The organism is Thermosipho japonicus (genome assembly GCF_014201655.1).
Taxonomy (GTDB): domain Bacteria; phylum Thermotogota; class Thermotogae; order Thermotogales; family Fervidobacteriaceae; genus Thermosipho; species Thermosipho japonicus.
In genome coordinates this window covers 1-461,373 of sequence record NZ_JACHEX010000001.1, presented here as the reverse complement: position 1 = coordinate 461,373, position 461,373 = coordinate 1, and the positions used below count along the sequence as shown (strand labels likewise).

Genomic DNA, 461,373 nt, shown 5'->3' with positions numbered 1-461,373 from the left:
TCACCAGTATGGTTGTATACTACATCCAAGATCACTTCAAAACCATTTTTGTGAAGTTCTTTTACAAAGTCTTTAAATAAGAACACCTGTTCACCTAATTTAAGACCAACAGAATAGTTTCCAGTAACGGCAAAAAAACCGAGGGGATTATATCCCCATATATCCTTTAGTCTTTCGCCAGTGATTGGATTTATCCTATCTATTGAATTAACGTTAAATTCAAAAATAGGCATTAATTCAATGGTTGTTACCCCCAATTCTTTCAAGTGGTCTAGTTTTTCGATTATTCCCAAAAATGTTCCAGGGAATTTTACCTTTGAAGTGGGACTTATCGTAAAGAGCCTTACGTGCATTTCGTATATTATAGTGTCTTCCCATGGAATATGAAGTTGTTTATCGCCTTTCCAATCATATTTTGAATCATCTATTACAATTGATTTTGTTGGACTAATTGCCGAATCTTCTTTAGAGAAAGAAAGATCTCTTAATGGTGAATTTATATCGTAACCGTATACAGAAGAAGAATCCCAATCAAAGGAACTAGAAATGGCTTTTGCATATGGATCAACCAATAACTTGTGGTGGTTAAATCTTTTTCCATTTTCTGGATCATATGGTCCGTATACTCGCCAACCATAGTATTGGCCATGACCAACTCCATATACATATATATGCCATATATCTCCCGTTTTATTGTAATTAGGATCAAGTTCAAATCTATGTGAAGGTGTTGCATCATAGTAGTTTTGATATAATTCTAGTACTACTTTTTCTGCATGACGTGAAAAAACAGCAAAATTAACCCCGGTGTCGTCCGGGGTTGCACCTAATCTTGGATATCCTCTTTTTGTTTTTAATTTAACACTTGAATCAGGGTTATTATATTGCAAAGGATAGTCTGCCATATTACTCGTAAATTATCTCATGAGAAAATTCTGGTACAACTTGTTTGAGCATTGCTGAAACTGCACAATATCTTTCCTGTGAAAGATTTACAGCTTTTTCAACCTTATCTTTTGGAGGTTCACCATTGAATTTAAATAAGTATTTTAAGTGTATTTTAGTGTATACTTTTGGATGTTCTGTCGCCAATTCATATTCTACTTCCAGTCTAAATGATTCAAGAGAGTCTATAACTCTCATTTTTCTTAGCAAAGATACAACATCCATGCCGGTACAGCCCATAAGAGAGTATAGAATAAGTTCTTTAGGCCTTGCTCCGGCATCTTTACCACCGACAGTATCATTTGCATCGAGAATTAAATCATGCCCTGAAGTAGTTTTGCTGTAGAATAGCATTCCAGAATACCAGTTCATTGATGCGCTTGGCATAGATTTTCACTCCTTTCAAAAATATTATACCACCATTTTTCCTGATATAATCAAAATACCAAGAATTATTAAAAAAACTCCACCAAATATTTTTAAAATCTTTTCCCATTTAGGTGTTCCAAAACCACCTGTAAGTAATTTGGATATTGGTGCGCCAATTGTCAAAAAAGGTAAAGAAATACCCAAAGAGTATACAAATAGAAGAGCCCCACCCTTATACGGGTTGACGGTTGTTGCTATAGTCAAGATTGATCCTAAGATTGGACTGCTACATGGAATCCAAATTAAGCCTATAGCTGCCCCCATAAGTATTCCAGTTAAAAGACTACCACCTTTAAAATTCCAGACATTAATTTTCTTTGGTTTTACTATTTCTTTATTAGACATATATAGTATTCCCATTACAATGATAATTGTACCTAAAATATAATTTATAACTGTTCCGTATTTTGAAAAGAAAATTCCAAATACAGAAGAAAAAATACCAATAATTGAAAAAAATATTGAAAAACCAATGAAAAATCCAAAAAGCTTTAAAAATTTATTTTTTGCGGTAAACAAAACACCTAAAAAGGCAGGTATTAAAGGCAGAACACATGGGCTAAAAAATGATAATATTCCATGCAAAAAAGCGATCCAAATACTTACGTCTTTATAAAACATATATTAACCACCTACTCATTTACAAAAAGAATTCTAAAGGCACCTGATTGTTTTAATTTTTCTAAATCTTCATTAGAATAAACTAGGTAAACAGTACCTTTTTCAATTTTTTGATCGCTTGTATATTTTTTTGCATTTTTGTCGTGTGCTAATACAAAATCAGCATCGTTGTTTGATATGTTTATAACCTTTGTTTTAGGATTGAATGATTCTTTGTTATTAAGAAAGGTTTGAAAATCCTCTCTATAGTCTTCGTATACGTATTTAAGTATGTAATTTAAAGCGTTTAGAAAATCTTCAAGAGGCATAAATCCAGGTACCATTGTTATACCAGCATCTTTATACCAAAAGACAAATGTAGGAGTTCCTCTTACACCGAAAGCTCCAAAAAGTTCATTGTTGGTATATTCATTTTCAAGGAATGTTGTTTTATTGTTGTTCGACTCAACTTTTACAAAGGTGTAGTATAATTTTAAAAGTTCTTGAAATTTTTCATCAGAAAGTACTTCTGATTCAAATTTTTTACAATAAACACAACTTGGTGAAGAAAAGTATATTATTAATGGTTTGTCTTCAATCACTGAAATTTTGTGTGCAATCCCTAAATCATACATGGTATAATCATACGAAAAAGAAATCATAGCAGCTAATACTAAAAAGATAAAGATAAATTTTTTCATATTTTAACCCCTTTTCACTTTTAATTTTTTCATCCCGATTTTTTTGAAAAATTTAATTAAAGGGCAGTTAAACTTAAATTTAAAAGCCATATATATCACCTCTTTAATTTTAAAAAGGCAGGTGTAACACCTGCCTTGATTAATTTATACCTAGTAACCTATCAATTTTAGCTTTGTCAAAACCGACTACTACTTGATTTCCAATCTCAATGACCGGTACGCCCAATTGTCCGCTCTTTTTATACATTCTTTCTGCAGCTTTTTGATCTTTTGATACATCGTATTCTTTGAATTTTAATCCAAGTTGTTTAAAATAATTTTTTGCTTTTCTACAATAAGGACAGGTTGGAGTTGTATAAACAACTATCTTTACGTGTTGCATATCTGCCACCTCCAATTAGAAATATTTTTTAGCGGCATGTTCTACTGCAATTGCGCCATCTGCGGCAGCAGTAACAATTTGTCTAAGATTCTTTTCTCTTACATCACCGACTGCATATATTCCTGGTACATTAGTTTCCATGTTTTCGTCTGTTTTTATGTAACCGTATTCATTTATATCAACAATGCCTTTTAGTAGATCGCTTTTTGGTACAAGACCAACGTATATGAATACACCTTCTGCCTTTATAACTGTTTCTTCGCCAGTTTCATTATTTACTACAACAACCTCTTCTACTTTATCTTTACCTCTAATTTCTTTTACAAGTGAGTTTAAAATAACCTTTACGTTTTTGTTTTCTAACAATCTATCTTGGAGAACTTTTGCAGCAGTAAGGTAAGGAAGATTTTGAACCATTGTTATACTTTTTACCATCTTTGCTAAAAAGTGTGCTTCATCACATGCACTATCTCCACCACCGACAACAACAACATCTTTACCTGAAAAGAGATAGCCATCGCAAGCTGCACAGTATGTAACACCTTTTCCTCTGAATTTTTCTTCACCAGGTACTCCAAGTTTTCTTGGAACAGCTCCAGTTGCGTAAATTAATACCTTACCTTTGACCTTTTTACCATTGTCTAATTCAACATATTTATATTCATTGTCATATGATATTTTTAATACCTCTGCTGTAATTATTTCTGCTCCAAATGTCTTTGCATGTTCTGCAAATTTTTCTCCTAATTCGCCACCTTCGATTCGTATAAAACCTGGCCAATTTTCAACAACATGTGTTTGTGTAACAGCACCGCCTTCAAGTGCCTTTTCAAATACAGCTGCGGAAAGTCCAGCACGTCCTGCATATATAGCGGCTGTTAAACCAGCTGGTCCTCCACCTATTATTAAAATATCGTAATAATCTTTAGGTCCTGTGGATATATTTCCTAGATCAAAGTGAACCATATTAGTTCACCTCCTTATTTAATTGCTTTCAAGACTTCTTCAAGATATTGTGGTTCTGGGTATGCCCCTATGAAGAATGTATTTGGATTTCTATTAATTACAATGTGTGGAACTGAAGAAACTCCAAATTCATTACTTAAGTCAAAGAATTCGTTTGCTTCAATCATTTCTGCTTTGATAAGTGGATTAACAAGTGCAAAGTTATGTGCTGTGAGAACTGCACGTGGACAGTATGGACAAGTTGGAGTTACAAAAACACTGATTTTAACTGGTTTGTCAATTGCTTTTAGTTTTTCAATTGTATCTGGTGAAAGTTCTGGTTTTGCACCTTTTCCAAAAGTAACTATATCCTGTACTAAAGTACCAAATTCGTGACCTGATGGAATTCCATAGAATCTTACACCTTTATCTTCTCCATCTTCTAGTGTAAGAATAAGAGCAGGAGTCATCTCAACTTCATATTTTTCTGCCAAATCTGCGTTTTCTTTAACGTTGTACTTTTCAATGATAATTTTGTCAGAAAGTTCTTTAAGTTCATCTAAGATTTGCTCTTCAAGATCGCAGTACTCACAGTTTTCTTTCGAATCTCCGAAATAAATGAGTTTTACCTTGTTTTCAAGTTCCTTTGAGAATAAGTCTGTTAAATATTCCCTGTCTTTTGCTGATAAAAGTGCCATAAATAAACACCTCCAAAAAATTTTTTATTATTTTCCCATCTTGGGTACAACCTTATTATACACTATATTATTAAAATTAGTCTAAACTTAATGTAACATTTTCAGACAAATTTTGTCGGAATTAAACTACCAAATATATAGACTTGATTTCTGGAAAAAAGTTCTAAGTTAAATTTACAATTTGAGTTCTTTAGAATTGAATTTTTTATATAATTGTGGTAATATAATTGATGCAAGGAGGCGTGCACCGAACTGGCTAAGGGGCCGGTCTCGAAAACCGGTGGGCAGCAATGCCCTTGTGGGTTCGAGTCCCACCGCCTCCGCCAAGTTAGAAGGCAGGTTTTCCTGCCTTTTTGTTTTTGTAGTATAATTGTTTTTGAAGAATAAAAAAATGGAGGAATAAATATGGAAAAGAAGATTAGCAGTAAAGAGATATTTAAAGGTTCGCTATTACATGTAAAAAAGGATGAAGTGATGCTAGAAAATGGCAGAAAAAGTTTTAGAGAATATGTTTTGCATCCAGGTGCAGTTGCAGTTGTTCCAGTTTTGGACGATAATAAAGTTGTGCTTGTAAAACAATTTAGATACCCTATTGGTAAAGAGCTTTTGGAAATTCCGGCAGGAAAATTTGATTTTAAAGATGAAGATCCATTGGAATGTGCCAAAAGAGAATTAAAAGAGGAAACTGGGTTTGTTGCAAAAGCTTATCTTTATTTGGGATATATTCACACAACCCCGGGATTTTCAAACGAAGTTATACATCTTTATCTTGCAAGAGATCTTGAAAGTGGTCAGTCTAGCCCAGATGAGGATGAAATAATTGATGTCCAAATAGAGGATTTTGATACAGTTTTGCAGAAATGTATAAATGGTGAAATAACAGATGCTAAAACTATAGCAGGTATTTTTAAAGCATATTTTATGTTAAGGAGTGAAAATAATGGTTAAACTAAATATTAATGGAAATTTTGAAACATTTGAATCTTCAAAATACAAAAATTTTGGAGAACTTTTAGATGAAATTGTAAAAAAATATAAAGGAATGGTATTAAAAGAAGTAAAGATTAATGATAAAGATGTACCAATAAATAGAATTGATGAGCTTAGAGATGCAATTTTAGATGAAGATTTAGAAATAAGCGTTCAATTTGTTCCATTACAAGAATTTTTTATATCAACATTAACGGATGTGGTAGATTATATTTCTAACATAGAAAAACTTCTTGAGAAAGTTTCTTCTAATGTTCTAGTTGGAGAAAGTGAAGGGTTTAATAATATTAAAGATTTGGCAGAAGGAATCTCAGCTATGGAAAATTTAAGAGTTAATTCTATAAAAATGACGGGATATGCACCTTCAGATTTTGAGAACAATATAGATGAAAAACGGATTACCGAAATACTTACAGACTTTGTTACGGCTTTAGAAACTAGAGATTTGATAGAATTATCCGATCTTCTTGAGGAAAAAATTCCACTTGTATTGGAGTATTATAGAAATTATTTTATGAATGTATTAAATGTATTAAAACAGAATAATTAAAGGAAGGTGAAACAATGGATTATACAGAACAAATGGTAAAAACCGCAAGTCCAGCAAAATTAATAGAGATGTTGTATCAAAGAGCAGTAGAACTTTTGGATATGGCAGAAAGAGATGTTAAAAATAAAGAGTATGTAAAAGCAAATGAAGAAATTCAAAAATGTCAGGATATTATTACTGAATTAAACCTGTCTTTGGATCTTGAAAAAGGTGGAGAAATTGCAAAAAATTTAAGAGCATTGTATACCTATATGTTTAAAACTCTTGTTGAAGCAAATACGAAGAAAGATGTTAAAAAGATTAGAGAGGTAAGAGGTTATTTAAGTGAGCTTCTTGAAACTTGGAGAGAGGCAATGAAAAATGTTGGTAATACTGCAAGTAAAGTTCCTGATCCAAATAGGCCAAGGTTGAATGTGAGTTTGTAAAAAGGAGTGAAGCCATATGAAGTTATTATCCAATTTGTTTTTTGTGGGGGCAACGATAGTTTTCTTGATTTCTATAATATTTTTTGAGATAGGACTTAGGGCGATGAGAAGAGAAAATGAGAAAAAGACAAAAGAAAGTAATAGATTAGGAATAAGGTTTTTGATTTTGAGTGGAATTTTATTTGGACTTTCCGGATTAACAGCATTTTTTGTGTAGAGTAAAAAATGGAGCGCATTTTGCGCTCCATTTTGTTTACATAAGATGAACTATTATACCACTCTTTAGTTTTGGTTCAAACCACGTTGATTTTGGTGGCATTATTTTCCCTTCATCTGCTACTTGAAGCAGTTCTTCTATTGACGTTGGATAGAGAGCAAATGCAACTGTATATTCTCCACTGTCAACTAGTTTTTGGAGCTCTTCAACTCCTTTAATACCTCCAACGAAATTAATCCTTTTATCAGTTCTTGGATTTTCAATACCAAGAATTGGGTTTAAAAGATTATCTTGCAAGATTGCAACATCTAAGGAAGATACTACATCATTTTTATCAAATGTTCCTTCCTTTGCGGTTAGCTTGTACCATTTTCCATCTAGATACATTCCAAATTCATGTTTTTTTTCAGGCTTAAATGGAGAGTTTGGAGCATCTTCGATATCAAATTTTTCTGAAACTTTCTTTAAAAATTCTTCTTTGGAATTTCCGTTTAAATCTTTAACTACTCTGTTATAGTCAAGAATGTGAAGCTGACTGTGTGGAAATAATACTGCTAGGAAGAAATTGTATTCTTCTTCACCGGTGTGATTTGGATTTTCTTTTGCAAGTTCTTCAGCAGCTCTTGCAGCAGCAGCAGCTCTGTGGTGACCATCTGCTATGTAGAAAGCATCTACACTTTTGAATGCATCAACGATTTCTTTTATTTCATTTTCGTCTTTTACTACCCATAAAGTGTGGTGTATGCCACTTTCATCGGTGTAATCATATTCTGGCTCTTTTGTAGTGTGTTTAATGATTAATTGATCTATTTCTGGTCTTGAGCGGTACATTAGAAATACTGGTCCAGTGTGTGCTTGCATTAATTTGACGTGTCTTGCCCTTTCGTCTTCTTTATCTTTTCTAGTAAGTTCATGTTTTTTTATTTTTCCTTCTCTATATTCTTGAGTTGAAAAGGTTGCATATATACCTATCTGTGAATATCCTTTCCATTCTTCTTTATAAACATAGATAGCTGGTTTGTCTTCAAGAATCATAACTCCTTCTTTTTGAAAGTTTTCTAAAACTTCTTTACCTTTTAGTATTACTTCATCTGAGTGCGTGTTGACTTCTCCATCAAAGTTTATTTCTGGTCTTGTAACTTTGTAAAATGTATAAGGGTTTCTTTCAGCTTCTTTTCTTGCCTCTTCAGTTGAAACTACGTCGTATGGTTTTGCAGCAACCTTATCTATCATGTCTTTTCTTGGTCTTAATCCTCTAAATGGCCTTACTACCATTTTTCTACCCCCTTTGTAATTTTTTCAAAATGATTTTAACATATGGGAATATGGCTTTCAATTTTAAAAAAAGCTAAAATAAAATAATGAGTTATTCATATCACTTGAATCCTTTTTTATGCTTTTTTATAATCAAAAAAAGGTCCTAGTTTTTAACTAGGACCATCCAAATTTATATCTTTCCCTCTTGTACCAAATAGCATGCAACATAATGGTTATTTCCTATATCTTTTAGTTGAGGGTGTGGTTCATTTTTACATTTTTCCGTTCTAAATGGACATCTATCATAGAATCTGCAGCGAGGGAGTGGATTTATTGGTTTGCTAACGCTACCAATTATATTTGGTTCATCTTTTTTATGTTCAGGATCAGGTACTGGCACTGCTGTAAGAAGTGCTCTTGTATAAGGATGCATTGGATTAAAAAGTAACTCTTCTGTTTCAGCATATTCTACTATTTTTCCTAGATACATTACTGCAATTTTATCACACATGTATCTTGCCACGGCAAAATCGTGAGTGATATACAAATAGCTCATGTTGTATTTTTCTTGCAAATCCATTAATAGGTTCATAACTCCTGTTCTAACAGATACATCAAGCATTGAAGTTGGTTCGTCTGCCACTATGAATGTTGGGTTTAGTACCAGAGCTCTAGCTATTGCTACTCTTTGTCTTTGACCTCCTGAAAGCTCATGGGGATATCTCCATAGAAAACTTGAAGGTGGTGTAAGTCCAACGTCTTGAAGCAATTTTAAAACTTTCTCTTCTCTTTCTTTTAAATTTCCAATATTGTGGATGTTAAGTGGTTCAGCAATAATATCAAAAATTGTCATTCTTGGATTTAGTGATTCATATGGATCCTGAAAAATCATTTGTACCTTTTTATGATATTCAAGCTTTGATTCATATTCACTAATTTCTTTTCCATCAATATAGACTTTTCCGTCGGTTGGTTTTTCAAGACCTACGATTACTTTTCCAGTTGTAGTTTTTCCACATCCTGATTCACCGACAAGCCCAAGTGATTTTCCTCTTTTTATTTCAAAAGATATATCATCAACAGCGTGCACATAATGTTTTACACGAGAAAAAAGACCTCTATCTGCAGCAAAGTACTTTTTTAGATTTTCAATCTTTAAAATTGTATCAGTTTTATAGATTGTTTTTTGCATTATCTCTCACCTCTTTTGTTAATGGATACCAACATGCAACATAATGACCTTTTTCAATTTCCCTGTATTCAGGTTCTTCTTCTTTGCATTTTTCTGTTGCAAAGGGACACCTTGGAGCAAATCTACATCCTTTTGGAGGATTTAAAAGATTTGGAGGTTCTCCTGGAATAGTTAAAAGTTTTTTCTTTTCTCCAATTGTGCTTGGAAATGCGTTCATCAATAAGAAGGTGTAAGGGTGCATTGGATTTTTAAAGATTGTGATTGAATCTGCAAGTTCTACAAATTTGCCTGCATACATAACAGCTATTTTATCACTAACTTCCGCAATTACGGCTATATCATGAGAAATATAAATCATTGCCATATTAAGTTTTTCTTGAATTTTTTTCATTTCTTTCAATATTTTATCTTGTACGATAACGTCCAATGCAGTTGTTGGTTCATCTGCAATTATTACTTTTGGATCACAAGATAAGGCAAGTGCAATTACTGCTCTTTGCTTCATTCCACCACTGTATTGATGTGGATATTGTTCCATTCTTTTTGGGTCAAGACCTACCAGTTCAAATAATTCTGCGACTTTTTCTTTGGCTTCATCTATTGTTTTTTCGGGATAATGTGTTAGTATAGCCTCGACAATTTGATCACCTACTTTGTATACAGGGTTTAATGAATTCATTGCAGCTTGGAAAACCATCGCAAGACCTTTCCATCTATATTTTCTCATTTCATTTTCTGGTAATGAAACTAGGTCTACCTTTCTTCCATTATCATCTTCAAAGAAGACACTACCGCCTCTGAATTCTCCATTTTCTGGAAGGAGTCTTAACATTGTCATAGAAACGGAAGTTTTTCCACAGCCAGATTCACCGACAATTCCTAAACTTTCTCCTCTATCTAAAGTGAAACTGATTCCATCAACTGCTTTTACATATCCCATTTTTGTTTTATAGTGCATTTTTAAATCTTTAACTTCTAATAATGCCACGTAAATCACCTCTTTCTAAGTCTTGGATTTACAATTTCTTCCAGACCTCTACCCAAGAAATAAAACCCTGAGCAGAATATTGTAATTATTAAACCGGCTGGGACCCATAGCCACCAATATGAACCTATATTGCCTGATGATAGATAACCAGAAGTCCAAGCAGTATTTATCATGATACCCCAACTAATTCTTATTCTTAGAAGGCCAAAGAAACTCAAAGAAGCTTCTGAAAAAACTGCTCCTGTGACATTAAACATCATGTAAAGGAAAGAAAGTGGCATAACATTAGGAATTATATGGTTAAAGATAATATATCTGTTTGAAGCTCCGGCAACTTTTGCAGCTTCTATGTAAGGTTTTACTTTAATTGTAAGTGCCTGAGCTTTTATAACCAATGTAATTCCTCCAAAACCACCTAAAAGTCCAAGAATTAGAGCTAGCCAGAAAAGATTGAGTTTGAAAAATCCAGAAAGTACTATTAAGAATGCAATACCAGGGAATAACAACATTAAATCTGCAAGTCTCATGAAAAAAGTATCAATAAAACCACCATAATAAGCAGCAGTTGTTCCAATAATGGTACCTATAGTTACGGTAATGATTGCTGCCAAGAAGCCGAGCATAAATTCACTTGGGGTACTTCTCCAAAGTTGCATGAATATATCTCTACCACCTGGATCTGTACCAAGTATGTGCCATCTGTTTGGTGGTAAAGGATGTTGTATGCCTAATTTGGATGCAAGAGCAAGATCGTTATAAATGCTTACAACTAGTTCTTTTGCTTCTTTTTCGGATAAATTAAGCGGTTGATTTAGGTAATTTAATGCTTCTTTAAAGTCATTGTTTGAAGTCAAAATATCTGAATATTTTTCTTCCCAGTATTTTCTACTGTTTTCAGATAGATTATTTGTATATTCTTTTATTATTTGTGAGAGGATGGTTTTTGATATTATCTTATCTTCACTATTTGTTAATAACTTTATATGGTTTGTTACAGGTGAATGATTCTTTAATTTTTCAACAATATCTATTCTTCTATAATTAGCATCACCAGCACTTTCTAAATTTTCCACTATAAGATCAAAGTGTTTTGTGTTATATGTTGCAAGTGCTAGAAGGTTTATCATTGGATCATCCAATGCAGGAATAAGTTTTGTAAAGTCTAATGACAAATATATTTTTGGAATATTGATCATGTTTAATGGAATATTGGTTATTTTACTTACAACTGATAACATGTATGTTCTTGAATTTGCAACAATTTTAAATAGATTTTCTTGTTTTTTCCTAAAGCTTTCAAGTATTTGTGGATAATCAGAGAGATTATCTTCTAATTTTGCTTTAATACTTGGAGAAAGATCAAAGGTTATAATTGCAAGGTTTATTCCAGAAATATTGTCAAGGAGTTTTGCTGGTTCTTTTAAATTGAATTCTAATCCTAATTTTGAAAATTCTTTTGAAAGTTCTTCGAAATATTTTGTTATTCTGTTTTTATTTGATTCTTTGTTTTCTGTAACGCTGAGGTCAGGAATTTTAGAAATTGCAAAATCTAATAGATTTTCATACTTGGTATTTTTAAACATTTTAATTGTTTCATCATAATTATTGTTAATTTTTGATAATGTAAGAATATCAACTAAAGTATTGAATACAGTTGACTTAGCAAGATCAACTATAGGTATTTTTTCAAATTCTATTGTTGATTCAAGATCAGATTGATTTGAAACGGATACTTGAACTTCTATTATTTTTTCTCTTGCAAGGTTAGAAATAGCTTTGTAAATTTTATTTTGTGCTTCTTTGATCTCTTCATTGGAATATTCTTTGTAGAGTAATTTTTTAAAGAGTTCTCTTTTATCCTTTCCGGCAGTAATTTTAATCCATAGTGAAATAGTTGAAATTTCTTTTTCGCCTTTGTATGGAGATAATGCACTTGCCAGAGTTTCTATATCTAATTTTTCAAGCAATTTTTTAAATGAAGTTAGTGAGAATTTTTTTCTATCACCTATTTCGATCACTTGTGCAATAGGCTTTATTGTTATTAAATCATGTTCAGCTAATTGATTTACTTGAGTTTGAAATCTTATTCTTTCTTTCATAGGAAAGTAATTATCAACAATTGAATCAAGTACGTGCCTAAAAGCTTGTGCATAATCTAAATTTACGAATTTTCTTTGTGCTTGATCTATTTTTTGTTCTATCTGCTTTTTAAATTCTTCCCCTTGATCTAAGAAAGAATATGTAAATATTATTGACGGAGGAATTTCTATTCCTTTTATAACATTTTGTGGTGACATGTATTTTGAAATGTATGATATATCATGGATTCTAGGATCTGTCCCAGTAACTGGATTGTATATACTGTGGTCAACAAATTGCCATGCAATTGGGTAGGAAATTGCAAAAAGACCAAATATTATAATAATGCTTAAACCAAAAACCCCCATCTTATTTTCTTTAAATAGTTCCCAATTCTTTTTAAAGTTCTTTAAAAATAACTTTATTTTTATTTTGGTGATTGATTCATTTGCCATCTGCTTCACCCCTTCAATATCTGATTCTAGGATCTAGGATTGCGTATAAAATATCGGCTACCAAATGAGCAACTAAAATAAATACACCTGTAAATGTAAGGCACCCCATAGCAAGTGGGGTATCTTGAACAAGTGTAGCATTTAAGAGTGTAAGTCCCATACCTTTCCAAGAAAACATAGTTTCAGTTATAACACCGCCACTTACTGTTGAGGCGAGAGATAATACAAAACTTGTAACGAGCGGTAAAAGTGCAGTTCTTGCAGCATGCTTGTCTCTTACAACTTTGTCTGGAAGACCTTTTGCTTTTGCAGTTGTAATATAATCTTCCTTTATAATTTCAAGCATTGTATCCCTCATGACTAACATGCTTCCTGCAAAGCCAAGGATGGTAAGAGATATAACCGGAAGAACAACATGGTATATAATATCAAGCGCATAATAGCCATATCCATTAAAAAGCCAATATAATACTACTAATATAATTCCCGAAAGCGATATCGAAAGTACTGATATATTTTTAGCTTTTTTCGTTTTCATGAAAGATGCAACAATTATACCAATTACCCAGAATGCGACTAAAACAAAAGCACTTAGCAACAATCGTATAAATACATCTTGGGTTGAGAAGTTAACATTTAGCCATTTTGATGGTTCTATAAAACCGCTTAATGGGAAAATACCTAATACAACACCAAATAACCATATCATAATTAACATAAAGAATGGTGTAAATATTGTCCAAAATACAATTCCAACAAATGTTGCGACTTTATCTGAAATACCTCCTCTTTTCCAAGCTATTCTTTTTCCAAGATTGTATCCCAAAATATATGAAGATAAAGTTGTCATTAAAAATAGAAAAACTGTTCTTGGAAGTCTTTCTGCAATTATATCTTCGACTCTTTTCGGATATTCTGAAAAAGAAATTCCAAGTTCAAGATTAAAGAAATTTCTCATATGTTTTGCATATTTTACATACCACGGGTCATCGACACCAAACAATTTTTTAATTTTTTCCATCATTTCAGGTTGTTTCATTATTTTAGGATCCAAAAATTTTGAAGTGTAATCTCCAGGCATAGCAAGGAATATAAAGAAAACAACTGTAACATATATAATGAGTAATATTAGCATTTGATACAGTCTATTTCTAATAAATTTGAATAATCCTGGCAGTGGTAGTGAAAATAAGTACAATACTATTGAAAGTAAATAATTGAATCTTGGGCTGAAAATGAATAAATACTTAAAATTAAAAAAGGCTGAAAAGTAAAGAATTAATGTAATGATTAAAAATACATAGTGGTGGATCTTTTTTGTGTTTGTTGTAGTGATTATAATTCCTAAAAGTGGGAGAATTAATCCAAAAGCGATTTTAGATGAAAAAAACAACGTAATTATGAACAATATTCCTACTATAAGCTGTATCGAAAGTTTTGTCTTCATTTTCACCTCTCCTTTTTGTTAAAATAGCCCCCCTCAAACGAGGGGGTGAGAAATTATTTTACTTTCATAACATTTTCTGGGAATCCATTGTAATTTTGGATACCATCAAGAATGTCTGTGTATGGGAATGCTATGCTATCTCTGTACGCTTCATATATTGGAGTTGTAAAGAGAATAATGTAAGGGAGATCTTCTGCAAGAAGTTCTTGTGCAGCCTTAATTGCTTCAACCGCTTCATCAAAGTTATCTGCCATTTCAAACTCTTCAACAAGAGCATCAAATTCTGGATTGTTGTATCCTGGTGTATTAAATCCTTCTGGTGCCATTTGATCTGATGCCCAGAAACTCTTGAAATATGTTGGAACTCTTCCTATACCCCAACCCAACATGTACATATCAAAATCAACTTCATCAAATGCTCTAGTAACTATTTCATTAAAGTCTGTAAGTTTTACGTCGATTGGAATTCCTAAATCTTTTGCCCATTGTTCTATGTAAATAGCTGTGGTTGCTCTCATAGGATCGTATTCTCCGGATGGAGAGAGTAGTTCAAGGTCTGGAACATAATTTCCATCTGGTCCCTTTAATCCTTTACCTTTTTTGACTACTGGGTTTGCGGTGTTATTTAAGTCAAGAATTGGTTCTTGATCCCAGCTAAATCCAGCTTTTTTCAAAAGTTCTATTGCAAGTTGGTATCTTTCGCCTCTTGAGAGTCCTTCACCTATTGTTTTAACGTCAGAGTTATACCAGAATGTATTTGCAGGTGGAACAGGAGTTGCAAGAGGAATTGCTTTTCCTTGCAATACCCTATTACAGATATAGTCTCTATCTATCAATGCTGCAATTGCTTGTCTGAATTCTTTAATATTGAATGGGAATTTTCTTAAGTTAAATGCTAAATATCTAAAGCCTAGTGAAGGATTAACTGTAAGTTTTATGCCAGGTACACCTTTTAGTGATTCAAATTCACCTGATGTTAATCCATTTGGATTTAAAACAAAATCAACATCACCTTTTTGGAGTGCCTGAAGTGCTACTGACTTGTTTCCATATATCCTGTAGATTATTTTATCTACGTAAGGTCCATTTTCAACGGTCAGTTTTACATTGCCTTCTGGAGAAGGATTTACACTTGTCCATTTATAACCAGAATTTGGATTTTCAATGACAAATCCTCCATTTTCATAGAAAATGCTTTTTTCACCTTGGGCCCAATAGAAATCTTTATCAACTTCTCTTTTTACTTCAACAAATGCACCTTTTTCGATCTTTCCAAGATTTAATGCAGTGATTCCTGGATCTACTACTTCTTGACTTAATAGCCAATTAACAGGATTTTCTTGTTTTTTTGCTTTTTCTACATATGGTTGCCAGAAGTTTTTAGAGACTATAGCTGTCATGAGTGTGTCGTAGTAAATTGTCATTGTTTTCTTTTCTTCGAAGTAGAATTTTACTGTCCATGGATCTATTTTTTCAACTTTCTTAGGTTCATATGCACCGGTCCAGTTTCCGCCTGGAATTTGCATTTCTTGGATAGTATTATATGTGAAAACAACATCGTCTGCGGTAAATGGTGAGCCGTCACTCCATCTTAAATCTTTTCTTAGTTTTACGGTTACTGTATACATTCCATTTTCTTCGACAATTTCTGGGATTTCAGCTGCTGCGGATGGTATTAACATTCCATCTTTATTCATTCCAAGGAGTGATGGATATTTCCAAAGCTGAATATAAAAATTCCATGCTGATGAACCTGATCCAAGTAAGTTCCAGATATTTGTGGTTGTGATATCTTCTAGTAATGCATAGTTAACTACTGTTTCAGCAAACATAAATAATGATAACAAAATAGTTAAGAATACGAACAAACGTTTCATAAAACGACCCCCTCCTTTATGAAAGTGTAATAAAAAATACCTTTTTGTAACAACGCAACTATTATTATACAAAAAATGAAACAGATAAGTCAAATTAATACAATAATAATTTTGATAAAATATATAAGTGCAAAGGGGTGATTTGCTTGTTATATATTGAATCCGGAGAATTAAAAGGTAGAAAAGTTGAACTGGTTCCAAATGCAAATACAAGATATACGCCAGGGAAAGTAAGGTTGGCACTTGTAAGTATGATTGATTTAAAAGAAAAGACAGTTCTTGAACTTTGTGCAGGTAGTGGAGTGGTGGGGTTTGAATTTTTGAGTAATGGAGCAAGCAATGTATTTTTTGTGGATGTTTCAATAAAATCTACAAAGACAATTGAAAAAAATGCAAGGAACTTAAATGTGAAAGATAAAATAAAAGTAATAAGAAAAGATGTGAGGATATTTTTAAAAAGTGCAAAAGAAAAATTTGATATTGTCTTTATGGATCCGCCTTTTAACCTTGGAATAGTTAATGAATTACTAAACTTTGTTGGTAATGTGCTAAAAGAGGATAGCATTCTTATTGTTGAACATTCTAAAAAGGAAAAATTAACACCTCCTGATTATTTGGAGGTGTTATCTTCAAAAAAATATGGAGATGTATTGATTGATTTATTTAAGTTAAAAGATGTACTTTAAGTATTTCTTCATTGTTAGACTTATTGCAATTGTTCCAACAAGAAGCAATGTAGATATAGCGTTTATTGTCGGTGAAATTCCAAATCTTATCATTGAATATATTTTAAGAGGTAATGTTGTAGAACCTGGGCCTGCAACAAAGAATGTTATAACAAAATCGTCAATTGACAAAGTAAAAGACATGAAAAACGCTGCTAAAATTCCAGGGAATGCCACAGGAATTATTACTTTATACAATGCAACACTTTTTGTTGCTCCCAAGTCGTATGCTGCTTCAACGATACTGTATTCAAAGTCTTGAAGCCTTGAATAAACAATCATCATAGCATATGAAAGAGAAAAAGTAGTGTGTGCAATAAAGATTGTAAGCAAACTTAGACGAATCTTTAACATGACAAAAAATATAAGTAGAGAAACACCTATTATTATATCTGGAATTATTAGAGGAAGATAAGAAATAATCCAAATTGTACTTTTACCTCTAAACTTTTCCCAATAAAGTCCTATAGCGGCTAAAGTTCCAAGTGCAGTTGCTACTAAACTTGAACTAACAGCAACTAATATAGAGTTAAAAAATGCTCTCCATACATCGTATGAATCAAAGAATAGTTCTTTGTACCAGTGCAAACTAAAACCGGTCCATACTGGAGACTTAGAGTTGTTAAAAGAAAATAGAATAACAATAAAGATTGGTACATAGAAAAATACAAAAGTAAAGATTGTAATTGTTTTTGATAGTGCCCCAGGTTTCATGTATGCACTTCCTTTTGAGTAGATTTTACAAATAGTAACACACCAATTAGTGTTGCAAGAGTTAGTATAGAAGAGATTGCAGAAGCTGCAGGCCAATTTTTTGCCACGGTAAGTTGCCTTACAATTTCATTACCTATCATTTTTGAGTTTACTCCTCCAACGAGATCTGGAATGGCATAAGAACCAAGAGCAGGTATGAAAACAAATAAGGTAGCAGTTATAAGTCCGCTCTTAATATTAGGAATTAAAACCTTGAAAAAAGCCTTAGTTTTGTTACATCCTAGATCAAAAGCTGCTTCCAATATTGATTTTTCAAGTCTATCTATAGAAGCAAAAAGTGGAATAATTGCATATGGCAAATAAGTATAGACTATAACTAGAATTACTGCATAAGGATTATAAAGAAACTGTATGTAGTCATTTACTAACCCTATTTTTCTTAAAACTTGATTAATGATCCCGTTATTTCCTAAAACAAATATCCATGCATAGATTCTTATTAGTGAATTTGTCCAGAATGGGATTACAACTAGTAAAAGTAATAAGTCTTTTATTTTACTATTTGCAATGTAGTATGCAACAGGAAGTGCTAATAAAATTGTTAGTAAGGTTGCTACAAATGAGATCCATATGCTTCGCCATAAAATTTTTAAGTATCCTATAGAAAAAAGTGACTTATAACCTTCCAAAGAAAAGGAAAATTCTACTCCACCATATATAGATTTTTCCATAAAACTAAAGCTGAGGACTATTAAAACGGGTACTATGAAAAAAAGAACTAACCATATACTGTATCCAGAAACGTATTTCACAATTAGTTCACCTCAACAATAAAACTGTCATTAGGATCCCAGCTAACAAATACTTCGTCTTTCCAAGTCAAAATAGGTTCATCGAGGAGATAATTTACATGTTGTTTGTATACTCTTAAAATAAAACCATTGTCAAGTTTTACAAAATATCTTGTTTGATATCCCATGTAAATTTCTTCTTCGATAATTCCGTGAAATACATTTTTACCGGTTAAAGGCTTTTTAGAAATTTTAATCTTTTCAGGCCGTAAGGTGAGAAGTATTTGATTTTTTTCCTTTACTTCTTTGTCTTTATAACAATAGAATTCTCCTATACCGGGTGCTTCTATCTTTAGCAATTCTTCATTAATTTCTAAAACAATAGCTTTCATTAAGTTTGTCTCACCAATAAATGTTGCAACAAATTTATCAGCAGGGCTTTCATAAATTTCATATGGTGTACCATATTGCACAATTTTTCCTTCGTTCATTACAGCAACATGGTCAGAAATGCTTATTGCTTCTGCCTGATCGTGAGTTACATATATGAAAGTTATTCCAACTTGATCGTGCAGATTGTCAAGTTCAATTAATAACTCTTGCCTAAGTTTAGCATCAAGGGCACTTACAGGTTCGTCAAGTAAGAGAACTTTGGGTTCATTTGCAAGAGCTCTTGCAATGGCTACTCTTTGTCTTTGACCACCTGAGAGTTGGTTAGGTTTTTTATTAGCATGTTCTTCCAATCTAATTAAATTTAGTAATTTTTCAACTTTTTCTTTAATTTCGTCTTCTGAATATTTTTTTAGCCTTAGTGAAAACGCAATATTTTCAAATACGTTTAAGTGTGGAAAGAGTGCATAGTTTTGGAAAATTGTATTTACTGGTCTTTTATGAGGAGGTATTGAAAGAATAGAAACATTGTCAAATTTTATATCTCCTTCATCAGCATTTTCAAGTCCAGCTATAATTCTCAAAAGAGTTGTTTTACCACAACCAGAAGGACCAAGAAGGGAGAAAAATTCTCCCTTCTTGATTTCAAGGTTAACATTTTTTAATACTTGAAAATCTCCAAACCATTTATTAATAGCTTTAATTGACACATGACTTCCTATCATTCTTTTTCACCTTATTTACATAATTATTTCTTGCCATGCTTTGTTATATAATTCTATTGCATCGCCTAAATCATTTATAAATTCACAGTTTTTGAGATCTTCTAAAGTATAAATAGGTTCACTTGTAATATATTTTCTTGCTTCTGTATTTGGTGAAGGAAGTCCTAAAAATTCGGCAATTATTGCAGCGTTTTTAGGGTCAAGAATGTGATTTATAAATTTGTATGCAAGATCAACATTTTTTGCATCTTTGAGTATAACCATGTTATCGATCCATAAAGTTCCACCTTCTTTTGGAATAAAGAAATCAAAATTGTCTTCTTCACCTTCTGGAACTCTCTGGAATATATCTTCACCGTATCCATGGACTACCCAGTATTCACCGTTTACTATTCCATTTGCATATGAAGATGCATCAAATTTTACAATATTTTTTTTCCATTTAAGAATCAATTGTTTTGCTTCTTCTATTTCTTTAGGATTTGTTGTATTAACAGAATACCCTAGATATTTTAATGCTCCACCAAATACTTCTCTCATATCGTCAAGAAGTGTCATTTTTCCTTTCAATCTTTCATCTTCAAATATAGCCCATGAATGTTCATAATCTTTTACATATTTTTTGTTAACAGCAATTCCTGTAGATCCTAGCATGTATGGTACGCTATATTCGTGATTTGGATCGTAAATTGTTTTTAAAAGGATTTCTTTGTCTAGATATTTAAAATTAGGTATTTTTGAAAGATCTAATTTTAATAACAAACCTTCTTTTTTCATTATTGATACGTGATCTCCCGATGGGAAAACTATATCGTATCCACCACCACCGGCTTTGATTTTTGCATACATTTCTTCGTTTGAAGCAAAAGAATCGTAAACCACTTTACAATTGTATTTTTCTTCAAAAGATTTTATTACCTCTTCTGGGATGTATTCTTCCCAGTTGTATATGTAAAGTACTTTCTTTTTAGGAATTGCAACAAATGTAACAACTACAACAACGGCAATCAATATTAAAGTAATCCAGAATTTTTTCATTTTTGTAACCTCCTTTACGGTATTTTTTTCAATAAAAATGGATGGACGAGTTGTCCATCCAAGAGATTATTAAATTGATTTATACATTATAAATTTTCTAATTCCTTTTTTAAGAAAGTTGGTAAGGCAAATGCAGCTTTGTGAATTTCTTCGTTGTAGTATTTTAATTCTTCACCAAAGTTCTTAACTTTTTCAGGATCAAAGTCTTTAATAGGATCGATTCCTTTTGATGCAAATGTGTAACCCCACATACCACTTGGATAAGTTGGCATAAATCCAAGGTATAGTTTTGTAACAGGGAATACTTTCTTTATTCTAGAATATGCAAGTCTTAACCAGGCACCATCGTACAACCAATCTTCTGATTCGGCAGAAAGTGTACCATTTTCCTTGAGAGCATCAAAACATGCTTTATAGAAATCTTCAGTAAATAAGTGTCCCCCTTCACCTGCTGTAGGATCAGTTGAATCAATTATAATTACATCAAATTCATTTTTAAAATTCCTTACAAATTGAGATCCATCTTCAAAGACAAGTTCTACCCTTGGGTCATCCAATTTTGAAGCTGTGACAGGGAGATATTTTTTTGCTGCTTCGACAACCATTTCGTCAATTTCACACATTATAACTTTTTCTACACTTTTGTGTTTCAATACTTCTCTTACGCTTCCGCCGTCACCACCACCAATTACTAATACCTTTTTTGGATTTGGGTGCATGAACATTGGAACATGAACTAGCATTTCGTGGTAGAAAAAGTCATCCTTTTCTGTAGTCATCGTAATTCCATCTAATGAAAAAACTCTACCAAAGAAATCCGTTTCGAAAATATCTATTCTTTGATATTTACTTTGTGCACTATAAAGATGTTTATTCATTTTCATGAAAATACCACAATTACCTGGAGTGTAATATTCAAAGTACCAGAGATGTCTGTTAGGTACAAAGCCATATTGCATTCCATCGATTATTTTTTCTTCGGACATACTTACACCTCCATTTTATGTGGGGAATTTTCTGGAATTCCAATTTCGTCGTATTTTCCCCTTAAATGTTCTACAACATGTACTCTCTGAGATTTCAAAACTTCTTTTAGATATGTAAAAGCCTTCCATGGATCTACATCGTCTCCACATGTAAACAAATCTACAGCGGCGTAACCGTATTCAGGCCATGTATGAATTGTTAAATGAGATTCTGATATAACTACTACTCCACTTACTCCGTAAGGGAGGAATCTATGGAATGAGGAGTTAACTAGCGTAGCGCCAGTTTCATACGCTGCGTTTTTCATTGATTGCTCAATTTTTTCAACATTGTCAAGAATTTCCTTGTCACAGTCATAAAATTCTGCTATGATATGTCTTCCTAAGCTTTTCATAACAATCCCTCCCCTTTTAAAGATTTTTATTCAATATCTATCCAAAGAAATTTTACACTCTTTTCATATGGGTTTCTTATTTTATGTTTTCTATCTGAACAGTAGTAAAAACAGTCGCCTTGATTTACTTTATACACCTTACCATCTAAAATTAATTCCAACTTCCCACTTATTACGTATCCAAACTCATCACCTTCATGTGGATCTTCTTCTTCTGTCTCAGCACCTGGTGCTAATTCAATAAGTTTCGGGTCAATCGATTTATCTTCGATATTATCCATGAGTATATATCCTTTTATTCCGTATTCATCCAGGTACATTGGAACTCTTTCACTTGCTTTAAATACTATTTTTTCTTGTCTTTTATCTGTAGAAAAGAAAGTTTTTAAATCGCTACCTAAAACTCTTAAAATCCTTTCTAAAGTGTCTATTGAAGGCGATACCTGATCATTTTCAAGTTGAGAAATAAAACTTCTTGAAAGATCACATCTGTCTGCTAGCTCTTCTTGCGTGTACCCCCTTGCAATGCGTAAAGTCTTTATTTTCTTACCTAATTTCAATATCCCACCCCATGTGATGTCTATAATACTGAACAAAAAATGTCTATGATACAGAACATATTATATAACCATTTTGCTATTTTTTGTGTGAAAAAAGGGTAACTTTAATGTAACAAATTTGATGTTGATACCGTACGTATGGAAAGTTGTTATTTGAAAGTAGTCATGTATAATGTATAATAAATAAATAGAATAACGAAAGGAGGAGAAGATGGTGATATTGTTTGGTACTGGTGGAATACGTGGAGTTATGAGAGAGGGAGAATTTGATGAGAAAACTGTTATGGTGGCAAGTAAGGGCGTTTCAAATTACATGAAAGATAATAATCTTAACAAAATTATAATAGCATATGATACGAGAAATAATTCAAGAAAATTTGCAAAATTAGCAGCTCAAGTTTTTTCTGCGGATAATCACGAAGTTAAAATTTTTGATAGACCTGTACCAACACCTGTTTTATCGTTTGCAGTTAGATATCTAAAATATGACATGGGAGTTGTAATTACAGCGAGTCATAATCCACCAGAATATAATGGTTACAAAGTTTATACTTCAAACGGAGTTCAGGCAGTACCAAGTATAACTAATGTATTATCAAGGTATGTAGAAAACGCTTGGAATTTACCAATAAATTTATCAGAAAATTATGAGTTTGTTGGAGATGATATTTTAAATGTTTATATTAATAAAGTAGTAGAATTAATTTCTACAGATTTGAGTGGTCTTAAGGTAGTTTATACTCCTCTTCATGGTACAGGTGCATTCCCTGTAGTTAAAGTTTTAGAAAAGTTAGGAGCAGAAGTCATTAAGGTAGAGGAACAAATGGTTCCAGATGGTAATTTTCCAACGGTTACTACACCAAACCCTGAGGATGATGAAGCGTTGGTGTTGTTATATAAGTATCAAAAACAGTACGGTTCAGATTTAGCAATAGCCACTGATCCTGATTGTGATAGAGTAGGTGTTGTTTGGAAAGGTAAAAGACTTACGGGAAATCAAGTAGGAATTTTAATAGCAGATTACTTATTAAAAGATGCAGATGAATCATCGATGATTGTAAAAACTATTGTTACTACTAATATGGTAAAGCCAATGTGTGATGAAAAAGGAGTGAAGCTATTTGAGACTCCAACAGGGTTTAAATTTATTGGAGATCTTGCAGAAAAAAGTAGTTATAAATTTTTATTTGGTTTTGAGGAAAGTTGTGGTTATCTTACAGGTGATATAGCAAGAGACAAAGATGCAGTAATAGGTTCTGCTTTAATTGCATCTGTTGCAAAACACTATGATTTAATTGAAAGATTGAATCATTTGTATGAAAAATATGGCTATTATTTTGAAAGATTGTTGAATTTTAAATTTAAAGAGCTTTCAATTGCAAAAAAACTTTATGAAAAAATTAAAGCAGGGAATATCCCATTTGATGCTAATATAGTAGATTATTCAAAGGGATACAAAGATATTGAACCTAATGAAACTATAAAGTTAGAATTTGAAGATGCATCTATTTTTGTTAGACCATCTGGAACTGAACCAAAACTAAAAGCTTATGTTATGGTTCACTCAGATAATAGGGAATATGCTGAAAAAAGGCTTCAAGAACTTTCGGTTTCCTTTTCCTCTTTCATTGAGAGTATGATCTGAATAAATCCATCAAAAAGATTGCATAGTTCAGGAAAAGTACTACAAAATATTTCCATTTCAACGTTTACAATATCCACATCTTCTCTGTAAATGGGACCAGTTATAGAGTTTAAGGTCCCATTTTTTTTAACATTTTCAATTGTTGTTTTTAAAAGGCTTTCCATAACTTCAAGGAACATTTTGTTTGATAAATTTGCATTTTTATAAAGTTTTTCGGCAAGGTATACAAGTGCAAGTGGAAAGTTACTCATTAAAACTGCAGAAAGATGATAAAGAACTTTTGATTCGGATGGAATTTCAAAATATTTCCCGCCAAGCAAATTTACTATTTCTTTTGCAATTTTTGTATTTCCTTCAATTCCAAATACCACATCTTTAAAGTTTGTTTCCTTGCCTATCACAGGACAATTAGGATGTATTGATGCAGGATTCCATTCTTTTGGAAATATTGTTGAAGAATGAAACCCGCTAAAGTGAATAACAGTATTTCCTTCGGAAACAAAATTTTTAATTAGGTCTACAGTATCTGGTAAAGCTGAATCATTTATACCAACAAGTACTATATCTTCAAATTTAAAATTGTCATTATATGTTACTGGAATACCTTTTCCAAGTTCATTAGAGAGTTTTTTTGCTTTGTTTAAATCACTTGAAAGTATGTATCCAATATCTACTTTATCTTTTAGATTATAAGAAAGTGCAGTGGTTACTTTTCCAACGCCAACTATATTTATTTTCATATTTTCCCCCCTAGAGTAAGCTAGTTAAAAAACTTAATATTGGTGATATAAAAAGTGCAGGAAGAAAATTCCCAACTTTTGTATCCTTTATATCAAGTATTTTTAATCCTATTCCTATTACCATTACTCCACCTACTGCAACCAAGTCATTTAAATATAAAGGATTTGTTAAAAAAGAAAGTTTTGAGGAAAGAAGAACTAATGAACCTTGAACCAGTAAAACTGAAATAGCAGATAGCATAACTCCAAGACCATATATCGATGAAAGAACTATTGAGGAAATTCCGTCGAGTAGTGATTTCATGTAAATTAATGAACCGTCTTTGGTAAGACCTGCGGTAATAGAACCAATAATTGTCAAGGGTCCTACTAAAAAAAGGATTGAAGATGCAACAAAGCCAGTCGAAAAGTCACCTTCTTTAATACTATCACCGATTTTTTTTAATTTACCTTCTATATTTATTAATTCTCCGATTATTCCACCAATAGCCATAGAGCCTAATACTATTAAAAAGTTGTTGGCTTTTATTATCATATTTATAGCCATACCAATTGTACTTAGTCCGACTGCAAAAAAGAGAATTTTTTTGATGTTTTCCGGGAATCCTTTTTTTAAGATTATTCCAATTAAACTTCCGATAACAATTGCTATTGCATTTACAACAGGTGTAATCATATTCTTACCTCCTAAATGTATATTACAAATGCACCTGAAATTAGTAAAATTGTTCCAAATATTCTTACTTTAATTTTTTCTTTAAATATAATGTATGAGAATAGTACGGAAACCAACGCTGAAATCATAGAGACAGGTTCTGCAATGCTAACATCCATATATTTAAAAGCCATTAGCAGTGCAAAGTATGCATACGCATTACAAAAACCACCTAATATAAGGTATATTATGTTTTTCTTTGTATAGTCTATATGTATCTTCACATTTTTGTGTGATAAAAAACTTATGATAAAAAAGTAAGTTGTAATTATTAAATAAACACCAAAAGAATAACCAAGTTTGTTGAATGATGTAGTAAGAAATCCATCAATGACTCTACCTATTGCCATAAGTAGAGAGGAAATAATCATAGAAAGGGCACCTTTACTTTTTAATATATTTTTATATGAACTTGAGATTGATTTTTCTTTTTTTAGGTACGAAATACCATATATCATTAGAAAGCTACCGGCAATTTTTTGTATGGTAATTTTTTCGCTTAAAAATAAAAAACTTATAAAAATTAAAAATATAGCATTTATATTATAAAGTGGTGCTACAACTGAAACATCTTCGTTTGATAGAGCGTACATATATAAGAAAAAGGAAAAAGAATATATTGTTCCACTTATTAAAGATACTTTTATTATATCAAAATTAAGATAGTTTATAAACGGTAAAAACATTAATGTTGAAAAACCGAAAAAACCCCATGCAGATATGATTGGTGAGGAATTTTCTGTTAGTATTTTTCCAAATATCCTCTCAAAACCGAGTAAAATTATCCTAATTGTTATCCACATCATATTTTTTTAAGTACTCTTCTTGTTTTTGAAACATTTCTTTTGCATTGGTTGTATCATATTCATGGTCATAGCCTGCTACATGCAATGCTGCGTGTATTAAAACTGTAAGTAATTCCTTTTCAAAGGTATTAGAAAATTTCTCGGCATTTTCTTTTATAACATCTTCACATACGAATATTTCTGCATATAAATCGTCGTCACCGTATACAAAGGTTAGTACATCTGTTGGAGTACTTATATTTCTATATTGGTTGTTTAATTTTTCAATTTCATCTTTATCGATAAAGACCAAATTTACATTAACATCTTTACCTATTTCATTTTTTAGAATTTTATCCATATATTTTAAGTATCCTTCTTCAATTTGTTTGTTTGTTGTTATCATTTGCCTGCACCACCTTTTTGATTTCTTCTTTAGGGTACTCTATTCTTGCTTTTGTGATATTTACAATAACTTTTATAAATTCATCTATTATCAATTCCAATTCTTTTAGATTTAACCCAGATTCATCTAATTGCCTTTCATTGTAAATAGAAGAAACAATATTTTCTACCAAGTCTTTTATTCTTTGATAATTTGAAGAATTTAAACTTTTTAATGCGGCCTCTACGCTATCAGCAAGCATTATTATTCCAGCTTCTTTGAATTGTGGTTTTGGACCAGGATATCTAAATGAATCTTCAGATACATTTTCTTCAATTTCTTTTGCTTTATGATAAAAATATTTTTGTACTCTTGTACCGTGGTGTTGCGGTATTATAAATTCTATTGTTAAAGGAAGTCTATATTTTCTTGCTAATTCTATACCTGATTTAACATGGTCTTCTAGAATAAGATGACTTAAGAAAGGACTTATGCTATCATGAGGATTTTCTTGATTGTCTGGAATATTTTCTACAAAGAAATAAGGTCTTATCATTTTACCTATGTCATGAAAATATGAGGCAACACGTGCAAAAGTTGAATTAGCACCAATTCTTTCTGCTGCTGCTTCAGCAAGAGTTGCTACCATAATGCTGTGATAATATGTTCCAGGTGCTTGAAGAGACAGTCTTTTTAAAAGTGGATGATTCATATTTGCAAGTTCTGAAATTCCGATGTTTGAGTATATTCTTGTAAAATATTCTATATATGGTAGTGTACCAAGTATTATTATAGTTGAAATGAAAGGATTTAGAACTCCATAGGAAATGTCGTAGATATTTAAATATAAAGGTTTTAGAGGGATTTGATCAAGAAGTAAAATCAATGATAGAAAAGAGGTGAAAACGGCAGATTTAGCAATCTCTATTCTTCTATTTATATTCCTTATCAAAAAGTTCATTAATAATATTTGAGATATCATGTATATAGCACTATAAAAATCATTTATATGGAAAGCTATTAAAATACTTTGCAGTATTCCTGCAGAAAATCCGGCTATGTACGAAGTTAGTAGCGTTAAAAGTAGTGAAGATATTAGAAAAGGAGAGAGTGTTAAATCAAATCGCTTAATTGAAATGTAAGTTATAAATACTCCAAAAATAAAAAGGAAATAAAAAGTATTTTTATATAATTTATGTAGTCTAAAATAATAAACCTCTTCAAATACTTTTTCTATTACTAGATGCCAGACAATAATTAGAAAAATAAACTCATAAATCGCTTTTATAATATTAAAATCAAAAAAATTTAATAAAGTAACAGTAATGAAAGAAACAATTACACCATCGAAGTTTTTTAATGGTATTTTCTTCACTCTTTTACCCCTTTTTCATAGACTTCGTAAGCTTTTATTATTTTTTTTACAAGAGGATGTCTAACAACGTCTGCTTCACTAAGATAAACAAAGCCAATACCTTCAATTCCTTTAAGAATTTTTTCTGCCATTACGAGCCCTGAATTTTCTCTAATATCAATTTGTGTTATATCTCCAGTTATAATTGCCTTTGAATTAAATCCAATTCTTGTAAGAAACATTTTCATTTGTTCATAAGTTGTATTCTGGGCTTCATCAAGTATTATAAATGCATTATTTAAGGTTCTACCTCTCATGTATGCAAGAGGTGCGATTTCTATTATATTTTTTTCTCTATAGGATATGAATTTTTCGAGAGGTAGCATATCCATTAGTGAATCGAATAATGGTCTTAAATATGGATCTACTTTTTCAGAGAGATCACCTGGTAAAAAACCAAGCTTTTCCCCTGCTTCAACTGCAGGGCGGGTTAATATTATTCTACTTACTTTCCCGCTTCTTAAATAATCTACAGCAAGTGCAGAGGCAAGGTACGTTTTTCCAGTTCCAGCAGGTCCAATTACAAACACTATATCATTTTTTTCTACTGCATCAATATAGGCCTTTTGTCCCTTTGTTTTTGGTTTTACCCTACCTCGAGCAATAGTTTTTGTAACAACGTTGGAAAGAGCTTCTTCTTGAGTTTCCTCTTCTTTTTCAGAAACAAGGTATTCAAATTCATGCTTATCTAACAAATGACCGTCGCGGGTAATATTAATCATTTCTTTTATTATACTTTCTACAATTTCAATTTTCTTTTCATCATCACCTCGAATAAATATATCATTTCCTCTTAAACTAATTTCAAGTCCGAATTTCTTTTTCAAGTACCTCAGTCTATTATCGTATTGTCCAAACACTTCAACGACAAATACGTCTTTTGGTATAGATATCTTTTTTAACACGTAAGCACCTCACTTTAAATTTTGCAAAAGTTGCCTTGCTTCTTCTTTTGCTTCTTCATGTGTAGCATTTAACAGTGGATAAGCATTTGAATTTATAACTATTTCATATTCTTTTTTTGCCTCTTCAACTTTTCCCATTTTTTCATATAACTTTCCAAGTTCCAGATGTATATTTGGATAATTTGGAAGAATTTCTAAGGCATCAAGTAAGTATTTTTCTGCTTTTTTATAGTTTCTCAGAGGCCATGGAACATCTCTATAGCGCATTCCCATTGCAATTAATGCAAGTCCTTTATAAAAGTTATCATCAAGAATTTCAATAGCTTTTTCGATGTAGTTGTCAAAATCATTTAACATAAAAAGACTTTGAATGATTCCTTTATACTGAGCCAACCTTCCAACTATAGCCCCTGCAACATAATATGCTTTACCGTTATTTGGATTTTCTTTAATTTCTTTTTTAATAACTTCAAGAGCTTCAGTATATAATTTTTCTTTGTTTTCAGAATTTCCCCATAGCGCATATTCCATTAAAGCTTCTGCGTAAATGACATTATTTTGTTCTTTTTTTGCATTTGATATAACGTCTTTTATTAGGTTAACATCATGAAAATTCCTTGCTTTTATAAAATTTTCTTCAAGACTATTTGAAAAAAATACGCTAGATAAAAGAATCAAAAAAATAAGAGCAACTTTTTTCATAGAAACTCCCCCTATCCCCCGTTTTTAAGCAATTATACCATATTACACAAACTTTTTATTGTTTCCGTTACTAATGATGATACACTCTTGGTTTCTTTGCTATTGATAATATGTTTGACCTTCTTTAGAACTATTGTTTCAGCATGTTTTTTAATCCTTCTATTTAGGCGTTTTTTTAATTCTCCGTTTTTTGAAAAGTTATAAAAACAATCATTTATACTCTCAACTAATTTGTCCACTCCTACTCCAGAAGTTGCAATAGTTTCTATGATAGGCTTTTTAACATTGGAAAATGATAATGTATATTCCAATTGTACTTTTAGAGAATTTGCACCATCTAAATCTGCTTTATTTATAACATAAATATCACCGATTTCCATTATACCAGCCTTTAATAGTTGAATTTCATCACCATTTCCTGGAGATAAAACCAATATTACCACATCCGATGCAAATACAACGTCAATTTCGCTTTGTCCTGCCCCTACCGTTTCTATAAGTATATAATCAAAACCGAATGTATCCATCAATTTTATTACATCAAATATACTTTCATTAAGCCCGCCAAGACTATTACCACTTCCCATACTTCTTATAAAAACTCCATCATCCAGGAAATGTTTTTTCATCCTTATTCTGTCACCTAAGAAGGCACCACCAGTGAAAGGACTAGATGGATCTATTGCGATAATACCGACAGTTTTCCCCGCTTCTCTTAGTTTTGTAATAATAGCATCAACAAGCGAGCTTTTTCCTGCACCGGGGCTTCCAGTAATTCCGATGATTTTTGAACCCGAAGATGGCAATTCTTCTATGAAAGATGTATCTTCATTGTTTTCAACATACGTTATAAGTTTTGCCAATGCTTTTTGATCTTTTTGTTTTAATTTTTCAATTAATTCTTTCAATTCTATACCTCCGCAAAAAGTCCTTTTATTCTTTCTACAATTTTTGAAAGGGGTGTCCCAGGACCAAAAACTTCTTTTATTCCCATTTTCTTAAGTTCTCTTGCATCATCTTCTGGAATTATTCCACCGACAAATACGGGAATATTTTCTATACCATTTTCTTCCATAAGGTCTAATACTTTTTTGCAAATACTCATATGTGCTCCAGAAAGTATTGAAAGTCCTATAACATCAACATCTTCTTGGATAGCAGCTTTGACTATTTGTTCTGGAGTCTGTCTAAGACCTGTATATATTACTTCCATACCAGCGTCTCTCAATGCTTTTGATACAACTTTAGCTCCTCTATCATGACCATCAAGTCCTGGTTTAGCAATTAGTACTCTTATCTTTTTTTCCATGTTTTCTCCCCCTATTCAAGTTCAATTAATACTTGACCTGTATCTACGTTGTCTCCTTCTTTAACCAATACGTTTTTAACAGTTCCGGAAAATTCAGAGATAATTTCATTTTCCATTTTCATAGCTTCCAAAATAACCACTTTGTCGCCTGAATTAATTTTTTGACCAACTGAAACCAAAACTTTTAATACTATTCCTGACATTGGGGCAACAACTTTTGCTCCAGAAGATGGGGTTGCTACTTCTTGTTTTGGAGCAGGTTTTTCTTCAACAGTTGATTGAGGTTGTATTAGTTTTGTTTCATTTTCGACAACTGGCTCAGGATTTGGAGCGCTCTGAATCGATTGAGAGCCACCTAATTCTTCAACTTCTACTGTGTATTCCTTTCCGTTTACTCTAACCTTGAACTTTCTGACCATCCTTTTACACCTCTCCATCCAGTTTTTTTCCAGAAGGTCCATTCTCTTTTTCTGTTTTTCTTTGATACAGATATTATTCTTATATTACTCCCCATTAACGCGTATATAGCAGCCATGACAGCTGCGATTTCTTCTTCACTTTCTTCACTCTCAAGTAGAATATTTTTTTCGTTTGTTACTTCTTGAGAGTGAATTTTTTTAGGTAATTTCATAGAAGCTTTTTTTGAGAAAAATCCAAAAAGCAAGAAAACAAAATATAGAATGAAAAATATTATAAATACTGTTACAAGACCTATGAAGGTAATTATAAACATTTGCATTTATTTCACCTCATAATGGTATATTTCCATGCTTTTTCTTTGGCCTTGGTTCAACTTTTGTTTTTCCGTATTCTAGAGATTGAGCAATAAATCTTCTAGTTTGTCTTGGATCTATTACTGCGTCAATATAACCTCTTGAAGCAGCTACATATGGGTTTGAAAATGCGTTTTTATATTCTTCAATCTTTTGTTTTCTGGTTTCTTCAGGATTTTCTGAGTTTTCAATGTCGCGTTTAAAAATAATATTTGCAGCACCTTCAGGTCCCATAACTGCAACTTCGGCTGTTGGCCAAGCTGCAACAAAGTCTGCACCAAGGTGTTTACTTCCCATTGCTATATATGCTCCACCAAAGGCCTTCCTTAATATTATTGTTATTTTTGGAACAGTTGCTTCACTATATGCATAAAGTAATTTAGCTCCGTGGCGTATTATTCCACCGTGTTCTTGTTTTGTGCCAGGAAGATATCCTGGAGTGTCTACGAATGTGACAATAGGAATATTAAATGCATCTAAGAATCTAATAAATCTTGCAGCTTTGTCTGAAGAATCAATATCAAGAACACCTGCAAATACATTTGGTTGATTTGCAATTATACCTACTGGATAACCATTTATCCTTGCAAAACCTACTACTATGTTCTTTGCAAAATGTTCGTGAACTTCTAAAAATTCGCCATTATCTACAATTTTCTTAATTACATTTTTAACATCGTATCCTTTTTTGGAATCTGGTGAAACAATATTGAGTATTGAGTCATCAATATCTAAATCTTGTGTAGAAGATGTTACAAAAGGTTCTTCCATATTATTTTGTGGAATATATGAAAGTAATTTTTTTGCAATATTGATTGCATCTTCATCGCTTTGTGCTACAAAGTGTGCATTACCACTTTTTGAATTATGAATGAAAGCTCCTCCAAGATCTTCTTTAGTTATTTCTTCACCTGTAACTGCTTTAATTACATTTGGACCTGTGATAAACATTTGAGCAGTTTTATCAACCATTATTACAAAATCAGTAATTGCTGGTGAATAGACTGCGCCTCCCGCACATGGACCGGCTATAATCGTGATTTGAGGTATTACACCTGAAGCAAGGGTATTTCTAAAGAATATTTCACCATAACCATACAATGCATCAACGCCTTCTTGTATTCTTGCACCACCTGAATCGTTAATTCCTATAATTGGTATGCCTAACTTCATTGCAAGATCCATTATTTTAACGATTTTTTTTGCATGCATTTCTCCTAAAGAGCCGCCCATTACTGTGAAATCCTGCGAAAATGCTGCGACAGGTCTTCCATTAATTTTTCCAATTCCAACAATTACTCCATCTGCGGGTAATTCTTTTTTATCAAGTCCAAAATTAGTGTTCCTATGTTTTACAAATTTATCAATTTCTTCGAAAGTGCCTTCGTCAAATAAAAGAGCAACCCTTTCTCTTGCAGTTAATTTTCCTGCTTTATGTTGCTTTTCAATTTGTTTTTCTCCTCCACCAGATTCAATTTTTTCTTCTAATTCTTTGAGTTTTTTTATTAATTCTTCCATCGTTTTTCCTCCTTTTAGTGATTTCCTTCTACTAATTCTAACAACACGCCGCCAGTTGTTTTTGGATGTAAGAACAGTACCTTAGTTCCTCCAGCACCTTTCTTTGGTTCATCTGAAAGTGGTTTAAAACCAAGATTTTTTGCAAGTTCTACAGCTTCATCAATGCCTGATACATTAATAGCTACATGGTGAATTCCTTCACCTTTTTTCTCTAAAAATGATGAAATTTCAGAATTTTCATTAAGTGGTTCAAGCAATTCGAATCTTGTTTCGCCAATTTTTACAAAGTATACTTTTAATCCTCTTTCTGGTAGTTCTTCTTCCCCACTAACTTCAAGCCCAAGAAAATCTTTGTAAAGTTTCAATCTTTCTTTGGCATCTTTTACTGCTATGCCAATGTGATCTATTTTATTTGACTTCAAAATCATCACCTCCGCTAAAATTTTAACATTGCTAAGGTAGTTAATCAAATTTAGAAAATTACGATTAAAGCCAGCCAAGCAGCTTCATTGTCCTTTTAGTAAATGATTTAATAGCTTTTTTTTCAACATCAGTGCCACTATATAATTCTTTAAACTCTTCGGGTGTTAATTCGGTTAATTTTACATCTGTATGAGCAATTGCGCTTTCTGTATAATTTTCATTAATTAGTGACTCAATTCCAATAACGTCATTTTTTTCCATTTTTTCTTCTAATTGACCAAATTTTATTACTACTTCGCCAGACTTTATTAAATAAACTGATTTTGCTTCTTGACCTTCCTCAAATATTTTTTCTCCTTTTTTTATCTCATTTGTTTTCATTTAGCATCACCTCAACATGCTTGGCAATTTCCGAATAAGTAAGCCACATTACATTTCCTTCTTCTTTGTAAACAAGTGCTAATAAATTTAGTGCATTGTGGCATAATTCTAAATCATCTGAATAATGTAAAATTATTTTCTTACAAAGTAGTTTTGCTATATATCTATCTCCAAGTGTGGAATAAACTTTCTTTGCAGTGTCCAATATGAGATCTCCGCCAAGTTTTGAGTCTGGGAATTTTTTGAAAAAGCTTTTTATATAATTTACTTTTGTGATCATTTTTGAATCATCTATTGATTCAATTAGATTTATAGCTGCTTCTTCATCGTCGGGTAGATTATCTGAAGTAAGCGACAAGAGTGTTTCTACTTCTTCTATTACATTATCAATATTCTCCTCGTCAATTACGAAGTCTTCTAAAGAAAAATTTTCTTCAGCATTTTTGTTTTTTCTTAATTCAATTAATCTTTTTAAAATGTTTTCAAATTCATCTGATAATTCTACCTCTTCAATTTCCGATTCTTCGATAGCAGAGACATCACCAAAAAGAGGGATTTCAAGTAAATATTCAGCAATTGCAATATAATCACCAGGGTTCAATATTACGGGTCCAGATTTTTTTAACTCACGTACTTTTCCACTTTTTAATTTATAAAGTTTTCTAGGTACTTCATTAGTTGTAAAAATAATTCCCTGGATTTTCATTATTTCACCTCTTGACTTTTAATTTCTTTTTTCCTTTCTTTTCTGCAACTCTTCTCTCTTTTCTGTTTACAAGTGTAAATTCATCGTGTTGGGTATTTATTTTTTTCAGCTCGTTTTCTGACTCTTTTTCGGCTTCATCAGTGATTTTTCTTATGTTTAATGTATAGATTATAGTTTGTTCAAATATTTTTGCCATCATCTCATCAAACATTCTAAATGTTTCCTTTTTAAATTCTAAGATTGGATCTTTTTGACCATATGCTCTAAGGCTTACTGCTTCTTTTACATGTTCAACTTCTTCAAGATATTGTCTCCAATTTTCGTCTATTACACGTAATGCTATGAACTTTCCAATTTTTGGGAAATCTTCTCCCAATTCTTCCTTTTTATTTTCAAATTTTTCTATTAAAAGATTTTTTAGATATTCTTTTAGTTCGTTTCTAGTATCAGGTAGTTTATCAAGACTAATATTTAATATTTTTAAAGATTCTTTTATTTCTTCTACATTACAAACGCCTTTTTCACAAAATTCTTCAAGCCTTCTTTCAATAAAGTCATCTATTGCATCGTTAAAGTGTTCATCGATATTTCCTGAAAGTAAATATTCTCTATAACTATATATTGCTCGTCTTTGTGTGTCCAAAACAGTATCCATTTGAAGCAAATTTTTTCTTATTCCAAAATTTATACTTTCAACCTTTTTTTGAACTCTTTCTATTAATTTTGTAAGCATAGGATGGTATATAGGCTCGCCTTTTTCAATTTTTACTAGATTCATTATTTTTTCAAGTTTTTCTCCACCAAATATTCTTATAATATCATCTTCTAAGGACAAGAAGAATATAGATTCACCTGGGTCACCTTGTCTTCCAGCTCTACCTCTAAGTTGGTTATCTATTCTTCTACTTTCATGTCTTTCAGTTCCGATTATAAGTAACCCGCCTAACTCCTTTACACCGGGACCTAATTTAATGTCTGTACCCCTACCGGCCATATTAGTTGCAATTGTAACTGAACCTTTTTGGCCAGCTAATGCAACGATTTGAGCTTCCTTTTCATGATGTTTTGCATTTAAGACGTTGTGAGGTATTTTTTCTTTGCTTAGCATTTTACTCAATCTTTCACTTTTTTCAATGGATGTTGTACCCACTAAAACAGGTTGTCCTTTTTCATAGCGTTTTTTAATTTCTTTTACGACTGCCTCAAATTTTTCGTTTTCTGTTCTGTAAATTAAATCGTCTCTATCTATTCTGATCATTGGTTTGTGAGTTGGAATAACAACTACTTCCATACCGTATATTTGTTTAAATTCTTCTTCCTCTGTTTTAGCAGTTCCTGTCATACCAGAAAGTTTTTCATACATTCTAAAGTAATTCTGGTATGTTATAGTTGCATAAGTAACCGACTCTTCTTTGATTTTAACTCCTTCTTTTGCTTCAATAGCTTGGTGAAGCCCTCCGCTGTATCTTCTTCCTGGAAGAAGTCTACCTGTGAATTCATCTACTATTATAATCTCGCCGTTATGTATAATATAATCTACATCTTTTTTAAACAGGTAATGTGCTTTTAAAGCATTTAGTAAGAAATACATTTTATTAACGTGTTCAGGGTCATAGAGATTTTCTATATTTAAAAGTTTTTCGATATATTCAATACCTTCGTCTGTTAGTATTACAGATTTTTTCTGCTCGTCTATAGTAAAATGCTTGTCTTTTACAAGCTTTTTGGCAATTTGATTGAAGCGAATATAATCTGAAGCTTTTGTTTTTGATGGACCACTTATTATCAAAGGAGTTCTTGCCTCGTCTATAAGGATACTATCTACTTCATCTACTATCGCATAAAAATGTCCTCTTTGAACTCTATCCTCCAGGTCAATTACAAGATTATCTCTTAAGTAATCAAATCCAAACTCTGTATTTGTTCCGTATGTTATATCACACTCATATGCTTCTTTTCTGCTGATTTCCTTCAATTCAACCTGATAAGCTTCTAGCGCTTCTTTATTTTTTACCTCATCTTCAAGAAATTCTCCATTAAAACCTTGAGGCCAAACACTCAAATTTTCATTTAACGCCTTTTTTGCAAGTTCTTTATTTTTCCAAATAACCTCATACGATTTGTTTTGTGTGTTTATAACGCCGACTCTAAGTCCCAAAGCAAGATATATAGGTCCCATCCACATAGCGTCTCTTTTTGCAAGATAATCATTTACAGTTACAAGATGAACACCTTTTCCAAGTAGTGCATTTAATACAACCGGCATAGTTGCAACTAGAGTTTTTCCTTCACCTGTTTTCATTTCTGCAACTTTCCCCTCATGAAGAACCATTGCACCTATAAGTTGTACATCAAATGGTCTTAATCCAATTACTCGTTTGGATACTTCTCTTACTATTGCAAAAACTTCTGGAAGATATTCGTCAATATTTTCAAGTGTAATATTTTCTTTAATTGTTTTCATGGAATTAATTAATTCAGTTAATTTTTTACTTTCAAGGTTTATCTTTTTGATCTTGTTTACTTTTTTCCAATATTTTTTTATAACCCTTTCATTTTTGTCGAATAATTTCACAATTCTTCCTCCTTTTTAAACTCATCAAAAAATAATTTTCCTCCTTTTTCATAAATAAAGACTGGATTTTTATAATTATTGTTTACTTGATGTTTTACTTCTCCAATTTGAACTAGAGGAGTGTTCATTGAAAGCGCAAGAATATATGAAGGCTTAATCTTAATACCTGCACGTACAATTCCACTACATTGGCCAAAAATTACAATAGAACCATTTGCAATTATTTCAGAACCAGAATGTACGTTACCTACAATTATTAAATGGCCTGTGTGATTTAGTTTTTGACCTGATCTTATATTTTTAATTATAATTAGCGTCGTTTCTTTATCTTCTTCTCTTTTTATTGGAGTTTCTTTTTCATCATAATGTTCAGTCAATATTCCTTTAACTTTTAGATTATAACTTTCAAATTTTTCAATTATTTTGGGAATATCATGAATTTTTTCTTTAAAATTTTCAATTTTGATCATTATTTTTTCGCTATCATCAAAAAACTGTCTTATATCGTGCATTTTATTGTCAATCTCTTTGAATAATGTGTCTAATTTTTCATATTTATCAATGTAAAAAACAATTCCAGATTTAAAGATTTTTAAGTTAAACAATAGTGCTCCCCCCTAACTAAAAAACTATTTCTTCGATTTCGTCAATCCATTGACCGAGATCAATTTCTTTAAATTTTTTCAGAGTCTTTTTTAAGTCAAAAAATACACTTTGGAATAACTTTTCCTTATTTCCAGAAAAAATTTCAAGAGCACATTCAAGCAATGCAGCAAAAAGATCGGCTGTCCTTACTATTTTCCCAGTATCCCCTGAAAATGGATCAGCTGCAAAATCTTCATATTTTTCTAAGTGACTAAGTGATTTATTTTCTTTAACCCATTCATTAAACATTTGTTTTTCAACTAATGATACAAGAGAATCAAGTTCTGGGGTTTTCTTTTTTGTAGGAGTTATTACATCTCCTGTAAAAGCTTCAGGAAGGTCATGAAGAAGTGCCTTTTTTATTATCTTTTCTTTTTCATCTTTACTAAGGCCAAGTTGTACAGAGATAATATAAGCAATTGTTGTAACCACAAAAGAATGACCTGCAACTGTAGATTTTATGTTTCTGTACATTCTATTCCATCTTGTCATTGAAATCATGTTTAAAGCTATTGAAAATATTAATTTAGGTATATCGGAAACTTCAGAGAAATCCTTTAAATACGGTTGGAGTTTTTCTTCGAGTTCCTTTATTGGCTTGTTAAAATCGAAAACTTTTCCGTTGACCTTTGCTTCAAAAAGACTTGTTAAGATGTCGGAAAATTTGTCGATTGGATCAAACTTTTCTGAAGTTATATTTGTTATAGAACTTTTGTCAACTATATTATATAGTTCTACGAAAGCTTTTTCTCTTACTTTTTCCCAGACATCCGGTGATAATCTTTCTATTCTTTCTTTTAACTCAAGGGAAACATCTGAGAGTACGAGCTTGGGAAGTATCCTGTTTAATCGCCATTTTAAAGAAGGCTCAATATCTAATTTATAGTAATCTCTTAATGCAAATGATATTAGCAACGTAGTGTAGGCATTATCAGCTTCGGAAAATTTTACAATTGCTGGTTTGTTGTTCCACCTTTGAATTGTAAATAAATTACCAAGCATAAAGATGAGTTTTCCGTATCCCAAAGTTAACAACCTCCTTTATATTATCTATTCTAACACACTTTTAATTTAGTTGTAGAATTTCAAAGTCGTTATATAACAGATTAAAAAAGAGAATTTTATTAACCAATGCATTTTTAAAATCACCTTTAAGAATTTTAATAGCTTCAGAAACTTGAATTGATGCAGTCACAAGAACTGTTGGAGGAAATACCTGTGGAGTTTTTGGAATGTCAAATCCTTCGTATATGTCTAAAAGAGATTTTGTGATTTGAGGTATTATTACCGTAACCTGCCCAGAAAATTCTTGTACAGCTCCGTGTATCATTGGTATTTGTAGCTTTTTGCAGATTTTTTCTAGAACTAATCGCCCCTCAATATTGTCCATACAATCAAAAGCAATATCAACCTTTTCGTTAAAGTAGGTGGGAAGAGCTTTATCTATTGCTTTAATATTGCAATTTTGGTTTATTTTTTTAAGCTTTTTCAATGCTATAAGTGCTTTGTTTTCATATAGATCTTCTTGGTTATAAAGAATTTGTCTGTTTAGATCTGGAGGATCTATTATTTTAGGATCGTAAATAATTATGTTTTCAAAGCCTATTCTTACAAGATTATTAAGGATGGTAGATCCTAAACCACCAGCGCCTGCTACTAATATTTTTATATTTTTAAGATTTAGTCCACTTATTAATTTTTTATGTCTTGAAATATCAAGCATTATCCACCACCTACCGGTAATATAATTGCTAATTCACCATCTTCTATTTTGTTTTTTCTCAATATATTTTCACCATTGTTCAGTATAACAACAGATAGCTTTATCTTTTGTTCGTCGTTTATTATCAAAAAAGTTTTCTTATTTTCCTTGTCTATTTTTATTAGAATTTCTTTATTGAGCTTTTTACTTATTTGCTCTAATAAATCATTTTCGTCTTTAAAGCAAACTTCTATGTTACTTTTACCCAGTAAATATTTTATGCTTCCGACAAATTTTACCAACATCTTTTCACCACCCTTTGATTATTTTATATATCTATTATATAATTTTTTTGGGTGATAAATTATGATAGCAGTTTTTAGTGATATACACGGGTGTTTCTATGAATTTCAGTTGTTATTGGATTATATTAAGAAGAAGTTCGGGAAATTTAATATAAGGTATATATTTTTGGGAGACTATATTGATAGAGGTCCTGGTTCAAAAGAGGTTGTTGATAAAGTTATTGAAATTGAACCTAAAGTTTGTTTGCTGGGAAATCATGAGGATATGATGATTAGATATATAAAGACAGGTAGGTCTAGTTGGTTGTCTGAAAATAATGGGGGACTTTATACTTTAAAATCATTTTCAAGTATAGAAAAGATTAAAGAGTACTTTTTCTTTTTTGAGAGTCTCAAATTTTTACATGTTGAAACTTTATATGGAAAGGTTAGATTCTTATTTTCCCATGCAAATTTGCCTTCAAATTATCCTTTAGATAAGGCAATTAGATGGAAAGGTGACTACAGTTCATTTTTAAAGGAAAATGAAATTACACTTTCTGAAAGCAATATTTGGTATAGAATAGTTGAACCAATTGAAGGTTATGTGCTTGTTCATGGTCATACTCCAACATATGATAACAAAATCTCTTTTTTAAAGATAAATGGTAAAATAGTGGATATAAATATAGATACTGGTTGTGTTTATGGTGGGCATTTAACTACTTTGTTTATTCCTGAAAACGAGCAGGAATTAAAAGAAACAAGTTATAATTTAATTGCCATTAATGAAAAATTTGATAAGGATAAAATATCAATTTTTGAGCTGGGAGGAGATTTATGAAGATAGTTGCTATCGTAAATTTGTTGTTAGTTACATTAATTTGGGGATTAACTTTTCCCATCCAAAAGATGGTTTTAGTCGATATTTCTCCTTTTGCTTACAACGCTATAAGATTTTGGATTGCAACACTCCTTTCATTTTTTGTTTTTGGAAAAGGTAATAAATATGGTTTAATATTAGGTGTAGTACTTGGAGTATCATACGCTGCCCAAACGTGGGGGCTTACACTAACAACATCTTCTAAAAGTGGTTTTATTACTGCTTTTTATATAGTATTAATTCCTATTTTTTCCTATTTTATTGAAAAAGAAAAACCAACTAAGGTACAAATATTTTCATTTTTAATTGCTATGATAGGTGAGTATCTCCTTTCTGGAGGAATCAATAGTATAAATTTTGGTGATGTTTTAACGTTTTTTTGTGCAATTCTTTACGCGTTACATGTTGTTTTGGTTACAGAATTTTCTAAAAAAAGCCCCGAAAAAGATTTACTTACTTCTCAGTTTTTAATGGTTGCGGTGTTAAATTCACTCTTTGGTTTGAATCAATCATGGAAAATAGATGTAAAAATATTTAGTGTAGCTTTATTTACAGCGATTTTTGCTACGATTTATGCGTTAATAGCACAGGCAAAGTACCAAAAAGTGGTTGGAAGTAATACTTCTGCACTTATTTTTGTGGGTGAGCCTGTATTTGCAACAATTTTTTCAATTATTTTGCTTTCTGAAAGGCTTGATATGTTACAGATTTTTGGTGTAGTTTTAACTATGTTTGCTTTGATGTTATCAATAATTCCTGAAAAATATTTTAGGAATTTTTATAGACACGTAGAAAAATAACTATGAAAAGGGGGTAAAGACATGTTCAATTCAAATTTTTCAACTTTGAAAGCGGCAATGGATGTTGCACTTAAAAGGCAGGAAATACATTCACAGAATATCGCTAATGCTGAAACCCCAAATTACAAAAGAAAATATATTGTTTTTGAAGAATTGTTAAATGAATCAAAAATGAAGTTGAGTTTAAAAACAACTTCACGGAAACATATAGAAAAAACTTCAAAAGTTGTGAGCCCTATTATTAAGACTCAAAAAAACACTTCATTAACTAACGATGGTAATAACGTAGATATTGATATTGAAATGGTAGAAATGGTAAAGAATGCGCTTAGATATCAGACTTTGTCCAGGCTTATGAGTGCTAATATTGATAGATACAACACAGTTATAAGGAATATTAGGTAAGGAGGTAAAATATGAATGAATTTAATATAATGACGATTTCTGCGACGGGAATGTCAGCTCAAAGACTCAGAATAGATGTTATTTCAAATAATTTAGCAAATTCAGAAACAACAAGAACTGAAAATGGTGAGCCATATAGGAGAAAGGTACCAGTGTTCCAGGAACTTTTGAGAAATATCAACGGTAGATTGGAAAATGGTGGAGTAGTTGTGAAAAAAATTTACGAGGATAAATCTCCATTTAGGATAGTATATGATCCAACACATCCAGATGCTGATGAAAATGGTTATGTTAAACTTCCAAATGTAAATGTTGTAAGGGAAATGGTGGATATGATTAATGCTCAAAGAGCATATGAGGCAAATGTTACTGCATTTAACACCACAAAAGCTATGATAAATAGTGCTCTCCAAATTGGGAGGTGATTTGTATGATAGATAGAATAAATGGTATAGGAAATTATGGAAATTTAAAACCTTCAAACGTAAAAAAACAAAATACGGATTTTACGAAAATACTTAATGATGCTCTAAAGAGCGTAAATGAACAGCAAAAAAAAGCGGAGCAGATGGCAGATGATTTTGCAACTGGAAAAATTAGCAATATCCACGAAGTTATTGTAGAAGCAGAAAAAGCATCAATTTCATTGAGACTTACAGTCGAGGTTAGAAATAAGATTGTTGATGCGTATAAGGAAATCATGAGGATGCAATTTTAAATAACTATGTGAAAAAATAAGAAGGCTCCGAATTTTCGGAGCCTTCTTTTATTATTCAACATGTATATCAATAACTTTTTTGTCTTTTGTTTCTTTCTTTGGAAGTTCAATTGTCAAAACTCCATCGTTGAATTTTGCTTTGATTTTTTCTACATCAACATATTCTGGAAGTCCAAATGACCTTTCGAAGTATCCTTCTGCCCTTTCGATTATTTTATAGTTCTTTCCTTTGTCTTCGCGATTGAATTTTCTTTCGCCTTTGATTGTAAGAACGTTATCTTCAATTGTTATTTTAACGTCATCTTTTTTTAGGCCTGGAAGTTCAGCTTCAATGACAACTTCTTTATCTGTTTCGTAAACATCTACTTTTGGGAAGTGAGTGGTATCAAATCTTGATGGTCTTACAAAGTCTTCAAATAATCTGTCAATTTCTTTTTGAAGTTCTACAAATGGGTCAAAATAATTTCTTCTTGCTAACATACTCCCACCTCCCTTTATATTTTTTATTATTGATTTTCAGCCTGTTGATTTCCACCTTGTTGATTTTGTTTGTAAATATACTCTCCAATTTTTGTTTTTTCTCTGTCAAGTTCATCAAACAACATCTTTATTCTTGGTATATCGTTTTTATTTATTGCATCCCTTAAGTCTTTAACAAGGTTTTCGAGTTTGTCTTTTTCATCTGCTGGGATTTTGTCACCATATTCTTTTAGTGATTTTTCTATGTAGTATGCAAGGTCATCTGCTTTGTTTTTAAGTTCTACTTCTTCTTTTCTTCTCTTATCTTGTTCTTCAAATTTCTTAGCATCTTCAATGATCTTGTTGATATCATCTTCGCTTAATTGATGTCTACCGGATACAACCATCGATTGCTCTTTTCCTGTGCCAAGGTCTTTTGCCGAGACGTGAACAATTCCATCGCTATCAATATCGAATGTGACTTCGATTTGTGGGACACCCCTTGGTGCAGGTGGAATTCCAACAAGTCTAAAGCTTCCAAGTAAAATGTTATCTGCCGCAATCGGTCTTTCGCCTTGGTATACTCTTACTTCTACTTCTGTTTGACCGTCTTCTGCTGTTGTAAAGACTTTACTCTTTTTAATTGGTATAGTTGAATTTCTTGGGATAATTGGTTCAAACAAACCACCTTTTACTTCTATACCAAGTGTTAATGGTGTGACATCAACTAATACGATATCTTTTCCTTGTGCTCCTTCTTCTCCTGCAAGAATAGCTGCTTGAATTGCTGCACCAACTGCTACTGCTTCGTCTGGATTAACTCCTCTGTTAGGATCTTTACCAAATATTTCTTTGATGAATTTTTGAACCATTGGAACTCTTGTCATACCACCTACAAGGATTATTTCATCGATATCTTCTGGTTTTAATTTAGCATCTGAAAGCGCTTGTTCAACAGGCTTTCTTGTCATTTCAACAAGGTCTCTTGTTAAGGATTCAAACATTGAACGTGTTAGTCTCATTTCAAGATGTAGTGGGCCTTCTGCTGTAGCTGTTATGTATGGCAAACTTATATCAGTTTCAAGTTTGCTTGAAAGTTCAATCTTTGCTTTTTCAGCAGCATCTCTCAATCTTTGAAGAGCTTGCTTGTCCTCTCTTAAATCGACACCGTGTTGTTTTTTAAATTCTTCTGCGAGCCAATCGATTATTCTTTGGTCAAAATCGTCACCACCAAGATGGTTATTACCGGAAGTTGCAACTACTTGAATTACTCCATCGCCAATTTCAAGTATTGAAACGTCAAATGTACCTCCACCTAAGTCGTATACGAGAACCTTTTCTTCTTTTCCTTTTTTATCAAGACCATATGCAAGAGCTGCTGCAGTTGGTTCGTTTATAATTCTTAAGACTTCAAAACCAGCGATTATACCAGCCTCTTTCGTTGCCTGTCTTTGAGCATCATTGAAGTATGCAGGACAGGTGATGACAGCTTTTTTAACTTCTCCGCCCAAGTATTCTTCTGCGTCTCTTTTTAGCTTCTTTAGTATAAATGCACTGATTTCTTGTGGGGTGTAATCTTTGTCATCGATTTTTACTTTATAATCGGTTCCCATTTTTCTTTTTATTGATTTAATAGTTCTTTCAGAATTTAATATAAGCTGCCTTTTTGCGGGTTCACCTACAAGAATTTCACCGGTTTTACTGAATGCAACTATTGACGGAGTTGTTCTTGCACCTTCAGCATTTGGTATAACTTCAACTGAAGAGTCTGGTTTCATCCAAGCAATAACACTATTTGTTGTACCCAGGTCTATACCTACGACATATTCTTTTTTATTTGCCATATCTTTCACCTCCCGATACATATTATATGATATTAGCAGTCTTTTGTCAAGAGTGATAATATAGATAATAAAAATCAAAAATACCTCTGTTTATAGGCATTCTTGGCTGTAATTTAAAATTTACTAAAAATTATAGCAATTGTTACATAAGTTTGTTATTTATTTGACTTTTTAATCTTTACAGCTGTTCCGTAAGCAAGCATTTCTGCGGCACCACTCATTACTGAAGAACTTGAAAATCTTACATTTACTACAGCATCTGCTCCTATTTTTTCTGCTTCGTCTATCATTCTTTCTATTGCTTTGTTTCTTGCTTCTGTCATCATTTCTGTATATGCTTTAATTTCTCCACCGGCAAGGGTTTTAAATGCGGCAGCGATGTCTTTTCCTAAGTGTTTTGATTGAACTATATTTCCCATTACAATTCCTAATATTTCAACAATTTCATAATCTGGAATATTCTCTGTTGTAGTTATTATCATTTTAATTCCTCCCTTCTATAAATGATACGATATCCTTGATTACCTCTCTACTAACGTGGTTTTCAATATAATATGAATAAGGAGATTTTTCACCTGGAGTAAAAATATGTGTCAGATTAGAATACATTTTAATTTTAATATTTTTCTTTTCTGAAAGTTCTTTTTTGAAAATTTCTAATTCTTTTGTAGGAACTTGATAGTCATTTTCTCCAAAAAGCATTAGTACTGGAATTTTTAATTGTTTTATATATTTTAAAGGATTGTAATTTCTAAGATCATACCAATAACTTGCTGGTGCACCAAGGATTATTTCATTTTTGCTTGCTTTGTTGTTTATTATTTTTTTAAGCCCTTCTTTTGCTTTGTTTATTTCTTCTTTATTTTTTCCAGAGTAAAGTTTTTCAAGAAATTCTAATTGATCTAGTGTTATTTCTTCTATATTTCTTGCAGGAGGTGCAAGAAGAATTAACCCATATATATCTTGATTTTTATAGGCTATGTATGGAGCAAGGTATGCTCCAAGGCTGTGACCTAAAAGATATATTTTTTTATATCCTTCTTTTTTTAAAAGTTTAACAGCATTCTCTACATCATCTATTACTTCCTCTCTTACAGTTATATTGTCTGGCTCTTTTAGAAGCTCTGGATGAAAAGTCCTTTTATCGTATCTTAATACAGCTATATTATTGCTTGAAAGTCCATAAGCAATATCTTTAAAAATTTTATTTGGGCCAATTGTTTCATCCATATCATTTGGACCTGATCCATGTATTAAAATTACAGCAACATCAGATGAGTTTTTTGGAATTGTTAGTTTTCCAGGTAGATCTCCTATTTTAATATCTTTTTCAGTAAAGTTATCATTACTTACATAGTCTGGTGCTTTGTATTCAATGCTTTGTGCAAGGTTAAAAAATAAGCCGTCTATTTTTCCTTGGTTATTTACAGTTATTGAGATATTTAGTGATCTTTTTTGAAATTTTGCTGTGTATATATAAATCATATATGGACTTTTTTCAATTGGAGTGATTTTAATAATGTTTGAAAATGGGCCATAGGTTTGTTCAATACCTTCCCATATTTCTTTTAATTTAGCGACTGGAAGATGTTTTTTCAAGATGTCTGAGGAAAGCTCATAGCATTTTTCAAAATTTTTGGAAATTAAACCTTCAAAATATGATTGGGCTACTAATTGGTATTCTATAGGAAAAATAGTTATTGAAACAACAAGTAATACAAAAATAAATTTTTTCATATTTAAACCTCCTTTTCTTTAAAGATTAGATATGAAAAGTAGACAAAGATAAAACTTAGTATAGTAAGTACAATTGTATATGTGAGATCAACTTTTCCTTTTTCAAAAATTGAATATCCAAGAATATATTTATATGTATTAAAAAATTTGAGTGGTTTTAGTAGTCCTAGTGTGGTTGTTAAACCTAAAACTACTGCAGAAGAAAGAATTGGTTTTACTTGGTCATTAAAGTATGTCGTGAATACAATTACAATTGAAAACCAAAAGAATGCTCCTACGAGTGAGTGAATATAAAATTTTGAAACAGTAAGAATTGATAACTCTTTTGAGGTTATCAACGAATATATGGATGGTAAGTAAGAAAAGTAGGTAATTAAAATAAAGAGTACAAAAATACTTAATAAAGTTTTTTGGAGAAAGATAGTTTTTCTATTTTGCCGTGATAATAAAAATGTTATTGTTTCATTTTCATATTCTCTTGAAAAAAGTGGAAACGCTATTATTATAGCTAGTATTGGAATAAATTGGCCAAAGTTTTTTCCAAACCATTGAGAGAGTATATAGTAATCCCAGTTTTTTAATTTTTCAACAAAATTTTCTCCAACGAATTTTTTAATAGCTTCCGAGTTTTCGGTTAATATGTTTATTGTAAAGTTTTGAAATGGTGCAAGTGAAAAGAAAAGAATTGTGAATAAAATAAAAAGGCTAATAGTTCTAACTTTCATTTGTAGCCATTCTCTTTTCATATTTTATCTCCTCCTTTGACAAGAGCTTCAAAGATAGTTTCAAAATTTGCTGGTTGAATATCGCCCTTTGCTTCTTCTTTTTTGCATAGATAAATATTTTCATCATTTGTTTTTTTATACAAATATCCTTGGATGTGTTCTTTTGTTGAACAGAGAACGTATTTTTCTTTTATTTCATCCAAATATCCCATTTCTACTATATGTCCTTTGCTCATAATTGCAACTTTATCGGCAATTTTTTCTACTTCAGAAAGGATATGACTTGTATAAAATACTGTTTTTCCATCAAAAGCTAATCTTCTTATGGATTCAATTACCTTTTTTTGCATTAGAGGGTCAAGACCCCACGTTGGTTCATCTAAAAAGTAGATATCAACATCTTCAGAAAGAACTATTGAAAGATATACCAGTGTTGTCATTCCATGAGAAAGATTTGCTATTTTTTCGTCTTTTTCAATATTAAATTCTTTTAAATAATCAAATGCCTTTTCAATGTTAAAATGTTTTGATAATTCTTGAGTTACTTCAAACATCTTTTTTATTGTTAAAGATTTATACAGTTCTTTTTTTTCAGGAAGATATGTAAAGTTTCCGTTTAGTTCTACTTTGCCATCGTCTTTTTTTCTTAAACCAATTATGCATTTTAGAGTTGTAGTTTTTCCTGCACCATTGGGACCAAGAAGAGCAAAAATTTCTCCCTTGCCCACTTTGAAAGAAATTCCATCTACTGCTTTTTTTGATTTATAATACTTTTTAAGATTTTCTACTTGTAGTATCATTTGTTTTCCCTCCCGCTGATTTTATTATGTTACAAATATCATCAATTTTCATTCCTGCATTAATACACTTTTTTACTATGGTTGTTAATTCATTGATAAGTTCTTCATTAAAATTTTCTAATATGTCTTTTTTTACTACATATCCTTCTCCTCTTATTGGTTCTATTATCCCTTCACTTACAAGTTCTCTGTATGCCCTTGAAACTGTGTTTAAATTTACATCTAACATTTCAGCCATTTTTCTAATAGATGGTAAAAAATCTCCTTTTTTTAATTTTTTATTCATGATTTGTAGTTTTACGTTTTCTATAATCTGCTTATATACAGGTTTGTGTGAAGAAAAGTTTATAGTAAACCACATATTTTACCTCCTTCTACTGTAATATTATAATATTACAGTAGAAATTTGTCAAACAATAAAAAATCCCCAAGCAAATTTTGCTTGGGGATAAAGATTCATGATTAATTTTTATTGAATATTTTCAATAATAACAGCGGTTCCCATACCTCCACCGATGCATAATGTTGCAAGTCCATATTTTAAATTCCTTTTCTTCATCTCATAAAGCAACGTTACTATTATCCTATTCCCACTTGCCCCTATTGGATGTCCTAGTGCTATTGCTCCTCCATTTACATTTGTCCTTTCTTTTATCCATTCCTCGCTTACTCCAAATCTTTTACTCCATTCCTTTATTACTGCCAAACTTTGTGCTGCAAATGCTTCGTTTAGTTCTATCAATTCTATGTCTTCCATTTTCATTCCTGCCTTTTGTAATACCTTCTCTGTTGCTGGTACCGGACCAAGGCCCATTTCCATTGGATCTACTCCTGCTTGTGCCCATGCTACTATCTTTGCCAGAGGTTTTAATCCTTTCTTTTCTATGTATTTTTCGCTTGCAAGCAGTATTGCACTTCCTCCGTCGTTTATTCCACTTGCATTTCCGGCCGTTACTGTTCCGTCTTTTTTGAATGCTGGTTTTAGTTTGGCAAGCTTTTCTAATGTCACATCGAATCTTGGATGCTCATCTGTATCAAATATTATTGTTCCTTTTTTTGTCTCAATTTCTACTTTTTCTATTTCATCTTTAAATCTTCCGCTTTCTAATGCTGCTTTTGCTTTCATTTGACTTTCATATGCGAATTTGTCTTGTTCTTCTCTAGTTATATTGTATTTTTCTGCAAGATTTTCTGCTGTTATTCCCATGTGTACGTTATTAAATACATCTGTTAGACCATCTAATATCATGTGATCAATCATTTCAAAATTTCCAAATTTAAGACCATATCTTGCTCTTGCTGGTAGAAGATAAGGTGATGCTGACATGTTTTCTATACCACCTGTCAAAACTACTTCTGCTTCCTTTTGCATAATGTCAATAGCACCTAGCATTGTTGCTTTCATTCCACTGCCACAAAGCATATTTACAGTAAATCCAGGTTTTTCAACTGGAACCCCTGAATAAATCCCAACTTGTCTTCCAGGTCCCATACCTTGTCCAGCCGTAAGAATGGAGCCAATTATAGTTTCATCAATATCAGATGGCTCAATCCCAGCTTGTTTTATTGCTGCCTTTGCAGCAATTGCACCAAGTTTGGGAGCTGGTATGTCTTTTAAACTCCCCGCAAATGTCCCTATTGCTGTTCTTTTTGCACCTATTATGTATACCATATCACTCCACCCCTTTTTTTTATTTAAAATGTTTTTAAATCATCAGAGATTATTAATTTTGCTTCAGTTAGACTCAAAACTTCGTCTAAGCTTGTTTCTTTTGCTATTTCTTTTAATAATAAACCTTCATCCGTAGGTTTTATAACTGCTAGTTCAGTAACTATTAAATCAACCCTGCGTATTGATGTTAATGGTAAAGAGCATTTTTTAACTATTTTAGGTGTTCCTTTTGCAGTGTGTGTCATGGCAACGATTACTTTTTTTGCTCCAGTTACAAGGTCCATAGCACCACCCATGCCTGGGATCATCTTTCCAGGAATCATCCAATTTGCTAGATGCCCTTCTTCGTCAACTTGTAATCCACCAAGTACAGTTACATCTAGGTGTCCACCTCTAATTAGAGCAAATGAAAATGCACTGTCAAAAGTCATTGCACCCGAGAGAGCAGTAACAAATTGTCCGCCAGCATTTGTAAGATCTTTATTTTCGAAACCTGGTTCAGGTGCTGGTCCCATTCCTACAATACCGTTTTCACTTTGAAAAAATACATGTATATTTTCTGGTATGTAATTTGCAACTAACGTTGGAAGACCTATTCCTAAATTTACAAGCTGTCCTTCTTTTAACTCTTTTGCAACTCTTATTGCAATTTTTTCTTTTGGGTTCATTTTTCCACCCCCACAATATAATCAACTACAACTCCGGGAATTTTGATTTCATTTGGTGAAAGACTTCCTGTTGGTACAATTTCTTCAACTTCTACAATTACTGTGTCAGCTGAAAGTGCCATCAAGGGGTTAAAATTTTCCGCCGTTAAATTGAAAACAAGGTTTCCAAGATAATCAGCTTTTTTGGCCTTTATTAATGCAATGTCAGCCCTAAGTGGTAGTTCTAATAAATACTTTTTTCCTTCAATTTCAATAATTTGTTTTCCCTCTTCAACAATTGTTCCAACTCCTGTTGGTGTTAAAATTCCACCTAAACCAACACCGCCTGCACGAATTCTTTCAGCGAGTGTTCCTTGTGGTACAAGTTCTACTTGTAATGTTCCTTCAATCATTTGTCTTTGGGTTTCTGGGTTTGTTCCTATGTGTGAGACTATTACTTTTTTACAGAGTTTATTTTTTACAAGTTTTCCTATTCCCTTATCTTCAAAAGCCGTATCGTTTGCGATCACCGTTAGATTTTTAATTTTGTTTTTAATGATTTCATCAATTATCTTTTCAGGTGTTCCAACCCCCAAAAATCCACCAATCATTATTGTTGATCCTTCTTTAATCAAATTACTTATTTCTGAAAGATCAATGATTTTCAAAGCTTTTCCCTCCTTTTTTTGTCAATAATATACAAATTTATTAAGTTTATAACTTTAATATAAAAAGATGTGTATAAATTCACAATAATTATTATACCTTTTTGTTACTAAAATGTTAAGCTGAGAAATATTTTGATTCTTACTTATTATTGTTTTAAAAAAAGAAAAAAAGCTTAATATAGACTATTTTAAAGAACTTTGTTTAAATTTTGTTTGAATAAAAGTAAAACCCGTTTCTAGTAATTAGAAACGGGCTTTTATATATTGATTATATTAGAAAAAAACTTTTTAAAGTTTAATATAAAGCTTGTTTTATTACACTTGCAGCTTTTTTTCCAGCACCCATTGCGAGAATTACAGTTGCAGAACCTGTTACTATGTCTCCGCCTGCAAATACTTTTTCAATAGAGGTTCTTCCAAACTCATCTGCTTTAATATATCCCCATTTATTTAACTCAAGTCCATCAAATTGAGATAACAAAAGTTTGTTTGGATTTGTACCAATTGCTTCGATGGCCACAGATGCTTCAATTATAAAATTGCTGTTTGGAATAGGAATAGGTTTTCTTCTACCACTTTCATCAGGCTCACCAAGTTCCATTTTTATACATTCAATACCAATTAAATTTCCATTTTCATCTCCAATGTATCTTACAGGTTGAGTTAGAGTTTGAAATTTTACGCCTTCTTCTTTTGCATGTTTAATTTCTTCTTTTCTTGCGGGCATTTCATTTTCACTTCTTCTATATACTATTGTAACATTTGCTCCCAATCTTAACGCACTTCTTGCTGCATCCATTGCTGTGTTTCCACCGCCAATTACTACTATTTTTTCACCGATCTTTACCGGAGTATCACTTTGTGGGAATTTATAGGCTTTCATTAAATTTATTCTTGTTAGAAATTCGTTTGCTGAATACACTCCATTAAGTTCTGTCCCTTCAATATCCATAAATTTTGGAGTTCCAGCACCTACGCCTATAAATATTGCATCGTATTTTTCTAGCAATTCTTTTGGGTGAATTGCAAGGCCAACAGGAATATTTGTAAATATATTTACCCCTAGTTTTTTCAAGAGTTGAGCTTCTTTTTTTACAATACTTTTTGGAAGTCTAAATTCTGGAATTCCATAAATTAAAACACCACCAACGTCATGAAAAACTTCATACATGTCTACTGAAAAACCAGCTTTTGAAAGTTCTGAGGCTGTTGTTAAACCAGCAGGTCCAGCACCTATTATCGCAATCTTTTTATTAATTCTTTTTTCAGGAATTATATCTTCTTCGATATTGTTATTAATAGCCCAATCGGCAATGAAACGTTCCAATGCGCCTATTGATATTGGTTGACCAACTTTATTTAAAACACAGCTTCCCTCGCATTGAATTTCTTGAGGGCAAACTCTGCCACATATTGCCGGGAGACTATTGTACTTTTTTAGTACTTTGTAGGAACCTTCAAAATCTTTTTCGGCAATTTTTTTGATAAAGCCTGGAATGTCGATTCCTACAGGACAGCCCTGTACACAGGTAGGGTTTGGACATTGGAGGCATCTTTTTGCTTCTTCAATTGCAAGCTCTTGAGTATAGCCAAGATTAACTTCATTAAAATCTTTATTTCTTTCATTTGGGTTCCTTTCAATTGTCTTTAATCTTTGCTTTACAGCCATGTTGGTTCACCAACTTCCTGTAAATATTTTGAAAGTGCTATCTTTTCTTCTTTTCTGTATTGATTTAGTCTTTTTTCAAAACTTTCCCAATCAACTAGTCGCCCGTCAAATTCTGGACCATCAACGCAAGTGTATTTTAATTTGTTTCCAATTCTTACCCTACAACCACCACACATGCCTGTACCATCTACCATTATTGAATTTAAAGAAACCCAAATTTTTATATCATGCTTTTTTGCAACCTCTGAACAAGCTTTCATCATTTTTGAAGGGCCTATAGCCCATATAATATCATAATTTTTTTCTTGTATCATTTTTTCCATGAATTGATGTGGATATGCTTTCTCTCCAAGACTGCCGTCATCTGTTACTATGTATAAATTATTTGCATTCTTAAATTCATTTTCGAGAATAATGTATTCTTTACTACGACCACCAAGAATTACATCGACATTGTTTTTTTCTTTTATAAGTTCTTTGACAATAGGAGTGATTGCTGCAATTCCAACTCCTCCTCCAATTACTAAAGCATTGCCGTAATATTTAACTTCACTTGGCATTCCAAGGGGGCCTACAACATCTAAAATAAAGTCTCCTTTATTTAATCGACAAAGTTCATATGTGCTTTTTCCAATTGCTTTAACTATTACTCTAAATGAGTCTTTATTTACGGCAGAAATTGTTAAAGGGATTCTTTCGCCATTTTCATATAATCTGAATATAACAAATTGCCCAGCTTTTGCATTTTTTGAAACTATAGGATTTTCTATCCAAAATTCATGGACACCATATGCAAGTTTTCTCTTTTCTAAGATCTTGTTTTTCAAGGATACACCCCCTATGTTGAGTAAATACTCTGAATTTTTTCACTTGCAAATTCGATACAAAAATCCAAAGTTTTTTCAATCTCCCAACCGTTTATAGTACCATATATAAATGCTGCCGATACTGCATCGCCAGCACCTGCTGTGTTTATAACTTTCACACTTTTAGCCTTTTTTCTTATTATTGTATCGCCTGCATAAATTATTCCTTCTTTTCCCATTTTTAGTACTATATGCTTTGCAAAGTGTGATAACTTTGCAAGATTTTTTTCAATATTTTCTTCCTTGAATATTTTTATTAGTTCATCTTTGTTCAAAGATACATATTCAGCAGAAAAATTTTTTAATATTTCAAATTGCGAAGTTTCAGAAAGTTCAACAAAAGCAGTTTTTGATGATTGTAAAGATTTAATTAAAGTTTCTTGTGGAATACCAGTTTGTATAAATGCAAAATTCATATTATCAGGTATTGCTTGAGATGATAAGAACTGGTTTGCACCCAGATTGTGAAACATAGTATTTGCTCCAGAATCTTCTACAACGATACTGGTTAAAGCGGTATTTTCATTTTTGACTATTTGTGGTTTGAACATTAAAATATTTTCTAACTTTTCTTTTATATATCTTCCGAAAATATCATCAGCAATTGTAGAGATTAAAGTAACTTTGAGACCTAAATTTGCAAGATTAATTGCAACATTCGTGGCTTTTCCACCAGGAAAATATGCAAAATTATTTGCCACATGATTTTCTTCAATTTGAATTTTGTCAATGTAATAAAAGATATCGAGATTAGTTTTTCCAATACAAAAAACGTCAGTTTTCTCTTTGGAGAACAATAGAAGCAGCCCCCAATATGCCCGCGTTTTCAACCAATGGGCTTTGAATTATTTCAAATGTATCTTTAAAGGTTGGCATTACAAGTTCATTAACTCTTTTTCTAAGCGGTTCAAACAAGATATCTCCAGCCCTTGAAACACCACCGCCAATAATAACTACTTCAGGGTTAAAGATATGAACAAATCCTGTTATACCAATAGCAAGTGCTTCAACAACTTCATCTCTTAACATTAAAGCAAGTCTATCACCGTCTCGTGCTGCGTCAAATACAGCTTTAGCTGTAACTTTTTCATTTTTAAATATTATTGAATTTGGAAATTTTTTCTTCCTTTCTGTTGCCATCCTTACAATTGCAGTTGCAGAAGCGTATGCCTCAAGACATCCATAGTTTCCACAACCACAAAGTGGTCCATTTGGATTTATAATAACGTGGCCTAATTCTGCACCTATTCCGGTAGAACCTGTAATTAAAGTTCCATGTGAAATTACTCCGCCACCAACACCGGTTCCAAGTGTTAATGCAACAATATGATCTTTTCCTATTCCTGCACCGAACCATTTTTCCCCTAACGCAAATGAATTTGCATCGTTTTCAACGTATACGTTTTTACCCAAAAGTTCTGATAGAAGTGAACCTAAAGGAAAATTATGCCAATCTGGAAAATTAGGAGAGAATCTAACAACTCCGTTTTCTTTGTCTATTGAACCTGGAGAGCCGATACCTACTGCGTGATAATCAGTCTCTTCAGTAAGTTTTAATATTGCATTTGCAATCCTTTTAACAACTTCTTGCCCACCAAGTTCAACTTTCGTTTCAATAGAAGATTTTTTTAATATTTTTCCATTTTTGGAATCAACCAACCCAATTTTTACGTATGTTCCTCCGAGGTCTACTCCTACTATATTCATTTTTATCCTCCTTTGTTTATTTTTACAAAAACGAGCAACAGCCTTTAAAATCGTAATTCTTACTTGCAGAATTTACAAATACATCTGGGCTAATTTTTTCTAAAAGTTCTTTTCTATACTTTCCATGAGGATGCATACAACCAAGTATTACACTTTTAAAATGTTTTTTTGCAAGATTAAAAACCTTAGCAACTTCATCAACAGTTGGTGGGTTACAATCTTTGTATGCCGTGTTTTTTGTTGGAATAAGAATATTTAGAACGATTGTATCGAAGTAATCTTTTAATATTTCTATGCTTTTTTCCTCATGTGTAATTTTACCACACAAAATACCAATAGTTATGTGCGGTACTTTCTTTATAGGAAGTGGTAAAACTGCAGAAAGTATTTCATCTTTTGTTCTTTTAATTGTATAAACTTCTTGCATTACATTTTCATCTGAGAAAAAATCAAAACTTACTACATCAGCAACATCGATTATTTCAAATGGGGGTTCTTTTGGAAATCCTATATGAAAATTGTATTGTAAATTGTAAGTTCTTTTTAATTCTTTTAATTTGTTTAGATATGGCGAGAAAGGTATAATACCATCATTAGACATTCCACCGCTTATCAAAAAAGACTTATATTTATTTACATATCTTTCAATATTGTCGATATGTGTCATGCTTTTTACGTAAACACCACCACAATGCTTACAGTTCATTGGGCAACCTTTTGTAACAGAAATTGGTAGAGTTCCTGAAGGGTTAACAATTACCATTTAAAATTCACCGCCTTAGTGGTTAGTCTATCTTTTTCATCAAGTTGGATCCATCCATTTAAACCAAGAAATTCCATATATTCAACTGCTTCCATATATTCAGCTTTTGTAATTTTTCTACCTATCAACGGATCATTCTTTGCCCCAAAATGGGGTAGGTATTGTGACATTAACGATACAGGAATTTTTGGATCGAGTTCTGCTATGAATCTTAAAGCTTTAAAATGTCCTGACACATTATTTGGAAGGACAAGTATTCTAATTATTATACCTCTTTTGCTTTCTTCACTAAATGCACCGACTTGTCTATACATCTCTTTTATAGCTTCTTGAGCAATTTCCCAATAGTTTTTAACTTTGGAATATTTTTCACCATACATAGAATTGGTATACCTTATATCGGCAAGGTAAATATCTATATAACCTTCAAGCATATTTAAAGTTTCAACATTTTCATAGCTGGAGGTATTATATACGACAGGTAAATTAAATCCTTTATTTTTCGCAATTTTTAGTGCCTCAATTACTTGGGGAACGTATTGTGTTGCTGTTACAAGATCTAGAGTTTCTGCACCATTTTCTTGTAATGTTAAAAATGCCTCAGCAAGCTTTTCAATGGAAATTTCTTTTCCAACCCCTTTTTGAGAAAATCCCATATTTTGACAATAAATACATTTCATAGGGCAGCCTGAAAAAAATATAATTCCTGCTCCATTTTTTCCAGATATGGGAGGTTCCTCTCCTTTGTGGAGTAAAATATTTGAAACTCTAACTTTATAATCAGCACCACATATTCCCTTCTGTTTATACCTGTTGACTCTGCATTTTCTTGGACAAAGAGTGCAAAAGTTTAACATATTTTCCTCCTCATTAGATGATTTTCGAATTTTTCATTGCATTTTCGAATTCGTTTACTTGTTCTTTTATGTTATTAATGGCCATTTCAACTTGTTCAAGACCTTCGTATAACTCTTCAACTGCATCATGAGTACTCTTTGAAATTTTTATTAATTTATCTATGTTTTGAACGTTTTCTCTATTGGCAGAATCAATTGATTTTAAAGATTCGTTTACTGTAATAGTTTCTTTTGATGCTTTTTCAGACAATAATATGTTAGAAGTGATTATGTTTTCAATATCAAGTAAGGAGGCCTTTGAATCTTTTACAAGTTTTCGAGTATTATTTGAAAGTTCCATTATCATTTCAGCTATTCTTGAAAGTCCTTCTCTATCCATAGTTTCTTTACTAGTTTCAATTGAAGCATTTATTGCAAGAACTGTTATCGTATCTGAAACATCTGCAATTTGTTCTGTTAAATCTGTTAAAATATCCGTTAATTCATTTAACTTTGAACTTGAGTTTATTATTTCTTGAATAGTAATCGTAAAATCTTTTACTTTTTTTATTGCAGTTTCTATTTCTGCAGAGCTTTCTTGAATATATGCTGCAAATTCTTCAACTGATCTATCTAATTCATTAATAGCATTTTCTGTATTCTCAGCCATTGATTTTATTTCGGAAGTAGAAGATGAGGTTGAAAGAACATTCTCTGATATATTTTGAAATAGAGATTTTATATAGTTGAATTGTTTTAGAGTATCCTTTGAGAGGATTTTTGACATAAAGTATCCTAATGCAATTGTTGCAATGATTATGATTGGAAATCCAATAAAAATAATATTTTTTGCTAAAGTATTATAATTTTCAAATAATTCACTTTCTGTTACAGAATGAGCTACAAATACATTGCCATCGAATGCAAAGGCAGCATATCTCTTTTCATTTTCAAAATTATATTCAACTATCCCTTCTTTTTTTTCTTTCATGGCTTTAAACAATTCTGGTACATAATCTGCAATATTTTTACCAATTTTTGATGTATCAGAGTGATTCAATGTCGTCCCATTTTTTGAGATTATAAAATAATATCCTTTGTGTTGATAATTGTTAAATAATTTATCATAAGCTTTTGTTTCTACAACAAGCTTAATTTCTGAAAGGAAAGATTCTAAAATTTCATTTTTAAAAGTTTTTTTTACTTGAGGGAGAACAAAAGTAATTGCAAGTAAAAAAACAAATACTAAAAAAATTCCAGAAATAAGAAATCCATATTTAATATCTTTTTTCATTTAAATCCCTCCCTGATAGATTAAATTTAAAAGTTTTGAATTCTTTTTGTTAACCAAGTAAACCTAGTAAAGTTTGTTAATCAAAAATATTTTGCGTAGTTTTTATATTTTCCAATGAGATACATGTAAATTTCATTTGAGCAATTTTTTTGAAAATTTTTAAGATATTTTGATATAAAATTGCATCAAGCATCGAAGTTAAAAACTATTGGATTTTATTTGACAAGTTCTCTTCTTCTTTTTTCATTGATTTGTATGATTATATTTTTCATCTCATTTATTGTAAGGTGTAGGTAATTTTTTAAATTATTTAAAAAACTTCTTGGTAGATAATCAAACAAGGGTTTTTTTTCGATGTAAAATTTTACTCCCTTTTGTTCTAAAGATTGTGCAATGTTAGCACCATCGTTTCCAAGACCACTTAACACGAAAATATGAAAATTTTTATCATTAAGTTTTTCAATTGAGTTGAGTAATATTTCGATCGAAGGATGAGTTTTTGTTTTTTTGTATACTCCAGACATTAAAACTCTATTGGTTTTAAATACTAGATCTTTACCACCTTCAGCTATATATAATCCAGATTTTAAGGTTTTTGGTCCACTAACTATAAAAATTTCATGCCCTGTTTCTTTTTTTATGCTATTTGCAAAATTTTCTATAGCACTTTTTTCAAAATGAATGCAAAGTAATATTGGAATATTTAATTTTTGATTGATTTTGAGTAATTTGATAACATTATTTGGGCTTCCTGCAGAGCCTATAATAACAATCTTTTCCATGTTTTTTCCTCACTTTGAAAATTTTTCGATTAATCTTAATAAGTTTTCTGGTGGTTCATCTTTTGATATAAATGAGTCAGCTCCAGACTCAATAGCTTTATCAAAATTTTTTTGTGAAAGTGTGCTAAAAATTATAACAGGAACGTTATGATTAATTTCTTTTATCTTCCTTGTGATTTCAAACCCATTAATTCTTGGTATTTCAACATCTGAAATTACTATATCAAATTCTTGGTTTTTGAATTTTTCTATACCATCATACCCGTTCTTTGCCGTTACAACATTATATCCCCGGTTTTCTAAAAATTTTGAGACAACATTTCTTGTAACTATGGAGTCATCTATAAGTAGTATTTTCTTTTTTTCCTCATTTTTAGATGTTACGTTCTTTTTTAGAGTATTAGTATCTAGAAGTGGGATAGGACTTGAAAAAATATTTTTAATAAAGCCTTTTATTTCTCTTATTTCTTGAACTATTAATTGACCGTCAAAGGTTCCTATGATATTATTTACAACTATTGCCTTTTCATTTTTGGTGATTATAACAAACTTTGGTTTTTTTGACTTATAATATATCTCATATAACTTTCCTTCAGAAGCAATTTTATTTTCTATTTGCATTTCTTTTTCGTTGTAGTTTTCAATTTTTAATATATGAGAAGTTTCTATTGCAAAAATTCTTTCGCTGTCTTCAACTACTAGAACTTTTGTGATAAAGCTTTTAGTTTTGAAAAACACGGTAAACTTTGTTCCTTTTCCTTTTTGAGTTTCTACTTTTACATCCCCACCACGCAAATTTGCAAAGTTTTTAACCATGTCAAGGCCAATACCTCTTCCAGAGAGTTCATCAGCTTTGTCCTTGGAACTAAATCCAGGAAGAAAAATTGCTTCAAGTGGGGTTACATTCAAGTTTTTTTCTTTTACCTTGTTTTCTATCTTTTCAATATCTAGACCTTTTCCATCATCTTCTACCTCTATAAATATATTTCCTTGGTCTACGTATGATCTTATCCATATTTTTCCAACTTCATTTTTTCCTAATTTTTTTCTTTCGTCGGGATTTTCTATTCCATGAGCTATTGAGTTTCTTACAAGGTGAACAAGAATATCAATAATATCTTTTGAGTCTTCTTTTTCGATTTTTACATTTTCTATTTCTAGTAAAAGTTCAACTTTTTTTCCGTATCTATTTGCTTCTCTTGATACTAATTTTTTTAGGTCTTTTAATATATTCTCTAGCTTTACAAAAACTATTTCATCCAAAGTATTTAAAAGATATTTTTTCAGATTTCTGATTTCACTCAAAGCACTTTTTAAATCATTTCTCAAGATACTGTTTTCAATTTCTAGTACTTTAGAAATGTATTCGCTAATTTCAGAAATTTTAAAAATTTCTTTTTCAGATATTACTATATTTTCACTTGCATCCTTTTTACCTTCAAGTATTTCAAGAAAATCTTTGACTTCAGTTTCTGTTAGGTCTGTATTTTTATTAGAAAAATTACTTATTATCGCAATTAAGTTATCTAAAAAAGATTCATCAGGAAGTTTTTCTGATTCAAGGCTTTCCTTAAAATATTGCTCTACTTTGTGCGAAAAATCTCTAAAATTTTCAAGGTTTACAAGACTTGCAGATCCTTTAAGCGTGTGAAATATCCTATAGAGATCTTTTATGTATTTTTTATCTTTTGATTTTTTTAGCTCTTCAATAATATTTATTGATTCAGAAACTTTATCTTTTAATTCGGAGAAAAAAATTTCAGAAAAATCCATACACATCACTCCAAAATTGGGAATTTACCAATATTACTTTCTAATACCTTTTCATCTTCCCCTTCTAATACTTTTCCGTTTGCAGTTTGTATATCGCTACATTGATAGGCTATATTATTTGTAATTATAACGTATTTTCCTTCTTTTATTTGTTTAACTGGAATTATCTTTTTATAGTCTACAAATCCAATAAATTTTTCTGTTGGGTATTTAACTATTTCTTTACTTGATAATATAGTGGAGATATTATTTATTGCAATTGCATATTTTCTATCAACAACTACATAATTAAATTTTTCCTCATCAAATTCATTATTATCATTTCTATCCAAATATCTTACTTTTTGAGTTGGTTTTAATTTTTCAATGTTGTATATAAAGTACTCTTCTTTTTCTTTTATCAAACCTGTGTATAGTTCATTTTTAATTATTTCAATTGGAGTGCTTTTTGTTTCTTTGATTAATCTTGTTATTCCAAAAGCAAAATCTTTGAATATAAGAAAGAATTTAAATTTTGGATTTTTAAGATCTGCGTGGGTTAAAATTGGATATAACTTATTTTTGTGGAGTGCAAAATCGCAAGTTTTAGTAGATTTTACTACTTTATCACTTATACCTATTATTTTTTCTTTTGGAAGAGCTATCTTGATTATATCATTGTCATCTTCAATTTCACAAAGATAATACATATTATCACTCCCTATTACTCTTCAATGGCATATTTTAACTGCCAAATTTCCTCGTCTTTATTGTTTAAAATTAAAGCTCTTTTTAACGATTCTTTTGCGTCATTTTTAAGATTGAGTTCTAATTCTATATATGCTTTATACTTCCAGACTATGAATGAGAGAGGGAATTTCTTTGAAAGCTGTTTAACTATTTTGTAGGCTGAGTCAAATTCTTTTTTTTCTATATATTTTTCCAAAATTACTATATTTTCTTCGAGATTTAGTTCTATTTTTTGTTTTTTTATTTCAGACAAAACTTTTTTGTGAATCTGTTTGCTTTCAACCTTTTTAGGATTTTTAACTAGTATAGAACTTGATATTGGAAGAAGCGGAGAAAAATACTTAAACAAGTCTGGAAAATATTCACCAAGTCCTATTACTAAATATCCATCATTTTTTAATAATGAGTATATTTTTTCTATAATTTTTTCTGGGTTTGAAATGTAAATCAAGACTCTTCTTAAAAATATTATATCAAATTTTTTGTCTGTATTATTTAAATCTAGTATATTTAGATTTTCGAAATTCACATTTTTTCTATATTGTTCTTTTACGTAAAAATATCCATCTTTTATTTCAAAATATTTTTCAATTTGGTCCTTATTTAAAAATCTTACACTCCAATTTTTGTATTTTCCTTCCCTTGCTTGCTTAATTCTTTCTTTATTTACATCAATTCCTGTAATTTCCATATTTATTTTTAATTCTTGTGCGATAAACGAAAGGGTATAAACTTCTTCTCCGCGAGAACAGCCGACACTAAGTATTTTCCAAAATTTTTTTGTTTTTAAAATATTTTTGAGTTTTTTTAGTATTTCTTTATCTCTAAAAAAGTAAGATTCGCCAATAGTTAAATTCATTAGAACAAGATTTTCTAATGTTTTATCATCTATTTCTTCTTTATTAAGTATATTGTAGAAATTTTCAATTTGTTTTGGATTTGCCTTTAAGTTATGCTTATTTAAAATTTGAATAATTTTATCTTTCATATTTTTCCTCCTCTTGGTTAATATTATAATATAAAATTGATGTTATAATACACTTTGAGGTGATTAAAATGCCAATTATCAATTTATCGGGGAATTCCGAGTTAAAAAAAGAAGAATATGTAAAGGAGCTGGTAAGTAAGTTTAATGCAGAATATGTGAGAGTATATTCAGATTATACAGATAGACTAGAGATTATAAAAGAAAAAGTATCAAATATAGGTTTATTTTCCAAAAAGGCGGTAATTGATGTAGTTGATTTTGAAAAATTCAAGACATCAGAAAGAAAAGAAATTTTAGCATTACTTGTTTCAGATGATGTTTATCTTGTTCTAAGGACACAGAAAAAAATAAAAGGTATTTCAGGAGAAGAATTTAAGCTTCCCAATGTTTGGGAAGAAGAGAAATGGAAAAGTTTAATTTCTGAAATGTTAAAAGAGCATGGTCTTGAGGTAAAAGGAGAAATAATTGACTTTTTATTTGAAAATGTTGGGCCTGATGAATTTGCACTTTACAATGAAATAAAAAAATTAAAAGTTTTTGGAAAAGATTTAAATTTTGATATTTTAAAAGATGTGATTCATAAATATACACTTTCAAAGTTGGATGATTTTTGCTTTGCAATTTCTGAGATGAAAGAAGAATCATTTAGATTGTTAAAAGACATAATAAAGGACTATGAACCAATCATAATTGTATACACACTTTCATCTCATTTTATTTCTTTATTCAAAATTTTTGTTAATGTAGAAAAGAAAACCTCATTTTTTTGGCCAGAAATTTCAAGACTGTCAAAAGAATTAAAAATTCCTTCTCCGAAAGTTGCAAGATTTTTGGGATTTAAATTTAAAGGTCAAAAAATTGAACCAATAAATCACCTTTTGATTTATTCAGAAGAGAAATTAAAAGATATAATTAAAAGATTATACTTTATTGATAGAAGTATAAAATCGGGAGGAGCTGCTGAAGTTGAAATTTTAAATTTAATAAAATTTATCAAGGAGGGTTAATAAATGGATAAGATAGTAAACTTTTATGAAAAAAATAGAAAAAAGCTACTAGTTCTTTTGATTTTAATTAACATTATTTCACTTATTGGTGTATTTAGAATTCGTTTTAATACTGATTTTACATTATTCATGCCTAAAAATTCAAAGTATGAAGATATATTGAACGAAATTGAAAAGGATTTTTTATCAAAAGATCAGCTTAATTTACTGATTGAATTTAATGTTAGTCCATATTCTTTAGAAAGAATTAAAAAGATAAGAGAATATGAAAATAAATTAAAGAAAATTGATGGAGTTGTAGAGATTGTATCTCCATTACCAACTCAGATCCCTGTTGGCTTTAGAAAAGTTGATGTAAGTCAGATAAATGAAAGTAATATAGACTATGTGCTAAACTTCTTAAAAAAGATTTCATCAGAAAATATAATAGAAAAAGATGGTAAATATTATTTAATGTTTTATATTTTCTCCAATAAAAGAGTTGTTTCTAAAATCAATAAAATAATTGATGCCCCACACTATTTTGCAGGGACTTCATATTTGCAGGAAAAAATATTTGATTACTTGCTTTTTATAGTTTTGACGATACCACCACTTGCAATATTGACAATCTTTTTTGTTTTTAAATGGAGACTTGGTAGTAGAAAAGCTACATTTTTTTCTGTCTTTCCAGCTGGTATGGGGGCTTTATGGACAATGGGATTTATAGGGTGGTACAAAGGTGAAATATCTATACTAAGCATACTAGCACCTATTTTTACAATTGTTATGGGAAGTGCAGATGGACTCCATTTTGTTTCTCATTTTATGGACATAAAAAAAGTTGAAAGTGATAATAAAAAAGCACTTTCAAAAGCCTTGGAAAGCACTGGTATAGCAATGATTTTGACAACAATAACTACTGTAGTAGGATTTTTATCGTTGATATATGTAAATTCAGATTCTCTTGCGGAGGTTGCCTTTTTTAGTTCACTTGGTATTTCCTTTGCAGCAGTTGCAACATGGTTATTTTTACCAATTATTTTATTAAATGCAAAATTAAAGACAAAAGAGGATAAAAACAAAATAGGTATGTTCCTTGAAAATTTAATTGGAAAAAAATCAATTTTAATTTCAATTTTGCTGGCATTAATTTTTGTTCCGGGGTCATTTTTGTTAAATTCGGAATTTTATATGATAGATATGTATAAGAATACGACTCAGGTAAAGAAAAATATTGATAAAGTAAGTGAAATTGCAGGAATTTCGGTACCTGTTTTTGGGTATTTTAAAGCAGAAAAAATAGTATCTCCAGAAATTGCAAATCAAGTTTTGCAATTTGAAGAAAAAATAAAAGAAAAAGATATAAAAGCAGTTTCGGTTTATGATCTAATGAAAAATATCAACGAAAAAATTCTTGGAAGAGAAGGCTATCCACCAAATATTGTCCAGGCTGGTCTTTTATTGAATTTAATGCCAGATGTTTATTCTAATTTTTTAAATGTAAAAACATCTTCTGGAAGAATTTTGATATTCCCCAAGGAAATTTCAAAGCGAACGTTAAACTACATAGAAAAAAGTGCACCTAGCTTTGTAAAAATTACCGGGATACCATATATAATGAAGGAAATGAACGAAATAATAGTTCCTCAGCAGATAGTTTCATTAATTTTGGCAGTAATATTTGTCTTAATAATTGTTTTGATAAGGATAAAAAATCTTAAAGAGGCACTTATTTCAATATTGCCAATATCTTTAACGTTAATAGTATTATTTGGCTTTATGGGATATTTCAATATCAAGTTGAGTATAATTACCGCAACTATGGGAAGCATTGTTGTTGGAGTCGGGATCGATTATGCAATCCATTTTATAGAAAGTTATAACTATAACTTTAAGAAATTCAAGAATAAAAGACAAGCTCTAGATGAAGCATTTAGAGTAACTTCAAAGCCTATTCTTGCTAATGCATTGGGACTTGCAATAGGATTGAGTGTTTTATTGGTGTCACCATTTAAAATTCATGAATATTTAGTTGGAATTATGTGGGTTTCAATGATTTCAAGTTCTATATTTAGTTTGACTCTTTTACCAAGTTTATTATTTCTTGCAAAAGTAGAAAAAAATAGAGTATAATATAAAAAGGTATGGATGGATGGAAAGAAATATCAGAGATTTTAAAAAAAGAGGTAATATCCTCTAATCTTTCGCTATTGGAGTTTTCTAAAAGGGTTGGAATAGATATAAATACCTTCAGGAAATATTATGAAGGAAACTTTTCTGGAGATCCTTCTATTGTAGAAAAGCATCTTAGAAAGATTAAAGAAGTATTTAACATAAGAGAAGATTTGGTAATGTTATATGAGCTGGGAAGTAGTAAAAGAATAAAAGATTCCAAAATTTCGAAGTCTAATTTGTATATATTTCTAATCTTTACTGTTTTTTTATTTATAGGTTCGGTTATTTTATTTTTAAATGTATATGAAACTCCATTAGTAAGATTAGATTCGATAGGAGATGTGGTAAAAATAAATGGCAAAGTGACAAAAACTTTTTTTATGGATGAAGGGGAATATATAGTTGAAGGCCCTTCGCTTTTGAAAAAGATTAACAAAGAGGCGAAAAAGGTGGTTATGGAAAAATACAAGGTGGTGGTTGGATGGGAAAAGTAAGACGAGTAGATTTAGTAAATTTGGTAATGTTTTTTTTCTCTTCGCAAGTTGAATATTGGTTATCTGAGGTAGAGGATGAGTTAATAGAAAAATTTGGGCCAATAGATTACAAATCTGATATATTAGATTTTGAAAAATACACTTTATATTACAACAAAGAGATGGGTGAGGGAGTAAAAGGAATATTATTGAGTTTTGAAAGACTTATACACCCTTATCAGCTTGCAGATATTAAAAATATGACAAACGAAATTGAACAGCGATATGCAGTAAAAGGCAATAGAAGATTTAATATTGACCCAGGATATATTCATCATATGCAATTTGTTCTTGCAACTACAAAAATGTGGCCTCATAGAATATATATAGGAAAAGGAATTTATGCCGAAACCACGTTAATGTATATTAATGGAAGATGGAAGGATTATGATTTTACTTATCCAAATTATAAAGAAGAAGAATATAAAAGAGAATTGGAAAAAATTAGACTGAAATATTTGGAAAAAAGAAAAAAATTTTTGAGGTGAAAATTATATGAATTTTTATGTTGATGTTTTAGGATGTCCAAAAAATGAAGCAGATTGTGCACTTTTAAAGGCTTATTTAAAAAAGAAAGGAAATAACATTGTAAATACTATTGAAGATGCAGATGCAGTGGTTATTGATACCTGTGGGTTTATTTTAGAAGCAAAAAAAGAATCTATTGAAGAAATACTTACGTATCTAGAATTAAAAAAAGAAAGAGATCTAAGGGTATACGTTACAGGATGTTTAGTTCAACGATATGGTGAGGAATTAAAAAAGGAGATACCTGAGGTTGATGGATGGTTTGGAGTATTGTCCCCCGAAAAGGTTGCTGAAAATATTGGTAAAGGAAGTATAATACCTAAAAGCCCGGAACCTGTGTATGAATTTGGTGGTAGGATTGATGAAAAGCAGTATGCATATGTTAAAATTTCCGATGGATGTGATAGAGCTTGTAGCTTTTGTACAATTCCACTTTTTAAAGGAAGCTTTAAGAGCAGAGAGATAGATGATATTGTAAACGAAGTGGAATATCTTATTTTATCCGGTAAGAAGGAAATTATTCTTGTTGCTCAGGATACAACAGGATATGGGATCGATTTGTATGGAAAGCAAATGCTTCCTGAACTTTTGAAGAGAATCAATGAAATACCTGGAGATTTTTGGATAAGAGTAATGTACATGCACCCTGATCATATAACAGATGAGATTATTGAAGCCTTTTCATACGACAAGGTTTTAAAATATTTTGATATACCTGTTCAACATGGAAGTGATAAGGTACTAAAACTTATGAACAGAACAAAAAAGTCTGAGCAAATATTAAAGTTGGTTGAAAAAATAAGGAAAAGATATGAAGATGCAGTTTTAAGGACTAGTATTATTGTTGGCTTTCCTGGAGAAACAGATGAAGATTTTGAAGAGTTATTAGATTTTATAAAAATGGCTAGATTTGAGAGGCTAGGAGCATTTATTTATTCAGATGAAGAAGAAGCACCATCTTATCATTTTGAAGGAAAAGTCCCAGAGATAGTAGCTCAAGAAAGGCTTGATATTTTAATGGAAGAACAGTCTAAGATTTCTTTCGAAATAAATGAAAAGATGGTTGGAAAAACTTTAAAGGTACTTTTTGATGAGGAAGAAGAAGGAGTTTTAATTGCAAGAAGCTATATGGATGCCCCAGAAATTGACGGTAATATTTTTGTTCCAGGAAAGTTTGAAGAAGGATTTTTCAAGGTAAAAGTAACCTCTGCTGATGTATATGATTTAGAAGGTAAAATTGTTGAGGAGTGAGTTTATGAATGTACCAAATTTTATAACCTGGGCGAGAGTAGTTTTAACGGCTATTATTGTTTTTCTTTTATTAAATGGTTTTTATTTAAGTGCTTTTATTTTATTTTTAATAGCTTCTATTAGTGATTACTTTGATGGTTATTTTGCAAGAAAACTAAATCAGGTTACTAACTTTGGAAAGATATTTGACCAAATGAGTGACAAAATTCTTATTACCAGCATTTTAATTGTCTTTGTTCAGCTTGGATTAGTCCCAGCATGGATTTTAGTTGTTATAGTTTTTAGAGATACCCTTGTAAGTACAGTTAGAATGGCAGCTGCATATGGAAACAAGGTTATTGCAGCAAATTATTTTGGAAAGCTAAAGACAGTTTCGCAGATGGTTTGGACTATTGGTATTTTTTTGCAACTTGTAGGTTTTGAAAGTTTGGAAATTTTTAATGTATTACTTTCCTATTTAGTTGTATTTTTAACCGTGGTATCGGGATTGGTTTATATGATACAAAATAAAGAGATATTAAAGGGGTGATTTTAATTTGCGTACCTTTATAGCTATCGATATAAATTCAGAGGTAAGGAGCATAGCAGAGGAAGTTATTGAAAAACTTAAAAAAATGGGATTTAAAGCTTCATGGACAAGTCCTGAAAATTTGCATCTGACATTATTTTTTATGGGGGATTTGAGCGAAGAAAAGGTTGATTTACTTGCCCAACGTTTGCACAAAAGGTTGGCAGGTTTTCCTAGTTTTTCGTATGAAGTTTCTGATTTTGGATTTTTTAGATTTAAACATTTACCGCGTGTATTCTTTTTGAAGGTTACCCAAGATAAAATTTTACAAACACTTTATCTTGAAATGAGGTCGGAGCTGAAAAAGCTCAGGTTATCTTTTGATGATAAGGGAAATTTTGTTCCACATATTACTTTAGGCAGATTAAAGTTTAGCCCAGAAAATTGGGAAGAGTTAATTAAAGGTATTACTGTTCCTAAAACAATAGTTTCAGTTGACAAGGTGACGATATATTCGTCAACTTTAACTCCATCTGGTCCTATTTATAAGTGGCTTTACAAGGTAAAATTTGAAGGAGGTTTGGAAAAGAATGAGCAATGATAATGCAAAAAAAAGAGAAGTTTTGAAAAAAGCTATAGGAAAGATTGAAAAAACTTACGGTAAGGGTTCAATAATGTTTTTGGGTGAAGAATCAAGTATACAGAATATTGAAACTATTCCAAGTGGTTCTGTTGCAATTGATATAGCATCTGGTGTTGGTGGATATCCACGTGGGAGGATAATTGAAATATATGGTCCAGAGTCAAGTGGAAAAACTACGATTGCTTTGCATGCTATAGCTTCGGCTCAAAAAAATGGCGGAGTTGCAGCATTTATTGATGCAGAACATGCACTTGATCCAGTATATGCTCAAAATCTTGGGGTTGATGTAAATGATCTATTGATAGCTCAACCTGATTATGGTGAACAGGCACTTGAAATTGTTGATGAACTTGTGAGAAGTAATGCCGTTGATATTGTTGTGGTTGATTCTGTGGCGGCACTCGTCCCACGTGCAGAAATAGAAGGTTCTATGGGGGATGTGCAGGTAGGGCTTCAAGCTAGATTGATGTCTCAAGCTTTGAGAAAACTTGCAGGAAATATAAATAAATCAAAAACAGTTGTGATATTTATAAACCAGACCCGTATGAAAATAGGAGTAATGTATGGAAATCCTGAAACTACAACTGGTGGGGTTGCATTGAAATTTTATGCTACTATGAGGCTTGAAGTTAGAGGAATTGGAAAAATTACCGAGGGAAGCGAAAGTGTTGGAAATCAGGTAAGGGTAAAATTTGTAAAGAATAAAGTTGCTCCACCATTTAAAGAAGCAATTGTTGATATTATTTACGGAAAAGGTATAGTAAGAGAAAATGAATTATTTAATATTGCAGTTGATGAGCATCTTATAACAAGACGCGGTAGTTGGTTCTCGTATGTTGATTTGAAGGGTGTAGAGCATTCTCTTGGACAAGGTAAAAACAATTCAATTGCGTACCTTTTGGAGCATCCAGAGTTGTTGGACGAAATAGAAGGTATAATAAGAGAAAAACATGGTTTAATTAAGAAGGGTGAAGAAAAATCTGATGAGAAAAAAGAATCCGATAAATGATGCATTAAGACTTTTAAAGTTTAGAATACGTTCTGAAAAAGAGATATACTTAAGATTAAAGGATAAGGGATATAATGATGAAGAAATAAAAAAAACAATTGAAGAATTAAAGTCAAAAGGTTTTTTAGATGATGAAAAATTTGCATATCTTTATGCTTATGATTCTTTAACTTTGAAAAAGAAGGGACCATTTTTGATTAAAAGAGAGCTTTTAAACCTTGGAGTTGATGAATACATAATTGATGATGCAATTTCAAAAGTTTTATCTGAAGTTGATATTGAGCAGATAAAAAGAGAATTGGTAAAAGATATGGATGCAAGAAAAGCTAGAGAATACTTATATAGAAGAGGATTTGGAGGTGAATAAAATGTTGATATATATATTAGCATTTGTTGGTGTTTTTGTTGGAGCTTTAGTTGGTTATGTAGTAGCTAAAAGAAAAATTGAAAAAGATTTGTTATTAGCCAAAAAAGACGCAGAACATATTATCAAAGAGGCTGAAAAAGAGGCAAGTGAAATCAAGAAAAAGGCCGTTATTGAATCAAGAGAGGAACTTCACAAGCTTAGAGAAGATTGGGAAAAAGAGAAAAAGGCTCGTGAAGAGGAATTAAAGTATGCTGAAGAAAGACTTATTAAAAGGGAAGAGATGGTTTCAAAGCGTGAAGAACTTTTGGATAAAAAAGAAAATTATATAGAAGAGTTAAGAAAAGAATTGGAAGAAAAACAAAGAGAGTTAATTGAGAAAGAAAAAGAAATAGAAGAAAGTTTTGAAAAACTTGCAGGTATTACTCCAGAGCAGGCAAGAGAAATTGTCTTAAATGAAGCACGTGAAAAGTATGAATATGAAATTGCAAAAGTTTATTCTCAAATTAAGACAAGGTATGAAGAAGATGCTGAAAAATACGCAAAAAAGGTTATAGCAGATGCAATTCAAAGGTATGCACCTGAGTATTCTGGGGAGGTAACAGTAAGTACGGTGATGCTTCCAAATGATGATATGAAAGGAAGACTAATTGGTAGAGAAGGGAGAAATATAAGAGCATTTGAAAAGGTTACAGGTGTAGATTTGATTATAGATGATACACCAGAAATGGTTACAGTAAGTTGTTTTAATCCATTGAGAAGGGAAATTGCAAGAAGGACAATTGAAAAGTTAGTTGCAGATGGAAGAATACATCCTACAAGAATTGAAGAAATGTATGAAAAAGCGAAAGACGAAGTCGAAAGAATAATTAAAGAAGCTGGTCAGGAAGCAACATTTGTTACAGGTGTTGGAGGATTGCATCCAGAAATAGTAAAACTTTTAGGTAGATTGAAATTTAGAACGAGTTACGGTCAAAATGTATTGAATCACTCTATAGAAGTTGCACTTATTGCTGGTTTGTTAGCCTCCGAACTTGGTTTGAATGTAGAAATGGCCAAACGTGGAGGACTATTGCATGACGTAGGTAAAGCACTTGATCATGAAGTTGAAGGCTCTCATACTATTATTGGTGCCGAAATATTAAAGAGATATGGTGAAAAGAAAGAGGTTATTAATATGATAATGGCTCACCATGGAGAAGAAGAACCGATGACCCCAGAAGCAGTCATTGTTGCAGCTGCAGATGCATTATCTGCTGCAAGACCAGGCGCAAGAAGAGAAGATGTTGAAAATTATATTAAAAGGCTTATTAAACTTGAAGAGATTGCAAAAAGCTTTAAATATGTTGAAAATGCATATGCAATTCAAGCTGGTAGAGAAGTAAGGGTTATAGTACAACCAGATAAAGTTGATGATGTTTTGGCTGATAAATTGTCCCACGACATTGCTATGAAAATCGAAGAGGAGCTGCAATATCCAGGAGTTTTAAAAGTTGTGGTAATTAGAGAAAAGCGAAGTGTAGCTTACGCAAAATAATAAAAATATTCCCCCTTCTTTTCTTGAAGGGGGATTTTTTTATTATCTGTTATTATATGCCTCAATTGCCTTTGCCATTATATTAATTGCATCTTTTAGCTTTTCAGATTCAAGTACATATGCGATTCTAATTTCACTCTTTCCAAGTCCATTTGTTGCATAAAATCCAGAAAGAGGTGCCACCATTGTAGTTTTTCCATCCACATTAAATTCAGAGAGCATCCATTTGATAAATTCTTCTGAATCATCTACAGGAAGTTTGGCGGATAGATAAAATGCACCTTGGGGTTTATGAGCAATAATTCCTGGGATTTTGCTAATTTCTTCATATGCCACATCTCTTCTTAATCTGTATTCATTCATGGCATTCTTCATATATTCTTCATCGGTGTTTAATAAACCAATTGCACCATATTGAGTAATTTCAGGTGGACAGAGTCTTGCTTGAGCAAGTTTCAATGCAGCAGCATAAAAATCTTTATTTTTGGTTACAAATGTTCCGATTCTTGCACCACATGCGCTATATCTTTTTGATAAACTATCTACAATTATCAAGTTATTTTCTCTTAGTTCTTCAAATTTAAACATTGAAATCGCTTTTGTGTTATCAAAAGTAAATTCTCTATATACTTCATCGGATATAACTACTAAATTGAATTTTTTTGCAATATTTGCAATTACTTCAAGTTCTTCCTTAGTATAAACAACACCTGTAGGGTTTGATGGGTTGGAGAATAATATTGCTTTAGTCTTAGGTGAAATTACTTTTTCAAAGTCATCCATTGTTGGCATTCTATAGCCGTTTTCTGGTTTTGCAGTTACTGGGACAAGCTTAACATTAAGGTATGCGGCAAAACCAGCATAATTTGCATAGAATGGCTCAATAACAATTACTTCATCACCGGGATCACATACAACACCTAATGCAAATAATATTGCTTCACTTCCTCCGTTTGTAACCATGATCTCGTCAGGCTCAACATTTATATTCCATTTATGATAGTATTCTGCGAATTTTTCTCTAAGTGGTTTTATACCTTGAGAGTGAGTATATGCGACTACCTCTGTTTTGAATTTTTGAATATATTCATGCCACTGTTTTGGAGTTTTAATATCAGGTTGGCCTATATTAAGGTGGTATACATGTATTCCCTTAGCTTTTGCTGCGTCTGCATAAGGGACAAGCCTTCTTATAGGACTTGCTGGGACATTTTGAGCCCTTTTGGATATCATTTTACTCCTCCTCCTTAATGTATGTTATGCTTTCATCTAAAACATTGTATTCTTCAGGTTTTTTATTTCCTCTAATTTTAATATGGGCAAAAGTTTCAAAAAATTCTGTATTTATTATTTCATATCCTTTATAGTGCAAATCTTGCATTGCTTTTCCATACTCGTCGTACCCAATTTTAACCGTGTAAACTGGTATGGGGACAAGTGTTGTTACTTTTAAGTTGGAAATTAATTCATCGACAGTTGATGAATAGGCTTCAATGAGTCCCCTAACACCGAGTTTTACTCCTCCAAAATACCTAGTAACGACAACCACAACATTTAAAAGGTCATATCTTTTTAAAACTCCCAAAATAGGTCGGCCTGCAGTTCCAGAAGGCTCGCCATTATCAGAAGAAAATTCTATTATTTGGTTATTTTCAATTACTCTATATGCAGGGCAATTGTGAGTTGCATCATTATATTTTTTAGAAATCTCTCTTATAAACTCTTTAGCTTCTTCTTGGTTTTTAATGTGCGAAAGAGTGGCAATAAATATAGAGCGTTCTATATTTTTTTTGTGTTCATGTACTCCAAATATTGTTTTATATTTTATATAATTCATATTGTCTTGCTTAACACCTCTTTATTATCCAAATCATATATTGTAATTTTAGGAGTATTTGAAAGATCAATAATCATATATGTTTGAGGGAAACCACCTTTAGGCAAAGAAAGACTACCCGGATTTGCAATTATTATTCCTTCTTTTTCTTCAATTTTAGGAATATGGGTATGTCCATGTAGAATTATTCTAACATTATGATTTTTTGCAAAGCTTGTAACATCAAAATTGTCATTTTCAATACTTTCACCATGAAAAAGATAGATTGGAATATCTTTAAAAAATTCCATAGTTTGCTTTGGCATTTCCTGCAAGCCTAAAACCTTAACATCAACATCTGCATCACAATTACCCCTTATGTAGTTAATATTAAATTTTTTAAGCTCTTCTACAAGTTCTTTTGGATTATAGCCTTCTGGGAGAGGATTTCTTGGACCATGGTATAAAACATCTCCAAGATGGAATATTTCATCAACTTGTTCTGCAATTTTTTTGATTTTATTCCAATAATATACTGACCCATGAGTATCTGAAATAACTAGTACTTTCACTATTTCACCCCTTAATAAGAATATAACAAATATTTTTTAAATAGGCACTTTTGTAAAATTCTTTATTTTAGTAAAAAATAGGACAAAAATATATAAAACTCTATTTTTTTAAGCTTTGTGCAATTTTACATGCTAGTTCGACATTGTTTTTTAAGAGAGCTATATTTGATTCAAGAGTTTTTCCATTTGAAAGTTCTACAAGTCTTTTTAACATATAGGGTGTAACTTCTTTTCCGCGAATGTCTTTTTCTGTTATTTCTTTTTCGACTATTTTTATATAACCTTCTATCTCATTATTATCTAAAACATAATCTTCTGGAATTGGATTTGCAACCAAAATTGCACTTTCTAATTTAAGTTTATTTTTTTCATGAAAAATATTAGCAATTTCATCTGTGCTTTCTACCTTATATATTTTTTCTTTTGAAAGTCCATTGTAAAATATCGGAAAATATTCAGTTTTGTATCCCACAGTTAAGACCTGAAAGGTTTCTAAAAATTCAAGTGTTTTCTTTATATCAAGTATTGATTTACAACCTGCCGAAACGACAATTATATTTGTCTTTGAAAGTTCTATAATATCTTGTGAAACATCCCAGTCCCCTCTATGTACTCCACCGATGCCACCTGTTGCAAATACTTTTATTCCTGAAAGATTGGCAATCCTTGCAGTGGAGCTGACGGTAGTTGCAGCAGATTTTTTCATTGCAATGGCATAGGAAATTTCCCTTGTTCCTACTTTTATTGGATTATCATCTACAAGTTCTATTAGTTGTTCTTTTGAAAGGCCTACAATGACCTTACCTTTTAATATGCCGATTGTCGCAGGAACACAACCATTTTCGTAAACAATCTCCTCAAAATCTTGTGCTACTTTGAGATTTTCTGGATATGGGAGCCCATGAGCTATTACTGTACTTTCTAGTGCAACAATTGGCTTGTTTTCTTCAAGAGCATTTTGGACTTTTTCTGAAATGATCAAAATTACACCTCCGTTATTTTATCTCTATTTCTTTTGAAAACTTTAAAACGTTATTTCCACTCTTTACATTCACCTTTATCACGTAATTTCCTTTTTCAAGTTTTCCAATATTAAGCCTGTATGTCGGGATTGTAAATGCTTGGGTTACCATTTCACTCTTTTTGGGTTCATTAAATACAAGGTTGATTAAGATCTGATTTTCTTTTATTTCATAATTTTCAAGTTCAAGTGAATAGCCACCAGTTTTTCTGAGTCCCATTGATACAGCAATAAAAATATCGTCATTGGTTGAAAATGTGTCTTTTAAGACTATCTTATTTTCTATAGTAAAGACGTAGATCCCCATTTCTCTAAATTGTGGTGTCATAATTTCACCTATTTCTACATTTTTTACTACTTGCTTTTTGTCAATTTCATAATTTCCAATTATAACAGTAGCATTTTTGGGACAAATTATTAAATAAGAAGGAATAATAGAATAGTTTCCTTTTTTTAATGTTTTTATTGTATAGTTATGTTCTTCATTGTTGAATCTAATTAAAATTTTGACAGTTTCAATAGCACTTTTGGGTGTAAAGTACCAACCTTTAATTATATATCCCTTTTCTTGATCATTTTCAAAAAGTTTTAAATAGTAAATCATATTGCTTTTTGTTCCTTCATATCGGAATAGATTATCCGGTAGTTCTTTGTCTACAGGGTAGATAAAAACAGAGTTTGAGAGAATAATTATACTAAAAATAGTTAAAAATAATGAAAGAAGTTTTTTCATATATTTCACCTCCTATGTTGATTATATCATAAAGTAAATTCCCCACAATGCGGGGAATTTACTCTAAATGTTTGATATTGATTTTTCTAATATTTTTAAAACTTCCTCTGGTAATTTATCTTTTCCACAATTTTCTACTTCTTTTGTTTTAACAAATTCTATTCTTTTTTTGAACCCTTCTTTTAATGATTGAATATAATTAATGTCATTCATGTCAGGTTCAAAATCCTCTATACGTGTTATGTAGAAATCTCCAAACCATTTATACCATTTTAAAGAGCCTTCAACTACTTTCTCTACTAGCGATATTGTCAGTTCTTTTGGAATTTTCTTATCTAAAAAGTATCCTGTATTTAAGATGTAGCATTCTACCCCTTTTTCAAAGAGTAATTTGAATTTTTGGTAATCCTCGGAAAGTGGATAAGTTCTAAATGGATTTGCGTATGGCTCAAATACCAATGCATTTGGATCAACACCGTCATCCAATTTTTCAGCAGATGTTCTTTTTGTAGTAAGCAATGCGCCCATGGTTGAAGAGAGTACAGGATTTTCTATTTTAACTATAGGTGGAAGTGTTGGATCTTTCATGAGCCAGAATATAGCATTAATCTTAGAATCTATTTTATTAACCCTATTTGGAGACCAAAGCTTAGATTTTATTGCACGTCCGTTTCCGTTTCTAATATCCTCCATTATAGGTACTATATTACCTTTCTCGTCCATCGTTGCCCCGCAATTTTGAATGGTAAGGAGGTATTTATTATCTTCCTTGGATGTTGGATAATCCGCAGTTTTATCGAAATAAGATGGTTCAAGTGCTATTGAAGATAAATCTTTGGTTGATATAATGAAGGCATCATCGTGTAAAATAGTTACATCATAATTTTTATGTTTTGCGTGTGTAAGTGTGGATTTTCCTGAGCCGGATAATCCAAAAAATGCAGCTACAAAATCTGTTTTTTCATTTTTTAATCTTTTTAATCCACCATGGCAGGAAGCATATCCATTTCTATTTGCAATGCTCCAAGCAAGGGTTAAAGTCCCTTTTTTGAATTCCCCAAAGTACCTCATCCCAAGTATAGCAGCACAGTTATGTTGAGGATCGAAAATAGCAAGTCCTAGAGGATAATCTGGATGTTTCCAATCAGGATCTGCAAAAACGTAGATATCACCTTCATTAAACAAAAAAGATTCATTATACATTTTTTCATATTCCAGGGAAAGGTATTGAAAATTCAGTAACCAGTTATATAACAAATTTTCATGGCCTTCAGGAATTAGTAAGTGGTTTTTTACCATGAAATCTTTTGAAAGTCCTGTAAAGGATATTCCATGATACATTTTTTTTTGTCTAGAGTTATAAACTGCTTCTCTTACTATTTCTTCATATTTTTTATTGTCTATATTTGGATCTCCTATGATCCGCCTACCTGCTGCATACCTTCCAGTGACAGCACCATCATTGAAGAGAAGAACTTTTGTATCTTTGTCAAGCCCTAAAAGTTCTGGTTGATAAACTTTCCAACTTGTAACTATTGTACCAGGAGAATTTTTGGCAAGCTTGTATGCTTCTTTTGGAGTTGTAATGATTTCGACGTTGTTGCCGTAAAATGCCGTTTCAATTGTAATTCTCATTCTAGAAAAGAGTGAATTTTCCTTTGATATTTCATTGATTTTGAAATATTGTTTTGTTGCCAACACCATCCCTCCCCTCTGACAAGGGAAATTATAACAGTAAAGGCGAGAGTATAAAAATACATAATTGAATATTATAACTTAAAAAATGGAAGAATAAAAATTATTTGGAGAAATTTTGTCTGAAAATAAAAGAAGATAACTAATTTTAAAAAACTTCAAATTTTGAAAAAATTAAATCAGGAGGATTAAAGTGGGGAATATTATCTTAGGTGTGAGATAGAAAAGAATATTTGTTAATTAGTATAATTTAATTTTTCAAAATAGAACAATACGTTAATTATTTATGAATATAACAAAAAGGCTCCATCAATTTAAAATGGAGCCTTAAAATTTAAAAAGGATAAAAAGTTAAATTACTAAATCGTGGCTTTACCTATCTTTTTTGTAGGCAAGTCACTTTTTACATCATTTCCTATTACTAAAATTAGCTGGTGAATCGGGGCGTGTTGAATATCGGAAATTTTTAAACCTAAATTTTTTGTGTATGTTGGATTTTCTTTGTAGTTTGATAAAGCGAGTACAAAATTTCCTTTTGATGTTTGTTTTTTAATTTCATTCCAAAGAATTTTTTCTCTTTCTAGATCAAAATCTTTCCAACCAATAAGATATAAATCTCCAGATTTAGGTAATAATGCCTTGGTAGCTTTTCCTACCATGCCAATTACCATTGTTGGTGGAATTGGAATTTTGTTGTTTGTATTGTAAAGTGAAGCATTTCCACTTGCAACTTTTACATTAGAAAATTCACAGGCATCTTTCAATCCTTGCATCATGGCAGCTAGTCCTTTAGGTTCTTCATCAGGATCTCCATAATTAATACAATCGGTTATTGCAAGTGGCTTGGCACCTACAGCTAGTGTTTTTCTAATACTTTCAATAACAGCAATAAAAGAACCCCAATATGGACTAACTTTTCCAATGTCTGCTCTGCTATGGGTAAGAAGAGAATAATATATATCTTCATCTTTTATTCTCATGAGAGCAGCTCCATATCCTGGTTTTATTATAGTATCAGTTCCAACCATATAATCATATTGAGTGTAGACATGGCTTGCATCAACAGGAGAAAATGTAAGATCTATATTTTCTGGAAGTGCATCTTTTTCAAATTCATATATTTCTTCTTCAGGAGCATTTGAAAGTAATTTTGCAGGAACTTTCAAAATGGTCTCACCATTGTACCTTACGTGGTAGATACCATCATCCGTAACTACTCCGACAATTGCTCCGAATAGTAAGTGATCCTTAGCTATTTCTAGTATTTTTTTTGCTTTTTCTTTTGATGTTATTACAGCCATTCTTTCCTGACTTTCACTTATTAATATCTCTATTGGTTTCATGTTAGGTTCTCTAAGTGGAAGATTTTCTAAGTCTATAATTGCTCCAAACCCACCTTTTGCTACAAGCTCTGAAGTAGCAGAAAGAACACCGCCAGCCCCAAGATCTTGTGCACCTTCTACCAGGCCTTCTTCTACCATTTTTAAAAATGCTTCAATGAGTTGTTTTTCTGCAAATGGGTCACCAACTTGAATAGAAAGTTTGTTTGCTTTTTCACCGGTAAGGTCTTCTGAAGCAAATGAAGCTCCGTGAATCCCATCTCTTCCGGTTGCTCCACCAAAAATTACAATTACCTGTCCTTTTCTTGTTGCTTTAGAAGTTATAATATTTTCTTTTTTTACTATACCTGCTGCCATAACGTTTACAAGTGGATTATATTTATAGGCGTCACTGATTCTTAGTTCACCACCTACAGTAGGAACACCTATTGAATTTCCATAATCTGCTATTCCTTCTATTATTCCATCTATTATCTTGTGCATATGTAATGAATCAAGAATAGCAGTAGGCCTTGCTCCCATTGCAAGTATATCTCTTATTATCCCTCCAACACCAGTTGCAGCTCCGTTATAAGGTTCAATTGCACTTGGATGGTTATGGCTTTCAATTTTAAACGATATATAATACTTATCATTTAGAGGTACAAGACCTGCGTTCCCCGATTCCTCACTTACAAGTGGAAGTCTTTTTATATACTTTTTGGTATGAGAGTATCCACAGTGTTCGCTCCACATTACTGTAAAAGCTTCTATTTCGTTTATGGTGGCTTTTCTACCAAGGCTTTTTTCGAGTATGTCTAAGTATTTCATTTTTTACCACCTCTTATGTATTCATAAAGTGATTTAAAAAGCTTTATTCCATCGTCACTTCCCATTATTTTTTCAACGGCTCTTTCTGGATGTGGCATCATTCCTAAAATATTCCCATTTATTATTCCTGCTATGTTTTGATCAGAACCATTTACATCTTCTTTGTATTTGAATACAACATTTGGTTGCTTATCTATAACATATCTTCCAAAGCCATGTGCAATTGGTAATTTTATTACCTCTCCTTTTTTATACATTAATGTAAAAGGTGTTTCGTTATTAACAACTTCAAGTTCAACGGTTTCACAAATAAATTTTCCGTTTTTATTTTGAAGTAATCCGCCTGGAAGGAGTCCCATTTCTACAAGTATTTGAAATCCATTGCAAATTCCAAGTACAAATCCACCATTTTCTGCGAATTTTTTTAAATTAGATGATTCTTTTGCTGATACAGCGCCAGGCCTTAAATAGTCACCGTATGAAAATCCTCCGGGAAGAATTACAAGCTCAAAATCATCTAGATTGTCCTTTGTGGAAACAAAATATGGTTTAAAGCCTGCAAGTTTTAATGCATAAAATGCATCTCGATCGCAATTTGAACCTGGGTATACTATAACTCCAGCTTTCATTTTATCTCCACCTTAAACTCCTCTGTAACAGGGTTAACCAGTAATTCTTCACAAGCTTTTATAACTAATTTTTCTGCTTCTTCTTTGCTTTCGGCTTGAACTTCCCCATGTATGGATTTACCAATTCGTATGCTTTCTATTGGAATGTTACTTTCTTCTCTTAAAACTCTTGCAATAGTTTCTCCTCTTGGATCTCTTACGTTGCTTTTGTATTGAATATCTACAACAAATTTAAATTTCTGCATGCTGAGAGAACCTCCCTATATTTTTCAAGTGGATCTCCTAAATCTTTTCTATATACATCCTTATCAAATATACCATCTTTTTTTCTAAGTCTCAGGGTATCAGGTGAAATTTCATCACCTAAACAGACTTTTCCTTCATTGTCAATTCCATATTCAAACTTCATATCCCAAAGATCAAATCCAAGTTTTTCAAAAAATTTTTTAAGCTCAATTGCGGTTTTTTTAGCACTTTTTTCAATTTCTTCTGCTTGTTTTTCGTTGCATATCCCAAATAATACAAGATGATTTTTACATACCATAGGGTCATGCCTTTCATCATCTTTTATAAAAAATTCAACAAGAGGTTCTTTAAATTCTTCTCCCTCATTACCACCATATCTTCTTATAAAAGATCCCGCTTTTTTTAACCTTACTACAACTTCAAGTGGTAACATTTTTAATGATACTGCTTTTATTTTGTTAGGTGTAATGAAATCTAAAAATTGTGTATATATCCCCCTTGAGTTTAAATATTTCATTGAAATGGCAGTAATTTCTGCACAAATTGCACCTTTTCCTTCTAAAACGTTATGTTTTTCCCCATCCCCAGCAGTAATATCGTCTTTAAAATTTAAAATAACGTAATTTCCAAAATCTTCAACAATCTTTGTTTTTCCTTCCATAAATATCCCCCTTAAAGATACTTCCCCACAAGCTTTGAGCGGTAGTCTTTTAGTTTTTTTGATAAACTTTCATCGCTTAACGCAAGTATTTCAATTGCAAGTAATGCGGCATTTTTCCCCCTATCGATCCCCACGGTAGCAACTGGGATGTCATTTGGCATTTGAACTATAGATAATAAAGAATCTAATCCCCCTAAATCGTTAGATTTTACTGGTACCCCAATGACTGGTTTTAATGTCTTTGAAGCAATTACACCTGGAAGATGGGCTGCTCCACCTGCGATTGCAATAAATACCTTAGTACCTTTTTGTTCACAGTTTTTAATGTATTCATCTAATAAATCTGGAGTTCTGTGCGCTGAAAGATATTTTGTTTCATAAGGTACTGAAAATTCTTCTAGGACTTTTTCTGCTTTTTCTACTATGTTTGAATCACTTTTGCTACCTGCAATAATACTTACCAACTCATCACCCCCTATAAAGCAAAAAATCCCTACCATCATAGATGGCAGGGATTTTTCTAAGATATTTAAATAACAAAAGTATTGAGTCCAATTTGCTCATTTTTTCTCACTCCTTTTTGGCCTCACGGGACCAAATTAAAGGTACAACTTAAGTATAACATGTATTTTATGATTAGGTCAACTCATATATGGTTAAAAGATTGTAAAAAAGTTAAATCGAATCTAAAATTGACATGTATTTGGTAACATCATCGGGAAAAACGGTTAAGACTTTTCCAAAATTTTTGTATTTAGTAGCAACAAGCGCGTTTGCTGCAGCTGAAATTCCAACGTTAAGGCCAAGCTTTTTGTTGAGATATACAAACATATCCAGGACTTCCTCATCTTTAACAGTTTCTATTTCATCGATAACTGTTTTATCCAAAGTTTTTGGAATGAATCCTGCACCAATACCTTGGATTTTATGTTTTCCAGGATTTTTTCCTGATAAAACAGCTGAATTTTCAGGTTCGACAGCTACAATTTTAACTTTTTTGTTAAAGAATTTTTTTAAAACTCTACCAACACCACTAATTGTCCCACCCGTTCCAACTCCTGCAATAAAAACATCTAGTTCAAAATTGGTTTGCCTTAGTATTTCGGGTCCAGTTGTAAGCTCGTGAGCTAAGACATTGAATGGGTTTTCAAATTGATTTGGCATAAAAGCATCTTTTTCGATAACTATTTCTCTTGCTTTTTCAATTGCACCTTTCATTCCCTTATCTGCAGGAGTTAATATCACATCAGCACCAAATGCATTCATAATTTCAATTCTTTCTTTACTCATACTTTCAGGCATTGTTAAGATTGTTTTAAGACCCAATTTTTTACCAATCCATGAAAGTGAGATTCCTGTATTGCCGCTAGTTGGCTCTACAATAATTCCATTTTTAATTGAGTCGTTGTTAATAGCGGCTTTGATCATAAAATAAGCTGCACGATCCTTTACACTGCCTGAAGGATTGTTTCGTTCAAATTTTGCATATATCCCTAATTCTTCAATAAAGTATATTGGAGTATTTCCAATCATATTTATTTGCCTCCCATTTATATTATCCATTCTATTTCTTCTTTTTTTATTTCATTTATATTTTTTGCTGGAATTCCAACAAATACAGAATTTTCTGGGATGTCTTCTAAAACTACTGAGTTTGCACCTATTTTTGCATTATTTCCTATTTTAACTGGTCCTAGAATTTTTGCTCCGGCACCTATTAGTACGTTTTTTTCAATATCTGGATGTCTTTTTCCTTTTTGAATGTTTCTTGCCCCTAAAGTAACTCCGTGATAAATTATTGTACCTTCACCAACTGATGCAGTAGAGCCTATTACAGTTCCTATTCCATGATCAATAACTACCCCTGGTTCAATTTTAGCCGCAGGATGAATATCGATTGAAAATAATATTCTTGATAGAAAGTGAATCAAAAATGATATGAACTTAAGGTTGTTAATGTAAAATAGGTGGGATATTCTATAAAATGTTAAGGAAATAAATCCAACATGGAATAGAACTTGATATGAATTTTCAATGGAAGGATCTTTTTTTAGTAATTCTTCCTTATCTTTTTTGATAGCAATAAAAGTATTTTTTAAGTCTTTAAAAAATTTACGCACCCCATAAAAAATCACCCTCCTGTTTAGTTTGTTGTTTTTATTATAACAGATTCATGTGGAATGTAAATTAATTATTTGTAAAAATTATTTCAAAATAAATTAATTAGCCTCACCTTATAAAAATGTGGTAGAATTTTTTAGAAAGGAGTGATAATATAAAAATTTCAATAATTGGAGCAGGAAGAGTAGGTACAAGCATAGCATATTCTTTACTTCATAGAAAAATAGCCAATGAGATAGTGATTATTGATAAAAATAATGAAAAGGCTTATGGTGAAGCATTAGATCTATATCATGGAACTTCTTTGATCAAGAGGTGTAATATTTATGCTGGAAATTTTCAAGATTTAAAAAACAGTGATATTGTCATTATTACAGCTGGTGCAGCTCAAAAAGTTGGTGAAACAAGATTAGATTTAACAAAGAGAAACTATGAGATAATCAAGGATATATCAAAAGAGATAAAAAAATACTCTAATGAAAGTATTGTAATAAACGTAACTAATCCAGTTGATGTACTTACTTACTTTCTTTGGAAAGAAATAGATTTTCCAAAAAATAGAGTGATTGGTACAGGAACAATACTTGATACAGCAAGATTTAGAGCTTTGGTTTCAAAGCAGTGTGGAGTTTCACCGGCAAGTGTCCATGCATATATTGTAGGTGAACATGGTGATAGTGAACTCATGGTTTGGAGTAGTGCGACTATTGGCGGTGTAAATATAAAAGATTTTTGTAAAGTATGTAATATAAAAAATTGTAAAAATTTGAGGGACATATTTGAAGAAACTAAAAATGCAGCTTACACGATTATTGAAAAAAAGGGAGCTACAAACTTTGCTATAGGAGTAGTTACAGCTTAACTTGTTGAGAGTATTTTTAAAGATGAGAAAAAAGTTTTAACTCCATCAACATATATTGATGGTATTTTTATTGGTTTTCCTGCAATTGTAGGTAAAAATGGAATAGAAAGAATTATTCCAATTGAGATGGATGAATTCGAAATTAGTTTGTTTGAAAATTCAAAAAATGTAATAAGAAGGCAAATAAAAGAAATAGAGCTATAAAAATTTCTTTATTTTGCTCAATTTTTCAATGCTGAATTTGAGCCCACCGGATCTATTTCTGGAAAGCCATATTTTTTTATAATTTTCAATAAGTTTTTCTAATCTAATTGAAAATTCTTCTTTTGTAACACTAGGCAGCTTGGAAATACTGCTAACATTAGCTTTTTTCGTGGAAATAAGAAGTTCAGTTGCTAAAATTGAAACTTCAATATTGTTTTTAATTTCTTCTTTTATTAATGAGTCGTTTATTTTACTTGCCTTTTGCAATTGTTCTTCCAAAAATTGTTTTGTTAATATTAAATTTTCTATGCTTATTTTTTCAAGAAACTCTTTATTTATTTTATCTGGGTATATATATACAAGTGCAAAAAGCGCAGAATTAGGAAAGTCAATACCTGTTAATTTATATGCGTTGCCTATTGCAGTTAAAATATCGGCCACCTCTTTTTCAAAATACAGGCTAATGGCATTTTCTATGTTAACGTCTTTGTTTTCTTCAAATCCCCAAAAAACTCCTGCTGAATAAAATATTGCTGGGAATGATATTGGGAAATGTTGCCAGTGGCCATTGTCTCCCCAATCAGTTAAAAGTAAACCAGAAGCTTTAAATTTTACGGCGTTTTTAGCTGCATTTTTAATGTTTAAAATAGAATTTTCTAATCTACCAACTAATGAATTCCATGATGATGTCCCTGGACATACATAAAATTTTCTATTTTTAAACAATTTGCATTCATCTTCGAATGGATGATTTTTTTCATATCCCCATATTAAAAAAGTGATATCATTTGGAATTTCATTTACAAGCTCTGGATAATTTTTGATTATATCTGCCCACATCATCATTTTTTTGTTATATTTTTTAAGTAAATTATAAATTTTAAGAATGAAGTCAAGATAAACTTTACCTTTTCCAACCTTTTCACACAATTTTTTGGATTTTCCTTGACACAAATCAAATGTTTCATCAGCATTTATATTGAAATATTTACTTGAAAAATGAGGAAGTAGCTCTTTATATAAGTTATCCAGAAATTTTATAGAATCTTCAATAACTGGTGAGAGAGAAAATGGTGTATTGTAGTGTTCTTCCCAAGGTGTATCAAATTCAAAAGTTTCAGCTAGATAACTATATTCATTGTGTATTAGCCATTTTTCCATATGTCCAAAAGAAGCCTGATTTGGTATAAGTTCTATAAATCTTTCTTTGCAGTAATTATCAAGAAGAATAATATCTTCTCCACTTAGTGGAGAATAGTCTTTCCAAACCTTTTCATGGTTTTGGTATGAAAAGGTATGTTCAACATAAAGTTGTAGTTGATTGAATTTAAGTTGAGATAGTAAATCGACAATGTAAAATAGTGTCTCAAGTTTTGGGACTTTGTCTCTACTAATATCTAACAAATATCCTCTATTTTTTATGCTAGGAAAATCGAAAATATCAAGTTGAGGAATTTTTAGACCAAAATTTTTGATAATTTGGATTAACGTCATAAAGGCATAATGGATACCAGCTACATTATTTGCCGTTATTTCTATATTTTTATTTGAAATTGTTAATATATATCCAGAATGTTTTTTTACTTTTGAGCGGTTTATTTTACTTTCAATAACTGTTTTTTCACCATTATGAAGGCTGATGAATGCTTCAATACCAATATTTTCAAGTTCTTTTTTTAGCATTTTTGCACTTGCAAGTAATGACTTTGTAGGAATAGATATGAAAAGTTTATTTGGAAAATTGAATTCTCCTTGGTTTATTTTTAATTTTTTTGGAGCAGGGATAAGAATCATATAGTAATCACCTCATCTAATTTTCTTATTTCTATTATATAACAAAAATGATGTATAATTTAAATAGGTAAGAATTTTACTTTGGGAGGGGATTAAAAATTAAAATTACAGTTTTGTGTAATGATACTTCTAGAGATGGTTTTTTTAAAGAACATGGACTTTCTATTTTGATAAATGATAGAATATTGTTTGATACGGGACAAACAGATGTATTTATAAAAAACGGAGAAAAGCTTGGAATTAATTTTTCTAAGATTGAAAAAGTTATAATTTCACATGGGCATTATGATCATATTGGTGGATTGATTTTTTTACAAAATGTAGCAAATCCTGAGGTGTTTATTCACAAAAAAGCGTTGGTTGAAAGATATAGTGATAGTAAAATTGCAGGAGTATCATATGATTGGAACAAAATTGAACTAAAAGTAAACTTTGTAGATAGTGATATTTCAACTGACGAAGTTAGAATAATAACAAATATTAAAATGAGAGAAGATATTATTGATGAGAAATTTAGGTTATCAGATGGAAGAAAGGATTTTTTTGAAGATGAAATAAACATAGTAATTGAGAATTTTTTGTTTACTGGTTGTGCGCATAGGGGGATTGAAAATATTGTAGAGCAAGTGATAAAAAGGTATAATATAGAATATGTAGTAGGAGGATTCCATTTAGTTAATGCCTCAAGTGAAAGAGTAAGAAAAATTACTGAACTTTTTGAAAAATATGATTTAAAAGTGATACCTCTCCATTGTACTGGTGAAAATGCAATAAAATTTATGAAAGATAGCTTGAAAGATAAGTGTATTATTTTAAATTCTGGTGATGAATGGAGGAGATAAAATTAACGGAAGGCGAAGAAGAGGAATGGGACGTTTCAGGAAAACATTTATTGAACCATTTGTTTTGTTAATAATAGCACAAAGTCCATTGCATGGATATGAAATAGCAAATAAACTTTTAGAATTTGGTATAGAACTTACAGGTCTTGGACAGATGGGAAATCTTTATAGAATCCTTTCAAAGCTTGAAGAAGAAGGTCTTTTGAGATTTGAATGGGATAATACAAATCAGGGACCTTCTAAAAAAGTTTATTATATTACACCAGAAGGACTTGAGTACTTAAAAAGAAGTGTGGAAGAACTTGAAAAAATAAATAATACTATATCCAGATTTATTATTGAAGCTAAGAAGTTAATCTAAATATGTAATTGAACATTAAACTGTCCTTATGCCATTTTGGGGTGTTATGAATGAAAAAGTTGTTTTTATTTGTTCTACTGTTTTTTCAAGTTCTTTCTTTTTCATTTAATATTTTAGATGAAACACGAAAAGACATAAAAGCGATACAGTTTGATATTAACGAACCATTGCTTTTTTCAACTACATTCTTGATTGATGGAAAAGTTAAAGGATTAGAGCTTTCTAAGTTTGATAATTTTTGTTTTGAAACAATTAACAATTTAGGTGAGAAAGATTTTTTAATTTTAACTGCGCTTGTTGCAGGAATTACTTATTTTGATGATCCTGTACTTTCATATACTATACTTGAAAGTACTGTTTTTACTTCGGTGATAACGTATGCTTTGAAAATTTCAATTGGCAGAGGAAGACCTTATGCATATGACAACCCTTTTGTTTTTAAGCCTTTTTCTTTTGAAAATAAAAATTTTTCCTTCCCTTCTGGACATAGTTCATTTGCCTGGGCCCTATTTACTCCACTAGCTGAAAGGTATAACAAAGTACTATATGTTTTTCCCTTTTTATTTTCAATGTCAAGGGTTGTAGGAAATTATCACTGGCTTAGCGATGTCATTTTTGGAGCATTTATTGGTTATACTATTTCAAAATGCTTTTATTATAATTAAAATAAATCGTCCTATAGTGTAGACTTACTCTGTAAATGGTACAAATAAAAAAGTTAATAATTTACTTTTTTAAACAGCATGACTTCGGTACTCCATCGAAGCCATTTTTTATTGTGTTTGTCACTAACTCCATATTGTTACTTTCACTTAGTATATATTCTATTATCTCGCTATTGTAATGCACCACAAAAAATTGGGCAGAAATCAAGAAACTTTTGTGTAGTTTGAGTATTCTTCGTATACCTCCCGCGGACTTCTGTATTTCAATGCACTGTCTGGATATCTACTATTGTAAAATTCCTCGTATCATTCTTACGTTCTTCGTCATTACTTTCGTCATGTCTATTCCCAGTACCTGCCTTGGCCTGGTTGGAACTATCTTTCTTTGAAAACTTCTTTTTGCTTTCTTTATGTGCTTCTTTAGAAGCAATCTATTTTCTTTCATTATTCTGTAGACCCTTTTGTGATTGATTTTCTTTCCCTGTTTTCTAAGCATAGCACAAATACGTCTATATCCCCAATATGGATGTTCCTGCTTTAACTTTTGTATGATCAAACACTTTCATCATTTTTCTTTCTCATGTATTTTTTCGTTTTGTAATAATACGTACTTCTACTTATTTTCAAATACATAATAGCTTCAGATATACTGAATCCTTTTTCAATTAATAAACTTACTGTTTTCCTCCAGGGTGAATGAGTATTTTTTTAGACTGAATAACAATAGCTTGTTTACCAATAATTTGTTCAAGCTCTTGTATCTTTCTTTGATATTGTGCTACTTGAGAAGAATTGGAAGAATTTTCAAGTGCAGACTTTGCACCAATACTTATCTCTCCACTTGTAATACTGCCATTGAGAAATACCATGTTCTCTACAAATTTCAGCTATAGCTTTTTGCCCTCTTAAACCTTCAAGAACATCTACAATTTTCTTCAGCAGAAAACTTTCTCCTCATACCTTTCACTCCCCCTCATGAAAAATTATACTCTCTCTTTTTTCTCTGTCCAATCCTTCAGGGGAGCTGTATATCTCTTTCATTAATCTATATATTTTCTTGTGGTTTATCTTTTCTTTTTAATATCGCTGTTAGTCTCCTGTATCCATATATTTCTTTGTATCTAAAATATAGTTCTCTAATCTCTTTTTTGTAAGTTCAGTGATGCCATATGTTAGTTAATTATTTATCCACAATCGTACTCTATCTACTTTCAGGGCCCCCTAAGAGAGAAGCAATAGTCTTCTTAAGAAGTTTTTCATCTGTGTAAATCTTAATGACTTCTTATTTTATATCCAAAGGATACATTGCTTTTGTAGTTCCTTAACCAAAGAAAACATCCTCATGTTGGTTTTATTGTACCACTTTGGGAGTGTTTTTTTCATTAATTTTTATTGAGTTTCGTTTCTTGAAGTCGACGCAGTAATTTGATTAAGTTTTTATTGGTTAAATTAATAAAAAATTTAACTATAAAATATTTTATTATATTGCTTTAGTAAAACTTGATAGAAAGATTAATAATATTAACAATAAATTAATTAAATATAAAATATTGTTCTTTTGTTTGTTTTTAAAGATAATTATATTGTTTATTTATAATGAATTTTATATATTCAATAATCTATTTAATATGTCGATAAACAACTAAAATTAGTTATTTGTTAATAATATTGAAATATTATGAGCGGTATAGAAAACAGTTGTTATTTTTTTTTTTTTTAAGATAATTGGAAAATATTAGCAAAATCAAAGTTTGGATTTAAGATAAAAATAATATATATTAAACTTGTATTCATTTAATTGAAGGTTGTAAAATTATATGAAAATTTTAAAAGCTATTATTACAAGAGGAGGGTGAGATTATGAAGAAATTTTGGGGAATTTTATTTTTTTTACTGTTATCTATGACAATCTTTTCTCAATATTATGATTTTGAAATGATAGTATCTAAGTCGTTTCCAAAGCTTGATAGAGAATGTGATGAAAGTTTAACTGAACCAGTTACATATGCAATATGTACAAAATGGGAAGAAAAACCAGGATATTTAGATAATACTTGTTTAAATGTTTGTCAAACTGCTTGTCAAGTACTTCCTAATAAAATTGCTGTGCTTGCTTGCTCTGTAGGTTGTTATGGAGCTTGTTGGAAACCTGAAAGCAAGAAATGTCTTGATTGGGACGTAATAAGAGTTTATCCGTGTAATTGGGGATACTAAAAAGGGGGGATCTTTGTGAAAAAAAGTTTAGTTATTATATTCTTACTTGCATTTAGTATTATTCTTATTTCAGAAACTATAATAGTTGAGGAAAATATTCAACAAGCTATTGATAAGGCAAAAGATGGTGATATAATTTATCTGAAAGCTGGTACTTACAAAGAAAATTTGTCGATAGTATCTAAAAAGTTGACTTTATTAGGAGAAGAAGGTGTTTATATAAACTATGTTGGAAAGGATTCGGAAAACGTTTTTGCCTCAAGTCCAACAATTTATATTGAAAATTCAAATGTTGTAATAAAAAATTTGGAAATTGGATCAGTAAACTCAATTGGAATTGGACTTTTAAATTCTAAGATTTCATTGAGCAATGTAAATATGAATCTTGATAATGCGTATGGAGTAGTATGTGTAGCCGATGAAGAAAAAGAATCATTTTTAGAAGTTTCAAATTTGAGTGTTAAAGATGTAAATTATAAAAGTAGTTCAGGTAAGAATGTAAATTTAAGTTTTAACAGTGTTGGAATAATGCTTTCTGGGGATTCAATGTTTGTAGCAAATGATATTGAGATGAAAGGAATGAAAAATGGATTAATTTTGAATAACAGAATGTCATATATATACAATTCAGACTTTTTAGAAAATGAAAACGTAGCAGTTATATTAAGTGGGCAGCAAAAATTAATAAACAACAGATTTGAATTAAATGTTGAGGCATTTAAAGTTGCAAATTCTCCTGAAGTAGAGTTAGTAGGAAATACATTTAAAGATAATTCCTATAATTTTGTAATAAAAAAAGATGATTGTTCTTCTTGCCCAAATTTGAAACGTTTTTCTGGAAAAATTATAGGTTTTTCAAATATTTTACAGTCTCCAGAAATTTTAAATGAAAATTTTGGAAAATATTTTTGGAAATAATAAATTAAATAAGAATTTTTAAAGAGTCGCTATGGATTTTTTCCATGGCGACTTTTTTATTGATAATTTTTATATTTATTGTATAATTAGTTTGTAAGCCGAATTAATTTTTAGGAGTTGATGTTTTTGAGTCCACCAGTAAGGATTGTGTTTTATACGTTTTTGAATGGTATATCAAGAAATGTATATCAAGTGCTATTCAATTTATATTTGAAAAATTTTGGCTATAATAACTCCATTATTGGAAAAATAATGTCTTTTAATCTTTGGGGTTCAGCAATACTTGCAATACTTTTGGGGATTCTTTCAGATAAAATCGGTAGAAAAAAGATGCTTTTACTTGTTCAACCACTTGGAGCATTATTTGCGATAATGAGATTATTTCCATTTAATTTGACTTGGCTTTATATTACTTCTTTTTTATTTGGTGGGTTTAATTCTGCAATAATGATATTGACTGATGTATTTTTGGTTGAAAGTACGCATAACAAAAATAGAGCTAAATTTTTTGGAATGAATTTTGGAGTAAGGATGTTGACAGGGGTTATTGGAAATGCATTGGGAGGATTTTTGGGAGATATTTTTGGATTTAGAAATGTAATGATTTGGTCTATGGTATTGAGAGTTTTTGCGCTTATTCCAATTCTTAAAATAAATGAAGTTGTAATTTTAAAAGAAAAAATAAAGATGAATGAATTTCAAAAGAAGATATTTGCATTTTATATTTTTTCAACTGCTAGTGTAGGTTTTGGTGCAGGTCTATTCATTCACTTTGGAAATGTCATATTCTATGATTTATTTGCTTTAAGTGCAACAGTAATTGGTTTTATCTTGGCGCTTGCACAGTTTGGAACAAGTATTGGCTCAACCTTTTCCCACAAGTTAGGAAAGAAATTTGGAGCAGCTAAAGTATTGATGCTTTCTAATCTTGCTGTTCCAATCTTGATACTAATGCTTTCCTTTGTTAGAGAACCTATAAGTTTTACAACTATATATGTTGCAAGATTTACAATAATGAATATGGTAAATCCTATATTTAATACTCTAGTTTTATCATACTTACCAAAAAGTATACTTGCATCAACTGCTGGAATAAGAAGCTTTGCAAATAACGCAAGTAGAGCTTTTGCTGCAATGTTGTTTTCTGTACTAGCCACTAGCTCAAGTGGATATTCTGTTATATTCTTAATAAGTTCAATATTTTATTTTGTAAATGCATTGGTGATTTATGTTTTCTATAAGATGATGAAGGATAAAGATTCAGAACTTTATGGTTGATCTATATCTTTTATAACTTTGTCTGTTTTAAATTCTATCTTTTTTACTAAATTTGGATTTTTATAAATTATTTGTTTTATACCTTTATCACCTTTAAGATTTAAAATTTCTTGAAATAAACTTTTGTGAACTATTGTTGGGAAGCCTTTAATATTTTTATAGTAAGGGGCAATTATTTTATCTTCTTTTTCAATTTTTTGCAAAATGCTAAATACTATATCAGTACTTATATAAGGCATATCTGCAAGAAAGATAGCAATGTAATCAGGCTCAAAATGGATAATGTTTTTAATTAATAATTTTAAAGAAGTTGAAATGCCCTTTTTGTATTCGTTGTTTATTAAAATTGTAAAATTTTCTGGAATTATAAAGTAAGGATTAATCTTATTCCAAAGTGGATTAACTACTAAAAAGTTCTTTTCAAAGTTTATAGATTTTACAACGTCAATGACGTGTTGAAGCATAGGCTTTCCGTTTATATTATGTAAAATTTTTACGTTGTTTTGGAATCTTTCACCTTGACCAGCTGCTAATATTGCTGAGAAGACTCTAAATTCAAAAGATATTCTTTCCATTTTCTTCCTCCAGTAAAACCATGTATATCGTTTTTCCCAACAACTCTATGGCATGGAATGTAAATAGGTAATGGATTTTTTGACATTGCAAAACCTACAACTCTTGGGTTTACATTTAATATTTTTGCTATTTGGCCATATGTCATAGTTTGACCATATGGAATTTCTCTTACAAAATCCCATATTTTTTTAAATGTTTTTCCTGTGCTAATTTCTACGTCAAACAAAAGTTTTTTTCTTTTACCTTCAAAGTATTCTTTTATTTGACTAGTGAATATACCTAATTCTATTTCTTCTAAAAATTCATTTGTGAATTCTATTTTAATTGCTTTGTTGTCTTTAACATATACAATTATTGAACCAAATTCAGTATTTACAATTCCTTTTTCCATTTTTTCACTCCTTTGGTATAATTATACCAGGTGATAAGATGAATTTTAAAATTTTTATTAAGTATTTTGTTTATATTTTTTTAATGATTTTATCGATTTCGCATTTTACCCTTACATTGTTAATACTTTTTATATTACAAATACCAGTTATTAGAAAATCTCTACTTGGTAAATTACCTTTTAAACTTGATAAGAAACCATGGAGTAGAAAAGAAACTTTTGAATATAAGAAAAATTTGTGGCTTGATGTTTATTTTCCAAAGGAAAAATCTGAACATCTTATTTTGTTTGCACATGGTGGTGGTTGGATTAGTGGATATAGAAGACAACCTAATAACGTATCATGGTATAGATTTCTTGTCTCGAAAGGTTTTATAGTTGCCGCAATAGATTATAGATACGGTTTTCTAAATGAAATTGAGCAACTTGTGGAGGATTTATCAGATGCATATAATTTTGTAAAGAATAATATAAATGTTAAAAAGATAAGCTTAATGGGACTTTCGGCTGGAGGCCATCTTGCTTTATATTTTGGATTGAAACATAAAATAGAACTGGAAAATATAGTTGCGTATTATTCTCCCTGTGATTTACTAGATATATGGAAGAGTGAATCTTTATTTGCAAGATTTGCGGTTTCTACAACTTTAAAAAGATTTCCGTCAAAATCAAAAGATGTTTACAAATATTATTCGCCTATTTCTTATGTGGAAAAAGGTGTTGTGCCAATATTATTAGTCCATGGTATGAAAGATAAGGTTGTACCTTATATTTCATCAGTAAAAATGTATAAAAAGTTGCGAAGTTTTTCAAATAAAGCGAGGTTACTACTTCATCCATTTGGGGATCATGGATTTGAGTTTATTTTGAAAGATGAAAAAACAAAAAGTATTTTACTAAAAACAATTGATTTTTTAAAGGGTGATGGATATGATTAGTTTTGATTTTGATTTTTCAATGCCAGAATATACATCTGGTTATATACTAAAATCAAAGAATTTTCGAGTGTCATTTATTAAATTTCCAACTCAATATAAATTTGCAGAAAAGGGAACAGAGATAGTTGAAACTTACTTGTTTGAACCTAAAAGAGATATTGCTGGAAGTTTAATGATTCTGCATGGACTGGGAACAAGTAATATTCCATTTTTACTTTGGATGGGTACACATCTTGCTAATGCAGGGGTTAGAACAATTGTTCCAATACTTCCAGGTAATTTTACAAGAGTAGCAGATAGATCGGTAAGTGGGAAAGATTATTTTTCAACCGATGTTGAACGTGCTACCAGATTTTGGGAACATGCTGTTGTTGATACATTAAGTGTTTTAAATCTTGCAAAAAATTTAGATTTGTGGCATGAAAATAATTGTTTGCTTGGATTTTGTCTTGGTGGGATGTTAAGTGTAATACTTAATTCATTGACAGATGACTTTAAAAAGACAATTTTGATGACAACCGGTGGTGATGTTGGAACGTTAATTTGGTACTCACCAACGCTTGCTTTTATGAGAAGGGAAATTAAAAAAGGGTTTGGTGGAGATATAATACATAAAGAAGAATTCTTGGAGAGGTTCAAGAATGATATAGAAAAATTGAAAAAATTTGAAAATGTAAAGCAAATGCAGCAAAGTGATATACATCCATTCTTGAAAATAGATCCAATTGCGTACGCAAAATTTGTAAAAACTGAAAGAATAATATTTATTGAGGCCTTGTTTGATAAAGCTTTGCCAAAATCGACTAGAAAAATGTTATGGGAGATGCTTGGAAAACCAAGAAGGCATGTCATATTCTCTGGACATGTTACGTGGTTGCCTTTTCAATATTTTCTTGCAAGATTTATTTTAAAGGAAATGGATGCAAATGAATTTAGAAGACAAGCAAGATTAATGGAGAAGATTAAATTTGAAGAAAAATAATTAATTCCTGTATTTATATTTATTTTTCATTTTATACATAAGTAGATCTCCGGATTCAAGGGTTTTTTCAAGTGAATCCTTGTATCGAATTATACCCCACGAAAAGGTTGGTGAAGTTTCATCACTATTTCTAAATTCATTTAGTATTCTATTAATTGTTATTTTTCCTTTTCTCTTAGAACAGTTTTTAAGCACAATAAGGAATTCATCACCGCCAAGTCTGATTAGTAGATCATCTTTTCTTATGTTATTTTTGACGATTTGCGAGAATTTTTTAAGTACTTTATCACCATATTTATGTCCGAGAGTATCGTTTATTTCCTTTAGTTTATTAATATCGATGTATATAAAAAGATCAGATTCATTGAATTTTTCAAAGTCAAATATATTTCTATTATATGCTTTTGTTAGATTATCAAAAACGCTTTTTTTATAGTATATGTGCTTTTCTTTTACAGTTTCTTTATAGCTTGAGATAATTATATAAGAAAATACAAAAAATAGTATAAGAACGCCTAAGGGGCTCAAAAATTTGGTTTCAATATCAAAGATTAGAACAATTACATCATGTATTGCTGTTAAAATAAATGATGATAAAATAAAGAGTAAAGTAAGTGATTTTTTTGTGTTTGACTTGAAAAAAAGATAAATCAAAAATACTGCATTAAGAACAAAAATTACAGAAAGGTAATTATGGAATATGTGAGTGTGGTAGACTGAAGGTGAAAATATTAAGATAATGCATGAAACATAATAGAGAAAAGTTAAGGTCTTACCAAATAATCCATTGTAGTTAAAGTATATAAAACTACCTTTTGAAAGGAATAAAAAAGATAGATAAAGACTAACTAAAGTAATTTTTTTAAATAAAGAAAAATTTTCTATTGAATCAAAAATTGGAAGCGGTAATGTATCAAAGAGCCATATTATTCCAAGAATAGAAGCTAATGAAAAATGTAAGAATAATTTCTTTTCGTTTCTTTTTGAATTGATGGAAAATAAGAGTAATATAATTGAAAGTGATAACAATGTTCCCATCAAAAATATTACTAGATAAAATGTTAAAATTTTTAATGTCCAATATTTTGGAAGTTGATTTTCTTGAATTATAAATATTGGAAAGTCGATGCCTAGCTCATATGTTCCTGACATTTTTATTTTTAATTCTCTAGATTCATCCGGCAAAGTTATTAAAAATGGTGAATAAAAAAAGTGCCCTATTTTGTTTTTATACCCTATTTTTTTAATTAATATGTCATTAATATATATTTCAATATAGGAAGCATCAACCTGAGGGATATATAGATATGAATTTTTAGGTACATTATCTAATTTTGCCCCCAAAGAAATACTTAAGGGCTTTTTTAGCAAAAAGAAGAAAGGTATTTTCAAATTTTTGCCATATTTATTAGAGTTTTCAACAACTGAAAAACTTTCGATTTTCAGTCCTTCGACTTTTAATGAATAATTGTATAAATTTATTAAAACTAAAACAAAAATAGATGAAAACACTAAAGTTAAAGCAATTTTTATTAAAGTTTTAATTTTTATTACCCCCTTATTACACTTTTATTCTAACAGTATTTTTTTAATTTTTCAACTATTATATGAGAGGTGAGATGCATGAAAATTTTGGGACATAGAGGTTATCCTGAAAAGTATATTGAAAATACTATTGATTCATTTAAAGGTGCAATTGATTATGGAGCAGATGGTGTAGAACTTGATGTTTATATGACGTTAGATGAGAAAATAGTTGTAACGCATGATTCTAATCTAAAAAGGGTATTTAATGTGGATTTAGAGGTAACAAAATCTTTTTTGAAAGATATTAAAAAGGTAGCGCCAGTACCTGAACTTGTTGAAGTATTCAATGTTTTGCCAAAAGAAAAATTAATAAATGTGGAAGTAAAGGATAAAGAAAAGGGAGAAAAAATAGTAGAATACGTTATTGAAAACAAAAAGCATGATATAATCTTTAGCTCATTTGAACATGAAATTATATTAAAATGTGCTGAAAAGTATAAAGATGAAAAATTTGGGCTTTTATTTGATGAAAGACACCAAAATTTGAGTTTTGAAAATATAAGAGAGCTTTTTGAAAATCATAATATATATAGTGCTCATTTGCCAATTGAGCTATTATATATTGATAAGAAGAAATTTTTTATGTTGGTAAAATATCTAAAGGGAATAGGAAAAAAGATTGTCTTTTGGACGGTGAATAAGATAGAAGAGGTAGAAGCAATTAAGGACTTTACGGATATTATAATTACTAATTCAGTTGAAAAAATGGTTGAATACTTAAAAAAATAAACCTCCGAAGTTTCCTTCGGAGGTTTTTTACTTTCATATAACACCTAATTTTTTTCCAACTTTTTCAAATTTTTCAAGGGCAAAGTCAAGATCTTCTTTCGTGTGAACAGCGCTTATCATTACTCTTATTCTTGCTTTTCCTTTTGGAACGGTTGGATATCCTATTGATTGTGCAAAGATTCCTTCTTCGAAAAGTTCTTTACTAAAGTTGGTGGATAATTTTGCATCGTACAGCATAACTGGTGTTATAGGAGTTTCACTTTCCCCTGTGTCAAATCCTAATTTTTTCATTTCTTCTTTGAAATACTTTGCGTTGTCCCAAAGTCTTTTTACCCTATCATCTGATTCTTGAAGTATTTTGGTAGCTTCAAGTGCTGCCGCTGTATCGGCAGGTGATAGTGGACTACTGAACAAGAATGGTCTTGCTTTTTGTTTAAGATAATCAATAAGCTCCTTTTTACCAGCTACATATCCTCCTAGTACACCGAAGGCCTTTGATAATGTTCCGATTTCTATATCAACACGTCCATGAAGTCCAAAGTGATCTACAATTCCTCTTCCGTGGCTTCCAAGCACTCCTTCTCCGTGGGCATCATCTACCATGACCATTGCATTGTACTTTTCAGCAAGTTCAACAATTTCTGGAAGAGGAGCAAGATCCCCATCCATACTAAATACACCGTCGGTGATAATTAGCTTTCTTCTTGCGTCTTTTGCTTCTTTTAATTTTTCTTCAAGGTCTTTAACGTCTCTATGTTTCCATACGTATCTTTTTGCCTTGGAGAGTCTTACCCCATCTATTATACTTGCATGGTTAAGTTCATCCGACAATATTGCATCTTCTTCATTAGTAATTGCAGGAATAACAGCTTGGTTTGCGACAAATCCTGATTGTAAGAATATTGTAGCTTCTACTTTTTTAAACTCGGCAAGAGTTTTCTCAAGTTCGTTGTGCAAGGAGAAAGTACCTGCAATGGTTCTTACTGCACCAGGTCCTACACCCCATTTTTCAATTGCTTCTATTGCTGCTTTTTTAAGACGTTCTTCATTTGCAAATCCTAAATAGTTGTTTGAGCACAAATTTAGTACTTTTTTACCATTAATTGTTAACCATGCACCCTGTGGTGATTCAAGAGTTTTAATGTATGTATAAAGGCCTTGTTCTTTTAAGCTTTCAAGTTCTTTTGAAAAAATAGAGTAATCAAACATACTTACACCCCCTAATCAAGATTTAGAACAACTTTTCCACATTGTTTGTTTAACATTAATTCAAAACCTTTTTCCCAATCTTCAAATGGAAGAACATGAGTAACAACTTTTGAAAGGTCAACCTTTTTACTTTTTAAAAGTTCATCTGCAACCTTCCATGTATCAAACATTTTTCTTCCTGTGATTCCATAAATAGTGATTCCTCTCATTATGACAAGAGAGTCTAGATTGATATCAATACTGCCACCAAAGATTCCAAGTAGTGAAGCTTCTCCTCCCATCGTTACACATTTTAAACCATCTTCTAAAGCCTTTTTATTTCCGCTCATTTCAAGTAATATGTCTACTCCATCATCTGTTATTGTATATATACTTTTTACTAAATCTTGCTCTGCTGGGTTAATTACAATATCTGCACCGTTTTCCTTTGCCATTTGAATTCTATTTGGATCAACTTCACTGGTTATAACAAGACTTGCACCTGATGCCTTTGCTACCTGTATCGCCATTAAACCTATTGGTCCAGCACCGGTAATCAAAACTTTTTTACCTGTAAGATCTGTTACAAGCGCCGTATGGATTGCATTTCCAAATGGTTCCATAACCGATGCATAATCTAATGGAATTTCTTTTGAAAATCTCCATAGAACTGTTTCAGGGATTACTGCGTATTCTGTAAAAACCCCATTTCTATCAACACCTAAAATTTCTAGGTTTTTACATACGTGCATTCTTCCAGTTTTACATTGTACGCAATGCTCACAAGGAATGTGTGTTTCTGCAGATACTAGATCTCCAACCTTTACTTGTGTTACAGCGTCCCCAATTGCAACAACTTCCCCCGCCATTTCGTGACCGACAATTAGAGGTGGATTTATTCTTGATTGAGACCATTCATCCCATTTGTATATATGGACATCAGTTCCACATATAGAAGCACGCCTAATTTTTACTAAAACTTCTCTTGGACCTAATTTTTCTGGCTTTGGAACTTCTTTCATTACAAAACCAGGACCTGCTGTTTCTTTTAATATGGCTTTCATATTTATCCTCCTTTCGATTAACTTCCAGTTAAATTATATAACTTATGTCAAATAAAGTAAATAAACATGGTAGGTTGTTATGTGAAAATATTCTTTTTAAATTAAATATGTCGTTATTTTTACTTAATTTATTTAGTTTTTGGACTTTAAAAATATCTTTTATTGATTTTTCAATGTACCTTGTTGAGTGTGATTTACAATTAATAGAAATGGAGGTTTTGGAAAGCTTCCAGATATTTCAAAATTGTATCGTTTTCTAAGTAAATATCCGAGTGGGTGTCTTAAATACCATATAGGATGCATATTTTTCTTCCTATATATTTTGTTAGCATTTAGAATTATATCATATTAAATGTTATAATCTTTTTTGGGGGTGAAAATATTCCAGCAAAAGACTTAACAAGAGGAAATATATTAAAACAAATTTTGATTATGGGACTTCCTACTGCAATTGGCTTTTCTTTCCAGATGTTTTATGATGTTGTTGATCTTTTTTGGATTGGGAAAATATCATCAAAGGCAATTGCAGGTGTAGGAATTTTCTCTACAGTTTTTTGGGTTGTTGAGGCATTAAATGAAATTATTGGAGTAAGTTCAATTTCTCTAATTTCGCAAAGTTTTGGAAAAAAAGACTACAAGCGAACTAATTTGGCTATAGAACAGACTATAACTTTTAAATTTTTAATAGCATTATTAGGTAGTCTTTTCCTTTTTGTTTTTTTAAAACCAATATTGGGATTATTTTCAGACGATTATGAAGTTATAAGTCTGGGAATTGAATATGGATATGTAAGAATATTTTTCTTGCCAGTTATGTTTTCATCTTATTCGGTAAATACTGCTTTGAGAAGTATTGGTGATTCAAAAACTCCAATGAATTTGATGATTTTGTCGAGTATATTGAATATAATTTTAGATCCAATTTTTATGTTTGAAAAGATTCCTGTTTTGAAATTAAAAGGTTTAAATTTAGGAGTTACCGGTGCTGCGTGGGCAACTATTGTCTCTCAAACAGTTGCATTTTTAATAGGTTTTTACTTTTTGTTTAGTGGCATTGAAAATATTAAACCTTCAATAAAAGGTTTATTCAAACTTAACTTAGAAATTGATAAAAAGCTTATAATTGTAGGTTTGCCAAATGGTTTTGAAGTCTTTATGAGAAACATGTCTGGAACAATAATACTTTATTTTGTTTCTAGGTATGGTACAACAGCAGTTTCAGCATATACCATTGGTGGAAGGATTTTTGGATTTCTATTTATGCCACTTATGGGACTTTTAATGGGGGGCTCTGCAATAATTGGTCAAACACTTGGTGCTGAGAAGATAGAACGTGCAGAAAAAGTTGCTAAAGTATCTGGTTGGCTTACAGCTACTTTAACATTTATTTTTGTAATTCTTATAGTTGTATTTGCTCCAGAAATGATGCAATTGTTTACAAAAGAAAGTGAGATAATAGATATAGGGGTGTTATTTTTAAGATATAGTGTAATTGGATTAGTTTTTCTTGGATATGGTATCGGTATAAGCATTGTATTTACTGGTTCAGGTTATAATATGCCATATTTTTTCATGAGTCTTTTCTCAAGATGGTTTATCCAAATTCCTATCATGTATATTTTTTCTTACATATTAAGATTATCGATTATATGGTTATGGCTATCATTTACATTTGGAGATATTGCAGAATTTTTAATAGCTGTCTATTTCTACAAAAAGGGTGATTGGAAACATAAAAGAGTATAGGGAGGTGAAAAAATGATTACAAATAAAGAAAAGGTAGTAAAGCTTTCAATAATGGTTGAAGTAGCACATCCTGTGGTCAGAACCCCCGTTCTTGATGGAAAAGGAAATGCATTTTACTTTCCTGGTGTTGGTGGAATAACTTATAATTTTGGGTTGGGTGATAATGCTTTTAAAATGCATGGTGATCATATTGAACCGGATGTTTCAACTAAAAATAGTAACGACAAACTTAATTCAACTTGTATGACCTTGGCTTGTATTGGAAATGAAGCGGAGGTTATTTCTGGTGATGCTAAAGGAATGAAAGGGTTTGTGATAGGAAAGCATGGTGGAATTAACCATATTTTAGTGTATTTTCCCGAAAAGGAAAAGTTGAAAGTAGGTGACAAGATTCAAATCAAAGCGTGGGGACAAGGATTAGAACTTTTAGATTATCCTGAGGTAAAAGTCTTTAATATTGATCCAGAGTTATTAGAAAAGCTACCAATCCAGGAAAAAGATGGAAAATTAATAGTTCCTGTTACTGCAGAAATTCCAGCACATCTTACCGGTTCAGGAATAGGCTCTTCAAATCCTGCAGGAACCGACTATGATATTAATACTCATGATATGGAAGAAATAAAAAAATATGGAATTGATAAGATAAAAATTGGAGATATAGTAGCAATCAAAGATCATTATAGCGGTTTTGGGGTTGGAGGTTTTAGAAAAGGAGCAGTGTCTATTGGAGTAGTTGTACATTCAAATTGTGTACAAACAGGCCATGGACCAGGTATTGTCGTAATTATGACTTCTGATAAAGCTATAATCGAACCTAAAAAGGTTTCAAAGATGAATATTAAAGAGCTGTTTTAGAATTTCAAAAAATTATTTAATTAGAACAAGACTTCTAAGACATTTGCCTTAGAAGTCTTGTTTTTAATATTAAAAGAATATTCGTGGAATTTTTGATTATAATTCAAGTTATTTTTTCTTAGTTTTTCCTAAAATTTAACTGAAAGTATTGAACCGAAGATAAAAAATATTAGTCTGAATGAATGCATGTTTTTGGAGTGAAAGTTAATAAGAATAATGCATTTAATATGGGAGTTGTTTGTTTGTCAGTAACCTTCCTGCTTTGAAACTTTCATTGTAACTCTTATCTGGTCATCAAACACTTTGGTTTTTAAGGCCCTAGTCGAGTATATTAACGATTTCCAACTTGATGCGAATAATTTTTCCAAGTTGAAAATGGTAAATAAAGGATTGTTCATAAAAACAGGTTTAATGGCAGGCTAAAGATTTATTCCATTTATATTGCGTTTTTAGATTTTGATAAATTTCATGTTTTTTTTATATTATATAACAATAAAGTAAACATTAACGTAGAAAGTTTTACAATAATAAATATTGAATTTTTATCAATTTTTTGATATAAAGTATTGTTAAGGCATTAGGTTAGGATTAATAAGCATAGTATAGAGGTGTTTGAAATGCCAAACGGTAAAGAATTACTTAAGTATTTTTTGTTAGGGATTACAATCTTTTTTTTATCTTTTATATTCATCCGCATTCATTTTGATTTTGTTAATCTTCTTATTGTAGAACTTATTACAATATTTTCCTACCTACTTATATTTATCTATTTTCTTGTTTTTCCAAAAAATCTTAAATACATTCATTATGTCATATATGGATTTTTTCTTTTTGGAGCAGCATTATTAGAAATTATTCATGTTGTATTTTTTTCGGGTTTTTATACTAACACGATGGAAATATCCTTTGAATTATGGATTTATGCTAGAACTCTCTTTGTTTTTGGGACATTTTCGTATGCAATTTTAGATTACAAATTTCAAAGGTCAAACAAACAAGTTTCAACAAAATTTTTGTGTTTTCCAATATTACTAACGTTTTTATTTATACTTCTTTCAAAGTTTATTCCACAAAAAATGTTTTATACTACAAACACGACAAGATATAAATCAATTTTTGAGGTTGTCTTGACTATAGTATTATTTGTTTCTGCATACATGTTGCGCAAAAGAGCCGGTCTTTTTGTTAGTCTTTTGTTTGCGGCATTGGCTGAAATTAGTTTTATTCTGTATAGAGATAATGCTTTTAACGAACACTTTACTTTTGGATACTCTCTATTGATTTCTCATGCTATCGTTATGCTGGTTAGTGTAACGAATAATGTATTTATAAAGTCATTAAATCAAGTAAGTAAAATTTTAAGTAAATATAATTGGACTCTTGAGGATTTAAGTGATGAAATTTTGTTATGTGAAATGAAGCAAAAGATTTTATTATATCAGCAACAATTATTACTTAATTCTCAAACAAAAGAAGATGTAAAAAAGAACATGAATATATTATTGGATAAATACAGAGAATTTTTTAAAAATCGTCTTGGAATAGGAGAAATAGTTGTACTATATAAGGATAAAATGGTGTATTCAACAATGAAAGATATTCCAAGAGAATTTAAAAATTGGCCAAAGATTCATACAAAAAACATAGCCTTATATCTTAAAACAAATACGTTAAGCAAAAATACAGAAGAAATATTAAAGTCTCAAATATATTTAGTTGAATTAAAATTGAATGAAATAGAGCAAAAGGATGCTTTACAAGAAACTACAGAGGAGTTAAAAAGATTGAGTGAACTTCGTACCTATTTTCTACGTTCAATATCACATGAATTGAAAACTCCAATAACTGTAATAAGTGGAAATGTGCAGTTGATAAAATCAGGGATATATGGGAATATAAGCAACTTAAAAGAACCGCTTGAGAGTATGGAAAAAGCTTTAAAACGTATGGAGGAATTAGTAAATAATCTTTTAGGTCTTTTGCGAATAGAAGCATGGAAACTTGAAGTGAAAATAGAGACACTAAAACAATCATTGTTTGAGCCATTGATTTCAGAATATAGAGACCTTGCAACACAAAAAGGGCTAAATTTTAATTTTGAATTTAGTGGAGAAGAAGTTTTTTCTGGAGACTACAAAGTTGACTCAATGATACTATCAAATTTGTTAAGTAACGCAATTAAATATACGGAAAAGGGAAGTGTAAAAGGTGAGATGAAAGTTGAAAAAGAAAAAATTATAATTGAAGTTGAAGATACGGGAAAAGGGATAAAAGAAGAAAAGCTTCAAAAAATATTTGAACCATTTGTTGGTGAAAAAGATTACGCAAGTACAGGATTAGGGTTATCAATTGTAAAAACATTTGTAGAGCTATTAGATGGGAAAATACGAGTTGATAGTAAAGTCAGTAAAGGAACAAAGTTTCATGTAGAGATACCAAGGTTTGTAACACCAAAGAATGTGAGGGAAAAAGAACACATCAAACTTCTTTTAATAGAACCAGATGAAGAATTAAGGAAGTTAGTAAGGAAATTTTTTAAACCGCAAGAAATAGTAGAAGCAAGTAATGGATATGACGGATATATAAAAGCATTAGAACATACACCTGATGTAATCTTAACGAAAATGAATTTGAGTGATGTTTCTGGAGAAGTTTTAGTAAAGCTTCTTGAGGAGGAGTCGCGGCTTTTACACACAAGATTCATATTTTACACAGAGGAATATTTTGCAAAAGAAAAAAAGCAGATAATAGAGAAAGGTACAAACTTTTTAGAGCAGGTAGAAATGATAAGGGAATTGTTAAATCAAAAAGTTATGGTTATTTATACAAAAAGATCTAAAGAGTATTTAAAACAAATAGAAAGTCTTGGTAAATATACATTCAAAGTTTTGAATGAAATAACAAAAGATGTCATCCGTGAGTATAAGATAATTGTATTATTTGCTACAAAAAAAGAATTAGAATCATCGTCTAGTATTGTAAAAGAGCTAGTTAAAATATTCCCAGAAATCAAGCTATTAGTTATAGCACTGGGAGGTGAAAACTAATGATTAGAATTCTAGTAGTAGAAGATGAAAGAGAAATTAGAAAGATGCTTGAAATGTTTTTAAAGCATAAAGGATTTGATGTTATTACAGTTGAAAATGGAAAGAGAGCGGTTGAGATAATGGAAAAGGAGAAAGATAGTATAAATGTGGTAATAACGGATATATTAATGCCAGAGATGGATGGTATAACAGCAGTAAAAGAGATAAGGAAAAGCCACTTTTTAGGACCAATAATTATGTTAACAGCATATTCGGATAAAGAAATGTTAGATAAAGCAGCAGAAATAGGGGTGGATGATTTTATTTCAAAACCAGTTAATTTTGAATTATTAACTTCACGAATTAATATGTTAATGTCAAAATACGATTTTTACACTACAAAGAATATTATTGCCAAAAAGGTTAAAGAGGAAGCTTGTATAAGTAAAGAAATAATAAAGCAACTTCATGATAAAAACGAACAGTTAGTTATGGAAATGATAAAGATATTAAATGTAGTTTCGGAGTATAGGGATGATGAGACCCATGAGCATACGTTGAGAGTTGGATGGGTAAGTTCAAAGATAGCAGAAGAAATAGGTTTGGAAAAAGCTAAAGTAGCAGATATATATTTTGGAGCACAGCTTCACGATATAGGAAAGATAGGAATACCAGATAGGATACTATTGAAGCCAGGAAAGTTAGACGAAGAAGAATATGAAATAATGAAAGGCCATACAATAATAGGGTATAACATATTGAGAGAATCATCAACTTCATTACTAAAAACAGCAGCAGTAATAGCAAAGTATCATCATGAACGATGGAACGGGAAAGGATATCCAGAAGGTTTAAAAGGCGAAGAAATACCGATAGAAGCGAGAATAGTAGCGATAGCAGATAGTCTTGACGCAATAGTGAGTAAAAGGCCATATAAGAGGGCAAGACCCTTAACTGAAGCATTTGAAGAGATGAAAGAGCTGTCTGGCATATTGTACGATCCAAAACTTGTTAATGCTTTGTTTAAAGTAAAAGATAATATTTGTAAATTTTATCAAAGTAAAATGCAGGAGCTTAAACATGTATATTAAAGAATTAAAAAGTAAAATGATATATGTGGTATAATATTATATACAAAACTAATATATATTGTAAATTTAAATATACTTACAACACTTAGGAATTATTAGTATAGCGGAAAATTAATATAATTTTAAATCAGACATAATTATTAAACAAAAAGTATCTGCTTTTTTGAAAGATCAGATAAGAAAAAATTAAAATTATCTAGTTTTTCATAACGGATAACTTAGAATTTAAAAACTAAAAAAGTTTTTCTTTTTTATACCAATTGCTACCTTTTTAATTAATTTAATGAACCCTTAGATAATATAATACCTTTCTTTTGTTAATAGTTTACGGAGAAAAATGAATCAAACTATAAATTTATTGAATCATGTGTCAGAGTTGTAATAGATGTGATAGAAAACATCTAAGGGGTATGTTAAGTTTTATAATCTATGTGAAACTAGCGAATAATAGACCCTGGTCAAAGCAAAAAATAGGTTAAATTAGAATAAAAAAGAGCTACACCTCCTCGTATAATAAGTTTAGTAAAAAGTATAAATTGGTCATTGAAAAGCAAATAGTGTTGTGTAATTAATATTTATATATTTTGTTTATTATCAAACACCTCTGGTAAAATATTTTTAGTTTTTTCCTCCTTGAGAGTTAGCTCTCTTAAATAAGATTGGCTAGCTTTTCTTTCATTTTTTTCAACAAACTGCCATTGCCAGTACCCTCTATCTGCTAAGAGTATCGAACGTCCTATATCTTTTAGCATAACTTCTGCATGGTCTAGCTCTTTGTTATTTCATTTCTCAAAATTTAATAAAACTTTACACTTTTGTCTTTGCTTCGTATAAAAGGTGAAGCCTCTTTTTTTGCTTCTATTTTCACTGCTATCAATCTTTTAATGTTCCAAAAAGTCTTTTTAGTTTCTTACTTACTTTCCTTTTTTGACAATTTTTCCAATCTATAAGTGTATTAATAGTCTGTTATTTGCCTAGAAGGTAGAATTATTTATTTTTATTCTTGATTGAATATTAGTTAAATACATAAGGGTTAGAATTGTAGCAAAGATATGATCAGGATGCTTTCTTAGATACATTTTTTAAGATTTGTACCAGTATTAGATATTTTATTGAGTAATTTTTGTGGTCAAATAATATTAAAGTGAATATTGTCGGACTACATCTCCTTGAATGTGGTTGTTTTTAGTACAAAGATAACCACATTCAAGGGGGAAATGGAATGGTATATAGAAAGGTTGAAACAGAGGATGAAGATGAGAAGGATGAAAAGACGCTAAAGGCACAGATTACATAGATGACACTATGGCAGCAGCTAACAGTGTTAAGAGTCATACTCTCTGTTTGTCCTAAAATAATTAGGTTAATTAGCAAATAAATTTTATATTAATTGGGGTGTAAAGCTAGTGAATATGAGTAATAGTGATATGTGAATTAGAAAGATATGTTTTCTAAAGCTTAGAAAGCTATTTTAAAATACTTGCTATGATATTTTCTAAAGTTTTATTCGGGGAGGCGAATATATGAAAACCATGCTTGGGAAGATGTTAGTATTTATTTTAACACCAGTAATTGCATTATCGCTGGTTATTACGTTTGTAACTTATTTTCAAATTAGAGCAAATGCTGTAGATTCTGCTACTCAATCAACTAAAAGTTTGATTGAGAGTAAAGCTGCTTTAATTAGTGAAAGAATTGATGCTGTTGTCAAAGAAGTTAGGGCTGTTTCTGATTTAACTTTTGTCATTGATGCATTAAAATCTGGTGATTGGAAAGAACTTGTTGAAAACGAGTTAAAAAGTAAAGTTGCTAAAAACTCGTATTACGAATCTTTATTTATTGCCTATCCTGACGGAAAGGCCATAACAACTTTAGGTATTACTGCAAATATTTCTGATAGAGACTATTTTAAAAAAATTATGAGGCAAGGTGCCGATGTTGTAATTAGTGATGGAATAATATCAAAAGTAACAGGTCAAAATGTATTTGTTATAGCAGTGGCTGTAAAAGGTAAAAATAATAGAACAATTGGTGTATTAGGTGCTAGTGTGAAATCTGATTCATTTGATGATTTACTTGATGATCTTAAGATAACTCAATCAGCTTTTGCCTGGATAACTGATTCATCCGGTTTGATTATTGGTGATACAACAGGAAAATATTTAATGAAATTAAATATAAAAGAGGCATCAAAAGCAGGTATTCCTGACCTTGAACAAGCTTCAGAAAAAATTCTATCTGGAGAAAATGGATATTTTAAATCAAAAGAAGATAATGGTTTAACAAATTATGTATATTATGCACCAATAAAAGCAACAAATGGATGGGCAATGGCAGTAGCAGTTCCTGAAAATGAATTATTAGCAAGCACAAATAAGCTAATAAAAGTAGTAATAATGATGTTTGCAATCTTAGGTGTAATAATATCAATAATAATATCTTTTGTATCATTGAGTTTTTCAAAACCAATAAATAAGTTATCAGAAACAGTAATAAGGTTTGGAAGAGGTGATTTAACTGTTCAATTTGAGGCAAAAGGGAATGATGAAATAGCCAATATATCAAAAGAATTAGATGGTATGGCAAATTTAATTAAAGAGGCAATGACAATAATAAACAAGGCATCAATAGAAGTAAATGAGTCAGCATCAGAGCTTTCGGCAACAGCAGAAGAATTAGGAGCATCGTCAGAAAAAATGTTATCTCAAATGGAAGAGGTAGATAAAGCAGCACAAAGTATGTCAGCGTCAATAGAAGAAGTAACAAGTGGGGTTGAGGAAGTAGCAGCAAGCGCTCAAACAGTGTCAAAGGCAGCTGAACAACTTAGTGAAAGATCAGAACAAGTAGCTGGAGCAGTAAAAGAGGGGGATAAAGCAATAGAGAAGATTGCAGAAATGATAAAAGAGGCGAAAGAAATGGGGGAAGAAACTGTAAGTGTTGTAGATGGCTTAAGCAATCAAGTAAAGAATATAGGAGTAATATTGGAAGCAATAAATTCAATAGCAGAGCAGACAAATCTTCTTGCATTAAACGCAGCAATAGAAGCAGCAAGAGCCGGGGAAGCGGGAAAAGGATTTGCTGTGGTTGCTGATGAAATTAGAAAACTTGCTGAAGAAAGTAAAAATGCAACAAATCAAATAGGTCAAATATTAGAACAAATAAGTCAAGGGGCAATAAAGGCTGATGAGGCGACAAAGAAAGTTGTAGAGTTAGTTGAAAATATTAGTGATCAGTCCGATACAATAGTAAAGCAATTTGAAAAGATAACAGATGAAGTAACGAATATGTCAACAGAGATAGAGAGTTTAGCGGCAAGTGCACAAGAGCAGGGAGCGGCAGCACAGGAAATAAGCAGTGCAATGGATATGTCTTCAAAATCTATGATGGCGTTATCACAGCAAATAGAAGAGATATTAAATGTTGTAAATCAACAGACAAGAGCAACTCAAAATGTAAGTGCTTTAGCTCAGGAGTTAAGTTCAATGTCTTCAGAATTAAATGATTTGATTCAAAAGTTTAAAGTATAATATTTAATTAACGATAACATTAGCCAGCGAATATTTCGCTGGCTTTTGGGCTATACTAAATTTTATTTAAAAATATCCACTTTGTTTTTGCTGTTCAAATATCCTACAACTATTTCATTTAATTTTGGATATCTTCCGATTTCTTCGTCTGTCTTTATAAGGATTTTATCTCCTACAAGTCCTACAACTTCTCCAGAAGTTATTTTTTCTTCTGAGTCAATTATTTTGTGTTGTTCTTTAGCATTATCGATGTAGTCTTTATATATAACTTCTCCAGATTTTATAATTGCAATTTTATCTGCATATTCTTCTATTTCAAAAATTTCATGTGATGAAATAATTACATATTTTCCAAGATCCGCGTAGTTTCGGATTATTTTCATTATTTCAAGCCTTATAGTAGGGTCAAGGTGTTGAGTTGGCTCATCTAAAAGTAATATATTTGCATTAGTTGATACAGAAAGACCAGTAAGAAATAGTGTTTTCATTCCTTGTGAATATTTTTCGACTTTTTGATTTAAATCAAGATTGTACTTTGTAATAAACTTTTGAAATATATTTTCGTTCCATTCTGGGTAAAGTGATGACCAAATTTTTTGATAATCTTTTCCTGTTAAATTTTGAAAGAAGACTCTATCTTCTGGAACATATGATATTTTATATTTTTCTTCTTCAATAAATTCTTGATCATCCAAGATTATTTTCCCACCATCTTTTTTTATGACAAATGAAATGCAATTTAGTGTTGTTGTTTTTCCAACACCATTTGGACCTATTAATGCAAGTATCTCTCCTCTTTCTACTTCTAAAGAAACATTATTTAGAACAAATTTATTTTTGAAAGATTTTTTTAGATTTTCAATTTTTAACATAACTTTCACCACCTACATATAATTTAAATGCAATAAATAACAATGCCAAAGAGAATAACAAAGAGCCTATTAAACTTTCTTGCCTTATTGGACTAATTAAAATGTAAGGGTTGAAATTAATACCTAAATGTGGTGATCCTAGATTGGAAAGTATTGCATCGAAAATAATAAAAAGTATCGTAATTGCAAAATTATCTCCATTTAGGGATGAAGCTATTATACCTATAGAATAAATTGCAGTAGAAAATATTAGTGGCCCTAATATATATTTCAATGAGTATCTGGAAATCAATAGTAAATTAAAAAATGAAGTTGAAGAAATTAAAAGAACTAGGAGAAGGTACAAGATAAAGAAAACGTCTTTTTTTGTAAATGGAAGGTAATAAAAAGATTTATCTTTTTTATTCTTTATTTTTGATGCAAGTAACAAATTGGATATAAAAAATATTGAAAAAAGATTTAAATGTGGTATAAACAGGAGAAAAAACCAGAAAAACCATCCGCCACTTTTTTCTTTTAGAGTAATTTCAAAGAGATTTTCAATCTTTTTCATCTTTCCACACCTCCTCGAGGATTATAAACAAAGTATTAAGGTCTATCTTTGTACTTTTAAGTTTTTTTATGGCTTCTTTTACCTCCACCATTATATTTGGGGCAATTTGAAGCTCTTTACTTACAAAATATCCAATTCCTTGTTCAGAAGTTATGTACCCTTCAAGTTTAAGTTTTTCAAGTGCTTTTAAAACTGTATTTATATTTACCTGAAAAATTTCTTTTAGCTTCCTAACAGGCAATAGTTGCTCTCCAGGATGTATTTTCCCAAGAAGTATTTCCGCTTTAATCATATTAACGATTTGAATGTAAGATGGTATTCCACTGTGTTTATCAACAGGTCTTAGCATAAGGATCACTCCATACTATTTCTCTAAGATAATTTTTGGACCATCAACGTTTATAGTCGCACTTTCATAGTTTTTCACTTTTACAGTGCCGCTTGTACCATCAATATTTAGAATTTTTGGATTATCTGAAAGAAAATTTATAGTTGCATTTATAGCAGTGCCATCTATTATTGTTTCTTTATTTAATTTGCCAATATTTAAATTTATATTTATACTTGTACCATCAATTTTTATTTGTTGAAAATCAAATGTTCCAGAAAAATTAAGTGCTGTTCCATCGATATAAGCGTAATGTCCTCTGAAAAAATCGGATAAATTAATAGCAGTACCAGATACATGCAGATACTCACTTTCAATTGAACAGTTTTTCATGTTAATAGCAGTACCATTCAAAATTAGATTATCAAGTTTTGCTTTTCCATTTATTTCAATTTTTGTTGCAGAAATTTTTAAGTTTTTAACTCCCTTGGTTCCTATTTTGATTACAAAATAATAATTTTTTGAGAAATGTCCATAATTGTTAATTTCGATTTTTTTATTGTCTGTTGTTAAGTTAAGCTTTGATGGAAACTCTATAGAATCTCCATCTACAAACTCAATAATTACTCCATTTTGATTTTTAATGTCTATTGTTATGTCATTGTAGATTGGAAATTGTTTCTTATCAGGTTGTATAATATATTTTTCATTTGAACTTACTTCAAAATTTCCAAAAAAGTTGTAGAATTCAAAAAAATTATCTGAAAATCTTTTTATCGATATAAAAGGTATAGAAAATATGAAGACTAATATGAAGAATACAATCTTTCCTTTTTTTAAGATGGTAGAAAAAATAAATAATCCAACTATGAACAAAATTATCTTAATGCTCCAAAGTGGTATTAAAAATGATAGTAGACCAATAACTAAGACTAGAATTAGTTTGGAAAAAGTAGGATAGTTATGAAAAAACTTCATACATTTAACCCCCTTTTTGTTATAAATATATAGTGTTCTATAAAAGTATAACACATAAAGCAAAAAAATCAAATAATTTATTAAAACTTTGATTTAAAATTTTAAAACCCTAATTTTGTAAGATTATCTGGATTTATTTTCTTTTTAATATCTTCTACTGAAATAGAAAATTTTTCTGATAATAATTTTATTGCTTTATCAACATCATAATTTGATTCTTTAACTGCTTGTGCAACTTCATTATATCCAAATATATTTATAAGTGGTGTAAGGTTTGATATAGATTTTTCAAGGTTTTCTCTGCATCTTTCTTCATTTGCTTTAATGTTTTCAATGTATTTTGAAAGAGAATGACATGCATTTTTTAACAAATTAATTGATTTTAGTGCATAGTGAACAATTAAAGGTGAAAATTGGTTGAGTTCAAGATTTCCCAATGCACTTGCATGGTTTATTAAACTATCATGAGAAAAAACAACCAATGAAATTTGCATAACGTATTCAGGTACTACTGGATTATTTTTTCCAGGCATTATAGAACTTCCAATTTGAACTTTTGGAAGAATTAATTCACCTACTGAAGTATTTGGGCCACTACCAAGTAACCTAATATCGTTAGAAATTTTATATAGGTTTACTGAAAGAGCCTTTAAAAGACCGTGAATTTCAGAAAAAACATCCATATTTTGAGTTGCATCGATTAGGTTATCAGCTTTTGCAATTTTTACATTACATGTTTCTCTGAGTACATTAACTATTTTTAATACGTAATTTTTTGGAGCACCTATTCCAGTACCTATTGCAGTTCCTCCAATATTTACGTTTCTTATTCTTTCTTCCACTTTATTTAATCTCCACCTATCTCTTGCAAGTGCATCTGCCCATGCACCAAATTCCTGACCAAGCATTATTGGGGGTCCATCCATTAATTGTGTTCTTCCAACTTTTCTAATTCTGTAGAATTCTTTTTCTTTGGTTTGAATTATTTCTTGAAGATTAATTATTTGATCTATTAATTCCCTAAGCCTTACAATTATGGCAATTTTACCCGCTGTTACAAATGTATCATTGGTTGATTGATGAAGGTTTACATGTTCAATTGGTTTTACATAGCCAATTTCTTTATTTAAAAGTTGTGAAGCTCTGTTTGCAATTACTTCATTGATATTCATGTTAACCGATGTACCAGCGCCACCTGAAAGAGGATCAACAATAATGTGATCTTTTAAAGTTTTCCATTCATCACATGCAGAAATTATTGCATCTGCAATATTTGAATCTATGTATCCTAATTCTTTATTTAATGTTGCAGCTGCCTTTTTTATCATAAAATAAGCCCAGATAAATCTTTCGTCAAATTTTTCGCCTGTTTCGGGAAAAAGCTTACATGCTCTGTAGGAGCTTATACCGTATAATTTGTCATCTTCAATTTCGACTTTGCCAAGATAGTCTTTTTCTTCTCTCATATTTCCACATCCTTAAATGGACTTAAAGCCCTTTCTAAAACACCGTGAAGGTATGAAATTGCAACACCATAATTTGTCATGGGAATACCTAACCTTTTAAACATCCTAACTCTTCTCATCATTGAATTCCTGTTCATTACACATCCTCCGCAGTGTATAACAAGCTTTGCATCTTCTATTTCATTTAATTCAGGCATATCAACACCAGCCCACACTTTAAATTCAAGTGCTGCACCGGTATGATTTGTAAGCCATCTTGGGATCTTGACTCTTCCAATATCTTCTGTAAGTGGTCTATGGGTACAACCTTCCATAATTATTACTTTATCACCATCTTTTAAGTTTTCAATATGCTTTACACTTTTTACAAAATAATTTAGATCACCTCTGTATCTTGATTCAAGTATAGAAAACGTTGTAAATTTTATTTCATCAGGTACATCAGATACTACTTTCATTACGCTTTGAGAATCAGTTACCACAATCTTTGGCTTCATTCCTATGTTTTCAAGTGCATATCTTAATTCCCTTTCTTTTACAACCAGAACTAAAGCTTCCTTATCCAATCCTTCTCTTATTGCGTGCACTTGTGGCATAATTAACCTTCCCTTTGGAGCCCCAAGATCTATTGGGACTACCAAAACTACAAGATCTCCTCCATCTATTAAATCAGAAAGATATGGAATTTCATCGTCTTTAGGAATTACAGAATCTATTACCTTTCCAATATTTTCAAAACCAATCTTTTTTAAAGCGGAAACTTTAACTATTGGTACATTAAATTTTTTATACGCTTCTTCAACTTCATCGCTGTTTATTGTGTCGATTTTATTAATAACAATAATATATGGAATTTCTAATTGTTTGAAAATTTCTACTATTTGGTTTTCATATTCTTTTGGTTGGCTGTCAACTATTAGTATTCCACAATCTGCTCTATATAAAGTTTTTTTTGCTTTTTCAATTCTTTTTTTACCAAGTTCTCCAATATCGTCAAGTCCAGGAGTATCTATTAAAGTAACAGGGCCAATCGGAGAAAGTTCCATACTTTTAAATACAGGATCAGTAGTTGTCCCTGCTACGTTGCTAACTATTGAAACATCTTGTCCAATAAGTGCGTTCATGAAGGATGATTTTCCAACATTTCTTCTTCCTGTAATTGCTATGTATTTTCTAAATCCCCCGCTTGCAATCATTTGTTCACCCCTTTTTGGCTTAACAATAATTATCATAAATAATTATATCAGAAAATGCGAAAATAATGAATAGGAAAAACAAATTAAATTAGAATAGTATAACTTATATAGATATGTATGATAGACATAAAAGGAAAGAAAATGCGTTATCGTATTAATCAAATGTTAAAAATGAAACTGCATTTGGTGATGGAATAATATGTTTTAGGAGAAAATGATAAGGCAACATCCATTTTTTGTGTAGATCTTATGGAGTTATAATAGTGCAGAATAAGCAATTATGGTATAATAATTAACAAGAATAAAATATTTTGGAGGGCTAATATGGAAAGAGAAGAACTTATAAAAAGGATAATAGAGGAAAAAGGAGAACAAGCAATAGACGATTTAATAAAGCTTTTGGAGGATGAAGATTCTCAGGTTAAAGAAATTGCGTCAGAAACTTTATTTAAATTAGGAGAAGCTTCAAAAGATCCTTTATATATGGAATTTAAAAAGAGGCTCTATGAGGGTAATAGAAATGATATAACACTTCTTTACATTATAGATTTACTTGCTGATCTTGGAGATGAAAGGATAAAAAAGGAGCTCTATAATGCATTATCACTTTTTGATTTTGAAGAGGCAGAATTAATAATTTATGAAGCGCTTTCAAAACTTGGAGATGGTGAAAAAGTTTATAAAATATTGAGATATTTTCTCCTGGAGGATGCTGATAGAAAAAAATATGGCGCGCAGGCTGCAATGGCACTTTCTTATGTAGAAATGCCTGAAGTTGTTAAAGATTTGGTTCAAGCAATAGATAGCGGTGATTTTTCTGGTGAAGATCTAGAGATAATAAAAAAGGCCCTTTCAAATCTGGTGACAAAAAACTCTATGTACTATGAAATACTTAAAAAGTTAGTCGGAGATAAAGATGAAGATTACTTGGGAGGATAAAAATGGATTTTAATGAATTTAAAAAATCGCATCAAAAAAAAGTGGAAGAATACATTGAAAAAGTTATTTTGGAAAATAAAGTTAATCCACCAAAGCAAATAGAGTCGTTAATTAAGACGCTGATAGAGTATTGTTTAAGACCAGGCAAAAGAATACGCCCTCTTTTATTTTTATTAGGTGCAACTTCATATGCAAAAAAAGAATTAGATTATGAAAAATTGTATAGGATAGCTGCGGTAATAGAAATTATGCATTGTTTTCTTTTAATTCACGATGATATAATGGATCGGTCTACTTTAAGACGAGGACTTCCATCGTTGCATGTAGTATTTTATGAAGAATTTAAAGAAAAAAATAACAATGAAAAAATTGGTGAAGACTTGGCTTTGGTATTTGGTGACATACTATTTTTTATTGCTATCAGGCAGCTAAGTAAATTGAATTTATCATCAAAATTTTTAGAAGAATTTTCAAATTGCTATATAAACACAGGTTATGGTCAAACACTTGATGTTTTATACTCTCTAGGAAAATGTAAACCAGACGCAGATAAAATTTCTCTTGAGATTGCTAGATTGAAAACTGCATATTATACATTTTTTTATCCTTTTTATCTAGGAGCTTTACTTTCAAATGAGAGTATTGATAAGAAAAAGATTGAAGATGCAATTATTCCAGCAGGAATAGCCTTTCAAATTAGAGATGATATTATAAGTACATTTGATGAAAAATCTGGAAAATCTAATGTTACGGATATTTTGGAAGGTAAATTAACTGCATTAATTGATTTTGGTGAATATGATGAAGAATTCTTTGGAGTTTATTCAAAGCAAGAAAAATCTTCGGAAGAAATACAATATATTTTAGAACAAATTTTAAAAAGTGGGGCAATTGAAAAAGCTAAGAACGCTATGAATTCCTTGTTTGAAGAGTCGATTTCAAAAATAAGAAAGTTAGATTTGAATGATGCTTCTAAAGATATTGTAATAGATCTAATATCTAGATTAAGGAGTGATTAGGTTTGCCCAATTTTAATACACATGTAAATTTTGGAATTTATTTTTATCCCTTTGTCTTGTTTATTTACAAGATAGCTTCTCAATTTTTGCATTTTTCTATGCCAGAAGATAAAATTATTGCTATAGGTTTTTTGATATTTGTTCTTTCTTCAGATATGCCAGATATTGATCACAATCATTCTCTTTTACACAGATTTGTTAAACTACTTACTATTTCAGCGGCAATTTATTTTGAATTTACTGGAAAAGTTATAATTTCTTATTTTGATTTAAATGTTGAGAATGTATTTTTGAGATTTTTGTTTTCTTTTCTTTTTGGAATATTAATAGGAATTTTGTATGAGCTAATTATACCTCGTCATAGAGGTCCTCTGCATACAATATGGGCTGCTCTAATATATGGTGGGATTATTGGATATGGAACATACTATATAACTTCTAGTTTAAATAATGCATTATTTCTTGGTATAATTTCAGTGTTTGGATATGTACTGCATTTAATACTTGATCGTTATTTTGTCGAAAAAAACGGAAAATTAGGAATAAGGTGATAGACTATGTTTATAATTGGAATTGGCGGAGGAACAGGTTCAGGAAAGACAACTGTAGCACAAAAAATAAATGAGATTATAGGAGAATCAAATAGTGTTATTCTACCAATGGATAATTATTATAAGGACATGAGTCATGTGCCTTTTGAAGAAAGGAAAAAGTACAATTATGACCACCCGGATATGATTGAATTTTCTTTGCTTGTAGATCATTTAAAAGAACTTTTGGATGGAAAAAGCATAAAATTGCCCGAGTACGATTTTGCAAAGTATACTAGGACCGGGAATTTTACATTGTTAGATCCAAAACCGGTGATAATAATTGAAGGTATATTTGCACTATACTATGAAGAATTAAGAAGGTTTTATGACCTTTCTATTTTTGTTGATGCAGAAAGTGATGTGAGGTTTATAAGAAGACTTGAAAGAGATATAAAGGAAAGAGGAAGAACTATAGATAGTGTAATAAATCAATATTTAAACATGGTAAAACCAATGCATGATGCATATGTTGAACCAAGTAAAAAGTATGCAGATTTAATAATTCCACGTGGTGGCTTTAATGAAAAGGCAATTAATGTTGTTGTTGAGTTTATATTTAAGAAAATGTCTCAAAATTGAACTTAGAAAAGAGGTGTAATTTATGTATTATAAAGTATCAAGGGATCCAATTCATGCGGAAATTTTTATGTATCCACTTGAAATAATAGCATCAGATACGAAAGCAATGCAAAGGTTGAGATATTTATCGCAACTTGTAGGCTCAGAATATGTTTATCCCTGTGCTACTCATACACGATTTGCACATTCTCTTGGAGTAATGCATATTTCTGGAATGTATGCTAGCCATTTGTTTGGAGATGATCCATCAAAAGTTAGGATTTTAAGACTTGCAGGACTCTTACATGACATTGGGCATGGCCCTTTCAGTCACCAATTTGACGAGGTAGTTTACAAAAATATGGGCCTAGAAGACGGTCATGATGAGTACCGTGAAAAAATTTTGCTTGAGTATATGCCTAAGGCAATGTATAAGGTCTTTGAAAGAGCACCTGAAAAATTAAAGAACGCTGTTTTAGAAGATCTCAATGTGGTATTAGGAGAAGTTGGTGATTTAAAAGATGCCTTTAAAAAAGTCATGGAAAAGGTCGTAGAAACCTATAAAGGTGAAAATGAAGGTACAATAGAATTTGCTGTGATACAAGGCCCTCTTGGTGCTGATAGAATGGATTTTGTTTTAAGAGATTCATATTTTGCAGGAACAAGAGGATTCGGAACAGGTTCTTTAGATAGGCTTGTAAGAAATTCTATGGTTGTTGAAAAAGATGGTAAAAAATTTTTGGCTTATAATATCAAGGTAATTGATGAGATTTATACGACATTGTTTGGTAGGTTCATGATGTACAAGAATGTTTATTTCCATAAGACGTCACGTGCAGCGGATTTAATGATTCAAGATTTGTTGGAACTTTGTTATAGACCTTTAAAATTAAAAGAGAGAGTGGAAAATCTTGAGACATTTATGGAATTAACAGATCAAAGGATAATTAATGAAGTTGAAATATACTTTAATCAGATAGTGGAAGAGTATAATATAAGTTCTTTTGAAGAGACAAAAGAAAAGATTTTAAATTTTGAGATAGATTTGCAACCAGTAGAGTTAGATATAGTTATGGCTTATGAAATTGTAGAAAGGTTGAAGAATAGAGATTTTTGGAAGACAATCCTTGAAACTCCATTTTCAGTTGAAGGTATAGATCCATCAGCGGCAAGTCAAGGATTTGCAATGGATATTTTACAAAAGATAAGGCTAAGGCTAGAAAAGGCTGTTGAAATATCTGATGAATCAGATAGAGAAGAGTTGTTAAAAATACTTTCAAATTTTGATGAAATATTTAAGGTTGATACACCGTATAAATTATCTCTTGTTCATCCTGATGAATTTTTAAAGAGTAATATTTATATTTATGACTCCTGGAAAGAGCATGTTCTTTCTTTTGACGAATATGTAAGGGAATATCCTGCTTATAAACTAATGACGAGTAATTTGATTCAAATTGTAAGGTTTTATGTAACAAAAGATGTAAGAAATTTGCTTGAGAAATATAATATTATTCCAAAAGTGGACACATCTCTTACTACGAGGTGGTAATGTGCTCTTACTTTTTGATGTTGGAAATACACATACAACAATTGCTTTAACAAAAGATGGGAAGTCATTTGACATTAAAAGAGTTTCTACACACTCAATTCAAACAGAAGATGAATTGTATGTCTTTTTGAAGATGTTTTATAAAAATGATTTTAAAGATATAGTAGTTTCTTCAGTAGTACCAAATATAAACTATATATTTGAGTTTTTTGCGGAAAAGTATTTAAATAAGAAGGCTATATTTGTTAGTGCTAAAGAATATAATGAAATTGCTTGGAATGTAAATACTCCTGAAGAGATAGGAGCAGATAGAGTTGTTGACGTAATTGCTGCTAGTAGAGATTATGGAAAAGATGCAATAGTTGTTGATTTTGGGACGGCAATTACAATTGAAGTATTAAAAGACAATAGATATGAGGGTGGAGTAATAATTCCAGGATTTAATATGATGGTTAATGCGCTTTTTAAAGGAACCGCTAAATTACCAAAGGTTGAATTAAAACCTTCAAATACTTTTGTTGGAAAAGATACTGAATCAAATATTAGAATCGGTGTTATAAATACAATTCTTGGAGGTATAGATTATACAATTGAAAGAATAAAAAGTGATTATGATTTGAAAAGTGCTCCTATAATATACACAGGAGGTCAATCAAAGCTTATAAGGGAATATTTGAAAAAAGATATAGTTTACGACTTAGAACTCGGACTTAGGGGGATTTATTACTTTTATGAAAATACTGCTTGTTAACCCATGGATAGAAGATTTTGCAGCATATGATTTCTGGTTAAAGCCAATTGGGCTTTTATATGTTGCTTCATATTTGAAAAAGTTAGGAATTGAAATACATTTTATAGATTTAATGAATAGGCATGATAAATTTTTACAAAAATATACAAAAGTTCCCAAAGATAAGTTTTATGGTACAGGGAAGTTTCCATTTGTAGAGATAAAAAAACCTGATGTTTTGGCATTTGTTCCAAGAAAATACAAACGTTATGGTGCACCAGAACAGTACTTTTATGATAAACTTAAAGAAGTTGGGAATGTTGATGCTATTTTTGTAACTTCAACATTAACTTACTGGTATCCAGGGTATTGGGATACGATTAATTTTTTAAGAGGTTACTATGGTAATAAAGTTCCAATATTTTTTGGAGGATTTTACGTAAGAAATTTACCACAACATGCAAAGAAAACTAATGCAATAATTTTTCCATTTAGTGATTTAAATAGAATTCCAAAGATGTTGGAAGATTTGACAAGTAAAAGTGTTAAGAGAATAAATATAGATTGGTTTATGGAACTTTCTCCTTTGTACGATTTATATGAAAATATTGGTTATCTAGTATTTTTAACTACTTTGGGGTGTCCATTTAAATGCTCGTATTGTATTGCTCATAAATTATGGAACGGAATAAAGTTTAGAGATCCAGAAAGGGTTGTTAGTGATATTGAAAGGTATGTCGAAAAATTTAAAGTAAAAGATGTAGTATTTTTTGATGATGCATTTTTGGTAAATTCAAATAAACATGCAAAGGTTATTTTAAAAAAAGTTTTAGAGAAAAATTTTAGTAGAGATATTAGATTTCATCTTCCAAATGGCATACATGCAAGACTTATAGATGAAGAACTTGCTTTTTTAATGAAAGAACTTAATTTTAAAACGATAAAATTAGGATATGAAACATCAGGTGAATTACAATTAAAGACTGGTGGAAAGGTAGTTGATAGGGATTTAGTTAACGCAGCAAGAATTTTAAGAAATGCAGGTTTTACTGAAGAAGAGATTTCTGCTTACATTATGGTAAATATACCAGGGCAAGGCGTTGAAGATGTTATAAATGCAATGAAAATATGTAAAAGTGAAGGTATAAGTTTTTCAATTAATGAATTTACACCAATTGTGGGAACTGAAGATTGGCTAAAACTTGTAAATGAAGGAAAATTAAGTGGAAGAGAAGATCCAGTATTATTAAATAATACAGTGTTACCTTTCTGGTGGAAGTATGGTATGGATGAGCAAACAGTACAAAATTTAAAAATGCTTGCTCGTAAGATTAAAGAAGGTGATTGTTACGATTGAAAAAGTAATTATTAATCTTCTTACCGGATTTTTTGCAGTTATTCTGGTTGTTTATCCTAGAGAATTGTTAAAAGCACATCTTGTTGTGCTAGCAGGAGATGCTACTCCAAAGAAGTTAAAAAGGACTTCGCTAAATCCATTTGTACATCTTGACCCGATAGGAACTATAGCTTTTATTTTATTTGATTTTGGATGGTCAAGGCCAATACCGGTTGTTCCTATGAAAAATAAGACGATAAGAAAAGTTTTAATTTTTTCATCGTTGATTGGTTCGATTTTAGGTGTTGGATTATTTATTCTGTATGGTATAATAGCAAAAGAAGTTGATAATAAATTTGCGTACATTACTTTTTACAAAGCATGTAAATGGAGTTTAACTTATGCGATCTTTTCTTTGTTTCCTATCCCTCCATTGGATGGATCAAAACTTTTAGGTGCTTTTTTACCGGATGAATACTGGGATTGGTATATAAAATATGAGGTTTATGGTATATTATTTTTATTGGGTATGTTATTGATATGGATACTTCCTATGATTATGGAACCTTTCGTTAAATTTATAAATCATCTTACAGATATTTTGATTATAGGAAAAGGGGGATGAGGTGATGGAAGAGAAAATTAAAGAATTAGAGCAGGCTTTTGAAGATTTAATAAATAAATATCAAGAGCTCCAGAAAGAAAATAAGGAACTTTGGAAAGAATTAAATGCAGCAATTGAGAGGGCTAATCAACTTGAACAAGAAAACAGAACTTTAAAAGAGGAAATCAACGGAACATTCGATAAATTACTTGGAAAATTAAAAAATTTAATGGAGAGTTCAACGGAGATAAATGATCAAGAAAAGGTTTAATATTAACGGAAGAAACTATATTGTTGAATCTGATTCAGATGAAAAGATTTTAGATTACATTGAAAAAAGAATTAAAGAGCTAAATGAAAAATATGAAGAGCTTTCATCTACTGATGAAAGACTTTTGGTAATGTTATGTGAATTAATTGAGAGAGAGTATTATTTAACAGAAAAGATTAATGAAATTTTGAAAAGGTTGAATGATCTGGAGGAAAGAAGCCTTGAAGATAGGTCTATTTGATTCTGGGATAGGTGGTATTTCTGTATTAAAAAAGCTCACTTACATTAATGGAGCACATTATATTTATATTGCGGATACCGAAAGAGCTCCTTATGGTATTAAAACTCCAGAAGTTCTGGAGAGTTTCATTTTTGAGTTTGCAGAGTTTTTTCACAAAAGAGGAGTTAATGAAATTTTTGCAGCATGTAATACAACAGATTCAATTATACTAGAGAGGAATTTGGATTTAGGCATTAAATATAATAGCATAATTAAAGCTGCGATTCAGGCTCCAAAAGGTGAAAAAGTAGGAGTTATTGGAACAAATATTACAGTTAGTAATGGGATTTATAAAAAATACCTTGAAATGGAAAATAAAGAAGTATATCAAAAATCAACTCAGCTTTTTGTTTCTTTGGTAGAAGAAGGTATTTTTTACGGTAGAATGGTTGAAGCGGTAGCAAATTATTATTTGCTTCCATTAAAGAAGAAAAATATTGAAGAGTTGATTTTAGGATGCACACATTTTCCATTTTTAAAGGGAGTAATATCCAGGGTATTACCGAAGGTTCGAATAATTGACCCAGCTGAAGAATTGTCAAAAAAACTGGCAAAAAATAACTCTAAAAAAGCATTTGTTGAGTTTTATGTCACTGGTGATCCAAAGATATTTGAGAAAAAACTAAAAAGGATTAATTTCAGAGTACCGTATACTATAAACAAATTTAAAACAAAAAAGGTGATACAAGTTGAAAAATCTAATTATTCTGACAGGGTTGTCGGGCGCTGGTAAAAGTACAGCTTTAGGTTTACTTGAAGATATGGGATTTTATTGTATAGATAATCTTCCCATAAATTTGGTTGAGACAATTTTACCAGTAATATCTATGAATGTAGACAACATTGCTTTTGTCTTAGATGCTAGAAGCGAAAATTTTGAACGTATTGATGAGATTTTAAATAATTTAAAGAAAAAATATGCTAGTAATTTGAAGGTAATTTTTTTAACTGCAAAAGATGCGATTATAATTAACAGATTTGCGCATACTAGAAGGAATCATCCTCTTCTTAAGCGAGTAAATTCTCTTGAAAAAGCAATACAGCTTGAAAGGGAAATTTTAACAAAAGCTTTAGAATTTTCCGACATAGTAATTGATACTTCTAATTTGAATCCACATCAGCTTAGAGAAAAATTGGTGGAAATATTAGGTAGTGTTAAAAAGAAATTTTTGGTAAGAATTTTAAGTTTTGGATTTAAATATGGATTGCCTTTAGATGTAGATTTTATTTTTGATGTTCGATTTTTTCCTAATCCCTTTTATATAAAAGACTTGAGAGAAAAAAGTGGGAGAGATGAAAAAGTAAAAGAGTTTTTGTATAATACTCAAGGAGTTAAGGAATATATAGAAATGATAAAAAACGTTGTTGATTTTGCGTTGAAAAGATATGAAAATGAGGGTAGAATGGAACTCAGTATTGGTATAGGCTGTACTGGAGGCCAACACCGATCAGTTTTCTTTGCAGAAGAACTTGCAAGTATTTACCGGCAAAGGTATGAGGTTCTTTTGGAACATAGGGATGTGAAGTAATGAATCTAACAGTGGTTGGTGGTGGAACTGGTGTTTCAACACTTTTAAGGGGATTAAAATATTTCAATAATATAGATTTAAAAGCTGTAATTGCTGTAACCGATGAGGGAGGAAGTTCTGGGGTTTTAAGAAAAGAATATAATGTTCTCCCACCCGGTGATGTTAGAAATAACTTGGTTGCACTTGCAAAAGATGAGGAAATTTTGGGGAAACTTTTTTCTTACAGGTTTAAAGACGGATTTTTGGCAGGTCATAGTGTAGGAAATATTATTTTAACAGCACTTACAAAAATTTTAGGAAGTTTTACAAAGGCAATAGAGTATGCATCTGAAGTTTTAGCAATTAACGGTAAAGTTATTCCCATTTCTGAAGACTTAATCAGGTTAGTTGCGGAATATGAGGATGGTACTAAGGCTTTTGGTGAAAGTGAAATAATGAAAATAACAAAAAAAAGAATAAAAAAAGTTTATTTAGATAGAGATGCTAAGATAAATTTAGATGCTCAAAAATCTTTAGTAAATGCTGATTATATTATCTTAGGACCTGGCAGTATATATACTAGTATAATTACGAATTTTTTGGTTGATGGATTTAAAGAGGCGGTTAATTATTCAAACGCAAAAATAATATATATTTCCAATTTGATGACTCAACCTTCCGAGTCATACAATTTTGCATTATTTGATCATGTGAGTGTAATAGAAAGATATCTTGAAAAGAAAGTTGATATGATTATTGCGTCGAGCTCCAATATACCTGAATATATATTAGAAAGATATGAAAATGAAGGATCAGCTCCAGTGAAAATAGATATTGAAAATGATGAAAGACTAATTCTTGATGATTTATTGGAAGTAAAAATTGACAGTGATGGTAAAGAGAAAATAAGACATAATTCTATGAAGCTTGCAAGTTTAATAATTAGGCTTTTAAGGTGATATAATGTTATATACATTTTCTGAAGATGTAAAAGGTGAATTGTGCCATACGAGTGTTAACTCTGAGTTGGAAGCAAAATCTGAATTGGCTGGATTTTTAAAATCAAGGGGAGTAATAATAAGGTCTTTTAATGATGTTGTTATAAAAATTGAAGTGGGGTTCATACCTGCTGCAAGAAGGATAATGAATTTAATGGCTATAGTAGGTACTGATAAAAAAAGGTTGACAATGATTAAAAATAAGTTGAAGAAGAAAAGGGTACAAATTTTTATTCCTTTTTCAATATTGTCTAAACTAGAGTTGGATATTCTTGAGATTCCAGCATATATATTTGAGGATCTTGGACTATTCGGGGCGTTTTTGCGTGGAGTTTTTATATCGACTGGTTCTGTAACTGATCCTACTAAAAATTACCACTTTGAAATTATTTCACATAATTATAAATTTCTAAATGAGATACAAAAATATCTTTTTGATAATTTAGGTATACTTGGTAAAATTGCAAGTTTTGGAGAGAAAAATTACAGGTTCTATTTAAAAAGGGCAAAAGATATAATTGAAATCCTCTATTATATGGGTGCTCAAAGAAACGCTGACAAGATGGAAAAGATAGTAAGCTCAAGAGAAATTAAAAGTGATTTTAATAGATCTATGAATTTTTTAACGGCCAATGCTAAAAGAGTTGGTGAAAGTAATGCAAGGCAGATCAGGATTATAAAAAATTTATTTGAAAAATATGGTGCAGATATTCTAAATGGTGAGTTAAAGAAAATAGCACTTTTGAGATTGGAAAATGAAGATTTGAGTTTAAGTGATCTTGGAAAGCTTTTTGATCCTCCTCTTTCAAAGAGTATGGTTTATAATAGGATAAAAAAGATATTTAAGATATATGAGGAACTTGAATCAAAGAATATGGAGTGATGAATATGAAATGTCCATATTGTGGCAATGATGAAACTAGAGTACTTGATTCAAGAGTCGATTCATCAGGGATGACAATAAGGCGTCGCAGAGAATGCTTGAAATGTAAAGGTCGCTTTACTACGTATGAAAGATATGAATTTGGACCAGTTTTTGTAATAAAAAAAGATGGGCGTAGAGAAAAATTTGATAGGTCAAAGATTTTGAGTGGTATCATGAAAGCTTGTGAAAAGACTAATGTAACTCTTGAAGAGATGGAAAAGTTAGTTGACGATGTGGTAAATCAAATTCAAAAAACAGGTAATTTGGAAATTTCAAGTCTTGAGATAGGAAAGCTTGTTATGGAGGGGTTAAAAAAGATCAACGAAGTTGCATATGTTAGATTTGCTTCTGTGTATAAAGATTTTAGGGAAATTGATCAATTTTTAGAAGTTGTAAAAGAATTGAAAAATGAAAAATAGTGTTGGAGGTGTTTGAATGAAAAAAGAGAGTATTTATTTAACAAAAGAGGGATATGAAAAATTAAAAGCAGAGCTTGATCAGTTAAAGCAAAAGCTTATGTTTGAAATAGCTCAAAGAATTAAAGAAGCTAGAGAACTTGGCGATTTATCGGAAAATTCAGAATATCAGGAAGCCAAAAATGAACAAGGAAGGATTGCGGCAAGAATTAATGAACTTGAAAATATGCTTTCAAAAGCAGAAGTTATTGAAGGATTGGATACCAATGTTATTAACATTGGTAATTGGGTGTTAATTAAGAATTTGGATACGGGAGAAGAAAAAACAATTCAGATTGTAACACCTCATGAAGCAGATGTTTTTAACAACAAAATAAGCTTTGAGTCTCCGATTGGAAGGGTCCTAGTAGGTAAAAAAGTAGGCGAGGTTGTTAAAATTAAAGCACCAAAAGGGGTATTTAAGTATCAAATTTTAGGTATTAAAATATAAGATTTGAAGATTTAGGAGGGATTAAGTTGTTAAAGGAGTTTAGGGAACAGAGGATAAATGAAATTAAGCAAATAAGTGCAAAGGGTATTAATCCATATCCATACAAATTTGAAAAAACACACAGTAGTCAAGATATTAAATCTCAATTTGAGAGCTTAAATCCTGGAGAAGTTAAAGAGGATACAAGTGTGTCTACTGCTGGAAGAATAATGTCTTTAAGGCATCATGGTAAAAGTGCCTTTTTCCATATTAAAGATTTCTTTGGCAGAGTTCAGGCATATATTAGACAAGATATAGTCGGAAAAGACGCATACGAATTTTTTAAAGAACATATTGCAATTGGAGATATAGTTGGTGTAAAGGGTAGTGTCTTTAAAAGTAAAACTGGAGAAGTAACAATTTTAGTAAAAGAAATTGAGCTTCTTAATAAACCTTTAAGGCCAATGCCTGAAAAATGGCATGGAATTAAAGATAAAGAAGTTTTGTATAGACAAAGATATGTTGATATGATTGCTAACGATGAAACTCTAAATAGGTTTAGAATAAGATTCGAGATAATAAAGCTTATTAGAGAATTTTTGAATTCAAAAGGATTCATTGAGGTTGAAACTCCAATATTAGAGTATGTTACGGGAGGAGCATCAGCAAGACCATTTATAACACACTTAAATGTGTTTGATATTGATATGTACATGAGAATTGCTACAGAACTTTATTTGAAGAGATTCATTGTAGGTGGATTTGAAAAAGTATATGAATTAGGAAAGAATTTCAGAAACGAAGGTCTTTCTTACAAACATCATCCTGAGTTTACTTCAATTGAAATTTATCAGGCATATGCTGACTATGAAGATATGATGAATTTAACTGAAGAGCTTTTTGTTTTTATTGTTGAAAAACTTTTTGGAACAACAAAAGTCAAATATCAAGATATAGAAATTGATTTTTCAAGACCATGGAGAAGAGTTAAAATGAGAGATTTTATTAAAGAACATCTAGGTGTTGATATCCTTGAAGATACAGAAGAAAAAATGTTAGAAGTATTAAAGCAAAACGATGTTGAAGTTGAGATAAAAGATAAAGGGCATTTAATTGAAAAACTCTGGGATTTAGTAGAGGACAAAGTTGTTCAACCAACATTTTTGTTAGAACACCCAGTAGAAATATCACCTCTTGCAAAGAAACATAGGGAGGATCCAAGAGTTACTGAAAGATTTGAACTTATAATCTATGGTAGAGAAATGGCAAATGCATTTAGTGAATTGAATGATCCTGTTGATCAATACGAAAGGTTTTTAAGGCAAGCTAAACTTCGTGAAGCTGGGGACGAGGAAGCTCAGATGATGGATAAAGATTTTGTTAGAGCTCTTGAATACGGTATGCCACCTACTGGTGGTCTTGGTATAGGAATTGATAGATTGGTTATGCTTTTAACTAATTCTCCTACTATAAGAGATGTAATTGCATTTCCACTGGTTAGACCAATTTCATTTGAAGAGGAAGAAATGAACTTAGAAGGGGGATCGCAAGAATGAGAAAATGGTTTGAAAAAGCACATGGTGCTATAATTTGGACGATTGCTATTGCATTTGTCGCAGGTATTGTTGTATGGTCAATTTCTTCATATGTATCTTCGAGAAAAGGCAGTGTAAAGTATAATTTAGAGGATTCAGTTGCTTATTTAACAAAAGATGGAACAGCACTTAGTGAAGAATATTGGATTTTCCCATGGGAAGTTGAAGATTCATATAATAAGGCTTTAAGTTATTATCAAGTTTCAGATGTTGACCCTGTTTTTGAGGCACCAATGTTAAAAACTTCAGTACTAAATGATTTAATTGAAACTAAAACAATACTATATTACGCTCAAGTTAATAAAATTTCACCTACTAAAGAGGAAATCAATCAAGAACTTGATAAGCAGGTTGCAGATATTAAAAAGAATGAACAGTTGTTAAATTATATTAAGCAAAAATATGGAAGTGTTGAAAATTACAAAAAGAAAATTGAGCCAGAGGTAGTAAAGTATCTTACAATTGCAAAAGTTAGAGATACTATAGCTAGTGTAAGTGATGATGAGATGAAAAGTTATTATAGTGAAAATAGAGAAGATTTAATGAATAAATATGATCAAGCAAATGTTGATTTTGTAAGTTTTTCATCACAAGCAAGTGCAAATGACTTTATAAGTGAGGCAATGAATACTGGATTTTATCAAGCTGCTACGAATATGAACTTATCAGTGCAAAATTATGATAGCTTTAAAAGAGGAATAATTGACAAAAGATTTGAAGATAGCATTTTTGGTTCCACAAATACCATTGTTGGACCTATTCCTCTTGGTAGTAACTTTTTTGTCTTCAATGTAAAGGATGTAAAAACTGTAGATACATTTGAAAAATTTACCCTTTCTCAGGGATATCAAGATGTTTTAAATCAATTAAAGAGTGATAAATTTAGAAAAGCTATTGATGAATTTAAGAGAAATGAAAATGTTTCTTCCAAAATTATTGATCCTGTATACAAGACATGGAACCAAGTTTTAACAAATTCTGGAACTAGCTTGTTAAATGTGTATAAAAAGTTAAATGAAATGGTTCTTGATGAATCTACAATGGTAACTGTCAAACATGATACACCAGTGGAAATTAAAGCAGCATTTGTTACACTTGTTGATAAAATGCAGGCAGCTACTGAATTAACAAATGATGCAGTGTACAAGCAAATTTTGGATGATGCAAGTAAAGAATCAAAGTTAGTTTTGGAAAGTATTTACAATGACTATCCAGAATCATTTATAGCTGCAAAGAAAATGAAAACGTTATATCCAAAAAGAACGGATGTATTATATAATTACTATACAAAGTTGTATTCAAAGATAAAACCTTATGTTGAGTATGGAATGCTCCAAAGCGTTGTAAATGACTTTATAGACCTATACGGAGGATTAAATACCCTTTCTGAGGCAACGGATATTTCTTTAGATTGGAAAGCAGAAGTTTTATATGATTTATACGAGATAAATAAAATGTTGAAAGATGCAACAACTGCTGAACAATATCTTGAAAAATTGAAAGAAGCAACACCAACTTATATGGATTTTGAGGCAGCTTTCAATGAACTTGAGACGATGAAAAATTCAACTTCAACTTCAAATAACAAGTAAAAAATTATTTTTAACAGTAATTTAAGCGGCCTTTTTGGCCGCTTAATTTTTTAGCAATACGAACAATTTGTGTTATAATCTTTTAGGGGTGATATTTTGAGGTTAGATAAGTTTTTAAAATCTACTAGAATTATTAAAAGGCGTACTATAGCCCAAGAGTTGGCTAAAAATAAGAGGATATTTAGAAATCAAATAGCTTTAAAACCCTCTAGTGAAATAAAATCAGGTGATATATTGGAAATTTTTTTAAAAAACAGGTATTTAAAGGTAAAAGTTATTTCTGATGCAGAGTATGAAATACTTGAAGAAAAAAAGATTGAGGAGGGACAGCTATGAGAAACATTGTAGAAAACCATGTTGAAGAAATTTTAGAAATATTAAGATATGACAAGTCCCAATGGGGGGAATTTTGGAGTAAGATTACAAACAAATATAAATTTTTCAAAAAGATTGAGGAAAAATTAGGAGAAATAAATTTTGATAGTGTTGAAAGAAGAGAACTAGATAAGTTATTAAATGATTTTAGAGAATTTGCAAAAGAAAATAAGGATAATGTAACAACAAAGATTCGTAAAAACGCAAAAGAGCTAGAACTTAATAAAGAAGATTTTATAGTATTTTTAGGAGTGTATCCAAAAGAGTTTGATTGGATAGTTGTTGATTTTAATGGAAGTTATATACTTTTTTACAATGTATATTCGCTATGGAAGAAAGAAAAATTGTCTAAATTAAGTGAAGCAGTTTATCAGGCGATAATTCACTTTAGAAACGGAGAAATGAATGGAAATTATTATGATAAAGATGAACTATTTATTAAATTGCTTAATAAATTAGAAAAAGAATCTAAAGATGATCCTGTAAAATATATGAGAAAGATTTGTCAGTATCTTTATGATGAAATTCCCTATTATGATTGGGTAGGATTTTATATGATTAATAAAGACAATGTTTTAGAGTTGTTTGAATTTGTTGGTGAACCTACCGAGCATGTGAAAATAAATATTGGAGAGGGTATCTGTGGTCAAGCAGCAATGTTAAGGGATGTATTTATAGTTCAGGACGTTTCTAAAGAAACTAATTATTTGTCGTGTAGTCCCAAAGTAAGAAGTGAGATTGTAGTACCAATATTTAAAAATAAAGATGTAATAGGTGAATTGGACATTGACAGCCATTATATAACTCCTTTTGATGATAGAGACAGAAAATTTTTAGAGAGAATTTGTGAAGATATTCCAAAAATATGGGATGAGAAGTTATTTGAAAGAAGATAAACTTTTTTAAAAGGGGAGATTTGATGAAGCTTTTGAAAAGATTGTTAAAATATGCTAAACCGTATACGCTATTATTTGTCATTGCAATTTTGGTTGTTATTTCTCTTACTTTTGTAACTCTTCTTCCACCTCAGATAGTAAGAAATACAGTAAATAATTATATAACTAATGATTCATTACCTTTAAATGAAAGATTTTCTGGTATTTTTAAAATGTCACTTTATTTCTTATTAACAACCTCTTTGATTTTTGTATTTGAATATATTTCAATATATATTACAACATATCTTGGTGGAAAAATTGTATACGATATTAGAAAAGAGCTTTTTGACCATGTTTTAAAACTCCCAATGTCTTATTTTGACAAACATCCAAGTGGTCAAATAACTACAAGAATTGCAAATGATACGCAGAATATAATGGAATTTTTTACGTCTGTTATAACGAGTATTTTTAATGACGTTTTTTTACTTACAGGCGTAATTATTATGATGCTAAGAGTTAGCCCAAGGTTGTTTGTAAATATTTCATTTGTATTTCCTGTCTTAATAGTGGCGATGATTTTATTTAGATACTTTGATTTAAAAGCTTACAGAGCTGTTAGAACTAATATTTCTAAGGTTAATGCATACCTTGCAGAACATATTGCTGGTATGCCAGTTGTTAAATTATTTAATGCTGAGGATTTTGAAAGGAAAAATTTTGACAAAGTAAATAAAGAGTTGTATAAGTCTAGAATACAGCAGATGTATGTTTTTGCAATTTTTAGACCGACTGTTAGTACACTTTACAGACTTGCAATTGCTGCAATTATATGGATGGGTGCAAAATACATAGTTTCAAGAACTCTCAATTTTGGTGATCTATATGCCTTTGTTGCATATCTAGAATTATTCATGAGACCACTTGAGGACTTATCTGAAAAGTACGATATAATTCAGAATACTGTGGCGAGTGCGGAAAAGATATTTACATTGATGGATCAGACAGAAGAACATTTTGGAGACGAAAATGGGAAAGCAGAAATTGAAGAAGGTGTTGTAGAGTTTAAAAATGTATGGTTTAGATATAACGAAGATAGATGGATATTAAAAAATATTAATTTAAAATTTGAACCAGGGCAATTAATAGCTGTTGTAGGTGAAACCGGTGCAGGAAAAACATCGTTAATGAATCTTGTAAATGGCATGTATAGAATTCAAAAGGGGAAAATATTGATTGATGGTACAGAACTTGAAAAATACAACATCCATGAACTTAGAAAGCAGATATCAACTGTTCCGCAAGATGTAGTTTTATTTTCTGGAACACTTTTAGATAATGTTAGACTTTTTCATGAAGAAATTTCAAAAGAGCAGGTAATAGATGCATTAAAAAAAGTATATGTTTGGGACTTGATTGAAAGATTGCCAAATGGTTTATATACAGAAGTTATTGAGCGTGGAAAAGGTATATCGGCAGGGGAAAGGCAGTTAATAGCACTTGCAAGATCTGTACTTTTTGATGCAAAAATATTCATTCTTGATGAGGCTACAAGTAATATTGATGTTCAAACTGAAGAAAGGATTCAAAAGGCTGTTAGAAAACTTTCTGAGGATAAAACGGTTATAATGATAGCACATAGACTTGCTACAGTTGTAAATGCAGATAAAATATATGTAGTTCACAAAGGAGAAGTTGTTGAGGAAGGGTCGCATAAAGAATTGTTGAGCAAAAAAGGAATTTATTACAAGCTCTATGAAGTGCAATTTTCAAAATAAAAAGGTGCCGTGCACCCTTGCTTCGATTACGCGGGACCTGAGCGTAACCTCGGTTCGGGCTCCGGCTGAGCACCCCTACGGCACACACTTGCCTGCTTAGGGCTGCTTCCTTCCGGACCTGACCCGGTTCACAGGTAGTTGTTGCGTAGGACTCAACCTTCAGCGCCCTACCGAGGACCGTTTTCAGACCCCACAAACCTCGGCAAGGGAATTAAGCCCCGCTAGGTGGATTTCGGGTACAGGGGACCACCAACCCCCCGCTTAGCACGGCACCATGAATTATTTTAACATTATTCTGTATAATTGTCAAAAAATCAAAATTACAAAGTTTAATAAGACTTGAAAAATTTTTTCTATATGGTAACCTATTAACTTGTGAAAAATATATTATGTTGAGGTGATGAAAATAAGTAGAAACTGGTTTTTTATATTCATAATTTCAGCTTTTATCATTGTAGCATTGTATTTTAATTTTAATTCTGCAAAGAAAATATATATAAAAGGAGATAACTATTATGTCGGCAAATTAATGGATTATTTGAACTTAAATGGATATAAATTCAAAATTGTAGATATAAAAAAAGCAAATGTTGTTATTGATTTAGATAACTTAGAAGTTTCTTTGTATAATGGAATGCATTTTAATATAAAATATAGTGAAAAAATGATAAATAAAGTAATATCACTAGTTGAAAATCGTGATTGCAAAGTTTTAAGTAAAAATAACGACTTTTACCTTAATAATCAGTATTTTTACAAACACTTTACATTTGAAACATATTGTGGTATAAATATAATGATACTCCCAGAAATGTATGAAAATGTAGAAAAATTAGTTTTCCGAACAATTTTAAATATCTTAAAAGGTAATTATCAAGGCTTTGAAAATGAATATTTTGTTAACAAAATGTATATTTATAGACTGTATGATAATTGGGAATTAATTGCCACATATGAACCGACTCTGGAAATTTTGGAGTTAATAGCCGATGAAAAAAATTAGTTAAGAGAGGTGAAATCTTTTGGAACCCATATTATCAGTTAAAAACCTGAGCACATGGTTTTATATGGAAGAAGGGGTAGTAAAGGCTGTAAACGATGTCAGTTTTGATCTTCATGAAAACGAAGTTGTAGGAATTGTTGGCGAAACAGGTTCTGGAAAAAGTGTTACTGTAAAATCTATTATGAGACTTATACACAAGCCTGGAAAGATCGTTAATGGGCAGATTATTTACAGAGGCAGAGGAAAAGAGGAAGATTTGTTAAAGTTGTCGAAAGATGAAATTGCAGAAATAAGAGGAAAAGAAATTAGTATGATTTTCCAGGACCCACTAACTTCTTTAAATCCTCTTTATACAATTGGTGATCAATTGACTGAAACTATTATAAGGCACCAAAATGTTGATAGAAAGACAGCATGGGAAATAGGAACTGAAATGCTTAGAAAGGTTCAGATACCTGCACCTGAAAAGAGAATGTTTGCATATCCATTTGAATTTAGCGGCGGTATGAGGCAGCGTGCTGTTATAGCAATTGCTCTTTCATGTAATCCAAAAGTATTGATTGCCGATGAGCCTACAACTGCATTGGATGTTACTATTCAGGCTCAAATATTGGAATTGATGAAAGATTTGCAAAAAGAATTTAAGACTGGTTTGTTGTTTATAACTCACGATTTAGGTGTAATTGCATCGATGGCTGATAGAATTATAGTTATGTATGGAAGTAGGCAAATGGAAATAGCAACAGCAGAGGAAATTTTCTATAATCCACTCCATCCATATACACATATGTTGCTTAGGGCAATACCAAGACTTGATAAAAAGCAAGATAAGCTTGAGGCAATTCCAGGACAACCTCCGAGAATGATTGATGTGCCAAATGTATGTCCATTTGCACCAAGATGTCCAAGAAAACTTGATAAATGTACAAAAGAATTGCCTGAATTGGTTGAAGTAGAACCAGGACACTTTGTAAGGTGCTTCAATCCAGTACTAGACAAGAAAGAATCGGAGGCGATGAAGAATGAATAATGAAACAATCATAAAAGTGCAGAATTTAAAAAAATACTTTCCTATCGCAAAAGGTTTTCTTGTTAAAAAACATGTTGGTGATGTAAAAGCAGTAGATGATATATCTTTTGAAGTAAAGAAGAAGGAAACATTTGCTTTAGTTGGAGAGTCAGGATGTGGAAAAACAACTGCTGCAAGAACAATGTTAAGATTAATAGATCCAACAGATGGAAAAATTGAGGTATTTGGACAAGACATATCTAATTTGACAAGAAAAGAGTTATTGCCATTTAGAAGAAAAATGCAGATAGTTTTCCAAAATCCCATTGGTTCATTAAATCCACGTATGACAATTGGTCAGATATTGACTGAGCCATTGTTGTTCCATAAAATAGTCAAAAATAGGCAAGAGGCATACGACAAAGCGGTTGAAATATTGAGAATGGTTGGTCTTAAACCTTATCATATGGATAGATACCCACATCAATTCAGTGGGGGTCAAAAACAGAGAATTGCAATTGCAAGAGCACTGTCTGTTGGGCCTGAAATATTATTTTTAGATGAACCTACTTCAGCTCTTGACGTGTCAGTTCAAGCTCAGATTATTAATCTATTTTTAAAATTTCAAGAAGAACTTGATTTAACATATATTTTCATTTCACACGATTTATCACTTGTTAGATTTATTAGTGATAAAGTTGCTGTTATGTATCTTGGAAGAATTGTTGAAATGGGTGATGTTGATGAAGTCTTTGAAAATCCAATTCACCCATATACGAAGGCATTATTATCAGCTTCTCCAATTCCTGATCCAAAAGTAGAAAAACAAAGAAAGAGAATTATTTTAACAGGAAATGTTCCAAATCCAATTGCAAGACCAAGCGGATGTTTCTTCCATCCAAGATGTCCATTTAAAACTGAAAAATGTGAAAAAGAATATCCACAAATGTATAAAATTTCTGAAAATCACCAGGTTTCTTGTCACCTGGTAGAAAAAGAGGGGGTGTGAGTTTATGAAAAAACTCATGGTATTACTTGCAGTATTAGCAGTAGTGTTTGCCTACGCTGCTCAACTTCCATATATTGGAGCAGATGCACAGGGAAAGCCAGGAGGTCAGTTTGTTATAGGAACTCTTAGTGGTCCAAAAACTGTAAACGATGTTACACAAAGGAAACAAGTTCAACCTATGTTATTGATATGTTCATGGGGTATGGTGGAACTCTCATTGAAAGACATGGTGTAGATATGGAATTCTATCCAGCAATTGCAGAAAGCTGGGAAGGTCCAAGGCTAACTGCAGATGGTGGAATGGAAATTATTTGGCATATCAGAAAAGGAGTAAAGTTCAGTGATGGACAACCATTGACAGCAGACGATGTTGTATTTACATTGAATGATATTTATACAAACCCAGATATTCCAAGTTCATTTAAAGATGTTATAACAAGTACAAATGGATATTTACCAAAAGCAGAAAAGATTGATGATTATACAGTTAGAATGTATTATCCTGAACCATTTAGGCTTGCATTTAGATACCTTGGTGGAATGTATATTTATCCAAAACATTTAGCAGAAGAATATGTAAAAAATGGTAATTTTGAAGAATTCTGGACAGTAGATGCAATAAATAAAGGAGAAGTAGTAGGTCTTGGTCCATACATTCCAGTAGAATACGTTCCTGACCAATATGTAAGATTTACAAAGAACCCATATTACTGGAAGAAAGATGCAAATGGACAACAACTTCCATACTTTGATGAAGTACTCTTTAAGATAATTTCTAACCAAGATGCAATGAGACTTGCGTTTGAAAATGGAGAAATTGATGTTTATGGTCCAAGAGGAACAGAATTTGCAGAATTAAAAGAAAAAGAAAAAGAACTCAACATAGTAGTTACAACAGCAGGACCAGCATATGGAACAACATTTATTACATTCAACTGGAATACACCAGATCCAGTTAAGAGAAAATGGTTCAGAAATGAATACTTCAGAAAAGCAGTTGCATATGCAATAGATAAAGAATCAATTATTGATACACTCTACAATGGACTTGGAATTGCACAATGGTCACCAGTTTCAATGAGTTCACCATATTACAACGAAGATGTAGTAGTAAAGTATGAATACGACTTAGACCTTGCAAGGGCAATGTTAGAAATGGGAGGATTTAGCTGGAATGATAAAGGAGAATTAGTTGACGAAGATGGAAATGTTGTTAAATTCTTACTTACAACAAATTCAGGAAACAGAGTTAGAGAAGGAGTAGCAAATATAATCCAAGATGCATTAAAACAACTTGGTATGGACGTAACATTCACCCCAATCGATTTCAATACTTTAGTTCAAAAATTGTTGAATACAGGTGATTGGGAATCAATAATCATAGGATTAACTGGTGGAGATGAACCACAAAGTGGAGCAAACGTATGGAAAACAGACGCGTCATTGCATTTCTGGAATTACTCACCAGAAGTTGCAGATTTTGTAGATCCTAACGACTACTACTTACCAGATTGGGAAGTAGAAATTGACAAAATATTTAGGGAAAACGTAAGAATACTTGATGAAAATATCGTAAAAGATTACTTCTCAAGATTCCAACAATTAGTATCTGAACACCTACCATTGATTTACACAGTAAATTCATTGAGATTATTTGCATACAAAGCAACACTTAGAAATGTAAAGATAGGACCACTTGGTGGAACAACATGGAATATTTATGAAGAGTGGAAAGAACAGTAAAAAATTATGTGGGCGCGTGAGGTGTTAGCCCCGCGCCCATTTTAAAAATTAAAAGTGAGGTGACTGAGATTGCTAAGGTATATAGCACGTAGATTAATAATTTTGATTCCCGAGCTTTTTATAATAACGCTAATAGTGTTTTTGATAATGCAAGCTGCGCCTGGAGATTTTCTTGACCAGTACAGACTTGATCCATCAGTTTCAAAGGATTTTATTCATACTCTTGAAAAACAATACGGTTTGGATCAGCCGGTGATGGTTCAATATTTTAAATGGATAAAAGGTGTCTTAACTGGTGATTTGGGTTATTCATTTTACTATAGAAGACCAGTTGTAGAACTAATTGGTGAAAGAGTTCTTGCAACATTGATATTGTCACTTTACTCGTTTGTAATTTCATGGATAGTTGGTGTTATTTTAGGTGTTGTATCTGCACTAAAAAAGTACAGTTTTTGGGATAAATTTTTAACTGTAATTGCATTTACTGGTATAGCAATTCCTGGTTTCTTTTTAGCCTTATTGTTATTGTATTTTGCAGCAAAGACTGGTACATTCCCAGTTGCTGGTATGTATGATGTTAATCATTCTAAGATGACAGTTTGGCAAGGGTTCAAAGATATATTCTGGCACATGCAACTTCCAGCATTTACTTTGACATTTGGTGGTTTTGCAGGATTGATGAGGTACATGAGGGGAAGTTTATTAGACGTGTTGAATGAAGATTATGTTGAATTTGCAAGAGCAAAAGGTATGCCCGAAAGAGTAGTTATATTTAAGCACGCAATGAGAAACGCAATAAATCCATTGATTACTATGTTTGGTTTTAGTTTGTCAAGTTTGTTAGGTGGAGCTGTTATTACCGAAACGATCTTTTCTTGGCCAGGACTTGGAAGACTTGTTTATCAAGCATTAGTACAACAAGATATATATGTTGTTATGGCTAGTACAATTATAAGTGTTATCATGTTAATTGCAGGTAATTTGGTCGGGGATATTTTACTTGCAGCAGTTGATCCAAGAATTAGGTTGGAATAGGAGGTAGTAGTTGATGGCTAAAAAAGAACAAGTTAAGAAAAAAAATAATAGTAATGAAAATATAGATTTTGAAGAAGTATATCTTACTCGTGGACAATTGATGTGGAGAGCTTTTAAGAAAAATAAGCTAGCAATGGTAGGATTGTGGGTGCTAATTGTACTTTATATTATGATGTTCGCTGCTGATTTTCTTGCACCATATAACCCATTTGAGCAAAGTCTAAAACATTCGTATGCACCTCCTACGAAAGTAAATAAGGTATACAAAGTTGATGATTTTGAGAAAAAAATAGGTTTATATGTTTTACCATACGCAAGTTATGTTGATAAGCTAGACTATACTAGAAAAACTAGGCAATTATATTTTCCAAGCAGGATAACCCTTGAATACAAAGGTGAATTAATAACATTAGTAATGAATAACACAAAATATTTTGCTAGGACTGATTTTCCAGGAAAAGTTATTAATGTAAGTGATTTGGAATTTACACTAAAAAAAGAAGAATATGCGATGGTTAATAATGAATGGAAAAAGGTATCATCATCAAGTGAGAAAACAAAATATTTTGTAGCTGGGGTAAATGATAGTGTTTTAACAGAAGGAGAAGCATTTATAGAAAATGATACAGCAACTGCAAAAAATGTTATTTTTGGAAAATACGGTTTTAAACTTGGGATTACTAACGAAAATGAAATTGAAAAGGTTGGTTTAAAATACACAATTAATTACATAAAATATACTGATAAAAATGGAAAGAAGAAAATTTTATTTGGAAAAGATTTGGTAATTAAAGATTTTGATTATAAATATTATCCAGTAAAGTGGTTTGTTAAAAGTTGGGGGCCAAAGAAAAAAGATTATGGAAGAGTAGGTTATGTGTTCTGGATTATTCCATTAAAATACCATTTGTATGGTGTAGACAATTATGATAACAATCCATTTGTAAGATTATACATAATGGGTTCTGATGAGTTTGGAAGAGATGTTTGGTCAAGATTAATATTTGCTTCAAGAATTTCATTGTCAATAGGATTTATAGGTCTTGCAATAACATTAACACTATCACTGTTCTTTGGAGGAATAGCTGGTTATTACGGTGGAGTAGCAGATGAATTATTAATGAGGTTTACAGAAATTATTATGTCAATTCCAGGATTTTATCTCTTGATACTTTTGAGGTCATTGTTACCATTAGATATTCCATCATCTCAAGTATATATTATGTTAGTATTTATCCTTTCCTTTATAGGATGGGCTGGACGTGCAAGGATTATCAGAGGTATGGTGTTGTCAATTAAGAGAAATGAATTTGTTGAAGCAGCATATGCATTAGGATATCCAGATAGTAAAATACTTTGGAAACATGTTATTCCAAATACAATGACATACATGATAGTTACTGCAACATTGTCTATTCCTGGCTATATATTAGGTGAAGCAGGGCTTTCCTTCTTAGGGTTAGGAATTAGGGAACCGTCTGCATCATGGGGATTAATGATGGCAAGAGCACAAGATATTTACGTATTACAAAATGCACCATGGCTCTTAATTCCTGGTATATTTATATTCGTTACCGTTTTAGCATTTAACTTTGTCGGTGATGGATTAAGAGATGCATTTGATCCAAGAGCGTTAGGATAATTAGTTTAGGTGGTTAATGTTATATATGATAATAAAAAATAAATGAGGCTTCGAATTTTCGAAGCCTCAATTTTTAATTTAAGTGTTTTATTAATTTGAAACTTTAAGATATTGGAGGTAGTATGTATGCTTAAAATATTAACTTTGAATTTACATACTTATCAAGAGATTGATATAGGTCAAGAAAAAAATTTAATAGAATTTTTTGAAAAATACGAAAATATTCAAGAAAAGATTGTTCAATTTATTATGGATGAAAACATTGATATTGCTGTATTTCAGGAAGCTGCACAGCATAGAGATATGGATATAATTGAGGAAAAATTTGGGATAAAGATAAAAAGAAAAAATTATATTAAGGTGTTGCATGAACTTTTATTGAAAAAAAATAAATTTTATGAATATGTTTGGGATTTTTCTCATTATGGGTGGAATATATGGGAAGAAGGATTAGGAATATTAACTAAATATCCTATTGTTAATTTTGAATCTAAGTATATTTCAAAAACTAAAGATAAATTTTCTATTTATTCAAGAAAAATTTTAAAAACTACTTTGCTTATAAATAATAAACTTGTTGATATATATACAGTACATTTAAATTGGGTAAGAAATGGATTTGAAAATGAATATAAGAAACTAATTAATTGGATAAATAAAAGCTCGAATAGTAGGTTAATTATTGCTGGAGATTTCAATATTAATGCTGGTACAAAGGATTATGAAAAGTTTATATCTATGAATGTAAAAGGTGAAAAGTTAACAGATGTTTTTTATGAAACTAACAGATACAAAATTGATGAACCAACAATTAGGAAAGATAAATTCAATGATGGAGGAAGAATTGATTATATTTTGGTTTCCAAACATTTTAGAGCAATAGATAGTAGGATTGTTTTCAAAGATAATGATAAATATGGAAGGGTATCAGATCATATGGGATTATGGGCAAAGCTTGAAATTATTGAATAAAGATAAAAACAATGTAAAAAAGCGAAAAAATATTTCATAATAATTGGTTATAAGTAGTTTTTGATTTTTTTTTTGATACTACAAATCAAATAATAAAAAGTAAATAAAAGAGGCTTAAAAAGTAAATGAGAAAGTGGATTTAAATGGAGGAGATTATGTATTACTTTGAATACAATGTTTAGAGAATAGACCAGTTTATAATTGTGGAATTAAGATTAACTAACTCATAACTTGAGGTCTAACATTAAGTTATGAAACACAGGAATAATATAATCGTATTTATTAATTTGAATTTCATGAGATGGGATGCTTGATATAGCAGAAAATACAGTGGTTAAGTAAAACAAATACCCTCCAAAAGTAGAGGGTTTTTTGTGTCTGCCTTTGCGTAACAAAATTGTAACGTTCCAAAGGCTCATAAATAAAAGGTTTAAAAAAACAGTTGGAACTATAGATGGTCTGGGCGGGCAGACCCCGAGAAAACCACGAGTTGAAAAACCCGCTTATTTATTATATTTGACAACGTAGTCACCAAATTTTGTGGTGAATAAAATTTCTGTTGTTTCAAAATTAACAGTAATATGCTCGATTAAATTAATTAATAATTCTCTTGCTGTAGATCTATTTGTGAGTTCTTTTAATACACTTTGCTTTAAATGTTCAACTTCTTCAGTGGTTAATTCACGTAATGATTTTATTTGAGTGAGGGCTGAACGAATATCTTTTTCTAGCTTCATTTTTTCCCGTTCAAGTTCGTTTAATCGAATAAGGAGTTCATTTGAAAATGCTCCCATTTCAATTGCTTTTGTTATATTTTTAATAGCATTATTGACTTCTTCAAGATTTTTTTGAAATGTTTTTAGGGCAACAGGATTAAGTTTTTGTTTAATTTTTTTGTTAATTCTGCGAGTAAGTTCTTCTGTATCAAGGTGTTCAAAATGAGATTTCACAAAATTAATGACAATGTTTTCTAATTTGTCAGCTCCTATGCTGACTTTCTTATTATTATTTCGCCAACAGTAAGTGCAATAATAATATGCATTATTTCCCTGTCGAATGGCTCCAGAAAGTGGATGACCACAAATACCACATTGGACTAGTCCACGAAGAATATAATTTCTTCTTGCTGGTTTGTGTTTATTTTTTGACAACCTTTGTTGTACTTTAATAAATAAATCTTCATCAATAATTGCAATTTCTGGAGCTTCAACTTCAATAATTTCATTAAATGGATTGAACTTTCCCTTACCTCTGCGTTTATTAAAAATAATTTTACCAATGTATTTAGGGTTTTTGAGAATATCACGAACAGATTCAACGTTAAATTTCTGGCTCCTTCTAGGTTTATATCCATTATCATTCAGCCATCGAGCAATAGCTGAAAGAGTTTCACCTTTTGCAGCCATTTCAAACATCTTTTTTACTGCTTTGGCTTCATTTTCTTCAATGGCATATTTACTTTTTCCCTTTTCATCTTTTACAAATTTTAAACCAAAAGGAGGGTATCCTCCATGTACATAACCATCTTTCACAGTCTGTATAAGCCCCCTCATACTGTCCCGAGCTAGTTTTCTAGAATAATATTCAGCCATTCCTTCATATAGTGATTCGATAATTACACCTTCTGGAGAATCGGGAATATGCTCGGTGACAGAAATAAGTTCAATTCCAAGCTTACGGAATTGTTCTTTATAGTTTCTAGAAATTGTTCTATCTCTGGCAAGTCTTGCAAATTCCCAAACAATAACAGTTTCAAATTTTCCTAATTTTGCGTCTGCAAGTAGTTGTTGTAATCCTGGACGACGTGAAGAAAAGCCCGATATTGCTCTATCTTCATATTGGGCTACTATAATGTAATTATTCCGTTTTGCAAACTCCTCAATACGTGAAAATTGAGCTTCAATTGAGATGTCCTGTTGCTGAGTTGATGAGTATCTTGCATATGCTGCAGCACGTTTCATATGTTTCGCCTCATTAAAACAAAAATAACATTTTTGACTTGAACTTTAATTATTAACGAATATCTTATTCTTAAATCTAAATTTTTCAGCAGAAGTCAAAAAGCTACTTTCAACATATTTATAATTTTTTGCCAAATAATTAAAACTCTTCTTTTTAAAAAATTCTGGAACGTTTTTGACAATCTTAAAACTCCAAATATCAATATTTTCGCCATCAAAGGTGGCTTCAATATATCGTGCATCTTTATTAAGATTCCCTAATGTTAAATCAAACAAAACTAAACCTTTACCTTTTTTTAGGCTTCTTAACTTTTGTTCAATTTTATCAATTATTTCATATGGTTTCACTTCAGAAAGCATTATTACAAAATATTTGTATTTTAATTTTTTTTGATCAATTGAAAAGATTTTAAAAAGCATCTTACCACCTCTTTTATTTTAGTGACAACTTTACAAAGGAAATCTATTAAAAAGTTCACCAGTAAGTTTTAATGCTGTCATTATCAAGTCATTCACTTCTTGTTTAGAAGAAATAGTTGATGTATGACCTTCTATTGGTGAAGCATGAGAGTAAATATGTCTGTATTTGTGATAATAATTATAACATTTTTCTATTACAATTAAATCATCTTCACAGTTACAATTTTCTCTAAACTCTTTTTTTATGGTAAAACTATTTGATTTTTCAATTCTTTCAAAATAATTTCCTATAGCCTCTTTTTCAGGTAATTTATCAGCTATTTTAAACATATACAATCCCCATTTAATAAATGCTTCCAAAACACGTGCTGCAGGTATTAAATAAAATGAAAAATCTCTATATGGCATATTCGGTGATTCCAAATAGTTGAAATATGCAGTTATCATTAACCCTTTTAAGGTCTCAGAAACTTTTTCGTGCGTATATGCTCCATGAACAATTTTATCAACAGTTTGTTCAAAATCATTATATTCAGATCGAGAAACATCGTAAACTTTTTGAAGCAAATCTTGAGTTTTTCCAAATTCTGCCAAAAATAGTTCAATATTATTTAGCACATCTCTAGCTTTTCCTTGTATTTGTAATTTTCTACTCCACAAATGATAGGTAAGCACCAAATAATCTTTAAAGAATTTACTTTTAATATCAAATCTCTTTTTGTCAGAATTTATTTCTTCATGTATTTCATATTTTTCATTTTTCAAATATTCTATTAATGACTCTAATTCCTTGTCAGATAATTGTATAGATAAATTTTGATTTACAGAATATCCTTTTAACATTTCTAAAATTTTTTCAAAATCGGGAAGATCAAAATTAACATTACTATCTTTAACTAACGCTTTTTTTGCAAGTTTGTCCGCTTTATCATTGCAAAAATCACCGGAATGTCCTTGAACTTTTTTAAATTCCACTAACAATCCTTTTTGCTTATAATATTCATAATAATATTTATACACTTTTGTTATCAATTTTTTTGTTTTATATTCTTCTTTTGCCCATTTTTCTAAACCTTCTAAATCAAATTTTAATATTACTTTTTTTATGTCATTTTTAACAGCATAATCCATAACAAAAAGAGCCGCCATGATTTCTCCGGGGATATTATTGCCTTCTTTGAACAACGACTCTTCACCCCAAAAATAATACTCAGTCATTCCATTTTTATCACATAAAACAATGCCAGAACTATATATATTATCTTTATAGCTCCCATCAATATAAGCTAAAATTGTGTTTTCATTCATTTCAGGGCATTCACATTCTTTTTTTCCAGATAAATAAGCTTTCGCATCTTCTAATTTCAAAAAGCTTTTATATTCAGCACCGGGAAAACCTTTAATTTGTTTTTCAGCCTCGACCCAGGAATTATAAATACCTGTATTTCTTCCTTTTCTAACGGCATAATACTTTTGCTTTTTCTTACCCAAGGTTGTTCCCCCCCATAAATATCATTTTGTGAGAAAAAAATATCCAAACTCGTACGCGTTTATCGAATGTGGTGGATAAAAGCCTACATTTCAAATTTATTTGTAATGTCTGTAAACTATTTCAAACCTGTTATTGGTATAAAAAATGTATCTTGATTAGGAACTGTCTGGCTAAGACCAGTATATAATATCCCCAAAGCAAAATCATCAATATATTTGTCTCCTGAAAACACTGCATAAATTACAATAAAACCTAACTTCTCAGAAGAATTAAAATCATTAAAGATTTGACTATAAAGTTTATATATATCTTCTTGTGAAGTAGAGCCTTTGTAATTTGGAGTTACTAGCAACTTATAATAATCGCCGTTTTGGTTGTGAATTTTTAAAATATAACACAATGGTACAAAAGAATGACCACCACTAAGACTTAGAGATGCAGAAGTAAATTTATTATTTTCACCTAAAAATTGAATACTTCCCACAACTCTAGGATAAGTTTCTTTTATCCAATCACGCCAATAAGAGGGAATTATAAAAACTTGCCCATAATAATATATGTCAATATCGTTTAATTTGAAAAAAATTTCATCAGGTGAATTCGGCATAGGAAGTAAATTAACATAATCATTATCTTTAATGCCTCTTATTTTATCAGATAACGCAGCTTTTGAAGCTTTTTCAACGGTGGTTAAAAAGGAGTCTGGAACATCAAAATCCTTAATACTATACATATGAGCAACAAAAGGAATAACAGCCGTCGCTTCATTGGTGGTAGTAATTTGTGCTTCAGATTCTACAGTTTGTTCAGAAGGGTTAGGATTTTCTTCATAAGTTTCAGTATTATCACTTTCAAACAATAAGTTTAAAACGTCACAACCTGATAACAGAAAAAAAGACAATATAACAAGAGCAATCACAAGAAAAATAATACCTTTTTTCATAGCCCCCCAACCTCCTATTAAAAAATGTTATAAATATTTTTTTGCATATTGCCATCTTCTTGAATCTTGCATTAATCTTTTTCTTAATTTCTGCAATACACTATGTTTTGTAATTGATTCATCGTACCTGAAAATTATTATCATGACATTGTTATCAAAGCATAATTTTACTTTCTTTTGATCTCTTAATCTTACTTTTTCCAAAGCTTCTATTCCACCCCAATGCTTAATAGGCTGATAGTGTTGAATTTCATTATATTCTATTCCAAGCTCCAATTCCTCAACATAAATATCTAATTCAAGTCCTTCAAGCCATTTTGGACGATAGTGATGGTAAACTGTCAAATCAGGAAAAATAGATTTAATAATCTTCAATAGTTCAGTTTCATGAAACCAACTTTCACCAATTTTTTTATATCCTAGTTGTTGACGGACTAAATTTACCGCTTCTCTAGATAACCCATCATTACTACCAGAATCAGGCTGCAAATTTAATTCAATCATTGCTTTTTTTACATAGGCTCCATATTTTACTTCAAAATTACTTCTGGTGTACATAGGTGAACAATACATATGTTGTGATTCCTCGCCTCTACACACATCACATGCATTAGGATAAAACACCATACCGGGATATTTTAATGGTATTTCATTATAATAAATTTGTATTGGTGTATCTTTTGGTGGGGGCGGAGATTTTTCTAATGCTTTTCTAAAACATTCACAATATGTCAAAAAACCACAATGTTTACACTGCCAAAGTAATTGCCATTCCCATGATATATTGTTTACCAACCTAAATTCATGTTCACACTCTTCGTGTTTTGGTAAAAAATTTTCAGAAACAACAGGTGTTTGAATTCCGATTTTTAATTTATAAAAAAATTTAACCTTAGTTTTTAATTCTTTGATCTTTAAATCCTTTGACTCAAATATCCATGGAGAATCAACAACAATTTTCATTTTTGGCATTTTTAAAATTAATTCCGAATGCTCTGATATCTTCTTAGATATAGAAGTATAAAATGTGAAATACCCAAGCATTTGTTTCCCAGGAATTGTCAAATCATATACACCAATCATAGTTGGTGGTAATCTCAAAGCGTTTAAATAATCTCCCCAATAATTATAAATTGGCTCATTTCTTATTTTAAAATTAATTTTCGGTCCCAACTGTTTTTCAAAGTTTTCTTTGGCTCTTACAGCTACGAGTTCAAAATCAGTTTTTGTTAAATAATTGATTCTTTCTCTTGCAGTTTCAAAAGATTGCAATGCAAAAAGCTCATAGAAATCTTGTGAAGTTAAGATAGTTATTTGATTCATTTGTTATAAATCGCCTCTCTGTTTTATTTCAAAACTTTTTTTGGTGGCTTACTCATAATTTCCTTAACAACACCATGGATGATAAATCTATCATCTGGTTCTACTATTATTGGCAGATATACAGGATTTTCAGAAAGCAGCATAACTTTATCATCTTCTTTGATATACCATTTCACGTAAATCCAGCCATCATAAGTACAAACAATCATATCTCCGTTAAACGCATGAGGTTGTTTTTTTACAAACAAAACAGAGCCATCTGGAGCGACAGGCTGCATACTATCCCCTACAACTCTAACAGCAAAATCTACATCTTTGCTGATGGCTGTTACTTCGCCAATAACATAAATATCATCCGGGAAAGCACCATTGCCAGCAGAAACAGGAGCTGAATATAAAGGCACAGTTTTAAATTCAACATCAACAAATTCAACTTCTGACTGACCCGGGCGTTCTGAAAAGAAATAGTCAAGTGATACGCCAAAATAATCAGCAAGAGTTTTTAACATTTCTAATGAAGGTTCAACTCTACCTGTTTCATAATGAGAAATCGTTTGTTGTGCAACATTTAAATCTTTAGCTAATCGTGCTTGTGAAATACCTTTTTGCTGTCTTAATATTTTTATCTTCTCACCAACATCCATGGTAATCCTCCTTTGTTCTACCACTATTATAACTAGTAATATGCTTATTAGAACATTCGACAACAAAAGATATTAGTTTGCTTAAACTTAAATTAAATTTTACTTAAAATTAATTTTTTAATCTTGACATTAGTGATTAAAAAGTTGTATACTTACTAATGAAATTAGTAATTGAATAACAACTATTGTTAGTGATGGTCTTTGACAACTGAATAAAAGTTTTGAATACCCAAGCATTATGCGACTAGGAGGTGATACTTTGACTTTAAAAGAATTAAGAGAAAGAAAAAACTTATCTCAAATAGATCTTGCAAGATTAATTGGCGTTTCTCAACAAGTTATTTCCCACTACGAAACAGGAAGAGCAAGACCATCTTTAGATGTAATCATCAAACTCGGAAAAGTTCTCGGAGTTTCAGTTGAAGAAATATACGAAGCACTTCCTAAAAAAGAGGGGGCGAAATTATGAGTGAATTTGGTGATATTTATGATGTGCTTGTGGAATATATTTTAGACCGTTATCGAATGGAAATTGACCGCTTAGTTTTTCCATCATTGTACAAAGGGGGCGAAGAAGATGTTAAAACAGAAGGTTCTGGTGGAGCACAAGAGAATAAGCAAACAGGTAACAGAAAACACAGAAACCATAGCAATGATGACAGTTATAAAAAACGAACTACTAAAAGAATTTTTACAACAGGAGGATGAAGAAGATGTACTCAAAGAAACCATTAAGTCCTGGCTGGAAGATCCTACTACAACGGATCGCACAAAACTCAGATATATACTCTCGAAAATCGAAAAAATTGACAAAATACAGGACCAAATCATTGAAAAAATTACTGAAAAGATAGTCAGAACACTTCTTATGAATCGTGAAGCAAATGGCTTATGGAAACAGTACGAACCAAAAGGCGGATATTACACCAGAAAGGCAGCTTGTAGAATGCCATTGTTTGACAAATAGGAGGCGAGCTTATGAGTAAACTTTACGAGGATTTTTTAAGAACCTTGGATGAAGAGATAGAAAAAAGCTCCCCAAAACACAGGGAGCAAGTAAAAATTCTTTTCCTTAAAGTATGGTATAACACATTTCTAAAGAATAGTATAGCACAATTCATGGAGAATTTCAAACATATTCGATATAAGTTTTCAAGAGAAATTAGATACGAAGCAGCGTTGGCTTCTGGAAGAGCATTAAGAAAAGTTAGTGTGGAGGTGAGGGTATGACCATTACGGTTGAGAATGTTTTAACAGAACTAAAAAAAGTAAATGAATACATGAAGAAACTACAAGACAGAAAAAAGGAATTAATAGCAATACTTGAAGAAAATATAGAACGTCCAGTAGATAAGAACACATTGAACTTAGAGGGGGCAAAAATCAAGTGGATTACTTCTGCAAAGATTTCTAACACAAAAGCAAGGGAACTTGCAGAAAAATATCCTGGACTTGTTAACCACGTCTTCTCAGTTACCTACAAACCAAAACTCTCAGCGTTAAACAGGATACAGTTTGCAAAATCTAAAGGAAAATTACCGAAGGATATACCAGAAGAAGCAGTCGAGGAAGTTTTAAAGCACATTGAGCTAGAAGAAAGAATGAGCATATCTTTTGAAGAAGGTGGAGATAATGAGTAAAGAATTAGAAGTAAAAAAAGAAACAGGCTCTATGCTACAAATTGACGAAGGTGCAATTAAAGAGATTAAACATCAGTATGACCTATTTAGAAAGCTCCAAAAAGAAGTACTCGAAGAAAATGTAGACTATGGTTTTCCAATAAAACAACATTCTGAATCCCAAAAACCATCACTTTACAAATCAGGTGCAGAAAAGCTTGTAAGACTGTTTAATTTAACTCCAGAGTTTGAGATTATAAAAGAAATCGAAAATGAATCTTTTATAATGTACAAATTTGTTTGCAGGTTAAAGGCACAAGATGGAAAAATTATCGGAGTAGGATATGGTGCTTGTAACTCTAAGGAGAAAAAAGGTTGGGATCAAAATCCTTGGGTTTTCCAAAATTCAATCCTTAAGATTGCTAAAAAACGAAGTTTAGTTGATGCAGTACTTACTGGTCTTGGGGCTTCTAATGTATTTACACAAGACTTAGAGGATATGGAAATTGCAGAAGAACATCCTAAGCAGCCTGGAAAACCCCAACAACAAAACACATATTACATTGTTAAAGATATGGCTGAAAAGCAACTTTATAAAGAAAAAACAGAATTATGGCAACTTATGAAAAAACGTGCAAAGGAATTACATTTGGAGCCTGAAGACGTATTGAATGATGTGAAAGAAAAATTTGATCTTAATACGTTAAGCGGCATTCGTACGGCTAAAAATTATGTAGAAGCATACAAACCCTATGAAGAAGAGAACGTTATAGAATACGACGCTGTTAAGAATATAAAAGATAATTTGTTTGCTGAAATTGATGAAGAGCTAAGTGATGCACCATTTTAAATCCCTACCCCATATTGGGGTGGGGATTATTTAAAAAGAGGTGATACCGAATGCAATTAGCCACAGTTTTTAACCAGTTTTGGAGGCTTCGTCAGGATTTGGACCTAAACGCAACTGAGATTGGTTTATTCTTTGCCATCTTGTCCGAAATTAACAGGACAAGGGTGGAGAATAACGATTTACTCAGTTCGTCCGTCCAAATCGGAAGCCGCAAACTGGAAATATTATCAGGCATCTCACGTGCAGAAATATACCGTATAAGAAACAGATTAAAACAAATAGGACTAATTGATTTTGAAAATGGGAAAGGAAAAAGGAATTATGCAACGTACTCTTTAGGAAAAATATTCAGGAAACTGTCTCAGACAGAGACACTAAATGAGACGGTTAATAAAGTGTCTCTCACAGAGACGGTAAATGAGACGGTAAGTGAGACACTAAATGAGACACTAAGTGAGACGGTAAGTGAGACACGTAATAAGAATAAAGAATATAGAGAAGAGAGTATAGATATTAATAATAATATAGAAACTACTAACGTAGTTTCTGCGACACCTGTCGCGGACAATCCACCAAAGTGGTATCTCAACCTAGACGAAAGAAAAAAAGACATAGTAGATACTTGGCGTACATTAATAGGTCCATTTGATCCTAAATGGCTTCCATTAGTATCGCAAGTCTTGCACGACTGTTATCCAGCGCAAATAAAAAACGCAATAGTAACCCTTGCAAAAACAAAAGCGGAAGTGATGAAAGAGCAGGGTTTTGAGTATGTAGTTGAGCCCTTGCTAAAAGGGGTGTTTGGTAAACGCTCCAAAAAGAGAAAACAGCCCGCTGGTTTTGCAAGTAAACTTACGGGATTAAAACAATTCCTGGAAGAAGGTGAAGAAAGTGCTTAGTAAAAAGACTTTTGCCGCTGGTATAGCATTACTTGCAAGCGTGTATGAAAAACTTGAAAGAATTACCACAGATAAATTTTTAAGCGAACAATGGTACAAAATGCTAGCTGATTTAACTGATGAACAATTTAAGTATGCCATAGAAGTTTTGGTTAAGACCCAGAAATTTGCTCCAACTATTTCTGAAATCCGGGAAAAAGCCACAGAGTTTTTTCACCAAGATGATCTTACTCCAGAAGAAGCCTGGACCATGGTATATCTGGACATTCATTCAAGAGGATATTACAACGAACCACACTATGACGATTGGAAAGTGGAAGCTGCCAAAAATGCGATAGGTTGGCATACACTATGCGATATGACTGAAGAAACAAAAGGGGTGGTAAGGGCGCACTTTATGAGAATTTACGAGAATTTCAAGAATCGCGAAAAAACTGCAGAAGCAATACAAAATCCACAACTTGCTGCGTTAGTGCAAGCACTTGCAGCATCTTTTGCTCCAAAATCTTCCGCTCCTGCGTTATTTGTACCTGAAGAAAAGAAAGAATTAGAAAGGGGTGAAAAATAATGCCTAGCTATGCACAAATTACCATACTTGGGCACGTTGGAAGTATAGTAAGTAATTACACTAAAACCGGGAAGAAGATAACTAATTTTACCGTAGCAGTTAACAGAAAAAGGGGTAACAATGAAGAAACAGACTGGTTCAATGTCAAGACAACAATGGAATGGGTAGATAAAGGGATTGAAAAAGGAGATCTTGTAATGGTAATTGGTGAGCCACAATCAAGACTTTACAATGGCAAAACATATTGGGATATCTGGGCAAATACCATCAAACAGCTAACAAAGAAGCAGAAAGAGGAAGAATTAGTTGATGCACCACCATTTTGATAAGTTAAAAAATTATAAATTAAAGTGAGGAGAAAGCATGAATTTAGTAATGGAGTTGGGAAAAATAGCGAATGCATTAGCGAAGTTGTTAAAAGCAAAGAAAGGTTTTGACAAAGTAACAAAAGTAAAATTAGAAATAGCTCAACAAATTATCAACGGAGTTCTTGCAGAAAAAATAAAGAAAGGAGGGAAATAATGTGGGTTGAGGGCGTAAGTTTTAAAAGAAAAAGTAAGTTACTACAATTTATGAATGAACTAATGAAAATAGATTTTGAAGATGTGACTATAATTGTAAGGGGGGAAGGAAATTATGGGCAGTTCAAGAAAATACTCAGTAGGAATAACAACAAACAAACTTGTTATTCACACGGAAGATATAGACACAGCAACAAAACTCTTAAATAAGCTACTTGTTCCAACATTAATTAATTTAGATGATGAAAATGCTATAGATATTAGATCAATTAGAAACGTAATAATAACAATACAGTTGGAAGGTGATATTCAGAAGGTAAAGCTAAAAGAAAAACTGGCTTATTAGCCAGCCGAAAGGGGGGGGTTCATGGTTTCTACTTCGGATTATATCATTAAAGAACTTCAAAGGTACAAAAGTTATTGGCAGGAAATTTTAAAAAGGAAAATTCATTTAGATTTTGTAAATGGCGAAATTATTATACAATTTACACTTAAAAATGGAGCAGTAGTAATATTTAATAAAAATTCAATGCATTCTCCAGAAATTCTAGATGAACTCACGATAGAAAAGAAGCGTAGAATGTGGAACAAAATCAGGCGGATTGAGTATTGGCTTCAGTTGCTTCCATTAAGGCAACGAGAAGCAATATTCTGGAGAATTATAAATCACGATTTTGAACTTTGTAATTCTGTAGAGTGCTCAGGCCTAAAATATAAAACATTGTCATATAGGGAAATTGCACAAAAGATGAATCTTAATGAAAAAACAGTTTGGACATATGTGCAAGAAGGTGTGGAAAAATTGGCTGAGAAAGTGTCTTATATTGACAAACCCCCACAAAAATGATATAATTTCCATAGAATCTATAAGTATGCGAAAATGCCGGGCATGGCCCGGTTTTGTTTTTTTGGAATAAAAACCCGGGCAAAGCCGGGGGAGGTGACCTTTTTTTGATTAATCGCTTTTTACGTTTGTTTTTAGATTGTTGCAGTAATTCTTTTTTTGTTTGTTGGTATATAATTTTCTACAATTCTTCTATCTATGAATAGATGTTCTCTATGATGTCAGTTGTAGAAATGAGTTCACTAACCTATGCTGTAACACATTCGATATCTTTTAATATGTTGTTACCGTTAATAAGTGTTACAATTAGTGGTTTGATTATTATCAGAACCTATAAAATCACAATAATTACAGTTTTTTTATACATTTTTATCACCTCCAATTTATTATTATACAATATAGATGCTCTATTGTTAAATTAACATAAAACAAATATTCGAATATTACATATTACAAAAAAGCACTATAAGGGGCGAAAAGTCTTTTTTGCAATTTAATAACTGCATTGTTTACTCTTTTTTATAGTTGGGTGAAAACCAAATTTTATCTTTATAAATTTATGTTAAAATCTGAAATTTTTTTGGTATAATTTTTTAGAGGGTGATTTGTATGAAAATTACTAACAGGGAAAATTTATATAAAACTATTGATATGTATATGGAAGAGTCTATACATGGAAAAAAAATTCATAAATTAGAATATGAATCGGGAATTCCGAAATCATATATATTAGAAACTTATCCCGGATTATCTGAAAATGAACTGTTTGATTTGATTATAAAAGAAATAAAACGTACATTCTACAAAGCAGATATTCATTTTGACAATAGCAAAGAGATTTTGATTATAAATGATGGTAAAGTGGAATTGTTTGTTGATCCTTATCTTTTCTATGAAAATAGTGATATAAGATTTAGATTTATTCCTGTTTTTACTTTTTCGCAATCACAAGAAAGTGATTCTGCTATTAAAAAATTAGTTAATTCTTCTTCTTTTTTTGATTTTCAATGGCTAAATGTAAACAAAATAGCTGATGAATATGAAGCTTATAGAATTGAAGTATCAAGTGAATTTAGTGCGGATCTTTTAGATGATGAAGAAAATTTTGATATTGCATTTAGTTCAAAATCACCTTCATATTTAGCCAAGAAAACTAATGAACTAAAACAATATGGTATTCCCATGAATTTCGTAAAAGGTAAATTCAGAATTGATGATAATAATGAAGATGTAGTTTATCTTTATATTTATAACAATGGTAAAGTCACATTTTATGGTTATGATTTTGATATAGTCAGGGACACAATTTTTAATATCACCTCATCTTATGGAAATGAATTAATCAAAATTGAAAAACTTCAAGAATGGCGTGAAATGGTATTTATTGAGTTTTCAAACCAAAATATTGATCCCGAAAAGTTGGAAAAAACAATGAAAACCATTTTGGCTAACGACGAATTAAAACTTATGGCGTTTGACATTTTTAAGGGAAAAAATTATGTCAAAACAATTGCTGCTGATTTCCACGTTGGTGGTAATCTTGTTTTAGATTTATATTCTTACGGACTTTTTATAACTCTATTAAATGGAAGTTGTGCAAATTCAATCAAACGTATTGAAAATTTTCTAAGAAAATCATTTAATCCTAATATAAAAATTTACATCAAAGAAGAAGAGATTCTTGATAAATTGGAGGAACTAGAAATTGGGACAACATGATGAATGTGAAAAAACTAAATATCTAGAAAATATCGAATCTATGAATATTTTTTTTAGTGTAATTAAAAAAATTGAAAAAGAATTTAAAACTAATTATTTAAACGGAAATATTTATATTCGTTATGAGGTTTCATTCTCTGCCAAACGGCAAAGAATAAATCCTGATGCTGTAATAAAATATAAAGATAATTATTCTTCCGATAAATATAAATTAATAATGTTCGAATATAAAGACAGTTCCAAAGTAGACAATATAATAAAAAGAGAGCAAATATTATCATACAATAACATTGATGATAATTCTCTTGTTGGAAGTGGTTTAAAAATTTTAAAAAATGCCACATTTAAAGGCTTAACTTTATCATTTGTTGAAAACAGAGAAAATCTCGCTAATGAAATCCTAAAAAGTCTAAGTAATTTGTTACCAGAAATAAAATTTGATTTTTCCGTAATAAAAATAAAAACCGAAAATATATATTTAAGCATAGAAAAAATTGCAGGAAAAGATTTTGAACTTTTAGCTAACATAAAACGATTATCAAAAAAGAATATATGTTTATTCGATTTTCGAACTTATAATATTCATAAAAATGTTTACAAAAGGAAGATAAATGAATTAAATGAATTAGAAAGAATAAATTGCAGTGTTTTCCTCGCTCTGTTAATGGGGTATATTATAAGAAATCATTGGAAAGATGAATCATTTACTGTCTTAGATGTCTTGAAGCAAACATCAAATAACTTAGATTACGAGATAATATCAAAATTACATGAACCTCAAAGGATAATTAAATTGTTTCAATATGTAGTAGATAAGTTATTGTGTAAAAATAAATACTTAACTGATTTAAATGAAGTTCGTGAAGAGAAAATAGGTGATTCAAATCTCAAATTAAAAGTTTACAAAGTTAATAAAGAAAAAGATTTATTAAAATCACGAACTAGAAAAACCTTGGAAAGATTAATTAAGAAAAATCTTTCCTCAGAAATATACAATTATAGAAAACAATATGAATTGCCTTTATTTAAATACGATGTAAATTTAGAAGACGAAGAAGTAGAATAAAATCCTTAAAAAATTTGTCAATTGCTAACTAAAAGGGACCTATCACAGGTCCCTTTTTTGTTGCCAAATTGTTAATTTTAAAGCGCAAATAGCCAAAATAGTTTCAAACAAAATGGTAGCGGGAATTTAGATAAAGAGCTTGCCCGCTGTGGGAAAGGGGCGTGGGTTAATGAATATTAAAACACTTAAGATTAACGGTTTTGAATATGAAGTGCAGTTTCACGATGATTTAGGCGGGGATATGGTAGGAAATATTGACTATGTAGAAGGAATCATCAACGTAGAAAAACACTCCAAAAAAGGAATGCTACTTACTCTACTCCATGAAGCTATTCACGGAATACTTTTCTCAGCTCAAGCACTTGCACATGGAATTTATACCTTGATAAAAGACAATCCTGAACTGGTAAAAGCTATCAAAAATAGTTAAAGGTGAGAAAATGAAGCATACTTGTAAGAATTGCAAGTATTTTGCAATGATTCCTAATTTTTGGGATGGTTTGTGTACTCGTACAGGTAAAATTGCTTGGGAAAAAACGGCAGCTTGTAAAAAGTTTGAGATGAAAGAAAATAAAGTTGAGAAAAAAGGGAAAGAACAAAAAGATAAAAACTGACTAACCGACAGAATAGGGCGCTGAAAGAGATCTTGAAAGGGGAGAAGTGGTATCCTTTCAACCTTTCAACCTTACAAGAAACCTTTCAACCTTTAAGGTGGTGATAAAACATGTATCAGGCACGTTGTAAAGTATGTAATTCAACACATCGTGAAGAAATAGAAGAAAGGTATCAAAATGGAATGAGTGCGTCTGCCATAAGTAGATGGTTGGAAGAAAGCTTTAATGAAAAAATAAGCCATGTTGCAATTAAAAACCACATGTCAAAACACTTCAATGTAAAAGAAGTTGTCCAGAAAGAATATATTAAAAAGAAATCGGACAATCCAGAAAAGCGGATGAAAAAATTTGTTGAGGAAGAGCTGGATGAGATAGAAGAGCTTGATTCTATTATGCGGGAATCAAAAGAACTGCGCAAAATTGCGTTTGAAAGGATAAAAGAAGCTACACGTCCGAGATCTGTAGAAGTATGGAATTCTACATGGAGCAATGCATCAAGAGAGGCAATTAGAGCAATGAAAATGAAAATGGAAAAGCTTGGTACCACAGCAAAAGATGATTTGGTGAAACTACTCAAGGAGATGTGGGAGGATGAGAACGTGGAAGAATGATCCTGTCTTATTTGCAGAGAAATTTTTTAACTGGACTGCGCATGAAGCACAAAAAACTATTTTACGAGCAAAGGGACAGGTTATAACAATAGCAGCTGGAAGAAGATTTGGGAAATCAGAAGCAATGGCAATAGATTCTTTGTTTTATTCATTCAAACATCCACAAACAATCCAATTTATCATTGCACCAACTTATGATCAATCTACAGTTATTTTTGAAACAATACTGAAATTTCTTTCAAAATCTCCATGGCAAGGGTTAATTGAAAAGATTAAATACTCACCGTATCCAATTTTAAAGTTTTTACATAATTCAGAAATACACGCAAGATCTGCTGATAAATATCACAACTTGAGAGGTAGAAAAGCACACAGAGTAATACTAGACGAAGCAGCATTTATTAAAGATGAAGCGGTTTATGAAGTTATAGAACCGATGTTAGCTGACTACAACGGGCAAATGATAAAAATATCTACTCCATATGGCAAGAATCATTTCTGGGAAACATACATGAAAGGATTAGAAGGAGTTCCAGGATATGTATCATTCCAATTCCCATCATCTGCTAATCCATACATATCACACGAATTTCTAGAAGCCAAGAAAAGTGAATATGGTGAAAGTTCCTTGCGTTGGAGAATTGAATATCTTGCTGAATTTGTTGATGAGCAAGATCTGGTATTTCCATGGCATTTAATTGATTCGGTTGTTGAAGATTATCAAATCCCTGTTTCTAAGGAAGATAATAGCGTTTACTACATGGGAGTTGACGTTGCAAAGTATGAAGACTGGACCGTGATTATTGTTTTAAACCAAGATGGTAAATTAGTGTATTTTGAACGCTTTAATCGTAAGCCATGGAGTTATGTGGTGAATAGAATTGCTGATGTGCAAAAAGAATATAATGCACACGGTTATATAGATGCTACAGGCGTTGGAGATCCAATTTGGGAAGCATTAACTGAAAAAGGCGTTTATTTAGAACCGTTTAAATTTACTTCACAGAGTAAACAACAAATTATTGATACTCTGCGTGGAAAAATGGAAAATAAAGAAATTGTTATTCCAAGGATCCCAGAATTAATCGATGAGTTGAGATATTTTGAATACGAAATGAGGCCAACAGGAACTATGAAATTAGAAGCAAGGTACGGTTACCACGATGACTGTGTAATGGCTTTAGCGCTTGCTGTTTACGGTGCCACGAACAAACAAGAAGCAAAGAGCTTTAATCTGGACATTGTGTAAGGTGGTGAAATAGATGGCGAAAAACTATTACGAATTATTTGTCCTTTTTTACGGTGAATATACCGAAAACTATTGCAAACAAAAAGGATTGTTTATAGATTACGACTCAAAAGGAAACTTAAAACATATTACAAAAAGCCTTGTCGACTATGCATACGAGATTATATCAACTGATTATTCGCTTATATTTGGCGACAATTTTGAACTTGTAGTACCAGATAACGAAAATGCAACAAACAAACTAAATGAAATATTAAAACAAAACAACTTTGACAAGACTGCAAGATTGTTTGTTATCCAGGGCTTGATTTTAGGAGATAGTGCTTTAAAGATTGGGCGTGATGATAACGGACAGATACGAATAGGGATTGTAAAACTTTTGAATGGAACACTCGATTATGTTATGGAATATGGGCAGGTTGTAGCTTGGGTGTATGAATACAGCATGAAGCACAAGGAAAGTACGTTAAATGTAAAAGAAGTTTATACAAAAGATAGAGTGCAGATTTACATAGGTGACAAGTTAGTAAAGGACATACCAAACAGATACGGTGAATTTTGGCTTATACATGTAGCAAATACGCCGAGTTTAAAGGATCCTGTGTGGGGTGAAAGTGAACTCGAGAGGATAGGGGATACCATAGACGAGATGAATTCTACTTTATCCAGAATATCTGCAATTGAAGATATATATGCAAAGCCAAGAATCATAGCAAGTGGAATTAGAGATGCTTCAAACTTAAAGCAAGAACACAATGTATGGTCCACGCCAGATAATGCAGAACTTAAGATCTTGGAATACAACGGAAACGTAATTCCTTCGATGTTAAAGAAGTACGAAATGTTAGAGAACTATTTACGCAATAAATGTCCAGAGCTTATTCTTAACGACCTTGGCAATATTTCTGGATATGCTTTAAAACTTAAACTTTCCAAACTAATCAAGAAGATTAAAAACTATAGATCTGTTTATTTTGAAGGCATTAAAAAGCTTGCAAAGCTTGCACTCGCAATGGACGGGGTTGTTGTTAACGAGGTACAGGTAAATGTAGATCCTGTAATTCCAGCAGATGAAGTAGAAGATTTGAATAAATGGATTAATTTAATCAGCATGGGATTAGTCAGCAAAAAAACGGTTGCTGAAGCATTAGGTTTTGACTACGAAAGCGAACAGAAAAAAATTGAGGAAGAAAACAGCTGGTATATGGAGATGATGGACAATGAACCTGGACAAAAACCTAAATAGGATTGAACGAAGACTGATACAACGTAATTTATCACTCTTAAAGCAACTACTTGAAAGATTGATTGGATTGTTAATGACAAACGAAATTGGTACAAGAACTTTAGAGTGGTTAAAAATTCAAATTCAGCAACAAACAGAAAGCTACATATCAGAATTTGAAAAATATTTAAACAAGGAGCTGCTGAATACATTTAAGTTGTCTAGTAAATTAGCTCATTCAACAATTAATCAACCATTTTCGGGTGTCCCTTCAAATGCCATGCTGTGGTTTAACGAAAATTTTATGAGTTTTGAACACACTGTTATGAAGAACTACGCAGGCGATTTAATGCGAATAATTGAAAACACACTTACAGCAGGAATAATATCTGGAACACCTAACGATGTACTAGCAAAAATTCTTATCAAACAAATTCCACCAACGGCAAAACGGCGTATAACTGTAATGGTAAGAGATCAAGTTGGTCATGCAATGCAACAAGGAATTTGGAGAACGTATGTAGAATACGAAGAAGTAATTGACAAATTCAAATGGTCTGGGCCGAGTGATTCAAGAACCACGGCGTGGTGTGCAAACAGAAAAAAACTAACGCAGGAAGAACCATGGACTAAAAACGAAATTGAACGATATATTGAAACAAATCCACGTAAATTAAAAGGTCTAGAAATCCGAGCAGACCATGGAACGTTTTTACATCCACATATTCAATGTAGGCACAGACTGTTAGCTTTACCAAAGCCTGCTAAGTTAATTGGAAACCAATTTCTAAATCAGTAGTGAGGTGGTGATTCATGGCTGATGTTTTAAAAGACAGGACTTGGGGTAATGTACCACCAGTAGGCTCTTCAAAGCGTGAAGATATGCCAGCACATGTATTTCTGGATCCAAAAAAAAGAAGATATCCATATAAGAAAAAAGTAAACGGGCAATGGAAGCCTTCATGTGCTGGACTACTTGCAGCATATAGAAGAGCCATGATGAATAAAGATGCAGAGATAGCAAGCAAGGCAAAAAGCCTTGCAATTCAGTACAAATGTCCTTGGGCAAGTAAAGAATAAAAATAAAAGGGAGGTATTAGCATGAGTGAATTGGAAAAGAGGGGCATTGACATCCAACTCTTTGCAGAGGGGGATGAAAATGCAACTCAACAGGAACAAAAGCCAGTAGAAAACACAAACCAAGAAGAAGCAATAAAAGACGATGGAGATCCTATTGAAGTATTAAGAGCAACAGCTATACAGCTGGGGCTCAATCCTGAAGATGTTGCGATTATGACAAAAAAAGAATTACAAAGTCAGATTGATAGTGCAGTTACTAGAGCAATAAAAACAAGGGAGGAGAAATTGAAGAAACAGGCAGAAATAGAGAAGATGAAGGAAAAAGGGCAATATGAACAACTCTTGAGGCAGGAAAGAAAAGAAGCACTTGAAGATCTTAAAAACACATACTTACAGGCAAAAGGTTTACCAAATGAATTTGGAGTATTAATCAACGTAGATCCGTTAGCAGATTTGTCACTAACTGAAGCTAAAGAGCAATTAGTTTCCACACTTGATTCAGTAGCACAGAAGATAAACGAATTGGTAGAAGCCAAAGTAAATGAGAAGTTGAAAAGTCTAGAAGCTGGATCATTTACGCAATCTTCAAACATACCAGAAGCATTACCAAAAACACGCGATGAACTTTTAAGCTTACCGTATGAAAAACAGGTAGAGATATTCACAAAATATCCTGACCTATACAATAAATTAATGCAAGGAGGTTGATTTAAATGGCAAACGAAACATTAAAAACTAACATGGTAGTTCCAGAAGTATTTTCAAATATTGTTGAAGGTGAATTTACATCAAAAGCCAAACTTTTAAAATTTGCTACTGTTTACAATAATTTGGTTGGAAAACCTGGCGATACAATTCACTTTCCAAAATGGGGAACATTAAGCGAAGCAACTGATTTAACAGAAGCAACAGCAATGGGAACTGAAGTACTTGGAACATCTGACGTATCAGCAGTAATCAAAGAAATAGGTAAAGCAGTTGAAATTTCCGATACAGCTGTTTTAACTGCAATTGGAGATCCAATAAGCGAAGCTGCAAGACAACTTGGAATTGTTATTGCTAACAAAGTTGATAGCGATATTAAAGCCGAACTTGAAAGCACTACACTTGCCGTTGATTATTCAGCAACTGGAGTAATTGATTATAATGCAATAGTTCAAGCACTTGCAAAATTTGGTGAAAACTATGATGACATTCTTGCACTTGTAGTTCACTCAAAACAAGCAGCTGACTTGTTAAAAGATAGCAATTTCATTAATGCAGCAGCATTCGGACAACCAGTTATGGTAAACGGCTATGCAGCAATTGGAAAAGTCGCAGGAATTCCTGTTGTGATTTCCGATAGAATAACCAAAACAGCTGGAACACCAGATACATACACTGCATTGTTATTAAGAAAGAACGCAGTTGCACTTGCATACAAGAGACAACTCAAGATTGAACAAGATAGGGACATCTTAAAAAGAACAACAGTAATTGCTGGAACAATGCACTATGCAGTCAAACTCTTGGACGAAAACAGAGTAGTTAAGATAATCACACAATAATTGAGGGCGGGTTAATCCCGCTCTCTTTTTTAGTGAGGTGAAAGAATGGGTATCGGAGCACTTCGCAGACATTATGAACAGAATAATAAACCTGAATCAAAGGAAGTTGAGCTTAAACACGAGCTAGAAAAAGAACCAGAGGTTGAAAGGGAGGTAGAAGAAGTTAAAAAACAAGCTAAACCAAAGAAACGCAAAAGGAAGTGATGTGAATGACTAATCTAGAATACATCAGAATGAAAATTCCTGATAAAGATACTAACAACCAGATTTTTACAGATGCAGAATTACAGCAGATTATTAAGGATAATTCAGAAATCAGGTTGATAGTTGCAGAACCAAAGGACTTTGAAGGAAAGATATACCAGATACCGTACAGACATTTAGATGAAACCTACACAGAAAGAGTGTTTATAGACAGCGTTGAAACAACAGATTTTACACTAGACAAAGAAACGGGCGAAATTACATTTACAAATGCTGTTAATGGAATTGTAGTAGTTCAGGCAAAGGTAATAGATTGGAATAATGTTCTTGCCGATTGTTATGAAATGATCATGGGAGATTTTCAGAAGCTTAATTCCTACTCAATACAGAATGCTTCACAGCAATATGACAACACTAAACCACATCTTAGATACTTAGCAAATTATTACAGATCAGCACGCGGGTGGGATTTATGATTGACATAAGTGTTGACAAAAAACAGTTGGTTAAAATCAGAAAGTATGTATCAGACGACAGATTTCGTGAGGTTTTACGTAAAGTTCTATTGGCAGCAGGGATGGAACTTGAAGATATAATTGTTGAAAACATAAAAGAAAGAGCAACTAACACAGGTGCTTTAGCTCAACATTGGACGGTTAAAGACTTGAGTTATGACAAAGTCAAAGTGTTTACTAACATGCAATATGCTCCGTTTGTAGAGTATGGCACAAAACCACATAGAGCACCATTTGAACCAATTTTAAAGTGGGTACAGCAACAATTGCGGATAAGAGGAAAGAAAAGTAAAGGTGTAGCATGGGCTGTATGGCAAAAAATAGCCAAACAAGGAACCCCGGAAAAAAGATATTTGTGTGATGCTTTAGAAGATTTTAATTTGAATAAATGGATAGATGAACTTATAAGGACGTGGGAAAATGTTTAGTCAGATTCAGCCATTAATAACAGGATTACAAGCATATTTTGATAATGTTACATTGACAAACGATAAAGCACTTCAGAAACCAAATAACGCAGTTATTTTTATTGATAGAGTTGTGCCCGAATATTTGACCTCATCTAGGATAAGAAAGACGTGCGAATTAGCAATTATGTTTTCAATTGATGGAACAGCTGACACTGCATATCAAACATCTGATACGAAGATTGCAGATATTGAAAGCGTTCTAGAAAGTACATTTAGTTATTATGAGATTCAGGAAATTCAATACAGCTATGTAAACAATCTGCACAGATTATTTGTGTTTGTACAGTTTACCATACAATGGGAAGAGTAATGGAGGTGTAAATAATGGCTTATACAGGAGCAAAATCCAGTGTGTTACTAGGGATTGAAAATACATTTGGAAGTGAAGCAAAAGCAAAATATAAAATACCTTTCACAAGTGAATCATTAAATCACAAAATTGAAGCAGTAAAAAGTGAAGCTTTTTTAGGTTCCCGTGGTATAAAAGCACTTGCACCAGGCAAAGAAGGAGCAGAAGGTTCCCTGGAACTTGAAATGTATCCATTAACATCCGGAATACTCTTTTACCTTGCATTAGGTAACGCTGTTTTAGAAGACCCAGATGCTACTCCTAGTTCTGGGGATGAATATACTAAAATCACTCCAATTAGCTTATTCGATGAACTCCCAAGCGCAAGCATAGAAGTTAATCATTCAGGGCAAAGTTTTAAATACCTTGGTATGAAAATTAATCAATTGAAATTCAGTGGAGCAGTTGGTGCCATTCCAAAATTAACAGCAGATTTTGTAGGGGTTGAAGAAAAAAGCGGTTCTTTGACTCAGGAGACAACAATTATAAATCCTGATAACGAACCATATTATTTTAAAGAATTAAAACTTTATACTGATAAATTTTCTACAGTTACTGATCTGTACTCAAGTATTGAATTAACAATAAACAATAATCTTGACAATGATGATTACCGACTCGATGGAACAGGTAAGCGTAAAACTGTAGAGGCAGGAAACCTTGAAATTTCTGGATCGATTGATATCATTTTTGATGCTTCTTCGGTTACGAACGAATATGCAGCATTCAAATCTTTTTCAGACTCAGCAATAGGAATCGAACTTGCTAAAGATGCAACCCATACATTGAAAATCTACTTACCAAGGATTAGATTTAGCGAAATGACACATGATATTTCTGATTCTGGAAAGATTATGCTAAAAGCAAACTTCACGACTTTAATTCCTGGAAGCGGCGACATAATTGAAGTGTCAGACTTTACCAACACTACGGGATTATATTAAGGAGGGGATTAAATGAGTCTTTTTGCAAGTAATGAAACAGTAAAACTTTATATTAAGGACAAGAAAGTTGTAAACAAAGAATCGGATACCTGGATTGAGGTACCCAAGGAATTAACTGCAGAACTAAGAGAAGAAGCAGTAACTATTTTCCAAAACTCAAAGGTAGAAGTAACAAGAGATGGGAATGCAATACTGGATTTAGCTGCAGTAAATGCTGTTCCATACAAATTTTTAACAAAAGTAATAAAATCCTGGAGTGAAAGTGTTCCTGTGAATCTGGAAAACATAAAGAAAGTAGAGGCAACTACTCTTTTAAATATCTGGATAAAGTTACAAGAGATGTACAATCTCGGTGGTAGCAATGCTTTTGGAGTTTGAAGATGGAAGCTGGATTGAATATAAAAAACTAACTGTAAGAGGACTTGAATTACTAAGGAAAGGGAGAGTTATTGAGGCTCTCCCTTTTCATATTATTAGGTGGAGTGAAGACGTGCCAATTAATGTAAAAACATGCGGAATGCTTGATCCAAAAGTAGTTGAAGAACTGAGAAGGAAATTACTTGAAAGCGCTGAGCCAATATTATCCCTCGATAAACAAATTTTAAAAAGATGGCTTACGTTGATGCTAAAAGGGCAAACAATAAGAACTTCAGATAGAGAAATTTTTCTAGAAATACAGCAAAATTATTTTCAATATGCATTGTTATACACAGATCATAAGGGAAATATAATCAATCTTCCAGAACAAGGCGGAATTTTAGATCAGCCAGTAGACTGGATGTTTTTCTTATTAGCTTTCAAAACATCTTTTGTAGAGGAACTTGCAAATAACAATAAAGGTAGGTGAGATATATGCCAGCCAGTGAAACATTAAGTGTAACAATCAAAGCATCAGATTCAGCAAGTCCAGTATTAAAAAGTATTTCACAAAACCTTGATTCATTTCAAAAGAAAATAGAATACGCAAGGCAAAAACTTCAACAATTCTCAACAGCAATTAATACTGCAATAAAATACACAGCAGCGTTTACAGGAGCTTTAGCTGGTGCAGTAAGTGCGTCTACTTATTTTGCCGCTAAAGTTGAAAAATCCTTCCAGAATGCACGCACAATGATGAAAATGACACAAGAACAGGCTCATTCAATGCAAAAAGCTTTATCTCAACTTTCAATTCAAAGTGGAAAATCATTGGATGAGTTAAATAATGCATTATATATGCTTGGTTCAGCTGGTGTAAGTGCTGATAATGCTCTAAACGTTTTAAAAGCTACTACAATTTCATCAATTGCTGGTGCAACAGATTTAACAACTACATTTCAAAGTGCTATTTCTATCATCAATGCTTATGGATTAAGTATGGATAAACTTACCACAGTGTATGCAATGCAGTTTGAAGCAGTTAAACAAGGATTAGTTACATATGAAGAATTAGCAAGAGATTTTGGACAACTCATACCATCAGCAAGAAATTTAGGTGTTAGTTTGCAAGAAGCATTAACAGGATATACCGCTTTAACAACCGCAGGATTTAGATCATCTGAAGCAGCAAATGCAGCTGAAGGAGCTTTCCAGGATTTAATGCAACAAGCAGATAAATTCAAGAAGCTTGGCGTTGATATATATGATGCTAACGGACAATTTGTTGGATTAACCAAAGTTGTAGAACAATTGCGAAAAACCATGCAAGGTTTAACAGACGATGAAAAACGTGCATTACTTCAACAACTTAATTTATCAGAAACAGGCACAAGGGCTCTTTTAACTTGGGTAAATAACTACGAAAAGTATCAAGAGGTATTACAAGGCATAAAAGGCGATACTACAGCATTAATGGAAGCATATAAATTGCAAACACAATCCGTTTCGTACCTACTCGATAGATTAAAAGCCAGTATTGGAGCATTAAACATAGCGTTCTTTAATGCAATAAGAACGGGTGTGGTTGATTTACTACAAAAAATGATAGCAGGTGTAATTCAATTAACCAGATGGATTGATAAAAACCGTGAAACAGTTGGCAAAGTTGTATGGGCTTTGCTGAGATTAGGCGTGACAATTCTTGGGGTGTTATTTGCTTTAAAATTATTTACGCAACTTGCCCAAATAGGAACATTCTTACTTAATCCATTTACATTAGCAGTTCTTGGTGTAGTGACTGCGTTATACAAGTTATGGCAATCAAAGAACGAAGGAAAGAGCTTTGCGGATTTCTTGCAATGGTTATGGCAAGGATTAGTGGAAATATTTACCAACATAATTAATTGGATTAAAAGCGTTAACTGGGGAGAGGTTTGGGGAAACTTTACTAGTTTTTTTGGCTGGCTTTGGCAAGGTATGAAATCAGGATTTAAAACGGTATGGAATTGGGCTGTAACTGGTTTAGAAAAATTGTGGGAGATAATGAAATGGCTTGGCGATAAGATCTGGACTGGGATTAAAACAGCATGGGATTGGGTTGTATCAGGTCTTACTTGGTTATGGGAAAACATATTACAACCAATTGGTGAAGGAATTTGGCAAGGTATAAAGACAACTTGGGAATGGGCTGTTAATGGATTAGACTGGCTTTGGAATAATATTTTACAACCCTTAGGTGAAGGAATTTGGAGGGGTCTTAAAACTACATGGGAATGGATTGTGAATGGATTAACTTGGCTTTGGAATAATGTCCTAAAACCAATAAGTGAAGCTACTTGGAATGCAATAACTACTACATGGAATTGGGTTATATCAGGATTGGGATTTATAAAAGAGGTTATGAAATACTTCGGAAATGTTGTTAAAACAACTTGGGAGATTACAGTAAAACTGGTTGGTGATGTGGTTGATTTCTTTAAAAAAGGCTTTGAAAAAACTGGTGAAATTGCAGTAAAGAAAGAAGAAATGGCAAAAGAAATTATGGATGATAAATCAACCCCATGGTGGATGAAAATACTTGCATGGATGGGGCTTTATTACGAGCCAGGATTTGCAGAAGGTGGATATACAGGATCTGGTGGCAAATATGAACCGGCTGGAATTGTACATAAAGGTGAATATGTAATACCTGCAAATATAGTTTCAAGATATCCAGAATTAGTTGCAATGTTAGAAAAATTAAGATTGAAAGGATATGCAGAAGGCGGTCTTGTAGATTTAGTTATGAATTATGTATTTGGTGGTGGAGTGGCAAATGACATTAAAACAATAGCAAATGCAGTTCAAACAATTGCAGAACTTGTAAAAGAAAGCAATCCAGAAATGGCAGAACAATTGGAATTAATTGCTAAACAAATGGGTGCTGAAGACAAAGCAGGAACTGAAAAAAAAGAAAAATCAATATGGGAAACTTTAAAAGAAACAGGATTAGCCGTTTTACAACAATTTGGGGAGAATTTTTTAAATTTGGTTGGTACTTTACAAAACGTTCAAGCATTATTAGACCCAATCGGTACACTTGCTCAAGGCTTGTTTAATGTACTTACCCCATTAATAGACGGTGCATTAAAACCATTTGTAACTATTTTAATGTCGCTTGGAAACCTATTAGGCACATTGTTAATGCCTGTTTTACAAATAATTCAACCGCTTCTAATTATAATTGCCCAATCCATTGCGTGGGTGTATAACACAGTACTTGTGCCAATAGCAAGAGGCATTTACTTTATTTTTGGACTTGTAAGAGAAGGATTCGTAAGACTTTACAACTGGATAGCTGGTAGTTGGCTTGGTAAATTACTTGGTTTACAAAAGATGGCTGAAAAATCTATGGACCAAATTTGGAAAGAGGCACAGGAAAAAATCCCAAATATTGATTTAAACACAATGGAAACAAGTAATCTAACACAAGAATACACCGCAAATGTAACACGCTCAGGTCCGGAGACTGTATATAACATAATAAATCTCTACGCAGATGAAAGCTTTATATTAGATAGCAAAAGCAAGTTCTACGATTTCTTAGCTGAAGCTGTTCAGGAGTTAATAGACACGGGACAGGTAAAGTTTGCATAACGGGAGCGTAAGCTCCCATTTTTTCTAAGGAGGGATAAAATGGTTCAAAGCACGGAAAAACCATCTGAAATTCAAATAATAAAAGTAATAGATGACCTGAAACAAGGCAAGGTAAAGATTACATATGCTTTTAATTATGGTATACAAGAAAAACAAATTGAAGAACAAGTTGTGAGAGAAGATGGAACAGTAGATACTGAAATACGCACTGTTTATGAATACTACCAATACATCTCAGAAGCAGAATTTGATTTAATGTTAAAACCGTTTATTGCTGAGTTATTGAAACAAATGTATAAAAAACTTGAAATGACAATATTAACCCGACTTGCGGACGCGCAAAGCGAATTACCAAAAGAAATAACGCTCGAGGAGTGAGAATATGGCACTTGTTAAAACAAATTACGGCTTAATCTACAACGAAGACAGCTCGCTTTGTGTTACCGTGCGTGATGACGACAAGCCGTTTGAGGGTGTAAAAAGTTTTGCGGTGGAAGAGGGGACGGAGAATTTAGTACCAAAAGACTTTACTTTGTGGAGCCTAAACTCTACTCCGCAAGTCACATTAAATGATACAATAAATCCTATAGGCATAGAAGAGTATAAATTAGAAAATTCCGCGCATAGCTGGCAGTATATATATTATCAGGTATCTGTTATAGAAAATCAACAATACACATTTTCTTGTTATTTTAGAAAAGATGCTGGCACTACACGTGCCTGGATAGAAGCCAATGATGGAAGTGTTAATCAAACTCTTGTTTTTGACCCATCAACTGGTACAATATCTAAAACTCCTGCTAATGGTATGTATACTTTAACAGATTTAGGCACTCATTGGCGAGCTTCTATTACTATAACAATAGCATCTAGTGTAACCTCTACAAAAGTTAGAGTTGGAGCTTTTTATGAAAGGTATGGTGATGGTACAGGAAAATATGCAATTATTTCAGCACCTCAGTTTGAAAAGAAGCCCTTCGCAACCAGCTTTGTTGACGGGGCAAGGAATGATGGCAAATTGTTAGTATTAAATGACACAATCATTAAAAACTTTTCTCAAACAGGTTTTGTTGTGGATGGGTATTTTGAGCGTAACAAGGTAGTAGAAAGTTCAGAATCGTTTCGTTTGTTTTCATGCACTGAAGGTGGCGGATTCAATATTGAAAAATACCCAAACGACGATATTCGATTGGCGATAAACGATGGGGGCAGTTATAAACTTGTGTACCTAAATAACCAGTCTTTTCTCAACGACTTAGATTGGCATTTTGTTGTTTTAGCATACGATGCTACAAGCAAAATTGCTAAAGTATATATAGATGGTGTTTTAGATGTTTCAGCGTCATTATCAAGCGGGCTTTACTTTAAAAATGACATTGAATATAAATTAGCAATAGGGCATGAATATCCTTCCGGGAATTGGTTTAATGGTATGATAGCTAATTTTCATATAGCCCCATATAACCCGAACAAATGGACCGACGCATACATACAAGAGCTTTACAACATTAAAAAAACATTTACATTACCACCAAGAATGCCAATTGTATAAAGGACGGTGATATAAGTGTTCGCACCAATAAATGTAAGTTCTGAATTTATTCCTTATGTAAGACATCTTACAAAATATAAGAAAATATTGTTTTACGCAAAGATAGATGGGACTAACTGGTATGACTTAAGTGATTATGTATTAAAGGTACAAACAAGCAATAGAATTGAACTTCTTGAATCTCCTGCAATCGATTCAGCGGTAATTACTGTAAAAAATGAGAATAATGCGTTTACCCCTACACAATACAATGATATTTTTGACCCTGCAAATGGGAAACTTAACGGGACACCAGATAATGATTATCTAAACAAAACTTGGGAAGTTAAATTATTAGTTGAAGTTGATAATGGCACAACAAACACACAAGTACCTATATTCTATGGCTGGAAGCCTGCAAATGCTATAACGGAAAAACATAAAACTGCGGATATTGAGCTAAAAGACTTACTTTGGATTACAACACAAAAGAAACCGACAAATCCTTTGTTATATACAAGCTATACTCCAGACCAAATAATAAACGATATTTTAGTTAATCGGATAGGTTTAGATGCTAGTTATTTAGATTTACAGTCCCTTACAACCACTTGGGAAGTATTTATCGCAGATAATAACAAAACATGGTGGCAGATACTTCAGGAAATAGCAGAGGCTACAGGCGGAAAGCTTACATGCACTCCAAATGGAAAAATAGCATTTAGAACACGAATTGAAAACTATACAGAGCCAGCAACAGCGGTTACTATCACAGCTGATAATATAAAGAACTATAGTATAAATAACAAAAGGCAGTATAACCAAATAAAGGTGCAATCTGAAGGATATGAGATAGGTTCAGCTCCAGAGTATGTTATAGACCACGAATTACAAGGTGATGCAAGTATAATCAAGGCTGGAACCCAAGGTACATTCGAACTTGAATACACAAGCGAATATATAAAAGACCCTGATACAACGGTATATATAACTTACTATTTGAACGATACCCCAGTAGGAACTGATGTTGCATTCACTGCTGGAAGTGATGACGGAAATATCAGATTAGATGAATTAAATGCATATCCCGACAAGCTTGTTTTAAAGATTACAAACTTAACTACATCAGATTACACTATAAAACATATAAAGTTTTCTGCAATACCTATAAAGAAAAAAACAGAACTTACTGTAACGAAACCAAATCAAACAACGGAGCCAGATTCAGAACGTTCATTTACTTCATTTTATTCAACCGAAGCTATGCTCTCTAATGTAGCAGATGCCGTGTACGAAGAAACCACAAAGAATATAAAATTTGAACTTCAGTTAAACGAATTTTATCCAGATATATTTGCAGGAAATCTTATCGAATTACAACTACCACCAAAAGGCATTTCTACAGGTAAGTTCTTAGTTTACAGCATAGAGCATGCACTTGAAGCAAGAAAATTTACTACAACTATAAACATAGTTGAATGGTCTGATGTAGTGTTCAGTATAGATGACAAAACAATCATTAAAGCTACTTCCGATGTGCAAGTACCACAAGATATAACAGACTTAGAACAACAAATACAAACAGTTAATGGGGATGTGCAAGATTTACAAACACAGGTTAATACAATAGACAATAGAACAGACTACATAGATGGTTTAGCACCAGCTACACCAACAGGACTTGCTCTTGCAACAATAAATGAAAATGGATTAAGTTTTGTGACAGCTTCCTGGAACGCAAACACCGAAAGCGATTTACTAGGATACGAACTTGCTTGGAGTTATGATGGCATCAACTGGAATTATATTACTACTTCTGATACGTTAGTAAAATTTGAAGTGCCAGGCAATATTAAAATTTATGTAAAAGTAAGAGCTTATGATGCAGAAAGCAAGAAATCAAATTGGGCCACAACACAGAGCATAACAAGCGCAAAAGACACAACGCCACCTGCAACCCCAACGGGATTAACCGCTACAGGGCTATTCCAAAAAGTACTTCTTGAATGGAACGAAAACACAGAACCTGATTTAGATAGTTATGAAGTTCAAGTTGCGACCGATTCGGTATTTACACAGAATATAAAAACGTTTAAAATGAATGCTACAACATATACTTTTGCAGGGAATTCGAATACGACTTATTACTTTAGGCTTAGAGCGGTTGATAAGAGTGGCAATAAAAGTGGTTGGAGTTCATCTGTGAGTGCCACTACAACCAAAGTATATGATGAGGACTTAGAAAGCCAAACTTTAAATGATACTGTCGACGAATTAAATGCATTGTCCGAAACTGTGGATAACGTAGAAAATTATGCAAGGCAAGTCACGTTCGTTTTAAATAGCAACTTTGAAGATGCAAAAGGGCAAGGCTCTCTTGATGGATGGCATACGTGGGCTGGTGGTGGAACAGTCGTAGAAGTATCAGACGGTGTCGGCGGGAAACACGCTGCCACAAACAACGACGGTCAAGTGTGGTGGGCATATTCAAGCAGAGTGCCAATAGACCCTAATAATACATATATTGTAGAATGTTATGCAAGAACTCTTAGTGGAAGTAATGGTGTATTCTATTTGGCGGTTGTTTTGTTTGATAAAAATGGTAATAATATTTCTGGGGATGGTACTTGGTGGTATTATCCAGCAAAAGCAGTTGTTCCACCTTCAAATTGGACAAGATACATCGGTTTGTTTGGCGCTGGAACCAGCAAGCCGTTTCCATCAAATGCACGATATATGTCTGTTGGATTTATTTTGAATTATAATGGTAGAAATAGAAAAATGCAAGTGCAGCAACCACGAATAAGGTTGGTAATGGATAGTGTATACATAAAAGACGCAGCCATTACTTCTGCTAAAATAGGTAACGCAGCAATACAAGAAACACATATCAGCGATGCTGCAATAAGCACAGCCAAAATTAAAGACGGTGCAATAACAAATGCTAAAATAGCTAATTTAGCAGTTGATAACGCAAAAATAGCAAATATGGACGCAGGCAAGATAACGACTGGATACTTAAGTGCCGATAGAATACAAGCTGGCAGTTTAACTTCAGACAAACTTGTTGTTCAGCCAGCAAATTCTCTGCCAGAAGGGACAATAGCATACTGGGTTGATTCGTTGGTGGACGTTGTAAACGGAATAGTACCAGACGGTTATACAGAAACAAATCTCGCTCCATATATTACATTAACATCGGATAACGCACCAGAAGGTAGTGTTGTAGGGGATTTGCTGGCAGGAAACAAAATATATGCTGGGAAAAGCATACAAGTTGGAAACAAAGTTTTTATAGAGAATACTCCCGAAGACAAAGGGCGAATAAGGGTTAATAGTGGCGGTGTGGACATTGTGAAAATTGGGGAAGATGCATTAGGGACAGGGCAAGATGGTATTCTTATTAAGAATGGTAAATTAAAATTGGAAGATTCGTCTGGTAGTATTACTTTTGATGGTTCGTTCAAAACGATGCAATTAAATTCGTTGATTACAGTTGATGTTGAGCCTTCCAGTGTACAAAGAATTGACTTAGGAATACCAGAATCTGATAATCCGCCACTTTTAATAATACAAGCATATGCCTTGAACGGAAAAACAAATGGTTGTTATATGATTGCTGACTCTAACGTAAACTATCAAGCAAGTCTTCGTTATAGTTATTTTTCTAATGGTACAAATTGGGTTGTAGATTTAGTTAATTATCAAAGTGGAACATATAAGTTTTTAATTTATGTATTTACAATTAAAATAACTTAAAAAGGGGTGATGTTATGAAGTATTTGATGATTGCGTTGAGTATTGTATTAGTTTTTTAATGTTTGTGGGTTGCACAACAATAGAAGACAACAGAGCCTTTGGTATCGTTGTTGAAGATAACGTTGTGAAAATACAATTTTCTTTAACTGCCCAACCACAAATAGTTATGTTAGTTGATGCTGCCACAGGCGAACGTGTAGAAATGATACAAGGGGCTAACAATATATATTCGGCAACGTTGCTAAACCTAAAAAACGAATGGTTTATAGAAGTCTGGTTTAAAAACGGTGACCACAAGATTTATAATAAGTAAGTTTATATAAAAAAACGGAGGTGTTATTAATGATATTTTCCACTGTTGCACAAACCTATAATTCCACAAATATTAGAACTTTACTATCAAGCAGAGATACCACCGTTGGAGCAAAACTTAAAGCTATCTCGAATAGAGATTCCCAAAGAAATAGAATAACATTGTCCTTTTTAAATCGATTTTAAGGCATGTTTCATAAGGCAAGATGTAATTATATATCTGAATAGGTAAAACCTATCATAACGGCGAAGTTTAGCCCTCTTTTTGAGGGCTTTTTTTATGCCGAAAGGGGGTTTCAGATGCAAAAACTTATTGAATATGAATTTGAACATTCAGTATCGATTGTAGGTATTGCTGATTTGCATCTTGGTAGTCCTGAAAGTCGTTTTGATGAATTAGTTGAATACTTAGATATAGATAAAAATTCAAAACTTATCTTAGTAGGCGATATGTTGGATTATGCAATAAAAGATTCCGTAGGCAATGTATATGAACAAATTGAAAATCCACAGAGTGCCACAAGATTGTTAGCCGAGTTTCTACGAAAGTATAAGGAAAGAATTTTGGTGGTTGTAAATGGAAATCACGAGGCCAGAATTCAGCGTGCTGTTGGTTTAGATCCTGTTGAATTATTATGTGAGGACTTTGGAATTCCTTATGAATCAGAGCTGGCAACAATCAAAGTGGCTTTGAAAAAGGTCAATTATGGTTCTAAAAAAAGGGTTCCATTTCTTATAGTTGCAGGCCACGGATACTCATCTGCACGAACAATTGGTGGAAAAATAACAGCAAATGCAAGAATTTCTGAAGTAATATCTAATGCTGACATATATATTACCGCACACACTCATCAACCATCTGTAGTTAAGCAAAAAAGAATGCTTATAGATCCAAGAAACAATAAAATTCTGGAGCAAGATTATTATATCATAACGGTTCCAAGCTGGTTAGGTTTTGAGAAATATGCACGTAGGAAGTTTATGAAACCCAGTGCTGGTGGTATTATGAGACTTAATCTTGGATTTCATGTAAAAAATAGAGGAACTATTTCTAAAGATATTCATGTGGAAATGAGGTGAGAATGTGAAGAAAATATTTAAATTCTTAAAGAATTTCTGGTGGTTAATCTTGGCAGTCCTTGCATTTGTTGCAGGACTTTCTTTTAGAAAAGGAAAGAAAAATCCAGATGTTGAACTCATGAAGAAGCAACGCAAAGATTTACAAAAGGAAGAAGAAAAGCTTAAGAAAGAGCAGAAAAGGTTAGAAAGGGAGGCGGAAGAAATTGAGAAGAAAAAGTATTTTGATAATCCTGATGACGCTGTTAGGTTTCTCAATGATACTTTTCGCAAACGAAACAAATAATTATAACTTTATTCAACAATCTCCTGATGGGAAATTTTATTTAACCGAAGACTCTGTAATTGAATTAGCAAACTACATAAAACAGCTACAAGAATTAAATGCAAATTACTTAAAACAAATTGAAAATCTTAAGGCACAAATAGCAAATTTAGAAAAGCAAATACTCAATTTAGAGCAACAAGTAAAAACTTTAGAAGAAGAAAATAACAAACTTCAGAAAGAATTAGAAACAGAAAAAGCTAAAAAACTTGTGTGGACGGTCGTTGCAACAATTGCAATCGGCTCAACTATCTATCTATTTATCAAGTAAGAAGGGAGGGAGCATTGTGAATAAACTATCCAGCAGAAAACTTTGGCTTGCCTTAGCATTAATATTAGTATTTACTGTATTGCTTTGGTTTGGAAAATTAGATACTGACAATTATACACAATCTGTTTTAACCTTATTTGGGATCTACTCAAGTGCTAATGTTTTAACAAAATTTGTAAACAAAAGTGGTGATAACAATGGGAATTGAAGAAAAAATAATTGAACATGACGTTGAAATAAAAGGTGTTAAAGAAGATATTCAGGAAATGAAAAGTGATATTAAAGATATAAAGAAAATGCTAAATGGATATTTAGATAAACGCATAGAAAACAAAATTAAAACAATGTCCGGCTATATTGAAGAAATAGCAATAGACGCATACGCAAAACTTGCAGGGAAAAGGGCTCTCGCATTTGCTGTCTCTGTAATATTATCTTTGGTTACTGGTGCTTTAGCTGGCCGTTTTTTCTGGAGGTGAAATAGTGGATGAAAAAATTGAAGAGTATATTGAAGAAACATGTATAGCAAATAATGTAGATCCAGATTTAGTAAAAGCCATTATCATGACTGAAAGCGGAGGAAATACAGACGCAGAAAGTTATTATGCACGCGGACTTATGCAAATTTCTAAAATTGCTCTGAAGGAAATAAACGATTTATATAGATTAAATTTAACTTGGGATGATATGTTTAATCCATACCACAACATATCAATTGGTGTGTTGTATTTAAAAAGATTAATTGACTACTTCATAACCAAATATCCTTACAATCCGTTTTCTGTTAACTTTGCAATCATGGCATACAACTTTGGTATTGGAATGGTCAATCAATGGTTGAGAAATACAAAACCTGATAATAGGTTCATAGATGAATATATTCCAAAAGAAACAAGAGATCACCTTCTGGATGTTATGTGGTGGTATACGTATTTTAGGAATAGAAAAATTGACAAATAACCCCTCTCTAAATAGATAAAACATTAGCCCCCTATAAAAGGGGGCATTTTTTGGTCTGCCTTAATTTACACAATCGTAACGTACTTAAAGTACCATAAAAACGTGTTTTCTTGCAACCCCGTGGTTTACAATGATGGTCTGGGCGGTGGGACTTGAACCCACGACCTCCAGATCCCGATTCTGGCGTTCTAGCCAACTGAACTACGCCCAGATTCTATTTGATATTTTAACATAGTTAATCTTTTTCTTCAATACAGATATCGTCACAATATTCAGATTCTATTTGTATTGTAGAATGTGAAATCCCATTTTTATTTAGAATATCTTTAACCTCTTTTAAGTATTTATCATAGTCTTTTCCTACAACTTTTATGTGAGATTCAATAAAAAGATTATTACCGTCAAGAGACCATATATGAGTATGATGCATATCTTTGACGAATGGCAAAGATTCAATTTTATCTTTAATATTTTCAAGGTTAACACCATCAGGCACAGCCTGCATAGTTATTGTTATAGCATCTTTTAAAATGTGAATTGATTCAATAATTATATAAGCAGAGATTAAGAAAGTTATTATAGGATCTAAAATGTATAAATTGTAAAATTGCATTATATGACCAGTTATTATTATGGCAATTGATGATAATAGATCACTTAAAATATGGAGAAAAGAAGATTTTAAATTTAGGTTTTCTTTACTATGTGAAAAGAGTAAGATCGCAGTAAGCAAGTTTCCGACAAGCCCAATGTATGCAATAATAAGCATTATGCCAGTATTAATTTCAGTAGGTTGAATAATTTTTCTAATACCTTCGACAATCAATGAAAAGGAAATGGCAAGAAGCACAGTTGTATTAATTATTGCTGCGATAGTTTCAGCACGTTTATAACCATATGTAAATTTTAAATCTCTTGGTTTTTTAGAAATTTTCCTTGCAAAGTAACTTGTTAAAAGCGCGCCTGTATCACTTAAATTATGTAATGCATCTGAAACAAGAGCAAGACTTCCTGAGATTATTCCTCCTATTATTTCCGATAGTGTAATTGCAAGATTAAAGAAAACGGAAAATAGTAATTTTACTCCAACAATGTCTGAATTTTCATGATGGTCATGACTATGCATTCTTGCTACCTCCTCTAAATTCTTCAAGATGTTCAAGTGCAAAATTTATGATTGTTTTTACATGCTCATCATAAAGTTTGTAGTATACTCTTCTTCCGACTTTAGAATATTTTATTAGGTTGGTTTGTCTTAAAATACGTAATTGATGAGAAACTGTAGATTGTGTAGTGTTCAAAAGTTCTTGAAGTTCTGAAACACTACATTCTTTTTTTGAAAGCGCAATCAAGATTTTTAATCTTGTTTGGTCAGATAAAATTTTAAAAAACTCAGAAAGTTGGTATATAGATTCATCCATAGAACTCCTCCTTTAGTTATAATTAATTGTATATATGTATAATTGTGCATATATATTATATACTAAACAATAATTTTTGTAAAGGTTAACTTCCATTTTTCATTTTTTTTGAATTTGAATGGTATACTTTAGGTGTAAAATGCTGTGTGGGGGTGAAAAAATGGTTGAAAGATACGCGCTAGAGCCACTTAAAAGTCATTGGACGTTGGAAAGTCAGTATAAAAGATGGCTCGAGGTTGAACTTGCTGTTATTAGAGCATATGAGGAGCTTGAGGTAGCACCAAAAGGAACATATGAAAGAGCAAAAAAAAATTCATATCTAAATGTAGAAGAAATACTTGAAACTGAAAAGGTAGTTGATCATGATGTAATAGCTTTTATTAAAGTTGCAACATCAAAAATGGGGGATGAATCAAGGTATTTTCATTTTGGACTTACATCGTCAGATGTAGTGGATACTGCAAATAGTTTAGCACTTTTAAGGGCTACAAGATATATATACGATGAACTTGAAAAACTGCGTGAAGTTTTATTAAAGAAAGCATTTGAATATAAAAAGTTGCCAACAATAGGAAGAACTCATGGAGTTCATGCTGAACCAACTTCTTTTGGTTTAAAATATCTCACCTGGGCAGCAGAGATTGAAAGAAATATAGAAAGACTAAAAAGTGCTATGGATGAAATTTCCGTAGGTAAATTATCAGGTGCTGTAGGAAATTATGCAAATATTGATCCACAGGTTGAAAAACTTGCACTTTCTTATCTTTCTCTAAAGCCTGTTAAAGTAGCAACTCAAGTAATTCCAAGAGATATTCATGCAAATTTAATAAATGTATTTGCATTAATTGCGAGTGCTATAGAAAGAATAGCGGTGGAAATTAGACATTTACAAAAGACAGAAACATTGGAGGTACAAGAACCGTTCAAAAAAGGTCAGAGAGGCTCATCAGCTATGCCGCATAAGAAGAATCCAATACTCTGTGAAAGGCTTACGGGGATGTCAAGGGTGATTAGAAGTTATGTAAATAGTGCATTGGAAAATATTGTGCTATGGCATGAGAGAGATATTTCTCACTCATCTGTTGAAAGATACATGTTTCCAGATATTACAATGACCTTGTTTTATATGATAAAAAAGGCAACTTATCTAATTGAAAATTTAACAGTTTTTGAAGACAATGTAGTTAGGAATATAGATAAGACAAAAGGATTAGTTTATTCACAGAGAGTTCTTTTGAAATTAGTAGAAAAGGGTTATACAAGAGAAGAAGCATATAAAGAGGTGCAAAAAATAGCATTAAAATGTTGGGAAAATAAAAGTTCATTTAAAGATGAAGTAAAAAACTATTTTAAATTTTCCCAGGAAGAAATTAATGAAATATTTAATCCTGAGTATTATTTGAGGAATATAGATGTAATTTATGAAAGATTTAAATAACAAAATCCCCGGTTTTAACACCGGGGATTTTTATGGTTGATTAGTTATTATAATATTGCTTTACCTGTTTCTTTATCAAATAAATGCATTGTATTCATGTCAAATACCAAGTCAATTTCTTGTTCTTCTTTTGCCTCAGTTTTAGGATCAACAACTGCAACCAACTTATCTTCCCCTACTACAACATGGAGTATGGTTTCACTACCAAGTGGTTCTACTACGTCAACTTTTGCCCGTGCAGTATTTTCTCCTTCTTTTGGTAGCATAGCAAACATCTTATCATAAATATTTTCAGGTCTAATTCCAAAGATAATGTCTTTATCGATATATTTTTCAAGTGTTTCTTCAAATTGAGATGGTACTTTGAGTTTTAATCCGCTTGATTTAATCCATAGGCCATTTTCTCTAATAATTTTTGCATTAACAAAATTCATAGCAGGGCTACCGATAAATCCAGCGACAAATGTGTTTGCTGGCTTGTTGTAAATTTCGTGTGGTGAGCCTATTTGTTGAATTACTCCATCTTTCATAACTATAATTTTGTCAGCCATTGTCATAGCTTCAATTTGGTCGTGAGTAACGTAAACAATAGTTGCTTCGAGTCTATGGTGCAGTTTTTTTAATTCGGATCTCATTTGAGTTCTCAATTTTGCATCAAGGTTAGATAGAGGTTCGTCAAATAAGAAAACTTTTGGATTTCTTACTATAGCCCTACCAACAGCAACTCTTTGTCTTTGACCACCAGAAAGTTGCCTTGGTTTCCTATCAAGATATTCTTCAATTCCCAAAATTTTTGCAGCTTCTTTTACTCTTCTATCAATTTCATCTTTAGGAACTTTTCTTAGCTTTAAACCAAATGCCATATTGTCATATACTGTCATGTGTGGGTAAAGTGCATAATTTTGGAAAACCATAGCAATATCTCTGTCTTTTGGTTCGACATCATTCATAACTTTACCATCAATTTTTAATGTACCTTTTGTAATTTCTTCAAGCCCTGCAATCATTCTCAAAGTGGTAGTTTTTCCACAACCAGATGGACCTAGAAGCACTACAAATTCCTTGTCTTCTATTGTGAATGTTGCATCCTTTACAGCTTCTACCTTGCCATCATAGATCTTCCATACGTGTTCTAACTCAACTTTTGCCATCTTTTACACCTCCTAATCATTATCAGAAAAAAGATCATTTATATTTAAATCTTTAAATTTTGAGGGATCACCTATTTCAAGTAAGTATAATTCCCATACATTTTCTAAGAAATTTACTATCTTTTCAAATTTATCAAAGTCTATGATTACAGAAACAGGTTTTCCATTTTTAGTTATAATTACATTATTTTCACGAGATTCATCTATTACTTTTGAAAATTTTGCTTTTGCTTCAGCGATGCTATAGTAAACATTTTTGTTTTTTAAATTCAAAATTACCCCTCCTTGACTATAATTATAGTCATTTTTTTTGAAAGGAAACATATTGAACCAAAAAGTTACATTACTGCAACAAAAAATTAAGAAAATAGGTGTAAAATTTGACTGAACGGTCAATAAAAATTGGAGGTGTTAGGATGGCTGTAGGCGGAATAAAAGGTATGATTTATAGGCAAGCGGGGAAGATGATTAACTCATTTGTGAGAAAAGCAGATACTCAATCTTTTGCAAAGTTATTGTTTACAGTAGGAGCTTTGAGTAAAGAACCTGCAAAAAGTGGTTTGAAGAAGTTAGGGTTAATGGCTCAAGAAGAACATCCTATGATCAAAAAGTGGATAGAGATTTTCCAAAAGTCAAGTCCAAAATGTACTGAAAAGATTATCAACAACCTTATTATTAACGAGTGGGCAATTGGTGAACCTTTGAGACAAAAAAACATGGAAAAGGAAAAAGTTGTTCTTCCAAAGCTTGGAGTTATAAGTCCTACATATGCATGTAATTTGAATTGTATTGGATGTTATGCTGGTCTTTACGGAAGAAAATATGAACTTTCAAAAGAAGAAGTAAGAAGCATTTTAAAACAAGGTGAAGAGCTTGGAATTTTCTTCTGGATTATTACTGGTGGAGAACCTTTCTATTGGCCACACCTTCTTGAAATTTTAGAAGAATTTGATCAACACTACTTTATGATTTACTCCAATGGAATTTTGATTAATGAAGAAAAAGCTAAAAAATTATCAGAACTTGGAAATGCTACTATAGCAATTTCAGTTGAAGGGTTTGAGGAAGAAACAGATTGGAGAAGAGGGAAAGGTGTATTCAATGCAATTCAAAATACATGGGAAAGACTTAGAAGATATGGTGTTCCATTTGGAGCAAGTGTTACTGCTACAAAGAAGAATCACGATGTTATAATGAAAGATGAATTCTGGGATTTTCTTGCTGAAAATGGTGTAGCATATGCTTGGGTATTCCAATTCATGCCAGTTGGTATGAATCCAACTATGGATCTTGTACCAACTCCAAAACAAAGATACGAGAGATTCTTTAAAACAGATGAAGTAAGATTAAGTGGAAGATTTGCATTTGTTGCAGATTTTTGGAATCACGGTTTCTTAACACATGGATGTTTATCAGCTGGTTCAAAATACTTCCACGTGAATGCAAAGGGTTATGTTGAACCATGTGTTTTCCAACAATTTGCAAAAGATAGTATAAGAGAAAAAACATTGCTTGAAATATTTAAATCTCCATTCTTTGAAGCATATAAAAGGATGATTCCATTCTCGAATAATCTTTTCAGACCATGTCCAATTATTGATAATCCAAAAGTATTTAGAGCAATGGTAAAACATTTTGATGCAATTCCACAACATGAAGGATCAGAAAAAGTAATTACTGAATTAGCACCTGAGATAGATAAACTTGCCGAAGAATGGAAACAATATGCAGATAAACTGTGGTACGAACATGGTTATGTCGAAAGATACCCTGTAAATAGAGGAATTTACAACTATGAGACAAGAATGAAGAGATATGCAAATAAAGAAGAAGCTCTCAAAGTTGATAAAAAGTTAGAATTATAATTCATGCGGGGAATGTTCCCCGCATTTAAGAGGTGTATTAATGGCAAGGAAAAATACAAAGGGATTGATTTTAGAAGCTGCTAAAAAAGCGTTTTCAGAAAAAGGATATGATGCTGTAAGCATTGATGAAATCGCACAGCTTGCAGGTGTGCGAAAATCTTTAATTTATTATTATTTCCCAAGTAAAGAAGCACTTTTTGAAGAAGTGTGGATTAAATCTATTGAAGAGTTGGAAAACGAATTATTTGGAGTGGAAGAGAATGATTCTTCATATGTTGCAAGGATAAAAAATTTCTTGAAAAGATATATTGATTTTTTGACAAGTAAAAAGGCAATTTCTGATCTTTTACGACGTGAGAAGACAAAGGTTATTGATCAAGAAAATTGGAAAAATGCTAGGGAAAAATATGAAAGTTTTTTGGGAAAGATTGAAAATTTGATAGTTGAAGGCAAAAAAAAGAAAATAATTAATGAAGAAGTAGATCCAAAAGTTGCTACAGATATGATTGCAAGTGTTGATTCGTTGCCAAGAAAAGGATTGTTAAAATCAGTGGAGAATATGTTAATAAAAATTTTACTTAAAGATAATACGTAAACTTTACATAAATGATTTATGTGGTATAATACTAATGATAAAAATGATAAAATAACTAGGAGAGGTGAGTAAATTGAAAAAGGGAATTCACCCAGAGATGAAATTGATAACAGTAAAATGTGCTTGTGGAGCAGAACACAAATTTTACAGTGCAAAAGAAAATGTAAGAATTGACGTTTGTTCGAGTTGCCACCCATTCTACAAAGGTGCAGGCGCAGCAGGAATGATAGTTGATACAGAAGGAAGAATTGAAAAGTTCAAGAAAAAATATAATTTAGATTAATGTGATGACTATAATGCGGGGAGCATTAGCTCCCAAATTATTTTTTTAAACCATAGGGAGGTTTTGCGTGTATGGAAGTTGGGCAAGTAGTAAAGGGAAAAGTAGTGGAGATACTAAAGTTTGGAGCTAACGTTGAGCTAAAGGATGGAGAAAAGGCGTTTGTACATATTTCAAAGATTGCACCTACATATGTTAAGGCAGTGAGCGATCACTTATCAGTAGGGCAAGAGGTTGAAGGTAAAATTGTAGGAAAAACTAGAGATGGGAAATGGGAATTAACTCTAAAAGATACTTCAGCTAACAGCAGTGAAGGAAAAAGTGAAGAAAAGAAAGTAAACAATGATTTTGAAAAAAAGCTTGCAAAGTTTATGAAAGATAGTGATAGAAAGCTTTCTGAATACAGAAGAAGACTTGATAAAAAAAGAGGAAAAAAAGAAAGAAGATAATCAAAAACGCCCACTTATAGTGGGCGTTTTGTTTTTTTTAAAAATTAAAACTTTTTGTATGATATGTGTAAAAACAATTTTTAATCTTATTTTTTTAATAACATGGCTTCGAATACTCGAAGCCATGCATTATTTTGAAATGAATCTTATTTTAGATAGTTAATTTTCTTGATTTTTTCTTTTCAACTTTTTTACATAGGTTTGCTGGACAGACATTATCAATTATGTGCATTTCAAACTCTTCTTTAAAGTTATTTATTAATGAAAGTAATGGCACAGGGAAGCTTTGGCCTAAACCGCACAAAGCTGCTTCTTTTGCTACATTTGATATTTCAATCAAGTGTTCTAGATCATCCATAGTTGCTTCAAATTTTGACATTTTTTCAAGAATTTCTACTGCAATTTTTGTTCCTTCTCTACAAGGTGTACATTTCCCACATGATTCATGCCTGAAAAATTCCATTACGTTTTTAGCAATATCAACAACACAATGTGAATCATTAACACCTAGTATGACTCCAGAACCAAGGCTTACACCGTATTTTGAGAATGAATCATAATCAAGTGGAACATTTAATTTACTTTCATCTATGAAGGTACCGGCAATTCCACCAGTTTGAACCATTTTAAGTTTTCCACCAGAAATTCCGCCAGCATATATTAAAAGTTCTTTTACAGTAACACCCATTGGTAGTTCAACAATTCCTCTATTATTTAAATTACCTGCGAAACAGAATACCTTAGTTCCAGGTGAATTTTCTGTTCCAATTTGCTTGAACCATTCAGCGCCATTTAGAATTATTTGTGGTACATTGGCAAGAGTTTCTACATTATTAATAACCGTTGGTTTTCCAAATAACCCCTTTTGAGGTGGAAATGGGGGTTTTAACCTAGGTCTTCCAGCATGCCCTTCAATTGATTCAAGCAATGCAGTTTCTTCTCCGCAAATGTATGCCCCAGCACCTAAACGTATTGAAAGATCAAAATTAAAACCGCTATTGAGTATATTTTCACCTAAAAATCCATATTCGTATGCATCATTTATAGCCTTTTTAACATTTTCAATGGAGCCATAGTATTCTCCTCTAATGTAAATATAACCTTTTGTTGCGCCAACAGCATAGCCAGTGATTACCATAGCTTCAATAATGCTATGAGGGTCACCTTCCATTATTAATCTATCTTTATACGTTCCTGGTTCACCTTCATCGGCATTACAAACAATGTACTTTTGATCTGAATCTGTTTTATATGCAAATTCCCACTTTAATCCAGTTGGAAAACCTGCTCCTCCTCTTCCTCTAAGTCCGCTTTCTTTAATTTCATTGATTATTTCCTCAGGTTTCATTGATAATGCCTTTGCGAGTGCAAAATACCCATCATTTGCAATATATTCATCAATGTTTTTTGGATCAATTTTTCCAATATTTCTAGTGACTATCTTATATTCTTTTGTAATACTTTCCTTTTTAGATATTAGTTCATTTGGTGATATTTCAAGATCAAGAACTTTTCTACCCTTTAATATGTGTTCTTCAAATACTTTCTTTACATCGGATACCGAACTAACACTGTAATAAACATTATCTGGCATGATTGCAACTGTAACTCCAGAATAATTTCCCATAGTTCCTGTTTCTAAAACTTCAACCAAATTAGATAGATTAAATTCTTCGATTAGATTTTTAAAAACTTTAACAAATTCTTTTGCTCCTAACAGAATACTATTACTATCAACCGATACAAGGATTGTTATAGGCTTCATAAAGATTCACCCCCTTTGAGATTGTTAATAATTTCTCTGACTTTTTGGGGGGTGAGATCACCATAATATTCATTGTTAATCATAATAACTGGGGAAACACCGCACAGTCCCAAACACCCAGATTCTTCTAGTGTAAAAAGGCCATCACTTGTTGTTTGATTAAAATCAATTTTTAATTCTTCTTTTAATGTGTTTATAATTTCTCTTCCGTTTGCAACATGGCACGGTAGACTTGTGCATACTCTTATTACATATTTCCCCCTTTTTTTGGTTGAAAACATTGAATAAAAGGTTAATACCTCATATATTTTTGAAGTTGGTATTTTTAATTCTTCACTGACAATTTCAGCAGCATATTCTGGTATATAATTATTTTCAATCTTTTCTTGGATTTTGTGCAAAATATATATCAGAATATCTTGTTCTTCCAAACGTTCATTTTTGGCTTCCTGAACTATTTTTTTAATTTCTTCCTTTGCGAGCATAAAGCGCGACCCCCTTTATCCAAAGATTTTATTGTACAGCAGGAGTTACTTTACTAATTGCTCCAAATCTACATACTTCAATACAGCTTCCACATTTTACACAAGCATCCTGATCAATTTCGTGAACTTTTTTGACTTCTCCGTTGATAGCATTTACTGGACATACTCTAGCACATGCTGTACAACCAACACATTTTTCAGGGTTAATGACATAGCTAATTAAATCTTTACATTTCTTTGCTGGACAAGTTTTGTCTCTAACATGTGCAAGATATTCATCTCTATAATACCTAAGAGTTGATAGAACTGGATTTGGTGCAGTTTGTCCAAGACCACAGAGTGATGAATCTTTAATTACATTGGCAAGATTTTCTAATATATCTATGTCTTCTTCAGTTCCTTCACCTTTTGTAATTTTGTCCAAGATTTCATACATTTTCTTTGTTCCTTCTCTACAAGGTGTACATTTTCCGCATGATTCATCAACAGTAAATTCGAGGAAAAATTTTGCAACGTCAACCATACAGTCGTCTTCATCAAGAACAATCATACCACCTGAACCAACTATTGCACCAAGTTGTTGTAATGATTCATAATCTACTGGAGTGTCAAAATATTCTTCAGGAATAACTCCACCGCTTGGTCCACCAGTTTGAACTGCTTTAATTTTTTTACCAGTTGGTGATCCACCACCAATTTCATATATTAATTCTCTTAAAGTGATCCCCATTGGAACTTCGACAAGTCCAGTATTTTTAACCTTACCTGCTAATGCAAAAACTTTAGTTCCTGGAGATTTTTCAGTTCCCCATTGTCTAAACCATTGAGGGCCATGATATATGATTGGTGGAACACAAGCAAGTGTTTCAACGTTGTTTATGTTACTTGGTTTTCCCCAAAGCCCTTTTTGTGCTGGGAATGGTGGTTTAACTCTTGGTTGACCTCTTTTTCCTTCAATTGAATGCATTAAAGCTGTTTCTTCACCACATACAAAAGCCCCAGCACCAATTCTAATTTCTATATCAAATGAGAAATCTGTTCCAAGAATATTTTCACCTAAAAAGCCATATTCTCTAGCTTGATTTAATGCTACTGTAAGTCTTTCAATTGCAATTGGGTATTCAGCTCTAACGTAAACAAATCCTTTTGTAGCACCAATTGCATATGCAGCGATTGTCATTGCTTCAATTATTGAATGAGGATCTCCTTCAAGGATTGACCTATCCATGAATGCGCCTGGGTCACCTTCATCGGCATTACAGATCATATATTTTTCATCACCTGGTGATTTTCTTGCAAATTCCCATTTTAGTCCTGTTGGAAATCCAGCTCCGCCTCTGCCTCTAAGGCCACTTTCCTTTACAACTTCGATTACTTGTTCAGGAGTCATTTCTTTTAAGGCTTTGTGAAGTGCAAAATAACCATCGCGTGCAATGTATTCATCTATATTTAAAGGATCAATAATACCGACATTTCTAGTAGCAACTTTAACCTGTCTTGAAAAGAATGGGATTTCTTTTTGTGGCTGTGGAACTATTTTTCCCTTATCACCTTTGTATAAATATTCTTCTACTACTCTTCCTTTAAGTAGGTGTTCTTCAACAATTTTTTCAGCTGCTTCAGGAGTTAATTTTTGGTAGTAAACGCCTTCTGGATGAATTACCATAATTGGACCTAAACTACATGCACCCATACATCCAGTTTCAACAATGTTTATTGTATCTTGAAGATTGTATTCTTTTATTTTTCTTTCGAGGACATCTTTTACGCTTTCTTCACCAGCGGAAATACAAGCACCACCAGCACAAATAAGTATTGTATTGGTAGTTAAAGGCATTATTTTCAAACCTCCTTATTCTTCTCCTCTTTTTACTATTAATTCTCCAACTTGTTCTCCAGCAACAATATGTGATTTAATAATCCTCTTTGCATTTTCTGGGGTAACGTGCCCATATATTACTGGAACTTCACCGTCAAGTTCAACCTTTATTGTTGGTTCAACTTCACAAAGTCCCATACAACCAGATTGAACAACTGATATGTCGTCTATATTTAGCTCACTTAATGTTTCAACAATTGCTTTTAAAGTATCTTTAGCACCGGCAGCAATTCCACAAGTCCCCATTGCAACTATTATTCTTCCTCTTTTTCCTTCTTCACGCATTTTTACATTTTTTAATGTATTTTCTTTGATTTTCATAAGTTCTTCTAAACTTTTTATTTTACCCATTATTACCCCTCCCCTTTGTACTTTTTAATTATCCCTGGAACCATGTCAGGTGTAACTTTTCCATAGAAATCTTTTTCGCCAACAAGTACAACAGGTGCCATACTACATGCACCAAGACATCTTACACCATGAACTGAAAATTTACCATCTTTTGTAACTTCTGATTCTTCAACACCAAGTTCACTTAAGAACCTTTCCATGACTCTGTCACCACCTTTGACGTAACAGGCCGTTCCAAGACAAATTTTTATTTGGTGTTTTCCTTTTGGTTTTGTGGAAAAGAAATTATAGAATGTTACAACACCGTAGACTACCGAAGGAGGAATGTTTAGTTTTTTAGCAACATGGTCTTGAACTTCTTGGGGAAGCCAACCGAAAAGTTCCTGTGCTTTGTGGAGAACATTAATTAAAATACCTTTTTTTCCTTTTAGCTCTTCAATATAAGCATCTAGCTCTTTGTAGAGCTCGACATGTTTTTCACAAACTGCCAACATGGCCACCTCCTATTTTATAATACCATCCCAACATTATTATATCACTAAAAGTAAAAAATTTCACTTTTAAAATGTTATATTTAGAATAACAATTTTTTAATTATTTGCTATTTTTTCATATTTATTGAACATATTAAAAATCCCCCGTGAAATTCGGGGGATTTTGGGCTTATTCAAAAAATGTATTTAAAATTTTGTTTTCTATGACTCTTTCTTCGTCGAAATCGTCAAGTTGAAGATACCATTTCATTGTCTCAATAGCAGCTTTTAAAGGTATCATTCCAATTATTTCGGAGTTTAAAACTGGCACGCCGTATCTTTGTGCCTCTCTTTTTATTGTTTCAAACACTCTAAATATTGGCGATTTTTTGTAATTGGTAAGATTCATAGAAACTTGTACAATACCTTTTTCTTTTAGTTCAATTCCTATAGCTTTTACATATCTAAATCCGCCACTTATATGTCTCACTGCTTTTGCAATTTTGTCTGCAATTTTTATATCGTTTGTGCCAAGATTTACATTAAAGGCAATTAGATATTCCCTAGCACCGACTGCTACAACACCAGCCGATGGATGAACTTGATTTGGTCCGAAATCAGGCTTCCATTTTGGATCCTTTATTTTTTCGAAAAATCCTTCAAATTCTCCTTTTCTTATTTTTGCAAGGTTTTCTCTATCAGTTGAAGTTGCAGATTTTTCATATAAATAAACTGGAATATTCAATTCTTTTCCTATTCTTTCACCTACTCTTTTAGAAAGTTCTATACATTCTTCCATGGTTGTATTCATTACTGGAATAAAAGGTATAACATCAGTTGCCCCCATTCTTGGATGTTCTCCGCTGTGACTTCTTAAATCAATAAGTTCAGTTGCCTTTTTTACCATGTCAAAAATTGCATTTTCAATTTCTTCTGGTTCTCCTACGAGAGTTACAACCGATCTGTTGTGATCAAAGTCCATTGACCAATCTAGGATCTTTACTCTTTCGTACTTTTGAGCTTGTTCAATTATTTGCCTAACAACTTCTTCTCTTCTTCCCTCGCTAAAATTTGGAACAGATTCGATTAATTTCATAGATCCCCCTCCTGTTTTTTAATTAATTCTAGAATTTTGTCAGATATGCTTGGATTTGAAAAGATATAACTATCTTTAGAAAATAATTTTGGAGAATTTCCATCGAAATTGATTATTTTTCCACCAGCTTCTTTGACAATTATATAAGCAGCTGCTATATCCCATGAATTTGCCCTTTTTGCAACAAAAAAATCAAATTTATTTGCAGCAACATAACAAGCAGAGAGAGCCGCACTTCCTATTATCCTTATTCTTTGAACCTTGTTTTCAACATTTGAAATAAATTTACCGGTAAAGTTTTTGTGAAATCCTGTACTTCCAATACTTTCTTTTAAAGTTATATTTTTTGTAATTTTTAGTCTTGAATGATTTAAAAATGAACCTTCACTTTTTATTCCAACAAATAGCTCTTCAGTAAATGGATTAAAAACTACTCCAAAAATTGGCTTTTCATTTTCAAAATATGCTATGGATACACCAAAATTTGGTAAGCCGTGTATGTAATTTATAGTTCCATCTATTGGATCTATTATCCAAAGATTTTTACTTTTTTCATAAAGGTTGCCTTCTTCTGCTATAACCCCATCTTCTGGAAAAAACTTTTTTATTTTTGAAACAATCATATTCTGAGCGTTTTTATCATAGTCAGTAACAAGATCCTGAAAATTTTCTTTTTCATATACATTATCTACATTTCCCCAGTATTGAAATATATAATATCCAGCACTTTTAGCTATATTAATAGCCAAATCAAGCTTATTCATTACTTTCAGCTCCTTTTAATAAATAGTCAAAGACTTTTCTTGCAAAAGGGGCAGCCATTTCGGAACCACTTCCTCCATTTTCAAACATGACGACTACAGAGTATGTTGGATCCTCTATTGGACCAAATCCTGCAAACCATGAATGTGCTTTTTTGCTTTTGCTAACTTCCGCGGTCCCTGTTTTACCAGCAATTTTGTATGGTGCGTCTTTAAAGCTTAAATATGCAGTCCCACGGTTTTTCAAGGTTCCATCGTTGTAAGTGGTAACTTCAAGAAGTCCTTCTTTGATTGTGGACCATATTTTATCTGGTAAAGATACTTCATTGGTATATTCGATTTTATTAGATTTTAGAAGATGTGGTCTTGGAGTTTTACCATTATTTGCAATTGTTGTATAGAAATTTAAAATTTCCAAAGGTGTTAAAAGTATATACCCCTGACCAATACCTGTTAATATTGTATCTCCAGGATACCATATAGTTTTAAACTGCTTTTCTTTCCATTCTCTGGATGGGAATATCCCAGATTTTTCTTCAATGTCAATTTTAGTTAAATCGGAAATTTTAAATATATCTGCTACACTTTTAATTTTATCAATTCCTAGTTCTAATGCAATTGTATAAAAATATACATTACAGGAGACTCTGAGAGCTTTGATTAGATCTGTTTCCCCATGACCGCTTAAAAGCCAATCATTGAAGATTGCGATGGTTTTTCCAGAACTTGATTTATATTCATATCTTCCAGTACAATTTAAAGTAGCCGGAGTACTTTCTGATAAAAGATAGGCAATCGCAATTAGTGGTTTTATTGCAGAACCTGGAGAATAAAGTCCCATTGTAGCTCTATTTAAGAGAGGATTTAATGGATCGTTTACTATCTTTTGCCAGGTAAATTTGTCAATATCGTAAAAATTTTCTTCTAAGTTTGGGTATGAAACTAAAGCTAAAATTTCACCATTTTTAACATTTTCTACTATTACAGCGCCGGGGTTGTTAATTTTTTTCATTTCGTTATAAATATATTTTTGTAAATTAAGATCTATAGTTAGAGTGATATCTTCCCCATTTTCTGGCTCAGTTTGAATTATTCTTTGTTTAACCTTTCCTGAAGGGCTGGAAAAAATTAATTCACTACCAATTTTTCCCTGTAATAAACTGTCATATGTTTTCTCTATTCCAGAACTTCCAATTCCTTGTGAGTTGACATATCCTACTATGTGGAAGGCTTCAGGTACATAGAATCTTTTTTCCTCGTAATGTATATATAATCCGAGTTTTTCAAGCTCATATATTTGATAATTGTCTAGATAAGCTTTTCCAGAACTTATTAGATCAAGTATCTGCTTATCGGTTAGATAAGGTTTTAAAGATTCTATATCAATATTACTGCTGTATTCTATATATGGAATTTTCTTGCTCCATGCAATCCTAACACCGTTTCTATCAAAAATAGTTCCACGGTTTCCTTTTGTTAGTATAGTTTTTTGCATTAATGAATTAATAAAGGCTTTATGTTGTGAATGCTCAATAACTTGAATTTTGAAAAGAAAAAATACAAGTATTAGAAAAAAGGATAAAAATATTGAAAAAACTAATTTATACCTCATATTTCTCCCTTAATTCTAAAGTTTTTTGAAGCCTTTTGAGAGTTTTTTCTTTTCCTAAAACTACTATTGATTCAAATAAACCAGGTGTTACTAGTTTTCCAAGTAGAGCTCCACGAATAGTTTGAAATACTCTTTTGGTTCCTATTTCAAGTTCACTTGAAATATTTCTTAGTGCTTCTTCTACGTTTTGAATTGTGTAATTTTGCAGTTTTTCAAATCTTTCTAGAGCGGTTTTTAAAATTTTTTCTGCGTTTTCATTTAATAGAAATTTCTTAATGTACGTATCTTCATAGCTATAGTTATCAAAAAAGAATGGAATAGAAATTTCTTTTAGTTGGTCTAATGTATTTACCTTTTCTCTACATATTAAAAGTACTTCTTTAATATAATTTTTGCTGTTATGTTCTAAGGAGATATTTTTATCTTTTAAATAATTTAAGAATTCATTTATTAAAATTTCTATATCAATTTTTCTTAGATGTTGACCGTTAACCCATTCAAGTTTTTTATAATCAAAAATTACTGATTTGTTTGATATTTTGAAAGGATCGAATTCATTAATTTTTTCATGAACATCAAATATTTCTTCTGAGGTACTCCATCCAAGAATTGCAAGATAATTTAGCAAAGCTTTATTTAAAAATCCATTTTCTTTAAAGAAATCAACAGAAGTGCCCCCGTGCCTTTTACTAAGTGGAGTTCTATCATTTCCAAGAATTAATGGAATATGCATAAAAACAGGATTCTGCCAATTAAAAGCATTATATATCATTATTTGTTTTTGCGTGTTTGAAAGGTGATCTTCGCCTCGAAATACATGGGAAATTTCCATTAAATGGTCGTCAATTACAACGGCGAAATTATATGTGGGAAATCCATTCGATTTTATTATAATGAAATCATCTACAAGATTGTTGTCAAATGTCATTTTACCTTTTAACAGATCATTAAAGGTTGTAGTTCCTTGTTTTGGAACCTTAAATTTTACAACAATGGAGAAACCTTCTTTGTTTGCATATTTTTCAGGAAATTCATAAGATTGTTCAACTTCTTCTTTATCATGATAGATTGAATAATATGCCTTTTTTTCGCTAATAAGGATATCAACATATTTCTTGTAAATATCGATTCTTTCACTTTGACGATAAGGTCCAAAATTTCCTCCAACATCTGGACCTTCATCCCAATCAATCTTAAGCCATTTAAGAGCATTTAATATTTTTTCTTCATATTCTTTTTTAGAACGTTCTGTATCTGTATCTTCAATTCTGATTATAAACTTTCCATTGTTTTTTCGAGCAAACATCCAATTAAATAATGCGGTTCTTGCACCGCCAACATGTAAATATCCAGTAGGGCTTGGAGCAAATCTTAGTCTAAACATTAAATCATCCTCCTAAAATATTTCATCTAATATTTTTAAGTCCAGGGTAATATTAAATATAAAATCACTTACCATTTTCTTTTTTAACAAAAAGCCACTTGAATCTTTTGTTAATGGAATAGGAGCACAAAAGCACAAAGTATTATCTTCAAAAGCTATAGTATAAAATGGAAACATTTGAGGAATTTTCCAAGATAGTATCGATTGCTGAGAATAAAGTATCTTCTTTTTATTTTGCAATCTTCTTAACTCAAAAACGTTTAGCCTTTCAACTTTTGCAACATTTTTTGAGAATTTTTGAAAGTTTTTTGAGAGGATAGAATAATTTTTGAAATTAGCTTTTATTATTTTTTTAATAGTTTTTATATGATCCTTTTCTATATTTTTATCTATTATAAAAAAAACTTCATCAATTTTTTGCTTTTTAAGAGATTTTATGATTGTCTTTAAATTTTCAAAATTTTTCACAAAAGCAATTGAAAAACTTAATTTGTCTTTTTTCTTCTTTTTTAAGAAAAACATATTTCACCCACTTAAAATCGCAGTTATTAAATTATTTGGAACAATTTCAAACATTCTATCTTTTTCCGCAACAAATTCAGTAAATTTTGTTTGATCAGCAATTACAAAAAATGGAATATTAAAATTTTTTGAAAGCATAGCTAAAAGTTTTGATCCCACTTTATTTATGATTCCATTGGCTCCTATACTGTCGGCACCAATTATTACATAATCACAATTTACTATATACCTGTGAACTTCAAAATCGTTAATAAGATACACTTTTTTCTTGTAGTTTAATAGATTCTTGTATAGTATTTTTCCTTCTCCACCTGGATTTGATTCAGGGATATAGATTTCTAATTTTTTGTTATGAGTTTTGAAAAAGTATTCTAAAGTTCTGCTATTACTTATAGTCATTACTTTTGCGTCGAAATTTAAAAATTTTTGAGCGCTTTTAATAGTATTTTCAAAAGTTGTATCGAGTATTTCTTTTATATTATTTATATCTTTATTTTCTTTGATCATTTTGTATATCCACTTAATAACCTGCATTTCAGGTTTTAATTCTATCATATCCTTTAAGATGGACTCTTTATCATCAATATTTTTAATATTTTCAAGTATCCATTCGGCAATTTCGTGTGAACCTTGAATTGTTAATTTTTTGAACTTTTCGATCAATCCAATAACTCCCTTCTAAAGCTGCGTTTAGAAGCTTCTTTTAGAGAGAGATTATCAAAAAAAATTTCATTAGATTCAGATAAATATTTTTCAATTTCTAATTGTTTATTGTCGTATGAATTAAACCAACTTTCAAACTTTTTAGGATATTTGACTTTTTTAATATTTAATCTTGTAATAATTTTATTCATTGCTTTTGATTTTGTCATATCTCCAAAAGATGGATGATATGGTCCTGCTACTATTTGATTTTTTTGGTTTTCTGGTACAAAATATCCAAGTCTAATTACTTTAGCCTTATACTGATAAATTAACAATAACATTTCTGATGCAATGTTTACTGCTTCATCTAATGATAATGGATTGTATTTTCCTTCTAAATAAAGTTTTTCAAGTTCGGTATTTTTGAATATAATTGTAGGATGAATTCTAAACAACTTTACTCCAAGATTTAAAAGTTCTTGCATTGATAGGAGATCTTTTGTTATATTGTCATTTAAAAGTCCAATCATTAAGTGTGCAGAAATTTCAAAACCAAATTCTTTTAGCAAATTTACTGCGTTTAAGTTGTCTTTTCTACTATGTCCTCTATTTGCGGTAGAAAGAACATCGTCAAACATGCTTTGTATACCAATTTCTACTGTTTTAACATTATTTTGCTTTAAAAATTTTAAATTTTCATAATCTAGTTCATCAGGTCTAGTAGAAATTCGTATAGGAGTGTCAGGATAAAATTTTCTTACAAGAGCAATTAGTTCTTTTTGTTTTTCAAGGGGGATTGCGGTAAATGTTCCCCCATAAAAGGCAATTTCTTCAGGTGATTTGTTAAGAAAAAAAGAAAGAGTATTAATTAACTCTTTTTTTGTTGGCATTTTTTCGCCCGTCATTGCATATTGATTACAAAAAATGCATCTGCTTTTACAACCAAAGTTTGGTAAAAAAATTGAAAGTATCATTGAAGAAGTTCCTTTACAATTTTACTTACAATTGAACCATCAGCTTTTCCTTTTACTTTTGCCATTAAGTTTTTCATAACAAGGCCAAACTCTTTTTGAGTAGCGTTTAATTCTTCAATGATTTCTTTTGCCATTTTTCTAATTTCATCTTCACTTAACATTTCTGGAGCATATTCTTTTAAAACTTCTAATTCTTGTTCTTCTTCTTTTGCTAAATCTTCCCTTCCGGCTTTTTTATACGCTTCAATTGATTCTTGTCTTTTTTTCATTTCTTTTAAGACTAATTTTTCGATTTCTTCGTCACTTGCTTCTCCTATTTTTTCTACTTCAAAATTTTTTATAGCGGAATTTAAAAGCCTAAGTACTCTAACTTTAATCTCGTTTTTTTCTTTCATAGCTTGTTTTAGATCTTGCATTATCTTTTCTTTTAGCATTAAAATACCTCCTTATTCTTCAAGTTCTGCTATTTTATTTATTCTTCGTTCGTGTCTTCCACCTTCAAAATCTGCATTTAAAAATTCTTCCACAATCCATGTTGCAAGTTCGAATCCTATTAATCTTCCAGGAAGGACCAATATGTTTGCATTATTATGATTTCTTGCAAGTTTTCCCATTTCAGGTATCATACAAAGAGCAGCTCTTATTCCCTTAATTTTGTTTGCAGCAATTGACATTCCAATGCCTGTACCACATATGAGTATTCCAAAATCAGCATCTTTATTTACAACAAATTTTCCAACTTCTTTTGCATAATCAGGATAATCCACACTTTCGGTACTATTTGTTCCTACATCTATAATCTCAATTCCTTTTTTAGATAAATAATCTACAAGTCTGTTTTTTAGCTCAAAACCTGCGTGATCCGAACCTATTGCAATTTTCATTTTTTCCCCTCCTATTAATTTTTTAGAAAATCTATAGCGGCTTTTGTTGTTTCTTTTAGATTTAATACTCTATCTAGGCTAGTGAGTTTTAAAAGATTTTTAATATTTTCATTCATATTAACAAGTACAATTTCCCCACCTTGAAGTTTGAAGCTCTTGTGAAGACCTACTAGAATTCCAAGTCCAGAACTATCAATGTATTTTAAGTGTGAAAGATCCAAAATACAATACTTTTCTCCGTTATTTAAGATATTTTCATGGATAAATTGTTTCATTTTGTAAGCATTTGATATATCAATTTCTCCTGTTATTTTGATAACTGGAATATTTTCTAACTTAGTAACTTCATACATGAATTTCACCCCCTTAATATATTCTTATAACCCCAACAAGTTTGCCTATTACTTTAACATCTTTTGCATCACAAATTATAGGTGACATGCTGCTGTTTTCCGGCACAAGTTCTACCTTATCATTTTTATGATAAAACTTTTTTAAAGTGACTTTGTTGTCGAAAACTACAGCTGCTATTTGACCATTTGGTATCCTATATTGTTTTTTAAGGATAACATAATCTCCATCAATTATGTGTGCATCTATCATACTCGTTCCTTCAACTCTTAGCGCAAAATAATTTCCATATCCTTTAATCATTCTAACTGGTATTTCTATTTCTTCATCTACTAGTTCAAACATTTCAATTCCTTGCCCTGCTGAAATCTTTCCTTTAACAGGTATTGACACGGTTTCTGGTCTTTTAACAAGAGAAATTGACCTTGAATTTTTGGGGTTCCTTGTTATATAGCCTTTTTTTTCTAAGGCTAAAACATGTATATGTGCACCTCTAGGGGTTAATTTAAAATGTTTAGCAATATCTCTAATTGATGGTGAATAACCATTTTGTTGAATGTAGCTTGTGATAAAATCTAAAACCATTTTTTGACGATTTGTTAGTTCTTTCATATATCAAACACCACCTTTATTGAGAGCTTATTATCTTTTTTTTCGATTTTTAGATTGTGATACGTAAGTGCTTTAAAAGTTTCACCTTCTATCTTACTAAATGAGCAAAAAGTAGTTTTGTATTTTTTATCTTTTTCAATCTTTACTGGAAAATATCCTAATTCTATAGCTGCAATCCAGTCGTTTACAATATCAAATACGCCATCTTCATTTTCTTTTATATCATATTCCTGAACTTTAGTTATGTTACAATTTATATTTTCTACCTTGTATGTAGCATGGATTATTCTTAAGATATCCTCCAGCAGGCCTAAAAATGTATCATTCACTATTTCAAATGCAATATCCGCTGTATGGTCGATTTCCCTATACATCATCTTCGCCTCTTATAACAGCAAAGTCTGCTATTTCATCACCTTCGGATAGATTAACTAATTTTACTCCCTTTGTGACTCTTCCAAGAGGTCTTAAACTATTTAAGTTAATTTTCAAAGTCATACCGTTTTTTGTAAAGATCATCATATTTTCGTTTCCTAAAACATGGGTTACCCCTACAATATGTCCGGCTTTAGAAACGTCCGAAATATTTTTTATACCAAGGCCACCACGTTTTTGTATTCTATACTGAGAAGTTTCTGTTAATTTTCCATATCCTTTACTTGTTACAGTCAAAAGATAATGTTCATCATCCATTAAAAGAGAAGAACTTACCACAGCATCATCATTTGAAAGCCTTATTCCAATAACACCCATTGCGCTTCTTCCCATTGTTCTGACTTCAGAAATTGGAAATCTAATACACAATCCATTTTTTGTTGCAATTAATATAGTTTGGTCTGGATTGTCAATTTTTTGTACAGAAACAAGTAAATCATCACCATCAAATGTTATTGCTTTCATTCCTCTTGAGTTTATATTTTCAAACTCTTTAAGCGAAGTTCGTTTGACTTTACCATTTTTTGTTACAAAGAATAATTCACCTTCAAAGTTATCTACAGGAAGCATTGTGAGAATTTTTTCATCTTGCCCAATATTTAAATATTTTGCTATTTGTCTTCCACGGCTTGTTCTTGAGTTTTCCTCTATTTGATAGTTGTTTAAAATATATACCTTTCCATATGATGTAAAGAATAAGGTTTTTCCATGCAGATGAGTATAAATAATCTCCATTATAGCATCATCAGCCATTAAATTTGATCCTGCAACGCCCTTTCCACCACGTCTTTGTGTTTTAAATGTGTCAAGGCTCATCATTTTCAAGTAACCTTTTTTTGTTAGCGATAAAACTACTTCTTTATCTGGAATAAGCTCTAATTCATTGAATTCTATTTTTCTTTCTTCGTGATCTAATATTATACTTTTTCTGCTGTCACCATATTCACTTTTAATCGTTTCAAGTTCTTCGATTATTTTCTCATATACTTTTTGATCGTTTTCTATTAATTCTTTTTCGACTTTCATCTTATTTACAAGATCGTTGTAATCGTCTATTAATTTTGAGATTTCAAGTTTAGTTAATCTTCCAAGTCTTAGATCGACGATTGCTTTTGCTTGTGTTTCAGTAAAGTTAAACATATCTATTAATTCATGTATAGCACTGTTTTGATCTTCACTATTTCTAATCACTGAAATAATAGTGTCAATTGATCTTGAAGCTTTAATTAGTCCTTCTAAAATATGGGCTTTTTTGGAGTATTGTTTGTAATAATATTGAGCTCTTCTTCTTACAACCTCAAATCTATGTTCTACAAAAGCCCACATTAATTCTTTTAGATTCATCAGAACAGGTTTTTTCTCTTTGTCTATAACTAAGAGTTGTGAATGAAATGAACTTTGTAGTTGGGTATGTTTATACAAATTGTTGATTATAATTTCTTCGTTAGTATCATTCGGTATTTCAATAACTATTCTAAGTCCTTCCTTATCGGATTCATCTCTAATATCTTTAATTGGAAGACTTGATTTTTCCGCATACTCAACTATTTTCTTTATTAAATCAGCTTTGCTTATGTTGAAAGGAATCTCCGTTATAACAATATTTTTCTTTTTCTTTTTTTCTTCTACATGTACCTTTCCACGGATTGTAAAACTACCTTTTCCGGTGGTGTACATTTCCCTGATTCCAGCTTTTCCGATAATTTCTCCACCGGTTGGAAAATCAGGTCCAGGTATAAAGTTCATAAGTTCTTCAATAGAAATTTCAGGATTCTTTATTAACGTGATTAACCCATTTACAAGTTCTGTTATATTATGAGGTGGAATATTTGTTGTCATTCCAACTGCAATTCCCGTTGACCCATTTGCAAGTAAATTCGGGAATTTTGATGGTAATACTTCGGGCTCTTTTAAACTCCCATCAAAATTATCAGTCATATTAACAGTTTCTTTATCAATATCTTCAAGCAATTCTTCTGCAATCTTTGCAAGTCTTGCTTCGGTGTACCTCATTGCAGCTGGAGGGTCCCTATCAATGGAGCCAAAATTCCCCTGACCATCAATAAGTTTATATCGCATCGTCCAATCTTGTGCCATTCTAACTATTGTATCGTAGATTGCAGCATCACCATGAGGATGATATTTACCCATTACTTCACCGACAATACGTGCGGATTTTTTAAATGGTTTATTATGAGTCACTCCAAGTTCGTACATACTATATAAAATTCTTCTTTGAACGGGTTTCAACCCGTCGCGTACATCCGGAATAGCCCTTCCTATAATTACGCTCATTGAATAGCTTAAATAGGATTCTTTTAATTCCTCTTCTATAGGTCTGTATATTTCCATTTAAGTCCCTCCACTAAGAAATTTTCGCGCCTTCGTCTATGTCTTTGTCGACTGTTAAAACAGTTAAGTTATCATTTATTTTTGCGGCGAGTAACATTCCTTGAGATTCTATTCCCATTAGTTTAGCAGGTTTTAAATTTGCAACAACTATTATTTTTTTGCCAATTAACTGTTCTGGTGTATAAAATTTTGAAATGCCTGCTACTATTTGTCTTTTACCAAGCCCTCCAAGATCGACAATTAATCTTAATAACTTTTCTGATTTTTTAACTTTTTCGGCTTCTACAACTTTAGCAACACGCAAATCTACCTTTTTAAAATCTTCAATTGAAATAAGTTCTATTGTATTTTCAGGCATTTCCTGCTTGGTCTTTTTTTCTCCAACTTTTTGAATGTTTTTTATATCTATCTTTTGAAATAGTGGCTTTTCATGTATTACATTTGCTCCAGATTTAAGAGAGTTCCATTCTGTGTTTAGTACAAATTCAGGATTAAACTCTTGTCCTAACCTTCTAAAAACTTCTGCTGAGGAATCAGGCATAAATGGAAGTAATAAAGAAGCGATTTTAATAAATGCTTCTAGAGTATTATATAAAATGGTTCCTAATCTTTCTTTATTTCCTTCTTTTGCAAGTACCCAAGGTTTGTTTTCATCGAAATATTTATTTACATCTCTTATATAGCTCCAAACATTTTCCAGGGCATTTGTTAATTTGTAACTTTCCATATGTTCAGTATATTCTTTTTTTAGGTTCTTAAATTTTTCAATCAGCTCTTTATCTGAATCATTTAAAGAAGAAGGAGTTGGAGTTTTTGAGTCGAAGTTTTTAACTACCATTGCAAGTGTTCTATGGAGTAGATTACCATAGTCATTTGCAAGATCTGAGTTTAATCTATTAACTAGGTTTTCTTCAGAAAAATCTCCATCTTTTCCAAAGACAATATCTCTTGCAAGGTAATATCTTATTACATCATTTCCATATTTTTTGACAAATTCCCTCGGGTCTATGGCATTGCCAAGTGATTTGCTTATTTTCTGACCATTAACTGTTAACCAACCATGAGCAAATATCTTTTTTGGTAAAGGAAGTCCAACGGACATTAGCATTGCTGGCCATATAAGGCTATGGAATCTATTAATTTCTTTACCGATGAGGTGTAAATCAGCAGGCCACCATTTTTTGAAAATTTCTTCGTCTCTACCGTAACCTATTGCTGAAATATAATTTATAAGTGCATCAACCCAAACATAAATAACATGTTTGGGATCATTTGGCATTGGAATACCCCAGTCGAATGTTGTTCTTGTTATAGAAAGATCTTTTAATCCTTCTTCTAGAATTTTTAACATTTCATTTTTTCTAAATTCTGGTTCAACAAAATCTGGATTTTCTTTAAAATGCTTTAAAAGAGGTTCAGTATATTTTGAAAGTCTGAAAAAGTAGTTTTCTTCTTCAACAAAATTTAACGGTCGATGACAAGATGGACAAATTGGATTGTTATTTTCATCTTTTTCTATTTCATCTTCGCTCCAATATGTTTCACAAGGTACACAATACCACCCCTTATATTTTCCTTTGTAAATATCACCATTTTCGAGCATTTTTGAAACAAAAAATTGTACGGTTTTTATGTGATCTTCATCTGTAGTTCTTATAAAATAATCATTTGTAATTTTTAAATCTTTCCAAAGTTGCTCAAATTTTCCAGAAAGTTCATCACAAAGTTGCTGAGGAGTTTTCCCTTGTTTTTTAGCGGCTTGCATTATTTTTTGACCATGCTCATCAGTACCAGTTAGATAGAATACATCATATCCCATTAATCTTTTGTATCTTGCTATAATGTCTCCAATAATTGTTGTATATGCACTTCCAATATGTGGTTCGGAATTTACATAGTATATAGGCGTTGTTATATAGAATTTTTTCACTTCTTCACCTCCAAAAAAGTTCTCATTTCATTCTTAAATATTATACCATACAAAGGCTTAGCTTAATTGTTCTGTAACATTTGTATAGTAATTTTTTGGCATGTTTATAGTATTTTGAGATTTTAAGTGTGAAATAACGAGAATCATTTCTCATTGTTAATATTTAGCTGTAAATTTTTATAAGTGGCTCCTTTTTTTGGAATATAAAATTGTTATAATAAAACTACCGAAAGCATTACCGATAGATAATGGTGAAGTTATTTTAAGCTGATGGAGAATATATATAAAAAGGTATTGTTTATTTTATTCTTTAATGATTTAAAAATTTGATTGTTAAGAGGAAAATAGGCGATTTATCAAATTAAGAATTGTTAGAAGACTAAAAAATTTTCACATATGTGATTTGCTTTTTGCTGTAAGTTCACCGTATTTTCAGGTTTTATTTTGGGAAATAAAGTGATAAAAACGATAAAAACTTTTAAGGTTTTATATAATCATATTCAGGGAGTGATTCTAAATGTTTTCGAACTTTTCAAATGGTTATTTTTATGAAAAGAAAGAGGGCTATGAAATAAAATGGAAAATAGAAAATTTTAGTATTGGATGGAAATTTTCTTGGAGTATTAAGGGAAAAACAGATCTTTTTGAAGTTTTTAAAATAAAAAAAACACAGGATTTAAAGCTTTTTTCATTTTTTGCTATTAACAGCGAAGGTCTGTTTGGATTTTTAGATGCTAAAGAAGGAGGCATTGAAATAATGGAAGATGATGAAAATATTTCTTTTGCTGTTAATTATAAGCATAGATTATTTAAAGATTTTTCTTGTGAAAATTCTTTTGTTATTTTAAAACATACTAATAGAGGCTATTTGCTTAAAACATATAAAAATTTAATTGAAAGTAAATTTAAAGGTAAAAAAGGTCAATTTAATATGAATGATGTTGTAATTTTTAATGAAGGTTTAAAATTGGAAAATTTAAAAGAAAAAGTGATTGTATTTAATAGAAATATTGAAGGTATAGATAAAAACTTGATTGATAATTTAAAATATTTAAATTGTAAAATATTTGCAAGAGCAAAAAATTATCTTCAAGATTTTGAGTATTTGGATGGTTTTGTGGTAACAGGCTCATTCGAAGAAAATTATATTTTCAGTAATATTGGAAATTTTATTGTTCTTGATGCAAGGAAAGAATTTGAAAGAGAATGGAAAATTTTGTTTGATACTGTTAAAAAGAATGAAAAAATAGTTAGTTTTTCTTACGATAACGGTATATATATTCTTGAAGCTATTAATAAGGAAAAAAGAAAAGTAAAAATTTATTTAGATTTTGATAGAAAGGTATCTAAATTTGTAGAAGAAGATTTTATTAATTTAAAATCTAGAAAATTAATAAGAGAAGATGGAAGAATATTTAATTTTTATGGAGGCGATTTATAATGATGGAAATTAGATATAACCCACTTACCGACGAATGGGTAATTATATCTGCTGAGACACAAAAAAGGCCGGTTCAACCTGCAAAAAATAATTGTCCTATTTGTCCTGGAGGAGTTGAATTTAGAGAAGAAACGTATGATCTAGTAGCTTTTGAAAATAGATATCCTTCGTTAAGAAAGAATCCACCAGAAGTAAAAGAAAGTAATAAGCTTTTTAAGCGAATGAAATCATATGGTGTGTGTGAGGTTGTAGTGTATACTTCAAAACATGAGTCATCATTTCCGCAGATGCCTATATTACAGATAGAAAAATTGGTTGATATGTGGGTTGATAGAACCTATGAACTGTCAAAAAATGATTTTGTAAAAAATATTTTCATATTTGAGAATCGAGGTAAAGAAGTTGGGGCGTCACTTCCGCATCCTCATGGGCAGATATATGCTTTTCCATTTATACCAAAAAGAATAGAAGCTAAATTAAATGCAATGGAAAAATGGTTTGATGAAAATGGAAAATGTGTAATTTGTGAAATTTTAGAAAATGAAACAAATGAAAGATTAATATATGAAAACGAAACTTTTGTTGCATTAGTTCCATTTTATGCAAGATTTCCATTCGAAGTTCATATATATCCAAAAAGGCATATTTCAAATTTGCTACAATTCACTGAGAACGAGAAAAAAGATTTTGCAAGAATATTAAAAGTTGTTACAAAAAAATATGACAAATTATTTGATCAAGAATTTCCTTATATGATGATGTTTTTCCAGGCTCCATTTAATACAAAAGATTATTCTGATATTTTTCATTTTCACGTTGAATTTAACCCACCAAAGAGAGATAAGAATAAATTAAAGTGGATGGCAAGTGTGGAAACAGGAACATGGAGCTTTATAAATCCAATAGTGCCAGAACAAGCTGCAAAAATGTTGAGAGAAGTGGAGGTGAAGTTTTGAAAGTAAAAGCACCCGGCAGAGTTAATCTTATAGGCGAACACACAGATTACAATGATGGGTTTGTATTGCCTTTTGCTATTGATAGGTATGTACAACTTGAGATTGAAGAATCAGATAAGTTTTGCTTTTACTCAAATAATTTGAATAAAGAAGTTATAGTTTCAACCTTACAAAAAACAAATAGTTGGGCAGATTATGTTATCGGAGTTATTAAAGAAATTGAAAAAAGAGGTTATAAAATTCAACCTGTTAAAATAAAGGTGGATTCTAATATACCTATTGGTGCTGGCCTTTCAAGTTCAGCTGCTCTTGAAGTAGCATCTGCTTATGCTATATCTGAATTTTTTGGTTTGAATTTGCCAAAAATGGACATTGTTAAAATTTCAAGAGAGGCAGAAGCAAATTTTGTTGGAGTAAATTGTGGAATAATGGATCAATTTGCATCAGCATTTTCAAAAAAAGATTACGCAATATTTCTTGATACAATGACTTTAGATTTTCAATTTGTTCCGCTTAATTTAAAAGGGTATGAGATATTTGTGATTGATTCTAATGTAAAACATGAACTTTCAACCTCTGAATATAACCTTAGAAGGAAAGAATGTGAAAGTGCTCTTGAAATAATTGGCAAAGATAGTTTTCGAAAGGTAACAAGAGAAGATCTCAAATTGTTGAATGGTACTCTTTTGAAAAGAGTTCAACATATATTGGAGGAAAATGAAAGGGTTTTAAGGACAGTAAAAGCCTTAAAAGAAGATCAAATTGAAAAGATAGGGGAATATCTATATCAATCTCATGAAAGTTTGAGATATTTATATGAAGTTTCTTGCGATGAAACAGATTTTATAGTTGACTTTTTAAAGGGGAAAGAAGGGTTTATTGGTGCAAGAATGGTTGGAGGAGGTTTTGGCGGAGGAGTTATTGTTATTTCAAGAGAAGGGGCATTTGAAAGTATTGAAAAGTTATTGGAAAATGAATATTATTCAAGATTTAGTATAAGGCCTACCTTTTATAAATTAAATTCATCAAATGGTGTTGCAGAGATTAGATAAAGTGCCTGGATATCCAGGCACTTTATTAATTAGATATTCCAAATTTCTTCGAACGAATGAGGCGTTTCACAGTACTTACATACAAGCTCTCCCTCGTTATTTCTTATAAAAAATGCTTCAGCATTTTCTCCATTTACAGGATTTGTGATACAATTTTCATTTTTACATCTTAATTCTGAAAATCCGTAGATAAAAGGTGGTAAGAATATTCTGTATTTTTCAACCACTCTAGAGTTTTTGATTATATTTACAGTAGTATTTGGAGAGATTGCGGACAACATTTTTATTTCTTTTTTTGAAAGATATCTATTTGGAAGACTTATGTAACCTTTAAATTCGCCATTTTCCGATTTGAATATTCCATCTGCGCTATCAAGATCAAATAATTTTAATATTTTTCTTATTTTTATTATAGTTTCAAAAATCTTATCTTTATCTTTTCCTTTTGCTATGTGGTCGATTACTGTTCCGTTTTCAATTGGCTTTATTCCTCTTTTTCCTTCTTTTAAAACTCCTTTGGTACCATTTACAATTGGTGCAGGAATTATAAAATCATCATCATTTTCTTGAGTTCTAAAAGACGTATCAAAATTTGCTTTTAATGCTCCGCCAAGCATTGATAGTAGAACTGTTCTAGTCCAATATCCATTTATTGCTTGTTGTTCCCAACCATTGAGAGGTAAGTTATCTAAAAAAGTGGGTATAGTTGGGTATATTTTATGCCTTGGAAGAGGATGATAAAATTTAACATCTTGTGGTATATTTTCTAGAAATTCTTTTCTAAAGGTGACACTTTTTCTTAGCACATGTTCTTTTTCTAAAATATCTTCTCCCATTCTTTCAAGCTGGAGCCGTGTAAAGTACCATATTTTTGCTACCTTATCGGTAGATTTAAGATATGATTCAATGGAATCGAAGATTCTAACTTCAAAACCATTTTCTTTCATCTTTTTGATATAATGAGATGGCATTGATATTTCTTCAGGTGCAATCAGGTCAACTAAAACATTTTTAAAAATTTTTAGGCCATTAACTTTTGAGTGAACAGTTCTTCCATGAAGTAAATCTCCAACTAGAGCGATGTGAATAAAAGAATTGTCAAAATCCATTTGTTCAAGAAAAGTGTATTCATCTAATAATTCTTGAGTTGGATGTTCGTGCTTGCCATCACCGGCGTTAATAAATGCAGGTTTTTCTATACCGTGTCTTTCAGCAAATTCTGATACTTTCTCGTCTAAATACTTACATGTTCCCTCAAGTCTTGTTCTTAGAACAAAAATTGAGTAGTCACTATATCCCGTTAGCATGTTAAAGGTGTCTAAGTAGCTTTCTTTTTTGTTAAATGATGAATGCTCTGAATCAAAAATATTTACTTTTGCATTTTTGTGAAATCTTGCTGCGTTGATGAAAGATTCTTTGGTCCTTGTGCTAGGTTCTACAAAGACGATGTAAATTCCTACGTTCTTTTTGATTTGAAATTCGGAAATGTTACTTTTTTCTTTCCAAAGTTTTTTGAGTTTTCTTGTTTGAGTGTACAAAAACATTTGTTCATCAACTGAAAAATCTTCAATCACTGTAAGACTTCTTCCAAGAAAGTCGTTTTTCATCTTCCCCCCACACCTCCTGATGTATAATGATATAAAAAAAGAGCCAACTTTTTAAAGTTGGCTCTTTATGCAATGGAAATATTATCTTCTTCTTCCTCAATAACTTCCAGAAAAGCCTTAACCACTCTAGGATCAAACTGCTTCCCAGAGTTATTGATGATCTCTTGTAATGCATAATCTTTAGATAAAGCATTTCTATACGCTCTTTTACTTATCATTGCATCCCAGCTATCAGCAACCGCGATTATTCTTGAAATAATAGGAATCATCTCTCCTTTCAAACCTGTAGGATAACCATTTCCATCCCATCTCTCATGATGATGAAAAACATAAGTTGCTATATCCTTAAGGGTTTCAGATGTTGATAGAAATTCATAACCATATATTGGGTGTTTTTTTATTATTGAAAATTCTTCGTCAGTTAATTTTCCTTCTTTGTTTAGAATACCTGTTGGTATGGCTATTTTTCCGATATCATGAACAAGCCCTGTCCAGTAAGCGTCAGAAATTTCTTTGTGAGAAAGTTTCATTTTTTTTGCGATTTTTTTCGAGAGCTCTGCAACCCTTAGAGAATGTCCTTGGGTGTATCTGTCATAATATTCTAATATTTTTATCATTGAAAGCATAAGATCAATTTGGAACTTTCCATTCTTTTTGATTAAATTTTTGATAATCTCAGACGAAGAAATTAATCCTGTTAAAATTTCAATCTTTTCTTTTTCTTCTTTTGAAAGATTCTTGATTGTGTGAAATACGGTTCTAAGTGCATATGATTCGTCTATAAAAAATTCCTTAACATAATAGTCTTTAAAAAAGAAAATCTTGTCATTATTTTCTATTTTATTACCAAATGAGTTAAGTTCAATAAATGAGTTGCCGTTTTTAAGAAAAATTGCTCCAGAATCAATTTTAGAAAAATTTTTTGAAATGTAAGATAAGACTTTGTTTGAAAAATCATTACTACTATCAGATAATGAATCATTAAAATCATAGATTAAGCTTTTTATATTGTAGCGACTAGAAGATAAAGACTTTTTTAGAAAAAGTGCTGTTATTACTACAGCGTAAATTGAAACAATGGTTAAAATAATTACCACAATTTTCCCCCTTTCGATGAATATTTTACACTAAAGTTAAGATTACAAAAGATAAATTGGCTAAAAGTTGGGGAACGTTTTTTTCAAATTTTTATTACATAAATTTTAATTAATTTTTTTGATGTCAAAAAAAACAGTTTTAATGGGATGTTTGGAATTTAAATCAAAATATTAATAAAAAACTGTTAAATACTTGACAATGTCTAAAAATGGATTTATAATAAAAATGTACTTAGTATAGATGGGAGTGAGTTCATTGAAAAGATATGCTGAAATGCTTAAGGAAAGAAATATTCGCCCAACAGTTCAAAGAATAGAAATTTTAAAATTTATTGTTGAAAGTAAAAAGCATCCGTCTGCAGATGAAATATATGAACATTTGAAAGGAAAGATTCATGCGATCTCAAGAGCTACGGTTTATAATACTGTTTCTCTGTTGAGCGAGAAGAAAGTTATTAAAGAGATAATTACTCCTTCATCTATAAGATATGATTTTGAATTTGTAGAACATCATCATTTTTATTGCACCAAATGCAAGAAGGTTTATGATGTTTTTGAAGCTCTTCCAGAAGTCCCGAAAATTGATTCAGTTGAGGGCCATAAAGTAATGAATATTCAGTATTGTTTAGTTGGAATATGTAAAAATTGTTTAAATGGAGGTGAGTAGTTATGGGTATACCATTGATTGGTGAGAGGATTCCAGAATTTGAGGCAGTTACTACGAAAGGAGTTATTAAATTTCCAGATGATTTTAAGGGAAAATGGGTTGTTTTGTTCAGCCATCCTGCAGATTTTACGCCTGTTTGTACAACTGAATTTGTGGCATTTCAAAAAAGATTTGATGAATTTCAAAAATTAAATACTGAATTGGTCGGGTTAAGTATTGATCAGGTGTTTTCTCATATCAAATGGGTTGAATGGATAAAAGATAAGCTAGGTGTTGAAATTAAATTCCCTGTTATTGCTGATGATAGAGGAAAGATTGCGGAAATGCTTGGTATGATTCATCCTGCAAAAGGTACTAATACAGTTAGAGCGGTCTTTATAATTGATCCAAAAGGTATTTTAAGAGCTGTTTTATATTATCCTCAGGAACTTGGTAGAAATATGGACGAAATACTAAGAATGGTGAAAGGTTTCCAAGTAATTGACGAAAATGGAGTAGCTTTACCGGCAAATTGGCCAAATAATGAATTGGTTAATGATGAAGCTATTGTGCCACCAGCATCAACAGTTAAAGATGCAGAACAAAGGACAAAGGAGTACGAATGTTTTGATTGGTGGTTCTGTCATAAAAAATTAAATAATAAGTAAAATTATAGTATAATATATGTGTGACTTGTAGGAGCGGGAGTCTCCCGCTCCATAAATTAGAGAATTTTTGGAGGTGGATATTTATGAAAAGGTACGTTTGTACAGTTTGTGGGTATGTTTATGATCCAGAGGTTGGAGATCCCGATAATGGAATAGAACCAGGAACACCATTTGAAGAATTACCAGAAGATTGGGTATGTCCAGTTTGCGGGGTGCCAAAGGATCAATTTGAGGAGGAATAAGTTATGGTTAGAAAAATAGTAGAAAATGTGTACTTTGTTGGAGCAATTGATTGGGACAGGGAGCTTTTTGATGAGTTGGTTCCTCTTCCTAACGGGACAACTTATAATTCTTACATAATAAAAGGGACTGAAAAAATAGCACTAATTGATACAGTTGAGCCAAGAAAAGAAGAAGAATTTATGAATAATCTAAAAAAATTGAATATTCAAAAGATAGACTATGTAATTTCAAACCATGCAGAACAAGATCATTCTGGATTAATTGGAAAAGTTGTGGAAAAATTTGGTGCAAAGGTTGTTACAAATAAAAAATGTGCAGATTTTTTAAAAACTCACATTCATATTAAAGGTGAAGATGTGATAACTATTGAAGATGGTCAGGAGTTATCATTGGGTGATAAAACTTTAAAGTTTATATTTACACCATGGACTCATTGGCCTGAAACTATGGTTACTTATTTAAAAGAGGATAAAATACTTTTTAGTTGTGATTTATTTGGATCACACCTTGCAACAAGTGAAATTGAGCAAGTGGGTGATGAGAAATTACTTGAGATGGCCAAGAGGTATTATGCAGAAATTATGATGCCATTTAGAGTTCCAATGAAAAAAAACATTGAAAAGGTTGAAATGCTGGATATTGAAAAGATTGCACCAAGTCATGGTCCTGTCTATAAAAATCCTAAGTTGATAATTGAGGCATATAAAAAGTGGATAAGTAATGAAGTTGAAAATGAGGTAGTTATATTGTATGTTTCAATGCATGAGAGCACAAAAAAGATGGTGGAATATTTATCTGAAAGTTTGATGGACAAAGGTGTAAAAGTAAAATTGCACAACATTGTAAATGCAGATATAGGAGAAATAGCAATTGATTTAGTAGAAGCATCGACAGTTGTTATTGGAACTCCAATGGTTTTAACTGGTGTTCATCCGATTGCTGCAGGAGCGATTTATTTGGTAAATGCTTTAAGACCAAAAACAAAATATCTTGCAATAGTAGGTTCATATGGTTGGGGCGGAAAGTTTATCGATGAAATAAAGTCGATGTTATCAAATCTAAAGGCTGAACTATTAGAACCGGTAACGGTTAAGGGTTTGGTTGATAGTGAAGGATATGAAAAGTTAGAACACTTGGCAAAAGAAATTGCTGAAAGAAACTTAAATTAAAAGGGGAGATAGGTATGTTAAAAGATAAAATGGCAGAAGCATTAAATAAGCAAATTAATGAAGAATTGTATTCGGCATATTTGTATTTATCAATGTCAGCATATTTTGAAGATATGGGATTAAAGGGCTTTGCAAATTGGATGAAGGTCCAAGCTATGGAAGAAAAAGATCATGCAATGAAGGTATATAATTATTTAGTAAATCAAGGTGCAAGAGTTAAATTGTATGAAATAAAAGAGCCACCATTTGAATTTGGAAGTATAAAAAATACATTTGAAGAGGTACTCAAACACGAGCAACATATTACAAGAAAAATTAATGAGTTAGTTGATATAGCCGAAGAGTTAAAGGATAGGCCAACATTTAATTTCTTACAATGGTATATTGATGAACAAGTTGAGGAAGAGGAAAATGCAAGAGAAATACTTACTAGATTGGAATTTGTCGGAGATAATAAAAATGCTTTATTCATGCTTGATAGAGAATTAGCACAAAGACAATATGTCCCTCTTAACATGAACAGGGAGGGATAATATGGAAAAAGAAAAAGTACTAGAGGTTTTAAAAAAGGAAGGTAAACCGATGAAAACAGGGGAAATTGCTGAGAAATTGGGAGTAGATTCAAAAGTAGTTAGTAAGCTCATTAGTGAGCTTAAAAAAGAAGGAAAAATAGAAAGTCCAAAAAGGTGTTATTATGCACCAAAGGAGGGATAAGTATGACTGAAAGAATTCAAGTATATAAATGTGAAAAATGTGGTAATATAGTAGAAGTTCTTCACGAAGGTGCAGGAACCTTGGTTTGCTGTGGAGAGCCCATGAAATTGCTTGAAGAAAAGACAGCTGATACATCAACAGAAAAACATGTACCATTTATTGAAGAAGTGGAAGATGGATATAGAGTAAGAGTTGGCGAAAATGCTCTTCATCCTATGGAAGAAAAACACTATATAGAATGGATAGAATTAATTGTGGATGGAGTAGTTTATAGAAAGTTCTTAAATCCAGGTGACAAACCCGAGGCTGAATTTAAAGTGGCCAAAGGAAGTGAAGTACATGCAAGAGAATATTGTAATGTTCACGGTCTGTGGAAAAAATAGTTTTTAAAAATTGAAATTATCCCCCAGCTAATTAGCTGGGGGATTTGTTTTACCAATTAATATATATACCTCCACCATAATTTAGATTTTGATCAATATAAAGTACAGCTCCAAAATTATTGTGGAAAAGTTTTAATCTTCCAGAAATAATTTCTAGTGAATCATAAAATGCTGATATATCTATGAATACATTCTCGTCAATGTAATACTTTAATCCAATTCCTATTTTCATGTATAAATTTGAAAGAATATTATTCAACTCCATTTTTTCTAGATTTAACGGTTTATCGATATTAAATTCTATATAAAGTGGATTTATTGAAAATTTATCTTCAAAAAAGATATTTGTTTCAGTTGCTTTTTGAATATTTATTTTTCCTCCTATCCAAAAATCGTTAATAGGATTAAATTTTGCACCTAAGTAAGAAGAAGCGTTTTTTTCAAAGAACATTGATAAATTTTCAGTTGAAATAGACATTAAAAGGTTTTGGTTAGAGAAATATGTTAAATTAAAGGAATTTTTAAGGGGGAGTTTTAATTTTTCTATTTTATAACCACTAGATTCATAATTTATCTTTTTGATATTTGTTATAACAATAAATTTTCCAAATTTTCCCTCTAAAATTTTTCTAATTTCTCCCTCATTAGCAGGAAATTTTGTGCTTGCTGAATCATTTTCGGTTGAAATTTCAAAAATTATTTCTGAATTATTAACACTTGCATTTAATTTTATTGAACCATTAACAAATACTTTTGGATCATTTCCTGTAAAAAATCCAAATGTATTCAATATGTAATTAAATTTACTTGTATATGGAAGAGCTTCTAATAGTTTTTTAGTATCTATATTGTAATTTTTTAACTCTGAGTTTTTAATGTAGTAAATAGCATAAGAAATAATAGTATTATTTTTCGCACCTTTGTCGATATTTTCTAAAAAGTTTTTGTAATTATTCCACAAATCATCAGGGCAATAAACAATGATGTTGTTTCCGACAATATAGTTTTTAAATGGAATTAGTTTTGATAATTCTTCTGGAGATCTAAATTTTGGAGTGTATGTATGTGATTTATAATATAGTATCGATTGATCAGTTATTATAAAATAGACATCATTAATTTTTTCAAATGTATAATTAAAATTTGAGAGTATAACATTTAATGCTGTTTCAATTGAAACATTGTAGAGTTCTACCGTAACTTTTCCATTCAAGTTTTCAGGAAAAATTATTGATGTATTATATAGGGTTCCTAATTGTATGAGTGCATCTTTTATATCCATATTTTCAAAATAAACATTCTTAGTTATTGAAAAAGCATAAATTGTTAAGAACAATGCTAATATAACAATTATTATTTTTTTCATAGATTTTCACCTGCCAATCTTGCTTTTATGAATATTACTATATTTTTCTTTCTTGATGTATATGTACTATTTTTAAAAAGATTACCAATTATGGGAATATCTTTTAAACCTGGGATTCCGCCATCTTGTTTTGTAACTGAGTCAAAAGATAGCCCAGCTATATAATAAGGTTGTTCGTATTTTATATCTAAATTTGTTTCAACTGAGGCACCAACTGGTGTAAATGTTGAAGAATTTTGTATAAATGATTCCACAACGGATTTAAGTGTGAGATTTGCATGATCTGCAAAAACATATCCAGAAATAATGATTTGAGTGTTGATCTTTTTTTCAACATAAGTGTTATCTTTGCCAAGAGTAAAACCAACAGTTGTATATCCTGTAATTTGTGCCGTAGAATTTGATTTTAATTTTAGTGTTCCTTCTGCTAGAACCTTTGCATTACCAGAACTTATCAAAGTATCCATTATAATATTAAAGTTTACATTTAAAGGATTTAAAGATAATTGTAAATTGCCATTATTGTAAGATGTGATATTGTTTTCTTCGTTATTCCAAGATATACCAAATTTTATAAAATCGGATTCATCTATTTCTATTATTTTAACTTGGATTTCTGCAACAGGTATTTGTTTGTCTATTAGAGTTATTGTTTCAGCAATTTGGGATGCTATTTTTGCAGGGGCATATATGAGGACTTGATTTTTATTGGGTGTTTTGTATATATAATTTGTCATTACCTTTGGTAAAGCATTGTAGAGGTCATCAAAGGTTATAAATCTTAGATTTAAAAGATATTTTTTTGAAATTAGTGCAAAATTAGGACTATCAGGATTTGCAGTACCAACAAAATATACATTGTCTATTTTGGTCCAGTAATATCCAAGAGGTAATAACATTAAATCAAGAGCTTTTTCTAAAGTTATATTGTAAGCTTCAACACTTATGAAACCAGATATTAAAGGATCATATATTATGGAAACGCCTTCTTGCATTCCCAGTTGATTTAAAGCATCTCTTATATCTGTTTGATAAAAATAGATATCAACAGAAAAAGCTAATGTAATTAACGATATTATTAAGATTGCTAAATATTTTTTCATTTTCTAACATCTCCTATATTTTTTTTATATTTATAATCAGTTTCTCCATAAATTTTGTACATTATAAAAGTACTGTTCTTGATGATTTCATTGTAAGGTATTTCAAGAAAAACTTTTTTAATTTCACCTGGAAATAGTATAATTTCATTGGTTAAATCATTTGATTGAAGTTTTTCAGTTCTTATGACCTTAAAAGTTACTATTGTATTTCCCGTATTTTTTACATTTAAAGCAAACGTATTTGTTGAAACATCTGTAATTAATGAGTCTATATTTGGTTCTAAGTTACCATATCTTAAGACTATTTTTGGATTTTTAAAAAGGCTAATTTCATTTTCACTATCGATATTAATTTTAAAAACATTATCACCATCTTTAAGTTTTTCAAGTCTACTATCAAATTTTACAAAACCGTTTATTTTTGAATAAGGAGATAATCTAATTTTACCAGGTAATATATTTAAAGCTTTCGAAATTGTAGAAAGACCAAATTCAGTTGATAAAGGCGAAAGATTTTGAATTGTTATTTTTAAATTTTCAATTGTTCTTTTTACATTTATTAAAATTATTTCAGGATCAATCATTACTGCAACTCTATCAGAAGATTTTCCTTCGATTTTTAGCTTTTTAAAAGCTGTAACACGTACATTTTGAGATATACCATCCATTTGTATTTCAAAATCTCCTTTCGGCAATACATATGGAATAAAAAATTCAAAATTATTAGCCCTATCTGGAAAGACAACAAAATTATTACTATTTAATGGTATGGAAGTGATGATTCTGTTAATCTCTCTGGAGATAAGCCTCATTTCCCCATTAAGAGCTAACACTGCGTTACCATTATTTTTTACATTGATATCAATAACTGTTCCAAAGTTGCCATACTTGTCAATAAGAGTTTTTGAAGCAGTTGTAGTTAGATCGTATATTGACACATCTTGAATTTGTGCTTTGATATTTTTAACAGTTGGAAAATCTAATATTATAAGTGAAATGTAGTCAAAAATTGTTTCAAAAACTTCCGATTGCTTTCCCTTTTGTTTAAAATGTATTGCGCCAAATGCTTGTGCTCCTTTAAAACCTGAAGGAATATTTATCTTTATTGGATAGTCAATTGATTGACCGGGTTGTAAAATTAAATGTGTGCTTTCAATTGTAATCCAATCTTTAATACTAAATGCATAATTTGGGATGTCATAGAGATATTTGGAGCCTTCTATTACAAAATCTGATATTTCGACGTCAACGTCTGCTATACTAGGACTATTGTTTGCAACATTAATTGTGAGCTCTATTGTTTTTTGATTTGCTTCAACATTTAACCTGTTTACTAAGGGATAAATAGTTACAGCAAAGTCAATTGAAGAAAATAAAGCAAATAGGATTAAAATGGTAAAAAGTGTTTTTTTCATTTGAATGCCCCCTATGTTTTTATTTGAATATATCATATATTAATTATATCAATTTCACGGTTAATTCTAAATCAAAATTAAGTTCAAAAAATCCCATATACTCAAAGTATATGGGATTTCACATTTAGGTGATATTTGCCTCTAGAAAGAAACGGTAGGGACAAAAGTAAGGCTAAGAACTACAGGATAATCGCCAGCAGGTAAATCAGGATCGATACTATTAATGGTGAAACCTATAACATAAAGTCCATCATCAATAGGATTTGTAGGGACAAATGGGTTACCATCTTTTGTGACATAAACATCTGCATCTATGTAAGCATCAAGTCCATTGTAATCTGCATATGGAATTACATTAACAGGAGCATTGGAGTCAAGAGTGAAAGTTAATACATCAACATCACCTGTTTGAGTATAGTCACAAATATCAAAATCAGCGATTAACCATTCATAATCAAGATCCATCCATTGATGGACATAGATTGTAATAGAAGAATCAATAGTATATTCTTCCCAATCACAGCCAGGTACATGTACAGAAGTTGCATCGGCAAAAATAAATAAAGCAAATAAACTTAATAAAGTAATTAACATCTTTCTCATAGTTTCCCCTCCTTAGTTTTTGTGGTTACCAACTTACTGTAGGATTAAATGTGAATCTTACTGGTAAATGATAGACACCAGCAGGTGTTTCATATGGTCCAGGATCAGAAGTTACAGTGTTTACTGTGAATAAAATTGAGCCTTGACTTACAAGTGGTAGATTTACAGGTATTGTAGTGTCTGTACCCATTCTTGTTAAATCTCCCATGTTATAATTAAATTGAAAATAACTATCTTGATTAGATACTGCATCAATCGATTTTACAAAGAAATAGATTGATATGTTTTCTAATATTTCTAAAAATTCATTTCTAAAATGTGGATCAGGAAAATCTACTGAAACTTGAACATCTGCATTTGAAAAGTATTCAACAGACAAAAGTACAAAACCGTCATCAAAATACTGGTCATTTGTTTCTTTATCACAGATATGGTAAGGAGTTGCATCCCATGTTAAATCTATCCATTGATAAACTCTAACGTCTATAGTATTACTTAGCTCAGTACTGGTAGAAGTACATCCAGAGACATGGATAAAATTACCTTGAGTAGTTGCAAGTAAACTTATTGCTAACAAACTTAACATAAATATTATGATCTTTTTCAAAATATTCTCCTCCTTTCACTGATATTTCACCACTTTACAATTGGATAGAATTTAAACTCAATTGGTATAGTATACTTTCCAGCGGGTATAGTTTTAGATTTTTTGCTATTTTTAAAGAGAAATTTGACTATTCCATTGTTTGAAAGTGGTGTAAGAACGTAATTGTCTGAACTATAACATTTGCTACCTGTGTACCAAAAATTTGCTGTTTGAAAATTGTTGATGTAGGATTTAACTGATACAAATATAAAATTATCTATTATTGTTTTTGGATAAGAAATTACTAAAAATACTAAGTAGTTTGATGAATAGGTCATTTTTAGAAGTAGACTATTTTGGCAGTTGCTTTCTTCATATGTATTACATAGATTATATTTGAAAGTTTTAATCTCGGTATTTATTTCTGGAGGAACTTTTATGTTGACTTTCCCGATAATATGGTTATTTGAAAATGAAAGTAATGAAACAAAAATAAGTAGTAGAATTTGTATTTTCATGATAACTCCTTTCTTTTAAGGAGAAAGTATCATTTTAAGAATCCAAGTAGTCAAAGTTTAAACTACTTGGATATGTTTTAGTTATCTCTAGAAAGAAACGGTAGGGACAAAAGTAAGGCTAAGAACTACAGGATAATCGCCAGCAGGTAAATCAGGATCGATACTATTAATGGTGAAACCTATAACATAAAGTCCATCATCAATAGGATTTGTAGGGACAAATGGGTTACCATCTTTTGTGACATAAACATCTGCATCTATATAAGCATCAAGTCCATTGTAATCTGCATATGGAATTACATTAACAGGAGCATTGGAGTCAAGAGTGAAAGTTAATACATCAACATCACCTGTTTGAGTATAGTCACAAATATCAAAATCAGCGATTAACCATTCATAATCAAGATCCATCCATTGATGGACATAGATTGTAATAGAAGAATCAATAGTATATTCTTCCCAATCACAGCCAGGTACATGTACAGAAGTTGCATCGGCAAAAATAAATAAAGCAAATAAACTTAATAAAGTAATTAACATCTTTCTCATAGTTTCCCCTCCTTAGTTTTTGTGGTTCTTATAGAATTATCTTACCTTTCCTCCTTTCTTAAAAAATTATTTACATAACAACAACACTTTTTTTGTCTTTATTTTTCTTCTGTAAATTGATAATACTACATTAATATAAATTAAAACCTGAGATGTAATCAAATTATCACTCAATATAAAATTAATTATATAATTTACGTGATATAATTAGCTTGAAAGAAGGTGAGAGCATAAAAGTTATTACATTTGGAGATTTTTTAATTTCAGAGTTGAAAAACACACATTTTTCTCCTAAAGAGTCAGAAATTCTTGCTTTTGTTATTTACAAAAAACATGTAAGTGTTGAAAATATATTAGAAAATGTGTGGGAGATTGATCAGATGCCATGCCGCAATGATATAACAGTATTTTTTTCTAAAATAAATAAAAAGTTAAAAAATATTGCAAGATTAAATACTAAAGATTCTATAGTTTCTGTTATGTCTAATAAAATAGAAACAGATTTTGGAAATTTTGAAAGATTATCTTTGGTTTCTTTGGATAAAAAAGATACAAAGTCTTTAAAAAAAGCATTTGATATATACAATGGAGATTTTTTACCATCAGTTTCCTCTGATTGGGCTTTATCAGTAAGGATGTATTATAGACAAGCATTTTTTGAAGTGGGTAAATACTTGGTTTATAGTGAAACAAATGTATCAAATGAAATGATGTATTTAAAAAAGATGATAGATTTGGGGTTGGATTATAACGTGGTAAAATTGATAGTTGAGGAAATAGAAAAAAGATATGAATTTGATTTAGTCTATGAGGATTTTTTTGACTATGTATTGTTGAAAAATAAGCTGATGAGATTTTCATCATATATAGGAATGGTTATAATTTTTGACAAAGAATTTCCTTTGGAGGATAATATAAGAAAAGGAGATATTATTTTAAAAATAGATACCTTAGCATATAAAATATTAATTGAGAGAAATTGGAAGTTATCAAAAGAAAAAGATGTAGAACTTTTTTTAGCAAAACTAAAAGATGAAAATGCAAAGATAAAAAAAGTAGAAATTATTTAAAGTAAGGAGGAATCATTTAAGATGTTACTGGTTTCAAAAGAGTTTACATTTGATGCAGCACATAATCTTGTAAAGTATCATGGAAAGTGTGAAAAGTTGCATGGGCACACATATAAACTAGTAGTTACCGTTGCTGGTGAAAAAGATGAGGAAGGTATGGTTATAGATTTTTTAGAACTAAAGCGTATTGTTAAAGAAAAAGTTTTAAGTAAATTAGATCATTCTTATATAAACGAAATAATTCCACAACCAAGTGCGGAAAATATTGCTGAGTGGATTTGGAAACAATTAGAGACGGAATTAAACAGTGAAAGATATTTTCTATATGAAATAAAGGTATATGAAACGCCTACCTCTTACGTAACATTAAAAAAGAAGATGTAAACTACTTTTTTATACTTTCGGATAAATCATTAATTAGTTTTGCAATAGCGTAAATTACAACTAAAAATTCCAGTCTTCCAGTAAACATTGCAATAGTAAGGGTCCACATTGCCCCAAGGGGCATATTTGGTGAAGTAATTCCAGAAGATAGCCCTACGCCATTCATTGCAGAAGCAAATTCAAACATAGATTGAGTTAGGTTATAACCATATGAGCTTAGTATTAAACTTCCAACGAAAAATGTAAAAAAATACATTGAAAAAACTAGAAAAATTTCTTTAATATCTTCATTCGTAATGAAATTTTTATTTTGCCCTTTCCATGCAGATATTTTGGTAACACTTTTTGATGGCAGAAGAAATTCCTTTACAGAATGTAGTAATACCTTGATAGTTACCCAAATACGATATTGTTTTAATCCACCAGCGGTTGAATCCATACCGCCACCGGCCATCATCAATGAAGTAAGTATAAACATTCCTAAGCCAAAATTGATCCATAAAGGATTTGTTAAATCCACTGTTGAAAAACCTGTACCAGTTAGTGCGGATGTAGTCTGAAATAAAGACTCCCTAAAGCCCTGTGAAAAGGTAGAAAATACTTTTCCAATACCGTTAAAGGCCATTATTAAAGAAAAAGTAAATATTGTTGTGAGCATTAACCAAGGTTCACCATTTTTAAAGAAGGCCTTAAAGTTTCCTTTCCAGAGTGTATAATGAACTCCAAAACCTGTTCCACCTAAAAACATTAGAATGATTGTAACTATTTCAACTCTTAAGTTATTGTACTCTCCAATACTTGCATTCTTTACGGAAAAACCACCTGTTGCAAGAGCAGTTAATGAATGGTTGAAGGCATCAAACAAAGGCATTCCAACTATATCAAGTAGTACTGTTCCTAAAAATGCATAAGTTATATAAATGAGGGTAATAATCCTTGCTGAACGCTTTATGTTTGGAGCAATGTTATCTACTCTACCTTCAGCGTGATATAGACCAAATCCTTTGGGGCCAATGACAGAGCCCATCATTATAAGTGCAAAACCAGCTCCACCTATGAATTGCATTAGACTTCTCCAAACAAGTATTAATTTTGAAACTTTTGAAACATCGGTAAACATTGTCAAACCAGTCGTAGTAAAACCACTTGTTGATTCAAAAACTGCTTGTGAAAAGGTCAAGTTTTCAACTAGTATAAAAGGGATAGAACCTATTAAAACAACAAATAACCATGTGAAAAATACAATAACAGCTCCTTCACGAACTGTAACGGTTGTTGAAGAAACATCTTTTGTAGCTTTAAAAAGAATGTACCCAATAAAAAAAGACAAAAAGGCTGATAATAAAAAGGCATAAGAATTTTTTAATTCATTTGGATAGAATATATTAAATACTAATGGAAAAAGTATAATAATTGTGTAATACATTAAAACTAATCCTATGTTATGAATAATTAGTTTGTACTGTTCTTTTTTTCTCGGCATACTTATTCACCCGTTAATATATCTAGGATTTGTTCTTGAGCAGTTGGTAAACTTACAATATATAATCTATCTCCAGCATTTATTTCAGTATTACCATGTGGAATTATAACTTTTCCCTTCCTTAGTATACCACCAACAACACATTCATGAGGCAAGTTTAAATCCTTTAATAATTTTCCAACAGCTTTTGAGTTTTCAGGTATGTCTATTTTTAAGAACGTTAGTTTTCCTTCTTCAACAGATAAGAACTGTTGAAGTTCTTCCCCAAATAACAAATTTTCTACAGCTTTTTGAAGCATTGTGGTAGTACTGACAACTGCTGTAATTCCTAATTTTTCAAATAGTTCTATATTGTCTGGATTATTTACCAGTGTCACAATATTTTTTACTCCAAAGATCTTTTTTGCAAATTGTGTGATAATAAGATTTTCTTTATCTTTGTTTGTAAGAACAACTATGATATCATCTTCTTCAATATCTAATTGTTCTAGGAGCTTTTTCTTTGAAGCATCACCATGGATTACTACAGCTTTTAGATCTCTTGCAAAATCCTCACATAATTTTTGATCTTTGTTTACTAAATAAGTTTTATATCCTTTACTTGAGAACGATTTTGCAAGGAAATATGCAATTTTTTCACCACCGATTATGACAACTTTCATAAACTTTCACCAACCAATATATTTTTTAAATCACCAATTAGAAGCATAGTAGGTGATACAACATCAATGTTGTACTCTGAAAATAGAACGCTATTTTCTGGATCATAAATTCTTGAAATTATATTTTTTGCTCCAAAATAATATTTACATTGTAGAGAGATTAAAAAATTTGTATTATCATCTTCTGTAAGTACAAATACATAATCTGCTTTAGAAACCTTGGCATTTTCGAGGACATCTTTTTCAGTAGCATCCCCAATAATTGTAAAACCAGTAAACTCAGGTGACAAATTCTCGAATGACTCTTGATTTTTGTCTATTACAACGACACTGTGCCCGATGGATGATGCCATACTGGCAATATTCCCGCCTACCTTACCACAGCCTATAATAACAATAAAAAATTCATTTGTTTTCTTCATCTTTTTTCACCTCAATGTTTTCATCAAGAGACTTTGCGGCATTCAAGTGTTTATTCGCAAGTTCCATATTTCCGCGTTTTTTAAGTAATTCATACATAAGGTAATGTGGTATTGGTGAAGAAGGTGACAGACTAAACATTTTTTTAATAAGTTTTTCTGCTTTATTTAGATCACCAGAATTTAGAAATTCATTTGCCATTCTTAATGCTTTATCGAAAGATTCTTTAGGTTCATCAATTAATTCTTTTACCTTTGAAAGTAATTCTTCTTTGGTAAAAGGTTTTGAAAGAAAATCAACACGTTCGAATTTGAATAATTCAGATAAAATTTCTGGTTTTGTATATGCTGACACAATTAAAATAGGTGTATCAATTGCTTTTTCCCTTAATGCTTTGACAAGTTCTATGCCAGACTTTCCAGGTAATTTTAAATCAGAAATTATAAGATCATAGTTTATATTTTTTTCAAATATGTTTTTTAAAGCTTCTTCAACTGTAGATAGAGAATCATAAGAAAATTCTTCCAAAAATTTTTCAATTAAAAATCTTACATTTCTTTCATCATCAATTATAAGAATGTGTGGCATTTAATTACCTCCTGTAAAAGAAAAACTAGGGGGACTCACCCCCTAGTTCTATATTATATCACTTGTTTTAAAATTTTTCCAAGTTCTATGAAACTTTCCTTAAGACTTGCGCCTCCAACTAGTCCACCATCTATGTCTGGTTGTACTATTAAACTAAAGAAGTTATTTGGTTTAATGCTACCACCGTAAAGTATTCTAACTTTTTCGGCTCTTTCTTTTGAGTACATTTTTGAAATAAGTGACCTTATAAAGCTATGAACTTCCTGAGCTTGAGCTGGAGTTGCAACTTTTCCTGTTCCAATAGCCCAGACTGGCTCGTAAGCTATAATTATTTTTTCAATGTCCTCTATATTTTTTAATCCTTTTTTAATTTGAGTTTCAACTACTGCAAATGTAAGGCCTTCATCTCTTTCTTCAAGTTTTTCTCCAACACAGAAAATAGGCGTTAGACCAACTTCTATAGCTTTTTTTATCTTTTTGTTAATCATTTCATCTGTTTCTCCAAAGATGTTTCGTCTTTCACTATGACCTATTATTACATACTCAACACCAGATTCTTTTAACATTTTCCAAGATATTTCTCCAGTGTATGCACCTTCATCTTCAAAGTACATATTTTGTGCTGCAACCTTAATATTAGAATCTCTTAGAATTTCGTGTACTGCTGGTATCGATATGAAAGTAGGAGCGACTATAATATCAAATTCTTTTTCACCATGAAATGCATTTAGTAATATTGATGCAAAATGTGCAGATTCAGTTGGGGTTTTGTGCATTTTCCAGTTTCCAGCCAATATTAGTTTTCTATTTTTTTTTTATTTGCAATTGATGCTATACCAGGTAATTCTTTTCCTTCTAGGAATTCGAGAGATGCTCCACCACCTGTTGAAACGTGTGATACTTTGTCTTTAAGTCCAAATTTTGAGATTGCTGCTGCACTATCTCCACCACCAATGATTGTAATAGCTCCTTTTGATGTTTCTTCAGCAATAGCAATTGCAACTTCTTTAGTTCCGTTTGAGAAATCTTCTATTTCAAAAACTCCCATTGGCCCATTCCAAACTATTGTTTTAGCACCAGATATACTATTTCTAAAGAGTTCAACTGTTTTAGGTCCAATATCAAGCCCCATCCAACCTTCAGGAATACCATCTTTAATATCAATTGTTTTTGTTTCAACTCCTGCTTCAATTTTTTGAGCACATACAGCATCAACTGGAAGAACTATTTCGGTCCCCTTTTCTTTTGCTTGTTCTAAAATTCTTTTTGCAAGATCTAACTTATCATCTTCAACTAGTGATGAACCAACGTTGTATCCAAGAGATTTTAAGAAAGTAAACATCATAGCGCCGCCGATTAAAATTTTATCTGCTTTATCAAGAAGGTTTGTTATAACCCCAATTTTGTCTGAAACTTTTGCACCACCTAATACAACAACATATGGTTTTTCAGGATTAGTTGTAGCTTTAGATAAGAATTTAATTTCTTTTTCCATTAAAAATCCAGCAACACTTGGTATATACTGTGCAATTCCAACATTACTTGCGTGAGCTCTGTGGGCTGTTCCAAATGCATCGTTTACATGTATATTGGCAAGTTCAGCCCATTTTTTCGCAAGTTCTGGATCATTTTTAGTTTCACCTTTGTCAAATCTTGTGTTTTCAAGTAAAATAACATCTCCTTCTTTTGCATTTTTAACTTTTTCATTTACAATTTCTCCATAAAGTTCTGGAATGAATGTAACCTCTTTTCCAAGAAGTTCGCTAAGCCTTTTGGCAACAGGTGCAAGAGAAAACTCAGGTTTTCTTTCGCCTTTTGGTCTTCCAAGGTGTGAAAGTAAAATCACAATAGCACCGTTTTCAATAGCATGTTTTATTGTTGGAAGTGCTTCAACTATTCTTGTATCATCAGTAATTTCTCCATCTTTCATAGGAACGTTAAAATCAACTCTCATTATAACTCGTTTTCCTTTTAGATCTATATCTTTTATTGTTAATTTTTCCATATTTTATCCCTCCCTGTTAATTTTAATAATGGGGGCAACACGGCCCCCATTTATGGAAAAAGTTTATTAGTTTTTATAATTTCTTTTCTACTAATTCAAGTGTATCAACAACTCTGTTTGTGTATCCATATTCGTTGTCATACCATGAGAATACGTTTACCAATGTTCCGTTCATAACTTTAGTTAATGTCGCATCAAAGATTCCAGCAAATCTTGTTCCAACAATATCACTACTTACAATTGGTTCAGTGTTGTAACCAATAATTCCTTTTAATTTACCTTCTGTAGCTTTTTTGATTACCTCATTTACTTCTTCAGCTGAAGTAGCTTTTTCAACTATTACACTTAATCCTGTAAGTGAGCCATCTGGTGTAGGAACTCTTATTGCCATTCCATCAAGTTTTCCCTTTAATTCAGGAACAACCACTGCAACTGCTTTTGCAGCACCAGTTGTTGTAGGAATTATGTTAACAGCAGCTGCTCTAGCTCTTCTAAGATCTTTGTGTGGTAAGTCTAAAATTCTTTGGTCATTAGTGTAAGAGTGTACTGTAATAAGGTGACCAGTTACTATTTTAAACTCATCATTAATTATTTTTGCAATTGATGCAATTGAATTTGTTGTACAAGATGCACAGGAAATGATATTGTGTTCAGAAGAAAGTTGTTCTTCATTGCAACCAAAAACTATTGTAATATCTTCACCTTTAGCAGGAGCGGTAATTACAACTTTTTTTGCACCTGCTTTTAAATGCTTTTCAGCACCTTCTCTGTTTCTAAATACTCCTGTAGATTCTACAACAACATCTACACCTAGTTCTTTCCATGGAAGATTTTCAGGATCTCTTTCTGCAAAGATTTTAATTTCCTTACCATCGATTATAATAGAGTTTTCTGTAGCTTTAACTTCATTAGGTAGTACTTTGTGTACTGAATCGTATTTGAAAAGATGAGCTAATGTAGCAGCATCGGTTAAATCGTTGATAGCAACAACTTCAATGTCACTATTGCGGCGTATAAGTTCCCTAAGAACTAATCTTCCTATTCTTCCAAAACCGTTGATAGCTATTTTCATACTTTTCCCTCCTTTTTATATGGTCCTCGTGAAAAATTTTACTATCTTTTTTTAACAACCAATCAGTATTTTTGATAAAAATTTTGTTACAGTTAAAAAAGTAGTTCTATATTATGTACCATCTTTAAATCAATAAATATAACACCTATTGCTGTTTCAATTAAGAAGCTATTAGATTCAAATTTTAAAATTTTCGCATATATTTTTGCGCCATCTTTAAGTGTAAAAAGAGAATTATATTTTGAGTTTTCAGGGAAAATCACTTTTTCAATCAGGTTAGTTGGAATTGATATAATTCCACGTTCTACGATAAATGTTATTATATCACCAAGCCTGGATGAAAAGACAGCTGAAAAAGTATCACCATTTTTTAAAGTTACTTTTAATTTGTCGGTTTTTCCAGGAACAACAGATGTGTTTTGTGAAAGATCTAGTTCTGTAGAACTTTCAATGAAATTAATATATTTTATGGCCTCTCTACTTGAAAATACAAAAGTTCCGCTATCTGGTAAAAGAACTGTTCCGGAGTTTCCATCAAATTTGGTTAATTTTCCAGGAATTCTTATCCACTCACCTTCATTAGGTTCTATCCATACCCCAGAAGTTGGTGTAGCTTGTTCGTCAAAGTAAACTTCTTTTACAATATCGGTGTAAGAAACGATTTGGCCAACTAGAGATTTAATACTTAAAACACCAGAATTTATTGTTTGAATTTCCCCTTTTATTTGGCTTCCATCTTTTAATACTACCGTATCAGAAAATAAAATACAGGAGGTAATTACAAAAAGAATTAATATTAACTTTTTCATGTGATCCCCCTTTTCTTTATAGGTTATAATTTACTTTTACAAATATTGAGAGGTCAAATATTGTTTTATTTTCATCTGACGGAGCATAATATGGCTTTTTAACATTATCGTTTACTTCTTCAACTAATTTTAAAACATTGAGTATTTTTTCCAGTTTAATGAATCCGCCTAATTCCATTATACCAAATTTTTTTGATAAGTTTAAAGATAAAAGGAAGGTCTTTTCGATTTTCCCCTCATTTAAAAGATTAAATCCACGTTCATATGTTGAACTATTCTTCTCTGTCCAAGGATTTATTGGCGACTTTGTCCCAGAAAGAATAAATTCAAGAACTCCACTTAATTTAAAATCCTTTGAATATTCAAGACCTAATAAAAGTGCAAGATTATTTTCACCATATTTGTATCCAATGTAATTATCCTTATAGTCTATTATACAATTTTTTATTTTTTCAACTACAAAGTAAGTATATCCATAATATAGAGGATTTCCTGAGTCAGCTGAAGGTTGAAATGTGTATTTTGTTGCACCAGCACTGAATATTTTAGCTTTCAGATAATTATTTAAATTGTATGTTCCTCCAAAAGACCATGCAATCTTATCAACTGTTGGATTATCCGGGTTAAAAAATCTATTTGCATTAAAATCATCTATGAGTATTTGTGCATATAAATATTTTTCAAAATCTTCATATGTTGCAAAAAATCCCATTAAAGAATTGTCATTAAAACTTCTTATTCCATTGTATGAAACATTTTCATGGTAGTATTGTACAAAAAAGTTTGGTAAAGGATTAGAAAAATATTCAAAATCGAATAACCTGTTTACATATACTGAAGCTTCTTCATATCCAAATGTAAAATTTCCATACTTTATGGCATAATATTTTAAGTTTAATCCCTTATCAATAGAACTTTTTGTTGACAGATTTAGGGGCACAAAATCATCATATGAAATTAAAATATATCTTGATTCATACTTAAAATTATTATCTTCAAACTTAAAAGAAATAGTTGGCTTTGAATGTCCAAGAGACGAAATAAATAATGAATACGGAGAGTTAACAATATCATAGTTTTCTAAATTTCCAAATGAGATTTTTACGTTATTAAGGTTTAAACTTACTCCGGAATTTTTAAATTTTATGTAATAATCACCGTAGAATTCTTCGTAAAAAACTGGAAATTTTCCATCGTTTGAAAAAGTCATTTCTACAAAAAAAGAAAAATTATCGTTTTGATATTTAATGGCAGGAGTAAATACATTTGAAAAGTACTTATTTGTATCTGATGTATATATTATATTTTCATACCTTAATGAAAATGTTGTTGCAAATATTGTTGATGTAAGTATTAAAAATATTAGAAAAAGCTTTTTCACTTTAGCCCCCTCTTTCTTAAAAAGTTTTAGATTTTATTTGCAATTGAAATTAGATAATCAACAGTATCTTCAAAGTTCATTTTTTCATCAACGGATTGCCTTAAAAATTTGTTTATTTCATCAATTAATTCTATTGCTTTATCAATTTTTGGATTCGTACCTTTTTTGTACGCTCCAACATCTATTAAATCCTTTGCATCGTAATAGGTGGCAAGAAGATCTTTAATTTTCAATGCTGCAATTTTATGTTCTTTTCTAGTAATATCATTCATTAGCCTGCTTACACTCATTAAAATATCAATTGCTGGATAGTGAGCAGATTCTGCAAGTTTCCTGGATAATATTATATGACCATCAACAATACCCCTTACAGTATCCGATATAGGCTCGTTAAAATCATCTGATTCAACAAGAACAGTATATATACCGGTTATGCTTCCTTTATCAGAATTACCAGCCCTTTCTAATATTTTTGGTAACCCTGCAAAGACGCTTGGTGGATATCCCCTCGTTGTAGGAGGTTCGCCTGTTGCAAGTCCCACTTCTCTTTGTGCCATTGCCCATCTTGTAAGTGAGTCAACCATTAAGAGGACGTTATAACCTTTGTCCCTAAAATATTCTGCTATAGAAGTTGCTGTAAGTAATGCCTTAACTCTTAGGAGAGCGGGTTGATCAGAGGTAGATACAACAACAACTGAGCGTTTTAAGCCTTCTTTTTTTAGATCTTTTTCAATAAATTCCCTAACTTCTCTTCCTCTTTCACCGATTAATGAAATAACATTAATATCTGCAGAAGTATTTCTGGCAATCATTCCAAGCAATGTACTTTTTCCAACACCACTGCCTGCAAAGATACCGATTCTTTGACCATAACCTAATGTTAAAAAACCATCGATTGCTCTAACTCCAACAGAGATAGGAGTAGTAATTCTTTTTCTAATTAATGGATTAGGAGCTTCTCTTACTATAGGTATTTTTTCTTTTGTGTATATCTTTGTACCATCAAGCGGTCTTCCAAGAGAATCTATAACTTTTCCGAGTAACTCTTCAGAAACAGGTACACTAACATATTCACCTGTTTTTAATACTTGACAACCTTTTTTTAGACCACTTATGTCTTCTAATGGCATTAATATTATTCCATTATCGTTAAAACCAACTACTTCAGCGAGGGTCTTTTTGTAGTCGGTGATAATTTTACATAATTCACCTAAAAAGGCATCTGGCCCTTTTGATTCTATAGTTAATCCGACAATCTTACTTACTGATCCTATCTTTTGATAAGGATTAAAATTTTCAATTTTCTTTTTTAAAAGTTCTAATCTATTCATTGTTTAATACCTCATCGATTATTTCATTTATTAATTTTATTTGAAAATTCAGGCTGGTGTTAATAGTGCCGCTTTCTGTTTCGGCTATAACGCCTGAATGAACATTATTGTCTTCTATTATTTCTATTCCTCGGTAACGTAAATGATTTAAAGTTTCCTCATCGAGCAACTTTATATCTTCTGGATTTAGGTAAAGCTTTACGTTTTTCATTCCTATAATATGCATTAAAACTTTTTCAAGTTTTCTTTTTGTTACTTCTTCATCTATTTCTTTTTCTAAAAATTTTTGAATTATTGTTTTTATTAAATATAACATGTCGTTACTTAATTCATTAACTTTTTTTTCTAGCTTTTCTTCAAAATTATTGCTTATTGAAATGATTTTTTGATTAAGGTCATTTATTTTCTGATTTATTTCTTCGAGTTCTTTATTTTTTATTTGTGATATTTCGCCTAATGCTTTATTTTTTATTTCTTCGGCTTCTTTTTTTGCAGATTCAATAATATTTTTTGCGTTTGTTTTTGCCTCATTAACAATTTTTATAGCCTCTTTTTTGGCTTCTTCAAGAAGTATATCTTTTTGAATTTCTTTATTATATTCACTTGATAAATTTTTATTTTCTTCAATATTTTCACTCTTTATTAATTGAGGAGTATCTATATAAACGTATCTTTTTTTTATGATCATATTTAACACCTCTTGAAAAGAGACTGGTGCAAAAGCACCAGCCCAGATAATTAATATTCTAGTTTTTTAATTCCTTTTTCAATTATTTCTTTAGTATCTCTTGCAATCATTAATTCTTCATTGGTTGGGACAATAAGAACTTTAACCTTGGAGTCAGGAGTTGAAATTACTCTTTCTTCACCTTTGACATTGTTTTTCTCTTTATCTATCTTAATACCAAGGTAGCTCAAATAGTTTTCACAAATTTCTTCACGTGTAATTGGTGAGTTTTCTCCAACTCCAGCTGTAAATGATATAGCATCAACTCCATTCATTGCCGCAACATATGCGCCTATATATTTTGCAATTCTATACTCGTAAATATCTAGTACTAACCTGCATAATGGATCATTTTCAAGAGCTTTGTCTTCTATATCTCTCATGTCTGAACTAAAGTTGCTTGTAAGTCCTAACACACCACTTTTTTTGTTTAAAATTGTATAAACTTCTTCAGCACTCAAACCTTCTTTTTCCATTAAGAAAGTTACAATTGAAGGATCTAGATCCCCAGAGCGAGTTCCCATAACTAAACCTTCAAGTGGTGTGAATCCCATAGATGTATCTACACTTTTCCCATTCATTACTGCTGCAATTGATGCTCCGTTTCCTAAGTGAACAGTTATAATTTTTGATTTATTGTAGTCTAATCCGAGTATTTCAGCAGTTCTTCTTGAAACATATCTGTGGCTTGTTCCGTGGAATCCGTACCTTCTAATTTTGTATTTTTCGTAATATTCATATGGAATAGCATATAGATAAGCTTTTTTAGGCATTTTAGCATGGAAAGCAGTATCAAATACAGCTACATTAGGCACTCCAGGTAAAAGTTTCATAATTGCTTTAATTCCCATTAGATTTGGTGGATTATGTAGTGGAGCAAGGTATGAAAATTCTTCTATTGCATTTATAACTTCATCATCTATTAAAACAGAACCGGAAAATTTTTCTCCACCATGAACAACTCTGTGCCCAACTGCATCAATTTCTTTAAAGTCTTTTATAGCACCCATTTTTTCATCTTTTAGTGTTTGAAGAACGAGCTGTAATGCTTCATCATGATTTGTCATTGGATGTTCTATAACAAATTTTTCGCCGTCTTTTTTATGTACTATTCTGCTTCCAGGGATTCCGATTCTTTCTGCTAAGCCTTTACAAAGAACTTTCTCGTTATCCATATCCAATAGTTGGTATTTTATAGAAGAACTTCCACTGTTTACAACTAATACAATCATAACTTTGCCTCCTTTTCTTTTTTTATATAGCTTTACCAGAAGCACCTAAAAATTCTAATCTATCCATAACAACATCTTTTACAAATTGCATTCCTTCTTTAAAGTATTTTCTAGGATCAAATTCTTTAACGTTTTCAGTTAGATTCTTTCTTAAGCCAGCAAGGAATGCTATTCTTAAATCTGTATCAGTATTTACCTTATTAATACCAAGTTTTACACATTTTTTGATTTCTTCTGCTGGAACGCCTTTAGCTCCACCAAGATCTGCACCATATTTTTCAGCAAGTTCAACATATTTTGCAGGAACACTTGATGCCCCATGTAATACTAATGGGATATTTGTTAGTTTTTTAACTTTTTCAAGCCTTTCAAAATCTAATTTAGCTTCACCTTTGAATTTGAATGCTCCATGGCTTGTTCCAATTGCTGGAGCAAGAAAGTCTACTCCTGTTTCTTCAACAAATATTTTTGCTTGCTGTGGATCAACAAGGACATTTTCTTCAGCAGAAACATTATCTTCAATACCTGCAAGTTGACCTAACTCTGCTTCAACTGAGACACCAGCTGCATGAGCCCATTTAACAACTTCTTTAGTAATTTTTAAATTTTCTTCAAATGGTTCGTGTGAAGCATCGATCATTACTGAAGAATAACCAGCTTTAATTGCTGCAGCAATGTATTCTAGATTTTTACCATGGTCTAGGTGTAATGCAACAGGAATGTTTAAAGTATCAGCATATCCTTTAACTAGATTTACAAAAAATTTTGCTCCTCTAATTGGATCGCCATTTCCAGCATATTTTATCGCACCTTCACTTGTTTCAATTATTACAGGTGCATTTTTTTCTACTGCTCCTTCTAAAATTGCGATAAGGAACTCTAAGTTATTAATATTAAATGCTGGAACAGCATAAAACTCTTTACTAGCTTTTTCTAAAATATCTTTAGTGTTTACATACATTTTAACAACCTCCTATCTATTTTAGTTATTCAATAAAATTATAACATTTTTTGTAAAATGAGTGGAGCGGTAAGCCGGATTCTGTTTATGGAGGCATCTATCTTGGGAATTTGTTACCAAATTCCTCAAGCGGTCTACCCGGGTTATAGGGCGGGCCACCCAAACCCTGCTTGACCTTGCTCCGGGTGGGGGTTGCCAAGCGTATGGATTACTCCATACCTGGTGAGCTCTTACCTCACCGTTCCACCCTTACCACAGTGGTGGTTTTCTTCTCTATGGCCCTGTCCAGGGATCACTCCCTCCGGACGTTATCCGGCACCCTGCCCACGGAGTCCGGACTTTCCTCAGCTTTAAAGCTGCGCCTCCTCGCTCCACTCATTTGATAATTACATATTATTTGTGATAAAATATACTTTGATGGATAATTATAGATATTATTTTCTTTGGGTTATTGTGTTTTTGATTCTTTTTATTGGAATTTATAACGATTTTCATGTTAAGAAAATAAGTGCAATTGATTTTAGCCATAAAAACTCAATTGCTTACAAGTTTATTTTACCATATAAAGGTGATTTATGGGTAGTTTCTAATAGTGGAAAAATTGTTGATATTGTTGAAGACTACAAGATTTTAAAAAGTTTACCGGTAATAGTTATTCCTGAAGAGTTTGTAGATGACTATTCTGGAAAAATAAAGCAAAATTTTTTTAAAAAAATACCAGAAAATATACCAGATTTCGTGTATGAGATAAATTTTAATGAAAATTATATCGTTTTGAATAATAACGCCAAAATATATTTTAATGAAAATTTTGATTTTCAAATGTATTTTGAAAAATTGAAAATAGTGTATAACTATATTGAACCGTTAGGAATTTACTATATTTCGGATGAAATGTTAGTTAAAGCGAGGTGAAAGGTATGGGAAAATGGGATCCAGTAGTTTCAATAGATATAGGTAATGACAGCATTAAGGGGGTTGTTGTAAATTATTCTAATGAAGGAAAGGAAGTTGTTGCTTATTCAAATTTAAAATCTAAAGGTATAGAGTCCGGGGATATAAAAGATGTGGTCGCCTTGAACGATGCAATGAATCAGATAATTGAGAATTTAGAAGAGCAAATTGGTAAAACTTTAAAAGGTGATTTTTTGGTTTCCTCAAGCGTTGGAAATTTTAAACTTCAAGAGATTAGAGAAGAATTACTTTTGACTGAAGGAGATAATTTAGTAACTGTAAATGAAAAGCATGTTGATGAAATTAAAGAACTTGTTTTGAATACTGCACTTGGCGAAAATAATTATGTATACCATTCATATATAAAGAAATATATTTTGGATGAAAACAAAATAGTATTTAATCCAGTTGATATGAGTGCAAAAAAATTAGAGGCAGTATATTCCATCATAATGGGGGATAGCATTCACAGAAGCATAGTTGATTATGCTACTAGGGAGACTTTGGGAGAAGCAGATTATTATATTTCTCCGATTTCAGCAGCTGAGGCTGTTTTGACTAGTTTTGAAAAAGATAGCGGGGTAATGCATGTGGATTTAGGTTTTTATTCTACAGTTGTAACCATATTTTTAAATAATGCTCCTATAAGATTTGTAAGATTACCTAAATCTATGAAGTATGTTGTTCTTGATATTGCAAAAATATTAAAAACTTCAATTTATGAAGCAGAAAGGCTATTAAAGATATATGGAATAGCAATTTTTCAAAATATAGAACCTTCTATTATAGAATATAAGGCCCTTGATGGAAGAACTACGCTTGAAACAAACAGAGAACTTCTTGCACGTATAATTTATGCAAGACTTAGAGAAATATTTTTAAATGTTAGAAAAATTTATAGAGATGCAACAATGGATTATAAAGAATTTAGAGATTTGGGGATTCCTGGTGGAATAGTTTTAACAGGCGGTGGTGCGAAAATACCTAGAATAACTGATGTTGCTGCGGATGTAATGAAATGTTCCGTAAGGGTTGGAAGTTTTATAAATACTGAAGAGTTTATAATTGAGGAAAATGAGCAAATTTTGTCTGATCCGCAGTTTGCGGCAGCCTTTGGAAATATACTACAATTTGAAAAAGAAGAGGGTATAGATACGTTAAATAAACCGAGAAATAAGTCATCAAGTGCTTTTTCAGAATTTCTGAGAAAATTATTTAAGGGGGAATAATGTATGGGATTTTCGGTAAAAAGGGAAGAAGTTTTTTCCAAAATAATGCCAAAAATAAAAGTTGTAGGTGTTGGTGGAGCAGGTTGTAATGCTATCAACCGTATGATTGAATTTGGTATAGATGATGTAAGTTTTGTTGCTGTTAATACCGATGCTCAGGTGTTGGAAGTGAGCAAAGCTGATGAAATAGTCCAGATTGGTGAGAAGTTAACGAAGGGGTTAGGAGCAGGAGGTAACCCAAAAGTTGGTGAAGAGGCAGCACTTGAAGATAAAAAGAAACTGGAAGAAATGTTAAGGGGAATTGACATGTTATTTATAGCAGCTGGTTTTGGAGGTGGAACTGGCACAGGAGCTGCACCAGTTATTGCTGAAATAGCCAAAAGTCTAGGTATTTTAACCGTAGCAGTTGTAACTACTCCATTTTATTTTGAAGGTGCACCTAGATGGAAAGCTGCAATGGAAGGAGTAAAGAAAATACATAAAAACGTGGATACTTTAATTAAAATAAGCAATAATAAGCTACTTGAAGAATTATCATGGGATATTCCTTTTGTAGAAGCTTTTGCGAAAGCTGATGAGACCTTATATCAAGGTATAAAAGGTATTTCAGAACTTATTACCAAACGTGGAATTATTAACCTTGACTTTGCGGATATTGAATCGGTAATGAGAAATGCAGGAGCAGCCATGCTTGGTATTGGTGTTGCAAAGGGTGAGAATAGAGCAACTGTTGCTGCACGTAGAGCACTTGAAAGTAAACTAGTTGAACATCCTATTGAAAATGCAACCAAGTTGATTATGAATATTACAGCATCAACAACCTTTAAGTTACATGAAATGCAAGAGGCTGCAACGATTATCAGGCAAACATGTAGTGAAGATGCAGATTTAAAGCTTGGAATAATTGTTGATCCAGAAATTCCAGAAGATGAATTAAGAGTCACGCTTATAGCAACAGGACTTGAAAGAGAAGAAGATTTTCTTTACAGCGATGATGATATTCCCGCTATATTCAAATTTGGTTTGGAGGTAATGGGGGATGATGGAGAAAAAGTATAAAAGATTGGGGGATATTTTAATTGAAAAGGGGATAATTACTGAAGATGATTTAGAGTATGCACTTAAAGTTCAAAAAGAAACTAGGAAACCTATTGGAGAAGTTTTAGTTGAACTTGGATTTTGTACATGGCAGCAAATCGTAAAAGCTTTAGCTGAACAATATGAAGTAGGTTTTTTTTCTGAAAAACCTACTATAGATCCTGCACTAAATCTAAATTTGAAGAAAGAGTTAATAGAAGAATTGAGGGTTATTCCAATTAAGGAAGAAAATGGTAAGGTAATAGTTGTTACTGATAATGTATATAATCTTTCTTTGATTAAAAGGAGATTAAAGTTTTTGCTAAGTAAAGATATAGAAGTCTTTTTGGTTGCTCCAAGCATATTTGATGAACTATTAATGGATATGAATGCTGAAAAAAAAGTTGATTTTGATGTGTCTGAAGAGCTTTATAGCGAAGAAGTTAACGAGGAAGAGGAAATAAAAATAGAAGAATTAGAGTCTGAAGAAACGCCGGTTGTTAGGTTGGTTAACAATATTTTAAATCATGCAATAGAACTAGAAGCAAGTGATATTCATATTGAGCCAATGAAAGGGAAAAATGTGATAGTCAGATATAGAATTGATGGAGTTTTGAAAAAAGTTACAGAATATCCAAAAGCGAGTCATGGTTCAGTAGTTGCAAGAATTAAGATTATGTCTAACCTTGATATTACTGAAAAAAGGATTCCTCAGGATGGAAAATTTTATTTGAACATTAATAATGAACAGTATGATTTTAGGGTTTCTACAATGCCTTCTGTTAATGGTGAAAAAGTTGTCTTAAGAATTTTAAGAGTGTCACAATCAAATAAAAAATTGGAAGAATTAGGTTATAGTGATTATAACTTTAAAAGAATTAGTGAGTTGATAAAACATCCATATGGGATAATTTTGGTAACTGGGCCAACAGGTAGTGGAAAGAGTACTACGCTTGTTGGAATAATAAATTCTCTAAACCATGAGGGAGTAAATATTGTAACAGCAGAAGATCCAGTTGAATATACTATTGAAGGTGTTACTCAATGTCAGGTAAATCCGGAGATAGGTTTGACTTTTGCAAGGTATTTAAGGGCATTTTTAAGGCAAGATCCTGACATTATAATGGTTGGAGAAATTAGAGATAAGGAAACTGCGAATCTTGCTATTGAAGCGTCTCTTACTGGGCATTTGGTCCTTTCGACTTTACATACAAATACAGCATCGGGTGCTGTTGATCGTTTGTTGAATATGGGAATTGATCCAAGTTTAATAAGTTCTGCGTTAATTGGAGTAATAGGTCAGAGATTAGTAAGAAAAGTATGTACAAAATGTGCACAAAAGGAAAAACTTGATCCTGAATTTGAAAGCATTGCTAGAAAACTCTTTCCAGAATTAGAGCCATATGCGTACAAAGCAGTTGGCTGTGATGCTTGTAATGGTACGGGTTATAAAGGTAGGACTGCTATAAATGAAGTTTTAATTGTTAATGATGAATTAAGATATTTGATAAATAACAGAGCATCAATTATAGAAATTACTAAAGCTGCAAAAAATAATGGAATGAGAACGCTATTTGAAGATGGATTGTATAAGGTTCTTAAAGGAGAAACAACTATTGAGGAAATTTTAAGAGTAACTGGTGGTAGCAATGAAGAATGAAAATTATCGAAAGAAAATAGAAGAAAAAGAAAGAAAATTAAAAGAAGAAATACAGTCATATAGACGAAGAAGTGTTTATATCCTTTTCTTCAATGTTTTTTTAGTTGTTGTGTTGTTCATTTTATTTAATAGTATAAAGGGGAAAGATACAACAATTGTAGATGGTTATCAAATAGCTATTAAAATGCCTTCAGAAATTTATTCTGACGAAGAAGTCCAATCGAAAGTTTTTTTGATAAATACTAGAAATTACAAAAGAAATTTTGTGATTGACAGATTCAAATTTCAAATCTTAAGAGAGAATGCTCCAGTGTATAATTTCTATTATGATTCTACAATAAGTTCCACCATAGACAAATTAGAAAGTATTTTAGTTTTTGACCTTTCTCGTGAAGTATCTTTAAAGAACTTAAAATCTGGAGTTTATACAGTAAGTGTAGAAATGTATTTAGATGGTAAATTGATAAAGAATACTTTTAATTTCTCTGTAAAGGAGGAGATTCTAAAAGAAATAACTACTGACCCATATTATTCTATTGGTGAAAATATTATTCCACAGTTAGTTATTGAAAATAAAACTGCAACAACTGTTGTTTTAAATCCAACAAAAATTGAATGGACACTTAATAATAAAACTTATACGGATGTATTTTCTCAAGAATACAGTTTAAAGCCAGGAGAAAAGATGTTTTTTGAATCATCAAATATTTTCAAAATAAATAAAAAGGGAAGTTATAATTTAAAATGTACAATTTACTCTAAAAGTGGTATTGAAACTATTTCTAAAAATATAAATGTTATTGAAGTTCCAGAAAAAAGTTTAAAAGATCTAGATCTTAACATTTATTCTGATGAGTATGTTGTATCTGGTAAAAAGGTGAACTTCAATTTCGAAATTTTAAATCATAGCGAGAAGGAGAGATATTTATATTTCAATAAAGTCGTTATAATTATTCCCAAAATAAATTATTCCTATGAGGTAAGTAATGTAAAGGTCCTGCTTGGAAGATATGGAGGTTTGAATTTGGTTACTTTACCTTTAGTATTTCCGGCTCCAGGAAAATATGATGTAATATTTAAACTTGATGCTGGAGAAACAATATCTAAAGTGTTAACTTTACAAGTTCCATGATATAATTATTTAATGAAATGATAAATTAATATAGGAGGTGTTTTAATGAAGGACCCTATTTTAAAGGAAGCAGAATTAAGGATGAAAAAAAGCGTAGAAGCTATTGATGAGGAATTAAAAAAATTAAGGACGGGAAGGCCATCACCAGCTCTATTGGAAGAAATTAAGGTTGATTATTATGGAGTGCCTACTCCTATAAATCAGGTTGCAACTATTAATGTTACAGAAGAAAGATCATTGATTATTAAACCTTGGGAAAAGAACCTTTTAAGTGCTATTGAAAAGGCCATTCAAGCAAGTGATCTTGGATTGAATCCGACAAATGATGGAAATGTTGTAAGATTAGTTTTCCCAAGTCCTACAACTGAGCAAAGACAAAAATGGGTAAAAAAGACAAAAGAAATTGTTGAACATGGTAAAATTGCTATAAGAAACATTAGAAGGGATGTTATTAAAGAACTGAAAGAGATGACAAAAAACGGTGAAATTTCAGAAGATGATGAAAAAAGACTTGAAAAAGAAGTTCAAAATTTAACGGATAAATATATTGAGGAATTAGATAAGCTATTTGAAAAGAAAGAAAAGGAGATAATGGAGTTTTAATTATGTTGAATCATATAGCTTTTATAATGGATGGAAATGGAAGATGGGCAAAAAGGCAAAACAAGCCTAGAATGTATGGGCACTATGCCGGTGCTTATAAAATTGAGGAAGTAGTGAGGTGGTGTGCTGAGTATGGTGTAAAGTACACCACCTTTTATGCATTTTCAACTGAGAATTGGAAAAGACCAAAAGGTGAAGTAAATTTTATTTTTGGGCTTTTGCAAAGTAAAATTGGTGAATTTTATGAAAGAATGAATAAGGAAGGTGTAAGGTTAGTTTTTAGTGGAAGATTAAAAGAATTAGGTGAAAAAATATATAATATTTGTATGGAATATCAGGAAAAAACTAAAAACAATGATAAAATAGTTGTCAATATGGCATTAAACTATGGAGGTAGAGCCGAAATAGTAGATGCAATAAAAAAGATAATAGATTCTAAAATAAATGATATAGATGAAGAAAAATTTAGAGAATTTTTGTATTTTCCAGATATTCCAGATCCAGATTTAATTATTAGAACATCTGGTGAAATGAGACTAAGTAATTTTTTAACTTGGCAATCGGCATATAGTGAACTTTACTTTACGGATGTTTTATGGCCGGATTTTTCCAGGGAAGATTTAGATAGGGCTATTGAAGATTTTAATAAAAGGCAAAGACGTTTTGGGGGGATAAAGTGACTAAAGAAACTAAAGTTCGTTTAATTTCAGCGTTAATTGTGGCACCATTTGTGGTTGCTTGTTTTATTTCGTACCAAAGTTTGATAGGACTTGTTTCGGCAATTGTCTTACTTGCAAGTTCTGAGCTTTTGTTTGCAACATTAAAGAAGTACAGAAAAAATGGAATATTAGTTGTCTACATTGCACTTTTATCTGCATTTCCTTTGCTTTTTGGAATTTGGTTTTTAGAGCAACCTATGGAATTATTAAGTGTTCTATATATAATTGGAATTGTATTTACATTGTTTGTTGTTAAAAATAAAGAAATTGTAATGGAATTTTTTGGAGTATATTCAATTTCATTTATTTATATATCAATGAATCTTTCATTTTTTATTCCATTGTATAAGTTTTATGGGGCAGCTATTGCACTTTTAACTTTAACTTTAAGTTGGGCTTATGATAGCTTTGCATATTTTTTTGGATTAAGTTTTGGAAAGCACAAGCTTTCAAAAGTATATAGTCCTAATAAGAGTTATGAAGGGTTATTGGGAGGAATTTTTGGTACATTTGTTTATACTCTTATTTATTTTGTGATTGTAAATAACTTTTCTAGTTATAGTATACCTTTGTGGTATTCTATAGCTTTTGCAATAATTACAGGGGTAATGGATACAGCTGGTGATATTTTTGAATCAGCTATTAAGAGAGCGTATGGATTAAAAAATATAGGGCGTTTTATGCCTGGACATGGTGGAATGTTGGATAGAATAGATGGATTATTGTTTGTTGCACCTGTTATTTATATATTTTTAAAACTATTTAGTTAAAATAAGGAGGTTGCTGCATGAGAAGCGATGAAATAAGACGATTATTTCTAGAGTTTTTTGAAAAAAAGGGACATAAAATACTGCCGAGTGCCTCTTTGATACCTGATGATCCTCAACTTTTATTTACTATTGCAGGAATGGTTCCTTTTAAGCCTATTTTTTGGGGAAAGGTTGATCCTGTTTATACTAGAATTGCAACTTGTCAGAAATGTGTGAGAACTACTGATATAGAAAATGTTGGAAAAACTCCAAGACATCATACATTTTTTGAGATGCTTGGTAATTTTTCATTTGGTGACTATTTTAAAGAAGAAGCTATTGAGTGGGCATGGGAATTTGTGACTCAAGTTTTGAAGATTCCTGAAGAAAGATTGTGGGTTTCTGTCTATAAAGATGATAATGAAGCATATGAAATTTGGAGAAAAATTGGTGTTCCCTCTTCGAAAATTTTGAAACTTGGAAAAGAAGATAATTTCTGGGGGCCTGCTGGTCCTACGGGGCCTTGTGGACCTGATACTGAGATTTTTTATGATACTCAAAGAGATGTTCCTACAAGTGATGGAAAAGAGCCAACACCAGCGAACACAGAAGGTAGATTTGTAGAAATTTGGAATCTGGTGTTTACAGAATTTTATCAGGATGAAAATGGTAATTTACTTCCTTTGAAGAGAAAAAATATAGATACTGGAGCAGGCCTTGAAAGAATGGCAGCTATGATGCAAGGAGTTTATAACAATTTTGATACGGATTTATTTGCTCCTATAATTGAGGGAATTTGTAATATATTGAATGTGAAATATAAAAAAGATGAAAAGATAGATGTTTCTATAAGGGTTATTGCAGATCATATAAGAGCTTTAGTCTTTTTAATTTCAGATGGGGTATTTCCTTCTAACGAAGGTAGAGGATATGTGCTAAGAAGAATTTTGAGAAGAGCTGCAAGACATGGAAAATTGTTGGGAGCAAATGCACCTTTTTTACACAAATTGGTAGATTCTGTTGTTAATAAAATGGGAAAAGTTTATCCTGAAATTGTTGAAAAGAAAGATTTTACTAAAGAAATAATCTTAGGTGAAGAAAAGAGATTTTTACAGAACCTAAATAAGGGTTTAGAATTAGTTGAAAAAATAGTCCGTGAAAATAATGGAAAGATAAGTGGAGAAATGGCTTTCAAATTATATGATACTTATGGATTCCCACTAGATATTTTAAGAGATTTAGCAGAAGAAAACGGATATGTTCTTGATGAGCAAGGATTTAATGAGTATATGGAAAAGCAGAGATTGCTTGCAAAGAACGCTGCAGGTGATATTGAATTTACAAAAAGAACAGGTTATGAAGATTTGAAATTAAAAAGTGAATTTGTAGGTTATGAAAAATATGAGGAATATTCTAAAGTTCTTGCAATAAAAGTATCTGAATTTGTTAATGAGGTACAAGACGCTGATTGTGAAATTGTATTAGAAAGAACACCATTTTATGCAGAAAAAGGTGGGCAAGTATCTGATACCGGAATAATTAAGGGGGAAAATGGAGAATTTTTGGTCGAATATGTCTATTCACCAACAGAGGGAATAATAGTTCACAGAGGAAAGTTAAAAGGCAAATTATCAGTAGGTGAGAAAGTTTATGCAAAAATTGATATAGAAAAGAGAAAAGCAACTGCAAGAAACCATACAGCAACACACCTTTTACATGCGGCATTGAGAAAGGTTTTAGGTACGCATGTTAGACAAGCTGGTTCATTGGTCGAAAGTGAAAAGCTTAGATTTGATTTCACACATTTTAATGCACTAAGTTCCGATGAAATAGAACAGGTTGAAAAGCTGGTAAATAATGTTATTCTTGAAGCTATAGACGTTATTGTAGAAGAAAAGGACTACGATGAGGCAGTTAAAGAGGGAGCAATTGCATTATTTGAAGAAAAATATGGAGATAAAGTTAGAGTAGTAAAAGTTGGCAATTTTAGTGAGGAATTATGTGGTGGTACTCACGTGAAAAATACTGGAGAGATAGGTTTATTTAAGATAATTTCAGAAGGTTCAGTGAGTGCTGGAATTAGAAGGGTTGAAGCAATTACTGGTTTAAATAGCTTAATGTATTTGCAAAGATTAGAAAATAATTGGTTTAAAGTGAAAAATATTCTTGAAGTTAATGATAACGAAGTCTTTAGAAGAATTGAAAATATGAAAGAAGAGATAAAGAAGTTAAATTCTGAGATAAAGAGCTTAAAACAGAAGATGGTTGACATAGACAGTATTTATAAGAATAAGAAGGTTATTAACAATGTAGAGTATATTGTAGAGAAGTTTGAAGGATTAGAAGTTGATGTTTTAAGGGATGTAGCAGACAGATTGGTTGATAAAGGAGTAGACCTTGTAATATTATTTGATAAAGTGGGAGAAAAAGTTGTTTTAATTGTTAAGAAGAAAAAATCTAATCAGTTGTTACATGCAGGAAATATTGCAAAAGAACTTTCAAAGGTTTTAGGTGGTGGAGGCGGTGGTAGGCCAGACTTTGCACAAGCCGGAGGTAAAGATTTCGGTAAAGTGCAAGAAGCTATAAAAAAGCTTGAAGAAATTTTAAGGGAGTGTTAGCATGTTTAAAAGATACGACATGGGGATTGATTTGGGTACTGCAAATACATTAGTTTATGTCAAAAATAAAGGTATAGTTGTTAATGAACCATCTGTTGTTGCTATAAATGTAGAAACAGATGAGGTTTTAAAAGTTGGGAATGAAGCGAAAAATATGATAGGTAAAACGCCTGCTTATATAAAGGCAATTAGACCTTTAAAGGACGGAGTAATTGCAGATTACAACGTTGCACTTGCAATGCTTTCCTACTTTATTAATAGGGCACAAAACGGATTTTCTTTGTTTAGGCCATTAGTTGTTGTAGGTGTTCCAGTTGGAATAACTGAAGTAGAAAGTAGGGCAATACTTGAAGCAGGAAATGAAGCTGGTGCAAAAAGGGTTTTTTTAATAGAGGAACCTATGGCAACAGCAATTGGAGCAAATTTAAATGTAGAGGAACCAACTGGAAATATGGTTGTTGATATTGGAGGAGGTACAACTGAAATTGCAGTAATTTCACTTGGGAGCTTGGTTACTTGGACTTCTATTAGAGTTGCAGGAGATGAATTAGATGATGCTATTATTCAATATGTTCGTGAAGTGTATAGGGTGGTTATAGGTGAAAGAACTGCTGAAAGAGTTAAGATAGAAATAGGCAATGTTTTCCCTGACAAGGAATATGATGAACTTGAAACATCAGTAACAGGAATAGATTTATCAAGTGGTCTTCCAAAGAAATTGGTGTTAAAGGGAGGAGAAATTAGAGAAGCTTTGAAACCTATAGTAATGCAAATAATAGATTCAACTAAAGCAACACTTGAAAAAACTCCTCCAGAATTGGTTGCAGATATAACTGAACGTGGAATAGTTGTTGCAGGTGGAGGTTCGCTTTTGAGAGGAATAACAACTTTAATTGAAAAAGAAACAGGAATAAATGCAATCGTTGCAGATGAGCCAATGACATGTGTAGCACGTGGAGCAGGTATGGTCCTTGATAAAGTTTCAATTCTTTCGAGATTGAGGAGGAATGAATGAATAAGGTAGAAGTAATTTTGGTGTCGTTGCTAATTACGTTGTTTTTATTCTCCATAAATTTTATTTTGGATGGTAAAGTAGTTGAAATTACGGGGGAATATTTTAGTGTTTTTTCTAAACCTTTTTTTTCATTAAAGATGAGACTTGTGAATACTTTTGAAAGTAAAAATGAATGTAAAGTAATTATATTTAATGAAACGAAGAATGAGCTTTTACCTTTATCTTACACAGAAAAGGGAATATATTTCTATAGAATAGAATCTCCTGGAGTAATATTGACAGATGATAAAAAAATATTAGGAATAGCAAAAAAAACAGGAAAGTTTATTTTTGTAAAAAAATGGTGGTATGATAGTGTTGAAGTAACAGTTGTTACTGATAATTTTGAAGTAGAAGGATTTTTGAAAGAAGGAAAGCTTGAAGTTTTTGATAATGTTCAAATAAATAATGCAAAAATATTTTTATCAAAAAATACACCTTACGGTTTGGCACTTATTAAGATGGGAATTTATCTTGCTGAAATAAAGGATGGAGTATTAAAGTTGAATTTACCAGATATAAAAACAAAGAGGATTTATTTTATTGTAAATGATTATATTAAGAATAATTTGGGAGGAGATAGGGATGAGTGAATACGAAAAAATGACAAGAGAAGAGTTGATAGCAAAAATTAAAGAACTTGAAGATGAAGTTTTGTTTTTAAAATCGAGACAAAATGAACTTGAAGGACTTTTAAATGAATATTCAGAGATAGTGAAAAAGCAATTTGAAGCTTTTGACGATTTTATTAAGGATCTTGGAACGAAAAGAATGGTTGATCCACTTACTCGTGTATATTCAAAAGAACACATTTTAAAATTGATAAGCTATTATCATCAAAAAGCATTTGAAGAGAATTTTGAATATGCGATAGTGATGATCAAACTTTTAGATATTAATAGTAAAGAGGACTTTGAAAAAGAACAGATTATAATTACATTAGGTAAAGTTCTTAGAGAAGCAGTAAGAGTGCCACTTGATAGCATAGGAAGATATTCTTATGACTCTTTCTTGGTACTTTTAACAGAGATTACAAAAGAAAATGCTGAAACCGTAAAAAATAGGATAGAACACCTTATTGAATTGAAAATTCCAGATGTAAAATTTGAAATTAAAATGGCAGTTTATCCACATGATTCAACAAGTTTAGAAGAATTATTAAATATAGTAAAAGCATAAAGGATGATAAAATGGGATATTTTAAGGTAAAAAATTCAATATTAAATGGAAATGTAAGAATTTCTGGTGCAAAAAATTCTGCATTACCTATTTTAGCGGCTACTATATTGAGTTCAGAAAAATTAGAAATTGAAAATGTTCCAGATCTTTTAGATGTTCAGACAATGATAGAAATATTGAGAAAAATTGGAAAAGAAGTAATATTTGAAAATAATAAAGTTACTTTAAATGGAACAGTAGAAAATCATGTTGTTCCATATGATTTAGTTAGAAAAATGAGAGCTTCTTTTAATGTCGCAGGCCCGCTTGCTGTTATTCTTGGTGAAAGCAAAGTTTCACTTCCAGGAGGCTGTGCTATAGGAGTCAGACCAGTTGATTATCATATAATGGGATTTAAAAAATTGGGTTTTGAAGTTGAGATAGCCCATGGAGAAGTATACATAAAAAGGGGAAAAAAGGAAAAAGAAGTAATTATTAATCTTCCATTTCCAAGTGTTGGTGCAACGGAGCATTTAATGACAACTGCAGCTTTAATGGAAGGAATTACTGTTATAGAAAATGCTGCTATGGAGCCAGAGATAGTTGATCTTCAAAATTTTTTAAATTCTTTAGGCGCAAAAATTCAAGGAGCGGGAAGTAGAAAAATAGTAATTAAAGGGGTTAATTCATTAATTGGTGGAAGATACAAAGTGATGCCAGATAGAATTGAGGCAGGAACGTATGCTATTGCAATAGCTGCAACTGGGGGAAAGGGTTATATAGAGGAAATAATCCCAGAACATTTGGAAATATTATGGGAAGTTCTTAAAGAAACAGGTACGAATGTAATCATTGAAAAAAACAGAGTTTTTGTAGATGGAGAAGGTAAAAAGAGTGGGATAAATATAAATATTCAACCTTATCCTGGTTTTCCTACCGATCTTCAACCACAAATCTTAGTTTATCTTTCATTGGCTGATGGTGTTAGCATGGTTGTGGAAAATGTTTTTAAAAATAGATTTCACCATATTGATGAACTTGTTAGAATGGGAGCAGACATAAGAGTTGTTGATGGTACAGCTATTGTCAATGGAGTAAAAAAATTAAGTGGAACCAAAGTTGAAGGAACAGATTTGAGGGCAACTGCTGCTTTAATAATTGCTGGTCTTGTTGCCGAAGGTACCACTGAGGTTCATAATGATTTTCATGTTTTAAGAGGTTATGAAAATATTGTTGAAAAAATTAGATATTTAAATGGAGAAATTGAACATATAGTTTGAGGTGATTTTCTTTGAAAAGAAAGTTGTTATTATTTGTATTAGATGTTTTTGCAACCGTTATTGCTGGTATAGCAGCTTTGTTTATAAGGTTTGGATTTGATTTTGTTGAAATGGATAAGTATAATGAGTCTATCTATTTCTACGTTATTATAGCTGCAGTTGTTTATGTTTTAAATGGAAATTACAAGATAGTTTGGAGATATGCTAATCAAAAAGATTTTTTGGTTATTTTTAGAGGAACACTTTTTGCTTATCTACTAACAGTTATGTTTTTTCACTTTCATAGATCAATTGTTTTGCCTAGGTCTGTTGGCATAATTACTTTTCTTGGCTCATTTATGTTTATATTAACAGGAAGACTTCTGTACCAATTTTTTGTGCAAACTTCCAAAAATCACACAAGAAAATTTTTGATAGCAGGAACTGAAAATATGGCGGTTTCTTTGGCAGAAGATATTGAAAAAAACAAAGTAGGTGAAGTAGTAGCTTTTGTAGATGATGACAAATCTAAAATTGGAAGAACTATTATGGGTAAGAAAGTCTATGGTCCAATTTCTAAAATTGATGAACTTTCAAAGGTTATAGACTTTGATGAATTAATAATAGCAATTCCTGGAATCACTAGTAATAAGGTAAATCAAATAATAGATTTAGTTGATTTGAGTAAAGTAAAAGTAAAAATTATTCCTTCTTTTGAGGAAATCCTTAGTGAAAAAGTAAAGATAGATGATATAAGGAATATTTCACTTGAAGATATTATTGGAAGAAAACCTATTGATGTAAATTTGCAAGAAATTGGTAAATATTTAAAAGATAAAGTTGTTTTAGTTACAGGGGCAGGCGGAAGTATAGGGAGTGAGCTTTGTAGACAAATTGTCATTCAAAAACCTAAGAGGTTGATATTACTAGGTAGAGGAGAAAATAGTATATATGAAATCTCTGAAGAATTGAATGAGAAATACGCAGATGTTGGAATTTTTAGAGCAATTGGTGACGTAGAAAACAGAGAATGGATGGAAAAAATTTTCGAAAAGTTCAAACCAGATATAGTTTTTCATGCAGCAGCTCATAAGCATGTACCTTTGATGGAAGAAAATCCTTATGAAGCAATAAGAGTAAATGTCTTTGGTACAATAAATTTGGCAGATATATCGTGTAAGTTTAATGTAGAAAAATTTGTTTTTATTTCAACTGACAAAGCAGTTAATCCAACGTCATTTATGGGATTGAGTAAAAGAATAGCTGAACTTTATATATTATCTAAGAAATGTTCTACAAGGTTTTCAATTGTAAGATTTGGTAATGTTATAGGAAGCCGTGGCAGTGTACTTTGGAAATTTAAAAAACAAATCGAGCAGGGAAAGCCAGTAACTATAACACATCCTGATATGAGGCGTTATTTTATGAGTATTCCAGAAGCAGTTTCACTAGTTTTGGAATCAACAATTTTAAATGGTAATCTTTTTGTTTTAGATATGGGAGAGCAAATTCCAATTGAGGAGATTGCTAGAAAACTTGGAAAGATCTTAGGGAGGGACAATATAGAAATTGTTTATACGGGAATTCGCAAAGGTGAAAAATTGTACGAAGAATTATTTTATCCATATGAAACGGCAAATAGAACCAAACATCCAAAAATTTTTAGTGTGAGATATGATAAACCTTTTAATGAAGAAGAAATAAAGAAAATTTCTCTTGAAATTTTAGAAAATTTGAAGAGTTTTAATTTTGAAAAAGCGTGCAAATATGCAAGAAAATTGGTTCCAGAATTTAAATTTAGAGGAGGAATAGAATGAGATTTATTGATAGTTTTACGGTAAAATATGTAAGAAAGAATAAGAAGGATTATTTAACAAAAATCGTGAAAAATCTTTCTGAATATCATGAAAATGGTCTAAAATGTGAGATTAAATCTAATCAAAATTTTGGTAGAATAAAGTTAGAATTATATGAAACTTCAAAAGATGGTGAATTGGTCTTATTTAAGGGTTTATTTTTTTCAAATATTGATGATTTTGAATTTTCTGAAGTAAGGGTATTTTCAGAAAAGCTTTCATTGAATAATAGTCTTGTTTCTGATGTGATTGTGTCTGAGGTTTCTGACAACGTTATAAAAGGCCTTATTTATGACAATAACGTTGTTTATGTAATTTTGGACGAAAACCAAACTAAAGAAATGACTAATAATGAAATTTCATACTTGGTTTTAAAGTACTTAATTGAGGATATTTTCGAAGAAGAATTTAGAAAAGATGATTATGAATTAGAAATTGAAGCTGAGCTTACAGACTTTTTCATGTGAGGTGTGTTTATGTTAATGGGTTTCATTTTATTGGGGTTGGGGATTTTAATATTATTTTCGGTATTTTTTTCCTTTTCATATTCTTTTATTTTTCTAATTGGTTTTCTGATAATTGGATTTGGAATTTACAAATTAATAAGAAGTTTTCCAAAAGGTATCGCTGCCATAATTGTTGGAAGTATTATTGTTGCTAGTGCATTTGGAAAAATTCATTTTGATGTTTTGGAGTTTATAGTAATTTTAATTAGTTCTGGATTGATAGAAGTGGGGCTAGATTTGATTGTAAAGAAAAGAGGTTGAAGCTGTGATATAATAATTTTTGCAATAAATATAAACTGGAGGTGGGCGAATGGGTGCTGTTGATAAAAAAAGAACTATTTCTTTGATAGGTCATAATGGATCAGGAAAAAGTGTGTTATTGTCTAGTATGCTTTTTAATGCAGGAGTACTTGATAAAATAGGAAATAAAGATATTGATTATGATCCAATCGAGGGTGAAAAAGGTTCAAGTATATCCTCACATATTGCCTCTTTTAATTATGAGGGTACTCAATATACGGTTATAGATACTCCAGGTTTTAGTGATTTTGTTGGAGAAGTAATTAATGCGATCTTTGTTACGGAAAATATTGTATCAGTTGTTAATGCTACAGCTGGTGTTGAAATTCAAACTGAGAGGACTTGGGCGCTTGCAGAAGAAATGAAAAAACCAATTGCTGTTTTTATAAATCAAATGGATAAAGAAAGAGCAAATTTTGAAGAATCACTTGAAAGTTTAAAAGAAAGATTTGAGAAAAATTTTGTTCCAATTTTTTATCCTATTGGGGCCGAAGATAATTTTAAAGGAATTGTTGATATTTTTTCTTCAAAAGCTTTTGTCTATGAAAATGGTAAAGCAAAAGAAGTTGAGGTTCCAGCAGAATTAAAAGACAAAATTGAAGAATTGAAATCTTCAATGATTGAAGATATAGTTTCTCTTGATGAAGAATTGATGGAAAGGTATTTTAATGATGAAGAAATATCAGCTGAAGAATTATTAAAAACTTTAAAAAAGGGATATAAAACTGGGGAGATAGTACCTGTATTTTGTGGTTCAGCTGAAAAAAATATTGCTGTAGATCAATTTCTTAAAGTAATGACTATTTTAGGAGTAAATCCATCTGAGGGTAATTCCTACAAAGCTGTTTTAGAAACTGGCGATGAAGTTGAAGTAGCTCCAGTTGAGGATGAACCAATTGTTGCTTATACTTTTAAAGCAATTGTTGATCAATTTGTTGGAAAATTGAGCTTTTTAAAAATAATCAGTGGAAAATTAACTTCTGGGGATACACTTATAAATGTGAATAAGGGAACAAGTGAAAAAATTGGACATTTATATTTCCCTGTTCTTAAGAATACCAACGAAGTTTCAGAGGCTTCATGTGGAGATATTATAGTTATTCCTAAATTGAAAGAAAGTTCAGTTGGAGATACAATGACCCATAAAGATAGAAAACTTAAGATAGTACCACCAGAATTCCCAGAACCAATGATTTCAAAGAGTATAAATCCAAAATCCAAATCTGATATTGATAAGATCAGTAACGGTCTTGCAAGACTTGCTGATTCTGATCCAACATTTAGTTGGGAATTTGATCCTGAAACTTCTGAAACAGTTATTTCTGGAATTGGAAATATTCATTTGGATGTAATGGTTGAAAAGCTTAAAAATATTTTTGGTGTTGATGTTGAAGTTGGTAAGCCAAAAATTGCTTATAGAGAAACAATAATGGGAAAGGCTATTGGAGAGCATAAACACAAAAAACAAACAGGTGGACATGGACAATATGGACATGTTAAGATAGAAATTGAGCCACTTGAAAGAGGAAAAGGATTTGAATTTGTTGATAAGATAGTAGGAGGAGTAATTCCAAAGAACTTTATACCTTCAGTGGAAAAAGGTATAAGAGAAGCGATGAAGAAAGGATCTCTTGCAGCATATCCAGTTGTTGATATTAGAGTTACATTGTTTGATGGTTCATATCATGAAGTTGATTCTTCAGATATTTCTTTCCAAATAGCTGCAATTCAAGCATTTAGAAAAGCGTTTGAGCAGGCAAAACCTGTATTATTGGAGCCAGTTATGGAAGTATCCGTATTTGTTCCAGATGAGAATGCTGGTGATGTAATGGGAGAAATTAGCTCAAGAAGGGGAAGACCTCATGGAATGGAGCCAGCAGGGAAAGGCATTACAAAGATCACCGCAGAAGTTCCACTTGCTGAAATGTTAGACTTTTCTGGAAGATTGTCTTCAATCACAAGCGGTAGAGGATACTTTACAATGAAGTTTTCAAAATACGATATAGTTCCACCAAATGTGCAAGAAAAAATTATTCAAGAAAGAAAACGTGAATTAGAACAAGAATAAAATTTTTATATGTAAGTAAAAATGAGGCGCAACTATGCGCCTCATTTTTTTAAGGAAAAGTGTTTGATTCTATAGAAAAATACTATGGACAAAGTATAACTTGGAGGGTTGATATGGAAAAAAAAGGAAAATTTTTAAAATTTTTAATTGCGTTTACTATAGCTGTTTTGTTTTTTTCTAATTTAATATTTATTTCCTATTTTAGGTTTCAGCTAAATCAAGTTTATGGAATTGATGAGGGAATTTTTTCTAATTTTAAAAGTTATTCAGCTTATTTATTGTCAAAAATACCATTGGTAAATAAATACGTTAAATATGAACCTTTAAGTATAAATGAGCCAAAAAAATATTTTGAAGAAGTTTTGGAAAGCTACAAGAAAAATATTGAGGAATTGATAAAGCAATCCGAAGAAAAATTAAAAGAGGCAGAAAAATTAAAGCAAGAAAATGAATTATTATATAAAACATTAAAGTCAATAGAAGATGAATGGAAAGAAAGAAAAATTAAAGAAGAAATTTCGAAAGTTGAAGTGATTAAGAAAGTTGAAAATTTAGATAGTTTAGTTGAAATATTTAAAAATGGTGATTCAAAAGAACTTTTGCCTTTAATGAATAGCGAGAAAGTTGATGTGAAAACTTTAGCTGTTGTATTTCAAAAACTTTCACCTGATTTAAGAAGTGAAATGGTACAATCTTTAGCTTCGGTAAATCCGACAAAAGCTGCGTCGGTGGTTAATACAATATACAATGTTGAAGAAATTTTAAATGAAGTTAATAGTAAAATAAAGGAATTAGAAGATTTTTACGCAAAATTGTATGAAAGAGAAAGCCAATTAATATCACTTGAAGGTTTCAATAAAGCTATAAAAAGTTATATTTTAAGTTTAACAGAAGAAGAAATAAAAGCTTTTATAAGTCAATATCAAGAATCTCCAAAGATAGTAGCCTATTTATTATCTAATTTAGAACCTGGCAAATCAAGGAATATACTTAAATGGTTGAAAGAAAATAATGAAAAATTATTTATTGAGATAATAAAACTTGGTGGTGGGATCGAATGAACTTTTTGATGCAAATTGTTAATATAAAGAAAGATTCTAATTTAAAGTTAGCAAGTGGTCAAAAAATAACAGATAATCAAAACTTTAAAGGCTTTGAGCAAGCGCTACTTGAAACAAAAAGGAAAGTAATGGCTAATTTTCTTTCTAAAAGAGTATTTGAAATATCTAGTAACATTAAAAAAGAATTAATAACTCCTGCTATGGAGTTAAAGAAAGCTATAGAAAGTTTGTCATTGACAAAGAATAAGCAAAATGGAGTTGGGCAATTAAATAAGTTAGGTGGAAAAAATGCAATTATTAAGAATGATACTAACAAAGTTATAGAAAAAAATACAAACGTACTGGATGCAGAGAAAAGAATAGTTGTTGAAAATAGTAAAATTCTATCATTGAAAAAATTAGAAGAAAATTCTAAACTAAGTGATAAAGAATTCAAAACCAAAATAAGTAAAAAAGATCAAGATTTTATTTTAAAAGAAATTAAAAGTATTAGCAAAAAGGTTATTGTTGATGAAAGTAAAAATAATTTATCAGTTGAAACAAATTTAGATTCAAGTATTGAAAATATCGATATAAAGAAAAGTAGTAATAAAAAAGAAATAAAAATAATTTCTAATTCTAAAGATAATAAAGTTAAAACTAAAATTGTTCCAAAAAAAGATGTGGTAAAAAAGCTAATAGTCAATGAAAGAAAATTAATAAAGGACGATAGATTAAAAAAAGAAATTTTGGAAGTTGAAATGACTAAAAAAGTCAAAAATTTAATTCAAAAAGATACCAAAGACAAGGTAGTTGTTGAAGATAAAGATTTAAACAAAATTCAATTGGAAGATAAGTTTAAGTCAAAAATTCAATTTATTGAAGATTTAGAGCGAAAAATGAAGAGTGAGTTAGGTGTAGAAAATGGAACTTCTTTAAAAGAAAAGAAAGCTGAAAATGATACTCAAAATTTTTATTTGAAAAAAAGTGATAAAAAAATTCATAATCTAGCAAGTAAAAAAATAATTAAAGATGTCTTGAAGGAAGAAAAAATAATTAGCAAGAATTTTGTGCATAGAGTTTTAAATATACCAGATAACAGTAAAAAAGCTGTTGTTATTAATGAAAAAGAAATAAATCTAAAAAAAGGTGAAAAACTAATAATTCTAATAGAACCCAGTAAGTTGTTAAATTTAGAGAGTAAAAGAAGTAAATATGAATATAAAAAAGTTTTGAGAAATAATTTACCTTCAAGAAAAATTACATGGAATAATAAATTAGAGAAAATTCCTTTAGTTTTAAAAACTAATTTAAAAGATTTTGTAAAAGGTAGCAATGAGTTAAAAGATAATTTTAAAGGTTTAAATGAAAAAGATAATATAAAGTTAAAAATTTCAAGCAAAAAGTTTTTGATATTGGATAATAAGGTTAATGTTGATAGTGTTTTTTCAAATGATAGAACCATAAAAGCTATTGTTTTACAACCGATGATAGTCAATATGTTTGACACTCAAGAAAATTTTGAAAGTATTAGAAAATTGGATAATCTGATGTTGAAAAAAGAAAACAGTGAGCATTTAAAAATTGATTTAAAGTCTATAAAGAAAAATGTGGAAACTTTAAATGGATTAATTAGGAAAATGGAAAGTGTTTTGAAGAATAATAAAAGTGAGATAAGTGTAAGGTTTGTTGTTGAAAGAGAAAATAAAATTTCAAAATTGAAAAGTGAATTTAATGATATTAAGCCAAAAGTGTCTAATAATATAAAAGAATTTTATGCCAAAAAAAGTTACCAATCTCTTTCACATATTGATGAAAATATTGTAAGGCCTGGTGATATACAAACTGAGAAGTTAGATTTAAATCAGAAGGTGGAAATTGAAACTCAAAATAGAAATATAGAGAATATTTATAAAAAAGTTGTTGAAATGATCAACTTTAAAGGGGAAATAATTAAAGAAAAAGCGGTTATAAATTTAGAACACCCTGCTTTTGGAAAGATGGAGATAAATTTGGAAAAAATAAAAGATGAAGTAGTTGTAAAGTTTGTATTTGATAATAGTGATTCAAAGGAAGTTATAGAAAAGGGATTGATTAATTTAAGAGAAAGGTTATTAAATGTAGGTTTGGAGGTAAAAGAATTTAATTTAGAAGTTAAAGAAGAGCAAGAATGGTATGAGGATGAAAATCAGCAATCTAATGAAGATCAACAACAAGAGCAAAAGCGAAGACAAAAAAGGTGGGTGAAACAGGATGATGAATTGGGTTTCGATGGATAATATATACAATTTAAGTACAAATTCAAAAAAACAAGAAATAAAAAAGGAATTAGACAAAGAAGCGTTTTTGGAACTTTTAGTAACTCAATTAAAAAATCAAGATCCATTAGAACCATTAAAAGATAGGGAATTTATTGCTCAGATGACACAATTATCCACATTAGAACAGATTACTAATATGAGTGAGTCTGTACAGAAGTTTGTTGAAAGTTCTGCTTCGTTGTACAGAGCTCAAGCTTCTTCCATGGTTGGAAAGTATGCAGTTGTAAAATCAAATGTGTTAGAGTTATCAAGCGGGACAACATCGACTCAAGTTTTCAAATTAGAGTCTCCATCGCATGTTATTTTGAAAATTTATGATGAAAGTGGAAAATTGGTTCGTCAAGAAGATTTAGGTAATTTGAGTGAAGGAATGCAGACCTTTCTTTGGGATGGTAGAAACGATGATGGTGTGATGCTTCCTGATGGGAAATACACCTTCAATCTTTATTCAGTACAACCTGACGGGAATTTAGAAGAAATCTCAGCTATGGATGGAGGAAAAGTGGAAGCAGTACAATTTAGGGATAACGATGTTTATGTTCTAGTAAATGGGAATTTGTATCCTATAAGTTCAATAATAGAAATTTCGCAAGAGGGGTGAAATAGATGATTAGGTCAATTTATAGTGGTGTTACAGGATTGCAAGGATTTCAACAAGCAATTGATGTTGTTGGAAATAACATTGCAAACGTTAGTACAATTGGCTTTAAAGCTTCTAGGGTTACTTATGCAACAACCTTTTCCCAAGTATTAGAATTGTCTAAAAGAGCTACAGAATTAACAGGAGGTACAAATCCAAAGCAGATAGGTTATGGTGTTAAGGTAGCATCTATTGATAAAATCATGTCACAAGGAAGTTTTCAAAATACTGGAAAGAAAACTGATTTAGCAATTCAAGGAGATGGCTTTTTCATTTTAAAAGATGGTTCAGGAAAGACATATTATACAAGGGCTGGTAATTTTGATTTGGATGTAAATGGTACATTAGTACAAGCATCTTCAGGGCTTAAATTACAAGGATGGGTTGCAGAACCGGATCCAGAATCTGGAAAGAGATTTGTTGATACTAATAAGCCAATTTCAGATATTCAAATTTCTGCAGGTCTTTCAATGGCTGCTAAAAAAACATCTTATATGACTGTTGCTAATAATCTTGATGCAAGAGTTGGGCCTAGTAAAACAGTTATGACACTTTCTGGTTATGGAGGAAATTCTGTAGATGTAAAAATACTTTTTGACCGTGAAAGTGGAGCATTGCAAGAACCATTCTCAGATTACCAGATCTATAGAGCAAAGGTTTATAGTGGAAGTGATGATTCTGTTGATGGAGAAATTTATATTAAATTTGATAAATTTGGAAATGTAGTTCAATCTGGTGCGATAAAGCAATCACTTTCTGCAACAGCAACGGCTGATGGAAGCTTAACTTTAAACAATATTCAACAAGATGATGGGAATTATACGTTTATTATTAAAGATGTAAACGGAAATATTTTGGACGTTCAAACTTCGAGTGTTTCAAGCGGTAATGCAACAATTTCATCTGAAAAAATAGTTAATGGTGGAAATTATATCGTAGAAATAGCAAACGATGTTGTTGACTTACAAACTCCTGGGTATGTATTATCAACCGAAACTCCAACTAGTGTTGCAGCTAACCAGATAGACTTTACGTATAATGGAACAACTACTACTTCACCTGTAAAAGTATTTGTAAGGGATGGAGATGGAAATGTAGTAGGAGAGTATAGCTTAGATAATATAACAAATGGAAGTTCATATAGTTTATCAGGAGTATTTAATGCAAGTGGAGCATATACAGTAGAAGTGGTAAGAGAAGATACTGTTAATAGTGTAGTAGTACCTGGTAGTGGTGAACCTAGATTTTATGAGGCAGATAATCCAACAAATTTTGCAGTTTCTGAGTTTAATTCTCCATTTTACACTACTTCGGTGCAAGTTTATGATACATTAGGAAATGCCTATACCTTGTATATAGATTTTGTAAAACTTTCAGCAAATTACTATGATGGTACAGACACTTTCAAAAATGCTTGGGCCTTTAGAGTGAGAAACGCAAGTGGAGAAAATATTAAATATCTTTCTAATTATGAAACAGGCCAAGAAATTACTAGTGGGACGGCTGGTGTTGTAACGTTTGATGAAAGCGGAAGATTTACTGGAATTTATGCTTTCGATCCTTCTACCGGTAAGGTAAATAGAGGTGAATCAATAGATGCTATAAAATTTGATGCTGGTGAAAATGGAGATGGAGAAGTAAAGATAAAGTTAAATTTGACTGGAATAACTCAATTTGCAGCAACTTCTGATGCTTATGTTACAGAACAAAATGGTAATGCTCAAGGAACTTTAGAATCTTTCTCAATAGCTGAAAATGGAGATATAATTGGAACATTTAGTAATGGACTTACCGATAAATTGGGAAAAGTAGCACTTGCTATATTTAATAATCCAGCAGGTTTGTTGGAAGCAGGAAATTCACTATATACAGAAAGTGCAAATAGTGGAGGAGCTATAATTAGGCAACCAGGTTTTGGGGGATCAGGGTCTCTAATATCAGGTGCACTAGAGATGTCGAATGTAGATTTATCAGAAGAATTTACAAAATTAATTATTGCGCAGAGAGGTTTTCAGGCTAATGCTAGGGTTGTAACAACTGCTGACCAAATTCTTCAAGAAGTTGTTAATTTGAGACGATAATAATTGAGGAGTGATTTTTATCATTTTGGTTACTTCATTATCAGGGCAGCAATTTTATTTAAATGCTGACTACATTGAAAAAATAGAAGAACTTCCTGACACTACAATAACCTTGTATAACGGTAAAAAATATATAGTGTCAGAAGATGCTAAAACAGTTATAGAAAGAATTATTGAATACAAAAAGAAAATTTTAAATATTCCTCCTTTATTTAAGGATGGTGATGAGTAATGGATATAGCGTTAATTGGTGGTATTGGTATAGCTTTTGCTATGGTTGTTTTTGGAATTGTTTCGGGTGGTGGAGATTTTGCAGCGTTTATTAATATTCCGTCCATTGTTATAGTTATAGGGGGTTCTATTGGAGCTGCAGTTGCAGCAAATCCGAAAGATATAGGTTTTAAAATTGTTCAAATAGCCCTTGAAGCTTTAAAAGAGCCGAAAACCGATTATGTTAATTTGTTAAAAACACTTGTATCTTTGTCAGAAAAGGCAAGAAGAGAAGGTCTCTTATCACTTGAGGAAAATATAGAGCAACTTGATGATCCATTTATGAAAAAAGGGCTTCAACTTTTAGTTGATGGTACAGAACCTGAAGTTTTAAAGTCAATGCTTGAAATAGAAGTTGAGGTTGCTAGTAATGAAATGAATTTGAAGAAGGGGCTTTTTGAAGCAATTGGAGCTTATGCACCTGCATTTGGAATGATAGGAACTTTGATAGGGTTGATACAAATGCTTAAAAGTCTTAATGACCCTAACTCATTAGGACCTTCAATGGCGGTTGCATTGATTACAACATTGTATGGTTCTATAATGGCAAATGCAATGGCACTTCCTATAGCAGAAAAAATTGCAAAAAGGGTAATAAGTTTTGAAATGGAAAAAACAATGATTTTAGAAGGGATTTTGTCGATTCAAGCTGGTGAAAACCCAAGAATATTGGAAGAAAAATTAAAGTCATTCTTACCAGATGCTGTAAAAGCTCAGTATGAAGCAGCTACTCAGGAGGCGGGCGCATAATAATGGCTAAAAAACAAGAATGTCCTAAGGGTGCTCCGCTTTGGATGACAACATACGGAGATATGGTGACCCTTTTGCTTACATTTTTTGTTTTGTTATTTGCAATGTCAAGTATTAGTCCAGGAAAATTTCAACAAGTTGCAGTTGGATTAACATCAGCATTAAATGGTAATCCACCAAGTGTACTTACAGGAGGAAAATCTCTGCAAACTGAGCCTTTGATATCTCAAAACCCGGGTGTATATCAGGAAATATTGAAAATTTCAGAAGAGTATAAAGGAAAAGTAACGGTAGAGGAAAGAGACGAAGGTACATTAATTACAATTAGCGATTTGGATATATTTAATCCTGGTAGTGCGCGTTTAACAGCCGAAGCAAAAAAACTATTGGAAAAATTAGGAGCAGTAATTATTGAACATACGACAAATGTTCTAGAAGTATATGGATATGCTAATGAAATTCCTGTACCAGAAAATTCTATTTACCAATCAAATTGGCATTTAAGTGCAGCTAGGGCATCAAGTGTTGTTTACTTTTTTACTACAGAGCTAAAGCAAAAGAGGACACTTGAAAGAATTGCAGATATACAATTGGGAAGATTTGATCCAGATTACTATTATGCAGCTGAAAGATTTCTTCCAATTGGCAAAGGAGATATTGAAATTCAAAAGGAAATAAAAGCGTTAAGAAATTTATACGAATTTGAACTTGAAGAGATGAGAAAAAAATTAGTTGCTGGAGAAATTACAAGAGAAGAATGGAATAATTTTGTAGCACAAAAAACTGAAGAAACAGATAATAAGATAAGACAATTAAGAGATAAGTATAGAAGAATTGATATTTTAATAAAGCGTGAACTTGCAAAATAGGAGGGATTATAATGCCAGAAGAAGAAATCCAAGAAGAACAGCAACCTAAAAAAAAGAAGGGAATAATGGGGTTATTAGGACCTATTTTGATACCGCTTGTGATTTCATTAGTTGTTAGTGTTGCAGTGGTAATGTTTTTGGGTAATAATACTCAAGTTCAGCCGGAGAAAACAACGAGCACAACAACTACAACGGTAACTCCAATAAAAGCAGTAGTTATCCAACCTGGAACCTACCAAACATTTATGTTAAAAGGTGGTAAAGAGGTTGCTGTAATTGATTCTCTATCTTTTAAAGTTGGAAGTGATCAATGTAGAAGTTTAATTGCTGAAAAAAATGATGAAATTATGGATGCATTAATGTTGATATTTTTGAGTAAAGAAAGAACAGAAATAAATACTCCAGCTGGAATTGAACTTTTAAAAAAGCAAATTAAAAACGCTGTAAACGAAATTACCGGCTTTGTAGGTGAAAAAGAAAAGGAAGGGGTAATTGATGTATATTTGTATATAAAGGCCGTTAGTTCCGTCCAATAATTGAGGTGATAAAATGTCTGATGTTTTGAGCCAAGAAGAAATAGATCGATTACTGCAAGCGGTTAATCAAGGGGAAGTATCAATTGAAGAAGTAAAAAAGGAAGAGGAAGAAAAAAAAGTAAGAACATATGATTTTTTAAGACCTAGAAAATTTTCAAAGGAGCAGGAGAGAACTTTACAAATGCTCCATGAGAATTTTGCAAGGAGCCTTTCAACTTATTTTTCTGGGCGTCTCCGTAATTTTGTAGCAGTTGATTTGGTTGGACTTGATCAGATGACTTATGATGAATTTGTAAAATCAATTCGTAATCCGTCATATATAGCTGTTTTTTCTGCAAAAGAGTTTGTTGGGAGTGCAATTTTAGATATAGATTTAGAAATATTTTTTGGGGTATTAGAAATATTACTGGGAGGACCTGGTATGAATGCGGAAATAAGCAGGCCTCCAACAGATACTGAAATTGAAGTAATGAGAAAAGAAGTAGTAAATATCTTAACTAACTTGGCCCAGGCATGGAGCACTGTTTATTCTTTTACGCCAGTTATTGAAGCAATTGAAACAAATCCACAATTTGTCCAAATTGTTGCTTCAAATGAAATGGTTCTTGTAATTACATTGTTTTTAAAGATAGGAAATATTGAAGGATATATTAATATTTGTTGGCCATCATCTTTGATTGAACCAATTGGTGAAAAATTAACTACTCAGAGTTGGTTTAAGACCAAGCAAAAAATAGTTTCTGAAGAGGACATGAAGGCATTACGTGAAAATTTAGCGAGAACAATTGTTGAACTTTCGGTGGCTGTTGGTGAGACTAATTTAACACTCTGGGATATACTGAACTTAGAGGTTGGAGATGTTATAAGATTAGATACTTTTAAAGAAGATCCTTTAAAAATTAAATTAAATGGCAAAGATAAATTCTTAGGTGTTCCAGGAGTATTTAAAGGAAAATATGCGGTAAAAATTGTTGAGGTTCTCGATGATGAGGAGGAGATAAAATGATGGGTGATGAACAATTTTTATCCCAGGAGGAATTAGATTCATTACTTAATCAATTAAATGAAGATGAGAATTTAACTGAGATAGAAAAAGATATGTTTGGTGAAATAGGAAATATAATAATGGGAAGTGGAACTACTGCGCTTTCGACTTTGCTTGGAAGAAAAGTTGATATTACTGTTCCAACAGTTGATTTGAAAAAAATATCAGAAATAAAAAAAGAAGTTACAGGAAAAAATGCAGTAGTTTCCATACATTTTAAAGGTGCAATAGAAGGTCTAAATGCTCTTATTATTCCGCAGATATTGGTTGCACAAATAGCAAACATAATGATGGGAGGTACGGGGGAAGTTGAAACCGATGAGGTTGATGAAATTTCGTTGAGTGCAGTGTCAGAAGCCATGAATCAGATGATGGGAGCAGCAGCAACTTCTCTGTCTGATATGCTGAAAAAACCGGTTGATATTACACCACCGACTGTTGAACTAATCGATTTTGATGGGGACAACGTTAATTTCCCGCCTATTGTAACTAGTGATGATGCAGTTGTAGCTAAGGTTAATTTTAAGCTTGTAATAGAGGGTTTAGAACCAGCTGATTTCTTTTTAGCAATGTCTCCGGAGTTTGTAAAAAAATTATACAGCATGCTTTTTGAAAGTGAAAGTGAAAAACAAGAAAAGGCAACTCCAAGTGCTGTAGAGACTTCCTCAACTGCTCCTTCTCAAAATTATGTTGAGCGTCCTGCTTCAACTACAAAAAATGTAGAGAAAAATCCTGTTTCGGTATCTCCAGCACAATTTCAATCTTTTGAAAGTGGTGGAACTGTAAAATCAACGGGAGAAATACCTGATAGAATACAGGCACTTCTTGATATTCCACTTAATGTTGTAGTTGAACTTGGAAAGACAAAACTTACTTTAAAACAAGTTATGGAATTATCAGTAGGATCTTTAATTGAACTGGATAAGCTTACTGGTGAACCGGTTGATATTATTGTAAATGGCAAGTTGATTGCCCGTGGTGAAGTTGTAGTAATTGATGAAAATTTTGGAGTAAGGATTACAGAAATTGTAACACCGCAGGAGAGATTTTATACACTAGAATAACTCCCTTCAGTGACGAAGGGAGTTTTTTTAATATGATATTTTTTCAAGTATTTTATCGCATAACTTTCCTTTATAACCATCCTCATTTGAAAGCTCACTTAGTAATCTAACTAGGCTGAAAAAGCTGTCTTTTGGAACAGAATTTGAAAATTTGATTAAATTTCCTGCAATTACTTCTGCTTTTTCATATAATTTTTTTGAATTTTCTTCATCAAGATTTGAAAAAAAGTCAACTATTCTTAGAATTATTGAATTAGCTTCATGGAGTTCTAATTTTTCTGGTATGATTCCTTCCATTAACAATTGATTTGCTGTAGGAATATTTAAAAAGAGGTTTTCCGTAAATATTTTTGCTGCTTCTGGTCCTAGGATTCCCGAAGCAAGTTGATATCCAAAAATTTTTTTCTCTTCATCGGAAAGTTTTTTGAATACATTTCCAAGCTTATGCCAGCTTCTTGGACTTGGTTTTATGGTTGTCTTTAATGATATATGATTTGATGAATATAAAAATTCAGGATTTTTTTCAATAAATTTTATTATTTCATCTGGAATATCATTTTTTTGTGCCCAATTTAACCATTCTTTAAGATCAGGAGTAATTTCAAGAATAAAGAATCTTGACAAAAATGCTGGGTCAGTTATTAAATCTACTTGGTCATATTCTTCATCAGGAGGATTCATAGAAGCGACAATCCAAGTGCCTTCTGGCAATTTGTGATTATGAATTCTTTTGTCAACCAGAAGTTGCATAATAGCGTTTCTAATACTTCTATGTGATCTATTAATTTCATCTAAGAAAAGTATTGTTTGATTATTTTTTGGCCACCAATCAGGTTCAAGAAAGACTGTTTTATCTTCTTGCCTTGAAGGTAGTCCTATTAAATCTCCAGGTTCCATTTGTGAAAGAACTAAAATAATTAATTCTCTGTTTGTCTCACGGGCAATTTCTCTAATTATATCGGTTTTACCCACACCAAAATGACCAACTAAAAGTGGTATTTCACCGCTTTCCATTATTTTGCGAGCTAGAGTTTTTGCTTCTAAAAGTGTCAAGTTGAGCACCTCCCAGTTCTTCGATGAGTTCTTCTATTAGTGTTTCTTCTTTAAAAGTTTCAGTTAAACTGTATATATAAGCTCTTCCACTTTTTTTTCTTTTAATTACACCGCTATAGAGTAGCTGTTTTAAAATATTTGTAGAATCTTTTCCACGGATTCCGTCTATCTCCTTTTTTGTTGCTTCTTTCTTTGTTGCAAGAAGTATTACAATTTCAAGTTGTTGATTGGTGAGAGTACTTAGAGAACGCCTTTTTACAACTTTTTCAATATGTGAAGAATACTGCTTTTTTGTGTAAAATTTCAAATATCCATCTATGTTTTTTAATTCAATTCCAGATTCAGAATTATTGTTGTATTTTGAATAGAGATGTTCTATAATTTTGTTTATTTCATCTTGATTAATATTTGTTAGTTCGTTTATTTTTTGCATTGATATTCCTTTTGAGGCAAATATAATTGCTTCGATTAGTGCAATTTTTTCTTTTTCCATAGACTAAACACTCCTAATGTAAAATTCTTCATCTAGGGTTATTTTTTTTAGTTTAATTAACTCTAGTATAGCAAGAAAATACATTATAATTTCGTACTTGCTATTTAAGTTTTTAAGAATTTCATATAAGTTTTTGTTGATATTAGAATTTAGAACTTTACTCATTATGGTTTCGATTGTGATTTCTTCTTTTTTGATTTTGTAGACTTTTTGTTTTAATTCAACTTCTTTTATAGCATTTTTTATTATATTTTTTAACTTTTTTTCGTTGATTTTTGGAAAGACAGTTTTTACAGAAACTGGTATTTTTTCAATATTTAGATTTTCGTTATTTTTAACTTTTTCGACTAAATCTTTTAATGCTGCATATTGCTCAACTTGAGAATAAAATTTTTCTTTTGATATTTTAAAAAACTCATCCTCACTGCTTCTTGGTAGAAGACTTTTTGATTTTAACTCCATTAAATAAGAAGCAGTGACGATGAATTCAGAAGTTATATTAAGATTTAAATTCTTCATTTGTTGTAAATACTCATAAAACTCATCAGCAAGCTGAGAAAGAGGAATATCTCTAATACTTAACTTTTTCTTTTTTACTAGATATATTATTAAATCTAATGGACCTTCAAACTCTTGAAACTTAAATACTAATTCCATTAAAAACCTTCTTCTTCAATGATAGATATATATTTAATATTGTAGATTTCAAGTAAGTTTGCTACTGATTCAGGATCTTCACATTGAATTTTTATTGAAATCTGTCTTTTATTCTCGTCTTTAAGGGTGAGAATAGATAAAATGTTCATTTTATTGTTTGCAAGAACGTCTATTACCCTTTTTAGTTCACCAGGTTTATCTTCAAGTTCTAAAATTATTCTTGTTCCTTGTTCATCCATTGCTGAAAGTTCAATAAATGCTTCAAGTACTTCTTGGACTGTTAAAACTCCAATAACTTCTGCGTTATTGTTTACAACAGGGAGAACTTGATCTTTGTTTTCTATTAACATTAGTGCTGCTTCTTCAACATTTGAGTCTTCAACTACATAAAAATCTGGGAAAGTTACATACATATCGATTTTTTCATCGAGTTCCGAATCTCTGATACTTGATTTGTAAACAACACCTTCAAATTTATCGTTTTCATCTAATACTATACAATAATCACAGGAAAATTCTCTCATTTTTCTTAAAGCATTTCCTATTTCTTCGTCTTTTTTTACTGTTGGAAAGTGTTGTAAAACCCATTTTTTTACATTCATATTTTGACCTCCTCTTTTTACAAAGTAAATATTTTTTTAGAATTCAAATATGTTTATCTCTCCATTTTCGGCACAGACAACGGCTATTTTGCCATTGTAACTAAAAATTTCAATGGGGAAATCACCTGTCTCAAATTCTTGTGTTGTTTTGTTGTCAAATATTATAAGCTTATTGTTTGATGCAGAGAGAATGTATAGTTTATCGTTTATAACTTTTGCGTAAGTTGGTTGATAATTTAATCTTGCTACTTCTTCTATTTTACCACTTTCTATGTTGTAAATTGTATTACTAAACATTGAACCAAAGTAAAGTTTTTTATTCCAAATTATTGCAAATGATATGTAAGGTTCTGATTTGTACACTTTCTTTTTATCAATTTCTAAAATATTTCCCCCTCTTGTATCTATTATAAAGTTTTCTACTAGTAATGAAGGTGTAGCAAGGTTATAATTATAAATTTTACCTTGATATTCAAAATCTATATTGTTATTCCAAATATATAATCCAAGTGGTTTACTTTTGTAAAAATAAAAATAATTTGGTCTTGAGACAAATTTGTGATAGTGTACTAAGTTTAAATTAAAGTCGTAGCCAAATAAATTTCCCTCAGAATCAAGAATGTAAATTATGTCATTAATACGATTATAGAAGAGTGGTCTATGCTCAAGTCTTTTTATATATTTTTTTTGTTTTTTTAAATCAATTAGGATTATTTCTTTTCCGACAGTATCAACAATAAATAAATTATTTTTGTCTGTATAAGATATTGCAGGATAAACTCCAACATTATTAAATAGATATTTTAATTTGTTTGTTTCTAAGTCATAAATATATACCTTTCTTTCTATAGAACTTGTTAAAACGATATAGTTTTCAAATTGTGTGTTTCTAAATGTGTATTTTAACCCTGTATAAAAAGGGAAAATTAAAGTATTAATTGTTAATAATATTAGTAAGAATATCTTTTGCAACTTTTTCTTTGCTCCCTTCAAGTTGTATTACTTTATCTTTAGAAATTAAAAATGCACTTGAAAAATCACTTCCCATCACTTTATTTGCATCATTTGCAATGATATAATCAGCATTTTTTGAAATCAATTTTTGTTTACCATATTCAATTATATTATTTGTTTCAGCTGCAAATCCAATAATAATTTGATTGCTGCGTTTTTTTCTTCCAAGTTCTTTTAAAATATCTTTCGTTCTTTCGAGCTCTAAAGCAAAATTATTTTTTGATTTTTTTATTTTTTCTTTCGATTTTACTTTTGGAGTGTAATCAGCTACAGCAGCAGTCATTATTATAATGTCGTAATCTGTAAATTTATTCATTACCTGAGTGTACATATCGTAAGCAGTTTTAACTTTTATAAATTCATCTATAAAATATGGTGGAGTCAAATTTGTTGGTCCTGAGATTAAAGTTGTATATGCACCCATTCTTTTTGAGATTTTTGCGATTTCATACCCCATTTTTCCACTTGAATAGTTTGAAATATATCTAATTGGATCTATTTCTTCTCTTGTAGGTCCTGCAGTAACTAAAACTTTCTTACTGGATAACTTTTTTTCTTCAAGCATATAGTATATTGCTTCAATAATTTTTTCATTTTCCGGGTATCTTCCTTTACCTACATCACCGCATGCTAAATGACCACTCTCAGGTTCTACAATAAACCAACCCAATTTTTTAAATTTTTCAAAGTTTTCTTGAGTAAATTTATTTTCATACATTCGAGTATTCATAGTTGGGATCAAAATTTTTGGAGTTTTTTCAGGCAATGCCAATATTGTTGTTGTAAGTAGATTATCTGCAATTCCAGAAGAAATTTTAGCAATTGTATTTGCTGTAGCTGGTGCAAGAACAAATATATCAGCTTTTTTTGAAAGTTCTGTATGTATAATCCATCCGTTTTTAACATTAAATGTATCTGTATATACGGGACAATTACCAACTGCTGAAAAAACAACCGGAGAAACCATTTTAGTTGCATTTTCAGTCATTATTATATCAATTTCAAATTTATTTTTTCTAAGTTTGCTAACTAAATCAACTGCTTTGTAAATTGCAATTCCGCTTGTAACGCCAACAACTATGTTCAATTTATTTTCCTCCTTCTTCAAAAACGTTTTCTTTTGATGGAAAAGTTTTCTCTTTTACTTCCGTTTTGAATTTTTCGATTGCATTTAGCATAATTTCAAAGGTGTTTGCATACTTTTTAGAAAATTTTGGTTTAAATTCAGGATTTAAACCAACAATATCATGAAACACTAAAACTTGTCCATCACAATATCTTCCTGCCCCTATTCCAATTGTTGGTATTGAGAGTTTTTCTGTAATTTCTTTCGCTATTGATTCAGTTACCATTTCAAGAACAATTGAAAATACTCCGCAATTTTCTAAGGTAAGAGCATCATCTAAAAGTTTTTTCTTTGCGCTTTCTTCTTTTCCTTGAACTTTATATCCACCAAACATGTTTAATGATTGTGGAGTAAAACCAAGGTGCCCCATAACTGGAATACCAATGTTTAAACATTTTTTGATTGTTTCACAGTTTTGTGCTCCACCTTCAATTTTTACAGCATTTGCCCCATTTTTAATTAGTAATCCTGCATTTTTAACAGATTCTTCTATGCTATATCCATATGACAAAAATGGAAGATCAGCTACAATAAAAGAGTTTGGTGCACCTCTTCTGACTGCTTGAAGGTGCATGATCATTTCTTCTAGAGTAACTGGAATTGTTGAATCATATCCAAGAACGTTATTTCCCAAAGAATCACCAACTAAGATTATATCAACGCCTGCTTTTTCAAGAATTTTTGCCGTTGGTGCATCGTAGGCAGTAACCATAACAATTTTTTCTTTATTTTTCATTTTTAATATTTTTTGTATTGTCATTTCAATCACACTCCTTATTAATATATTTTAACATAAAAAATACCCTCTAGTTTCGCCTAGAGGGTATTTTTTAGTAAATTTTCAAGGCTCCATTTTAGTAATTCTGGATATTTTCTGTTTGTAAAATTTGGATCGTTTTCTAAACTAGTCGAACTTATAGTACCATTTTTTAAATTTTTAATTTTTTGCAGATATTCTTTCATTAGCCTTACATCTGTGAAATTCCCAATTTTCCCATGACCTGGAACAATATTAGAAACTTGTGGAAGATTTTCAAGAGTATTTATCCAAATATCTAAATTACTATCACTTACAATTTCAGGATGAATATCAGTTATAACAGTATCACCGGCTATTAAAATATCTTCATTTTCTATGACAATGTATGATGAATCTGGTGTATGACCCGGACCATGATATACAGTTAATTTTATTCCATCCTCGTACTCAAAAAAATTATCAAATATAATGTTTGGAGGAACTATTTTTGCATTTTCAACTTCAAGTTGTATTAAATATTTTTCATCTATCTGCTCCATTAGGTTTCTTGTTAGTGAGTGGCCAACTATAGGGCAATCAAATGCAGAATTTCCAAATGTATGATCGGGGTGATAATGAGTGTTAATAACAAGAATTATTTCTTTTCCAGAAATATCTTTTGAAAACTCTTTGATTTTTTCAGCTTTTTTTGGAAATAAGGATGTATCTACTAAGATGTTTCCTTTCTTTCCAATGATTAAAGTGCTATTTGATGCTAATTCGTTTTCAATGATATAAATCTTATTGTTTATATTTTTTATCATAAAATACCCCCACTGTTTATGATATACTTTTCATAGAAATTATTCTCTATAAGGAGGTAATGTTCCTTGAAAGATGTTTTGCTGATTGGATATTATGGCTATGGAAATTATGGTGACGAACTGATGAGGCAAAGTATAAAGGAGTTTTTGAGTGAAAAAAATTATAGAGTTATGGAATTATTACCAAAAGAGAAAAAAAAGTTGAATGAGTATAATAGATTTAATCCTTTGTCTATTATAAGAGCTATTATGAAGTCTAATGTTGTAATATGCGGTGGGGGAGGTGTTTTACAAGACAAGACAAGCTTTAAAAGCTTTATGTATTATTACCTTCTCTTTAAAACAGTCCTTTTGTTTGGAAAACCTTTGGTATTTTTTGGAAATAGTTTTGGGCCTTTTTATAATTACACATCAAGGATTTTAATGAAGAATTTATTGGAAAGTAAGAAGTTATATATTTTTGCAAGAGATCCGGTTTCATATAGATATGCAAAAAATTTTAATAAAAATTCTTTTTTGTGTACGGACCCAGGTATTAGAAAATTAGGTAGCATAAAAGTGGAAAGTAGTAAAGAAAGTAATAAGGCAGTAATAATTCCAAGGAGAGTGAAAAACTATGTCCCACTTTTATTAACATTAAAAAGCCAGGGAATAGATGAAGTAGTGTATGTTCCATTTTCTCCGCAAGATGAGGTACTTGCTAAAAGATTATCGAATATTTCAATTAAAGGATTAAATTCAAGGTTTTCAAACCTTATCATAGAAGAGATATCAAGTAGTAAGATTATTGTCAGTGAAAGGTTCCATGGATCGCTAATATCAGCATTTTTAGGTAAGACTTTCATTTCAATTAACGATGAAAAATTCAGAAGATTTTTTAACAGATATTCTAGTAGCAAAAGCCATTTTGCACATGATTTATTTGATGCAAGTTTGAAAGTTAAAGAGCTAGTAAATCCAAATATATATAAAAAGATGAAAGAAGATGCTGAAGAAATGTATGAAAAGCTTGAAAAACTTTTAGTAAATCTTTAAAAAGTAACCACGGGATAATTATGTACAGGATGATTAATAATATAGAATTCCTTTTCATAGAGCTTTTTAATGTTTTCTTTATTTATAACTTTTGAAGGCACACCTTCAAAGACAACTTTTCCGTCTTTTAATGCATATATATAGTCACAATATTTTGAGGCAACATTGATGTTGTGGAAAGCTGATAGTACAGTTTTTCCATTTAAAGTAAGTTTTTTTAATATTTCAACTATTTGAATTGCATGTGAGATATCTAAATGGGCCGTTAGCTCATCAACAATTATTACAGGGGTTTCTTGATAAATACTCCTTGCTATTAGAACTCTTCTCTGCTCTCCGCCACTTAATGTGGAAAAGTATCTATCTTCATAACCTGAGAGTTCTACCATTGAAAGACATTCTTTTATTTTTGTTGAATCTTCGAAGGTATTAAAAAAGCTAGTTTTCTTGTGTAGTGCTCCCATTTCAATTATATCTTTTACTTTAAATTCAAATGTAGGGTTAAATTCCTGACGAACAAAGGAAATTTTTGACGCAATATACTTTCTTGAAAGTTTTCTAATATCCTTATCATAAAGTAATATTTTTCCAGAATATGGTTTTAACAAACCAGCTATAAGATTGAGGGTTGTTGATTTTCCAGCACCATTTGGACCAATTATCCCTACAAATTGCCCCCCTTTTATTTTTAAATTCAAATTTCTAATTCCAAAATTTCCGTATGAAAAATTTAAATCTATTACTTTAAGAATTTCTTTCATTGACACTTGCCACCTTTAACATTTCTTTGTACTTTGCAAGGATTTTCTGTGCATATTGCTCTTTATATGTTCCTCCATTATAGTGTTTTACTGCATCAGTTATATTATGGAATTTGTCGTACAAATATTTTAGATAGTAACTACCAATTTTTATATTTAGTTTAAAATCCCACAATATTCTATTCCAACCTTCTTGTGGAGTTTGAATTTTATATAAATTTGCTACAAATTCTGCAGTTTCCGGTTTTATTTGCATCATTCCAAGTTCGCCATGCATTCCAATTACATTTCTAAACTCAGTTTCCACAACTATTATTGAAGTTATTAAAAGTGGATCTATTCCTGTTTCTTTGGAAGCATCTAAAATTGCATCTTCAATATCTTGAATTAAATCCTCATCGCTTGGGAGATCATATGCTTCTCTATAGTACTTTATCATATCTCTAAACCATTTTCCAGGTAGAGCAAATGTTGAAATTGTCAGGATTATTAGTAAAAAGATAAGAAAATGTTTTTTCATATTTTTCCTCCTACTTTGGAATTATAAATGCAATGATTGTTCCAAGAATAAATCCTAGTATGGCTTCAATTAATGTATGTCCACTATTTGGATCTACTTTTCTTCTTAAACCAACTGCATCAGAAGCAACTATTGATAAAAAAATTGCTGCTATTGCAGTTTCTGGCGAATTATAACCTGTTAGCCTTGCAACTTCCCAAGCCAAAGCTGCTGTTGTTGCAACGTGTGCACTCGGCATTCCGCCGTATCTTCCAAAACTTTTAATATCTCTATATATTATCACCTTTAATATTTGAGCACTTAAAAATGCAAAGAAAGCAGCTAATAATGCTTTATTTGATAATAATTGGAGCATATATTTACACCTCTATATATTGTATTCTTTTTTAAGAAGTAAAAGATTTCCACAACTTACATCTTTAAATTCCATAACATCAAATATTTTTTGGATTATATATACTCCTAATCCTCCTGGCCTAACTTCTTCTAGAGGTCTTGGCTTAACTTTTGATGGATCAACTTTGGGTCCAAAATCTCTAAGATAGATTTCTAGAATATTAGGTTCAGTCCATTTTAACGTCATTTTAATAATTTTATCTTTTTCGAATTTGTATGTATGCTCTATTATATTTGCGATTGCTTCATTAACTGCAAGTTCAGTATCAAATATATCTTGCTCATTAACTGATTTTTGAGATAAAAATTTTTGTACTACACTTCTTGCGATTTTAATATTTTCACTTTTTGAGAGAAAAGTAATTGAAATTATATCCATTATCCATTCCCCTTTAAAATTTGTATTTTTTGATTATAATTTCCAAATTTATTCCAACCTTCTTTTAAATTGTATTTTTCTTTAACAAAATTGTCAACGTATAAGATTTTTGGTTGAATAGCTTTAATTATCTCAATAAAGTTTTTTGAGAATATTTCAAAATTTTCTTTTGTTATTACTAATTTTTCAGGTAAAACTGGGATATCAGTTATTCCGTATTCTTTTAGAACTCTTTTTGATTTTTCGATTTTTTCTTTTCTTTTATTTTCAAGTTCAATCTTTGAAAATATACAACCGCAATATGTCTGACGGTAAATATTTTGTTCTTTGATAAATTTTAAAGCTTCTTGGTATTCCTTTCCTTTCCTGAAATATGTTTCGATATATTTTACTTTAACTTCCTGCTCTATTATTTTACCAATTTTATTTATTTTTTCCAAAACTTTTCTTGGAGAGGAAGTTAGAGTAGTTGCAAAAGAATTAAAATTGTTTATTTTAGCTGTAATTGCTGTATTTTTTAAAAGAAGATATATACATTTATCGCACCGTGGACTGTTAATACCAAGATTTTCAAGACCTTTCACATATCTAAAGTAAACTTCGGGTTCATATCTGCTTTCAATAATTTCTAAATTCCACATCTTTGCAAGTTTCAAAACTTCATTGAATCTTTTTTCATATTCAGATTTTGGATGGATATTTGGATTGTAAAAATAAATGTATTTTATTTTTTCTTTCATATGAAAGTATGCAGGCACCAAATCTGGCGCACAACATACGTGAAGAAGCAATTAAAACACCTTCTTTGAATCAAGTAATAAAGTTACAGGTCCATCATTTACTAAAGATACTTGCATGTGTGCACCAAATTCACCAGTTTCAACTTTTAAATTATAATTCTTACAGATATTTACAAATTCTTCATAAAGTTTTTTGGCGATATCAGGAGATGCTGATTCAGAATAAGAAGGTCTTCTACCCTTTCTGCAATCACCATATAAAGTGAATTGAGATACTATAAGGAGCTCACCTTTTATATCAAGTAATGAAAGGTTCATTTTTCCATTTTCGTCATCAAAAATTCTCAAATTAATTATTTTTTCGGAAAGATACTTGATGTCTTTTTTATCGTCATCTTTTCCAACTCCTAGCAATACTAAAAGTCCGTTTTCTATTTTTCCAACTGTTTTTCCTTCTACTTCAACTTTTGCATTTTTAACCCTTTGTACTACGGCTCTCATCTTCTTCTCACCCTCAATATTCCAGATTTTTTATTTAATTGACTTATTATATCATTTAGTTCATTTAAAGATTTTACCACAATTGTCAGATGTGCAAAGACTGAATTCCAATTTTTTGATTCATTTAATTTAAAACTTTTTACGTTTATGTTTTTTGAAACTAAGAGATTCATTATTTCGGCAAGTCTTTCGTTTTTGTCAAATTCAATTTCTAAGTTCGTCAAAAATTCATTTGAATCATCAGATAACCATTTGGCTTTAAATAGTCTATCTTCATCTATATCTCTAATATTTTTGCAGTTAATTCTATGTATAGTTATTCCTCTTCTGCTTGCTACTCCTACTATTTCATCACCTGGAACTGGCATACAACATTTGGCTATGTGAATATCAATGTTTGATATTCCATCTATTTCAACGGCATTCTTAATTTTTTTTGAAGCTTTTGTTTTTTTCTTGTAATTTTTTTCGGGCTTGTTTTCTATTAATTCTAGTAAATCATTAAAAGTAATACTACCTTCACCTATGCGTGTATAAAATTCATCTATGCTCAAATTATGATTTTTTATAAATTCATTTACTTTTTCATGTTCGAGTAATTTTTCTATGGAAATATTTAACCTTTTTGATAACTTTCTAATAACATCTTTTCCAGATTCGATTAGTTTTTCTTTTTCTTTTTCTCTAAAAAATCTTCTAATTTTTGCTTTTGTTCTAGGACTTTTAGCATACTTTATCCAGCTAAGGCTTGGGCCTTTACTTGATTTATTAACTAAAATTTCTACTACATCACCATTTTTTAGCTTGTAATTTATTGGAACAATTTTTCCATTTACTTTTGCACCGGCAAAGTGATGCCCTATTTCAGTATGAATAGCATAGGCAAAATCGATTACGGTTGATCCCAATGGCATATGAATTATTTCTCCCTTTGGAGTTAGAACAAATACTTCATCAAGTTGCAATTCATTTTTAAGCTCGGAAAGGTTTGTACTTCCTTGAAGAAGTTCTTTTCGCCAATCAAGAAGCTGAAGTAACCATTTTTGCTTTAGATCAACATTTTTTTCTTTGTAAATCCAATGTGCAATTAATCCATATTCAGCTTCATTATGCATTTGGTTGTCCCTGATTTGTATTTCTAAAGGTTCGCCGTATTGTGTTACAACTGTGGTATGAATTGATTTATAACCATTTGATTTTGGAGCTGCAATGTAATCTTTAAATCTTCCAGGGAGTGGGACCCAAATATGATGTACTACTCCAAGAGCAGTATAACAGGTTTGGACGTCTTTTACAATTGCTCTTATTCCAATAAGATCATAAATTTCTTCAAATTTTTTATTTTTTTCTTTCATCTTCTTCCAGATACTGTAATAATGTTTATAACGACCTTCTACTTTAGCATTTATATTGTTTTCTTTTAATGCAAGTTTTAGTTGATTTACATATTCGTTTGTTCTTTCTTCCCTTTCTTTCTTTTTTTCAGATACTAATTCTTTAATCATGTAATATTCTTTTGGGTATAAAACTTTAAAAGAAAGGTCTTCAAGTTCCCACTTAATTACATGAATCCCAAGTTTATGTGCGATAGGAGCATAAACTTCAAGGGTTTCAAGTGCTTTGTATTTCTTTTTTTCCTCATCTTCTACATATTGTATTGTTCGCATATTATGTAGTCTGTCAGCAAGTTTTACAAAAATAACTCTTACATCTTCAGCCATTGCAAAGAGCATTTTTTGTATGGTTTCGCTCTTTTTCTTTTGTTCGATATTTCCAACGGGTGCATTAATCTTGCTGACCTTTGTTACTCCATCAACAATTAATGCAACTTCTTTACCAAACATTTCTTCAATCTCTTTCAAAGTGACTTTGCCTTCACTATCTTCAACTGTGTCGTGTAAAATTCCAGAGATTATAGTAGTAATATCTAATTTTAATGATGCTAAAATTTTAGAAACTTCAATTGGATGAGTGATAAAAGGCTCACCGGATTTTCTATAATAACCTTCATGCCCATATTCAGCTAATTTGACTGCTTTTTTGATTTTTTCTTTTTCGGTTTCTGATAGTTTTCTTTTAAGAACCGTTTCCAAATTTTTAATATATTTTTCAGTATTTATCATATTTAAACACTCCTTAACTCTTTTGGAAATATTTTAACACAAATTTTGCAAAGTGTGTTATAATATCGATGTGAAATGTAATAAGTATGTAAAGAGTTAAATTCTACTAAATTAAAGGAGGGATTAAGGTGAGGAAGCTGTGGGTTTCTATTTTAGGTTTGGTTTTGCTTTTAGCGCTTAGTGGTTGTATAGGTAACATGTTTGAATCGCACGATTATACGATTAAAAGTTCAGTAGGGGCTGGAGAAGCTTTACCTCCAAATAGTATTATTGAAGTAGGGATGTTAAAAGATGGGAAACCAGCATCATCGTTGATAAAGGTATATTTAGAGGGAAAGCTTTATTTTGAAGCTACACAGACAAGTTTGACACATGTATTTGCAGCAAAAGATGAAGGAGAATACAAAGTTGAAGTTATTTTACCAGATAGTGATGTTAAAAAGGAATTAAGTTTCAAAGTTTCGGCACTTGAAAGGGAAGTATACTTGGATGGTGGAAAAATTTACTATGATTATTTGTCTGATGATCTTCTTTCACCTGCGACAGATTTATATATAAGATTTTATAAGCTGAATGAAAAAGTTATGGATAATGGTGAAGTAGTTCTTGAAAGAAGAAGGTTGAATTTGTTGGATACAGATGGAAATAACATATACGATACCTGGGAAGTTTTACCTTCAACAGCGACTACATATGATCAGCTTTGGTATAATATTCCAAATCCAGTTAATCAGTATGATACAGTTTGGCAATTAAGCTATATTGAATACAATGATAATGAAATTAACCTAAAATATACTGGCGTTTCAGGTACTTATAAGGGATATACTTTAACTGTTCCTTTTGCAGAAGTTGGATTTGAATTGAACGAATGGTACTCAAGATATATTACTACTACTGATTTTTCAAAACATATTTATGGTCAATTTATGATTCATGAAAGGTATAACTCTGATTCTAAGCCAGTGTTTAAAATTATGCCAGAAAAGAAGACAGTATCTCCAGGTCAATCCTTGAAGATTTTTGTAAAGGCTGAAAATGTTGCTGATTTTGCAAAAATATATGATGTGAGATATATGCAATTTGCTCTAAATCATAGTACTATGCTTGTGTTAGATTCTGTAGAATTTCCAGAATTTATGGATGGATTGAAAGAAACAGGTGCATATAATAAGAATGATTCTTCTGTAGTCCTTTACAAGGCATTTTTTGATGAGAAGGATGAATCTGAAGATGCAACATCAACAATTGCAGTTCTTAATTTTACAGTTACCGATGATGCAACTGGGGAACTTTCAGCAAGCTTAGTTTATGAGGGTTGGTGGAACACATATTCAAATTATCCAGATTTACCAAATCCACTTATAAAAGACAAAGATAATTCAAACGTTGATGGTTTTGTATTTGATCATACACCTGTAGTTATCACCGTAGGAGGTGAGGAATAATGATTAAGAAAATCTCTGTGCTTTTAATATTAGCTATATTTGGAGTATTTTTGTTTGCTGGAGCTCTTGTAGATAATGCTCAAAAATATGCAAATAATATTAATGCGAGAATTGAAAAGTTTGGCTTGCTCTGGAAAGCTTCTCCTAATGAAAAGTTTTTTGAAGAGTTTGAAAAATTTAATGTTACTTCTGTTGATGAAGTTTTAAGAAAATTAAACGGCACAAGAGAATTACCATCTGAGGTAAAATCTAAGATATTTAATTATCTTAACTCCTTTAAAGGAAAAGTGACTCCAGATAATATGACAACAACAGATGATTTAATGATGTCTTCTTTTGTGTTGATTAAACCTGAAAATATAACAGATAAGACTTTTTATAGATTAGAACCAATCAGAGATCAATATATGCACGGAAGTTGTTGGGCATTTTCAACAGCAGCTATGATGGAAAGTGCTTATGCAGTACAAGTTCTTGGTAAAGAAGAAGGAAATGTAGATAATTTAGTTGATTTTTCAGAAAGATGGGCAGCATATCATAATATTGATTGGGATGTATATACAAAATCTAGATATGAGTATGTACAGGATAAAAACTCTTTGGAAGGCGGGAATGTGTATTTTTCATCCTATAATATGGTTAGATATGGTATGATTAAGGAAGAATCTGCTCCATATTCGGACGTATATCTTGTTTCAGATGAAGTAATACCATTGCCTCCACAAGCATACAGGGCTCCAAGAATTAAAGCTAGCAGAACAATAATGATACCAGATGCGGTAAGTGCAAACGAATTAGGTTATAGTTATGAAGAATACATTAATATGATAAAAACTGCATTAAAACGCTTTGGCTCTCTTTCAGTTGCATATACTGTTCCAGCTGATTTTGGAGGATATAGCCGTGGAATATATGTTCCTACTTCAAATGAACAATCAGGTGGGCATGCTGTTACGCTAGTAGGTTGGGTAGATGGAAAAGATCTTGACGATGTTATATTGTCTTCAAAAATTAATCCTGAAGCAAGTCCAATTCTAGATGAAGAACTTCCAGATGGCTCATTCACATATTATGATCCTACAATTGATGCGACTTATACAACCAGCTTGTTCTGGATTGTAAAAAATTCATGGGGTTACAATTGGGGAGATGGAGGCTACTTTGTAGTTCCAGCAATTTCTAAAGAAGCGTATGAGGCAAAAAAAGTTGGTTGGTGGATGATCGATTCAAGGAACATGTATGTTTCCATCTTTGATGATTTAGCAAAACATGAGGGAGATTCAGTTGATTGTAATGGTGATGGTGTTGTAGACATTAATGACTTTAATTATTTGGTTTCAAAAGTTGGTAGTACTGAAAGTGCCGACATAGAAAAGCTCGATATTTCATTCCCAAAAGATGGAAAAATTGATGGAAATGATGTTGCAACTTGGGTGTTTTTATATAATAAACTTTATGGAAATGACTAAGAATATGATTTAAAAATATGCCCCGGTTTTAAAACCGGGGCATATCTTTTATAATTTTGATAATATTTTTTCAGGAGTTATTGGAAGAGATGTAATTCTAACACCGACTGCATTATATATTGCATTAGCTATTGCAGCCGGTGGTGTGTCAATTCCAATTTCTGCAACAGATTTAGCGCCAAAGGGACCAGTAGGTTCATAACTTTCTACAAATTTTACGATTATATTTCCTATATCTTTTCTTGAAGGAATTTTATATTGCATTAAATTGTTTGTCAATAATTTTCCACTTGGTGAGTATTTAACATCTTCAAATAATGTCATACCAATTCCCTGCACAAGACCACCTTCAACTTGAATTCTTGCAAGATTTGGATTAATTGTAACACCACAATCTACTACCGCCACATAGTTTATAAGCTTAACTTTTCCTGTTTCAATATCAACTTCAACTTCTGCAAAACCTGCCATAAATGGTGGTGGAGATTCTTCACCAACATATGAAGCATCTGCAATCAGCTGCTTTTGATTTTCAGTGTAATACAAAACTGTGGCAAGTTCTTTTAAATCAACTTTTTTACTACCATCTTTTTCCAATATATATTTTCCATCAAAGTCTACTTTTGATTCATCAAGCCCTAATTTAAGCGCTCCTTCTCTAATAATCATTCTTTTCATTTTTTCTGCTGCCCTTTTGACAGCATTGCCTGAGACGTATGTAGTACTTGATGCATATGCGCCAACGTCAAATGGAGTAAGATCGGTGTCTGATGAATAAACAATAATATTTTCAGTAGGAACTTGAAGGACTTCAGCTGCTATTTGGGCAAGTATTGTGTCACTTCCAGTACCAAGATCCGTTGCTCCAACTAATAAATTAAATGATCCATCATCGTTTAATTTTAGTATGGCGGATCCCATATCAATGTTTGCAATACCTGAACCTTGCATTGCTATTGCCATTCCAATTCCTCTGAATTTAGTTTCTGATATTTTTTTTCTTGGAAATTTTTCTTTCCAGTTGATTAATTTCATTCCTTCTTCAACACATTCATTTAATTTACAACTTCTTACAATCATATCTACTCCTTCACGGCCTTCGCCCATTATCTTGAATATTGGTGAAGTTTCGCCTTCACGTATCATATTCTTTTTTCTAAATTCTGCAGGATCCATATTTAGTTTTTCTGCTAAGATATCAATAGCAGATTCAAGTGCAAAGTTTCCTTGAATTGCACCATATCCTCTATATGCCCCAGCAGGTACTTTATTTGTATAAACAACTTTTCCTGAAAATCTTACAGCATCAACTTTGTTGTACATTGGAAGTGTTTTTGAACCAGCAACCATAAATGTAGTAAGAGCATGTTCTCCATATGCTCCGGTATCTGATAAACCTTTCATGTCAATAACCTTTAATTTTCCATCTTTTGTTGCTCCTAGTGTAATATCATATCTCATAGGATGTCTAGTATATGTTGCTTCAAAAACTTCTTGACGAGAATAAACAATTTTTGCAGGTTTTCCTGTTTTTAATGTAACAGCGGCAACAAAAGGCTCACCATGTATTGCTTGTTTTCCACCAAAGCCACCACCAATCCTTGGTTTTACAACTCTAATGTCTTTTATTGGTATATTAAATGCTTCGGCAATTATTCTTCGAACATGGAATGGTACCTGTGTTGAAGAAATAATCACTAGTCTTCCATGCATATCAATATATGAGGCAGCGGTATGTGGTTCAAAAGCAACATGTGCTTGAGCTTGTGTATAAAATCTTTCGTTAATTATTACATCACATTTTTTTAGCTCTTCTTCAACATTGCCTATTTCCATTTCATATGATGCTGCAATGTTTTTTTTAGCATCAAACCCTATTTCAAACATTGGATGAGTTTCTTTTTCAGGATGTATAACTGAAGGATGATTTTCTGCTTTTTCAAAATCAAAAACTGGTTCTAGTATTTCATACTCTACTTTAATTTCTGACAATGCTTTTTCTACAACCTTTTCATCTTTTCCTGCAACAATTGCAACTTCATCTCCAACATATCTTACATATTCATCAAGTATATACCAATCATGCGGTGAAGGTTCAGGATAGCCCTGTCCTGCTCTAGTTATCGGAATTCTTGGAAGATCTTTATATGTTAAAACACATTCTATTCCGTCAATTTTCTCTGCTTTCGATGTATCAATACTTTTTATTTTTGCAAATGCATGGGGACTTCTTAAAATCTTTACCACAAGTGCGTCTTTGGGGGATAGATCATCTGTGTATACTGGTTTTCCTAAAAGAAGACCTAATGCATCCTTTTTTGGAATTTTTCTTGTAACTTCTTTCATTTTTCCACCCCCAAGAATTTTTCTATTGCTCTATGCTGCCCTACATATCCAGTGCACCTGCAAAGATTACCAATTAATTTGTCTGTTATTTCCTCTTTATCTTTAATGTTTTTATTTTTAAGATAGACCGTATTTACGATCAATCCAGGACTGCAAAAACCACATTGGTCGGCACCTTCTTCTGCAAGATATTGGGCAAAAACTTTTGCATCTTCGAGGCCTTCAACTGTTGTTATATGATGACCATCGGCTCTTGCAGCAAAAACAGAACATGAAGGTACAGGTTTTCCATCAAATAATACAGTACAAATTCCACACATTCCAGTGTCACAACCTCTCCTAACGCTATAATAGCCTAGCTTTCTTAGAACATCGAGTAAAATATCATCTGGATTTATTTCAACGTCTTTTTGTTCACCGTTTATTATTAGACTAATTTTCATTTTGTCACCTCCTCAAGGGTACGCTTTACAAGTGCTTTACAAACCTTTTTTCTATACTCTGCTGTGGCCCTTAAATCATCTGAAAATTTTAATTCTTCAGCTGCAATTTTTGCAGCTTTTTCAATACTTTCTTTTGTGACTGTGTTATTTGACAAAAATTCTGCAGCGTTTTTAGCAAGTTGAGCTATACCAGGTCTTGCACCGACAGCAATTTTGAATTTTCCCTTATTGTTTGATACAGCTACATTTAGTAAAGAAAAATCATATTCTGAATTTCTAACATATTTAAATGCTACCCTTAAATCTTCTTTCATTATCTCGATTTTTACCATGATGTCTTTTGTTATTTTTGATTCAAGAAATTTTTCAAGTGGTATTTCACCGTTTTTGTATAACTTTACATTTGTGTTTAATACTAAAAGAGCGGTAATTAAATCGGAAAAACCGTATTTAGGAAATATAGTTCCTCCAACAGTAACTATATTTCTCATTTGATAACTTAAAATTTTTTCTGCAACATTTTTTAAAAAGCCGTTGTATAAAGTTGAAAGTACAGGATGCTCTTCAAAAGCTGATATTGTCACCATCGAACCGATTTCAACTTTTTCTGGATAGTCGTTTATAAAGTCAAGATTTGCATCTATTAGATCAATTGCAACATCAAATTCTTGGCTTGAAAGTTTCAAAAATGCTGCTCCTCCGATAACTCGTGAATTTTTTTCGGTTAGTATTTGATATGCCTCTTCTAATGTTTTTGGCTTTACATATTCTTTAAACTTTATCATATATCCACCACCTTCTTTTCTTTAAGATTGTAATATGCTTTAATCATGAGGTTGTACACAAGTTGTTTTCTATATTCTTTTGATGCTCTAACATCAGTAATTGGATTTGAAAGCTTTTCATATTCGCTTGCAAGGTATTCAAAAAGTTCTAAGCTAATCTCTTTGCCTTTTACTTTTTCTTCTAGCAGCTTTTCACGCAATATTGTAGGTCCAACGGAACCGTAACAAATTGCAATGTCATCAATTTTGTTGCTTGATTCTTTTAATAGTATTGCAATACTTGCAATTGAGATGATCATCGCATTTCTTCTGCCAACTTTTTCAAAATAGAATTTATAGTCATTTTTTATATCAAGTTCTACTCCAAAAATAAATTCATTATCTTCTAATTCTATTTTTCCTGGGCCTTTAATAAAATCTTCAATGGGGATTTTTTTATTTGATGGTTTGACAATCACTTTTGCATTTAAAAGATAACTTGCAAGGACAAAATCTCCCGCCGGTGATGCATTTGCAATGTTTCCTACAGGAGTTCCTCTGTTTCTAATCATTGGTGAACCAATTAGCCTTATTACATTATTTAGATATTCGTTTATGTTATTATCTTTTAGATATTCTCTGAGTTGACTGTATGTAAAGTTTAATGGGATAAATAGTTTATCACTAATTTTTGGGCCTTCAATAATAGCTTTTGTATCTATTACTGTGTCTGTTTTTATTGCATTAGCCCTCATTTTGACAAAAAGATCAGTACCACCGGAAAAGAGGAAGCCTTTTGTAGATGCTTTAATTTCAGATAATTCTTCAACGGTTTTAGGTAAGAAATAATTTTTAATCATTTTTTTCACTTCCTTTGATCTTGCTAGAAGCTATTTTCACAGCATCAATGATCTTTATATATCCAGTACATCTACAAAGGTTTCCCTCAAGTGCTTCTTTTATTTCTTCTTCGCTTGGATTGGAATTTTTATCGAGTAGCACTTTTGTTGAAACTATAAATCCTGGTGTGCAAAATCCACATTGTATTGCTCCAGCTTCAACATAAGCATCTTTAATTGGATCTTTAATACCCTCAAGTGTGATCACTTCTTTTCCATCAAGCTCAACTGCAAGCATAAGGCATGAATGAACATTTTTACCGTTGACGATTATCGTACAAGCTCCGCATTCTCCTTCACCACATCCTTCCTTTACAGACGTTATCTTTAAATCATCTCTTAAAAAGTCAAGAGCTCTTTTATAAACAGGTACATCCCTTTCAATTGTTTGTCCGTTGAGTGTGAATTTAATTTTCATTTTTTCACCCCATTTATGTATTCAATGATTTTCTCAAATACTGGTGGAATAGGATTAATTTTTATGTTATCTTGCACAGCTTTAATATCTTTTAAGCCATTTCCAGTAATAAATATTGCTACAGTATCTTCTTTTTTTAGTAAATCCATAGAGATAGCTTTTTTAAAACCTGCATATGCAGCGGCACCAGCAGGTTCTGCGAAAATACCCGTGTTTTTAGCAAGTTCAAATATTGCGGTTTTGATTTCTTCATCATTGACAGTTAAAAATGTTCCACCACTTTTTTCAACATATTTACATGCTTTTATTACATCACGAGGCTTCCCAACAGAAATACTATCTGCAATTGTGTTTGGTATTATATCTACAGGAGTGTAAGGTTTTCCATTAGAAAATGTTTTTGCAATTGCATCTGCCCCTTTTGCTTGAATACCGATTATTTTTGGAATTTTTTGTATAAGGTTTAAGTTGTAAAAATCATAAAAACCTTTGTAAATTGAGCTTATAACTGTTCCATCTCCTGCGCTTACAAAAACGATATCTGGAACTTCAAAATCAAGTTGTACAGCAAGTTCCATAGCACCAGTCTTTTTGCCCTCAAGAAGGTATGGATTAATAGCAGAATTCCTTGAATACCAATTTAACTTTTTGCCAACTTTTGTAGATATATCAAACGCTTGATCATAATTTCCGTCAACAAGAATTACATTTGCTCCGAAAACATGTAACTGCGCAAGTTTTGCAATTGGAATATTTTTAGGTACAAATATAAAAGTTTTAAGATCAGTAGGTGCTGAAAGGCCTGCTAGAGAGCTTGCTGCATTTCCAGTTGAGGCACAGTAGATGGTATCATATCCGTATTCATATGCTTTTGAGATGGCAATTGCTGAGGCTCTATCTTTGTAAGAGCTAGTAGGGTTTGTCCCATCGTATTTAAAGAAGACTTTTTTTATGCCATAATAATTTTTAAATTCATATGTAGGGGTATTACCTACGACTTGTTTGACTTTATATTCTGTAATTGGTAAAATCTTTGAAAATTGTGAGATATCTCCATGTTTGTCAAAATCAGATTTTTTAACATTTATTAAATCGTAATTAAAGATTACTTCTAATGTTCCGTATCTTTCGCCACATTTGGGGCAGGTATACATATTTGGTTCTGGATCATAAATAGTACCACAAGTTATACATTTCAATTTGTACACATTAATCCCTCCTATAGTTTGTTTTAAATTATACTTGATATTTGATGTAATCAAAAAATAACAAGAAATTAAGAATTTTTTTGAATTTTACAATTTTTGAAAATTTTACAGATATTATTAGTGATTTTCGTTTTAAACTTATGATATACTATAAATGTGGAGGTGTTTAGGTATGATAAATAGGCAGCAGGCATGGGAACTTTTAAATGAACATGTTAAGACAAAAAATCTCATAAAACATTGTCTTGCAACAGAAGCAGTTATGAGAGATCTTGCAAACTATTTTGAGGAAGATGAAGAAACTTGGGGACTTGCAGGACTTTTACATGACTTAGATTATGAATATACGAAAAATACTCCAGAAGAGCATGGATTGAAAACAGTAGAGTTGCTTGGAGATTTAGTTAGTCAAGATATTAAAAATGCAATACTTGCCCACAGTGGGAAAAAATCTAGAGATACTTTGATTGAAAAAGCAATTTATGCTGCTGACCCTACAACTGGTTTTATTGTTGCAGCTGCACTGATTAAACCGGAAAAAAAGTTAGAATCAATAGATGTTCAATTCTTATTAAAACGTTTTAAGGAAAAATCTTTTGCAAGAGGGGCAAATAGGGATCAAATGGCAAGCTGTGAAAAATTTGGTCTTTCACTTGAGAAATTTTATGAAATTGCCTTAAATGCAATGAAGAAGATATCAAAGGAGCTTGGTTTATGATATCAGGTTTGTTTTTTTGGCTTTTTCCATTTTTATTAATTTCTTTTGATTTAGCGTTTTCCGATCTTTTTTTATCTTTTATGTTGTTTTTCTTTTTAGAATCTGTTAATAGCTTTAGCTTTGAAAAAGCGTTAAGATACGTTGTTTTTCTTTCTTTATATAATATGGTAATCTTTAAAGATTTTAATTTAATTAATATTTTTTTGATATTTTTAATCATATTAATAGAGTCGTATAGAGATTCTTTCTTAAAGATTTGGATTTTACCTTTGCTGGAAGCTTTTATTTTTTATTCTTTGTTTTTGATTAATGGTAATTTAAAAGTAGTTATTATTTCAATATTAATTTCTTTGTTGATATATGGATATTTAATAAAGAAAGGAATAATAAAATTTAAATAGAGGAGGTAATATAATGAAGGTAACTTTACCAGATGGAAGTGTAAAAGAATATAGAGAAAAAATTACGCTTGCACAAATTGCACGAGAGATTAGTGAAGGGTTATACAGAAATGCAGTTGGAGGAATAGTTAATGGAATGCTATGGGATCTTGAAAGACCTATTGACTTTGATTGTGAGATAAGAATTATAACGAAAAAGGATAAAGAGGCGCCAGAATTTTTTAGGCATACCATGGCACATATAATGGCTCAAGCAGTTATGAGAATATATGGTCCAGAAAATGTTAGACTAGGTATAGGTCCTACTATTGAAAATGGATTTTATTATGACTTTGAAATATTGAATGGGGTTATAAAAGAAGAGGATTTAGAAAAGATTGAAAAAGAAATGAAAAAGATCATAAAGGAAGATTTAAAGATTGAAAGGTTTGAACTGAGTAAAGATGAAGCTATAAAGATGATGGAGGAAAAAGGTCAAATATACAAAGTAGAGTTAATAAAAGAAATACAAGATGAAAAAGTGAGTTTTTATAAGCAAGGAGAATTTGTGGATCTATGTAGAGGACCACATTTACCAAGAACGGGAATGATAAAGCACTTTAAACTATTGTCTGTTTCTGGTGCATATTGGAGAGGTAGTGAAAAAAATCCAATGCTTCAAAGAATTTATGGTACAGCATTTGCTACCAAAGATGAATTGGATAATTATTTAAAAATGCTTGAAGAAGCTAAAAAGAGAGATCACAGAAAATTAGGTCCAAAACTTGGATTATTCTTTATAAACACAGATGTTGCAGCTGGAATGCCAATATTCCTTCCAAAAGGTGCAACTATTTTAAATGAACTGATGAGTTTTTCAAGACAACTTCACAAAAAGTATGGATATAAAGAAGTAATGACTCCATTAATTATGAATGTAAAGCTTTGGCATCAAAGCGGTCACTGGGATCATTACAAAGATAATATGTATTTTACAGAAAAGGAAGAGACTGAATACGCAGTAAAGCCAATGAACTGTCCAGGACATATTCTGATTTATAAGAATGATGTAGTTTCTTACAGAGATCTTCCTATAAGGCTTTTTGAATTTGGGAAGGTTCATAGGTATGAAAGAAGTGGAGTATTACATGGGCTTCTTAGGGTGAGGGCATTTACTCAAGATGATGCTCATATATTCTGTAGACAAGATCAAATTGAAGAAGAAGTAAGCTCTGTTGTAAGGCTTATAGACGAACTTTATAAACCATTTGGATTTACTTACAGAGCAACTTTGAGCACCATGCCAGAAGATCATATGGGGGATGAAGAGACCTGGGAAAAAGCAACAAATGCTCTAAAAAAAGTTTTAGAAGATATAAAGCTTGATTTTGATATTGCAGAAGGTGAAGGTGCTTTCTATGGTCCGAAAGTTGATTTTCATGTAAAAGATTCTCTTGGTAGAGAATGGCAATGTGCAACAATTCAACTAGATTTTCAAATGCCAGAAAGGTTTGACCTTAAATATGTAGACAAGGATGGTATTGAAAAAAGGCCAGTGATGATTCATACGGCAAAATATGGATCACTTGAAAGATTCTTTGGAATATTAATTGAGCATTATGCAGGAGCGTTCCCACTTTGGATTTCACCAGTACAGGTATTAGTGTTACCAGTTTCTGATAAATATATTGATTATGCAAGAAAAGTTGCAAGGTTGTTAAGTGAAAATAATATTAGGGTTGAAGTTGATGGTAGGAACGAAACGCTTGGTTATAAGATTAGAGAAGCTCAAATCAGCAAAGTACCATATATGATTATTGTAGGAGAAAATGAAGAGAAAAGTGGTAAAATAAGTGTTAGAAGCAGAGATGGAGCCGAGGAAAAAGATGTAAATATTGAAGAATTTGTTGAGATTGTCCGCAAGGCTATTGCTGAAAGAAGGTGATAAATTGATTTCAAAAGAATTATCAAATTTTCTGAAAGAAAAATTATATGACTATGATATAGGTTTTGAAAAAGGAGAAAAAGATATAAATATTTTTGAAGAAAATGGATTTATCTTTGTAGAAAAGAATCAAGATATTGTTTTTTCTCTCAAAAACGAAAAACAATATTTTGACCTTTTACCTATAATAATTGAAAAAGTTGTAAGAGGGCACTTAAATGTTTTACACAAGGATAAGGCAGAAGAATTAATTGTTGATTTGCTTGTAAATATAATAGTTTTAAGTGAAGTAGAAGACAGTGATGGATATAGCCATACTGAAAGAGTTGCAAGAATGGCGGAAAAATTTGGAAGATTTTTAGGAATGGATGAGAAAGAATTAAGAAAATTTGTATTTCATGCATATTTGCATGATGTTGGAAAAATCAGCCTTGAACAATTAATGTTATATTCACCCACTAGGATGAGATTGTTTGAAGAAAGTTACCAAGATCACACAGTTATGGGAAGTATTTTTCTTTCGATGTTCGAAGTTTTGTGGGAATATATTCCAACTGTTAGATATCACCATGAAAGATGGGATGGAAAAGGTTATCCTGATGGTTTGAGAGAAAGACAGATTCCATATTATGCCAGAGTAATTTCTATACTAGATTTTTTTGATGAAACAACTCATTTTATTTCTTCAGAATGGGAATCTGAACTAAAAACTCCAAAAGAAGCTATGGAAATGATTAAAAAGTTATCCGGAAAATATTTTGATCCAAATTTGGTCGAAAAATTTGAAAGTTTTTTAAAAAGTGAGGGGGTGATATAATTAGCCCGACAGTTTTTTGGATTATATTAGGAGTAATATTAATGGCAGCTGAGATATTAACGCCTACGTTTTTTATATTCTGGTTTGGTGTAGGCGCATTGGCATCAGCACTAGTTGCTTTTTTCATAGGCAATACAATTTGGGAACTTGTTACATTTATAGTAGCCTCTGGTATTTTGGTTATTTTAACAAGGCCTCTTGCAAATAAAATTAGTGGAGAGCAAACGAGAAAGATTAATGTTGATGAGATAATTGGAAAGCATGCCTTGGTTTTAGAAGATATTAACAACAAAGCAGGAACTGGAATTATTAAAGTAAATGGTGATACCTGGAGAGCATTCTCAAATGATGATGAAATTGTAATAAAAAAGGGGGAATATGTAAAAATTTTGCAAGTTGAAGGTGCACATGTTGTGGTTGAAAAAATAGATAAGGGGGTATGATAATATGTTATACTTTTTGTTTTTAATATTAATATTCTTTTTGTTTTTAGTTGCGGCATCTGGTATAAGAATTGTTAGACCGTATGAAAGAGGATTGGTAGAAAGACTTGGAAAGTTTAGAAAAGAAGTTAAAGCTGGTATTCATTTTATAATTCCTTTTTTTGATAGAATGATAAAAGTAGATTTAAGAGAACATGTCATAGATGTTCCACCTCAAGAAGTTATTACAAAGGATAACGTTGTTGTAACTGTAGATGCTGTCATATACTATGAAATTACAGATGCATACAAGGCAGTATACAATGTTAGTAATTTTGAATTTGCAACCATAAAGCTTGCACAAACAAATCTTAGAAATGTTATTGGTGAATTAGAACTTGATCAAACGCTTACCTCGAGAGAAGAAATAAATACAAAACTTAGAACTGTACTTGATGAAGCTACTGATAAATGGGGAATTAGAATTACAAGGGTGGAAATTAAGAAAATAGATCCTCCAAAAGATATTATGGAGGCTATGAGTAAACAAATGAAAGCTGAAAGGACAAAGAGAGCCGCAATTTTAGAAGCAGAAGGAATTAGACAATCTGAAATTTTAAAGGCGGAAGGTCAAAAACAGGCAGCGATTTTAAAGGCAGAAGGTGAAGCGGAGGCCATTAAGAAAGTGGCAGAAGCAAATAAGTATAAATTGATTGCTGAAGCTCAGGGTCAAGGTGAAGCTATTATGTTAGTATTTAAATCAATCCATGAAGGAAATCCTACCAACGATGTTATTGCAGTAAGATATCTTGAGACACTTAAAGAAATGGCTAATGGAAATGCAACTAAGATATTCTTACCAATGGAATTATCAGGTATTTTAGGAAGTATAGGAGCAATTTCTGAAATGTTTAAGAGTGGCGGTGAAAAAGATAATGCTTGATGTTACCTTTTTTACGCTTATTACAGGGGCTGTAGGGCTCCTGATTTCTATTGCATTAGCTTTTTTAATTGTAATTTCAAAGACATTCTTTAAATATGGTACGTTTAGAGTTTTTAATGAATTAATTGTTTTAGGGCTTGGAATATTAGGTTGGTATTATATACCTAAAGGTATTTTGCAATTGTTTTTCTTTTTAATTCTTTCAACGCTTTACCAACTTTATAGGATTATTAGGGATATTTATTCTATAGATACCAGGTTTAGAATATTGGTTTTAGCTTTGGGAAAAGATAGATTTGAGTATGCTATATTTTCAATTAAAAGAGTAAGCAAAAGAATAATTGGAAGCTTTTTTAAATATTTTGCGATTTTAATTGCCGCTTATCCCATTTCTCAGTCGTTGCATGCAGAAATAGTTGGTGTAATATCTTTATTAGTTGGTATTATACTGGTTCTGCTAAAATTAGACTGAGAAAGGGGAGTATTTGTGAAAAAATCATATTTTGAAGCTTTTCTTTTTCTAATAGTATTGATACTTGCTTTTTTGTTTGTAAACTCCTATATGGGAGTTTCTAATTTTTTTAAGACACTAATGCTAACAGCCCATGATTTATTATTAAATACCGTATTTTTTATTATGGCAGTAGCAGTTATTACTGGAGCTTTTTCAGGTCTTTTGTTTGAATTTAAGGTTGCTGATTTGATAGATGTAATTTTAAGACCGTTTATGAAACCTCTCTATAACCTTCCTGGTGTTTCTGTGATGGGAATAATTGCAACTTACTTTTCAGATAATCCAGCTATTATTGCTCTTGCAAAGGATAAAAGGTTTATGAAAAACTTTGCAAAGTGGCAAGAACCTTTGCTGTGTAATTTGGGAACTTCTTTTGGGATGGGACTAATAGTTTCAACTTTTATGATTGCTCAAGGTAGTAAAATGGGGTATAATCTAGTTCCCGCCGTGTTTATTGGAAATTTGGGTGCAATTTTTGGAAGTATTGTTAGCGTAAGAGTTTTTTCAAGTTTTACAAGGAAAAAATTGGGAGAATACGATGATTCGGAAGAAGTAATAAATGTTGAATATGAGGCTGGCAATAGTTATGGCAGTTTTACAGAGAGACTTTTAACTGCGTTACTTGATGGTGGAAAAAAGGGTGTTGATATTGGATTAGGTATCATTCCTGGAGTACTAGTAATTAGCACTTTTGTAATGATGATTACTTTTGGGCCAAAAGATCCAACAGTAGGATACCAGGGACTTGCATATGAAGGTATTCCAATATTGCCTTATTTGGGTGAAAAAATATTCTTCATTTTAAAGTGGTTGTTTGGTTTTTCCAATCCTGAATTGATTGCCTTTCCTTTAACTTCATTAGGTTCAACTGGTGCTGCACTTGCATTAATCCCAAAGTTTATTGATTTGAATATTATTACACCGAATGATATAGCAGTCTTTACAGCCATGGGAATGACTTGGAGTGGATATTTGAGCACTCATATTGCTATGATGGATGAACTTGGGTATAGATTTTTGACAGGTAAAGCAATTTTGTCGCATACAATTGGAGGACTTGCAGCTGGTGTTTTTTCACATTTTATTTATATGTTATTATAACCTTCCCACTCTGTATTTCAAAATTGTAACATGTTGTAGTAAAAAATTAATAATATGTATGTTTTAATGTAGCATAAATTAGTTTATTATTGTTTTAGATTTTTTACTGAAGGGAGTGGGGAGAATGGACAAAAAAATTCTCAACCAAAAATTGAAAGCATTGGCAGAAAAGCACGGAACTCCTATTTTAGTAATGGATTTGGAAATAATAAGAGATAACTACAAAAGACTTGTAGAAAATGTAAAAAATTCAAAGATTTATTATGCTGTTAAGGCCAACTCCCATATTGAAATTTTAAAACTTTTAAGAGATTTAGGAAGCTATTTTGATGTGGCTTCAAGACCAGAGATTGAAAAGCTCTTAAGTATAGGTGTAGAACCAGAGAGGATGAGTTTTGGGAATACAATAAAGAAATCTTCAGATATAGCGTTTGCATATGAAAAAGGAATTAAAATGTTTGCAGTTGACAGCGAAATGGAGATAGAAAAGATAGCAAAAAATGCTCCAAATTCGAATATATATGTTAGAATTAGTACCAATGGGATGGAAGATGATGCAGACTGGCCTTTAACCAAAAAATTTGGAACAAGTGTTGATCACGCCATTTCGTTGGTAAAATATGCGCACTCATTGGGACTTAATCCAATTGGTGTGAGTTTTCATGTGGGATCACAAAATTATAACCCTGAAAATTGGAGAGTTGCTATTAGGGAAGTTTCTGTAGTATTTGAAGAGGCAAGAAGAATGGGAATTGAAATGAAAATGGTAAATACTGGTGGAGGAATGCCAGTAAAATATTCAAAAAATATTCCAACAGTTGAAGAAATTTCTGCAGTTATAAATGAGGCAATTGCAGATTATATTGGAGAAGATGTAACAGTAATATTGGAACCAGGACGTTCAATGGTAGGTAACGCTGGTGTAATGATAACGAGTGTAATTTTAAGAAGCCAAAAAGGAGAAGAAAAATGGATTTATACTGATGCAGGAGTATTCCATGGTCTTACTGAAACTATACAAAATATAAGGTATGAAGTTGAAGTTATTGACAAAGAGGATGAAGAAAAGGAAAAATTTGTTCTTGCAGGTCCAACATGTGATAGCGTTGATGTAATGTATTATGATATTAATTTACCGAAAACCACAACAATGGATGATTTAATTGTATTGTATAACACAGGAGCGTACACTACTGAATATGGTACAAATTTCAATGGTATACCTTCTCCTAAGATAATCTTTGAAAGTTCAATATTTGTAAAGCAAGAATTGTTTGAAGAAGTATAGTTTACTTAAATTTTATGTGATATAATATAGTTGTGTAACATGCCGAGGTGGCGGAACTGGCAGACGCGCATGACTCAGGATCATGTGGAGTTTTCTCCGTGCGGGTTCAAGTCCCGCCCTCGGCACCAGTCCCGGTAATATCCGGGAATTTTTTTGTATTAGAAAAGTAAGAAAGGTGGAGAAAGTGGATATTGTAAATTTCTCGCAGTTAAAGGTCACAGTTGGATTTGAAAATGAGATAAGAGAAGAAATTGTAAAGAGTATAATTTCTAATGAAAAAACTTTTATAGTAACTTTGAATGCTTCTATTTTATTAAGAGCGTTGAAGGATGGTTATTATAGAAACGTTGTAAATAATGCTACATATATTATTCCCGATGGTTCTGGAATAGTATGGGCCTTAAAAAGGAACAGAAACATTTTAACTGATAGAATTACAGGTATAGACACAATGTTATATCTATGTGAAAAGTCTAAAGAGTATAACTGGAAGGTTTATCTTTTAGGTGCTAAACCAAAAGTTATTGAAGAGGCGGCTAAAAAGCTAAAAAATAGTGGTGTAAATGTCGTTGGCTTTCATCATGGTTATTTTCCTTTTGATGATAAAAGTGTTTCTGAGGAAATCGAACGTTTAAAACCTGACTTAGTTTTTGTAGGAATGGGTGTTCCAAGACAGGAAGAATGGATTTTTAATAACTTTTCATTGCCTTTTAAATTTGCAATGGGTGTTGGTGGAAGTTTTGACGTAATTTCAGGGTTAAAAAAACGTGCACCACTGTTTTTCCAAAAAATGAAATTAGAGTGGTTTTATAGATGGCTGCAGTCTCCGATAAAAAAAAGGCATGTGCCTTTTGAAATAATTAAATACACATATTTAGTGTTAAGAGGTAAGATAAAATGAAATTTGAAAAGAAGCAATTAATTTTAAGATACTTGAAAGAAATTATAAATGCACCGTTAAATCTTACCGCAATAAAGGATCTAGAACTTGCCTACCAGTTATTAGCCATGGATAGTTTAATTCCACTAAAAGAAAATGATGTGGGGAGTAATTTTTTAGATGTTGGGACCGGAGGAGGTGTTCCAGGAGTTTTTATTGGAATTATGTTTGAAAATTCTCGAGGGTTATTAGTTGACTCTTCTAGAAAAAAGATAGATTTTGTTAGAGGGGTTTGTAATAAATTAAATTTGAATAATCTAGAATTTTTAAATGCAAGAATTGAAGAAAAGAAAGATTTGATTGGAAGATTTGATTCTGTTTTTTCAAGGGCTGTTGCAGAATTAAGAGTAATATTGGAATTGACAGTTCCTTTTTCAAAAATTGGTGGAAAAATTTTTCTTTACAAGGGGAAAAATTATAAGGAGGAGTTAGATAGTGCGCAAAATGCTATAAAAGAGCTAAACGTAAAACTTAAAGAAATAAGGGAATATAATATTCTTGATAAAGAAAGAGTGTTACTTGTTTTTGAAAAAGTAAAAGCAACTGATTCTAAATTTCCGAGGAGATTTAATAAAATTTTGAAACAACCTTTGTGAGGAGGGATTAGGATTTGTTTGACACGATTGCGGCAATATCCAGCCCTTTAGGAACAGGTGCTATTTCAGTTGTAAGGATTGATGGACCTAAAAGTCATGATATTGCAAAAAAGTTGGTAAAAATTTCTAATGTTGATTATAGAAGAGTTTATCATGCTTTTATGGAATTTGAAGGGCAAATAGTAGACGAGGTAAATATTGTTTTTTATAAATCCCCAAATAGTTATACAGGAAACGATTTAGTTGAAATATATGGTCATGGAGGAATACTGGTTACTAGAAAAGTTCTTGAAGCAGTGTTGAAGAGTGGAGCAAGGCTTGCAGAAAGAGGAGAATTTACAAAAAGAGCATTTTTAAATGGAAAAATTTCTCTAGTTCAAGCAGAGTCAATTTATCAAATAATAGAAGCAAAAAGTGAAATATCTTTAAAACTTTCTTTTGAAAATTTAAAAGGCAAACTATCAGAAGAAATAGAAAATTATCGTTCAAGGTTATTAAATATACTTGCAGAGATAGAAGTTTCTATAGACTATCCGGATGATATGGAAGTTGATTTTGATAATATTTCCAATTTATTATCTAAAATAGATCAAGAATTATCTTTGAAAATTGAGAAAAGCAAAAAAGCTTTAACCTTGAATCAAGGTATAGTTATGACAATCGTGGGAAAGCCAAATTCGGGGAAGTCTACTTTGCTAAATAAGCTTTTGGAAGAAGATAGAGCAATAGTTACGGATATTCCCGGTACAACAAGGGATGTTATTAAAGGCGAAATAGATATTAACGGAATCCATTTTGTTATTGTTGATACTGCTGGTATAAGAAAAACAGATGATGTTGTAGAAAGTATAGGCATCCAGAAAAGTATTAAAGAGCTTGAAAAGGCTGATATTGTTCTTTTTGTTTTGGATGCGACAACAGGTTTTACAAAGGAAGATGAGTATATTTTTGAGAAGGTAAAAAAATTAAACTATATACCTGTATGGAACAAGTGCGATATTGGTTATAATTTTAATAAGGAGTTTAAAGATGCAGTAAAAATAAGTGCTTTAACGGGAGAAAGTTTTAGATCTTTAGAGTCTATAATATTATCAAAGGTTTCTGATATCATAGAATCTGGAGAAAGCTCTCATGTAATAACACAAAGGCAGCTCGAAGTTTTGGAGAGAGTAAAAAGAAATGTTGAAAGTGCTATTTTTAATTTAAAAAGTGGGTATGAGGTTGATGTTATATCTATTGATATAAGAAAAGCTTTGGAAGAATTGGATGTATTAATAGGGAAAAGATTTTCTGAAGATTTGCTCGATACAATTTTCTCAAACTTTTGTGTTGGAAAATAAATAAAAAAAACACGGGCCTTTTTCTTGGCCCGCTCAAAGCTGTGGGGGGTGTATCTCAAGGGGGATAGGGGGGTTTCTCTATTTAATATATTACATCATTTATGTTACAAAGTTAGTCTTGCCAAAGTTTCTGTTACGAACCATTTTTGTTAACAAAGAATTACACTCTACCTTATTAGCAATTATAAAAACTACTTTTTACTTTTTCTACTATTTTGACTAATGAAAATTTTAAATGGTTCAAAAAAAGATTATTTTTACTTACTTGCGGTATCTCTAGGTAAAAGATTTCTAATCCAGTTGATAAATGCAGGAGAATTTCTTGTTTGTATATATACTCTCCCTGGACCAACAAGATCAACTACGAGACCTTCACCACCAAAAAGAGTTGATTTTATTCCACCAAAAGTTCTAACAGAATATTTTACTGTTTCATCAAATCCTACAATATGACCTGTATCAACAGTAATTGTCTCTCCAGGTTCAAGTTCTTTGTGATAAATTCCACCGAAGGCAGATATAGCAGCTTTTCCATATCCAGAAAGTTTTAATAGAAAGAAACCTTCACCGGAAAAGAAAGTTTTGAATCCACCAAATTTTGTGTCTATTGATATAGTTTCTTGACTTGCAAGATAGGATGTAGATTGAAGGAAAAATCCATTTTTGATATCTATTACTTCAATATCACCTGGAAGAAGTGGGGCAAATGAAATTTTGCTTTTACTATGTGAAATATATTTATTGAGGAAAAAGTGTTCACCACCTAAAAAGGCTCTTTTTAAGGCTTTAAATATTCCTCCTGTAGATGTATTTACTTCAATATCCCCTTCCATTGAAACCATTGCACCAGGTTCTGCTACAATAGTTTCACCTATTTCAAGTTCAACAAACAAGATAGCGTATGAACCTCTAAAATCAGTCTTAAAAAGCATTTAACCCCTCCTTTAAGTTTATTTATAAAATTTATGATAAAATTGATATGAGAGGTGATAAGATAGATGAGAAAAGCAACTTTTTCGATTATAATTATAGCATTTTTGTTTTTAAACTTTTATACTATTGATTCAGAATTTGAGTATTTTCAATTTTTTGAATCAGAAATAAAGGTCAATTTTGATGATTGGAAAGAATTAAAAAAATATTTTGAAAGGATAGGTTATTTTTCAATTAAAAATTCTCCTAATGTGATTGTTGAATCATTGCCAAAAAACCTTTCTGAAGCTCCAGTTACTGAAAAAAAGGAATTATTTGTAAAGATAATGATTCCATTAATTCGAAAAGTTAATCAAGAAATTCTTATGGAAAGAAAGGAAATCTTAAAAGCAAAGGAAAATAGTGATTTAAAAGTTTTAGATTTTTATATGAAAAAATATGATGCAAAAGATTATGACGAACTATTATTAAAGGTAAATACTATTCCTGAGGACATAGCACTTGCACAGGCTGCGATAGAATCTGCTTGGGGAACAAGTAGATTTGCTATTGAAGCAAATAATATTTTTGGAGAGTGGACTTTTACACCAGGAACTGGTATCGTTCCAAATGATAGACCAGATGGTGAAATTTACGAAGTGGAATATTTTAATAGTCTTTTGGATTCTATGAGAAGCTATGCTTTGAATTTAAACAAATTACCATATTATGAAGATTTTAGACTTATAAGGGCTGGAATAAAAAAAGGCCATCCTGCTGATGGCCTTATCAATTACTCACAAATGAGAGAAAAATATGTTGAAATAATTAAGAGTGTCATTAAAAATTTGCCAAGGTTATAAAACGTATATTTTTTCTCTGTTTTTAAAGTTCTTTAAAACATTTTTAGTGTCAAAAACAAATGGTAAATTTTCTATTATATATTCATAATCTATTCCAATTGTATGAGCAGTGGTTATAATTGCTCCATCGAAATTTTTAAGGACTTCTTTATCAAGATCTATGGATTTGTAATTCTTTCCGTTTAGAGAAAATTCTGGTACAAATGGATCAAAATAATATACCTCTGCTTTTTTTCTTTCTAATATTTCTATTACTTTTAATGCAGGACTTTCTCTCATATCATCTATATTTCCTTTGTATGCAACTCCTAGAACTAATATTTTGCTGCCATTAAAAGGCTTTTTAAATTCATTTAAAATATCACCGAGTCTTTGGACAACATAATAAGGCATTTCATCTGCAACCTGACCTGCCTGTTCTACAAGCATTAAATGAAGATCGTATTCTCTTGCTTTGTATGATAGATAAAATGGATCGATAGGGATACAGTGCCCACCTATACCTGGGCCTGGATAAAATGGCATGTAACCAAACGGTTTAGTTGAAGCTGCATCTATTACTTCCCAAATATTAACATTCATTTTTTCAGCAACTTTTGTCATCTCTTGAACTAATGCAATATTAACTAATCTAAAAGTATTTTCAAGGATTTTGGACATTTCAGCAGTTTTAGGGGAGCTTACTGGGAATACCGGAGCATCGAGCACATTTTCGTACAATGCTTTTGCGTATTTTGTACATTCACTGGTTACTCCACCAACCACCTTTGGAGTATTTCTCGTTTTATATCTCATATTTCCTGGATCAACTCTTTCGGGACTAAATGCAAGGTAAAAATCTTTACCTACCTCAAGCCCAGATTTTAGAAGTATAGGTAGGACTACTTCTTCGGTGGTTCCAGGATATGTTGTGCTTTCTAAAATTATTAGCTGTTCACGACGTAGTCTTTTAGAGATATCTTCTGCAGTTTGAATAATGTATGAAAGATCTGGTTGTTTGAATTTATCAAGCGGTGTGGGAACACATATACTTATTACATCACAATTTGCAAGTTCGTTAAAATTGGTAGTGGCTTTAAGCCTTTTTTCACTTACAAGTTGTTTTAATTCTTCATCATTGACATCTCCAATATAATTTTTTCCTTCATTAATCATATCTACTCTTTTTTGTTGTATATCAAAGCCAATGACGTTGTATCCAGCTCTTGCCTTTTCAACTGCAAGTGGAAGTCCAACATATCCCATTCCCATTACACCAATAATAGCACTTTTGTTTAATATTTTTTCGTACAATTTTGACATACTTTCCCTCCGTTCATTCAGTGAATGAATATTCTGAGTAAATTATAACATTTTTAGTTTTTTAAATCAAGTAAAAAATACCCCAAAGATGATATTTCACCCTTGGGGTATTTATATTTTTTCATTGATTAGAAAGGATAAAATCCAAGATCAAGGCTATTTTTTTCATATATTTTTTCAATCATTTTTTTGACCAATTCTACGTGGCTTTCTTCCCATGTTTTTAAGTTTTCTAGTATTTTTACCAATTGTTCATTTTCTAACTCTCTAGCACGTTTTGCAGCTTTATCATAGTAATTAACAAAATCTTTTTCAATTAAAAGAGCCATTCTTAGAATTGACAAATCTTTTATGTCATCTTCAGAAGGTGTTTTACTTATCTTTTGTGATGTAAACCTTTCTTTGAAAAATTCTTTTGTAGTGTCAACTGAAGCAGTAGGAATTTCCCCGTTTTCTTCAAGTGCCCTTCTAACACTTCTAATATATTCAGTATGTTCCTTTTCCATGTTTTTTAGAAATTCGAGAACTTCTTTTGCAAGCGAATTTTTGATTTCTTCTTTTTTGGACATATAAAATCTGTACCCTTCAATTTCAAAATTTTCAGCAAGTTTTAAAATGTCTTCAATTGACATTATTTCACCTCATTTCTTAAATATTCATCAATACCTTTTGCTGCCCAATAACCATCTGCAACACCGTGGATGATGTCAGGACCGTGAACAATATCGCCACCAGCAAAAAGCCACTTAATTGGTGTTTGTCTATATTCATTTGTTACGATTCTTCCTCTTACAAATTCTAATTTTTCTTTTAATTCTTCAGGGAGGTAGTTATAATCAGGTGCCTGACCTATTGCTTCTACAACCATGTCAGCTTCCAAAATCATTTTTTGATTTTCATCAAATTTTGGATTAAACCTTCGGTTTTCATCAAATACTTCAAGACATTTTTTGAATTCTACGCCTTTTACTTTTCCATTTTCAATTACTACTTTTATAGGGCCCCAACCAGGATAGAATTTTACACCTTCTTCTGATCCTTCCTCTATTTCTTCCATATCTGCAGGCATTTCTTCGTATGTTCTTTCTAAACTTGAAACTTTTACATCTACTTTACCATACTCCATCATTTGAAGTCTTGCCATTGATCTAGCAACGTCCATTGCAACATTACCGCCACCAATAACAACAAGACTTTTTGGAATCTTTGGTTTTGGTCCTTCTCCTCTTAGAAAATCTCTTATTTCTCTTAATAATGGCAGAGCTTGTATTACATCTTCATGTTCTGTTCCAGGAATATTGGTACTTCTTCCAAGTGTAAATCCTGTTGAAACATAGACAGCATCAAATTTTTCTTTTAGTTCCATTAGAGGTATATCTTTTCCTACACTAACACCAACGTGAATTTTTACTCCAAGTGCTTGAATGAAAGCTATATCTTTATCTAAAGCTTCATCGGGCAGCCTATATGACGGTATACCGTATCTCATGACACCGCCAGGCCTTGAAAGACTTTCAAATACTTCTACTTCGTATCCCATAGTTGCTAAAAAGTATGCAGCTGAAAGTCCTGCAGGCCCTGAACCTACAATTGCAACTTTTTTGTTTCTTGGTTCAATTTTATAATTAACAACGTTTTCATAACTTGAAATGTTGTCAACAATGTACCTTTTTAACCATCTAATTGCAATTGCATCTCCTCTATTCCCTATTGAACATGCTTCTTCACACTTGTGAGTACATACTCTACCACATACTGAAGAAAATGGGTTTGCACCGAGCATATCTTGTTCTAAGTCACCTTTTAGCAATATATTTACTGCTTCTTTTAGATCGTCTTTCCAAATTGCTTTAATATATTCTGGAATTCTCATGTGTTGTGGACATCTGTCTGTACAAATTCCACACTCAACACACCTTGCAGCTTCATGCATAGCTTGTTCTTTGCTATATCCTTTAACATATTCGATAAACGATTTTGATCTTTCTTCTCCTTCAATCATTTCCATTTCAACTCTATCTAATTCTAAAAGGTCTGAGTTTTCATCTTTTGTCCAACCAACGGGAATATTTTCTATTCCATGTATTCCTTTTTCTGTAGGTGCGTAAATAAAGTCTTCAGGATCGGGTGAAACATGTACATATTCTCTTGTCATTTTTAAGGACCCTGTTGTACAGATGTCAACACACATTGCACAAAATGAACATCTTCCGTAATCAATGACTGGACGTTGAGATTTTTTGCCATATTCATGGGGTAAATCCTCTACTTCGACCATTCTAATTGCATCTGTAGGACATATTTTTGCACAAGTACCGCATCCTATACATTTTTCCCAATCATTTATATGAAACCCTCTATATCTTTCTGCAGCTTCTCTTTTAACATATGGGACCTTAATTGTCACTGGTTTTTTAAATAAAAACTTCCAAGCCTTTATTGGTGCAAAAAAATCTTTTTTTGGCATTGTACTATTATTATTCACTGCACACACCTCCTTATCTGTCTACCTCAGGAGCACAAACGTCCATCGTAGCAAGCCAAATTGGAACATCTTCGATTCTTGTACCAGGTAAGTATTTTTCTATACCTATAAATGTTTGTGGATATGACGCTCCTCTAACAGCTACTCTATATGGTTTTTCTCCACCATCTGAAACCATAAAGTAACCATATTCGCCGCGAGTTGATTCTATATGTACATATGCCTGACCTTTTGGTACTCTATATCTAAGAGCATTACCTTCACTAATTGGAACATTTGCTTTACCTTCTGGCATCATTTCTAATGCTTGTCTGATAATTTTTATACTTTGTGGAATTTCTAAATATTTTAGATAAACTCTTGAGAATGCATCACCTTCTGTTGCAGTAGGTACTTCAAATTCAACTTTATCATAAAATAAATAAGGATCTACTTTTCTTATATCATATGGTATTCCAGTTGCTCTTAGTCCAACACCTGTAACACCTAATTCTAAAGCGGTTGTCCTATCTAATAATGCAATGCCTTTTAATCTGGTTTGAACGATTCTGTTTTTAAATATAAGATTTTCATAGTCAGGTAATCTTGATTCGATATAGTTAAGAGTTTCTTTAATCATTTTTATTATTTTTGGTGTTAGGTCTTTTCTTACTCCTCCAGGAATAATATACATATGATAAACTCTTGCACCAGTTAAATTTTCAAATATATCTAAAATTCTATCTCTGTCAGCTGTTCCCCAAAAAGAACTAGTATAAAGACCGATTGCACCACCAATACCTGGAAAACTCATTAAATGATTTGCTATTCTTGCAAGTTCTAAAACAATCATTCTTATCCATTGAGCTCTTTCTGGAACCTCTATTTTTGCTATCTTTTCAACAGCCATTGCATAACATGCTTCATTTATATCAGGTTCTGGAACACAAATTCTTGGTATAAGTGCAAGATTTTGAAACCAGAGTCTTCTTTCCATTAATTTTTCAAAACCACGATGTAAAAAACCTGGGAGTGGTCTTGCTTTTAAGACAGTATCACCTTCAACATACATGTGGACACTAAAATTGCCATGCATTCCAGGATGATTTGGACCAAAGAATAATTTTACTTCACCCATTTATATCACCTCTTATGATTTTTGCCTCATGGATGACATCTTTTTCATATTCTCTATCAGGGAATTTTTTCTTTGAATATTCTAATGGATCAAAGTCTTTTCTTAGTGGTGGAATATCATCCCATATTTCTAAGAATAAGGGTTTCATATCATCATTTCCTTTAAACTCTATACCAAAAAATTCGTGGATTTCTCTTTCGTAAAATCTTGCGGTTGGCCATAAGTGTTTTATAGTGACAAATTTAGCTTCTTTTCTGTCAATTTTTGTTGATACAATAATTTTATTTCCTGTTTCCCAGGAGAATAATATATAAACAATTTCAAATTTGTTCTCTGCAATCCAATCAACTACAGTCATAAGGGATAGGTGAGAAAAACCATTGCCTTTTAAATAAGAAAGGACATTTATAACTTCTTTTTCATTTAATTCTAATTTTATTTCTCTTTCATCAATTTCATTTATTACTACTTGACTGGCGATATTTTTTACATTATTAATTACCTCATTCATGGAATTCGTCATGTACATACACCTCCCCTAATGAACGTAGCTGGTTGTTTTTATACCATTCATAATTTTCTTTGTATTTTTTCCATCCATTTGCTTCACCGTTTCTTATCATTCTCATTAGTTCATTGAATGCTTCAAGAAGTGCTTCAGGTCTTGGCATACATCCAGCAATATATAAATCAACGGGAAGATAATAATCTAATTTATTTATAGTTCCGTATGAGTCATAGTATATGCCTCCGTTTAAAGTACAAGAACCAAAACCAATTACGTATTTTGGATCGGCCATTTTTTCATATGTATAGATAACTCTTCTAAGTGTTTTTGTATTTAAGTATCCAGTAATAAATAGGATATCAGCCTGTCTTGGTGTAGCCATTGGACCCATTCCAAATCTTTCCATATCAAATCTCGATGTCATTGTTGGTGGAAGTTCCATAGCTCCACAGCCTGTACAATAGTGAAGCATCCAGAGCGATTTGCTCCTAAGCTTATCAGCTATTTTTTCCCAAATACCTCTTTCATCTATTTTCACTTTTATTCACCTCCTAAAATACCCATCCGATTAATACAAACAATGCTTGTATAAAAGCTAAACTGAGTGGAACTTTCCAGTAAAATTTAACAACTTGTTCTATCCTAAAACGTGGCAAAACAGATGAAATTAAAGTTGCAAAGATCCAAACAACTGTAAACTTTAAGAGAAAAGTCCAATAATTGCTTACGCCTAAGAAAATGTCTACAAATAGTCCAACTTCAACAAAAATTGAAAAAGTATGCATTAACATTAATAAGCCCATGTATTTAGCTGAAAGTTCAACCATTGGCCCAGAAGCTATTTCAGCAGGTGCTATTGGGGTATCAAATGGTTTTTTACCTAACATACCCAAGAGTGAAATAAATGCAACAATACCACCTATTGGCATTTTAAATAAAGTCCATTTATCTTGTTGTGAGAGCATTAATGTTGATACAGAAGCTGTTTTATAGTAATACATTACTGCGGCTACGGAAATCATGTAAGGTATTTCATAACCTAACATTTGTGTCAAAGCCCTTGCAACACCAATACTTGCGTTTGGATTCCCTGAGCCAACCATTCCCATTGCCATTCCCAGTGCACCAACTGCAAATAGGTATACTATAATAAATAAATTGTCCAGTCCAGGAAAAGCGACTAAATTTCCAAGTGGCACAAATGCAAGTGTAGCAATTACTCCTCCAAGCGCCATCAAAATTCCAAAGTCAAAAATCCAACCGTGTGAAATTCCAATTTTAGAAAGAGCCTTGAAAACATCTAAGAAGTTTTGGTACCAGGGTGGCCCATACCTTCTTTGTATCCTTGCCATAACTTTTCTTGAAATTCCCTCTAATGTTAATCCAAAAAAGAATCCTGTCAATAATACTGCTGCTACCTTAAGTATAGTCATCATCTTCTACCACCTCACCCAGAATAAAATGAGGATTACAATTGAAATCCAGAATACGTATCCACTTGGGCTAACTTTATAAATTATTCCATTAACTATTTCACCCATACTTTTGAAAAATGATGCTAACATATTATAGAGTTTTTCGAATGATGGATGTTTATCATATAATCTTTCAATAAATTTGTAGAATCCTGTTGCGTAGTGATATAAATCGTAATTATATAGATAATCTCCTCCAGTATATTGATCAGTCAATTCAACTTTTTTACCCTTTGGGAAAATAAGGTGTAAAATAAGAGCAATAATAAATCCAGTTGCAAACATTGTAAATACTGTTAAAGTATTCCACTGACCTAAAGAAGTTTTTATAATTGTACCACTATATTCTATTGGTTTGATACCAATATTTCTTTCAATCGATGCTATTAAGTCAAGTACAGGTTTTGGATAAATTCCAATAAATACCGTTAAAGTAACAAGTATTAACATAGGAATTAACATTATAGGTGATACTTCTTTTACTTCATAATGTTTTTTCTTTAATTGACCTAAAAATACACCTGCAAGTGGTCTAAAAACGTATAAAAATGATCCGACACTTCCAATAAATGTAATTGCTAATGTAATAAACATTCCCTTTGTTAATAGAGCATTAAATATCATCCATTTTGATATAAAACCACTTGTAGGAGGAATTCCAGCTAATGAAATTATTCCTACAAGATAAGTTACAAAAGTCCAAGGCATTCTCCAGATTAAACCACCCATTTCATCAATCTTGGTTGTGCCTGTTCGATAAACTACTGCAGCAAATGATAAAAAGATCATCGCAGCTGCAATAGCATGGTTAAAAACATGAAAAAGTCCTCCGGCATAACCAATTGAATTCATTACTCCAAGCCCAACTAGAATGTAACCACCATTTGCGATAGAAGAATAAGCAATTAATTGTTTCATGTCATTTTGTCTTATTGCCATAAAAGTTCCTATTATTATCGAAATATTTCCTAACCAAATAAGAAGATAATTAATTAAAGGTACACCATGATAGAAAGCATTGAATAGCATTGTCGAAGGAAATACAGATAGAGAAATTGCAAGAACATATGATCCCATTTTAACTAGTTGACCAGATAATATTGCACTAAATGCATCTGGAGCATTACCATGTGTTATTCTCAACCAGGTATGCAATGGGAAAATACCACTTTTTGCTATTCCTGCACTAGCAATAAATAGAATTACAAACCATTTAAATAAGTTTGATGGCTCATTCAACAAATAACTTGATACTTTGTCAAAAGAAAGTACACCGTATTTGCTATAAATAGAAAATGTTGCAAAAAGGTACATATAGCTTCCAATGGCACTTGTTACTGCATAAATTACTGCTGCCTTTTTAGATTCTTCTTTGCCCATTGGAACTATTAAGAATGAACCTAAAACTGCAATTTCCCAGAAAACATATAATGTTAAAAGATCATTTGAAAAGAATACTCCAATTACTCCAGCTATCATAATTAATATAAAAGCATTAAAAGCAGCTGGTCTTGAAGGTTTTTTTCTTATCCATTCAATTATGAAAAATGAAACTAATGAAATAACTATTAAACTTATAATAGCGAAAAACTTGCCTAAATATGTCACTTTTAGTGAGTTTTCAATATTTGGAAAAATGTTGAATAATTTTTCATAGTGACCTACTTCAATGTTCCAAACGTAATATAATGCGTAAAATGAAAGAAGAAAGTTAAATATAGAACCTAAAACTTTGTTTGCTTTTGTTAGTAGATAACTAATTAAAGAACCAAACAGAAACACTAATATTAGATTTGTAATAGAAATCATTTACATCCCTCCCAGAACTGTAGTTACATAAGCTTTGTAGTTCATTAAGCCGTTTGTTATATTTTCAGCAATTTTTAAATATGTATCTGGGAACAATCCAATGTATATTATGAATAACGATAATATTAAAGTGATTAGAACTATATTCCAAGGAATTCTTTCTGATTTTTCATTGTTTTCGTACCAAAGATGTATATTCCATTTTAATAAGTAAGCTGCTTCAATAATAGTTGAGAATAGTAATGCTGCTGGTAAAATATAGTTTCCACTTTCGAATGAACTTTGTAAAATTAACAATTTACTTCTAAAGCCTGCAAATAATGGGAAACCAATCAAGGAAAAAGAAGCAATACTAAATGAAATTCCAGCAGTTTTGTTTTTCATAAAGCTGCCAACAATTGTTGCAGCTATTACAAATAAAATTATCTTTGCCGTTGCATCATTAAGGAGATGGAAATATCCAGCTTTTAATGAATCATAAGTGTTTAAAGAAATAACGCTTAAAACTAAACCTGCTTGAGCAATAGATGAAAATGCCAATGCTTTTAATAATTTTTCTTGTTTAAATGCTGCAATTTCAGCTAAAATAAGAGTTAATAATCCAAAGATATAAATTACGTCAAGAAAATATCCATTAAGTACAGTAATAAAAATTCTACTTAATAGATAAATCATTGTAAATGTAACTCCAGTACCCAAAATTGCAGGAGTAAGTGGTGAACCTGAAGCATAAACATCTGGAACCCATCCAGCTAATGGAAGTATTTTTGATTCAACAGCAAGTCCAATAAATAACATAAGTGCAACATAAGGAAGGAATGACTCTTTCATATTTAAAGAAATATCTGCAAAATTTAATGATCCAGTTCCAAGATATGAATATATTGCACCTAAGAGGTAGAAACCACCAGCAATACTTCCAACAATCAAATATTTATATGCTCCATAATAATTTTTCTTTGAAGAACCAATAATGTATGCTTCAGCTGCTGTGATTTCCATAAATACAAATGAATTAAATATATCACCTGTTAATATTAGACCATTTGTAGAGGCTAATAAAATTAATAAGATTATTGACAAACCTTTATCTGTTATTTGTGGCATTAGGGAGATAAGTAAGAAAATAATATTAACGACTAATAAAGTATAAAAGCTTGCAGAATCAAGTACTAATACTATTCCAAATGGAGCTTTCCAACCGCCCATAAATTCTGCAGTATCAAGTGGAAGATTAAATAATAAAATGATGTTGGCTAATACGATAAATGGAAGAATATATTTTGATTTTTCTTTAAATGGTACAAATATGAAAGCAGAAATTAAGGGAATAGCAATTAATAAAGCTGTCATTTTCTCGCCTCCTTAACGGCGATTTCTTCAGTATCTAAAGTTCCATATTTTTCATATACTCTAATTAATAGAGAAGCACCTAATGCTAAAGTACCTACGCCTATGACAATTGCTGTAAGTACCAATGCTTGTGGGAGTGGATCAACAAAGTTAGTTGATTGTGTATATTTTGAATAAATTGGCACATCACATCCTTCAATGTAACCAAGTGAAATTATAAGAATGTTAATTGCGGTATCAATTATTGTTAATGATACTAATGTTTTAAATAAGTTTTTTTGAGTCAGTATTCCATAAATTCCTACTCCTATTAATATAAAAGAAATATAATAAACCATTGTCATCCCTCCTCCCTGTGTAAATCCGCAATTATTCCTGAAAGTTCGGCACCTACTTTAAAACCAATTAATATGTACACTATTGGTACTATCCCAGCACTAAACAAATTACCAACTACTCCCGTTGGGAGGAAGTTTAATAAGAAAATACCTGAAATTGCTAATCCTGTTAAACCGACTATTACATATAAACTTCCTGCAGTACTTTCGACAAATTTGGAAGCTTTAGAAAGATCATATTCTTCGTTAGAAAGATACAATAGTAAAATACCGGCAGCAATTATTGTACCTCCGGGAAACCCGCCACCAGGTGTAAGATGTCCGTGGATAAATATATAAGCACCAAATAAAAGAATTAATGGGAGCAAAATACCTACAGAAATTCTTAGAATAAAGTTAGGTTGTCTTCCGTATTTTTTTCTTTTATAGCCATGTAATATTAATCCAACGCCTAATGCAGATGTGAATAATACAGTTACTTCACCAAGTGTATCAAAAGATCTATAGTTGACTACTATAGATGTAACTACATTAGCAGAACCATCTTCTAAATCTTTTGATTCACCAAATTTAACTTTTTCACTGTTTCCATTAACACTTTTATTTATATATGCACTGGAAACTTTTGAAAGTTTAACTTTCCCATATTCAGGTAGAATAGAAAGAGAATTTACAAAAAATAAAATCAATCCTAACACTATAAGAATTGAAAATACTCTTCTCATTTTCCATCACCACCGACTCTTTGTAATGCCAAGATTAAAACAGCTGTAGTAAGACCAGCTCCAACTGCAGCTTCTGTAATTGCAACATCGGGAGCCTTCATTATTACAAACAAAAAAACTGATAACAAACTTAAAAGTGATAATGATATAAATGAATCCAGCATTTTTTTTGCTTCTACTGCATAAATGGCAGAAATAATCATTAATATTCCGACGAATATAATGACAATAGTCATTTTTCATCACCACCTTTATATTCGTCAACTTTTGTCTTGTCAGTAGGCTTTATACCTTTCAAATAGGCGGCTCTTGCAAGAACAGAACTTCCAACGGGATTTGTTAATGCAATGAAAGCAATTATAATTAATGCTTTAGGTAAATAATCAAGATTTACCAAACCTACTCCTAATATTACCGAGAATGAGCCAAGAGTGGTAGCTTTTGTCCCAGCTTGTAACCTATTGTAAACATCTGGCATTCTAAAAATACCTAGCCCGCCTAGAAAATAAAAAAATGCTCCTATAGTTATTAGAATATATCCTAATATACTCATTTTTTCCCCTCCAAGTAACGAGATATTACAACTGTTTCAGTAAATGAAAGAAGACCGTATACTAGAGCGATATCAAGATATAGTCCATTTTTAAATACTAAAGCTAAAAAAACAATAGTTCCGGTTAAAACGACATTCAAAGTATCTAATGCAGCTACTCTGTCAGCGCTTGTTGGACCAAGCAATATTCTAAGAAAAGAAAATAATACTCCCAAACCGACAAATCCAAAGAAAATATAGTTAATAATTGTCATTCGAATACCCCCTTTAAAATCTTTTCAAATGTTCCACTAATTTTTTCTTTTTTTTCGTTTTCATCTAAGGTTTTTACATCAATCCAATGGATAAAGAGGGTATCATCTTTAACATCTAAGGTAAGTGTGCCAGGGGTAAGTGTAATTGAATTTGCTAAGGTAAGTTTTGAGGCTTCTTTTTTAAGGTTTGTTTTAATTTTTACAAAACCGGGTTTAATTGGAAGTTTCGGATTTAAGACCCTTGCGGCAACATCAAAATTTGCTTTTATCATTTCCCATATAAATACAGGTAAATAAACTAATACAAATTTAACAAATCTTACTAAAAATTTTGAATCGAATCTTATTCTATAATACTTTTTTAAGACACCTGAAACAATTAGTGAAACAAAAAAGCCTACGATTAGCTCGGAAATATCGTTGTAACCTGTTAGTAATATCCATGTGAAATAGGTCACAATAAATACTGAAATATACACAATATCCCTCCTTTAAAAAAGCAATTAAAAATTTGAAGTAATTATTAAATTCCGAGTATTCTTATCTGTTTTCAAGTTGTATTATATCATATTTTCCAATTTGTTCAAATATTAAAAAAAATAGGATAAAGGTTATTATCTACATATTATTTTTTAATATTTCCAGAAATTTAATATTTTTATTGAAAAATCGAAGGCAAATTATTACTTGAATTATTTGTGAAAAATATAGTATAATTTATTGTGACTAACTTCACAAAAATATAGGAGGATTGAGAATATGGAAAAAAAGATTCCAAGACCTGTTATTAAGAGATTAGGGCTTTATTATAGGTGTCTTAATAGATTATATGATGAAGGTATTGAATATGTAGCCTCAAAAGATATTGCAGAAAGACTTGGTATTAAATCTAGCCAAGTTAGAAAAGATTTATCATACTTTGGAGAGTTTGGAAAAAGAGGAGTTGGATATAATACTTATGAATTAATGGAAAGGCTCGAAGACATAATAGGTGTTAATAAATATTGGAATGTCATTGTTATTGGTGCAGGAAATATTGGTAGTGCTATAGCAAATTATGAAGGTTTAAGGAAGGAAAAGTTTAATGTTATAGGTATTTTTGATGCTGATAGATCAAAGGTTGGAAGAAAGATAGGAAGGTTAACTGTTAAACATTTTTCTGAAATTGATGATTTTTTTAAGAAAAATATTGTAGAAATAGCAGTTCTAGCGGTTCCAGAAAATGCTGCTCAAATGGTTGTAGATAAATTGGAAGAATTGGGAATTAAGGGAATTGTTAATTTTGCACCTGTGAAACTTAGAACGAATATCCCAGTTGAAGATGTAGATATAACTCTTTCTTTTAAATCGTTATCATTTAAGATTGAAAGAAATATTGAATAGAAGAAGGTGGTAGAATGAGAGACGAATTATATTTATGGAAGTATAAATCGTTGGCAAACAAAGTTGCTGATGCTTTAAACAAAAAAGGTCATGAAGCATATATTGTAAAAGATGAAAAAGAAGCTTTAGAAAAAGTTTTAGAGTTAATTCCTAAGGGTTCAACAGTTGCCACAGGTGGATCTTTGACACTTAATCAAATAGGACTACTAGAAAAGTTAAGAACTGAAGAATATAACTTTTTGGATAGATATAGTGCAAAAACAAAAGAAGAGAAGGAAGAATTGGAAAGAAAAGCGTTTTTTTCAGATTTTTATGTATGTAGTGCTAATGCAATAACTGAAAATGGTGAAATTGCGCTTTTAGATGGAAACGGTAATAGAGTTGCTGCAGTTATTTTTGGACCAAAAAACGTTATTTTAGTTACTAGTGTTAATAAAGTAGTGAAAAATTTGGAAGAAGCAAGAGAAAGAATAAGGTATATTTCTCCAATGAATACAAAAAGGTTGAATCTTAATACTCCATGTGCTCAAACAGGTTATTGTGTTGATTGCGCATCACACCAAAGAATTTGCAATTATTATACGATAATAGAAAGTGGTTATAGACATCCTGGAAGGATCAAGGTTGTTATTGTATTAAAAGAGCTGGGCTTGTAAAATCTTAATCTTGAGTATATTATAAAGCCCCCAAAGTTTATGAAAAATAAATATTTTGGGGGCTTTTGAAAAATTATTCAAGATCATTTAAACTACTAATTATTATTTTTACTGCCTTTTCAATTATTTTTCTTGAGGTTGCAATGTTCATTCTTTCAAATCCATCTCCTTCTTTTCCGAATTCTTTCCCCTGATTTAACCACAAACCATTTTTTAATAACTTTTCATGGATATCAGTATTATATTTTCTAAAATCGAGCCACATAAGGAAAGTTCCTTCAGGTATTAAAGTTATAACATTGGTGTTTTTTTCTAGTGTCTTTTTAACATATACGGCATTGTCATAAAGGTATTTTTTTAATTGAATAAGCCAGCTTTTTCCGTATGTGTATGCTGCTTCAGTTGCAACAATTCCAAATATATTAGTTAAGTTTAAGTGTTGTGAATTTATAACTGCCTCGAATTTTCGCCTTATAAACTTATTTGGAATAAATGCATTGCCAGTTTGAAGACCTGCTATATTAAAAGTTTTGTTTGGAGCAGTAAGCACAATACTATTGTCTAAAAATTTATCAGATACTGAAAAGAACATATTATGTTTATTAGGGGAATAAACTATATCAGCATGAATTTCATCGGATATAACTGTTATGTTGTGCTTTAAACATATTTCACCTAATTTTTCTAACTCTGTTTTTTTCCATACTCTTCCTACTGGATTATGTGGACTACATAAAATTAACATTGTAGTTCTATTATCAATAATTTTTTCAAGATTTTCAAAATCCATTTTGTAATATCCGTTATTTTCAATTAGTGGATTTAAAGAAATTCTTCTTCCAAGGTTATTAATTACTTCATAAAAAGGTCTATAAACCGGAGGTTGTATTATTATTTTATCTCCAGGATTTGTTAAAGCTTGTATTGCAAATGCAATTCCTGGAACCACTCCAGGGATTGGAACGATCCAGTCTTTTTTTATTTTTACATTATGAATTTCATCAAACCATTTTATAATTGACTTATAATACCCTTCAGGCCTAAAAGTATATCCATATATTCCGTGCTTTGCTCTTGCTTTTATTGCATCAATTACTTCTTTTGGAGCTTCAAAATCCATATCTGCTATCCATAAAGGTAATAAATTATCATATAATTCATTATATCCATAATCCCATTTATACGAGTTTGTTCCACGTCGTTCAATGATTTTGTCAAAATCTATCATTATATCCCCCTTTTATGATAATCTTTCGTTATCAATTGTACCATAGATTGATTAATACTTTTATTATGGTATAATCTTGTCGGAAATATAATTTTGTTTACTAACTTTAGAGGAGGTAGATTTATGAGAAAACTGGTTAGAGGTTGTGGTTTTTTTATATTGATAGTTGTAGTCTTGGCAGTGGTAGTGCTACTTATACCATCTAAGGATAAAGAAGTTGCAACAAATAGTGTTCAAACTCCAATTGCACAAGAAGATATTGAAGAAGATTCATCACCAGTAACAGAAGAAGTTGAACCTCAAGAAGTTGAAAACACTCAAGAATCAACTAAAATTAAAGATTTTAAATCCTATTTAGAAGCTCTGGATAAAGAAATTGGGTATGATGTTTTAAAAGAAAACTTAATAACAGGTAAGATATTTGATGAACTTAATAAAATGCAAAATAGAAATGAAACATATTCTTATATGATTTACTATTTAGAAGATAAGAGAAAAATATTAAAAGATATAATTAGTAAACTTGATTCTTTAAGAGACAGAATAGAAAATTCTGAAATTTATAATGCAAATCAAGACTTATATATGGCTGCTATAAACATGGATTATACAGTTTTATATCTTATGGATGCGATTAAAGAGACAAGGGATCATGATACTGTTTCAAGATCTACAGCTAACTTTGCTGATAAATATTCAAAGGAAAGAGACAAATATATGGATAAGTTTTTTGGATTTTATAAATTTCAAGTTGAAAAGCAAGGTTTAAAGGATGTTTTTGGTTTAATAAAATAAAAAAATATTAACACTGAAAAGAAACATCCTTTATAAATAGTCTTAAACCGTAAATACCCCATTCTAACTTAAGAAAGTATGGGGTATTTTTTTATATTTTGTTATTTAAAAGAGTCAGAATTAATAAATCTTGGTAATAATAGGTAATGCATAACTTGTTAAGTTATTTATGGCTTAAAATTTAATGCAAAAATTATTCTTTCAAAAAGGTTTTAAAAGCACAGAATCATATATTTAAATATTACTTTTAAATAGAAAAGCCCGTTTCTAGCTGCTCTACTAGAAACGGGCATTAATGTAAGCGTGAGCAAGGTTTTTAAAGATGAATTTCTTAAAAAAGTTGATTTTTAGAAGTTTATTAGTTCTTTTATTGGTGGTATAGTATCAATGTAATTTTTGTAATATACCAATTTAGTTCCAGGTTTTATAAGCGATGGATTTTTAATATTATTCCATCTTATTAAATCATTAATTGAAACACCTAAGCGTTTTGAGATTGACCAGAGAGTTTCGCCAGGATTAATAACATATTCAAATTTAACAACAGTTTGCCAATTGTTATCAGTTGTTGCTTTAATATTCTTGTGTTCAAGAATGTAATCTGCCATTAATTCTGAAACTTCCATCATTACTTCTCTAACAACTGGTTTTCCTTTAAACATTGTGTAGCCACCACCGCCACCTGCTCTGTAGTTGTTAAGGACAATTTCGTATTCTTTATCCATTTCAATTGGCTTTCCTTCGAACATTAAGTCTACTATTCTATTTCCTGAAGGATTGTTAAGAACTATTTTATAGCTAATTCCTTCCCACATATCATAATTATAATGTCTAGGTTTAGGTTCAACCCAAGATTTATTGACTGAAACCATATAATTTTCCATAACAAAATAGTCAGCACTTTTTTCTAAAGCATCTTTTATATCTTTACCGGTGACTTTAATAACCTTTAAGGTATTTGGGTAGATATAAACTGCGTTAATATCTCTTAATGTAACAGGTCCACTTTTCCATCCTTTAATGCTATTATTAAAGAGAGCAGTAGATGAAATTTTAGCTTTGCTGTAGTACATTTGAACTTTATTCACAAATTCTATTAAAGGATTGTCTTGAAGTCTTGCAAAAAGAGGATTTTCTACCCAAAAATCTCCGTCTGCATATCCAACGGGTTGATCTAACCATGCTTGAACTTTTTCATCATATGGTTTTATCAAAGAAATGATTTCTTTATCGGCAGGAACTCCTTTTACAGAAACTTGCTCTACTGAGCTATCAATAATTTGCCATTTATTGTCTTTTTTTTCAAGTTTTAAAACAATCTTTCCAAGCGATTTTCCCCAGTAAGAAGGCATTGAAACTGGCACATTATTTATTTTTGTTGCAATAGTTCTATGTTGATGGCCAAGTAGTAAAACATCAATTCCATCAACTTCTTGTAAGAGTTGATAAGCTTGATTTTCACCGGTTAATTCTTCTGTTGGTTCTCCTGTTTGAGGATCTCTTTCAAGACCACCGTGGTATGCAACAATTACTATATCAACATTTTCTTTGTTTTTAAGAATATCAACGTATTTTTTAGCAACTTCTACTGGATCTAAAAAGTCAAGACCTTCGATATTTTTTGGATCTTCCCAATTGGGGATGTACTTAGTGGTAAGTCCTAAAATACCGATTTTTATATCTCCAACATTTACTATATGATAAGGTTTAAATAAAGATGAATTTTCTTTTACATCTATTATATTAGCGCTTAAAGCTGGGAATTGAGCTTCAGAAACTGCTTTTTTTAAAACATCTAATCCGTAGTTAAATTCATGATTTCCTATTATCCAGGCAGAATAACCTAGTTTGTTCATTACAAGTACCATTGGATCAACTGGCTTGTTATCTATTCTTGCATGATAATATTCCAAGGGGGTTCCTTGAATTAAGTCTCCGGTATCTATAAGTATTACGTTTTGATACTCATTCCTAAACTGTTTTACCAAGGTTGCAATTTTTGCAAGGCCCACATCTGATGGAGAATTTGTAGCATAATTAATCGGTAAAATGTTTCCATGCAAATCACTCGTGTGTAAGATAACTAATTCAGTTGAAAATAATAAAGATACAGCTAAGATAATAAGAAAAATACCTAAAAGTTTTTTCATGCATCCCACCTCCTATAGTGTTTTATTAACTTTTATCTTTTTTAAGCATTCTCTACATAGAGCTATATATTTTTCTTTTCCACCAATATCTATTTCTCTGTTGTCTTGAGTTATTTTAAAAGAATAAGTTGCTCTATGCTCCCCACATTTTTCACATACGGCTTTCTTTTTAATAACTTCATCAGCCATTGCCAGTAAATTTGCCGTTGTTTTAAAAGGCTTTTCTAGATATGAGATATCAAGACCTGCACAATAAACATCGATACCTTTAAAGATAAGATTTCTGACTACATTTAACAATTCTTCATCGAAGAATTGTACTTCATCTATAAATACTGCATCAATATTGCTTGAAATATGATTTAATATTTCGCTTGATTTTGAGATTTTATGAGCTTTTACTTTAAATCCCGTATGAGTTGAAACTATATCTTCACCATATCTGTTATCGATCGATGGTTTAAAGACAATCGTTTTTTTCTTTCCTATATTATAGATTTCTACAAATGATAAAAGTTCAGTGGTTTTACCAGAATACATTGGGCCAGTGATTACTGTTAGTTTTCCTACCATATTCTCCCTCCAATTAAATGATCTTTTTGAGATATATGTCTACTACACTTTATATTATATACCATTTTATATAAAAGATTTTTATGATAAAATTAAGTTGTATAAAAGTAGAATGGGAGTGATAGATTGACAATCAATCACTTTATAAAAAAGAAAATAAGAAACCATATTATCTTGCCGATTGTAGCAATTGGAATAATTGCTGGGATCATTATGACGCTTTTAGGAATAAGAGCTATGTTTTTTCAGTTGGATCTACAACTTTCCAAATCTGTGCGTGAATGGAATGATTTGGGATTACATGTTGGGAATTTTTTAAATGTTTTAAGTCAGGACAAAAGTTTATTTGGAGATGAGAAAAATCTTGAAAATATTTTAAGACTTTTCTATGAGAATTATAAAAATATGGTGCAATATGTTTATTTTTCCATTCCTGAAAAGAATCTTGTCTTTATTCCTGAGGCTAAAATTCCAGAAAATTTATTGCCCAAAAATAGGCCCTGGTTTAAAAAATCTTTAGAAAAAAAGGATTTTTTCCAAGTCTCCCCACCATATATTGATGCTGTCACTGGTGAAATTATTTTAACTATATCAAAATATGTTGAAATGAAAAATGGATACGGAGTTTTAGGTGTGGATATAAATCCCAACTATATTGTTACTCATATTTTAGATAGAAATGTTATTTTAATTGATCAAGATAACACAGTAATTTATAGTAATAATAAGAAAATTATAGGGCGAAAATTAAAAATTGATCATGATAAAAAATATAGAATTTATAATTTTAATGTATTATTATTTCGAAAAGCTTTAGGTGATGTATATATTGTAGTATATGAAAATTATTTAGTAAGATTGCTACCTAATCTTTTAATTACAATAATAATTGTTTTAGGAATTTTGATCTTAGGGCATTTGACTGATGATAATGTAGAAAAAGAATTAGATATTTATATTAGACAGCCAATTGAAAATATTATAGATGAAACAAAAAGATATTTAACTAATCAAGAATTTGATGCTTCAAAAATTAATACTGAAATTGAAGAAATTGATGTTTTGGTTAATGAAATTGCTGATATGATTTCAATAATTGAAGCAAATTTTCAAGAACTTAAAGCTACAAATGAGGAACTAGAAGAAGCATATAAGGAAATAGAAAAATATTCTGGAGAGCTTGAAACAACATACGAGCTATTTATTGAAAAAATGGCAACTATTGTTGAAGGTTTTGATGAAGATACCGGTAATCATATTAAAAGAGTTCAAGTTTTATCAAAATTTTTAGCAAAAAAGATGAAACTACCAGATAATTTGGTAAAAAAGATATATTTGTATTCGGCATTGCATGATATTGGAAAGATAAAAGTTCCGCCGGAAATATTGAGAAAGCCTTCTTCTTTGTCTAATGAAGAATGGGAAATTATGAAGAAACATACAGTTTGGGGAGCGGAAATACTAGATGGAGATGAAAGATTAGAAATTGCAAAAAGGATAGCCTTGTATCATCATGAAAAGTTTAATGGGCAAGGATATCCGTATGGACTTAAAGAGGATCAGATACCCATTGAAGCACAAATTGTAAATATAGTAGATGTTTACGATGCTTTAAGGTCAAAAAGGCCATATAAAAAACCGTTTAGTCACGAAAAAGCTTTGGAGATTATGCTAAATGGAGATGGAAGAACTTCACCAGAAGAATTTAATCCTAAGATTTTAGAAATTTTTAGAGCTTATGAAGCTGAAATTGAGAGAATATGGAAAAATTTAAGTAGTTAATGATATTGTTTTATGAAGATTTTTATAAAGAAGTAGGAAAAATCCCCATCCATTTAGGATGGGGATCATTTTTTACTTGGCGGAGGCGGTGGGACTCGAACCCACACGGGGGTGTAACCCCCACCGGTTTTCAAGACCGGCCCCTTAGCCAGTTCGGAACACGCCTCCACAAGCTATTATAACATACTCTAAAAAAATTTCAAGACTATTTTTTCAAAAAACCTAAGAATTTTTGTTATGAAAAATTCTTTTTGTGTATCAAGTGGATCGACTTTTATTAAATACGCATTTAAAAGCTTTCCAAAAAGCATATCAGTAAATAATTGATCACCAATAACTGCTGCTTTATTATATTTTATATTCTTTTCTTTCAAGTACTTTTTAAACTTAAAAGGTAAAGGCTTTCTTGCAAGCCAAAGAGTTTTAACATTTACGTTTAAATTTCTTGGTTTTCCATTTGAAACAATTATTATTTTTGCACCATTTTTTTCAAGATAGTTAAAAATTTGAATTATTTCGTTTGGAATTCTGCTTTCTTTCCATTTATTAACAGTGTTATCAAAATCAAAAATGAACAAATCTATACCCATATCAATAAGTTTGTTAAAATCTATGTTGGTTACATTTGGATAGATTTCCATTAAATTTCCTCCAAAGCTATTTTGTTAAAATGGTTCAGATAGTCCAATTCCGAAAAAAACTGTTTTTTTAGAATAACTAATTAGCAAAAAAAGCTTATCACGCCAAATTTTTTTTGTATTTGGGTGAGGAACGATGTATTTTAGATTAACTAATAGAAAATCAGTAAGATTATAATTTACTTCTTTATTTAATGGGTAAGTAAGGGATAAGGAGATTTCTATATCAGGAATATATATAGAAGTTTTGAGTCCAGCTTCAATGTCTAGCGATGTGCTATCGTATGTTGTGTTATTAACAAATAGAATTGGTCCAATGCTTATATTTTCAAACTTTGCTATAGCAGAATCTACAAAAATTTTATGGTCAAAATTTTCTGAGAAATTAAATATCCATTGTATATTAAATAAATTATTTGAAAAACCAAGATTTAAGCCATAGTTTGAGAATTTTCCTAGATTCCATCCAATACCAAAATCTAGAAAAGTTTCATTTGAAAAAGTTAAAGAAAAGATAGTCAAAATAATAAGTATTGCAAAAATTTTTTTCATAATGATTCACCTCTGATTTTCTAAGTTTAGAATTTGAAATTTATCAAACGTAATTGTAATATTTTCAGTACTATCATCGGTAGTAAACATAATTTTTTTTAACGAGTCTTTATCAAAGTAAACATTAATTTTAGTTGGCTCTAAGCCTAACCTTTTCAAGAAAGGAGCACCTGCAGGGATTAAGGTTAAATTTTCTTGATCTTCATATATTGTAAAAAGCGAAGAAGATAAAAAGCTAAAAATTGTTTTTAAAATTTCATAAATATAGTCAACATCAATTGCAGAAATATCTACAACTTTATAGTTATTATATTTGTAATACGTTGTTTTTGTAAGACTATTAAATTCTATTTGTATATCTTTTAAAAATTCGGGTTTGTAAATTCGCACAAAAAAATGTTCTAAATTAACTATTGTTGCATCTAATGTTATATCACTTTGTAGATTTTTATTACTTTGATCATATACATCAAAATGTAGAGTTCCATATATAAAAAAATCCCTTTTACCAGCAATATTTTCTATGAAATTAAACATAGAAGAGTTAGAAAAAATAATTAAGGGAAGTAGTGTTAGAAAAAGTATAATTTTTTTTATATAATCTCCTCCTCTTCTTTTTGGTTTTGGGTTGAAATGAATTCTTTTAGTTTTTCTGTTATTAATTTTAATTCTCCTTCTTCAAGCTCTTCTTTTTCATCAAATTTTGAAAATGCTTCTTCTATATTTAATGATGAAAATTCTTCTGCAATTTCAATAGGAAGTTCTCCGCTACTTTCTTCTGAGGAAGAAATTTCAAGGCTTTTAATTTTTTCAATTAATGATTGTTCAACTTCGCTTTTGATTAATTTTTCATCTTGATCAGATACCATTTCTTCTAATTCATCTATTTCTTCAATAACTTCATCAATATCTACATTTTCTTCTTCTTTATTTTCTTTTTCGGCTATAATTTCAGGATGGGAGTTTTCTACATTATCTTCAATGTCACTTTTTATCTCTTCTTCATTATTACTTTCTATTTCTTCAAGACCCTCAAATAATTCAGATAAGAATGAGAGCTCTTTATTTATAAGTTCATTAAAATCCATAGTGTAAGAATTCTCAGGAATTAATTCTTCGTTTTCATTAAAAATAATTCCTGAAGTTTTTGTTGTAAGTTGTTGCTCAACTTCTTTTGTTGTTTCAAGGGGCTGAGGATAAGTTTTTTTAGCTTTTATAACTCTTAACTCCATTATAAGTAAAATTGCAAAGGATGATAAAAAAGTAATTAAGAAAAGTATCAATTTTGAATTGTTTTTCTTATTTGTAGTCTCAGTTGAAGCAGGTAATTCCATTGGTTTATACTTTTCAATCCAATTACTCCATTCTTCTGATGTGGATGTTGAATTTTTTAAAATATCATTCAAAAGCTCTTTTACAAATGGATTTTCGGTATACCCTGAAAGATAAGCTTTAGCCTTTTCATAGTTTCCAATCATATAAGCTGATATTCCTGCTTTAAACTTTAACGAAGTATCATATCCTTCAATTGAAGGATCAATAACTAGGGCTTTTTCAAAATAGTAAAGAGCTTTTTCATAGTTGCTTTGTTGATATGCATTAAGCCCTGCTTGGTAATACTCGATTGCTTCTTTTTCGAATGAAAATAACGTACTTAAAATGAGAATAAACATAATCAAAATGAAAAATCTTTTCATAAAAGATTACCTCACTGTTGAAGATCAATTAATGCAAGAAAATCTTCATTTGTGTTTGTTTCTTTCATTTTATTGAGAATAAGCTTTAACCCCTCTTCTTCACTCATTGAAGACAACATTTTTCTTAAAAGCCACAACTTTTTTAATTTTTCATTGCTAAGCAACAATTCTTCTCTTCTCGTTCCAGATAACATAATATTGATTGCAGGGAAAATTCTTTTATTAGCAAGTTGTCTTGAGAGAACGAGTTCCATATTTCCAGTTCCTTTAAACTCTTCGAAAATTACTTCATCCATTTTTGACCCCGTTTCAATCAAAGAAGTTGCAATTATTGTCAAACTTCCCCCTTCTTTTGTATTACGAGCTGCTCCAAAAAAGTGTTTGGGTTTGTAAAGTGCTGCAGGATCTACACCACCAGAAAGAAGTTTGCCACTTGGTGGAACATTTATATTATACACCCTTGCAAGTCTTGTCAAACTGTCCATTAAAATAACAACGTCATAGCCAAATTCCACAAGTCTTTTTGCCATTTCAAGTGTTAGTTCAGCTTTTTTAATCTGTTTATCAGGCGGCATGTCAAAAGGTGCGGCAATTACCCATGCATTAACTGATTCCTTTATATCTGTTACTTCTTCAGGCCTTTCGTCTATTAAAAGAACTATTCTTATTGTATCTGGATGATTTTTTGCGATTCCATTTGCAATTTCTTTTAAAATAGTCGTTTTTCCAGCTTTTGGTGGAGCAACTATCATACCTCTTTGCCCTTTTCCTATTGGGGAAAATAAATCAATTAATCTCGTTGAATATATATCTTTGTTTGTTTCTAAGAAAAATTGTTTATCAGGATAGCATGCTGTTAAATTTTCAAAATTAACTCTTTCGTTCGCAAATTCTGGGTCTTTATAATTTACTGCCTCAATTTTTATCATTGCAAAAAATCTTTCGCCTTCTTTTGGGGGTCTAATTACACCAGATATAATATCACCGGTATTGAGGTTAAATTTCCTTATTTGAGAATTTGAGATGTATATATCTTTGGAGCTTGGTAACATGCTTTCAAGGCTTCGTAAAAAGCCAAAACCATCAGGATGTACTTCTAAAACACCTTCTCCAAAAAAGTATCCTTCTGATTGAGCCCTTGCTTCTAAAATTGCAAATATTAAATCTTGTTTTTTTAAAGAAGTGTATCTGGGAATATCGTATTCTTTAGCGAGTTTGTACAAATCTCTTATTGTCATTCTTTCTAAATCTTTTATATTATAAGCATCATTATTGCTCAAAATAATCCCCCCTATTTAGTTCTAAATAATCTATCACCAGCGTCACCTAATCCAGGAAGAATATATCCTTTTGAGTTTAATTCTCTATCAAGGGAGGCTGTATAAATAATAACATCTGGGTGTTTTTCATTTACAACCCTTGTACCCTCTGGTGATGCTATAAGTGTTACAAGAATAACGTTCTTTGCACCATGTTCTTTTACAATATCTAATGCCTTAACAGAAGAAACCCCTGTTGCAAGCATTGGATCTAATACAAAAACAAATGAGTTTTCATTAATTTTTGGAAGTTTGGCATAATATTCAACAGCTTCTAAAGTGTGAGGTTCTCTGTATATTCCTATATGACCAACTGATGCATTTGGAAGTAATTGTAAAATTCCATCTGACATTCCAAGACCTGCTCTCAAAATAGGAACTATAACAACATCTTTGTCATTAATAAAATATCCTTTCGTTTTTTCTAAAGGTGTTTCAATTTCTGTTTCGTGTACTTGCAGGTGTCTTGTTGCTTCATACGCAATTAAAAGGGTTATTTCTTTAAGAAGTTCTCTAAATTCTTTTGGACCGGTATCAGTTTTTCTCATTATTGTCAGCTTGTGCTTAATTAGTGGATGATCAACTACATTAATTTTCATCTTCATTTCCTCCTTTTAAAATGTTTTCTAATTGTTCAAGCATATCTATTCGCATAAGCCTTGTTATAAATTCATCTAATTCTCCATCAAGAACAGCTTGCAAATTGTATGATGTGTAATTTATTCTGTGATCAGTTACTCTGTTTTGAGGGAAGTTGTAAGTTCTTATTTTTTCACTTCTTTCTCCGGTTCCAATTTGTGATTTTCTATTTGAACTGATCTTTTTTGCTTGTTCTTCAAGTTTTAACTTAAAAAGCCTTGCTCTTAATATATTCATTGCTTGTTCTTTATTTTGAAGCTGGGATCTTTCAGATTGACAAGTAACAACTATTCCCGTTGGAATATGTGTAATTCTCACTGCAGATTCTGTCTTATTAACATATTGCCCACCAGCTCCAGATGCCCTATATGTATCTATTCTAATATCTGATGGATTTATTTCTATTTCAACGTTTGAAACCTCAGGAAGAACGGCAACCGTGGCAGTAGACGTATGAATTCTACCACCAGATTCTGTGGTAGGAACCCTTTGAACCCTGTGTACTCCGCTTTCATATTTTAATAAATTCCCAACGTTTTTACCTTTGATTTTTATTACAACTTCTTTGTATCCACCTAAATCGGTTTTATTTTCATCAACAATTTCTGCCTTAAAATTCTTTTTTTCAACATATCTAAGGTACATTCTTAATAGGTCAGCAGCAAAAAGTGCGGCTTCTTCTCCACCGGTACCTGCACGTATTTCTAGAAAAACGTTTTTTCCACTGTATTCGCTTTCAGGAAGTACTAATGAAATTAAGTCTTGCATTATATCTTCTTGTTTTTTTTGTAGTTTTTCAACTTCGTGTTCAAAACCTTCAGGCATTTCTTCTTTCCATAACTCAATTTCATCTTCGATTTCAAGATATTCTTTTGCAAGTTGAAAAATTTCTTTCATTTTTGAATACTTTTCAGAATATATTCTGATCTGGTCAGGTGTTAGTTGAGAACTTAATTTTTCTTCTAATGATTTTAAAAGCTTGCTACTCCATTCATGAATTTGTTGAACTATTTCTATATTCTCCATCCTATCTTTTTAGACACCTCCTCTATGTTTCTGGCGTTTTCTAAAACTGCTTGTTTAGTTATAACGCCTTTTAAAAATGCATCGATAAGCGCATCATCAAATAATATATTTCCTTGCTTTTTGCTTGTTTGCATTACACCTTCTATTTGATGTAATTTATTTTCTCTAATAAGGTTCTTTATAGCAGGTGTAGCTATCATTATTTCATCAATTGCAACAACTCCAAAATCTTTTTTAGGAACTAATCTCTGGAATATTACTGCTATCAGCGTATTTGCAAGTTGAAGAGCTATTTGCTTTTGTTGATGGGCTGGAAAAACATCAATTATTCTTTCAGGAGCAGAGGCAGCTGAATTTGTATGAATTGTTGCAAATACCAAGTGTCCTGTTTCTGCAGCTGTTAGGGCAAGTGACATTGTTTCTAAATCTCTCATTTCTCCAACTAATATAACATCTGGGTCTTGTCTAAGAGCATACTTTAATCCATCTGAAAAACTATCTGTATCTGTTCCAACTTCCCTTTGATGTATCAAAGATCTTTTTGAGTCAAAAACATATTCAATTGGATCTTCTATTGTTATTATATGCTTTGCAAATCGAGAATTTATATGTTCGATCATTGCTGCAAGAGTTGTTGATTTTCCACTACCTGTAGGACCAGCTACAAGAATTAATCCATGGTCTTTTTCTGAAAATTCATTTAAAATTTTCGGCAGTCCTAATTCTTCTATTGTTCTGATTTTTTTTGGTATAAGTCTTAAAGCAAGGGTGGGATTTCTTTTTTCATAGTAGAAATTTGCTCTTATTCTAATATCACGTATGGAAAATGAAAAATCTATTTCTTTTTTTAATGAATTTATTCCAAGCTTTGAAAATAAATTTTTAACCATTATTTCTATTTCTTGGGCAGTTGGGATGTTTTCTCCAGGAAGTTTTACTAAGTTTCCATCAACTCTTAGCATAATAGGCATATTAGCAGATATATGTACATCAGATGCACGAGATTGATTTGCTTTTAGTATTATTTCATCAATATTTAATTCGGTCATTCTTTATCCCCCTCTACTATGAAATTGTTCCCAAATAATGACTTTAATTTATTAAGTACATCATCTTCTTTTGAATTTTCTTTAATTACTACTTCAAAGGGTTTAAATATTCCAAATTTTGAGGTATACAATTTTTCTAACTCTTGTATTTTACTTTTAACAAGCTCATACTGAATTTTTTTCTCAGGTGGAAAAGTTATTGTAACTCTGTCAGGGTGCTCTTCAATTTTTGAAAATGAAAGTCCAACATAAAGTGATAAATCTCCATGAAGTTTTAGATATTCCATTATTTTACTTATATTTTCGATATTTTTTTCTTTATCTTCAACATTTTGAGTTGGTTCTAAATCTTTATCATTTAGTTTACTTTCAGATACAAGCTTATTCTCTTTAGTTTTCTCAACATTTTTATTTGTATTTTCTTGGGGCAACTTTATTTTCATGATGCTTAAGAAACCAAGTTTTATCAAAATTAATTTTTCTTCAGAGTATCTTATGTCTTTTAAAATTTCTGAGAGTGGTTTTAAAAATTCAATTAATTCATAATCACCGCTTTCAATTTTTGAAATCATTTCTTCAAGCAGTTGCATCAGGAATACTTCTGGATCTTTTCCTGAAAAATAAACTTTTTCAATAGCTTCTGTGGTTTTCTTAATATTTCCGATTTTTATACTATCAATTATTTCGTTTATAACTTCTATTGGGATTAATCCAAGAGTTTCACGAACATCTTTTATAGTAATATTCTTTCCAGAACTTTTTGCTACTTGTTCTAGTATTGTTAATGCATCTCTCATTCCGCCATTAGCCCTTTTTGCAATTTCATATAAGGCTTCTTGGCTTATTTTTATATTTTCTTTTTCACATACAAATTCAAGTCTTTTTATAATATCTTCAATAGTTATGTTCTTAAAATCTATTACTTGACATCTTGATATGATAGTCTGAGGAATTTTTTCTGGGTTGGTGGTAGCAAGTATAAAGACTACGTTTGAAGGAGGCTCTTCTAGTGTTTTTAGTAGAGCGTTAAATGCTTCCTTTGTTAACATATGAACTTCATCAATTATATATACTTTATAATTTCCCTGCGCTGCATGATAACCTACCGTTTCACGTATTTTTCTAATTTCATCTATTCCCCTATTTGAAGCAGCATCTATTTCAAGAACATCCATAAAACTGCCATTATCTATTGCTTGGCAAGTGCTACATTTGTTACATGGTTCAACTCCATCCTTATTTTCACAATTAAGAGATTTTGCAAGTATCCTTGCAACAGTAGTTTTTCCAGTGCCACGTGGGCCGGCAAAAATATATGCATGTGATATTTCTCCATTTTTTAAGGAATTTAAAAACAAGGTTTTCACATGATTTTGACCAACAACTTCGGAGAATAACTTCGGTCTATATTTTCTATATAATGCTTGCATTTTTACACCTCTAATATAAATTTTTTAATTTCTTCTATAGCTTTTTTTCTTGAGATTTCAGATAGATTTATCCATTTAGCTTGTTTATATCGCCTAAGCCAGATTATTTGTCGTCTTGCATAGTGCCTTGTGTTTTTCTTTATTAAGTGAATTGCCGTATTCAAATCGTATGTATTTTCTAAATAACGGATTATTTCTTTATATCCAATTGTTTGAAAAGCATTGAGATCTTTAGGATATTTTTCTAATAAAGATTTAACTTCTTCTATAAGTCCTTCTTTTATCATTTTGTCAACTCTTAAATTAATTCTTCCGTATAACTCATCTCGATAGCGATCTAAGACAAGTATTTTATAGTCTTTTGAATATTCTGATTGTGTTTGAAGTTGTGATATCTTTTTACCTGTTTTAAAATAAACTTCAAGAGCTCGGATTGTTCTTTTTATATCGGAAGGATGAATTTTTTGAGCAGCTTGTGGATCATATTTTTCCAGCATGCTCCTTAAAATACCAGGTTCATTTTTTTCCATTTCACTTAGTTTTTTTCTAAGTTTTTCATCTTTAGGTACACCTTCAAAAAAGCCTTTGACTAATGAATCAATATACAAACCTGTTCCTCCTACAAAAAGTGGAACAATACCTTCATTAACTAGTTTATCTCTTATTTTTAGTGCATCTTGTCTGAAAAGGAAAGCATTATAATATTCATCTGGGTAAATGTGATCGATTAAATAGTGTGTAACTTTTGATTGTTCTTCTTTACTTGGTTTGGCTGTTCCTATGTCCATTAATTTGTAAATTTGTCTTGAGTCTACTGAAATAATATTTGCGTTAATTTGGGATGCAATTTCTAATACTATATCAGTCTTTCCAACTGCTGTTGGTCCTGAAATAATTGTGTATTTCATATATCACTCCACCACTATTTCTACTTTAACGTTTTTACCTTTCATGCTATTGTCCTTGGTATTTATGCTTACACTATCACCTAGAAGTTTCAATTTTTTCTTTTCATCTTTTAAATCAACATTATTTGAAAGTGATATTTTACCTTCATTTCTATCATACCAAAATTCAAAAGCTTTAGCAATTATGCTTCCTTTTGTAATTGAAACTTTTTCTTTTTCAGATTTCCCAGAAAATGTGTTATTTTTTAAATCAAATTCAAGGGTTTCACATGAAATAAATATTGTTTCCGAGCTTTGTGAATCATTTATAGTTACTGATGCATTTTTAATTGTTCCTTTTTGTGATTCAATATTGTATTTCATTTCTATACCTTCCATTATTCCATTTTCAAATTCTATGTGAACTTTACCGTCAACATTTAGGTCAATCCATTTATTGTTTATTTTATTTATTACCATATCATTAGAGGTTAAAAGTAGTTTGTCATCTGGAATTTTCAATAAAATGTTTCCTTGGTAAATAATAGTTTTCTCACTTGGTTCAATATAATCAGAAGAAATATGTATAGTTTTTGAGATTGCAATGGTAGTTAGAAGTAATATAATAAAAAGGGTTAAAGTTTTATTTTTCATTGATTAGTCCCCCTAAATATTTTTCTGATATATTGAGTATTGTTGTTGAAATTTCAAAAGGATTTTTAGACTTTGTATTTATAACTATTTTGTGATTTGCATTTTCCAATCTTTTCTTTGCAATTTGTTTTGTCCTATGTATTGTTGATACTATCATATAATCAATTGCATTTTTCAAATTATGTTCGTTTTCATTTTCAATATAAAATAGGAATTCAGCTTCTGGAATCCCATATACCCAACTACCTGTGATGTAACCATTATAAGGTTTGAACTCTATAGGAATAGATAATGTTTTAATTAACGATTCATTTAAAGAACCCTTTAGTATTTCGTCGTTAAATGTATTGATATTAAATGCATGTATTTTTAATTTTTCTGGAATAGGTTCATCAAAAAAAAACTTATCTACGAAATTTGTAAGAACTTTTTCGGATTTAAAACCATTTAAACTTCTTGAGGCTTTGTACAAAGTTCTCAATTGTTCTGTAATTCCAAAAAGGTTTAAGCCAAATAAGAAATGAAAGGTTTTTTTTAATTCTAAGTATAATTTCTTTGAGTATAAGTAACTAGTTGAAGCTGATTGTGTTTTTATGTAAAAATATGCTGGTATGCATGAAAAGCCAGTACAGTGAATTTCTTTAAATTCAATATTATATTTTTCAGCTGCGGAGAAAAAAGCAGGAATTGATAAATAAAGAATTGAATCACCACCAAAAGCGAGGGTCAAATTCTTCTCTCCTCTCATTAATATAGTTTAGCGCAGTATTGTAAATTTGCAAGTAACTATTAAATTCATACCATTGATAAGGTATTCTATAATATATTACCACATTAGCAAGTTCTAAATCAACATATTCAATTTCTATTTCTTTCCATGTATCTAAATAGTACATTAGTTCGAGTTGGTCTTTAGGAAAATCTTGCGGTTTTCTTTCAAAAGTGCTTGCAACAACAAAATCGGCACCTAAAAGTTTAGCTTCTTTTACAGGAGTAGGTGCTAGTACCCCACCATCAGTATTTTGAGTTCCAGCTATCCATAGCGGTGAAAAGACACCTGGTACTGATGAGCTTGCCATTACCGCATCTACTAAAAAACCTTCTGTAATCAACAACGAAGTTCCTTCTAAAGTATCAAAGGTTATTATTCCAACTTCTTTTTTTAGATCACTAAATTTTTTCTTTCCAAAAAGGAATTTGAAAAATGGATAGTAATCTTCGACCGGAACTAAGGCCCTTTGAAAAATAGACCAAAAATTTGACTTTTCAAGTTTAGTCATATATTTTTTGAAATTTGGAAGATAAAGTTTTATAGCCTCTGAAAACATTTCAAAAACTTTGTCGCTGTTTCCATATAATCCGTATAAAGCGGCAACAATTGCTCCGGCTGAAGAACCAGTTAAAAGATCAACATCTATATTGTTTTCTTCTAAAAATTTCAGAGTTGCTATATGAGCAAATCCTTTAACACCACCAGCAGCAAGAGAAAGTCCTATTTTCATTATTTCACCTCTAAAATTTTGAATACTTCTTGTATATCTTTTTTATGAACTTCATTATCACCTGGTGTTTCTAATATCCATGGTATTTTTTGAATAAATGGATTGGATAAAAAAACTTTGAGACCTTCATAGCCTATCTTTCCTTTTCCAATATTTTCATGTCTGTCTTTATTTGATCCTAAGTCATTTTTTGAGTCATTTAAGTGTATAAATTTTAATTTTTCGAGCGAAAAGTATTTATCTATCTTATTTAAAAATTCATCCAGTTTTTCTTTATTAGTTATATCATATCCTGCATCAAAAGCATGACAAGTATCAATGGTAATACCAAGCCTTTCCGGGAATTTAGCTTTATCAATAATCATCTTTAATTCCTCAAGTGTTGAACCAATATTTCCACCTTTTTTTGTTACGTTTTCAAGTAGGATAAAAGTATTTTCTTCTTCCTCCATAGCTGTATTTAAAGCTTTTAAAATTTGATTTATACCATTTTTAACCCCACTTTTTAGATGGCTTCCAGGATGAATGTTTAAATATTTTATACCTAGAGTTGAGCATATTTTCATTTCTAAGATTAATAGTTCTAGAGATTTATTCCATGTTTCGGTATTTGGACTTGCTATGTTTATAAGGTAACCACTGTGACAAAGCATAGCTTCTGGATCTATCTTATACTTTTTAATACCTTCTTTAAATAATTTAACATCATCTTCCTTAGGTAATTTAGCTTTCCATTGACGTGGATTATGCGGAAATATTTGAAATGCATTTCCTCCAATTTCATATGTTTCTTTCGGTACTCTTTTAAAGCCACCACCGATGGGCATATGTGCTCCTATTCTTATCATTTTTCATCCCCGCCTTTAATATCTTTTCTTAAAAAGTAGTTAAGTAATGTCCTTATTCCAATAATTGCAGCTAGTTGCCCTATGTCATTCCATGAAGGAGCAACTGTTGTTTTTAAAATACTTGAACCAATTAAGATAGCAAGTCCCAACGAAAAAGAATGACCTATCTCCAATCGACTTTCTTCTATTGCTTCTTTTGAATCTTTTTTTAATAGTGCGTCTTTTACAAAAATAATAAAAGCTTTAACTATTCCGGAGGTAATAACTATAATTGCTAGAAGTTGAAAGATTAATCCTAAATAGTTGACAATTGTTTCTTCAAATTTCATATTTACCATTCCCGATATTTGTTTGTTATTGGCATTCTCCTGTCTTTTCCAAAGGATCTTTCTGAAACTTTAACGCCAATAACCCCCTGACGTCTTTTGTATTCATTCCTGTCTACCAATTTTGCTACATATTTTACAGTATCTTTATCAAATCCTTTTTTAATTATTTCATCTACAGAAAGTTCTTTTTCAATGTACAGTTTTAAAATTTCATCTAGTATTTCATAAGGTGGCAAGGTATCCTGATCCTTTTGATCAGGTCTTAATTCAGCACTTGGTGGTTTGATAAATACATTTTCTGGTATTATTTCTTTACCTTTGAATTTATTATACCACCTTGCAATTTTGTATACATCTGTTTTATAGACATCTTTTATTGGAGAAAACCCTCCCACCATATCACCGTATAAAGTAGAATATCCAGTAGCTATTTCACTTTTATTTCCAGTTGCAAGAACGATATATCCAAATTTATTTGATACAGCCATTAATAGCGTTCCTCTAATTCTTGCTTGTAAGTTTTCTTCCGTGATATCCTCTTTTGTTTCTTTAAATATTTCTTTTAATGAGTCTTTAAATGAATAATAAATATCTGAGATTTTTATAACATGGTATTCAATTTCAAGATTTTCTGCCAACTTTTTTGCATCTTCTACGCTATGTGATGAACTGTACATAGAAGGCATTAAAATACCAACTACATTTTTATTTCCAAGAGCCTCTACTGCTATTGCAGCTACCAAAGATGAATCCATACCACCACTTAAGCCGATTAGAACCTTTTTAAATCCATTTTTTTGGATGTAATCTTTAAGTCCTAAAGTAATTGCTCTGAAAATTTCTTCTTCTTTTGTTAAAGAGTAATTTGTGTTTATATGTTTTATTGGCTTTAGTTTATTTATGTTTTCATTTTTTACAAAGATATAATTTGTTTGTTTATCATTTACAATGTTAATATATCTTCTTCTTGGATCATGTAGATTTGTTCTTAAATTGTCTTCAATAGGTATATCAATTGTAAAGATTTCTTCTTCAAAAGGTTTTCCTTCAAACATTATTTTTCCATCAGCTGAAGTAACAACACTTCCACCATCAAATACTATTTCATCTTGTCCGCCTACCATATTGCAGTAAACTATTGGACAATGATGATCATATGATTTCTGGGACAAATAATTTTTCCTAAGCTCCCTTTTTCCATAGAAATATGGAGAAGCCGATGCATTTAAAATTAATTGAGCTCCATTTATAGCTTGGTAAAACATAGGGCCTAATGGACTCCAGATATCCTCGCATACATTTATTCCAATTTTAATATTGTTATAGTCTATAATGGCAATTTCATTTCCAGATTTAAAGTATCTGTTTTCATCAAAAACGCTATAATTAGGTAAATGCATTTTATGATACTTCCCAAGTAATTTCCCATCTCTTATAATCGCAAGTGAATTATAAGCATCATCTTCAATATCTATAAATCCTAGCAAAATAACTACGTTTTTTCCACTGGAAAAATCAATAATTTTTTCCAAATATTCAATATTCTTTTTTAAAAATGAAGTTCTTAGAATTAAATCTTCAGGTGGATAACCTGTCAAGAATAGTTCAGGAAATATTAAGAATTCTGAATTGTTATTTTCAGCAATTTCAATTGCTGATATAACTTTTTTCATGTTTCTTTCAAAATCACCTAGAGTGGAATTTAATTGTGCAACGGTCGTTCTTATAAACATAAATATCCCTCCTCAATCAAATTATATCATGATTTTTATGATATAATTTCTTTGAAGGGGTGAGCAAATTGATAAAAATAGATACGTTGAAATTTTTTCAACCGACACCTGAATACAGGAAGCTTGTTATATTGGAAGCTTTGTATGAAGATCCTAATCTTTCTCAGAAAGAACTTTCAGCCATAGCTGGCATTGTTCCATCTTTAGTGAATAAGTATATAAATGAATTAGAAAAGAATGGATATATTGAAACTAAGGATCTAGGAAAAAACAAAATTTATAATGTTACAGAAGAAGGTTTGTCGGAATTGTATTATTTGAAACTTTCATTTTTTAATGATATAGTTAATTTATCAAAAAAGATAGATTCTCAGCTTGAAAATATTTTCTTGAAATTAAAAGGAAAAAATGAAATAGGGATTTATGGAGCAGGTCTTGTTGGAAAAGTTTTGGCTGAGCTTTTGTTGAATAGAGGGTATAATATAGTTGTATTTTTTGATGATGATAATAGTAAAATTAACTCTAGAGTATTTGGCATACCAATTTTGCCACTCAATTCGAAAGTTAGAATAGATGCTCTAGTAGTAGCATCTATAAAAAATTCTGAACAAATGGTAAAAAAAGCTAAAAAGTATGATTTTACTGATATCTATGTATTTAAAACGGAGGAATTTAAGTTGTCATGGCATGGATAAAGTTTTTTTCTTTGATTTTTTTAGCAATTTTATTTGTTATATTTTTATTTCTTGAAAGCTCATATCACTTAGATTTTAGTAGATTAGGTGTTGTAAATAATTTTGTTACTGAAATATATTTAAGAAATAGATTGTATGACACTCTTTTTGAGGTTTTGGTTTTTTCACTTGCTGCAATGGGAATATTTTTATTTAACTATTCAGAAGAAAGGCAAAAATTTCATTTACATGAAACTCACATAAGAATATTATTAAAGTTTCTTAGTTATTTTGTGATATTATTATCATTTTATTTAGCATATTATGGTGATAAGACTCCTGGTGGAGGTTTTTCAGCTGGGGTAGTTGGAGGAACTGGTGTTTTATTATACTCTCTAAGTACTACATTTAATGAAATTGAGCATGCATTTGAAAAGTATAAAATAAAGCTTTTTGAAAAAATTGCAATATTCATTATATATGGATTTTCGATCTCTTCTTTGCTAGGCAGTGTTCACGTAAGATTACTGAGTATATTAATATACCTTAAAGTAATGTTTGGTATGTGGATAATCATATACAGTTTTATAAAGCATAGAGGAATTGTTTAATGAATTTATAGGGGGTTTTTTTATGTTTTTTGAAAATGTTTTAAAAGATATACCTAACGAACTTGCCAAAGAAGTTTTTAAAGCAAAAAGCGATCTTGAAAAAAACTTTAACGACTCACAAGTGAAACGAAACTTTATTGAAATTACATGGAAATTGTATAGATATTTGCTTGAAAATATAGACGAAAGTTATGAAGTTGAAAAACGCCTATTTTTAAGGTATGGGTTACTCGAACCTAGATATTTAAATTCCAGGGATTTTGAAAGAATAAAAAGTATTCCTTTTGTGGATGATAAAGAAAATATATTTTATGTTGATGAATGGATGCTTGCTGTTAAAAAGGGATTAATAAACGAAAGTAGTTTCATGGAGGTAATAGAATCACGAAAAAATGTTGCTCCCAAAAATGTTTCGTCATTTGAGATGGCATTTAATGAGAAATTGGAAGAAAGAAAATTAATTGAAAAACAATTAAAAGAAATTGTTAATAGTATCGAAGATGAAGGAAAACCTTATAGGAAATCTATCTTGAGTTTGATTGATCAAGCTATAGAAAAATTAAAAAAATTAAAACTTGTAAACAGGGAAGTCGATATTATTTTTGAGCAACTTAACAAGTTGAAAGAAGAATCCAAGATAAATAAAAAAACAGAAGATAATTTCGGTAAAAAAATAAGGGAACATGAAGTTATAATACAAATGATAAATAAATCTATTGGAAGACTTGGGAATCGATTTTTAGTTTTAACCTCTATTTTTTTAAATGGTATTACTGTGATTGGTTCAAAAGATCTAGTTGAGAAAAAAATCAATGAATTTGAAAAAATTGATTATAAAATATTTGAGAGAAAGATTCGAGGCACAACTATTAAATTAAAACCCTATTTTATAATAGTTCCTGGGTATGGAGACTATGGATTTTGCTGGGAGCCTTTTGAAGGATTAAATGTTATTAGTGGTCGTGGTAGAGTGGTTATACCTATGTTTTCTAAAAATATTGATGTTGCTATTTTAAGTGCTTTGGGAGATTACAGGTTAAAGGCAGCAAAGGAATTAACATTTGGACGTTGGATGGAAGAAGGATTGACAGGAGAAATATATAATTATTTAATGAATAATAAAATTAGAGATAGAATTGATGAATTCTTTGTAAAGAGATATATACTTTGGATTTTGAAGGAATCAAATGGTGTTCAAAAACTTGAGAAGGAAATTAGAGAAATATTTTGGAGGTACATAGAATTTCCTGAAGAAATAAAAGCTAAACTTTCGAATATAAGCTATATTTATTCTAATTTATACGAAAAAGATAAAAGGAGGAAGAAGAATTGGGAAAATCTTTAAAATTAATTCTTACCTTAATCTTTATTTGTTTTATAATTGGAATGTTTTTCTTTCTCAAAGGAGTATTTGCTGGAGAAATAATATTAAAAAGGTACATTTTTAAATTTGGTTTTTTTGAGCTTAGATGGTATAGCTTTTTAATAGTTACGGGAATAATTGTTTCCTATTATCTTGTTAGAAGAAGGCTAAAATATTTTAATATTAACCCAGATGATTTAGATGAAGCTGTTTTTTGGGGAATTTTATCATCTATAGTTGGTGCAAGGACATACTATGTAATATTTATGTGGGACGAGTTTTATTCAAAGTATCCTTCAGAGATTATAAAAATTTGGCATGGTGGTCTTGCAATCCATGGTGCTGTTATTGGTGCTATTATTTCAACTTTTTTGTATACACGCTTGAAAAAAAATTGTTCTTTTACTTTCTTGCAAGGAACTGATCTTTTAACAAGTGTATTACCGTTAGGTCAGGCAATTGGAAGATGGGGAAACTTTTTTAATTATGAAGCATATGGTGGGCCGACTAATTTACCTTGGAAGATGTTTGTTCCACCCGAAAATAGGATGGTTGGATATGAAAATTATTCTTATTTTCATCCTACGTTTTTGTATGAAAGTGTATTAGATTTTTTAATATTTTTGTTTTTGTACAAATATGATTTGAAGTGGAAGAAGAATAATGGTGAAACAACGGCATTATATTTTATTTTATATTCTGCAAATAGGTTTTGGATTGAGGGATTGAGGACAGATAGTTTATATTGGGGTAAAATTAGAGTGGCACAACTAGTAAGTTTAATTTTAATTATTTTAGGAGCTATTATGTTTATTTTGGTAAGAAGAAAAACGGAGGTGAAAAAATGATTGATAGGCAAAAAGTTATTAGTGAATTAATTTCGCCTAATACTTCAAAAATTGTTTTATTGGTTATGGATGGTATTGGTGATATTCCAAATGAAGAAGGTTTAACCCCTCTTCAAAAGGCTAACACACCAAATTTGGATGCTCTCGCACAAAAGAGTGATTTAGGTCAAACAATTCCAGTTCTTCCTGGTATTACTCCTGGGAGTGGACCAGGTCATTTGGGATTATTTGGATATGATCCTTTAAAATATCAAATTGGTAGAGGAATATTAGAGGCTCTTGGAATCAATGTTGAAGTTGGTGAAAATGATTTAGTTGCTCGTGGAAATTTTGCAACTATTGATGGAGATATTATAGTTGACAGAAGAGCAGGAAGGCCATCTTCAGAAGAAAGTGCAAAGGTTGTAGAAATTTTAAATGAAAATATCAAAGAAATAGAAGATGTAAAAATAACATTTTATCCTGGAAAAGAACATAGATTTGTTGTTAAACTTACAGGTGAAGGCTTAATGGATAAATTAGAGGATGCAGATCCTCAAAAAGAGGGAAAACCTATAAAGTACACAAAGGCTTTAGATGAATCGTCCAAAAAGTCAGAAAGAATAGTTAATATTTTACTTGATAAAATAAAAGAAGTGTTGAAAGACCAACCAAAAATGAATTTTGCGCTCTTGAGAGGTTTTTCAAAGCACCCAGATATGCCAAAATTTGGAGATGTTTTCAAATTAAAGCCTGCAGCAGTTGCAGTATATCCAATGTATAAGGGTCTTGCAAAACTTGTTGGTATGGAAGTTGTAGAGGCAGGTCAAACTATTGAAGATGAATTTAATACTGTAAAAAAACTTTGGAATGAGTATGACTTTTTCTATGTTCACATAAAGAAGACCGATTCATATGGTGAAGATGGTAATTTTGATTCGAAAGTAAAAGTTATAGAAGAAGTTGATAAATTCTTGCCAATACTTTTAGAATTAAATCCTGATGTTTTAATAGTTACTGGTGATCATTCAACACCATGTGTCATGAAAGGACATTCATTCCATCCAGTTCCTTTAATGATTTATGCAAAGAATACAAGAAGAGGACTTTCAAAATTGTATAATGAATTTGAATGTGCAAGAGGAAGCCTTGGAACAATCCATGCAGTTGATGTAATGCCTCTTGCTCTTGCATATGCTGGAAGATTAGAAAAATATGGAGCATAATTTATGTATTTCCTCATTTTTTTATCTTCAATATTAGGGGCTTTGATAGCCCCTATTTTTTCTTTTCCAAAGTTTGTGATTTTTTTACCATTTTTGTTTTTTAAAAAGAGGGAGTATTTTTGGATTTTATTTTTCTTTCTTGTTTTAAACATTTTATCAGTTGTGAACTTTAATGGTGATTTTGAATTTGTTGGTAGAGTAATTCAAACAAATGATAACTATTCTCTTGTTAAAGGAGATATATTTTATGACGGGAAATGGGAAAAATTAAATGTTTTAGTGGGAGTAAATAAGGAGATACCATTGGGAGATATTGTTTACTATTATGGACCTTTTGATGCAAAAAAATATTCATATCCAAAAGTAACCTTAGATAAAAATAGGGTGATTGTCTCACCCTATTTTTCTTTGGTTAGAAATATATATACAAAGACAGAAAATTTTCGTGAGAAAATATTAGAATATAGTGAGATATACTATGGACTTTTCGGTGGAAAAGTAAAAGATAAAATTTATTCAGATAGTGGACTTTATCATTTTTTTAGTATTTCTGGGTTACATATCTCTTTAATATTTGCCATTTTAACTTCTGTTTTAACGTTTTTTAGCCTTTCTGATTTATCAAAAAAAGTTATTGCTTTAATGGTTTCGTTTCTTTTTTTAATTTCTTGTGGTAATAATTTACCTTCTTTAAGAGCATTTTTATACCTTTTTTTGGTAATTTTATTTGAAAAATTATTTCCAAAAATGTCAAAAATAGATATTTTAAGTTTTGTTGGTTTGTTCTTTTTATTTTTTCAGCCTTTTTTGGCGTACTCACTTTCTTTTTATATGACTTTTTTTAGTACGTTTGGTATATTAAGTGTTGAAAATAACAAATTAAAACCTCTTGCGGCATTTTTAGGTTGTGCACCCTTTTTGTCATTATTTTCAAATGTAAATGTTTTTTCAATAATTGGAACTCTTGTGCTTATTATTCCATTTCAAATTATATTAATTAGTTTGATGATTGCATATTTCTTTTACATTTTAAATTTCTCGTTAGTAGTAGATTTTATTTTAAAAGTCAATCTTCCTATTACAAATTTCATAGAGTTTATTTCTAGTATTTTTTCAAGATTTCCTAAGATCCCTGGAGGAATAATCACTTACTTTTTGTTTTCACTTTTGTTCTTTGCTTTTTTACTACATTTTGGACAAATTCCATATATTTTGAAATCAAAATCTTCAAATTGAAAACCTTGTGAAAGCAATTCTTTTTTTATTATTTCAAGATGCTTTTCTTCAATTTCATATATTTTTCCACATATTTTACATATAAAATGATGATGCATTTTTTCTTTTTTAGCAAGTTCGTATCTGTATATTCCATCCCCAAAATCAATTTTTCTTAAAAGTCCAAATTCGACAAGAAGATCGATTGTTCTATACACGGTTGCTTTGCTGACAGTATGTTTATTGGAAAATAATAATCTATAAACATCTTCAGCACCAAGGTGTTTAGATTCATTGTCAATAAAAACTTTAAGGACTAATTCCCTTTGCGGAGTCATTCTGTATTTTTTATTCTTCAATTCCTTTTTCAGAGTCTCAATATACATGCTTTTCCTCCTCTTAGACATTCATAATTGGTTTTATATCAATTTTCCATCCAGTTAATTTTGCAGCAAGTCTAGCATTTTGTCCGCCTTTACCAATAGCTAATGATAATTGATTTGGTGAGACAATAACTCTTGACGCTTTGTTTTCATAATCAAGAATTTCAACTTCTATAACATTTGCTGGTTGTAATGCACTTGCAATTAATTCTTTAGGATCATCTGACCATTTGATTATGTCAATTTTTTCTCCATTCAATTCTTTTAATATTGCTGCTATTCTAATACCTTCTTCACCAATACATGCACCAACAGGATCTACTTTTGGGTTATTTGATTTTACAGCAACTTTAGTTCTTATTCCTGGTTCCCTTACTATTTTTACTACTTCTACTACTTTTGATTCTATTTCTGGTACTTCAAGTTCTAAAAGTCCTTTAATAAACTCTTCATTTATTCTTGTTACTAATATTTTTGGACCTTTTTTATCTTTTTTTACATCTTTTACGTACACTTTGATTAAAGATGCTGGTTGTATTTCCTCACCAGGAATCCATTCTTTTTTTGGTAGTCTCGTTTCTAGTTTGCCGATTCTTATGTCAGCCCAATCTTTTGTAACTCTTACAACTTCCGCAGTAGTTATTTTTCCAGCAAGTTCTGAATATTTTTCAAATTGTTTTTCTTTTTCTATTTCCCTAATTTTCTGAATAAGCACTTGTTTTGCTGTTTGAGCAGCAATTCTTCCAAATTTTTTTATGTTTAATCTTTTTTTGACAATATCACCAATTTTAGCACTTGAATTAATTTTAAGAGCTTCTTCTAATGATATTTGTAAATTTGGGTTTTCAACATTTTCAACTACTTCAAGAAGTTGGTATGCTTCAATTTCTCCTGTTTGTCGATTGATGATTATTTCAACATTCTTTTCGCCACCGAAGTCCTTTTTGTAAGCACTAATTAAAGCTTTTTCTATGACAGGTATAATTTCATCAACCTTAACTCCTTTTTCTTCTTCAAGTTGTTCAAGTGCTTGTAAAAAGTCTAAATTCATACTTTTCCCTCCTATATATCTATTTCTAAATTTGCTTTTTTGATTTGGGTATATTTAATTTCTTTGATTTTTTTATTATTTTCTTCTAAAAAGATAACTGAATCTTTTACATCTTTTATATATCCGATTATTGTTTCATTTTCCAATTTGATTTTTACTTTGTTATTTATAAATCTTTTAAAATCATCAATGCTTCTTAGTGGTCTATCAAGCCCCGGAGAAGACACAGTTAAATAATAGCGTTGAGGGATTATATCTAGTTCGTCTAATTGAAATTCCACTTCTCTTGAAATATTTTCACAATCTTTTGTACTTACATAATCAAGTGGATTGTCAATTACGATTTCTAAAAACCATTTTCCAGATTTGTTGTAATATTTAATATCAAATAATTCTAGATTATATTTTTTGCATGCACTTTCGGCAATTTCTTTAACTTTTAAAACTATTTCTTTCATAATATCACCCCTCATAATATAAATACTAAACCGGGACGTATAGTCCCGGTTTTCTGGCGGAGAGGGTGGGATTTGAACCCACGGACGCCTTGCGGGCGTCACACGCTCTCCAGGCGTGCGCCTTCGACCCCTCGGCCACCTCTCCAATTCTGTAACCAATATGAATTTTATCATAAAATAAAAAAATTGCAAGTAGTAACAATTTACATTTTTTGGAACTAATATTATAATGCTAAATGAGGAAAAAATTAGGAGGTGCAATAATGAGACTATTTTTTGCAGGAATTTTGATAGGTATAGCAAATCTTATTCCAGGTGTTAGTGGAGGAACAATGGCAGTCATTGCTGGTGTTTATGAAAAACTTATTTCTGCTATATCTAATGTACTTAAGTTTAAAAAGCAGGATTTGAAGATTTTATTTATTGTTGGGCTTGGAGTTTTGGTTTCGATATTTTCATTATCGAAATTTTTTGAATATTCTCTTCAAAAGTTTCCATTTTATATGTACAGTTTTTTCTTTGGACTAATATTTGCTTCAATTCTATTTTTAAAGAGGGAAGTAAAATTAAATATAGTTCCACTAATATTGGGTATATTATTGGTTATAATCCCTAATTTTATACCACATTCTTCCAATTCATCTATTTTAAAAATTGTTATTGCTGGATTTGCAGGTGGAGCTGCTATGGTTGTTCCAGGATTAAGTGGTTCTTTGATGCTCCTACTTTTAGGAGTTTATGAGTATATTATTAGTGCGATAAGTAATTTAAACATTGGAATATTAATAATTTTTGGAATAGGTGTTCTTTTAGGAATTTATACAATTTCACTTGTCATGAAGATTGCATTTGAAAGATATGAAAATTTTTCTAAGAATTTAATTCTTGGCCTTGTTATAGGTTCACTTTACCCAGTTTACCCAGGTTTTCATGGAAGCGGAAATATGATTTTAGGTTTATTTTCAGCTATTTTAGGATATGTTTTAAGTTATATGCTTTCAAGATATATGATATAATATCATGGGGAGGTGTAATAATGGAAATAAAAATAACAACTCCTTCAAAAGAAGAGTTAGAAAAATTAGGAGTTTTTTCATGGCCAATTTGGACTAAGGAAGTTTCAGAATTTGATTGGTATTATGATGAAACAGAGGTATGTTATATTCTTGAAGGCGAGATTGAAGTTGAAACAAAGGATGGTAAAGTTTACAAAATTAAACCAGGTGATTTAGTTGAATTTCCAAAAGGATTAAGGTGTAGATGGAAAGTAAAAAAAGCAGTTAGAAAGCATTATAATTTCAAATAAGTTGGGGGTGGATCTCAATGAATGTTGAAAAAACTACTTTAAAAGAGTTTTGTGATATGGTTGCAGATAAAACACCGACTCCAGGTGGTGGAGCGGTCGGAGCTATTGTAGCAGCTTTAGCTGCATCATTAAATCAAATGGTTGCAAATTTAACTGTAGGAAAGAAAAAGTATGCCGATTTTGAAGAAATAATGGAAGAAGTTTTAGAAAATATGAACTATTCAAGGGAAAAACTTCAGCAATTAGCATATGATGATATAAAGGCGTTTAATAAAGTTATGGAAGCACTAAAGATACCAAAAGATGATCCAACAAGAAGCGAAAAATTACAAACGGCGTTAAAAGAAGCTGCAGATATTCCTTTTGAACTTGCAAGAGAAGCAAGAAATGTATTAAAGTTTTCTCAAGTAACTAGTAAACATGGAAATAAAAATGCTATTTCTGATGCTTATTCTTCTGCTGAGCTTGCATATGCAGCATTCAGAATAGGCATGTATAATGTTCTAATTAATTTATCAAGTATTAAAGACGAAGAATTTGTAAGAAAATACAAGGAAGAACTTGAGGAATTAAAAAATGAAGTAGAAGGTATTTATAAATCTATTAGGGAGTTGGTAAAAGAGAATGGCTTTGAAATTTGAATTGTTAAAAATTTCCGGAAATGCTAGAAGAGGAAGAATTCATCTTCCACATGGTGTTGTAGAAACGCCGACGTTTATGCCTGTTGGAACGAATGCGAATGTAAAATTAATGATTCCAAGACTTTTAGATGAAGTTGGAGCGCAAATTATATTGGGGAACGCGTTTCATTTGTACCTTAAGCCCGGATTAGATGTTTTTAGATTTCATGGTGGAATTCATAATTTTATGAATTGGCAAAAGCCAGTACTAACCGATAGTGGTGGATTCCAGGTTTTTAGTTTAAGGGAAGGTCGAAAAATTACCGAGGATGGAGTCTTAATACGTTCTCCTTTGGATGGTAGTAAACACATGATTACCCCTGAACTTTCGATGGAAATTCAACACGCTATTGGTTCAGATATAGTAATGGCTTTTGACTATTGTGCAGAACCTGGAATAAGTCATCAAGATGCGGTAGTTGCGCTTGAGCTTACAAGTCTTTGGGCTGAAAGGAGTTTAAAAAAGCTTCGTTCACTTTCTGATCAAGCAATATTTGGAATAGTTCAGGGTGCTTTTTTCAAAGATTTAAGGCTTAGAAGTGCTAAAGAAATAACAAGTATGAATTTTGACGGATTTGCAATTGGTGGATTAAGTGTTGGCGAAGAATATGATATTACTCTTGATATGACTAAATTTACTGCTCCTATGCTTCCAGAAAACAAGCCAAGATATTTTATGGGAGCAGGTTCCCCAAAATTAATTGTTGATTTGGTGGATTCTGGTATTGACATGTTTGACAGTGTCTTGCCTACACGAGTTGCAAGGCATGGACAAGCTTTAACTTGGAAAGGGAAACTCAATATAAGATCAGCAAAATACAAATTCAGTAAAGAACCAATTGATGAAAGTTGTGATTGTTATACATGTAGAAATTTTTCAAGGTCTTATATAAGACATTTATTTGACAGGGGGGAAGTACTGGGCCAAATACTTCTAACTATTCACAACTTACATTTTATGATGGATTTAAGTAAAAAGATAAGAGAAAGTATTGAAAATGATACTTTCCAGGAGCTAAGGGGGGAGGTTTTAAAATATTATGCGTAAGAGTTTTGTAGTTTTCTTAATGGTGTTAAGTTTATTTGTCTTTTCAATGAGGACTGTTAAAAGTCCAGTTGTCCTTCTAGAAGGCCAAAGTGGAGTAGGTGTTAAATTTGGAGTAATGTTTTTGGATAATTGGTTGACTAACTTTGAATTAGATTACTTTGATCAGGAAAATTCTTTGAATGGTTTATTATATTTGAGAACAGAAAATAGCGAAAATGAATCAATAAATAGCATTGGGTATGTTATTAAAGGTGTGTCAAAAAATTTTCAATGGGGGACTAATTTTGTTTTTAATAGTTTAACTACTGAATCTACTGTAAGTAGGTCTTTAAGTGTAGGAATAGGATTTGAAGCTGCATTATCAAATTATTTTAACATAGGAGCTTTTATTGATGACTTACCTCTTTATGCTCAAAAACCTTTTACATTTTTTAAGCCAAATGTTGGTATTGATTTTAGTTTTGGAACGAGTAATTTTAATTTATACGGTGCTTTGAAATATGTAAAACAAGAGTATATTCAGTTTAATTTAGGGCCTGTTATTTCATTTACCAATCTTTATTTTGACGTTTTTTGGGTACCTGAATATATTGTTAAAGATAATGTTATGCTAAATAAAATTAGTGGAGATTTTAAAATTAAATTAGAAGATTTTTCCATTTCAATTTTTGGTTTTTATGCATTTGATAGAAATTTTTTGGTTGATATTCCAATGCATTATGAAGAAGCACCTTATGGTTATGAAGTAAATATTGAGGTGAAATTTTAATATGAAAAAGATTTTGGGAAAAGATGATATAAGAAGGTCATTAATGAGAATTTCCCACGAAATTTTAGAAAGAAATAAAGGAGCAGAAGATATTGTTTTACTTGGAATATATACAAGGGGATATTATTTGGCTAAAAGAATATCAGAAAATATTCAAATGATAGAGGGTATTGCAGTGCCAGTTGGTGGACTTGATGTTGGACCATTTAGGGATGATGAAAAAAAGACCAAAGAAGATAAGAGTAATATAAATTTTGAAGTAAAGAATAAGGTAGTAATATTAGTGGATGATGTTTTGTTTACAGGCCGAACGATAAGAGCGGCTATGGATGCAGTTACAAGTAGGGGAAGGCCAAAATTTATACAATTAGCTGTGTTGGTAGATAGAGGTCATAGGGAGTTTCCTATACGTCCAGATTATGTTGGAAAAAATATTCCAAGTTCAAAGGAAAGAGAAACTATTAAAGTTAGGATAAGTGAAGTAGATGAAGAAGATTCGGTGTATATATTGGACAAGGAGGAAGAACAGTGAGATACTTTGGAACAGATGGAATTAGAGGAGTTGTTAATGAATTTCTAACTCCAGAGCTAGCTTTTAGACTTGGTAATGCTGTAGGAAACATGGTTAATGGAAAAGTTTTTATTGCAAAAGATACAAGGAATTCAGGTGATATGTTAGAAGCAGCTCTTATTGCTGGTATTACTTCTGCAGGCGCTGATGTGTATAGGTGTGGAATAATGCCAACTCCAGCACTTGCTTTAATAACCAAACTTGAAGATGCAGCAGGAATAATGATTTCTGCATCTCATAATCCTCCCGAATATAATGGATTGAAGGTAATAATGAAGGGTTATAAGTTGCCTGATAGTTTAGAAGAACGTATAGAAAATGAAATGCAAAATGTAAAATATAATTCTTTTGAAAAAGTTGGAAGAGTAATTGATTATAAGTTAGCTGAAGAAGAGTATTTTAATTATATAAAGGAACTTTATAAGAATTTAGATTTGTCAGGATTGAAAATTGTAATGGATGTTGCTAACGGAGCAACGTATAATCTAAATCCTAAAATTTTGGAATATTTTGGAGCAAAAATTGAAGTTGTTAACAATGAACCTGATGGTTTTAATATAAATAAAGATTGTGGTTCAACTCATCCAGAAAACATAAAAAATTACATAGTTAATGGAAAAATTGGAGTTTTGCATGATGGAGATGGTGATAGGTGTATTTTTTTGGATGAAAATGGTCAGGAATTTCATGGAGATAAAATTATAGGTTTGACAGCATTACAGTTAAAAAAAGAAGGGCGTTTGAAGAATGACAAGGTAGTGGTAACAATTTTGTCTAATATAGGACTTGAAAGATTTTTAAATGAAAATTCAATAGATGTAGTAAGAACTAAAGTTGGTGACAGATATGTTTTGGAAGAGATGCTAAAGGAAAATATAATTTTAGGTGGAGAAAGAAGTGGTCATATAATTTATCTAGATAGATCTACAACAGGTGATGGTCTTATTACAGCACTAGAGACGTTATCAGCTGTGGTAAATTCTGGAAAAAGATTAGTTGAGTTATCGAAATTAATACCTGATTATCCGCAAGTGATGATAAATGTAAAGGTTAATGATAAGGAAGTTTATAAATCAAAAGAAGTATTTGAAAAATTAAAATCAATTAAAGATTATAGAGTTATAGTAAGACCATCCGGAACAGAACCAGTTGTAAGGGTTTTGGTTGAGGGTCCAGATATGGACGAATCAACAATTATAGCTAATGATATAGCAGATTTAATAAAAAAACTTGATAATAAAAAGGAGTGATATTTATGGGAAAAGTAACAGAAGAAATGGTTTATAACAAGTTAAAAGAGGTTATTGATTTTGAAATTGGATTAGATGTAGTATCATTAGGATTAGTATATGAAGTAAAGGTTGATGAAAATGATAATGTGTATGTATTAATGACAATGACAACTCCTATGTGTCCGCTTGCAGGTCTAATTTTGCAAGATGCAGAGACCAAACTTAGAGAAATTGAAGGAATAAATGATGTAAAAGTTGAACTTACCTTTGATCCACCTTGGACTCCTGATAGAGTTGATCCAAGCGTAAGAGCTCAGTTAGGGATATGACGGTTTATGAAGCATTAAAAATTTTCAAAGATAGAGGGCTTCCTGAATTGGAAGCCTATCTTGTTATAAAAAAAATTACCGGTAAAACTAAAGAATATTTGGTTATTCATCCTGAATATCAGTTTTGCGAGAAAAATTTTTTTGATCTTTTAAATAAAAGGTTAATAGGATTTCCATTAGCATATTTATTAAATGAAAAAAGCTTTTACAAACATAATTTTTATGTAGAAGAAGGAGTTTTGATTCCAAGGCCTGAAACAGAATTACTTGTTGAAAATGCATTGAAAATAATCAATAAAGAAAAGATAAAGAAAGTTGCCGAAATAGGTGTTGGAAGTGGTGCAGTAATCATTTCTATATTACTTGAAAGAAATTGTATTGGTTTTGGAACGGATATCTCGAAAAAAGCTTTGGAAATAGCAAAAAAGAATGCAAAAAAGTTCAATGTACTCGATAGATTAGATTTAAGATTAGGTAAATTTTTAGAACCATTCAAAAATGAATATGATGAAATTGAGCTTATTGTATCAAATCCTCCTTATGTTAAAAATAATTCAGACCTTCAAAAGGAAGTTATGTTCGAACCCAAGGAAGCTTTACTTGGTGGAGAAGATGGTTTAGATTTTTATAGAGAATTTTTAAGCAGCTACGATTTACAAGGAAAGATTGTAATTATGGAAATAGGACATGATCAAGGTGATTTTTTTAGAAAAAAAGGATGGGATGTAATTAAGGATTATTCAGGAAACGATAGAATAGTAATAAAAGATTTTCGGAGGTGATTTAAATGAAAGTTGTTTTGTTAAAGGATGTTGCAAAAATTGGTAAAAAAGGAGAAGTAAAGAATGTATCTGATGGATACGCTAGAAATTTTCTTATTCCAAAGGGTTTAGCGTTAGAAGCTACTCCTGCTGTTTTAAAACAACTTAAGGCACAAAAAATGAAAGAGGAAGAAGAAAAGAAAAAAATAAAACAAGAAAGTGAAGAGCTGCTAAAGCTTTTACAACAACATTTGTACAAAATACCTGTAAAAACTGGTGGAAGCGGGAAATTATTTGGTGCACTTACAAATGCGGATATTGCTAAAGCAATTTCCGAAAAAACGGGAAAAGATATTGACAAAAAACATATTGTTTTGAATAAACCAATAAAAGAACTTGGCTTATATGAAATAACAGTAAAGTTACCAGAGGGAATTACTGGAAAAATTAAAGTAGAAGTAGTTCAGGAGGGTAAAAATTGAATATAATAGCATATTCAAAAGCCTTATATACAACTTGGATTTATTATTCACCTGAGCGAATATTATTTGATGCTGGTGAAGGAGTTGCAACTTTATTAAATAATAAAATATATGCTATTAAGCATATATTTTTAACTCATGGCCATGTAGATCATATCTCAGGGTTATGGGCTTTAATTAATACTAGAAATAATGCAATGGGAGATAGAGAAAAGGAATTAAATATTTATTATCCAATTGGAAATAAGGGAATTGAAGAATATTTGAGATTTATTAAAAAGATGAATTCTGATTTAAGATTTAATTTAAATGTGTTTCCACTAAAAGATGGTCAAATTGTATATTTAAGAGAAGGAAATCAGCCAAAATACATTAAAGCATTTTCTGTGGTTCATACTTACAGTGAAAAAAGCTTTGGGTATCATTTATATGAGGTAAGAAAAAGATTAAAAAAAGAATTTCAAAGTCTAAGTCAAAAAGAAATTGCGGAACTTTCAAGAAAGTATGGAAGTGATTATGTTTCTGAAAAGTTTGAAAAGAAAATTTTAACAGTATCTGGTGATACTTATCTTTTAAAGAAAGAGGATGTTTTTGATACGGATATTTTATTTCATGAATGTACGTTTTTTAAGAAGGAAGATAGAAAATATAAAAATCATGCGGTTCTTGAAGACATTATTGATTTAATTAAAGATACCAAAATTAAAACGTTAATTTTGTATCACATTTCTGGAAGATACGGAAAAAGACCTGAGCGTTTTCTTGAAAATTTTAAAGAAGAATTAAAAAACATCAATGTTCATATTGTAAAGCCTGATAAACTATTCAAATTGTGAAGGTGAGTTAGAATGAAAAGGTACTTATTTTTGAGTGATTTGCACATAGGAAATGGGAGCGCGAAGGATGATTTTGAGCACGACGAGCATTTTGAAAAGTTAATGTTAGATTTTTCCGATTTTTCAAATGTGGATTTATTTATAGTCGGGGATGGATTTGAACTGGTTGAAAGTAGTTCAAAATTAGATTTTGATTTGCTTAATTATGAAGAATCTATTCAAAGCGTTAGTTCTGATATTATAGAAGAAATTGAGGTAAAACATCCAAAAGTTTTTTCGAGCTTAAGAAAATTTGCTAAAAATGGTAATAGAATTTTCTATATAATTGGAAATCATGATTATTATATTTATAAAAATAAGGGTTTATTGGAAAAGCTTTTAGAGAAAATTCCAAATTTAACTATAAAGCCATATCACTATGACGAAACTTTAAAAATGTTGGTTATCCACGGTAATCAGTTTGATCCAGTAAATAAATTTGCCGTAGATAAAGCAACAGGAAAAATACTTCCACCACTTGGTGAATATATTGTCAGATATATGATAAAAAATTTTGATGAAAAGGTGTATGGTAAAGTACCAAGCGAAATTTTAAGAGATTATGATAACGTTCGACCTACTCTTGATTTATTTGATTGGTTTGAGATAGTTTCTAAGAAGTATGACTTAGGAATTGATCTTTTGAGATTTTGGATGGAAGAATTTTTAGGAATGATGAAAAGCCTTGAAGCAAAGAAATGGATGAAAACCAATTATCCTTTTTGGAGTAATTTTTCAAAAGTATTTTTGAACAATTTTGGAGGTATAAAGTTAGGTGAGATAATTGTAAGAGTAATAATGAATTTGAGAAAATTTAAAAGAACGGATTATTTGATAAAAAAGGCTAAAAAGGTATTAAAAGGCCAGATTAATTATGAAAAACATTTTATAGGGTATGACTATAGAAATGATATAGAAGAAGTCAATGGAGTTATTATGGGACACATTCACAAAAATACGTTTAATATTTTTAACGTTTCAAATAAGCCAAAGTATTATATAAATTGTGGCTCGTGGAAACCGGTTGTAGAGAAAATGCATGGCAAAAAATTTCAAAGAAGAAGTGAATTATTCTATGCCCTTTTGACAGTTAATGGTGATGTTGAAATTGTAACTTCGACTGTGAATGTTTTAAAAAAGCGGGAAGTGATATTTTGAAAATAGTTACTCCACATAGAACTCCTGATTTTGATGGTTTTGCGTCTGCATATGCATTTAAAAAAATAAATCCAGAATTTGAAATAGTAGTTAGTGGAAGATTTCAACAAAACCTTGAAGAATTTTTAAGATTATTTGAATTTAAATATTTAAGGGATGTGGAAATCAATGAAAATTTAAAAGAGCTTGTTCTTGTGGATACGGCAAGTTTAGATAGAATTGGAAGTAAGATTTTAGAAAAAATAACTGATTATACTAAGATAGTTGCGTATGATCATCATCCAAAATTGAAGTTAATAGATGAAAAAATAGAAGTAGATAGCTTTGAAATTGGGGCAATAACGAGTTATTTTGTTTTAAAAATAAAAGAAAATGGTATAGATATTTCTCCAGAGGAAGCGACTCTATTCTTAATTGCAATATATGAGGATACTGGTAATTTTTTGTATGATACAACAACTGTTGAAGATCTTGAAGCAGCAAAATTTTTGCTAGAAAATGGTGCAAGACTTGATTGGGTTCAGGAATTTATAAGTTTTGAGTTAAATAGTGAACAAAAAGAATTACTGCATTTGTTAAGTGAAAATGTTGAAACTTTTAATATATATGATTACAAAATTGCAATTGCCAAAGCAGAAATTGAAAAGTTTATCGGTGGATTAAATGTAATTACATATAAGCTCTGGGAATTTGAAGATTTAGAAACTTTAATAGTTGTAGTGAGAATGGGGAAAAAGGTCTTTTTGGTGGGGAGAACAAAAAACGATGATATTAGTATAAAGAAAATAATGCAATATTTTGGTGGCAATGGGCACGAAAAAGCTGGTTCTGCAACTCTTCAAAATGTTTCTTTAGATGAGGTAATTTATAAATTAAAAGATGTTCTTCCAAAATTTATAAATTTTTCTAAAAAGGCAAAAGATATAATGACATCACCTGTTAGGACAGTTTTTTCACATGAGAACATTGGGAAAGTATATGAAATGATGAATTTGACAGGACATGGAGGTTTCCCAATAATAGAAGGTAATAAATTAGTTGGTATTGTTACAAGAAAAGCAGTTGATAAGGCAATGAGGCATGGTTTTTCAGATCGTCCGGTAAAGTCTATAATGACAACTTCACTAGTTACTGTGCATGAAGATGATCCAGTTTTTAAAGTTAGAAAACTAATGCTTGAAAACGATGTTGGTAGGATACCTGTTTTAAGTAAAAATAATATTTTGGTTGGAATAATTACTCGATCAGATTTACTGAACCTTGATGAGAAAGAGTTAAAAAAAGAAAAAGAATCAACACTGAAATTTGAAGATGTTAAACATTTGATGGTTGATAGAATCCCTAGTCGGATATTAAATCTTTTAAGACTTATTGGAAGCTATGGAGAAGATAAAAAAATGCCTGTTTATGTAGTTGGAGGTTTTGTTAGGGATTTACTTTTAGGATTGGAAAATTATGATATAGATATTGTGGTTGAAGGAAACGGATTAGAATTTGCAAAGTATGCAAGCAAGCAGTTAGGAGCTAAGATGGTAGAACATGAAAAATTTTTGACAGCGTCGCTATTTTTTAAAGATGGTTTTAGGATTGATATAGCAACGGCTAGGACAGAATATTATGAAAAACCAGCTGATTTGCCGCAAGTAGATATTAGTACCATAAAGAAAGATTTATATCGTCGTGATTTTACTATTAATGCAATGGCTATAAAATTAAATACTAAAGAATTTGGGTTACTTTATGATTTTTTCGATTCAAGAAAAGATTTAAAAGAAGGTTTAATAAGAGTATTGCACAAATTAAGCTTTGTTGAAGATCCGACAAGAATAATTAGAGCTGTAAGATTTGAACAGAGATTTGGGTTTAAAATAGAAGAAGAAACATTGAGGATTTTACATGAAACACTCAATGGAGGTTTTCTTGAAAAAGTTAGTGGACAAAGGATAAGACAAGAGTTAGAAAAAATTCTAGGAGAAAGAGAGCCGTTAAATGCAATTAAAAGATTAGCGCAGCTAAAGATTTTAAAACATATATTTCCTAAAACCTATTTTACAAGTGTTATGGAAAAAAAGTTGGAAAATTTGTTTAATAACCTTAGGATTATAAGAGAATTATACAAAAAGGTTAATATTTTTTATTCATTACTGAGAATTTTGCTTGAATACTACGATATTGATACATTAAAACAGGTTATCAAAAAGTATGGTATTCCTAAAAAATTTATAGATGAGATAAAAGCAACAGAAACTAGATTACCTCCCCTTTTAAACATGATAAAATATAAAATAAGGTTTTCAGATATTTATAAAGTAATAGGTAAACCTTCAGCTGAGACAGCTGCTCATATAATGTCATATATTGACGAAGAGGATTCTAAAGAATATTTTGTAGAATATTTAAAAAGGGTTTTTTCAACAAAGCTTAGCATTTCAGGCAATTATTTAAAAGAAAAAATGAATGTGAAAAATTCTGTTGAAATTGGAAAAGTTATGAATGAGTTATATTGTAGAAAATTAGATAACCCATCAATTAATGAAGAAGGAGAATTAAAAAAAATATTGGAGGATGAAACATGAAAAAAATGTTAATTTTAGCCTTTTCCTTTATTTCGTATATTTTGTTTTCTTATACCATTGGTGTAGTAACTAGTTACAGTACAGAAACATATAATTTGCTTGTTGATGCAAGTAATCTTATAAATGAAGAGTATAGTGAATATAAGGATTATGTGAAATTTATTAATTCTTCATCAGATGTAACATGCGATTATTATGTAAATCTCTATTTAACTTATGATTCAACTAATAATTTATATAAGGCAACATACGAGGATTTTGATTATGTTGTCAGTAGTGTTTATTCTCCAAATGGTTATAAAAAATATAGTACTTTTTTAGAGGAAATAGTTTATTATCCTCTGGAAAAAATTTCAATAAATAAACTTAAAAAAAGAGATTTTGACAATTATTTAAGATTAACATTTTCCCCAGGAGTTGATGAATATGGAGATTTTAAAGATGGAAAATTTCTTTATATAACTGATAGATTAGGCGGGAATAGAAATTTAGCATATATTGATATTCAAAATGAGAAAATTAAACTTTTGCCTGTTTGGGGTAGCAGTGAGTACTATCCAAGGTTTTCACCGGATATGAAAATGGTACTATTTCAAGGTTCATTGCATGGAAACTGGAGCATCTATACTATGCCTTTTGGAGTTAATGATTATTCAAAAAAAATTAAAAAAATTTCTGGCAGTAATTTACCATCTTATACTCCTGTATGGTATGATAATAATAACGTTTTATATATACAAGATACTGAAAAAGGAAATGTAATGATAATGGCAAACATTTATAATGGTGAAAAGCAAGTTTTAGATGTTTATGGAGATATGGTTTTTACACCATTTGTTTATGATGGAGATATATATTATACCTCTTTAAATGGTGCAAATTTTGGTATATATAAATATGTTGATGGAGAAAATTTAAAAGTGGAAGATAGTTTTTATAACGAGCACGATCCAGTTATCTATAAAAACAAATTAATTTTCACATCTAATAGGGATGGAATATATAGGATTTGGATGAAAGATTTGGATACATCTAGTGTTACATGTTTAACTAGTGATATTAATTATGATGTATTTTATCCTACAGTAAGTGATGGCCTTTTATTCTTTTCAGTTTATAAAGATGGAAAAGAGCCAGATATTTTTGTTAAAAAATTAGATTTCTAAAATCAACTTTTTAATATTTTTATCCCAATCTCTGAATTTGTCTTTTGATATGATTTTTCCTTTTTTTGCCTTAGCAAGTGAAATAATCAATTCATCTGCTGGTGAATGAAAGTATACGTTTGGTAAATTAAATATACTATCATTTTTAAAGATGTATTTAGCATTTTTGTCAAAAACAATATAGAATGGAAAGTAAAACTTCTTGGTTTTTGAAAGAGATTCTAGAAGGTTATAAATGTTTTTTGTAGACGGTGGTATAGACCAAAAAGCAATATTATTGCCATCTAAAATTACAGGACTTATTGGTTTTGAAAAAAGCGCTCTTTTTAAATATGGATGAATTGATATTTTTTCTCTAACTTTTTGTTTTGAAATAGGATCAAGTTCATATATAATTTCTCTAAGCCAATTAATTCTATCTAAATTGTGAAAAGTAATTGAATTTATTTCAGAAATAACATCATTTAAAAAAGTTTCTTTATTAAGACTTTCGATAACATATAACTCGAGAAAATCTGATACCTTATATTTTTTTAGTAATTTATTTTTTTGTTCAAAATATTTTTTATTATAATTTTCAGATGTATCTGGAAATGGAAACTTTTTAGGGTTAGCCCAAAACAATATTTCACCAATTTCGTTTGGCTCTATGTTTATTTCTTTAAACATTTTTAGCCTAGATATTATGCTTCCGTTTCCATGCAATAGGTTTGAGGTATAAATGATAAAATAATTTATATTTGTTTTTTTTAATTTTTCTTTTAGGTTTTTATTTTCTAAGTTATTAATTAATATTTTGTAGTTGTTTGAATTCATATGTTTAATGCTTTTTAGAATATCAATAATTACTTTTCTTTTCCCTTTTAAAGTTGTAAGTCTTGAGAGATATTCTGGATCATAAATCAATCTTCAATAACCTCCAATTTATATTTTTCCCCAATTTTAAAGACGGCAATGTCTTTCGAAATATCTTTTCCCTTACTTTTAGCATGCAATATTAATTTTCTGTCTGTGATTATTATATTATAGGCATATCCTATAGGAATATTTTTGTAATAACCTACAAATTTTATATCGCTATTTTTATAATTGGCGATAATATTTTTCAGCAATCTTAAAATTTTTTCTTTCTTTACAGAAGGTGTAGGAAGAAATGTTATAGTATATATTGGAGAAATATAATTTTTATTAATTTTGACTTTGAACTTACTAGTTTTATTTATTTTTATATTCTTTATCAATATTTGTGTTTTAGTACAATAAGGAATGTTAAATGTTAAGATTTGATTTTTAACTTTAGGAAAGTTTTTAAAGGTTAATTCGTTTAGCTTTAAATTTTTCCCAGAAAACGCAATATCTTTTATTTGAATAATATTTTTTTCTATCACTTCATTTTTTACATTCGCTTTGTTTTCAAATCCTAACCTTAGAACCTTTGTTCTTAATGTTTTATCTAAGGTTTTTGTACTCAAAATTATCGAACTTTCGGAAGCATTTGCCGACAACTCAAGGTCAAGATTATTAACTTTTATAAATCCAAGTTCCATTTTTAATGTTTCTACAATATTTTTTATGATCCGCATACGTAATTCAACGCCTTTTCAAGTCTTGAAAAAGGTTCTGTAATATCTATTTTTTCTGATATATCAATTAAGATGCTTTTAACATTCTCCTTTAATGGTATTATTTTAAAATATCTATTATTTATTTCCAATGATTCTTCAGTTGGAGTTTTAAGCTCAGCTAAAAAAACTACATTCTCGAGTGATAATAGTTCTTGACTGTCAACAAATATAATTTCTGGTTTATTTTCAATTTTTTCAATTAGTGTTTTACCAATTATTTCTGTGCTAAGGTATTCTTCTAGCGAAGAACCATATATGATTTTTTGTATTGCTGTGGGGATAATTGGTTCTGTGTATTTAAATTCCACAGGGATTCCTTTATCATTGATTATTAATATTCCACCAATGTATTTATCTAATATTTTTTTTACAGAGAGATAACCGATCAAATTCTCACATCCAGTATATGATTATTTTCAGTTTTGATAATATCCTCTTTTGTTTTATTTTTCTTTCCTTCTTTATTATAAAATTGATTGTTCTTGTTTTCATTTTTTTCAGTAGAATTTTTGATTAAATTGCTTGATGTTTTTTCAACAACTTTTGGTGAACTTTGTTCTCGTTTTATTTTTTCTTTTAATTGATTTGCATTAATTTCTGATAAAACATTTGCATAATTTTGTAAATTACTAAAGTGAGCAGATTTTTCTACGCTTGCTCTTGTATAGATTGGATGTAATTCAATAGGGTCCATATTATTCCCCCCCTAAATATTTCTTTAACTTTGCTAATGTTTTAGCAAGTAATTGAGACACTCTGGATTCTGTGACGTTTAAAACTTTTCCGATTTCTTTTAGTGAAAGTTCATGCTCAAATCTAAGACTTAGTAGCAACTGCTCCTTATCGTCTAATTTTTTTATCGCCTCAATAAGTTGTTCTTTTAATAATTCGTTAATTGCATATGAATAAGGATTTTCATCTGAAGCAATTTTATCAATTAGCTCAGAATCATCGGAAATGTAGCTATCTAACATTAGAAGTTGTTTTCTAGTTAATTCATTGTAGGCACGTTTAACATTTTCAATAGGCAAATTAGTAATTTTAGCTATTTTTTCAAAATCTATATCATTACTGTCAGATTCCATATTTACAATTGCGTCTTCAACTAATTTTATATCATGCCTTAAATTTTTTGGCATCCAGTCGATTTTTCTAAGATAGTCATACATTGCTCCCTTTACACGGGTAAGCAGGTATGATCTTAATTTTGCTCCTTTTTTAGGGTCAAATTTTTCTATAGCTTGTAAAAACGCAACTAAACCTTCCTGTACCAAATCATCAACTTCCACATTGTGAGGAAGATTTCTTTTCAAATCGTATGCAATTTTTTTTATATACGGTAGATATTCTCTTACTAATGCTTCTTTATTTATCAAATTTCAATTACCTCCACGTTTTCACCAGTTTTAACTTTTCTTACCATTAATTTTCCAGTTTCTATATCATATTCAATACTTCTTGCACGATTCCCGCCTGTATCTTCGGAAACAATTCGAATTCCAAATTTTGAAAGCCATTTTTTGACAGCTTCCACATTTCTTTTTCCCACATCCATTGCTGATTTTTCAAACATAGAAGCACCACCAGCAATTTTAGCTTCAAATGTAGTTGCACCTAATTTTTTGAGTTCTTCAACTATTATTTTAATCCCAGTATCTGCATATTTTCCAGGTTTGTTAACGTCTTTTCCATCGCTATCAGGTAACATAACATGTACCATTGCACCGATCAATTTATTTTTGTCTCTTATACATACACCCACACATGATCCAAGACCTAACGTTACAAGAATTGTATTTTTATCACCAACGGCATAATCTCCTATACCAATAATTTTCTTTGACTTGATTGGCATTAATTCCACATCCCCAATTTTTTTAGTATTTTTTCCAATGATTCTTCATTTGGGAGTAAAAGCAGGTATCCTGTTAATTCTTTATCAATACCTTCAATTTTTATTGAGGTTTCAATTAACAGAATGTAATCTTCAGTTGTTGATACAGATAAGGATACCTCAGCCAAAACTGCACTAATCATATCAACGGCAAGCTCAGGTGGATCTGGGTTTATAAAAAAACTTGTAAATCCCGAAAGTGCTGTAACATATGAACCACACATTATATTTCCAATTTCTTTAAGCATTGAAGAGGAAAACTCATCAAGACTAGTAATATCTTCTAAACTATTTCCAGTCAATATTTTAGTTATTTCTTTTACTGTTTTAGAGTTCAGGATTAAAAGGATTTCACCTTCAACATCTTCTCTCATTTTCATTTTTATTGCACAAACTATTTCTTCAGGGTTTTCAAAGATAAAAGGAATTTGTGAAATAGGTACAACCTTTGTCGAAGGGACAGATATATCTACTTTTTTTCCAATCATGGTTGAAAGCGCGGTAGCAGCATTTCCAGAACCAATATTTCCTATTTCCTTTAAAAAATCAAGTTGAGAGTCATTTAATTTTTCAAGCATTATAATCCCTCCTATTTTTTTGCCTTAATTTCTTTTTGAAAAACAAACCTTACCATTTTATTTTCAAGTTGCCTAGGAACGTCTATGAACTGGGCTCCATATTGATATCCTTCTTCTGTTTTTTGATCTACTCTTACAATTTTTGCTTTTTGATTTTCTATTTGTAATTCATCATCGAGATTCAGAGTTACATATATTATGTCTCCTTCTTTTAATATTGTATTTGTAACAAATTTAATTCCACCAGCGCTAAAATCTTTTGTTAAAAATTGTATAGCTTCTGAATTTTCATCCAATGATTTTTTTAAAATTCCATATACATATAATGGGATTCTTTTGAATTTTCTTCTTTCTGTTTTTTTAACTTCAATAGGTGCAATCACAGGAAGCATGTAAAGATTATCTCTTTTTATAACACCCAGGGAAACAGTTGTAAATGAAAACATAGAACTTTTATCAAATATTTTGACATTCATTCTTACACCTTTTGGAATAGGAATCATCCTGCCTTTATATGTAGGTATAGACAAGTAAATTATTTTTTTTGAAAGTTCCATATCGGCAATGGATGTTTTATAAGTACCTTCTAATTCTTTTACCATTGTAATTTCAACAACTCCAGGAAGGCCAATTTTTAATGCCTTTTCAACAGGAATATTTGTTACATATGATGCCATTGGCTGCACCCTTTCTAAATATTTAGTATGTTATTCCATAAGTTTAAAGATTCATTGGAGACTTTACATCCAATTCTATATATTTCTTCTTCATATATTCTCCACATAGGAATAATATTAATTTTTTTATCATCGATTGTTATTTCATAATTTGATTTTAATTCCATTTCTTTTTCTGAAAAAATTTGCATTCCAGATTTTGAGACATCAATTATAAGTAATTTGTTATTGGAAAAAATAGCTCTTTTAAAATATGGATATCTTTTTTCTTTGCGCCTTTGAATTATTCCGACTTTTTCATGAGTTTTTAAAAAATATCTTTTTTCTTTAATATCAAATACTTCACCAACAATAAGTAATAGAGCTTCTTTTACTGGAATATTTAATTGCAAGGTTTTTCCAATATTGAACAGATCATTGCTTTCTATTTCAACAATTCCAGTTTTTTGGATATTAATTAGTCTTACTTGATAATCATTTTTATTATGATCCTTTGCTAATAAATATATACCACTCAAGTTTTTATTTATAAATTCAATAATGGTCATTCATGCTCACTCCTGAAAAAAGAGAGAATTTTGTCTAATATGTTTTCTTTGTATGAAATATCTTTTTTTGTTAAAATAGACGCAATTCTGTATAGGGCAAAAGTTGGTTGTATTTTAGGGTGATCAATGACAAAAGGTTTTCTATTAAAAACACTTTTTTCTACAAGATTATGTCTTTTGATAATTGTAAGTGATCCCATTTTTTCTCCTGTAAACTTTTCTAAAACCGATGAAAAACGTTTAAGATTTTCAAGAGATTCGTTATAATTTTCAACGTTATTTCCAACTAAGTGTATGTTAGAAGATGGGACACCTTTGTGTATTAAAATTTTAACAAAAGTATATGAGTTTACAAGAGAAGTAGGATGTGTAGTAGTGATTGTAATAGTGTGTGTAGCACTATTAAAAAACGGAGCGTAGTTGTTATTATAACCAGGTGGAAGATCTATGAGTGTAAAATCGTAATCTTTTGCAATTTGTGCAAATTTTATGTAAAAGTTTTTAGTATTTTCTGGATTAAAGTTGAAAATTGATTCAATGTCACTTCCTACACTTACAAGATCTACACCATATTCTGTTGAACAGATTACATCTTCCCTTTCACATTTATTTAGTAATAGATCGTTTATAGAATATTGTGGATGCACATTTAAAAGAACATCAGAATTTGTAAAACCAACGTCTAAATCAAATATTAATACTTTATACCCTAACTGTTTTAAAACAATAGCTAGGTTTACTGTAATTAATGTTTTTCCAACTCCACCTTTTCCACTACCAATTAAAACAACATTTTCAAGATTAATCAAATTGCTTGCTTGATTTAACATAATTTAGCACCTCTCTGGACAAGATTATAGAGAGTTCTTTGTTGTTTGCTTCCATAATATCATCGGGAACTCTTTGGCCATTTGTAACAAAGATTATTGGACTGTTTATATAATGACCTATATTCAAGAAATGTCCTAAAGAAGATGTTTCATCCATTTTTGTTAAAATTACGTGTGTTGGAGAAACTGTCGAAAATTTTTTAGTAATTAATTCTACATCATTACTTCTATACTGCATCCCTACAACTAAAAAAATAAAGTCTGGGTTTATAATTTCTGACATTGCTTTAATTTCATTCATTTGTAGATCATTTTTTTGGCTTCTTCCTGCTGTATCTATAAAAACAAGGTCAAAATCAGACATTGCTTCAAGCTCAATTTTTGCTTCTTTTGGAGTATATGCTACTCTCATTGGAATATCCATCAGTGTTGCATAGGTTTTTAATTGTTCAGTTGCGGCTATCCTATATGTATCTAAAGTAAGTATTCCAACTTTTTTGTGGTTATTAATTGACATTTTTGCCGCAAGCTTTGCAAGTGTTGTAGTTTTTCCAACACCTGTTGGACCAACAAACATTACCTTTCCAGTTAAATCTGGAACTTCAGTTTTTATAAATGGCAAAAAAACTTCAGATAGTACAAACCTACTATTTTCGTCATTGAAGTCTATACTTCCATATTTTATTTTTATATATTCAATAATTTTTTCGATGATTTCAAAATTAACATCATGAAATGACAAAGATTTTCTTAGATCTTTACTCCATTCGGGTTCATTGTCCGGCTTTTGGCTGGAAACCATCGTTTTTAGTTCATACATCATTTTTTTAATTTCGGATAGTTCAGAACTAGAAGTTGTAGTTTTAGAATTTTTTGATAATAATTCTTGTAACTGATATATTTGTTTATTTTCATTTTGTTTTTGTTTTTCTACTTCTTTTTCTTCAACAGCAGCAGTAACTTCCAAGAAAGTTTTAGCCCCTATACCTAAAAAACCACCTTTTTTAATTTTTCTTGTTCCTAAAATTACTGCATCTTTTCCAAGCTCAATTTTAATTTTCTCAAGTGCTTCTTTTATATCTTTTACAACATATTTTTTCACTATCATAACCTAACCACTCCTTCGATTTGCATAGAAACATTTTCAGGTATTTCATCATATGATATTATAAAAACACCTGGAATAAATTTTAAAAGTAAATCTGATATAAGTGGCCTTAATGTTGATGAGCAGATTAATACAGGATTATAACCTTTTTTCATAATATTTTCTAGAGAGTTAGAAATTGACTCAATTAATTCTCTCATTATTTCTGGATTTAGATCAAGATATCTTTCCGTATCACTTTCTCTTACAAGATTTACCAAATTTTTTTCAAGCTCATTATCAATAGCAACTGCATGTAAAATTCCATCTGGTGATATTAAAGGAGTAATAATTTGTCTTTTCATAGCCTTTCTTACTTTTTCTGTCAAATAAATTACATCTTTTGTTTGTTCACCATATTCTAATAAAGTTTCAAATATTAAAGAAAGATTTCTTATAGGAATACCTTCTTTTAATAATCTCTGAAGAACTTTTTTTACATCAGATGGTTTTAATACATTAAACAGATCATCTACAAGCTTTTCAAATTTACTTCTTAAGCCTTCAACAAGTAGTTCAAATTCTCTTGTGCCTAGTAATTCATGAGCGTTTCTTTTTAGTACTTCTGTTAAATGTGTTGCAAAAACTGTTGGAGGATCAACAACGGTATACCCTAATCTACTAGCTTCTTCTTTTTTACTTTCATCAATCCAAAATGCTTGGAGTCCAAAAGCGGGCTCTTTTGTTTCGATTCCTGGTATTTTTTCAGTAACTGTTCCTGGATTGATTGCAAGTAATCTATTAGGCATTAATTCATATTTTGCAACTTCTGCTCCTCTGATAAATATAGCATATTCGTTTGATTTTAGTAAGACACTGTCACGTACCCTTATTGGCGATATTACTAATCCTAATTCATATGCAATTTGTTTTCTTACCATTGTTACCCTTTCTAATAAATCTCCACCTTGAGATGTATCAGCAAGAGGTATAAGACCATATCCAATTTCAACTTCTACAGTATCAGTTTGCAAAATTTCTGATACTTCCTGTGGAGTAGTTAAAATAGGTCCACTTGGTGCTTGAGCTGTTGGAATTTCAGCACTACCACCAACGCTTTCAAGTTGAGGTTCTGTTGTGCTTTTAATTAAGAAACCGGTGATCATAAATAATGTTCCTAAAACTGCAGCAGAAAAAGGAATAGGAGTAAAGATTCCAAGGAATATAAGGATAAATCCTGTTAGGATTATTACCTTTTTTTCGCCGCTTAATTCTCTTACTAATTCATTTCCAAGATTATCTTCTGAAGCTGCCCTTGATACTAATATACCAGTTGCAGTAGAAACCATTAAAGCAGGAATTTGGGTTACAAGTCCATCACCTACTGTAAATAGAGTAAATGTTTGAGCAGCTTCAGATACAGTCATTTTGTGGGTCAATATTCCTATAATTAAGCCACCAATTATATTTACAAGAACTATTATTATACTAGCTATTGCGTCACCTCTAACAAATTTCGAAGCACCATCCATTGCTCCATAAAAATCAGCTTCTCTTCTTATTTCTTCACGTCTTTTTCTTGCTTCATCTTCTGTAATTAAACCTGCGTTTAAATCTGCATCAACACTCATTTGCTTTCCAGGCATTGCATCAAGTGTAAACCTTGCTGCAACTTCTGCAATTCTTTCTGAACCTCTAGTAATTACTATAAATTGAATTATGACAAGTATTAAAAATACTACGAGACCAACGACATAATTACCGCCAACGACAAAGTCACCAAAAGCTCTGATAACTTTACCAGAAAATTTTGGGCCTTGAAGTAATATTAATCTTGTAGAAGCTACATTTAATCCAAGCCTGAACAATGTTATAACTAACAATATTGTAGGGAACGAAGAAAGTTCGAGTGCTTTTCTAATATACATTGTTGAAAAAAGGATTATTAGTGAAAGAGAAAGATTTAAAAGTTGAAAAAAGTCTAATAAAAAACCAGGAATTGGAAGAATCATTAATAAAACAATAGCAGCAATCATTATTGCTACAATTATATCAGTGCCTTTTGCCATTTAATCACCTCTGAAAAAATATGTCATATTTATTTTACCATAAATTCTATAAATATGATAAAGAGATATTTTTTATATTAACAACATATTTTTTTACTTGTCAGAGAAAAGTTACAAAAATTCTGCTTGACAATTGAAATGTTTTTTGATATGATAATTATCGGTTGCTCACGAAGTTGAAAAGGAAATAAGGAGGAAATCTTGAAGTAATAAGCCCCCATCGTCTAGCGGTCTAGGACACTGGCCTTTCAAGCCAGAGGCACGGGTTCGAATCCCGTTGGGGGCGCCAGTAGGTTGGGGTGCGTAGCTCAGTGGGAGAGCGCCTGCCTTACAAGCAGGAGGTCGTAGGTTCAAGTCCTGCCGCACCCACCATGAGTTCTTAAAGGTGGCGAGGTAGCTCAGTTGGTAGAGCAGTGGACTGAAAATCCACGTGTCGACGGTTCGATTCCGTCCCTCGCCACCAGTTTGATTTATTTTTTGGAGATTGATTAAAAATTAATTTTTAAGTCAAAAAGCCCCGAATATGGGGCTTTTGTTTGTTTATAAAAAGTTTTTTTGAAATACAAATTTTACCATATTCCTTTAAGAATTTTTTGTCTTTGTTCTTCAGAAAATTTTTCAATGGCATATCTTAGCATTGTTCTTGGCATTTTTTTATAGTATTTTTTTAAAAATTCTTCTTCAACTTTTTTATCTCTCTTTCCGATTTCACGTAGCATCCATCCAACAGCTTTATGGATTAAGTCATGTTTATGATTTAATAGCAATTTACTTATTTTTAAAGTATCTTTAAAATCGTTTTCTTTGATAAAATAGAATGTTGTTAAAATTGCAATTCTTTGTTTCCATAAATTATCTGATTTTGCAAGCTCAAATAGTATACTTCTATCTTTATTTTCTAAGTAAGGTCCTAATAAATATGGGGCGGAAGAATCAACTAAGTCCCAATTATTTACTCTATCTAAATTTCTTAAATATATATTTATCACTTCTTCTTTTTTGTTTTTATAATTAAGGATTAAAATAAATAATGCAGTTAATCTGTGCTCATGATATTTTGATTGCAAAAGCTTTTCTACATCTTCTAAAGGTAAATTTTTATATTTTTTTGCTATTTTTCTTTGTATAGGTACAGTTAAACCTAAAAATTTATCACCTTCACTATACCCACCAGGAAAAGCTTTAAAGAATTTATAACTAGCTTTGGCTTTCTTTTCGTTAGAATTATTTTCCAATTCTTTAATGATTTCTTCTAACATAATTTTCACATCCTAAATTTTTCTCCGTTTTCATTTATTTTATTATAACATATTAAGAATTAAAATAGATTTTGAGGGAAAGTTTCAATAATTTAGTTTATCCTTTTTGTTTGAAAGAATTAAAATAAATTACACCCTGACCAATGTAAAAATTATTTGTCAATCAATCTAATCATTTTAGGATGAGCAGAGAGTGTGTCTATTAACATTGTTAACTGCTGCCCTAGTAACATATGTGTAATCTGTGCCTTTAGCTTCCTTTCATTCATCCCGCTCATCTTTATCCTCCGCTTCAGCTTTTTCTATATAACATTCTATTTCCCACCTTTGCTATATATCAATCTATTTATTTTTCTTTCCCTGGGGGAATTCAAAAAATGTGTAAACTAGAGATAGGAGGTGAATAGTATGCCAAGAAGAAAAAAGACAAGCATCCTTACCATGATATGTTCATACAACTTGCTTAGTACATAAGAGAACAAAAAGAAGCAGGTAATTTCTCTCTTACTTCCTTACTTCAGAAAATAATTAACGCTGCCGCAGAAGATGAAAGAGATATATTTCTCCAACAGCATCCTGAAAACTATGCAAATGGTTTCTACAACAGATTTCTTAACCTAACAATGGACAGTCCCAAGATTCAGAATTGGAGTCTCCTTTCGTCTGGCTCTTTTTGTCAACGGATATTCCAGGTCGATGGTAAGAGCAACGCTTCAAACTCTGAATCTACCTTACCAGGAGGAAGCCATAGAGGATTTAACAGATCTCATATATGATCATCTCGATGCCTACAGAACTTCTCCACTTCCAGAAGAGCTTTTTGCAGTTTTCATAGATGCATACCACGGAAAGTTGAGAGATGAGAATGGTAAGGTTGTTGATGTGAGCATCTTCGTGGCTCTGGGAATAGATATGGAAGGGTACAAGCAGGGAAAAGAGAGCAAAGAATTTTGGATAGAAGTGTTCCAAGATATGCTAACACGAGGCATGAGCAAAGTGGCAATATTCGTTACAGATGATTTCAGAGGCATCACGTCGGTGGTAAAGAAACTTTTTCCCAATTCAGAACATCAGCTCTGCTGGGTGCATATGAAGAGGAATCTCAAGAGAGGATTCGGTGGGAAGGGATATTCACAAATGAGGAGGATACTGGACAAGGTCAGGTAAGCTCGACGAAAGAAGAGGGAAGTGGATATTGGAAGGAGTTCGTGAAGCTGGTCAAGGAGAAAAATGAGGTGATGGGGAGAAGGTACGAGGAAAAGGAGGAAAGCTACCTGGCGTTTCTTGGCTACTCTGTGGAGATAAGGAAACACATCTACACAACGAATCCTGTAGAAAGTGTTAAAACAGGGCTTGAAGGGATAAGGAAGGATTGGGTGGATACTTTCCAATTTAGTAACCTGAACGATGTATGGATGAGGAAACCAATTCCTACAGTGAGAGGAAATCTGTACAGACTGAGGCAAATAATGAGAATGAAGTTTGGCTTTGAGGAGATGATATAATATGACTGTATCCGTTTACACATTTTTCTGGGTAAGTCACTCCATAAATTCTTTCCCTTTATTTCCCGTAGGTCTTACATATAGTCTCACATTTTCTTTCATTTTTTCAACAAACTGCCATTGCCAGTACCCTCTATCTGCTAAGAGTATCGAACGTTCTATATTCTTTAGCATAACTTCTGCATGTTCTAGCTCTTTGTTATTTCATTTCTCAAAATTTAATAAAACTTTATACTTTGGAAGAAATTTAAAAAGCCCCATTAAAATGGGGCTTAATAAGTTAAGCTTTATTATTGAATTTTAATTTTAAAAGCTACTAACACTACTTATAAATATACTCTTAAACCACTCATTACTTTCCCATTTATATTGAATTCCTGCAACGAAATTATTACCAATTAATGGGTAAGAAAGTCTTAAAATTGCTTCTGTATTTTCATCTAATAATTTTCCACCTTCAAATGGTGAATCATCAAAATATGTACCGTCAATGATAAGTCCTGAGAAGTTACCTAGTTCTGGAAGAATAACTCTTACATTTCCTTCGGCAACTGGTGTACTTTCTTCGAGTAAACCATAAACATAAAATTCCCCAGTTATATAAGGTTCAAAATCAATATCAGCACCTGCAAAATATCCTAAAGTGTTATTTGTTGATGACATACTTGGTAAATTGCTGTTAAATTTAAGCAATGAATATTTTTTGTTAAACAAAAACGGAATATAACCATTCATTGTGTAATATATTCCACCCATTGGATTTATTAATCCTAAATCTGCAAACACTCCAGCAAAGAGCCCTTTTGAAATTTTTTGAAAGCTTTCATCTGATTGAGCAGCTATTTCCCCGCCTATTTTAATGGAATTTAAAATAGGAATGTAAGTAGCAATTCCTCCACCGTATTTTACTGGTGTTGAAGAATCTTCAGTATAACTTACAGTTGCATCAACATCTGTAATCAGGTAAGATTCAATTTTTAATAGAGAACTTAAGTTGTAACCTAAACTTGCCATATATATACTATCTGATCTTGAAAATTCAAATGGAATATATTTTGATATTTCATACGGTAAATGTGTATATACTGAGAAATTCGAAAATTTTAGTGTTATATCGAATGCTCTAGTGTTAGGGTTAACATACTTTCTTACATTGAATCCCATAGCTAAGGTAATAGGTTTTACTTTTCTATACTTAAATTCGAATAAGTCAGTGTTTAAGGCAAAAGTATTTATGACAAATGCATTCAAAATGTTTGTACTTGGTGTGGAGCTAGGAATACCATAATACATTTGTCCATAAACAACATCAGTAGAATAACTGGTGAAACCTATTCCAATGGTGACTGGCCCTATTGAAAATTCTGGTGAAAGTTCATAAACAAAAAACTTTTCATTGTTTCTTTCAATAGTTCCAATGTTAATGTATGTTTGTGAAATAGCAATCAACGATAAAAGTAAAACAAATATAACTAATAATTTTTTGATTTTCATAAATTCACCTCCCTTAATAATTATACCATACTTTTTATGATATAATTTTTATGTTCTAGGGGGGATTAAATGTTTGATTTTAAAGAAATGATAACTTCTGAATTATTTAAATCTTTAATAAAAGTTTTTACTAAGCTTGAAGATTATGAAATGACTATTGAAAATAATAAATTAGTTATTTCCTCTTCGAGTATTCCTATAAATATTTTAAGTTCCAACAGTAAAGTAAGTATTCTTGACAGCAAAGGAGAAAAAATTGATATTAATAAATCCCCGGCTGTTATTGAGTCAGGCAAAATTATTTTTAATGATTTAGATGAAAAAATTCTTGAAAAGCTCAAATATTTTATTAAAGATCTTTCAAATGAAAAAGTTATTGAATCTAACTTTGAAGGTGAGGTAATCGAGAGAAATGAGAGATCAAAAATTTATGTAAAGGGGATTTTAGTTGCAGAGGAAGATAATTTGCTGTATAGTTATAATATAAAAAATCCTACAAAAAATATGATAAAGAAATTAGAGAATCTAGACTTACCATTTAAAAAAACTGCGTTTGTATACAAGCTAAAAAATATACTTTTACTTTGTGAAAATACTGAAATTGCAATGAAACTTGCAAACGAGATTATTAATTCTACAAATATACATGATGAAATTAGATGGAAAGATGTTCAAATTCATGCCCTAAAATTATTAAATGCTTTAAATAACTATTTATTTATTACTAAAAAAGAAAAAATCCAATACAATCATTTGCTGGAAAATGCAAGAAAATCTGGGTATAAAATTATAGAAATTCCTGAAGAAATAAAAGAAGAACTTTTTAATGAAAGAGATATTCTTGGAAATAGGATCAATACTATACAAAATTATTTTGAAAAATATTCTAAAAATTTTGTTTTTAAAATAATAGATGAGAAAAAACTTTCTGAAAAAGAAAAAGAAAATTTTCAAAGCATGAAGAAATTTCTTTCTACAATAGATAAAGATATAAATGTTTTAATATCTACTAACATGCTGGAAAGGATTGATTCAAAAAGCTTTTATTATATCAAAGATAACATTATCTATTTAAAAAGAGATGTATTAAACAGTTTTGATTTTACATTAAAAGTAGTGATAGAAGCTATCAGTAAAATTCTGTATCCATCTTATTCTACTAAAGATGCTATACTAAATTTATTCGTAAAACATTTGGTGGAAACAGCATTAAAAGAAAAGCATGTTTCAAAAGTTGAATCTAAAAATTCTTTTTTTAGCAATTTTATAAATAGACTAAGGAAAAAAAGCGGTGATTGAAAATGGATGATAAATTTTTAATTCTAATATACTTTATTTTATTTTTGATATTAATAAAGTTTTCTCCGTTTGTATTTGGAGCAGTTATAATAGGATTTTATTTTTCTATCGTTATAGATGTTCCAGCAAAGTTATTATCAAAGAAGTTAAATAAACTTCTTTCTAAAGTGATTTCATATACTTTAATGTTATCTTTAATTTTTTATTCATTTATAACATTTATACCAGTTATATTGGAAGAAGGGAAAAAGATATTTTCTGAACTTTCAAAAATTTCTATAAATGGAAATCCACAACTACCTTCCTGGATACTTGACTTTTTGAATAATTCTAATAAACAAATTTCAAATTTTGCTTTAAATGTATTGAATCAATTATTTTCTTACACTCCATCTATCATAACAATGGGAATACTTATAATAGTCACAACACTTGCTGTTTCTAATTTAAAAGCATATTTGAGGAAAAATTTAAAAAGTTTTTTTGTGTATGATCCAGAAAAAGGATATAACTTTTTTAGAAGTTTCTACAAGGATTTTGAAAGGTTTGTAAGTGGTCAAGTATTGGTTGCTTTATTTGTAGGGATATCTGTAGGATTTCTTTGTTTTGTTTTTGGAATAAAAGGTGCCCTTTTTTTGGGTATTTTATCTTTTATAACTGATTTTATACCATTTCTTGGTGTAATAATTGTTTCAATACCGATGTTAATGCTAGGTTGGACATCAAAAGGATTTACAGGTATAGTTTTAGGAATTATAATATTGGTAATTGTAAATCAGCTTGAAAGTTGGTTTTTTGCACCAAAAATTCAAAGTAGCAATTTAAAGATTCATTGGTTTGTTCTCATAATTAGCCTTTTAATATTCAATGACTTTTTCGGGTTTATAGGAATATTAATTGCTATACCAACGATATTATTCATAAAGAAATTCTGGAAATATTATATATTAGGAGGTAGCTATGGCGACAACAGGGGGAAAGTTTGAGAAATTAATTAATATAATGAAGCAATTAAGAGGTCCCAATGGATGTGATTGGGACAAAAAACAGACTCACGATTCATTGATACCTTATCTAATTGAAGAAGCATATGAGTTAATTGAAGAAATAAAAAATAAAAATTATGATAATCTCAAGGAGGAACTTGGTGATATATTACTTCAGGTTATCTTTCATGCACAGATTGCAAGTGAAGAAGGAAAATTTTCGATTGATGATGTTATCGATGCAATATCAGAAAAGTTGATAAGGAGACATCCGCATGTGTTTGGAAATGAGAAAGATTTTTCTTACATAAGATGGGAAAAAATAAAAGCTCAAGAGAAGGGAGAAAACGATTTTTCAAGAATAGGTAAAATAAATTATTCATTGCCTGCCTTATCACTTTCAAGGAGAATTCAAGAAAATGCTGCTAATGTAGGATTTGACTGGGATAATATTGAAGATGTTTATTCAAAAGTTTATGAAGAAATTGATGAATTGAAAAATGCAAAAAATGGTGAAGAAGCCGAAGACGAGTTAGGTGATCTACTCTTTGCAATTGTGAATTTATCTAGATTTTTAAAGATTGATCCAGAAGTTGCTTTGAGAAAAGCCACTGAAAAGTTTGTAAAAAGATTTAAAAAAATGGAAAAATTGATCGAAAAAGATGGTAAAAAATTTGAAGATCTTTCACTTGATGAACTGAACAAGTACTGGGAGGAGTCAAAAGAATGAAAGTGTATGGAAGAAATATTCTAAAAGAAATTCTTGAAACAAATACTAAAGTTAGAATGATCTACTTTTCGGATACTAACTCTGGAGAATTAACGGATCTAATTGAGGAAGTAAAAAAAAGAAAATTACCTTTTACAATTGCAAATAAGAAAGTTCTGCAAAGGTTAAGTAATACGGAAAAGCATCAAGGCGTTGTTATTGATATTGGAGAATTTGAATATAAAGATGAAGGTATTATTGAAAGTTTAGAAAAACCCTTTTTAGTAATTTTAGATCAAATACAAGATCCTCATAATTTCGGGGCAATAATAAGAACAGCAGTTGCAAGTGGTGCAAATGCAATAATAATACCTAAAAAGAATTCTGCTCAAGTTACTCCAACTGTGGTTAAAGTTTCAGTAGGAACAATTTTTAAAATTAATATAATAAAAACGACCAATATTGCACGTTTCATAAAAAATATCAAAGAAATGGGGATATGGGTATACGGTGCAGATACTAATGGAAAAGTTTATTATAAAACAGATTTAAGGAAACCGGTAGCTATTGTTTTAGGAAATGAAGGCTCTGGAATTAGGCCAAACGTAAAAGAAAAATGTGATGGTTTAATAACAATTCCTATGAAAAATAGTGTAGAATCACTGAACGTTTCGGTTAGTGCCGGTATATTACTTTATGAGGTGATGAGGCAAAATGAAAATTTTAGTAGTTGAAGATGATGATAAGCTAAGAAGGTTACTTGAACTTGAATTTAAGCATGAAAAATGTACAGTAAAAACTTGTGAATATGGTGAAGATGCTATAATTGAATATCAAGAGTTTAAACCTGATGTTGTTGTATTAGATATTATGCTTCCCGATATAGATGGAACTGAAGTAGCAAAAAAAATAAGAAAGCTAGATCCATCAGCAGGGATTATAATGTTAACTGCGTTGTCAGAAAAAAAGAATAAACTTGAAGGTTTTGAAAGTGGTGCAGATGATTATGTAGTAAAACCTTTTGACTTTGAAGAATTATTTGCGAGAGTAAAAGCGATTGCAAGAAGAAAAAATATAACTTTGAATGATGAAATTAAAATTAAGGATCTAATAATAAACATCTCAAAGAGGGAGGTTAAATTTAAGAGTAAGCCTATCAATCTTTCAAAAACTGAATTTGAATTGCTAGCTTATCTAGTAAAAAATGCTGGAAGGGTTGTATCAAAAGAGGAAATATTAAATGCCGTGTGGGGGATTTCCTATGAAGGTTCAGAAAACACTGTTGAGGTATATGTAAACTATTTAAGAAAAAAGTTATCCTCAGACATAATTAAAACGGTCAGGGGAATTGGATATACTATATCATAATTGTTATTTGGAGGTGATTAAATGTTCTTTTTTGATCCAACATTCATTATACTTATACCTGGGTTATTACTAGCTTTCATAGCACAAGCCTACGTTCAAGAAAGATTTTCAAGATATTCGAAAATCCCATCATCATTAAATATGACAGGAGCTCAACTAGCAAAGTACATGCTTGAATCAGCTGGATTATACAACGTAAAAATTGAGAAAATTCCGGGGCATTTGACAGACCATTATGATCCAAGAACTAAGGTTGTCAGGTTATCTGATGCAACATATAATTCAAACTCTATTGCTGCTCTTGGAGTGGTAGCCCACGAAATCGGACATGCTATTCAACATGCTAGACATTATGTACCTTTGGTAATCCGTACTGGAATTGCTCCAGTTGTATCTTTTGCATCTAATTTATCTTGGATATTATTTATTGCAGGTTTTATATTTATGAACATTGCTTTGATTAGGATCGGTGTGTTATTATTTTCTCTTGCTGTGATATTTTCCTTAATAACACTTCCGGTTGAATTTGATGCAAGTAATCGTGCAGTAAAAATCCTACGTACAAATCTTATGATGTCACCAAATGAACTTGAAGGTGTTAAAAAAGTTTTAGGGGCTGCCGCAATGACATATGTTGCTGGAACATTGATGGCATTTTTGCAATTACTTAGAATGATTTTAATAGCAGGTTTTTTGGGAGGAAACAGAGATTGAATGATCTAATAATAGCGTACCGGCTTTTGAGGAAAAAATTTAGAAAAGGAATATTCTCATCTGAATTCTATCAGGCTTTCTCCTATGTGGAGGAGAAAGCTTTTTTTAAGAATTTAATTTTTGGAGTTTTGAGAAAGCAGGAATATCTTGACTGGATAATTGATTCATTCTTAAAAAAGCGTGATATTCCCCCTTCTATAAGAACCATTTTAAGAATTGGGGCATATCAACTTATTTTTACTAACAAGCCTTCTTATTCTGTAGTTAATAACTGTGTGGAATTGGTTGAGAAAAAATCGTTTAGAGGATTAGTAAATGCTGTCTTAAGAAAAATTGCAAAAACTGGGTATATTGAACCTAAAGAATTATATCTTAAATATTCACATCCAAAATGGTTGATTGAATACTGGAAAACATTTCTTCCAAATGATTATCTTTTAAAAATGTTAGAATATAATCAAAAGCCATTAAAAACTACAGCAAGGGTAAATATGAGAAAAATAAATAGGAAGAATTTAGAATTGGAAAATATAACATTTACTCCTCATTCACCTGTAGGTATTATTTTTGAAAGATTTGAAACTAACCCTTGGAAATTAGAAGAATATAAAAATGGATACATAACATTTCAAAGTGAATCTTCACAAATTATCCCCTTATTAGTGAATTATGAAAATGAAGAAAATGTTCTTGATGCTTGTGCTGCGCCTGGTGGAAAAGCAACACATATTTTAGAAATTAGCAATGTTAATTTATACGTAAATGATTATGAAAAGTCTAAAATTAGTATTCTTGAGGAGCAATTTGAAAGATTGGGGCTTTTTCCTAAAAAAATAATGTGCAAAGATGCTTCGAAATTAAAGTTAGATAATTTATTTGATAAAATCTTTGTTGATGCCCCATGTACAAGTCTTGGTACAGGTAGAAGAAATCCCGAAGTATTGAGACGTCAATCCAAAAATAACATTTTAGAACTTTCGAAACTACAAAAAAAGATTGTTTCAAACCTTTGGAAATATCTAAATAAATTTGGTCTTTTGATTTATTCAACTTGTACCGTTACTTACGAAGAAAACACACAAGTAGTTAAAGAATTTTCACGTTATGCAGAATTTGTTGATATAAGAGAAAAATTAGAAAGATTCAATATAAAATATATTTGGGATGGATATGGCGCTTTATTTTATCCTGACGAAACTTTAACACCATTCTATGTTTCAATATTAAGAAAGATAAAGGAGTGATTAAATGATTAACAAAAAGAAATTAGAAAGCTTTTTAAATTCTAGTAGTTATAAACCAATGATACAAAAAGAAATTTATAATGCCTTGAAAATTAAAACTAAAGAAGAAAAGAAAATTGTTAGGAAATTGCTTAAAGAATTACAAAATGAAGGAAAAATATATAAAGACTCTAAAGGAAGATACAAAGTTATAGGAAAAAATATGATTGTCGGAACAATTGAATTCACTAGGAATGGAACTATGGCTTTTGTTTGGACTGAAAACGGGGAAGAGATTGCAGTTCCATCCGAAAAAGCAGGAAGAGCCATTCATAAAGATAAGGTTGTTGTAGAAATTACAGGAAAATGGTATGACATACCAGAAGGAAGAGTTGTAAAAATTTTAGATCACGGTTTAAAAAAAGTTGTTGGAACTTTTCAGCCAATTGGTAGGGCTGCTTTTATAATTCCAGATGATCCGAAAATTCAATATGATTTTTACGTTCCTATTGAATTCTTCAATAATGCAAAACCAGGGGAAAAAGTTGTTGGAAAAATAATTAAGTATCCAACGCCAACTAAAAATCCCGTAGCAAAAATTATAGAAGTTTTAGGATATGCCGATGATCCGGCAACAGATTTTCCTACTGTAGTTGTTAAGCATGATCTTCCGCTTGAATTTCCAGATAAGGTATTAAAAGAAGCATCTAAAATTCCAGATAAAGTTTTAGAAAAAGACATTAGAAATAGAAAAGATTTCAGAAATGAAATTATAGTAACAATTGATGGACCTGATGCCAAAGATTTTGACGATGCAGTTAGTGTTAAAAAATTAAAAAATGGGAATTATTTACTTGGGGTACATATTGCTGATGTCTCTCATTACGTAAAAGAAGGAAGTGAATTAGATAAAGAAGCATTTAAAAGAGGAACGAGTGTTTATTTAATAGACAGAGTTCTTCCGATGCTTCCTTTTAAACTCTCCCATGGTATCTGTAGTCTAGTACAAGGTGAAGATAGGTTAGTTATGTCACTTGTTATGGAAATAGATAGAGAAGGAAACGTTGTAGATTTTGAAGTTGCACCTGGTGTAATTAGAAGCCATAGAAGACTAGTATATGACGATGTAAATGCTTTATTTAAAGGTGATAAAATAGCCTTTAATAAAATCGGTGATTTATATGATCAGCTTATTTTAATGAAAGAATTAAAAGATGTTCTAAGAAATGCAAGAAAAAGGCGTGGAGCGATTTTAGATATTGAAGGTGGAGAGGTAAAGATAATCCTAGATGAAAAGGGGAACACAATTGATATTATACCAAGAGAGAGGGGAGAAGCCGAGGTAATTATAGAAGAATTCATGATCAAGGCTAATGAGACAATTGCAGAATTATTCTATAATTTCGATCTGCCTTTTGTATACAGGATCCACGAAAAACCCGATCCAGATACTATAATTCAATTAAAAAATTATCTCTCTGCAATAGGTATTAGCTTTAAAGTTCCAAAAAAAATAACGTCAAAACTTTTACAAGAACTTTTAGAAAAGACTAAGGATCATCCTCTACGTGGAAGTATAGAAAGACTTCTGGTAAGATCTATGAAAAGGGCTGTATATTCTGCAAACAATATTGGGCATTTTGGCTTGGCGTCATATGCGTATACCCATTTTACATCTCCTATTAGAAGATACCCAGATCTTGTGGTTCATAGATTAATAAAGCAATTTTTATCAACGAATGGTAAGTTGACTAAAAAGGAAATTACAAAACTGAATGATAAACTATCAAAAATTGCGGTACATTCAAGTAAAAGAGAAAGAGTAGCAGATGAAGCAGAGTGGGATTATACAGCTTTGAAGAAAATCGATTATATATCAAGGCATATTGGTGAGACATTTGATGTAGTAGTCACTGCGGTAACAAAATTTGGATTATTTGTGGAAATCATAGATAAAAACATATCTGGATTAATTCATATTTCAACTTTGGATGATTACTTTGTCTATGACGATGAAAGAAGTATCTTAATTGGTTCACACACTGGGAAAGTATTCAAAATTGGTGATAAATTAAAAGCAAAAGTTGTAAATGCAAACAAAACAAGAATGCAAATTGACTTTGAAATAGCAAAAAGTGAGGCTTAAATAGCCTCACCTTTTATTTGCTAAATATTTTATACCTTTAACTATTAAAGCGATCGCTATTATAACTAAGACAACTGGAAAAACTATTGTTACAAGCCCCACAAATATTAATACGATTAATAAAGCTCCTAAAACTATAGATAAGATAGGAGATAAAAATGGGAAAAATATAATACCAAGTAGTACTAAAAATATTACTCCTAAAATTGCAAGAAAATTTATCATATTATCCCTCCTTTTTTGTATTACAAAAATATTTTACCATATAACAAAAAATTTGCAAATTTATCAAAAAATTTGAGGTGATGATATGGATAAGAAAAAAATTAAAGAGGAAATTGAAAAATTAAGGGAAGAAATTGAATATCACAATTACAGATATTATGTTCTTGCTGATCCTGTAATTAGTGATGAAGAATATGATAAACTTCTTAAAAGGCTTATAGAGTTAGAAAAAAAATATCCTGAGTTTTATTCTCCTACGTCGCCAACACAAAAAGTTGGAGGAAAAGTTCTTGACGGATTTAAAAAAGTTAAGCATTCGATTCCTATGTTAAGCTTGGATAATACGTATAACGAAGAAGAAATAAAGGAATTTGATGAAAGGATAAAAAAATTACTAGGGGTTAATGAAGTTGAATATGTTTGTGAATTAAAAATTGATGGTATTTCTGTAGCTTTAAGATATGAAAATGGCCAATTTGTTACTGCATTAAGTAGAGGAGATGGCATTGAAGGTGAAGATATATCCGAAAATGTAAAAAAGATAAAATCTATTCCACTAAGATTATTTAGAAATTTGACAATTGAAGTTAGAGGAGAAATTTTCATGCCAGTAAAAGAATTTGAAAAGTATAACAAAATTGCCGAAGAGGAAGGCTTACAACCCTTTGCAAATCCGAGGAATGCTACTGCTGGAACTATAAGGCAACTAGATTCTTCTATAGTTGCTAAAAGAAATCTTGATTCTTTTATTTATTATGTAGTAAACCCTGGAATTTATGGTTTAAAAACTCAATGGGAAGCTTTAAAATTTTTAAAAGAAGTAGGATTTAAAACTAATCCTTATTCAAGGTTATGTCACGATGTTGATTGTGTAATAGATTTTTGGAAAGAAATGACCAAGAAGAGAACACAATTAGATTATTGGATTGACGGACTTGTAATAAAAGTTAATAATTTTGAATATCAAAGAAAATTAGGTGAGACTACAAAATCTCCAAGATGGGCTATTGCTTTTAAATTTCCCTCTATCAAAGCTGAATCAAAAATTTTGGATATAGAACTTAATGTTGGAAGAACCGGAGTTATAACACCTGTAGCTATTTTAGAACCAATTAATTTGGAAGGTTCTATTGTTAAAAGAGCTTCTTTGCATAATTTTGATTACATAAAAGAAAAGGATATAAGAATCGGAGATCACGTGTACGTAGAAAAAGCCGGTGGTATAATTCCTCAGATTGTAAGTGTTATAAAAGAAAAAAGGACGGGAAAAGAACTTGAAATTGAAGTTCCAAAATCATGTCCAATTTGTGGTGGAAAAGTGGGTAAAATTTCAGAAGAAGAAGTTGCTATACGATGTTTAAATCCTCATTGCCCCCAAAAATTAAAGAGACATCTTGAAATATTTGTTTCTAAATCTGCATTTAATATAAGTGGTTTGGGAGAAAAAATAGTTGAAAAGATAGTAGATGCAAGATTAATAAATGATGTAGCAGATATATTTTATCTTACCCCATTTGATCTTGCACAAATCAGTGGATTAGGTCAAAAATCTATTGCAAATATTTTAGAACAAATTGAAAAGGCAAAAAATACTCCGTTATATAGAGTTATTATTGGTCTTGGAATTCCACTTGTAGGTGAAAAAACTGCCAAAATATTAGCCGATAAATTCAAAAGTATTAAAGCGCTCTCTCAAGCTAGTTATGATGAGTTAACTTCTATTGAGGGAATTGGACCTGAAGTTGCAAAAAGTATTATTGAATACTTTAAAAATGAAAAGACAAGAGAAATAATTAGAAAATTAGAAAATGCAGGTGTAAAACTAGAACAGGAAAAAGAAACGAAAAAGTTTTCTAAGCTATCAGGTTTAACATTTGTAATAACCGGAAAGTTTAATTCTTTTAAAAGGGAAGAAATAAAAGAAATTATAGAAAAACTTGGTGGAAAAATTACTAATACTGTTTCTTCAAAAACTGATTATCTATTAGTTGGTGAAAAACCGGGTTCAAAATATCAAAAAGCATTGGAACTTGGTGTAAAAATTATAAATGAAGATGAATTTAAAAAAATGATCATTGATTAGCGTATTGCCATAATTTTTTTGAAAATTCATCCTCATAAATGGGGATGAATTTTTTATTACCTGGTATATAGATCAATATGGTATGAATTTCATAAAAATTACCTCGATTTCTTCTAAAAACCAGATATTCTAATGAACTGTTTAAAATTTTTATAATTTTTAGCGAGACTTTGCTTATGCTTCCATAATTTATTTTAACATTTCCATTGTAGGTTCCTATCTTTACACCAAAAAAGTCTATCATTTTTAAAGCTGCATCAATTCTTGCCTTGTTAAGAGAATCTTCAATATCAACTCCGCCGCTTTGAGAAACACCCTCAAAATAAATCAAATTTTTTTGATTACCTATTAGATAACCAAAGTTAGTATTTACACTAATTATTTCATCATTATCTTGAAGGCAATACTTATCAATTCCTATTGATATACAATTATTATCTCTTTCATAGTTGCAGCCCCAAAAAAACAAAAACATCGCTAAAAGTAATGTATAAATTATCGCTCTTTTCATAATATTACCACCCTAAATTTTAATCTATAAACTTAAGTACATCATCGGAACCTACCATTCTTTTAATTTCAATTGAGCGTTCTTCTTCATCTAGTTCTTTTATTAATCCAGACTTTTGATCTTTTAAAACTACGAAATGTTTGTCGGCTCTTACTGCAACTTGTGGAAGGTGTGTGACTACGATTACCTGATATCTTTCAGATACTTCTTTAAGCTTTTCGGCTAATTTGTTACCAGTTTCACCACTTATTCCTGCATCTACTTCATCAAAAATCAGAATACCATCTGATACGACTGAAAGTTCGAGAGCTAGCATTAACCTTGAAAGCTCACCACCAGAAGCTATAACTTTCAACGGTTTTAGAGGTTGATTTTTTACAGTTCTTCCTAATAATTCAACTTTGTCAAATCCATTGTAATTATAATCAATTTTTGAAAAATTGAATTGAATTTCTATATTTAAATTTAAATCATTGCAGTGTTTTAAGAATGCTTCACTAATTTTTTCAGCAGCTTTTTTTCTATTTAACGAAATTTTTTCTGAAAATTTTTTCATGTTTTTTAAGCAATCTTCTATCTTTTTTTTAGAATCTTCTAATAATTCTATTTTCTTTTTAACTTCATTTAACTCTTTCATATAATTTTCATAATTTAACAAAACATCTTCTAGAGTTGGACCGTATTTTCTCTTTAGCTGGTTATATTGCCAGATCTTTTCTTCAATTTCTTTAATGTCGTATCCTTCAATTTCAGAAAGTTCTTTTTGAATATCTAATTTTAATGTTTCTACAATATCTAAAGCTGCATTTACTGATTCTTCATACTTATCATTAATTATCTTTTTTATATTCCACAATTTTTCTGAAATAACTTCACTTTCGTTTAAAATTTCATTATACTTTTCTACAGTTTCTTGAAGCTTAGTAGCAACATTGTACTGTTCATTTAAGAGTTCTTCTTCTTCCACAGTTGGGTTTACTTCTTCTATTTCTTTTATAACTGACTCTAAATATTCTAACTTTTCATATAGTTTATTCAAACTCTCACTTTTAAGAAGGTCTTTTAATTCTTTATATAATTCATAATATTTTCTATACTCATTTAATAAGTTTTTATTATTTGAAATTTCGTCTAAAATAGATATCAAAAAATTTTGTTCCAAAAATTTCATGTGTGAATTTTGCCTATGTAAAGTTATATAATTTGATAAAATTGAAGATACAACATTCTTTGGATATACTCTTCCATTTATCTTAAAAGTAGTTCTTGAATTGTTTCTTTTAACTGAAAATACATTTTCTCCCTTAAAAATTTCATATTCCAAGATATCATCTGGAATATCAATTACTACTTCCACGCTGTAGTTGTCTACTCTACCTGGGGTAACTCCAAGCAATATTCCAAAAATGTCCAACATCAAACTTTTTCCGGCACCAGTTTCACCGGTAATTACATTTAATCCTTTATCAAAGTAAATATCTACATCTTTAAAATACAAATAATCATGAAGGTGTACAGATACTATCTCTACACTCTTCATTTATTTAGATGCTCCTTGTCAAAATTGTACGGTAATAATTCTGATACTGTGGTTTTCTTAATATTTCCATTTTTCCCTACTAAAATTACTTCAAAATCTCCAAATTCTGCCATAACTTGTCTACAAGCGCCACAAGGAGATATTGGCTCTTCAGTATCACCAACAACTACAATTTTTGAAAATTGAGTTTCTCCTTCGCTTACTGCTTTGAAAATAGCAGTTCTTTCAGCACAGCAGCTCAATCCATATGATGCATTTTCAACATTTGCGCCTGTAAAAATTTTTCCACTCTTTGTTAAAATTGCTGCACCTACTTTGAAATTTGAATAAGGAGCATATGCATTTTCTTGTGATTTTTTTGCAAGTTCAATTAGCTTATCATTCATTATCTTTCACCACCTTAACCAATACTTTCTCAATTCTATTTTTTGATGCTGCAATTATTTTAAATTTGAATTTATCGATTATAATTTCTTCACCAACTTTTGGGATTCTTTGAAGATGTTCTAGAATATAACCAGCTAATGTTTCATAGTCGGTCTCAGGAAACTCTATTTTTAGTTCTCTTTCTATATCATTAATAGGTACAGTAGCATCTACTATGTAAGAGCCATTTTCAAGTTTTTTTATCCCAAGATTTTCATTTTGATCATATTCATCCATAATTTCTCCAAAAATTTCTTCTAGAATATCTTCCATAGTTACAAGTCCAGCAGTTCCTCCGTATTCGTCTACAACGATTGCCATGTGCATCTTTTGCTCCTTAAAAATTTTTAAAAGTTCAGAAACTTTCATAGTTTCTGGGACAAAGAGTGGCTCGCGCATCAATTCTTTCACCTTAACTTTTTCGCATATTTCAGATCCTCTATCGCTTATAAATGCTAAAACATCTTTAGCATAACAAATACCAACTACATTATCTATTGTTTCTTTATAGACTGGAATTCTTGAATATTCTTCCTCTTTGATTATTTCCATTACTTTATCCAAAGTTTCTGATTCTTCAATTGCTACTATATCAACCCTTGGAATCATAATTTCTCTTACAATGGATTCTTCCATTTCTAAAGTTCTTTTAAGCATAAAACTTTCCTCATGTTTAATAGTTCCTTCTTCTCTTCCAACCTCAACATACATTATAATATCTTCTGTTGTGATAAATGGTGCTTCTTCGACATAGGTACCACCAATTATTCTGATTACAAAATTGGATATTGATACAAGAAGTTTTATTATTGGTGAAAATATCTTGGACAAAAATATCAAAATACCAATCATTTTATTAAATATTTTTTCATTATTTTGCCTTGCATATATTTTTGGTGTAATTTCACCAAAAATTAATATGAAAAATGTCAAAATTAACGTACTAAAAAGTGCCGAGAGACTTTCTGGGAATACATTTTTAAATGCGTTAACAACTACTAATGTTGCAATTGATGAAGCTAAAATGTTGACTAAATTGTTCATTATGAGTATTACAGTTAAAAGTTTGTTAAAAAGGTGAAGCTCGCTTTCCTCTTCACTCTTATCTCCTTTTTTCAAAGATTCCCTAAGTTTTAACTTACTAACAGAAGTTAAAGCAGTTTCAGAAGCTGAAAACAGAGAAGAAAGATAAAGTAGAAAAATTAACAAAAATAAATTTAACAAATAACTTAAAGGATCTTCCATCTTAGAAACCACCTCCAAAAAGATTATATCATATATCCAGTATGTTTTTCTTCATAAGATTTCTCTTTTTTAAACTTCTTTCTACAAAAATTTTTCTGTTGGTAAAAGGATCAATTCCAGTGTAATAGATTGTTGTACTCAATGTTCCAGGCGTAGGAGTAAAAATTTGAATCTGTTGTGGTCTATATCCAAGTTTTTCCTTAATAAATTTTTTTAAGTTGTTATTTTCTTTCATTCCTTCTCCTGGATGTCCAACAATAAAGTAAGCTATAACATATCTTTTTTTTGCAACTTTCTCGTATTTTTCTTTAAATTGCAAAAACAAAGATATATCAGGTTTCCTCATTATTTGTAGAACATTTTTATCAGAATGTTCTGGAGCAAGTTTTAATTGACCTGGCGTAAATTTTGGAAGTTCCTTAATGAAAATATCACCGTATTTTTTGTCTTCTAATACTAAATCATGCCTTATTCCTGAGGAAATAAAAACATTTTTAACACCTTGAACCTTTTTTATTGAGTATAGAAGATTCAATAACTTTTCATGATTTACCTTTGCGTTATTACATATATTAGGAAACAAACAAAACTTTGAGCATTGTCCTTTATTTTCTCTTATAGAGCAATCAGAGCCGTACATGTTCGCAGTGGGACCACCAACATCATTTATTGTTCCACGAAATTTTTTCATTCTTTTTAAAATTTTTACTTCTTCAAGAATTGAATCAATACTTCTTGATATTACATGAGTTGTTTGATGCTGAGTCAGGGCGCAGAAAGCACACATTCCATAACAGCCTCTTACGGCAGTAATAGAAAATCTTACTGTTTCTATTGCTTTAACCTTTCCAAACTTATTGTAATATGGATGCACTTCTCTTTCAAATGGCAAAAGATATAAATTATCAAATTCATTTTGAGTTAGAGGTGTTTGGGGAGGATTTTGAATAACATACCTATTATCTTGCCTTTGTACTATCCTTATTTTCCTATTTGAATCTGTTAAAAGTGTCATTTTTCTAAAAGCTTCATTATATTTTTCTGGATTTTCTTTAACTTCTTCAAATGAAGGAATTTCAATACACTTTTCTGGTTTTTTAGAAGACCACCATACTACTCCATCAATATCTTTGCACTTGTTTATATTGCCATATTTTTCTATATATCTAGCAATTTCTAAAATAGCCTTTTCTCCCATTCCATAAACTAAAATATCAGCTTTTGAATCTAATAAGATTGATTTTCTAACTTTATTTGACCACCAATCATAGTGAGCAAATCTTCTTAAACTAGCTTCTATTCCACCTATTACTATTGGAACTCCTTTAAAATATCGCCTAACCAAATTAGAATAAACAATCAAAGCTCTATCGGGCCTTCTGATATTAAATTTTTCAGGTATATAATCATCAAATCTTCTTTTTTTCATTGAAGCAGTATAGTTTGCTACCATAGAGTCTACATTTCCGCTAGTAATTCCAAAAAATAAACGAGGTTTTCCTAACCTCGTTATATCGCCAGAATTATAATCAGGTAGTCCTATAATCCCTACTTTATATCCCTTAGACAAAAGATAATGTCCTATTAGTGAAATACCTATTGATGGATGATCAATATAAGCATCACCAGTTACTAATATAATATCTAATTCTTTCCAACCTAGTGCGTTCATTTCATCTCTAGTAGTAGGTAAAAACAAAACTTACCCCTCCAATAATTGCTTATATATTTGCAAATATGATTCATATCGAGTCTTAGAAATTTTTCCTTCTTCAACTGCTTTTTTAACTCCGCATCCTGGTTCATCAACATGGTTGCAATCAGGGAAAAGACAATAAAAGTCATTGAATTCTGGAAATAATTTTTTTAGATCTTCGTGTTCTATATAACTTATATCTAAATTTGCAAACCCTGGAGTATCAGCTATCCACCCACCGAAGTCAAAATGCATAAGTTCAATAACTGTCGTTGTATGACGACCTCTATCTAATTTTTCCGAAACCTCATTAACTTTTAGTGAAAGGCCTGGATTAATCGCATTCAGAATACTACTTTTTCCAACGCCTGACATTCCTGCCATTGTAGAAATTTTATTTTTAAATACTTCTTTTAATTCTTCAATTCCTTCTTTTGTTTTTGCGCTAACAAAATAAACTGGATATATCTTTTCATAAATATTTTTAAATTTGTTTATTTCTTCTTTGGTTAATAAGTCAATCTTATTTAAGACAATTACGGCCGGAAGTTTAGCATTTTCTACTAAAATTAAATATTTATCTAAAATTTGTAAAGGTACTTCAGGTTTTCTTAAGGATGTTACTACAACAACTTGATCAATGTTGGCAATTTTTGGTCTTGGAAGCTCATTTTTCCTATTTAATATATTCTCAATAACTCCTTCTTTTGAAACAAGAGGTCGATATTCAACAATATCTCCAACAATTGGTCTAATTTTTTGCTCCTTAAACTTTCCTCTTAATTTACACAAAAATTCTTCGCCGGTTTCAAAATCTTGAACAATTGCCATGTTTGACAAAAACTTTATAACAACGCCTTTTCTTCTCATTTGTTCCCTCCAATTTCTCCGTTATCAACCAATAAGTTTATTTTCTCTAGATTAGATATAGTACTTTCAAAACTTGGATATGAGGCAAGAATTCTTCCATCTGCTCCAGGATAATTTATTTTTACTAGATTTACATTTAAACCTAAGTTTTTTAAAATATCTACACCTATTAAATAGTGTACGCCATAAAGGTTGGGAATAAAAATACCTTCATTTATTTCTTGATCCCCATATATTTGTATTTTTCTACCTCTTTTTACTAAACTTCCACTTTCCGGTATGATCAACTTCAAATTACCCCCACCAAAAAACTTTTCGGTTTGTAAACCTTCTTTTTTTAAGATTTTACCTACTTCAGTCACTTTTAAGCCTTTTAAATCTTCAATCGATGGTATTTGAACGTAAGAAGTATTTTGTATATAGTAAAAAATACCCAGGAAAAAAAGTCCACCAAATATTGCTCCAATTGAGAACATAATTATTAATTTTAAAATCTTTATTTTAGATTCCTCCTTCGTAATTGTCCGCAAGCTGCATCAATATCTGTCCCTTTTTCTGCTCTTATTTCACACTCTATTCCATGCTTTGTCAGAATTTCTTTGAATCTTTCCATCACCCATCTACTTGGTCTATAATAATTTGGATTTACAGGGTTAACAGGGATTAAATTAACATAAACACTTAAACCTTTTAAAAGCTCAGCCAATTTTTCTGCGTCTTCAGGGTAGTCATTAAATTCTTTTATTAGTATATACTCTATGGTAACTCTATTATTTGTAATTTCTTGATATTTTTTCACAGCAAAAATTAATTCTTCTATACTGTACTGTCTATTTAATGGGATAATTTGATCTCTTTTAAAGTTAGTAGTTGCGTGTAAAGAAAGTGCAATTTTTACATCCAAACCACTCTCTGCAAGTTCAATTATTTTTTCGGGTATTCCAACCGTTGAAATAGTGATTCTTCTTATTCCAATTCCCAACATTTTTTTATTATTAAGCATTTTTATACTTTTAATTGTATTTTCATAATTTAATAAGGGTTCACCCATACCCATATACACAACATTACCAACTCTAATTTTTCTATGAAGTTCAATTCCCAAAATTTGTGATGCTATTTCTCCTGCTGTTAAATTTCTTACATAGCCACTTTGACCTGTAGCACAAAAAGAACATTTTACAGGGCAGCCAACTTGGGTTGAAATACAAGCAGTAACCCTTCCTTCATGAAAAAGTGCGACTGATTCAATTGTATTACCATCTGGTAATTCCCATAAAAACTTTGTTGTCCTGTCGATTTTTGAAATTTGCATATCGATTAATTTGGGGATATGAATTTCAAAATTTTCATCTAATATTTTTCTATGTTCCTTTGATAAATTAGTCATATCTTTAAAATCAAAGACTTTCTTTTTATAAATCCAGTCCAATACCTGATCTACTCTATATTTTTCAAAACCTAAACTTTTAAATTTACTTACCAATTCTTCATAATTAAAATCAAGAATGTTTTTTTTCATTATTTTCCCTCCAGTTTATATTTACAATTATATTTTATCATAAAAAACTTTAAGGTTCTCTTTAAAAGAGAACCTTAAATATTAAATGGTAAATTAATAAATTATTTTTTTGCCAAAGCTTGGGCAAGATAGGCACCTTGTGCATTTAATTTTGAAATAGCTTCTTCCATGGCGGAAAATTTTTGCCATAAATCCTGCTCTTTTTTCTGTAAAATTTCAATCCAATTAGCCATTTGTTTTGCTAGCGTCCTTTTTTCACGTTCAATACGTCCACTAACTCCGGCTATCTGATCTATCTCTCCATTAAATTTTGTAAGTTCATATAAATAATCTTTTACCTGAGATGCAAAACCATTTTCATCACCAAAAAATTTCCAAACTGCATCTGTACCATTTTTAGAAATGAATTCTCTTAGTTTATCTTCATCAAGTTCAATATGACCTTTCATTGTATTTTCAAAACCTATGCCAGCATCACCTGATTTTATTCCAAGTTCCCAAAGATATTTTCCTCCGTAGGATTCATATAAATAATTTCTCATTTTATCAAAGACTTTTCTCAAATATTGATCATTTTTCAAATAACCTTGTATTTTTTCTTCATCAGTCATTTCAGATTCATCTTTATTTTTAACTTTTGATTCAGTTAATTTTGTGTACAAATAATCTGTAGTTTCATTCCATTTGTCTACAAAATCTTTTACTTTTTCAATGATTGAATCTGTATCAGTATTTACACTTACATTTGTTGTTCCCACACTTAGAGCAGTAAATTCTAGCCCATTATATGAAAATGAATTAGTATCAGAATATAAATCATATGTTAATCCAGAATCTGTTTTTAAAACAGCGTGTGCAACATTTCCAAGAGTAAATGTTCCAGTATCAAAGCCTAACTCGCTGGGAGCATTTGCAACATTTATAATAACATCTCCCATATCCTTTGCTGTTAAAATTATTTTGTTATTCACTTCATCATAACTGGCAGTTATATCTTCTAAATTGTTGTTTATATTTGAAATTAAATCAGCAATCGTGTCATCTTGAGAATAACTAATTGAGATACCATTAATTGTAAAACTACCGGAACCAGTAATTCCAAGTTCTGAAAGTGTTTTACTAGTAAGATAGCTTCCAATGTCCTTAGTACTTTCAAGAGTATAGTTTCCACTGCCATCTGCTATTAGATTTGCATCGTTTAAATTAAACACATACATAAAATTACCACTTGTTTGCGAAAGTTCAAATACATCTGAAGATTGAATTATCAATCTATTATTTGTATCATCAAAACTTACAGTTGCAGAACTTCCTGCAGTTGTAAATGCATCAGAAATTTTCGTTAGTATATCATTTATCGTATCTGAAGTGCTTATATTTATATCAACTTCAGTATTATTTACGGTTAATTTTACGACAGAATCTTCCGGAACATACCTATGATTAATATCTGAAAATAATGTGGTTAAAGTAATATCTTGACCAAGTTTTGAGCTTTCAAAAATGCTCCTTGTAGCTAAGCTTTTAACCTCAATAGAATAAGTACCATCCAATGTTGAAGAACTAGCGGTTGCGGTTAAAATACTTTCATTTGAAACTGAAGCACTTTTAGGAATTAAATTTGACTGAAGCTTAAAATCTATCAAATAATCCATTAATTCTCTTAATTTGTCAGATACTGCGTTATAAGCTTTTTCCTTGTAATCTAATTCTTTAAACTTTTCGTTTAATCTATTTAATGGTTGAGATTCAACTTCCATAAGTTTTTCGATTATGGAAGCTGTATCCAAACCACTAGATACTCCGCCAAATTGAAAAAGCGGGGCATTTGACGTAAATTTATAATTTATGTTATTTGCTATTGAACTATAATCCATACTTTCCACCTCACTTACGCATGTTCATCAAAGACCATGCCTAAAAGCTCTTCTATATTTTTTGCTAACTTTAATGCAACTTCAGGTGGAATCTGCCTTATGATTTCTCCTGTATCTTTTTCTTTTATTTTAACTATAATCATTCCTGTTTCTTGATCAATTTTAAATTCTGCTTCTGCGTTAAAAATCACTTTAAGTTTTTCCAAATTTTCTTTAAAAATATTAGCGGCAAATTCTGGGTCCACCTTTTCCTTATTTCTATGTTGAACATTATCACTTACTTTTACATTTCTATCATTATAAATTATCTGATCATCTACTCTTCTATTTCCCACCCCTTTAATTCCATCCATAACATTTGCCTCCCACAATTAAAGTGTAATATATCTCAATTTAATTATCGGAACTATTTTCATCTTCTTTAGACATAATTTCATCTAATAATTTATTAATTCTAACACTTTCTTCTATACCTTTGTCCTCTTTAAACCTCAGTTCAGGTGCAGTATAAAGTCTTACATTTTTTGCTACAAAAGTTCTAAAATATCCTTTATACTTTTCAAGTAATTCCACAGCTTTTTTTCTCTGTGCGCTATTTCCAATAACACTGACGAATACATCTGCAAATCTTCTATCTTTAGAAATCAAAACACGTGAAATAACAATATAATCTTTTAAAGATTCAAATTCAGGTTCTTTCATTTTTTGAATTGCCTGTGCAATTAATTCCCTAATATGTGCTTCTATTTTTTTATTTCTATATTCAGGTCTCATTATCTTCTCCTCCTTCCATAAGGTCCTTAGCTTTTGCTAAAGAATCTTTAGATTTAACAATTAATTTCAATAAGTCTGACGGTTTAATTCCCAGTACTTTAAATGTATCTTTTGAAAGAATTGGATCACCAAAAGATCCGGAATAGCCTGGATACAATAAATTTGATATATAATTAGAAAGGTGTACTATAAAAACTATACTATTGAAACCTGGCGAAGTATTTTCTTCTGGTTCATCATGAAACTTTGAAACAATTTGGTATAATTCAGGAAGTTGCCATTTTTCAATCAAGTAACTACCTATTTCGTTATGAGTTTCAACATCTAACATTTTTTCAAGTTTGTATAAATTTATCTTTGACTCCCTACTTTTATTAACTATCGTAGTCAAATATTCTGGAAATGCTATATCAAGAACAATTTTTCCCACATCATGCAAAAGACCTGCCATGAAAGCTTCCTCTTGTTCTGGATATCCAATATTTTTAGCAACCACCTCAGAAATAATTGCTGTTGACATAAAATGTTTCCACAGCATTTTTTTATCTATCTTTGATGTTCCCCTATTTAATGAAGAATAAGTAAATAAAGATAAAGCCAAATTCCTAACAGTTTTAAACCCCAAAATCATGACTGCTTCGCTAATTTTTGTAACCTTTTTTGGTAAACCATAATATGCTGAATTTACAAGTTTTAACACTTTTAAGGAAAGAGTGGGCTCAGTAGAAATAGCTTTTTCCAGTGTTTTAACCGAAGCATCTGGATTTGAAGCAATATTAATTATTTGTTGCACATGAAAATCCGGTGTTGGTAATTCTTCAATATCTTTTAAAAGTTCCGCTATCACTTTATCACTTCCTATAAGGGATAACTAATTCAAACGTTGTACCTTTTCCTAAAGTGCTATATACATTTATTTTTCCCCCGTGAAGTTTAATTATTTCCTGAACTATAGTTAACCCCAGACCTGTTCCTGGAACTTCGTATGTTAGACTTCTATCCCCTCTATAGAATTTCTCAAATATTTTTTCTTTGTCCTCTTGTGAAATTCCTATTCCGTTATCCTCAATAATTATACTTAAATTTTCTTCTTTCTTTTTAACTGATATATTTACGTATCTTTCCTCTTTAGATTTATCCGAAAATTTTATGCTATTATCAACTAAATTATGTATTGCTTGTTTAATTCTTCTTTTGTCAGCGGATATAAAAACACTTTCACAATTTACATTAATTTTTACATTGTATTTTTCAGCTAGTTGTTTCAAGTTTTCAACTACTTCTTTAATTAATTCACACAAATCAAATTCACTATATTCAAGTTCCATTGTTCCAGATTCGATTAAAGTAAAGTCTAACAAATCATTCAATAGGCTTTCTAATCTTTCACTCTGTTCATAAACCGTTTCAAGGAATTCTCTTTGGCTTTCTCTATCGACTTCCATATTAAGTAATGTTTCCGTGTATGCTTTAATTGCAGTTAGAGGAGTTCTAAGTTCATGGGAGATGTTTGCGACAAATTCTGTTTTCATCTTGTCTAGTTGTTTTAGTTTTTCTAATTCAATTTCATAAGTTACATTATTGAAAGTAACAACATATTTTGTTTCATTTGAAAAATTAAATTTAACCTTAACTACCGTATAATAGTGACTATTAAATTCTTTAGTTAAAATTTTTCTTTCATCATTTATTGCTGATTTCAAAAATTCATTAATGTGAGGATCCAAATCCAATATTTCCTTTGCAAAATCGTTTAAAAATTCTATCTTTCCCTCTTCGTTTAAAACAAAAATACCTTCTTTAATTGAATTTAAAACATCTGACATAAATTTTTCTGACTTTTTTATTTGGTCAAGTAATATTAAATTTTCTACAGTGACACCTGTAAGAAAAGCAAATGTTTGTAGTAAATTTAATATTTCGTTATTTGGCTCATTTTTAGTTAGTAACAAAATTACTCCCAAAAGTTTATTTTGTTTTACAATTGGAATTATTCCAATAAATTCATCTTCTTCTGAAAAAAAAGCCGGTAAAAGTCTTTGCTTTATCCAAGCAATATAATCTTCAAATTTATGAATGTCTAACATTTCTGGTTCATAATAAACTACTTCATCTTCTTTCATTACAAGAGCTTTTTCATACTTTAGAACACTTTTAACAGAGTTTAATAATGCTTTGTAAATTTCCATTTCGCTTGTAGCTTTCCCAATTTCATGCATAAAAGATGAAAAAAGAAGATCTAAGTTCAAATTATCACCTTCTACATTTTTTCAGGTGCACTTATTCCAAGAAGTTCGAAGGAAATTTCAAATACATTTTTTAAGGCAAAAATAAGGTTCATTCTTGCATTTGACAGTGATTTATTTTCTTCATCTAAAATTTTGTATTTTGAATAATAGCTATGGAATTTTTCTGACAAACTAAATAGGTAATTTGTTAAGTAATGGGGTGAAAATTTTTCTTCAACTTGATATAGTGAGTAGATAAATTCATCCATCATTTTTATTATACTCATTTCATGTTCATTTTCCAAAAGTTCAATATTTTCTAAAATTTTAAAATCTATATCTTTTTCTTTTGCTTTTTCAAAAATACTGTTGATTCTTGCATATGCATATTGTACATAGTATACAGGATTATCATTTGATTTCGATTTTGCAAGTTCAAGGTCGAAAATAAGATGTGTATTTACATCGTTCATAGCAAAAAAGTATCTTGTTGCATCTTTACCAACTTCTTTTATTAACTCATCAAGTGTAATAAAATTTCCTGCTCTAGTGCTCATTTTTACTATTTCATTATTCCTCTTTAAAGTTACAAATTGATGAAGTATAAAGTGGACAAAATTTTCATCAATATCTAATAATTTCATAGCTGCAATCATTCTCGGAATATGTCCGTGATGGTCGCTTCCAAAAATGTCGTATACTTTGTCATATCCCCTAGTAAATTTGTAGTAATGGTAAGCAATATCAGTTAAGAAATAGGTATATGTTCCATCACTTCTAATTAAAACTTTATCATTTTCGTTTATTATTTTTGAAACTTTTAACCAAACTGCACCGTCTTTTTCATAAATCATATTCTTTTCTTTAAACTTATTAAGAACAAGATCTACATAACCTTTTTCTATTACAAAGCTTTCCCTAACTTTGGAATCAAAGCCACAATCAAGCATTGATAAGGTATCATCCATGGTTTTTAAGATATTTTCAACAGAGTAGTTCATGAAAAATTTTTCAATTTCACTATCCCATTTTTCCACATATTTATCTCCGATTTCATCTTTAAGTTTCTTAGCAAAATCTATCAAATAATTTCCTCTATAGCCATCCTCTGGAAGTTCATATTCTTTTCCGAACAATTCATTGTATCTAACCCATAAGGACCTTCCTAAGAGTCTTATTTGTCTTCCAGCATCATTAATATACATTTCTTTTGTTACATCATATCCAAGAAATTCTAGTACATTACCAAGAACATCTCCTATAACAATTTGTCTTCCATGGCCCACTGTAAACGGACCAGTTGGATTTGCGCTACCATACTCTAATTGTATTTTTTTATTATTTTTTTGAACTTTCCAGTATGCCTTTTCCTTTTTTATTATTTCTGAAAGAATGCTAAGATAGAAATCTTTTGATATTCTAAAATTTATGAAGCCAGGGCCGGCAATTGTAACTTCAGAAAAAATGGACTCTTTTGAAAGCTTGTCGACAAACAATTTTGCAACCTCTCTTGGAGGTTTTTTAAAATGCTTACTTCCTATAAGCGCTATATTTGTTGAATAGTCTCCGAAATTTTCATCAGGGATTTCAACGTTAAATTGATATTCGAAACCTTCTTCACGTAAAATACTTTCTAAACGCTCATTTATAACTTCCCTAATCAATTCAAACACCTCCAAATATTTCTATTAATTCATAAATTTTGTCTATTCCTTCTCTTGTAACAGCAGAGTATGGAATAATGGTATAATTTTCTCCGTAAAGATCATTATAATACCTAATCATTTTAGCCCTCTCAGAATTTTTCAATTTATCCATTTTAGTCAAAACAATTGCAAAATCTAATTCTAATTCTTTCAACCATTCGAGTAATATTTCATCATTTTTTTGAAGTTCATGCCTGCCGTCAATTAAAACAAAGACTAATTTTATATTCCAAGCTCTTTTTGAAAAATAATTTTCAATTATTTTTCGCCAACGCGCTCTTTCTTCTACAGAAACTTTTGCATAGCCATATCCAGGCAAGTCAACAAAATAAAATGAATTATTTATTTTGTAAAAATTTATAGAGGCTGTTTTTCCTGGTTTTTTACTTGTTTTTGCTATATTTCTACCAGTTAAAATGTTTAAAAGTGTTGATTTACCAACATTCGATCTACCTACAAATACAAATTCTCCATTTAATGATTCTGGATACTTATCATTACTTTTATATATAGTTTTTACAAGTTCAACACTCTTTATTTTCACAAATTAATGCCTCCTTTAAAACCTCATCTATTTCCTTTACAAAGATAAAGTTAATATCAGATTTTACTTCTTCAGGTATTTTTTCAATATCAAATCTATTTTGATATGGTAGAATTATTTTTTTAATTCCTTTACGGTATGCAGCTAATACTTTTTCTTTAATTCCGCCAACTGGAAGAACTCTACCTCTAAGTGTTATTTCGCCAGTCATAGCAATGTCATTTCTAACAGGGATCTTTTTAACAGCAGAAACCAGACTTGTAACTATTGTAACACCTGCACTAGGTCCGTCTTTTGGAACAGCACCTTCTGGGACATGTATATGTATATCGTTCTTTTCAAATATATCCATACAATCTTTTCCACAAATTTTTTTGGTAAGGCTGAGAGCTATTTGAGCAGATTCTTTCATAACGTCGCCTAATTTTCCCGTAAGTATTAAATTTCCTTTTCCAGGGAATAAAGTACTTTCAATAAAGAGTGTTGTTCCACCATATGCAGTCCAAGCAAGCCCAGTTGAAACACCTATTGTTGGTTCTTCCAATTTATTTTCTTCAAGTATTTTTGGCGCTCCTAAAAATTCTCTAACTCTTTTTTCAGTTATTACTACCTTACTTTTACCTTCAACTATCTCAAGGACAGCTTTTCTAATAATTGTCCTAATCTTTCTCTCAAGTTCTCTAACTCCAGGTTCAAGAGTATAGTCAGATATAATATGGTTAATTGCTTCATTTCTAAACATTATTTGAGATTTTTTTATGTCAATTTCTCCTAGTGCTTTTGGAATAATATATTCTTTTGCTATATAATACTTTTCCATATTTGTATAGCTTGGTATTTCAATTATCTCCATCCTATCTCTGAGGGCATCAGGAATATTGTAAAGAGTATTAGCAGTTGTTATAAACAAAACCTCTGATAAATCAAAAGGCAATTCTAGATAATGATCAACAAAATCCTTGTTTTGCTCAGGGTCAAGTACTTCTAATAAAGCTGATGCAGGATCTCCTTGAAAACTTATACCCATTTTGTCGATCTCGTCTAACAAAAGAACTGGGTTTTTTACACTTGCTTTTCTAATTAGCTGAATTATTCTTCCGGGAAGAGCTCCTACGTAAGTTCTTCTATGTCCTCTTATTTCTGCTTCATCTCTTAAACCTCCCAAAGACATTCTTAGAAACTTTCTTCCTAACGCTTCTGCAACTGATCTTCCAAGGGAAGTTTTTCCAACACCTGGAGGTCCAACAAAACAAATTATTGGGGCTTTCATTGATTTTGAAACTTTTCTAGTTGCCAGGAATTCTAGAATTCTTTGCTTTGGCTCTTTTAACCCATAATGGTATTTCTCGAGTATTTCTCGAGCATTTTTTAAATCTAAATTTTCTTCACTTTTTTCTTTCCAAGGTAAGTTAAGTATCCAATCAAGATAATTTCGAATAACATTTGCTTCTGGTGAATAGGGGGACATTTTCTCGAGTCTATTAAGTTCAAATCTTGCTTTTTCTTTTACAAAATCTGGATAATTTCCTTTTTCTATTTTCTCTTCAATTTCTTTTATTTCGGCATCTTCTTCTCCGCCTAGCTCTTCTCTAATTACCCTTAGTTTTTCTCTTAAAAAATATTCCTTCTGCGATTTTTCAATCCTTTGTTTGACTTTTTGATCGAGTTGATGTTCAATTTCTAACAATTCAGTTTCTTTAGACAAAAGTTCTAGGATTTTTTCAAGTCTTTTACCTGGATGTAATATTTCTAATAATTCTTGTTTTTCTTCAAGACTTCCTGGACAAATTGAAGCAGCAAGATCTGCAAAAATATCAGGATCTTCCATATCTTCCAAAAACATTAAAGCGTCTGTAGGAAGTTTTCTTGAATATTGGATATACTTTTGCATTTCATCTCTTACAGCTCTCATTAAAGCTATTAATTTTTTCGTCTTTCTATATTTTGATTTTAAGAGCTCTATTTCAAATTTAAAATATTTTTCTTCAACTGACTTTATCCATTTTGCTCTTGAAAGTCCTTCAACTAAAACTTTAAAAGTTCCATCGGGGAGTTTTCCTATTTGCATTATTCTTGCAACTGTTCCTACTTTGAATAGATCATTTTTTGTGGGTTCTTCAATCTTAGTATCTTTTTGATTAACAAGAAAAATTAACTGCTTGTAATTTTCCATTGAATCTTCAAGGGCATATAAAGATTTTTCACGACCAACATAGAAAGGTACTACAGTATTAGGATAAACTACAACGTTACTTCTCATTGCTATAGCAGGTAATATATCAGGTATCTCTATTTCTTCTTCATTCAATTTTGCTACTTTCTTTTCCAATTTTTCGAACTTTTTCTCGGTCATGTTGCCACCTCCTTAAATCTTCTATCAAGTCTAAACTAGAAAATTCTGCATCAATTATTATTTCTACATTCCTTTTTCCATCATTTCTATGAAAAATATTTAATGTTATACCTTTCTCAGTAAAATAGTTTTCAAACAAATTACTCCATTCTATTAAAAATATTCCATCTTCATCTTCGAAATTTTCTTCTAACACATAAAACAGCTCATCAGGACTTTCTAATCTATACAAATCTACATGGTAAATTGTTTTATAACCTTCGTATATGTTTACAATTGAAAAAGTTGGACTACTTACTAAATCAGGATCAACACCAAAATTTTCACAAAAAAATTTTGAAAACGTAGTTTTACCAGTTCCAAGATCCCCGTTTAAATAAAGAAACCTCACTGGATACTTAATATAAAATTTTGAGATAATTTTCGATAGTTTTTTTAAATCGTTTAGTTCTAATGCATCAAGCTTCAAGAGTATCACCTTCTGAAAAGACTCATAACAATTGTTAAAATAATGCTTAGTATAATCATGCTTGTAATTGGGATAATAAGGACAAAATTGCCTCTTTTTATGACAATATCTCCAGGCAAAGGAAAAATTTTACTCTTCTCCATTAGAAACATTACCAGTGATATCAAGATCAATATTATTCCCGCTGCCATGGGCAATTTCCACATTATTACCACCCCTAAAATATTCAAAAGGTAGAGCTATTGTTTCACCGTCTTTTGTATATATTGTTACTTTTTTTAGAAATACATTTACAGTAATAACTTTTGCATCTTTACCATTATATTTAATCATACTTCCTTCATCTGGGATGTTTTTCAATGCATCAATATAAAAATCATATTCGAATTTTAAGCAGCAAAGTAGTCTACCACATGGGCCTGTAATTTTTGCAGTATTTATCATCATCTGTTGTCTTTTTGCGTGTTTTAGAGTAATACTATCAAAACTTCTAAGCCAGTAAGAACAGCATGACTTTTTTCCACAAAGTCCTAAACCTTTTATGAATTTCATTTCGTCTCTGGCACCAACTTGCCTAAGCTCAATCCTTGTTTTAAATTCCTTGGCTATATCTTTAACGAGTTCTCTAAAGTCTACTCTGTTTTTGGAACTAAAATAAATAACGAGTCTTGATCCATCAACCATCATTTTTGAATGTAAAACCTTCATGTTTAGACCGTGTTTTTTTACAAGTTGTTTTGTAACTTCAAATGCTCTTTTTGCAATTTCTTTATTTTTCTCAATTGTTTCTAAATCTTCTTCAGTAGCTTTTCTAATTATTGGTTTTAAATCGTATCCTATATCATCTATGCTCATTTGCCTTTTACCAATTCTTACAACTCCATAGTCTAAACCAAACTCGCTAATAACAATAACTGTATCATTTACTTTTATATCTTCGCCATTTTCAGTATAATAAATTATTGGTCCCATAGGTATCAATTCTACACCGTATACCTCAGCTGTTAATTCCATCTTTTTTTCCTCCTAAAATTTTTTTCTTATAAAATTATACCACGAATGTTCTTATATAAATAGCTTTTCAATATTTTTAAATTCCGTTATTTGTGTTAAGATTAGTGTAACTAATTTCGCAGTTGTTGATAAATAAATGGATAATAAGTTTGCTTGACTTAAAAAAGTTAAACTGATATAATTTTACTTGTAAAAATATTAATAGGAGGTGTAAATGTGAAGAGAGTAGTTATAACTGGAATGGGGACCATAAATCCACTTGGGAAAAATATTTCCGAGTTTTCTGAAAATCTGAAAAAAATGCATATAGGAATAGATAAAATTTCAAGTTTTGATGCTGAAAATTTACCTGTAAAAATTGCTGGAGAAGTAAAAGGTTTCGTGCCAGAAGAATACATTGACAAAAAATTATCTAAACGTATTGATAGGTATACTCAGTTTGCACTTGCTGCTGCAAAAGAGGCTATTGAAAACTCGAAGATCAATTTTGAAGGGATAGAAGAAAGGGTTGCGGTGATAGTGGCAAGTGGCATGGGAGGATTTATAACTCTCGATAAACAAAATGATGTTTTCAAAGAACGGGGTGCAAATAGAGTTAGTCCATTTATGATCCCAATGATACTTTCAAATATGGCAAGTGGTGTTGTTGCAATGAATTATAAACTAAAAGGACCTAATTTTTCAGTTGTTAGTGCTTGTGCAAGTTCGGTTCATGCGATTGCTTTGGGAGCACTTTTAATAAGGCACGGCTATGTGGATGTAGCTGTTGTAGGTGGTGCAGAAGCTACTATTGCTCCGCTTCCAATAGCTGGTTTTGCAGCTATGAAAGCTTTGTCTACAAGGAATGATGAGCCGAAAAAAGCTTCTAGGCCATTTGATGTTGAAAGAGATGGTTTTGTAATGGCAGAAGGAGCCGGAATACTAATTTTAGAATCCGAAGAATTTGCTAAAAAGAGAAATGCAAATATATTAGCCCAAGTTAAGGGTTTTGGAATGAACGATGATGCTTATCATTTTAGTGCTCCTGATCCTCAATCAAAAGGTTCTACATCAGTAATGCTTCAATCATTAAAAGATGCAAACCTTTCTCCGGATGAAATTGATCTTGTAAGCTGTCATGCCACAAGTACACCAGTTGGTGATGAACTTGAAGCTCAAGCAATTTTGAATGTTTTTGGAGAAAGGAATAATTTATTGGTCAATTCAACTAAGGCTTTAACTGGACATTTATTAGGAGCAGCAGGTGCTATAGAAACAATTGCAGCAATATTAGAAATGAATGAAGGGTTTGTACATGGAATGCCAAATCTTGAGAAATCTGATGAAATTGCTTCAAAATTAAATTTAGTTAAAGAAACTAGAGAAGTAAAGATTAATAATTTTCTTAAAAATTCATTTGGTTTTGGTGGTCATAATGCTTCGATCGTTGTTGGGAGGTATTAATAATGAAAAAAGAAGAAATAATGAAAATTTTGCCTCATAGAGATCCTATTTTGCTTGTTGACAAAGTTGTTGAAAAAGGTGAAGATTATATTGTTGCTGAAAGAGAAATTAAAGATTCTGATCCTATATTTAAAGGTCATTTTCCAAGTTACCCTATATACCCAGGTGTTTATATTTTAGAAGGTCTTGCGCAAACTGCCGGGATACTGCTTTTAAAAGGAAATGATGAAATACCATTATTTTTGGGGATTGATAATGCACGGTTTAAAGGAGAAGTAAGACCCAATTGTACTCTCAGATATGAAGTTAAGATAAAAGAAGTAAAAGCAGGAATAGTGTTTGTAGATGCAAAAGCATATGTTAGTAGTAAAATGGTAGCGAAAGCTGTTTTATTATTGGGTTCAAAGAGGTGAAATTTATGAATAGAATTTGCAAACTCTTTAACATTAAATATCCAATATTGATGGGTGGAATGTCTTGGGCTGGTACACCAAGACTTGCTGCAGCCGTATCAAATGCTGGTGGTTTAGGGATAATAGGTGCTGGAGCTATGAAAGGTGAAGACTTACAAAATGCGATTGATGAGGTAAGAAAATATACAGATAAACCATTTGGAGTAAATATAATATTAGTATCACCATTTGCAGATGAATTGGTTGAAGTTGTATTAAAAAACAAGGTTCCAGTTGTAACATTTGGGGCCGGAAATCCAACTAAATACATAAATGATTTGAAAAGTGCTGGGATTAAAGTTGTTCCAGTGGTTGCTTCGGAAAATCTTGCTCGACTTGTTGAAAGAAGTGGAGCTGATGCAGTGATTGCTGAAGGGATGGAATCTGGAGGGCATATAGGTGAAGTTACAACTTTTGTTTTGGTAAATTCTGTGTCAAAGAATGTAAAAATTCCCGTAATTGCCGCAGGTGGAATTGCAGATGGAAAAGGAATGGCTGCTGCTTTTGCGTTGGGGGCTGAGGGAATACAAATGGGAACAAGATTTATTGCAAGTAGAGAAGCAGAAGTTCATGAAAACTTTAAAAAGTTGATTATAAAATCAGGAATAAGAGATACTATTATTACTGGGGCAAGTTTGGGGCATTCAGCAAGAGTTGTAAAAACTAAATTCGCAAAAATAGTTAAGACTTTGGAAGTTGAAAGTCCACAAGATGCTGAAAATATATTGGTTGGTAGCCTTAGAAAAGCCGTTCAGGAAGGAAATATTGAGCAAGGATCTTTCATGGCAGGACAGAGTGTTGGTTTAATTAAAGATATAAAGCCTGTACATGAAATAATTAAAGAAATAATTGAAGAATTTAACGAGACTGTGAAAAGATTAGGGGAGGTAAAGTTGTGAAAACAAAAGACATATCTTTAGTTGCGTTATTTGTAACTTTAACTATAGTCGGAGCACAAATATCAATTCCAATTGGAACTGTACCTATAACTTTACAAGTCTTAATGGTGTTTTTAACTGGTTATTTTCTAAAACCTACACTTGCCCTTTTAACACAATCTATTTATCTTCTTTTAGGTATTATAGGCCTTCCTGTTTTTGCTAATTTTTCAGGAGGATTTGCAAGTATAATTGGTCCAACTGGTGGATATTTAATTGCTTTTCCTATAGCTGCTTGGATAATTTCTCTATCTAAGAAAGATTATTTTTCTATGTTCATACATGGGATATTGGGAATTGCAATCATCTACACATTAGGGCTTTTGGTTTTAAACTATCATTTGCACGATTTTAAAAAAGCTTTTATGATCGGAGTTGTACCATTTATTGGAATAGATTTTTTGAAAATGTGCATAGCAGTTATAATTTCAAAAAGAGTTTTAAAGGTGGTGGAAGCATGAAAGCCTTTTTATTTCCAGGTCAAGGTTCACAATATTCTGGAATGGCAAAAGATTTTTCTAAATACCCATTTTGGAATGAGCTAAGTAAAAGAGCGGAAGAGGTACTTAATATTGATTTAATAAATATTATGAATGGAGATGAAGAAACTCTAAAGTTAACCGAAAACGCGCAACCTGCAATATTTTTAGCTAGCTTTGTAGCTTTTAAACACTTAGAAAGCTTAGGAATAAGCTATAATATATTTGCAGGGCATAGTCTGGGAGAGTATACTGCCTTTGCTGCAGCTGGGGTATACGATTTTGATTTTGGGATATATTTGGTAAGAAAAAGGGGAGAATATATTTCTCAAGCAATCGAACCTGGAAAAGGAAGTATGGCTGCAGTTTTAAAAATCTCTGCTGAGAAAGTAGAAGAACTTGTTAAAAATTATGAAGGTCTTTATGTTGCAAATTATAATTCTTCAACACAAACAGTTATAAGTGGCTTGAAATCATCTATTCAAAAATTTTTAGAAGATTGTAAAAATAATGGTATTAGAGCAACAGAATTGGTTGTTTCCGGGCCTTTCCATACTCCCTTTTTAGAAAGTGCTCGTGAAAAACTTTCAAAAGAAATTGAACATGTTAAATTCAAAAAACCAAAAGTTCCGATTGTTTTGAATAGTACAGCTAAAGAATCGAGTGATCCAGAGGAATTAAAATACTATTTACTTGAACAAATAGCAGGACCAGTTTATTGGTTACAGTCAATAAGAAGAATGTTAGAACTTGGAGTAAAAGAATTTGTTGAAGTTGGCCCTAAAAACGTTCTATCAAATATGTTAAAAAGAGAGAAGATAGATATTATTCATTTTAGTGAGATAGAAGAAATAGAAGATTCCAGGGTTTGAACTTTAAAGTTGAATATTTGGGAATTGCTTATCTCGAATACATGGCTTCAATTTGTTTGAAGCCATGTTTTTTATTTGTTGAAAATATTTGACTTTAATCGATTATTTTTTTATACTTAGAATAGTATTAAACAAAAAATGGAGGTATGTTAATAATGATTATTTCTTTTTGGGGATACACATTTTTTTCGGTTTTAGCTAATATTTTTGTTTTCTTTAATGAACCTATTTCGCAAATATTGTTGACTATTTCATCCTTATTTTTAATGTTTTTACTATTCTTATTTGGGAGAAAAATTGGAAAGAAATTTAATGTAAACTTTATGTGGATTTTTTACATAGCTTTATTTCTTGCACTTTTCTCTCTTCTTCCTTTGTATTTAACCTCATCATATTTTACGTATTTTGTTGCGCAGTTTATGAGTTTTCTATTTATTTTATTATATCTTAAGGTAATATTGAGCATAATAGAGTCAAAAAAATCAATTTTTAAATTTATTGTATTTTCTATACTAACTCTTGGAATATATTCTTACTTTTTCTTTTATGACATTATCAAAGAAATTAGAAAACTAAATTGACACTTTTAAAATTTAGTAGTACCATATTAGTGTAAGAAAAGTGAATAAATTCCCAAGGGGAGCTCCATAATCCGGGGCTGAGAGGAAGGCGGAAACCTTCGACCCTTAGAACCTGAACCGGGTAATACCGGCGGAGGGATTGGGAAAAGAAAAATAAAAGTCTATAATAACCCCTCCGCTTTTGCGGAGGGGATTTTTCATAAGGAGGTAAGCGATATGTGGGATTATGAAGTTTCAAAAATTATTGTAGAAAGATTTTTTGAAAAATTGAATGATAGCTTGAAAGTTGATGTAGCAATTGTCGGGGGTGGCCCAAGCGCTTTAGCAGCTTCCTACTATCTTTCAAAAAAAGGATTGAAGGTTGCTATATTTGAGTCAAAAAATGAACCTGGTGGTGGAACATGGGGTGGAGGAATGATGTTTAATGAACTAGTAGTTGAAAAAGATATTAAATCTTTTTTAGATGAATTAGGAATGAATTACTTAATTAAAAACAATTTTATTTCAGTTGATTCTGTACATTTTGCCTCTTCTTTACTATACAATGCTACTAAAGTTGGTACAATTTTATTCAATAATGTTATTGTTGAAGATATTGTATTTTATGAAAATAAAGTAAATGGAATTGTAATAAATTGGGCACCAGTTATAAGGCAAAAACTCCATGTTGATCCTATAACAATTATGGCAAAGTTCGTAGTTGATGGTACGGGACATCCTGCAAACGTTGTGAATATGTTGGTTGATAGAGGAATTGATGTCGACCTTCCTATGGGAAAAATTAGGGAATACCCTATGAATGCAAAAGAAGGAGAAAAATTTGTAGTTGAAAATACTAAAGAAGTTTTCCCAGGACTTTACGTAATGGGAATGGCTGCAGTTTCAGTAGGTGGTGGGCCCAGAATGGGACCAATTTTCGGTGGGATGATTAAATCAGGTTTAAAAGTTGCAAATAATATATTAGAAAAATTATCCATAGAGGTGAAATAATGACGCTAATTGAAAAGGTTAAAAATGGTGAAAAATGTAGTGAAATTGAAAAAATTGCCGAACATGAAAATGTTAGTATTGATAATATTAGAGAAGGATTATTAAATGGAAAAATTGTAATTCCGCACAACAAAAATCATACATCATTAAAAAAATTTATGGGAATTGGTAAAGGTTTAACAGTAAAAGTAAACGCAAACATTGGAACATCATTTGGATATGATGATTTCGAATATGAAATAGAGAAATTTAATACCGCCAAAGCTGTGGGTGCAGATAGTGTTATGTTACTTTCAACATGGGGGAATCTAGATGAACAAAGAGAATTCATAATTAAAAATTCAGATATTCCCGTTGGAACTGTTCCAATTTATGATGCAGCTGTAATTTCTTATCAGGAAAAAAAGAATGTTGTTGATTTTAGTGAAAAAGATTTCTTAAAAATATTTGAGAAACATGCAAAACAAGGTGTAGATTTTGTGACCCTGCATATTAGTATAACTAAAGATATCGTTAAAAAATTAAAAAAATCCCAAAGAATAATGAAAATAGTTAGTAGAGGTGGATCAATTATTGCGGGATGGATAATTAAAAACAATCTAGAAAATCCGTTTTACAAATACTTTGATGAAGTACTTGATATTGCAAGAGAATATGATGTAACTTTAAGCCTGGGTGATTCATTAAGACCAGGGAACTTATTTGACTCTTTAGACAGATTACAATTAGAAGAATGGTTTATATTTGAAGAATTGGTTGAAATGGCTAGAAAGAAGAATGTTCAAGTAATGTTAGAAGGTCCAGGTCATGTTCCACTTGATCAGATAGAAACAACAGTAAATTTAATGAAAAAATACGGAAAAAATTCACCAGTATTCTTACTTGGTCCTATAGTATTGGATATTGCTCCTGGATATGATCATATAACTTCTGCAATAGGAGCAGCAATTGCTGCAAAAAGTGGAGCAGACTTTATTTGTTATGTGACTCCTTCAGAGCATTTATCATTGCCAAATGTTGAAGATGTTAAAAAAGGCGTTATTGCTGCAAAAATAGCTGCAATGGCTGCAGATTTTTCAAGAGGAAAATTTGTAGATGAAAATTACAAATTAGCAATTTCAAGGAAAAATTTAGATTGGCAAGGAATAAAAGATGTATCACTTGATAAAGAAATTGTTGAAAGATATTTGAATGCACGCCCCTATTCAGGAAAAGGTTGTTCTATGTGTGGGCCATTTTGTGCACTAAAAGTTGTAGAGGAGTATTTAGAAGAATAATATGCGAAGGCTAGGAGTATCCACAAGTGTTATAAAAAGTGATTTAAGGATGATCAAATATTTAACAGAAAAATTTAAATTTTCAAATCTATTTGAAATTGGATTTATAGATCCAAAATATATTAACAACTTAAATGTCATAAAAGGCAAATCTATAGGAGTTCATTCACCATTTATCTTTAAATTGAAGAATCATCCAAAATTAACACATTCGGATTATCACTTTACATTTTCTAAAATTTTAAGAAGTGCTTATTTTGCAAAACAAATAAAGTCAGAATATTTAATAGTTCATTATCCGGATGCACTTCAAAATGATGATTGGAATAAAAATTTATTTCTTCTGGAAAAACTGAGCAGTATTTTAAAAATAAGAATTGAAAATACTTATGGAAATAAATTTTTTTATAGTAAAAAAGACTATAAAAATTTATGTCAAGATTTAGATTTAAAACTATGTATAGATATCGGACATCTTCTTTTGGATGAAAGAATAAATCCTTTTAAATTTATTGAATTCTTGGAAGAATATATTGAAGAATTCCACATTTACTATGCAGATAAGAAGATTTATAAGATATGTCATCACAAACCTTGGAGTGAAAATAAATACTATATTGAATTACTAAGACTAATTATGAAATTAGATGCGGATATTGTTATTGAATCTACACCACAATGTAATAAGGATTTGGATAAACTTTTAAAATTTTTGGGGGTGATTTAATGAAAAAAATGTTAATCATTTCTGGGCTTGATCCATCATCTGGGGCTGGATTAATTCAAGATATATCAGTAGCAACAGCTATGGGAGTAAGTATATATTCAACAGTAAGTGCATTTACCGTTCAAACATTAACAAAATCATTAAATGTAAGATTTAGAGATACAAATGAAATTCTTGAAGAAATTAAATACTTTGATGATGTTGGAATTATAAAAGTTGGAATTGCAAATCCAGAAATTATAGAAAAACTTAGAGGAATATATAAAGATACAATAATTGTTTGGAACCCTGTTTTACAATCATCAAACGGCTTGAAATTTTTAGATGAAAATATAGTTAAAAACTATATTAAACTTTCTGACTTTGTTGTTGTAAATAGTGAAGAGGCAGAAAAAATAGGGAAATTTGATAATATGATTATTACTGGTGGGCATTTAGAAGGCGAGCGTATAAAAATAACCTATAAAGGAAAAGAATTTTACCATGAAAGATTAAATGGTAACTTTAGAGGCACAGGTTGTGTATTTACAACTCTCTTTTCGTGCTTAGTTTTAAAAGAATATCCTGCTGAAGAAGCAATAAAAGAAGCTGGGAATATAATTTTAAAAGTTTTAAAAAGATCATCACAAAGAGTTGAAGTAGAAAAGCTTTCAAACGATTGGATAAAATATGAAACCTTGGATGAGCTTAATAAAATAATGTTGGATATTATGGAAATTGGTAGGTATACAATTCCAGAAGTTGGACAAAACGTTTCATATGCAATTATGGGAGCAAAAAATGAAGAAGAAGTTGCAAAATTTCCCGGAAGAATAAGATTAGTCAACGGAAAACCACATTTTATTGGAAAAGCAACTTTTGAGGGAAAATCTCATACAGCCAGAATGACAATTGAAATGATGAAAAAATTTCCATACATGAGATGCACTACTAATGTAAGATATGAAGAAGAATATATTGAAAATGCTAAAAGATATGGCTTAAAAGTTTACGAATTAAAACGTGAAAAAGAACCAGAAGAATTTAAAAATATAGAGGGTCAATCATTAAAATGGGGAATAAATAGTATTATTAAAAATTTAGATAATCCTCCAGATGTGATATACGACAAAGGATTTTGGGGTAAAGAAGCAATGATAAGAGTTTTTGCAAGAAATCCACAGGAAGTAATAAAAAAAGTAAGGGGTATTATTGGCCTAAATTCGTGAAAATTTTTAATTATCCACCACTATTTATTGAAAATACCTTATTTTGTGGTATTATATTATATGTAAACTAATTTAATAAGTAAGGAGGCATTTTATGAAAAAAATTGCTGTTATGACTAGTGGTGGAGATGCCCCTGGAATGAATGCCGCCATTCGTGCTGTGGTTCGTTATGCTGTAAGGAATGACATTCAAGTTCTTGGAATTCAAAGAGGTTATGCTGGACTTTTGGATGAAGATTTTATAGAAATGGATTTTGCATCCGTTGGTGGAATAATGGAAAAAGGTGGAACAATTCTTAGAAGTAGTAGGTGTCCAGAATTTGTGAGAAAAGAGACAAGGCAAGAAGCCGCAAAAATACTTGCAAAACATGGTGTGGAAGGATTAATTGTGATTGGTGGTGAGGGAAGTTTACATGGTGCAATGTTCCTTGAAGAAGAACAAAAGGTACCTGTTGTAGGAATTCCTGGTACAATTGATAATGATATTGCAATGACTGATATGAGTATTGGTGTTGATACATGTCTAAATACAGTTGTTGATGCAATTCAAAAGCTAAAAGATACCGCTTCTTCTCATGAGAGAGCATTTATTGTTGAAGTTATGGGAAGGTCATCCGGATATATTGCAACAGTTGCTGGTCTTGTAACTGGTGCTGAGGCAATAGTAATCCCAGAAATACCCGTGAATTATGAAGCATTAGGAAATAAAATTTTGAAAGAAAGAGAAAGAGGTAAAATTAATTGTATCGTTGTTGTAGCTGAAGGTGCTGCAAGTGCTTATACAGTTGCAAGGCATTTAGAACATAGGATTGGATATGAAACAAGAATAACAATTTTGGGACATATTCAAAGAGGAGGTTCCCCTACAGCTTTTGATAGGCTGCTTGCTTCAAGAATGGGAGTTGCTGCAGTAGAATTCTTAAAACGTGGAACTAGCTACGTTATGACTGCACTACAAGGTGGTAAAATTGTGCCTGTTAAACTGGATGAAGTTCTTAAACAGAAAAAATCTTTAAATATGGAATTAGTTGAGTTAACTGCATTACTATCATGATAAAAATAAAAAACGCATTTGTATGGGATAATGGACATTTTTTTAAGAAAGATTTGTATGTAAAAAATGGAATATTTGTTGATGATTGTAAAAAGTGTGACTATGAAATAGACCTGGAGGGGAAATACATCCTTCCAGGTTTTTCTGATTCCCATGCTCATGTATTAGGAGTAGGGTTAAGCAAGTTAATGCTTAATTTAAATAATAAGAATTTTCAGGATGAAATATTTTCATCTAGCGAAGAAATAATACTTGGACGTGGTTGGACTGAAATAAGTGATAAATACCTATTTGATTCAATAACAAGGCCTGTAATTTTAATTAGGATTTGTGGACATGTTGCATATTTAAATAAATATGCTCAAAAGATACTAGGATTTAATGATTATTTTATCTATGAAAATGATTTAGAAAAAATTTGGAAACTACTACCTGAAGAATACTACATTAAGGCTTTTAAAACTGGGGAATATGAATTTATTTCTAAAGGAATAACTAGTGTACATTCAGATGATTTACATGGAATTACCTTTGAAACATTATTAAAACTTTTAAATGATAGTAAGCTGAGAATATATGAAAAATTGTACACGGAGACGCCTTGGAATTACGAATTCAACAAGGAATATGGTATTTCAAAGATTTTTGGGATAAAACTTTTTGCAGATGGCTCATTAGGCGGAAAAACAGCTTTTTTGTCAAGACCATATAAAAACTCAAAAAATTATGGAACATATATTTTACCAGAAAGTTTTGAATCGATTTTGGACTTTGCAGAAAAAAATAATGTACAAGTTTGTGTTCATGCAATTGGAGATGAAGCAATATCAAGACTTATAGAACTTTTTGGAAGGTTTAATAATCATAGAATAATTCATGCACAGCTTATTAAAGAAAAAGATTTTGAAAAATTAAAAAATTTTAAATTTTCAGTCCAACCTCATTTTTATTTTGAAGATCAAGAAATTTTAAAGAACATTGACACATCAGGATTAATGCTCTATCCTTTCAAAAGAATGTTTGAGGAGGGCTATTTAATTTCATTTTCAAGTGATGGTCCAGTTTCACCTGTCGATCCTAAATATATTATTTCAAGTGCCTTAAAATTAGGTTTTTCATTTGTAGATAGTATTAAACTATATACAGAATATTCTGGAAATATGATTAATGAAAAAATTGGGCTTTTAAAGCCCAATTATAAAGCGGATTTTATAGTATTCAAAGACAAGAATTTAGAAAAACTTGAAGCGGTATTTATAAATGGGGAAAAAGTCTATGATGCTTTAACCCTAAATCCATAGCTTTTTCCAACTTCCCTATTTAAACTTTTTATCATTGCTTTTGTACATTCAATACAACTTGTATCTGCTTCAAATAAGCAAATCTTGTTTGGATATAATGTATAATTTGGTCTATATGGATTTGGAGTTAAATTTGGCATTATTACATTAGCTCCATATTTTAATGCTAATTGTCTTCCAAAAGGATGCAAGCTTCCCATTGCAGTAGTTGCCGGAATATTTGCTGTCGGGATTAAAATTCGTGCAAGAGCTATGATCTTTAACGTTGTTTTTAAATCACCACCTTTTTCGTCTTTCAAAGGTGTATCTGGATTTGGTATAAAAGGGCCAATTCCTATCATATCTGAATCTAGTTCTCTTAAAAAAATAAGATCTTTTGCAAGTTCAATAGGTCCCTGCCCAGGAAGTCCAACCATACATCCTGCACCTACTTCGTAACCTAATTCTTTTAATTTAAACAAATGCCTTTTTCTATTTTCAAAAGTATCACTTGGATGAAGTTTATTGTATAACACTTCATCAGCCGTTTCGTGTCTCATTAGGTATCTATCTGCCCCTACTTCTTTCCATGCCTTATATTCATCAAACTCTCTTTCTCCAATACTTAAAGTTATTGCAACATCAAATTTTTTTATTTCTTTTATTAAATTAGACATAACTTCCTTTGTATAGTATGTATCCTCACCGGATTGCAATACAACGGTTTTTATTCCTCTTTCAGCAATTAATTTTGCCCTGTCAATTATTTCATCAATCGTCATTCTATATCTTTTAATATTTTTGTTTTGGGCTCTCAGACCGCAATATAAACAATCCATACGGCAATAATTTGAAAATTCAATAATTGCTCTTACATAAACTTCATTTCCAACATATTTTTCTCTAATTTCATTTGCATAATTTAATATCTCTTCATCATATTTTTCATTTTCAATTATATGTGCAAGTTGTTCAAAGGTTAGAGAATCTTTTCTTAATTTCTTAATTATTTCGTGCACAATCAACCACCTCTTGAATAAGCTTTTTAAATTCTTCATCACTTCTTTCTAAATTTTCGGTAAAAATTATAAATTTATCATCTTCATATACCACCATTGGTGGTAAATAATATTCATTTCCTGCTTTTTCTATAAAAGATATTCTACGGCCTATTTTTTTATTGATCCAAATTTTGCAATTATACTTTCTTGCAATTTTTTCTAAGATGCTCTTTAAATTACAATCTGACATCTCGGTCCCCCTTATTTATTCTTTCCAGACCATCTAAAACAATATTTTTCTGCTTTTCATCTAATTTTTCAATTTCTTTCTCCAAGACTTTTTTTCCTTCTTTATAAGTCTTTTCTGACGCGTAATCATTTAAGTACTCATTCAATGTAAAAAGTGCATTCGGAGTGCAAAATCTTTTAACAAAACCAGGAATTGCAAATTCCATAAAGTGTTCTCCTGTTCTTCCTGCTCTATAACAAGCAGTACAGAAAGAAGGTATATACTCTTCTTTTAGAAGTTCATAAATTACTTCATCAAGTGTTCTTGTATCTCCTAAGATAAATTGACTCTTTCTTATCACCTCTGGATCAGTCTCAGAATATGAGCCAACACCTATGCTAGAGCCTGCATCAATTTGAGATACACCAAGTTTTAAAACTTCTCTTCTTAGATCTGCCGGCTCTCTTGCTGTTAAAATTAAACCAGTATATGGAACAGCAAGTCTTAAAATGGCAACTAACTTTTTAAAATCTTTATCACTAACTTGGTAAGGAGGCCTTTCCGCTATAGGTGTTCCAACAGCTGGTTCAATTCTTGGAAATGAAATTGTGTGAGGCCCAACTCCAAACCGCTCTTCAAGATGTAAGGTATGATATATTAACCCCATTACTTCAAATTTCCAATCATATAGTCCAAATAAAGCACCTATTCCAACATCGTCTATTCCAGCAAGCATTGCCCTGTCAAGTCCATATAGCCTCCATGCAAAATTGGATTTTGGGCCGCGAGGGTGAAGCTTTTTGTATGTTGGATAATGATAGGTTTCTTGGAAGATCTGGTATGTACCTATTCCAACCTCTTTTATGATTTTATATCCTTCAACAGTCTGTGGGGCAGCATTAACATTTACTCTTCTAATTTCTCCATTGCCATGTTTGGTATTATAAATAATCTCTATTGTTTTAGCTATAAATTCAGGAGAATATTTTGGATGTTCTCCGTATACTACAATTAAACGCTTGTGTCCCTTTGAAACTAGTGCTTTTACTTCTTCTTTCAATTTTTCAAATGAAAGTGTTTTTCTTACAACTTCTTTATTTGATATTCTAAAACCACAATATTCACAATCATTGATACAATCATTTCCAATATATAGTGGCGCAAATAAAACTATTCTGTTACCATATACTTTTTCCTTTAAAGTTCTTGCTGCCTCAAATATTTCCTCCCATTGTTTTTCATCTTTTGCATTCAATAGTGTTGCAACTTCATCTGGATCAAGTCTTTGTTTGTCTAAAGATTTTTGTAATATATTGCGTATTTTTTCACTATCTGGATTAAGATTTGAAGATAGATTTTCTTTTATCTTTTTTTCATCGATAAAAGTTTTTTGTGTGTCTTTTTCCTTTATAAACACATACATAACTTTCACCCCTTTGTAATTGGTATACTTTTTACTTTTACATTTTTTAACTGACCTAATTTTCCTGTAAAACTTCCCAATATGTCATTTGTAGCTCTGAAGAGGACAAAGATTACCGCCATATTTTCATTTTCTATTGGATACCCAACTCTAAGCTTTATATACCTTGAAAAATCATGTAAAATTTGATTCACTCTTTCATATGCATCATCTCTATTTGTAACAATAATGTCTACTGTATAAAACCTTTCCATATAAAAATCCCCTTTCCTTTTTATTTTCCAAGGAAAGGGGAAAATTAATGCATTATTAGCATTTTCTAGCTTTTTCCCCTTTCCTTGGTGTCAGGATAAACTTCCCTCAACCTCAGAAAGGAATATTTTATTTAATTTTTAAAAGCTTTTAAAAGACCTTATTCTGTAACTACTTTATTTTTAACTGATCTATCTGTATAGTAAGTATGTAGTAGTTCATGAGCAATATGGCTATTTGGTTTTTCAAGAAATTCTTCATAAAGCTTTTGTATATCTGGATTTTCATGTGATCTTCTAAGTGTACTAAGTTCATCAATTGAATAAATAGCAGAAGCACGCTTTTTAAGAATATCTGGATCTAGGCTCTTTGGTTGTCCTCCACCACCTATACATCCACCTGGACATGCCATTATTTCAATAAAGTCATAATACCTTGCTCCGTCTCTTATATCATCAAGAAGTTTTTTTACGTTTGCAGTTCCATGGGCAATTGCAACTTTCAATTTTTTGCCTTCTATATCAATTTCGGCTTCTCTAATGCCATCTAAGCCTCTAACTGCATTAAATTCAAGCTTTGGCAATTTTTTGTTAGTAATAATTTCATATGCTGTTCTAAGAGCAGCTTCCATAACTCCACCAGTAACACCAAAAATTGCAGCAGCACCAGTAGAAGTTCCAAGCGGGTTATCAAAGTCTTCGTCTTCAAGTCCAATAAAGTTAATTTGTTTCATCTTTATAAGTTTTGCGAGTTCTCTTGTTGTAATAACATAATCTGTTGTTTTAATTTCTCTTCCATCTTCTAATTTTATTTTTTGCTGTGGTCTTGTAATTTCATCTTTCTTTGCAGTACATGGCATAATAGATACCATAATTATATCTTCTGGATCTACCCCAATCTTTTTAGCAAAGTAAGTTTTTACGACAGAACTCATCATTTGTTGAGGAGATTTAGCACTTGAAACATTGTTTATAAACTCTGGATATTCTTTTTCTAGTAAATTAATCCAGGCTGGACAACAACTTGTAAACATTGGGAATGGCCCGCCATCATTTATTCTACCGATAAGTTCTGTACCTTCCTCTACAATAGTTAAATCAGCAGCAAAGTTTGTATCAAATACATAATCAAATCCTAATCTTCTAATTGCAGCAACCATCTTACCTGTACTTACTGAACCTGGTTCCATACCAAATTCTTCACCGATTGCAACTCTCACTGAAGGAGCTGTTTGGGCAACTAAGATTTTTTTATCTTTTTTATCTAATATTTTGAGTACTTTTCTCCAATCGGGAGTTTCATAAATAGCACCAACTGGACAAAGGTTAGCACATTGTCCACATGAAATACAATTAGTTTCATAAACAGGCATATCAAATGCAGTTTGGGGAATGGTTTTATAACCTCTTTCAATCATGGAATAAATATTCATTCCTTGAATTTCACTACAAACTCTTACACATCTTTGGCATTTTATACATCTTGAAAGATCTCTTTGAATTGAAGGACTACTATCATCAAATACATCTGGAAGATCTGAAACTGGAAATACGGGCTTAATATCATATTTTTGAACAAGTCTTTTAAGTTCACATCTTTGATCTGCTTCACAATACATACAATCATTTGGATGATTAGCCATTATTAGAGATAAATTAAATTTTACTGCATTTTCTACTCTTTCAGAATTCGTATTTATTTTAATTCCATCGTATACTTTAGTTGTACATGCAGGTTGAAGTGTTCTAGCACCTTCAATTTCTACTACACAAACTCTACATGCTCCAATTGGTTCAAGTTCTGGATGATGACACAAAGTTGGAATTTCCATACCAAGCTTCTGAGCTGCCTCTAATACGGTCAAATTATCTGGAACTTCATACTCCTTTCCATTCAAAAAAATTTTTGCCATCATATCCCTCCTTAGATCTGTATTAACGATTTTTTTCACATTCTATCCTCATAAACGAGCTATCATATCCTTTATGTTTTTCTTTCTCAAGTAAATTATATCACAAAGTATTGCCATTTGAAAAGTATCAAACTTGTGAATTTTTGTGATAAATTTAGTTTTTTGAAATTAATTAAACAAAATTACAAATAAAAGGATATTATAAAATTCTTTCTAAAACAATAATCCAAATAGGAATAGTAAACGCAGAAAGAAGAGTTGTAATAGCAACAGTAAGGCTTATTTTAGAAGAATCACCAGTAATTGCATCAATTAATATAACACTATTAATAGCTGTAGGCATGGCGCTTTCTAATACGAACACTCTTGCGAATTCATTATCCATTTTTAAAAGAAAAACGAAAATTAAGGCAAAAGCTGGATATAAGATTAATCTAATTATTGGTGAAAATATAACTGTATTAAAATTTACACTTTCAATCTTTATTCTCGATAATGAAAGACCAGTAAATATTAAAAGAAATGGGATTGCAGAACTTTTAAGCATATTTATTGTTTCAAGTAAGGGGAAAGGAAGTTCTTTGTAGCTAATACCAAAAATAGACAAAAGATAAGCAAAAATTATCACATAAAGGTATGGTAACTTAAGTATGTTTTTAAAATTAATTTTTTCCCCAATGAAAGAGGGTAAAACAATTGAGGCAACAAGCATATTAATTACAGAATAAATAACGCCATATGACATAGCTTTTTCTCCCCAAATAGAATACAAAATGGGATACCCAAGGTATCCCGTGTTAATGTATATACTATTTGTCAAAATTAAAAATCTATCCTTTTTAAAAGCAAATGATAAGATATAAAATAAAACAAATAGGAATAGTATTCCTAATCCATAAGATTTTAGATATGATAATTTCGGAGGATAATCATTTATAAATGTAAATGACAAAACACTAGCCATTATCCATAAAGAAATTTTAGATACAATTTTTATATCGTATGGAAAAATTTTACCAAAAATATATCCTAACATTATAATCAAAAATGGTGGTAATATTGTCAAGAAAGCATTGATCATCCTTTATTCGAGCTCCATATTATATCATTTTTGTATTTTATTTCTTTAATTTCTTCTGGAAATACTATATTTCTTTCCTTAATTAGTTCTAATAACAAATCTTTTGGCAGTGATGTTTCAACCCAAAGTTCTTCGATTGTGACTTTCTCATATCCTCTGTTTGCAAAATTCTGCAAAACTTTTGATAAAGCCTTTTCATATCTTTCCCAATTCATTTCATAATTATTTTCACTAGAATTAGATTTTTTTATATCCTTTTCACTCATGAAATTCCTCCTCCTTTAATTTTTCATAAGCTATTTTTGCTGCCAATTTTTCTGATTCTTTTTTTGAAAAACCCTCAGCCTTTGAATAAATTTTACCATTTATATAAAGTGTTGTTATAAATTTATTTTTTTGTGATACAGTATCATATACTGGTAATTGTTTAAAACGGTCTTGGGTAATTTCTTGGAGTTTTGTTTTATAATCAAAAATTCTCTTTCCACTAAGAAAAATTTCTATATACTTTTTAAAAGTATCATGGAATATATTTTCTATAACATTTAAATCTTTTTTACAATCAATATAAATTGCTGCAACTAATGCTTCAACAACATCTGCAATTATAGATTTTTTGTATTTTCCGCCACTTTTTAACTCACCCTTTCCAAGAAAGATATAATTTTCTATTCCAATATCTATTCCAATTTCATATAATATATCTTCACTTGCTACTGCTGCTTTGATTTGTGCCATTGTACCTTCGTTTAAATTGATAAACTCTTGGTAAAGAATTGTACTAAGCAATAAATCAATAACTGCGTCTCCTAGGAATTCCAAACGTTCGTAAGATTTAACTTTATTCTCATGTGCAAAAGACGTATGTGTTAAAGCAGTGAGCAAGAGTTCTTCATTTCTAAATCTGTATCCAAGCTTATTTTCAAGTTCCATGGGTCGTAATCTTTCCATTCTTCCACCCCAACTACTTGTATTGTTCTTAATTTGTTATTTTTAGATTCCTTCCAAATCACCTTTATTGGAACAGCGAATTCTGGTTGTAATTTCCCTGCTTCTATCCAATACCTAGAGTTTTTGACTCTATAAATTGAAGGGTTTGCAATTACATGCAATATAAGTGGTTTTTTAGCTACTATTACTTCATCTATAACGTCAATATTTTCAATTTTTTTCTTTATTTCATTAATGTTATCAACCATAGGCTTAACATTAATAATTGCAATATTCTTAGAAAGTGGTCCTACAATTTTCACATTTGCAAGTTCAAGATTTTTGGGGACATTTTCAAGCAATATTTCATTAGCAAGATCAACTGCTTTCCCATGATAATCCAAATTTGTCATAATCTTTAAAAGATGTTTTAATTTACAACCTTCCCTTTTTGAATTTTCACCTATTCTCTCCAATTTAAATGAATAAAAATCCAAAATATTTTGGATTTCAGATTTATTTAAATCACCTAATGGTGCATATAAACCATTGAAAACTTTTAATCCTGTTTTTCCCCAGCTATCACTTTGATTTGAGCCGGTTATAACTAATCTATCTTTTGCATACTTTTTTACTGTATTCATTTTTACAGTTTTAGTACACATGTTACATGAAGGTCCATTTTTCCATATTTCTTTTTGATATAATGATTCAAGAAATGTAATCTTTATCCCCATTTTCTCAGCAGATTTTTTAACAATTTCAATACTCCTTTTATATGTAAAAAGTCCATAAACAACATTGACCAGTTCAACATTTTCTGGCCCAAGTGCTTCTTTAGTAAGAAGAGCTGCCACTGTACTATCTAGCCCTCCAGAAAATGCAATTACAACATTTTTATTACCGTATTCTTTTACAACCTCTTTAATTTCATTCTTTATATTTTCAGCCAATTTTTCAATACTCATTTTTATCCCCCTTCAAGTTCATGTATGCTACTAATTTTCTTTTTAAAATCATTCTTTTGTACAATCAAATATTCAGAAGTGATCTTTTTTATTTTGTAGCCATTTATAGTGTCATTTCTTTTAAAAATTAAGTTTTTCTTCCACGCTATGGTAAGTAGAAAAGGAAATAATCTAAAAAATTTATAATAAATATTAAATTTGTTTATAAATATCTCCAAAATTAAATTAATTTCAAATTTTTTTCCAGTAACTTTTGAAACAGAAGTGCCTTCAGGTGGAGTTTCATTATTTACATTCAATCCGATACCAACTACAATAGCTTGTACTTTTCCATTTTTGCTTATTATTTCTGTAAGTATACCAGAAAGTTTTTTTCCTTTAAAAAATATATCATTTGGCCACTTAATTTTAGCAGATATTTTCAAATTTTTCAAAATTGACAATAGTGTAATTGCTGAAAGTTTAGTGTAAAAATTAGGATATTTTAAATTTTTCTTAAAAAGTATAGAAAACCATAATCCGCCTTCTTGTGAAATCCACACTCTTCCAAGTCTTCCCCTGCCTTGAGTTTGAACTTTTGCTAATACTATTGTTCCATTGTCAAGATTTTTATAATTCTCTTTTACATATGTGTTCGTACTATTTATTTTATCAAAACAAATTAACTTACTTTTTTCTAGCATACAAAAACCTCCGTATTAAATCTCGATAGAATATACTACTAAAAATTAAATAAACTAAAATTCCAATCAAAATTTGTATCAAGAACCAAAACTCATTATTTATAAAGTCAATCGAATATATTACGAATAACATTATAAGACTATTTAATGATATTTTTAAAAAGTCTTTTATTGGAAAAGTCTTTACAGAAAATAATAAATACAAAACTCCTATAATACCTGCAATACTTGTAGCTAAAGCAACTCCAACAGGTCCATATTTTAAACCAAAAATTAAATCTAAAATAATATTTGACAAAGATACTATGGTGGCTGCAATAAAAGGTGTTTTTGTGTTTTTTATAGCATGATAACTCCTAGAAATAGTTGAATAAATTCCATAAAAAGGTAATCCTAATGTATATGCAATTAAAATTCTGGATGTTGTCAATGTGTCTGTAGAAGTAAATGCTCCATGTTCATAAAAAAATCTAATTATTGGAGTTGATAAAAATATTAATCCTACCATAGATGGTATTGTAAAAAATAAGGTTGATTTTAAGGCATCATTTAAATGATAATTAAAATTTTTTCTGTCATTCGATATCTTTGATAAGACAACCGTAGAGACTGATACAGCAAAAAGGCCATATGGAAGTAAATAAAATCTAGAAGCGTACTGCAGGTATGAAATACTTCCTTTGTCGTAAAAGGATACAACATTCATATCAACAACAGTGTTTATTTGTGAAACTACCATAGTAATAAATGTAGGAAAGAATAATTTTAAAAAATGCGGAAAATACTTTAGCGTAAAATAATATTTATGTTTTAAAATTGATTTTATAATGCTTAAAAACATTAGCATTGATCCAATTAAAAAACCTACCGTAGGTGAAATTATTCCATCCTTAGTTGATAAAAATGTCCCAATTATTATAGTTATATTAGAGATACTAGGAGTCAGTGCTGGCCAAAAAAAATTGTTATTTGTGTTTAAAATAGAATAAGAAATTGCCCATAAGAATATAAAGTATATTGAAGGTGACGTAATTAATAAAAGCTTTTTAGCCAGTATCTTTGTTTCGTATGAGCTGCCTGCTCCAAATAAGTTGATTATTAGTTCTGGAAAAAAATAAGATAATATAACTAATGCAAAAATTATTAAAGAAAAGCCATTAATAACTGATGATAAAAATTTGTCTTTTTCCTCTCCACTTTTTTCTGAATAAAGTGGGACGAATGCAGAAGACATGGCTCCTTCACCAAAAACTTTTCTAAGAAAAAAGGGAAACATGATGGCTATAAAGTATGCATCAAGTTCATATGAAACACCAAAATATTTTGCAAATAAAACATCTCTGAATAATCCTAAAATTCTAGAGAAAAATGTTGCAATAGAAAAAAGAATGCTACTAAATAGTATAGACATATTTTTCCTCCAAACATTTCCTTTCAAAAAAGTATTATAGCACTTCTATTAAAAATGGTCTATTTGTGGTAAAATATCAATGAAAAAATAAATTGTAGGAGGTGTTGTAGGTGGTTATTCTATATTCAGCACTTGTTATGGGAGCTTTGGGATTAGGATTTGGATTATTTCTTGCATTTAGCAATGAGAAATTTAAGGTCGAAGTTGATCCAAGAATTGAACAAATAACAAAGGTTCTTCCCGGAATTAACTGTGGTGCTTGTGGATATCCTGGATGTGAAGGGTATGCTGCAGCTATTGTAAAAAAAGGTGATGCAATTGATAAATGTTTACCAGGTAAAAAAATGGGAGTAAGTGAAAAGATTAAAGAAATTTTGGAACAAAATAAATAAAATATGACTAAAGTTGAAATAGCAAGTTTAAGTAGTCTTGGCTATTCAATTAATGAAATAAAAAATGGTTACATCAAAAGCAAAGACATTCAAAGAAAAAGGTTTATAGAAAATAAACTAGCAAAATGGCTGGAATTTTCAGGAAATGGTATTATTACATTTTTTGATGATGAATATCCTGAATATTTAAAAAACATTTGGAAGCCACCAGTTGTACTTTTTTATAAAGGAAATGTTCATCTGTTAAAAAAAATATGTTTTTCTGTAGTTGGAACTAGAAGTATGACAGTATATGGAAAAAGTATTACTGAAAAATTTGTGAAAAAACTAAGTGATTTTTTCGTTATAGTAAGCGGGATGGCAATTGGGATTGATGCCGAGGCTCATAAAAATTCGAAACAGACAATTGCTGTTCTTGGATGTGGAGTTGATATTTGCTATCCAAAGCAAAATAAAAATTTATACGATAAAATTTCTAAAGAAGGATGTCTAATTAGTGAATATTTGCCTTGGGAAAGTCCAAAAAAACATTATTTTCCTCTTAGAAATAGGATCATAGCTGGGATTTCTGAAGGAGTTTTAATAGTTGAGTGTAAGAAAAAAAGTGGGACTATGATTACAGCTAATTATGCAATTGATTTTGGAAAAGACCTTTTTACTGTGCCGGGGAACATATTTTCTTTGAATTCTGAAGGGCCAAATTTTTTAATAAAAAATGGAGCATATCCTGTTACAGATCCTGATGAAATATTAGATTTCTATATAATGAGAGGTGTTATAAATGAAAGTAATAGAAAAAATTGAGGATATGAAGAAAATATCGAAGGAGATTCTTGAGTCAAAAAAGACTATAGGTTTTGTTCCAACGATGGGTTTTTTACACGAAGGTCATCTTTCGCTTGTAAAAGCTGCAAAAAGTGAAAACGATATAACAGTAGTAAGTATTTTTGTTAATCCAACCCAATTTGGTCCGAATGAGGATTATAACAATTATCCTAGAGATCTTGAAAGAGATCTCTCAATGTTAAAAGATATGGAAGTTGACTATGTTTTTGTACCATCAGTTGATGAAATGTATCCAGATTCTTTCTCAACATATGTTGAAGAAATAAAACTTTCAAAATTTTTGTGTGGTGCTTCAAGACCTGGACACTTTAGAGGAGTCTGTACTGTCGTTACTAAATTATTTAACATTGTAAAGCCTACAAGAGCTTACTTTGGTCAAAAAGATGCACAGCAATTTAGAATTTTAAGAAGAATGGTAAGAGATTTAAACATGGATGTAGAGCTTGTTGAAATGCCTATTGTAAGAGAACCTGATGGGCTTGCGTTATCATCAAGAAATACTTATTTAAATGATGAAGAAAGAAAAGAAGCTGTTAGACTTTATAAATCTCTATTGAAAGCTAAAAAATTAGTCGAATCAGGAGTAAAAGATGTTGAAATTATTAAAAATGAGATGAAAAAGATTTTAACACATCCTTTGTTAAGAATAGATTATATTGAAATAGTTGATGAAGAAAACTTGGAGCCTATAGAAAAAATAGATCGAAGAGTTATAATTGCAATCGCAGTATTTGTTGGAAAAGCAAGATTAATTGATAATATGATAATATAAATTAGACAAGGAGCTGGTACAATTGATTTATAAACTTATTTACGGGGTTCCTGATGTAAATAGCGAAGCCGTGATTAAAGAAAAAAGAGTTAAAATGCTTCAAAAAAGTGAAAAATATAAAATCGAAAATATTTTCGAAGATATTTCTTTAAAAAAGGAAGGAGAATTTTTAATATTAGAGAAGAAAATAGAAGAAGGGATGATTTTTGGATTTGGTGATAAAGTAGGGCAATTTAATAGAAGAGGAAAGCAATATATATTCTGGAACACCGATAATTTTACTCACCATCCAGGTTCTGAACCTTTATATAAAAGTTTCCCGTTTTTTATTTTTATAAATGAAAATAAAAAGTATGGAATATTTACAGATTATCCGGGATATATGGAAATTGATTTGGATAGCGAAGGAAAAAACATAATAACATTTAAAATTAAAGGAGAAGGATTTACTCAGTATGTTATTTTAGAAGAAAAAATAGACAAATTATTAAAAAGTTATCTATATTTAACAGGTAAAAATGTAGCTTTTCCTTTCTGGAGTCTTGGATATCAACAAAGTAGATGGAGTTATTTTTCAAAAGAAGAAGTTTTAAATTTGGCAAAGACTTTTAGAGAAAAACAAATTCCCTGTGATGTTATATGGTTAGATATAGATTATATGGATAGTTATAAATTATTTACATGGAATAAGGAAAAGTTCTCTGATCATAAAGAAATGCTAGAAGAATTGCATAAAATGGGATTTAAAGTGTCTGCAATACTAGACCCAGGAGTTAAGGTTGAAAAAGGTTATGAAGTATTTGAAGAAGCGAAAGATAGATATTTTTTAAAAGACAATATGGGAAAAGATTTCGAAGGTGCAGTCTGGCCAGGTAGAGTTAGGTTTCCTGATTTTACAAGCAAAAATGTCAGAAAATGGTGGTCGCAAAAAGTTAGAGAATTTGTAAAAGATGGCATTGATGGAATATGGAATGATATGAATGAGATTGCAATTTTTGGAACCGATGAAGATATAACACATGCAAAAGAAAAATTGGAAAATTTAAAGTTAGAAGATGGAATAGGTGTTGCTGGAGCATTTGGGGAAATTGGTTCCATACCAAGGAAAGATAGAGGCTATGAAATTATACATTTAAATGGTAAAAAACATTATAAATTGAGAAATGTCTATGGTTTCAACATGATACGTGCTACTCAGGAAGGATTTCAAAAAAATTATAGAAATATAAATATAACAAGAGCAGCATATTCAGGAGTGCAAAGGTTTGGCGGTGTCTGGACTGGTGATAACCATAGTTGGTGGGAACATATATTACTTGAAATCCAAAGAATTATGTCTCTGAGTTTAGTCGGAGTTTTTAATACAGGTTTTGATGTAGGAGGGTTTGGTGGAAACACATCTGCAGAACTAATGGTAAGGTTTATGCAATTAGGTTCTTTTATGCCACTATTTAGAAATCATTCTGCGATTGGAACGAGAAGGCAAGAACCTTGGACTTTTGACAAAAAGTATGAAAAAATACTAAAGAGGATAATAGAGCATAGATATAGACTTATTCCTTATTTGTATAGTGAATATATGATAGGCATATTAAAGGATATTCCATTAATAGCACCTTTATTTTTGCATTTTGAAAAAGATAAAAAAACTTATCAGATTGATGATCAATTTATGGTTGGAAGAAATATTATAGCTGCACCTGTCTATAAACCTGGAGTAAAAAGCCGTTTAGTATATCTTCCAAAGAAGTCCTTTGATTTGAACAATAATAAATTCTTAAATAAAGGATGGCAGGAGGTAAACGTAACATTAGAAGAAATACCTCATTTTGCAATAGATGGTTCAATTATTTTCATGCAAGAGTCAAAACAATATTTAGAAAATTCATACAACGATGAAATTTTTGGAAAAGTATTTGCTTATAGTGGTAAAGCAATAGGTTATTTTTACGAAGATGATGGAAAAACAAATAATTACAAAAAAGGAATGTATAACTTATACAAGTTTGTTTATAACCACGGCGAACTTAAAATAAAGAAAATACGTGAAGGGTATAAGCACAAAAAACGTAATTTTTCTTTTGAAATATATACAAAGACCAGCATAGAAAAGATAAATGCAGAATTTTAGGAGGTGTAATTATGCAATTTGGAGAATGGACAAAAGAGTTATTTGGGCGAAAAATGATAGTTCAACATGGAAAAGTAGCTAAACAATCAGCTGGTTCCGTCTGGGTGCAATTTGGGGATAGTGTAGTCCTTGCTACAGCAAATATTTCTGATAGAACTATAGAAGGAGTAGATTTTGTTCCTTTAACAGTTGAATATCAAGAAAAATTTTATGCTGCTGGGAAAATTCCTGGAGGATTTATTAAGAGAGAGGGGAAACCTTCTGAATCTGCAATACTTTCTGCAAGATTAATTGATAGACCAATAAGGCCTCTATTTCCAAAATATTTAAGAAATGATGTTCAGTTAATTGTTACTGTATTATCTGTTGATAGTAATACTCCACCAGATGTAACTGGAATAATTGCAGCTTCACTTGCATTAAATGTTTCAAAGATTCCATTTGGGGGTATCGTTGCAGGTGTAAGATTGGGATATGTTGATGGTAAATTTGTTGTTTTTCCAACTGAAGAACAGCTTGAAAAAAGTAAACTAGATATTGTTGTTGCCGGAAGTAAAGATGCTATTACAATGGTAGAAGGCGAAGCAAAAGAAGTAACGGAAGAAGAGATGGTAAATGCATTAATGGTAGCACACGAAGCTATCAAAGAGATTATTAAATTTGAAGAAGAAATTTTAAGCCAGTTTAATGTAGAAAAAATGGAAATTGAAGAGCCAAAACCTAATGAAACATTAATAAGTAAATTTGAAGAAATGATATCAGAGGAAGAATTGAGGAATAAACTTCTAATTAAAGAAAAGCTAGAAAGATCTTCAAAATTAAAGGAATATAGAGATCAAATACTTGAAAAGCTATTTGAAAATGTTGAGATGGAAGATGATGAAAAAACTTTACAAGAATCCTTATTGAAAGAGTATTTTGACGAGAAGACAAAAAAATTAATGAGAAAAATAATTATTGAAGAGGGAATTAGAGCAGATGGTAGAAGAGTTGACGAGATTAGACCTATTACTTGTGAAGTTGGAGTACTTCCAAGAACCCATGGTTCAGCATTGTTTACAAGAGGTGAAACTCAGAGTTTAGGGATTGTAACCTTAGGGGCTCCTATGGAAGAACAAATAGTGGACACAATAATGGAAGAAGGCACAAAAAGATTTATTCTACATTATAATTTCCCACCATTTTCTGTTGGTGAAGTAAAACCATTAAGAGGTCCAGGAAGAAGAGAGATAGGTCATGGTCATCTAGCTGAAAGGGCATTAAAAGCTGTTGTGCCAAGTGAAGAAGATTTTCCATATGTTGTAAGGGTTGTCTCAGAAATTCTCGAATCAAATGGTTCATCATCAATGGCTACTGTGTGTTCCGGTTCACTAGCATTAATGGATGCTGGTGTTCCTATAAGAACTCATGTAGCTGGCGTTGCTATGGGACTTATAATAGAAGATGGCAAGGAAGTTGTTCTTACAGATATTCAAGGATTGGAAGATCATTGGGGAGATATGGACTTCAAAGTTGCTGGCACGAGAAATGGAATAACAGCTTTTCAAATGGATTGTAAAGTTGCAGGTGTTGGTGAGGAATTACTTAAAAGGGCTTTGCAACAAGCAAAAGAAGCACGTATGAAAATTCTAGATATTATGTTCAATACTATAGAAAAACCAAGAGAATCACTATCACCTTATGCCCCATTAATTGTAACAATTGAAATTGATCCAATGAAAGTAGGAGAATTGATAGGTCCTGGAGGTAAAGTTATTAAATCTATCATAAAAGAATATGACGTAGAAATTTCAATTGATGATACTACTGGTAAGGTTTCAATTTATGGAAAAGATCAAAAGAAGGTTAATGAAGCGATAGAATATATTAAGACGATTACTAAAGATATTGAAGTAGGAGATGTTTTTGAAGGAAAAATTACAAGAATTGAACCTTATGGTATTTTTGTTGAATTAATGCCTGGAAAGATTGGTCTTGCGCATTCAAGTAAACTTGGTGAAGATTCTAAAAACTTTAAGGAAAAATATAAAATAGGTGATACTATAAAAGTTATTGTTGTTAATATAGATGAAAATGGAAGAATACAACTTGGGAAAACTAATTAATAATAGGTGATATGATGAAAAAGGTTGCTCTAAACAATGGCTTAGAAGTATATTATTACAAAATTGATGAAATTAGATCTGTAACAATAGCTTTTAATGTAGGAGTTGGTTCAGTATATGAATCAACCGATCTTCTCGGAATTTCTCACTTTATAGAACATCTTTCTTTTAGAGGAACAGAAAAATATTCTATGAAAGAATTAAAATTAACTGTTGAATCAGTTGGAGGCTTACTTAATGCATGGACGGATAAGGAAAATACTGTATACTATGCCAAAGTACCTTCATCAATGGCTTACGAAACTTTTGATGTATTAAAAGAAATAGTTTTTTATCCAGTTTTTAAAAAAGAGGATTTGGAACTTGAAAGAGAGATTATTTACCATGAATATCTATCAAATAAAGAAGAACCTTTAAACAATTTATATGAATTAATGTTTCAAGAAGGAATAGATGGACCCCACTCAAAACCTGTAATTGGCTTTGAAGAAACTATAAAATCAATAGGATTGGACGATATAAAAGAATTTCATGAAGAATTTTATAATCCATACAATGTAAAAGTGATAATAGTTGGCCATTTACCTGAAGAAGTTTTTGGTAAAATTTTAAAAGATTTAGAGAAAATTAAAAAGCCTGGTGAAAGAACTATAAAACATAAGAGCATTATTAAACATGGTATCATACGAAGAAAAATAATGAAAAATGCAAATCAAGTGCATATGTTATATGTAACTGATGGTTATTCATTGCAAGAAACAGATAGATATGCAGCTATTGTTTTGAATACTATTTTAAGTAGTGGAATGAGCTCATATTTTTTTGAAGAAATAAGGGAAAAAGAAGGCCTTGTTTATGATATTTATACTTCAAATCTTTCACATAAAAATTGGGGGATTTTTAATATTTATGCGGCAACTTCAATAGAAAAAGTTCAAAAATTTCATGAGAAGATGTTAAATTCAATTAATAATTTTAATTTAACTGATGAATTATTTGAATACGGTATTAAAAGATTAATTGGAAAGCTTGAACTTTCTACTGAAAATACTTCAACTTTAACGACACTTATAATTGAATATATATCAAATGAAGTAGAGCCAGAATTACCTAACGATATTGTTTCTAAGATAAAAAATATTACAAAAGACAATGTGAATAATGTTTTTGAAAAATTGTTTAGCTCTAAATGGTCATTATTTTATGTGGCAAATGAAAATATTGATTATTTTGATAAACTTGGAGGGGTAAAATTTGATTATTTGGAAAAACGTTAATAAAGTAAAGCCAGGCGAAAAGCTTGGTGAAGATGTTTATGATCCTTCAGGTTTTATTGTCTTACTAAAAAAAGGTTCAATATTAAAAGAAGGAGATATCGTTCTTCTAAAAAACAGAGGAGTTAATTCTCTTCCAATATATGAAGAAGAAATATTTATTAGTAGTGAAGTAGAGCCAACAATTGATTATGAAAACTATCGAGTCCTCTCTGAGGAATTAGAAAATGCATTCAATGAAATTAAAAATGGTCAAATGAATATAAGTACTATGGTTGAACAATCTGAAAATATTTTGAATGAGGTATTGAAAAAAATTGATGAAAAAATATTGAATTTGTTAAACAATGATTCAAAACCTCTTATAAGACATTGTATAAATGTAGCTGTAATTTCCTCAATAATTGGGATAAATTTAGGTTTTGACCGCGAATTACTAACAAAGCTAGTTATTTCTTCATTTTTGCATGACTTATCACATGACAAGCCAATTCGTGATGTGATAAACTATTATGATACTCACCCAATAAAATCAGCAGCGTTAATAAAGAATTACTTTGAAACAAATAATGATATACTTCTTGGAGTTTTACATCATCATGAGAGATATGATGGGAAAGGATTTCCAAGAGGTTTAAAGGAAAGCTCAATACCAATTTTCTCAAGAATTATTGCTGTTGCAGATGCTTATGATACTTTGATTAGTAAGGATTTTCCTGGTGATGCTTTAACCCCATATGAAGCTTTAAAATTTATAATTATTAATTCTGGAAAGTACTTTGACCCCCAAATTGTTTCAAAATTTGTCCATTATGTTGGAATATATCCAACTGGTACGATAGTCGAGCTTAGTGATGGTAGAAAAGGTGTGGTTCTTAAAGTATCTAATGGTGTGTTTCCCATTGTAAAGGTAGAAAATAGGGAAATTGACATAAAAAAAGAGAAAATATCAATAAGAAAAATATTAAAAGAATAGGAGGAAGAAATATGAGTGATTTTGATAAATTAACACCTAAACAGATTGTTGAAGAACTAGATAAATATATTGTTGGACAAAGTAAAGCTAAAAAAGCTGTAGCTATCGCTATTAGAAACAGAATTAGAAGGCAAAGATTATCAGACGAATGGAAAAAAGAGATTACTCCAAAAAACATACTGATGATAGGGCCAACCGGTGTTGGTAAAACTGAAATTGCAAGAAGACTTGCACAATTGTCTGGTTCTCCATTTTTGAAGATAGAAGCAACAAGGTTTACTGAAGTTGGATATGTAGGAAAGAATGTTGACTCAATGATAAGAGAGTTGGTAGAAATAGCTGTTAATATGGTCAAACAACAAAAAATGAAAGAAGTTGAAGAAAAAGCAAAGTTAAATGTTGAAGAGAGAATTTTAGATGCATTGGTTCCTTTGAAAAAGAGAACACAAATTCCATTTGCAAATATTTTTGGAATGCAGATGGAAAAACCACAACAAACTGATGACTATTCAGAGAATTTAAGAAAAAGAGAAGAGTTAAGAAGAAAATTACGTTCTGGAGAACTTGATAATGAGGAAATTGAAATCGAGATTGAAACCTCAAATTCTCCAATTGGTTTTATTGGACTTCCAGAAATGGAAGATATTGGTATGGATTTATCAAACGTTCTTGGAAATATATTTCCAAAACAAAAAAAGAGAAGAAAAATGAAAATTTCTGAAGCAAAAAAAGTTTTGCTTCCTATAGAAGAAGAAAAATTAATTGATATGGACGAAACAGTCCAAACAGCTCTTGAACTTGCGCAAAATAGAGGAATTATATTCATAGATGAAATGGATAAAATAGCAGCTAAAACAGGGAGTGCTGGACAAGACGTTTCAAGGCAAGGAGTTCAAAGAGATTTATTACCAATTGTTGAAGGTACTACAATAACAACGAAATACGGCCCAGTAAAAACAGATTACATATTATTTATAGCAGCTGGAGCATTTCATGTTTCAAAACCTTCAGATCTTATTCCAGAACTTCAAGGTAGATTTCCAATAAGAGTCGAACTTGAGCCTCTAAAGGAAGAAGATTTTGTAAGAATACTAGTTGAACCAGAAAATGCTCTTACAAAACAATATCAAGCGTTATTATATACTGAAAACGTACAATTAGAATTTACGGATGATGGAATAAAAGAGCTTGCAAGGGTTTCTTACAAATTAAATCAAAAACTTGAAAATATTGGAGCTAGAAGACTTTATACAGTGCTTGAAAAAGTCTTAGAAGATGTATTGTTTGAAGCACCAGAAATAGAAGAAAAAGTAATTGTAGATTCTGATTATGTAACAAAGAAATTAAAGGGAATAATCGAAGATGAAGATTTAACTTCATACATTTTGTAGGAGGGGAAATTAAGTGAAAACTGCTACAAAGAAAAAGCTTAAAGAGTCTTTACTTGCTTATTTGTTTTTATTACCATCTCTTATAGTTCTAGGAATATTCGTTTTCTGGCCAGTCGGTTTTTCCTTTGTTTTAAGTTTTTTTAAATGGGATTTTAGAAATATGAATGCCCCTTACTTTAATGGTTTTGATAACTATATAAGTATTTTTGAGTTTGACTATCCTCCAAAATATTCATTTTTTGGTAGCTTTATTTTTTCAATTGGTTACATTTTAATTGCTATATTGATTGTTATTACCTTTTATACATTAATCACAGTATTTAGTAAAAAAAAGAACACCATTTTACTTTTACTAAATGTCATTCCGATTTTATTAATCCCATTTTTAAAAAACATAAATTTGTATCTTATGATTTTCTTTAACATTGTAGTTTTTATTTTGGTATTTTACAACTTTAAAAACAGTGAACAAATGAAACTGTACAGAAACTATACATGGTTAAATGTAGCTGCTATTATTTTCACTTATGTTATGATAGAAGCAAGCAAATTTAACGAAAATGGTTTATTAAACTTTTTTATGGACGCTAAAGACAAAAATTTATTTGTTAAAGCTTTGGTTAATACTTTTTATTATGTTATTTTAACCGTTCCTATTACTCTTGCAATATCACTTTTCCTTGCGGTTCTTTTAAATTCTAATATAAGATTTAAAGTGTTTTTCAGAACAAGTTATTTTATACCCTTTGTTACTTCTGTTGTTGCTGTATCACTAGTTTGGAAATGGATTTTTAATGATGAATTTGGTCTTTTAAATTATTTTTTATCATGGTTTGGTATAGAGCCAATAAGGTGGCTTAAAGACGAAAAGTGGACAATTCCAACAATTGCTATTGTTTCTATCTGGAAACAAATTGGATATGATGCAATTATTTTTCTTGCTGGTTTACAAAATATTGACCAATTTTATTATGAAGCTGCAGAAGTTGATGGTGCAAATTCGTGGCATAAATTTTCAAAAATTACTTGGCCTCTACTTTCACCAACAACATTTTTCTTATTAATAGTTTCTATGATTGGAGCATTTAAAGTTTTTGCCCAAGTTTATGTTCTTTACGATGGTTTACCAGGTCCATATAATAACAGTGGTATGACAATGGTATATTATGTTTTTGACCTTTTTTACAGGCAACAAAGAATGGGAATTGCAAGTGCTGCTGCGTATCTTTTGTTTGGCATAATTTTAATATTTACAGCTATTCAATATAAAGTTGGAAATAAAGTCGTAGAATACGTATCGTGAGGTGAAAGTGATGAAGAAATTGATTATCTATTTATTACTATCAATTGGCTTCGTTGTTATGATTATGCCTTTTGCATGGATGATTGTTACTTCTTTTAAACTCCCAAGTGAAGTTCAACAATGGCCGCCTAAATGGTTTTCAAAAAATTTCTTTTCTACACGACAAGTAAAAGTTGAAACAAAAATTGGAGCATTAAGAACACTGAAAGGCATAAGCTTAAGTGAGGCTCTAAGTTTTACATCATCAAAAGATGACAATCAAAATGTTCTAAATATATCAGTTGAAGATGATCCTTTTTATCGAGGGAAAATGATAATAGATATAACTGGATACGATTATATTGAAAGGGCTTCATTAGATAATTTTAGTAAATGGATTAAATATTTGAAATTTCCACAGCAATTTTCGACTGAATCCCCAGAAAAGTTCTTTGAAGAAGTTTTTCTCTTTTATAATAGCGGAAGTTCTCCTTATTTTAAAAGACTAAACTATATTTCAAATCTTGAGACGAAAATTAACAATGCAATATCTGGAATAGAGCTAGTGGATAAATTTGTGGAGAGAAGAATTTCAGATAAGAGCGAACAAACAAGATTTAAAGATTTCCTAAATAAAGCTAAAGAAAGTCTCATTACTTTAAGAGAAGATATATTAAAATACAAAGCAGGTAAATCTTTAGTATTAACTAATGATGAAATTAACCGACTTTACAAGCTTTTAGTTTCTATAAATTTAGTCTATGATAGCAAAAATGAATTAACAAATATTTATAATGCAAAGGTTGTAAATGTCATTTCACAAGAAAAGGATTACATTAAATTTTATTTAGAGGTGTATAAATACTTCAAACAATTACAAATTAAAAGAGTTGATAAACCAATTATTGCAAAAGTTATGACAAAAAATGAACGAATAGCATTATTGAAAGAAAATTTAAAGAAATTACCTGAGTCAGAAATTTTAAACAGTCTAATTACTTCAGAAGATTTTGATAATCTTCCTGAAAAGTTTTCTAAAAAAATTGACAACTATTTTTTAAATGAATATAAGGTTGAAACATCATTTCTAAATAATTTGAAAAGTTTAGTTGTTACTTATAAGAATCTTTTAATTGAAGAAGGAATCGATTATGAACAAATTTTAAAGAATGGAAGTTTTGATAATTTGTTAGATATTTCTGATAAAATATTAAGTGATAGTAGTTCATATAGAATATTAAAAGCAAAGATTGGAAGTATTTCTGATGAATTAGAAAATTATAAAAACTTTTTGAAAAATTTAATTCTACTTACTGATCAGCTTGACTTAGTAAGAAAGGTTTATAATAATTCAATGAATTCATGGAGGATTATTGATGCCCCAGAATTTGTTAAAGCAGTTAGAGTAAGAAATGGTGAAGTTATAGAAATTGAGTTGAATGGAATTGCTCCTATTTATCTAAGCGATGACAATTTATCAACAATAAATCTTTCATTTACATTTGGTGAAATAATAAAGAATATATTCCAAAATTATGTTGATGCATGGAAAGCTGCGCCTTTTGGTCAGTATTATATTAATACCGTTTTTGTCGCGACAGCAACAACAGTATTAGAAGTAATATTAGCATCTATGGCTGCTTATGCATTTTCTTGGATGAATTTTCCTGGAAAAAATGTTTTGTTTGGTTTGTTCTTAGCAACAATGATGGTACCTGGTGAAGTTTTATTAGTACCAAATTTTATAACTATTTCAAAATTTGGTTGGATTGATACATACTATTCGTTAATTATTCCTTGGATTGTTAGTGTTTTTGCTATATTCTTAATGAGACAACATTTTCTATCAATTCCAAAAGAACTATTTGATGCTTCGAAAATAGATGGTTGTTCACACTGGAGATTTTTATGGCAAATAGTTGTACCACTAAGTAAGCCCGTAATAATAACTGGTGCTCTCTTAAAATTTGTTGGAAGCTGGAATAGTTTCTTATGGGTTTTAATAGTAACTAATTCTGATAAATATAGAACATTACCGGTTGGTCTTCAAAACTTTAGTTCAGATGTTGGAACACTATATAACCAGTTAATGGCAGCTGCGACATTTTCAGTACTTCCAGTGATCATACTATTTTTATTCACACAAAAATATTTCATTAAAGGAATTGCAAGAACTGGTTTAAAATAATCAAGGAGGGGGTCATATGAAAATATTTCTTGATACCGCTAATTTGGATGAAATAAGGCGTGGAGTTGAATGGGGAGTAGTGGATGGAGTAACTACAAATCCAACATTAATCTCTAAAGAAGGAAAACCTTTTGAAGAAACAATTAAAGAAATTTGCAATGTTGTGCAAGGTCCCGTCTCAGCTGAAGTTATTTCCTTAAACTTTGAAGGAATGATAGATGAAGCAAGAAATCTTGCAAAAATTGATGAAAACGTTGTAATTAAAATTCCAATGACACCCGATGGAATAAAAGCTGTAAAAGTACTTTCAAAAGAAGGGATTAAAACTAATGTTACTTTAATATTTAGTCCCAACCAGGCTTTACTTGCAGCAAAGGCTGGTGCAACGTATGTTAGTCCTTTTGTAGGGAGAGTTGATGATTTAGCAAATGATGGACTCAAAATTGTAGAAGAAATAATGCAAATATATGAAAATTATGATTTTGAAACGGAAGTTATAGTAGCAAGTGTAAGACATCCAATGCATGTACTTGAGGCTGCGCTTATTGGTACCGATATTGCAACAGTTCCATTTAGTGTTCTCGAAAAAATGTTTAAACATCCAATGACTGATCTTGGTATAGAAAGATTTTTAAAAGATTGGGAAAAATATAAAATGGGAAGGTGAGTATTTTGTATAGAACTCATACTTGTGGGGAATTAAATATTAAAGATGTTGGAAAAAAGGTTGTTTTATCCGGATGGGTTGATAGAATACGAGATTTAGGAGGAATAAAATTCATAATTTTGCGAGATAGATATGGTGTAACTCAGATAGTTGTAGATCCAGAATCGCCAGCTTATGAAATTTCGCAACAAATAGGTAGAGAATGGGTAATACAAATTGAAGGAACAGTTTCTGAAAGGCCAGAAAGTACAAAAACGGAAACTCAAACTGGTGAAATTGAAGTAATTGTAGAAAAAATAACTGTTTTATCAAAAGCAGAATTACCTCCTTTTTATCCAGGAGATAAGGTATCTGAAGATTTAAGGTTGAAATATAGATATCTAGATTTAAGAGATAAAAATATGAACAAGAATCTCATTGTAAGGCATAAAATGGCACAAGCTGCCAGAGAATTTTTGAATAAACATGGATTTTTGGAAATAGAAACGCCTTATCTAACAAAAAGTACTCCTGAAGGTGCGAGAGACTTTCTTGTTCCTTCAAGATTACAAAAAGGGAAATTTTATGCACTTCCACAATCACCTCAATTATTTAAACAACTTTTAATGATTTCTGGATTCGACAAGTATTACCAATTTGCAAGGTGTTTTAGAGATGAAGATTTGCGTGCTGACAGGCAACCCGAATTTACTCAAATAGATATTGAGATGTCTTTTGTGGAAATGGAAGATGTTATAAATTTAATGGAAAGCTTTGTTAGGCATGTTTACGGCTCTGTTGGAATAAAACTTCCAGAAAAATTTGATAGAATCACTTATGATGAAGCAATGGAAATGTATGGTAGTGACAAGCCAGATAGAAGGTTTGGAATGGAATTGAAAGATTTAACGAATTACTTTAAGGACTCTGATTTTAAGATTATTAAAAATGTTATAAACAATGGTGGTTCAATAAAAGGTTTTATTACTCGAATTCCTATTAGTAGAAAGATAGCTTCTGAATTAGAAAGCTACGTTAAAGAATTCGGACTTGGTGGCTTGTTATGGTTCAAGCTTGAAAATGGAGTAATTTCTTCGCCAACTAATAAATTCCTTGGTGAATCATATGAGAATATTTCAAAAGATTATAATCTCAAAGATGGAAATGTTCTTCTTTTAGCGGCTCATACAAATAGAGAGCAGTTAAATACTGCACTTGGAGCTTTAAGATTAAAAATTGGAAGAGAGTATTTTAAAGATTTGGAAAAGGGGTTTGATGCGTTATGGGTTGTTGATTTTCCATTTCTTGAATGGAACGAAGAAGAAAGAAGATATGTTGCTCGCCATCATCCATTTACAATGCCTAAAAACATTGATTCAAAACTTGAAGACATTAAAGCCTATGCATATGATATGATATTAAATGGAAATGAAATTGGTGGAGGTAGTATAAGAATACACAACCCTGAAATTCAAAGGAAAGTTTTTGAAATAATTGGGCTAACTAATAAAGAAGCAGAAGAAAAATTTGGTTTTTTGTTGGAGGCTTTAAAGTATGGTGCGCCCCCTCATGGAGGAATAGCATTTGGTTTTGATAGAATGGTTTCAATTGCTTTAAAAACCTCTTCTATTAGAGATGTAATAGCATTTCCAAAAACTACGAGTGGTACTTGTCAGCTAACAGGTGCGCCATCAAGTGTAGATAAAAATCAACTGGAAGAATTATCAATAAAATTGGTTGATATTAAAGAAGGAGGGGATGAAAATGAATAACACTAAAGTAGAATTTATTGAAAAAGACCAATATACAATTGCAAAGGTTACAGGCGATATTGATGCATATCATTCAGCAGATGTAAAAAAAGATATTAGGGAAAAAATGTTAGCAACTGAAAAAGCTAAATTTGTGATTGATCTTTCAGAAGTAAATTATATAGACAGTGCAGGGCTTGGAAGTTTAGTTGCAATATTAAAAGATGCTAGATTAAACAATAAAGAATTAGCTTTGTTGTCTCCAAAACAATCAGTTATGAGGGTATTTGAAATGACTAGGTTGGATAAAGTATTTCATATTATTTCATCATTAGAAGAATTATAGGTGATAAATTATGCCTTGTAGAATAGCAATAGATGGACCTGCGGGTTCTGGTAAAACTACTGTTGCAAAAATTCTTGCCAATAGGTTAGGTATTTATTATCTTGATACAGGTGCAATGTATAGAATAATTGGGCTTTATCTTGATGAGAAAGGTGTTGAAAATGATTCAGATATTGAAAAAGAACTATCAACAATAAAATTAGAGTTTATAAATGGAGATTTTTATCTTAATGGTAAAAGGGTAGGAGATGAAATAAGGACCCCTTATGCAGGAATTTGCGCTTCAAAATATGCAAAAAAAGCTATTGTTCGTAAGTTTTTGACTAGGATACAGCAAAAAATTTCTAAAAATGAAAATATTGTAGTAGAAGGCCGTGATATTGGAACGGTAGTAATTCCTGATGCTGAAGTTAAGATTTTTCTTGTGGCCTCTACAGAGGAGCGTGCAAAAAGAAGATATAAAGAACTATTAGATAAAGGTGTTAATGTTTCATATGAAGAAGTTTTAAATGAGATCATTTTAAGAGACAAACAGGACACAGAAAGAGAAATTGCCCCTTTAAGACAGCCAGATGATGCTATTTTAATAGATTCAACTAAATATACAATAGAGGAAGTTATTAATAAAATTTTAGAGGTGGTACTAGAAAGATGCAAATTAAAATTGCAAAAGGAATAGGTTTTTGTTTTGGAGTAGAAAAAGCTGTAAATGTTACAAAAGAATTGTTGAAATCCGGTAAAAAAGTTTTTACAGATGACGATATAGTTCATAATAAACAAGTAATGGAAGAACTTGAAAGATTAGGGTTATCATATGATAATGGCGATATATATCTTATTAGAGCACACGGCCTTCCAAAGGAGAAAATTGAAAAAATAAAAAAAGATCATAAAGTGGTAGATTTAACTTGTAAAATAGTTTATAACTTATTTAAAACAGTTGAAGAATACGAAAAAAAAGGATATCAAATTGTCGTCTATGGTAAGATTACTCATCCAGAGATGATTGCTCTAAAAAGCTATGTAAAAAATGCTATTATTACTATGGAACCTCTTGTTATAGAAAGTGAAAAAATTTTTGTAGCTAGCCAAACAACAATGTCATACAAGGATTTTGAAATTTTTTATAATAAATTAAAAGATATTTCAATTTACAGTGAACTTAAAATATTTAATAGTATTTGTAAAATTACACATGATAGAGAGATAGAAGTAGAGAAAATTTCAAGAGAAGTAGACCTGATGATAGTAGTTGGTGGAAAACATAGTTCAAATACTAAAAAATTATTCAATATTGCATCACAACATACAAAAGCTATACATATTGAAACTATTGATGAAATAAGGGAAATACCCAAGGGGGTCGATAGTGTTGGCATTATAAGTGGAACTTCTACACCAAGAGAAATAGTTGAAGAAATTGCTGCTGGATTAAAAAAACTAGGAGGGATGCTGCAAATGGAAAACAATTTTGAAAAATTGTTAGATTCTTATTTATTTGATAATGTAAGAAAAGGAGAGATAGTTGAAGCAGTAGTTTTAAGGAAAGGAGAATCAGAAATATTTGTAGATTTTGGATGGAAAAGTGAAGGAGTAGTAACTTCGGATGAATTAGTTAAAGACGTAAAAGATTATAAGATTGGTGAAAAACTTTCTCTAATACTTTTGAAAAAAAACGATGATGAAGGTATTGCATATTTATCAGAAAAAATTGTATATTCTAAAAAATTGAAAGAAATATTAAAAGAAAAATTTGAAAAAGGAGAAAAAATAATTGGTAAAATTAATTCTGAAATAAAAGGTGGCTATAAAGTAATAATAGAAAATACAATTCAAGCTTTTCTTCCAAAAAGTGAATCAATGATATTTGATGGAAACATTCCAAAAACTCCTTTGGAATTTAAAATTATAAAATTTGAAGAAAGAGGCAAAAGATTAAATGTTATTCTTTCTAGAAAGGCATTTATAAACGAGCAAAAAGAAAAATTCTTTAATGAAAGAAAAGAAGGAGACATCATAGAAGGAATTGTCAAAAAAATTGAAAAGTTTGGGGCTTTCATTAGAATTTTTGAAGGAATAGATGGATTACTTCCAAATTCTGAAGTATCATATGATACATCTTTAAGAGTAGAAGATGTACTTAGCGAAGGACAATCAGTAAAACTATATATTAAAAAAATAGACAAAGAAAATAGGAAGATTCTATTGAGCCTAAAAGAATTAATGCCTGATCCATGGCAAAATGTAACGAAGAAATACAAAGTTGGAGATATTGTAAGCGGGAAAGTAAAAAATATACTTTCGTATGGTTTTTATGTTAATTTAGAACCAGGCGTTGATGGACTTGTACATATTGATGATATTTTTTGGGGCAGAAGGGGAAGAATTAGTGATATAGTCTCAGTTGGAGATATAGTTAAGGTAATGGTTAAAGAAATAGATCCAAACAATAAAAAGATGAGATTGAGCTACAAAGAAGTTGAAGGAGATCCATGGGAAAATATTGAAGAAAAATATCCAGTAGGAAATACTATAACAGGAACTGTAAGTTCCATACTTGATAAAGGAGTGATTGTTGAAATTGAAAGGGGAATTAGCGGTTTTTGCCCGATCTCAGAAATTTCATGGAATTATATCTCGTCTCCAAAGGATGTTTTAAGTGAAGGCCAAAAAGTCAAGGCTGTTATTACAGAACTTGATAAAGAAAACAGAAAAATGAGGCTTAGCATCAAAAGAGTGCAAGAAAACCCTTGGAAAAAATTTAAAGACAACCACAAGATTGGAGATATAGTTACAGTAAAAGTTATAAAAGAATTAAAATCAGGTTATGTTGGTGCTTGTGAAAATGTTGAAATTTATTTACCAAAATCTCATATTTTGAAAGAAATAACTTTAGGCGATGAATTAAAGGTAAAGATTATACAAATTAAAGAAGACGGTGAAATATTGAGAATTACTGCAAGTGAAAAAGAACTTGAAAATGAGAAAGTTATTGATAGTCTAAAAGAAGAATTTGAGAATGAAAGATACACAACAATTGAAAGGAAGGTAGATAATGCCAACAGTATTGATAGTGGGCAAGAGTAATGTTGGGAAGTCCACTCTTTTTAATAAACTCATTGGTTATAAAAAGTCAATAGTAGATGATAAAGAAGGTGTAACACGAGATGCGGTAAGTGGCCGCGTCTCGTATTATAGCAAAACATTTAATATAGTGGATACTGGTGGAATATTTGAAAACCCTGAAGACGATATAATAAATAAATCAAAAGATTTAACTCTGAAAATGTTAAATGAAGCAGATTTGATTCTTTTTGTTATTGATGCAAAGAACGGTATAACATCTGAAGATTATTATCTTGCTGATATAATAAGAAAGTCTAATAATGATGTCATTTTAGTATCTAATAAATCTGAAAGTGAGAGACGTGTTCAAAATAATTTGCCTGATATTTATAAGTTAGGATTTGGTGACCCAATTTTTATTTCGGCAGAACAAGGAAAAAACATTGACACGTTAATTGAAAAAATAGTCAATGTACTTGAAAGCAAAGGATTATCACTAGAAGAAAATCTTAAAGAAGAGAATCAGCCTATTATTAGAGTTTCATTTATTGGTAGACCAAATGCTGGTAAATCAACACTATTTAATTCCATATTGAATAAAGAAAGAGTTTTGGTAACACCAATACCTGGAACCACAAGAGATTCAGTTGATGAACTAGTAACCATTAATGGAAAAAAATACTTATTTGTTGATACAGCAGGTTTAAGGAGAAAAAGTAAAGTTGATTATAAAAGTTTAGACATGTATAGTAATGTGCGTTCAATAAAAAGTATAGAAAATTCTGATGTTGTAGTAATTTTAATTGATGCTATAGAAGGTATTACGCATCAGGACCAAAGAATTGCTGGAATTGCAGAGAACAGAGGGAAGGCAACTATAGTAGCCTTTAATAAGATTGACCTGATAAAAAACTTTAGATATAAGAAAGAAGAATTTATAGATCAATTTAATGAAAAACTTTATTTTATTAATTATAGCCCATTAATTTTTATAAGTGCAATAAATAAGAAAGGAATTGATAATCTTATAAATGCAATTGATGAAGCTTATAAATCTCTTCATTACAGAGTTCAAACAAGTGCGGTTAATTCGGCAATACAAAGAATGATGGCGTTTACACCACCGCCAAAAGGTCTTAAGATTTTGTATGGAACCCAAGTTGATATACGTCCACCAACCTTTTTGTTTTTCACTAATGGTAAAAAAGTGCCGGAATTTTATCAAAACCATATAAGAAAAACTATTAGGGAAAATATTTATCCATTTGTTGGGGTTCCAATATTCTTAAAATTTAAATCTAGGCATTAAAAATTTTGGGAGGAGGGGGATTACATGAAAAAATTACTCTTTTTAGTTTTTACTTTAATTTTTTCAAGTCTTTTTGCTTTTAAAGTTATTATGGTTACAGATGTTGGGGGGTTAGGAGACGGATCATTTATGGATGGGACATGGTCTGGAATAGTTAGGGCTTGTCAAGAATATGGTATTGAATATGAAGTGATTCAATCAAAAGAACAAAGTGATTACATTAGTAATTTGAGCAAAGCAGCTGAATCAGCTGATGTTGTCTTTGCAGTTGGTTTTTTGATGTCTGATGCATTCTATAAAGTTGCGGAACAATATCCTGAAACCTATTTTGTTGGAATAGATTTTCACCAAGAAAAAGATTTACCAAATGTAATGACATTTACATTTAAAGAACAAGAAGGTAGTTTTTTAACGGGATATTTAGCTGCTGGAATGACTAAAACTGGAAAGGTTGCTATTATTGGAGGTATTCCTATTCCTCCTGTTAAAAGATATGAAATAGGTTTTAGAACAGGAGTTAAAGTCTATAATAGTATTCATAACACTAATGTTGAAGTAAAAGTTGTATATGCAAATAGTTTTACGGATCCAAAAAAAGGAAAAGAATTAACCCAAGCACTGATTAGCGAAGGTGTTGATATTATACAACAAGCTTGTGGTGGTACGGCCCTTGGAATAATAGAAGCAATAAAAGAAGAAAATTTAAAAAATGTTACTAGTAAAGAGCTTAAAGAGTTAATTGATTACATGTATTTAAATGGTGGATATTATATGCTTGGCGGAGATGTAGAGCAAGAGTGGCAGGCTCCTGGACATATTCTTGCAAGTGCTATTAAAAGAGTTGACAATGCAAGTTACATGGGGGTTGTTAAGGCATTTACAGGTGATTGGCATCCAGGAAATATAGAATTGGGGTTAAAAGAAGATGGAGAAGGAATAAGCAGAATGCCATTTACAAAAGGATTGGTACCTAACGGGTTAATTTATGAACTTGAGTATTTAATCAGTCTTGTAAAGCGTGGAGAATTTAAAATTCCAGAAACTGAAGATGAATTAAACGCACTTAGAGTTAAAATTCAGTTTTAGAGATTTTTATATATAAAAAAGGGAAGCGGTAAAATGAAAAAATTGAATTATAACCTTTATATCTTAATTATTATTGCAATTATTTTTTTGCAAGTTATATATTGGTATTTTGTTCAAAGTAACACTTATGGGTTTTTATATTCGTTAAAAAATTCATCACATAATGTTGTTTCAACTTATGATGGAAAATTAAACTTTATTTCATTCAACGAAGAGGGCTTAAAAGAAAATGATTTAAGATTTTTAAAGTCTAAAGGGGTAAACATAATAATTGGGCCAAACTTTAGTAGTAGCATTGCCATTATAGAAAAAGAATTAGAAAAATACGATTTGATAGCGTTATCTCCGAGTATTACTTCGAATGACTTATTAAATAATAAAAATATTTTTTCTCTTGTTCCAATAAATAAAATACAAGTTGGTGTAATTGTTTCTTTTTTGAAAGAAAAAAATATTAAAAATGTTCTTTTAGTACTCGATCCTTTTAATAAAATTTATTCTAAAGATTTTCTAGATATTCTTAAAAGTTTTAACGGAAAGGCTGTATATTTCTATTCTTCAAAGCTTTCAAACATTGTTTTAGATAGTTTTGATGCAATTGTAATAACATTATCCCCTAACTTAGCGCTAGATTTTTTTAACATAATAAGTGATTATAGTGGAATAATTTTACTATCTGATTCAGCAGTTGATAGTTCTTTAATAATATTACCTTCTTACAACAATCTTTATATTGTAGATTTTGGATTTAAAAAAATTGATTGGCCTTTAATAACAATTAATGAGATAATTAGTCTTTTATCTAAACATAAATTTATTTCTTCAGAACAATTCGTGAGTTATTTTATAAATCATACTGTTGTTAATAATCAAGCTTTTACACCGGAAGGTTATTTAATAAGAAATATACGTATTGAAAAATTTGATATATTAAGAAAGGAGATCGCAATTGAAGAGGGGCAAAGTGACTAAGATTAATTTAATTTTATTTATCATTTTAATTGTTATCATAACAATGTTCATTCATGGATTTCTACTAAAGTTAAATATTAGTGATTCTAGTAAATTTTTAGCTAGCTATTTTGATAATTTGATTTCAAGTCGTATATTTTTAAAATCAAAATTGGACAAAAATTTTTTTGATCCTCAAATGAAGATTGATCTTTCAAGAATTTTAATTGAAGGACCTAATGAATACATAAGAGGAATTTACTATTCATCAAATTCGATAAAATATGTTGAAAAATCTGGAAATAATTATATTTTATATGAAATTCCTTTAACGTTGTTTAATTTCAACCAGTCTTCACTTAAGCATTATGAAATATTGGTAAATAATAAAATTGTGTACTCAAATGAAATTTCAAAAATTGGTAGTGAATATCATAGTAATATACTTGATTCAAGATATCTGTCAAAATATGGATTTGAGATAGTAGTAGGTTATAAAAACTCGTTTTTTATTGGATCATATTTATTGATTATCCTACCAACTTTGGTTTTGTTAATGGTTTTCTATTATATTCTCTATAATTTAAGGAAAGATGCTGTGAGTTTGGATATAACTTTAAAGAATTTAAATATAGAATTGAATAAAACTTATGAAGAATTTAAGTCCAAAAGAATTTTGGATTTTAATAAGCAGATAACGAATAACGAAAGAATAAATACTCTTCAGAAAACATTTATTAGAATGTTTGATGAATTTAAAAAAATATTGAATGAACATGAAAAAACCAATGAAATACTAGAAGAAACAATGGCAGAACTGGAGGAGACTAACGCAGAATTGATGGAAAAAAATTTACAAATTATCTCAGCTCTTGCTGAAGCTGTTGAAATTAAAGATTCAGTAACAGGAAATCATTCGAAAAATGTTATGGATTTGTCTATAGAACTTGCTAAAGAGCTTGATGTAAATGATCCAGCAGAACTTGAAGCAATAAAATATGGTGCAATTTTGCACGATATTGGAAAAATAGGAATTCCAGAACATATTTTAAATAAACCTGGAAAATTGGATGATAAAGAATTTGAAATTATGAAAAAACATACTATATATGGTGAAAAAATAATAAAAACTATACCTGGTTGGGATTTAGTGGCAGATGTAATAAGGCATCACCACGAAAATTGGGATGGTAGCGGATATCCAGATAATTTGAAAGATGGTGAAATAAGTTTAAGAGCACAAATAGTTGCAATAGTAGATGTTTTTGTAGCATTAACTGAAGACAGGCCATATAGAAATGGATTATCGGTTGAAAAAGCTATTGAAATTATGAAGGAAATGGTTGGGAGCAAATTTTCACCTGAGCTTTTTGAAAAATTCATTAGAGTTCTTAAAAAACGCGGCTTAATAAATTAGTTGATTTAAATAAAAATTTATGATAACATTATAGCAGACTAAATTTTCGAAAAGGAGGAAAGGATATGAAAAGAACGTACCAACCTTCAAGAATCAAAAGGAAAAGAACACATGGCTTTCTTGCAAGAAAAAAAACAGCAGGTGGTAGAAAAGTATTAAAGAACAGAAGAAGAAAAGGAAGATGGAGACTAGCAGTATAAAACGGTTTGGATTTAAAAAAGAAGAACGCTTGAAGCTCAGGAAAGACATTTTAAAAGTTTATAAGAATGGGAGAAGTGTTCAAAGTAGTTATTTTGTAATTTTGTATTGTAAAAATGGACTAGATTACAGCAAGTTTGCTTTTTCAGTAAAAAAGAAATTTGGTAAGGCAGTAAAAAGGAATAAAGTAAAAAGATGGATGCGTGAAATTGTAAGAACAAATAAAATGAAAATTCCAAAAGGATACGATTATTTAATTATTGTAAGAAAGTTGTTATCAAAGAATTTTAAACATATTCAATTTAGTCAATTTAAAGAAGCACTTTTAGAGTTATTCGAAAGGATAGGCAATGAGGAAAATAATATTAAAGCTGATTAGATTTTATCAGAAATTTATATCTCCTTTAAAACCACCAACATGTATTTATACACCTACATGTTCTGAATATACTTATCAAGCGGTCCAGAAGTTTGGGATTTTTAAAGGTCTTTTCCTGGGCTTCAAGCGTATTTTAAGATGTAATCCATTGCATGAAGGCGGATACGATCCAGTTCCAGAAAAGTTTTATATTTTTAAGGGGAGGCGGTCTGGTTGAAAAGGATAATTGCCGTCATTTTTTTGTTTGCTACACTTATAATGATTGCTGGTACTATTTCTGTGGAAGAAAGAACTGATGGAATATATGTTTTTACAAAATTTATGGAATATAAATTTGACTATAATGGAAACTTAAGTGAAGTATATAGAACTATTGAGAGAAGAGCAAGAATGTTTTTATATTCAAACGATGGTTTTGATATTGAAGGTGTTAGTTCAACACCAACGTTTAGTTGGCAAGGATTAAAGGATGGAGATAAATATACTGAAGTTACATTGAAATTTAACTATTCTGATGAAATTGAAAAAATATATAATTTCAAAGAAGGTCCAAATTACATATTTGATGTATCAGTTATATCTTCGAAAGAAGTTGTTGTTCATGTGCCAAGAGTAGGTTTTGAAAATGATGATAGGCTTAGGAATAACATCTTTTTATCATTTTATAGTAAGGGTGACATAATTTCGATTATAAAATTTAATGGTAATACTCTTGGTGGGAATAGTGTTAAAGGATCAAATTTAAGATTCTTGGTGTATATTGGCCCTTATAAAAAAACTCTTATTAAAAGTGCATTTTCAGATGACTATGATTTGATTTCAGAAATGCTTAAAACAGTATCAGGTGTAGGTGGCTGGTTTGACTTTATACTTTATCCTTTAGTTTATTTCTTTGGTTGGATCAATAATTTTACCAGAAATTTTGGTCTTACAATTATAGTGTTTACAATTATTGTAAGATTTGTTTTATATCCTCTTTATCACTCACAAACAAAGTCAATGATTAAAATGAGAAAGTTACAGCCTATTGTTGAACAAATTAAGAAAAAATATAAAGACCCACAAAAACAACAACAAGAATTACTTAAGGCATATAGAGAAAATAAAATCAATCCAGCAAGTGGATGCTTAATGGCTTTTGTACAACTTCCTATATTCATAATTCTTTACCAAGTTATTAGGTACTATCAAGAAGAGTTTGCTTTTAGTGGTAGATTCCTTTTCTGGAATGACTTAACAGCAGGTGGATTTAGTGCAAATTGGATTTTTTTGGTAATTCAGATATTAGCTGGTTATTATCTAGCACTTATAACTAGCCAAGATTCAAGGACCGCATGGCAGAGCATAATAATGAGTTTTATTTTCCCATTTTTATTCATTGGTTTACCAAGTGGTGTATTCCTCTATTATACGTCAAACACTTTGATACAATTAGGTATAACCTATTATATCTATAAAAAATATAAAATTAAGGGAATTACACAAAGAGAACTTTGGGGATTACCTAATAAGGGGTGAAAGACTTGAAAAAATTGACAATTACTGGTAAAAGTGTTGAAGAAGTCCTTGCAATATTTGAAGAAGAAATGAAAATAAGCAAAAATGAATATGAATATTTAGTAATAGATAAAGGTTCAAGTGGTTTTTTTGGTTTTCTTGCAAGAGATGCTGTAGTGGAAATAACAATAAAAAAGGAATTTTATGAAAGAAAGCTTGAAGAATTTTTAAAAAACATTGTTTCTTATTTTGACTCAGATATTAAAGTAAGTGTTTTTGCTAAAAATCCAAGGCTTTTTATAGCTAAAATTGACGGTGAAGGAATAGGAAAAATTATTGGAAAGCATGGTAAAGGTCTAGGGGCGCTTCAGCATATTGCTACAATATTTTTAAACAGACTTTCAGATATAAAAATTACTGTTATAATTGATGCAGGAGACTACAGGGAAAAAAGAAAAGAATTAATTAAAAAAATTGTAGAAAATGCAGTAGAAAAAATATCAGCTGGAGTAGAAAGAGTTGAACTTGATCCGATGTTTTCTTTTGAAAGAAGGCTAGTTCACGAATTTTTAAAGAAATATCCACATGTTCATTCTTTTTCTGAGGGAGTTGAACCTTATCGTTATGTAGTCATCGAAAGGAGGAGAAATCATGATAATATCCACGCCAGAAAAAGTAGAACCTATAATAATAGATAATGGAAAAGTTGAGAAAAGAATATTGATAGGTTCAAAAGATGGTGCTAAAAATTTTGTAATGAGGCTTTTTAGATTAAAACCCGGAGCTAATACACCTTATCATACTCATAATTGGGAACATGAAATATTTGTTTTAAAAGGAAAAATACAAGTTGTCTCTAAAGATAATAAAACTGATGTTACAGCAGGAGCATTTATTTTTGTCAAACCAAATGAAGAACATCAATTTGTCAATGTAGGAAATGAAGATGCAGAATTTATTTGTGTAATACCTTACATTGAGGGAAATGAATAGAGAAAATATAGAAAAGACGCTTTTAAAACAAATTGCTTTTTTTTCAATATTAATAGTCATAGTATTGCTTTTAGGAGTCCTTTATTATCATTATTTTGAAGGACTCCCTTTTGTTGATGCATTTTTCTTTACTGCAATTACAATTTCTACAGTTGGCTATACCATGCCAGAGAATTTATCTGAAACAGGTCGATTATTTACATCTTTTTTGATATTTTTAGGTGTAAGTGTTGTATTATATGGAGTTTCAACTGTTACTGCAATAATTGTTGAAGGAAAGTTAAGTAATTATATGAAAGAAAGGAGAAACAGGAAAATGATTAGTAAACTAAAAGACCACATTATAGTGGTTGGGGCGGGTAAAACTGGCCAATATGTAATTGGGGAATTGATCCGAGAGAAAGAAAACTTTGTTATAATTGATTTGAATGAAGAAAACATAAATAAAGTAGTTGAAGGTTATAACATATCAATTCCTTATATAGTTGGTGATGCTGCAGAAGAAGATATATTACTTGAGGCAGGTGTGACAAAAGCAAAAGCATTAATAACTACACTTCCTGAAGATCATGTTAACGTTTTTGTTGTCTTAAGTGCAAGAACGTTAAATCCTACAATGACTATAATTTCAAAAGTTACTGATGTAGCATCAATTAGAAAACTTATATATGCTGGAGCTACAACTGTTGTTGCTGCTGCTGAAATTGCGGGCACTAGAATGGCACGTCTTACAACTCGTCCAGACAGTGTTAACTTTTTAGATCTTTTTGCATTTGGAAATGAATCTTACAGAATAGAAGAGGTTAAAATACCTCCAAAGAGCTCTATAATTAGTAAAAAACTTTCAGAATTACAACTATCTAAAAAGTTTAAAATAATGGTAGTTGCAGCTTTAAGAAAAGGAGAAAATATATTTGGACCTGATGGTGATTTTGAAATCTTGGAAGATGATTCATTAATGATTATGGGAAGAAAAGAGGATATTGAAAAATTTAAGGAATTTGCAAAACTATAGGTTTTTCACCGTTTGATAAGAAGATGTGATTTTTCTTTTCATCTATTGCTATAGACAAAACAGAAATTTTAAAATTATTATATGAATACAGTACATTTCCAGAAAAATCAATTATTTTTATAGAATTATCGTTTGCTCCGGTTACTATCTTATCATTAAGAACTTTTATACTAAATATTGTTGAGTTATGAACATGTATCTTTTTAATTTCCTCATTGTTTAGACTATAAATATAACAAATTCCATTTTCATCACCAAAAACAAGATAATTTTTATAGATATCAAACACCCATATAGTACTTTCAGTATCAATTAACGTGATTTGTTTGTCTTTCAAAAAATCATACCTTATTATTTTTCCATTAATAAACGATAAAAACAAATAGTTATTTACTATTCTTATCATAGTAATTTTTGAAGAAAATCTTTTTTCAAAGATAACTTTTCCGCTATTTAAATTATATCCGTATATAAATCCATCCCAACCACCAGAAAAAAGTAATCCATTTTGAAAATCAAGAGTCCAAACATAAGCGCTGTGTAGAGAAAGTGTTTTAATGAGTCTTCCAGAAAAATCCCATATTTTCATAGTTCTATCACTTGATGCTGTCACAAACCTATTTTTATCAATAATTTTTACATCCCTTATAACATCAAAATGTCCTTCAAATGTTTTTAAAAGAACTAATTTTTCACCATTAATTTTCCATATGTTTATTTTACTACCTCCTGTAGTCACAAGGATGTCGTTATATGAATCAATTTTTGATATAGTAAAATGTTTTTCAGATAAAGTCCCATACTCGTTAAAATTTTCATCAAAAATACTAATAGAACCATTATAATCTATTGCATAAATTTTTTTGTTATATGATTCAAGAAAAACAAGTCCTTTTTTCTCTAATACTTTTTTGAGCAAATTATCTGAAAGTGAGTATAGACCTTTTGAGGTAGATAAATATATTATTGAATTAAAAACTACAGCATCGTAAATATTTGTATCTAACTTATATTTTTTACCTATTGTTCCATCAAAAGTTATTGGTATACCATTCAAAATTTTAACAATTGGAGAATCTGAAAAATCTTCTATGTTAAAATTATTATTAATAATATTATAAGTAATTACATTGCCTTTACTTGTTCCAAAAAGTACCTTGTTATAATTAATTTCATAAGATATGAACCAATGATTTGGTATGGAAATATAATTAAAAAGTTGAAAATCTTTAAAAATAAAAAGCTCTTCATATGTACCAACAAATAAAAGATTATTGAATTCTAAAATTAGTGTTATTTCATTCAGTGACTCAAACAAAACATTTGAATCTAGTAATAATTGGTTTTTTAAATTAACTGTATAAAACTTTGAGTTAGAAATTTCAAAATTTGAAATTTTATAATACTTTTGTATAATTTTACCAGTTACAAGATCATATTTTAATAATGTCCCATCAAACTTTAATACATAAAGATTATTTTCAACAATTTTAGTTTTCTTTATTATTGAAAAATTGTTAGGAAAATATGTTACTCTATAAGTTCCGTCGTTATCTAATTTTAATAACTTACCAGAAGTGGTACTAATAAATAAAGAGTTTTGGTATTTACATATACTCAAAATTCCGTCATTAACTACTCGAAGCTTGTTTTTTAATCTACCATCAAAAAAATATATATATCCATCCTTATCTCCAAAAATCAATTTATTACCATCTGAGTATGCAGCTGTAAAAGAATTGGTTAATTTAATAATGGAGCTCTCATTCAGTATGTAACCATTTGATGATACAAAGTATATTTTGTTTTTAAATTTTACAACCTTTATTAATTTATATTCAAAATTTAAAATTTTAACTAGCCTAAAAGAAGAAGTATCATAAACAATTACTACACCTTTTTCATCACAACTATAAACTAAATTTCCATCAAAAAATATGTCTCTAACCCATGCATCATGTCTATAATTAAAAACTATATTAAATTTTTCTTTGTCAACTAAATATACTCTATTAGCTGAACCAGAGAATGCGATAAAATTTTCATTGGAAGTTACAGTAAATATTGAACCATTTTCATACTCTATTTCTTTTAGCAATGTTACATTACGTCTATCATATATTTTTAATTTATTATCTGGCTTATAACCTCCTACATATATATAACTATCGTCTATATGTAAAGCTCTTGCCCAAGAATTGTGTGAATAAATAGTTTTTAAAATAGTAAGCTTTTTATAATCCCATATAATAACTTTTCCATCAGAAGCTGATGTATATAATAAATTATCAAAAACTTTTACCTGCCATATTGCTCCTTGGTGACCAAAAAGATTAAAATTAAATCCAAAAATTTTCAAAAAGATTATAATAACCAAAAAAATTACATATCTTTTCATATCAAATATGATAGCATAAAAGAGTTAAAATAAGAAACAGTAAAAAAATTAATCAGAATTATTCTTATTAATGATTAAACATTAATAGCTATCATTGTTGAAAATTTTGTAAGATGTTAAACTATACATGCAATAAAAACAAATATGAATGGAGGTATAAGATGGAAATAAAGGAAATTTTAGAGTTAGTTGAACGTGAAAAAATAAATTTGATAGACTTGAAGGTTGTTGATATTTTAGGAAAGTGGAGGCATGTAACACTTGCAAGAACAAATTTTTCTGAAAAAACTTTTTATGATGGTGTAGGTTTCGATGCGTCAAATTTGGGATATGCAAGAGTTACTAATAGTGACATGATTATGATCCCGGATCCAACCACTGCAATTATTGAGTATATAGGTGATGATAAGGTTCTTTCAATGATCTGTGATGTTTATAATGTAGAAACAGGAGAGCCTTCACTACATGATCCAAGAAGCTTATTAAAAAAGACTCTTGAATCAATTAGTGATATTGCTGATAAAGTATATTTTGGGCCAGAATATGAATTTCACATTTTTAAAGATGTTAGGTATACAGTTGAAAGTAATGATATTAGTGTTTACATTGATAGTGATGAAGGTTTCTGGAATTCGTTCGATAAAGGTGAATATTTTATTGGGAGGAAGAAAGGATATCATAGAATTCCGCCTTTTGACACTTTGATGGAAGTAAGGAATAAAATAGTAAATGAACTATTAAAATACGGTGTTCCAGTGAAATACCATCACCATGAAGTTGGAACATGTCAAGTAGAAATAGAACTTAGTTTTGTAGATGCTTTAAAAGCGGCTGATTATACACTTTTAGTAAAATATATCGCTAGAAAAGTTGCAAAAGAATATGGTTTAATAGTAACTTTTATGCCAAAACCACTGTACAATGAGGCAGGAAATGGAATGCACGTACATCAATTCATGGTAAAGAATGAAAAGAACATATTTGCTGGTAATAAGTTGTATGGCCTTTCAGAAACCGCATTATCTTACATTGCAGGTCTTTTAAAACATGCTGGCTCTGTAATGGCATTTTCAAATCCTTCAACTAACTCATATAGAAGGTTAGTTCCAGGTTTTGAAGCACCAACAAACGCAGTTTTTGCTTTGGCAAACAGAACAGCAGCAATAAGAATTCCTGCATATGTGAAAGATGATAAGAAAAGAAGAATTGAGTTTAGAACAATAGATGCTTCATGTAATCCATATCTTGCTTTTGCTGCAATGATTCTTGCGGGTATTGACGGCATTAGAAAATCCTTAGACCCAACTCAAGAGGGATTTGGACCATTTGAAGGAGATGCGTATAACGAAAACATTAAACCACTTCCTACGTCGCTCGGTGCAGCTTGTAATGAATTAAGAAAAGATAATGAATATTTAACAGTATTTCCAAAAGAATTAATTGATCATTGGATAAGTATCAAAATGAGTGAATCTAGAGAAATAATGTCAATTCCTCATCCAAAAGAATTTGAAAATTATTTTGACGTATAAGATTTAAACATTAATAACTCCCGGGATTTAATTATCCCGGGATTTTTATTTAAAGATTTTGTAAATTAAGTGTGTTTTTGTTATAATTTATTAAAGATAGAAATAAGTGGGGGTTAGGGGAATAATATGAAAAAAATATTATTAGTTGATGATAGCAAGTTCTGGAGATTACTGTTATATGATTTATTAAAAAGTAATTTTGAAGTTTATATTGCTGATTCCGGATTTGATGGTATAAAAAAAGCTTTTGAATATTATCCTGATATTATCTTAACTGACTACAATATGCCTGATATATCGGGTATATTTTTGTCCATTGTGCTAAGAAATTATAATGAGTTTAAAAATTCTGGAATTTTTATACTTACAAGTTCTGACGATAAATTAGACGATTTTTGGGTAAAAAAGAGCGGTGCTAATAAATTCTTTTCAAAATTAATTTTTAAAGAAAAAGATAAGTTAGATGATTTTCTTATAACTTTGAAAATGAATGATTTTTATTCAATTAAGACAAATAATCATAAAATTTCTAGAGAAAAAATATATGAAATTATAGAGCAAAAATTAAAAAGTGAGATTTTTCAAAAAGAAATTTTAAATTTGTTAAAATTTGTTAGAGACGAAAAGCATCTAATTTTTAGATTATATATCTTCTTTAAAGATTTATTTGATATTGATTCATTTTTTACTTTATTACTTTCTGAATCAGAAGGGAGAATTTATTCATTCAATGGAAACGTTAGCAAGAATCATGCAAAAGCTCTTTTATTATCTTATTTTGAAAAACCTACCATTCCTACAACATGGACTTTCATTGGTGATTTTAATGATAATTCAAGTAAGAAAATAAAAGAACATGAAAAATTTCTTATAAAATTTGAAAACAAAGAAGAAGGAATAATCCTTGTGAAACCTGGTTTAAACAATTTTAAAAGTATGACCAACTTAATATCCACTAGTTTGGGAGTCGTTTTTAACACTTTAAACAACTTTAAAGAATATATGAATGCCTCAATTTTTGATGGTCTTACGGAGTTATATAACAAAAAGAATTTGATTATAAAAATTGAAGAATTTGTAAAAAAATATTCTACAAATTCAACTATTGCAATTATTGACATTGATAACTTTAAAAGTGTAAATGACAAATATGGGCATGTTGTCGGAGATAAGGTTTTAAAAAAACTTGCAAATATTATTAAAAATACCATTGATAAAAATGCTATTGCTGGAAGGTATGGGGGCGAAGAGTTTATAATTTTATTCAACTCTCCAGAAATTGCATTTACTACTGTTGAAAAAATATTTGATACAATTCATAAAACGGATTGGGGAGGTATTTTAAATGATAAAAGAAAAATTACGATAAGTTGTGGGGTTTCATCTTATAAAATGAATCAAACTATTACTGATTTTATTGACTCTGCGGATAAGCTCCTTTATAAAGCTAAAAAAGATGGAAAAGATAGATATTATTTTGAAAATTATAATTTAATGGAAAATAAATATATAGTTTAAAAGAAAGGGGTAGGGGTATGAAATATATAAAATTAACTCTTATATTGTTGATATCTATTGCATTAGTCGTTGCAGGATATTTTGGAATATTAATATTAATTGGCACACTTACTGATTATAAACCTGAAAAAGTAGAGAAAATAGAAGTAGAAAATGTTTCAACATTAACAATTGATAGTAGTAAGTTGACTATATTTGATTGGAATATAGGTTACGGTGGTTTAGGAAAAGATATGGACTTTTTCATGGATGGAGGTAAAAAGGCTATAACTGACAAAAATGATGTTTTAAAAAATCTTGAAGGGATAAAAGAAATACTTATAAAAAATAAAGCTGATATTTATCTTATACAAGAAATTGACAGAAACAGTAGAAGATCAGGATATATTGATGAGCTAGAATATTTAAAAGAAAAAGTTTTTAAAGATTACAATGCTGCATTTGCTTACAATTATAAAGTAGTATTTGTTCCGGTTCCTTATCTAAATCCTACTGGAAAAATTGAAGCAGGACTTGCAACATTTTCGAAGTATAAAATAGATGAAGCTTTGAGAATGGCTCTACCAGGTGAATATGAGTGGCCTACTAAGCTTTTTCAGCTTGATAGATGTCTTATATTAACAAGGATGAAAGTAAAAAATGGAAAAGATTTGGTTATTTTGAATATACATCCAAGTGCTTATGATCCAGGTGGAAAGCTTAGAGAACAACAACTAAAATTTATAATGGAAACAGCAAAAAAAGAATACGAACTTGGGAATTATGTAATTATAGGTGGAGATTGGAATAGTGAATTTTTTGATAATTTAGACTTTAAATATACAGAAGAAAAACCTGAATCTTATATTAAACTTCCGGATTTTTTCAAACTTGAAGGGTGGAAATGGGCTATTGATAATACTGTTCCAACAAATAGATCTCTTAAAACAAAATATATTCCTGGGCAAAGTTTTGTTACTGTAATTGATGGTTTTTATGTTTCACCAAATATTGAAATAGACTATGTTAAAAATATTGACTTGAATTTTGAATTTACAGATCATAACCCAGTAATTTTAAAAATTACATTAGTTGAAGATTAAGATGTATGAATTTATAAATGAATTAGAAAAATCTGATAATCGAAAGGATAAATTTAAAATAATAGAACAAATAGAAAACTATCAAATTTATTGTTTGGAGCATTATTATCCAAAAAAATCTTTTTCAGACTTTGTTTTGGATGAGAAAGAATTAGATTTTAGAAATTTAGTTTTTAAATTTAAAAATGGAAACAAACAAGTACAAAAAAAGATTATAAAAAAATTGGTACCCTCTATTAAAAAATTGAATATTATAAGTGAAGATTTTATATTTTTAACAATACCAGCATCTAAGAAAGCAGAAACAGAAAAAAGATATAAATATTTTTCTAAGAAATTTTCTAAATTACTGAACATGGAAGATGGATATGGAATAATATCAAACAAAATTGAAAAAGAAGAAAAACATCTTTCAGGAAGAAAAGTAAATTTTTTAAATTACATTGAAATTGATGAAGAAAGAATTAAGAACAAAAATGTTATTCTTTTTGATGATATTATATCTTCTGGAAAAACATTCTTAGAAATTGCGAATCGCCTAAAACAATTAAAAGCTAAAAAAATAATAGGAATTTTTTTAGCAAAAACTGTTTCAAATAAAAGTAATGATAGTAATGTATTTTTTGCGGGGTTCATCCCAAAAAAGTTACTAAATAATATAAAAAATAATGAACTAGCATTTAACATTGAAAAACATTATTACAAAAAACATAAGGATGATTCAAAGTTATCGATTATTGCAAAGATATATAACAATATTATTCTTAGAGGAATTCCTACATTGCCTTCCATTTATTTAGAAAGAGAAATTCTTTCTTTGGGAAGAAAGGAAATAGGAATATTATCTGCATGGCTTCATAAAGCGTTGATTGAAGCTATTGTTGATGGGCTATTTTTTAACAAAGAAGAATGGAAAATTTTAATTATTGAACGAGATTTTGAGTTTGCAAAAATCGCAATGATTGATTTTATAAACAATATTCGAAAAATAGCCCAGTTAAATGATTTAAATTTGCCGAACATTACATTTGATGTAAAAAATCAAAGTATGTTAAATTGTAAAGTTGAATATCATTCATATGATTTGGTGATTAATATAGGTTATACAAATGCTGAAAAGTCAGAAATTACTTCTAATAATTATATGTGTATATACCAAAATACTTTAGAATCAAAAGTAAAATATGATTTTCATAGATTTCTACCTATCAAGTACAACTTAGAAGGGAAAGAAGAAATTTTAAAATATTTTTTGAAGAATATTTTTAGAAAAGAAGAATTTAGAGAAGGTCAAATTGAAATAATAAAAAATATTCTTTCGTTAAAATCAACTATTGGTTTACTTCCAACAGGTTCTGGGAAATCTCTATGTTATCAATTTAGTGCTTTATTTCAACCAGGAATGGTTGTTATTATTGACCCATTAAATTCTCTTATGATCGACCAATGTAATAATCTTAAGAATTTGGGAATTAAATCTAATGCGTATATAAACAGTAATATAGATGGTATTGAAAAAACTGAGTTGTATAAAAAGATATTAGATTGTGAAATAAAATACTTATTTATTTCTCCAGAGAGATTACAGATGAAAAGTTTTAGAAAAATTTTAAGGCAGTTTTTAGAAAAATACTCTATTCCTTTTTTTGTAATAGATGAAGCCCATTGTATTTCTGAATGGGGGCATGATTTTAGAACTTCTTATCTAAAACTTTACGATAATATAAGAAAGACAATAGAAAGTGAACCTATAATTCTAGCTTTAACAGGGACCGCCTCAAATATTGTTTTAATAGATATACAAAAAGAGCTTAATATTCTTTCATTTGAATCTGTAATTTTTCCTAAATCTTATGAAAGAAATGAACTTGAGTTTAATATTTTTAGAGGGAAAGATAAAAGAAAAGTTTTAAAGTGGATATTAGAATATGATTTACCAAGCAGATTTAAAGTTAGCCTAGAAAAACTTTCGGGAATAATATTTTCAAGTAAAATAAATGGTAAAGACGGTATTATATACATAAATAAATATTTGAATGAAATTGGTATAAATTCAAAATTTTATTCTGGAAAAGTTCCTAAAAAAATAAAAATTTCAAACTACGAAATGCAAAAGAAAATTATACAAAAGCAATTTAAAGAAAACAAATTTCCAATTCTAGTTGCAACCAAAGCCTTTGGAATGGGAATTGATAAAGATAATATAAGATATACAATACATTATAATTTACCTTCATCGATAGAATCATTTTACCAAGAGGCTGGGAGGGCCGGAAGAGACAAAAATAAAGCTATATGTTATTTAATATTTACAGAGCATTCTCGCACATTAACTGATTATCTCTTAAATACAGATAATGATGTTTCGGTTATTAAAGAAATTTTTGAAACTTTACAAATAAAAGACGATGTATCAATTCAGTTGTATTTTCATTTGAAATCATTTCCAGGTAAAAAATATGAAATAAGTGAAATTATTCGTTTTTTTAATAAGTTAAGGAAAAATTCAAATAATTTTCAAAAAAATATTGTAAAGCTTCAAACAAATGATAAGTATGTTGAAAAGATTCTCTATAGGTTATCAATTTTAGGAATTATAGATGACTATACAATTCGGTATAATAATAAAAATATAATCTACGAGATAGTATTAAAGAAATTTTCCAAAGAGATAGTGTTGTTGAGCTTATTAAAATTTATTTCTCGATATAAATTTAAAAATTATGTAGAAGAAGCTTATAAATTATTAAAAGATAAAGAAATTGAGGATTATATAGTGTTTCTAATTAATTTTATATATGATGAGATCGAGAAAAGAAAAAGAAAATCTTTGTATTATTTAGTTAAAATGTCGAGAAATTATTCAAGTAACAATGATATAAAAAATTTTATAAATAACTACTTTTCAAAACATTCATATAGCGATATGTTAGATGAATTAAACAAAGAAATTAAAGAGGACAAAATTTTAAAGTTTTTAGATATATTATATCAGCTTGAAGATTATGAGATCAAAATTATTTATAAAAGTCTTGGTAAATACAGCAATAAAAATATTTCTATGAACCTTATTAGTGTTTTTTTTAAATTAATTTTAAATCAAAATATCAAAAAAATTATTCCAGAATGGGAATTTTTTTGCAAAAATTCTAATTGCTTTTCTAGTAATTTCATTGAAAAAATCTTTACATTTTTAGAACAATTTGATCATTTTGAGGAATTTTATAGAGTTTTTCTAAAGTATAATTATGACAAGAGTATAGTCAAAAAATATTATTTCATAGACAAATCATTATCAACTAAAATTATTTTAAATACTTTGTACAAAGAGCTCAAAAAATTAACTTTAGAATTGGAGGGATAATTTTGGAAGAAATGTTTGAAGTTGAAGAAACGATTAAAAAGATCAACTCTGAAGTAAAAAAATTAAAATCATACAATGATTCAATTGAAGTAATTGAAAAAAGTCTTAGTGAAATACTAAATAGTTACAAAAGAACGCTTGCCAAATTAGATGAATACATTAAAATAAACAACGATTTAGAAAATCAGATAAAACAGCTAAATTTAAAGTTGGAAAAAATGAATGATAACTTTTTTAAAAGTAAGAGATTAAAAGATGATATTTTTGAATACTCAATTCTAATTGTTTTTCTAGTCTTTTTAATTTTTGAAATATTAAAATGAAATCTCTGCCCTTAAAGGGCAGAGATTTTTTAGCCAACATTTTCTTCTAATTGTTTTGCAGAAATAACAGCAGTTCTAATATTATCCCAAACACCGAGTGAAGTAAATAATTGATGCCTGAGTAGAAGAAACAGGTTTGTCAACGCAAAAAAACTTCCAGGATCTTTTAAAGTCATTCCTTGCTTAATTACTAAAAAATAAAATATCATGGAAAACAAGTTTCTTGAGAAATTAGACAATATTTGGTCAATAATATAAACTGATTTAGTTTTTTTCCAATAATAATTTGTCCTTTTTTTATAATTTTCAAATTCTGCCTTTTGAGCATTAAATAATTTAATTTCTTGGATACCAGAAAATGTATCTGCAACATAAGATTTTATTTCTAAAAACTCATCATTTAATTGTTTCAAATTTTTATAATAAAATGAGTTTGAAATTGCAAGAGTAATCAAAATTAAAATTGAAAATATTATCATATATATTCCTGAAAACTTATCAATATAATACATTGCTGAAATATATGTGAATATTTTTAGTGCAAATACTATTCCATCTGTGCTTTCATTGTTACTTACAAAATTAATCATATCTTTAACTGTTCTAAAAGAAATTTGTGAATAAAATGATGATGTTTTCTTTGAAAAATTTAAATAATCTTTAGACATAATTTTTTTATAACAATAGGTACCATAAAAATTCAAATATCTTCCAATAAAATAATATGAAAAGCATTTTTGAAAAAGTAAAAAAATATGACTTAACAATACTGCAAGAAAAAATAAAAGTGCATAGTAGGCATAGTTTTCATTTTTTAAAGCTGCTTTATTTATTAAATCTTTACTTAAAATTGATGAATACGAAATAAATATAGTTGACAGTACACTTAAAAAACTTAATCCAAATAGTGAAAAAAGATATTTTTTTGGCATCTTAAATATCCATTTTGCAAATATCTTCACTTTTTTTCATCCCCTCTAAATTTTTCTGTCAATTCTTGTTCTGCTTTAAAAAACTTTTTTAAAAGACTTTTATCAGAATGCTCGCTGAATTTTCCTTTTTCTTTTAACTCTCCATTTTCTAAGACTGCAAATTCATCGGTAAGAGACAATATTGAAAATCGATGTGAAATCAATATTAGTGTCTTATCTTCTACAAAGACCTTAATATTATTTATTACTTCTTTTTCTACAAGTTTGTCTACTCCTTCTAAAGGTTCATCAAGAATAACAAATTCAGGATTTCTTAAAATTAACCTTGCAAGGGAAATTCTTGCCCTTTCTCCACCAGATATGTTTCTAGCTTCTTCTCCAAGGATAGTATCTAAAGTTCTTATTTTTAAAAAATCGCTTAAACCTGCAAACTCTAAGGCATTGTATAGTTCTTTATCTGTTGCATCATGCTTTGCTATCAACAGATTGTCCCTTATACTTCTGTTGAAAATATGGGTTCTTTGACTTAAAACTCCAACTATTTCATACCAATTTTCAATGCTATTTAATGGTTTTCCATTTACAAGTATGTGTCCTGAATCAGGATTAATATATCTTAAAATTAGCTTTATTAAAGTGGATTTTCCTTCACCACTTGAACCTACTATTGATATTTTTTCGCCATTTTTTATTTCAAAATTAAGATTATTAATTATTTTTCTTCCTTTATATGAAAAATTTACGTTAATGAATTCTAATTTTTCAAACATTTTTACACCTCTCTTAAATAATTATCATAAGCATCTTTAGCTCTAGAAGCAGCCCAAGCAATATAATCGCTGTCATTAATATAAACTTCTGAATAACTTTTAACATTTTCAACGTATCTTAAGATCATAATTGCAACTCCTAGAGTCAAATTGCCTTTAAAAACTTCGAAACTTATTAATATTATTGTTATTGGAATTAAAACTGCTGAAAGTAGCTCATAAGATAATCCAAACTTTAACTCAGCTTTACCGAAGAGATCGTAAGCTTTTACCAAAGAATTATATCCATCTTTTAACCATCTCAAACTAAAAAAAAGAGAGTTATAATTTCTGATTTCTTCGTAACCTGAATAAAGATCAGAAAGTGTATTTGTAACATTATATTCTGATTCATTCATCTTTTCTGAAATCTTACTTTCTGCATCTACTTTTTTATTGGAAGAAAGTAGCAAAAGAAAGAAATTAAAAATCATTAGTAATCCTACTTTCCAGCTGTTTATAAATATCATTAGAGATGAAAAAAACACTAAGAATGGTAGGATAAAAACGAAAATAGCAAAACTTCCATAAAAAAATTCAAAAACATGTTCAAAACTAAAAATTCTATCCATTTCCTTTTTAGGATTTAATGCTAAATCTGATTTTTTCAAAACAGTAAATATTGCTTTTTCAAAAAGATATTTTGGCCCATCAACAAGATAAAAAGTAATTCTAAAAAAAGAACTAATTTCAGAAAATATAAAATACAGAACATACAAAAAAATAAAAACTAAAAAGGAATGAGAGAGATTTAAGTTTAAAAAACTATCTACAATCTTTCCAAGAAAAATTGGAAGTATAATAGACAAAATCGATGATAAAATGTAACAAATATCAATAAATAATTTCTTAAACATTAGTTTTTTAGAAAGTACTTTATGGTATGTGAAAAAATATTTATAAAATTGCTTCATATGAATCCTCCTATTTGTAAATAGTCTTAGTTATAAGAACGTACTTTACTAGATAATTTAATTGATAATCACTCCATCCACCCCCTTATAATTTTGTGAAAAAAAAATCAAAGTTTATTTTATCATGTTTAATAAATATGTCAAGTAAAATTAAAATAGTTATATGGTCCAATTATACTGTAATTAACAAAAAAAGGGGGGTGAGGAAATGAAAAAATACGTTTAGCAATTGTCGGTTGTGGTATTGCAGCAAAAGATTTACATTATCCCGCATTAAAAACATTAAATGATAAGTTTGAGATTGTTGCGATAACTAGCCGTACCAAAAAACATGCTGAAGAATTTGCCAAATTAGTTGGAAATCCAGAAGTATTTGATACCTATGAAGAACTTTTAGAGTCTAATTATATAGATGCAGTAGATTTAACCCTTCCAATACACCTAAATGTTCCCTTTGCTATAAAAGCTGTGAAAAAGGAAAACATGTAATATGTGAAAAACCTATTTCTACTGATGTAGAATCTGCAAAACTCCTTTTAAATGCATCTGAAGAAACTGACAAGGTGATTTATATTGCAGAAAGTTGGAACATATTAAAAAGTTCCAGTTAATTAAAAATCTTCTAAAAAATTTTAAGGAAGTGTTATATTTTAATTGGAAAATTTTCGTAGGTATGAAAAAAGATAACAAATATGCAAACACGGATTGGAGAAAGAAACCACAACATATTGGAGAAAGAAACCACAACATATTGGAGGATTTTTATCTGATGCAGGTGTTCATCATGTTGCAGCAATGAGATTAATTTTAGGAGATATTGATTGGGTAACTGCCTACACAAAAGATTTTTCGGACTACCTTGCAGGGCCTGATTTTATAAGTACAATTGTAGAATTTAAAAACGGAGTAATTGGAAACTATATTGCGTCTTATAGTTTCAATGAAGAAGAACAATTTGAGATTTATGGAAAAGAGAATACACTAAAAGTTTTAAAAAATAAAATTCTTTATAACTAAAAAGAAATAGATTTAGAAGAAAATATGGGCTATAAAGAAGAATTTGAAGATTTCTATGAGGTTATATTAAATAATAAAGAAAATGATCTAGGAAATTGCGAAGAAGCAATAAAAGATTTAGCATTTTTTGAAGCAGCACTAAAATCTAATGGAAATAAAATTAAAGTAGATGTTTTAATAAATTGAATAGTTAAATGCTAAGAAGAAAATTAATATTTAACAATACGCCTGTATAGGTGAAGGTAATTAAAGAAAGAGAAAAGAACAGTAAAGGTGACTGTAACTTGACTAAGAGTTACAAACGTGGTAAATTAGAAGACGCGTTGGGCGAGGGGTCATTGAAAAATGGATAGCAGTCCTGAGGAAGAAGAGT

At 30.7% G+C, this 461,373-nt stretch carries 492 protein-coding genes, 8 tRNA genes, 2 other RNA genes, 4 pseudogenes and 1 riboswitch (1 of these 507 only partly in view); of the genes and pseudogenes, 252 read left to right on the top strand and 254 right to left on the bottom strand.

Annotated features, from left to right (window positions below; genetic code table 11):
• From glgX to pdo, 7 genes are all read right to left on the bottom strand, one after another.
• Window positions 1-905: the 5' portion of a glycogen debranching protein GlgX gene (glgX, locus tag HNP65_RS02530; RefSeq protein WP_184618798.1), read on the bottom strand. Its footprint begins 1,282 nt before the window's first position; 905 of the gene's 2,187 nt are visible here — the first part of the coding sequence; the start codon lies at window positions 903-905; the stop codon falls past the left edge of the window.
• Window position 906: 1 nt separating this feature from the next.
• On the bottom strand, window positions 907-1,332 hold the full coding sequence (locus HNP65_RS02525) for an OsmC family protein (protein WP_184618797.1): 426 nt from the start codon (window positions 1,330-1,332) through the stop codon (window positions 907-909).
• A gap of 24 nt (window positions 1,333-1,356) precedes the next feature.
• Window positions 1,357-1,995 carry a cytochrome c biogenesis CcdA family protein gene (locus HNP65_RS02520; RefSeq protein WP_184618796.1) on the bottom strand — a complete coding sequence of 213 codons (639 nt, stop codon included), beginning with the start codon at window positions 1,993-1,995 and terminating at the stop codon, window positions 1,357-1,359.
• Window positions 1,996-2,006: 11 nt separating this feature from the next.
• Window positions 2,007-2,675, bottom strand: a complete 669-nt coding sequence (locus HNP65_RS02515; RefSeq protein WP_184618795.1) for a thioredoxin family protein — start codon at window positions 2,673-2,675, stop codon at window positions 2,007-2,009.
• Between the two features lie 139 nt (window positions 2,676-2,814).
• Entirely contained in the window at window positions 2,815-3,057 is a 243-nt protein-coding gene (locus HNP65_RS02510; RefSeq protein WP_126992723.1) for a glutaredoxin family protein, read from the bottom strand.
• A gap of 15 nt (window positions 3,058-3,072) precedes the next feature.
• On the bottom strand, window positions 3,073-4,023 hold the full coding sequence (gene trxB / locus HNP65_RS02505) for a thioredoxin-disulfide reductase (RefSeq protein WP_184618794.1): 951 nt from the start codon (window positions 4,021-4,023) through the stop codon (window positions 3,073-3,075).
• A gap of 14 nt (window positions 4,024-4,037) precedes the next feature.
• On the bottom strand, window positions 4,038-4,700 hold the full coding sequence (gene pdo, locus HNP65_RS02500) for a protein disulfide oxidoreductase (protein WP_012580196.1): 663 nt from the start codon (window positions 4,698-4,700) through the stop codon (window positions 4,038-4,040).
• Between the two features lie 236 nt (window positions 4,701-4,936).
• Here pdo and HNP65_RS02495 point away from each other — a divergent pair.
• The 5 genes from HNP65_RS02495 to HNP65_RS02475 all read left to right on the top strand — a co-directional run bounded on the left by HNP65_RS02495 (window position 4,937) and on the right by HNP65_RS02475 (window position 6,882).
• Window positions 4,937-5,026: transfer RNA gene (locus HNP65_RS02495), tRNA-Ser, on the top strand.
• 79 nt (window positions 5,027-5,105) lie between these two features.
• Window positions 5,106-5,648 (top strand): NUDIX domain-containing protein, encoded by a 543-nt coding sequence (locus tag HNP65_RS02490; RefSeq protein WP_184618793.1) that lies wholly within the window; start codon window positions 5,106-5,108, stop codon window positions 5,646-5,648.
• Window positions 5,641-6,240, top strand: coding sequence for a hypothetical protein (locus tag HNP65_RS02485; RefSeq protein WP_184618792.1), 600 nt, complete (start codon window positions 5,641-5,643; stop codon window positions 6,238-6,240). Before HNP65_RS02490 ends, HNP65_RS02485 begins: the two co-directional genes overlap by 8 nt.
• 14 nt (window positions 6,241-6,254) lie before the next feature.
• A complete protein-coding gene (gene fliS / locus HNP65_RS02480; protein WP_184618791.1) occupies window positions 6,255-6,665 on the top strand; it encodes a flagellar export chaperone FliS in 411 nt (136 codons plus the stop codon).
• A gap of 16 nt (window positions 6,666-6,681) precedes the next feature.
• Window positions 6,682-6,882 (top strand): hypothetical protein, encoded by a 201-nt coding sequence (locus tag HNP65_RS02475; RefSeq protein WP_126992727.1) that lies wholly within the window; start codon window positions 6,682-6,684, stop codon window positions 6,880-6,882.
• A 36-nt stretch (window positions 6,883-6,918) separates the two neighbouring features.
• Here HNP65_RS02475 and HNP65_RS02470 read toward each other — a convergent pair whose 3' ends face one another.
• From HNP65_RS02470 to HNP65_RS02445, 6 genes are all read right to left on the bottom strand, one after another.
• Window positions 6,919-8,157: a DUF1015 domain-containing protein gene (locus tag HNP65_RS02470; RefSeq protein ID WP_184618790.1), complete on the bottom strand. Its 1,239-nt coding sequence runs from the start codon at window positions 8,155-8,157 to the stop codon at window positions 6,919-6,921.
• A gap of 172 nt (window positions 8,158-8,329) precedes the next feature.
• Window positions 8,330-9,331, bottom strand: a complete 1,002-nt coding sequence (locus tag HNP65_RS02465; RefSeq protein WP_184618789.1) for an ABC transporter ATP-binding protein — start codon at window positions 9,329-9,331, stop codon at window positions 8,330-8,332.
• Window positions 9,312-10,319, bottom strand: coding sequence for an oligopeptide/dipeptide ABC transporter ATP-binding protein (locus HNP65_RS02460; protein WP_184618788.1), 1,008 nt, complete (start codon window positions 10,317-10,319; stop codon window positions 9,312-9,314). Before HNP65_RS02460 ends, HNP65_RS02465 begins: the two co-directional genes overlap by 20 nt.
• 5 nt (window positions 10,320-10,324) lie before the next feature.
• Window positions 10,325-12,853 carry an ABC transporter permease gene (locus tag HNP65_RS02455; protein ID WP_184618787.1) on the bottom strand — a complete coding sequence of 843 codons (2,529 nt, stop codon included), beginning with the start codon at window positions 12,851-12,853 and terminating at the stop codon, window positions 10,325-10,327.
• Between the two features lie 13 nt (window positions 12,854-12,866).
• Window positions 12,867-14,300, bottom strand: coding sequence for an ABC transporter permease (locus tag HNP65_RS02450; protein ID WP_184618786.1), 1,434 nt, complete (start codon window positions 14,298-14,300; stop codon window positions 12,867-12,869).
• A 53-nt stretch (window positions 14,301-14,353) separates the two neighbouring features.
• Entirely contained in the window at window positions 14,354-16,177 is a 1,824-nt protein-coding gene (locus tag HNP65_RS02445; protein WP_184618785.1) for an ABC transporter substrate-binding protein, read from the bottom strand.
• Between the two features lie 146 nt (window positions 16,178-16,323).
• Between HNP65_RS02445 and rsmD the strand changes: the two genes are divergently transcribed.
• The gene (gene rsmD, locus HNP65_RS02440; protein WP_184618784.1) at window positions 16,324-16,863 is read left to right on the top strand and encodes a 16S rRNA (guanine(966)-N(2))-methyltransferase RsmD; all 540 of its coding nucleotides are present in this window, start codon (window positions 16,324-16,326) and stop codon (window positions 16,861-16,863) included.
• On the opposite strand, the gene HNP65_RS02435 is transcribed toward rsmD, so the two are convergent.
• From HNP65_RS02435 to HNP65_RS02405, 7 genes are all read right to left on the bottom strand, one after another.
• Window positions 16,846-17,616, bottom strand: a complete 771-nt coding sequence (locus HNP65_RS02435; RefSeq protein WP_126993341.1) for an ABC transporter permease — start codon at window positions 17,614-17,616, stop codon at window positions 16,846-16,848. The genes rsmD and HNP65_RS02435 overlap by 18 nt on opposite strands.
• Window positions 17,613-18,428, bottom strand: a complete 816-nt coding sequence (locus HNP65_RS02430; protein WP_184618783.1) for an ABC transporter permease subunit — start codon at window positions 18,426-18,428, stop codon at window positions 17,613-17,615. The genes HNP65_RS02435 and HNP65_RS02430 overlap by 4 nt, the downstream gene beginning before the upstream one ends.
• Window positions 18,429-18,430: 2 nt before the next feature.
• Window positions 18,431-19,522 (bottom strand): ABC transporter ATP-binding protein, encoded by a 1,092-nt coding sequence (locus HNP65_RS02425; protein WP_184618782.1) that lies wholly within the window; start codon window positions 19,520-19,522, stop codon window positions 18,431-18,433.
• Window positions 19,523-19,537: 15 nt separating this feature from the next.
• On the bottom strand, window positions 19,538-20,560 hold the full coding sequence (locus tag HNP65_RS02420) for an extracellular solute-binding protein (protein WP_184618781.1): 1,023 nt from the start codon (window positions 20,558-20,560) through the stop codon (window positions 19,538-19,540).
• Between the two features lie 86 nt (window positions 20,561-20,646).
• Entirely contained in the window at window positions 20,647-21,546 is a 900-nt protein-coding gene (gene speE, locus HNP65_RS02415; protein WP_184618780.1) for a polyamine aminopropyltransferase, read from the bottom strand.
• A 2-nt stretch (window positions 21,547-21,548) separates the two neighbouring features.
• Window positions 21,549-21,941, bottom strand: a complete 393-nt coding sequence (speD, locus tag HNP65_RS02410; RefSeq protein WP_004101797.1) for an adenosylmethionine decarboxylase — start codon at window positions 21,939-21,941, stop codon at window positions 21,549-21,551.
• A gap of 26 nt (window positions 21,942-21,967) precedes the next feature.
• Window positions 21,968-22,501 (bottom strand): cupin domain-containing protein, encoded by a 534-nt coding sequence (locus HNP65_RS02405; protein ID WP_004101799.1) that lies wholly within the window; start codon window positions 22,499-22,501, stop codon window positions 21,968-21,970.
• 214 nt (window positions 22,502-22,715) lie between these two features.
• Here HNP65_RS02405 and HNP65_RS02400 point away from each other — a divergent pair, with 214 nt between their 5' ends.
• The gene (locus HNP65_RS02400; RefSeq protein WP_184618779.1) at window positions 22,716-24,146 is read left to right on the top strand and encodes a phosphohexomutase domain-containing protein; all 1,431 of its coding nucleotides are present in this window, start codon (window positions 22,716-22,718) and stop codon (window positions 24,144-24,146) included.
• Here the strand turns inward: HNP65_RS02400 and HNP65_RS02395 are convergent.
• From HNP65_RS02395 to HNP65_RS02300, 20 genes are read right to left on the bottom strand one after another with little or no spacing between them, the layout of a single operon-like run.
• Complete coding sequence (locus HNP65_RS02395; protein ID WP_184618778.1) at window positions 24,098-24,886, bottom strand: Rossmann-like and DUF2520 domain-containing protein; 789 nt, start codon at window positions 24,884-24,886, stop codon at window positions 24,098-24,100. The two genes, HNP65_RS02400 and HNP65_RS02395, sit on opposite strands and share 49 nt — an antisense overlap.
• Window positions 24,887-24,896: 10 nt before the next feature.
• Complete coding sequence (locus HNP65_RS02390; RefSeq protein ID WP_184618777.1) at window positions 24,897-25,562, bottom strand: DUF554 domain-containing protein; 666 nt, start codon at window positions 25,560-25,562, stop codon at window positions 24,897-24,899.
• An 11-nt stretch (window positions 25,563-25,573) separates the two neighbouring features.
• Entirely contained in the window at window positions 25,574-26,404 is an 831-nt protein-coding gene (locus HNP65_RS02385) for a DMT family transporter (protein WP_184618776.1), read from the bottom strand.
• Window positions 26,388-26,792 (bottom strand): rRNA maturation RNase YbeY, encoded by a 405-nt coding sequence (gene ybeY, locus HNP65_RS02380; protein WP_184618775.1) that lies wholly within the window; start codon window positions 26,790-26,792, stop codon window positions 26,388-26,390. The genes HNP65_RS02385 and ybeY overlap by 17 nt, the downstream gene beginning before the upstream one ends.
• Window positions 26,767-28,146: an HDIG domain-containing metalloprotein gene (locus tag HNP65_RS09950; RefSeq protein WP_184618774.1), complete on the bottom strand. Its 1,380-nt coding sequence runs from the start codon at window positions 28,144-28,146 to the stop codon at window positions 26,767-26,769. Before HNP65_RS09950 ends, ybeY begins: the two co-directional genes overlap by 26 nt.
• Window positions 28,143-29,090 carry a PhoH family protein gene (locus tag HNP65_RS02370; RefSeq protein WP_126993350.1) on the bottom strand — a complete coding sequence of 316 codons (948 nt, stop codon included), beginning with the start codon at window positions 29,088-29,090 and terminating at the stop codon, window positions 28,143-28,145. Before HNP65_RS02370 ends, HNP65_RS09950 begins: the two co-directional genes overlap by 4 nt.
• 9 nt (window positions 29,091-29,099) lie before the next feature.
• Entirely contained in the window at window positions 29,100-29,792 is a 693-nt protein-coding gene (locus tag HNP65_RS02365; RefSeq protein ID WP_184618773.1) for a tetratricopeptide repeat protein, read from the bottom strand.
• Window positions 29,793-29,824: 32 nt separating this feature from the next.
• Window positions 29,825-30,700, bottom strand: coding sequence for a methylmalonyl Co-A mutase-associated GTPase MeaB (gene meaB, locus HNP65_RS02360; RefSeq protein WP_184618772.1), 876 nt, complete (start codon window positions 30,698-30,700; stop codon window positions 29,825-29,827).
• A 2-nt stretch (window positions 30,701-30,702) separates the two neighbouring features.
• Window positions 30,703-31,101 carry a cobalamin B12-binding domain-containing protein gene (locus HNP65_RS02355; RefSeq protein WP_184618771.1) on the bottom strand — a complete coding sequence of 133 codons (399 nt, stop codon included), beginning with the start codon at window positions 31,099-31,101 and terminating at the stop codon, window positions 30,703-30,705.
• An 11-nt stretch (window positions 31,102-31,112) separates the two neighbouring features.
• A complete protein-coding gene (locus HNP65_RS02350) occupies window positions 31,113-31,520 on the bottom strand; it encodes a biotin/lipoyl-containing protein (RefSeq protein ID WP_184618770.1) in 408 nt (135 codons plus the stop codon).
• Complete coding sequence (locus tag HNP65_RS02345; RefSeq protein ID WP_126993355.1) at window positions 31,493-31,840, bottom strand: OadG family protein; 348 nt, start codon at window positions 31,838-31,840, stop codon at window positions 31,493-31,495. The genes HNP65_RS02350 and HNP65_RS02345 overlap by 28 nt, the downstream gene beginning before the upstream one ends.
• 10 nt (window positions 31,841-31,850) lie before the next feature.
• Window positions 31,851-33,392: an acyl-CoA carboxylase subunit beta gene (locus HNP65_RS02340; protein WP_184618769.1), complete on the bottom strand. Its 1,542-nt coding sequence runs from the start codon at window positions 33,390-33,392 to the stop codon at window positions 31,851-31,853.
• Window positions 33,393-33,406: 14 nt separating this feature from the next.
• Window positions 33,407-33,820, bottom strand: a complete 414-nt coding sequence (mce, locus tag HNP65_RS02335) for a methylmalonyl-CoA epimerase (RefSeq protein ID WP_241230001.1) — start codon at window positions 33,818-33,820, stop codon at window positions 33,407-33,409.
• 58 nt (window positions 33,821-33,878) lie between these two features.
• Window positions 33,879-34,196 carry a Crp/Fnr family transcriptional regulator gene (locus HNP65_RS02330; RefSeq protein WP_184618768.1) on the bottom strand — a complete coding sequence of 106 codons (318 nt, stop codon included), beginning with the start codon at window positions 34,194-34,196 and terminating at the stop codon, window positions 33,879-33,881.
• Entirely contained in the window at window positions 34,183-34,902 is a 720-nt protein-coding gene (locus HNP65_RS02325; protein WP_184618767.1) for a hypothetical protein, read from the bottom strand. The genes HNP65_RS02330 and HNP65_RS02325 overlap by 14 nt, the downstream gene beginning before the upstream one ends.
• 4 nt (window positions 34,903-34,906) lie before the next feature.
• The gene (gene secA / locus HNP65_RS02320) at window positions 34,907-37,477 is read right to left on the bottom strand and encodes a preprotein translocase subunit SecA (protein WP_184618766.1); all 2,571 of its coding nucleotides are present in this window, start codon (window positions 37,475-37,477) and stop codon (window positions 34,907-34,909) included.
• Window positions 37,474-38,082, bottom strand: a complete 609-nt coding sequence (gene minC, locus HNP65_RS02315; protein WP_184618765.1) for a septum site-determining protein MinC — start codon at window positions 38,080-38,082, stop codon at window positions 37,474-37,476. The genes secA and minC overlap by 4 nt, the downstream gene beginning before the upstream one ends.
• A gap of 16 nt (window positions 38,083-38,098) precedes the next feature.
• Complete coding sequence (locus HNP65_RS02310) at window positions 38,099-39,148, bottom strand: HD domain-containing protein (RefSeq protein WP_184618764.1); 1,050 nt, start codon at window positions 39,146-39,148, stop codon at window positions 38,099-38,101.
• Window positions 39,149-39,188: 40 nt separating this feature from the next.
• Complete coding sequence (locus HNP65_RS02305) at window positions 39,189-39,845, bottom strand: HesA/MoeB/ThiF family protein (RefSeq protein WP_184618763.1); 657 nt, start codon at window positions 39,843-39,845, stop codon at window positions 39,189-39,191.
• Window positions 39,845-40,129 carry a MoaD/ThiS family protein gene (locus HNP65_RS02300; protein WP_184618762.1) on the bottom strand — a complete coding sequence of 95 codons (285 nt, stop codon included), beginning with the start codon at window positions 40,127-40,129 and terminating at the stop codon, window positions 39,845-39,847. Before HNP65_RS02300 ends, HNP65_RS02305 begins: the two co-directional genes overlap by 1 nt.
• A gap of 61 nt (window positions 40,130-40,190) precedes the next feature.
• Between HNP65_RS02300 and HNP65_RS02295 the strand changes: the two genes are divergently transcribed.
• From HNP65_RS02295 to fliE, 5 genes are read left to right on the top strand one after another with little or no spacing between them, the layout of a single operon-like run.
• On the top strand, window positions 40,191-40,952 hold the full coding sequence (locus tag HNP65_RS02295) for a metallophosphoesterase family protein (RefSeq protein ID WP_184618761.1): 762 nt from the start codon (window positions 40,191-40,193) through the stop codon (window positions 40,950-40,952).
• Window positions 40,949-41,791, top strand: coding sequence for a DMT family transporter (locus HNP65_RS02290; RefSeq protein WP_184618760.1), 843 nt, complete (start codon window positions 40,949-40,951; stop codon window positions 41,789-41,791). The genes HNP65_RS02295 and HNP65_RS02290 overlap by 4 nt, the downstream gene beginning before the upstream one ends.
• A gap of 21 nt (window positions 41,792-41,812) precedes the next feature.
• Window positions 41,813-42,196, top strand: coding sequence for a flagellar basal body rod protein FlgB (gene flgB / locus HNP65_RS02285; protein WP_184618759.1), 384 nt, complete (start codon window positions 41,813-41,815; stop codon window positions 42,194-42,196).
• Between the two features lie 11 nt (window positions 42,197-42,207).
• Window positions 42,208-42,621: a flagellar basal body rod protein FlgC gene (flgC, locus tag HNP65_RS02280; protein ID WP_004101852.1), complete on the top strand. Its 414-nt coding sequence runs from the start codon at window positions 42,208-42,210 to the stop codon at window positions 42,619-42,621.
• Window positions 42,622-42,626: 5 nt separating this feature from the next.
• Complete coding sequence (fliE, locus tag HNP65_RS02275) at window positions 42,627-42,914, top strand: flagellar hook-basal body complex protein FliE (RefSeq protein ID WP_184618758.1); 288 nt, start codon at window positions 42,627-42,629, stop codon at window positions 42,912-42,914.
• A 51-nt stretch (window positions 42,915-42,965) separates the two neighbouring features.
• On the opposite strand, the gene HNP65_RS02270 is transcribed toward fliE, so the two are convergent.
• From HNP65_RS02270 to HNP65_RS02170, 21 genes are all read right to left on the bottom strand, one after another.
• Window positions 42,966-43,394 carry an Hsp20/alpha crystallin family protein gene (locus tag HNP65_RS02270; protein WP_184618757.1) on the bottom strand — a complete coding sequence of 143 codons (429 nt, stop codon included), beginning with the start codon at window positions 43,392-43,394 and terminating at the stop codon, window positions 42,966-42,968.
• Window positions 43,395-43,420: 26 nt separating this feature from the next.
• A complete protein-coding gene (gene dnaK / locus HNP65_RS02265) occupies window positions 43,421-45,217 on the bottom strand; it encodes a molecular chaperone DnaK (RefSeq protein WP_004101858.1) in 1,797 nt (598 codons plus the stop codon).
• Between the two features lie 155 nt (window positions 45,218-45,372).
• Window positions 45,373-45,699, bottom strand: a complete 327-nt coding sequence (locus tag HNP65_RS02260) for a YbjQ family protein (protein ID WP_184618756.1) — start codon at window positions 45,697-45,699, stop codon at window positions 45,373-45,375.
• 1 nt (window position 45,700) lies between these two features.
• A complete protein-coding gene (gene estD, locus HNP65_RS02255) occupies window positions 45,701-46,954 on the bottom strand; it encodes an esterase EstD (RefSeq protein WP_184618755.1) in 1,254 nt (417 codons plus the stop codon).
• A 2-nt stretch (window positions 46,955-46,956) separates the two neighbouring features.
• The gene (locus HNP65_RS02250) at window positions 46,957-47,700 is read right to left on the bottom strand and encodes an ABC transporter permease subunit (protein WP_184618754.1); all 744 of its coding nucleotides are present in this window, start codon (window positions 47,698-47,700) and stop codon (window positions 46,957-46,959) included.
• Window positions 47,697-48,479 (bottom strand): ABC transporter ATP-binding protein, encoded by a 783-nt coding sequence (locus tag HNP65_RS02245; protein WP_184618753.1) that lies wholly within the window; start codon window positions 48,477-48,479, stop codon window positions 47,697-47,699. Before HNP65_RS02245 ends, HNP65_RS02250 begins: the two co-directional genes overlap by 4 nt.
• On the bottom strand, window positions 48,454-48,840 hold the full coding sequence (locus HNP65_RS02240; protein ID WP_184618752.1) for a GntR family transcriptional regulator: 387 nt from the start codon (window positions 48,838-48,840) through the stop codon (window positions 48,454-48,456). The genes HNP65_RS02245 and HNP65_RS02240 overlap by 26 nt, the downstream gene beginning before the upstream one ends.
• A gap of 108 nt (window positions 48,841-48,948) precedes the next feature.
• The gene (locus tag HNP65_RS02235; protein ID WP_184618751.1) at window positions 48,949-50,151 is read right to left on the bottom strand and encodes an acetyl-CoA C-acetyltransferase; all 1,203 of its coding nucleotides are present in this window, start codon (window positions 50,149-50,151) and stop codon (window positions 48,949-48,951) included.
• A 23-nt stretch (window positions 50,152-50,174) separates the two neighbouring features.
• Complete coding sequence (locus HNP65_RS02230) at window positions 50,175-50,819, bottom strand: 3-oxoacid CoA-transferase subunit B (RefSeq protein ID WP_184618750.1); 645 nt, start codon at window positions 50,817-50,819, stop codon at window positions 50,175-50,177.
• A complete protein-coding gene (gene atoD / locus HNP65_RS02225) occupies window positions 50,816-51,466 on the bottom strand; it encodes an acetate CoA-transferase subunit alpha (RefSeq protein ID WP_184618749.1) in 651 nt (216 codons plus the stop codon). The genes HNP65_RS02230 and atoD overlap by 4 nt, the downstream gene beginning before the upstream one ends.
• Window positions 51,467-51,761: 295 nt before the next feature.
• Window positions 51,762-53,135 (bottom strand): NADPH-dependent glutamate synthase, encoded by a 1,374-nt coding sequence (gltA, locus tag HNP65_RS02220; RefSeq protein ID WP_184618748.1) that lies wholly within the window; start codon window positions 53,133-53,135, stop codon window positions 51,762-51,764.
• Window positions 53,126-53,962, bottom strand: coding sequence for a sulfide/dihydroorotate dehydrogenase-like FAD/NAD-binding protein (locus tag HNP65_RS02215; protein WP_184618747.1), 837 nt, complete (start codon window positions 53,960-53,962; stop codon window positions 53,126-53,128). The genes gltA and HNP65_RS02215 overlap by 10 nt, the downstream gene beginning before the upstream one ends.
• 11 nt (window positions 53,963-53,973) lie before the next feature.
• Window positions 53,974-54,798 (bottom strand): carbohydrate kinase family protein, encoded by an 825-nt coding sequence (locus HNP65_RS02210; RefSeq protein ID WP_184618746.1) that lies wholly within the window; start codon window positions 54,796-54,798, stop codon window positions 53,974-53,976.
• Complete coding sequence (locus HNP65_RS02205) at window positions 54,776-55,708, bottom strand: ROK family protein (RefSeq protein ID WP_184618745.1); 933 nt, start codon at window positions 55,706-55,708, stop codon at window positions 54,776-54,778. Before HNP65_RS02205 ends, HNP65_RS02210 begins: the two co-directional genes overlap by 23 nt.
• A 22-nt stretch (window positions 55,709-55,730) precedes the next feature.
• A complete protein-coding gene (locus HNP65_RS02200; protein WP_184618744.1) occupies window positions 55,731-56,471 on the bottom strand; it encodes a radical SAM protein in 741 nt (246 codons plus the stop codon).
• The gene (locus HNP65_RS02195) at window positions 56,465-57,328 is read right to left on the bottom strand and encodes a radical SAM protein (protein ID WP_184618743.1); all 864 of its coding nucleotides are present in this window, start codon (window positions 57,326-57,328) and stop codon (window positions 56,465-56,467) included. The genes HNP65_RS02200 and HNP65_RS02195 overlap by 7 nt, the downstream gene beginning before the upstream one ends.
• 13 nt (window positions 57,329-57,341) lie before the next feature.
• The gene (locus HNP65_RS02190) at window positions 57,342-58,601 is read right to left on the bottom strand and encodes a methyl-accepting chemotaxis protein (RefSeq protein WP_184618742.1); all 1,260 of its coding nucleotides are present in this window, start codon (window positions 58,599-58,601) and stop codon (window positions 57,342-57,344) included.
• A gap of 215 nt (window positions 58,602-58,816) precedes the next feature.
• Entirely contained in the window at window positions 58,817-59,383 is a 567-nt protein-coding gene (locus tag HNP65_RS02185; protein WP_184618741.1) for a chemotaxis protein CheB, read from the bottom strand.
• Between the two features lie 9 nt (window positions 59,384-59,392).
• Window positions 59,393-61,156, bottom strand: a complete 1,764-nt coding sequence (locus tag HNP65_RS02180) for an ATP-binding response regulator (protein WP_184618740.1) — start codon at window positions 61,154-61,156, stop codon at window positions 59,393-59,395.
• Between the two features lie 5 nt (window positions 61,157-61,161).
• Window positions 61,162-61,845, bottom strand: coding sequence for a hypothetical protein (locus HNP65_RS02175; protein WP_184618739.1), 684 nt, complete (start codon window positions 61,843-61,845; stop codon window positions 61,162-61,164).
• 14 nt (window positions 61,846-61,859) lie between these two features.
• Window positions 61,860-62,873: a CheR family methyltransferase gene (locus tag HNP65_RS02170; protein WP_184618738.1), complete on the bottom strand. Its 1,014-nt coding sequence runs from the start codon at window positions 62,871-62,873 to the stop codon at window positions 61,860-61,862.
• A 68-nt stretch (window positions 62,874-62,941) separates the two neighbouring features.
• Between HNP65_RS02170 and HNP65_RS02165 the strand changes: the two genes are divergently transcribed.
• The 10 genes from HNP65_RS02165 to rny are packed head-to-tail and all read left to right on the top strand — an operon-like array spanning window position 62,942 to window position 72,410.
• Entirely contained in the window at window positions 62,942-63,880 is a 939-nt protein-coding gene (locus tag HNP65_RS02165) for a DNA polymerase III subunit delta (RefSeq protein ID WP_184618737.1), read from the top strand.
• A 3-nt stretch (window positions 63,881-63,883) separates the two neighbouring features.
• Window positions 63,884-65,995 carry an efflux RND transporter permease subunit gene (locus HNP65_RS02160; protein ID WP_184618736.1) on the top strand — a complete coding sequence of 704 codons (2,112 nt, stop codon included), beginning with the start codon at window positions 63,884-63,886 and terminating at the stop codon, window positions 65,993-65,995.
• Window positions 65,996-66,006: 11 nt separating this feature from the next.
• A complete protein-coding gene (locus tag HNP65_RS02155; RefSeq protein WP_184618735.1) occupies window positions 66,007-66,531 on the top strand; it encodes a hypothetical protein in 525 nt (174 codons plus the stop codon).
• The gene (locus HNP65_RS02150; protein ID WP_184618734.1) at window positions 66,519-67,058 is read left to right on the top strand and encodes a DUF4416 family protein; all 540 of its coding nucleotides are present in this window, start codon (window positions 66,519-66,521) and stop codon (window positions 67,056-67,058) included. The genes HNP65_RS02155 and HNP65_RS02150 overlap by 13 nt, the downstream gene beginning before the upstream one ends.
• Before the next feature lie 7 nt (window positions 67,059-67,065).
• Window positions 67,066-68,349 carry a 30S ribosomal protein S12 methylthiotransferase RimO gene (gene rimO, locus HNP65_RS02145; protein WP_184618733.1) on the top strand — a complete coding sequence of 428 codons (1,284 nt, stop codon included), beginning with the start codon at window positions 67,066-67,068 and terminating at the stop codon, window positions 68,347-68,349.
• Between the two features lie 4 nt (window positions 68,350-68,353).
• The gene (pgsA, locus tag HNP65_RS02140; protein WP_184618732.1) at window positions 68,354-68,878 is read left to right on the top strand and encodes a CDP-diacylglycerol--glycerol-3-phosphate 3-phosphatidyltransferase; all 525 of its coding nucleotides are present in this window, start codon (window positions 68,354-68,356) and stop codon (window positions 68,876-68,878) included.
• 7 nt (window positions 68,879-68,885) lie between these two features.
• On the top strand, window positions 68,886-69,458 hold the full coding sequence (thpR, locus tag HNP65_RS02135) for an RNA 2',3'-cyclic phosphodiesterase (RefSeq protein WP_184618731.1): 573 nt from the start codon (window positions 68,886-68,888) through the stop codon (window positions 69,456-69,458).
• Complete coding sequence (gene recA / locus HNP65_RS02130) at window positions 69,448-70,509, top strand: recombinase RecA (RefSeq protein WP_184618730.1); 1,062 nt, start codon at window positions 69,448-69,450, stop codon at window positions 70,507-70,509. Before thpR ends, recA begins: the two co-directional genes overlap by 11 nt.
• Window positions 70,484-70,876 carry a regulatory protein RecX gene (locus HNP65_RS02125; protein ID WP_184618729.1) on the top strand — a complete coding sequence of 131 codons (393 nt, stop codon included), beginning with the start codon at window positions 70,484-70,486 and terminating at the stop codon, window positions 70,874-70,876. Before recA ends, HNP65_RS02125 begins: the two co-directional genes overlap by 26 nt.
• 1 nt (window position 70,877) lies before the next feature.
• Complete coding sequence (gene rny / locus HNP65_RS02120) at window positions 70,878-72,410, top strand: ribonuclease Y (protein ID WP_184618728.1); 1,533 nt, start codon at window positions 70,878-70,880, stop codon at window positions 72,408-72,410.
• 42 nt (window positions 72,411-72,452) lie between these two features.
• On the opposite strand, the gene HNP65_RS02115 is transcribed toward rny, so the two are convergent.
• The 13 genes from HNP65_RS02115 to epsC form a co-directional block, all read right to left on the bottom strand.
• Complete coding sequence (locus HNP65_RS02115; RefSeq protein ID WP_184618727.1) at window positions 72,453-73,643, bottom strand: pyridoxal phosphate-dependent aminotransferase; 1,191 nt, start codon at window positions 73,641-73,643, stop codon at window positions 72,453-72,455.
• A gap of 1 nt (window position 73,644) precedes the next feature.
• On the bottom strand, window positions 73,645-74,247 hold the full coding sequence (locus HNP65_RS02110) for an IMPACT family protein (RefSeq protein ID WP_184618726.1): 603 nt from the start codon (window positions 74,245-74,247) through the stop codon (window positions 73,645-73,647).
• A complete protein-coding gene (yfcE, locus tag HNP65_RS02105) occupies window positions 74,244-74,798 on the bottom strand; it encodes a phosphodiesterase (RefSeq protein WP_004101937.1) in 555 nt (184 codons plus the stop codon). Before yfcE ends, HNP65_RS02110 begins: the two co-directional genes overlap by 4 nt.
• A gap of 100 nt (window positions 74,799-74,898) precedes the next feature.
• Complete coding sequence (locus HNP65_RS02100; RefSeq protein WP_184618725.1) at window positions 74,899-75,780, bottom strand: pseudouridine-5'-phosphate glycosidase; 882 nt, start codon at window positions 75,778-75,780, stop codon at window positions 74,899-74,901.
• Between the two features lie 13 nt (window positions 75,781-75,793).
• Window positions 75,794-76,552: a protease complex subunit PrcB family protein gene (locus HNP65_RS02095; protein ID WP_184618724.1), complete on the bottom strand. Its 759-nt coding sequence runs from the start codon at window positions 76,550-76,552 to the stop codon at window positions 75,794-75,796.
• A 63-nt stretch (window positions 76,553-76,615) separates the two neighbouring features.
• The gene (locus HNP65_RS02090; RefSeq protein ID WP_281364553.1) at window positions 76,616-78,256 is read right to left on the bottom strand and encodes a phosphoenolpyruvate carboxykinase (ATP); all 1,641 of its coding nucleotides are present in this window, start codon (window positions 78,254-78,256) and stop codon (window positions 76,616-76,618) included.
• A 350-nt stretch (window positions 78,257-78,606) separates the two neighbouring features.
• Window positions 78,607-80,397 (bottom strand): phosphoribosylformylglycinamidine synthase subunit PurL, encoded by a 1,791-nt coding sequence (gene purL, locus HNP65_RS02085; RefSeq protein ID WP_184618722.1) that lies wholly within the window; start codon window positions 80,395-80,397, stop codon window positions 78,607-78,609.
• Window positions 80,394-81,026 (bottom strand): phosphoribosylformylglycinamidine synthase subunit PurQ, encoded by a 633-nt coding sequence (gene purQ / locus HNP65_RS02080; protein ID WP_184618721.1) that lies wholly within the window; start codon window positions 81,024-81,026, stop codon window positions 80,394-80,396. The genes purL and purQ overlap by 4 nt, the downstream gene beginning before the upstream one ends.
• Window positions 81,023-81,271 (bottom strand): phosphoribosylformylglycinamidine synthase subunit PurS, encoded by a 249-nt coding sequence (gene purS, locus HNP65_RS02075; RefSeq protein ID WP_012580249.1) that lies wholly within the window; start codon window positions 81,269-81,271, stop codon window positions 81,023-81,025. The genes purQ and purS overlap by 4 nt, the downstream gene beginning before the upstream one ends.
• The gene (locus HNP65_RS02070) at window positions 81,247-81,933 is read right to left on the bottom strand and encodes a phosphoribosylaminoimidazolesuccinocarboxamide synthase (protein ID WP_221236820.1); all 687 of its coding nucleotides are present in this window, start codon (window positions 81,931-81,933) and stop codon (window positions 81,247-81,249) included. Before HNP65_RS02070 ends, purS begins: the two co-directional genes overlap by 25 nt.
• A gap of 11 nt (window positions 81,934-81,944) precedes the next feature.
• Window positions 81,945-82,397: a 5-(carboxyamino)imidazole ribonucleotide mutase gene (gene purE / locus HNP65_RS02065; RefSeq protein ID WP_184618720.1), complete on the bottom strand. Its 453-nt coding sequence runs from the start codon at window positions 82,395-82,397 to the stop codon at window positions 81,945-81,947.
• A 211-nt stretch (window positions 82,398-82,608) separates the two neighbouring features.
• Window positions 82,609-83,466: a PLP-dependent cysteine synthase family protein gene (locus HNP65_RS02060; RefSeq protein ID WP_184618719.1), complete on the bottom strand. Its 858-nt coding sequence runs from the start codon at window positions 83,464-83,466 to the stop codon at window positions 82,609-82,611.
• A gap of 17 nt (window positions 83,467-83,483) precedes the next feature.
• The gene (epsC, locus tag HNP65_RS02055; RefSeq protein WP_184618718.1) at window positions 83,484-84,053 is read right to left on the bottom strand and encodes a serine O-acetyltransferase EpsC; all 570 of its coding nucleotides are present in this window, start codon (window positions 84,051-84,053) and stop codon (window positions 83,484-83,486) included.
• 155 nt (window positions 84,054-84,208) lie between these two features.
• On the opposite strand from epsC, the pseudogene HNP65_RS02050 reads away from it, so the two are divergent.
• Window positions 84,209-85,120: pseudogene (locus HNP65_RS02050) on the top strand (L-lactate dehydrogenase).
• Here the strand turns inward: HNP65_RS02050 and HNP65_RS02045 are convergent.
• The gene (locus HNP65_RS02045) at window positions 85,115-86,914 is read right to left on the bottom strand and encodes a beta-N-acetylhexosaminidase (RefSeq protein WP_184618717.1); all 1,800 of its coding nucleotides are present in this window, start codon (window positions 86,912-86,914) and stop codon (window positions 85,115-85,117) included. The pseudogene HNP65_RS02050 and the gene HNP65_RS02045 sit on opposite strands and share 6 nt — an antisense overlap.
• 113 nt (window positions 86,915-87,027) lie before the next feature.
• On the opposite strand from HNP65_RS02045, the gene HNP65_RS02040 reads away from it, so the two are divergent.
• Genes HNP65_RS02040 through HNP65_RS02030 form a run of 3 tightly spaced genes read left to right on the top strand, consistent with a single transcriptional unit; the run spans window position 87,028 to window position 88,782 of the window.
• Complete coding sequence (locus HNP65_RS02040) at window positions 87,028-87,756, top strand: MBL fold metallo-hydrolase (protein WP_246348156.1); 729 nt, start codon at window positions 87,028-87,030, stop codon at window positions 87,754-87,756.
• Window positions 87,757-87,781: 25 nt separating this feature from the next.
• Complete coding sequence (locus HNP65_RS02035; protein WP_184618716.1) at window positions 87,782-88,117, top strand: PadR family transcriptional regulator; 336 nt, start codon at window positions 87,782-87,784, stop codon at window positions 88,115-88,117.
• A 50-nt stretch (window positions 88,118-88,167) separates the two neighbouring features.
• On the top strand, window positions 88,168-88,782 hold the full coding sequence (locus HNP65_RS02030) for a phosphatase PAP2 family protein (protein WP_184618715.1): 615 nt from the start codon (window positions 88,168-88,170) through the stop codon (window positions 88,780-88,782).
• Between the two features lie 316 nt (window positions 88,783-89,098).
• Here HNP65_RS02030 and HNP65_RS09745 read toward each other — a convergent pair.
• A pseudogene (locus HNP65_RS09745) lies at window positions 89,099-89,740 on the bottom strand (IS3 family transposase); the annotation flags it as partial.
• A gap of 902 nt (window positions 89,741-90,642) precedes the next feature.
• On the opposite strand from HNP65_RS09745, the gene HNP65_RS02010 reads away from it, so the two are divergent.
• From HNP65_RS02010 to HNP65_RS02000, 3 genes are all read left to right on the top strand, one after another.
• Complete coding sequence (locus HNP65_RS02010) at window positions 90,643-90,996, top strand: hypothetical protein (protein WP_184618712.1); 354 nt, start codon at window positions 90,643-90,645, stop codon at window positions 90,994-90,996.
• 15 nt (window positions 90,997-91,011) lie between these two features.
• Window positions 91,012-91,914, top strand: a complete 903-nt coding sequence (locus tag HNP65_RS02005) for a right-handed parallel beta-helix repeat-containing protein (protein WP_184618711.1) — start codon at window positions 91,012-91,014, stop codon at window positions 91,912-91,914.
• 126 nt (window positions 91,915-92,040) lie between these two features.
• Complete coding sequence (locus HNP65_RS02000) at window positions 92,041-93,192, top strand: MFS transporter (RefSeq protein ID WP_184618710.1); 1,152 nt, start codon at window positions 92,041-92,043, stop codon at window positions 93,190-93,192.
• On the opposite strand, the gene HNP65_RS01995 is transcribed toward HNP65_RS02000, so the two are convergent.
• On the bottom strand, window positions 93,183-93,767 hold the full coding sequence (locus HNP65_RS01995) for a nucleotidyltransferase family protein (RefSeq protein ID WP_184618709.1): 585 nt from the start codon (window positions 93,765-93,767) through the stop codon (window positions 93,183-93,185). The genes HNP65_RS02000 and HNP65_RS01995 overlap by 10 nt on opposite strands.
• On the bottom strand, window positions 93,722-94,159 hold the full coding sequence (locus tag HNP65_RS01990) for a methylated-DNA--[protein]-cysteine S-methyltransferase (RefSeq protein WP_184618708.1): 438 nt from the start codon (window positions 94,157-94,159) through the stop codon (window positions 93,722-93,724). Before HNP65_RS01990 ends, HNP65_RS01995 begins: the two co-directional genes overlap by 46 nt.
• A 38-nt stretch (window positions 94,160-94,197) precedes the next feature.
• On the opposite strand from HNP65_RS01990, the gene HNP65_RS01985 reads away from it, so the two are divergent.
• Complete coding sequence (locus HNP65_RS01985) at window positions 94,198-95,097, top strand: alpha/beta hydrolase family protein (protein WP_184618707.1); 900 nt, start codon at window positions 94,198-94,200, stop codon at window positions 95,095-95,097.
• A complete protein-coding gene (locus HNP65_RS01980) occupies window positions 95,090-96,079 on the top strand; it encodes an alpha/beta hydrolase (protein ID WP_184618706.1) in 990 nt (329 codons plus the stop codon). Before HNP65_RS01985 ends, HNP65_RS01980 begins: the two co-directional genes overlap by 8 nt.
• Here HNP65_RS01980 and HNP65_RS01975 read toward each other — a convergent pair whose 3' ends face one another.
• Window positions 96,080-97,591, bottom strand: coding sequence for a diguanylate cyclase domain-containing protein (locus HNP65_RS01975; RefSeq protein ID WP_184618705.1), 1,512 nt, complete (start codon window positions 97,589-97,591; stop codon window positions 96,080-96,082).
• Between the two features lie 111 nt (window positions 97,592-97,702).
• Between HNP65_RS01975 and HNP65_RS01970 the strand changes: the two genes are divergently transcribed.
• On the top strand, window positions 97,703-98,395 hold the full coding sequence (locus HNP65_RS01970; RefSeq protein WP_184618704.1) for a glycerophosphodiester phosphodiesterase family protein: 693 nt from the start codon (window positions 97,703-97,705) through the stop codon (window positions 98,393-98,395).
• 33 nt (window positions 98,396-98,428) lie between these two features.
• On the opposite strand, the gene HNP65_RS01965 is transcribed toward HNP65_RS01970, so the two are convergent.
• A complete protein-coding gene (locus HNP65_RS01965; RefSeq protein ID WP_184618703.1) occupies window positions 98,429-99,604 on the bottom strand; it encodes a glycine C-acetyltransferase in 1,176 nt (391 codons plus the stop codon).
• Between the two features lie 11 nt (window positions 99,605-99,615).
• Window positions 99,616-100,647 (bottom strand): L-threonine 3-dehydrogenase, encoded by a 1,032-nt coding sequence (gene tdh, locus HNP65_RS01960; RefSeq protein ID WP_184618702.1) that lies wholly within the window; start codon window positions 100,645-100,647, stop codon window positions 99,616-99,618.
• 432 nt (window positions 100,648-101,079) lie between these two features.
• Here tdh and HNP65_RS01955 point away from each other — a divergent pair, with 432 nt between their 5' ends.
• The 4 genes from HNP65_RS01955 (at window position 101,080) to HNP65_RS01940 (ending at window position 107,365) form a co-directional block, all read left to right on the top strand.
• Window positions 101,080-102,393, top strand: a complete 1,314-nt coding sequence (locus HNP65_RS01955) for an MATE family efflux transporter (RefSeq protein WP_184618701.1) — start codon at window positions 101,080-101,082, stop codon at window positions 102,391-102,393.
• 12 nt (window positions 102,394-102,405) lie between these two features.
• Complete coding sequence (locus HNP65_RS01950) at window positions 102,406-103,248, top strand: DUF4438 domain-containing protein (RefSeq protein ID WP_184618700.1); 843 nt, start codon at window positions 102,406-102,408, stop codon at window positions 103,246-103,248.
• Between the two features lie 617 nt (window positions 103,249-103,865).
• Window positions 103,866-106,295: an ATP-binding protein gene (locus HNP65_RS01945; protein ID WP_184618699.1), complete on the top strand. Its 2,430-nt coding sequence runs from the start codon at window positions 103,866-103,868 to the stop codon at window positions 106,293-106,295.
• Window positions 106,295-107,365: an HD domain-containing phosphohydrolase gene (locus HNP65_RS01940; RefSeq protein WP_184618698.1), complete on the top strand. Its 1,071-nt coding sequence runs from the start codon at window positions 106,295-106,297 to the stop codon at window positions 107,363-107,365. Before HNP65_RS01945 ends, HNP65_RS01940 begins: the two co-directional genes overlap by 1 nt.
• 575 nt (window positions 107,366-107,940) lie before the next feature.
• Here the strand turns inward: HNP65_RS01940 and HNP65_RS01935 are convergent.
• Window positions 107,941-108,117, bottom strand: a complete 177-nt coding sequence (locus tag HNP65_RS01935; RefSeq protein WP_184618697.1) for a hypothetical protein — start codon at window positions 108,115-108,117, stop codon at window positions 107,941-107,943.
• A gap of 771 nt (window positions 108,118-108,888) precedes the next feature.
• On the opposite strand from HNP65_RS01935, the gene HNP65_RS01930 reads away from it, so the two are divergent.
• Complete coding sequence (locus HNP65_RS01930; protein ID WP_184618696.1) at window positions 108,889-110,892, top strand: methyl-accepting chemotaxis protein; 2,004 nt, start codon at window positions 108,889-108,891, stop codon at window positions 110,890-110,892.
• 62 nt (window positions 110,893-110,954) lie between these two features.
• Here the strand turns inward: HNP65_RS01930 and HNP65_RS01925 are convergent, their stop codons facing one another.
• The 6 genes from HNP65_RS01925 to hydF all read right to left on the bottom strand — a co-directional run bounded on the left by HNP65_RS01925 (window position 110,955) and on the right by hydF (window position 116,285).
• Window positions 110,955-111,764, bottom strand: a complete 810-nt coding sequence (locus tag HNP65_RS01925; RefSeq protein WP_184618695.1) for an ABC transporter ATP-binding protein — start codon at window positions 111,762-111,764, stop codon at window positions 110,955-110,957.
• Window positions 111,751-112,317 (bottom strand): hypothetical protein, encoded by a 567-nt coding sequence (locus HNP65_RS01920; protein ID WP_184618694.1) that lies wholly within the window; start codon window positions 112,315-112,317, stop codon window positions 111,751-111,753. Before HNP65_RS01920 ends, HNP65_RS01925 begins: the two co-directional genes overlap by 14 nt.
• A complete protein-coding gene (locus tag HNP65_RS01915) occupies window positions 112,304-112,666 on the bottom strand; it encodes a GntR family transcriptional regulator (RefSeq protein ID WP_184618693.1) in 363 nt (120 codons plus the stop codon). The genes HNP65_RS01920 and HNP65_RS01915 overlap by 14 nt, the downstream gene beginning before the upstream one ends.
• Window positions 112,667-112,681: 15 nt before the next feature.
• On the bottom strand, window positions 112,682-113,623 hold the full coding sequence (locus HNP65_RS01910; protein ID WP_184618692.1) for a hypothetical protein: 942 nt from the start codon (window positions 113,621-113,623) through the stop codon (window positions 112,682-112,684).
• Between the two features lie 101 nt (window positions 113,624-113,724).
• Window positions 113,725-115,089 (bottom strand): aspartate ammonia-lyase, encoded by a 1,365-nt coding sequence (locus HNP65_RS01905; protein ID WP_184618691.1) that lies wholly within the window; start codon window positions 115,087-115,089, stop codon window positions 113,725-113,727.
• On the bottom strand, window positions 115,086-116,285 hold the full coding sequence (hydF, locus tag HNP65_RS01900; protein WP_184618690.1) for a [FeFe] hydrogenase H-cluster maturation GTPase HydF: 1,200 nt from the start codon (window positions 116,283-116,285) through the stop codon (window positions 115,086-115,088). The genes HNP65_RS01905 and hydF overlap by 4 nt, the downstream gene beginning before the upstream one ends.
• A 324-nt stretch (window positions 116,286-116,609) precedes the next feature.
• Between hydF and HNP65_RS01895 the strand changes: the two genes are divergently transcribed.
• The 21 genes from HNP65_RS01895 (at window position 116,610) to HNP65_RS01795 (ending at window position 134,701) form a co-directional block, all read left to right on the top strand.
• Window positions 116,610-117,224, top strand: coding sequence for a HEAT repeat domain-containing protein (locus tag HNP65_RS01895; RefSeq protein ID WP_184618689.1), 615 nt, complete (start codon window positions 116,610-116,612; stop codon window positions 117,222-117,224).
• Window positions 117,225-117,226: 2 nt separating this feature from the next.
• Complete coding sequence (locus tag HNP65_RS01890) at window positions 117,227-118,243, top strand: polyprenyl synthetase family protein (RefSeq protein WP_184618688.1); 1,017 nt, start codon at window positions 117,227-117,229, stop codon at window positions 118,241-118,243.
• A gap of 2 nt (window positions 118,244-118,245) precedes the next feature.
• Window positions 118,246-118,794, top strand: a complete 549-nt coding sequence (locus HNP65_RS01885; protein WP_184618687.1) for a metal-dependent hydrolase — start codon at window positions 118,246-118,248, stop codon at window positions 118,792-118,794.
• A 6-nt stretch (window positions 118,795-118,800) separates the two neighbouring features.
• Window positions 118,801-119,415, top strand: coding sequence for a uridine kinase (gene udk / locus HNP65_RS01880; protein WP_184618686.1), 615 nt, complete (start codon window positions 118,801-118,803; stop codon window positions 119,413-119,415).
• A gap of 22 nt (window positions 119,416-119,437) precedes the next feature.
• Window positions 119,438-120,946: an HD domain-containing protein gene (locus HNP65_RS01875; protein WP_184618685.1), complete on the top strand. Its 1,509-nt coding sequence runs from the start codon at window positions 119,438-119,440 to the stop codon at window positions 120,944-120,946.
• Window position 120,947: 1 nt separating this feature from the next.
• Window positions 120,948-121,697, top strand: a complete 750-nt coding sequence (locus tag HNP65_RS01870) for a type III pantothenate kinase (protein ID WP_184618684.1) — start codon at window positions 120,948-120,950, stop codon at window positions 121,695-121,697.
• Entirely contained in the window at window positions 121,678-123,033 is a 1,356-nt protein-coding gene (locus tag HNP65_RS01865) for a B12-binding domain-containing radical SAM protein (protein WP_184618683.1), read from the top strand. Before HNP65_RS01870 ends, HNP65_RS01865 begins: the two co-directional genes overlap by 20 nt.
• Window positions 123,017-123,637, top strand: coding sequence for a zinc metalloprotease (locus HNP65_RS01860; RefSeq protein ID WP_184618682.1), 621 nt, complete (start codon window positions 123,017-123,019; stop codon window positions 123,635-123,637). Before HNP65_RS01865 ends, HNP65_RS01860 begins: the two co-directional genes overlap by 17 nt.
• A gap of 4 nt (window positions 123,638-123,641) precedes the next feature.
• Window positions 123,642-123,887: a hypothetical protein gene (locus HNP65_RS01855; RefSeq protein WP_004102043.1), complete on the top strand. Its 246-nt coding sequence runs from the start codon at window positions 123,642-123,644 to the stop codon at window positions 123,885-123,887.
• On the top strand, window positions 123,868-124,128 hold the full coding sequence (locus HNP65_RS01850) for a cell division protein ZapA (protein WP_114702596.1): 261 nt from the start codon (window positions 123,868-123,870) through the stop codon (window positions 124,126-124,128). Before HNP65_RS01855 ends, HNP65_RS01850 begins: the two co-directional genes overlap by 20 nt.
• Window positions 124,109-124,900 carry a glutamate racemase gene (gene murI, locus HNP65_RS01845; protein ID WP_184618681.1) on the top strand — a complete coding sequence of 264 codons (792 nt, stop codon included), beginning with the start codon at window positions 124,109-124,111 and terminating at the stop codon, window positions 124,898-124,900. Before HNP65_RS01850 ends, murI begins: the two co-directional genes overlap by 20 nt.
• On the top strand, window positions 124,857-125,696 hold the full coding sequence (gene rapZ, locus HNP65_RS01840; protein WP_004102048.1) for an RNase adapter RapZ: 840 nt from the start codon (window positions 124,857-124,859) through the stop codon (window positions 125,694-125,696). Before murI ends, rapZ begins: the two co-directional genes overlap by 44 nt.
• Window positions 125,696-126,634 carry a gluconeogenesis factor YvcK family protein gene (locus tag HNP65_RS01835; RefSeq protein ID WP_184618680.1) on the top strand — a complete coding sequence of 313 codons (939 nt, stop codon included), beginning with the start codon at window positions 125,696-125,698 and terminating at the stop codon, window positions 126,632-126,634. The genes rapZ and HNP65_RS01835 overlap by 1 nt, the downstream gene beginning before the upstream one ends.
• A 4-nt stretch (window positions 126,635-126,638) precedes the next feature.
• Entirely contained in the window at window positions 126,639-127,556 is a 918-nt protein-coding gene (gene whiA, locus HNP65_RS01830) for a DNA-binding protein WhiA (RefSeq protein ID WP_184618679.1), read from the top strand.
• A gap of 5 nt (window positions 127,557-127,561) precedes the next feature.
• On the top strand, window positions 127,562-128,017 hold the full coding sequence (gene nrdR / locus HNP65_RS01825; protein WP_004102050.1) for a transcriptional regulator NrdR: 456 nt from the start codon (window positions 127,562-127,564) through the stop codon (window positions 128,015-128,017).
• A 16-nt stretch (window positions 128,018-128,033) separates the two neighbouring features.
• Window positions 128,034-128,504, top strand: a complete 471-nt coding sequence (gene greA / locus HNP65_RS01820) for a transcription elongation factor GreA (protein WP_004102051.1) — start codon at window positions 128,034-128,036, stop codon at window positions 128,502-128,504.
• A 26-nt stretch (window positions 128,505-128,530) separates the two neighbouring features.
• A complete protein-coding gene (gene lysS / locus HNP65_RS01815; RefSeq protein ID WP_184618678.1) occupies window positions 128,531-130,039 on the top strand; it encodes a lysine--tRNA ligase in 1,509 nt (502 codons plus the stop codon).
• Complete coding sequence (locus HNP65_RS01810) at window positions 130,036-131,670, top strand: peptidyl-prolyl cis-trans isomerase (protein ID WP_184618677.1); 1,635 nt, start codon at window positions 130,036-130,038, stop codon at window positions 131,668-131,670. Before lysS ends, HNP65_RS01810 begins: the two co-directional genes overlap by 4 nt.
• Window positions 131,671-131,766: 96 nt before the next feature.
• Complete coding sequence (locus HNP65_RS01805; protein ID WP_184618676.1) at window positions 131,767-132,006, top strand: S4 domain-containing protein; 240 nt, start codon at window positions 131,767-131,769, stop codon at window positions 132,004-132,006.
• A complete protein-coding gene (locus HNP65_RS01800) occupies window positions 132,003-132,941 on the top strand; it encodes a GAF domain-containing protein (RefSeq protein ID WP_184618675.1) in 939 nt (312 codons plus the stop codon). Before HNP65_RS01805 ends, HNP65_RS01800 begins: the two co-directional genes overlap by 4 nt.
• A gap of 23 nt (window positions 132,942-132,964) precedes the next feature.
• The gene (locus HNP65_RS01795; RefSeq protein ID WP_184618674.1) at window positions 132,965-134,701 is read left to right on the top strand and encodes an ABC transporter ATP-binding protein; all 1,737 of its coding nucleotides are present in this window, start codon (window positions 132,965-132,967) and stop codon (window positions 134,699-134,701) included.
• Between the two features lie 7 nt (window positions 134,702-134,708).
• Here HNP65_RS01795 and ffs read toward each other — a convergent pair.
• Window positions 134,709-134,971, bottom strand: an RNA gene (gene ffs, locus HNP65_RS01790) — signal recognition particle sRNA large type.
• Window positions 134,972-135,101: 130 nt separating this feature from the next.
• Between ffs and HNP65_RS01785 the strand changes: the two genes are divergently transcribed.
• The 7 genes and pseudogenes from HNP65_RS01785 (at window position 135,102) to HNP65_RS01755 (ending at window position 143,114) form a co-directional block, all read left to right on the top strand.
• Complete coding sequence (locus tag HNP65_RS01785) at window positions 135,102-135,704, top strand: hypothetical protein (RefSeq protein ID WP_221236817.1); 603 nt, start codon at window positions 135,102-135,104, stop codon at window positions 135,702-135,704.
• Between the two features lie 19 nt (window positions 135,705-135,723).
• Entirely contained in the window at window positions 135,724-136,734 is a 1,011-nt protein-coding gene (locus tag HNP65_RS01780; RefSeq protein WP_184618672.1) for an ABC transporter ATP-binding protein, read from the top strand.
• Window positions 136,727-137,722, top strand: a complete 996-nt coding sequence (locus HNP65_RS01775) for an ABC transporter ATP-binding protein (RefSeq protein WP_184618671.1) — start codon at window positions 136,727-136,729, stop codon at window positions 137,720-137,722. The genes HNP65_RS01780 and HNP65_RS01775 overlap by 8 nt, the downstream gene beginning before the upstream one ends.
• A 4-nt stretch (window positions 137,723-137,726) precedes the next feature.
• Window positions 137,727-139,465, top strand: a pseudogene (locus HNP65_RS01770) (ABC transporter substrate-binding protein).
• A gap of 69 nt (window positions 139,466-139,534) precedes the next feature.
• Window positions 139,535-140,500 (top strand): ABC transporter permease, encoded by a 966-nt coding sequence (locus HNP65_RS01765; RefSeq protein ID WP_184618670.1) that lies wholly within the window; start codon window positions 139,535-139,537, stop codon window positions 140,498-140,500.
• 13 nt (window positions 140,501-140,513) lie between these two features.
• The gene (locus tag HNP65_RS01760) at window positions 140,514-142,142 is read left to right on the top strand and encodes an ABC transporter permease (protein WP_184618669.1); all 1,629 of its coding nucleotides are present in this window, start codon (window positions 140,514-140,516) and stop codon (window positions 142,140-142,142) included.
• Window positions 142,143-142,268: 126 nt separating this feature from the next.
• A complete protein-coding gene (locus HNP65_RS01755) occupies window positions 142,269-143,114 on the top strand; it encodes an endonuclease/exonuclease/phosphatase family protein (protein WP_184618668.1) in 846 nt (281 codons plus the stop codon).
• A gap of 503 nt (window positions 143,115-143,617) precedes the next feature.
• Here HNP65_RS01755 and HNP65_RS01750 read toward each other — a convergent pair.
• The 6 genes from HNP65_RS01750 to HNP65_RS01725 form a co-directional block, all read right to left on the bottom strand.
• Window positions 143,618-145,075 (bottom strand): recombinase family protein, encoded by a 1,458-nt coding sequence (locus HNP65_RS01750; RefSeq protein WP_184618667.1) that lies wholly within the window; start codon window positions 145,073-145,075, stop codon window positions 143,618-143,620.
• Window positions 145,076-145,120: 45 nt separating this feature from the next.
• Window positions 145,121-145,495 (bottom strand): type II toxin-antitoxin system RnlB family antitoxin, encoded by a 375-nt coding sequence (locus HNP65_RS01745; RefSeq protein WP_184618666.1) that lies wholly within the window; start codon window positions 145,493-145,495, stop codon window positions 145,121-145,123.
• Window positions 145,496-145,525: 30 nt separating this feature from the next.
• Window positions 145,526-146,986: a ribonuclease H1 domain-containing protein gene (locus tag HNP65_RS09945; RefSeq protein ID WP_184618665.1), complete on the bottom strand. Its 1,461-nt coding sequence runs from the start codon at window positions 146,984-146,986 to the stop codon at window positions 145,526-145,528.
• 116 nt (window positions 146,987-147,102) lie between these two features.
• Window positions 147,103-147,930, bottom strand: coding sequence for a hypothetical protein (locus tag HNP65_RS01735; RefSeq protein WP_184618664.1), 828 nt, complete (start codon window positions 147,928-147,930; stop codon window positions 147,103-147,105).
• Between the two features lie 27 nt (window positions 147,931-147,957).
• Window positions 147,958-149,253, bottom strand: coding sequence for a PDDEXK family nuclease (locus tag HNP65_RS01730; RefSeq protein ID WP_184618663.1), 1,296 nt, complete (start codon window positions 149,251-149,253; stop codon window positions 147,958-147,960).
• 23 nt (window positions 149,254-149,276) lie between these two features.
• Window positions 149,277-149,897, bottom strand: coding sequence for a LexA family protein (locus HNP65_RS01725; RefSeq protein WP_184618662.1), 621 nt, complete (start codon window positions 149,895-149,897; stop codon window positions 149,277-149,279).
• Between the two features lie 259 nt (window positions 149,898-150,156).
• Here HNP65_RS01725 and HNP65_RS01720 point away from each other — a divergent pair, with 259 nt between their 5' ends.
• The 42 genes from HNP65_RS01720 (at window position 150,157) to HNP65_RS01515 (ending at window position 179,019) form a co-directional block, all read left to right on the top strand.
• On the top strand, window positions 150,157-150,366 hold the full coding sequence (locus tag HNP65_RS01720) for a helix-turn-helix transcriptional regulator (RefSeq protein WP_184618661.1): 210 nt from the start codon (window positions 150,157-150,159) through the stop codon (window positions 150,364-150,366).
• The gene (locus HNP65_RS01715) at window positions 150,363-150,605 is read left to right on the top strand and encodes a hypothetical protein (RefSeq protein WP_184618660.1); all 243 of its coding nucleotides are present in this window, start codon (window positions 150,363-150,365) and stop codon (window positions 150,603-150,605) included. The genes HNP65_RS01720 and HNP65_RS01715 overlap by 4 nt, the downstream gene beginning before the upstream one ends.
• The gene (locus tag HNP65_RS01710; RefSeq protein WP_184618659.1) at window positions 150,550-150,864 is read left to right on the top strand and encodes a hypothetical protein; all 315 of its coding nucleotides are present in this window, start codon (window positions 150,550-150,552) and stop codon (window positions 150,862-150,864) included. Before HNP65_RS01715 ends, HNP65_RS01710 begins: the two co-directional genes overlap by 56 nt.
• 11 nt (window positions 150,865-150,875) lie before the next feature.
• Window positions 150,876-151,127, top strand: a complete 252-nt coding sequence (locus HNP65_RS01705; RefSeq protein ID WP_184618658.1) for a hypothetical protein — start codon at window positions 150,876-150,878, stop codon at window positions 151,125-151,127.
• Window positions 151,124-151,537, top strand: a complete 414-nt coding sequence (locus HNP65_RS01700; protein ID WP_184618657.1) for a hypothetical protein — start codon at window positions 151,124-151,126, stop codon at window positions 151,535-151,537. Before HNP65_RS01705 ends, HNP65_RS01700 begins: the two co-directional genes overlap by 4 nt.
• Window positions 151,530-152,366 (top strand): hypothetical protein, encoded by an 837-nt coding sequence (locus tag HNP65_RS01695; RefSeq protein WP_184618656.1) that lies wholly within the window; start codon window positions 151,530-151,532, stop codon window positions 152,364-152,366. The genes HNP65_RS01700 and HNP65_RS01695 overlap by 8 nt, the downstream gene beginning before the upstream one ends.
• Window positions 152,367-152,761: 395 nt before the next feature.
• On the top strand, window positions 152,762-153,265 hold the full coding sequence (locus HNP65_RS09730) for a hypothetical protein (RefSeq protein WP_246348155.1): 504 nt from the start codon (window positions 152,762-152,764) through the stop codon (window positions 153,263-153,265).
• Window positions 153,258-153,833, top strand: coding sequence for a hypothetical protein (locus HNP65_RS01685; RefSeq protein WP_184618654.1), 576 nt, complete (start codon window positions 153,258-153,260; stop codon window positions 153,831-153,833). Before HNP65_RS09730 ends, HNP65_RS01685 begins: the two co-directional genes overlap by 8 nt.
• The gene (locus HNP65_RS01680) at window positions 153,833-154,159 is read left to right on the top strand and encodes a single-stranded DNA-binding protein (protein WP_184618653.1); all 327 of its coding nucleotides are present in this window, start codon (window positions 153,833-153,835) and stop codon (window positions 154,157-154,159) included. The genes HNP65_RS01685 and HNP65_RS01680 overlap by 1 nt, the downstream gene beginning before the upstream one ends.
• A gap of 37 nt (window positions 154,160-154,196) precedes the next feature.
• The gene (locus HNP65_RS01675; RefSeq protein WP_184618652.1) at window positions 154,197-154,355 is read left to right on the top strand and encodes a hypothetical protein; all 159 of its coding nucleotides are present in this window, start codon (window positions 154,197-154,199) and stop codon (window positions 154,353-154,355) included.
• A gap of 114 nt (window positions 154,356-154,469) precedes the next feature.
• Window positions 154,470-154,700 (top strand): hypothetical protein, encoded by a 231-nt coding sequence (locus HNP65_RS01670; RefSeq protein WP_184618651.1) that lies wholly within the window; start codon window positions 154,470-154,472, stop codon window positions 154,698-154,700.
• A gap of 21 nt (window positions 154,701-154,721) precedes the next feature.
• Window positions 154,722-155,201, top strand: coding sequence for an RNA polymerase sigma factor (locus HNP65_RS01665; RefSeq protein ID WP_184618650.1), 480 nt, complete (start codon window positions 154,722-154,724; stop codon window positions 155,199-155,201).
• A 606-nt stretch (window positions 155,202-155,807) separates the two neighbouring features.
• A complete protein-coding gene (locus HNP65_RS01660) occupies window positions 155,808-156,917 on the top strand; it encodes a hypothetical protein (protein WP_184618649.1) in 1,110 nt (369 codons plus the stop codon).
• On the top strand, window positions 156,904-157,983 hold the full coding sequence (locus HNP65_RS01655) for a hypothetical protein (protein WP_184618648.1): 1,080 nt from the start codon (window positions 156,904-156,906) through the stop codon (window positions 157,981-157,983). Before HNP65_RS01660 ends, HNP65_RS01655 begins: the two co-directional genes overlap by 14 nt.
• A 169-nt stretch (window positions 157,984-158,152) precedes the next feature.
• Entirely contained in the window at window positions 158,153-158,413 is a 261-nt protein-coding gene (locus HNP65_RS01650) for a hypothetical protein (protein ID WP_184618647.1), read from the top strand.
• A 10-nt stretch (window positions 158,414-158,423) separates the two neighbouring features.
• Entirely contained in the window at window positions 158,424-158,597 is a 174-nt protein-coding gene (locus HNP65_RS01645) for a hypothetical protein (protein ID WP_184618646.1), read from the top strand.
• Between the two features lie 110 nt (window positions 158,598-158,707).
• Window positions 158,708-159,208: a hypothetical protein gene (locus HNP65_RS01640; RefSeq protein ID WP_184618645.1), complete on the top strand. Its 501-nt coding sequence runs from the start codon at window positions 158,708-158,710 to the stop codon at window positions 159,206-159,208.
• Window positions 159,189-160,457 carry a terminase large subunit domain-containing protein gene (locus HNP65_RS01635; RefSeq protein WP_184618644.1) on the top strand — a complete coding sequence of 423 codons (1,269 nt, stop codon included), beginning with the start codon at window positions 159,189-159,191 and terminating at the stop codon, window positions 160,455-160,457. Before HNP65_RS01640 ends, HNP65_RS01635 begins: the two co-directional genes overlap by 20 nt.
• 13 nt (window positions 160,458-160,470) lie before the next feature.
• Window positions 160,471-161,703 carry a phage portal protein gene (locus HNP65_RS01630; RefSeq protein WP_184618643.1) on the top strand — a complete coding sequence of 411 codons (1,233 nt, stop codon included), beginning with the start codon at window positions 160,471-160,473 and terminating at the stop codon, window positions 161,701-161,703.
• Entirely contained in the window at window positions 161,678-162,481 is an 804-nt protein-coding gene (locus HNP65_RS01625; protein ID WP_184618642.1) for a phage minor head protein, read from the top strand. The genes HNP65_RS01630 and HNP65_RS01625 overlap by 26 nt, the downstream gene beginning before the upstream one ends.
• Before the next feature lie 14 nt (window positions 162,482-162,495).
• On the top strand, window positions 162,496-162,762 hold the full coding sequence (locus HNP65_RS01620; RefSeq protein ID WP_184618641.1) for a hypothetical protein: 267 nt from the start codon (window positions 162,496-162,498) through the stop codon (window positions 162,760-162,762).
• Window positions 162,763-162,783: 21 nt separating this feature from the next.
• Window positions 162,784-163,470: a DUF4355 domain-containing protein gene (locus HNP65_RS01615; RefSeq protein ID WP_184618640.1), complete on the top strand. Its 687-nt coding sequence runs from the start codon at window positions 162,784-162,786 to the stop codon at window positions 163,468-163,470.
• 5 nt (window positions 163,471-163,475) lie between these two features.
• Window positions 163,476-164,309 carry a N4-gp56 family major capsid protein gene (locus tag HNP65_RS01610; RefSeq protein WP_184618639.1) on the top strand — a complete coding sequence of 278 codons (834 nt, stop codon included), beginning with the start codon at window positions 163,476-163,478 and terminating at the stop codon, window positions 164,307-164,309.
• Between the two features lie 45 nt (window positions 164,310-164,354).
• Window positions 164,355-164,513, top strand: a complete 159-nt coding sequence (locus HNP65_RS01605; RefSeq protein ID WP_184618638.1) for a hypothetical protein — start codon at window positions 164,355-164,357, stop codon at window positions 164,511-164,513.
• 5 nt (window positions 164,514-164,518) lie between these two features.
• The gene (locus HNP65_RS01600) at window positions 164,519-164,989 is read left to right on the top strand and encodes a hypothetical protein (RefSeq protein WP_184618637.1); all 471 of its coding nucleotides are present in this window, start codon (window positions 164,519-164,521) and stop codon (window positions 164,987-164,989) included.
• The gene (locus tag HNP65_RS01595) at window positions 164,986-165,456 is read left to right on the top strand and encodes an HK97 gp10 family phage protein (RefSeq protein WP_184618636.1); all 471 of its coding nucleotides are present in this window, start codon (window positions 164,986-164,988) and stop codon (window positions 165,454-165,456) included. The genes HNP65_RS01600 and HNP65_RS01595 overlap by 4 nt, the downstream gene beginning before the upstream one ends.
• On the top strand, window positions 165,449-165,808 hold the full coding sequence (locus HNP65_RS01590; RefSeq protein WP_184618635.1) for a hypothetical protein: 360 nt from the start codon (window positions 165,449-165,451) through the stop codon (window positions 165,806-165,808). Before HNP65_RS01595 ends, HNP65_RS01590 begins: the two co-directional genes overlap by 8 nt.
• Before the next feature lie 14 nt (window positions 165,809-165,822).
• The gene (locus tag HNP65_RS01585; RefSeq protein WP_184618634.1) at window positions 165,823-166,791 is read left to right on the top strand and encodes a phage tail tube protein; all 969 of its coding nucleotides are present in this window, start codon (window positions 165,823-165,825) and stop codon (window positions 166,789-166,791) included.
• 12 nt (window positions 166,792-166,803) lie between these two features.
• Complete coding sequence (locus HNP65_RS01580; RefSeq protein WP_184618633.1) at window positions 166,804-167,169, top strand: hypothetical protein; 366 nt, start codon at window positions 166,804-166,806, stop codon at window positions 167,167-167,169.
• A complete protein-coding gene (locus HNP65_RS01575) occupies window positions 167,153-167,638 on the top strand; it encodes a hypothetical protein (protein ID WP_184618632.1) in 486 nt (161 codons plus the stop codon). Before HNP65_RS01580 ends, HNP65_RS01575 begins: the two co-directional genes overlap by 17 nt.
• 5 nt (window positions 167,639-167,643) lie before the next feature.
• Window positions 167,644-170,784 carry a phage tail tape measure protein gene (locus HNP65_RS01570; RefSeq protein WP_184618631.1) on the top strand — a complete coding sequence of 1,047 codons (3,141 nt, stop codon included), beginning with the start codon at window positions 167,644-167,646 and terminating at the stop codon, window positions 170,782-170,784.
• A gap of 39 nt (window positions 170,785-170,823) precedes the next feature.
• Window positions 170,824-171,162 carry a hypothetical protein gene (locus tag HNP65_RS01565; RefSeq protein WP_184618630.1) on the top strand — a complete coding sequence of 113 codons (339 nt, stop codon included), beginning with the start codon at window positions 170,824-170,826 and terminating at the stop codon, window positions 171,160-171,162.
• 4 nt (window positions 171,163-171,166) lie between these two features.
• A complete protein-coding gene (locus HNP65_RS01560; protein WP_184618629.1) occupies window positions 171,167-172,336 on the top strand; it encodes a phage head spike fiber domain-containing protein in 1,170 nt (389 codons plus the stop codon).
• 15 nt (window positions 172,337-172,351) lie between these two features.
• On the top strand, window positions 172,352-176,074 hold the full coding sequence (locus HNP65_RS01555; RefSeq protein WP_184618628.1) for a phage tail protein: 3,723 nt from the start codon (window positions 172,352-172,354) through the stop codon (window positions 176,072-176,074).
• 58 nt (window positions 176,075-176,132) lie between these two features.
• Complete coding sequence (locus HNP65_RS01550) at window positions 176,133-176,387, top strand: hypothetical protein (protein WP_184618627.1); 255 nt, start codon at window positions 176,133-176,135, stop codon at window positions 176,385-176,387.
• Window positions 176,388-176,416: 29 nt separating this feature from the next.
• Window positions 176,417-176,572 carry a hypothetical protein gene (locus HNP65_RS01545; protein ID WP_184618626.1) on the top strand — a complete coding sequence of 52 codons (156 nt, stop codon included), beginning with the start codon at window positions 176,417-176,419 and terminating at the stop codon, window positions 176,570-176,572.
• A 114-nt stretch (window positions 176,573-176,686) separates the two neighbouring features.
• A complete protein-coding gene (locus HNP65_RS01540; protein WP_184618625.1) occupies window positions 176,687-177,466 on the top strand; it encodes a metallophosphoesterase in 780 nt (259 codons plus the stop codon).
• Between the two features lie 4 nt (window positions 177,467-177,470).
• Window positions 177,471-177,749 (top strand): hypothetical protein, encoded by a 279-nt coding sequence (locus HNP65_RS01535; RefSeq protein WP_184618624.1) that lies wholly within the window; start codon window positions 177,471-177,473, stop codon window positions 177,747-177,749.
• The gene (locus tag HNP65_RS01530) at window positions 177,721-178,059 is read left to right on the top strand and encodes a hypothetical protein (protein ID WP_184618623.1); all 339 of its coding nucleotides are present in this window, start codon (window positions 177,721-177,723) and stop codon (window positions 178,057-178,059) included. The genes HNP65_RS01535 and HNP65_RS01530 overlap by 29 nt, the downstream gene beginning before the upstream one ends.
• Before the next feature lie 16 nt (window positions 178,060-178,075).
• Entirely contained in the window at window positions 178,076-178,267 is a 192-nt protein-coding gene (locus tag HNP65_RS01525) for a hypothetical protein (RefSeq protein WP_184618622.1), read from the top strand.
• Window positions 178,257-178,538, top strand: a complete 282-nt coding sequence (locus tag HNP65_RS01520) for a hypothetical protein (RefSeq protein ID WP_184618621.1) — start codon at window positions 178,257-178,259, stop codon at window positions 178,536-178,538. The genes HNP65_RS01525 and HNP65_RS01520 overlap by 11 nt, the downstream gene beginning before the upstream one ends.
• A 4-nt stretch (window positions 178,539-178,542) precedes the next feature.
• Window positions 178,543-179,019, top strand: coding sequence for a transglycosylase SLT domain-containing protein (locus HNP65_RS01515; RefSeq protein WP_184618620.1), 477 nt, complete (start codon window positions 178,543-178,545; stop codon window positions 179,017-179,019).
• Between the two features lie 134 nt (window positions 179,020-179,153).
• Here the strand turns inward: HNP65_RS01515 and HNP65_RS01510 are convergent.
• From HNP65_RS01510 to HNP65_RS01500, 3 genes are all read right to left on the bottom strand, one after another.
• Window positions 179,154-179,230: transfer RNA gene (locus HNP65_RS01510), tRNA-Pro, on the bottom strand.
• A 24-nt stretch (window positions 179,231-179,254) separates the two neighbouring features.
• Window positions 179,255-180,145, bottom strand: coding sequence for a cation diffusion facilitator family transporter (locus HNP65_RS01505; RefSeq protein ID WP_184618619.1), 891 nt, complete (start codon window positions 180,143-180,145; stop codon window positions 179,255-179,257).
• Window positions 180,138-180,440, bottom strand: a complete 303-nt coding sequence (locus tag HNP65_RS01500) for an ArsR/SmtB family transcription factor (RefSeq protein WP_184618618.1) — start codon at window positions 180,438-180,440, stop codon at window positions 180,138-180,140. Before HNP65_RS01500 ends, HNP65_RS01505 begins: the two co-directional genes overlap by 8 nt.
• Window positions 180,441-180,600: 160 nt before the next feature.
• On the opposite strand from HNP65_RS01500, the gene purB reads away from it, so the two are divergent.
• On the top strand, window positions 180,601-181,878 hold the full coding sequence (gene purB / locus HNP65_RS01495) for an adenylosuccinate lyase (RefSeq protein ID WP_184618617.1): 1,278 nt from the start codon (window positions 180,601-180,603) through the stop codon (window positions 181,876-181,878).
• A gap of 47 nt (window positions 181,879-181,925) precedes the next feature.
• Here the strand turns inward: purB and HNP65_RS01490 are convergent, their stop codons facing one another.
• Together HNP65_RS01490 and HNP65_RS01485 are read right to left on the bottom strand one after the other, a co-directional pair.
• Complete coding sequence (locus HNP65_RS01490; RefSeq protein ID WP_184618616.1) at window positions 181,926-183,029, bottom strand: ABC transporter ATP-binding protein; 1,104 nt, start codon at window positions 183,027-183,029, stop codon at window positions 181,926-181,928.
• 12 nt (window positions 183,030-183,041) lie between these two features.
• Window positions 183,042-183,302, bottom strand: a complete 261-nt coding sequence (locus HNP65_RS01485; RefSeq protein WP_184618615.1) for a type II toxin-antitoxin system Phd/YefM family antitoxin — start codon at window positions 183,300-183,302, stop codon at window positions 183,042-183,044.
• A 143-nt stretch (window positions 183,303-183,445) separates the two neighbouring features.
• On the opposite strand from HNP65_RS01485, the gene HNP65_RS01480 reads away from it, so the two are divergent.
• From HNP65_RS01480 to HNP65_RS01465, 4 genes are all read left to right on the top strand, one after another.
• Window positions 183,446-184,894: a radical SAM/SPASM domain-containing protein gene (locus tag HNP65_RS01480; RefSeq protein WP_184618614.1), complete on the top strand. Its 1,449-nt coding sequence runs from the start codon at window positions 183,446-183,448 to the stop codon at window positions 184,892-184,894.
• Window positions 184,895-184,934: 40 nt separating this feature from the next.
• On the top strand, window positions 184,935-185,489 hold the full coding sequence (locus tag HNP65_RS01475) for a TetR/AcrR family transcriptional regulator (RefSeq protein WP_184618613.1): 555 nt from the start codon (window positions 184,935-184,937) through the stop codon (window positions 185,487-185,489).
• 73 nt (window positions 185,490-185,562) lie between these two features.
• Window positions 185,563-185,772 carry a 50S ribosomal protein L31 gene (gene rpmE / locus HNP65_RS01470; RefSeq protein ID WP_004102224.1) on the top strand — a complete coding sequence of 70 codons (210 nt, stop codon included), beginning with the start codon at window positions 185,563-185,565 and terminating at the stop codon, window positions 185,770-185,772.
• A 71-nt stretch (window positions 185,773-185,843) separates the two neighbouring features.
• Complete coding sequence (locus HNP65_RS01465; RefSeq protein WP_184618612.1) at window positions 185,844-186,218, top strand: S1 RNA-binding domain-containing protein; 375 nt, start codon at window positions 185,844-185,846, stop codon at window positions 186,216-186,218.
• Between the two features lie 151 nt (window positions 186,219-186,369).
• Here HNP65_RS01465 and nuoF (HNP65_RS01460) read toward each other — a convergent pair whose 3' ends face one another.
• From nuoF (HNP65_RS01460) to metG, 19 genes are all read right to left on the bottom strand, one after another.
• Window positions 186,370-187,983: an NADH-quinone oxidoreductase subunit NuoF gene (gene nuoF / locus HNP65_RS01460; RefSeq protein ID WP_184618611.1), complete on the bottom strand. Its 1,614-nt coding sequence runs from the start codon at window positions 187,981-187,983 to the stop codon at window positions 186,370-186,372.
• Window positions 187,980-188,468 (bottom strand): NADH-quinone oxidoreductase subunit NuoE family protein, encoded by a 489-nt coding sequence (locus tag HNP65_RS01455; RefSeq protein WP_184618610.1) that lies wholly within the window; start codon window positions 188,466-188,468, stop codon window positions 187,980-187,982. Before HNP65_RS01455 ends, nuoF (HNP65_RS01460) begins: the two co-directional genes overlap by 4 nt.
• A 28-nt stretch (window positions 188,469-188,496) precedes the next feature.
• Window positions 188,497-190,305, bottom strand: coding sequence for an NADH-quinone oxidoreductase subunit NuoF (gene nuoF, locus HNP65_RS01450; protein ID WP_184619011.1), 1,809 nt, complete (start codon window positions 190,303-190,305; stop codon window positions 188,497-188,499).
• Window positions 190,306-190,320: 15 nt separating this feature from the next.
• On the bottom strand, window positions 190,321-190,698 hold the full coding sequence (locus tag HNP65_RS01445) for a (2Fe-2S) ferredoxin domain-containing protein (protein WP_126992278.1): 378 nt from the start codon (window positions 190,696-190,698) through the stop codon (window positions 190,321-190,323).
• A gap of 2 nt (window positions 190,699-190,700) precedes the next feature.
• Window positions 190,701-191,192 (bottom strand): NADH-quinone oxidoreductase subunit NuoE family protein, encoded by a 492-nt coding sequence (locus HNP65_RS01440; RefSeq protein ID WP_184618609.1) that lies wholly within the window; start codon window positions 191,190-191,192, stop codon window positions 190,701-190,703.
• Window positions 191,193-191,361: 169 nt separating this feature from the next.
• Entirely contained in the window at window positions 191,362-192,267 is a 906-nt protein-coding gene (gene ftcD / locus HNP65_RS01435; RefSeq protein WP_184618608.1) for a glutamate formimidoyltransferase, read from the bottom strand.
• Window positions 192,264-193,031, bottom strand: coding sequence for an inositol monophosphatase family protein (locus HNP65_RS01430; RefSeq protein WP_184618607.1), 768 nt, complete (start codon window positions 193,029-193,031; stop codon window positions 192,264-192,266). The genes ftcD and HNP65_RS01430 overlap by 4 nt, the downstream gene beginning before the upstream one ends.
• Window positions 193,024-194,640, bottom strand: a complete 1,617-nt coding sequence (locus tag HNP65_RS01425; RefSeq protein WP_184618606.1) for a penicillin-binding transpeptidase domain-containing protein — start codon at window positions 194,638-194,640, stop codon at window positions 193,024-193,026. Before HNP65_RS01425 ends, HNP65_RS01430 begins: the two co-directional genes overlap by 8 nt.
• Window positions 194,630-196,024, bottom strand: coding sequence for a glutamate--tRNA ligase (gene gltX / locus HNP65_RS01420; protein ID WP_184618605.1), 1,395 nt, complete (start codon window positions 196,022-196,024; stop codon window positions 194,630-194,632). The genes HNP65_RS01425 and gltX overlap by 11 nt, the downstream gene beginning before the upstream one ends.
• A gap of 12 nt (window positions 196,025-196,036) precedes the next feature.
• Window positions 196,037-196,546: a hypothetical protein gene (locus tag HNP65_RS01415; RefSeq protein WP_184618604.1), complete on the bottom strand. Its 510-nt coding sequence runs from the start codon at window positions 196,544-196,546 to the stop codon at window positions 196,037-196,039.
• Between the two features lie 3 nt (window positions 196,547-196,549).
• A complete protein-coding gene (locus HNP65_RS01410; RefSeq protein WP_184618603.1) occupies window positions 196,550-197,209 on the bottom strand; it encodes an IF-2B domain-containing protein in 660 nt (219 codons plus the stop codon).
• Entirely contained in the window at window positions 197,206-198,165 is a 960-nt protein-coding gene (locus HNP65_RS01405) for an elongator complex protein 3 (protein WP_184618602.1), read from the bottom strand. The genes HNP65_RS01410 and HNP65_RS01405 overlap by 4 nt, the downstream gene beginning before the upstream one ends.
• Entirely contained in the window at window positions 198,162-198,599 is a 438-nt protein-coding gene (locus HNP65_RS01400) for a GatB/YqeY domain-containing protein (RefSeq protein WP_184618601.1), read from the bottom strand. Before HNP65_RS01400 ends, HNP65_RS01405 begins: the two co-directional genes overlap by 4 nt.
• A gap of 12 nt (window positions 198,600-198,611) precedes the next feature.
• Window positions 198,612-199,049, bottom strand: a complete 438-nt coding sequence (gene rpiB, locus HNP65_RS01395) for a ribose 5-phosphate isomerase B (protein WP_184618600.1) — start codon at window positions 199,047-199,049, stop codon at window positions 198,612-198,614.
• Between the two features lie 14 nt (window positions 199,050-199,063).
• Window positions 199,064-199,402: an STAS domain-containing protein gene (locus HNP65_RS01390; protein ID WP_184618599.1), complete on the bottom strand. Its 339-nt coding sequence runs from the start codon at window positions 199,400-199,402 to the stop codon at window positions 199,064-199,066.
• Window positions 199,403-199,415: 13 nt separating this feature from the next.
• Window positions 199,416-200,012, bottom strand: a complete 597-nt coding sequence (lexA, locus tag HNP65_RS01385; protein WP_184618598.1) for a transcriptional repressor LexA — start codon at window positions 200,010-200,012, stop codon at window positions 199,416-199,418.
• Window positions 200,009-200,386: an archease gene (locus HNP65_RS01380; protein WP_184618597.1), complete on the bottom strand. Its 378-nt coding sequence runs from the start codon at window positions 200,384-200,386 to the stop codon at window positions 200,009-200,011. Before HNP65_RS01380 ends, lexA begins: the two co-directional genes overlap by 4 nt.
• Window positions 200,379-202,799: a DNA gyrase subunit A gene (gene gyrA / locus HNP65_RS01375; protein WP_184618596.1), complete on the bottom strand. Its 2,421-nt coding sequence runs from the start codon at window positions 202,797-202,799 to the stop codon at window positions 200,379-200,381. The genes HNP65_RS01380 and gyrA overlap by 8 nt, the downstream gene beginning before the upstream one ends.
• 13 nt (window positions 202,800-202,812) lie before the next feature.
• Complete coding sequence (gene metG / locus HNP65_RS01370) at window positions 202,813-204,729, bottom strand: methionine--tRNA ligase (protein ID WP_184618595.1); 1,917 nt, start codon at window positions 204,727-204,729, stop codon at window positions 202,813-202,815.
• A gap of 517 nt (window positions 204,730-205,246) precedes the next feature.
• On the opposite strand from metG, the gene HNP65_RS01365 reads away from it, so the two are divergent.
• Genes HNP65_RS01365 through HNP65_RS01355 form a run of 3 tightly spaced genes read left to right on the top strand, consistent with a single transcriptional unit; the run spans window position 205,247 to window position 208,178 of the window.
• Window positions 205,247-206,170, top strand: a complete 924-nt coding sequence (locus tag HNP65_RS01365) for an alpha-galactosidase (RefSeq protein WP_184618594.1) — start codon at window positions 205,247-205,249, stop codon at window positions 206,168-206,170.
• Window positions 206,170-207,126 carry a galactose-1-phosphate uridylyltransferase gene (gene galT, locus HNP65_RS01360; RefSeq protein ID WP_184618593.1) on the top strand — a complete coding sequence of 319 codons (957 nt, stop codon included), beginning with the start codon at window positions 206,170-206,172 and terminating at the stop codon, window positions 207,124-207,126. Before HNP65_RS01365 ends, galT begins: the two co-directional genes overlap by 1 nt.
• Entirely contained in the window at window positions 207,123-208,178 is a 1,056-nt protein-coding gene (locus HNP65_RS01355; protein ID WP_184618592.1) for a galactokinase, read from the top strand. The genes galT and HNP65_RS01355 overlap by 4 nt, the downstream gene beginning before the upstream one ends.
• A 29-nt stretch (window positions 208,179-208,207) precedes the next feature.
• On the opposite strand, the gene HNP65_RS01350 is transcribed toward HNP65_RS01355, so the two are convergent.
• The gene (locus HNP65_RS01350) at window positions 208,208-209,785 is read right to left on the bottom strand and encodes a bifunctional aspartate carbamoyltransferase catalytic subunit/aspartate carbamoyltransferase regulatory subunit (protein ID WP_184618591.1); all 1,578 of its coding nucleotides are present in this window, start codon (window positions 209,783-209,785) and stop codon (window positions 208,208-208,210) included.
• A gap of 65 nt (window positions 209,786-209,850) precedes the next feature.
• A complete protein-coding gene (locus tag HNP65_RS09940) occupies window positions 209,851-210,882 on the bottom strand; it encodes an HD domain-containing phosphohydrolase (protein WP_184618590.1) in 1,032 nt (343 codons plus the stop codon).
• Window positions 210,883-211,138: 256 nt separating this feature from the next.
• Between HNP65_RS09940 and HNP65_RS01340 the strand changes: the two genes are divergently transcribed.
• From HNP65_RS01340 to HNP65_RS01310, 7 genes are all read left to right on the top strand, one after another.
• Window positions 211,139-211,549 carry a Fur family transcriptional regulator gene (locus HNP65_RS01340; RefSeq protein ID WP_184618589.1) on the top strand — a complete coding sequence of 137 codons (411 nt, stop codon included), beginning with the start codon at window positions 211,139-211,141 and terminating at the stop codon, window positions 211,547-211,549.
• A 2-nt stretch (window positions 211,550-211,551) separates the two neighbouring features.
• Window positions 211,552-212,196: a peroxiredoxin gene (locus HNP65_RS01335; protein ID WP_004102328.1), complete on the top strand. Its 645-nt coding sequence runs from the start codon at window positions 211,552-211,554 to the stop codon at window positions 212,194-212,196.
• Between the two features lie 83 nt (window positions 212,197-212,279).
• Window positions 212,280-212,438 carry a rubredoxin gene (gene rd, locus HNP65_RS01330; RefSeq protein WP_004102330.1) on the top strand — a complete coding sequence of 53 codons (159 nt, stop codon included), beginning with the start codon at window positions 212,280-212,282 and terminating at the stop codon, window positions 212,436-212,438.
• A gap of 3 nt (window positions 212,439-212,441) precedes the next feature.
• Window positions 212,442-213,608: an FprA family A-type flavoprotein gene (locus HNP65_RS01325; protein ID WP_184618588.1), complete on the top strand. Its 1,167-nt coding sequence runs from the start codon at window positions 212,442-212,444 to the stop codon at window positions 213,606-213,608.
• A 14-nt stretch (window positions 213,609-213,622) separates the two neighbouring features.
• Entirely contained in the window at window positions 213,623-214,141 is a 519-nt protein-coding gene (locus HNP65_RS01320) for a ferritin (protein WP_184618587.1), read from the top strand.
• Window position 214,142: 1 nt separating this feature from the next.
• A complete protein-coding gene (locus HNP65_RS01315; protein ID WP_184618586.1) occupies window positions 214,143-214,322 on the top strand; it encodes an HTH domain-containing protein in 180 nt (59 codons plus the stop codon).
• Between the two features lie 2 nt (window positions 214,323-214,324).
• Complete coding sequence (locus tag HNP65_RS01310; protein WP_184618585.1) at window positions 214,325-214,705, top strand: desulfoferrodoxin; 381 nt, start codon at window positions 214,325-214,327, stop codon at window positions 214,703-214,705.
• A gap of 49 nt (window positions 214,706-214,754) precedes the next feature.
• Here HNP65_RS01310 and HNP65_RS01305 read toward each other — a convergent pair whose 3' ends face one another.
• The 7 genes from HNP65_RS01305 to HNP65_RS01275 all read right to left on the bottom strand — a co-directional run bounded on the left by HNP65_RS01305 (window position 214,755) and on the right by HNP65_RS01275 (window position 220,845).
• Window positions 214,755-216,071 (bottom strand): STN domain-containing protein, encoded by a 1,317-nt coding sequence (locus HNP65_RS01305; RefSeq protein WP_184618584.1) that lies wholly within the window; start codon window positions 216,069-216,071, stop codon window positions 214,755-214,757.
• Entirely contained in the window at window positions 216,068-217,174 is a 1,107-nt protein-coding gene (locus HNP65_RS01300; RefSeq protein ID WP_184618583.1) for a type II secretion system protein GspD, read from the bottom strand. Before HNP65_RS01300 ends, HNP65_RS01305 begins: the two co-directional genes overlap by 4 nt.
• The gene (locus tag HNP65_RS01295; protein ID WP_184618582.1) at window positions 217,171-218,589 is read right to left on the bottom strand and encodes a hypothetical protein; all 1,419 of its coding nucleotides are present in this window, start codon (window positions 218,587-218,589) and stop codon (window positions 217,171-217,173) included. The genes HNP65_RS01300 and HNP65_RS01295 overlap by 4 nt, the downstream gene beginning before the upstream one ends.
• A gap of 141 nt (window positions 218,590-218,730) precedes the next feature.
• The gene (locus HNP65_RS01290; protein WP_126992307.1) at window positions 218,731-219,192 is read right to left on the bottom strand and encodes a hypothetical protein; all 462 of its coding nucleotides are present in this window, start codon (window positions 219,190-219,192) and stop codon (window positions 218,731-218,733) included.
• A 25-nt stretch (window positions 219,193-219,217) separates the two neighbouring features.
• Complete coding sequence (locus tag HNP65_RS01285; RefSeq protein WP_184618581.1) at window positions 219,218-219,799, bottom strand: hypothetical protein; 582 nt, start codon at window positions 219,797-219,799, stop codon at window positions 219,218-219,220.
• A 26-nt stretch (window positions 219,800-219,825) separates the two neighbouring features.
• The gene (locus tag HNP65_RS01280; RefSeq protein ID WP_184618580.1) at window positions 219,826-220,296 is read right to left on the bottom strand and encodes a hypothetical protein; all 471 of its coding nucleotides are present in this window, start codon (window positions 220,294-220,296) and stop codon (window positions 219,826-219,828) included.
• 87 nt (window positions 220,297-220,383) lie between these two features.
• Window positions 220,384-220,845: a hypothetical protein gene (locus tag HNP65_RS01275; RefSeq protein ID WP_126992307.1), complete on the bottom strand. Its 462-nt coding sequence runs from the start codon at window positions 220,843-220,845 to the stop codon at window positions 220,384-220,386.
• Window positions 220,846-221,057: 212 nt separating this feature from the next.
• On the opposite strand from HNP65_RS01275, the gene HNP65_RS01270 reads away from it, so the two are divergent.
• On the top strand, window positions 221,058-221,915 hold the full coding sequence (locus tag HNP65_RS01270) for a hypothetical protein (RefSeq protein ID WP_184618579.1): 858 nt from the start codon (window positions 221,058-221,060) through the stop codon (window positions 221,913-221,915).
• A gap of 21 nt (window positions 221,916-221,936) precedes the next feature.
• Complete coding sequence (gene queD / locus HNP65_RS01265; RefSeq protein WP_184618578.1) at window positions 221,937-222,299, top strand: 6-carboxytetrahydropterin synthase QueD; 363 nt, start codon at window positions 221,937-221,939, stop codon at window positions 222,297-222,299.
• 1 nt (window position 222,300) lies between these two features.
• On the opposite strand, the gene HNP65_RS01260 is transcribed toward queD, so the two are convergent.
• From HNP65_RS01260 to rnpB, 14 genes are all read right to left on the bottom strand, one after another.
• Window positions 222,301-223,782 (bottom strand): TrkH family potassium uptake protein, encoded by a 1,482-nt coding sequence (locus HNP65_RS01260; protein WP_184618577.1) that lies wholly within the window; start codon window positions 223,780-223,782, stop codon window positions 222,301-222,303.
• A gap of 2 nt (window positions 223,783-223,784) precedes the next feature.
• Window positions 223,785-224,444: a potassium channel family protein gene (locus HNP65_RS01255; protein ID WP_184618576.1), complete on the bottom strand. Its 660-nt coding sequence runs from the start codon at window positions 224,442-224,444 to the stop codon at window positions 223,785-223,787.
• On the bottom strand, window positions 224,441-224,866 hold the full coding sequence (locus tag HNP65_RS01250; protein ID WP_184618575.1) for a potassium channel family protein: 426 nt from the start codon (window positions 224,864-224,866) through the stop codon (window positions 224,441-224,443). Before HNP65_RS01250 ends, HNP65_RS01255 begins: the two co-directional genes overlap by 4 nt.
• On the bottom strand, window positions 224,850-225,452 hold the full coding sequence (locus HNP65_RS01245; protein ID WP_126992316.1) for a response regulator: 603 nt from the start codon (window positions 225,450-225,452) through the stop codon (window positions 224,850-224,852). Before HNP65_RS01245 ends, HNP65_RS01250 begins: the two co-directional genes overlap by 17 nt.
• 53 nt (window positions 225,453-225,505) lie before the next feature.
• Window positions 225,506-226,246, bottom strand: coding sequence for a triose-phosphate isomerase (gene tpiA, locus HNP65_RS01240; protein WP_281364549.1), 741 nt, complete (start codon window positions 226,244-226,246; stop codon window positions 225,506-225,508).
• A gap of 2 nt (window positions 226,247-226,248) precedes the next feature.
• Entirely contained in the window at window positions 226,249-227,457 is a 1,209-nt protein-coding gene (locus tag HNP65_RS01235) for a phosphoglycerate kinase (protein ID WP_184618573.1), read from the bottom strand.
• Between the two features lie 73 nt (window positions 227,458-227,530).
• Window positions 227,531-228,529, bottom strand: coding sequence for a type I glyceraldehyde-3-phosphate dehydrogenase (gap, locus tag HNP65_RS01230; protein ID WP_184618572.1), 999 nt, complete (start codon window positions 228,527-228,529; stop codon window positions 227,531-227,533).
• A gap of 92 nt (window positions 228,530-228,621) precedes the next feature.
• A complete protein-coding gene (locus HNP65_RS01225) occupies window positions 228,622-229,338 on the bottom strand; it encodes a hypothetical protein (protein WP_184618571.1) in 717 nt (238 codons plus the stop codon).
• Between the two features lie 16 nt (window positions 229,339-229,354).
• Window positions 229,355-230,719: a hypothetical protein gene (locus HNP65_RS01220; protein WP_184618570.1), complete on the bottom strand. Its 1,365-nt coding sequence runs from the start codon at window positions 230,717-230,719 to the stop codon at window positions 229,355-229,357.
• Window positions 230,720-230,745: 26 nt separating this feature from the next.
• Window positions 230,746-232,050: a flagellar protein export ATPase FliI gene (fliI, locus tag HNP65_RS01215; RefSeq protein ID WP_184618569.1), complete on the bottom strand. Its 1,305-nt coding sequence runs from the start codon at window positions 232,048-232,050 to the stop codon at window positions 230,746-230,748.
• Window positions 232,043-232,738, bottom strand: coding sequence for a FliH/SctL family protein (locus HNP65_RS01210; RefSeq protein WP_184618568.1), 696 nt, complete (start codon window positions 232,736-232,738; stop codon window positions 232,043-232,045). The genes fliI and HNP65_RS01210 overlap by 8 nt, the downstream gene beginning before the upstream one ends.
• A gap of 50 nt (window positions 232,739-232,788) precedes the next feature.
• Window positions 232,789-234,009, bottom strand: a complete 1,221-nt coding sequence (gene ackA, locus HNP65_RS01205) for an acetate kinase (RefSeq protein WP_184618567.1) — start codon at window positions 234,007-234,009, stop codon at window positions 232,789-232,791.
• Between the two features lie 22 nt (window positions 234,010-234,031).
• Window positions 234,032-234,970, bottom strand: a complete 939-nt coding sequence (gene fba / locus HNP65_RS01200; protein ID WP_184618566.1) for a class II fructose-1,6-bisphosphate aldolase — start codon at window positions 234,968-234,970, stop codon at window positions 234,032-234,034.
• Window positions 234,971-235,024: 54 nt separating this feature from the next.
• An RNA gene (gene rnpB, locus HNP65_RS01195) (RNase P RNA component class A) lies at window positions 235,025-235,348 on the bottom strand.
• Window positions 235,349-235,423: 75 nt separating this feature from the next.
• Here rnpB and HNP65_RS01190 point away from each other — a divergent pair.
• From HNP65_RS01190 to fliY, 27 genes are all read left to right on the top strand, one after another.
• Window positions 235,424-235,885 carry a DUF4894 domain-containing protein gene (locus tag HNP65_RS01190; RefSeq protein WP_343043439.1) on the top strand — a complete coding sequence of 154 codons (462 nt, stop codon included), beginning with the start codon at window positions 235,424-235,426 and terminating at the stop codon, window positions 235,883-235,885.
• Window positions 235,886-235,890: 5 nt separating this feature from the next.
• Window positions 235,891-237,153: a cell division protein FtsA gene (gene ftsA, locus HNP65_RS01185; RefSeq protein ID WP_184618564.1), complete on the top strand. Its 1,263-nt coding sequence runs from the start codon at window positions 235,891-235,893 to the stop codon at window positions 237,151-237,153.
• 3 nt (window positions 237,154-237,156) lie between these two features.
• Window positions 237,157-238,212: a cell division protein FtsZ gene (gene ftsZ, locus HNP65_RS01180; protein WP_126992327.1), complete on the top strand. Its 1,056-nt coding sequence runs from the start codon at window positions 237,157-237,159 to the stop codon at window positions 238,210-238,212.
• Entirely contained in the window at window positions 238,193-239,890 is a 1,698-nt protein-coding gene (locus HNP65_RS01175) for a GspE/PulE family protein (RefSeq protein WP_184618563.1), read from the top strand. Before ftsZ ends, HNP65_RS01175 begins: the two co-directional genes overlap by 20 nt.
• Window positions 239,880-241,022, top strand: coding sequence for a hypothetical protein (locus tag HNP65_RS01170; RefSeq protein WP_184618562.1), 1,143 nt, complete (start codon window positions 239,880-239,882; stop codon window positions 241,020-241,022). The genes HNP65_RS01175 and HNP65_RS01170 overlap by 11 nt, the downstream gene beginning before the upstream one ends.
• A 45-nt stretch (window positions 241,023-241,067) precedes the next feature.
• Window positions 241,068-241,625, top strand: a complete 558-nt coding sequence (frr, locus tag HNP65_RS01165; protein WP_184618561.1) for a ribosome recycling factor — start codon at window positions 241,068-241,070, stop codon at window positions 241,623-241,625.
• Window positions 241,626-241,627: 2 nt separating this feature from the next.
• Window positions 241,628-242,305 carry a polyprenyl diphosphate synthase gene (gene uppS / locus HNP65_RS01160; protein WP_184618560.1) on the top strand — a complete coding sequence of 226 codons (678 nt, stop codon included), beginning with the start codon at window positions 241,628-241,630 and terminating at the stop codon, window positions 242,303-242,305.
• Window positions 242,302-243,114 carry a phosphatidate cytidylyltransferase gene (locus HNP65_RS01155; protein WP_184618559.1) on the top strand — a complete coding sequence of 271 codons (813 nt, stop codon included), beginning with the start codon at window positions 242,302-242,304 and terminating at the stop codon, window positions 243,112-243,114. The genes uppS and HNP65_RS01155 overlap by 4 nt, the downstream gene beginning before the upstream one ends.
• Window positions 243,115-243,131: 17 nt before the next feature.
• Window positions 243,132-245,711 carry an alanine--tRNA ligase gene (gene alaS / locus HNP65_RS01150; RefSeq protein WP_184618558.1) on the top strand — a complete coding sequence of 860 codons (2,580 nt, stop codon included), beginning with the start codon at window positions 243,132-243,134 and terminating at the stop codon, window positions 245,709-245,711.
• A gap of 1 nt (window position 245,712) precedes the next feature.
• Window positions 245,713-246,726 (top strand): rod shape-determining protein, encoded by a 1,014-nt coding sequence (gene mreB / locus HNP65_RS01145; protein ID WP_126992334.1) that lies wholly within the window; start codon window positions 245,713-245,715, stop codon window positions 246,724-246,726.
• On the top strand, window positions 246,723-247,358 hold the full coding sequence (locus HNP65_RS01140) for a hypothetical protein (RefSeq protein ID WP_184618557.1): 636 nt from the start codon (window positions 246,723-246,725) through the stop codon (window positions 247,356-247,358). The genes mreB and HNP65_RS01140 overlap by 4 nt, the downstream gene beginning before the upstream one ends.
• On the top strand, window positions 247,351-247,944 hold the full coding sequence (locus HNP65_RS01135; protein WP_126992336.1) for a GGDEF domain-containing protein: 594 nt from the start codon (window positions 247,351-247,353) through the stop codon (window positions 247,942-247,944). Before HNP65_RS01140 ends, HNP65_RS01135 begins: the two co-directional genes overlap by 8 nt.
• Window positions 247,945-247,955: 11 nt before the next feature.
• Complete coding sequence (murA, locus tag HNP65_RS01130; protein ID WP_184618556.1) at window positions 247,956-249,203, top strand: UDP-N-acetylglucosamine 1-carboxyvinyltransferase; 1,248 nt, start codon at window positions 247,956-247,958, stop codon at window positions 249,201-249,203.
• Window positions 249,204-249,214: 11 nt separating this feature from the next.
• Window positions 249,215-250,999, top strand: a complete 1,785-nt coding sequence (locus HNP65_RS01125) for a polysaccharide biosynthesis protein (RefSeq protein WP_184618555.1) — start codon at window positions 249,215-249,217, stop codon at window positions 250,997-250,999.
• A complete protein-coding gene (locus HNP65_RS01120) occupies window positions 250,996-251,505 on the top strand; it encodes a hypothetical protein (protein ID WP_184618554.1) in 510 nt (169 codons plus the stop codon). Before HNP65_RS01125 ends, HNP65_RS01120 begins: the two co-directional genes overlap by 4 nt.
• Before the next feature lie 9 nt (window positions 251,506-251,514).
• On the top strand, window positions 251,515-251,805 hold the full coding sequence (locus tag HNP65_RS01115) for a LiaF transmembrane domain-containing protein (protein ID WP_246348152.1): 291 nt from the start codon (window positions 251,515-251,517) through the stop codon (window positions 251,803-251,805).
• Between the two features lie 49 nt (window positions 251,806-251,854).
• Window positions 251,855-253,912, top strand: coding sequence for an elongation factor G (gene fusA, locus HNP65_RS01110; RefSeq protein WP_184618553.1), 2,058 nt, complete (start codon window positions 251,855-251,857; stop codon window positions 253,910-253,912).
• 113 nt (window positions 253,913-254,025) lie between these two features.
• Window positions 254,026-254,973, top strand: a complete 948-nt coding sequence (locus tag HNP65_RS01105; protein ID WP_184618552.1) for a hypothetical protein — start codon at window positions 254,026-254,028, stop codon at window positions 254,971-254,973.
• Window positions 254,970-257,231 (top strand): flagellar hook-length control protein FliK, encoded by a 2,262-nt coding sequence (gene fliK, locus HNP65_RS01100; protein ID WP_184618551.1) that lies wholly within the window; start codon window positions 254,970-254,972, stop codon window positions 257,229-257,231. The genes HNP65_RS01105 and fliK overlap by 4 nt, the downstream gene beginning before the upstream one ends.
• A complete protein-coding gene (locus tag HNP65_RS01095; protein ID WP_184618550.1) occupies window positions 257,206-257,874 on the top strand; it encodes a flagellar hook assembly protein FlgD in 669 nt (222 codons plus the stop codon). The genes fliK and HNP65_RS01095 overlap by 26 nt, the downstream gene beginning before the upstream one ends.
• Before the next feature lie 5 nt (window positions 257,875-257,879).
• A complete protein-coding gene (locus HNP65_RS01090) occupies window positions 257,880-259,994 on the top strand; it encodes a flagellar hook-basal body complex protein (protein WP_184618549.1) in 2,115 nt (704 codons plus the stop codon).
• Between the two features lie 10 nt (window positions 259,995-260,004).
• The gene (locus HNP65_RS01085) at window positions 260,005-260,226 is read left to right on the top strand and encodes a flagellar FlbD family protein (protein WP_126992345.1); all 222 of its coding nucleotides are present in this window, start codon (window positions 260,005-260,007) and stop codon (window positions 260,224-260,226) included.
• Complete coding sequence (locus tag HNP65_RS01080) at window positions 260,226-261,014, top strand: motility protein A (protein WP_126992346.1); 789 nt, start codon at window positions 260,226-260,228, stop codon at window positions 261,012-261,014. The genes HNP65_RS01085 and HNP65_RS01080 overlap by 1 nt, the downstream gene beginning before the upstream one ends.
• A gap of 2 nt (window positions 261,015-261,016) precedes the next feature.
• Window positions 261,017-261,883: a flagellar motor protein MotB gene (locus tag HNP65_RS01075; protein ID WP_184618548.1), complete on the top strand. Its 867-nt coding sequence runs from the start codon at window positions 261,017-261,019 to the stop codon at window positions 261,881-261,883.
• An 11-nt stretch (window positions 261,884-261,894) separates the two neighbouring features.
• Window positions 261,895-262,419 carry a flagellar basal body-associated FliL family protein gene (locus HNP65_RS01070; RefSeq protein WP_184618547.1) on the top strand — a complete coding sequence of 175 codons (525 nt, stop codon included), beginning with the start codon at window positions 261,895-261,897 and terminating at the stop codon, window positions 262,417-262,419.
• Window positions 262,420-262,432: 13 nt separating this feature from the next.
• Window positions 262,433-263,425, top strand: a complete 993-nt coding sequence (gene fliM / locus HNP65_RS01065; protein WP_184618546.1) for a flagellar motor switch protein FliM — start codon at window positions 262,433-262,435, stop codon at window positions 263,423-263,425.
• Window positions 263,425-264,528 carry a flagellar motor switch phosphatase FliY gene (gene fliY, locus HNP65_RS01060; protein WP_184619009.1) on the top strand — a complete coding sequence of 368 codons (1,104 nt, stop codon included), beginning with the start codon at window positions 263,425-263,427 and terminating at the stop codon, window positions 264,526-264,528. The genes fliM and fliY overlap by 1 nt, the downstream gene beginning before the upstream one ends.
• Window positions 264,529-264,555: 27 nt before the next feature.
• On the opposite strand, the gene HNP65_RS01055 is transcribed toward fliY, so the two are convergent.
• From HNP65_RS01055 to HNP65_RS01020, 8 genes are read right to left on the bottom strand one after another with little or no spacing between them, the layout of a single operon-like run.
• Window positions 264,556-265,581 carry an AAA family ATPase gene (locus tag HNP65_RS01055; protein ID WP_184618545.1) on the bottom strand — a complete coding sequence of 342 codons (1,026 nt, stop codon included), beginning with the start codon at window positions 265,579-265,581 and terminating at the stop codon, window positions 264,556-264,558.
• On the bottom strand, window positions 265,529-266,074 hold the full coding sequence (gene scpB / locus HNP65_RS01050) for an SMC-Scp complex subunit ScpB (RefSeq protein WP_184618544.1): 546 nt from the start codon (window positions 266,072-266,074) through the stop codon (window positions 265,529-265,531). Before scpB ends, HNP65_RS01055 begins: the two co-directional genes overlap by 53 nt.
• A gap of 3 nt (window positions 266,075-266,077) precedes the next feature.
• Window positions 266,078-266,731: a segregation and condensation protein A gene (locus tag HNP65_RS01045; RefSeq protein ID WP_184618543.1), complete on the bottom strand. Its 654-nt coding sequence runs from the start codon at window positions 266,729-266,731 to the stop codon at window positions 266,078-266,080.
• The gene (locus tag HNP65_RS01040) at window positions 266,731-267,333 is read right to left on the bottom strand and encodes a CBS domain-containing protein (protein ID WP_126992352.1); all 603 of its coding nucleotides are present in this window, start codon (window positions 267,331-267,333) and stop codon (window positions 266,731-266,733) included. Before HNP65_RS01040 ends, HNP65_RS01045 begins: the two co-directional genes overlap by 1 nt.
• A gap of 36 nt (window positions 267,334-267,369) precedes the next feature.
• A complete protein-coding gene (locus HNP65_RS01035; RefSeq protein WP_184618542.1) occupies window positions 267,370-268,305 on the bottom strand; it encodes a YncE family protein in 936 nt (311 codons plus the stop codon).
• On the bottom strand, window positions 268,268-269,434 hold the full coding sequence (gene coaBC, locus HNP65_RS01030; protein ID WP_184618541.1) for a bifunctional phosphopantothenoylcysteine decarboxylase/phosphopantothenate--cysteine ligase CoaBC: 1,167 nt from the start codon (window positions 269,432-269,434) through the stop codon (window positions 268,268-268,270). The genes HNP65_RS01035 and coaBC overlap by 38 nt, the downstream gene beginning before the upstream one ends.
• A 1-nt stretch (window position 269,435) precedes the next feature.
• Window positions 269,436-270,233 carry a 3-methyl-2-oxobutanoate hydroxymethyltransferase gene (gene panB / locus HNP65_RS01025; protein WP_184618540.1) on the bottom strand — a complete coding sequence of 266 codons (798 nt, stop codon included), beginning with the start codon at window positions 270,231-270,233 and terminating at the stop codon, window positions 269,436-269,438.
• 56 nt (window positions 270,234-270,289) lie between these two features.
• Entirely contained in the window at window positions 270,290-271,036 is a 747-nt protein-coding gene (locus tag HNP65_RS01020) for an MBL fold metallo-hydrolase (protein ID WP_184618539.1), read from the bottom strand.
• A 66-nt stretch (window positions 271,037-271,102) separates the two neighbouring features.
• On the opposite strand from HNP65_RS01020, the gene HNP65_RS01015 reads away from it, so the two are divergent.
• Window positions 271,103-272,071, top strand: coding sequence for a polysaccharide pyruvyl transferase family protein (locus tag HNP65_RS01015; protein ID WP_184618538.1), 969 nt, complete (start codon window positions 271,103-271,105; stop codon window positions 272,069-272,071).
• On the opposite strand, the gene HNP65_RS01010 is transcribed toward HNP65_RS01015, so the two are convergent.
• The 7 genes from HNP65_RS01010 to HNP65_RS00980 are packed head-to-tail and all read right to left on the bottom strand — an operon-like array spanning window position 272,068 to window position 277,491.
• Complete coding sequence (locus HNP65_RS01010; protein ID WP_184618537.1) at window positions 272,068-272,832, bottom strand: ABC transporter ATP-binding protein; 765 nt, start codon at window positions 272,830-272,832, stop codon at window positions 272,068-272,070. The genes HNP65_RS01015 and HNP65_RS01010 overlap by 4 nt on opposite strands.
• Complete coding sequence (locus HNP65_RS01005; RefSeq protein ID WP_184618536.1) at window positions 272,816-273,352, bottom strand: transglycosylase SLT domain-containing protein; 537 nt, start codon at window positions 273,350-273,352, stop codon at window positions 272,816-272,818. Before HNP65_RS01005 ends, HNP65_RS01010 begins: the two co-directional genes overlap by 17 nt.
• 10 nt (window positions 273,353-273,362) lie before the next feature.
• Complete coding sequence (locus tag HNP65_RS01000) at window positions 273,363-273,707, bottom strand: divergent PAP2 family protein (RefSeq protein ID WP_126992360.1); 345 nt, start codon at window positions 273,705-273,707, stop codon at window positions 273,363-273,365.
• A gap of 12 nt (window positions 273,708-273,719) precedes the next feature.
• Window positions 273,720-274,127, bottom strand: a complete 408-nt coding sequence (locus HNP65_RS00995; RefSeq protein WP_184618535.1) for an ATP-binding protein — start codon at window positions 274,125-274,127, stop codon at window positions 273,720-273,722.
• The gene (locus HNP65_RS00990) at window positions 274,127-274,918 is read right to left on the bottom strand and encodes an epoxyqueuosine reductase QueH (RefSeq protein WP_184618534.1); all 792 of its coding nucleotides are present in this window, start codon (window positions 274,916-274,918) and stop codon (window positions 274,127-274,129) included. Before HNP65_RS00990 ends, HNP65_RS00995 begins: the two co-directional genes overlap by 1 nt.
• Window positions 274,919-275,368 carry a D-aminoacyl-tRNA deacylase gene (gene dtd / locus HNP65_RS00985; RefSeq protein ID WP_184618533.1) on the bottom strand — a complete coding sequence of 150 codons (450 nt, stop codon included), beginning with the start codon at window positions 275,366-275,368 and terminating at the stop codon, window positions 274,919-274,921.
• The gene (locus HNP65_RS00980; RefSeq protein WP_184618532.1) at window positions 275,365-277,491 is read right to left on the bottom strand and encodes a RelA/SpoT family protein; all 2,127 of its coding nucleotides are present in this window, start codon (window positions 277,489-277,491) and stop codon (window positions 275,365-275,367) included. The genes dtd and HNP65_RS00980 overlap by 4 nt, the downstream gene beginning before the upstream one ends.
• Window positions 277,492-277,619: 128 nt before the next feature.
• Here HNP65_RS00980 and HNP65_RS00975 point away from each other — a divergent pair, with 128 nt between their 5' ends.
• Together HNP65_RS00975 and HNP65_RS00970 are read left to right on the top strand one after the other, a co-directional pair.
• Window positions 277,620-278,939: a hypothetical protein gene (locus HNP65_RS00975; RefSeq protein ID WP_184618531.1), complete on the top strand. Its 1,320-nt coding sequence runs from the start codon at window positions 277,620-277,622 to the stop codon at window positions 278,937-278,939.
• A complete protein-coding gene (locus tag HNP65_RS00970; protein ID WP_184618530.1) occupies window positions 278,939-280,408 on the top strand; it encodes a C1 family peptidase in 1,470 nt (489 codons plus the stop codon). Before HNP65_RS00975 ends, HNP65_RS00970 begins: the two co-directional genes overlap by 1 nt.
• A 48-nt stretch (window positions 280,409-280,456) precedes the next feature.
• On the opposite strand, the gene HNP65_RS00965 is transcribed toward HNP65_RS00970, so the two are convergent.
• From HNP65_RS00965 to thrC, 6 genes are read right to left on the bottom strand one after another with little or no spacing between them, the layout of a single operon-like run.
• Window positions 280,457-282,754 carry a xanthine dehydrogenase family protein molybdopterin-binding subunit gene (locus HNP65_RS00965; protein ID WP_184618529.1) on the bottom strand — a complete coding sequence of 766 codons (2,298 nt, stop codon included), beginning with the start codon at window positions 282,752-282,754 and terminating at the stop codon, window positions 280,457-280,459.
• Window positions 282,751-283,197, bottom strand: coding sequence for a (2Fe-2S)-binding protein (locus HNP65_RS00960; RefSeq protein WP_184618528.1), 447 nt, complete (start codon window positions 283,195-283,197; stop codon window positions 282,751-282,753). Before HNP65_RS00960 ends, HNP65_RS00965 begins: the two co-directional genes overlap by 4 nt.
• The gene (locus HNP65_RS00955; protein WP_184618527.1) at window positions 283,194-283,982 is read right to left on the bottom strand and encodes an FAD binding domain-containing protein; all 789 of its coding nucleotides are present in this window, start codon (window positions 283,980-283,982) and stop codon (window positions 283,194-283,196) included. Before HNP65_RS00955 ends, HNP65_RS00960 begins: the two co-directional genes overlap by 4 nt.
• The gene (locus HNP65_RS00950; RefSeq protein WP_184618526.1) at window positions 283,979-284,821 is read right to left on the bottom strand and encodes an FAD binding domain-containing protein; all 843 of its coding nucleotides are present in this window, start codon (window positions 284,819-284,821) and stop codon (window positions 283,979-283,981) included. Before HNP65_RS00950 ends, HNP65_RS00955 begins: the two co-directional genes overlap by 4 nt.
• Entirely contained in the window at window positions 284,814-285,278 is a 465-nt protein-coding gene (locus HNP65_RS00945) for a (2Fe-2S)-binding protein (RefSeq protein ID WP_184618525.1), read from the bottom strand. The genes HNP65_RS00950 and HNP65_RS00945 overlap by 8 nt, the downstream gene beginning before the upstream one ends.
• Window positions 285,275-286,486: a threonine synthase gene (gene thrC / locus HNP65_RS00940; protein WP_184618524.1), complete on the bottom strand. Its 1,212-nt coding sequence runs from the start codon at window positions 286,484-286,486 to the stop codon at window positions 285,275-285,277. Before thrC ends, HNP65_RS00945 begins: the two co-directional genes overlap by 4 nt.
• 172 nt (window positions 286,487-286,658) lie before the next feature.
• Here thrC and HNP65_RS00935 point away from each other — a divergent pair, with 172 nt between their 5' ends.
• From HNP65_RS00935 to mnmE, 13 genes are all read left to right on the top strand, one after another.
• On the top strand, window positions 286,659-287,204 hold the full coding sequence (locus HNP65_RS00935; protein ID WP_184618523.1) for an HD domain-containing protein: 546 nt from the start codon (window positions 286,659-286,661) through the stop codon (window positions 287,202-287,204).
• Window positions 287,201-287,605 carry a hypothetical protein gene (locus tag HNP65_RS00930; RefSeq protein WP_184618522.1) on the top strand — a complete coding sequence of 135 codons (405 nt, stop codon included), beginning with the start codon at window positions 287,201-287,203 and terminating at the stop codon, window positions 287,603-287,605. The genes HNP65_RS00935 and HNP65_RS00930 overlap by 4 nt, the downstream gene beginning before the upstream one ends.
• 13 nt (window positions 287,606-287,618) lie before the next feature.
• On the top strand, window positions 287,619-289,529 hold the full coding sequence (thrS, locus tag HNP65_RS00925) for a threonine--tRNA ligase (protein WP_184618521.1): 1,911 nt from the start codon (window positions 287,619-287,621) through the stop codon (window positions 289,527-289,529).
• Window positions 289,480-290,346, top strand: coding sequence for an HD-GYP domain-containing protein (locus HNP65_RS00920; protein WP_246348151.1), 867 nt, complete (start codon window positions 289,480-289,482; stop codon window positions 290,344-290,346). The genes thrS and HNP65_RS00920 overlap by 50 nt, the downstream gene beginning before the upstream one ends.
• A 41-nt stretch (window positions 290,347-290,387) precedes the next feature.
• Entirely contained in the window at window positions 290,388-290,789 is a 402-nt protein-coding gene (locus tag HNP65_RS00915; protein ID WP_184618520.1) for an NfeD family protein, read from the top strand.
• Window positions 290,790-290,793: 4 nt separating this feature from the next.
• A complete protein-coding gene (locus HNP65_RS00910) occupies window positions 290,794-291,711 on the top strand; it encodes an SPFH domain-containing protein (protein ID WP_184618519.1) in 918 nt (305 codons plus the stop codon).
• The gene (locus HNP65_RS00905; RefSeq protein WP_343043437.1) at window positions 291,692-292,183 is read left to right on the top strand and encodes a hypothetical protein; all 492 of its coding nucleotides are present in this window, start codon (window positions 291,692-291,694) and stop codon (window positions 292,181-292,183) included. The genes HNP65_RS00910 and HNP65_RS00905 overlap by 20 nt, the downstream gene beginning before the upstream one ends.
• A gap of 15 nt (window positions 292,184-292,198) precedes the next feature.
• Window positions 292,199-293,326, top strand: coding sequence for a CD0519/CD1768 family membrane protein (locus HNP65_RS00900; RefSeq protein ID WP_184618518.1), 1,128 nt, complete (start codon window positions 292,199-292,201; stop codon window positions 293,324-293,326).
• 124 nt (window positions 293,327-293,450) lie between these two features.
• On the top strand, window positions 293,451-294,614 hold the full coding sequence (locus tag HNP65_RS00895; protein WP_184618517.1) for a type III PLP-dependent enzyme: 1,164 nt from the start codon (window positions 293,451-293,453) through the stop codon (window positions 294,612-294,614).
• Between the two features lie 41 nt (window positions 294,615-294,655).
• Window positions 294,656-294,742, top strand: a tRNA-Leu gene (locus HNP65_RS00890).
• A gap of 56 nt (window positions 294,743-294,798) precedes the next feature.
• Window positions 294,799-295,515 (top strand): WecB/TagA/CpsF family glycosyltransferase, encoded by a 717-nt coding sequence (locus HNP65_RS00885; RefSeq protein WP_184618516.1) that lies wholly within the window; start codon window positions 294,799-294,801, stop codon window positions 295,513-295,515.
• Window positions 295,512-296,150, top strand: a complete 639-nt coding sequence (gene rsmG, locus HNP65_RS00880; protein WP_184618515.1) for a 16S rRNA (guanine(527)-N(7))-methyltransferase RsmG — start codon at window positions 295,512-295,514, stop codon at window positions 296,148-296,150. Before HNP65_RS00885 ends, rsmG begins: the two co-directional genes overlap by 4 nt.
• Before the next feature lie 14 nt (window positions 296,151-296,164).
• Complete coding sequence (mnmE, locus tag HNP65_RS00875) at window positions 296,165-297,490, top strand: tRNA uridine-5-carboxymethylaminomethyl(34) synthesis GTPase MnmE (protein WP_184618514.1); 1,326 nt, start codon at window positions 296,165-296,167, stop codon at window positions 297,488-297,490.
• A gap of 257 nt (window positions 297,491-297,747) precedes the next feature.
• Here the strand turns inward: mnmE and HNP65_RS00870 are convergent, their stop codons facing one another.
• Window positions 297,748-298,422, bottom strand: coding sequence for a TIGR00266 family protein (locus HNP65_RS00870; RefSeq protein ID WP_184618513.1), 675 nt, complete (start codon window positions 298,420-298,422; stop codon window positions 297,748-297,750).
• A 66-nt stretch (window positions 298,423-298,488) separates the two neighbouring features.
• Here HNP65_RS00870 and HNP65_RS00865 point away from each other — a divergent pair, with 66 nt between their 5' ends.
• Window positions 298,489-299,265 (top strand): glucosaminidase domain-containing protein, encoded by a 777-nt coding sequence (locus HNP65_RS00865; RefSeq protein ID WP_184618512.1) that lies wholly within the window; start codon window positions 298,489-298,491, stop codon window positions 299,263-299,265.
• Here the strand turns inward: HNP65_RS00865 and HNP65_RS00860 are convergent.
• From HNP65_RS00860 to HNP65_RS00790, 15 genes are all read right to left on the bottom strand, one after another.
• Window positions 299,260-300,567, bottom strand: a complete 1,308-nt coding sequence (locus HNP65_RS00860; RefSeq protein WP_184618511.1) for a nucleotide sugar dehydrogenase — start codon at window positions 300,565-300,567, stop codon at window positions 299,260-299,262. The genes HNP65_RS00865 and HNP65_RS00860 overlap by 6 nt on opposite strands.
• A 128-nt stretch (window positions 300,568-300,695) precedes the next feature.
• Window positions 300,696-301,199: a ferritin-like domain-containing protein gene (locus HNP65_RS00855; protein ID WP_184618510.1), complete on the bottom strand. Its 504-nt coding sequence runs from the start codon at window positions 301,197-301,199 to the stop codon at window positions 300,696-300,698.
• A complete protein-coding gene (locus tag HNP65_RS00850; protein ID WP_184619006.1) occupies window positions 301,199-303,034 on the bottom strand; it encodes an FAD-dependent oxidoreductase in 1,836 nt (611 codons plus the stop codon). Before HNP65_RS00850 ends, HNP65_RS00855 begins: the two co-directional genes overlap by 1 nt.
• Window positions 303,035-303,065: 31 nt before the next feature.
• Window positions 303,066-304,169 (bottom strand): NADH-quinone oxidoreductase subunit D, encoded by a 1,104-nt coding sequence (locus tag HNP65_RS00845; RefSeq protein WP_184618509.1) that lies wholly within the window; start codon window positions 304,167-304,169, stop codon window positions 303,066-303,068.
• The gene (locus HNP65_RS00840; protein WP_184618508.1) at window positions 304,162-304,692 is read right to left on the bottom strand and encodes an NADH-quinone oxidoreductase subunit C; all 531 of its coding nucleotides are present in this window, start codon (window positions 304,690-304,692) and stop codon (window positions 304,162-304,164) included. Before HNP65_RS00840 ends, HNP65_RS00845 begins: the two co-directional genes overlap by 8 nt.
• The gene (locus HNP65_RS00835; protein ID WP_126992542.1) at window positions 304,673-305,209 is read right to left on the bottom strand and encodes a NuoB/complex I 20 kDa subunit family protein; all 537 of its coding nucleotides are present in this window, start codon (window positions 305,207-305,209) and stop codon (window positions 304,673-304,675) included. The genes HNP65_RS00840 and HNP65_RS00835 overlap by 20 nt, the downstream gene beginning before the upstream one ends.
• A 19-nt stretch (window positions 305,210-305,228) precedes the next feature.
• Window positions 305,229-306,110 carry a respiratory chain complex I subunit 1 family protein gene (locus HNP65_RS00830; RefSeq protein WP_184618507.1) on the bottom strand — a complete coding sequence of 294 codons (882 nt, stop codon included), beginning with the start codon at window positions 306,108-306,110 and terminating at the stop codon, window positions 305,229-305,231.
• A 6-nt stretch (window positions 306,111-306,116) separates the two neighbouring features.
• Window positions 306,117-307,961: a proton-conducting transporter transmembrane domain-containing protein gene (locus HNP65_RS00825; RefSeq protein WP_184618506.1), complete on the bottom strand. Its 1,845-nt coding sequence runs from the start codon at window positions 307,959-307,961 to the stop codon at window positions 306,117-306,119.
• Entirely contained in the window at window positions 307,962-309,314 is a 1,353-nt protein-coding gene (locus HNP65_RS00820; protein ID WP_184618505.1) for a complex I subunit 5 family protein, read from the bottom strand.
• Window positions 309,311-309,652 (bottom strand): sodium:proton antiporter, encoded by a 342-nt coding sequence (locus HNP65_RS00815; RefSeq protein WP_184618504.1) that lies wholly within the window; start codon window positions 309,650-309,652, stop codon window positions 309,311-309,313. Before HNP65_RS00815 ends, HNP65_RS00820 begins: the two co-directional genes overlap by 4 nt.
• A gap of 2 nt (window positions 309,653-309,654) precedes the next feature.
• Complete coding sequence (locus HNP65_RS00810) at window positions 309,655-310,377, bottom strand: Na(+)/H(+) antiporter subunit B (protein ID WP_184618503.1); 723 nt, start codon at window positions 310,375-310,377, stop codon at window positions 309,655-309,657.
• Window positions 310,374-310,613, bottom strand: a complete 240-nt coding sequence (locus HNP65_RS00805) for a Na(+)/H(+) antiporter subunit B (protein WP_184618502.1) — start codon at window positions 310,611-310,613, stop codon at window positions 310,374-310,376. Before HNP65_RS00805 ends, HNP65_RS00810 begins: the two co-directional genes overlap by 4 nt.
• Window positions 310,610-310,930 (bottom strand): monovalent cation/H(+) antiporter subunit G, encoded by a 321-nt coding sequence (gene mnhG / locus HNP65_RS00800; protein ID WP_004102534.1) that lies wholly within the window; start codon window positions 310,928-310,930, stop codon window positions 310,610-310,612. Before mnhG ends, HNP65_RS00805 begins: the two co-directional genes overlap by 4 nt.
• Entirely contained in the window at window positions 310,927-311,184 is a 258-nt protein-coding gene (locus tag HNP65_RS00795) for a cation:proton antiporter (RefSeq protein ID WP_004102538.1), read from the bottom strand. The genes mnhG and HNP65_RS00795 overlap by 4 nt, the downstream gene beginning before the upstream one ends.
• Complete coding sequence (locus tag HNP65_RS00790) at window positions 311,181-311,663, bottom strand: Na+/H+ antiporter subunit E (protein ID WP_184618501.1); 483 nt, start codon at window positions 311,661-311,663, stop codon at window positions 311,181-311,183. Before HNP65_RS00790 ends, HNP65_RS00795 begins: the two co-directional genes overlap by 4 nt.
• A 280-nt stretch (window positions 311,664-311,943) precedes the next feature.
• On the opposite strand from HNP65_RS00790, the gene HNP65_RS00785 reads away from it, so the two are divergent.
• Together HNP65_RS00785 and HNP65_RS00780 are read left to right on the top strand one after the other, a co-directional pair.
• Window positions 311,944-312,567: a redox-sensing transcriptional repressor Rex gene (locus tag HNP65_RS00785; protein WP_184618500.1), complete on the top strand. Its 624-nt coding sequence runs from the start codon at window positions 311,944-311,946 to the stop codon at window positions 312,565-312,567.
• A 14-nt stretch (window positions 312,568-312,581) separates the two neighbouring features.
• The gene (locus HNP65_RS00780) at window positions 312,582-313,223 is read left to right on the top strand and encodes a lactate utilization protein (RefSeq protein WP_126992395.1); all 642 of its coding nucleotides are present in this window, start codon (window positions 312,582-312,584) and stop codon (window positions 313,221-313,223) included.
• 73 nt (window positions 313,224-313,296) lie between these two features.
• Here the strand turns inward: HNP65_RS00780 and HNP65_RS00775 are convergent, their stop codons facing one another.
• Window positions 313,297-314,451 carry a MalY/PatB family protein gene (locus HNP65_RS00775; protein WP_184618499.1) on the bottom strand — a complete coding sequence of 385 codons (1,155 nt, stop codon included), beginning with the start codon at window positions 314,449-314,451 and terminating at the stop codon, window positions 313,297-313,299.
• Between the two features lie 123 nt (window positions 314,452-314,574).
• On the opposite strand from HNP65_RS00775, the gene HNP65_RS00770 reads away from it, so the two are divergent.
• The gene (locus HNP65_RS00770; RefSeq protein ID WP_184618498.1) at window positions 314,575-315,246 is read left to right on the top strand and encodes a hypothetical protein; all 672 of its coding nucleotides are present in this window, start codon (window positions 314,575-314,577) and stop codon (window positions 315,244-315,246) included.
• A gap of 347 nt (window positions 315,247-315,593) precedes the next feature.
• On the opposite strand, the gene HNP65_RS00765 is transcribed toward HNP65_RS00770, so the two are convergent.
• Both HNP65_RS00765 and HNP65_RS00760 read right to left on the bottom strand, forming a co-directional pair.
• Complete coding sequence (locus tag HNP65_RS00765; protein ID WP_184618497.1) at window positions 315,594-317,396, bottom strand: 5'-nucleotidase C-terminal domain-containing protein; 1,803 nt, start codon at window positions 317,394-317,396, stop codon at window positions 315,594-315,596.
• A gap of 12 nt (window positions 317,397-317,408) precedes the next feature.
• Complete coding sequence (locus HNP65_RS00760) at window positions 317,409-317,969, bottom strand: thymidine kinase (RefSeq protein ID WP_184618496.1); 561 nt, start codon at window positions 317,967-317,969, stop codon at window positions 317,409-317,411.
• Between the two features lie 126 nt (window positions 317,970-318,095).
• Here HNP65_RS00760 and HNP65_RS00755 point away from each other — a divergent pair, with 126 nt between their 5' ends.
• On the top strand, window positions 318,096-319,751 hold the full coding sequence (locus HNP65_RS00755) for an HD domain-containing phosphohydrolase (protein WP_184618495.1): 1,656 nt from the start codon (window positions 318,096-318,098) through the stop codon (window positions 319,749-319,751).
• A gap of 77 nt (window positions 319,752-319,828) precedes the next feature.
• Here HNP65_RS00755 and HNP65_RS00750 read toward each other — a convergent pair.
• The 17 genes from HNP65_RS00750 to HNP65_RS00670 all read right to left on the bottom strand — a co-directional run bounded on the left by HNP65_RS00750 (window position 319,829) and on the right by HNP65_RS00670 (window position 334,054).
• A tRNA-Ser gene (locus tag HNP65_RS00750) sits at window positions 319,829-319,919 on the bottom strand.
• Between the two features lie 20 nt (window positions 319,920-319,939).
• Window positions 319,940-320,392, bottom strand: a complete 453-nt coding sequence (locus HNP65_RS00745) for a YqeG family HAD IIIA-type phosphatase (protein ID WP_184618494.1) — start codon at window positions 320,390-320,392, stop codon at window positions 319,940-319,942.
• A 24-nt stretch (window positions 320,393-320,416) separates the two neighbouring features.
• On the bottom strand, window positions 320,417-320,941 hold the full coding sequence (locus tag HNP65_RS00740; RefSeq protein ID WP_184618493.1) for a hypothetical protein: 525 nt from the start codon (window positions 320,939-320,941) through the stop codon (window positions 320,417-320,419).
• 6 nt (window positions 320,942-320,947) lie between these two features.
• Window positions 320,948-321,478 (bottom strand): hypothetical protein, encoded by a 531-nt coding sequence (locus tag HNP65_RS00735; protein ID WP_184618492.1) that lies wholly within the window; start codon window positions 321,476-321,478, stop codon window positions 320,948-320,950.
• A gap of 56 nt (window positions 321,479-321,534) precedes the next feature.
• Entirely contained in the window at window positions 321,535-322,638 is a 1,104-nt protein-coding gene (locus HNP65_RS00730; protein ID WP_184618491.1) for a tetratricopeptide repeat protein, read from the bottom strand.
• Window positions 322,639-322,649: 11 nt separating this feature from the next.
• A complete protein-coding gene (rho, locus tag HNP65_RS00725) occupies window positions 322,650-323,918 on the bottom strand; it encodes a transcription termination factor Rho (protein WP_184618490.1) in 1,269 nt (422 codons plus the stop codon).
• An 11-nt stretch (window positions 323,919-323,929) separates the two neighbouring features.
• Window positions 323,930-324,556: a uracil phosphoribosyltransferase gene (upp, locus tag HNP65_RS00720; RefSeq protein ID WP_126992406.1), complete on the bottom strand. Its 627-nt coding sequence runs from the start codon at window positions 324,554-324,556 to the stop codon at window positions 323,930-323,932.
• Window positions 324,546-325,622 carry a peptide chain release factor 1 gene (gene prfA, locus HNP65_RS00715; RefSeq protein ID WP_184618489.1) on the bottom strand — a complete coding sequence of 359 codons (1,077 nt, stop codon included), beginning with the start codon at window positions 325,620-325,622 and terminating at the stop codon, window positions 324,546-324,548. The genes upp and prfA overlap by 11 nt, the downstream gene beginning before the upstream one ends.
• Window positions 325,610-326,671 carry a type IV pilus twitching motility protein PilT gene (locus HNP65_RS00710; protein WP_184618488.1) on the bottom strand — a complete coding sequence of 354 codons (1,062 nt, stop codon included), beginning with the start codon at window positions 326,669-326,671 and terminating at the stop codon, window positions 325,610-325,612. The genes prfA and HNP65_RS00710 overlap by 13 nt, the downstream gene beginning before the upstream one ends.
• On the bottom strand, window positions 326,668-328,101 hold the full coding sequence (dnaX, locus tag HNP65_RS00705; protein WP_184618487.1) for a DNA polymerase III subunit gamma/tau: 1,434 nt from the start codon (window positions 328,099-328,101) through the stop codon (window positions 326,668-326,670). Before dnaX ends, HNP65_RS00710 begins: the two co-directional genes overlap by 4 nt.
• Before the next feature lie 2 nt (window positions 328,102-328,103).
• Entirely contained in the window at window positions 328,104-329,009 is a 906-nt protein-coding gene (miaA, locus tag HNP65_RS00700) for a tRNA (adenosine(37)-N6)-dimethylallyltransferase MiaA (protein WP_184618486.1), read from the bottom strand.
• 3 nt (window positions 329,010-329,012) lie between these two features.
• On the bottom strand, window positions 329,013-329,642 hold the full coding sequence (locus HNP65_RS00695) for an LPS-assembly protein LptD (protein ID WP_184618485.1): 630 nt from the start codon (window positions 329,640-329,642) through the stop codon (window positions 329,013-329,015).
• Window positions 329,632-330,372, bottom strand: a complete 741-nt coding sequence (locus HNP65_RS00690; protein ID WP_184618484.1) for a hypothetical protein — start codon at window positions 330,370-330,372, stop codon at window positions 329,632-329,634. Before HNP65_RS00690 ends, HNP65_RS00695 begins: the two co-directional genes overlap by 11 nt.
• Window positions 330,350-331,144 (bottom strand): patatin-like phospholipase family protein, encoded by a 795-nt coding sequence (locus tag HNP65_RS00685; RefSeq protein WP_184618483.1) that lies wholly within the window; start codon window positions 331,142-331,144, stop codon window positions 330,350-330,352. The genes HNP65_RS00690 and HNP65_RS00685 overlap by 23 nt, the downstream gene beginning before the upstream one ends.
• A complete protein-coding gene (locus HNP65_RS00680; RefSeq protein ID WP_184618482.1) occupies window positions 331,144-331,992 on the bottom strand; it encodes a deoxyribonuclease IV in 849 nt (282 codons plus the stop codon). The genes HNP65_RS00685 and HNP65_RS00680 overlap by 1 nt, the downstream gene beginning before the upstream one ends.
• Complete coding sequence (locus tag HNP65_RS00675) at window positions 331,989-332,321, bottom strand: DUF1622 domain-containing protein (RefSeq protein WP_184618481.1); 333 nt, start codon at window positions 332,319-332,321, stop codon at window positions 331,989-331,991. Before HNP65_RS00675 ends, HNP65_RS00680 begins: the two co-directional genes overlap by 4 nt.
• A gap of 2 nt (window positions 332,322-332,323) precedes the next feature.
• Window positions 332,324-334,054, bottom strand: a complete 1,731-nt coding sequence (locus HNP65_RS00670; protein ID WP_184618480.1) for an NAD+ synthase — start codon at window positions 334,052-334,054, stop codon at window positions 332,324-332,326.
• A gap of 68 nt (window positions 334,055-334,122) precedes the next feature.
• Between HNP65_RS00670 and HNP65_RS00665 the strand changes: the two genes are divergently transcribed.
• From HNP65_RS00665 to HNP65_RS00640, 6 genes are read left to right on the top strand one after another with little or no spacing between them, the layout of a single operon-like run.
• The gene (locus tag HNP65_RS00665; RefSeq protein WP_184618479.1) at window positions 334,123-334,749 is read left to right on the top strand and encodes a winged helix-turn-helix transcriptional regulator; all 627 of its coding nucleotides are present in this window, start codon (window positions 334,123-334,125) and stop codon (window positions 334,747-334,749) included.
• Window positions 334,737-335,339 carry a Na(+)/H(+) antiporter subunit B gene (locus HNP65_RS00660; protein WP_184618478.1) on the top strand — a complete coding sequence of 201 codons (603 nt, stop codon included), beginning with the start codon at window positions 334,737-334,739 and terminating at the stop codon, window positions 335,337-335,339. The genes HNP65_RS00665 and HNP65_RS00660 overlap by 13 nt, the downstream gene beginning before the upstream one ends.
• A gap of 22 nt (window positions 335,340-335,361) precedes the next feature.
• The gene (locus HNP65_RS00655) at window positions 335,362-336,684 is read left to right on the top strand and encodes a hypothetical protein (protein WP_184618477.1); all 1,323 of its coding nucleotides are present in this window, start codon (window positions 335,362-335,364) and stop codon (window positions 336,682-336,684) included.
• A gap of 41 nt (window positions 336,685-336,725) precedes the next feature.
• Window positions 336,726-337,550 (top strand): prolipoprotein diacylglyceryl transferase, encoded by an 825-nt coding sequence (gene lgt / locus HNP65_RS00650; RefSeq protein WP_184619005.1) that lies wholly within the window; start codon window positions 336,726-336,728, stop codon window positions 337,548-337,550.
• Window positions 337,547-338,755, top strand: coding sequence for a 2,3-bisphosphoglycerate-independent phosphoglycerate mutase (locus tag HNP65_RS00645; protein WP_126992421.1), 1,209 nt, complete (start codon window positions 337,547-337,549; stop codon window positions 338,753-338,755). The genes lgt and HNP65_RS00645 overlap by 4 nt, the downstream gene beginning before the upstream one ends.
• 42 nt (window positions 338,756-338,797) lie before the next feature.
• The gene (locus tag HNP65_RS00640) at window positions 338,798-339,991 is read left to right on the top strand and encodes a ComEC/Rec2 family competence protein (RefSeq protein WP_246348150.1); all 1,194 of its coding nucleotides are present in this window, start codon (window positions 338,798-338,800) and stop codon (window positions 339,989-339,991) included.
• Here HNP65_RS00640 and HNP65_RS00635 read toward each other — a convergent pair.
• The 4 genes from HNP65_RS00635 to HNP65_RS00620 all read right to left on the bottom strand — a co-directional run bounded on the left by HNP65_RS00635 (window position 339,904) and on the right by HNP65_RS00620 (window position 342,007).
• Window positions 339,904-340,356 carry a Fur family transcriptional regulator gene (locus tag HNP65_RS00635; protein WP_126992423.1) on the bottom strand — a complete coding sequence of 151 codons (453 nt, stop codon included), beginning with the start codon at window positions 340,354-340,356 and terminating at the stop codon, window positions 339,904-339,906. The two genes, HNP65_RS00640 and HNP65_RS00635, sit on opposite strands and share 88 nt — an antisense overlap.
• Window positions 340,357-340,369: 13 nt before the next feature.
• Window positions 340,370-341,404: a transcription termination factor NusA gene (gene nusA / locus HNP65_RS00630; RefSeq protein ID WP_184618475.1), complete on the bottom strand. Its 1,035-nt coding sequence runs from the start codon at window positions 341,402-341,404 to the stop codon at window positions 340,370-340,372.
• A gap of 11 nt (window positions 341,405-341,415) precedes the next feature.
• Window positions 341,416-341,862, bottom strand: coding sequence for a ribosome maturation factor RimP (locus HNP65_RS00625; protein ID WP_184618474.1), 447 nt, complete (start codon window positions 341,860-341,862; stop codon window positions 341,416-341,418).
• A 54-nt stretch (window positions 341,863-341,916) separates the two neighbouring features.
• Window positions 341,917-342,007 (bottom strand) — tRNA-Ser (locus tag HNP65_RS00620).
• Between the two features lie 118 nt (window positions 342,008-342,125).
• On the opposite strand from HNP65_RS00620, the gene HNP65_RS00615 reads away from it, so the two are divergent.
• From HNP65_RS00615 to HNP65_RS00550, 14 genes are read left to right on the top strand one after another with little or no spacing between them, the layout of a single operon-like run.
• Entirely contained in the window at window positions 342,126-342,878 is a 753-nt protein-coding gene (locus HNP65_RS00615; RefSeq protein ID WP_184618473.1) for a DUF368 domain-containing protein, read from the top strand.
• Window positions 342,879-342,898: 20 nt separating this feature from the next.
• Window positions 342,899-343,168: a cupin domain-containing protein gene (locus HNP65_RS00610; RefSeq protein ID WP_184618472.1), complete on the top strand. Its 270-nt coding sequence runs from the start codon at window positions 342,899-342,901 to the stop codon at window positions 343,166-343,168.
• A 17-nt stretch (window positions 343,169-343,185) separates the two neighbouring features.
• The gene (locus HNP65_RS00605; RefSeq protein ID WP_184618471.1) at window positions 343,186-343,809 is read left to right on the top strand and encodes a cyclodeaminase/cyclohydrolase family protein; all 624 of its coding nucleotides are present in this window, start codon (window positions 343,186-343,188) and stop codon (window positions 343,807-343,809) included.
• Window positions 343,793-344,896 (top strand): tRNA guanosine(34) transglycosylase Tgt, encoded by a 1,104-nt coding sequence (tgt, locus tag HNP65_RS00600; RefSeq protein WP_184618470.1) that lies wholly within the window; start codon window positions 343,793-343,795, stop codon window positions 344,894-344,896. Before HNP65_RS00605 ends, tgt begins: the two co-directional genes overlap by 17 nt.
• On the top strand, window positions 344,889-345,665 hold the full coding sequence (locus HNP65_RS00595) for a hypothetical protein (protein ID WP_184618469.1): 777 nt from the start codon (window positions 344,889-344,891) through the stop codon (window positions 345,663-345,665). Before tgt ends, HNP65_RS00595 begins: the two co-directional genes overlap by 8 nt.
• Window position 345,666: 1 nt before the next feature.
• On the top strand, window positions 345,667-346,197 hold the full coding sequence (pyrR, locus tag HNP65_RS00590; protein WP_184618468.1) for a bifunctional pyr operon transcriptional regulator/uracil phosphoribosyltransferase PyrR: 531 nt from the start codon (window positions 345,667-345,669) through the stop codon (window positions 346,195-346,197).
• Window positions 346,194-347,486, top strand: coding sequence for a phosphoglucosamine mutase (gene glmM, locus HNP65_RS00585; protein ID WP_184618467.1), 1,293 nt, complete (start codon window positions 346,194-346,196; stop codon window positions 347,484-347,486). Before pyrR ends, glmM begins: the two co-directional genes overlap by 4 nt.
• 5 nt (window positions 347,487-347,491) lie before the next feature.
• Window positions 347,492-347,797, top strand: coding sequence for a metal-sulfur cluster assembly factor (locus tag HNP65_RS00580; RefSeq protein ID WP_184618466.1), 306 nt, complete (start codon window positions 347,492-347,494; stop codon window positions 347,795-347,797).
• The gene (gene prmC / locus HNP65_RS00575) at window positions 347,794-348,579 is read left to right on the top strand and encodes a peptide chain release factor N(5)-glutamine methyltransferase (protein ID WP_184618465.1); all 786 of its coding nucleotides are present in this window, start codon (window positions 347,794-347,796) and stop codon (window positions 348,577-348,579) included. The genes HNP65_RS00580 and prmC overlap by 4 nt, the downstream gene beginning before the upstream one ends.
• A 5-nt stretch (window positions 348,580-348,584) precedes the next feature.
• Window positions 348,585-349,040, top strand: a complete 456-nt coding sequence (rplI, locus tag HNP65_RS00570; RefSeq protein WP_184618464.1) for a 50S ribosomal protein L9 — start codon at window positions 348,585-348,587, stop codon at window positions 349,038-349,040.
• Window positions 349,037-349,876 (top strand): MBL fold metallo-hydrolase, encoded by an 840-nt coding sequence (locus HNP65_RS00565; RefSeq protein ID WP_184618463.1) that lies wholly within the window; start codon window positions 349,037-349,039, stop codon window positions 349,874-349,876. Before rplI ends, HNP65_RS00565 begins: the two co-directional genes overlap by 4 nt.
• 12 nt (window positions 349,877-349,888) lie before the next feature.
• Window positions 349,889-351,073 (top strand): metallophosphoesterase, encoded by a 1,185-nt coding sequence (locus tag HNP65_RS00560; RefSeq protein ID WP_184618462.1) that lies wholly within the window; start codon window positions 349,889-349,891, stop codon window positions 351,071-351,073.
• Window positions 351,070-353,649, top strand: a complete 2,580-nt coding sequence (locus tag HNP65_RS00555; RefSeq protein WP_184618461.1) for a CBS domain-containing protein — start codon at window positions 351,070-351,072, stop codon at window positions 353,647-353,649. Before HNP65_RS00560 ends, HNP65_RS00555 begins: the two co-directional genes overlap by 4 nt.
• Window positions 353,646-354,815, top strand: coding sequence for a TolB family protein (locus tag HNP65_RS00550; RefSeq protein WP_184618460.1), 1,170 nt, complete (start codon window positions 353,646-353,648; stop codon window positions 354,813-354,815). Before HNP65_RS00555 ends, HNP65_RS00550 begins: the two co-directional genes overlap by 4 nt.
• Here HNP65_RS00550 and HNP65_RS00545 read toward each other — a convergent pair.
• Genes HNP65_RS00545 through flhA form a run of 12 tightly spaced genes read right to left on the bottom strand, consistent with a single transcriptional unit; the run spans window position 354,804 to window position 364,123 of the window.
• A complete protein-coding gene (locus HNP65_RS00545) occupies window positions 354,804-355,721 on the bottom strand; it encodes a hypothetical protein (protein ID WP_184618459.1) in 918 nt (305 codons plus the stop codon). The genes HNP65_RS00550 and HNP65_RS00545 overlap by 12 nt on opposite strands.
• Window positions 355,718-356,398, bottom strand: a complete 681-nt coding sequence (locus tag HNP65_RS00540) for a hypothetical protein (RefSeq protein ID WP_184618458.1) — start codon at window positions 356,396-356,398, stop codon at window positions 355,718-355,720. Before HNP65_RS00540 ends, HNP65_RS00545 begins: the two co-directional genes overlap by 4 nt.
• Window positions 356,386-356,829 carry a hypothetical protein gene (locus tag HNP65_RS00535; protein ID WP_184618457.1) on the bottom strand — a complete coding sequence of 148 codons (444 nt, stop codon included), beginning with the start codon at window positions 356,827-356,829 and terminating at the stop codon, window positions 356,386-356,388. Before HNP65_RS00535 ends, HNP65_RS00540 begins: the two co-directional genes overlap by 13 nt.
• Window positions 356,826-357,134 (bottom strand): hypothetical protein, encoded by a 309-nt coding sequence (locus HNP65_RS00530; RefSeq protein ID WP_184618456.1) that lies wholly within the window; start codon window positions 357,132-357,134, stop codon window positions 356,826-356,828. Before HNP65_RS00530 ends, HNP65_RS00535 begins: the two co-directional genes overlap by 4 nt.
• 1 nt (window position 357,135) lies before the next feature.
• Window positions 357,136-357,816 carry a sigma-70 family RNA polymerase sigma factor gene (locus HNP65_RS00525; RefSeq protein WP_184618455.1) on the bottom strand — a complete coding sequence of 227 codons (681 nt, stop codon included), beginning with the start codon at window positions 357,814-357,816 and terminating at the stop codon, window positions 357,136-357,138.
• Complete coding sequence (gene cheD / locus HNP65_RS00520) at window positions 357,813-358,295, bottom strand: chemoreceptor glutamine deamidase/glutamate methylesterase CheD (protein WP_184618454.1); 483 nt, start codon at window positions 358,293-358,295, stop codon at window positions 357,813-357,815. Before cheD ends, HNP65_RS00525 begins: the two co-directional genes overlap by 4 nt.
• Window positions 358,295-358,912, bottom strand: a complete 618-nt coding sequence (gene cheC, locus HNP65_RS00515; RefSeq protein WP_184618453.1) for a CheY-P phosphatase CheC — start codon at window positions 358,910-358,912, stop codon at window positions 358,295-358,297. Before cheC ends, cheD begins: the two co-directional genes overlap by 1 nt.
• Window positions 358,913-358,923: 11 nt before the next feature.
• Window positions 358,924-359,589 (bottom strand): flagellar brake protein, encoded by a 666-nt coding sequence (locus tag HNP65_RS00510; RefSeq protein ID WP_184618452.1) that lies wholly within the window; start codon window positions 359,587-359,589, stop codon window positions 358,924-358,926.
• Between the two features lie 14 nt (window positions 359,590-359,603).
• Window positions 359,604-360,137 (bottom strand): PilZ domain-containing protein, encoded by a 534-nt coding sequence (locus HNP65_RS00505; protein ID WP_184618451.1) that lies wholly within the window; start codon window positions 360,135-360,137, stop codon window positions 359,604-359,606.
• Complete coding sequence (locus HNP65_RS00500; RefSeq protein ID WP_184618450.1) at window positions 360,134-360,967, bottom strand: P-loop NTPase; 834 nt, start codon at window positions 360,965-360,967, stop codon at window positions 360,134-360,136. The genes HNP65_RS00505 and HNP65_RS00500 overlap by 4 nt, the downstream gene beginning before the upstream one ends.
• Complete coding sequence (gene flhF / locus HNP65_RS00495; RefSeq protein WP_184618449.1) at window positions 360,939-362,075, bottom strand: flagellar biosynthesis GTPase FlhF; 1,137 nt, start codon at window positions 362,073-362,075, stop codon at window positions 360,939-360,941. Before flhF ends, HNP65_RS00500 begins: the two co-directional genes overlap by 29 nt.
• Entirely contained in the window at window positions 362,072-364,123 is a 2,052-nt protein-coding gene (flhA, locus tag HNP65_RS00490; RefSeq protein WP_184618448.1) for a flagellar biosynthesis protein FlhA, read from the bottom strand. Before flhA ends, flhF begins: the two co-directional genes overlap by 4 nt.
• Window positions 364,124-364,336: 213 nt before the next feature.
• On the opposite strand from flhA, the gene HNP65_RS00485 reads away from it, so the two are divergent.
• From HNP65_RS00485 to HNP65_RS00475, 3 genes are all read left to right on the top strand, one after another.
• A tRNA-Glu gene (locus HNP65_RS00485) sits at window positions 364,337-364,412 on the top strand.
• 8 nt (window positions 364,413-364,420) lie between these two features.
• Window positions 364,421-364,495: transfer RNA gene (locus HNP65_RS00480), tRNA-Val, on the top strand.
• Window positions 364,496-364,510: 15 nt separating this feature from the next.
• Window positions 364,511-364,586 (top strand) — tRNA-Phe (locus HNP65_RS00475).
• 106 nt (window positions 364,587-364,692) lie between these two features.
• Here the strand turns inward: HNP65_RS00475 and HNP65_RS00470 are convergent.
• On the bottom strand, window positions 364,693-365,382 hold the full coding sequence (locus tag HNP65_RS00470; protein ID WP_184618447.1) for a DNA alkylation repair protein: 690 nt from the start codon (window positions 365,380-365,382) through the stop codon (window positions 364,693-364,695).
• Window positions 365,383-365,534: 152 nt separating this feature from the next.
• Window positions 365,535-365,660: a hypothetical protein gene (locus HNP65_RS09915; RefSeq protein WP_281364547.1), complete on the bottom strand. Its 126-nt coding sequence runs from the start codon at window positions 365,658-365,660 to the stop codon at window positions 365,535-365,537.
• Between the two features lie 367 nt (window positions 365,661-366,027).
• Between HNP65_RS09915 and HNP65_RS00460 the strand changes: the two genes are divergently transcribed.
• Both HNP65_RS00460 and HNP65_RS00455 read left to right on the top strand, forming a co-directional pair.
• Window positions 366,028-366,549 (top strand): transposase, encoded by a 522-nt coding sequence (locus tag HNP65_RS00460; protein ID WP_343043460.1) that lies wholly within the window; start codon window positions 366,028-366,030, stop codon window positions 366,547-366,549.
• A 41-nt stretch (window positions 366,550-366,590) separates the two neighbouring features.
• The gene (locus HNP65_RS00455) at window positions 366,591-366,887 is read left to right on the top strand and encodes a hypothetical protein (RefSeq protein ID WP_184618445.1); all 297 of its coding nucleotides are present in this window, start codon (window positions 366,591-366,593) and stop codon (window positions 366,885-366,887) included.
• A 36-nt stretch (window positions 366,888-366,923) separates the two neighbouring features.
• On the opposite strand, the gene HNP65_RS00450 is transcribed toward HNP65_RS00455, so the two are convergent.
• Window positions 366,924-367,061, bottom strand: a complete 138-nt coding sequence (locus tag HNP65_RS00450) for a hypothetical protein (protein WP_184618444.1) — start codon at window positions 367,059-367,061, stop codon at window positions 366,924-366,926.
• A gap of 132 nt (window positions 367,062-367,193) precedes the next feature.
• A complete protein-coding gene (locus HNP65_RS00445) occupies window positions 367,194-368,381 on the bottom strand; it encodes a hypothetical protein (RefSeq protein ID WP_184618443.1) in 1,188 nt (395 codons plus the stop codon).
• Window positions 368,382-368,450: 69 nt separating this feature from the next.
• Here HNP65_RS00445 and HNP65_RS00440 point away from each other — a divergent pair, with 69 nt between their 5' ends.
• From HNP65_RS00440 to rnr, 8 genes are read left to right on the top strand one after another with little or no spacing between them, the layout of a single operon-like run.
• The gene (locus tag HNP65_RS00440) at window positions 368,451-369,680 is read left to right on the top strand and encodes a hypothetical protein (RefSeq protein ID WP_184618442.1); all 1,230 of its coding nucleotides are present in this window, start codon (window positions 368,451-368,453) and stop codon (window positions 369,678-369,680) included.
• Window positions 369,681-369,682: 2 nt separating this feature from the next.
• Window positions 369,683-370,666, top strand: a complete 984-nt coding sequence (locus tag HNP65_RS00435) for an AI-2E family transporter (protein WP_184618441.1) — start codon at window positions 369,683-369,685, stop codon at window positions 370,664-370,666.
• Window positions 370,641-371,396 carry a nucleoside triphosphate pyrophosphohydrolase gene (gene mazG / locus HNP65_RS00430; protein WP_184618440.1) on the top strand — a complete coding sequence of 252 codons (756 nt, stop codon included), beginning with the start codon at window positions 370,641-370,643 and terminating at the stop codon, window positions 371,394-371,396. The genes HNP65_RS00435 and mazG overlap by 26 nt, the downstream gene beginning before the upstream one ends.
• Window positions 371,393-372,109, top strand: a complete 717-nt coding sequence (gene rlmB / locus HNP65_RS00425; RefSeq protein WP_184618439.1) for a 23S rRNA (guanosine(2251)-2'-O)-methyltransferase RlmB — start codon at window positions 371,393-371,395, stop codon at window positions 372,107-372,109. The genes mazG and rlmB overlap by 4 nt, the downstream gene beginning before the upstream one ends.
• Window positions 372,090-372,743, top strand: a complete 654-nt coding sequence (locus tag HNP65_RS00420; RefSeq protein ID WP_184618438.1) for a response regulator transcription factor — start codon at window positions 372,090-372,092, stop codon at window positions 372,741-372,743. The genes rlmB and HNP65_RS00420 overlap by 20 nt, the downstream gene beginning before the upstream one ends.
• Before the next feature lie 21 nt (window positions 372,744-372,764).
• The gene (locus tag HNP65_RS00415; protein ID WP_184618437.1) at window positions 372,765-373,457 is read left to right on the top strand and encodes a zinc metallopeptidase; all 693 of its coding nucleotides are present in this window, start codon (window positions 372,765-372,767) and stop codon (window positions 373,455-373,457) included.
• A complete protein-coding gene (locus HNP65_RS00410) occupies window positions 373,454-374,701 on the top strand; it encodes a 16S rRNA (cytosine(967)-C(5))-methyltransferase (RefSeq protein ID WP_184618436.1) in 1,248 nt (415 codons plus the stop codon). Before HNP65_RS00415 ends, HNP65_RS00410 begins: the two co-directional genes overlap by 4 nt.
• 4 nt (window positions 374,702-374,705) lie before the next feature.
• On the top strand, window positions 374,706-376,826 hold the full coding sequence (rnr, locus tag HNP65_RS00405) for a ribonuclease R (RefSeq protein WP_184618435.1): 2,121 nt from the start codon (window positions 374,706-374,708) through the stop codon (window positions 376,824-376,826).
• Window positions 376,827-376,832: 6 nt separating this feature from the next.
• Here the strand turns inward: rnr and HNP65_RS00400 are convergent, their stop codons facing one another.
• Window positions 376,833-377,051, bottom strand: a complete 219-nt coding sequence (locus tag HNP65_RS00400; protein WP_126992461.1) for a hypothetical protein — start codon at window positions 377,049-377,051, stop codon at window positions 376,833-376,835.
• A gap of 85 nt (window positions 377,052-377,136) precedes the next feature.
• On the opposite strand from HNP65_RS00400, the gene ligA reads away from it, so the two are divergent.
• Window positions 377,137-379,134 (top strand): NAD-dependent DNA ligase LigA, encoded by a 1,998-nt coding sequence (gene ligA, locus HNP65_RS00395; RefSeq protein WP_184618434.1) that lies wholly within the window; start codon window positions 377,137-377,139, stop codon window positions 379,132-379,134.
• Here ligA and HNP65_RS00390 read toward each other — a convergent pair.
• The 19 genes from HNP65_RS00390 to HNP65_RS00300 all read right to left on the bottom strand — a co-directional run bounded on the left by HNP65_RS00390 (window position 379,124) and on the right by HNP65_RS00300 (window position 397,909).
• The gene (locus tag HNP65_RS00390; RefSeq protein ID WP_184618433.1) at window positions 379,124-379,645 is read right to left on the bottom strand and encodes a hypothetical protein; all 522 of its coding nucleotides are present in this window, start codon (window positions 379,643-379,645) and stop codon (window positions 379,124-379,126) included. The genes ligA and HNP65_RS00390 overlap by 11 nt on opposite strands.
• Window positions 379,646-379,664: 19 nt before the next feature.
• Window positions 379,665-381,185 (bottom strand): DNA repair protein RecN, encoded by a 1,521-nt coding sequence (locus tag HNP65_RS00385; protein ID WP_184618432.1) that lies wholly within the window; start codon window positions 381,183-381,185, stop codon window positions 379,665-379,667.
• The gene (locus HNP65_RS00380) at window positions 381,182-381,571 is read right to left on the bottom strand and encodes a cytidine deaminase (protein ID WP_184618431.1); all 390 of its coding nucleotides are present in this window, start codon (window positions 381,569-381,571) and stop codon (window positions 381,182-381,184) included. Before HNP65_RS00380 ends, HNP65_RS00385 begins: the two co-directional genes overlap by 4 nt.
• Window positions 381,564-382,856, bottom strand: coding sequence for a hemolysin family protein (locus HNP65_RS00375; RefSeq protein WP_184618430.1), 1,293 nt, complete (start codon window positions 382,854-382,856; stop codon window positions 381,564-381,566). The genes HNP65_RS00380 and HNP65_RS00375 overlap by 8 nt, the downstream gene beginning before the upstream one ends.
• Window positions 382,857-382,884: 28 nt before the next feature.
• Window positions 382,885-384,555 carry a YgiQ family radical SAM protein gene (locus HNP65_RS00370; protein WP_184618429.1) on the bottom strand — a complete coding sequence of 557 codons (1,671 nt, stop codon included), beginning with the start codon at window positions 384,553-384,555 and terminating at the stop codon, window positions 382,885-382,887.
• Between the two features lie 3 nt (window positions 384,556-384,558).
• Window positions 384,559-385,422 (bottom strand): ribosome small subunit-dependent GTPase A, encoded by an 864-nt coding sequence (rsgA, locus tag HNP65_RS00365; protein WP_184618428.1) that lies wholly within the window; start codon window positions 385,420-385,422, stop codon window positions 384,559-384,561.
• Complete coding sequence (locus tag HNP65_RS00360; RefSeq protein WP_246348148.1) at window positions 385,419-385,952, bottom strand: hypothetical protein; 534 nt, start codon at window positions 385,950-385,952, stop codon at window positions 385,419-385,421. Before HNP65_RS00360 ends, rsgA begins: the two co-directional genes overlap by 4 nt.
• A complete protein-coding gene (gene rlmN, locus HNP65_RS00355; RefSeq protein WP_184618427.1) occupies window positions 385,919-386,944 on the bottom strand; it encodes a dual-specificity RNA methyltransferase RlmN in 1,026 nt (341 codons plus the stop codon). Before rlmN ends, HNP65_RS00360 begins: the two co-directional genes overlap by 34 nt.
• A gap of 101 nt (window positions 386,945-387,045) precedes the next feature.
• Window positions 387,046-388,821, bottom strand: coding sequence for a flagellar filament capping protein FliD (fliD, locus tag HNP65_RS00350; RefSeq protein ID WP_184618426.1), 1,776 nt, complete (start codon window positions 388,819-388,821; stop codon window positions 387,046-387,048).
• A gap of 14 nt (window positions 388,822-388,835) precedes the next feature.
• Entirely contained in the window at window positions 388,836-389,174 is a 339-nt protein-coding gene (locus HNP65_RS00345) for a flagellar protein FlaG (protein WP_184618425.1), read from the bottom strand.
• 40 nt (window positions 389,175-389,214) lie between these two features.
• The gene (gene rbfA / locus HNP65_RS00340) at window positions 389,215-389,595 is read right to left on the bottom strand and encodes a 30S ribosome-binding factor RbfA (protein WP_184618424.1); all 381 of its coding nucleotides are present in this window, start codon (window positions 389,593-389,595) and stop codon (window positions 389,215-389,217) included.
• Window positions 389,585-390,442 carry an HDOD domain-containing protein gene (locus tag HNP65_RS00335; RefSeq protein WP_184618423.1) on the bottom strand — a complete coding sequence of 286 codons (858 nt, stop codon included), beginning with the start codon at window positions 390,440-390,442 and terminating at the stop codon, window positions 389,585-389,587. The genes rbfA and HNP65_RS00335 overlap by 11 nt, the downstream gene beginning before the upstream one ends.
• Before the next feature lie 4 nt (window positions 390,443-390,446).
• On the bottom strand, window positions 390,447-391,844 hold the full coding sequence (locus HNP65_RS00330) for a sensor histidine kinase (protein ID WP_184618422.1): 1,398 nt from the start codon (window positions 391,842-391,844) through the stop codon (window positions 390,447-390,449).
• Window positions 391,845-391,855: 11 nt separating this feature from the next.
• Window positions 391,856-393,487 carry an arginine--tRNA ligase gene (gene argS / locus HNP65_RS00325; protein WP_184618421.1) on the bottom strand — a complete coding sequence of 544 codons (1,632 nt, stop codon included), beginning with the start codon at window positions 393,485-393,487 and terminating at the stop codon, window positions 391,856-391,858.
• Window position 393,488: 1 nt separating this feature from the next.
• On the bottom strand, window positions 393,489-394,073 hold the full coding sequence (gene yihA / locus HNP65_RS00320) for a ribosome biogenesis GTP-binding protein YihA/YsxC (protein ID WP_126992476.1): 585 nt from the start codon (window positions 394,071-394,073) through the stop codon (window positions 393,489-393,491).
• Window positions 394,054-396,426 (bottom strand): endopeptidase La, encoded by a 2,373-nt coding sequence (gene lon, locus HNP65_RS00315; protein ID WP_184618420.1) that lies wholly within the window; start codon window positions 396,424-396,426, stop codon window positions 394,054-394,056. The genes yihA and lon overlap by 20 nt, the downstream gene beginning before the upstream one ends.
• Window positions 396,374-396,904: a tRNA (adenosine(37)-N6)-threonylcarbamoyltransferase complex ATPase subunit type 1 TsaE gene (tsaE, locus tag HNP65_RS00310; RefSeq protein ID WP_343043432.1), complete on the bottom strand. Its 531-nt coding sequence runs from the start codon at window positions 396,902-396,904 to the stop codon at window positions 396,374-396,376. The genes lon and tsaE overlap by 53 nt, the downstream gene beginning before the upstream one ends.
• Window positions 396,901-397,038: a DUF2905 domain-containing protein gene (locus HNP65_RS00305; RefSeq protein WP_004102707.1), complete on the bottom strand. Its 138-nt coding sequence runs from the start codon at window positions 397,036-397,038 to the stop codon at window positions 396,901-396,903. The genes tsaE and HNP65_RS00305 overlap by 4 nt, the downstream gene beginning before the upstream one ends.
• The gene (locus HNP65_RS00300) at window positions 397,025-397,909 is read right to left on the bottom strand and encodes a PSP1 domain-containing protein (protein WP_184618417.1); all 885 of its coding nucleotides are present in this window, start codon (window positions 397,907-397,909) and stop codon (window positions 397,025-397,027) included. Before HNP65_RS00300 ends, HNP65_RS00305 begins: the two co-directional genes overlap by 14 nt.
• A 216-nt stretch (window positions 397,910-398,125) precedes the next feature.
• On the opposite strand from HNP65_RS00300, the gene fabF reads away from it, so the two are divergent.
• The 12 genes from fabF (at window position 398,126) to HNP65_RS00240 (ending at window position 409,231) form a co-directional block, all read left to right on the top strand.
• Window positions 398,126-399,352, top strand: coding sequence for a beta-ketoacyl-ACP synthase II (fabF, locus tag HNP65_RS00295; protein WP_184618416.1), 1,227 nt, complete (start codon window positions 398,126-398,128; stop codon window positions 399,350-399,352).
• A 2-nt stretch (window positions 399,353-399,354) separates the two neighbouring features.
• A complete protein-coding gene (fabZ, locus tag HNP65_RS00290) occupies window positions 399,355-399,765 on the top strand; it encodes a 3-hydroxyacyl-ACP dehydratase FabZ (protein WP_184618415.1) in 411 nt (136 codons plus the stop codon).
• Between the two features lie 5 nt (window positions 399,766-399,770).
• The gene (locus tag HNP65_RS00285; RefSeq protein ID WP_184618414.1) at window positions 399,771-400,703 is read left to right on the top strand and encodes a DUF561 domain-containing protein; all 933 of its coding nucleotides are present in this window, start codon (window positions 399,771-399,773) and stop codon (window positions 400,701-400,703) included.
• Window positions 400,700-401,203 (top strand): biotin transporter BioY, encoded by a 504-nt coding sequence (locus HNP65_RS00280; RefSeq protein ID WP_184618413.1) that lies wholly within the window; start codon window positions 400,700-400,702, stop codon window positions 401,201-401,203. The genes HNP65_RS00285 and HNP65_RS00280 overlap by 4 nt, the downstream gene beginning before the upstream one ends.
• Complete coding sequence (gene fabD / locus HNP65_RS00275) at window positions 401,200-402,093, top strand: ACP S-malonyltransferase (RefSeq protein WP_184618412.1); 894 nt, start codon at window positions 401,200-401,202, stop codon at window positions 402,091-402,093. The genes HNP65_RS00280 and fabD overlap by 4 nt, the downstream gene beginning before the upstream one ends.
• Before the next feature lie 146 nt (window positions 402,094-402,239).
• Window positions 402,240-402,674: a DUF4234 domain-containing protein gene (locus tag HNP65_RS00270; protein WP_246348147.1), complete on the top strand. Its 435-nt coding sequence runs from the start codon at window positions 402,240-402,242 to the stop codon at window positions 402,672-402,674.
• A gap of 45 nt (window positions 402,675-402,719) precedes the next feature.
• A riboswitch (TPP riboswitch) is annotated at window positions 402,720-402,831 on the top strand.
• Window positions 402,832-402,890: 59 nt separating this feature from the next.
• Window positions 402,891-403,664: a sulfide-dependent adenosine diphosphate thiazole synthase gene (locus tag HNP65_RS00265; protein ID WP_184618411.1), complete on the top strand. Its 774-nt coding sequence runs from the start codon at window positions 402,891-402,893 to the stop codon at window positions 403,662-403,664.
• Window positions 403,664-404,941 carry a phosphomethylpyrimidine synthase ThiC gene (thiC, locus tag HNP65_RS00260; protein WP_184618410.1) on the top strand — a complete coding sequence of 426 codons (1,278 nt, stop codon included), beginning with the start codon at window positions 403,664-403,666 and terminating at the stop codon, window positions 404,939-404,941. The genes HNP65_RS00265 and thiC overlap by 1 nt, the downstream gene beginning before the upstream one ends.
• A gap of 1 nt (window position 404,942) precedes the next feature.
• The gene (locus HNP65_RS00255) at window positions 404,943-405,668 is read left to right on the top strand and encodes a sugar phosphate isomerase/epimerase (RefSeq protein WP_184618409.1); all 726 of its coding nucleotides are present in this window, start codon (window positions 404,943-404,945) and stop codon (window positions 405,666-405,668) included.
• Window positions 405,668-406,876 carry a thiamine-phosphate synthase family protein gene (locus tag HNP65_RS00250; RefSeq protein WP_184618408.1) on the top strand — a complete coding sequence of 403 codons (1,209 nt, stop codon included), beginning with the start codon at window positions 405,668-405,670 and terminating at the stop codon, window positions 406,874-406,876. Before HNP65_RS00255 ends, HNP65_RS00250 begins: the two co-directional genes overlap by 1 nt.
• 94 nt (window positions 406,877-406,970) lie before the next feature.
• Complete coding sequence (gene pfkA / locus HNP65_RS00245; protein ID WP_184618407.1) at window positions 406,971-407,930, top strand: 6-phosphofructokinase; 960 nt, start codon at window positions 406,971-406,973, stop codon at window positions 407,928-407,930.
• Window positions 407,927-409,231: an amidohydrolase gene (locus HNP65_RS00240; RefSeq protein ID WP_184618406.1), complete on the top strand. Its 1,305-nt coding sequence runs from the start codon at window positions 407,927-407,929 to the stop codon at window positions 409,229-409,231. Before pfkA ends, HNP65_RS00240 begins: the two co-directional genes overlap by 4 nt.
• Here the strand turns inward: HNP65_RS00240 and hydE are convergent.
• The 11 genes from hydE to murJ form a co-directional block, all read right to left on the bottom strand.
• On the bottom strand, window positions 409,204-410,229 hold the full coding sequence (gene hydE / locus HNP65_RS00235) for a [FeFe] hydrogenase H-cluster radical SAM maturase HydE (RefSeq protein WP_343043430.1): 1,026 nt from the start codon (window positions 410,227-410,229) through the stop codon (window positions 409,204-409,206). The genes HNP65_RS00240 and hydE overlap by 28 nt on opposite strands.
• Window positions 410,213-410,461 (bottom strand): hypothetical protein, encoded by a 249-nt coding sequence (locus tag HNP65_RS00230; RefSeq protein WP_184618404.1) that lies wholly within the window; start codon window positions 410,459-410,461, stop codon window positions 410,213-410,215. The genes hydE and HNP65_RS00230 overlap by 17 nt, the downstream gene beginning before the upstream one ends.
• Window positions 410,448-411,863 carry a [FeFe] hydrogenase H-cluster radical SAM maturase HydG gene (gene hydG / locus HNP65_RS00225; protein WP_184618403.1) on the bottom strand — a complete coding sequence of 472 codons (1,416 nt, stop codon included), beginning with the start codon at window positions 411,861-411,863 and terminating at the stop codon, window positions 410,448-410,450. The genes HNP65_RS00230 and hydG overlap by 14 nt, the downstream gene beginning before the upstream one ends.
• Before the next feature lie 5 nt (window positions 411,864-411,868).
• Window positions 411,869-412,117, bottom strand: a complete 249-nt coding sequence (locus tag HNP65_RS00220) for a TM1266 family iron-only hydrogenase system putative regulator (protein ID WP_184618402.1) — start codon at window positions 412,115-412,117, stop codon at window positions 411,869-411,871.
• 158 nt (window positions 412,118-412,275) lie between these two features.
• Complete coding sequence (locus HNP65_RS00215) at window positions 412,276-414,027, bottom strand: NADH-dependent [FeFe] hydrogenase, group A6 (protein ID WP_184618401.1); 1,752 nt, start codon at window positions 414,025-414,027, stop codon at window positions 412,276-412,278.
• A gap of 199 nt (window positions 414,028-414,226) precedes the next feature.
• Window positions 414,227-415,108 (bottom strand): AEC family transporter, encoded by an 882-nt coding sequence (locus HNP65_RS00210; protein WP_184618400.1) that lies wholly within the window; start codon window positions 415,106-415,108, stop codon window positions 414,227-414,229.
• Window positions 415,105-415,374, bottom strand: a complete 270-nt coding sequence (locus HNP65_RS00205; protein WP_184618399.1) for a hypothetical protein — start codon at window positions 415,372-415,374, stop codon at window positions 415,105-415,107. The genes HNP65_RS00210 and HNP65_RS00205 overlap by 4 nt, the downstream gene beginning before the upstream one ends.
• On the bottom strand, window positions 415,367-416,059 hold the full coding sequence (gene rnc, locus HNP65_RS00200) for a ribonuclease III (protein ID WP_184618398.1): 693 nt from the start codon (window positions 416,057-416,059) through the stop codon (window positions 415,367-415,369). Before rnc ends, HNP65_RS00205 begins: the two co-directional genes overlap by 8 nt.
• Window positions 415,978-417,006, bottom strand: coding sequence for a 7-cyano-7-deazaguanine synthase (locus HNP65_RS00195; protein ID WP_184618397.1), 1,029 nt, complete (start codon window positions 417,004-417,006; stop codon window positions 415,978-415,980). The genes rnc and HNP65_RS00195 overlap by 82 nt, the downstream gene beginning before the upstream one ends.
• Before the next feature lie 2 nt (window positions 417,007-417,008).
• Window positions 417,009-417,689, bottom strand: a complete 681-nt coding sequence (locus HNP65_RS00190; RefSeq protein ID WP_184618396.1) for a biotin--[acetyl-CoA-carboxylase] ligase — start codon at window positions 417,687-417,689, stop codon at window positions 417,009-417,011.
• Window positions 417,673-419,100 (bottom strand): murein biosynthesis integral membrane protein MurJ, encoded by a 1,428-nt coding sequence (gene murJ / locus HNP65_RS00185; protein WP_184618395.1) that lies wholly within the window; start codon window positions 419,098-419,100, stop codon window positions 417,673-417,675. The genes HNP65_RS00190 and murJ overlap by 17 nt, the downstream gene beginning before the upstream one ends.
• 110 nt (window positions 419,101-419,210) lie before the next feature.
• On the opposite strand from murJ, the gene HNP65_RS00180 reads away from it, so the two are divergent.
• From HNP65_RS00180 to HNP65_RS00055, 26 genes are all read left to right on the top strand, one after another.
• Complete coding sequence (locus HNP65_RS00180; protein ID WP_126992503.1) at window positions 419,211-419,492, top strand: RnfABCDGE type electron transport complex subunit B; 282 nt, start codon at window positions 419,211-419,213, stop codon at window positions 419,490-419,492.
• Window positions 419,493-419,495: 3 nt separating this feature from the next.
• Window positions 419,496-420,296: a DNA-processing protein DprA gene (dprA, locus tag HNP65_RS00175; protein WP_184618394.1), complete on the top strand. Its 801-nt coding sequence runs from the start codon at window positions 419,496-419,498 to the stop codon at window positions 420,294-420,296.
• Complete coding sequence (gene panC, locus HNP65_RS00170; protein WP_184618393.1) at window positions 420,274-421,110, top strand: pantoate--beta-alanine ligase; 837 nt, start codon at window positions 420,274-420,276, stop codon at window positions 421,108-421,110. The genes dprA and panC overlap by 23 nt, the downstream gene beginning before the upstream one ends.
• 22 nt (window positions 421,111-421,132) lie before the next feature.
• Window positions 421,133-423,241, top strand: a complete 2,109-nt coding sequence (locus HNP65_RS00165; protein WP_184618392.1) for a TIM-barrel domain-containing protein — start codon at window positions 421,133-421,135, stop codon at window positions 423,239-423,241.
• An 11-nt stretch (window positions 423,242-423,252) separates the two neighbouring features.
• Complete coding sequence (locus HNP65_RS00160) at window positions 423,253-425,346, top strand: polyribonucleotide nucleotidyltransferase (RefSeq protein WP_184618391.1); 2,094 nt, start codon at window positions 423,253-423,255, stop codon at window positions 425,344-425,346.
• Between the two features lie 14 nt (window positions 425,347-425,360).
• Complete coding sequence (locus tag HNP65_RS00155) at window positions 425,361-426,623, top strand: M16 family metallopeptidase (protein WP_184618390.1); 1,263 nt, start codon at window positions 425,361-425,363, stop codon at window positions 426,621-426,623.
• A complete protein-coding gene (locus tag HNP65_RS00150; protein WP_184618389.1) occupies window positions 426,601-427,596 on the top strand; it encodes an HD-GYP domain-containing protein in 996 nt (331 codons plus the stop codon). The genes HNP65_RS00155 and HNP65_RS00150 overlap by 23 nt, the downstream gene beginning before the upstream one ends.
• Before the next feature lie 11 nt (window positions 427,597-427,607).
• Window positions 427,608-428,987, top strand: a complete 1,380-nt coding sequence (gene hslU, locus HNP65_RS00145; protein ID WP_184618388.1) for an ATP-dependent protease ATPase subunit HslU — start codon at window positions 427,608-427,610, stop codon at window positions 428,985-428,987.
• Between the two features lie 13 nt (window positions 428,988-429,000).
• Window positions 429,001-430,290 (top strand): ABC transporter permease subunit, encoded by a 1,290-nt coding sequence (locus tag HNP65_RS00140; RefSeq protein ID WP_184618387.1) that lies wholly within the window; start codon window positions 429,001-429,003, stop codon window positions 430,288-430,290.
• A gap of 10 nt (window positions 430,291-430,300) precedes the next feature.
• Window positions 430,301-432,457: a carbohydrate ABC transporter permease gene (locus tag HNP65_RS00135; RefSeq protein ID WP_184618386.1), complete on the top strand. Its 2,157-nt coding sequence runs from the start codon at window positions 430,301-430,303 to the stop codon at window positions 432,455-432,457.
• A 16-nt stretch (window positions 432,458-432,473) separates the two neighbouring features.
• Window positions 432,474-433,124: a fructose-6-phosphate aldolase gene (gene fsa, locus HNP65_RS00130; RefSeq protein WP_184618385.1), complete on the top strand. Its 651-nt coding sequence runs from the start codon at window positions 432,474-432,476 to the stop codon at window positions 433,122-433,124.
• Window positions 433,125-433,129: 5 nt separating this feature from the next.
• Window positions 433,130-434,875, top strand: a complete 1,746-nt coding sequence (gene aspS, locus HNP65_RS00125; RefSeq protein ID WP_184618384.1) for an aspartate--tRNA ligase — start codon at window positions 433,130-433,132, stop codon at window positions 434,873-434,875.
• A complete protein-coding gene (locus HNP65_RS00120; protein ID WP_184618383.1) occupies window positions 434,868-435,200 on the top strand; it encodes an STAS domain-containing protein in 333 nt (110 codons plus the stop codon). The genes aspS and HNP65_RS00120 overlap by 8 nt, the downstream gene beginning before the upstream one ends.
• Window positions 435,201-435,210: 10 nt before the next feature.
• A complete protein-coding gene (gene cmk / locus HNP65_RS00115) occupies window positions 435,211-435,879 on the top strand; it encodes a (d)CMP kinase (RefSeq protein WP_184618382.1) in 669 nt (222 codons plus the stop codon).
• Entirely contained in the window at window positions 435,852-438,287 is a 2,436-nt protein-coding gene (locus HNP65_RS00110; RefSeq protein ID WP_184618381.1) for a bifunctional 4-hydroxy-3-methylbut-2-enyl diphosphate reductase/30S ribosomal protein S1, read from the top strand. The genes cmk and HNP65_RS00110 overlap by 28 nt, the downstream gene beginning before the upstream one ends.
• The gene (gene der / locus HNP65_RS00105; RefSeq protein WP_184618380.1) at window positions 438,256-439,575 is read left to right on the top strand and encodes a ribosome biogenesis GTPase Der; all 1,320 of its coding nucleotides are present in this window, start codon (window positions 438,256-438,258) and stop codon (window positions 439,573-439,575) included. Before HNP65_RS00110 ends, der begins: the two co-directional genes overlap by 32 nt.
• 24 nt (window positions 439,576-439,599) lie before the next feature.
• Window positions 439,600-440,661 carry a BMP family lipoprotein gene (locus HNP65_RS00100; protein WP_184618379.1) on the top strand — a complete coding sequence of 354 codons (1,062 nt, stop codon included), beginning with the start codon at window positions 439,600-439,602 and terminating at the stop codon, window positions 440,659-440,661.
• Between the two features lie 33 nt (window positions 440,662-440,694).
• Complete coding sequence (locus HNP65_RS00095; protein WP_184618378.1) at window positions 440,695-441,633, top strand: ABC transporter substrate-binding protein; 939 nt, start codon at window positions 440,695-440,697, stop codon at window positions 441,631-441,633.
• Window positions 441,626-443,029, top strand: a complete 1,404-nt coding sequence (locus HNP65_RS00090; protein ID WP_343043429.1) for an HD-GYP domain-containing protein — start codon at window positions 441,626-441,628, stop codon at window positions 443,027-443,029. The genes HNP65_RS00095 and HNP65_RS00090 overlap by 8 nt, the downstream gene beginning before the upstream one ends.
• 65 nt (window positions 443,030-443,094) lie before the next feature.
• Window positions 443,095-443,229, top strand: a complete 135-nt coding sequence (gene rpmH / locus HNP65_RS00085) for a 50S ribosomal protein L34 (protein WP_004102791.1) — start codon at window positions 443,095-443,097, stop codon at window positions 443,227-443,229.
• The gene (gene rnpA / locus HNP65_RS00080) at window positions 443,211-443,606 is read left to right on the top strand and encodes a ribonuclease P protein component (RefSeq protein ID WP_184618376.1); all 396 of its coding nucleotides are present in this window, start codon (window positions 443,211-443,213) and stop codon (window positions 443,604-443,606) included. The genes rpmH and rnpA overlap by 19 nt, the downstream gene beginning before the upstream one ends.
• Window positions 443,578-443,823: a membrane protein insertion efficiency factor YidD gene (gene yidD, locus HNP65_RS00075; RefSeq protein ID WP_114702442.1), complete on the top strand. Its 246-nt coding sequence runs from the start codon at window positions 443,578-443,580 to the stop codon at window positions 443,821-443,823. Before rnpA ends, yidD begins: the two co-directional genes overlap by 29 nt.
• Window positions 443,820-445,124, top strand: coding sequence for a membrane protein insertase YidC (gene yidC / locus HNP65_RS00070; protein WP_184618375.1), 1,305 nt, complete (start codon window positions 443,820-443,822; stop codon window positions 445,122-445,124). The genes yidD and yidC overlap by 4 nt, the downstream gene beginning before the upstream one ends.
• Before the next feature lie 5 nt (window positions 445,125-445,129).
• Window positions 445,130-445,801, top strand: a complete 672-nt coding sequence (jag, locus tag HNP65_RS00065) for an RNA-binding cell elongation regulator Jag/EloR (protein ID WP_184618374.1) — start codon at window positions 445,130-445,132, stop codon at window positions 445,799-445,801.
• Window positions 445,755-446,096, top strand: coding sequence for a cupin domain-containing protein (locus HNP65_RS00060; protein ID WP_184618373.1), 342 nt, complete (start codon window positions 445,755-445,757; stop codon window positions 446,094-446,096). The genes jag and HNP65_RS00060 overlap by 47 nt, the downstream gene beginning before the upstream one ends.
• Entirely contained in the window at window positions 446,089-447,111 is a 1,023-nt protein-coding gene (locus tag HNP65_RS00055) for a potassium channel family protein (RefSeq protein ID WP_184618372.1), read from the top strand. Before HNP65_RS00060 ends, HNP65_RS00055 begins: the two co-directional genes overlap by 8 nt.
• On the opposite strand, the gene HNP65_RS00050 is transcribed toward HNP65_RS00055, so the two are convergent.
• Window positions 447,089-449,509: a WD40 repeat domain-containing protein gene (locus HNP65_RS00050; RefSeq protein ID WP_184618371.1), complete on the bottom strand. Its 2,421-nt coding sequence runs from the start codon at window positions 449,507-449,509 to the stop codon at window positions 447,089-447,091. The genes HNP65_RS00055 and HNP65_RS00050 overlap by 23 nt on opposite strands.
• A 161-nt stretch (window positions 449,510-449,670) precedes the next feature.
• Here HNP65_RS00050 and glnA point away from each other — a divergent pair, with 161 nt between their 5' ends.
• The 5 genes from glnA to HNP65_RS00025 all read left to right on the top strand — a co-directional run bounded on the left by glnA (window position 449,671) and on the right by HNP65_RS00025 (window position 457,328).
• Window positions 449,671-451,041, top strand: coding sequence for a type I glutamate--ammonia ligase (glnA, locus tag HNP65_RS00045; protein ID WP_184618370.1), 1,371 nt, complete (start codon window positions 449,671-449,673; stop codon window positions 451,039-451,041).
• A 126-nt stretch (window positions 451,042-451,167) separates the two neighbouring features.
• On the top strand, window positions 451,168-452,559 hold the full coding sequence (locus HNP65_RS00040; protein ID WP_184618369.1) for a GGDEF domain-containing response regulator: 1,392 nt from the start codon (window positions 451,168-451,170) through the stop codon (window positions 452,557-452,559).
• 17 nt (window positions 452,560-452,576) lie between these two features.
• Window positions 452,577-453,641: an endonuclease/exonuclease/phosphatase family protein gene (locus HNP65_RS00035; RefSeq protein WP_184618368.1), complete on the top strand. Its 1,065-nt coding sequence runs from the start codon at window positions 452,577-452,579 to the stop codon at window positions 453,639-453,641.
• A gap of 1 nt (window position 453,642) precedes the next feature.
• Window positions 453,643-457,005 carry a RecQ family ATP-dependent DNA helicase gene (locus HNP65_RS00030; RefSeq protein ID WP_184618367.1) on the top strand — a complete coding sequence of 1,121 codons (3,363 nt, stop codon included), beginning with the start codon at window positions 453,643-453,645 and terminating at the stop codon, window positions 457,003-457,005.
• Window positions 457,006-457,007: 2 nt separating this feature from the next.
• Window positions 457,008-457,328 carry a hypothetical protein gene (locus HNP65_RS00025; RefSeq protein WP_184618366.1) on the top strand — a complete coding sequence of 107 codons (321 nt, stop codon included), beginning with the start codon at window positions 457,008-457,010 and terminating at the stop codon, window positions 457,326-457,328.
• Between the two features lie 29 nt (window positions 457,329-457,357).
• On the opposite strand, the gene HNP65_RS00020 is transcribed toward HNP65_RS00025, so the two are convergent.
• From HNP65_RS00020 to HNP65_RS00010, 3 genes are read right to left on the bottom strand one after another with little or no spacing between them, the layout of a single operon-like run.
• The gene (locus tag HNP65_RS00020; RefSeq protein WP_184618365.1) at window positions 457,358-458,290 is read right to left on the bottom strand and encodes an ABC transporter ATP-binding protein; all 933 of its coding nucleotides are present in this window, start codon (window positions 458,288-458,290) and stop codon (window positions 457,358-457,360) included.
• Window positions 458,287-459,030, bottom strand: coding sequence for an ATP-binding cassette domain-containing protein (locus HNP65_RS00015; protein WP_184618364.1), 744 nt, complete (start codon window positions 459,028-459,030; stop codon window positions 458,287-458,289). The genes HNP65_RS00020 and HNP65_RS00015 overlap by 4 nt, the downstream gene beginning before the upstream one ends.
• Window positions 459,031-459,032: 2 nt before the next feature.
• The gene (locus tag HNP65_RS00010) at window positions 459,033-459,983 is read right to left on the bottom strand and encodes an ABC transporter ATP-binding protein (protein WP_184618363.1); all 951 of its coding nucleotides are present in this window, start codon (window positions 459,981-459,983) and stop codon (window positions 459,033-459,035) included.
• Window positions 459,984-460,199: 216 nt separating this feature from the next.
• On the opposite strand from HNP65_RS00010, the pseudogene HNP65_RS09725 reads away from it, so the two are divergent.
• The 3 genes and pseudogenes from HNP65_RS09725 (at window position 460,200) to HNP65_RS09710 (ending at window position 461,186) form a co-directional block, all read left to right on the top strand.
• A pseudogene (locus HNP65_RS09725) lies at window positions 460,200-460,594 on the top strand (Gfo/Idh/MocA family protein).
• 94 nt (window positions 460,595-460,688) lie between these two features.
• Complete coding sequence (locus HNP65_RS09715) at window positions 460,689-461,000, top strand: Gfo/Idh/MocA family protein (protein WP_246348146.1); 312 nt, start codon at window positions 460,689-460,691, stop codon at window positions 460,998-461,000.
• 24 nt (window positions 461,001-461,024) lie between these two features.
• Window positions 461,025-461,186, top strand: coding sequence for a hypothetical protein (locus HNP65_RS09710; protein ID WP_246348145.1), 162 nt, complete (start codon window positions 461,025-461,027; stop codon window positions 461,184-461,186).
• Window positions 461,187-461,373 lie beyond the last annotated feature (187 nt).

Excerpts from the sequence above, each read along its gene's own strand:
- hydF (WP_184618690.1), bottom strand. The coding sequence starts at position 116,285 with ATGATTGCAAGCGGGGGATTTAGAAAATACATAGCAATTACAGGAAGA.
- HNP65_RS00765 (WP_184618497.1), bottom strand. The coding sequence starts at position 317,396 with ATGAAAAAACTTTTAGGTATTTTTCTTATTATCTTAGCTGTATCTTTA.
- HNP65_RS00605 (WP_184618471.1), top strand. The coding sequence starts at position 343,186 with ATGAATGTTGAAAAAACTACTTTAAAAGAGTTTTGTGATATGGTTGCA.
- hydG (WP_184618403.1), bottom strand. The coding sequence starts at position 411,863 with ATGTATGTGTTTATAAAGGAAAAAGACACACAAAAAACTTTTATCGAT.
- HNP65_RS01835 (WP_184618680.1), top strand. The coding sequence starts at position 125,696 with ATGAATCTAACAGTGGTTGGTGGTGGAACTGGTGTTTCAACACTTTTA.
- HNP65_RS00300 (WP_184618417.1), bottom strand. The coding sequence starts at position 397,909 with ATGGAATTAACAGCTGAGGTATACGGTGTAGAATTGATACCTATGGGA.
- HNP65_RS01695 (WP_184618656.1), top strand. The coding sequence starts at position 151,530 with ATGAGTAAAGAATTAGAAGTAAAAAAAGAAACAGGCTCTATGCTACAA.
- HNP65_RS00120 (WP_184618383.1), top strand. The coding sequence starts at position 434,868 with ATGAATAACACTAAAGTAGAATTTATTGAAAAAGACCAATATACAATT.
- HNP65_RS01915 (WP_184618693.1), bottom strand. The coding sequence starts at position 112,666 with ATGCTAAGACCTGTTGATAAACACAGTGGAATACCATCTTACATTCAA.
- panC (WP_184618393.1), top strand. The coding sequence starts at position 420,274 with ATGAAAGTAATAGAAAAAATTGAGGATATGAAGAAAATATCGAAGGAG.
- HNP65_RS01910 (WP_184618692.1), bottom strand. The coding sequence starts at position 113,623 with ATGAAGTTTTTTCATAACTATCCTACTTTTTCCAAACTAATTCTAGTC.
- fabD (WP_184618412.1), top strand. The coding sequence starts at position 401,200 with ATGAAAGCCTTTTTATTTCCAGGTCAAGGTTCACAATATTCTGGAATG.
- rlmN (WP_184618427.1), bottom strand. The coding sequence starts at position 386,944 with ATGAAAAAAAACATTCTTGATTTTAATTATGAAGAATTGGTAAGTAAA.
- HNP65_RS02010 (WP_184618712.1), top strand. The coding sequence starts at position 90,643 with ATGAAGAAATTTTGGGGAATTTTATTTTTTTTACTGTTATCTATGACA.
- HNP65_RS01530 (WP_184618623.1), top strand. The coding sequence starts at position 177,721 with ATGATACTTTTCGCAAACGAAACAAATAATTATAACTTTATTCAACAA.
- tdh (WP_184618702.1), bottom strand. The coding sequence starts at position 100,647 with ATGAAAGCCATATTAAAAGAAACAGCAGGTCCTGGTTTTGTAATGAAA.
- HNP65_RS00060 (WP_184618373.1), top strand. The coding sequence starts at position 445,755 with ATGATAATATCCACGCCAGAAAAAGTAGAACCTATAATAATAGATAAT.
- HNP65_RS01620 (WP_184618641.1), top strand. The coding sequence starts at position 162,496 with ATGGCTGATGTTTTAAAAGACAGGACTTGGGGTAATGTACCACCAGTA.
- HNP65_RS02030 (WP_184618715.1), top strand. The coding sequence starts at position 88,168 with ATGAAAAAGTTGTTTTTATTTGTTCTACTGTTTTTTCAAGTTCTTTCT.
- HNP65_RS01390 (WP_184618599.1), bottom strand. The coding sequence starts at position 199,402 with ATGTATGAAGTTACTAAGTTAGAAAATATTCCAGTTATCAAAATAACA.
- HNP65_RS00685 (WP_184618483.1), bottom strand. The coding sequence starts at position 331,144 with ATGAAAATAGGACTTTCTCTTGCTGCTGGTGGTGTTAAAGGATTTGCT.
- HNP65_RS02245 (WP_184618753.1), bottom strand. The coding sequence starts at position 48,479 with ATGATACTACAAGTAGAAAATCTTAAAAAGTATTATAAATCAAAAAAA.
- gltA (WP_184618748.1), bottom strand. The coding sequence starts at position 53,135 with ATGGCTGTAAAGCAAAGATTAAAGACAATTGAAAGGAACCCAAATGAA.
- lon (WP_184618420.1), bottom strand. The coding sequence starts at position 396,426 with ATGACCGAGAAAAAGTTCGAAAAATTGGAAAAGAAAGTAGCAAAATTG.
- HNP65_RS02365 (WP_184618773.1), bottom strand. The coding sequence starts at position 29,792 with ATGAAAAAAGTTGCTCTTATTTTTTTGATTCTTTTATCTAGCGTATTT.
- udk (WP_184618686.1), top strand. The coding sequence starts at position 118,801 with ATGTTTATAATTGGAATTGGCGGAGGAACAGGTTCAGGAAAGACAACT.
- HNP65_RS02205 (WP_184618745.1), bottom strand. The coding sequence starts at position 55,708 with ATGAATATAGTAGGAGTAGACCTCGGAGGAACATACGTAAAAATTGGG.
- HNP65_RS00655 (WP_184618477.1), top strand. The coding sequence starts at position 335,362 with ATGTTTTTTGAAAATGTTTTAAAAGATATACCTAACGAACTTGCCAAA.
- HNP65_RS01645 (WP_184618646.1), top strand. The coding sequence starts at position 158,424 with ATGAAGCATACTTGTAAGAATTGCAAGTATTTTGCAATGATTCCTAAT.
- glnA (WP_184618370.1), top strand. The coding sequence starts at position 449,671 with ATGGAAATAAAGGAAATTTTAGAGTTAGTTGAACGTGAAAAAATAAAT.
- whiA (WP_184618679.1), top strand. The coding sequence starts at position 126,639 with ATGTTATATACATTTTCTGAAGATGTAAAAGGTGAATTGTGCCATACG.
- ybeY (WP_184618775.1), bottom strand. The coding sequence starts at position 26,792 with ATGATAACAACAAACAAACAAATTGAAGAAGGATACTTAAAATATATG.
- HNP65_RS02465 (WP_184618789.1), bottom strand. The coding sequence starts at position 9,331 with ATGCAAAAAACAATCTATAAAACTGATACAATTTTAAAGATTGAAAAT.
- HNP65_RS01500 (WP_184618618.1), bottom strand. The coding sequence starts at position 180,440 with ATGGATGAATCTATATACCAACTTTCTGAGTTTTTTAAAATTTTATCT.
- HNP65_RS01225 (WP_184618571.1), bottom strand. The coding sequence starts at position 229,338 with ATGAAAAAGTTAATATTAATTCTTTTTGTAATTACCTCCTGTATTTTA.
- HNP65_RS02160 (WP_184618736.1), top strand. The coding sequence starts at position 63,884 with ATGGATAAGATAGTAAACTTTTATGAAAAAAATAGAAAAAAGCTACTA.
- HNP65_RS00305 (WP_004102707.1), bottom strand. The coding sequence starts at position 397,038 with ATGGAGAAGAGTAAAATTTTTCCTTTGCCTGGAGATATTGTCATAAAA.
- fba (WP_184618566.1), bottom strand. The coding sequence starts at position 234,970 with ATGTATGTAAACACTAAAGATATTTTAGAAAAAGCTAGTAAAGAGTTT.
- queD (WP_184618578.1), top strand. The coding sequence starts at position 221,937 with ATGTTACTGGTTTCAAAAGAGTTTACATTTGATGCAGCACATAATCTT.
- HNP65_RS00830 (WP_184618507.1), bottom strand. The coding sequence starts at position 306,110 with ATGACTATACTTAAGGTAGCAGCAGTATTATTGACAGGATTCTTTTTT.
- HNP65_RS02395 (WP_184618778.1), bottom strand. The coding sequence starts at position 24,886 with ATGAAAATAAATATAGTTGGCGTTGGAAAAGTAACCACTGCACTTTCT.
- speD (WP_004101797.1), bottom strand. The coding sequence starts at position 21,941 with ATGAAAAGCTTAGGAAGACATATCATAGCAGAATTTTATGACTGTGAC.
- panB (WP_184618540.1), bottom strand. The coding sequence starts at position 270,233 with ATGACAATACAAAAAATATTAAAAATGAAAAATAAAGAAAAAATTGTT.
- der (WP_184618380.1), top strand. The coding sequence starts at position 438,256 with ATGCCAACAGTATTGATAGTGGGCAAGAGTAATGTTGGGAAGTCCACT.
- fliY (WP_184619009.1), top strand. The coding sequence starts at position 263,425 with ATGGGTGATGAACAATTTTTATCCCAGGAGGAATTAGATTCATTACTT.
- HNP65_RS00615 (WP_184618473.1), top strand. The coding sequence starts at position 342,126 with ATGAGACTATTTTTTGCAGGAATTTTGATAGGTATAGCAAATCTTATT.
- HNP65_RS01600 (WP_184618637.1), top strand. The coding sequence starts at position 164,519 with ATGACTAATCTAGAATACATCAGAATGAAAATTCCTGATAAAGATACT.
- HNP65_RS02520 (WP_184618796.1), bottom strand. The coding sequence starts at position 1,995 with ATGTTTTATAAAGACGTAAGTATTTGGATCGCTTTTTTGCATGGAATA.
- dnaX (WP_184618487.1), bottom strand. The coding sequence starts at position 328,101 with ATGCAAGCATTATATAGAAAATATAGACCGAAGTTATTCTCCGAAGTT.
- HNP65_RS02200 (WP_184618744.1), bottom strand. The coding sequence starts at position 56,471 with ATGGTAATTGTTAACCCTTCAGGAACTCTACCAATTTCTGTTACAAAA.
- HNP65_RS01335 (WP_004102328.1), top strand. The coding sequence starts at position 211,552 with ATGGGTATACCATTGATTGGTGAGAGGATTCCAGAATTTGAGGCAGTT.
- rnpA (WP_184618376.1), top strand. The coding sequence starts at position 443,211 with ATGGAGACTAGCAGTATAAAACGGTTTGGATTTAAAAAAGAAGAACGC.
- HNP65_RS00550 (WP_184618460.1), top strand. The coding sequence starts at position 353,646 with ATGAAAAAAATGTTAATTTTAGCCTTTTCCTTTATTTCGTATATTTTG.
- flhA (WP_184618448.1), bottom strand. The coding sequence starts at position 364,123 with ATGGCAAAAGGCACTGATATAATTGTAGCAATAATGATTGCTGCTATT.
- HNP65_RS01405 (WP_184618602.1), bottom strand. The coding sequence starts at position 198,165 with ATGATACTTTCAATTTTTTTACCAAACTTTGGTTGTAAAAGCAGATGC.
- fliM (WP_184618546.1), top strand. The coding sequence starts at position 262,433 with ATGTCTGATGTTTTGAGCCAAGAAGAAATAGATCGATTACTGCAAGCG.
- HNP65_RS00160 (WP_184618391.1), top strand. The coding sequence starts at position 423,253 with ATGCAATTTGGAGAATGGACAAAAGAGTTATTTGGGCGAAAAATGATA.
- fliS (WP_184618791.1), top strand. The coding sequence starts at position 6,255 with ATGGATTATACAGAACAAATGGTAAAAACCGCAAGTCCAGCAAAATTA.
- HNP65_RS00580 (WP_184618466.1), top strand. The coding sequence starts at position 347,492 with ATGGGAAAAGTAACAGAAGAAATGGTTTATAACAAGTTAAAAGAGGTT.
- ftsZ (WP_126992327.1), top strand. The coding sequence starts at position 237,157 with ATGGGATTTTCGGTAAAAAGGGAAGAAGTTTTTTCCAAAATAATGCCA.
- mce (WP_241230001.1), bottom strand. The coding sequence starts at position 33,820 with ATGATTTTGAAGTCAAATAAAATAGATCACATTGGCATAGCAGTAAAA.
- flhF (WP_184618449.1), bottom strand. The coding sequence starts at position 362,075 with ATGATAGTGAAAAAATATGTTGTAAAAGATATAAAAGAAGCACTTGAG.
- prfA (WP_184618489.1), bottom strand. The coding sequence starts at position 325,622 with ATGGAGAATATAGAAATAGTTCAACAAATTCATGAATGGAGTAGCAAG.
- HNP65_RS00950 (WP_184618526.1), bottom strand. The coding sequence starts at position 284,821 with ATGATTAAAAATTATTTCTTACCTAAAACCGTTGAAGAATTATCTGAA.
- HNP65_RS01980 (WP_184618706.1), top strand. The coding sequence starts at position 95,090 with ATGATTAGTTTTGATTTTGATTTTTCAATGCCAGAATATACATCTGGT.
- HNP65_RS01615 (WP_184618640.1), top strand. The coding sequence starts at position 162,784 with ATGAGTGAATTGGAAAAGAGGGGCATTGACATCCAACTCTTTGCAGAG.
- HNP65_RS00450 (WP_184618444.1), bottom strand. The coding sequence starts at position 367,061 with ATGCTAAAGAATATAGAACGTTCGATACTCTTAGCAGATAGAGGGTAC.
- HNP65_RS02150 (WP_184618734.1), top strand. The coding sequence starts at position 66,519 with ATGGGAAAAGTAAGACGAGTAGATTTAGTAAATTTGGTAATGTTTTTT.
- estD (WP_184618755.1), bottom strand. The coding sequence starts at position 46,954 with ATGAAAAAATTTATTTTTGTATTACTTGTTGTTTCAATAACTATTTTT.
- HNP65_RS01550 (WP_184618627.1), top strand. The coding sequence starts at position 176,133 with ATGTTTGTGGGTTGCACAACAATAGAAGACAACAGAGCCTTTGGTATC.
- HNP65_RS01305 (WP_184618584.1), bottom strand. The coding sequence starts at position 216,071 with ATGAAAAAAATAATAATTGTTATATTAGCATTGTTCTTAACAATTTAT.
- HNP65_RS00010 (WP_184618363.1), bottom strand. The coding sequence starts at position 459,983 with ATGAAGCAATTTTATAAATATTTTTTCACATACCATAAAGTACTTTCT.
- HNP65_RS00730 (WP_184618491.1), bottom strand. The coding sequence starts at position 322,638 with ATGAAAAGATTTTTCATTTTGATTATGTTTATTCTCATTTTAAGTACG.
- rpmH (WP_004102791.1), top strand. The coding sequence starts at position 443,095 with ATGAAAAGAACGTACCAACCTTCAAGAATCAAAAGGAAAAGAACACAT.
- HNP65_RS00040 (WP_184618369.1), top strand. The coding sequence starts at position 451,168 with ATGAAAAAAATATTATTAGTTGATGATAGCAAGTTCTGGAGATTACTG.
- HNP65_RS00895 (WP_184618517.1), top strand. The coding sequence starts at position 293,451 with ATGGACAAAAAAATTCTCAACCAAAAATTGAAAGCATTGGCAGAAAAG.
- HNP65_RS00670 (WP_184618480.1), bottom strand. The coding sequence starts at position 334,054 with ATGTTTATAAGAACGACCGTTGCACAATTAAATTCCACTCTAGGTGAT.
- HNP65_RS01580 (WP_184618633.1), top strand. The coding sequence starts at position 166,804 with ATGAGTCTTTTTGCAAGTAATGAAACAGTAAAACTTTATATTAAGGAC.
- lexA (WP_184618598.1), bottom strand. The coding sequence starts at position 200,012 with ATGAAAGAACTAACAAATCGTCAAAAAATGGTTTTAGATTTTATCACA.
- HNP65_RS02485 (WP_184618792.1), top strand. The coding sequence starts at position 5,641 with ATGGTTAAACTAAATATTAATGGAAATTTTGAAACATTTGAATCTTCA.
- HNP65_RS02110 (WP_184618726.1), bottom strand. The coding sequence starts at position 74,247 with ATGAATTATATAAAATATAAAACAATATTTGGAGTACATGAACACAAA.
- HNP65_RS01275 (WP_126992307.1), bottom strand. The coding sequence starts at position 220,845 with ATGAGAAAGATGTTAATTACTTTATTAAGTTTATTTGCTTTATTTATT.
- HNP65_RS00255 (WP_184618409.1), top strand. The coding sequence starts at position 404,943 with ATGCGAAGGCTAGGAGTATCCACAAGTGTTATAAAAAGTGATTTAAGG.
- rny (WP_184618728.1), top strand. The coding sequence starts at position 70,878 with ATGTTGATATATATATTAGCATTTGTTGGTGTTTTTGTTGGAGCTTTA.
- HNP65_RS02155 (WP_184618735.1), top strand. The coding sequence starts at position 66,007 with ATGGATGGATGGAAAGAAATATCAGAGATTTTAAAAAAAGAGGTAATA.
- HNP65_RS01115 (WP_246348152.1), top strand. The coding sequence starts at position 251,515 with ATGTTAATGGGTTTCATTTTATTGGGGTTGGGGATTTTAATATTATTT.
- HNP65_RS02180 (WP_184618740.1), bottom strand. The coding sequence starts at position 61,156 with ATGGATTTTTCTGAAATTTTTTTCTCCGAATTAAAAGATAAAGTTTCT.
- HNP65_RS00955 (WP_184618527.1), bottom strand. The coding sequence starts at position 283,982 with ATGATAAAGTTTAAAGAATATGTAAAGCCAAAAACATTAGAAGAGGCA.
- HNP65_RS01080 (WP_126992346.1), top strand. The coding sequence starts at position 260,226 with ATGGATATAGCGTTAATTGGTGGTATTGGTATAGCTTTTGCTATGGTT.
- HNP65_RS02175 (WP_184618739.1), bottom strand. The coding sequence starts at position 61,845 with ATGTATTATCTTTGTGAAATTGAAGATGACAATGATATAATCAAGATA.
- HNP65_RS00930 (WP_184618522.1), top strand. The coding sequence starts at position 287,201 with ATGATATCAGGTTTGTTTTTTTGGCTTTTTCCATTTTTATTAATTTCT.
- HNP65_RS02230 (WP_184618750.1), bottom strand. The coding sequence starts at position 50,819 with ATGAACCCAAAAGAAAAAATTGCAATAAGAGTTGCAAAAGAGTTAAAA.
- gyrA (WP_184618596.1), bottom strand. The coding sequence starts at position 202,799 with ATGGAAATATACAGACCTATAGAAGAGGAATTAAAAGAATCCTATTTA.
- HNP65_RS02060 (WP_184618719.1), bottom strand. The coding sequence starts at position 83,466 with ATGATTGGAAATACTCCAATATACTTTATTGAAGAATTAGGGATATAT.
- HNP65_RS00910 (WP_184618519.1), top strand. The coding sequence starts at position 290,794 with ATGTTATACTTTTTGTTTTTAATATTAATATTCTTTTTGTTTTTAGTT.
- HNP65_RS02250 (WP_184618754.1), bottom strand. The coding sequence starts at position 47,700 with ATGAAAAGAGAATGGCTACAAATGAAAGTTAGAACTATTAGCCTTTTT.
- HNP65_RS01020 (WP_184618539.1), bottom strand. The coding sequence starts at position 271,036 with ATGATAAAAAATATAAACAATAAGATTTATATCATTGAAAACGAATTA.
- HNP65_RS02190 (WP_184618742.1), bottom strand. The coding sequence starts at position 58,601 with ATGAAAAAAGATATTAAATATGGATTTCTTATTTCTGGAATTTTTTTA.
- HNP65_RS02195 (WP_184618743.1), bottom strand. The coding sequence starts at position 57,328 with ATGTTAAACTTTTGCACTCTTTGTCCAAGAAAATGCAGAGTCAACAGG.
- HNP65_RS00560 (WP_184618462.1), top strand. The coding sequence starts at position 349,889 with ATGAAAAGGTACTTATTTTTGAGTGATTTGCACATAGGAAATGGGAGC.
- HNP65_RS00265 (WP_184618411.1), top strand. The coding sequence starts at position 402,891 with ATGTGGGATTATGAAGTTTCAAAAATTATTGTAGAAAGATTTTTTGAA.
- scpB (WP_184618544.1), bottom strand. The coding sequence starts at position 266,074 with ATGGAAAAAGAAAAAATTGCACTAATCGAAGCAATTATATTTGCCTCA.
- HNP65_RS01945 (WP_184618699.1), top strand. The coding sequence starts at position 103,866 with ATGCCAAACGGTAAAGAATTACTTAAGTATTTTTTGTTAGGGATTACA.
- HNP65_RS02450 (WP_184618786.1), bottom strand. The coding sequence starts at position 14,300 with ATGAAGACAAAACTTTCGATACAGCTTATAGTAGGAATATTGTTCATA.
- HNP65_RS01170 (WP_184618562.1), top strand. The coding sequence starts at position 239,880 with ATGAAGAATGAAAATTATCGAAAGAAAATAGAAGAAAAAGAAAGAAAA.
- greA (WP_004102051.1), top strand. The coding sequence starts at position 128,034 with ATGAAAAAAGAGAGTATTTATTTAACAAAAGAGGGATATGAAAAATTA.
- HNP65_RS01665 (WP_184618650.1), top strand. The coding sequence starts at position 154,722 with ATGGTTTCTACTTCGGATTATATCATTAAAGAACTTCAAAGGTACAAA.
- HNP65_RS02420 (WP_184618781.1), bottom strand. The coding sequence starts at position 20,560 with ATGAAAAAATTCTGGATTACTTTAATATTGATTGCCGTTGTTGTAGTT.
- HNP65_RS01935 (WP_184618697.1), bottom strand. The coding sequence starts at position 108,117 with ATGCTAAAAGATATAGGACGTTCGATACTCTTAGCAGATAGAGGGTAC.
- HNP65_RS00695 (WP_184618485.1), bottom strand. The coding sequence starts at position 329,642 with ATGAAAAATAAAACTTTAACCCTTTTTATTATATTACTTCTAACTACC.
- HNP65_RS01075 (WP_184618548.1), top strand. The coding sequence starts at position 261,017 with ATGGCTAAAAAACAAGAATGTCCTAAGGGTGCTCCGCTTTGGATGACA.
- HNP65_RS01090 (WP_184618549.1), top strand. The coding sequence starts at position 257,880 with ATGATTAGGTCAATTTATAGTGGTGTTACAGGATTGCAAGGATTTCAA.
- HNP65_RS00230 (WP_184618404.1), bottom strand. The coding sequence starts at position 410,461 with ATGTCAGATTGTAATTTAAAGAGCATCTTAGAAAAAATTGCAAGAAAG.
- fliD (WP_184618426.1), bottom strand. The coding sequence starts at position 388,821 with ATGGATTATAGTTCAATAGCAAATAACATAAATTATAAATTTACGTCA.
- HNP65_RS00870 (WP_184618513.1), bottom strand. The coding sequence starts at position 298,422 with ATGCTTTTTAAGACTGATTTTAGAGGTTCATACGCTATCTTGTTTGTT.
- flgB (WP_184618759.1), top strand. The coding sequence starts at position 41,813 with ATGTTCAATTCAAATTTTTCAACTTTGAAAGCGGCAATGGATGTTGCA.
- HNP65_RS00195 (WP_184618397.1), bottom strand. The coding sequence starts at position 417,006 with ATGAGTATTGAAAAATTGGCTGAAAATATAAAGAATGAAATTAAAGAG.
- rbfA (WP_184618424.1), bottom strand. The coding sequence starts at position 389,595 with ATGAGACCTGAATATAGAAATAAAAAAATAGAAGCACATATTAGGGAA.
- HNP65_RS00530 (WP_184618456.1), bottom strand. The coding sequence starts at position 357,134 with ATGGACCCTATTGAATTACATCCAATCTATACAAGAGCAAGCGTAGAA.
- HNP65_RS01710 (WP_184618659.1), top strand. The coding sequence starts at position 150,550 with ATGATGACAGTTATAAAAAACGAACTACTAAAAGAATTTTTACAACAG.
- HNP65_RS02295 (WP_184618761.1), top strand. The coding sequence starts at position 40,191 with ATGATAGCAGTTTTTAGTGATATACACGGGTGTTTCTATGAATTTCAG.
- HNP65_RS00510 (WP_184618452.1), bottom strand. The coding sequence starts at position 359,589 with ATGGCATCATATGTAACAAATATTCCTGTTGAAAAGGCATTAAAAATT.
- rpiB (WP_184618600.1), bottom strand. The coding sequence starts at position 199,049 with ATGAAAATTGCAATAGGTTCGGATCACGCAGGTTTTGAGCTAAAAAAC.
- HNP65_RS00995 (WP_184618535.1), bottom strand. The coding sequence starts at position 274,127 with ATGGATATAATTTCAATTACTTTTCTCTCAAAAAGTGAAAATATTAAA.
- HNP65_RS02035 (WP_184618716.1), top strand. The coding sequence starts at position 87,782 with ATGGGACGTTTCAGGAAAACATTTATTGAACCATTTGTTTTGTTAATA.
- HNP65_RS01955 (WP_184618701.1), top strand. The coding sequence starts at position 101,080 with ATGGGACTTCCTACTGCAATTGGCTTTTCTTTCCAGATGTTTTATGAT.
- HNP65_RS00095 (WP_184618378.1), top strand. The coding sequence starts at position 440,695 with ATGAAAAAATTGAATTATAACCTTTATATCTTAATTATTATTGCAATT.
- HNP65_RS02045 (WP_184618717.1), bottom strand. The coding sequence starts at position 86,914 with ATGATTCTTATCCCTGCTCCAAAAAAATTAAAAATAAACCAAGGAGAA.
- HNP65_RS01930 (WP_184618696.1), top strand. The coding sequence starts at position 108,889 with ATGAAAACCATGCTTGGGAAGATGTTAGTATTTATTTTAACACCAGTA.
- HNP65_RS01455 (WP_184618610.1), bottom strand. The coding sequence starts at position 188,468 with ATGCTCGCAAAGGAAGAAATTAAAAAAATAGTTCAGGAAGCCAAAAAT.
- HNP65_RS00935 (WP_184618523.1), top strand. The coding sequence starts at position 286,659 with ATGATAAATAGGCAGCAGGCATGGGAACTTTTAAATGAACATGTTAAG.
- HNP65_RS01875 (WP_184618685.1), top strand. The coding sequence starts at position 119,438 with ATGTATTATAAAGTATCAAGGGATCCAATTCATGCGGAAATTTTTATG.
- HNP65_RS01235 (WP_184618573.1), bottom strand. The coding sequence starts at position 227,457 with ATGGAAAAATTAACAATAAAAGATATAGATCTAAAAGGAAAACGAGTT.
- HNP65_RS00210 (WP_184618400.1), bottom strand. The coding sequence starts at position 415,108 with ATGATCAATGCTTTCTTGACAATATTACCACCATTTTTGATTATAATG.
- HNP65_RS01970 (WP_184618704.1), top strand. The coding sequence starts at position 97,703 with ATGAAAATTTTGGGACATAGAGGTTATCCTGAAAAGTATATTGAAAAT.
- HNP65_RS00760 (WP_184618496.1), bottom strand. The coding sequence starts at position 317,969 with ATGGTAGGAAAACTAACAGTAATCACTGGCCCAATGTATTCTGGTAAA.
- HNP65_RS01380 (WP_184618597.1), bottom strand. The coding sequence starts at position 200,386 with ATGTATAGGGAAATCGACCATACAGCGGATATTGCATTTGAAATAGTG.
- HNP65_RS00840 (WP_184618508.1), bottom strand. The coding sequence starts at position 304,692 with ATGACGAATTCCATGAATGAGGTAATTAATAATGTAAAAAATATCGCC.
- HNP65_RS01810 (WP_184618677.1), top strand. The coding sequence starts at position 130,036 with ATGAGAAAATGGTTTGAAAAAGCACATGGTGCTATAATTTGGACGATT.
- HNP65_RS01995 (WP_184618709.1), bottom strand. The coding sequence starts at position 93,767 with ATGGAAAGAATATCTTTTGAATTTAGAGTCTTCTCAGCAATATTAGCA.
- speE (WP_184618780.1), bottom strand. The coding sequence starts at position 21,546 with ATGTCCGAAGAAAAAATAATCGATGGAATGCAATATGGCTTTGTACCT.
- HNP65_RS01210 (WP_184618568.1), bottom strand. The coding sequence starts at position 232,738 with ATGATCATAAAAAAAAGATACGTTTATATAGATACTCCTCAATTAATA.
- HNP65_RS01950 (WP_184618700.1), top strand. The coding sequence starts at position 102,406 with ATGATTACAAATAAAGAAAAGGTAGTAAAGCTTTCAATAATGGTTGAA.
- nuoF (WP_184618611.1), bottom strand. The coding sequence starts at position 187,983 with ATGAAGCCTATAACAATCCTTGTATCGGTTGATAGTAATAGTATTCTG.
- HNP65_RS00810 (WP_184618503.1), bottom strand. The coding sequence starts at position 310,377 with ATGAGAAGAGTATTTTCAATTCTTATAGTGTTAGGATTGATTTTATTT.
- HNP65_RS01040 (WP_126992352.1), bottom strand. The coding sequence starts at position 267,333 with ATGAATGTAAAAAAATGGGTTTTACAACACTTTCCAACAGTAAAAAAA.
- HNP65_RS02490 (WP_184618793.1), top strand. The coding sequence starts at position 5,106 with ATGGAAAAGAAGATTAGCAGTAAAGAGATATTTAAAGGTTCGCTATTA.
- HNP65_RS00965 (WP_184618529.1), bottom strand. The coding sequence starts at position 282,754 with ATGAAAGAAGTTACAAGAAAAATTCCAAAAAAGGATGCATTAGGTCTT.
- cmk (WP_184618382.1), top strand. The coding sequence starts at position 435,211 with ATGCCTTGTAGAATAGCAATAGATGGACCTGCGGGTTCTGGTAAAACT.
- murJ (WP_184618395.1), bottom strand. The coding sequence starts at position 419,100 with ATGTCTATACTATTTAGTAGCATTCTTTTTTCTATTGCAACATTTTTC.
- nuoF (WP_184619011.1), bottom strand. The coding sequence starts at position 190,305 with ATGCCTTTAACTACCAATACAATACTTATTTGTGCTGGTGGTGCTTGT.
- HNP65_RS01475 (WP_184618613.1), top strand. The coding sequence starts at position 184,935 with ATGGCAAGGAAAAATACAAAGGGATTGATTTTAGAAGCTGCTAAAAAA.
- HNP65_RS01590 (WP_184618635.1), top strand. The coding sequence starts at position 165,449 with ATGTTTAGTCAGATTCAGCCATTAATAACAGGATTACAAGCATATTTT.
- HNP65_RS01315 (WP_184618586.1), top strand. The coding sequence starts at position 214,143 with ATGGAAAAAGAAAAAGTACTAGAGGTTTTAAAAAAGGAAGGTAAACCG.
- HNP65_RS00860 (WP_184618511.1), bottom strand. The coding sequence starts at position 300,567 with ATGTCAAAATTGTACGAAAAAATATTAAACAAAAGTGCTATTATTGGT.
- HNP65_RS01785 (WP_221236817.1), top strand. The coding sequence starts at position 135,102 with ATGAAAATAAGTAGAAACTGGTTTTTTATATTCATAATTTCAGCTTTT.
- HNP65_RS02125 (WP_184618729.1), top strand. The coding sequence starts at position 70,484 with ATGAGAAAAAAGAATCCGATAAATGATGCATTAAGACTTTTAAAGTTT.
- HNP65_RS01290 (WP_126992307.1), bottom strand. The coding sequence starts at position 219,192 with ATGAGAAAGATGTTAATTACTTTATTAAGTTTATTTGCTTTATTTATT.
- HNP65_RS02290 (WP_184618760.1), top strand. The coding sequence starts at position 40,949 with ATGAAGATAGTTGCTATCGTAAATTTGTTGTTAGTTACATTAATTTGG.
- purB (WP_184618617.1), top strand. The coding sequence starts at position 180,601 with ATGGTTGAAAGATACGCGCTAGAGCCACTTAAAAGTCATTGGACGTTG.
- HNP65_RS02330 (WP_184618768.1), bottom strand. The coding sequence starts at position 34,196 with ATGAAAACAAATGAGATAAAAAAAGGAGAAAAAATATTTGAGGAAGGT.
- HNP65_RS00250 (WP_184618408.1), top strand. The coding sequence starts at position 405,668 with ATGAAAAAAATGTTAATCATTTCTGGGCTTGATCCATCATCTGGGGCT.
- HNP65_RS00215 (WP_184618401.1), bottom strand. The coding sequence starts at position 414,027 with ATGGCAAAAATTTTTTTGAATGGAAAGGAGTATGAAGTTCCAGATAAT.
- HNP65_RS00960 (WP_184618528.1), bottom strand. The coding sequence starts at position 283,197 with ATGAAAATTAGTCTAATAATAAACGGTGAACAAAAAGACGTTGAAATA.
- HNP65_RS01940 (WP_184618698.1), top strand. The coding sequence starts at position 106,295 with ATGATTAGAATTCTAGTAGTAGAAGATGAAAGAGAAATTAGAAAGATG.
- HNP65_RS00820 (WP_184618505.1), bottom strand. The coding sequence starts at position 309,314 with ATGACAGCTTTATTAATTGCTATTCCCTTAATTTCTGCTTTCATATTT.
- HNP65_RS00675 (WP_184618481.1), bottom strand. The coding sequence starts at position 332,321 with ATGAAATTTGAAGAAACAATTGTCAACTATTTAGGATTAATCTTTCAA.
- ftsA (WP_184618564.1), top strand. The coding sequence starts at position 235,891 with ATGGGAAAATGGGATCCAGTAGTTTCAATAGATATAGGTAATGACAGC.
- HNP65_RS02095 (WP_184618724.1), bottom strand. The coding sequence starts at position 76,552 with ATGAAAAAACTTCTTTCATTATTTTTAACTATTTTTAGTATAATTATT.
- HNP65_RS00735 (WP_184618492.1), bottom strand. The coding sequence starts at position 321,478 with ATGTTTAATTTCATAGAAAATATTGCTGGTAAAAGGGATTTTTTTATA.
- HNP65_RS01585 (WP_184618634.1), top strand. The coding sequence starts at position 165,823 with ATGGCTTATACAGGAGCAAAATCCAGTGTGTTACTAGGGATTGAAAAT.
- HNP65_RS01300 (WP_184618583.1), bottom strand. The coding sequence starts at position 217,174 with ATGAAAAAATATTTAGCAATCTTAATAATATCGTTAATTACATTAGCT.
- galT (WP_184618593.1), top strand. The coding sequence starts at position 206,170 with ATGATGGAAATTAGATATAACCCACTTACCGACGAATGGGTAATTATA.
- HNP65_RS02305 (WP_184618763.1), bottom strand. The coding sequence starts at position 39,845 with ATGCTTGATATTTCAAGACATAAAAAATTAATAAGTGGACTAAATCTT.
- HNP65_RS01745 (WP_184618666.1), bottom strand. The coding sequence starts at position 145,495 with ATGCTTTTTAAAATCTTTTCAATTGATCAAAAAAAATTAAAATACAAA.
- HNP65_RS00400 (WP_126992461.1), bottom strand. The coding sequence starts at position 377,051 with ATGATAAATTTTCTTGCAATTTTAGGAGTAATATTTTTAGTACTACTT.
- HNP65_RS01750 (WP_184618667.1), bottom strand. The coding sequence starts at position 145,075 with ATGAAACGTGCTGCAGCATATGCAAGATACTCATCAACTCAGCAACAG.
- thrS (WP_184618521.1), top strand. The coding sequence starts at position 287,619 with ATGAAGGTAACTTTACCAGATGGAAGTGTAAAAGAATATAGAGAAAAA.
- HNP65_RS02515 (WP_184618795.1), bottom strand. The coding sequence starts at position 2,675 with ATGAAAAAATTTATCTTTATCTTTTTAGTATTAGCTGCTATGATTTCT.
- HNP65_RS00850 (WP_184619006.1), bottom strand. The coding sequence starts at position 303,034 with ATGCCAAAAAAAGATTTTTTTGCACCAATAAAGGCTTGGAAGTTTTTA.
- fliI (WP_184618569.1), bottom strand. The coding sequence starts at position 232,050 with ATGAATAGATTAGAACTTTTAAAAAAGAAAATTGAAAATTTTAATCCT.
- HNP65_RS00155 (WP_184618390.1), top strand. The coding sequence starts at position 425,361 with ATGAAAAAGGTTGCTCTAAACAATGGCTTAGAAGTATATTATTACAAA.
- dtd (WP_184618533.1), bottom strand. The coding sequence starts at position 275,368 with ATGAGAGCCGTAGTACAAAGGGTTAAAAATGCAAAAGTTGAAGTAGAA.
- rimO (WP_184618733.1), top strand. The coding sequence starts at position 67,066 with ATGAATTTTTATGTTGATGTTTTAGGATGTCCAAAAAATGAAGCAGAT.
- fabZ (WP_184618415.1), top strand. The coding sequence starts at position 399,355 with ATGAAAAAAGAAGAAATAATGAAAATTTTGCCTCATAGAGATCCTATT.
- HNP65_RS00375 (WP_184618430.1), bottom strand. The coding sequence starts at position 382,856 with ATGGAAGATCCTTTAAGTTATTTGTTAAATTTATTTTTGTTAATTTTT.
- HNP65_RS02525 (WP_184618797.1), bottom strand. The coding sequence starts at position 1,332 with ATGCCAAGCGCATCAATGAACTGGTATTCTGGAATGCTATTCTACAGC.
- HNP65_RS01735 (WP_184618664.1), bottom strand. The coding sequence starts at position 147,930 with ATGAAAAAAGGTATTATTTTTCTTGTGATTGCTCTTGTTATATTGTCT.
- mreB (WP_126992334.1), top strand. The coding sequence starts at position 245,713 with ATGTTTAAAAGATACGACATGGGGATTGATTTGGGTACTGCAAATACA.
- rsgA (WP_184618428.1), bottom strand. The coding sequence starts at position 385,422 with ATGAGAAGAAAAGGCGTTGTTATAAAGTTTTTGTCAAACATGGCAATT.
- HNP65_RS01680 (WP_184618653.1), top strand. The coding sequence starts at position 153,833 with ATGCCTAGCTATGCACAAATTACCATACTTGGGCACGTTGGAAGTATA.
- HNP65_RS00680 (WP_184618482.1), bottom strand. The coding sequence starts at position 331,992 with ATGATAAGAATAGGAGCACATATGCCCATCGGTGGTGGCTTTAAAAGA.
- gltX (WP_184618605.1), bottom strand. The coding sequence starts at position 196,024 with ATGTTTAGACTAAGATTTGCTCCAAGCCCTACTGGATATTTACATGTT.
- ackA (WP_184618567.1), bottom strand. The coding sequence starts at position 234,009 with ATGATTGTATTAGTTGTAAACAGTGGAAGTTCTTCTATAAAATACCAA.
- HNP65_RS00785 (WP_184618500.1), top strand. The coding sequence starts at position 311,944 with ATGGAAAAAAAGATTCCAAGACCTGTTATTAAGAGATTAGGGCTTTAT.
- ligA (WP_184618434.1), top strand. The coding sequence starts at position 377,137 with ATGGATAAGAAAAAAATTAAAGAGGAAATTGAAAAATTAAGGGAAGAA.
- HNP65_RS00825 (WP_184618506.1), bottom strand. The coding sequence starts at position 307,961 with ATGATTTCTATTACAAATCTAATATTAGTGTTTCTGTTTGGTTCTTTA.
- HNP65_RS01430 (WP_184618607.1), bottom strand. The coding sequence starts at position 193,031 with ATGAATAAGCTTGATTTGGCTATTAATATAGCTAAAAGTGCTGGATAT.
- HNP65_RS00345 (WP_184618425.1), bottom strand. The coding sequence starts at position 389,174 with ATGGATGGAATTAAAGGGGTGGGAAATAGAAGAGTAGATGATCAGATA.
- HNP65_RS02070 (WP_221236820.1), bottom strand. The coding sequence starts at position 81,933 with ATGGAAGGAAAAACAAAGATTGTTGAAGATTTTGGAAATTACGTTATT.
- HNP65_RS01245 (WP_126992316.1), bottom strand. The coding sequence starts at position 225,452 with ATGCCACACATTCTTATAATTGATGATGAAAGAAATGTAAGATTTTTA.
- HNP65_RS01990 (WP_184618708.1), bottom strand. The coding sequence starts at position 94,159 with ATGGAAAAAGGAATTGTAAATACTGAATTTGGTTCAATAATTGTATAT.
- HNP65_RS02355 (WP_184618771.1), bottom strand. The coding sequence starts at position 31,101 with ATGGAAAAAAAGATAAGAGTACTAATTGCTAAACCAGGACTTGATGGT.
- hslU (WP_184618388.1), top strand. The coding sequence starts at position 427,608 with ATGAGTGATTTTGATAAATTAACACCTAAACAGATTGTTGAAGAACTA.
- mazG (WP_184618440.1), top strand. The coding sequence starts at position 370,641 with ATGGCGACAACAGGGGGAAAGTTTGAGAAATTAATTAATATAATGAAG.
- HNP65_RS00035 (WP_184618368.1), top strand. The coding sequence starts at position 452,577 with ATGAAATATATAAAATTAACTCTTATATTGTTGATATCTATTGCATTA.
- HNP65_RS01705 (WP_184618658.1), top strand. The coding sequence starts at position 150,876 with ATGAGTAAACTTTACGAGGATTTTTTAAGAACCTTGGATGAAGAGATA.
- mnhG (WP_004102534.1), bottom strand. The coding sequence starts at position 310,930 with ATGAGTATATTAGGATATATTCTAATAACTATAGGAGCATTTTTTTAT.
- HNP65_RS00100 (WP_184618379.1), top strand. The coding sequence starts at position 439,600 with ATGAAAAAATTACTCTTTTTAGTTTTTACTTTAATTTTTTCAAGTCTT.
- HNP65_RS01890 (WP_184618688.1), top strand. The coding sequence starts at position 117,227 with ATGGATTTTAATGAATTTAAAAAATCGCATCAAAAAAAAGTGGAAGAA.
- HNP65_RS01465 (WP_184618612.1), top strand. The coding sequence starts at position 185,844 with ATGGAAGTTGGGCAAGTAGTAAAGGGAAAAGTAGTGGAGATACTAAAG.
- HNP65_RS01630 (WP_184618643.1), top strand. The coding sequence starts at position 160,471 with ATGGCGAAAAACTATTACGAATTATTTGTCCTTTTTTACGGTGAATAT.
- nusA (WP_184618475.1), bottom strand. The coding sequence starts at position 341,404 with ATGAATTTAGACTTTTTACAAGCACTTGAACAACTTGAAGAAGAAAAA.
- HNP65_RS01675 (WP_184618652.1), top strand. The coding sequence starts at position 154,197 with ATGAATTTAGTAATGGAGTTGGGAAAAATAGCGAATGCATTAGCGAAG.
- dnaK (WP_004101858.1), bottom strand. The coding sequence starts at position 45,217 with ATGGCAAATAAAAAAGAATATGTCGTAGGTATAGACCTGGGTACAACA.
- rnr (WP_184618435.1), top strand. The coding sequence starts at position 374,706 with ATGATTAACAAAAAGAAATTAGAAAGCTTTTTAAATTCTAGTAGTTAT.
- HNP65_RS01350 (WP_184618591.1), bottom strand. The coding sequence starts at position 209,785 with ATGAAAAACGACTTTCTTGGAAGAAGTCTTACAGTGATTGAAGATTTT.
- HNP65_RS01320 (WP_184618587.1), top strand. The coding sequence starts at position 213,623 with ATGTTAAAAGATAAAATGGCAGAAGCATTAAATAAGCAAATTAATGAA.
- HNP65_RS01905 (WP_184618691.1), bottom strand. The coding sequence starts at position 115,089 with ATGAGAGAAGAAAAAGACTATCTTGGCAAAGTCGAAATTGAAGATGAC.
- HNP65_RS00780 (WP_126992395.1), top strand. The coding sequence starts at position 312,582 with ATGAGAGACGAATTATATTTATGGAAGTATAAATCGTTGGCAAACAAA.
- uppS (WP_184618560.1), top strand. The coding sequence starts at position 241,628 with ATGTTGAATCATATAGCTTTTATAATGGATGGAAATGGAAGATGGGCA.
- HNP65_RS02115 (WP_184618727.1), bottom strand. The coding sequence starts at position 73,643 with ATGATATCCAAAAGGGCTCAAAATGTCCCAGCAAGTCCTATAAGAAGG.
- HNP65_RS02090 (WP_281364553.1), bottom strand. The coding sequence starts at position 78,256 with ATGGTGTTGGCAACAAAACAATATTTCAAAATCAATGAAATATCAAAG.
- HNP65_RS00595 (WP_184618469.1), top strand. The coding sequence starts at position 344,889 with ATGCGTAAGAGTTTTGTAGTTTTCTTAATGGTGTTAAGTTTATTTGTC.
- HNP65_RS01440 (WP_184618609.1), bottom strand. The coding sequence starts at position 191,192 with ATGTTGGCAGTTTGTGAAAAACATGTCGAGCTCTACAAAGAGCTAGAT.
- HNP65_RS01175 (WP_184618563.1), top strand. The coding sequence starts at position 238,193 with ATGATGGAGAAAAAGTATAAAAGATTGGGGGATATTTTAATTGAAAAG.
- HNP65_RS01760 (WP_184618669.1), top strand. The coding sequence starts at position 140,514 with ATGGCTAAAAAAGAACAAGTTAAGAAAAAAAATAATAGTAATGAAAAT.
- murA (WP_184618556.1), top strand. The coding sequence starts at position 247,956 with ATGGGATATTTTAAGGTAAAAAATTCAATATTAAATGGAAATGTAAGA.
- HNP65_RS01295 (WP_184618582.1), bottom strand. The coding sequence starts at position 218,589 with ATGAAAAAAACACTTTTTACCATTTTAATCCTATTTGCTTTATTTTCT.
- HNP65_RS02235 (WP_184618751.1), bottom strand. The coding sequence starts at position 50,151 with ATGGTATACATAATAGGTGCAAAAAGAACAGCAATAGGGACATTTGCG.
- HNP65_RS00030 (WP_184618367.1), top strand. The coding sequence starts at position 453,643 with ATGTATGAATTTATAAATGAATTAGAAAAATCTGATAATCGAAAGGAT.
- HNP65_RS00015 (WP_184618364.1), bottom strand. The coding sequence starts at position 459,030 with ATGTTTGAAAAATTAGAATTCATTAACGTAAATTTTTCATATAAAGGA.
- HNP65_RS02165 (WP_184618737.1), top strand. The coding sequence starts at position 62,942 with ATGCCAATTATCAATTTATCGGGGAATTCCGAGTTAAAAAAAGAAGAA.
- HNP65_RS01570 (WP_184618631.1), top strand. The coding sequence starts at position 167,644 with ATGCCAGCCAGTGAAACATTAAGTGTAACAATCAAAGCATCAGATTCA.
- HNP65_RS00745 (WP_184618494.1), bottom strand. The coding sequence starts at position 320,392 with ATGGAAATCTATCCAAATGTAACCAACATAGATTTTAACAAACTTATT.
- HNP65_RS01135 (WP_126992336.1), top strand. The coding sequence starts at position 247,351 with ATGAGTGAATACGAAAAAATGACAAGAGAAGAGTTGATAGCAAAAATT.
- prmC (WP_184618465.1), top strand. The coding sequence starts at position 347,794 with ATGACGGTTTATGAAGCATTAAAAATTTTCAAAGATAGAGGGCTTCCT.
- HNP65_RS00390 (WP_184618433.1), bottom strand. The coding sequence starts at position 379,645 with ATGAAAAGAGCGATAATTTATACATTACTTTTAGCGATGTTTTTGTTT.
- HNP65_RS01670 (WP_184618651.1), top strand. The coding sequence starts at position 154,470 with ATGGGCAGTTCAAGAAAATACTCAGTAGGAATAACAACAAACAAACTT.
- HNP65_RS01650 (WP_184618647.1), top strand. The coding sequence starts at position 158,153 with ATGAATATTAAAACACTTAAGATTAACGGTTTTGAATATGAAGTGCAG.
- HNP65_RS00845 (WP_184618509.1), bottom strand. The coding sequence starts at position 304,169 with ATGGGTGAAGTAAAATTATTCTTTGGTCCAAATCATCCTGGAATGCAT.
- purQ (WP_184618721.1), bottom strand. The coding sequence starts at position 81,026 with ATGAAAGCTGGAGTTATAGTATACCCAGGTTCAAATTGCGATCGAGAT.
- frr (WP_184618561.1), top strand. The coding sequence starts at position 241,068 with ATGAAGGACCCTATTTTAAAGGAAGCAGAATTAAGGATGAAAAAAAGC.
- miaA (WP_184618486.1), bottom strand. The coding sequence starts at position 329,009 with ATGAAATACACAATTATTTCAGGACCAACAGCAGTTGGAAAGACTGAT.
- HNP65_RS01730 (WP_184618663.1), bottom strand. The coding sequence starts at position 149,253 with ATGAATCAAATAACTATCTTAACTTCACAAGATTTCTATGAGCTTTTT.
- HNP65_RS01490 (WP_184618616.1), bottom strand. The coding sequence starts at position 183,029 with ATGGCAAAAGTTGAGTTAGAACACGTATGGAAGATCTATGATGGCAAG.
- HNP65_RS01920 (WP_184618694.1), bottom strand. The coding sequence starts at position 112,317 with ATGAAAAAGATTGAAAATCTCTTTGAAATTACTCTAAAAGAAAAAAGT.
- HNP65_RS00945 (WP_184618525.1), bottom strand. The coding sequence starts at position 285,278 with ATGAAAATTAAATTCACACTCAACGGACAAACAATTGAAAGGGATGTA.
- HNP65_RS02340 (WP_184618769.1), bottom strand. The coding sequence starts at position 33,392 with ATGGAAGAATTAATAAAAAAACTCAAAGAATTAGAAGAAAAAATTGAA.
- fliE (WP_184618758.1), top strand. The coding sequence starts at position 42,627 with ATGATAGATAGAATAAATGGTATAGGAAATTATGGAAATTTAAAACCT.
- HNP65_RS02455 (WP_184618787.1), bottom strand. The coding sequence starts at position 12,853 with ATGGCAAATGAATCAATCACCAAAATAAAAATAAAGTTATTTTTAAAG.
- HNP65_RS02240 (WP_184618752.1), bottom strand. The coding sequence starts at position 48,840 with ATGTGGTTTACTATAAACTTTTCTTCACACAAACCTGTATATAAGCAG.
- rnc (WP_184618398.1), bottom strand. The coding sequence starts at position 416,059 with ATGGAAAGATTACGACCCATGGAACTTGAAAATAAGCTTGGATACAGA.
- yidD (WP_114702442.1), top strand. The coding sequence starts at position 443,578 with ATGAGGAAAATAATATTAAAGCTGATTAGATTTTATCAGAAATTTATA.
- HNP65_RS00740 (WP_184618493.1), bottom strand. The coding sequence starts at position 320,941 with ATGAAAAAAATTTTTGCAATACTTATTATTTTGACTATCTTTTCTTTA.
- HNP65_RS00415 (WP_184618437.1), top strand. The coding sequence starts at position 372,765 with ATGTTCTTTTTTGATCCAACATTCATTATACTTATACCTGGGTTATTA.
- HNP65_RS02390 (WP_184618777.1), bottom strand. The coding sequence starts at position 25,562 with ATGATTACACCTGTTGTAAATGCAATAGCAATTGTTATCGGAAGTTTA.
- HNP65_RS02170 (WP_184618738.1), bottom strand. The coding sequence starts at position 62,873 with ATGAAAGATAAAATTATTCAAATTTTAAATAAGCATAACTTAAAGGCA.
- fusA (WP_184618553.1), top strand. The coding sequence starts at position 251,855 with ATGGGTGCTGTTGATAAAAAAAGAACTATTTCTTTGATAGGTCATAAT.
- HNP65_RS00915 (WP_184618520.1), top strand. The coding sequence starts at position 290,388 with ATGGCAGCTGAGATATTAACGCCTACGTTTTTTATATTCTGGTTTGGT.
- HNP65_RS01775 (WP_184618671.1), top strand. The coding sequence starts at position 136,727 with ATGAATAATGAAACAATCATAAAAGTGCAGAATTTAAAAAAATACTTT.
- HNP65_RS01565 (WP_184618630.1), top strand. The coding sequence starts at position 170,824 with ATGGTTCAAAGCACGGAAAAACCATCTGAAATTCAAATAATAAAAGTA.
- rsmG (WP_184618515.1), top strand. The coding sequence starts at position 295,512 with ATGAAATTTGAAAAGAAGCAATTAATTTTAAGATACTTGAAAGAAATT.
- rd (WP_004102330.1), top strand. The coding sequence starts at position 212,280 with ATGAAAAGGTACGTTTGTACAGTTTGTGGGTATGTTTATGATCCAGAG.
- HNP65_RS00540 (WP_184618458.1), bottom strand. The coding sequence starts at position 356,398 with ATGCGGATCATAAAAAATATTGTAGAAACATTAAAAATGGAACTTGGA.
- HNP65_RS01895 (WP_184618689.1), top strand. The coding sequence starts at position 116,610 with ATGGAAAGAGAAGAACTTATAAAAAGGATAATAGAGGAAAAAGGAGAA.
- HNP65_RS01540 (WP_184618625.1), top strand. The coding sequence starts at position 176,687 with ATGCAAAAACTTATTGAATATGAATTTGAACATTCAGTATCGATTGTA.
- HNP65_RS01400 (WP_184618601.1), bottom strand. The coding sequence starts at position 198,599 with ATGCTAAAAGAAAAGATAATGCAAGATCTAAAACAAGCTATGAAAGAA.
- HNP65_RS01105 (WP_184618552.1), top strand. The coding sequence starts at position 254,026 with ATGGAAAAAAAAGGAAAATTTTTAAAATTTTTAATTGCGTTTACTATA.
- HNP65_RS00110 (WP_184618381.1), top strand. The coding sequence starts at position 435,852 with ATGCAAATTAAAATTGCAAAAGGAATAGGTTTTTGTTTTGGAGTAGAA.
- trxB (WP_184618794.1), bottom strand. The coding sequence starts at position 4,023 with ATGGTTCACTTTGATCTAGGAAATATATCCACAGGACCTAAAGATTAT.
- purS (WP_012580249.1), bottom strand. The coding sequence starts at position 81,271 with ATGCAGAAATTTAAATTTGTTGTAGATATTCAATACAAAAGCAACGTA.
- HNP65_RS01985 (WP_184618707.1), top strand. The coding sequence starts at position 94,198 with ATGAATTTTAAAATTTTTATTAAGTATTTTGTTTATATTTTTTTAATG.
- gap (WP_184618572.1), bottom strand. The coding sequence starts at position 228,529 with ATGAAAATAGCTATCAACGGTTTTGGAAGAATAGGAAGATTAGTTCTT.
- rlmB (WP_184618439.1), top strand. The coding sequence starts at position 371,393 with ATGAAAGTGTATGGAAGAAATATTCTAAAAGAAATTCTTGAAACAAAT.
- HNP65_RS01000 (WP_126992360.1), bottom strand. The coding sequence starts at position 273,707 with ATGCTCCAATTATTATCAAATAAAGCATTATTAGCTGCTTTCTTTGCA.
- HNP65_RS00645 (WP_126992421.1), top strand. The coding sequence starts at position 337,547 with ATGATTGATAGGCAAAAAGTTATTAGTGAATTAATTTCGCCTAATACT.
- alaS (WP_184618558.1), top strand. The coding sequence starts at position 243,132 with ATGAGAAGCGATGAAATAAGACGATTATTTCTAGAGTTTTTTGAAAAA.
- HNP65_RS01610 (WP_184618639.1), top strand. The coding sequence starts at position 163,476 with ATGGCAAACGAAACATTAAAAACTAACATGGTAGTTCCAGAAGTATTT.
- HNP65_RS02270 (WP_184618757.1), bottom strand. The coding sequence starts at position 43,394 with ATGTTAGCAAGAAGAAATTATTTTGACCCATTTGTAGAACTTCAAAAA.
- HNP65_RS01800 (WP_184618675.1), top strand. The coding sequence starts at position 132,003 with ATGAGAAACATTGTAGAAAACCATGTTGAAGAAATTTTAGAAATATTA.
- HNP65_RS01640 (WP_184618645.1), top strand. The coding sequence starts at position 158,708 with ATGTATCAGGCACGTTGTAAAGTATGTAATTCAACACATCGTGAAGAA.
- lgt (WP_184619005.1), top strand. The coding sequence starts at position 336,726 with ATGTTTTTCTTTCTCAAAGGAGTATTTGCTGGAGAAATAATATTAAAA.
- HNP65_RS02300 (WP_184618762.1), bottom strand. The coding sequence starts at position 40,129 with ATGTTGGTAAAATTTGTCGGAAGCATAAAATATTTACTGGGTAAAAGT.
- HNP65_RS00420 (WP_184618438.1), top strand. The coding sequence starts at position 372,090 with ATGAAAATTTTAGTAGTTGAAGATGATGATAAGCTAAGAAGGTTACTT.
- HNP65_RS01325 (WP_184618588.1), top strand. The coding sequence starts at position 212,442 with ATGGTTAGAAAAATAGTAGAAAATGTGTACTTTGTTGGAGCAATTGAT.
- ftcD (WP_184618608.1), bottom strand. The coding sequence starts at position 192,267 with ATGAAATTAATCGAATCTGTTCCAAATTTTAGCGAGGGAAGAAGAGAA.
- HNP65_RS01095 (WP_184618550.1), top strand. The coding sequence starts at position 257,206 with ATGATGAATTGGGTTTCGATGGATAATATATACAATTTAAGTACAAAT.
- HNP65_RS00205 (WP_184618399.1), bottom strand. The coding sequence starts at position 415,374 with ATGAGTGAAAAGGATATAAAAAAATCTAATTCTAGTGAAAATAATTAT.
- HNP65_RS00795 (WP_004102538.1), bottom strand. The coding sequence starts at position 311,184 with ATGACAATTATTAACTATATTTTCTTTGGATTTGTCGGTTTGGGAGTA.
- HNP65_RS00470 (WP_184618447.1), bottom strand. The coding sequence starts at position 365,382 with ATGTTAGAAGAAATCATTAAAGAATTGGAAAATAATTCTAACGAAAAG.
- HNP65_RS01700 (WP_184618657.1), top strand. The coding sequence starts at position 151,124 with ATGACCATTACGGTTGAGAATGTTTTAACAGAACTAAAAAAAGTAAAT.
- HNP65_RS01520 (WP_184618621.1), top strand. The coding sequence starts at position 178,257 with ATGGGAATTGAAGAAAAAATAATTGAACATGACGTTGAAATAAAAGGT.
- HNP65_RS01755 (WP_184618668.1), top strand. The coding sequence starts at position 142,269 with ATGCTTAAAATATTAACTTTGAATTTACATACTTATCAAGAGATTGAT.
- recA (WP_184618730.1), top strand. The coding sequence starts at position 69,448 with ATGAGCAATGATAATGCAAAAAAAAGAGAAGTTTTGAAAAAAGCTATA.
- HNP65_RS01140 (WP_184618557.1), top strand. The coding sequence starts at position 246,723 with ATGAATAAGGTAGAAGTAATTTTGGTGTCGTTGCTAATTACGTTGTTT.
- HNP65_RS01280 (WP_184618580.1), bottom strand. The coding sequence starts at position 220,296 with ATGAAAATACAAATTCTACTACTTATTTTTGTTTCATTACTTTCATTT.
- HNP65_RS01595 (WP_184618636.1), top strand. The coding sequence starts at position 164,986 with ATGATTGACATAAGTGTTGACAAAAAACAGTTGGTTAAAATCAGAAAG.
- HNP65_RS02445 (WP_184618785.1), bottom strand. The coding sequence starts at position 16,177 with ATGAAACGTTTGTTCGTATTCTTAACTATTTTGTTATCATTATTTATG.
- HNP65_RS00775 (WP_184618499.1), bottom strand. The coding sequence starts at position 314,451 with ATGATAGATTTTGACAAAATCATTGAACGACGTGGAACAAACTCGTAT.
- HNP65_RS01725 (WP_184618662.1), bottom strand. The coding sequence starts at position 149,897 with ATGGATGTTGGTGAGAAGATAAAAATATTAAGACAGCAAAAAGGTATT.
- HNP65_RS00220 (WP_184618402.1), bottom strand. The coding sequence starts at position 412,117 with ATGGAAAGGTTTTATACAGTAGACATTATTGTTACAAATAGAGATGAT.
- HNP65_RS01505 (WP_184618619.1), bottom strand. The coding sequence starts at position 180,145 with ATGCATAGTCATGACCATCATGAAAATTCAGACATTGTTGGAGTAAAA.
- HNP65_RS00440 (WP_184618442.1), top strand. The coding sequence starts at position 368,451 with ATGTTTGATTTTAAAGAAATGATAACTTCTGAATTATTTAAATCTTTA.
- HNP65_RS01250 (WP_184618575.1), bottom strand. The coding sequence starts at position 224,866 with ATGAAGAAAACAAATGAATTTTTTATTGTTATTATAGGCTGTGGTAAG.
- HNP65_RS01045 (WP_184618543.1), bottom strand. The coding sequence starts at position 266,731 with ATGGAATTAGTATTTAAGTTTCAAGAGTTTGAAGGTCCATTAGATTTA.
- HNP65_RS00135 (WP_184618386.1), top strand. The coding sequence starts at position 430,301 with ATGAAGAAATTGATTATCTATTTATTACTATCAATTGGCTTCGTTGTT.
- HNP65_RS00385 (WP_184618432.1), bottom strand. The coding sequence starts at position 381,185 with ATGAAGAGTGTAGAGATAGTATCTGTACACCTTCATGATTATTTGTAT.
- HNP65_RS00980 (WP_184618532.1), bottom strand. The coding sequence starts at position 277,491 with ATGATAAATACTGAAAAATATATTAAAAATTTGGAAACGGTTCTTAAA.
- HNP65_RS00815 (WP_184618504.1), bottom strand. The coding sequence starts at position 309,652 with ATGGTTTATTATATTTCTTTTATATTAATAGGAGTAGGAATTTATGGA.
- HNP65_RS09710 (WP_246348145.1), top strand. The coding sequence starts at position 461,025 with ATGGGCTATAAAGAAGAATTTGAAGATTTCTATGAGGTTATATTAAAT.
- HNP65_RS00050 (WP_184618371.1), bottom strand. The coding sequence starts at position 449,509 with ATGAAAAGATATGTAATTTTTTTGGTTATTATAATCTTTTTGAAAATT.
- HNP65_RS02260 (WP_184618756.1), bottom strand. The coding sequence starts at position 45,699 with ATGATAATAACTACAACAGAGAATATTCCAGATTATGAAATTGTTGAA.
- HNP65_RS00660 (WP_184618478.1), top strand. The coding sequence starts at position 334,737 with ATGGCATGGATAAAGTTTTTTTCTTTGATTTTTTTAGCAATTTTATTT.
- HNP65_RS01445 (WP_126992278.1), bottom strand. The coding sequence starts at position 190,698 with ATGGGTAAAATAAAAAGTTTAGAAGAACTTATGAAAATCAAAGAAAAT.
- HNP65_RS00770 (WP_184618498.1), top strand. The coding sequence starts at position 314,575 with ATGAGAAAACTGGTTAGAGGTTGTGGTTTTTTTATATTGATAGTTGTA.
- HNP65_RS01010 (WP_184618537.1), bottom strand. The coding sequence starts at position 272,832 with ATGAAAGAAATTCTTAAAGTAATAGATTTAAATTTTTCATACGGAAAT.
- HNP65_RS01255 (WP_184618576.1), bottom strand. The coding sequence starts at position 224,444 with ATGAAAGTTGTCATAATCGGTGGTGAAAAAATTGCATATTTCCTTGCA.
- HNP65_RS02350 (WP_184618770.1), bottom strand. The coding sequence starts at position 31,520 with ATGGTCAGAAAGTTCAAGGTTAGAGTAAACGGAAAGGAATACACAGTA.
- HNP65_RS00805 (WP_184618502.1), bottom strand. The coding sequence starts at position 310,613 with ATGACTATTGTCATTATATTCGTCGGAATATTAATGATTATTTCTGCC.
- HNP65_RS00710 (WP_184618488.1), bottom strand. The coding sequence starts at position 326,671 with ATGACCGAATTAAATATTGATGAAATAATACTAAAAGCAAATCAATCT.
- upp (WP_126992406.1), bottom strand. The coding sequence starts at position 324,556 with ATGAAAATTAATGTAGTTGATCATCCACTAATTAAGCACAAGCTGACA.
- HNP65_RS01560 (WP_184618629.1), top strand. The coding sequence starts at position 171,167 with ATGGCACTTGTTAAAACAAATTACGGCTTAATCTACAACGAAGACAGC.
- HNP65_RS00625 (WP_184618474.1), bottom strand. The coding sequence starts at position 341,862 with ATGAAAGAAATAGTTTTAAAAGTTAAAGAAATTGCCGAAAGTGCATGC.
- HNP65_RS01635 (WP_184618644.1), top strand. The coding sequence starts at position 159,189 with ATGAGAACGTGGAAGAATGATCCTGTCTTATTTGCAGAGAAATTTTTT.
- fliK (WP_184618551.1), top strand. The coding sequence starts at position 254,970 with ATGAACTTTTTGATGCAAATTGTTAATATAAAGAAAGATTCTAATTTA.
- purL (WP_184618722.1), bottom strand. The coding sequence starts at position 80,397 with ATGAAATACTTAGACATACTCGAAAAAAGCCTTGGTAGAAAAGCCACC.
- HNP65_RS01795 (WP_184618674.1), top strand. The coding sequence starts at position 132,965 with ATGAAGCTTTTGAAAAGATTGTTAAAATATGCTAAACCGTATACGCTA.
- cheD (WP_184618454.1), bottom strand. The coding sequence starts at position 358,295 with ATGCCAATCAAGTCAAAGAAAATTATTGGTATAGGAGATTATGCCGTT.
- pgsA (WP_184618732.1), top strand. The coding sequence starts at position 68,354 with ATGAATGTACCAAATTTTATAACCTGGGCGAGAGTAGTTTTAACGGCT.
- HNP65_RS02435 (WP_126993341.1), bottom strand. The coding sequence starts at position 17,616 with ATGAAACCTGGGGCACTATCAAAAACAATTACAATCTTTACTTTTGTA.
- HNP65_RS02425 (WP_184618782.1), bottom strand. The coding sequence starts at position 19,522 with ATGATAGGAAGTCATGTGTCAATTAAAGCTATTAATAAATGGTTTGGA.
- HNP65_RS02325 (WP_184618767.1), bottom strand. The coding sequence starts at position 34,902 with ATGAAAATCCAGGGAATTATTTTTACAACTAATGAAGTACCTAGAAAA.
- HNP65_RS00445 (WP_184618443.1), bottom strand. The coding sequence starts at position 368,381 with ATGAAAATCAAAAAATTATTAGTTATATTTGTTTTACTTTTATCGTTG.
- HNP65_RS00970 (WP_184618530.1), top strand. The coding sequence starts at position 278,939 with ATGATTAAGAAAATCTCTGTGCTTTTAATATTAGCTATATTTGGAGTA.
- HNP65_RS00190 (WP_184618396.1), bottom strand. The coding sequence starts at position 417,689 with ATGCTAGAAAAAAGTAAGTTAATTTGTTTTGATAAAATAAATAGTACG.
- dprA (WP_184618394.1), top strand. The coding sequence starts at position 419,496 with ATGACTAAAGTTGAAATAGCAAGTTTAAGTAGTCTTGGCTATTCAATT.
- HNP65_RS00055 (WP_184618372.1), top strand. The coding sequence starts at position 446,089 with ATGAATAGAGAAAATATAGAAAAGACGCTTTTAAAACAAATTGCTTTT.
- HNP65_RS01545 (WP_184618626.1), top strand. The coding sequence starts at position 176,417 with ATGATATTTTCCACTGTTGCACAAACCTATAATTCCACAAATATTAGA.
- HNP65_RS01715 (WP_184618660.1), top strand. The coding sequence starts at position 150,363 with ATGAGTGAATTTGGTGATATTTATGATGTGCTTGTGGAATATATTTTA.
- pdo (WP_012580196.1), bottom strand. The coding sequence starts at position 4,700 with ATGGCACTTTTATCAGCAAAAGACAGGGAATATTTAACAGACTTATTC.
- HNP65_RS01070 (WP_184618547.1), top strand. The coding sequence starts at position 261,895 with ATGCCAGAAGAAGAAATCCAAGAAGAACAGCAACCTAAAAAAAAGAAG.
- HNP65_RS00240 (WP_184618406.1), top strand. The coding sequence starts at position 407,927 with ATGATAAAAATAAAAAACGCATTTGTATGGGATAATGGACATTTTTTT.
- thiC (WP_184618410.1), top strand. The coding sequence starts at position 403,664 with ATGACGCTAATTGAAAAGGTTAAAAATGGTGAAAAATGTAGTGAAATT.
- HNP65_RS01005 (WP_184618536.1), bottom strand. The coding sequence starts at position 273,352 with ATGAAAAAACATTTTCTTATCTTTTTACTAATAATCCTGACAATTTCA.
- HNP65_RS00435 (WP_184618441.1), top strand. The coding sequence starts at position 369,683 with ATGGATGATAAATTTTTAATTCTAATATACTTTATTTTATTTTTGATA.
- HNP65_RS01605 (WP_184618638.1), top strand. The coding sequence starts at position 164,355 with ATGGGTATCGGAGCACTTCGCAGACATTATGAACAGAATAATAAACCT.
- HNP65_RS00500 (WP_184618450.1), bottom strand. The coding sequence starts at position 360,967 with ATGTTAAATCAAGCAAGCAATTTGATTAATCTTGAAAATGTTGTTTTA.
- HNP65_RS01925 (WP_184618695.1), bottom strand. The coding sequence starts at position 111,764 with ATGTTAAAAATTGAAAATCTAAAAAAATCTTTCAAAAATAAATTTGTT.
- HNP65_RS01415 (WP_184618604.1), bottom strand. The coding sequence starts at position 196,546 with ATGTTTTTCTTAAAAAAGAAGAAAAAAGACAAATTAAGTTTTTCAATT.
- HNP65_RS01310 (WP_184618585.1), top strand. The coding sequence starts at position 214,325 with ATGACTGAAAGAATTCAAGTATATAAATGTGAAAAATGTGGTAATATA.
- HNP65_RS00635 (WP_126992423.1), bottom strand. The coding sequence starts at position 340,356 with ATGTATATTGAGACTCTGAAAAAGGAATTGAAGAATAAAAAATACAGA.
- flgC (WP_004101852.1), top strand. The coding sequence starts at position 42,208 with ATGAATGAATTTAATATAATGACGATTTCTGCGACGGGAATGTCAGCT.
- pfkA (WP_184618407.1), top strand. The coding sequence starts at position 406,971 with ATGAAAAAAATTGCTGTTATGACTAGTGGTGGAGATGCCCCTGGAATG.
- HNP65_RS01260 (WP_184618577.1), bottom strand. The coding sequence starts at position 223,782 with ATGCCGAGAAAAAAAGAACAGTACAAACTAATTATTCATAACATAGGA.
- HNP65_RS02385 (WP_184618776.1), bottom strand. The coding sequence starts at position 26,404 with ATGTGGATAACAATTAGGATAATTTTACTCGGTTTTGAGAGGATATTT.
- HNP65_RS00865 (WP_184618512.1), top strand. The coding sequence starts at position 298,489 with ATGAGAAAAGCAACTTTTTCGATTATAATTATAGCATTTTTGTTTTTA.
- HNP65_RS01425 (WP_184618606.1), bottom strand. The coding sequence starts at position 194,640 with ATGAGGTATAAATTAGTTTTTTCAATATTTTTATCCTTTTTTCTAATA.
- HNP65_RS01120 (WP_184618554.1), top strand. The coding sequence starts at position 250,996 with ATGAGATTTATTGATAGTTTTACGGTAAAATATGTAAGAAAGAATAAG.
- HNP65_RS01575 (WP_184618632.1), top strand. The coding sequence starts at position 167,153 with ATGCTTTTGGAGTTTGAAGATGGAAGCTGGATTGAATATAAAAAACTA.
- HNP65_RS02345 (WP_126993355.1), bottom strand. The coding sequence starts at position 31,840 with ATGCAAATGTTTATAATTACCTTCATAGGTCTTGTAACAGTATTTATA.
- HNP65_RS00610 (WP_184618472.1), top strand. The coding sequence starts at position 342,899 with ATGGAAATAAAAATAACAACTCCTTCAAAAGAAGAGTTAGAAAAATTA.
- HNP65_RS00380 (WP_184618431.1), bottom strand. The coding sequence starts at position 381,571 with ATGAATGATAAGCTAATTGAACTTGCAAAAAAATCACAAGAAAATGCA.
- HNP65_RS01965 (WP_184618703.1), bottom strand. The coding sequence starts at position 99,604 with ATGTTTGATTACTCTATTTTTTCAAAAGAACTTGAAAGCTTAAAAGAA.
- pyrR (WP_184618468.1), top strand. The coding sequence starts at position 345,667 with ATGAAAAAGATTTTGGGAAAAGATGATATAAGAAGGTCATTAATGAGA.
- HNP65_RS01365 (WP_184618594.1), top strand. The coding sequence starts at position 205,247 with ATGTTTTCGAACTTTTCAAATGGTTATTTTTATGAAAAGAAAGAGGGC.
- HNP65_RS09915 (WP_281364547.1), bottom strand. The coding sequence starts at position 365,660 with ATGAGCGGGATGAATGAAAGGAAGCTAAAGGCACAGATTACACATATG.
- HNP65_RS02185 (WP_184618741.1), bottom strand. The coding sequence starts at position 59,383 with ATGGAAAAGATTGTTATTATAGGCTCTGCAGGAAGCCCAAATAATGTT.
- HNP65_RS01625 (WP_184618642.1), top strand. The coding sequence starts at position 161,678 with ATGAACCTGGACAAAAACCTAAATAGGATTGAACGAAGACTGATACAA.
- HNP65_RS01855 (WP_004102043.1), top strand. The coding sequence starts at position 123,642 with ATGGAAGAGAAAATTAAAGAATTAGAGCAGGCTTTTGAAGATTTAATA.
- HNP65_RS01480 (WP_184618614.1), top strand. The coding sequence starts at position 183,446 with ATGGCTGTAGGCGGAATAAAAGGTATGATTTATAGGCAAGCGGGGAAG.
- HNP65_RS00505 (WP_184618451.1), bottom strand. The coding sequence starts at position 360,137 with ATGACCATTATTGAATTTATAAATAAAAACTTGAGTGGTATATATTTA.
- cheC (WP_184618453.1), bottom strand. The coding sequence starts at position 358,912 with ATGCTTGAAAAATTAAATGACTCTCAACTTGATTTTTTAAAGGAAATA.
- HNP65_RS02470 (WP_184618790.1), bottom strand. The coding sequence starts at position 8,157 with ATGGTAGTAAGGCCATTTAGAGGATTAAGACCAAGAAAAGACATGATA.
- HNP65_RS01850 (WP_114702596.1), top strand. The coding sequence starts at position 123,868 with ATGATCAAGAAAAGGTTTAATATTAACGGAAGAAACTATATTGTTGAA.
- HNP65_RS00270 (WP_246348147.1), top strand. The coding sequence starts at position 402,240 with ATGTTAATAATGATTATTTCTTTTTGGGGATACACATTTTTTTCGGTT.
- nrdR (WP_004102050.1), top strand. The coding sequence starts at position 127,562 with ATGAAATGTCCATATTGTGGCAATGATGAAACTAGAGTACTTGATTCA.
- tgt (WP_184618470.1), top strand. The coding sequence starts at position 343,793 with ATGGCTTTGAAATTTGAATTGTTAAAAATTTCCGGAAATGCTAGAAGA.
- HNP65_RS01660 (WP_184618649.1), top strand. The coding sequence starts at position 155,808 with ATGAAAATTACTAACAGGGAAAATTTATATAAAACTATTGATATGTAT.
- HNP65_RS00855 (WP_184618510.1), bottom strand. The coding sequence starts at position 301,199 with ATGTCAATTGAAGACATTTTAAAACTTGCTGAAAATTTTGAAATTGAA.
- HNP65_RS01865 (WP_184618683.1), top strand. The coding sequence starts at position 121,678 with ATGAAAATACTGCTTGTTAACCCATGGATAGAAGATTTTGCAGCATAT.
- fsa (WP_184618385.1), top strand. The coding sequence starts at position 432,474 with ATGAAAATATTTCTTGATACCGCTAATTTGGATGAAATAAGGCGTGGA.
- rplI (WP_184618464.1), top strand. The coding sequence starts at position 348,585 with ATGAAAGTTGTTTTGTTAAAGGATGTTGCAAAAATTGGTAAAAAAGGA.
- HNP65_RS02510 (WP_126992723.1), bottom strand. The coding sequence starts at position 3,057 with ATGCAACACGTAAAGATAGTTGTTTATACAACTCCAACCTGTCCTTAT.
- HNP65_RS02475 (WP_126992727.1), top strand. The coding sequence starts at position 6,682 with ATGAAGTTATTATCCAATTTGTTTTTTGTGGGGGCAACGATAGTTTTC.
- HNP65_RS00285 (WP_184618414.1), top strand. The coding sequence starts at position 399,771 with ATGAATAGAATTTGCAAACTCTTTAACATTAAATATCCAATATTGATG.